Annotated in this window: 412 protein-coding genes, 2 tRNA genes and 6 pseudogenes (2 of these 420 running past the window's edge); 184 read left to right on the plus strand and 236 right to left on the minus strand. The window is 68.9% G+C overall.

Features of this window, described 5'->3' with window-relative positions:
- From GST15_RS07720 to GST15_RS07750, 7 genes are all read left to right on the plus strand, one after another.
- Positions 1-398, plus strand: the 3' end of a protein-coding gene (locus GST15_RS07720) for a trypsin-like peptidase domain-containing protein (protein ID WP_159016684.1). The gene continues 1,060 nt to the left of window position 1, outside the view; 398 of the gene's 1,458 nt are visible here — the last part of the coding sequence; its start codon lies off the left edge, out of view; the stop codon is at positions 396-398.
- A gap of 134 nt (positions 399-532) precedes the next feature.
- Entirely contained in the window at positions 533-871 is a 339-nt protein-coding gene (locus GST15_RS07725) for a hypothetical protein (RefSeq protein ID WP_425482223.1), read from the plus strand.
- 8 nt (positions 872-879) lie between these two features.
- Positions 880-1,437 (plus strand): phage holin family protein, encoded by a 558-nt coding sequence (locus tag GST15_RS07730; RefSeq protein WP_199268734.1) that lies wholly within the window; start codon positions 880-882, stop codon positions 1,435-1,437.
- Positions 1,438-1,527: 90 nt separating this feature from the next.
- Positions 1,528-1,929 (plus strand): hypothetical protein, encoded by a 402-nt coding sequence (locus tag GST15_RS07735; protein WP_159016686.1) that lies wholly within the window; start codon positions 1,528-1,530, stop codon positions 1,927-1,929.
- 113 nt (positions 1,930-2,042) lie between these two features.
- Complete coding sequence (locus tag GST15_RS07740; RefSeq protein WP_159017103.1) at positions 2,043-3,113, plus strand: AI-2E family transporter; 1,071 nt, start codon at positions 2,043-2,045, stop codon at positions 3,111-3,113.
- Between the two features lie 655 nt (positions 3,114-3,768).
- Positions 3,769-4,503, plus strand: a complete 735-nt coding sequence (locus tag GST15_RS07745; RefSeq protein ID WP_159016687.1) for an HAD family hydrolase — start codon at positions 3,769-3,771, stop codon at positions 4,501-4,503.
- Positions 4,500-5,876 (plus strand): leucyl aminopeptidase family protein, encoded by a 1,377-nt coding sequence (locus tag GST15_RS07750; RefSeq protein ID WP_159016688.1) that lies wholly within the window; start codon positions 4,500-4,502, stop codon positions 5,874-5,876. Before GST15_RS07745 ends, GST15_RS07750 begins: the two co-directional genes overlap by 4 nt.
- A gap of 9 nt (positions 5,877-5,885) precedes the next feature.
- Here GST15_RS07750 and GST15_RS07755 read toward each other — a convergent pair whose 3' ends face one another.
- The 3 genes and pseudogenes from GST15_RS07755 to GST15_RS12870 form a co-directional block, all read right to left on the minus strand.
- Positions 5,886-8,015 carry a putative bifunctional diguanylate cyclase/phosphodiesterase gene (locus tag GST15_RS07755; protein ID WP_159016689.1) on the minus strand — a complete coding sequence of 710 codons (2,130 nt, stop codon included), beginning with the start codon at positions 8,013-8,015 and terminating at the stop codon, positions 5,886-5,888.
- Positions 8,016-8,159: 144 nt separating this feature from the next.
- Positions 8,160-8,762, minus strand: a complete 603-nt coding sequence (locus tag GST15_RS07760) for a response regulator transcription factor (RefSeq protein ID WP_159016690.1) — start codon at positions 8,760-8,762, stop codon at positions 8,160-8,162.
- A gap of 73 nt (positions 8,763-8,835) precedes the next feature.
- Positions 8,836-9,496: pseudogene (locus GST15_RS12870) on the minus strand (sensor histidine kinase); the annotation flags it as partial.
- Between GST15_RS12870 and GST15_RS07770 the strand changes: the two are divergent.
- On the plus strand, positions 9,435-10,784 hold the full coding sequence (locus GST15_RS07770; protein ID WP_159016691.1) for an ABC transporter permease: 1,350 nt from the start codon (positions 9,435-9,437) through the stop codon (positions 10,782-10,784). The pseudogene GST15_RS12870 and the gene GST15_RS07770 sit on opposite strands and share 62 nt — an antisense overlap.
- Here GST15_RS07770 and rarD read toward each other — a convergent pair.
- On the minus strand, positions 10,781-11,713 hold the full coding sequence (gene rarD / locus GST15_RS07775; protein ID WP_159016692.1) for an EamA family transporter RarD: 933 nt from the start codon (positions 11,711-11,713) through the stop codon (positions 10,781-10,783). The two genes, GST15_RS07770 and rarD, sit on opposite strands and share 4 nt — an antisense overlap.
- Positions 11,710-12,636 (minus strand): drug/metabolite exporter YedA, encoded by a 927-nt coding sequence (yedA, locus tag GST15_RS07780; RefSeq protein ID WP_199268736.1) that lies wholly within the window; start codon positions 12,634-12,636, stop codon positions 11,710-11,712. The genes rarD and yedA overlap by 4 nt, the downstream gene beginning before the upstream one ends.
- A gap of 182 nt (positions 12,637-12,818) precedes the next feature.
- On the opposite strand from yedA, the gene GST15_RS07785 reads away from it, so the two are divergent.
- The gene (locus tag GST15_RS07785; protein ID WP_159016693.1) at positions 12,819-13,319 is read left to right on the plus strand and encodes an Lrp/AsnC family transcriptional regulator; all 501 of its coding nucleotides are present in this window, start codon (positions 12,819-12,821) and stop codon (positions 13,317-13,319) included.
- Here GST15_RS07785 and GST15_RS07790 read toward each other — a convergent pair.
- The 5 genes from GST15_RS07790 to GST15_RS07810 all read right to left on the minus strand — a co-directional run bounded on the left by GST15_RS07790 (position 13,273) and on the right by GST15_RS07810 (position 18,600).
- The gene (locus GST15_RS07790; RefSeq protein WP_159016694.1) at positions 13,273-14,148 is read right to left on the minus strand and encodes a bifunctional transcriptional activator/DNA repair enzyme AdaA; all 876 of its coding nucleotides are present in this window, start codon (positions 14,146-14,148) and stop codon (positions 13,273-13,275) included. The two genes, GST15_RS07785 and GST15_RS07790, sit on opposite strands and share 47 nt — an antisense overlap.
- Positions 14,149-14,215: 67 nt before the next feature.
- Positions 14,216-16,405, minus strand: a complete 2,190-nt coding sequence (locus tag GST15_RS07795) for a carboxy terminal-processing peptidase (RefSeq protein ID WP_159016695.1) — start codon at positions 16,403-16,405, stop codon at positions 14,216-14,218.
- A 218-nt stretch (positions 16,406-16,623) separates the two neighbouring features.
- Positions 16,624-17,625, minus strand: coding sequence for a lipoyl synthase (gene lipA / locus GST15_RS07800; protein WP_159016696.1), 1,002 nt, complete (start codon positions 17,623-17,625; stop codon positions 16,624-16,626).
- A gap of 4 nt (positions 17,626-17,629) precedes the next feature.
- A complete protein-coding gene (gene lipB, locus GST15_RS07805) occupies positions 17,630-18,325 on the minus strand; it encodes a lipoyl(octanoyl) transferase LipB (protein ID WP_159017105.1) in 696 nt (231 codons plus the stop codon).
- Entirely contained in the window at positions 18,322-18,600 is a 279-nt protein-coding gene (locus tag GST15_RS07810; protein ID WP_159016697.1) for a DUF493 family protein, read from the minus strand. Before GST15_RS07810 ends, lipB begins: the two co-directional genes overlap by 4 nt.
- 44 nt (positions 18,601-18,644) lie before the next feature.
- Between GST15_RS07810 and GST15_RS07815 the strand changes: the two genes are divergently transcribed.
- Positions 18,645-18,944 (plus strand): hypothetical protein, encoded by a 300-nt coding sequence (locus GST15_RS07815; protein ID WP_233263103.1) that lies wholly within the window; start codon positions 18,645-18,647, stop codon positions 18,942-18,944.
- A 63-nt stretch (positions 18,945-19,007) separates the two neighbouring features.
- Here GST15_RS07815 and GST15_RS07820 read toward each other — a convergent pair whose 3' ends face one another.
- From GST15_RS07820 to GST15_RS07860, 9 genes are all read right to left on the minus strand, one after another.
- A complete protein-coding gene (locus GST15_RS07820) occupies positions 19,008-20,273 on the minus strand; it encodes a D-alanyl-D-alanine carboxypeptidase family protein (protein WP_159016698.1) in 1,266 nt (421 codons plus the stop codon).
- A 61-nt stretch (positions 20,274-20,334) separates the two neighbouring features.
- Entirely contained in the window at positions 20,335-21,723 is a 1,389-nt protein-coding gene (locus tag GST15_RS12940; protein WP_159016699.1) for a septal ring lytic transglycosylase RlpA family protein, read from the minus strand.
- Positions 21,720-22,817 (minus strand): lytic murein transglycosylase B, encoded by a 1,098-nt coding sequence (mltB, locus tag GST15_RS07830; RefSeq protein ID WP_159016700.1) that lies wholly within the window; start codon positions 22,815-22,817, stop codon positions 21,720-21,722. Before mltB ends, GST15_RS12940 begins: the two co-directional genes overlap by 4 nt.
- A gap of 371 nt (positions 22,818-23,188) precedes the next feature.
- Complete coding sequence (gene rodA, locus GST15_RS07835; protein WP_159016701.1) at positions 23,189-24,301, minus strand: rod shape-determining protein RodA; 1,113 nt, start codon at positions 24,299-24,301, stop codon at positions 23,189-23,191.
- Complete coding sequence (mrdA, locus tag GST15_RS07840) at positions 24,301-26,256, minus strand: penicillin-binding protein 2 (RefSeq protein WP_159016702.1); 1,956 nt, start codon at positions 26,254-26,256, stop codon at positions 24,301-24,303. The genes rodA and mrdA overlap by 1 nt, the downstream gene beginning before the upstream one ends.
- Positions 26,257-26,260: 4 nt before the next feature.
- Positions 26,261-26,401, minus strand: coding sequence for a hypothetical protein (locus GST15_RS07845; RefSeq protein WP_159016703.1), 141 nt, complete (start codon positions 26,399-26,401; stop codon positions 26,261-26,263).
- The gene (gene mreD / locus GST15_RS07850; protein WP_159016704.1) at positions 26,398-26,877 is read right to left on the minus strand and encodes a rod shape-determining protein MreD; all 480 of its coding nucleotides are present in this window, start codon (positions 26,875-26,877) and stop codon (positions 26,398-26,400) included. The genes GST15_RS07845 and mreD overlap by 4 nt, the downstream gene beginning before the upstream one ends.
- The gene (mreC, locus tag GST15_RS07855; RefSeq protein WP_159016705.1) at positions 26,874-27,920 is read right to left on the minus strand and encodes a rod shape-determining protein MreC; all 1,047 of its coding nucleotides are present in this window, start codon (positions 27,918-27,920) and stop codon (positions 26,874-26,876) included. The genes mreD and mreC overlap by 4 nt, the downstream gene beginning before the upstream one ends.
- A 160-nt stretch (positions 27,921-28,080) precedes the next feature.
- Complete coding sequence (locus GST15_RS07860; RefSeq protein WP_159016706.1) at positions 28,081-29,127, minus strand: rod shape-determining protein; 1,047 nt, start codon at positions 29,125-29,127, stop codon at positions 28,081-28,083.
- A gap of 295 nt (positions 29,128-29,422) precedes the next feature.
- On the opposite strand from GST15_RS07860, the gene GST15_RS07865 reads away from it, so the two are divergent.
- Together GST15_RS07865 and GST15_RS07870 are read left to right on the plus strand one after the other, a co-directional pair.
- Positions 29,423-30,355 (plus strand): carbohydrate kinase family protein, encoded by a 933-nt coding sequence (locus GST15_RS07865; protein WP_159016707.1) that lies wholly within the window; start codon positions 29,423-29,425, stop codon positions 30,353-30,355.
- 7 nt (positions 30,356-30,362) lie between these two features.
- Entirely contained in the window at positions 30,363-30,599 is a 237-nt protein-coding gene (locus GST15_RS07870; RefSeq protein ID WP_159016708.1) for a hypothetical protein, read from the plus strand.
- A 26-nt stretch (positions 30,600-30,625) separates the two neighbouring features.
- Here GST15_RS07870 and GST15_RS07875 read toward each other — a convergent pair whose 3' ends face one another.
- The 5 genes from GST15_RS07875 to GST15_RS07895 form a co-directional block, all read right to left on the minus strand.
- Complete coding sequence (locus tag GST15_RS07875) at positions 30,626-31,360, minus strand: hypothetical protein (RefSeq protein WP_233263104.1); 735 nt, start codon at positions 31,358-31,360, stop codon at positions 30,626-30,628.
- Entirely contained in the window at positions 31,357-33,321 is a 1,965-nt protein-coding gene (locus GST15_RS07880; RefSeq protein WP_159016709.1) for a M1 family metallopeptidase, read from the minus strand. Before GST15_RS07880 ends, GST15_RS07875 begins: the two co-directional genes overlap by 4 nt.
- Before the next feature lie 92 nt (positions 33,322-33,413).
- Positions 33,414-34,166 (minus strand): bifunctional demethylmenaquinone methyltransferase/2-methoxy-6-polyprenyl-1,4-benzoquinol methylase UbiE, encoded by a 753-nt coding sequence (gene ubiE, locus GST15_RS07885; RefSeq protein ID WP_159016710.1) that lies wholly within the window; start codon positions 34,164-34,166, stop codon positions 33,414-33,416.
- A gap of 58 nt (positions 34,167-34,224) precedes the next feature.
- Positions 34,225-36,126, minus strand: coding sequence for an ABCB family ABC transporter ATP-binding protein/permease (locus GST15_RS07890; protein WP_159016711.1), 1,902 nt, complete (start codon positions 36,124-36,126; stop codon positions 34,225-34,227).
- Positions 36,127-36,187: 61 nt separating this feature from the next.
- A complete protein-coding gene (locus GST15_RS07895; RefSeq protein WP_159016712.1) occupies positions 36,188-36,403 on the minus strand; it encodes a hypothetical protein in 216 nt (71 codons plus the stop codon).
- Between the two features lie 106 nt (positions 36,404-36,509).
- On the opposite strand from GST15_RS07895, the gene GST15_RS07900 reads away from it, so the two are divergent.
- Both GST15_RS07900 and GST15_RS07905 read left to right on the plus strand, forming a co-directional pair.
- Positions 36,510-36,767, plus strand: coding sequence for a DUF3297 family protein (locus GST15_RS07900; RefSeq protein WP_159016713.1), 258 nt, complete (start codon positions 36,510-36,512; stop codon positions 36,765-36,767).
- 96 nt (positions 36,768-36,863) lie between these two features.
- The gene (locus GST15_RS07905) at positions 36,864-37,577 is read left to right on the plus strand and encodes a glycosyltransferase (RefSeq protein WP_159016714.1); all 714 of its coding nucleotides are present in this window, start codon (positions 36,864-36,866) and stop codon (positions 37,575-37,577) included.
- 81 nt (positions 37,578-37,658) lie between these two features.
- Here the strand turns inward: GST15_RS07905 and GST15_RS07910 are convergent, their stop codons facing one another.
- From GST15_RS07910 to GST15_RS07920, 3 genes are all read right to left on the minus strand, one after another.
- Entirely contained in the window at positions 37,659-38,432 is a 774-nt protein-coding gene (locus GST15_RS07910; protein ID WP_159016715.1) for a ZIP family metal transporter, read from the minus strand.
- 228 nt (positions 38,433-38,660) lie between these two features.
- Entirely contained in the window at positions 38,661-39,005 is a 345-nt protein-coding gene (locus GST15_RS07915; protein WP_159016716.1) for a BON domain-containing protein, read from the minus strand.
- A gap of 109 nt (positions 39,006-39,114) precedes the next feature.
- Complete coding sequence (locus GST15_RS07920; RefSeq protein ID WP_199268738.1) at positions 39,115-40,095, minus strand: NAD(P)H-quinone oxidoreductase; 981 nt, start codon at positions 40,093-40,095, stop codon at positions 39,115-39,117.
- Between the two features lie 164 nt (positions 40,096-40,259).
- Here GST15_RS07920 and GST15_RS07925 point away from each other — a divergent pair, with 164 nt between their 5' ends.
- The 5 genes from GST15_RS07925 to GST15_RS07945 all read left to right on the plus strand — a co-directional run bounded on the left by GST15_RS07925 (position 40,260) and on the right by GST15_RS07945 (position 43,376).
- Positions 40,260-40,853, plus strand: coding sequence for a hypothetical protein (locus GST15_RS07925; RefSeq protein WP_159016717.1), 594 nt, complete (start codon positions 40,260-40,262; stop codon positions 40,851-40,853).
- A 103-nt stretch (positions 40,854-40,956) separates the two neighbouring features.
- Positions 40,957-41,361 carry an RcnB family protein gene (locus GST15_RS07930; RefSeq protein WP_159016718.1) on the plus strand — a complete coding sequence of 135 codons (405 nt, stop codon included), beginning with the start codon at positions 40,957-40,959 and terminating at the stop codon, positions 41,359-41,361.
- Between the two features lie 160 nt (positions 41,362-41,521).
- Complete coding sequence (locus tag GST15_RS07935; protein ID WP_425482214.1) at positions 41,522-41,956, plus strand: hypothetical protein; 435 nt, start codon at positions 41,522-41,524, stop codon at positions 41,954-41,956.
- 144 nt (positions 41,957-42,100) lie between these two features.
- Positions 42,101-43,021, plus strand: a complete 921-nt coding sequence (gene rocF / locus GST15_RS07940) for an arginase (protein WP_159016720.1) — start codon at positions 42,101-42,103, stop codon at positions 43,019-43,021.
- Positions 43,022-43,223: 202 nt separating this feature from the next.
- Positions 43,224-43,376 carry an entericidin A/B family lipoprotein gene (locus tag GST15_RS07945; RefSeq protein WP_159017109.1) on the plus strand — a complete coding sequence of 51 codons (153 nt, stop codon included), beginning with the start codon at positions 43,224-43,226 and terminating at the stop codon, positions 43,374-43,376.
- Positions 43,377-43,505: 129 nt separating this feature from the next.
- Here the strand turns inward: GST15_RS07945 and GST15_RS07950 are convergent, their stop codons facing one another.
- On the minus strand, positions 43,506-44,279 hold the full coding sequence (locus GST15_RS07950; protein ID WP_159016721.1) for a hypothetical protein: 774 nt from the start codon (positions 44,277-44,279) through the stop codon (positions 43,506-43,508).
- A 103-nt stretch (positions 44,280-44,382) separates the two neighbouring features.
- Between GST15_RS07950 and GST15_RS07955 the strand changes: the two genes are divergently transcribed.
- Positions 44,383-45,717 (plus strand): tryptophan--tRNA ligase, encoded by a 1,335-nt coding sequence (locus tag GST15_RS07955; RefSeq protein WP_233263105.1) that lies wholly within the window; start codon positions 44,383-44,385, stop codon positions 45,715-45,717.
- 321 nt (positions 45,718-46,038) lie between these two features.
- Here GST15_RS07955 and GST15_RS07960 read toward each other — a convergent pair whose 3' ends face one another.
- From GST15_RS07960 to pdhA, 4 genes are all read right to left on the minus strand, one after another.
- Positions 46,039-46,425, minus strand: a complete 387-nt coding sequence (locus GST15_RS07960) for a VOC family protein (protein ID WP_159016722.1) — start codon at positions 46,423-46,425, stop codon at positions 46,039-46,041.
- A gap of 89 nt (positions 46,426-46,514) precedes the next feature.
- Positions 46,515-47,924 carry a dihydrolipoamide acetyltransferase family protein gene (locus tag GST15_RS07965; protein ID WP_159016723.1) on the minus strand — a complete coding sequence of 470 codons (1,410 nt, stop codon included), beginning with the start codon at positions 47,922-47,924 and terminating at the stop codon, positions 46,515-46,517.
- Positions 47,925-48,012: 88 nt separating this feature from the next.
- The gene (locus tag GST15_RS07970) at positions 48,013-49,023 is read right to left on the minus strand and encodes an alpha-ketoacid dehydrogenase subunit beta (protein ID WP_159016724.1); all 1,011 of its coding nucleotides are present in this window, start codon (positions 49,021-49,023) and stop codon (positions 48,013-48,015) included.
- Positions 49,016-50,104 (minus strand): pyruvate dehydrogenase (acetyl-transferring) E1 component subunit alpha, encoded by a 1,089-nt coding sequence (pdhA, locus tag GST15_RS07975; RefSeq protein ID WP_159016725.1) that lies wholly within the window; start codon positions 50,102-50,104, stop codon positions 49,016-49,018. The genes GST15_RS07970 and pdhA overlap by 8 nt, the downstream gene beginning before the upstream one ends.
- A 140-nt stretch (positions 50,105-50,244) precedes the next feature.
- Between pdhA and GST15_RS07980 the strand changes: the two genes are divergently transcribed.
- Both GST15_RS07980 and GST15_RS07985 read left to right on the plus strand, forming a co-directional pair.
- Positions 50,245-51,114: a tryptophan 2,3-dioxygenase gene (locus tag GST15_RS07980; RefSeq protein WP_159016726.1), complete on the plus strand. Its 870-nt coding sequence runs from the start codon at positions 50,245-50,247 to the stop codon at positions 51,112-51,114.
- 125 nt (positions 51,115-51,239) lie between these two features.
- Positions 51,240-52,793 carry a peptide MFS transporter gene (locus GST15_RS07985; protein WP_159016727.1) on the plus strand — a complete coding sequence of 518 codons (1,554 nt, stop codon included), beginning with the start codon at positions 51,240-51,242 and terminating at the stop codon, positions 52,791-52,793.
- 51 nt (positions 52,794-52,844) lie between these two features.
- Here the strand turns inward: GST15_RS07985 and virB11 are convergent, their stop codons facing one another.
- The 8 genes from virB11 to GST15_RS08025 all read right to left on the minus strand — a co-directional run bounded on the left by virB11 (position 52,845) and on the right by GST15_RS08025 (position 59,897).
- Complete coding sequence (gene virB11 / locus GST15_RS07990; RefSeq protein ID WP_233263106.1) at positions 52,845-53,897, minus strand: P-type DNA transfer ATPase VirB11; 1,053 nt, start codon at positions 53,895-53,897, stop codon at positions 52,845-52,847.
- A 10-nt stretch (positions 53,898-53,907) separates the two neighbouring features.
- Positions 53,908-55,107 (minus strand): TrbI/VirB10 family protein, encoded by a 1,200-nt coding sequence (locus GST15_RS07995; protein ID WP_159016728.1) that lies wholly within the window; start codon positions 55,105-55,107, stop codon positions 53,908-53,910.
- Positions 55,104-55,859, minus strand: a complete 756-nt coding sequence (locus GST15_RS08000) for a TrbG/VirB9 family P-type conjugative transfer protein (protein WP_159016729.1) — start codon at positions 55,857-55,859, stop codon at positions 55,104-55,106. Before GST15_RS08000 ends, GST15_RS07995 begins: the two co-directional genes overlap by 4 nt.
- A complete protein-coding gene (locus GST15_RS08005) occupies positions 55,856-56,698 on the minus strand; it encodes a VirB8 family type IV secretion system protein (RefSeq protein ID WP_159016730.1) in 843 nt (280 codons plus the stop codon). The genes GST15_RS08000 and GST15_RS08005 overlap by 4 nt, the downstream gene beginning before the upstream one ends.
- Positions 56,699-56,773: 75 nt before the next feature.
- A complete protein-coding gene (locus tag GST15_RS08010) occupies positions 56,774-57,217 on the minus strand; it encodes a toxin co-regulated pilus biosynthesis Q family protein (RefSeq protein WP_233263107.1) in 444 nt (147 codons plus the stop codon).
- Positions 57,214-57,465 carry a hypothetical protein gene (locus tag GST15_RS08015; protein ID WP_159016731.1) on the minus strand — a complete coding sequence of 84 codons (252 nt, stop codon included), beginning with the start codon at positions 57,463-57,465 and terminating at the stop codon, positions 57,214-57,216. Before GST15_RS08015 ends, GST15_RS08010 begins: the two co-directional genes overlap by 4 nt.
- Positions 57,466-57,546: 81 nt before the next feature.
- Positions 57,547-58,557, minus strand: coding sequence for a chorismate transformation FkbO/Hyg5 family protein (locus GST15_RS08020; RefSeq protein ID WP_199268739.1), 1,011 nt, complete (start codon positions 58,555-58,557; stop codon positions 57,547-57,549).
- Entirely contained in the window at positions 58,554-59,897 is a 1,344-nt protein-coding gene (locus tag GST15_RS08025) for an NAD(P)/FAD-dependent oxidoreductase (RefSeq protein ID WP_159017114.1), read from the minus strand. The genes GST15_RS08020 and GST15_RS08025 overlap by 4 nt, the downstream gene beginning before the upstream one ends.
- 155 nt (positions 59,898-60,052) lie before the next feature.
- On the opposite strand from GST15_RS08025, the gene GST15_RS08030 reads away from it, so the two are divergent.
- From GST15_RS08030 to fabG, 8 genes are read left to right on the plus strand one after another with little or no spacing between them, the layout of a single operon-like run.
- The gene (locus GST15_RS08030; RefSeq protein WP_159016732.1) at positions 60,053-60,322 is read left to right on the plus strand and encodes a phosphopantetheine-binding protein; all 270 of its coding nucleotides are present in this window, start codon (positions 60,053-60,055) and stop codon (positions 60,320-60,322) included.
- A complete protein-coding gene (locus GST15_RS08035; protein ID WP_159016733.1) occupies positions 60,297-61,046 on the plus strand; it encodes a ketosynthase in 750 nt (249 codons plus the stop codon). The genes GST15_RS08030 and GST15_RS08035 overlap by 26 nt, the downstream gene beginning before the upstream one ends.
- A 60-nt stretch (positions 61,047-61,106) precedes the next feature.
- Positions 61,107-61,421 carry an ApeI family dehydratase gene (locus tag GST15_RS08040; protein ID WP_425482215.1) on the plus strand — a complete coding sequence of 105 codons (315 nt, stop codon included), beginning with the start codon at positions 61,107-61,109 and terminating at the stop codon, positions 61,419-61,421.
- A complete protein-coding gene (locus tag GST15_RS08045; RefSeq protein ID WP_159016735.1) occupies positions 61,418-62,470 on the plus strand; it encodes a lysophospholipid acyltransferase family protein in 1,053 nt (350 codons plus the stop codon). The genes GST15_RS08040 and GST15_RS08045 overlap by 4 nt, the downstream gene beginning before the upstream one ends.
- Positions 62,406-63,059 (plus strand): LolA-related protein, encoded by a 654-nt coding sequence (locus GST15_RS08050; RefSeq protein WP_425482224.1) that lies wholly within the window; start codon positions 62,406-62,408, stop codon positions 63,057-63,059. The genes GST15_RS08045 and GST15_RS08050 overlap by 65 nt, the downstream gene beginning before the upstream one ends.
- Positions 63,056-65,392 carry an MMPL family transporter gene (locus tag GST15_RS08055; RefSeq protein ID WP_159016736.1) on the plus strand — a complete coding sequence of 779 codons (2,337 nt, stop codon included), beginning with the start codon at positions 63,056-63,058 and terminating at the stop codon, positions 65,390-65,392. Before GST15_RS08050 ends, GST15_RS08055 begins: the two co-directional genes overlap by 4 nt.
- Positions 65,389-65,898, plus strand: a complete 510-nt coding sequence (locus tag GST15_RS08060) for a hotdog family protein (RefSeq protein ID WP_484482022.1) — start codon at positions 65,389-65,391, stop codon at positions 65,896-65,898. Before GST15_RS08055 ends, GST15_RS08060 begins: the two co-directional genes overlap by 4 nt.
- Before the next feature lie 26 nt (positions 65,899-65,924).
- Positions 65,925-66,659: a 3-oxoacyl-ACP reductase FabG gene (fabG, locus tag GST15_RS08065; RefSeq protein WP_159016737.1), complete on the plus strand. Its 735-nt coding sequence runs from the start codon at positions 65,925-65,927 to the stop codon at positions 66,657-66,659.
- 85 nt (positions 66,660-66,744) lie between these two features.
- On the opposite strand, the gene rho is transcribed toward fabG, so the two are convergent.
- Positions 66,745-68,460 carry a transcription termination factor Rho gene (gene rho / locus GST15_RS08070; RefSeq protein ID WP_159016738.1) on the minus strand — a complete coding sequence of 572 codons (1,716 nt, stop codon included), beginning with the start codon at positions 68,458-68,460 and terminating at the stop codon, positions 66,745-66,747.
- Positions 68,461-68,714: 254 nt separating this feature from the next.
- A complete protein-coding gene (trxA, locus tag GST15_RS08075) occupies positions 68,715-69,041 on the minus strand; it encodes a thioredoxin (RefSeq protein WP_159016739.1) in 327 nt (108 codons plus the stop codon).
- 233 nt (positions 69,042-69,274) lie between these two features.
- On the opposite strand from trxA, the gene rhlB reads away from it, so the two are divergent.
- On the plus strand, positions 69,275-70,948 hold the full coding sequence (gene rhlB / locus GST15_RS08080; protein WP_159016740.1) for an ATP-dependent RNA helicase RhlB: 1,674 nt from the start codon (positions 69,275-69,277) through the stop codon (positions 70,946-70,948).
- On the opposite strand, the gene xth is transcribed toward rhlB, so the two are convergent.
- Positions 70,920-71,732: an exodeoxyribonuclease III gene (xth, locus tag GST15_RS08085; protein WP_159016741.1), complete on the minus strand. Its 813-nt coding sequence runs from the start codon at positions 71,730-71,732 to the stop codon at positions 70,920-70,922. The genes rhlB and xth overlap by 29 nt on opposite strands.
- A gap of 319 nt (positions 71,733-72,051) precedes the next feature.
- Between xth and GST15_RS08090 the strand changes: the two genes are divergently transcribed.
- Positions 72,052-74,289: a YadA-like family protein gene (locus tag GST15_RS08090; RefSeq protein ID WP_159016742.1), complete on the plus strand. Its 2,238-nt coding sequence runs from the start codon at positions 72,052-72,054 to the stop codon at positions 74,287-74,289.
- A 101-nt stretch (positions 74,290-74,390) separates the two neighbouring features.
- On the opposite strand, the gene GST15_RS08095 is transcribed toward GST15_RS08090, so the two are convergent.
- The gene (locus GST15_RS08095; protein ID WP_159016743.1) at positions 74,391-75,800 is read right to left on the minus strand and encodes a coniferyl aldehyde dehydrogenase; all 1,410 of its coding nucleotides are present in this window, start codon (positions 75,798-75,800) and stop codon (positions 74,391-74,393) included.
- Between the two features lie 50 nt (positions 75,801-75,850).
- On the opposite strand from GST15_RS08095, the gene GST15_RS08100 reads away from it, so the two are divergent.
- Positions 75,851-76,390 carry a gamma carbonic anhydrase family protein gene (locus tag GST15_RS08100; RefSeq protein ID WP_159016744.1) on the plus strand — a complete coding sequence of 180 codons (540 nt, stop codon included), beginning with the start codon at positions 75,851-75,853 and terminating at the stop codon, positions 76,388-76,390.
- A 10-nt stretch (positions 76,391-76,400) separates the two neighbouring features.
- Here the strand turns inward: GST15_RS08100 and GST15_RS08105 are convergent, their stop codons facing one another.
- The 7 genes from GST15_RS08105 to GST15_RS08135 form a co-directional block, all read right to left on the minus strand.
- Positions 76,401-76,655, minus strand: a complete 255-nt coding sequence (locus tag GST15_RS08105) for a YkgJ family cysteine cluster protein (protein ID WP_159016745.1) — start codon at positions 76,653-76,655, stop codon at positions 76,401-76,403.
- 2 nt (positions 76,656-76,657) lie between these two features.
- On the minus strand, positions 76,658-77,482 hold the full coding sequence (aroE, locus tag GST15_RS08110) for a shikimate dehydrogenase (protein WP_159016746.1): 825 nt from the start codon (positions 77,480-77,482) through the stop codon (positions 76,658-76,660).
- A complete protein-coding gene (gene hemB / locus GST15_RS08115; RefSeq protein ID WP_159016747.1) occupies positions 77,479-78,471 on the minus strand; it encodes a porphobilinogen synthase in 993 nt (330 codons plus the stop codon). Before hemB ends, aroE begins: the two co-directional genes overlap by 4 nt.
- A 34-nt stretch (positions 78,472-78,505) precedes the next feature.
- On the minus strand, positions 78,506-81,523 hold the full coding sequence (locus GST15_RS08120; protein WP_425482225.1) for an ankyrin repeat domain-containing protein: 3,018 nt from the start codon (positions 81,521-81,523) through the stop codon (positions 78,506-78,508).
- A gap of 220 nt (positions 81,524-81,743) precedes the next feature.
- Complete coding sequence (locus GST15_RS08125; protein ID WP_159016749.1) at positions 81,744-82,013, minus strand: YcgL domain-containing protein; 270 nt, start codon at positions 82,011-82,013, stop codon at positions 81,744-81,746.
- 75 nt (positions 82,014-82,088) lie between these two features.
- Positions 82,089-83,102 (minus strand): cytochrome d ubiquinol oxidase subunit II, encoded by a 1,014-nt coding sequence (gene cydB, locus GST15_RS08130; protein ID WP_159016750.1) that lies wholly within the window; start codon positions 83,100-83,102, stop codon positions 82,089-82,091.
- Complete coding sequence (locus tag GST15_RS08135) at positions 83,099-84,538, minus strand: cytochrome ubiquinol oxidase subunit I (protein ID WP_159016751.1); 1,440 nt, start codon at positions 84,536-84,538, stop codon at positions 83,099-83,101. Before GST15_RS08135 ends, cydB begins: the two co-directional genes overlap by 4 nt.
- A gap of 145 nt (positions 84,539-84,683) precedes the next feature.
- Between GST15_RS08135 and GST15_RS08140 the strand changes: the two genes are divergently transcribed.
- Positions 84,684-87,041 (plus strand): S9 family peptidase, encoded by a 2,358-nt coding sequence (locus GST15_RS08140; RefSeq protein WP_159016752.1) that lies wholly within the window; start codon positions 84,684-84,686, stop codon positions 87,039-87,041.
- The gene (hemF, locus tag GST15_RS08145; RefSeq protein WP_159016753.1) at positions 87,038-87,955 is read left to right on the plus strand and encodes an oxygen-dependent coproporphyrinogen oxidase; all 918 of its coding nucleotides are present in this window, start codon (positions 87,038-87,040) and stop codon (positions 87,953-87,955) included. Before GST15_RS08140 ends, hemF begins: the two co-directional genes overlap by 4 nt.
- Here hemF and GST15_RS08150 read toward each other — a convergent pair.
- Complete coding sequence (locus tag GST15_RS08150) at positions 87,952-88,521, minus strand: DUF421 domain-containing protein (protein WP_159016754.1); 570 nt, start codon at positions 88,519-88,521, stop codon at positions 87,952-87,954. The two genes, hemF and GST15_RS08150, sit on opposite strands and share 4 nt — an antisense overlap.
- Before the next feature lie 478 nt (positions 88,522-88,999).
- On the opposite strand from GST15_RS08150, the gene GST15_RS08155 reads away from it, so the two are divergent.
- The 5 genes from GST15_RS08155 to eda all read left to right on the plus strand — a co-directional run bounded on the left by GST15_RS08155 (position 89,000) and on the right by eda (position 95,476).
- On the plus strand, positions 89,000-90,427 hold the full coding sequence (locus tag GST15_RS08155; RefSeq protein WP_159016755.1) for a sugar porter family MFS transporter: 1,428 nt from the start codon (positions 89,000-89,002) through the stop codon (positions 90,425-90,427).
- A 92-nt stretch (positions 90,428-90,519) separates the two neighbouring features.
- Positions 90,520-91,980 carry a glucose-6-phosphate dehydrogenase gene (zwf, locus tag GST15_RS08160; protein WP_159016756.1) on the plus strand — a complete coding sequence of 487 codons (1,461 nt, stop codon included), beginning with the start codon at positions 90,520-90,522 and terminating at the stop codon, positions 91,978-91,980.
- A 3-nt stretch (positions 91,981-91,983) separates the two neighbouring features.
- Complete coding sequence (gene edd / locus GST15_RS08165) at positions 91,984-93,834, plus strand: phosphogluconate dehydratase (RefSeq protein WP_199268740.1); 1,851 nt, start codon at positions 91,984-91,986, stop codon at positions 93,832-93,834.
- Positions 93,831-94,814: a glucokinase gene (gene glk / locus GST15_RS08170; RefSeq protein WP_159016757.1), complete on the plus strand. Its 984-nt coding sequence runs from the start codon at positions 93,831-93,833 to the stop codon at positions 94,812-94,814. Before edd ends, glk begins: the two co-directional genes overlap by 4 nt.
- Positions 94,815-94,816: 2 nt before the next feature.
- The gene (gene eda / locus GST15_RS08175) at positions 94,817-95,476 is read left to right on the plus strand and encodes a bifunctional 4-hydroxy-2-oxoglutarate aldolase/2-dehydro-3-deoxy-phosphogluconate aldolase (protein WP_159016758.1); all 660 of its coding nucleotides are present in this window, start codon (positions 94,817-94,819) and stop codon (positions 95,474-95,476) included.
- Positions 95,477-95,567: 91 nt separating this feature from the next.
- Here eda and GST15_RS08180 read toward each other — a convergent pair whose 3' ends face one another.
- Positions 95,568-98,369, minus strand: coding sequence for a TonB-dependent receptor (locus GST15_RS08180; protein ID WP_159016759.1), 2,802 nt, complete (start codon positions 98,367-98,369; stop codon positions 95,568-95,570).
- A gap of 253 nt (positions 98,370-98,622) precedes the next feature.
- Between GST15_RS08180 and GST15_RS08185 the strand changes: the two genes are divergently transcribed.
- Positions 98,623-101,244 (plus strand): alpha-amylase family glycosyl hydrolase, encoded by a 2,622-nt coding sequence (locus tag GST15_RS08185; RefSeq protein ID WP_159016760.1) that lies wholly within the window; start codon positions 98,623-98,625, stop codon positions 101,242-101,244.
- An 18-nt stretch (positions 101,245-101,262) separates the two neighbouring features.
- Here GST15_RS08185 and GST15_RS08190 read toward each other — a convergent pair whose 3' ends face one another.
- Genes GST15_RS08190 through GST15_RS08205 form a run of 4 tightly spaced genes read right to left on the minus strand, consistent with a single transcriptional unit; the run spans position 101,263 to position 108,694 of the window.
- Positions 101,263-102,255, minus strand: coding sequence for an alpha/beta hydrolase (locus GST15_RS08190; protein WP_159016761.1), 993 nt, complete (start codon positions 102,253-102,255; stop codon positions 101,263-101,265).
- A 10-nt stretch (positions 102,256-102,265) separates the two neighbouring features.
- Positions 102,266-104,296, minus strand: a complete 2,031-nt coding sequence (locus tag GST15_RS08195) for a glycoside hydrolase family 97 protein (RefSeq protein ID WP_233263108.1) — start codon at positions 104,294-104,296, stop codon at positions 102,266-102,268.
- Positions 104,297-104,316: 20 nt separating this feature from the next.
- Positions 104,317-107,076 (minus strand): alpha-1,6-glucosidase domain-containing protein, encoded by a 2,760-nt coding sequence (locus tag GST15_RS08200; protein ID WP_233263109.1) that lies wholly within the window; start codon positions 107,074-107,076, stop codon positions 104,317-104,319.
- Between the two features lies 1 nt (position 107,077).
- Positions 107,078-108,694, minus strand: coding sequence for an alpha-glucosidase family protein (locus GST15_RS08205; RefSeq protein ID WP_159017118.1), 1,617 nt, complete (start codon positions 108,692-108,694; stop codon positions 107,078-107,080).
- A gap of 208 nt (positions 108,695-108,902) precedes the next feature.
- On the opposite strand from GST15_RS08205, the gene GST15_RS08210 reads away from it, so the two are divergent.
- Positions 108,903-110,405, plus strand: coding sequence for an MFS transporter (locus GST15_RS08210; protein ID WP_159016764.1), 1,503 nt, complete (start codon positions 108,903-108,905; stop codon positions 110,403-110,405).
- Positions 110,402-112,138: an alpha-amylase family glycosyl hydrolase gene (locus GST15_RS08215; protein WP_159016765.1), complete on the plus strand. Its 1,737-nt coding sequence runs from the start codon at positions 110,402-110,404 to the stop codon at positions 112,136-112,138. Before GST15_RS08210 ends, GST15_RS08215 begins: the two co-directional genes overlap by 4 nt.
- On the opposite strand, the gene GST15_RS08220 is transcribed toward GST15_RS08215, so the two are convergent.
- Together GST15_RS08220 and polA are read right to left on the minus strand one after the other, a co-directional pair.
- Positions 112,103-113,134, minus strand: coding sequence for a LacI family DNA-binding transcriptional regulator (locus GST15_RS08220; protein ID WP_159016766.1), 1,032 nt, complete (start codon positions 113,132-113,134; stop codon positions 112,103-112,105). The genes GST15_RS08215 and GST15_RS08220 overlap by 36 nt on opposite strands.
- Before the next feature lie 96 nt (positions 113,135-113,230).
- A complete protein-coding gene (gene polA, locus GST15_RS08225) occupies positions 113,231-116,005 on the minus strand; it encodes a DNA polymerase I (RefSeq protein ID WP_159016767.1) in 2,775 nt (924 codons plus the stop codon).
- A 94-nt stretch (positions 116,006-116,099) separates the two neighbouring features.
- Here polA and GST15_RS08230 point away from each other — a divergent pair, with 94 nt between their 5' ends.
- From GST15_RS08230 to GST15_RS08240, 3 genes are all read left to right on the plus strand, one after another.
- Entirely contained in the window at positions 116,100-116,375 is a 276-nt protein-coding gene (locus tag GST15_RS08230) for a DUF2782 domain-containing protein (RefSeq protein WP_159016768.1), read from the plus strand.
- A gap of 81 nt (positions 116,376-116,456) precedes the next feature.
- Positions 116,457-117,404 (plus strand): ferrochelatase, encoded by a 948-nt coding sequence (hemH, locus tag GST15_RS08235; protein ID WP_159016769.1) that lies wholly within the window; start codon positions 116,457-116,459, stop codon positions 117,402-117,404.
- Entirely contained in the window at positions 117,401-118,261 is an 861-nt protein-coding gene (locus GST15_RS08240) for an alpha/beta fold hydrolase (protein WP_159016770.1), read from the plus strand. Before hemH ends, GST15_RS08240 begins: the two co-directional genes overlap by 4 nt.
- A gap of 93 nt (positions 118,262-118,354) precedes the next feature.
- Here the strand turns inward: GST15_RS08240 and GST15_RS08245 are convergent, their stop codons facing one another.
- Positions 118,355-119,215: a M48 family metallopeptidase gene (locus tag GST15_RS08245; RefSeq protein WP_159016771.1), complete on the minus strand. Its 861-nt coding sequence runs from the start codon at positions 119,213-119,215 to the stop codon at positions 118,355-118,357.
- 41 nt (positions 119,216-119,256) lie between these two features.
- A complete protein-coding gene (locus GST15_RS08250) occupies positions 119,257-120,168 on the minus strand; it encodes a recombination-associated protein RdgC (protein WP_159016772.1) in 912 nt (303 codons plus the stop codon).
- 253 nt (positions 120,169-120,421) lie between these two features.
- Here GST15_RS08250 and GST15_RS08255 point away from each other — a divergent pair, with 253 nt between their 5' ends.
- The gene (locus tag GST15_RS08255) at positions 120,422-120,595 is read left to right on the plus strand and encodes a YdcH family protein (protein WP_159017119.1); all 174 of its coding nucleotides are present in this window, start codon (positions 120,422-120,424) and stop codon (positions 120,593-120,595) included.
- Positions 120,596-120,680: 85 nt separating this feature from the next.
- On the opposite strand, the gene plsB is transcribed toward GST15_RS08255, so the two are convergent.
- From plsB to mutM, 6 genes are all read right to left on the minus strand, one after another.
- Positions 120,681-123,434 (minus strand): glycerol-3-phosphate 1-O-acyltransferase PlsB, encoded by a 2,754-nt coding sequence (gene plsB, locus GST15_RS08260; protein WP_159016773.1) that lies wholly within the window; start codon positions 123,432-123,434, stop codon positions 120,681-120,683.
- 40 nt (positions 123,435-123,474) lie between these two features.
- On the minus strand, positions 123,475-124,362 hold the full coding sequence (locus GST15_RS08265) for a hypothetical protein (RefSeq protein WP_159016774.1): 888 nt from the start codon (positions 124,360-124,362) through the stop codon (positions 123,475-123,477).
- A 92-nt stretch (positions 124,363-124,454) separates the two neighbouring features.
- The gene (locus tag GST15_RS08270; protein WP_159016775.1) at positions 124,455-126,434 is read right to left on the minus strand and encodes a UvrD-helicase domain-containing protein; all 1,980 of its coding nucleotides are present in this window, start codon (positions 126,432-126,434) and stop codon (positions 124,455-124,457) included.
- 64 nt (positions 126,435-126,498) lie between these two features.
- A complete protein-coding gene (locus tag GST15_RS08275; protein ID WP_159016776.1) occupies positions 126,499-129,300 on the minus strand; it encodes a serine/threonine-protein kinase in 2,802 nt (933 codons plus the stop codon).
- Between the two features lie 15 nt (positions 129,301-129,315).
- Positions 129,316-129,882, minus strand: a complete 567-nt coding sequence (locus GST15_RS08280) for an ECF-type sigma factor (protein WP_159016777.1) — start codon at positions 129,880-129,882, stop codon at positions 129,316-129,318.
- Positions 129,883-129,957: 75 nt separating this feature from the next.
- On the minus strand, positions 129,958-130,785 hold the full coding sequence (gene mutM / locus GST15_RS08285) for a bifunctional DNA-formamidopyrimidine glycosylase/DNA-(apurinic or apyrimidinic site) lyase (RefSeq protein WP_159016778.1): 828 nt from the start codon (positions 130,783-130,785) through the stop codon (positions 129,958-129,960).
- A 273-nt stretch (positions 130,786-131,058) separates the two neighbouring features.
- On the opposite strand from mutM, the gene GST15_RS08290 reads away from it, so the two are divergent.
- The 4 genes from GST15_RS08290 to GST15_RS08305 all read left to right on the plus strand — a co-directional run bounded on the left by GST15_RS08290 (position 131,059) and on the right by GST15_RS08305 (position 135,052).
- Positions 131,059-132,267, plus strand: coding sequence for a DesA family fatty acid desaturase (locus tag GST15_RS08290; protein ID WP_159016779.1), 1,209 nt, complete (start codon positions 131,059-131,061; stop codon positions 132,265-132,267).
- A 71-nt stretch (positions 132,268-132,338) separates the two neighbouring features.
- On the plus strand, positions 132,339-132,653 hold the full coding sequence (locus GST15_RS08295; protein WP_325064768.1) for an EF-hand domain-containing protein: 315 nt from the start codon (positions 132,339-132,341) through the stop codon (positions 132,651-132,653).
- 178 nt (positions 132,654-132,831) lie between these two features.
- On the plus strand, positions 132,832-134,505 hold the full coding sequence (locus tag GST15_RS08300; RefSeq protein WP_159016780.1) for a type IV secretory system conjugative DNA transfer family protein: 1,674 nt from the start codon (positions 132,832-132,834) through the stop codon (positions 134,503-134,505).
- Positions 134,506-134,599: 94 nt separating this feature from the next.
- Positions 134,600-135,052, plus strand: a complete 453-nt coding sequence (locus tag GST15_RS08305; protein WP_159016781.1) for a hypothetical protein — start codon at positions 134,600-134,602, stop codon at positions 135,050-135,052.
- A 42-nt stretch (positions 135,053-135,094) separates the two neighbouring features.
- Here GST15_RS08305 and GST15_RS08310 read toward each other — a convergent pair whose 3' ends face one another.
- From GST15_RS08310 to GST15_RS08325, 4 genes are read right to left on the minus strand one after another with little or no spacing between them, the layout of a single operon-like run.
- A complete protein-coding gene (locus GST15_RS08310; RefSeq protein WP_159016782.1) occupies positions 135,095-136,729 on the minus strand; it encodes an NAD(P)/FAD-dependent oxidoreductase in 1,635 nt (544 codons plus the stop codon).
- Positions 136,726-137,541 (minus strand): glycosyltransferase family 2 protein, encoded by an 816-nt coding sequence (locus GST15_RS08315; RefSeq protein ID WP_159016783.1) that lies wholly within the window; start codon positions 137,539-137,541, stop codon positions 136,726-136,728. The genes GST15_RS08310 and GST15_RS08315 overlap by 4 nt, the downstream gene beginning before the upstream one ends.
- A gap of 9 nt (positions 137,542-137,550) precedes the next feature.
- On the minus strand, positions 137,551-138,339 hold the full coding sequence (locus GST15_RS08320) for a beta-ketoacyl synthase chain length factor (protein ID WP_159016784.1): 789 nt from the start codon (positions 138,337-138,339) through the stop codon (positions 137,551-137,553).
- Positions 138,340-138,367: 28 nt separating this feature from the next.
- Positions 138,368-139,561 (minus strand): beta-ketoacyl-[acyl-carrier-protein] synthase family protein, encoded by a 1,194-nt coding sequence (locus GST15_RS08325; protein WP_159016785.1) that lies wholly within the window; start codon positions 139,559-139,561, stop codon positions 138,368-138,370.
- A 135-nt stretch (positions 139,562-139,696) separates the two neighbouring features.
- On the opposite strand from GST15_RS08325, the gene GST15_RS08330 reads away from it, so the two are divergent.
- Entirely contained in the window at positions 139,697-140,428 is a 732-nt protein-coding gene (locus GST15_RS08330) for a YdcF family protein (protein ID WP_159016786.1), read from the plus strand.
- 81 nt (positions 140,429-140,509) lie between these two features.
- Here the strand turns inward: GST15_RS08330 and GST15_RS08335 are convergent.
- The 3 genes and pseudogenes from GST15_RS08335 to gpmI all read right to left on the minus strand — a co-directional run.
- Positions 140,510-141,790: pseudogene (locus GST15_RS08335) on the minus strand (S41 family peptidase); the annotation flags it as partial.
- Positions 141,791-141,890: 100 nt separating this feature from the next.
- Complete coding sequence (locus GST15_RS08340; protein ID WP_159016788.1) at positions 141,891-143,117, minus strand: murein hydrolase activator EnvC family protein; 1,227 nt, start codon at positions 143,115-143,117, stop codon at positions 141,891-141,893.
- On the minus strand, positions 143,117-144,640 hold the full coding sequence (gene gpmI / locus GST15_RS08345) for a 2,3-bisphosphoglycerate-independent phosphoglycerate mutase (RefSeq protein ID WP_233263111.1): 1,524 nt from the start codon (positions 144,638-144,640) through the stop codon (positions 143,117-143,119). The genes GST15_RS08340 and gpmI overlap by 1 nt, the downstream gene beginning before the upstream one ends.
- 168 nt (positions 144,641-144,808) lie before the next feature.
- On the opposite strand from gpmI, the gene GST15_RS08350 reads away from it, so the two are divergent.
- The 3 genes from GST15_RS08350 (at position 144,809) to GST15_RS08360 (ending at position 147,829) form a co-directional block, all read left to right on the plus strand.
- Positions 144,809-145,498: a DUF4097 family beta strand repeat-containing protein gene (locus GST15_RS08350; protein WP_199268741.1), complete on the plus strand. Its 690-nt coding sequence runs from the start codon at positions 144,809-144,811 to the stop codon at positions 145,496-145,498.
- A 100-nt stretch (positions 145,499-145,598) separates the two neighbouring features.
- Positions 145,599-147,332, plus strand: coding sequence for a M28 family metallopeptidase (locus GST15_RS08355; RefSeq protein WP_159016790.1), 1,734 nt, complete (start codon positions 145,599-145,601; stop codon positions 147,330-147,332).
- A gap of 107 nt (positions 147,333-147,439) precedes the next feature.
- On the plus strand, positions 147,440-147,829 hold the full coding sequence (locus GST15_RS08360) for an MAPEG family protein (RefSeq protein WP_159016791.1): 390 nt from the start codon (positions 147,440-147,442) through the stop codon (positions 147,827-147,829).
- Between the two features lie 54 nt (positions 147,830-147,883).
- On the opposite strand, the gene tyrS is transcribed toward GST15_RS08360, so the two are convergent.
- Positions 147,884-149,098, minus strand: a complete 1,215-nt coding sequence (gene tyrS / locus GST15_RS08365) for a tyrosine--tRNA ligase (RefSeq protein WP_159016792.1) — start codon at positions 149,096-149,098, stop codon at positions 147,884-147,886.
- A gap of 172 nt (positions 149,099-149,270) precedes the next feature.
- On the opposite strand from tyrS, the gene GST15_RS08370 reads away from it, so the two are divergent.
- Positions 149,271-150,701 carry a M23 family metallopeptidase gene (locus GST15_RS08370; RefSeq protein WP_159016793.1) on the plus strand — a complete coding sequence of 477 codons (1,431 nt, stop codon included), beginning with the start codon at positions 149,271-149,273 and terminating at the stop codon, positions 150,699-150,701.
- Between the two features lie 63 nt (positions 150,702-150,764).
- Positions 150,765-151,889, plus strand: coding sequence for an anhydro-N-acetylmuramic acid kinase (locus GST15_RS08375; RefSeq protein WP_159016794.1), 1,125 nt, complete (start codon positions 150,765-150,767; stop codon positions 151,887-151,889).
- Here the strand turns inward: GST15_RS08375 and GST15_RS08380 are convergent.
- The 3 genes from GST15_RS08380 to GST15_RS08390 all read right to left on the minus strand — a co-directional run bounded on the left by GST15_RS08380 (position 151,886) and on the right by GST15_RS08390 (position 154,395).
- Positions 151,886-152,203: a hypothetical protein gene (locus GST15_RS08380; protein WP_199268742.1), complete on the minus strand. Its 318-nt coding sequence runs from the start codon at positions 152,201-152,203 to the stop codon at positions 151,886-151,888. The two genes, GST15_RS08375 and GST15_RS08380, sit on opposite strands and share 4 nt — an antisense overlap.
- Before the next feature lie 78 nt (positions 152,204-152,281).
- Positions 152,282-153,595 (minus strand): AmpG family muropeptide MFS transporter, encoded by a 1,314-nt coding sequence (locus GST15_RS08385; protein ID WP_425482216.1) that lies wholly within the window; start codon positions 153,593-153,595, stop codon positions 152,282-152,284.
- Complete coding sequence (locus tag GST15_RS08390) at positions 153,592-154,395, minus strand: exodeoxyribonuclease III (RefSeq protein ID WP_159016795.1); 804 nt, start codon at positions 154,393-154,395, stop codon at positions 153,592-153,594. The genes GST15_RS08385 and GST15_RS08390 overlap by 4 nt, the downstream gene beginning before the upstream one ends.
- 80 nt (positions 154,396-154,475) lie before the next feature.
- Between GST15_RS08390 and GST15_RS08395 the strand changes: the two genes are divergently transcribed.
- The 3 genes from GST15_RS08395 to GST15_RS08405 are packed head-to-tail and all read left to right on the plus strand — an operon-like array spanning position 154,476 to position 156,401.
- The gene (locus tag GST15_RS08395) at positions 154,476-155,012 is read left to right on the plus strand and encodes a GNAT family N-acetyltransferase (protein WP_159016796.1); all 537 of its coding nucleotides are present in this window, start codon (positions 154,476-154,478) and stop codon (positions 155,010-155,012) included.
- Positions 155,005-155,667 carry an orotate phosphoribosyltransferase gene (gene pyrE, locus GST15_RS08400; RefSeq protein ID WP_159016797.1) on the plus strand — a complete coding sequence of 221 codons (663 nt, stop codon included), beginning with the start codon at positions 155,005-155,007 and terminating at the stop codon, positions 155,665-155,667. The genes GST15_RS08395 and pyrE overlap by 8 nt, the downstream gene beginning before the upstream one ends.
- A 53-nt stretch (positions 155,668-155,720) precedes the next feature.
- Positions 155,721-156,401, plus strand: coding sequence for a hypothetical protein (locus GST15_RS08405; RefSeq protein ID WP_159016798.1), 681 nt, complete (start codon positions 155,721-155,723; stop codon positions 156,399-156,401).
- A 35-nt stretch (positions 156,402-156,436) separates the two neighbouring features.
- Here the strand turns inward: GST15_RS08405 and GST15_RS08410 are convergent, their stop codons facing one another.
- Entirely contained in the window at positions 156,437-157,246 is an 810-nt protein-coding gene (locus GST15_RS08410; RefSeq protein WP_159016799.1) for an undecaprenyl-diphosphate phosphatase, read from the minus strand.
- A 218-nt stretch (positions 157,247-157,464) separates the two neighbouring features.
- Here GST15_RS08410 and glnA point away from each other — a divergent pair, with 218 nt between their 5' ends.
- The 5 genes from glnA to GST15_RS08435 all read left to right on the plus strand — a co-directional run bounded on the left by glnA (position 157,465) and on the right by GST15_RS08435 (position 162,723).
- Complete coding sequence (glnA, locus tag GST15_RS08415) at positions 157,465-158,874, plus strand: type I glutamate--ammonia ligase (protein WP_159016800.1); 1,410 nt, start codon at positions 157,465-157,467, stop codon at positions 158,872-158,874.
- Between the two features lie 243 nt (positions 158,875-159,117).
- Positions 159,118-160,149 (plus strand): two-component system sensor histidine kinase NtrB, encoded by a 1,032-nt coding sequence (locus tag GST15_RS08420; RefSeq protein WP_233263112.1) that lies wholly within the window; start codon positions 159,118-159,120, stop codon positions 160,147-160,149.
- Complete coding sequence (gene ntrC, locus GST15_RS08425; RefSeq protein ID WP_159016802.1) at positions 160,146-161,567, plus strand: nitrogen regulation protein NR(I); 1,422 nt, start codon at positions 160,146-160,148, stop codon at positions 161,565-161,567. Before GST15_RS08420 ends, ntrC begins: the two co-directional genes overlap by 4 nt.
- 59 nt (positions 161,568-161,626) lie before the next feature.
- Entirely contained in the window at positions 161,627-162,220 is a 594-nt protein-coding gene (locus GST15_RS08430; RefSeq protein ID WP_159016803.1) for a superoxide dismutase family protein, read from the plus strand.
- On the plus strand, positions 162,220-162,723 hold the full coding sequence (locus tag GST15_RS08435; protein WP_233263113.1) for a GNAT family N-acetyltransferase: 504 nt from the start codon (positions 162,220-162,222) through the stop codon (positions 162,721-162,723). The genes GST15_RS08430 and GST15_RS08435 overlap by 1 nt, the downstream gene beginning before the upstream one ends.
- 10 nt (positions 162,724-162,733) lie before the next feature.
- On the opposite strand, the gene GST15_RS08440 is transcribed toward GST15_RS08435, so the two are convergent.
- Positions 162,734-163,597, minus strand: a complete 864-nt coding sequence (locus GST15_RS08440; RefSeq protein ID WP_159016804.1) for a hypothetical protein — start codon at positions 163,595-163,597, stop codon at positions 162,734-162,736.
- Positions 163,598-163,742: 145 nt separating this feature from the next.
- Here GST15_RS08440 and GST15_RS08445 point away from each other — a divergent pair, with 145 nt between their 5' ends.
- Complete coding sequence (locus tag GST15_RS08445) at positions 163,743-165,020, plus strand: acetyl-CoA C-acetyltransferase (protein WP_159016805.1); 1,278 nt, start codon at positions 163,743-163,745, stop codon at positions 165,018-165,020.
- A gap of 754 nt (positions 165,021-165,774) precedes the next feature.
- Here GST15_RS08445 and GST15_RS08450 read toward each other — a convergent pair.
- The 3 genes from GST15_RS08450 to GST15_RS08460 form a co-directional block, all read right to left on the minus strand.
- Complete coding sequence (locus tag GST15_RS08450) at positions 165,775-167,025, minus strand: heme biosynthesis HemY N-terminal domain-containing protein (protein ID WP_159016806.1); 1,251 nt, start codon at positions 167,023-167,025, stop codon at positions 165,775-165,777.
- Between the two features lie 92 nt (positions 167,026-167,117).
- Positions 167,118-168,101 carry a uroporphyrinogen-III C-methyltransferase gene (locus GST15_RS08455; RefSeq protein WP_159016807.1) on the minus strand — a complete coding sequence of 328 codons (984 nt, stop codon included), beginning with the start codon at positions 168,099-168,101 and terminating at the stop codon, positions 167,118-167,120.
- Entirely contained in the window at positions 168,098-168,883 is a 786-nt protein-coding gene (locus GST15_RS08460) for a uroporphyrinogen-III synthase (protein ID WP_159016808.1), read from the minus strand. Before GST15_RS08460 ends, GST15_RS08455 begins: the two co-directional genes overlap by 4 nt.
- A 16-nt stretch (positions 168,884-168,899) precedes the next feature.
- Here GST15_RS08460 and GST15_RS08465 point away from each other — a divergent pair, with 16 nt between their 5' ends.
- From GST15_RS08465 to GST15_RS08485, 5 genes are all read left to right on the plus strand, one after another.
- Positions 168,900-169,373 carry a YiiD C-terminal domain-containing protein gene (locus GST15_RS08465; RefSeq protein WP_159016809.1) on the plus strand — a complete coding sequence of 158 codons (474 nt, stop codon included), beginning with the start codon at positions 168,900-168,902 and terminating at the stop codon, positions 169,371-169,373.
- A 19-nt stretch (positions 169,374-169,392) separates the two neighbouring features.
- Entirely contained in the window at positions 169,393-169,812 is a 420-nt protein-coding gene (locus tag GST15_RS08470; protein ID WP_159016810.1) for a hypothetical protein, read from the plus strand.
- A 100-nt stretch (positions 169,813-169,912) separates the two neighbouring features.
- The gene (locus GST15_RS08475) at positions 169,913-170,347 is read left to right on the plus strand and encodes a rhodanese-like domain-containing protein (RefSeq protein ID WP_159016811.1); all 435 of its coding nucleotides are present in this window, start codon (positions 169,913-169,915) and stop codon (positions 170,345-170,347) included.
- Between the two features lie 160 nt (positions 170,348-170,507).
- Positions 170,508-171,026: a protein-export chaperone SecB gene (gene secB / locus GST15_RS08480; RefSeq protein ID WP_159016812.1), complete on the plus strand. Its 519-nt coding sequence runs from the start codon at positions 170,508-170,510 to the stop codon at positions 171,024-171,026.
- A gap of 27 nt (positions 171,027-171,053) precedes the next feature.
- The gene (locus GST15_RS08485) at positions 171,054-172,082 is read left to right on the plus strand and encodes an NAD(P)H-dependent glycerol-3-phosphate dehydrogenase (RefSeq protein WP_159017124.1); all 1,029 of its coding nucleotides are present in this window, start codon (positions 171,054-171,056) and stop codon (positions 172,080-172,082) included.
- Positions 172,083-172,087: 5 nt separating this feature from the next.
- Here the strand turns inward: GST15_RS08485 and GST15_RS08490 are convergent, their stop codons facing one another.
- The gene (locus GST15_RS08490; protein WP_199268753.1) at positions 172,088-172,585 is read right to left on the minus strand and encodes a tRNA (cytidine(34)-2'-O)-methyltransferase; all 498 of its coding nucleotides are present in this window, start codon (positions 172,583-172,585) and stop codon (positions 172,088-172,090) included.
- A gap of 50 nt (positions 172,586-172,635) precedes the next feature.
- Positions 172,636-173,355: an SDR family oxidoreductase gene (locus GST15_RS08495; protein WP_159016814.1), complete on the minus strand. Its 720-nt coding sequence runs from the start codon at positions 173,353-173,355 to the stop codon at positions 172,636-172,638.
- Between the two features lie 131 nt (positions 173,356-173,486).
- Between GST15_RS08495 and GST15_RS08500 the strand changes: the two genes are divergently transcribed.
- The 11 genes from GST15_RS08500 (at position 173,487) to GST15_RS08550 (ending at position 186,203) form a co-directional block, all read left to right on the plus strand.
- A complete protein-coding gene (locus GST15_RS08500; protein WP_159016815.1) occupies positions 173,487-176,393 on the plus strand; it encodes a M16 family metallopeptidase in 2,907 nt (968 codons plus the stop codon).
- Positions 176,394-176,475: 82 nt separating this feature from the next.
- Positions 176,476-176,787, plus strand: a complete 312-nt coding sequence (locus GST15_RS08505) for a DUF4156 domain-containing protein (RefSeq protein ID WP_159016816.1) — start codon at positions 176,476-176,478, stop codon at positions 176,785-176,787.
- Between the two features lie 238 nt (positions 176,788-177,025).
- Positions 177,026-178,042 carry a 3-oxoacyl-ACP synthase III gene (locus GST15_RS08510; protein ID WP_159016817.1) on the plus strand — a complete coding sequence of 339 codons (1,017 nt, stop codon included), beginning with the start codon at positions 177,026-177,028 and terminating at the stop codon, positions 178,040-178,042.
- Between the two features lie 10 nt (positions 178,043-178,052).
- The gene (locus GST15_RS08515; RefSeq protein WP_159016818.1) at positions 178,053-178,976 is read left to right on the plus strand and encodes an alpha/beta fold hydrolase; all 924 of its coding nucleotides are present in this window, start codon (positions 178,053-178,055) and stop codon (positions 178,974-178,976) included.
- A gap of 72 nt (positions 178,977-179,048) precedes the next feature.
- Complete coding sequence (oleC, locus tag GST15_RS08520) at positions 179,049-180,698, plus strand: olefin beta-lactone synthetase (RefSeq protein WP_159016819.1); 1,650 nt, start codon at positions 179,049-179,051, stop codon at positions 180,696-180,698.
- A complete protein-coding gene (gene oleD, locus GST15_RS08525; protein WP_159016820.1) occupies positions 180,695-181,690 on the plus strand; it encodes a 2-alkyl-3-oxoalkanoate reductase in 996 nt (331 codons plus the stop codon). Before oleC ends, oleD begins: the two co-directional genes overlap by 4 nt.
- A 235-nt stretch (positions 181,691-181,925) precedes the next feature.
- The gene (locus GST15_RS08530) at positions 181,926-182,564 is read left to right on the plus strand and encodes a ubiquinone biosynthesis accessory factor UbiJ (RefSeq protein ID WP_159016821.1); all 639 of its coding nucleotides are present in this window, start codon (positions 181,926-181,928) and stop codon (positions 182,562-182,564) included.
- Positions 182,561-184,237, plus strand: coding sequence for a ubiquinone biosynthesis regulatory protein kinase UbiB (gene ubiB / locus GST15_RS08535; RefSeq protein WP_159016822.1), 1,677 nt, complete (start codon positions 182,561-182,563; stop codon positions 184,235-184,237). The genes GST15_RS08530 and ubiB overlap by 4 nt, the downstream gene beginning before the upstream one ends.
- A 21-nt stretch (positions 184,238-184,258) precedes the next feature.
- A complete protein-coding gene (locus tag GST15_RS08540) occupies positions 184,259-184,999 on the plus strand; it encodes a pseudouridine synthase (protein WP_159016823.1) in 741 nt (246 codons plus the stop codon).
- A gap of 85 nt (positions 185,000-185,084) precedes the next feature.
- Positions 185,085-185,504 carry an alternative ribosome rescue aminoacyl-tRNA hydrolase ArfB gene (gene arfB, locus GST15_RS08545; RefSeq protein ID WP_159016824.1) on the plus strand — a complete coding sequence of 140 codons (420 nt, stop codon included), beginning with the start codon at positions 185,085-185,087 and terminating at the stop codon, positions 185,502-185,504.
- 69 nt (positions 185,505-185,573) lie between these two features.
- The gene (locus tag GST15_RS08550; RefSeq protein WP_159016825.1) at positions 185,574-186,203 is read left to right on the plus strand and encodes a lysophospholipid acyltransferase family protein; all 630 of its coding nucleotides are present in this window, start codon (positions 185,574-185,576) and stop codon (positions 186,201-186,203) included.
- A 59-nt stretch (positions 186,204-186,262) separates the two neighbouring features.
- Here GST15_RS08550 and GST15_RS08555 read toward each other — a convergent pair whose 3' ends face one another.
- Entirely contained in the window at positions 186,263-187,204 is a 942-nt protein-coding gene (locus tag GST15_RS08555; RefSeq protein ID WP_159016826.1) for a LysR family transcriptional regulator, read from the minus strand.
- 107 nt (positions 187,205-187,311) lie between these two features.
- Between GST15_RS08555 and aceB the strand changes: the two genes are divergently transcribed.
- The 4 genes from aceB (at position 187,312) to GST15_RS08575 (ending at position 191,531) form a co-directional block, all read left to right on the plus strand.
- Positions 187,312-188,931, plus strand: coding sequence for a malate synthase A (gene aceB, locus GST15_RS08560; protein ID WP_159016827.1), 1,620 nt, complete (start codon positions 187,312-187,314; stop codon positions 188,929-188,931).
- A gap of 68 nt (positions 188,932-188,999) precedes the next feature.
- Entirely contained in the window at positions 189,000-190,328 is a 1,329-nt protein-coding gene (aceA, locus tag GST15_RS08565; protein ID WP_159016828.1) for an isocitrate lyase, read from the plus strand.
- 68 nt (positions 190,329-190,396) lie between these two features.
- Complete coding sequence (locus GST15_RS08570; protein WP_159016829.1) at positions 190,397-190,852, plus strand: hypothetical protein; 456 nt, start codon at positions 190,397-190,399, stop codon at positions 190,850-190,852.
- Between the two features lie 196 nt (positions 190,853-191,048).
- Positions 191,049-191,531 (plus strand): hypothetical protein, encoded by a 483-nt coding sequence (locus GST15_RS08575; RefSeq protein ID WP_159016830.1) that lies wholly within the window; start codon positions 191,049-191,051, stop codon positions 191,529-191,531.
- Between the two features lie 44 nt (positions 191,532-191,575).
- On the opposite strand, the gene GST15_RS08580 is transcribed toward GST15_RS08575, so the two are convergent.
- The 3 genes from GST15_RS08580 to ubiK all read right to left on the minus strand — a co-directional run bounded on the left by GST15_RS08580 (position 191,576) and on the right by ubiK (position 195,278).
- On the minus strand, positions 191,576-193,345 hold the full coding sequence (locus tag GST15_RS08580; protein WP_159016831.1) for a potassium/proton antiporter: 1,770 nt from the start codon (positions 193,343-193,345) through the stop codon (positions 191,576-191,578).
- A gap of 144 nt (positions 193,346-193,489) precedes the next feature.
- Complete coding sequence (locus GST15_RS08585) at positions 193,490-195,004, minus strand: YifB family Mg chelatase-like AAA ATPase (RefSeq protein ID WP_159016832.1); 1,515 nt, start codon at positions 195,002-195,004, stop codon at positions 193,490-193,492.
- Positions 195,005-195,011: 7 nt separating this feature from the next.
- Positions 195,012-195,278, minus strand: a complete 267-nt coding sequence (ubiK, locus tag GST15_RS08590; RefSeq protein WP_159016833.1) for a ubiquinone biosynthesis accessory factor UbiK — start codon at positions 195,276-195,278, stop codon at positions 195,012-195,014.
- A 196-nt stretch (positions 195,279-195,474) separates the two neighbouring features.
- Here ubiK and GST15_RS08595 point away from each other — a divergent pair, with 196 nt between their 5' ends.
- Positions 195,475-195,813, plus strand: a complete 339-nt coding sequence (locus GST15_RS08595; RefSeq protein WP_159016834.1) for a P-II family nitrogen regulator — start codon at positions 195,475-195,477, stop codon at positions 195,811-195,813.
- Between the two features lie 13 nt (positions 195,814-195,826).
- Here GST15_RS08595 and GST15_RS08600 read toward each other — a convergent pair whose 3' ends face one another.
- The 3 genes from GST15_RS08600 to speE form a co-directional block, all read right to left on the minus strand.
- Positions 195,827-197,710 (minus strand): GGDEF domain-containing protein, encoded by a 1,884-nt coding sequence (locus tag GST15_RS08600; protein ID WP_159016835.1) that lies wholly within the window; start codon positions 197,708-197,710, stop codon positions 195,827-195,829.
- A gap of 248 nt (positions 197,711-197,958) precedes the next feature.
- Positions 197,959-198,696, minus strand: a complete 738-nt coding sequence (locus tag GST15_RS08605) for a phosphatase PAP2 family protein (protein WP_159016836.1) — start codon at positions 198,694-198,696, stop codon at positions 197,959-197,961.
- Positions 198,693-199,538 carry a polyamine aminopropyltransferase gene (gene speE / locus GST15_RS08610; RefSeq protein WP_159016837.1) on the minus strand — a complete coding sequence of 282 codons (846 nt, stop codon included), beginning with the start codon at positions 199,536-199,538 and terminating at the stop codon, positions 198,693-198,695. The genes GST15_RS08605 and speE overlap by 4 nt, the downstream gene beginning before the upstream one ends.
- Before the next feature lie 142 nt (positions 199,539-199,680).
- On the opposite strand from speE, the gene speA reads away from it, so the two are divergent.
- Entirely contained in the window at positions 199,681-201,582 is a 1,902-nt protein-coding gene (gene speA, locus GST15_RS08615; RefSeq protein ID WP_159016838.1) for an arginine decarboxylase, read from the plus strand.
- A 6-nt stretch (positions 201,583-201,588) separates the two neighbouring features.
- On the opposite strand, the gene GST15_RS08620 is transcribed toward speA, so the two are convergent.
- The 8 genes from GST15_RS08620 to radC all read right to left on the minus strand — a co-directional run bounded on the left by GST15_RS08620 (position 201,589) and on the right by radC (position 207,430).
- Positions 201,589-202,392, minus strand: a complete 804-nt coding sequence (locus GST15_RS08620; protein ID WP_159016839.1) for an SDR family NAD(P)-dependent oxidoreductase — start codon at positions 202,390-202,392, stop codon at positions 201,589-201,591.
- Complete coding sequence (locus tag GST15_RS08625) at positions 202,335-202,766, minus strand: EamA family transporter (protein WP_233263114.1); 432 nt, start codon at positions 202,764-202,766, stop codon at positions 202,335-202,337. Before GST15_RS08625 ends, GST15_RS08620 begins: the two co-directional genes overlap by 58 nt.
- A gap of 69 nt (positions 202,767-202,835) precedes the next feature.
- Complete coding sequence (locus GST15_RS08630; RefSeq protein ID WP_159016840.1) at positions 202,836-203,228, minus strand: hypothetical protein; 393 nt, start codon at positions 203,226-203,228, stop codon at positions 202,836-202,838.
- 53 nt (positions 203,229-203,281) lie between these two features.
- Positions 203,282-203,476 carry a hypothetical protein gene (locus tag GST15_RS08635; RefSeq protein WP_159016841.1) on the minus strand — a complete coding sequence of 65 codons (195 nt, stop codon included), beginning with the start codon at positions 203,474-203,476 and terminating at the stop codon, positions 203,282-203,284.
- A gap of 89 nt (positions 203,477-203,565) precedes the next feature.
- Entirely contained in the window at positions 203,566-203,952 is a 387-nt protein-coding gene (locus tag GST15_RS08640) for a hypothetical protein (RefSeq protein WP_159016842.1), read from the minus strand.
- Between the two features lie 138 nt (positions 203,953-204,090).
- Positions 204,091-204,849 (minus strand): SPOR domain-containing protein, encoded by a 759-nt coding sequence (locus tag GST15_RS08645; RefSeq protein ID WP_159016843.1) that lies wholly within the window; start codon positions 204,847-204,849, stop codon positions 204,091-204,093.
- Positions 204,849-206,537 (minus strand): arginine--tRNA ligase, encoded by a 1,689-nt coding sequence (argS, locus tag GST15_RS08650; RefSeq protein WP_159016844.1) that lies wholly within the window; start codon positions 206,535-206,537, stop codon positions 204,849-204,851. Before argS ends, GST15_RS08645 begins: the two co-directional genes overlap by 1 nt.
- A 218-nt stretch (positions 206,538-206,755) precedes the next feature.
- The gene (gene radC / locus GST15_RS08655) at positions 206,756-207,430 is read right to left on the minus strand and encodes a RadC family protein (RefSeq protein ID WP_159016845.1); all 675 of its coding nucleotides are present in this window, start codon (positions 207,428-207,430) and stop codon (positions 206,756-206,758) included.
- A gap of 100 nt (positions 207,431-207,530) precedes the next feature.
- On the opposite strand from radC, the pseudogene coaBC reads away from it, so the two are divergent.
- The 3 genes and pseudogenes from coaBC to GST15_RS08670 all read left to right on the plus strand — a co-directional run bounded on the left by coaBC (position 207,531) and on the right by GST15_RS08670 (position 211,584).
- A pseudogene (gene coaBC, locus GST15_RS08660) lies at positions 207,531-208,795 on the plus strand (bifunctional phosphopantothenoylcysteine decarboxylase/phosphopantothenate--cysteine ligase CoaBC).
- Positions 208,792-209,250, plus strand: a complete 459-nt coding sequence (gene dut / locus GST15_RS08665) for a dUTP diphosphatase (RefSeq protein ID WP_159016846.1) — start codon at positions 208,792-208,794, stop codon at positions 209,248-209,250. Before coaBC ends, dut begins: the two are co-directional and overlap by 4 nt.
- Before the next feature lie 12 nt (positions 209,251-209,262).
- Positions 209,263-211,584: a phosphomannomutase/phosphoglucomutase gene (locus GST15_RS08670; RefSeq protein WP_233263115.1), complete on the plus strand. Its 2,322-nt coding sequence runs from the start codon at positions 209,263-209,265 to the stop codon at positions 211,582-211,584.
- Positions 211,585-211,631: 47 nt separating this feature from the next.
- On the opposite strand, the gene GST15_RS08675 is transcribed toward GST15_RS08670, so the two are convergent.
- The 11 genes from GST15_RS08675 to GST15_RS08725 all read right to left on the minus strand — a co-directional run bounded on the left by GST15_RS08675 (position 211,632) and on the right by GST15_RS08725 (position 221,762).
- Positions 211,632-212,246: a YbhB/YbcL family Raf kinase inhibitor-like protein gene (locus GST15_RS08675; protein ID WP_159016847.1), complete on the minus strand. Its 615-nt coding sequence runs from the start codon at positions 212,244-212,246 to the stop codon at positions 211,632-211,634.
- A gap of 46 nt (positions 212,247-212,292) precedes the next feature.
- Positions 212,293-214,371 carry a tetratricopeptide repeat protein gene (locus tag GST15_RS08680; protein ID WP_159016848.1) on the minus strand — a complete coding sequence of 693 codons (2,079 nt, stop codon included), beginning with the start codon at positions 214,369-214,371 and terminating at the stop codon, positions 212,293-212,295.
- A gap of 89 nt (positions 214,372-214,460) precedes the next feature.
- Positions 214,461-215,456, minus strand: a complete 996-nt coding sequence (locus tag GST15_RS08685; RefSeq protein ID WP_159017127.1) for a YheT family hydrolase — start codon at positions 215,454-215,456, stop codon at positions 214,461-214,463.
- A 25-nt stretch (positions 215,457-215,481) separates the two neighbouring features.
- Positions 215,482-216,315 carry a lysophospholipid acyltransferase family protein gene (locus tag GST15_RS08690; RefSeq protein ID WP_233263116.1) on the minus strand — a complete coding sequence of 278 codons (834 nt, stop codon included), beginning with the start codon at positions 216,313-216,315 and terminating at the stop codon, positions 215,482-215,484.
- 76 nt (positions 216,316-216,391) lie between these two features.
- Positions 216,392-217,003, minus strand: a complete 612-nt coding sequence (locus tag GST15_RS08695) for a YkvA family protein (RefSeq protein WP_159016850.1) — start codon at positions 217,001-217,003, stop codon at positions 216,392-216,394.
- Positions 217,004-217,110: 107 nt separating this feature from the next.
- Positions 217,111-217,569: a hotdog fold thioesterase gene (locus tag GST15_RS08700; RefSeq protein ID WP_159016851.1), complete on the minus strand. Its 459-nt coding sequence runs from the start codon at positions 217,567-217,569 to the stop codon at positions 217,111-217,113.
- A 67-nt stretch (positions 217,570-217,636) separates the two neighbouring features.
- A complete protein-coding gene (locus GST15_RS08705; protein ID WP_159016852.1) occupies positions 217,637-217,834 on the minus strand; it encodes a hypothetical protein in 198 nt (65 codons plus the stop codon).
- A 173-nt stretch (positions 217,835-218,007) separates the two neighbouring features.
- Positions 218,008-219,948 (minus strand): phospholipase D family protein, encoded by a 1,941-nt coding sequence (locus GST15_RS08710; protein WP_425482217.1) that lies wholly within the window; start codon positions 219,946-219,948, stop codon positions 218,008-218,010.
- Entirely contained in the window at positions 219,945-220,529 is a 585-nt protein-coding gene (locus GST15_RS08715; protein WP_159016853.1) for a YceI family protein, read from the minus strand. The genes GST15_RS08710 and GST15_RS08715 overlap by 4 nt, the downstream gene beginning before the upstream one ends.
- Complete coding sequence (locus GST15_RS08720) at positions 220,520-220,996, minus strand: SixA phosphatase family protein (RefSeq protein ID WP_159016854.1); 477 nt, start codon at positions 220,994-220,996, stop codon at positions 220,520-220,522. The genes GST15_RS08715 and GST15_RS08720 overlap by 10 nt, the downstream gene beginning before the upstream one ends.
- A gap of 130 nt (positions 220,997-221,126) precedes the next feature.
- Positions 221,127-221,762 (minus strand): ParA family protein, encoded by a 636-nt coding sequence (locus tag GST15_RS08725; RefSeq protein ID WP_159016855.1) that lies wholly within the window; start codon positions 221,760-221,762, stop codon positions 221,127-221,129.
- Between the two features lie 111 nt (positions 221,763-221,873).
- On the opposite strand from GST15_RS08725, the gene GST15_RS08730 reads away from it, so the two are divergent.
- Entirely contained in the window at positions 221,874-222,515 is a 642-nt protein-coding gene (locus GST15_RS08730) for a putative 2OG-Fe(II) oxygenase (RefSeq protein WP_159016856.1), read from the plus strand.
- A gap of 21 nt (positions 222,516-222,536) precedes the next feature.
- On the opposite strand, the gene GST15_RS08735 is transcribed toward GST15_RS08730, so the two are convergent.
- Together GST15_RS08735 and ggt are read right to left on the minus strand one after the other, a co-directional pair.
- Positions 222,537-223,640 (minus strand): COG3904 family protein, encoded by a 1,104-nt coding sequence (locus tag GST15_RS08735; protein ID WP_159016857.1) that lies wholly within the window; start codon positions 223,638-223,640, stop codon positions 222,537-222,539.
- A gap of 136 nt (positions 223,641-223,776) precedes the next feature.
- Complete coding sequence (gene ggt, locus GST15_RS08740) at positions 223,777-225,477, minus strand: gamma-glutamyltransferase (RefSeq protein ID WP_159016858.1); 1,701 nt, start codon at positions 225,475-225,477, stop codon at positions 223,777-223,779.
- A gap of 292 nt (positions 225,478-225,769) precedes the next feature.
- On the opposite strand from ggt, the gene GST15_RS08745 reads away from it, so the two are divergent.
- Both GST15_RS08745 and GST15_RS08750 read left to right on the plus strand, forming a co-directional pair.
- Positions 225,770-229,447, plus strand: coding sequence for an indolepyruvate ferredoxin oxidoreductase family protein (locus GST15_RS08745; protein ID WP_159016859.1), 3,678 nt, complete (start codon positions 225,770-225,772; stop codon positions 229,445-229,447).
- A gap of 103 nt (positions 229,448-229,550) precedes the next feature.
- Positions 229,551-232,496: a bifunctional diguanylate cyclase/phosphodiesterase gene (locus GST15_RS08750; protein WP_233263117.1), complete on the plus strand. Its 2,946-nt coding sequence runs from the start codon at positions 229,551-229,553 to the stop codon at positions 232,494-232,496.
- 68 nt (positions 232,497-232,564) lie between these two features.
- Here the strand turns inward: GST15_RS08750 and GST15_RS08755 are convergent, their stop codons facing one another.
- A complete protein-coding gene (locus GST15_RS08755; RefSeq protein ID WP_159016861.1) occupies positions 232,565-234,463 on the minus strand; it encodes a M61 family metallopeptidase in 1,899 nt (632 codons plus the stop codon).
- A gap of 196 nt (positions 234,464-234,659) precedes the next feature.
- Here GST15_RS08755 and GST15_RS08760 point away from each other — a divergent pair, with 196 nt between their 5' ends.
- Both GST15_RS08760 and GST15_RS08765 read left to right on the plus strand, forming a co-directional pair.
- Positions 234,660-236,075: an MBOAT family O-acyltransferase gene (locus GST15_RS08760; protein WP_159016862.1), complete on the plus strand. Its 1,416-nt coding sequence runs from the start codon at positions 234,660-234,662 to the stop codon at positions 236,073-236,075.
- A 16-nt stretch (positions 236,076-236,091) separates the two neighbouring features.
- Positions 236,092-237,294: a hypothetical protein gene (locus GST15_RS08765; protein WP_233263118.1), complete on the plus strand. Its 1,203-nt coding sequence runs from the start codon at positions 236,092-236,094 to the stop codon at positions 237,292-237,294.
- Here the strand turns inward: GST15_RS08765 and GST15_RS08770 are convergent.
- The 4 genes from GST15_RS08770 to scpC are packed head-to-tail and all read right to left on the minus strand — an operon-like array spanning position 237,278 to position 242,028.
- On the minus strand, positions 237,278-237,868 hold the full coding sequence (locus tag GST15_RS08770; RefSeq protein WP_425482226.1) for a DUF938 domain-containing protein: 591 nt from the start codon (positions 237,866-237,868) through the stop codon (positions 237,278-237,280). The genes GST15_RS08765 and GST15_RS08770 overlap by 17 nt on opposite strands.
- A complete protein-coding gene (locus tag GST15_RS08775; protein ID WP_159016864.1) occupies positions 237,868-238,722 on the minus strand; it encodes an NYN domain-containing protein in 855 nt (284 codons plus the stop codon). The genes GST15_RS08770 and GST15_RS08775 overlap by 1 nt, the downstream gene beginning before the upstream one ends.
- A gap of 59 nt (positions 238,723-238,781) precedes the next feature.
- Positions 238,782-240,464, minus strand: a complete 1,683-nt coding sequence (locus GST15_RS08780; RefSeq protein ID WP_159016865.1) for an NAD(P)/FAD-dependent oxidoreductase — start codon at positions 240,462-240,464, stop codon at positions 238,782-238,784.
- A gap of 28 nt (positions 240,465-240,492) precedes the next feature.
- Positions 240,493-242,028: a succinyl-CoA:acetate CoA-transferase ScpC gene (gene scpC / locus GST15_RS08785; protein ID WP_159016866.1), complete on the minus strand. Its 1,536-nt coding sequence runs from the start codon at positions 242,026-242,028 to the stop codon at positions 240,493-240,495.
- A gap of 104 nt (positions 242,029-242,132) precedes the next feature.
- Here scpC and GST15_RS08790 point away from each other — a divergent pair, with 104 nt between their 5' ends.
- Complete coding sequence (locus GST15_RS08790; protein WP_159016867.1) at positions 242,133-242,648, plus strand: hypothetical protein; 516 nt, start codon at positions 242,133-242,135, stop codon at positions 242,646-242,648.
- A gap of 22 nt (positions 242,649-242,670) precedes the next feature.
- Here GST15_RS08790 and GST15_RS08795 read toward each other — a convergent pair whose 3' ends face one another.
- From GST15_RS08795 to GST15_RS08805, 3 genes are read right to left on the minus strand one after another with little or no spacing between them, the layout of a single operon-like run.
- Complete coding sequence (locus tag GST15_RS08795) at positions 242,671-243,867, minus strand: efflux RND transporter periplasmic adaptor subunit (protein ID WP_159016868.1); 1,197 nt, start codon at positions 243,865-243,867, stop codon at positions 242,671-242,673.
- Positions 243,868-243,875: 8 nt separating this feature from the next.
- Entirely contained in the window at positions 243,876-246,233 is a 2,358-nt protein-coding gene (locus GST15_RS08800) for an ABC transporter permease (protein ID WP_159016869.1), read from the minus strand.
- Positions 246,230-247,009 carry an ABC transporter ATP-binding protein gene (locus tag GST15_RS08805; RefSeq protein WP_233263119.1) on the minus strand — a complete coding sequence of 260 codons (780 nt, stop codon included), beginning with the start codon at positions 247,007-247,009 and terminating at the stop codon, positions 246,230-246,232. Before GST15_RS08805 ends, GST15_RS08800 begins: the two co-directional genes overlap by 4 nt.
- A gap of 85 nt (positions 247,010-247,094) precedes the next feature.
- On the opposite strand from GST15_RS08805, the gene GST15_RS08810 reads away from it, so the two are divergent.
- The 3 genes from GST15_RS08810 to GST15_RS08820 all read left to right on the plus strand — a co-directional run bounded on the left by GST15_RS08810 (position 247,095) and on the right by GST15_RS08820 (position 251,045).
- Positions 247,095-249,539 carry a DEAD/DEAH box helicase gene (locus tag GST15_RS08810; RefSeq protein ID WP_159017131.1) on the plus strand — a complete coding sequence of 815 codons (2,445 nt, stop codon included), beginning with the start codon at positions 247,095-247,097 and terminating at the stop codon, positions 249,537-249,539.
- A gap of 139 nt (positions 249,540-249,678) precedes the next feature.
- Complete coding sequence (locus GST15_RS08815; RefSeq protein ID WP_159016870.1) at positions 249,679-250,707, plus strand: ribonuclease H-like domain-containing protein; 1,029 nt, start codon at positions 249,679-249,681, stop codon at positions 250,705-250,707.
- Positions 250,708-250,739: 32 nt separating this feature from the next.
- A complete protein-coding gene (locus tag GST15_RS08820) occupies positions 250,740-251,045 on the plus strand; it encodes an I78 family peptidase inhibitor (RefSeq protein ID WP_159016871.1) in 306 nt (101 codons plus the stop codon).
- Between the two features lie 43 nt (positions 251,046-251,088).
- Here the strand turns inward: GST15_RS08820 and GST15_RS08825 are convergent, their stop codons facing one another.
- The gene (locus GST15_RS08825) at positions 251,089-251,322 is read right to left on the minus strand and encodes a hypothetical protein (protein WP_159016872.1); all 234 of its coding nucleotides are present in this window, start codon (positions 251,320-251,322) and stop codon (positions 251,089-251,091) included.
- 67 nt (positions 251,323-251,389) lie between these two features.
- Entirely contained in the window at positions 251,390-252,175 is a 786-nt protein-coding gene (locus tag GST15_RS08830) for a hypothetical protein (RefSeq protein ID WP_159016873.1), read from the minus strand.
- Between the two features lie 176 nt (positions 252,176-252,351).
- On the opposite strand from GST15_RS08830, the gene GST15_RS08835 reads away from it, so the two are divergent.
- A complete protein-coding gene (locus tag GST15_RS08835) occupies positions 252,352-253,398 on the plus strand; it encodes a magnesium transporter CorA family protein (RefSeq protein ID WP_233263139.1) in 1,047 nt (348 codons plus the stop codon).
- Positions 253,399-253,427: 29 nt separating this feature from the next.
- Here GST15_RS08835 and GST15_RS08840 read toward each other — a convergent pair whose 3' ends face one another.
- The 3 genes from GST15_RS08840 to egtB form a co-directional block, all read right to left on the minus strand.
- Entirely contained in the window at positions 253,428-254,684 is a 1,257-nt protein-coding gene (locus GST15_RS08840; protein ID WP_159016875.1) for a TCR/Tet family MFS transporter, read from the minus strand.
- Between the two features lie 89 nt (positions 254,685-254,773).
- Positions 254,774-255,751, minus strand: a complete 978-nt coding sequence (egtD, locus tag GST15_RS08845; protein WP_159016876.1) for an L-histidine N(alpha)-methyltransferase — start codon at positions 255,749-255,751, stop codon at positions 254,774-254,776.
- Positions 255,748-257,055, minus strand: a complete 1,308-nt coding sequence (gene egtB / locus GST15_RS08850) for an ergothioneine biosynthesis protein EgtB (RefSeq protein ID WP_159016877.1) — start codon at positions 257,053-257,055, stop codon at positions 255,748-255,750. Before egtB ends, egtD begins: the two co-directional genes overlap by 4 nt.
- A 73-nt stretch (positions 257,056-257,128) precedes the next feature.
- Between egtB and GST15_RS08855 the strand changes: the two genes are divergently transcribed.
- Positions 257,129-258,304 carry an aminotransferase class V-fold PLP-dependent enzyme gene (locus GST15_RS08855; protein WP_159016878.1) on the plus strand — a complete coding sequence of 392 codons (1,176 nt, stop codon included), beginning with the start codon at positions 257,129-257,131 and terminating at the stop codon, positions 258,302-258,304.
- A gap of 19 nt (positions 258,305-258,323) precedes the next feature.
- Here GST15_RS08855 and GST15_RS08860 read toward each other — a convergent pair whose 3' ends face one another.
- The 7 genes from GST15_RS08860 to recC all read right to left on the minus strand — a co-directional run bounded on the left by GST15_RS08860 (position 258,324) and on the right by recC (position 270,252).
- A complete protein-coding gene (locus GST15_RS08860) occupies positions 258,324-259,340 on the minus strand; it encodes an NAD(P)/FAD-dependent oxidoreductase (RefSeq protein WP_159016879.1) in 1,017 nt (338 codons plus the stop codon).
- A gap of 63 nt (positions 259,341-259,403) precedes the next feature.
- On the minus strand, positions 259,404-260,012 hold the full coding sequence (gene folE / locus GST15_RS08865; protein WP_159016880.1) for a GTP cyclohydrolase I FolE: 609 nt from the start codon (positions 260,010-260,012) through the stop codon (positions 259,404-259,406).
- Positions 260,013-260,110: 98 nt separating this feature from the next.
- A complete protein-coding gene (locus GST15_RS08870) occupies positions 260,111-260,581 on the minus strand; it encodes a hypothetical protein (RefSeq protein WP_159016881.1) in 471 nt (156 codons plus the stop codon).
- Between the two features lie 162 nt (positions 260,582-260,743).
- On the minus strand, positions 260,744-261,205 hold the full coding sequence (locus GST15_RS08875) for a glycine zipper domain-containing protein (RefSeq protein ID WP_159016882.1): 462 nt from the start codon (positions 261,203-261,205) through the stop codon (positions 260,744-260,746).
- A gap of 133 nt (positions 261,206-261,338) precedes the next feature.
- Entirely contained in the window at positions 261,339-263,240 is a 1,902-nt protein-coding gene (gene recD, locus GST15_RS08880; protein WP_159016883.1) for an exodeoxyribonuclease V subunit alpha, read from the minus strand.
- Positions 263,231-266,854, minus strand: a complete 3,624-nt coding sequence (locus GST15_RS08885; protein WP_159016884.1) for a UvrD-helicase domain-containing protein — start codon at positions 266,852-266,854, stop codon at positions 263,231-263,233. The genes recD and GST15_RS08885 overlap by 10 nt, the downstream gene beginning before the upstream one ends.
- A complete protein-coding gene (recC, locus tag GST15_RS08890; RefSeq protein ID WP_159016885.1) occupies positions 266,851-270,252 on the minus strand; it encodes an exodeoxyribonuclease V subunit gamma in 3,402 nt (1,133 codons plus the stop codon). The genes GST15_RS08885 and recC overlap by 4 nt, the downstream gene beginning before the upstream one ends.
- 232 nt (positions 270,253-270,484) lie before the next feature.
- Here recC and GST15_RS08895 point away from each other — a divergent pair, with 232 nt between their 5' ends.
- From GST15_RS08895 to GST15_RS08920, 6 genes are read left to right on the plus strand one after another with little or no spacing between them, the layout of a single operon-like run.
- Positions 270,485-271,270, plus strand: a complete 786-nt coding sequence (locus GST15_RS08895; protein ID WP_159016886.1) for an ABC transporter ATP-binding protein — start codon at positions 270,485-270,487, stop codon at positions 271,268-271,270.
- Positions 271,270-272,022 (plus strand): MlaE family lipid ABC transporter permease subunit, encoded by a 753-nt coding sequence (locus GST15_RS08900; RefSeq protein WP_159016887.1) that lies wholly within the window; start codon positions 271,270-271,272, stop codon positions 272,020-272,022. Before GST15_RS08895 ends, GST15_RS08900 begins: the two co-directional genes overlap by 1 nt.
- Positions 272,023-272,052: 30 nt before the next feature.
- Entirely contained in the window at positions 272,053-272,589 is a 537-nt protein-coding gene (gene mlaD / locus GST15_RS08905; RefSeq protein ID WP_159016888.1) for an outer membrane lipid asymmetry maintenance protein MlaD, read from the plus strand.
- Positions 272,586-273,242, plus strand: coding sequence for an MlaC/ttg2D family ABC transporter substrate-binding protein (locus GST15_RS08910; protein ID WP_159016889.1), 657 nt, complete (start codon positions 272,586-272,588; stop codon positions 273,240-273,242). The genes mlaD and GST15_RS08910 overlap by 4 nt, the downstream gene beginning before the upstream one ends.
- Complete coding sequence (locus GST15_RS08915; RefSeq protein ID WP_159016890.1) at positions 273,229-273,525, plus strand: STAS domain-containing protein; 297 nt, start codon at positions 273,229-273,231, stop codon at positions 273,523-273,525. Before GST15_RS08910 ends, GST15_RS08915 begins: the two co-directional genes overlap by 14 nt.
- Positions 273,526-273,571: 46 nt before the next feature.
- Complete coding sequence (locus GST15_RS08920) at positions 273,572-274,612, plus strand: MlaA family lipoprotein (protein ID WP_159016891.1); 1,041 nt, start codon at positions 273,572-273,574, stop codon at positions 274,610-274,612.
- 38 nt (positions 274,613-274,650) lie between these two features.
- Here GST15_RS08920 and GST15_RS08925 read toward each other — a convergent pair whose 3' ends face one another.
- Positions 274,651-276,261 carry a DNA recombination protein RmuC gene (locus GST15_RS08925; protein WP_233263120.1) on the minus strand — a complete coding sequence of 537 codons (1,611 nt, stop codon included), beginning with the start codon at positions 276,259-276,261 and terminating at the stop codon, positions 274,651-274,653.
- An 80-nt stretch (positions 276,262-276,341) separates the two neighbouring features.
- On the opposite strand from GST15_RS08925, the gene GST15_RS08930 reads away from it, so the two are divergent.
- Complete coding sequence (locus tag GST15_RS08930; protein ID WP_159016892.1) at positions 276,342-276,683, plus strand: hypothetical protein; 342 nt, start codon at positions 276,342-276,344, stop codon at positions 276,681-276,683.
- On the opposite strand, the gene GST15_RS08935 is transcribed toward GST15_RS08930, so the two are convergent.
- Complete coding sequence (locus tag GST15_RS08935; RefSeq protein WP_159016893.1) at positions 276,647-277,831, minus strand: class I SAM-dependent rRNA methyltransferase; 1,185 nt, start codon at positions 277,829-277,831, stop codon at positions 276,647-276,649. The genes GST15_RS08930 and GST15_RS08935 overlap by 37 nt on opposite strands.
- A gap of 100 nt (positions 277,832-277,931) precedes the next feature.
- Here GST15_RS08935 and GST15_RS08940 point away from each other — a divergent pair, with 100 nt between their 5' ends.
- Both GST15_RS08940 and GST15_RS08945 read left to right on the plus strand, forming a co-directional pair.
- Positions 277,932-278,708: a rhomboid family intramembrane serine protease gene (locus GST15_RS08940; RefSeq protein ID WP_425482218.1), complete on the plus strand. Its 777-nt coding sequence runs from the start codon at positions 277,932-277,934 to the stop codon at positions 278,706-278,708.
- Positions 278,709-278,816: 108 nt separating this feature from the next.
- Complete coding sequence (locus GST15_RS08945; protein ID WP_159016895.1) at positions 278,817-279,389, plus strand: porin family protein; 573 nt, start codon at positions 278,817-278,819, stop codon at positions 279,387-279,389.
- Between the two features lie 50 nt (positions 279,390-279,439).
- Here GST15_RS08945 and GST15_RS08950 read toward each other — a convergent pair whose 3' ends face one another.
- Positions 279,440-280,603 (minus strand): hypothetical protein, encoded by a 1,164-nt coding sequence (locus GST15_RS08950; protein ID WP_159016896.1) that lies wholly within the window; start codon positions 280,601-280,603, stop codon positions 279,440-279,442.
- 119 nt (positions 280,604-280,722) lie between these two features.
- Between GST15_RS08950 and GST15_RS08955 the strand changes: the two genes are divergently transcribed.
- The 5 genes from GST15_RS08955 to GST15_RS08975 all read left to right on the plus strand — a co-directional run bounded on the left by GST15_RS08955 (position 280,723) and on the right by GST15_RS08975 (position 287,146).
- Positions 280,723-282,453: a M28 family metallopeptidase gene (locus GST15_RS08955; RefSeq protein ID WP_159016897.1), complete on the plus strand. Its 1,731-nt coding sequence runs from the start codon at positions 280,723-280,725 to the stop codon at positions 282,451-282,453.
- A gap of 28 nt (positions 282,454-282,481) precedes the next feature.
- Positions 282,482-283,384 (plus strand): phenylalanine 4-monooxygenase, encoded by a 903-nt coding sequence (gene phhA, locus GST15_RS08960; RefSeq protein ID WP_159016898.1) that lies wholly within the window; start codon positions 282,482-282,484, stop codon positions 283,382-283,384.
- Between the two features lie 98 nt (positions 283,385-283,482).
- Positions 283,483-283,797 (plus strand): hypothetical protein, encoded by a 315-nt coding sequence (locus GST15_RS08965; RefSeq protein ID WP_159016899.1) that lies wholly within the window; start codon positions 283,483-283,485, stop codon positions 283,795-283,797.
- A gap of 76 nt (positions 283,798-283,873) precedes the next feature.
- A complete protein-coding gene (locus GST15_RS08970; RefSeq protein ID WP_159016900.1) occupies positions 283,874-284,986 on the plus strand; it encodes a class 1 fructose-bisphosphatase in 1,113 nt (370 codons plus the stop codon).
- 255 nt (positions 284,987-285,241) lie between these two features.
- Positions 285,242-287,146: an SLC13 family permease gene (locus GST15_RS08975; protein ID WP_233263121.1), complete on the plus strand. Its 1,905-nt coding sequence runs from the start codon at positions 285,242-285,244 to the stop codon at positions 287,144-287,146.
- Between the two features lie 24 nt (positions 287,147-287,170).
- Here the strand turns inward: GST15_RS08975 and GST15_RS08980 are convergent, their stop codons facing one another.
- From GST15_RS08980 to GST15_RS08990, 3 genes are all read right to left on the minus strand, one after another.
- A complete protein-coding gene (locus GST15_RS08980; protein WP_159016901.1) occupies positions 287,171-287,563 on the minus strand; it encodes a response regulator in 393 nt (130 codons plus the stop codon).
- Positions 287,560-291,510 (minus strand): chemotaxis protein CheB, encoded by a 3,951-nt coding sequence (locus GST15_RS08985; protein ID WP_159016902.1) that lies wholly within the window; start codon positions 291,508-291,510, stop codon positions 287,560-287,562. Before GST15_RS08985 ends, GST15_RS08980 begins: the two co-directional genes overlap by 4 nt.
- A gap of 97 nt (positions 291,511-291,607) precedes the next feature.
- Positions 291,608-292,735 (minus strand): PA0069 family radical SAM protein, encoded by a 1,128-nt coding sequence (locus GST15_RS08990; RefSeq protein WP_159016903.1) that lies wholly within the window; start codon positions 292,733-292,735, stop codon positions 291,608-291,610.
- Between the two features lie 56 nt (positions 292,736-292,791).
- Between GST15_RS08990 and cls the strand changes: the two genes are divergently transcribed.
- The 3 genes from cls (at position 292,792) to GST15_RS09005 (ending at position 295,367) form a co-directional block, all read left to right on the plus strand.
- Positions 292,792-294,237 (plus strand): cardiolipin synthase, encoded by a 1,446-nt coding sequence (cls, locus tag GST15_RS08995; protein WP_159016904.1) that lies wholly within the window; start codon positions 292,792-292,794, stop codon positions 294,235-294,237.
- 97 nt (positions 294,238-294,334) lie between these two features.
- Positions 294,335-294,592 carry a hypothetical protein gene (locus GST15_RS09000; RefSeq protein ID WP_159016905.1) on the plus strand — a complete coding sequence of 86 codons (258 nt, stop codon included), beginning with the start codon at positions 294,335-294,337 and terminating at the stop codon, positions 294,590-294,592.
- 19 nt (positions 294,593-294,611) lie between these two features.
- Positions 294,612-295,367, plus strand: coding sequence for a pyridoxine 5'-phosphate synthase (locus GST15_RS09005; protein WP_159016906.1), 756 nt, complete (start codon positions 294,612-294,614; stop codon positions 295,365-295,367).
- Positions 295,368-295,674: 307 nt separating this feature from the next.
- On the opposite strand, the gene GST15_RS09010 is transcribed toward GST15_RS09005, so the two are convergent.
- The 10 genes from GST15_RS09010 to dnaA all read right to left on the minus strand — a co-directional run bounded on the left by GST15_RS09010 (position 295,675) and on the right by dnaA (position 306,841).
- A complete protein-coding gene (locus GST15_RS09010; RefSeq protein ID WP_159016907.1) occupies positions 295,675-296,088 on the minus strand; it encodes an ExbD/TolR family protein in 414 nt (137 codons plus the stop codon).
- 12 nt (positions 296,089-296,100) lie between these two features.
- Positions 296,101-296,523, minus strand: coding sequence for an ExbD/TolR family protein (locus GST15_RS09015; RefSeq protein ID WP_159016908.1), 423 nt, complete (start codon positions 296,521-296,523; stop codon positions 296,101-296,103).
- A 35-nt stretch (positions 296,524-296,558) separates the two neighbouring features.
- The gene (locus GST15_RS09020; RefSeq protein ID WP_159016909.1) at positions 296,559-297,332 is read right to left on the minus strand and encodes a MotA/TolQ/ExbB proton channel family protein; all 774 of its coding nucleotides are present in this window, start codon (positions 297,330-297,332) and stop codon (positions 296,559-296,561) included.
- Between the two features lie 75 nt (positions 297,333-297,407).
- Positions 297,408-298,070, minus strand: coding sequence for an energy transducer TonB (locus tag GST15_RS09025; protein WP_159016910.1), 663 nt, complete (start codon positions 298,068-298,070; stop codon positions 297,408-297,410).
- 133 nt (positions 298,071-298,203) lie between these two features.
- Complete coding sequence (locus GST15_RS09030; protein WP_159016911.1) at positions 298,204-299,322, minus strand: tetratricopeptide repeat protein; 1,119 nt, start codon at positions 299,320-299,322, stop codon at positions 298,204-298,206.
- A 101-nt stretch (positions 299,323-299,423) separates the two neighbouring features.
- Positions 299,424-300,230, minus strand: coding sequence for a M48 family metallopeptidase (locus GST15_RS09035; RefSeq protein WP_159016912.1), 807 nt, complete (start codon positions 300,228-300,230; stop codon positions 299,424-299,426).
- 126 nt (positions 300,231-300,356) lie between these two features.
- A complete protein-coding gene (gene gyrB, locus GST15_RS09040; RefSeq protein ID WP_159016913.1) occupies positions 300,357-302,843 on the minus strand; it encodes a DNA topoisomerase (ATP-hydrolyzing) subunit B in 2,487 nt (828 codons plus the stop codon).
- 121 nt (positions 302,844-302,964) lie between these two features.
- A complete protein-coding gene (recF, locus tag GST15_RS09045; protein ID WP_159016914.1) occupies positions 302,965-304,092 on the minus strand; it encodes a DNA replication/repair protein RecF in 1,128 nt (375 codons plus the stop codon).
- Positions 304,093-304,171: 79 nt separating this feature from the next.
- Positions 304,172-305,272, minus strand: coding sequence for a DNA polymerase III subunit beta (gene dnaN, locus GST15_RS09050; RefSeq protein WP_159016915.1), 1,101 nt, complete (start codon positions 305,270-305,272; stop codon positions 304,172-304,174).
- A gap of 222 nt (positions 305,273-305,494) precedes the next feature.
- Complete coding sequence (gene dnaA / locus GST15_RS09055) at positions 305,495-306,841, minus strand: chromosomal replication initiator protein DnaA (RefSeq protein WP_159016916.1); 1,347 nt, start codon at positions 306,839-306,841, stop codon at positions 305,495-305,497.
- A gap of 235 nt (positions 306,842-307,076) precedes the next feature.
- On the opposite strand from dnaA, the gene rpmH reads away from it, so the two are divergent.
- The 5 genes from rpmH to GST15_RS09080 all read left to right on the plus strand — a co-directional run bounded on the left by rpmH (position 307,077) and on the right by GST15_RS09080 (position 311,985).
- The gene (gene rpmH / locus GST15_RS09060; RefSeq protein ID WP_036139660.1) at positions 307,077-307,217 is read left to right on the plus strand and encodes a 50S ribosomal protein L34; all 141 of its coding nucleotides are present in this window, start codon (positions 307,077-307,079) and stop codon (positions 307,215-307,217) included.
- A 28-nt stretch (positions 307,218-307,245) separates the two neighbouring features.
- Positions 307,246-307,686: a ribonuclease P protein component gene (gene rnpA, locus GST15_RS09065; protein WP_425482219.1), complete on the plus strand. Its 441-nt coding sequence runs from the start codon at positions 307,246-307,248 to the stop codon at positions 307,684-307,686.
- An 80-nt stretch (positions 307,687-307,766) separates the two neighbouring features.
- Positions 307,767-309,470: a membrane protein insertase YidC gene (gene yidC, locus GST15_RS09070; protein ID WP_159016918.1), complete on the plus strand. Its 1,704-nt coding sequence runs from the start codon at positions 307,767-307,769 to the stop codon at positions 309,468-309,470.
- A gap of 43 nt (positions 309,471-309,513) precedes the next feature.
- The gene (mnmE, locus tag GST15_RS09075) at positions 309,514-310,848 is read left to right on the plus strand and encodes a tRNA uridine-5-carboxymethylaminomethyl(34) synthesis GTPase MnmE (protein ID WP_159016919.1); all 1,335 of its coding nucleotides are present in this window, start codon (positions 309,514-309,516) and stop codon (positions 310,846-310,848) included.
- A gap of 99 nt (positions 310,849-310,947) precedes the next feature.
- Entirely contained in the window at positions 310,948-311,985 is a 1,038-nt protein-coding gene (locus GST15_RS09080) for an energy transducer TonB (protein WP_159016920.1), read from the plus strand.
- A gap of 52 nt (positions 311,986-312,037) precedes the next feature.
- Here GST15_RS09080 and GST15_RS09085 read toward each other — a convergent pair whose 3' ends face one another.
- From GST15_RS09085 to GST15_RS09110, 6 genes are all read right to left on the minus strand, one after another.
- On the minus strand, positions 312,038-313,246 hold the full coding sequence (locus GST15_RS09085) for an ABC transporter permease (protein WP_159016921.1): 1,209 nt from the start codon (positions 313,244-313,246) through the stop codon (positions 312,038-312,040).
- On the minus strand, positions 313,243-313,995 hold the full coding sequence (locus tag GST15_RS09090) for an ABC transporter ATP-binding protein (protein WP_159016922.1): 753 nt from the start codon (positions 313,993-313,995) through the stop codon (positions 313,243-313,245). Before GST15_RS09090 ends, GST15_RS09085 begins: the two co-directional genes overlap by 4 nt.
- Positions 313,996-314,024: 29 nt before the next feature.
- Entirely contained in the window at positions 314,025-315,578 is a 1,554-nt protein-coding gene (locus GST15_RS09095) for an alpha/beta hydrolase (protein WP_159016923.1), read from the minus strand.
- Positions 315,579-315,631: 53 nt separating this feature from the next.
- Complete coding sequence (locus GST15_RS09100) at positions 315,632-315,826, minus strand: helix-turn-helix transcriptional regulator (protein ID WP_159016924.1); 195 nt, start codon at positions 315,824-315,826, stop codon at positions 315,632-315,634.
- Between the two features lie 7 nt (positions 315,827-315,833).
- Positions 315,834-316,406 (minus strand): hypothetical protein, encoded by a 573-nt coding sequence (locus GST15_RS09105; RefSeq protein ID WP_233263122.1) that lies wholly within the window; start codon positions 316,404-316,406, stop codon positions 315,834-315,836.
- A gap of 88 nt (positions 316,407-316,494) precedes the next feature.
- Positions 316,495-317,250: a ferredoxin--NADP reductase gene (locus GST15_RS09110; protein ID WP_159016925.1), complete on the minus strand. Its 756-nt coding sequence runs from the start codon at positions 317,248-317,250 to the stop codon at positions 316,495-316,497.
- Between the two features lie 198 nt (positions 317,251-317,448).
- On the opposite strand from GST15_RS09110, the gene GST15_RS09115 reads away from it, so the two are divergent.
- Positions 317,449-318,375, plus strand: a complete 927-nt coding sequence (locus GST15_RS09115; protein WP_233263142.1) for an ABC transporter ATP-binding protein — start codon at positions 317,449-317,451, stop codon at positions 318,373-318,375.
- On the plus strand, positions 318,372-319,187 hold the full coding sequence (locus GST15_RS09120; protein WP_159016927.1) for an ABC transporter permease: 816 nt from the start codon (positions 318,372-318,374) through the stop codon (positions 319,185-319,187). Before GST15_RS09115 ends, GST15_RS09120 begins: the two co-directional genes overlap by 4 nt.
- Before the next feature lie 91 nt (positions 319,188-319,278).
- Here the strand turns inward: GST15_RS09120 and GST15_RS09125 are convergent, their stop codons facing one another.
- The gene (locus GST15_RS09125; protein WP_159016928.1) at positions 319,279-320,076 is read right to left on the minus strand and encodes a TatD family hydrolase; all 798 of its coding nucleotides are present in this window, start codon (positions 320,074-320,076) and stop codon (positions 319,279-319,281) included.
- 125 nt (positions 320,077-320,201) lie between these two features.
- Here GST15_RS09125 and hrpB point away from each other — a divergent pair, with 125 nt between their 5' ends.
- Together hrpB and GST15_RS09135 are read left to right on the plus strand one after the other, a co-directional pair.
- Entirely contained in the window at positions 320,202-322,742 is a 2,541-nt protein-coding gene (hrpB, locus tag GST15_RS09130; RefSeq protein WP_159016929.1) for an ATP-dependent helicase HrpB, read from the plus strand.
- 120 nt (positions 322,743-322,862) lie between these two features.
- The gene (locus GST15_RS09135) at positions 322,863-323,225 is read left to right on the plus strand and encodes a hypothetical protein (RefSeq protein ID WP_159016930.1); all 363 of its coding nucleotides are present in this window, start codon (positions 322,863-322,865) and stop codon (positions 323,223-323,225) included.
- A gap of 72 nt (positions 323,226-323,297) precedes the next feature.
- On the opposite strand, the gene GST15_RS09140 is transcribed toward GST15_RS09135, so the two are convergent.
- The 3 genes from GST15_RS09140 to GST15_RS09150 form a co-directional block, all read right to left on the minus strand.
- Positions 323,298-324,398: a hybrid sensor histidine kinase/response regulator gene (locus GST15_RS09140; protein ID WP_159016931.1), complete on the minus strand. Its 1,101-nt coding sequence runs from the start codon at positions 324,396-324,398 to the stop codon at positions 323,298-323,300.
- 111 nt (positions 324,399-324,509) lie between these two features.
- Complete coding sequence (locus tag GST15_RS09145; protein ID WP_159016932.1) at positions 324,510-325,052, minus strand: pseudouridine synthase; 543 nt, start codon at positions 325,050-325,052, stop codon at positions 324,510-324,512.
- On the minus strand, positions 325,046-326,020 hold the full coding sequence (locus GST15_RS09150) for a LysR substrate-binding domain-containing protein (protein WP_159016933.1): 975 nt from the start codon (positions 326,018-326,020) through the stop codon (positions 325,046-325,048). Before GST15_RS09150 ends, GST15_RS09145 begins: the two co-directional genes overlap by 7 nt.
- Before the next feature lie 139 nt (positions 326,021-326,159).
- On the opposite strand from GST15_RS09150, the gene GST15_RS09155 reads away from it, so the two are divergent.
- Positions 326,160-326,348 carry a hypothetical protein gene (locus GST15_RS09155; RefSeq protein WP_159016934.1) on the plus strand — a complete coding sequence of 63 codons (189 nt, stop codon included), beginning with the start codon at positions 326,160-326,162 and terminating at the stop codon, positions 326,346-326,348.
- Positions 326,349-327,206: 858 nt separating this feature from the next.
- On the opposite strand, the gene icd is transcribed toward GST15_RS09155, so the two are convergent.
- The 12 genes from icd to GST15_RS09215 all read right to left on the minus strand — a co-directional run bounded on the left by icd (position 327,207) and on the right by GST15_RS09215 (position 339,579).
- Complete coding sequence (gene icd, locus GST15_RS09160; protein ID WP_159016935.1) at positions 327,207-328,526, minus strand: isocitrate dehydrogenase (NADP(+)); 1,320 nt, start codon at positions 328,524-328,526, stop codon at positions 327,207-327,209.
- A 116-nt stretch (positions 328,527-328,642) separates the two neighbouring features.
- On the minus strand, positions 328,643-329,341 hold the full coding sequence (locus GST15_RS09165) for a UPF0149 family protein (protein WP_159016936.1): 699 nt from the start codon (positions 329,339-329,341) through the stop codon (positions 328,643-328,645).
- A gap of 147 nt (positions 329,342-329,488) precedes the next feature.
- A complete protein-coding gene (locus GST15_RS09170) occupies positions 329,489-330,001 on the minus strand; it encodes a hypothetical protein (RefSeq protein WP_159016937.1) in 513 nt (170 codons plus the stop codon).
- Between the two features lie 52 nt (positions 330,002-330,053).
- Positions 330,054-330,407 carry a LysM peptidoglycan-binding domain-containing protein gene (locus GST15_RS09175; RefSeq protein WP_159016938.1) on the minus strand — a complete coding sequence of 118 codons (354 nt, stop codon included), beginning with the start codon at positions 330,405-330,407 and terminating at the stop codon, positions 330,054-330,056.
- Between the two features lie 86 nt (positions 330,408-330,493).
- Positions 330,494-331,303 carry an NADPH-dependent 7-cyano-7-deazaguanine reductase QueF gene (queF, locus tag GST15_RS09180; protein ID WP_159016939.1) on the minus strand — a complete coding sequence of 270 codons (810 nt, stop codon included), beginning with the start codon at positions 331,301-331,303 and terminating at the stop codon, positions 330,494-330,496.
- A 45-nt stretch (positions 331,304-331,348) separates the two neighbouring features.
- Positions 331,349-332,287 (minus strand): tyrosine recombinase XerC, encoded by a 939-nt coding sequence (xerC, locus tag GST15_RS09185; protein WP_159016940.1) that lies wholly within the window; start codon positions 332,285-332,287, stop codon positions 331,349-331,351.
- The gene (locus GST15_RS09190; RefSeq protein ID WP_159016941.1) at positions 332,280-332,951 is read right to left on the minus strand and encodes a DUF484 family protein; all 672 of its coding nucleotides are present in this window, start codon (positions 332,949-332,951) and stop codon (positions 332,280-332,282) included. The genes xerC and GST15_RS09190 overlap by 8 nt, the downstream gene beginning before the upstream one ends.
- Positions 332,952-332,973: 22 nt before the next feature.
- Positions 332,974-333,819, minus strand: coding sequence for a diaminopimelate epimerase (gene dapF / locus GST15_RS09195; protein ID WP_159016942.1), 846 nt, complete (start codon positions 333,817-333,819; stop codon positions 332,974-332,976).
- A gap of 3 nt (positions 333,820-333,822) precedes the next feature.
- Positions 333,823-334,077, minus strand: coding sequence for an LPS translocon maturation chaperone LptM (lptM, locus tag GST15_RS09200; protein ID WP_159016943.1), 255 nt, complete (start codon positions 334,075-334,077; stop codon positions 333,823-333,825).
- A 20-nt stretch (positions 334,078-334,097) separates the two neighbouring features.
- The gene (locus GST15_RS09205) at positions 334,098-336,185 is read right to left on the minus strand and encodes a S9 family peptidase (RefSeq protein WP_159016944.1); all 2,088 of its coding nucleotides are present in this window, start codon (positions 336,183-336,185) and stop codon (positions 334,098-334,100) included.
- 848 nt (positions 336,186-337,033) lie between these two features.
- Complete coding sequence (locus GST15_RS09210; RefSeq protein ID WP_159017135.1) at positions 337,034-339,163, minus strand: prolyl oligopeptidase family serine peptidase; 2,130 nt, start codon at positions 339,161-339,163, stop codon at positions 337,034-337,036.
- A 107-nt stretch (positions 339,164-339,270) separates the two neighbouring features.
- On the minus strand, positions 339,271-339,579 hold the full coding sequence (locus tag GST15_RS09215) for a hypothetical protein (protein WP_159016945.1): 309 nt from the start codon (positions 339,577-339,579) through the stop codon (positions 339,271-339,273).
- A 138-nt stretch (positions 339,580-339,717) separates the two neighbouring features.
- Between GST15_RS09215 and GST15_RS09220 the strand changes: the two genes are divergently transcribed.
- Positions 339,718-340,287 (plus strand): lipocalin family protein, encoded by a 570-nt coding sequence (locus tag GST15_RS09220; RefSeq protein ID WP_233263123.1) that lies wholly within the window; start codon positions 339,718-339,720, stop codon positions 340,285-340,287.
- Positions 340,288-340,294: 7 nt separating this feature from the next.
- On the opposite strand, the gene GST15_RS09225 is transcribed toward GST15_RS09220, so the two are convergent.
- The gene (locus GST15_RS09225) at positions 340,295-341,209 is read right to left on the minus strand and encodes a patatin-like phospholipase family protein (protein WP_159016947.1); all 915 of its coding nucleotides are present in this window, start codon (positions 341,207-341,209) and stop codon (positions 340,295-340,297) included.
- Positions 341,206-342,174 (minus strand): helix-turn-helix transcriptional regulator, encoded by a 969-nt coding sequence (locus GST15_RS09230; RefSeq protein ID WP_159016948.1) that lies wholly within the window; start codon positions 342,172-342,174, stop codon positions 341,206-341,208. The genes GST15_RS09225 and GST15_RS09230 overlap by 4 nt, the downstream gene beginning before the upstream one ends.
- 94 nt (positions 342,175-342,268) lie before the next feature.
- Here GST15_RS09230 and GST15_RS09235 point away from each other — a divergent pair, with 94 nt between their 5' ends.
- The 4 genes from GST15_RS09235 (at position 342,269) to GST15_RS09250 (ending at position 347,885) form a co-directional block, all read left to right on the plus strand.
- The gene (locus GST15_RS09235) at positions 342,269-342,973 is read left to right on the plus strand and encodes a LolA-like protein (protein WP_159016949.1); all 705 of its coding nucleotides are present in this window, start codon (positions 342,269-342,271) and stop codon (positions 342,971-342,973) included.
- Positions 342,974-343,097: 124 nt separating this feature from the next.
- Positions 343,098-345,989, plus strand: a complete 2,892-nt coding sequence (locus GST15_RS09240) for a molybdopterin oxidoreductase family protein (RefSeq protein ID WP_159016950.1) — start codon at positions 343,098-343,100, stop codon at positions 345,987-345,989.
- Positions 345,986-346,741 (plus strand): 4Fe-4S dicluster domain-containing protein, encoded by a 756-nt coding sequence (locus GST15_RS09245; RefSeq protein WP_159016951.1) that lies wholly within the window; start codon positions 345,986-345,988, stop codon positions 346,739-346,741. Before GST15_RS09240 ends, GST15_RS09245 begins: the two co-directional genes overlap by 4 nt.
- 205 nt (positions 346,742-346,946) lie before the next feature.
- Complete coding sequence (locus GST15_RS09250) at positions 346,947-347,885, plus strand: dimethyl sulfoxide reductase anchor subunit family protein (RefSeq protein ID WP_159016952.1); 939 nt, start codon at positions 346,947-346,949, stop codon at positions 347,883-347,885.
- A gap of 52 nt (positions 347,886-347,937) precedes the next feature.
- On the opposite strand, the gene hemC is transcribed toward GST15_RS09250, so the two are convergent.
- The 13 genes from hemC to GST15_RS09315 form a co-directional block, all read right to left on the minus strand.
- Positions 347,938-348,882 (minus strand): hydroxymethylbilane synthase, encoded by a 945-nt coding sequence (gene hemC, locus GST15_RS09255; RefSeq protein ID WP_159016953.1) that lies wholly within the window; start codon positions 348,880-348,882, stop codon positions 347,938-347,940.
- A gap of 82 nt (positions 348,883-348,964) precedes the next feature.
- Positions 348,965-349,690, minus strand: coding sequence for a LytR/AlgR family response regulator transcription factor (locus GST15_RS09260; RefSeq protein WP_159016954.1), 726 nt, complete (start codon positions 349,688-349,690; stop codon positions 348,965-348,967).
- A gap of 42 nt (positions 349,691-349,732) precedes the next feature.
- Positions 349,733-350,797 (minus strand): sensor histidine kinase, encoded by a 1,065-nt coding sequence (locus GST15_RS09265; protein WP_159016955.1) that lies wholly within the window; start codon positions 350,795-350,797, stop codon positions 349,733-349,735.
- 6 nt (positions 350,798-350,803) lie between these two features.
- Positions 350,804-351,493, minus strand: coding sequence for an alpha/beta hydrolase (locus GST15_RS09270; protein WP_159016956.1), 690 nt, complete (start codon positions 351,491-351,493; stop codon positions 350,804-350,806).
- A 33-nt stretch (positions 351,494-351,526) separates the two neighbouring features.
- Complete coding sequence (locus GST15_RS09275; protein ID WP_159016957.1) at positions 351,527-352,195, minus strand: helix-turn-helix transcriptional regulator; 669 nt, start codon at positions 352,193-352,195, stop codon at positions 351,527-351,529.
- An 87-nt stretch (positions 352,196-352,282) separates the two neighbouring features.
- Positions 352,283-353,002, minus strand: a complete 720-nt coding sequence (locus GST15_RS09280; protein ID WP_159016958.1) for a hypothetical protein — start codon at positions 353,000-353,002, stop codon at positions 352,283-352,285.
- 115 nt (positions 353,003-353,117) lie between these two features.
- On the minus strand, positions 353,118-355,646 hold the full coding sequence (locus tag GST15_RS09285; protein ID WP_199268743.1) for a zinc-dependent metalloprotease: 2,529 nt from the start codon (positions 355,644-355,646) through the stop codon (positions 353,118-353,120).
- A 339-nt stretch (positions 355,647-355,985) separates the two neighbouring features.
- Positions 355,986-357,224, minus strand: a complete 1,239-nt coding sequence (locus GST15_RS09290; RefSeq protein WP_159016959.1) for a TolC family protein — start codon at positions 357,222-357,224, stop codon at positions 355,986-355,988.
- Complete coding sequence (locus GST15_RS09295) at positions 357,221-357,523, minus strand: DUF3240 family protein (RefSeq protein ID WP_159016960.1); 303 nt, start codon at positions 357,521-357,523, stop codon at positions 357,221-357,223. The genes GST15_RS09290 and GST15_RS09295 overlap by 4 nt, the downstream gene beginning before the upstream one ends.
- Positions 357,516-360,596: an efflux RND transporter permease subunit gene (locus GST15_RS09300; protein WP_159016961.1), complete on the minus strand. Its 3,081-nt coding sequence runs from the start codon at positions 360,594-360,596 to the stop codon at positions 357,516-357,518. The genes GST15_RS09295 and GST15_RS09300 overlap by 8 nt, the downstream gene beginning before the upstream one ends.
- Position 360,597: 1 nt before the next feature.
- Positions 360,598-361,782 carry an efflux RND transporter periplasmic adaptor subunit gene (locus tag GST15_RS09305; RefSeq protein ID WP_159016962.1) on the minus strand — a complete coding sequence of 395 codons (1,185 nt, stop codon included), beginning with the start codon at positions 361,780-361,782 and terminating at the stop codon, positions 360,598-360,600.
- 98 nt (positions 361,783-361,880) lie between these two features.
- Positions 361,881-362,228, minus strand: coding sequence for a hypothetical protein (locus GST15_RS09310; RefSeq protein WP_159016963.1), 348 nt, complete (start codon positions 362,226-362,228; stop codon positions 361,881-361,883).
- Between the two features lie 52 nt (positions 362,229-362,280).
- Positions 362,281-362,622, minus strand: coding sequence for a hypothetical protein (locus GST15_RS09315; RefSeq protein WP_159016964.1), 342 nt, complete (start codon positions 362,620-362,622; stop codon positions 362,281-362,283).
- A gap of 185 nt (positions 362,623-362,807) precedes the next feature.
- On the opposite strand from GST15_RS09315, the gene GST15_RS09320 reads away from it, so the two are divergent.
- A complete protein-coding gene (locus tag GST15_RS09320) occupies positions 362,808-363,083 on the plus strand; it encodes a hypothetical protein (protein WP_233263124.1) in 276 nt (91 codons plus the stop codon).
- Here GST15_RS09320 and katG read toward each other — a convergent pair.
- The gene (gene katG / locus GST15_RS09325) at positions 363,061-365,202 is read right to left on the minus strand and encodes a catalase/peroxidase HPI (RefSeq protein WP_233263143.1); all 2,142 of its coding nucleotides are present in this window, start codon (positions 365,200-365,202) and stop codon (positions 363,061-363,063) included. The genes GST15_RS09320 and katG overlap by 23 nt on opposite strands.
- A gap of 1,005 nt (positions 365,203-366,207) precedes the next feature.
- On the opposite strand from katG, the gene GST15_RS09330 reads away from it, so the two are divergent.
- The 4 genes from GST15_RS09330 (at position 366,208) to GST15_RS09345 (ending at position 370,864) form a co-directional block, all read left to right on the plus strand.
- On the plus strand, positions 366,208-367,377 hold the full coding sequence (locus GST15_RS09330) for a hypothetical protein (protein ID WP_159016965.1): 1,170 nt from the start codon (positions 366,208-366,210) through the stop codon (positions 367,375-367,377).
- Positions 367,378-367,388: 11 nt separating this feature from the next.
- Positions 367,389-368,507: a hypothetical protein gene (locus GST15_RS09335; protein ID WP_233263125.1), complete on the plus strand. Its 1,119-nt coding sequence runs from the start codon at positions 367,389-367,391 to the stop codon at positions 368,505-368,507.
- A gap of 45 nt (positions 368,508-368,552) precedes the next feature.
- On the plus strand, positions 368,553-369,239 hold the full coding sequence (locus tag GST15_RS09340) for a hypothetical protein (RefSeq protein WP_159016967.1): 687 nt from the start codon (positions 368,553-368,555) through the stop codon (positions 369,237-369,239).
- A gap of 176 nt (positions 369,240-369,415) precedes the next feature.
- Positions 369,416-370,864 carry a CsgG/HfaB family protein gene (locus tag GST15_RS09345; protein WP_159016968.1) on the plus strand — a complete coding sequence of 483 codons (1,449 nt, stop codon included), beginning with the start codon at positions 369,416-369,418 and terminating at the stop codon, positions 370,862-370,864.
- A gap of 270 nt (positions 370,865-371,134) precedes the next feature.
- Here GST15_RS09345 and GST15_RS09350 read toward each other — a convergent pair.
- The 6 genes from GST15_RS09350 to dtd form a co-directional block, all read right to left on the minus strand.
- Positions 371,135-371,210: transfer RNA gene (locus GST15_RS09350), tRNA-Ile, on the minus strand.
- A 26-nt stretch (positions 371,211-371,236) separates the two neighbouring features.
- On the minus strand, positions 371,237-371,497 hold the full coding sequence (locus GST15_RS09355) for a DUF5985 family protein (protein WP_159016969.1): 261 nt from the start codon (positions 371,495-371,497) through the stop codon (positions 371,237-371,239).
- A 1-nt stretch (position 371,498) separates the two neighbouring features.
- Entirely contained in the window at positions 371,499-371,756 is a 258-nt protein-coding gene (locus GST15_RS09360) for a DUF5985 family protein (RefSeq protein WP_159016970.1), read from the minus strand.
- A 1-nt stretch (position 371,757) separates the two neighbouring features.
- Complete coding sequence (locus GST15_RS09365; protein WP_159016971.1) at positions 371,758-372,135, minus strand: MarR family transcriptional regulator; 378 nt, start codon at positions 372,133-372,135, stop codon at positions 371,758-371,760.
- A 121-nt stretch (positions 372,136-372,256) separates the two neighbouring features.
- Positions 372,257-374,131 carry an RNA polymerase sigma factor RpoD gene (gene rpoD, locus GST15_RS09370; protein ID WP_159016972.1) on the minus strand — a complete coding sequence of 625 codons (1,875 nt, stop codon included), beginning with the start codon at positions 374,129-374,131 and terminating at the stop codon, positions 372,257-372,259.
- A gap of 151 nt (positions 374,132-374,282) precedes the next feature.
- Positions 374,283-374,723, minus strand: coding sequence for a D-aminoacyl-tRNA deacylase (gene dtd, locus GST15_RS09375; protein WP_159016973.1), 441 nt, complete (start codon positions 374,721-374,723; stop codon positions 374,283-374,285).
- Positions 374,724-374,785: 62 nt separating this feature from the next.
- On the opposite strand from dtd, the gene GST15_RS09380 reads away from it, so the two are divergent.
- Together GST15_RS09380 and GST15_RS09385 are read left to right on the plus strand one after the other, a co-directional pair.
- Positions 374,786-375,706: a lauroyl acyltransferase gene (locus GST15_RS09380; protein ID WP_159016974.1), complete on the plus strand. Its 921-nt coding sequence runs from the start codon at positions 374,786-374,788 to the stop codon at positions 375,704-375,706.
- Positions 375,706-376,476, plus strand: a complete 771-nt coding sequence (locus GST15_RS09385) for a glycosyltransferase family 2 protein (RefSeq protein ID WP_159016975.1) — start codon at positions 375,706-375,708, stop codon at positions 376,474-376,476. Before GST15_RS09380 ends, GST15_RS09385 begins: the two co-directional genes overlap by 1 nt.
- Here the strand turns inward: GST15_RS09385 and GST15_RS09390 are convergent.
- From GST15_RS09390 to def, 5 genes are all read right to left on the minus strand, one after another.
- Positions 376,473-377,429, minus strand: coding sequence for a glycosyltransferase family protein (locus GST15_RS09390; RefSeq protein ID WP_159016976.1), 957 nt, complete (start codon positions 377,427-377,429; stop codon positions 376,473-376,475). The two genes, GST15_RS09385 and GST15_RS09390, sit on opposite strands and share 4 nt — an antisense overlap.
- Position 377,430: 1 nt before the next feature.
- A complete protein-coding gene (locus GST15_RS09395) occupies positions 377,431-379,137 on the minus strand; it encodes an ArnT family glycosyltransferase (RefSeq protein ID WP_159016977.1) in 1,707 nt (568 codons plus the stop codon).
- 39 nt (positions 379,138-379,176) lie between these two features.
- Positions 379,177-380,493, minus strand: a complete 1,317-nt coding sequence (gene rsmB / locus GST15_RS09400) for a 16S rRNA (cytosine(967)-C(5))-methyltransferase RsmB (RefSeq protein WP_159016978.1) — start codon at positions 380,491-380,493, stop codon at positions 379,177-379,179.
- Positions 380,490-381,410, minus strand: a complete 921-nt coding sequence (fmt, locus tag GST15_RS09405) for a methionyl-tRNA formyltransferase (RefSeq protein ID WP_159017138.1) — start codon at positions 381,408-381,410, stop codon at positions 380,490-380,492. Before fmt ends, rsmB begins: the two co-directional genes overlap by 4 nt.
- Before the next feature lie 123 nt (positions 381,411-381,533).
- On the minus strand, positions 381,534-382,052 hold the full coding sequence (gene def / locus GST15_RS09410; RefSeq protein ID WP_159016979.1) for a peptide deformylase: 519 nt from the start codon (positions 382,050-382,052) through the stop codon (positions 381,534-381,536).
- A gap of 154 nt (positions 382,053-382,206) precedes the next feature.
- On the opposite strand from def, the gene GST15_RS09415 reads away from it, so the two are divergent.
- The 7 genes from GST15_RS09415 to GST15_RS09445 all read left to right on the plus strand — a co-directional run bounded on the left by GST15_RS09415 (position 382,207) and on the right by GST15_RS09445 (position 390,016).
- Complete coding sequence (locus tag GST15_RS09415; protein ID WP_159017139.1) at positions 382,207-383,382, plus strand: LysM peptidoglycan-binding domain-containing protein; 1,176 nt, start codon at positions 382,207-382,209, stop codon at positions 383,380-383,382.
- Positions 383,383-383,457: 75 nt separating this feature from the next.
- Complete coding sequence (gene dprA / locus GST15_RS09420; protein WP_159016980.1) at positions 383,458-384,594, plus strand: DNA-processing protein DprA; 1,137 nt, start codon at positions 383,458-383,460, stop codon at positions 384,592-384,594.
- A gap of 188 nt (positions 384,595-384,782) precedes the next feature.
- Positions 384,783-385,274, plus strand: a complete 492-nt coding sequence (locus GST15_RS09425; RefSeq protein WP_159016981.1) for a DUF494 family protein — start codon at positions 384,783-384,785, stop codon at positions 385,272-385,274.
- Positions 385,275-385,461: 187 nt separating this feature from the next.
- Positions 385,462-388,023, plus strand: coding sequence for a DNA topoisomerase I (locus tag GST15_RS09430; protein WP_159016982.1), 2,562 nt, complete (start codon positions 385,462-385,464; stop codon positions 388,021-388,023).
- Positions 388,024-388,076: 53 nt separating this feature from the next.
- Positions 388,077-388,643 carry an L-threonylcarbamoyladenylate synthase type 1 TsaC gene (gene tsaC / locus GST15_RS09435; protein WP_159016983.1) on the plus strand — a complete coding sequence of 189 codons (567 nt, stop codon included), beginning with the start codon at positions 388,077-388,079 and terminating at the stop codon, positions 388,641-388,643.
- A gap of 63 nt (positions 388,644-388,706) precedes the next feature.
- On the plus strand, positions 388,707-389,393 hold the full coding sequence (locus GST15_RS09440; RefSeq protein WP_159016984.1) for a DUF4124 domain-containing protein: 687 nt from the start codon (positions 388,707-388,709) through the stop codon (positions 389,391-389,393).
- Positions 389,393-390,016, plus strand: coding sequence for a DUF4124 domain-containing protein (locus GST15_RS09445; protein WP_159016985.1), 624 nt, complete (start codon positions 389,393-389,395; stop codon positions 390,014-390,016). The genes GST15_RS09440 and GST15_RS09445 overlap by 1 nt, the downstream gene beginning before the upstream one ends.
- Before the next feature lie 25 nt (positions 390,017-390,041).
- Here the strand turns inward: GST15_RS09445 and GST15_RS09450 are convergent, their stop codons facing one another.
- Positions 390,042-390,818: an SDR family oxidoreductase gene (locus GST15_RS09450; RefSeq protein ID WP_159016986.1), complete on the minus strand. Its 777-nt coding sequence runs from the start codon at positions 390,816-390,818 to the stop codon at positions 390,042-390,044.
- 69 nt (positions 390,819-390,887) lie between these two features.
- Between GST15_RS09450 and GST15_RS09455 the strand changes: the two genes are divergently transcribed.
- Positions 390,888-391,118 carry a hypothetical protein gene (locus GST15_RS09455; protein WP_159016987.1) on the plus strand — a complete coding sequence of 77 codons (231 nt, stop codon included), beginning with the start codon at positions 390,888-390,890 and terminating at the stop codon, positions 391,116-391,118.
- A 33-nt stretch (positions 391,119-391,151) separates the two neighbouring features.
- Here the strand turns inward: GST15_RS09455 and sppA are convergent, their stop codons facing one another.
- Together sppA and GST15_RS09465 are read right to left on the minus strand one after the other, a co-directional pair.
- On the minus strand, positions 391,152-393,035 hold the full coding sequence (sppA, locus tag GST15_RS09460; RefSeq protein ID WP_159016988.1) for a signal peptide peptidase SppA: 1,884 nt from the start codon (positions 393,033-393,035) through the stop codon (positions 391,152-391,154).
- A 68-nt stretch (positions 393,036-393,103) separates the two neighbouring features.
- Entirely contained in the window at positions 393,104-394,477 is a 1,374-nt protein-coding gene (locus GST15_RS09465) for an MATE family efflux transporter (protein ID WP_159016989.1), read from the minus strand.
- A 104-nt stretch (positions 394,478-394,581) separates the two neighbouring features.
- Here GST15_RS09465 and GST15_RS09470 point away from each other — a divergent pair, with 104 nt between their 5' ends.
- Positions 394,582-395,745: a DUF3667 domain-containing protein gene (locus tag GST15_RS09470; protein WP_159016990.1), complete on the plus strand. Its 1,164-nt coding sequence runs from the start codon at positions 394,582-394,584 to the stop codon at positions 395,743-395,745.
- A 33-nt stretch (positions 395,746-395,778) separates the two neighbouring features.
- On the opposite strand, the gene GST15_RS09475 is transcribed toward GST15_RS09470, so the two are convergent.
- A complete protein-coding gene (locus GST15_RS09475) occupies positions 395,779-396,408 on the minus strand; it encodes a DUF3106 domain-containing protein (RefSeq protein WP_159016991.1) in 630 nt (209 codons plus the stop codon).
- Positions 396,395-397,327, minus strand: coding sequence for a hypothetical protein (locus GST15_RS09480; RefSeq protein ID WP_159016992.1), 933 nt, complete (start codon positions 397,325-397,327; stop codon positions 396,395-396,397). The genes GST15_RS09475 and GST15_RS09480 overlap by 14 nt, the downstream gene beginning before the upstream one ends.
- A gap of 451 nt (positions 397,328-397,778) precedes the next feature.
- On the opposite strand from GST15_RS09480, the gene GST15_RS09485 reads away from it, so the two are divergent.
- Positions 397,779-400,004 carry a primosomal protein N' gene (locus GST15_RS09485; protein ID WP_159016993.1) on the plus strand — a complete coding sequence of 742 codons (2,226 nt, stop codon included), beginning with the start codon at positions 397,779-397,781 and terminating at the stop codon, positions 400,002-400,004.
- A 61-nt stretch (positions 400,005-400,065) separates the two neighbouring features.
- Here the strand turns inward: GST15_RS09485 and rpoH are convergent, their stop codons facing one another.
- The 8 genes and pseudogenes from rpoH to GST15_RS09520 all read right to left on the minus strand — a co-directional run bounded on the left by rpoH (position 400,066) and on the right by GST15_RS09520 (position 406,346).
- Positions 400,066-400,944 carry an RNA polymerase sigma factor RpoH gene (gene rpoH / locus GST15_RS09490; protein ID WP_199268744.1) on the minus strand — a complete coding sequence of 293 codons (879 nt, stop codon included), beginning with the start codon at positions 400,942-400,944 and terminating at the stop codon, positions 400,066-400,068.
- 163 nt (positions 400,945-401,107) lie between these two features.
- Positions 401,108-401,875 (minus strand): uracil-DNA glycosylase, encoded by a 768-nt coding sequence (ung, locus tag GST15_RS09495; protein WP_159016995.1) that lies wholly within the window; start codon positions 401,873-401,875, stop codon positions 401,108-401,110.
- Positions 401,872-402,714, minus strand: coding sequence for a response regulator (locus tag GST15_RS09500; RefSeq protein WP_159016996.1), 843 nt, complete (start codon positions 402,712-402,714; stop codon positions 401,872-401,874). The genes ung and GST15_RS09500 overlap by 4 nt, the downstream gene beginning before the upstream one ends.
- A complete protein-coding gene (ftsX, locus tag GST15_RS09505) occupies positions 402,714-403,679 on the minus strand; it encodes a permease-like cell division protein FtsX (protein WP_159016997.1) in 966 nt (321 codons plus the stop codon). The genes GST15_RS09500 and ftsX overlap by 1 nt, the downstream gene beginning before the upstream one ends.
- Positions 403,672-404,361: a cell division ATP-binding protein FtsE gene (ftsE, locus tag GST15_RS09510; RefSeq protein WP_159016998.1), complete on the minus strand. Its 690-nt coding sequence runs from the start codon at positions 404,359-404,361 to the stop codon at positions 403,672-403,674. The genes ftsX and ftsE overlap by 8 nt, the downstream gene beginning before the upstream one ends.
- A gap of 198 nt (positions 404,362-404,559) precedes the next feature.
- Positions 404,560-404,733, minus strand: coding sequence for a GlsB/YeaQ/YmgE family stress response membrane protein (locus tag GST15_RS12970; RefSeq protein ID WP_425482227.1), 174 nt, complete (start codon positions 404,731-404,733; stop codon positions 404,560-404,562).
- A pseudogene (locus tag GST15_RS12975) lies at positions 404,706-404,829 on the minus strand (GlsB/YeaQ/YmgE family stress response membrane protein); the annotation flags it as partial. The gene GST15_RS12970 and the pseudogene GST15_RS12975, both read right to left, overlap by 28 nt.
- Positions 404,830-404,981: 152 nt before the next feature.
- The gene (locus tag GST15_RS09520) at positions 404,982-406,346 is read right to left on the minus strand and encodes an AMP-binding protein (RefSeq protein ID WP_159017000.1); all 1,365 of its coding nucleotides are present in this window, start codon (positions 406,344-406,346) and stop codon (positions 404,982-404,984) included.
- Between the two features lie 83 nt (positions 406,347-406,429).
- On the opposite strand from GST15_RS09520, the gene GST15_RS09525 reads away from it, so the two are divergent.
- The 10 genes from GST15_RS09525 to GST15_RS09570 all read left to right on the plus strand — a co-directional run bounded on the left by GST15_RS09525 (position 406,430) and on the right by GST15_RS09570 (position 414,654).
- Positions 406,430-407,014 carry a 4'-phosphopantetheinyl transferase family protein gene (locus tag GST15_RS09525; RefSeq protein WP_159017001.1) on the plus strand — a complete coding sequence of 195 codons (585 nt, stop codon included), beginning with the start codon at positions 406,430-406,432 and terminating at the stop codon, positions 407,012-407,014.
- A complete protein-coding gene (rsmG, locus tag GST15_RS09530) occupies positions 407,011-407,640 on the plus strand; it encodes a 16S rRNA (guanine(527)-N(7))-methyltransferase RsmG (RefSeq protein ID WP_159017002.1) in 630 nt (209 codons plus the stop codon). The genes GST15_RS09525 and rsmG overlap by 4 nt, the downstream gene beginning before the upstream one ends.
- Before the next feature lie 127 nt (positions 407,641-407,767).
- Positions 407,768-408,586 (plus strand): ParA family protein, encoded by an 819-nt coding sequence (locus tag GST15_RS09535; protein ID WP_159017003.1) that lies wholly within the window; start codon positions 407,768-407,770, stop codon positions 408,584-408,586.
- Positions 408,583-409,512 (plus strand): ParB/RepB/Spo0J family partition protein, encoded by a 930-nt coding sequence (locus GST15_RS09540; RefSeq protein ID WP_159017004.1) that lies wholly within the window; start codon positions 408,583-408,585, stop codon positions 409,510-409,512. The genes GST15_RS09535 and GST15_RS09540 overlap by 4 nt, the downstream gene beginning before the upstream one ends.
- 106 nt (positions 409,513-409,618) lie before the next feature.
- Complete coding sequence (locus tag GST15_RS09545; RefSeq protein ID WP_159017005.1) at positions 409,619-410,584, plus strand: NAD-dependent epimerase/dehydratase family protein; 966 nt, start codon at positions 409,619-409,621, stop codon at positions 410,582-410,584.
- Positions 410,581-411,306 (plus strand): glycosyltransferase family 2 protein, encoded by a 726-nt coding sequence (locus tag GST15_RS09550; protein ID WP_159017006.1) that lies wholly within the window; start codon positions 410,581-410,583, stop codon positions 411,304-411,306. The genes GST15_RS09545 and GST15_RS09550 overlap by 4 nt, the downstream gene beginning before the upstream one ends.
- A gap of 14 nt (positions 411,307-411,320) precedes the next feature.
- Positions 411,321-411,644, plus strand: a complete 324-nt coding sequence (locus GST15_RS09555; RefSeq protein ID WP_425482228.1) for a lipid-A-disaccharide synthase N-terminal domain-containing protein — start codon at positions 411,321-411,323, stop codon at positions 411,642-411,644.
- A 369-nt stretch (positions 411,645-412,013) separates the two neighbouring features.
- Positions 412,014-412,250: a 50S ribosomal protein L28 gene (rpmB, locus tag GST15_RS09560; protein ID WP_159017141.1), complete on the plus strand. Its 237-nt coding sequence runs from the start codon at positions 412,014-412,016 to the stop codon at positions 412,248-412,250.
- Between the two features lie 10 nt (positions 412,251-412,260).
- Positions 412,261-412,425: a 50S ribosomal protein L33 gene (gene rpmG, locus GST15_RS09565; protein WP_159017007.1), complete on the plus strand. Its 165-nt coding sequence runs from the start codon at positions 412,261-412,263 to the stop codon at positions 412,423-412,425.
- 138 nt (positions 412,426-412,563) lie between these two features.
- Positions 412,564-414,654, plus strand: coding sequence for a M13 family metallopeptidase (locus GST15_RS09570; protein ID WP_159017142.1), 2,091 nt, complete (start codon positions 412,564-412,566; stop codon positions 414,652-414,654).
- Between the two features lie 118 nt (positions 414,655-414,772).
- Here GST15_RS09570 and acs read toward each other — a convergent pair whose 3' ends face one another.
- From acs to GST15_RS09590, 4 genes are all read right to left on the minus strand, one after another.
- On the minus strand, positions 414,773-416,734 hold the full coding sequence (acs, locus tag GST15_RS09575) for an acetate--CoA ligase (protein ID WP_159017008.1): 1,962 nt from the start codon (positions 416,732-416,734) through the stop codon (positions 414,773-414,775).
- Positions 416,735-416,856: 122 nt separating this feature from the next.
- Positions 416,857-417,273 carry a GFA family protein gene (locus tag GST15_RS09580; protein WP_233263126.1) on the minus strand — a complete coding sequence of 139 codons (417 nt, stop codon included), beginning with the start codon at positions 417,271-417,273 and terminating at the stop codon, positions 416,857-416,859.
- Positions 417,270-417,866: a hypothetical protein gene (locus GST15_RS09585; RefSeq protein WP_159017009.1), complete on the minus strand. Its 597-nt coding sequence runs from the start codon at positions 417,864-417,866 to the stop codon at positions 417,270-417,272. The genes GST15_RS09580 and GST15_RS09585 overlap by 4 nt, the downstream gene beginning before the upstream one ends.
- 82 nt (positions 417,867-417,948) lie before the next feature.
- Positions 417,949-418,368: a copper resistance protein NlpE N-terminal domain-containing protein gene (locus GST15_RS09590; RefSeq protein ID WP_159017010.1), complete on the minus strand. Its 420-nt coding sequence runs from the start codon at positions 418,366-418,368 to the stop codon at positions 417,949-417,951.
- A gap of 122 nt (positions 418,369-418,490) precedes the next feature.
- On the opposite strand from GST15_RS09590, the gene GST15_RS09595 reads away from it, so the two are divergent.
- Complete coding sequence (locus GST15_RS09595) at positions 418,491-418,694, plus strand: hypothetical protein (protein WP_159017011.1); 204 nt, start codon at positions 418,491-418,493, stop codon at positions 418,692-418,694.
- Between the two features lie 79 nt (positions 418,695-418,773).
- Here the strand turns inward: GST15_RS09595 and GST15_RS09600 are convergent, their stop codons facing one another.
- The 3 genes from GST15_RS09600 to GST15_RS09610 form a co-directional block, all read right to left on the minus strand.
- Positions 418,774-419,244, minus strand: a complete 471-nt coding sequence (locus GST15_RS09600) for a hypothetical protein (protein WP_159017012.1) — start codon at positions 419,242-419,244, stop codon at positions 418,774-418,776.
- Positions 419,245-419,441: 197 nt separating this feature from the next.
- Positions 419,442-419,906: an EF-hand domain-containing protein gene (locus GST15_RS09605; RefSeq protein ID WP_159017013.1), complete on the minus strand. Its 465-nt coding sequence runs from the start codon at positions 419,904-419,906 to the stop codon at positions 419,442-419,444.
- A gap of 246 nt (positions 419,907-420,152) precedes the next feature.
- Positions 420,153-420,356, minus strand: a complete 204-nt coding sequence (locus GST15_RS09610; RefSeq protein WP_233263127.1) for a CPXCG motif-containing cysteine-rich protein — start codon at positions 420,354-420,356, stop codon at positions 420,153-420,155.
- A gap of 184 nt (positions 420,357-420,540) precedes the next feature.
- Between GST15_RS09610 and GST15_RS09615 the strand changes: the two genes are divergently transcribed.
- Positions 420,541-421,188, plus strand: a complete 648-nt coding sequence (locus GST15_RS09615; protein WP_159017014.1) for an OmpW/AlkL family protein — start codon at positions 420,541-420,543, stop codon at positions 421,186-421,188.
- 49 nt (positions 421,189-421,237) lie between these two features.
- Positions 421,238-421,672 (plus strand): annotated as a pseudogene (locus GST15_RS09620) (endonuclease); the annotation flags it as partial.
- 82 nt (positions 421,673-421,754) lie between these two features.
- Here GST15_RS09620 and GST15_RS09625 read toward each other — a convergent pair.
- On the minus strand, positions 421,755-422,654 hold the full coding sequence (locus tag GST15_RS09625; RefSeq protein ID WP_233263128.1) for a DMT family transporter: 900 nt from the start codon (positions 422,652-422,654) through the stop codon (positions 421,755-421,757).
- Positions 422,655-422,746: 92 nt separating this feature from the next.
- Here GST15_RS09625 and GST15_RS09630 point away from each other — a divergent pair, with 92 nt between their 5' ends.
- Positions 422,747-423,229, plus strand: coding sequence for a YajQ family cyclic di-GMP-binding protein (locus GST15_RS09630; RefSeq protein ID WP_159017016.1), 483 nt, complete (start codon positions 422,747-422,749; stop codon positions 423,227-423,229).
- Positions 423,222-423,770, plus strand: a complete 549-nt coding sequence (locus tag GST15_RS09635; protein ID WP_159017017.1) for a DUF1415 domain-containing protein — start codon at positions 423,222-423,224, stop codon at positions 423,768-423,770. The genes GST15_RS09630 and GST15_RS09635 overlap by 8 nt, the downstream gene beginning before the upstream one ends.
- Positions 423,771-423,854: 84 nt before the next feature.
- Here GST15_RS09635 and GST15_RS09640 read toward each other — a convergent pair whose 3' ends face one another.
- Both GST15_RS09640 and GST15_RS09645 read right to left on the minus strand, forming a co-directional pair.
- Complete coding sequence (locus GST15_RS09640; RefSeq protein WP_159017018.1) at positions 423,855-424,556, minus strand: pseudouridine synthase; 702 nt, start codon at positions 424,554-424,556, stop codon at positions 423,855-423,857.
- Positions 424,553-425,641 (minus strand): class I SAM-dependent methyltransferase, encoded by a 1,089-nt coding sequence (locus GST15_RS09645; RefSeq protein WP_159017019.1) that lies wholly within the window; start codon positions 425,639-425,641, stop codon positions 424,553-424,555. Before GST15_RS09645 ends, GST15_RS09640 begins: the two co-directional genes overlap by 4 nt.
- Positions 425,642-425,773: 132 nt before the next feature.
- On the opposite strand from GST15_RS09645, the gene GST15_RS09650 reads away from it, so the two are divergent.
- Entirely contained in the window at positions 425,774-426,034 is a 261-nt protein-coding gene (locus GST15_RS09650; RefSeq protein ID WP_159017020.1) for a hypothetical protein, read from the plus strand.
- 4 nt (positions 426,035-426,038) lie between these two features.
- Here the strand turns inward: GST15_RS09650 and GST15_RS09655 are convergent, their stop codons facing one another.
- The 5 genes from GST15_RS09655 to GST15_RS09675 form a co-directional block, all read right to left on the minus strand.
- A complete protein-coding gene (locus tag GST15_RS09655) occupies positions 426,039-426,401 on the minus strand; it encodes a DUF3247 family protein (RefSeq protein WP_159017021.1) in 363 nt (120 codons plus the stop codon).
- A 3-nt stretch (positions 426,402-426,404) separates the two neighbouring features.
- Positions 426,405-427,721 (minus strand): PQQ-dependent sugar dehydrogenase, encoded by a 1,317-nt coding sequence (locus tag GST15_RS09660; protein ID WP_233263129.1) that lies wholly within the window; start codon positions 427,719-427,721, stop codon positions 426,405-426,407.
- Positions 427,722-427,810: 89 nt separating this feature from the next.
- Positions 427,811-428,197 (minus strand): EF-hand domain-containing protein, encoded by a 387-nt coding sequence (locus tag GST15_RS09665; protein WP_159017147.1) that lies wholly within the window; start codon positions 428,195-428,197, stop codon positions 427,811-427,813.
- Positions 428,198-428,436: 239 nt separating this feature from the next.
- Positions 428,437-429,636, minus strand: coding sequence for an EAL domain-containing protein (locus tag GST15_RS09670; protein WP_159017022.1), 1,200 nt, complete (start codon positions 429,634-429,636; stop codon positions 428,437-428,439).
- 117 nt (positions 429,637-429,753) lie between these two features.
- Positions 429,754-430,332, minus strand: a complete 579-nt coding sequence (locus GST15_RS09675) for a YbhB/YbcL family Raf kinase inhibitor-like protein (RefSeq protein WP_159017023.1) — start codon at positions 430,330-430,332, stop codon at positions 429,754-429,756.
- Positions 430,333-430,693: 361 nt separating this feature from the next.
- On the opposite strand from GST15_RS09675, the gene msrB reads away from it, so the two are divergent.
- The 8 genes and pseudogenes from msrB to GST15_RS09715 all read left to right on the plus strand — a co-directional run bounded on the left by msrB (position 430,694) and on the right by GST15_RS09715 (position 436,425).
- Positions 430,694-431,161: a peptide-methionine (R)-S-oxide reductase MsrB gene (gene msrB, locus GST15_RS09680; RefSeq protein WP_159017024.1), complete on the plus strand. Its 468-nt coding sequence runs from the start codon at positions 430,694-430,696 to the stop codon at positions 431,159-431,161.
- A gap of 103 nt (positions 431,162-431,264) precedes the next feature.
- Positions 431,265-432,386: pseudogene (locus GST15_RS09685) on the plus strand (PilT/PilU family type 4a pilus ATPase); the annotation flags it as partial.
- A 273-nt stretch (positions 432,387-432,659) separates the two neighbouring features.
- On the plus strand, positions 432,660-433,193 hold the full coding sequence (locus GST15_RS09690; RefSeq protein ID WP_159017026.1) for a hypothetical protein: 534 nt from the start codon (positions 432,660-432,662) through the stop codon (positions 433,191-433,193).
- A gap of 396 nt (positions 433,194-433,589) precedes the next feature.
- The gene (locus tag GST15_RS09695; protein WP_199268745.1) at positions 433,590-433,955 is read left to right on the plus strand and encodes a hypothetical protein; all 366 of its coding nucleotides are present in this window, start codon (positions 433,590-433,592) and stop codon (positions 433,953-433,955) included.
- Positions 433,956-434,013: 58 nt separating this feature from the next.
- The gene (locus GST15_RS12805) at positions 434,014-434,238 is read left to right on the plus strand and encodes a hypothetical protein (RefSeq protein ID WP_233263130.1); all 225 of its coding nucleotides are present in this window, start codon (positions 434,014-434,016) and stop codon (positions 434,236-434,238) included.
- Positions 434,239-434,287: 49 nt separating this feature from the next.
- Entirely contained in the window at positions 434,288-434,617 is a 330-nt protein-coding gene (locus GST15_RS09705; protein ID WP_159017028.1) for a KGG domain-containing protein, read from the plus strand.
- 123 nt (positions 434,618-434,740) lie between these two features.
- Complete coding sequence (locus GST15_RS09710) at positions 434,741-434,998, plus strand: hypothetical protein (RefSeq protein ID WP_159017029.1); 258 nt, start codon at positions 434,741-434,743, stop codon at positions 434,996-434,998.
- An 83-nt stretch (positions 434,999-435,081) separates the two neighbouring features.
- A complete protein-coding gene (locus tag GST15_RS09715) occupies positions 435,082-436,425 on the plus strand; it encodes an APC family permease (RefSeq protein WP_159017030.1) in 1,344 nt (447 codons plus the stop codon).
- Between the two features lie 6 nt (positions 436,426-436,431).
- Here GST15_RS09715 and zapE read toward each other — a convergent pair whose 3' ends face one another.
- The 4 genes from zapE to GST15_RS09735 all read right to left on the minus strand — a co-directional run bounded on the left by zapE (position 436,432) and on the right by GST15_RS09735 (position 439,019).
- The gene (gene zapE, locus GST15_RS09720) at positions 436,432-437,526 is read right to left on the minus strand and encodes a cell division protein ZapE (protein WP_159017149.1); all 1,095 of its coding nucleotides are present in this window, start codon (positions 437,524-437,526) and stop codon (positions 436,432-436,434) included.
- 14 nt (positions 437,527-437,540) lie between these two features.
- Positions 437,541-438,203 carry an alpha/beta hydrolase gene (locus GST15_RS09725; RefSeq protein WP_159017031.1) on the minus strand — a complete coding sequence of 221 codons (663 nt, stop codon included), beginning with the start codon at positions 438,201-438,203 and terminating at the stop codon, positions 437,541-437,543.
- Positions 438,204-438,354: 151 nt separating this feature from the next.
- Positions 438,355-438,870, minus strand: a complete 516-nt coding sequence (locus tag GST15_RS09730) for a c-type cytochrome (RefSeq protein ID WP_159017032.1) — start codon at positions 438,868-438,870, stop codon at positions 438,355-438,357.
- Between the two features lie 72 nt (positions 438,871-438,942).
- Positions 438,943-439,019 (minus strand) — tRNA-Arg (locus tag GST15_RS09735).
- A gap of 94 nt (positions 439,020-439,113) precedes the next feature.
- Here GST15_RS09735 and ubiA point away from each other — a divergent pair.
- Positions 439,114-440,013 (plus strand): 4-hydroxybenzoate octaprenyltransferase, encoded by a 900-nt coding sequence (gene ubiA, locus GST15_RS09740; protein WP_159017033.1) that lies wholly within the window; start codon positions 439,114-439,116, stop codon positions 440,011-440,013.
- A 34-nt stretch (positions 440,014-440,047) separates the two neighbouring features.
- Here the strand turns inward: ubiA and GST15_RS09745 are convergent, their stop codons facing one another.
- On the minus strand, positions 440,048-440,776 hold the full coding sequence (locus GST15_RS09745) for a double zinc ribbon domain-containing protein (protein ID WP_199268747.1): 729 nt from the start codon (positions 440,774-440,776) through the stop codon (positions 440,048-440,050).
- Between the two features lie 64 nt (positions 440,777-440,840).
- On the opposite strand from GST15_RS09745, the gene bioB reads away from it, so the two are divergent.
- The 5 genes from bioB to GST15_RS09770 all read left to right on the plus strand — a co-directional run bounded on the left by bioB (position 440,841) and on the right by GST15_RS09770 (position 445,574).
- The gene (gene bioB, locus GST15_RS09750; RefSeq protein WP_233263144.1) at positions 440,841-441,917 is read left to right on the plus strand and encodes a biotin synthase BioB; all 1,077 of its coding nucleotides are present in this window, start codon (positions 440,841-440,843) and stop codon (positions 441,915-441,917) included.
- A gap of 3 nt (positions 441,918-441,920) precedes the next feature.
- Entirely contained in the window at positions 441,921-443,138 is a 1,218-nt protein-coding gene (bioF, locus tag GST15_RS09755) for an 8-amino-7-oxononanoate synthase (RefSeq protein WP_159017036.1), read from the plus strand.
- Positions 443,139-443,217: 79 nt separating this feature from the next.
- Entirely contained in the window at positions 443,218-444,015 is a 798-nt protein-coding gene (bioH, locus tag GST15_RS09760; protein ID WP_159017150.1) for a pimeloyl-ACP methyl ester esterase BioH, read from the plus strand.
- Entirely contained in the window at positions 444,012-444,914 is a 903-nt protein-coding gene (gene bioC / locus GST15_RS09765; protein ID WP_159017037.1) for a malonyl-ACP O-methyltransferase BioC, read from the plus strand. The genes bioH and bioC overlap by 4 nt, the downstream gene beginning before the upstream one ends.
- 60 nt (positions 444,915-444,974) lie before the next feature.
- Positions 444,975-445,574 carry a hypothetical protein gene (locus GST15_RS09770; protein ID WP_159017038.1) on the plus strand — a complete coding sequence of 200 codons (600 nt, stop codon included), beginning with the start codon at positions 444,975-444,977 and terminating at the stop codon, positions 445,572-445,574.
- Positions 445,575-445,577: 3 nt separating this feature from the next.
- Here the strand turns inward: GST15_RS09770 and GST15_RS09775 are convergent, their stop codons facing one another.
- The 3 genes from GST15_RS09775 to GST15_RS09785 form a co-directional block, all read right to left on the minus strand.
- Positions 445,578-447,068, minus strand: coding sequence for an ArnT family glycosyltransferase (locus GST15_RS09775; RefSeq protein WP_159017040.1), 1,491 nt, complete (start codon positions 447,066-447,068; stop codon positions 445,578-445,580).
- 90 nt (positions 447,069-447,158) lie between these two features.
- The gene (locus GST15_RS09780) at positions 447,159-448,133 is read right to left on the minus strand and encodes a threonine ammonia-lyase (protein WP_159017041.1); all 975 of its coding nucleotides are present in this window, start codon (positions 448,131-448,133) and stop codon (positions 447,159-447,161) included.
- A 10-nt stretch (positions 448,134-448,143) separates the two neighbouring features.
- Positions 448,144-449,073 carry a DMT family transporter gene (locus GST15_RS09785; protein WP_159017042.1) on the minus strand — a complete coding sequence of 310 codons (930 nt, stop codon included), beginning with the start codon at positions 449,071-449,073 and terminating at the stop codon, positions 448,144-448,146.
- A 151-nt stretch (positions 449,074-449,224) separates the two neighbouring features.
- On the opposite strand from GST15_RS09785, the gene GST15_RS12810 reads away from it, so the two are divergent.
- From GST15_RS12810 to GST15_RS09800, 3 genes are all read left to right on the plus strand, one after another.
- On the plus strand, positions 449,225-449,812 hold the full coding sequence (locus tag GST15_RS12810) for a hypothetical protein (RefSeq protein WP_199268748.1): 588 nt from the start codon (positions 449,225-449,227) through the stop codon (positions 449,810-449,812).
- Positions 449,813-450,249: 437 nt separating this feature from the next.
- Positions 450,250-452,139 carry a tRNA uridine-5-carboxymethylaminomethyl(34) synthesis enzyme MnmG gene (mnmG, locus tag GST15_RS09795; protein ID WP_159017044.1) on the plus strand — a complete coding sequence of 630 codons (1,890 nt, stop codon included), beginning with the start codon at positions 450,250-450,252 and terminating at the stop codon, positions 452,137-452,139.
- A 109-nt stretch (positions 452,140-452,248) separates the two neighbouring features.
- Complete coding sequence (locus GST15_RS09800; protein WP_159017045.1) at positions 452,249-453,505, plus strand: hypothetical protein; 1,257 nt, start codon at positions 452,249-452,251, stop codon at positions 453,503-453,505.
- A 39-nt stretch (positions 453,506-453,544) separates the two neighbouring features.
- Here GST15_RS09800 and GST15_RS09805 read toward each other — a convergent pair whose 3' ends face one another.
- Positions 453,545-454,981, minus strand: coding sequence for an RNB domain-containing ribonuclease (locus GST15_RS09805; protein WP_159017046.1), 1,437 nt, complete (start codon positions 454,979-454,981; stop codon positions 453,545-453,547).
- A gap of 4 nt (positions 454,982-454,985) precedes the next feature.
- Positions 454,986-457,831, minus strand: the 3' portion of a protein-coding gene (locus GST15_RS09810; RefSeq protein ID WP_159017048.1) for a translocation/assembly module TamB domain-containing protein. 1,006 nt of this gene lie beyond the right edge of the window; the window shows 2,846 of its 3,852 coding nt (coding positions 1,007-3,852); the start codon falls outside the window, past its right edge — the gene reads right to left on this strand; the stop codon is at positions 454,986-454,988.

A 457,831-nucleotide genomic window follows, 5' to 3' on the forward strand; every position in this document is an offset into this window, starting at 1 on the left:
TCGAGGGCCTGCAGGGCGTCGGCACACGGGTCACGCTGGACCTGCGCCGTGCCGGCAAGCCGGTCGAACTGGCGGCCAGCCTGCGCGAACAGGCCCGCAGCGTGGAAGGTGCGATGCTCGATCCGCGCCTGGCGGGCGCGACCTTCACCGAGTTGCCCGAGCGCCTGCGGCAGGCTGGCGTGGATGGCGTGCTGGTCCAGCACGTGTCGCCGGGCAGCCGGGCGGCGGGGAACGGACTGCAGGATGGCGACGTGGTCATTGCCGCCAACAGCGGTCGCTTCGACGACCTTCCCGGATTCCGACTGGGTTTTTCCAACCGCCACGGCGCCGGCCAACCGCTTCAACTGGTGCTGCGCATCGTGCGCGGCAACATGCAGGGTGACCTGCCGATGCAATGAGGCTGCGCGAGCTGCGCAGTCGTTTCCCGTCTCGCACCCGGTGCGATGACCCCACCAGAACCAGGAGTCGACACATGAGCACCACAACCAGCGGCAATGGCAACGGAAACCGCACCGCGGTCGCCAGCGACAGCATGAAGACCAATCTCGGCGAAGCCGGCACCCACCTCAAGCAGGCGGCCGGCCATGCCGGTGAAGCGATCAAGGGCGCGGCGGGCGCCGTGGGCGAGGAAATGCGCCTGGGCAAGGCACAGGTGAAGTCCGAACTGGCCGAGAGCGCACTGTCAGGCATCGCCGCCGTCGAGCAGGCCGGCGCCGCGGGCCGCGAGCAGGTCGACCAACTGATGGACAAGGGCCGCGACCTGATCGAAAGCGCCGCCGACCTCATCCGCGAGCGCCCGCTGGCGTCCTTCGGCATGGCGTTCGCGACCGGCTGGATCATCGCCAAGCTCGCGCGCAGCGGCGACAAGTAAACCTGCCGATGAGTGCCGCAGGCGACGGGGCCGATCGCGACACGGGTGACGGTCGCGAGGACGTGGCCGGTATCGAGGAAGCCCTGCGCGCGCTGGGCGATACCGGGCGCGCCACATGGAGCGCGGGACGCGATGCCAGCAAGGCGTTCCGCATCCTGCTGGCCGCCGACGTCTCGCTGGCGCGCAGCGCCTTCGGGCGGACGCTGGCATTCACCGGCGTCGCGATCGCCTTCGGCGCGTCGGCTTGGCTGTTGCTGATGGGCGCGCTGGTCGCCTGGCTCAGCACCGGCCTGGGCTGGGCGTGGTCGTTGTCGTTGCTGCTGACCGCGGTGCTGAGCATCGCGGCCACGGCGGCGGCTGGCTGGGGCGCGATGTGGTATTTCGAACACACCCGTTTGCAGGCGACCCGCCGGCAACTGGCGCGGCTCGGGATCGGCGAACTGGCCGGCTTCATGCCCGATGCCGGTTCGCCCGGTTCCACCACGGCCGCGGCCGACCGCGTCGCCGATGCCACCGCCGACAAGCCGGTCAAGAAGGGCCTCGGCGTGGACATCACCCCGCCGTGACCGAGCTGGCCTTTGTCCGCGGCGCGTGATGCACACTGATCCGGGGCGCAGGCAATGCACACCTCAACGCACCAGCACACAGGTCGAGACATGAGCTTCGAATCCCTGATCGACAAGGTCCACCAGGCGGAGACCGCGCTGGAAGCCAGCGAGCGGCGGACGGGCGCCAACTGGCGCCAGTTCAAGGCATCGTGGGCGGCCGCGTGGACGCCGGGGCGCATCGTGTCGATTGGCCTGGTGACCGGATTCCTGGTCGGCAAGGCCGAGCCGGCCAAGCGCGTCGTCCGTGGCAGCGGCGCGCTGCAGATGGTCAGCGCGCTCGCCGGGCTGTTCGCCGGCGGCAGTGCGCAGGTCGCCGCCGGGCAGGCCCAACAGGCGGCCGATACCGCGCAGCAGACGGCACCCGAGGCCGCGCTGGCGCAACAGAACGCCGCACCAGTGCAACCACCGATGCAGACACCCGACGACCTGCGCGCAGCAGGCATGCTGTGAGCACGGTCGCCAGCGGTCCCGCGACCACGGTTGACGTGGCGCCTCCGGTCGACACGATCGCGGCGCTGCCACCGCTGCCGCCAGCGACGCCCGTCGACGTCGAGCCCGATCGCATGCCGGCCAGCCCGCGCGGATCGCGTCCACGCCCGCGCGCCTCGATGGCTCTGGTGGTGCTGGCCACGCTGGCGGTCGGGTTCACGCTGTACGCCGTGCAGGAATTGTTCCTGCCGGTGTTGCTGGCGATGTTCTTCGCGCTGGTCGGCAACCCGATCATCCGCCAGCTGCAGCGCCTGTGGATCCCGCGCTTCGTCGGCGCGTTGCTGGTGCTGGTGCTCGGCATTGCCGGCACCTTCCAGCTGGGCAGGCAACTGGTCACGCCAGCAGGCGAATGGATCCGCCAGGTGCCCAGCCAGATGCGCGACCTGGCACCGAAACTGCGCACGCTGGTCAAGCCGGTGCGCGAGGCCGGCAAGGCAGCCGAGAACATCGCGCGCGCCGCGGGTGGCGAAGCCAGCGGCGCGACGGTGCAGGTGGTCAAGACCGAAGCGAACGATCCGTACAAGGCGCTCACCGCGACACCGCGCCTGGTGGCATCGATCCTCGCGGTGGTGCTGTTGACGTTCTTCTTCATGGTCTATGGGCAGAGCCTGCAGCGGAACGCCATCGCACTGCTGCCCGGACGCCAGCAGAAGCGCATCACGGTGGAGATCCTGCAGGCGATCGAGCACGAGATCTCGCGCTACATGCTCACGATCACCGTGATCAACGTGCTCTTCGGCCTGATCTTCGCCGGCGTGCTGTTCTACCTGCGGGTGCCGCTGGACGAAGCCCTGCTGTGGGGCACGATGGCCGCGCTGCTGAATTTCGCGCCGTACGTCGGCCCGCTGATCGGCATCATGATCATGCTGGTGATGGGCTTCGTCGCCTTCCACGATCCACTCCACTCGCTGCTGCCGGCCGGCATCTACCTGGGCCTGCACACGCTCGAAGGCCAGCTGATCACCCCGATCGTGCTGGGCCGGCGCATGGCGCTGTCGCCACTGGTGCTGATCCTGGGCTTGATGGTGTTCGGCTGGATGTGGGGAATCATCGGCCTGCTGCTCGCGGTGCCGCTGCTGGTGTGCGTGAAGCTGGTGCTGGCGAAGATCGATGGATTGGAAGGGTGGGCGAAGCTTCTGGAGTGATCGTTTGATCATTGCGGGCTTTGGCGCCTTGACGCTTTCGCCTCCGCGCGTTGCCTGCGGCGCTTTAAACGCTTTCGCCGTTGGCGAGTTACTTTTCTTTGAGAGCCGCAGAGAAAAGTAACCAAAAGAAAGCGGCTTTCCCCGATCAAGGCTGACTCGCCTGGCGAGTCTCCTCGGCCATTTTCAGACTCGCCATCCTGGCTCGACTGAAAACGGCGCACATCCATGTGCGCCGCCCTTCGGGTGGGCAACCAGACTTGTGTGACATGCATTTTCAGCGTCAACGGCAAACGCAAAGCGCGCGAACGGTTCCACCACGGCATGACTGCGGCCCTTGCCGCCAGGAATGCTAGAGATCGCTGGCACGACAAGACCCGGAGGGCGGCGCGCAGGACGCGCGCCGAGCATTCATATGCGTGCGGGGCCGAGCCATGGATGGCGAGTCCGAAAATCCGCCGTTGCCCACACAATCACGAGCTGTGCTCTTGAGCGGAAGCGCCCTTTCTTTTGGTTACTTTTCTTTGGGCGCCATCAAAGAAAAGTAACTCGCCAACGGCGAAAGCGTTTCAGCGCCGCAGGCAACCATCTGTCAACGTCGATAGCTGCCAGCAGCAGCTGCCAAGCACCCCGCTCCCTCCAGCGCTAAAATCACCAAATGACGTTCCCGATCCACGCCATCACCCTCGACCTCGACGACACCCTCTGGCCGGTCGCACCCGCCATCGCGCGTGCCGAGGCGGCGCTCGACGCCTGGATGCAGGCATGCGCGCCACGCGCGGCCGTGCGTTGGCCGATCGCGGAGCGGCGGGTGCTGCGCGAGCAGGTCGAGATGGAGCATCCGCACCTGGCGCACGACTTCACCGCGCAACGCATGATCACCCTGGAACGCATGCTGCAGGCGACGGGCGACGACACCGCGCTGGTCGCGCCGGCGTTCGAGGCCTACTTCGCCGCGCGTTGCGAGGTGGAGCATTACGACGACAGCGTCGCGGCACTCGAGCGACTGGCGGCATGCGTGCCGCTGGCGGCGGTGAGCAACGGCAACGCCTGCCTGCACCGCATCGGCTTGATGCACCTGTTCGCGTTCCAACTCGGCGCGCGCGAGCACGGCGCGGCCAAGCCGGCGCGCAGCATCTTCCACGCCGCCTGCGCGCAGTTGCGCTGCAAACCCGCGCAGGTGTTGCACGTGGGCGACGACATCGCGCTGGATGTGGTCGGCGCGGCGCGGGCCGGCCTGCGCACCTGCTGGATCAACCGGCGCGACGACGCGGGCGCCATCCGCGAATGGCCGCATCGCGACGTGCGACCCGACCTGCAATTCGACACACTCGCCGCACTGGCCGACTGGCTGGATGCCTCCCGATCCGATCATTCGCAGAGTGCCGCATGACGCTTCCGCAAGGTTTCATCGCTCCCGCCGACGCGCATCCGCGCCCGCTGCACATCGTCAGCCGCGACACGCTGGACAACTGGCGGCAAGGCCAGGCCCCGGCGACCGTGGCGTGGCTGGCCGCGCACGGCTACGACGCTTCACCCGGATCGGTGCTGGCCCTGCCCGGCGGCGATGGCGGGCTTGCCGGCGCAGTGCTCGGCGTCGGCGACGCGCTCGACCCGGCCAGCTACGGCCACGCGCCCTACGCGCTGCCGGCAGGCGACTGGCAGGTCGAAGGCACGCTCGATGCCGGCGCCCGCGCGGCGCTGCAGCTTGGCTGGGGCCTGGGCGCCTATCGTTACGATCGCTTCCGCGCACCGCCGCGGCCACCGGCGCGGCTGGTCCTCGACAAGCCCGATGCGGAGACGGTCGACGTGCTGGCGGCGAGCCTGCGCGTGCGCGACCTGGTCAACACGCCGACCGAGTCGCTGGGTCCGGCCGAACTGGAGCAGGTGGTGCGCGACATCGCCGCGCGCCACGACGCGACGGTCGAGGTCATCACCGGCGACGAGCTGCTGGCGCGGAATTTTCCCGCGATCCATGCCGTCGGCCGCGCATCGCATCGCGAGCCGCGCCTGATCGCATTGCGCTGGGGCAATGCGGCGCATCCGCATGTCGCCATCGTCGGCAAGGGCGTGTGCTTCGACACCGGCGGGCTCAACGTCAAGCTCGCCGACGGCATGCGCAACATGAAGAAGGACATGGGCGGCGCCGCGCACGCCATCGCACTGGCCGAACTGGTCATGGCCCGCAAGCTGCCAATGCGCATCACCCTGCTCGTGCCCGCCGTCGAGAATGCCATCGGCCCGGAAAGCTATCGCCCCGGCGACGTGATCGCCACGCGCAAGGGCCTGCACATCGAAATCGACAACACCGACGCCGAGGGGCGCGTCGTGCTCGGCGACGCGCTGGCGTTCGCCAGCGAGCAGTCGCCGGACGTGCTGCTCGACTTCGCCACGCTGACCGGCGCCGCGCGCACCGCGCTGGGCCCGGACCTGCCTGCGCTGTACGCCAACGACGAGACGCTGGCCCGGCAATGGCTCGATGCGGGCATGCAGGTGCGCGATCCGCTGTGGCGGATGCCGCTATGGCGCCCGTACCTGCGTTACCTGACCAGCAACATCGCGGACCTGGCCAATTCCGGCTCGTCGAAAATGGCGGGCAGCATCAGTGCGGCGCTGTACCTGGAGTGCTTCGTGCCGCAATCGCTGCCGTGGGCGCACCTGGACGTGTACAGCTGGAACGACAGCGATCGGCCGGGCCGCCCCACCGGCGGCGAGGCGCAGGGATTGCGTTCGGCGTACGCGATGCTGAAGGCGCGCTGCGGCTGAGCGAATGGATCAGGAATCCAGGCGCTGCACCGGTGCCGGGGTGCGCAGCCGGAGCAGGGCGGTGAAGTCCGCGCCAGGCAGGGGATCCGAAAAGTAGTGGCCCTGCGCGTAGTCGCAGCCAGCGGACTTCAGCCAGTCCCGCTGTTCGATGCTCTCCACGCCTTCGGCGATCACCTTCACCCCGAGCATGTGCGCCATCACGATCGCGGCCTCGGCGACGGCGCGCTGGTCCGTATCGCCCACCGCCTCATTCACCAGCGAGCGGTCGAGCTTCAGGTAGTCGACGTCGAAATCCTTCAGGCAGGACATGGAGGAATAACCCGTGCCGAACCGGTCCAGGGCCAACTGGACCCCTGCCTCGTGCAGCGCCTTGAGTTTGTCGACAACGGTCGGCGATGCATTGAGCAGGACCTGCTCGGTGACCTCGATGGAGATGGACGTGCGGGCCGTCGGGAGCCGCGCCAGGTGGGTGTCCCAGCACTTCATCGGTTCCCTGCCCATGAATTCCGACGGTGAGGTATTGACGCTGACCTGGAACGCCATCCCCAGCAATGCGCTCCACTCGCGCGCACGCTTCACGGCCTGGCCCAATACCCAATCGTCGATCTCGCAGATCAGGCCGGTGTCTTCGGCAAGACCGATGAAAGCGGCCGGCAACAGCAGGCCGGACCGGGGATGCTGCCATCGCAGCAAGGCCTCGGCCTTGACGATCCGTCCCACCGACAGCTCGACGATGGGCTGGTAGTGGACGCACATCTGGCGCTCGTCCAATGCATGGCGCAGGTCTTCGATCACCCTGCGCCGCGCCCAGGCGGCCTCGCGCATGTCGGCGGTATAGAAACCGAAACGGTTGCGCCCGGCCTGCTTGGCAACGTACATCGCCTGGTCGGCATTGCCGAGCAGCCGGGCAGGCGTCGTGCCATCCATCGGGAAGACGGCGATGCCGATGCTGGCGGAGATGATGACGTCCTCGGCATCGATCGTGAAAACCGTGCCCACGCGATCGAGGATCTCCTGCGCCACGATCTCGACCTGCGGCACGTCGTTGGCGCCGGACAGGATCACGGTGAATTCGTCGCCACCCATGCGCGCCACCGAATCCGTCGCCCGCACGCAGGACTGGATGCGCTGCGCCGCCAGCTGCAGCAGGCGATCCCCGACGTCGTGGCCGAGGCGATCGTTGACCGCCTTGAAGCCATCCAGGTCGATGTACAGCAGAGCAGCCAGCGAGTGGCTGCGCTCGGCGCGCCGGATCTCCTGCTGCAGCCTGTCGCGGAACAGGCTGCGGTTGGGCAAGCCCGTCAGCACGTCGAAATTCTGGCCGCGCTTGATGTTTTCTTCGTAGGCCTTGCGCTCGGTGATGTCACGCACCATCCCGGCGACCGCGTCCACGCTGCCATCCGGACCGACCACGGGTGCAAGCAGGTATTCGTAGGTGAGTTCCAGGCCCTTGCGGACCTTGCGCTGCATCTCCGCGCGATAGGTCGCCTTCGCCTCGACCACCTCGCGGAGCTTGTCCCGGATCCCGGCGATGGGCCCGTTGATCAGGCCGATGTTGGTGGTCGCCAACGTGTCCGGGACGATGCCGTAGAGGTCGGCCATGGCCTTGTTGGCGTAGATGAAGTTGCCGTCGGTGTCGAGGATGAAATTCAGGTCCGGCAGCGAGGAGAGCAGCGTATCGAACAGGCGGCTGGTCTTGACCTTGTCGCTCGAGTACCGGGCGATGGATTCCGCCAGCGCCTGGTCGATCGCCTCGTTGAATCGCACCAGGTCCTCATCGATGACCGGCGGCGCCGATGGGCTGGATTCGCTCCACAGGCGCATCACGCTCGCACGCAGCGCGCGGAACTCCGACAGGCCCTCGCTGACGCTGAATCCCGACACCATGCGACCCGCGCCATGCAGTTCGGCTTCGGTGTCGCTCGCGGGGTGCGGGGCGCGACCCTGGGCTTTTTCGCTTTGCTGTTCGCGTGATTGCGCGCGGTCCAGGTCGGCTGCAATGGCCTGCAGGATCCCGCGGGCGTGGTCGCGCAGGGACGCCCGCCGCATCCCGCTCGCGGAAGGGACGCTGCGTGCGAACCGCTCCCACGCGTCGAGGATGGGCTCGATATCGGCCCGGATGAAATCGGACAGCTTCATGGCCTTGTGCCTGCAGGGGCCTCCGGTGCGCGCATGTGCAGCGAGGGCGGCCGCACTCCGAGGACCAGCACGACCGGCACCGCTGGAATGCCCAAGTTGCGACGCCATGCGTGACGTGCCGGTGACCGCTGCCGGCGGCTGCTGCTACAACCAGCCTTTCTGCCGTGCCAGCCGGTAGGCCTCGATCCGGTTGCCGACGCCGAGCTTGCCGATGACGCCCGACAGGTAATTGCGCACGGTCCCCTGCGACAGGCCCAGCTGCGCGGCGATCTCGCCGGCCGAAGCGCCGCCGCCAGCCAGCCGCAGCACCTGGCGCTCGCGATCGTTGAGCGGATCGGTCTCCGACCAGGCATCGACCGCCAGTTGCGGATCGATGACCCTGCCGCCGCCATGCACGCGTCGCACCGCGTCGGCGAGTTGTTCGGCCGGCGCATCCTTGAGCAGGTAGCCGCCGACGCCGGCTTCGAGTGCGCGGCGCAGGAAGCCGGGCCGCGCGAAGGTGGTCACGATGATGACCCTGGTCGGCCATTCCTGCCGCTGCAGCCGTTGCGCCAGTTCCAGTCCAGTCAGGCCTGGCATCTCGATGTCGGTGACCAGCACGTCGGGGCGATGTCGCTGCAATTCGCGCCAGGCGATTTCCCCATCGGCGGCCGTCGCCACGACGTCGATGTCCGGCTCCAGGCCGAGCAGAGCGGACAGCGCACCGCGCATCATTGCCTGGTCTTCGGCCAGCAGCAGACGGATCATCGGCGATGCAATCCCAGGGCGCGCGGCGCGCGTGCGAGGCAGCGCACGTTAGCAGAGCGCCGGCTGGCGAGCGTCAGGCCGCGGCCGCCGCGACATCCGGCGCCGGTGGATCGATGGCTGGTGCCAACGGGCGCAACGGCAGGCGCGCTTCGACGCGTGTGCCCCTGGCGTTGGAATCCACGCGCAGGCGTCCACCGATCGCCTCGATGCGTTCGCGCATTCCCGACAATCCGTTGCCCGGCGCGATCGCGCCACCGCGGCCGTCGTCGGCGATGCACAACACCATTTCGTCGCCCTCGGCCACCAGCGTGACCTGCGCCGCATTCCGCTTGCGAATGGCGCTGGATATTGGTCACCGCCTCGCGCAGCGTCATCGCCAGGACGATTTCCTGCGCCTGCTGCAGCGCCACTGGCGCGATGTCGTAGCGGAATGCGATGGCGTCGGTCTCCAGCAGCAGGCGCGCCGACGCCAGTTCGGCGGCCAGGCCGGCGGCGCGGATGCCGGTGACCGCGCTGCGCACCTGGGTCAGGGCTTCGCGGGCGACGCGGGTGACCTCGAGGATCTCGCGACGCGCGGCGGCCGGATCACTGGCGACCAGCTTGCCGGCGAGTTCGGACTTCAGCGCCACCAGCGACAGCGTATGGCCCAGCAGGTCATGCAGGTCGCGGCCGATGCGTTCGCGTTCCGCCAGGCCGGCCAGTCGACGCACTTCGTCATGGCTGAGCCTCGCCAACATCGGCATCGCGCTGGCGCTCGCCGCCGGCCTGGCACTGTGGATCGCGCTGCCGTGGCCGGCGGTGCTCGCGCTCGCCGTCGCGCTGCTGCTCTGGCTGCTGCTGACGCGCAGCGGAAAGCTGGCGCTGGCCGCGGCCAGCATCGGCATCGCCAGCCTGCCGCAGCGTTGGGGCGCGTCGTCGGTCATCATCGTGGGAATCGCCGGCGTCGTCGGCGTGCTCGTCGCGATGCTGGCGATGGGCGAAGGTTTCTCCGCCACGCTCCGGCAGACCGGCAGCGAGGACACCGCGATCATCCTGCGCGGGGGCTCGCAGGCAGAGACCAACTCGGTGATCACCCGCGACCAGATCCCGTTGATCGGCAACCTGCCGGGCATCGCGCGCGACGCCGGCGGACAGCCGGCGATCTCACCGGAGCTGTCGCAGGTGGTGAACCTGCCGACCAAGGCCGACGGCACCGATGCCAACGTGCAGGTCCGCGGCGTCGGCGACGCGGCGTGGGCGATCCGTCCGCAGGTGCGCATGGTCGAGGGCCGCAAGTTTGGCCAGGGCCTGCGCGAACTCGTCGTCGGACAGGGCGCGCAGCAGCAGTTCCGCGGCCTCGAGGTCGGACACCGCATCGAGCTGGCGAACCAGGACTGGACCATCGTCGGCAAGTTCGCCGCCGGCGATTCGCACGATTCGGAGTTATGGGGCGACGCGCAGACGATCGCGTCGACCTACAACCGCAGCGCCTACCAGTCGGTGACCGTGCGCCTTGACGGCAGGAACGGCTTCCGGACGTTGAAGGCGGCGCTGGAGGACGATCCGCGGCTCAAGCTCGACGTGCTGACCACGCGCGACTACTACACGCGGCAATCCGAACAGCTGACAAAACTCATCCACATCCTGGGCATCGTCATCGGGACGATCATGGCGATCGGTGCGGTGTTCGGCGCGCTCAACACGATGTACGCGGCCGTCGCCAGCCGTGCGCGCGAGATCGCGACGATGCGCGCACTGGGCTTCCGCGGCCTGCCGGTGGTGATGGCGGTGATGCTGGAGACGATGCTGCTGGCGCTGCTCGGTGGCATGCTCGGTGCCGGCATCGCCTGGCTGGTGTTCAACGGCTACACCGTGTCGACCCTGGGGCAGAACTTCAGCCAGGTCGTGTTCCAGTTCAAGGTGTCGCCCGCGCTGCTGTGGAGCGGCCTGAAATGGGCGCTGGGCATTGGCATGATCGGGGGCTTGTTCCCGGCACTGCGCGCGGCGCGGATGCCGGTGACGACCGCGCTGCGCGAGACCTAGGCGCCCGCGCTGGCAGCGGCGCCGACGGACCGTGTCCGCGTGCGCCGGATGCCATCGGCGGCGAACAACGCCAGCGCGATCCAGATGCAACCAAAACCAACCGCGCGCGTGCGGTCGAAGGCTTCGCCGAAGGCGAGCACGCCGATCAGGAATTGCAGCGTCGGCGCGATGTACTGCATCAGCCCGATGACCGACAGCGGTACGCGACGGACCGCGAAGGCGAAGCCGATCAGCGGCAGCGCGGTCAACGCTCCGCCAACGACCAGCAACACGTCCAGGCCGATGCCCCAGCCCGGTGCACCCGGCAGCGGCAGGAAACCGCCGCTGCCGTGGACCTCGGCCCACAGCAGCACCGCCAGCGCGGGCAGGAACAGGTAGACGCTTTCCACACCCAGGCCGGGGATCGAATCGATCGCGGCCAGCTTGCGGATCAGGCCGTACAGCGCGAACGACAGCGCCAGGCCGATCGCGATCCACGGCGGATGGCCGTATTGCACCGTCAGCCATGCCACGCCGACGGTGGCCAGCGCGACCGACACCCATTGCGTGCGCGTCAACCGCTCGCGCAGGAACAGCACGCCGAACAGCACGTTGACGAGCGGGTTCATGAAATAGCCCAGGCTGCTCTCGACCACGTGCCCGGCGTTGACCGCCCAGATGTACAGGCCCCAGTTGAAGGCGATCAACACCCCGCTGAGCGCCAGCATCCAGCCCACGCGCGGTCGCGCCAGCGCGGCGCGCAACCAGCCGCGGTTCTGCCAGGTCAGCCAGCCGACGACGAACAACGCGCTCCACACGATCCGGTGCACGACGATCTGCAGCGACGGCACCGCCTTGAGCAGGTGCCAGTACAGCGGCATCAGTCCCCACAGCACGAACGACGCGGCCGCGATCCACAGCCCGCGACGGGATTCCGCGTGCGTGCTCATGCAGGCGGCTCCGCGGCGAGCCTGGGTGTCCGCGTGCGCGCAATGGTGATGATCGCGACGCCGGCGAGGATCACCGCCATCGCACCCAGGTCATGCCTGCTGAAGTGTTCGCCGGCGATGAGCGCGCCGAACAGCACCGCGATCGGCGGATTGACGTAGGCGTAGCTGGTCGCCAGCGCCGGGCGCACGTGGTGCAGCAGCCAGATGTAGGCGGTGAATCCGAAGATCGACCCGGCCACGACCAGGTACAGCATCGCGGCGGTGGCGCCCATCGACGGCACCGCGGTGAAGCGCTCGCCGGTCACGATCGCCGCGCCCAGCATCCATGCGCTGCCGGCGATCATCTGGCCACTGGCGGCCATGAACGGCTCGGGCAGGTCGAGGTCGCGGCTCCAGATCGAACCCCAGGCCCAGGCCAGCGGCGCGATCACCAGGCACACCAGTCCCAGCGGCGAACCGGACAGCGCACTGCCCGCATTCAACCAGACCACGCCGGCGAAGCCGACGACCAGCCCGGCCCATTCGATCCGCGACGGATGGCGTCCGCGCAGCATCGCGAAGACACCCGCGAACAACGGCATCGATGCCACCGCGATCGCCGCCAATCCGGAGTTCACCTGGGTCTCGGCGAGGTTCACCAGCCCGTTGGACAGCAGCACCATGAAGATCGACAGCACGGTCAGCGTGCGCCACTGCCGCCTCGTCGGTGGCCTGGCGCCGCGCCGGCGCAGCACGACGTACATCAGGGCGCCGGCGAGGAACATGCGGATCGCGCCGAGCAGGAAGGGCGGGTAGCCCGGCAGCGCGAGCCGGATCGCGAGGTAGGTCGATCCCCAGAGCACGTAGACGGCGGCCAGCGCCATGCCGACCGCAAGCGGACCGGGCGACACGCGCGACGCGACGGTCGCCGGAATGGCGCTCATGCAATCACCTCCATGCCGGCGGCGGGCTGCAGTGGGGTGGCAGCGAACGGCGGCAACTGGCTCAGCGGAACCATCGGAAGTGTCCTGGGAAATGCGCACGACATCCGGCGCGTGCGACGAGGTTAAACCGCGCCAGCGGCACGGCGATTGTAAATTCGTGCGCCTGGACGCAAAATTTTTGCATGGCCGCCACGCCCCTCACCCTCGACGAATTCGACCACCGCCTGCTCGACCTGATGCAGCGCGACGCCAGCCGCACGCTGACGTCGCTGGGCGACGCGGTGGGCCTGTCGCCGAGCGCGGTGCAGCGGCGCATCACCCGCTATCGCCGGCACGGGTTGCTGCGCGAGGTCGCCGTGCTCGACCCCAACGCGCTGCCCGCGACGACGCTGGCGACGGTGTGGGTGGCGATGGAGCGCGACACGCTGCGGCTGCACACCGCCTTTCGCGCGCGGATGCGCGCGGCGACCGAAGTCCAACAGTGCTACGCACTCGCCGGCGAATGGGATTACCTGGTGATCCTCGTCGCGAGCAGCGTGGCGCACTACCGCGAAGTGGCCGAGCGTCTGTTCGTGGATGAAGGCAACGTCAGGCGCTACGAGACGCGACTGGTGTTCGATACGGTCAAGCTCGGGCTCAACCTGCCGACGCGACAGTCGCCGCGGCGGCGGCGGAAGGCATGATCGCCACGCTTTCGCGTTGCAGCAGCCGCTGCTTCAGCGGCAGTCCCCAGCGGTAACCACCGGGCGAACCGTCGCCGCGGATCACGCGGTGGCAGGGCACGATGACCGCGACCCGGTTGCGCGCGCAGGCACCGGCCACCGCGCGTGCGCTGCCCGGTTGTCCCAGTTGTGCAGCCAGTCCGGAATAGCTGCGCGTCTGCCCGGGCGGAATCCGCATCAGCGCATCCCAGACCTTCTTCTGGAAGGCGGTGCCGACCAGGTCCAGCTGCATGTCATCGGTTGCTGCCGCCGGTGCGATTCCCGCAAGCCGTTCGGCCACGGCGCGCACGCGCGGGGCGAGGAACGCATCGCGACCCGCGTCGACGCGCTGCAGTTGCGCGTGGGGAAATTCCGCCTGCAGCTTCGCTTCCAGTTCGCCCTCGGATTCGCCCAGCTCGACCATGCAGATCCCGCGATCCGTGGTCGCCACCAGCGCCATGCCCAGCGTGGTGTCGGCGATGCTCCAGCGGATGGCCGTGCCGGCGCCGCCCGCGCGATAACGCGCCGGCGTCATGCCGAGCCTGGCGGCGCCGGATTCGTAGACGCGCGACGGCGACCCATAACCGGCGTCGTACAGCGCGGCACTGACATCGCTGCCGCCACGCAACGCGGCCTTCAGGGTGCCAAGCTTGCGTTGCGCCAGGTACTCGGCCGGGCTCAGGCCGAATTGTTCGGTGAAGCTGCGCTGCAGGTGCGATGCGCTCATGCCGGCCGCGCGCGCCAGCTCGGCGAGCGTCGGTTCACCGGCGTCGAGCAGCGCCCGCACGTGCTGGAGAATTGTTGCGTTCATGGCCGGAACGATAACGGGCGCCCAGGGCGCCCGCTATCCGATTCCTGCTGCATCGTCCGGGCCCGCGTTACTGGGCCCAGTGCGTCGGCAACTTGGATTCCGGCAACACCTCCGCCGTCAACTCCTGGTCCTGGACCAGCAGGTTGGTGGCGTCGGCGAGGATGGCCGCCGACTCGCGCAACAGCGGGTCGGGGCGCTTCTCGGCCGCCTTCTCGCGCGCGGTCTCGGCGATGATGTCGCGCTCGCCGACCTGCAGGCCATCGTCGGTCGCATCGTCGGCCAGCGGGTCCGTATCCAGCCCCAGCGCCTTGCGCTGTGCCTGGCGGTCGACTTCCTTGGCCGCCTGGCGGTCACGCTCGACGCGCCGCTCGGATTCGTTGAGCGAGACGTATTTCTTGGCGTGCTCGATGCGGAACTCGGCGACGTCCTGCGACCACCACTGGAACTCCTTGTCCTTGGCCACGCGCGCGTCGTGCAGCGCATCGAGTTGCGGCAGGATCGGCGCAAAGTTGCCGTAACGCACGTGCGGCACCGCGGCGATCCGCGTCCACGGCAAGGCGTTGTCGTAGGTGCTCTCGCCGTATTCGGTCGCGTCGACCGACACCGGGAAGCGAACGTCGGGCACCACGCCCTTGTTCTGCGTGCTGCTGCCGCCAGGCAGGAAGAACTGCGCGATGGTCAGCTTCACCTGGCCGAAGTGCGTCTGCTCGTTCGACGGCCAGCGATCCAGGTCGACGAGGTTCTGCACGGTGCCCTTGCCGAAAGTGGTCTCGCCGATGATCAGGCCGCGGCCGTAATCCTGGATCGCACCGGCGAAGATCTCCGACGCCGACGCCGAGCCGCGATTGGTCAGCACCGCGAGCGGGCCGTCCCACGCGACGCCAGCCTTGCTGTCGCCGTCCACGCTGACGCGACCGCCGGATTCACGCACCTGCACCACCGGGCCCTTGTCGATGAACAGGCCGGTGAGATCCACCGCCTCGTCCAGCGATCCGCCACCGTTGTTGCGCAGGTCCATCACCACGCCGTCGACCTTCTGCGCACGGAACTGCTTGAGCAGGCGCGCGACGTCGCGCGTGGCCGATGCATAGTCGCCATCGTTGCTGCGGCGTCCTTCGAAGTCCTGGTAGAAACCGGGCAGCTTGATCACGCCGATGCGCTTGGCGGGAACGCCATTGGCGGCCGGGATCGTGATCGTCTCCGCCTTGGCCGCGTCCTCGGACAGCTTGATCTTGTCGCGGGTCAGCACGATGCGCACCGGCTTGCTGTCCAGCCCGGCCTCGGGCGGGATCACGTCCATGCGCACCTGGGTGCCCTTGGGTCCCTTGATCTTCTCGACGACGTCGTCGATGCGCCAGCCGATGACATCCTCCATCACGCCGCTCGTGCCCTGGCCGACGGCCACGACGCGGTCACCCGGCTTGAGCTTGTTGCTGCGCGCGGCCGGGCCACCGGGAACGACTTCGCGGATCAGCACCAGGTCGTCCTGCTTCTGCAGGACCGCGCCGATGCCTTCCAGCGACAGCGACATCGACTGGTTGAAACGCTCGGCGGTGCGTGGATCGAAGTAGTCGGTATGCGGATCGATTGCCGACGTGTAGGCATTGAGGAAGCTCTGGAACGCGTCCTCGCCGTTGAGCTCGGCCACGGACGAATCGAGCGTCGCGTAACGCTTGTCCAGCGTCTTGCGGATGTCGTCCGGCTTCTTGCCGGCCAGCTTCAGCCGCAGCCAGTCGTTGCGGACGGACTCCTTCCACATGGTGTTGAGCGCGGCATCGTCGGCGGCCCAGGCCGCATCCTCGCGATCGTAGTACCAGCGGTCGTTGCCACTGAAATCGAAGATGTCCTGCTTGAGCAGGCTGCGCGCGTACGCCGAGCGCTGGTCGACCCGCTGCTTGTAGCGGGCGAAGATGGCGAAGGCAGGGCCCATGTCGCCGCCCTTGATGGCGTCGTCCAGCGTGGTCTTGTATGGCGCGAAGCGGGCGATGTCCTGCGCGGTGAAGAACATCTTGCTGTTGTCCAGCGCTTCCAGGTAGCGCTTGAAGACGTCCGACGACAGCGTGTCGTCGAGCGCGCGCGGGCGATAGGCGTAACGGCTGTCCGACAGCAGACCGTAGACGAGCTTGGCGGTGGTGCCCTGCTCGACGGTCGGCCCGGAGGCGATCGCGGTGTCGGTGCCGGCGCTGCCAGGGGCGCGTGCCAGCAACGCCACGGGCGCGGCCAGTGCGAGGATCAACAGGGGGTAATGCGCTTTCATCGATGCTCTCGCGGCCTGTCGGGCCGGTGTTGGGACAATGGATCCAGGGGATTGGATGAACGACGGTGCTCTGCGCTCAGGCTGGCTTGTGCATGGACGGCTGGTAAGTGCCGAAAGTTGCAATCCAACCGATATGGACAATCTAACCGCCCGCGCTGGCCGTTGCGTGAATGCTGCCTGCGACGCGGATGCAGCGCCGATGATGCGGGCCGGCGCGGTCAGGCGGCGACGCCCGCCTCCATCGCCTGCTGGTCGGCGTGGTAGGACGAGCGAACCAGCGGGCCGGATGCGACGTGGCTGAAACCCAGCGACATGCCGAAGGTCTCCAGCGCCTTGAATTCGTCCGGCGTCCAGTAGCGCAGCACCGGGTGGTGGTGGGCGCTGGGCTGCAGGTACTGGCCGATGGTGACCATGTCGACGTCGTGCGCCCGCAGGTCGCCCAGGGTGGCCTGGACCTGCGCCAGGGTCTCGCCCAGGCCCAGCATGATCCCGGATTTGGTCGGCACGCCGGGGTGCTGCGCCTTGAACTGCTGCAACAGGCGCAGCGACCACGCATAGTCGGCGCCCGGGCGGACGTTCGGGTACAGGTCGGGCACCGTCTCGACGTTGTGGTTGAACACATCCGGCGGATTGCCCGCGAGGATCTCCAGCGCCCGCTCCATGCGGCCCTTGCCGCGGAAATCCGGCGTGAGGATCTCGATCTTCGTGCGCGGGCTGTCGCGGCGGATGGCGGCGATGCAGTCGACGAAGTGCTGGGCGCCGCCATCACGCAGGTCGTCGCGGTCGACACTGGTCACGACGACGTACTTCAGCCCCATGTCGGCGACGGTGCGCGCCAGGTTGTCGGGCTCGCTGGCATCGGGCGGCTTCGGCCGGCCGTGGGCGACGTCGCAGAACGAGCAGCGTCGCGTGCAGACCTCGCCGAGGATCATGAACGTGGCGGTGCCGTGGCCGAAGCATTCGTGGATGTTCGGGCAACTGGCCTCTTCGCAGACGGTGACCAGGCGGTTCTCGCGCAATTTGGCCTTGAGCAGCGCCACCGAATTGCCCGATGGAATCCGCACGCGGATCCACGACGGCTTGCGCAGCACCGGCACATCGGCGAACTGCACCGGTGAGCGCGCGATCTTGTCGCCCGCCACCTGCTTTGCCCCGGGTTGCAGCGATGCCGGCTCGCCGATGACGGCCAGCGGGATGGTCTTGGTGGACGTGTCGCTCATGCGATCAGGCGGCCTGCGGTTCGGGGACGACGAGCTGCGGCGGCGCGGCCTCGTGCATGCGCAGGCCAAACTCCGCGGCGAGGTGCTGCAACAACCGTGACTTGACGGTTTCGAGGCTGAAATCGGCGCGTTCGCCGCATCCGCATTCTAGCATCGAGGTCACCTGCAGCCCGGCGTAACCGCAGGGGTTGATCCGGGCGAAGGGCTCCAGGTCCATCGCCACGTTGAACGCCAGTCCATGGAAGCTGCAGCCGCGGCGGACGCGGATGCCGAGCGCGGCGATCTTGGCGCCGTCGACGTAGACGCCGGGCGCGCCCTCACGACGTGCGCCCGCGATGTCCCAGTCGGCCAGCGTGTCGATCAGCGCCTGCTCGATCCGCTGCACGTACTCGCGCACGCCCAGCTTCAGGCGGCGCAGGTCCAGCAACGGATAGGCCACGAGCTGGCCGGGGCCGTGGTAGGTCACCTGCCCGCCGCGATCGACGTGCAGCACGGGAATCCCGCCAGGCGCCAGCACGTGCTCGGGCCTGCCGGCCTGGCCGAGGGTGAACACGGGGTCGTGCTCGAGCAGCCACAACTCGTCGGGACTGTCTTCGCCACGGGCATCGGTGAAGCGCTGCATGGCCCGCCAGACCGGCTCGTAGGGCTGCCGCCCGAGGTCGCGGACGACACAGTCGCGCAGCGGCGATGCAGCCGTCAGATGGTCCACTTCACTTCCGGGTGCTCGCGCAACACCGCGTGGGCAACCTCGTACTGCTCGCGCGACTCGGCGCGGAAACTGAGCTTGATCGACACGAACTTGCCGCCGCTGGATTCGCGCGTGGTCACCGTCTCGTGCAGGACCACCAGGCCGGCGGCTTCCAGCAGGGCCGGAATCTGTTCATCCAGGCCGCTGCCGGCCGGGCCCATGGCCGTGATCTCGAACTCGCCGGGAAACTGGAAGCCGTGATCGGGGTTATCTGACTTGATATCCATCCAGTAATTATGGGGCGCCGAGGCGAATCCCGCATGCGAAGTTGATGAACGCGCCGCCGCGCGCGGGAAACCCCGCTCGCTGGCTGCGGTCGGTAGCATTGCCGGCAACCGGCCAGCAGGCACGCATCGGACGACAGCGCATGGACATGGCGACACTTCTGTGGGGCGTGGTGTTCGGGGCGATCGGCGGCGGGTTCTTCATCTACGGCAAGCGGCAGGGCGCGCTGGTGCCGCTGGTCTGCGGCGTGGGGCTGATGGTATTTCCGTACTTCGTCTCCAACGCCTGGGCCACCGTGGCGGTGGGCGCACTGCTGATGGCGATCCCCTATTTCGTCCGGCTTTGAGCGCACGGAAAAGGCCGGCTTGCGCCGGCCTTTGTCCTGTTCACCTGCCGGCGCCAGCGGCGCTCAGACGGTGTCCCACCACATCCAGAACTCATCCCACAGGCGCTTGAAGAAGCCGCCTTCGGGCACCGCATTCAGGGCGATGAGCGGGCGCTCCGCCATCACCTTGCCGTCGAGCGTCACCTTCACCATGCCGATCTTCTGGCCCTTGGCGATGGGCGCCACCAGGGTCTTGGGCACGATCATCGCCGGCTTGAGCCGGGTGTATTTGCCGCGCGGCATGCTGACCAGCATGGGCTCGGCCAGGCCGAGCTGGACTTCGTCGACCGTGCCCTTCCAGACCTTCTGCCTGGCGACCTGCACGCCGCCGTCGTAGAGCTTGTGGGTTTCGTAGAAGCGGAAGCCCCAGTTGAGCAGCGCCTGGGCGTCGTCGGCACGCTGCTTCTCGCTGGTATCGCCCAGCACCACGGCGATCAGTCGCTGGTCGCCGCGGATGGCCGATGCCATCAGGCAATAGCCGGCGTTGCTGGTGTGCCCGGTCTTGATGCCGTCGACGGTGGGATCGCGCCACAGCAGCAGGTTGCGGTTGGGCTGCGTGATCGGCCCGACGGTGAATTCCTTGATCTTGTTGTAGGCGTATGAAACCGGGAAATCATGGATCAGCGCGCGCCCGAGCCGCGCCAGGTCGTGCGCCGTCGAGTAGTGGCCCTCGGCCGACAGCCCGTGCGGATTGACGAAGTGCGAATCCTTCATGCCGATGCGCGCGGCGTAGGCGTTCATCAGCGCCGCGAACGATTCCTCGCTGCCGGCGATGTGCTCGGCCAGCGCGATCGCGGCGTCGTTGCCGGACTGCACCACCATGCCCTTTTCCATTTCCACCAGCGGCGCGGTCTTGTTGACCGGGAAACCGCTGTAGCTGCCCTCGGTGCCGGCGCCGCCTTCGCGCCAGGCGTGCTCGGTCATCATCACCTGATCGTCGGCATGGACCTTGCCGGCCGCCATTTCCGAGGCGACGACGTACGACGTCATCACCTTGGTGATGCTCGCCGGCTCATGTCGGGTGTCGTAGTTCTCGCCAGCCAGGACCTGGCCGGTGGCGTAGTCCATCAGGATCCAGGCGGCCGAGGTCTTCGGCGCGGGCGGCGGCGGGATCGGCAGGTTGTCGCTCAAGGCCGCCGGGCGTGGCGCCGCAGGCTGGGGCAGGGCCGGCGTCTGCGCGAAGGCGAGCCCGACCAGCAGCGTGGTGGTCGCGACGAGCGCGACCCCGACCGACTTCAACAAGCGCGACTGCGGCTGGCGGCGGGGGGTGGACTTGGAAACAGGATTCATCAAGACAACGGACTCCGATGGCCGGCCGTCCGTGACCGGGTATGAAAAAGAAGGCGAGAGTCTACTCGCGCACGCGCTGCGGCTGACCGAAACCCAGACCCTGGATGCGCGCCACGAGTTCCTGCGCACCGGCGGTATCGACCGGACCGACGCGCAGCCGCCAGACCTTGCGGCCGTTGGCATCGGCATCGAGCAGCCGGGCCCCGGCGATGCCGGCGCCGGTCAGGAGCGTCAAGGCGTGTTCGGCATTGGCGCGCGCGGCAAAACTGGCGACCTGGTAGGTGACGCCAGGGCCGCCGCCGGCGACGACCGCCGCCGTGGCTTGCGTGGGCGGCGCGTTGCCGACATCGACCGGCAGCGCAGCGCGGGTGGCAGCAGCCGGCGCAGTGGCGGCAACAGGCCGGGACGCTGCAGGCATGCGCATCGGCTTGCCGGTGGCGACGCGCATGCTGCGCGCGCGCATCCAGGCGTCGAATTCATCGGCCGTCATGGTGCGGCCGTCCTGGCGCATGTCGAAGCGTTCGCCGGCGGGGTTGGGCGTGGTCGCGGCCGCTGCGGCGGGAGCGCCAGATGTTGTCGGTGCCACCCCGGCCTGCGGCGGGCGCTCGCTGGCGTTGGCCGTGGCAATCGGCAGATGGGCCACCAGCGAGTCGATGGCGGTGCGCGTCGGCGACATGGCGGCCGGGCGGCCCGTGGCCACGTGCACGCCGGGCGGCAAGGTTGCAGGATTCGAAGCAGGCACCGTCGGCACGGATGCCGCGGCCACGGCGTCGTAGGGCTCGCGTGCGTTCTCGCCGGCGCTCAGGCCCTTCACTTCGACGCGCGCGGTGCCCGCGCGATCGACACCCAGCTTCACCGCCGCGGCGTAGCTCAGGTCGATGATGCGGCCGGCGTGGAATGGCCCGCGATCGTTGACGCGCACCACGACCGACTTGCCGTTGGACAGGTTGGTGACACGCGCGTAGCTGGGCAGCGGCAGCGTCTTGTGCGCGGCGCTGAAGGCGTACATGTCGTACACCTCCAGGTTGGAGGTGCGACGGCCGTGGAATTTGTTGCCGTAGAACGACGCCAGCCCCACCTCGTCGTACTTCGCGGGATCATCGATGACGGAGTAGGTCTGTCCGAGCACCTGGTAGGGCGAGCGGTTGCCATAACGTGATCGCGGCTCGGCCCTGACCTCCGGCTCGGGAATCGAATCCACATCGGCCAGGCCATCCGGCGCGCTGTCCTGGATCTCCGGCGCGTACAGGCCGCCGCGCGTGTAGTTTCCGCGCTTGCTCAGGTCCTCCTGCGCCGGCGCGTACGGCGAACGGCGCACGACGACGGACCCGGTGTCGGGCACGGATCGCGGCGCCTGCACGCGGGTGACTGCGGGTGCCGAGGGCTTGACGTGCCCGCCACTGCAGGCGGCCAGCGCCAGGGCCATGGCAGCCAGCGCCAGCGCCTTCATCCGCCGCTGCCCGTCCGGATCGCCTGCGCCAGCTGGTGCACCGCCAGCGCGTACATCGGCGAATGGTTGTAACGGGTGATCACGTAGAAGTTGCGATAACCGAGCCAGTACTCCTTGCCCGTTTCGCCATCGAGTGTCAGCAAGGTCGCGCCCTCTTCGACTGGCTGCCCCGGTTGCGGACGGTACCCCTGCCGCGCCAGGGTTGCCAGTGGATAGACCGGATCGATCGTCGGCGGGGTGAAATCCGCCGCCATCGCATCGCGCGTCGCCGGCGCCGCCACGGCGCCACCGCGCTTCCAGCCGTGCGCCACGAAGTAATTCGCAATCGAGGCGAACACGTCCTGCTTGTCGTTGATCAGGTCGCGCCGGCCATCGCCATCGCCGTCCTTGCCCCACAAGCGGTAGCTGGACGGCATGAACTGTCCCAGGCCCATCGCGCCGGCGTAACTGCCGGTAAGCGCGGCCACGTCGAGGTGTTCGTCCCTGCCCAGCGCGAACAACTGGGCAAGCTCACCGGCGAAGAACGGCGCCCGCTTCGGGTAGCCAAACGCCAGCGAATACAGCGCATCCAGCACGCGGTAGCTGCCGGTGTTCTGCCCGTAGTTGGTTTCCACGCCGATGATCGCGACGATGTATTCGGCAGGCACGCCGGTCTGCGCCGAAATCCTGTCCAGCGCCGCGCGGTTGTCGTTGTAGAAGGCGATGCCGCCGGCGATGCGTGCGTCGTTGAGGAAGATCGGCCGGTAGTCGCGCCACGGGCGCACGGCTTCGGCGGGACGCGAAATGATGTCGACCGTGCGCTGCAGGAACTGCGCCTTGCCCAGGCCATCGCGCACCACCTGCGGATCGATGCCGTAGGTGCTGGCCGTGTAGTCGACGAAGGCATCGATGCGCTGCGGCTGCGGCAGCAGCGGGTCGGTCACGCTCGCCGGCGCCAGTGGTCGCTCGGGCGGTTGCGGGACCGACGGCAGCAGGACCGCGGCCGGTGCGGCGACAGGCGGTTGCGGTTGGGGGGCCGGTGCGGGGCGCTGCACCGGCGTTGCGCAGGCGGCGAGCACGAACGGAATTGTGAGGAAGAGTACGCGTCGATTCATCGGCGCGAGGGTAGCACGGGGCTTCGCACGCTCGACCGTTCTGCGTTTGCGCGAAACGCCTGTGATCCATTGCGTCGCCGCGTCAATGCCGGGCAGCTGCGCTGCAAACGCTTCCGCCGTTGGCGGGTTACTTTTCTTTGAGAGCCGCAAAGAAAAGTAACCAAAAGAAAGCGGCTTTTCCCCGATCAGGGCTGACTCGCCCCATGGGTTTCCTGGAGGATTTCCAGACTCGCCATCCATGGCTCGGCTGGAAACGGCGCACGTCCTGTGCGCCGCCCCTTCGGGGTCTTGCACAGGGTGACGCTTGCCGTCTTTTCACAAGCGCTGGTCACCAGGCCCCCTCGCCGCCAGGATTCCGCAGGGCCGCAAGGTCAATGCCCGTGCACCGGTTTGTGCGCGCGCACCGCCATGACCACGCCCAGGCCGGCCAACAGCGATACGGCGGACGTGCCGCCGTAACTCAGCAGCGGCATGGGCACGCCGACCACCGGCAGCAGGCCGGCGATCATGCCGCCGTTGACGACGACGTAGACGAACAACGACAGCGCCAGGCTGCCGGCAAGCAATCGCGAATAACCATCGCGCGCTTCGCTGGCGATCCACAGGCAGCGCCCGACGACGAACAGGTACAAGGCCAGCACGGTCGCCACGCCGACCCATCCGAACTCCTCGCTCAGCACCGCGAAGACGAAGTCGGTGGTGTGCTCGGGCAGGTAGTCCAGGTGCGACTGCGAACCCTGGCCCCAGCCCATGCCGGTCCATCCGCCGGAACCGATCGCGATCTTCGACTGGATGATGTTCCAGCCGGTACCCAGCGGGTCGGACTCCGGATTCAGGAAGGTCAGGATGCGATCCTTCTGGTAAGGCCGCAGCAGCCAGAACCAGGCCACCGGCGCGGCGCCGGCCACGCCGCCGGCCGCGGCGACGAACCACCACCACGACAGCCCGGCCAGGAACAACACGAAGGCGCCACTGATGCCGACGAGCATCGCCGTGCCGAAATCCGGTTGCAGCAGGATCAGCAGCGTCGGCACCCCGATGATCGCGGCGGTGGCGAGCACGACGCTGAAACGCGGCGGCAGGACCTGGCGGTTGAGATACCAGGCGGCCATCATCGGCAGGCTCAGTTTCAACAGCTCCGCGGGCTGGAAGTAGAACAGCTTCAGGTCGATCCACAGCCGTCCGTGCTTGCCGGTGCCGATTGCCAGCACCGCCAGCAACGGCAGCAACGTCGCGGCGTAGATCGCGGGCGTGATGTTGCGCAGCCGGTTGGGCGGGATCCGCGACAGCGCCCACATCGCGGCGAATCCGAAGCCATATCGCACGCCCTGCGCGAGCACCAGGCGCGGCGATTCATTGCCGGCGCTGTAGAGCACGGCCAGGCCGATCGTCATCAAGGCCAGTAATGCCAGGCACAGCGGCCAGTCGAGCGTGCGCAGCAGGCGCGCGAGGATGTCGAACAGCCAGCGCAGGATGGCGGTCATCAGTCGGCCGGATGTTGCGCGGTTGGGGCGACGACAGGCGCGGCCCCGGCGGCCGCGACGTTGGTGGCGGCGCTCGCGGGCGCGGCCGCCACGACATCGGAACTGATTGTCGGCTCGGGCTTTTTGCCCAGCAGCCATGCGTCCATGATCTTGCGCGCGATCGGTGCCGCGGTGCTGGCGCCGAAGCCGCCGTGCTCCACCATCACCGCGACGGCGATGGTCGGATGATCAGCGGGCGCATACGCGATGAACCAGGCTTGGTGGCGCAGGCTCAGCGGCAGCGCATGCGGATTGAGGCTGATGTTGCCCTTGCGGCTGGTGTTCTGCGCCGTGCCGGTCTTGCCGGCGATCAGGTAGGGCGCATCGCGCTGGATCGCGGCGCCGGTGCCGCCGGGCTGCATGGTCGCCATCATGCCTTCCTGCACCGCCCGCAGGTGCGCCGGGTTGTCGGTGATGCGCACTGGCGCCGGCTGCGGCAGCGGGACCCACGGTGCGTTGTAGCCGTCGCGACGTTGCTGCACCAGGTGCAGCCGGCGTCGCTGGCCATCGTCGGCCAGCGATGCGACACCGCGCGCCAACTGCAGCAGGGTCACCTTCCAGTAACCCTGGCCGATGCCGGAGATCACGGTCTCGCCGACGTACCACGGCTCCCTGCTGTGCCTGGCCTTCCATGCCGGCGACGGAACGATGCCGCCGCTCTCGCCCATCAGGTCGATGCCGGTGGGCTCGCCGAAGCCGTACTTGCGTACCCACGTGTCCAGGCGATCGATGCCCATGTCGTAGGCCAGCTTGTAATAGTAGAAATTCACCGACTGCGCGATCGACTTGCGCAGGTCCGTCCAGCCTTCGCCACCATGCGCGTCGCGATAACCGCGGCGTTGTCCGGGGATGTGGAATTCGCCGGTGGAAAACACCTTGTCCTGCGGCGTGCGCAGCCCGCTGTCCAGTCCGGCCAGCGCGAGGAAGGGCTTGATCGTGGATCCGGGCGGGCCGCCTCCAATCACGTTGCGGTTGAACAACGGCCGCGACGGATTGTCCATCAGCGCGCGGTAATCGGTGGTCGAGATGCCGTTGACGAACAGGTTGGGATCGAAGCTCGGCAGGCTCACCATCGCCAGGATCTCGCCGGTGCGCGGATCCACCGCGACCGCGGATCCGTCGAAATCACCGAAGGCTTCCGCCGCCGCCTGCTGCAGGTCCAGGTCGATGGACAGGCGCAGGTCGGCGCCGGAGATCGCCGGCACGCGCCCGACCGTGCCCAGCGCGCGACCTTCGACATTGGTCTCCACCTGCTCGTAGCCGATGCGTCCGCGCAGCGCATCTTCGTAATAGCGCTCGATGCCGGTCTTGCCGGTGTGGGTGAAGCCAGTACTCGTGTCGCCCATCTTGGCCATGTCGGCCTCGTCGATGCGCCCGACATAGCCGATGACGTGGGCGAACAGCGCGCCATGCGGATAGCGTCGGCTCAGGTACGGCACCAGGTCGACGCCCGGATAGCGCCAGCGGTCGACGGCGAAACGCGCAGCCTCGACGTCGCTCACGCGCAGCTTCAGCGTGATCGGACGGAAGCCGCGCGTCGCCTTGCGGTCGGCGTCGAAATGCGCGATGTCGTCGGGCGTGAGCGCGATGATGCGCGACAGCTGCGCGAGCAGCCGGGGAATATCCCCGGCCTGGTCCGGGACGACGTCCAGCCGGTATGCCGGGACGTTGTCGGCGAGGATCCGGCCCTTGCGGTCGTAGATCAGTCCGCGCCCGGGAACCACCGGCCGCGGCTTGATGCGGTTGGCCTGCGAGCGCGTGGCGTAATCGGCGTGGTCGATCACCTGCAACTTGAAATACCAACCGCCCAGCGCCGCCAGCGCCAGCAGCACCGCCACGAATCCGATCGCCGCCCGCATGCGGAACTGCGCGGCCTCGGCGGCAGGGTGTTTCAGCTGGCGTCGACGCGGACCCATGGCCTCAAACCACGCCGCGCAACGACTGCGCCGGCGTGGTCATCCCGACGCGCCGACGCGCGCCGATGCAAATCGCCAGCGATGCCGTCACCGGCCCGCCCACGACCGGGTGCCCGATGCAGGACATCGGCGTGATGGCGCTCATCCCCTGCGCCCCAGTCGCAGCGTATCCAGCAGCAGGAACACCGGTGCCCACAGCAGCATTCCCAGCAGCGGCGCCCACCAGAAACTCCAGGGCAACTGCGGCTCGCCCAGCGCCAGGTGCACGGCGGCGCTGACCACGCGATCGTTGAGCAACAGTCCGCCGATCGCCAGCGCCTGCTGCGACAACGGGAAGAATCGCAGCTGCGCGCGGAAGCGCTGCAGGATGAAGGCCATCACCGTCAGGCGCAGCGCCTGCTCGCCGAGCAACCCGCCGAAGGCCAGGTCCGCGAGCAGTCCCATCGCGAAGGCGAAGCCCAGGCCGACGCGATCGGGATCCTCGATCAGCCAATAGCCCACGACCAGCGCCAGCCAGTACGGCCGGAACGGCTGCAGCGATGCCGGCAACGGCAACAGACCGAGCAGCAGCGCGAGTCCGACACTGAGCGGCAACAGCCAGTGGTTGCGCGGGCGGCTCATGGGGCGGGCACTCGCGGCGACGCTGCGGCGGCCGTCGGACGGCCGGTGCTCGACGGCCCGGCAGGAGGTGCAGGCGTGGTGCGATTGGATGCACCTGCCCTTGTTGCGACGGTAGCGGCCGCAGACGATGTCGCGACACCAGGCGCGGGTGCCGGGCTGCCGGCAGCGGCCCCGGGATCGACGCCGGACACAGGCGCGTTCGCCGTGGCGCCCTGGCGCAGGAGCAGGACGTCGCGACCACGATCCAGCTGCGCGGCGGGCTTGAGCTCGCCAACCAGGAAGGCATGGCTGTCGTCGGGCCGCAGTTCCCGGACCGTGCCCACCGGGAAACCCGCCGGGAAACGTCCGCCCAGGCCGGAGGTCACGATGCTGTCGCCGGGCTTGATGTCACTGGACAGCGGGATGTTGACCAGCTCCATCCGGTCGCTGCGCCCCTTTCCATACGCCACCAGGCGCACGCCGGTGCGTGCCACCACCACCGGGACCGCGTGGTCGGGGTCGGTGATCAGCAGGACCGTCGCCGTGCCCTGCTCCACCGCGATGATCTGGCCAAGCAGGCCGCCGGCATCGATCACGCTCTGTCCCACCTGGACGCCATCGCGACTGCCGGCATCCAGCACCAGCCGCTGTCGGGTCGGGTCCAGGTCGATGTTCAGGATCGGCGCCAGCTGCACGTCCAGGCCACCGCGCCGCCCGGCTCCAAGCAGTCCGCGCAAGCGTGCGTTTTCGGCAGCGGCCGCCTGCAGGCGCGACAGCCGCGCACCACTGATCAGCAACGCATTGCGCAGGATCCGGTTCTCGTCGGCGAGGTGGGCGCGCGTTGCCGTGCCCTCGCGCATGCCCTCGGCGATGCGGCCGGGCAGGCTGGCGACCCACCAGAGCGGTTGCACCGCCATCTCGCCGCGCATGCGCGCCTGCGCGAGCCAGCCGCCGCGGTGGTCGAGCACGATCAAGGCAATCGCCAGCGCCATGTAAGCCAGCAGGCGCAACGTGCCGGTGACATCGCCCGGGCGGGCAGCAGGAGATCCAGCGAAGGACGCCACGTCAGGTCAGCTCACGGGCCGCAGCCAGTGGCGTCCATGCGCGTCCCGGCCAGCAGGCACGCGCGCATGAATGGATCGACAGCGGATACATGTCGCGCCCCAACCCCAACCCCATCCTCGTCACCATCGCGCGAGTCGCGCCGTGCAGCTGGAAACACCGTCACTCCGGTGCGAAGAACTCGTTGCCGTGCATGTCCACCAGTTCCAGCGCCCGGCCGCCGCCGCGCGCCACGCAGGTGAGCGGGTCATCGGCCACCTGCACGTGCAAGCCGGTTTCCTCGCTGATCAGCCGGTCCAGGTCGCGCAGCATGGCGCCACCACCGGTCAGCACGATGCCGCGCTCGGCGACGTCGGCGCACAGCTCCGGCGGCGTCTGCTCCAGCGCATGGCGGATCGCGGCGAGGATCCCCGCCAGCGGCTCGCGCAGGGCTTCCAGCACCTCGGCGGAATTGATCTTGATCATCTTCGGCACGCCTTCGGCCAGGTGGCGGCCGGAGACTTCCATCTCACGCGGATGTTCGGGCGGGTAGGCGCAACCGATCTCGATCTTGATGCGCTCGGCGGTGGCGTCGCCGATCAACATGCCCTGGCTGCGACGGACGTAGGCGATGATCGCCTCGTCGAAACGGTCGCCACCGATGCGGACCGACTGGGCGTACACGATGCCGTTGAGGGCGATCACCGCGACTTCGGTCGTGCCGCCGCCGATGTCCACCACCATCGAGCCGCGCGCCTCCGTCACCGGCATGCCGGCGCCGATCGCCGCGGCCATCGGTTCCTCGATCAGGTACACGTCGCGCGCGCCGGCCTCCTCGGCCGACTCCTTGATGGCGCGGCGCTCGACCTGGGTCGAGCCGCAGGGCACGCACACGAGCACGCGCGGGCTCGGCTTCAGGAAGCGCGACTTGTGCACCTTGCGGATGAAATGCTTGAGCATTTCCTCGGTGTAGGTGAAGTCGGCAATGACGCCATCCTTCAGCGGGCGGATCGTCGTGATGTGGCCGGGCGTGCGGCCCAGCATCATCTTGGCCTCGGTGCCGACCGCGGCCACCGACCGCGCGCCGCCGACCAGCCGGTCCTGGCGCACGGCGACCACGGAGGGCTCGTTGAGCACGATGCCCTGCCCGCGCACATAGATGAGGGTGTTTGCCGTCCCCAGGTCGATGGACAGGTCATTGGAAAACATGCCGCGGAACTTCTTGAACATCGGGGGTCGGGGTCCGTCAGGGTCTGGCAGGGGGAAGGCGCGCTGGTAGGGGCAAGCCGGCCAGGACGCAGGCCGCGCTGGTCACGCAGGGGATTGGCTAGCCTAACAACCACCCCCCACGTGGGCAACCACGCTGATCCGTGATTTCTGCCACCCACGTTGCGTTTCAACGCATGGATCGGTGCGGACTTGCTGGCCGGGCACGGATGGAGCGGCTAACCTGTATGGCCCGGGTTCCCTTGCCTGGTGGTCCTGCCGGATCAACCCCTTCGACCCCGATGCACCCGAGGCTTCCATGTCTGCGCTGATCTGCGGTTCCCTGGCCTACGACACCATCATGGTGTTCCCCGACCAGTTCAAGAACCACATCCTGCCGGACAAGGTGCACATGCTGAATGTGTCCTTCCTGGTGCCGCGGATGCGCCGCGAATTCGGCGGCTGCGCCGGCAACATCGCCTACAACCTGAAGCTGCTGGGCGACGATCCGATCCCGATGGCCACCGTCGGCCAGGACTTCGGCCCCTATCGTGACTGGTTCAGCGAGCACGGCATCCGCATGGAGCGGATCAAGGAACTGCCCGAGCTGTTCACGGCGCAGGCCTTCATCACCACCGACCTGGACGACAACCAGATCACGGCGTTCCATCCCGGCGCGATGATGCGCAGCCACGAGAACCACGTGCGCGACGTCGACGGCGTCACCTTCGGCATCGTCGCCCCCGACGGCCGCGACGCGATGCTGCAGCACGCGGCGGATTTCAAGGCAGCGGGGATTCCCTTCATCTTCGATCCCGGGCAGGCCATGCCATTGTTCGATGGCGATGCGTTCCGCGACTTCATCGACAAGGCGGATTACGTCGTCGTCAACGACTACGAATCCAGCCTGCTGCAGCAGCGCACCGGCTGGGACGAGGCGACCATCGCCGGCAAGGTCGCGGCCTACATCGTGACGCGCGGCCCGCAGGGATCACGCATCCATGCCGATGGCCAGGTGCACGAAATCCCCCCCGCGCACGAGCGCCGCATCACCGATCCGACCGGCTGCGGCGACGCCTATCGCGCGGGATTGATCTTCGGCCTCATGCGCCGTTACGACCTGCCGACCTGCGGCCGCATCGCCTCGCTGATGGGCGCGCTGAAGATCGAATATCCAGGCACCCAGAACCAGCGCTTCACCTATGCCGAATTCGCCGGGCAATTCCGGCAGCAGTTCGGGTCCACGCTCTAGGCACCACATGCGCAGCCGCGTTCGCGTCGTCATCGCACTCGGCCTGGCCGCAGTGGCGATCATGGTGGTCGTCGCGACCTGGCTCGGCGGCGCCGACTGGCGCAAGTTGCTGCTCTTTGCCGGCATCGTCGGCGTGGCCGCATGGGGTCGCGGCCAGGACGTGCGGGTGCCGTCGCAACGCCCGGCTGCCGGGGATGCGATCACCGAAGCGGCGCCCATTGGCGAGGAACATCCCGCCCCCTGAATCGGGAAGTGGGCGCGCGCCTTGCGCTAATACCAGCCAGGGAAGCGCGCGTGATCCACGCCGCCGACTTCGAACACGGCGGTCCGCGTGCCGCCGGCCTTCACCGGGAATTCGATCGACAGCGTCCGCGCGCCGAGCACCATGCGCCACAACGCGCGCTCGTCCTCGATGAACATCGCGATCGCCTCGTGGGTCTTCGGCCGCGACGCCGCCATGGACTTCGACGCTGAGTCGTCGACGCGCACCTTCACCTTGCAGCCGCGGTAACAGTCGAAGTCGCCTGCCTGCAACACCAGATACGCGCTGCGGCCCCACGACGGGTGGTCGCGAAACACCAGTTGCACGGGCTTGGCGCCGCTGCCGTCGACATCCACCGGCTGCTGCGAATCGATCGTCGCAGCCACCTGGGTGCCGCCTGGCACGGCGACACGACTGTAATTCCACAACGCTGCGGTGCGTGCCGCTTCGCGCACTTCGGCTGCCTTGGCGCGCACGCCATCCATCTGCTTGCCGACGCGTTGCGCCACGAGGGTATCGGGGTATTGCATGAGCAGCACGTCGCCCTGGGCCTTGGCCAGGGGCCAGTTCTGCGCGGACACCGCATCGTCGAAGGCGCCGGCAGCCTGCGTGGCGGCAGCTTCCTTCACTGCCGCCTGCGCGGCCGCCTGTTCGGCCTGGCGCTCCGCGCGATGACAGGCGCCCAGGCCCATCGCGGCCAGGATCAGGCCGATGCATGCCAGGCGGGTGCGGTGTGTGCTCATGGGGTCGGTGGCGTCCCGGGATTGCGTGCCTTGGCAAGGGTGGCGGCCACCGATGCCGTGGTGATCGGGTGGTAGCCGGCGCGGGCTTTGGCAAAGACGTCGTCGGCGAATTGCAGGCCCTCGGGCGTCTTCGCCAGCGCTTCGTAGATCGGCATGATCAGCTTGCGCCGGCCGACCCGCTGCATGAAGTCCGCCATCGCGACGTCGGCCGCGTGATAGCCGCTGCGCACCGCCAGCGGGTACCAGCGCTGCGCGATCTCGGCATTGGCGGTACCGGTGAAATGATAGGCGTTGTCCAGGGCGGACATCTGGTCGGAGGCCAGCGTCGGCGTCATGCCATCGAGGAAATGCGTCCACTCCTGCGTGCTCCAGGCGCCGGTGATGGCCGCGGGCGGCAACTTGCCTTCCGCGCCCCAGGCGATGCGCGCCGCATCGACGATGCCGAAGTTGCGCGAGCGTGCACGCTCGGCGAACGCCGGGATTCCCGGCTGGTGCAGCCACGCGTCCAGTTCACCCGCCGTTACCTGATTCGGGTTGGTCGCCAACAGGTGTTGCCGCAGGTAGTCGACGAACTCATCCGTCGTCGCGCTCCTGAAGGCATGGCTGTCGAACCAGCCGCGCAGGAAGGGATCGAATGCCGCGCGCCCGAAGCGCTGCTCCAGGAAGCGCAGGAACCATGCGCCCTTGGTGTACGCGATGTCGCTGAGCGCATCGTCCGGATCGCGGCCGGTGAGTGGCGGCAATGCGAGCACCTGGTCGGCGGGCGCGATCTCGCCGCTGGCGATCTCGCGGGCCAGTTCCTCCTGGTCGATCTGCCGCTCCATCTCCGCCAGCTCGTTGCCGTACAGCGCCTCGGTGATGCGTCCCTGCACGTAGGTGGTGAAGCCTTCGTTCAACCAGATGTTCTTCCAGCTCGCATTGGTGACCAGGTTGCCCGACCAGCTGTGCGCAAGCTCATGCGCGACCAGCGACACCAGCGACTTGTCGCCGACGATCACGGTCGGCGTGGCGAAGGTCAGGCGCGGATTCTCCATGCCGCCGAACGGGAACGATGGCGGCAACACCAGGATGTCGTAGCGGCCCCAGCGGTAGGGTCCGTACAGCGACTCGGTGACCTGCATCATCTTTTCGGTATCGGCGAATTCGGTTGCCGCGCGATGCACCATCGCCGGTTCCGCCCACACGCCGCTGCGTGCGGAGATCGGCTCGAAGACCAGGTCGCCCGCCGCGATCGCCAGCAGGTAGGACGGGATCGCCTGCGGCATCGTGAAGCTGTAATCGCCGTCGCGCGCGGCATGCGGATCGTTGTCCGCGCTCATCAGCACCATCGCGGTGGCCGGCGAGGTGACGTGCGCGCGGTAGGTGAAACGCACGGCGGGGGTGTCCTGCAACGGCACCCAGCTGCGCGCGTGGATCGCCTCGGACTGGCTGAACATCAAGGGCTGCTGCTTGCCCTGCGTCATCGACGGCGCCAGCCACTGCAGGCCCGATGCGTCGGGCGACGTGGTGTACGTGATGCGCACCGCCTGGTTGCGCCGCGGCATCTGGATGTCGAGCTTCGCGCCGAGGATCGGATCCTTGTCGCCGAGTGCGAATTGCAGTGGTTCCCACTGGCCCTGCCCGGTGGCACCCTCGACCTTGGCGATCGTCAGGTCGCGGGTGTCGAGCAGCAGCTGCGTCGCCGCGGGATCCAGCCATTGCAGGGTGTGCGTCGCGGTGCCGGACAACTGCTTGCGGTCGAAGTCGATGGCCAGGTCCAGCGCCGTGTCGGTGATGCGCACCTTGCCGGGTTCGGCGTAGGAGTGCTCGTCGTGCAGGGACTGGGAATGCATGGCGGCGGCCTTCCTGTCGGCGGCGGATGGGGGAGCGGCGACATCTTGCCGCGCGGCCTCGCGCGAGCAACCCGACATGCATGGCAGCACGGCCATGAAGACGAGGAGCGAAAGCATCGGCAGGCGCATTGGCGGCTCGGCGGGACGGGGAGCTGGCAGTCTAGCCTTGCACGCGCCAATTCGTTACAGCGACGGACCGCCGCGAAGGCCGGCCGTGGCGATCAGATCCTGTATCCGGTGTGGATGGCGACGATGCCGGCGTTGAGGTTGTGGAAACCGCAGCGCTCGAATCCAGCCGACTGCATCATCGCCTGCAGTGTTTCCTGGTCCGGGTGGCGGCGGATCGATTCGGCCAGGTAGCGATAACTGTCGGCATCGCCGGCGAAGAGCCTGCCCATCCCCGGCAGCACCTTGAACGAATGGAAGTCGTACAGCGGCCGGAACCACTCGGCCTTCACCCGCGAGAATTCCAGTACCCGCGCCTGGCCGCCGACCTTGAGCACGCGCAGCATCTCGCGCAGCGCCGCATCCTTGTCGGTGACGTTGCGCAGCCCAAACGCGATCGTCACCAGGTCGAAACTGTCGTCGGGGAAGGGCAGCGCCTGCGCATTGCACTGCACGTACTGCAGTCCGCGCACCAGGCCACGATCGGTCAATCGGTCGCGACCGACGGTGAGCATCCCGGCATTGATATCGCCCAGTACGACTTCGCCTTCGGCGCCGACCTTGTCGTGCAGCAACGCGGCGACATCACCGGTGCCGCCGGCCAGGTCGAGCACGCGGTCGCCGCGGCGCAGCTGCGCGGTGGCGACGAAGTAGCGCTTCCAGATGCGATGGATGCCCATCGACATCACGTCGTTCATCAGGTCGTACCTGCCGGCGACCGACGAGAACACCTCGCCCACGAGCTTCTGCTTGTCGTTGACGGGGACTTCGCGATAGCCGAAATCGGTGGTGCCGGGCTTCTGGGTCATGCGGGCATTATCGCACCGCGCCCGACGCCGGCCGTACACGCCGCGCGGGAGGCGGGCGTCAGTCCGCGGCGATCTCCGGAACCGGCGCGTCGACCGCCACCTCCAGCCGCTGCTGCTGTTGCTGCAGCCGCCACATCTGCGCGTAGTGTCCCTGCAGCGACAGCAGCTGCGCGTGGGTGCCGCGTTCGACGATGCGTCCGGCATCCATCACCAGGATCTCGTCGGCATCCATGATCGTCGACAGCCGGTGCGCGATGGTCAGCGTGGTGCGGCCGACGGCGATGCGATCGAGTTCGGCCTGGATGGTCTTTTCGGATTTCGAATCCAGCGCCGACGTGGCCTCGTCGAAAATCAGGATCGACGGATCCTTGAGCAATGCGCGCGCGATGGCCACGCGCTGCTTCTCGCCGCCCGATAGTTTCAGCCCACGCTCGCCGACCTGGGTCTCGTAGCCATCGGGCAGGGACACGATGAGGTCATGGATGTGTGCCGCGCGCGCCGCCTGCTCGACGTCCTCGCGGCTGGCCGCCGGTCGCCCATAGAGGATGTTGTAGTAGATGCTGTCGTTGAACAGCACCGTGTCCTGCGGAACGATGGCGATCGCCGCACGCACCGACGCCTGGGTGTAGTCGCGGATGTCGCGCGTGATGCCGTCGTCGGCGGTGATCGCGATGCGGCCGTCGTCGACGTCGTAGAAGCGGTACAGCAGCCGCGCCAGCGTCGACTTGCCCGAACCCGAATGCCCGACCACCGCGACGTTTCCACCCGGCGGGATGCTGAAGCTCACCTCGCGCAGGATCTCGCGGCGCGCGTCGTAGGCGAAGCGCACGTTGTCGAATGCCACGCGTGGCCGATGCGTGTGCAGCGGGATCGCGCCAGGGCGGTCCTGCACGTCCTGGCGCTCGTCGAGCAGGCCGAACAGGCGCTCCAGGTTGGTGAAGGCCGCCTTGACCTCGCGATACATCATGCCCAGCAGGTTCAGCGGCGCCGACAGCTGCAGCAGGTAGGCGTTGACGAGCACCAGGTCGCCGATGGTCATCGTGCCGGCGGTCACGCCCGCGGCGGCGCGCCACATCATCGCGGTGACGCCGATCGCGACGATCGACGTCTGCCCCAGGTTGAGGACGGCAAGCGTCTTGCGCGCCATCACCTGCGCGTTTTCCAGGCCGACGAGGTTCTCGTCGTAGCGGCGCGCCTCGTGCTCCTCGTTGCCGAAGTACTTGACGGTCTCGTAGTTGAGCAGCGAATCGACCGCACGCTCGTTGGCGTGCGTATCGGCCTCCACCGACGCGCGGTAATAGCGCGTGCGCCACTCGGTGATCGAGAAGGTGAAGGCGACATAGGCCGCCAGCGTCACCAGCGTGATCGCGGCGAACACCCAGTCGTAGGCCCACACCAGCACGACGGTGACCAGGGTCACTTCCAGGATCGTCGGCAGGATCGTGTACAGCGTCCAGTCCAGCAGGTCGGAGATCGCGCTGCCGCCACGCTCGACATCGCGCGCGACGCCACCGGTGCGACGGGCCAGGTGGAAGCGCAGCGACAGTGCGTGCAGGTGGCGGAACACCTGCAGCGTGACCTTGCGCGACACGCGCGCCATCACCCGCGCGAACACCACCTGGCGCAACTCGGTGAACAAGGTCACCGACAGCCGCGATGCGCCGTAGGCAATGAGCAACCCCACCGGCAACACCAGCTGCGACGGCGGCAGGCTGAGGCCGTCGACCAGTTTCTTGAGCAGCATCGGCACGGCGAGGTTGGCGAGCTTGCCGGCGACGACCAGCGCCAGCGCCAGGCCGATGCGGCCAGTGAAGGGCTTCAGGAACGGCAACAGGTCACGCACGACCTGGGCTTCGCTACGCGCCGTGCCTGGGCGCGCGACCGCCAACGCCTCCGTCGTTCCTTCCTCGGCCTGCGTCGTGGAGGCCGGGGTCTGGGGAGGCGGGAATGGTCGGGTCATCGACAAAAGATGGAGGCGGATCGCCGACTTCCAACCGGCCGCGGCGGCATGCCGGGTCGTTTCAATCCATGGGCTCGGGCGGCACCGGGTCGTGTGCGGGCGGCAGCCAGGGCTGCGGCACGCCGGGCGCGGGGATTTCCGGAGACGGCGTGGTGCGGAACGGCACCGGTTCGGGCTGTGGTGGCGCTTCGGGCAGGGGCTGGCCGGGACCCGGGTCGGGTCGCTGCGGTATTTCCGGGCCGGGCGTGGTCGGCTGGGTCGATGTCTGCGCGTTCATCGCGGGGCTGCACACGGGACGGGCAACATACGTCGCGCCGCGCGTGGAGCGCGTGACCGCGCCCGACCTCGTATCCTGTGCGCCGCCCCGACCACCGACCCCGACCATGACCGACCTCCCCGATCGCCTGTCGCAGGATCCGCGCAGCCCCTTCCATGATGCGACGCTGCTCGAGCGCGGCGTGGGCATCAAGTTCAACGGGCAGGAGCGCACCAACGTCGAGGAATACTGCATCAGCGAAGGCTGGATCCGCGTTGCCGCCGGCAAGGCGCTCGACCGCCGCGGCCAACCGATGACGATGAAGATCAAGGGCCGTGTCGAGCCCTACCTGCAGGCACCGGATTCCACGCCCGACCCAGCCTGACCGGTCGACGGCGCGCTGAAGCAGCCGGGCGCGCTCACGGCCGCAGTTCACGCATGCGTCCCGGAACCAGCCAACCGGCCGTGCAATCATCGTCGCGTGATTTCCTTCATCGTGCCGGCCCACAACGAAGAACGCGAGCTGGGCCAGTCGCTCACGTCGCTGCATGCGGCCGCGCGCGAGCTGGCATTGCATTACGAGCTGCTCGTCGTCGACGACGCCTCCGGCGACCGCACGCCAGCGATCGCGGTCGAGCATGGCGCACGCGTGGTTGCGGTCGAGTGCCGCCACATCGCGGCGACGCGCAATGCCGGGGCACGACAGTCGAACGGCAACCTGCTGGTGTTCGTCGACGCCGACACGCACGTGCACGCGGACCTGCTTGGCGCGGCCATCGCCGCGGTCGATGCGGGGGCGATCGGCGGTGGCGCCGGCGTGCGCCTGCGTGGGTGCCGCTCGCTGCCGCAACGCGCCGCCATGCTGCTGCTGGGCTGGATGTTCCGCGCCACCGGCATCGCGCCGGGCTGTTTCATCTTCTGCACGCGCGGCGCATTCACCGCCACCGGCGGTTTCGACGAGCGCTATTTCGCCGGGGAGGATGTCGCCTTCAGTCGCGCATTGGCACGGCATGGCCACTTCGTGATCCTGCGCGCGCAGGCACTGACGTCGGCGCGCAAGCTGCGCACCTTCAGCATTGCCGAGCACCTGCGCCTGGTGCTGCGGTTCGGCTTGCGTGGCCGCGCCGTGCTGCGATCGCGCGAGCACCTGCAGCTGTGGTACGCGGAGCGTCGCGACGACAGCAGCGGCGCATGAGCGCATGTGCGCGTGGCAGCCGCCCGCGCTTCGAAAGCGTGCACGCTGCCCTGGACGGCGTGCACGCGATGCCGGACCGCGTCATCCCAGCGCGGTGTCGAGCAGCATCATCAACACGAATCCCAGGATGAGCCCGGTCGTGGCGAAGTTCTCATGTCCCTGCCGGTGCGACTCCGGGATGATTTCGTGGCTCACCACAAACAGCATCGCGCCGGCGGCGAAGCCCAGGCCGCAGGGCAGCAGCCATGGCAGGGCGACAACAAGACTGACCCCCGCCAACGCCCCCACCGGCTCGATCAGGCCAGATGCCATGCCCACCAGGATGGAGCGGCGGCGGCCGTATCCGACCGCCAGCATCGCCAGCGCGACGACGAGGCCTTCGGGCAGGTCCTGGATCGCGATGCCGATGGCCAGCGCGTTCGCATGGCTGACGTTGCTGGCGGCATAGCCCACGCCGATCGCCAGTCCCTCTGGCAGGTTGTGCAGGCAGATCGCGAACACGAACAGCCAGGTGCGCCGGATCCGCAGCAGCGATCCACCTTCCGGACCCTTGATGAAATGCTCATGCGGCAGCACCCGTTCGAGCAGCATGATCAGCGCCGCGCCCAGCAGGATCGACGATCCGACGATGAGACCCGCGGCCCAGGGTCCGTCTCCCTGCAGCCGGGCTTCCTTGAGCCCGGGCAACACCAGCGAAAACGCGCTGGCCGCCAGCATGATCCCGGCGCCAAAACCCAGCAGGGCATCCTGCGTGCGTTGCTTGAGCCGGCTGGCGAACAACGCGGGCAGTGTTCCCACAGCGGTCGCGGTCGCGGCGGCCGATCCGGCGATCAGTGCGGACAGGACGGGGGTCATTGCCTGCCGATCGCGGGGGAAGTCACCTGCACGACAGCCGGGGATCGATGCAAGGTGGCGACTCGTGCACGGCGGTACGCAACCATGCGGGCATGGGCGTTGCCGCCCCGTTAACGTCGCGGCGCACCAGTGCGGACACGCGGTCGCGTGGGTCCGCAGCGCATCAGCGGCGCTGCCGAAAAAAAACGCCGGGAATTACCCGGCGTTGGTTTCACACTTGCTGGCGCATCAGCTGACGACGAGCGCGGTGGCAACGACAGCCTTGACGCCGGCCGTCCCCTGCGCGGCGCGGATCGCCTGGTCGCGCAGCGCCGCCGTGGCGACGTGGCCGGCCAGGTAGACGGTGCCGTCCTCGACGCGAACGCTGACGCCCGCGGCGTCGGTGCCCAGGGTCGACTTCAGCGACGCCTGCACCGCGTTGGTCAGCGACATGTCGGCGGTCGCGGGGACCGGCACCTGGATGGTGGTGGAGCCCGGACCAGGCGTGTTCACGACCACGGGGCGGGTCGTGCAGGCGGCGAGCGAGGCTGCGGCGACAATGAGTGCGGTGCCGGCAAGAATTCGGTTCTGCATGGTGGTTCTCCTTGGATGGACCGGCGACCTTTGCAGGCGAGCGGTCAACTGCTGGTGAGTTGCCAGGCAGGCGGTGGTGCCCCGTTCAGGTAACGGCCGCCGGCGCCAGTCACACCACCAGGACGACCTTGCCGATGTGCTGGCCGCGCTCCAGCCAGGCATGGGCTTCGGCCGCCTGCGCGAGGGGAAACGAGCGGTCGATGACGGGTACGACACGGCCGTCCTCGAGCCAGGGCCAGGCCACGCGTTCGACTTCGACGGCGAGCCGGGCTTTTTCGTCGGCGCTGCGCGCACGCAGCGTCGAGCCGGTGATGATCGCGCGCTTGCGCATCACCGCCCATACCGGAACCTGCAACACGGCACCACCCTGCGCGGCGATGTAGACGATGCGCCCACCGATGTTCAGCGCATCCAGGGTCGCGTCGAAGTAAGCCGCGCCGACCATGTCCAGTGCGACGTCGATCCCACCGGCATCCTTGGCGATCGCGCCGAAGTCCTGCGTCAGCGTGTCCACCGCGATGTCCGCGCCGAGCATGGTCGCCTGCGTCGCCTTCATCACGCCGCGCGCGGTTGCCAGCACCTGCGCGCCGGCCGCCTTCGCCATCTGGATCGCGGTCACGCCGATGCCGGACGTCGCGCCATGCACCAGCAGGCGCTCGCCGCGCTTGAGTGCGCCGTGCTCGAAGACGTTCGCGTAGACGGTGAAGATGGTTTCCGGCAAGGCGGCGGCCTGGATGAAGGTCAGCCCGCGCGGGATCGGCAGCACATGGCGCGCGTCGGCAACGGCGTACTCCGCATACCCGCCGCCGCCCAGCAGCGCGCACACGCGATCGCCGACCTTCCAGCGTCCGGCTGCGACGACGATGTCGCCGGCCACTTCCAGTCCCAGCGTGTCCGCTGCACCCGGCGGCGGCGGATAGTCGCCCTCGCGCTGCAGGATGTCCGGCCGGTTGATCCCCGCCGCGCTGACCCGGATCACGACTTCGCCCGGGCCAGGCACCGGCACGGGAACCTGGACCGCATGCAGTGCCTGCGCACCGCCCTTGCCGCCGTGGATGGCGATCGCGGTCATGGTGGCGACGCTGGACATGGAATGGGTTCCTGGGTGTCGGGGACACAGCTTGCCGAGTGCCGGTTCTCGACCATGCGAAGAGGCTGCGCAGGATGACCGGGGCCCGGACCCGGATGCGTTGGTCGAGACACCCGCCACGACGCAGGTCGCCGCGGGACCTCGCATCCACTACGGAGTTCGCCATGCCCAGGACCATCCTCACCATTGCCATCTGTGCCGCGACGCTTGGGCCCGTCGCCATGCTGTCCGCCGTCGCCGCCGGGACCAAGCCCTCCCACCCGGCATCCCGCGCCGTCGCCGCCAGCGACCAGGAGATGGTGCGCAGCGCCATGCACGCCGCCCCGGCCAAGGTCGGCGCCAGTGCCACGATCGTCGCCGCCAACGCCGACGGCAGCATGCGAACGCTCCGACCCGGGACCAACGGCTTCACCTGCATGCCCGACAATCCGGCGACCCCTGGCCCGGACCCGATGTGCATGGATCGGCCAGCCCTGGAGTGGGCCAACGCCTGGATCGGGCACAAGCCGCCACCGACCGGCAAGGTTGGCCTGATGTACATGCTCAGCGGCGGAACCGACGCCAGCAATACCGATCCCTACGCCACCAAACCCGATGCGGCGAACCATTGGATCAAGACCGGTCCGCACGTGATGGTCGTCGGCGCCGATGCCGCGTTCTACACGAATTACCCGCGCGCAGCCGATCCGGATACCGCGGAGCCCTACGTGATGTGGCCGGACACGCCCTACGAACACCTGATGGTGCCGGTCCATTAGGACGGCGCCGGGCCCGGTGAACCGGGCCCATGACCGTGTTCCCCCGTTCATGTTGGCGGGCCTAGGATCGGCAGCCTGACTCGGCTCTCCCAAGGACCACCACATGAAACGCATCCTGCTGGCTACCGCGATATCCCTGACGCTCCTGTCCACCGCCGCGATGGCCATGCCTGGCCATGGCAACGGCAACGGCAACGGGCACGGTCATTCCAACAATTCCCGGGACGATGGCGACCATGATGGCGGTCGTTCGTATCGACACGGACATCATTGGAAGGCCGCCCACCGCGTGCACCACGACAATGGCCTGCACCTGGGCCAGTACAAGTTCGCGCGCGGCGAGCGCGTGCCGGACATGTACAGGCAGCCGCGCTATTACGTCGAGGATTACCGCGTCTATCACCTTGCGCCGCCGCCGCGCGGTTACCGCTGGGTGCGTCCGGACGATGGCCGCTACCTGCTGATCTCGACGGCAACCGGCCTGATCTCGCAGATCCTCGGATATTGATCCGAGCCGATGAAAGGACCCCGCTTCGGCGGGGTTTTTTTTGGATCGGCGTTCGTCCGGCAACGCGCCCGGAGCGTGCCCGGGCGCGACGCCACGGCTTGGCGGGGCCGCCGCCAAGCCCATGCTAGGCTCCGCCCAATCAATGCACCGGAGCATCCACATGGGTCCACGCCTGCTTCTCGCCACCACGGTCCTGCTGCTCGCCGCCGTCGCGCCAGCCCACGCTGCCGACGTGAGCTGCACCCTGCACTACAACATGTCCGGCGGCGGCGCCTTCTACAAGCATTCGACCGGCACCGGCGAAGTGTCCTGCAGCAACGGCCAGCGGCTTGCGGTGGACATCGAATCCAAGGGCGGCGGACTGACATTCGGCCACTCGAAGATTGTCGATGGCGTCGGAAAGTTTTCCGGCGTATCGGACATCCATGACGTCATCGGTGGCTACGCGACGGCCGAAGCCAACGCGGGTGCCGGCAATGCAACCAAGGCCCAGGTCGTCACCAAGGGATCGATCTCGCTCGCCCTGACCGGCAAGGGCAGCGGCCACACGCTGGGCGTGTCGTTCGGCAGCTTCATCATCTCCGAACGCAAGTAATCGCCGACCGTTGCCGCCCCGCACCCCGGGGCCGGCAGGGGCGATCGGGCCATGGCCTAAACTGCGTCGATCGGTGACGCATGCCGTGCTTCGCGTGCGCCGCCATGAGCACATTCCTGATTCGCCGCGACCATCGGAGAGCCCATGCGCACCTTCCCACCCGTCTCGCTCATTGGCGCCCCCACGGATATCGGCGCGGGCGATCGCGGCGCCGTGATGGGGCCCGAGGCCCTGCGTATCGCGGGCCTGGGCGAAGCGCTGTCAGCGCGCGGCGTCGACGTCATCGATCGCGGCAACCTCGATGGCCCGCGCAATCCGTGGCTCGGTCCCGTGGATGGCTATCGCCACCTGGAGCAGGTCGTGGCCTGGAACCGCGCGGTGATGGACGCGGTGGGGAATGAATTGCGCCAGGGACGCCTGCCGCTCCTGATGGGCGGAGACCATTGCCTGGGGATCGGTTCGATCACCGCGGTGGCGGCGCATTGCCGCGATGCCGGCAAGTCGCTGCGCGTGCTGTGGCTGGACGCGCATGCGGACTTCAACACGCATGACGTCACGCCCTCGGGCAACATCCATGGGATGCCGGTCGCCTGCCTGTGCGGCATCGGCCCCGATGCGCTCACCAGGCTCGGTGGCAGTGCACCCGCGCTGCTGCCGTCGCAGATCCGCCAGCTCGGCATCCGCTCGGTGGATCCGGGCGAGAAGCGCCTGATCAAGCAGCACGCGCTGGATGTGTACGACATGCGCTACATCGATGAAGTCGGCATGAAGCGCGCGGTGGAAGAGGCGCTGTCGGGCATGGATGACGACACCCACCTGCATGTCAGCTTCGACGTGGACTTCCTGGATCCGAGCATCGCACCGGGTGTCGGTACCGTCGTCCCCGGCGGCCCGAACTATCGCGAAGCCCAGCTGGTGATGGAAATGATCGCCGACAGCGGCCGCATGGGGTCGCTGGACATCATGGAACTCAACCCGGTGCTGGATACGCGCAATGCGACCGCACTGCTCGCGGTGGACCTGGTGGAAAGCCTGTTCGGAAAATCCACCCTGATGCGCGATTGATCCACGCGGGCCGGCATCGCCCGCCTGCTGATCGCCGGTCCACGGCCGCGCATGTGCACTGCCATTGGCCGAACTTCCTGAACGCCAGTCGCGGCGCAACAAGCCTTTTTCCCGCGGACTCCACATGGGCTTCACGGCCGCCTGCGTCTCATTGACGGGTGGGCTGCCGATGGCCCTTGCGATCCACCAGGAGAGATTGACGATGAAGCGACTGATTGCCTTGATGCTGATGGCCATGTTTTCCACGGCCACACTGAGCGCGTGCAACACCATGGCCGGCGCTGGCAAGGACGTGCAGAAGGTCGGCGAAAAGGTCCAGGACAAGGCCGAGGATTGCAAGGACGGCAAGTGCTGAGAGGCGCCATGCCGCTGTTTTGACGGAGAACGCGCGTAGCAGGGATGCACGCGGGCCGGAGCAATCCGGCCCGCTTTTTTTTGCCCGGCGAATGCCCAAGGCAATCGCCGATGCGATTACCCGCCGCGATCACCAGCCCGGCGGATCGGCAACGAAGCCCGACGGAAAGGCCTCCGGCGCTGGGCCCGTTGCGTGGATGATGCCCATGGCCACCAGGTTGGCGCCGTCGTCATAACGCAACTGGACGACCTGCGCGGGTCGCAGGCTCGCACGCACGAATCCGGTCCGCCCGACAGGCGCCCACTCGCGCGCGCCATGTCCCGTGCCGATCCGCTGTGCTGCCACCGCGCCTTCCGCGGCGTCGGCCGCATTCGCCGATGATGGCGACATCGCGGATCTGCGTTCCGCGCCACGCATGCCTTCCCGCGCGATCGCGGCTGGCTGGTCATCGACGATGGGCCTGGCTTCGTCGAAGACGGCGATGCCGATCACGCCGACATTGTCCGGGCGGCCGGTGCGCGCCGCATACGAATCCGGCAGGTCGGTGAAGACGAACTGCGCCACGTCATCCAGCGACTTGCGCCAGCCACCGATCTCGGTGCTCTGCCAGGGCGCCAGCACGTAGCCGGCCTGCGACGGATCGGCCGTCTCGCCGGTGACCGCATTGACGCCATCCACCGACAGCACCACCAGCACGCGCTCGCCGCTCTGGTTGCTCAGCCTGACGGCGTAGCGGTGACCGGGCGTGCCGGGCACCCAAGTGTCACCGCGGTGCCGGTACTCGGGCAGCCACTGACCGCTGTCGCGATCGATGACGTCCATCTGCACCAGTGGGCGGGCGGCCACGGAGGTGCAGGCGGTGGCGGACAGCAACAGCAGGGCGAGCAGCAGTGGCTTGCGCATGGCGGATTCTCGTTGAGGGTCCAGCCTGTCAACGCACCGCCGCATCGAAGGGGGTTGGCCTGCGGGTAAACTGCACGCCGCCCCCCAACAACCAGCGTGCGCAGTGGCCGCAACGATCCCGACCCGCGTCCTCACCGGCATCACCACGTCGGGGACACCGCACCTGGGCAACTACGTCGGTGCGATCCGGCCGGCGATCGCCGCCAGCCGCCAGCCCAGGGCGGAGAGCTTCTACTTCCTCGCCGACTACCACGCGCTGGTCAAGGTGCAGGAACCGGCGCGCGTGCAGCGCTCGACGCTCGAGATCGCCGCGGCGTGGCTGGCATGCGGATTGCAGCCCGACACGGTCTGGTTCTACCGCCAGTCGGACATCCCGGAAATCCCCGAGCTGACCTGGCTGCTGACCTGCATCGCCGGCAAGGGCCTGCTCAATCGCGCGCACGCCTACAAGGCAGCGGTCGATCGCAACCGCAACGACGGCGAGGACGACGACGCGGGGATCAATGCCGGCTTGTTCCTCTATCCGGTGCTGATGGCGGCCGACATCCTGATCTTCAACGCCAACAAGGTGCCGGTCGGTCGCGACCAGGTGCAGCACATCGAGATGGCGCGCGACTTCGCGCAGCGCTTCAACCATCTGTACGGTGAACATTTCGTCCTGCCGGAGGCGGTGATCGAGGAGCAGGTGGCGACGCTGCCCGGCCTGGACGGCCGCAAGATGTCGAAGAGCTACGACAACACCATCGCGCTGTTCGCCCCGCGCGCGGAGCTGAAGAAACAGATCCAGTCGATCGTCACCGACTCGCGCCTGCCCGGCGAGCCGAAGGCCGCCGAGGGCTCGGCCCTGTTCCAGATCTACCAGGCATTCGCGAGCGCCGACGAAACCGCCGACATGCGCGCGGCCTTCGCCGACGGCATCGGCTGGGGCGACGCGAAGCAGCGCTTGTTCGCGCGCATCGACGCCGAGGTCGCCCCGTTGCGCGAGCAGTACGAATCGCTGGTCGCGCATCCGCAACGGATCGAGGCGCAGCTGCGCGACGGTGCGCAGCGGTTGCGCGAGCGTTACGCGATCCCGCGTTTGCGCGCATTGCGCGAGGCGGTTGGGCTTCGGGATCTGTCGACGCCGCCGGTGAACGCTCGTGGGGAAGCCACGACGGGATCTGCAAAAAGTGTCATTGCGTCAGTGGCGTCGATCGCGTCCTTCAAACAATATCGCGAGGCGGACGGCAAATTTTATTTCAAGCTGGTGGACGGCGAGCGCGTGCTGCTGCAAAGCGTCGGCTTCGATTCGCCAAAGGATGCCGGCGCGCGCGTCGCTAGTTTGAAACGCGGTGATTTCGACGCCGACGACGCCACGGTGTCGGTCGGTCCGGGCGTGGCCCTGGACGAGGTCACGGCCGCGTTGGCGACGATGGCCGCGGAGAACGAAGCGAAGTGAGCCTGGTGCTGCAGCCCAATCTGGCGCCAGCCAACCCCAAAATGGCGGGTTAAAACCCGCCCTACCGGTTGGAATGAATGAAATGCCGGCGGGTTGAGATCCGCCCTACGGATTCCACGTGTTCGGAGTCGCACCGTGGTCCAGGTTTTGCATCTTCACGATGCAGCGCGTAGGCGCGGCTTGGGTAAGCGCTGTTCGTAGGGCGGGTTTCAACCCGCCGGCTCTTGGCCACTGGCTTTCCCAGCCAACCCAAAAATGGCGGGTTAAAACCCGCCCTACCGGTTATGGAATGAATGAAATGCCGGCGGGTTGAAATCCGCCCTACGGATTCCACGTGTTCGGAGTCGCGCCGTGGTCCGGGTTTTTCATCTTCACGATGCAGAAGCGCTGGCCGGTCGGCGCTTCCATCACCCACCAGCGTTTGACGAAACCGATGCGCCTGGCGCCCAGCGCTTCCAGTCGCGCCGCTTCGGCGTCGAGGTCATCGGTCTCGATGTCCAGGTGCACGCGCGACGGGTGCTGCACCTTCTGCACCTCGATGTGCAACCCCGACGCGCCATCCAGGAATTCGACGTAGGACGCGTCGCCCTCGACCTGCTTGTCCCCGACCTGCAAGCCGAGCGCACCACTCCAGAACGTGGCGGCGGCATCGATGTCGCCGGTCTGGCAATCGATGATGAATCCGGCAAGGCGGCTGCGATGGGGCATGCTTCATCTTTCCGTTAAATCGCAGGGCGGGTTTTAACCCGCCTTCCGGATTTCAACGTCGGGCCCGGCGGGTTAAAACCCGCCCTACGTCAGTTCGGACGCGCCAGGTCGTCCAGCAACGCCTTGAGGAAGCGCGCGGCTTCGCCACCCGTCGCGGCACGATGGTCGAAGGTCAGCGAGATCGGCATGCGCCGGTGCACTTCGATGCCGCCCATCACGGCGATGACGTCGTGCACGAGTTTTCCCGCACCGACGATCGCGACCGTCGGCGGCACCACCACCGGCGTCGCGTAGCGGCCGGCGAACATGCCGAAGTTCGATAGCGAGATCGTGTAACCGGCCAGTTCCGATGCCGGGATGCTGCGGTCCTCGACCTGCGCACGCAGGCGCTGGATGGAACCGCGGATGCCGGCGGCGTCGAGCATGTCGGCGTTGCGCAGCGCGGGCACGAACAGGCCGTCATCGGTGTCGACCGCGATGCCGATGTCCACGTGCGGATGCAGCGTGCGCACGAGCTTGTCGCCGTCGAACCAGGCGTTGAGTGCCGGAACCGCCTTGCAGGCGGCGACGATCGATCGGATCAGGCGCGCGGTGATGTCCTGCTTGCCGATCCAGGCGTGCAGGTCGGCGTCGTCGCACAAGGTCGTCGGCACCACTTTCGCGTGGGCGTCGGCCATGACGCGCGCCATGTTGCGGCGCACGCCCTTGAGTTGTTCCGGCTGGCCGCTGGCCTGCACGCCGGGCGGCTGCGTGCGCATCGGACGCCCGGCAGCGGACATCGGCGTGCGCTGTTGTGCGGCCGGTGCCGCCGGCACCTGCGCGGCGCGCGCGGCCGGCACGGCGCCAGCCTTCGCCGAGCCATCGGCAGCGGCGCGCTTGACGTCGTCCATGATCACGACGCCGTCGTTTCCGGTCGCTCGCACGCGCGACAGGTCGACACCGAGCTTGCGGGCCAGCGCACGCACCGCCGGCATGGCCTTGACGCCGCCAATGGCGGTCGCCTGCTCGCTGCGCACGGTGTCGGACGACTGCATCGCACCGACCACGGTGCCGGCGTCATCGCGCTTGCCGCCCGGCTCGCCGGCCGGGGCAGCCGTGCCGGCGGCATGGATCGTGCCGCCTTCGTCGGAGGCGATCACGTTGTCGCCGTTGCCGGGCGCCTGCCTGCCGGCGCCGCCGTGGGTCTCCTCCGACATCGCTGGCGCACCGCCGTGGTGGTGGCCGGTGTCCTGTCCCTCGGCGCGCTGCGGCATCGAAGGATCGAGTTCGAACTCGGCCAGCATCGCACCGGTGGTGATCACGTCACCCTCGCCGCCCGCCAGTCGCAGCACCTTGCCCGAGACCGGCGAAGGCACTTCGACCACCGCCTTGGCGGTCTCCATCGAGACGAGGTTGTCGTCCAGGCGGATGGTGTCGCCGACCTTGACGAACCATTCGACGATGGTCGCGTCCGGCAGGCCTTCGCCAAGATCGGGGAGCAGGAATTGTTTCGTGGCCATGTTGGTGTTTTCCGTAGGGCGGGTTTCAACCCGCCGTTGTATGTGCCGGCTGCTTGCCGAAGGCGGGTTGAAACCCGCCCTACGAGTGCTACGACAGCGCCATCGCGCGCTTGGCGGCGGCGACGATCTTGTCCACGCTGGGCAGGAACTTCATTTCCAGCCGGAACAGCGGGATGTGCGTGTCGTAACCGGTGACGCGCTCGACCGGCGCGACCAGGTCGAACATCGACTCCTCGGCCAGGCGTGCGGCGATCTCGGCACCGAAGCCGGCGGTCTTCGCCGCTTCGTGCACGATCACGCAACGTCCGGTCCTGGCCACCGACTCGGCGATCGTGGCGAAGTCCAGCGGCTTGAGCGTGGCGACATCGATCACCTCGGCGCTGATGCCATCCTTCGCCAGCGCATCGGCCGCCTCGAGTGTTTCCTTGACCTGCGCGCCCCAGGTGACCAGCGTCAGGTCGCTGCCGTCACGCAGCACGTAGCACACGTCCAGCGGCAAGGCCTCGCCGTCGTCCGGCACCACTTCCTTGTACTGGCGGTAGATGCGCTTGGGCTCGAAGAAGATCACCGGGTCCGGTTCGCGGATCGCGGCCAGCAACAAGCCGTAGGCGCGCGCCGGCGAGGACGGCATCACCACGCGCAGGCCGGGCACGTTGGTGAAGATCGATTCGTTGGCTTCGGAGTGATGCTCGGGCGCGCGGATGCCACCGCCCCACGGCACGCGCAGCACCATCGGGCAGGTCAGGCGACCGCGGGTGCGATAGCGCATGCGCGCCGCGTGGCAGACGATGAAGTCGACCATCGGGTACATGAACCCATCGAACTGCGCTTCGGCGATCGGCTTCATGCCCTGCGAGGCCATGCCGACGGTGAGGCCGGCGATGGTGGTTTCGTCCAGCGGCGTGTCGAGTACGCGCTCGGTGCCGAAAGTCGCGGAGAGGCCGGCGGTGGCGCGGAACACGCCGCCATTGACGCCGACATCCTCGCCCAGCACGACGACGGTCGGGTCGTTGCGCATCTCGTAGGCGAGCGCCTGGGTGATCGCCTCGATCAGGGTGATGGCCGCTGGCGCGGCGGCGGCTGGTGCTTGATCAGCCATTGCGCTTCTCCAGTGCGGCCTTGTCCAGCGCCATTGCGTCGGCGCGCTGCGCCAGCAGATCCGGTGGCGGATCGGCGTACAGGTAATCGAACATCGCCTCGACCGGTTGCACCTTCGACTCCAGGTAGGCATTGATCTCGACGTCGACCAGCTTGCCGCACTCCTCGAGCCAGGATTTTTCCTGCGCCTCGTCCCACAGCTTCTTCGCCGTCAGGAAATCGCGCAGGCGCAACATCGGCTCGCGCGTCCAGCCGGCCTTGACCTCGTCCTCGCCGCGGTAGCGGCGCGCATCGTCGGCGGTGGTGTGGTCGTGCAGGCGGTAGGTCATGAACTCGATCACACTGCCGCCCTCGCCCTTGCGCGCGCGCTCGCTGGCGCGGCGCATCGCCTCGAGCACGGCGATCAGGTCGTTGCCGTCCACCTGCAGGCAATGCAGGCCGCCGGCAAGCCCCTTCTGCGCCAGCGTCTCGGCGCCGGTCTGCGCTGCGCGAGGGACGGAAATCGCCCAGCCGTTGTTGATCACGCACAGCACCAGCGGCAGCTTGTAGGCGCCGGCGGAATTGACCGCGGCATAGAAGTCGGCCTTCGACGAGCCGCCGTCGCCGCAGCAGCTGACCGCGATCCGCGGTTCCTTGCGCAGCTTGAACGCCAGCGCCGCACCGGCCGCCATCAGGCACTGGGTGGAGATCGGCACGCACCAGGGATAATCGTTTTTCGGACCGGCGAAATCATTGCCGCGTTCGTCGCCGCCCCAGTACATCAGCACTTCGCGCGGCCGCACGCCGCGCATGAACTGCGCGCCGTATTCGCGGTAGCTCGGCGCGAAGACGTCTTCCGGCCGCATCGACGCGCCAATGCCGACATGCGTGGCCTCGTGGCCAAGCGACGCGGCGTAGGTGCCCAGCTTGCCGGTGCGTTGCAGCGCGATCGCCTTGGTGTCGAACACCCGCACGTACAGCATCTGCTTGAACAGCGGCAGCAGCGATTCGGGCTTGAAACCCTTGGGGAGATCCGTGACCAGCTTGCCGTCTGGCGCCAGGTACTGGAGGTATTCGATGTCGAAATGCGCGGCGATGGTCATCCGTGGGGCCTGATGTCGCAGAACCATGATGATAGCGAATCGGGCCATCCCGGGCCTAGGACCGGCGCTGCGCGGGCCCCGCGCAAGCCCGGACCGCGCCGGGCAGCCGCGTAGAATTGCGCAATGAACAGGACCGTCCAATGACCATCGACAAGAACGAGCGACCCCTGGAAGCGGGCATCCATACCGACCTGGAAGGCCGGATCACCTACGCCGGCTACCTGCGCCTGGACCGGTTGCTGTCCGCCCAGGAACCACTGTCGAAGCCGCCGCACCACGACGAGATGCTGTTCATCGTGCAGCACCAGGTGTCGGAGCTGTGGATCAAGCTGTTGATCCATGAGCTGCGAGCCGCGATCGCGCACCTGCAACGCGACGAACTGGGCCCCTGCCAGAAGATCTTCGCCCGCTGCAAGGCGGTGCTGCGCCAGCTGACCGAGATGTGGTCGGTGCTCGAAACGCTCACGCCATCGGAATACATGGAGTTCCGCCACATCCTCGGGCCGTCGTCCGGATTCCAGTCGGCGCAGTACCGCACGATGGAATTCCTGCTGGGGAACAAGAACGCGGCGATGCTCAAGGTGTTCGCGCACGACGCGGAAGCCGCCACGATCCTGCGCGACGTGCTGGAGGCGCCGAGCCTCTACGACGAGGTGCTGGCCTTCCTGGCGCGGCACGGGCATTCCATTCCAGGCGATTGCCTGGCGCGCGACTGGTCCAGGCCGCACGTGTTCAACGCGGCGCTGGTGCCGATGCTGGAGCGCATCTACGCCGACAGCGAGCGCTACTGGGTGGAGTACCAGCTGTGCGAGGACCTCGTGGACCTGGAAACGCAGTTCCAGCTGTGGCGGTTCCGCCACATGCGCACGGTGATGCGGATCATCGGCTTCAAGCGCGGCACCGGTGGCTCCAGCGGCGTGGGCTTCCTGAAGCAGGCGCTGGACCTGACCTTCTTCCCCGAACTGTTCGACGTGCGCACGGCGATCGGCGAGCAGCCGCCAGGCGCGTGATCGCAGCGGCTAGCCGCGCAGGCCCCTGCTGCACTGCAACAGTGCTGGTTTGACGGATCGCGCCGCGCCGGGCGATCCTCGCCCGTCACGCCGACGCGCGTCATTGCGATCACAAGGGGAACTGCATGAGCACCAACATGCCATCGAACGCCGCCGAGCCAATGGGTCCACCGATCCAGGGCATGTCGTCCGGACAGGCTGCCCCGCCGAGTTTCCCGCAGATGCTTGGCCACCCGCGGCCGCTGTGGATGCTGTTCATGACGGAGTTCTGGGAGCGTTTCGCCTTCTATGGCATGCGCTGGGCGCTGACGCTCTACATCGTCGCGCAGTTCTTCAACGGCGACGCATCGGGCCAGGGCTATGCCAGCCGCACGTACGGTGCCTACCTGGCACTCGTCTATGCGACCGCGCTGTTCGGCGGCTATGTCGCCGACCGGATCATCGGATACCAGCGCTCGATCCTGCTGGGCGCGGTGATCATGGGCTCGGGCCTGTTCGTGATCATGCTGCCGAGCCAGTCGGTGTTCCTGCTGGGACTGTCGCTGGTGATCGTCGGCAACGGCCTGTTCAAGCCGAACATCTCCACGATGGTCGGGCAGTTGTATGCAGCCAACGACGATCGCCGCGATCGCGGCTTCACCATCTTCTACATGGGCATCAATGCCGGCGCGCTGGTCGCGCCGCTGCTGACCGGCTGGCTGGCGGCGGTGATCACCGACACGCCGATGCAGCAGAACTACAAGGTCGTGTTCGCGGCTGCCGGCTTCGGCATGGTGCTGAGCTTCCTGTGGTTCTGGTTCGGACGTCGCCAGCTGGGTGCCATCGGTCGTCCGCCGGTCGAGCGCAACGGCACCTCCAGCATGTTGTACGTGATCATCGGCGCGGCGATCGCGGTGCCGATCGTCTACCTGCTGCTGGCGCGCGTCGGTGCATCGATCCTTGGCTACGTGCTCGCCGCGTTGTTCGTCGGCCTGTCGCTCATGCTGCTGGTGGAGGGCATCCGCGAAGGCAAGGTGCAGCGCGACCGGGTCATCGTGATGCTGGTGCTGTTCCTGTTCAACATCCTGTTCTTCATGTTCTTCGAACAGGCCGGCAGCTCCTTCAACTTCCTCGCCGAGAACATCGTCAACCGCCAGATGTTCGGTGGCTGGGAGTTCCCGACCGGCTGGTTCCAGTCGGTGAATCCGCTGGCGATCGTGGTGCTCGCACCAGTGGTGGCGCTCATCTGGGGCGTGCTTGGCCGCGCCGGGAAGGAGCCCTCGATCCCGCGCAAGTTCGGCCTCGGCCTGCTCGGCAACGCCGTGGCATTCCTGGTGCTGATGTACGCGCTGAAGAACCTGGTCAGCGGGGACGGACAGATCCCGTTCTGGCCGCTGGTGCTGGTCTACGTACTGCAGACGGTGGGTGAGCTCTGCCTGTCGCCGATCGGCCTGTCGATGGTCACCAAGCTGGCGCCGATGAAGTACGTCGGGCTGGCGATGGGCGGCTGGTTCCTCAGCACCGCCATCGGCAACAACCTGTCGGGCATCTTCGCCGGCAGCGTGAGCGGCGAGACCGGCATGACGGTCGCGTCGGCGCTGGAAGGATTCACCTTCAGCTTCTGGCTGCTGCTGGGGGCGGGCGTGTTCCTCTTCCTGATCGCGCCGGTGATCAATCGCCTGATGCACGGCATCAAGTAAGCACGACAGCGGGCGCCTGCGCACGGCAGGCGCCCGTATCACCCGCGCGCCTCAGCCCGCAACATTGCCTTGCGAGGCTGCCTGCCCGCAGCCCGGATCGAACTCGATGGCGGTGATGCCGCGCCGGCCCGCATGCGCGGCGACATGGACGACGATGTCGATGGTCATCCTCAGCAGGCGCAGGATGGCCTCGTATTCCAGGCCGGCGCCCTCCCGCGAAGCCTTGATCATCAGCGCCAGCTGGTCCCAGGTCTGGCGGGTGCTGCCGGCATGGCAGCTGGTGATGGACCCGGGATGGCCCGAGGCGCAGTTGCGGATGAAATAGAACGCTTCGTCGCCGCGCAACTCGGCCAGGATGATGCGGTCGGGCTTCATCCGCAGGCAGGCTTCCATGCAGGTCTTGGCGGTGACCTGGCTGCTGCCCTGGCCGCCTTTTGAATACAGCAGGTGCACGACGTTGGGCTGGTCGATGAACAGTTCGCGCGCATCCTCGATCGTGACCAGCCGCTCGCCGGCGGGAATCACCTGCACCAGCGACTTCATGAAGGTCGTCTTGCCGCTGCCGGTCGCGCCGGACACGACGATGTTCTTCTTGTATTGCACGGCACGGGTGAAGAACCCTGCGAAGTCGCGCGCCCTGCGCAGCGCGAGCAGTTCCCTGTCCTGCTTGCTGATGCCGTCCGCCTCGGCGATGCCCGCGAAGAATCCCTGCTCGTGGTATTGCACCAGGCTGCGCGCCTGCCGGGAGGGCAGGCGGATGGTGATGGAGACGGTGCCCGCGTCACAGGCGGGCGGAATCACGAACTGCGCGCGCTGGCCGGTGGGAAACGTGAGCGAGACGACCGGCTCGATGTCGGTGATGCGCTGTCCGGTGTTGCTCTCGTTGACCACGGCGGTGCAGAACTGCCGCGCGCGCTCGAAGGTCAGCGACGGCGCCGCGATGCGCTGCCATCCGGACGCCCGTTCGAGGTAGAACTCGCCCGGGCGGTTGATGCAGATTTCGGTCACGTCCGTCGCCGCCATGTGCTCGAGGATGCCGAGCACCTCGTACTGGTAGGTCAGGAAATCGCTGGAGACACGCGCCAGCGGCAAGTCGCTCTCCACGGCGCGGGCGTCAGCGCGCGGTGACCACGGCGGAAAAATCGACGTCCTTCGCCACGTAGATGTTCAGTACCGTTCCCTGGTTGATGGTCACGGTCGCCGGCCGGCTGATGCTGCGGTCCAGCGCCTGGTTGGCCAGCCGTTCCATCGTGCGCGCGGTGTTGCTCTCGAACGGCGCCTGCGTCACCAGCCCGTTGCTGACCGTCGTGGTGCGGGGTCCGTGTCGCTCGCCTTCGTACTTGAAGGCATCGCTGATCATGCTGATCATCAACGCAGCGCCGATCCGTGCACTCCAGTGCGCGTCGTAGTCGCCCGGATGCCCCGCGCCGCCGAGGTTGTCCACGCCCGGGCTGGCCATGCCGACGTCCACGCCGTCGGGAGTGGTGATGCGGTCCCAGACCACCGCCACGCGCGGGCCGTTGGCGTCGGTGTCGTAGCGCCCCGACACCTTGGATCCCTTCGGCAGCAGCAGGTTGCGGCCATTGATCGAGTAGGTCGGCTCGGTGACCACGCAGGAAGTGAATCCCGGGATGTCGGTGACGATCCGCGTCTCCAGCACGCAACGGATGTAGGTGCCGCGCACGAGGAGTGCGTCCGGGTGGCGGATGAACTGAGCGCCGGAGCTGTCGGCGAGCACGACCGGCGTCGCTGCGGCAGCCTGTCCCGGCGGCGGTGGCATTCCGGCAAGCAAGGCCTGTGTATAGGGATTCGCAGGCTGCGCACCGACACCCGGGTCGGGAACGTCCATCCGGCGTTGCATCAGTGTCGGCGGCGGTGCCGGCGCAGCACCTGACGGGAACGTCGTCGCGGGGCGCATCGGCTGCTCGGGGAGCGGCGGCAATGGTGGCGATGCGCTCGCCTGCAGCGGTTCCACGGCGATGGGTACGGGCACGCTGGCGGCGGCCGGCATCGTCGGGGTCGACGGCAGCTGCGGGATCACGATGGTCTCCGCGCGTGCGCGACTGGTCGGGCTGCCTGCGGCGGCGCCATGGAACATCCACGCCGCCGCGAGCACCAGCAGGACGACGATCGCGCCGAGGAATGCCAGTGCCTTGCGATTGATGCGCGGATGATCGAGCGCCCGCAGGACGGGAATGCCGGCATCCAGGTCCGGATGCGCGGCTTGCGCACCACGCTCGGCATGGAAACTGGCGTCCAGCCCATCCTGCCGCAGGGAATCATCGTCGCGGTTGCGATCGGCGATCGTGGTCATGGCGTCGCGCTCCTGCGCAGGCCAACGACATTGCTGCCGTGGCGGAGGACCAGGTAGGGGTAGGTGCCGTGGACGACCAGCGTGTCGCGTTCCACCGTGGTGTTGACGACGAAGTCCTCGCCATCTTCGCGCTCGCGGGCAAAGACCGCCGGGAAATCCGCGGTGGGCATGTCGGCCGTGCCGGCCATGCGGATGTAGGTGAAGCGTCCGTCGTCGTAGACCGCGGCGGGGACCAGCCAGCGCTGTCGCGTCGTGGTGGCGTAGTCGTAGCCGGCGTTGTAGCGACGATCGGGTTGCAGTCGCGTATCCAGCTGCAGTGGCGGCGCGGCGCTGGACTCGGCGACGAAGCGGCTGTCGGCCGGATAGTTGAAGGTGATCTTGTACTGCACACCTTCGCGCCTGGCGTCATCGAGCGATTTCCAGTTGGTCGCCACCACGCGCAACTCGAAGATGTAGGAATGCGTTGCCGTGCGGATCACCAGGTTGGTATCGACATCCACGTTGCGCGGCTTGAGGTAGAAGACGTTCCCGCGCCGGGTGAGGTCCCATCCATTGCTGAAGCCCGTGCTGAAGTCAGCCACGGTTTCGCTGGGGCTCAACTCGATCTGGGTGGTGATGCCGAGCCCTGTCCGGACCTGGTAGATCCGGTCGGCGACGTAGTCGTAGGTTTCCACGACCTGCGCATGCAGCGGTGTCGCGACCCCGGTCGTTGCCAGCACGATCGTGGCAATGCCGATGGCATGGCGGCTCATGGCGCGGCCTCCGTGGCGGCAGGCTTTTCAGCGACGCCAACGATGGGCGCCTGATCCGCGGCCGTTGCCGGCGCCGCCGCTTCTCGCGCTGCATTGGAATCTTCCAGCGGCGGGTCCGGCGCGTAGTCGTTGTCGACGCGATAGGTGGTGACCTGGAAGCCCAATGGGTTCTCGATGCGGTCCTTCTCGTCCATGCCGAGCTCGGGCTTGTAGGCGAATTCGAGCGTCGCGATCCGGTTGTCCAGCGGCCGCGTGGCGCCGCTGGCGTTGTCATGGACCTCGCGCTGGAACCGCACCGTTGCGCCTCGCGGCGCGGCATCGGGCGCGGGGCGCAACAGCTGGATGCTCAGGATCGCGACGCGGATCGAGCGGCCTTTGCCATAGGTGTTGAAGGGACTGTCGGGATTGCGCGATGCGTGCAGGCGGCTGTAGTCCGCCGCCACCGCCGGCGACGCCATCGTGTACACGGTCGCCCAGTCGCGCAGCCGGATCAGGGCATAGTCGTAGGACTCGCGCGCGAGCACGAAGTGCGCGACGTTGCTGCGATTGATCGCTTCGCCCGCGGTGATGCCCGCGTGGTTGAAGTCGCCGGACAGGCGCGCGACCGTGCTGGTGCCGGTGTAGGCATCGGCCATCACGAGATAAGGCACCTTCTCCTTCAGCGGCAGCACGACGAGATAGCCGCCCGCGAGCAGCAGCGCCAGCGCGACGGCGCAAGCCGCCACGAGCCAGGCGCGGCGTTCGCTGCGCCGGACGACGTCCGCCAGGGACGTCTCGAAGTCCACCGATCGCGACAAGGCGCGGGCGAGTCCCGCAGGCGGTGGTGGTGTGGAAGTCATCGGCGGCGCATCCCTGTGCTGCTGGATCGGTAGGCCCGCGCGATCCTGCGCAGGCGATGGTGGCGTGGCTGCTGCTTATTGCGTGGCTGCGGTTCCGCCTGGCAACGACGGTACGGGCGCCGCATCGGACTGGCGCACGACGATGGCGTTGCCACTGACCGCGACCAGAACACGCTGCTGGCGGTAGAGCGCCGACAGCGACGCCACGGCCTGCTGCAGATCGCCGGTGCGGATCTCCGCTACCGGCCGGTACAGGCTGAAGTCCGACGGATGCTGGTAGTCGAGGGTCATTCTCGAATCGGCCGCCCATCGCGCCAGCAGGGTCCTGAGCGTGCCGTCGAGCGGCGAGGCGCTGAAAACGTAGCCGCGCCGCAGCGGGATTTCATCCGGCGCATCGGCAAAGTGGTTGACGGGTTTCCAGCGACCGGAAATACCCGGTGCCGGCCGCGTGGCGCAGGAGGCGAGGACGAACAATGCAGCGAACACGCACATCGTTCGCGCGACAGGAAGCAAGGTCATGGGGCACCGACAATGGATAGGGCGACCGCGATCCGCGCATGCGCCTGCAGGGACGCATTGCGGATCGTGGCGGCGGGAAGGATCCCGTAATGGGGAAGATCTGTTGCGACGGTGCAGGCAGCACCGTGCGTTGCCCGCACCCGGGCATTGGCGGCATCCGTGCCGACGTCTTCCTCCGTATCCATCCCTGGTTGCGATCGAAGCAATCCCGCTTCGCGTGTCGCGCCACTGTCGACCGGTTCGCTCACCTGTCCATGGGAGCGGGCCGATCCGGCGCGAGCCAGAGGTTAGAGCGGAGCAGGCGGACCGTCAAGCGACACGCCGCGCGCTCAGGCCGAATGCACGCCGTCGATTTCCACGCACAACTCGCGGCGGCAGATCGCCGCGTGCAGGACGATGTGCGGCACCTGTTCGCCGTAACGTGACTGCATCGCCTCGGCGACGGCTGCAAGGTCGCCCTGGTCGCGCACATAGACCTTCAGTCGCGTGCCTGCGCCGAAAACCGCTGGCAACTCCGGATGCGAGACCCGCGCAGCTCCGAGCAGGCTGGCGAAATTGGCGAAGGTCTCGTCCACCTGCGCCAGCGTCGCATCGGCGTGCATGGTTGCGTGCCCGACCACGCTCGCGGTGCCCGACAGCAGCAGCGGAAGATGGCCGGCAGTGGGCGGCAACATGGCGCGGGCGAAGCTGGGCGGCTGCGGACCATAGGCGCGCGGATAGCGATAGGCGCTGACCTGGCGCGGGTTTTCGATCGCTGTTCCCGGCGCGGCGGCGGCCAGCCAGTACACCTGCAGCACGCGCGCATCGTCGCAGCGCCCGATCGCCGTGGCCGCCGGCAGGCGGGTCGGGTCGAATGCACCCAAGCCGCGCGCGCGGCCGACGCAGAACTGGCGATAGCGCTCGGCATCGCCATCGCCACGCGTGATCGCATCCAGGTAGTTCCAGATGCGCAGCAGGTACGGCGTGCCGCTGTCGCGGACGAAAGCGGTCAGCAGCGCGTAGGCATGCTCGGCGGCGGCATCGATGCCGGTATCGTTTTCTTCGACCTCGATGACGCCGAACGCGAGCTTGCCGTTGCTGGACCAGGCGATCTCGCCTTCGCGACCGCATTGCACCGGCGCGTCGGTTCGCCACACCTCGTACGGCGCGGGACCGCCATAGGGCTGCAGCGGCACGCGCAGGTAGCGCGGGTCCGGATGGCTGGTCGGGACGGTATCGCCGAAGCCGAAAACCGCGAGCACATGCGGATCGTCGAGCAAGGCCGTCGGCGCATCCGCGTAGACGTAATCGACGGCGAAACGCGGTGCGGCATCGGCCTGGCCGGTCGCCTGCCGACTCATGGGGCGTCCGCCCGCATGGCTTCCGCCGGCAGGTCGTGGCGCACCGCCTGCCGACGACGCCACCAGCTGCGCAATGCATCCGGCGCGATCCGCAAAGCCGTCATCGCGTAGATGAAGCGGAACACGCGCAGCCGCCAGATGACGCCCCTGGCATCGAAGACGTCACCGGCCAGCATCGACACGACCGCCTGCTCGACCTGCAGCACGTTGCGCGGGGAGGCGAACAATCGCTTCATCGTCGGCGACGTGAACCGGTAGATGAACCATTTGAATTCGTCCAGTCCGCGGCCCAGGCGCCGCTCCAGGTCGTGCATCAACGCCGCTTCGCGGGCGGGATCGCGCAGGGCCTTGTCGATGGCGGCCGCGCCAAGCTCGGCGCTGTTCATCGCCAGGTACACGCCCGAGGAGAACATCGGGTCGACGAAGTTCCAGGCATCGCCCAGCAGCGCCCAGCCCGGGCCGCTCATGCGGCTGCAGTCGTAGGCGTAATTGCCGGTGACATGCACCGGGGCGACGCGGACGGCGTCGCGCATGCGCTCGTGCGCGGAGTCGACGGATTCCAGCGTGCGCAGCAGGAACGCCTCGGTCTCACCGCGCCGTTGCTTGAGATAATCCGGCGAACAGACCGCGCCGACGCTGGTGATGCCATCGCGCAGCGGAATGAACCAGATCCAGCCGTGTTCGTGCCGGCAGATGGTGACGTTGCCGGCATCGTCGCCTTCGCGTCGCGTGACGCCCTGGTAGTGGCTGAACACCGCGGCCGACTGATGGTTGCGGTTGCGGCGCTTGATGCCGAGCTTGCCGCCGAGGAACGCATCGCGCCCACTGGCATCGATCACGTAGCGCGCGCGCACGGCCAACTCCACGTCGCCCTGTCGCGCATGCACGACCTGCGGTCGTCCCTGCTTGTCGAAGGCGATGCGTTCGACCCGGGTGCCGTCGCGCGCATCGACGCCTTCATTGCGCGCGTGCTCGAACAGCAGCTGGTCGAACTCGGAGCGCCTGACATGGAAGGCGTAGCCGGCACTGCCACGCAAGGAACGATCGAAGCGGAACACGTTGTATGCACCGCCCTCGACGGGGAAATCGGCGCCACGCTTGAGCACGCCGATCGCGCGCACCTGCTCCAGCACGCCCAGGCGCTCGAGGATCGGGATGTTCATCGGCAACAGCGATTCGCCGATGTGGAAGCGCGGGTGGTGTTCCTTTTCCAGCAGCAGCACCTTCCAGCCGCTGCGTGCGAGCAGGGTCGCGGCGGTGCTGCCGGCCGGGCCACCGCCGATGACCAGCACGTCGGTCTCGACGGTGCCGGAGCCCGGGGAATCCCCCGCTCCGTTCATCGGGCTCTGCGAAGCCGGGTCGCTCATGAATGTGCCATCGATACCCCGAAATGCAGCGCCCATGATAACGGGCGCAGGCGCCGGCAGCGGCATTCACAGTTGCACGCCGGCGCCCGATGCCGGATCGTGGCGGCTTTCTTGCACTGGAATCCACGATGTCTCCGCAGACCGACGCCGAACGCGAACTGGCTGAACTCCTGGTCGAAAGCCTGAACCTCGAAGGCACCAGCCCGGGCGAAATCGACCCGGAAGCGCCGCTGTTCAATACCGGACTGGGACTGGACTCGATCGACGCGCTGGAGCTCGCCCTGGCGATCAGCAAGCGCTACGGCTTCCAGTTGAAATCCGACAACGAGGACAACCGCCGCATCTTCGCCTCGCTGCGCGCGCTGGCCGCGCATGTCCAGCAGCACCGGGCTTCCTGAGCTTGCGCATCGCGCGCATGCGCGCGTGCTGAGCGACCGTCACAGCGGCGGCATCCGGCTGCTGCTGGGCATCGTGTATTTCGTGCTGTCGCATCTTGCCAGCGACCGCGGCGATGGCGTCCTCGCCGCGCTGGCCATCGGCGACATCGTGCTCATCGCATTGATGCGACCGCTGCTGCTGATGCGCGCATCGGCGTGGGCGGGCTTGGCCGGCAGTGCAGCCTTGCTGGCCTGGCTGGCGCATTCACCCTATGCGCTGCTGCCATTGCTGCTGGTCCCGGTCGTGTTGATCGGCCTGGTTGGCTATGGTTTTGGTCGCACCCTGCTCCCCGGCCGCGTGCCGCTGATTGCACGCATGGTCGCCGGCCTGGACGCCATGCCCGCATCGGCACTGCCAGCGGACCTTCGCGATTACACCCGTCGCCTGACCCGCGCCTGGGCCATCCTGCTCGCGACACTGGCGTTGGCCAACCTGGTGCTGGCCTGCATCGTCGTCCCGCATGGCCTGCTGGCGAGCCTTGGCATCGCATCACCCGTTGCCATCAGCCAGACGCTCGGATCCTGGCTGGGCTGGGCCGCCAACCTGGGCATCATGTGCGGGTTCTTCCTGGCTGAATTCGCCGTTCGCCAGCGACGGTTCCCCGGGCGCTACCGCAACCTGCTGGATTTCTTCCAGCAGATGGCACGGCTGGGGCCCGCGTTCTGGCGTGATGTGATGCACTGATCGCCGTACATCCGGCCGTTTGACGCCACTGGATGCTTGCGGCGCCAGTTCGGCGCCATCATGCTTCGCGCCACACGGGGGCGTTTTTCCGCAATGCAGTTCGTCATTCCCAAGGATCACCCAAGCCTGCCCGGGCATTTCCCGGGACGGCCGATCGTGCCTGGCGTGGTGGTGCTCGACCGGGTGCTGGAGGCGATCGAGGCGACAACAGGCAACCCGCTGGGGCCGCTGCGCCTGCCGCAGGTGAAGTTCGCCCAGCCACTGCTGCCGGGTGAAACCGCCGAAGTCCTGCTCGACGGCGCGTCGCCACGCTGGCGCTTTCGCGTGTTGCGCGGTGACGTGGTGATCGCCAGCGGCGAGGTGGTGGCGTCGTGAGCAGCAACGACACACCGGCATGCACCCAATGGAAGCAACGGCCGGAAGGCGGCGGCCTGTTCGCGATCTGGCTGATTCGCGGCATCGCCCGCCATGCCGGTCGCAAGGTCGCGCGGCTGCTGCTGGGACCGATCACCCTGTATTTCCTGTTGATGCGCGGCCCCGAGCGCCGCGCGTCGGCCGCCTACCTGCAACGGGTGCTGGGACGGCCGGCGCGATGGCCCGATGCCGCCCGCCACATCCACACCTTCGCGTCCACGATCCTGGATCGCGTGTTCCTGCTCAGCGGACGGCTGCAGAACTTCCAGGTCACGATGAGCGGGCTGGACGACGTCCACGCGCAACTGGACAAGCAACAGGGCGTGCTGCTGTTCGGCTCGCACCTGGGCAGCTTCGAGGTGATGCGCGTGCTTGCGCGCCAACGTCCGGAATACGTCATCCGCGTCGTGCTCGACAAGGGCCACAACCCGGCGATGACGCAACTGCTCGATGCGCTGGATCCGGTGATCGCGGCGAACGTCATCGACGCAGCGCAGGATGGGCCGTCGTTGATGCTGGCGATCCAGCAGGCAGTCTCCGACGGCCACCTGGTGGCGCTGCTGGTGGATCGCGTGCAGAGCGGGGATTCAGCCGAGACGGCGACATTCCTGGGCCAGACCGCGCGCTTCCCGCGCACGCCATGGTTGATCGCCTCGGTGCTGCACGCCCCGATCGTGCTGGCCTTCGGCCTGTATCGCGGCGGCAACCGCTACGACCTGGCATTCGAGACGTTCAGCGACGGATTGCGGATCCCGCGGTCCGAGCGTCAGCGGGCCTTGTCGGCACTTATCCAGCGTTATGCCGGGCGACTGGAACATTACGCGCGCCTGGCCCCCTTCAACTGGTTCAACTTCTATGACTTCTGGGATCCTTCCGACGATGCTCCCCACGATCGCAGCATGGCTGCCCGCACCGACCCTGCCCTCGCGGCAAGGGCATTGGCGACTGCCACGGACCGCGCTGCTGGCGCTGTCGCTGATCGCGAGCACCCCGCTGTTCGCGGCACCTGACGCCGTCGATGGCGCCAGCACGCAGTGGATCCTTGCGCGGCTGGCGCGCCCGGCGCCGATGCGCACTGCGTTCGTCGAGCTGCGCGATTCGCCGCTGCTGAAGGCGCCCTTGCGGATCGAGGGCGAATATCGCCGCCCCACCGACGACACGCTGGTGCGCGAGGTGCGGTCGCCGTATCCCGAGACCACGACGATCCGTTCGGGCACCGTCAGCATCGCCCGCGCCGGCAAGTCGCCGCGCAGCTTCTCGCTGTCGCGCGTCCCCGAGCTCGCCGGGCTGCAGGCCAGCTTCGGCGCACTGCTGTCCGGTGATCGCCAGCTGCTCGACCAGCATTACCGCGTTGCCAGCAGCGGCAGCCACCAGCACTGGACATTGACGTTGACCCCGAAGGACGCGGCCTTCGCGGCCAAGGTGCGCGACATCACCCTGTACGGGCGCGGCGCCGAACTGCGCTGCATCGAGACCACTCCCGCCGGCAAGGGTGAGGTGCAACGCACCTTGCTGGCCGGTGCGGCCCATGCCGCCGCGACCGCCGCGACGGCGACCGAGCTGGCGACCCTCTGCCACCAGGACAGCGCGCACCAATGACATCGCGCACGCGGCTGGCGCTGGCTTTGTCGTGGCTGGCGCTGCTGCTGGTCGCCGGCTGGCTGGTCGGGCAACACCTGAAACTCAGTGGCGACCTGCGCAAGTTCATGCCGGCCGCACAGACGCCGGCGCAGCACCTGCTGATGGACGAACTGGGTGAAGGCCCGGGCTCGCGCCTGCTACTGATCGCGCTGTCCGGTGACGATCCCGAAACGCTGGCGCGGCAATCGCAGGCGCTGCGCCAGCAACTGGCGCGCAGCCCACTGTTCGCGCTGGTCGCCAACGGCGACAGTGGGCTCGACGCGATCCCGCCGCGGCTGCGCCCCTATCGCTACCTGCTGTCCGACACGCTCGACGGGCAGCATCTGGATGCAGCGACCCTTGGCGACGCGCTGCAGGCGCGGCTGCAGGATCTGGGTTCGCCGGCCGCGTCGCTGATCGAGCCGCTCGTTGCGTCCGATCCCACGCTCGAGTCCCTCAAGCTCGCCGAGTCCTGGCAGCCAGCCAATGCGCCACAGCGCCTGCACGATGTCTGGTTCGACCATCGCGGCCGTGAGGCCCTGCTGGTGGCCGAGACGGTGGCGGCCGGTTTCGACCCGACCGGACAGCAGGTCGCGGTGGACACCATCCAGCAGACGTTCGCCAAGCTGCGTGGCCCCGGCCACTCGCGACTCACGCTCAGCGGGCCCGGCGCGTTTTCGGTCGAGATCGGCGGGCGCACCCAGCGCGAGGCCGGCTGGATCGGCACCATCGACACCATCGGGCTGATCCTGCTGCTGTGGTTCGCCTATCGCAGCTGGAAGGCGCCGCTGCTGGGTGTGCTGCCGTTGGCGAGTGCGGGCCTTGCCGGCCTCGGCGCGGTGGCGGCACTGTTCGACGGCGTGCACGGAATCACGGTCGCTTTCGGTTTCACCCTGATCGGCGTCGTCCAGGATTACCCGATCCATCTGTTCAGTCATCAGCGCGTCGGCCTGTCGCCACGCCAGAGCGCGCGTGAGCTCTGGCCGACACTGGCGACCGGCGTCGCGTCCACCTGTATCGCCTATGTCACCTTCATGGCATCCGGCGTCGACGGCCTGAAGCAACTGGCGGTGTTCACCATCGTCGGGCTGGGCACCGCGGCGTTGACCACGCGCTTCCTGTTGCCCTGGCTCATCGATCCCAGTCCGCGCGATGCCGCCGACTCGCCGCGACTGGCGCGCCTGTGGACGCAACTCTCGCGCCTGCCGCGCCCGCGCGTTGCATTGCTGCTGGTGGCGGCGATCGCCGTCGCGGTGGTGGTGTTCGCACCCGGCGCCTTCTGGCAGAACGACCTGTCGAAGCTGACCCCGGTGCCGGCCGATGCGATGGCGACCGACACCCGCCTGCGCACGGAGCTCGGCGCGCCCGACGTGCGCTACGTCATCACCCTGGGCGGTCGCAACGCCGAGGACGTGCTGCGCGCCAGCGAGCGCCTGCGTCCGGAACTCGACGCGCTGGTGGCGCGACATGCGATCGCGGGCTACGACCTCGCCGCGCGCTACCTGCCCAGCGCGCAAACCCAGCGCCGTCGCCAGGCGCAGCTGCCCGATGCGGCGACGCTGCAGGCGACGCTGTCCGATGCGGTCGCCGCGACGCCGTTCCGCAGCGATGCATTCGCGGATTTCGAGCGTGACGTCGGCATCGCCAGGGCAGCGCCGCCACTGACCCCGCGCGACCTGGACGGCACGCCGCTTGCCACCAGCATCGCCGGCCTGCTGCTGCAACGGACCGATCACGCGACCGCACTGGTGTCCTTGACCGGGCTCGCGGATCCGGCGGCCGTCGAACGCGTCGCCGCCGCGCATGGCGCACAGCTGCTCGACCTCAAGCAGGCGTCCGAATCGCTGGTCGTGGCCTACCGCCAGCGTGTGTTGTACGCGCTGGGCATCGCCGCGCTGCTGCTCATCGCGACCGTGTGGCTCGCCTTGCGCCAGACCCATCGCGTGCTGCGCGTGCTGGCGCCGATGGCCCTGACGACGCTGCTGATCGTGGCGGTGCTGCGCGGCTTTGGCGTGGAGCTCAACCTGTTCCACCTGGTCGCGCTGATCCTGGCCGCCGGGCTGGGCCTGGACTATGGGCTGTTCTTCGAGCACGCCGGCGACAATCGCGCCGAGCAACTGCGCACCCTGCACGCGGTCATCGTCTGCAGCCTCACCACCCTGCTGGTGTTCGCATTGCTGGCGGCGTCCTCGATCCCGGTGCTGCGCGCGATCGGCAGCACCGTCGCGCTCGGCGTGCTGGCCAACTTCATCCTTGCGCTGCTGATCACGCGACAGCCGGTTGCCACGGGCGACGAGACTGCCCCGGGATGACGCCGACCAACGCTGCCAGCGCTGGCGACGGCGTCGCTGACGCCAGCGGGCATGACGTCAGCGGCCACGACGTCATCGGCCGCGACGTCATCCTGTCGCTGGTGCCGCACCAGGGCGACATGTGCCTGTGGGATGAAGTGGTCGCGTGGGATCCACGCAGCATCCGGTTACGCGCCTGCAACCATCGCGATCCGGCGCATCCGCTGCGCTCGCGCGGACAGCTGCGCGCGGTACACCTGTGCGAATACGGTGCCCAGGCGATGGCGGTGCACGGCGGCCTGCTTGCGCGGGCGGCCGGTGGGCGGGCGAAGCCGGGCCTGCTGGTGGCGCTGCGGGCGGTCGATCTGCATGTGGCGCGCGTGGACGACCTGCCCGGCGATTTGACCTGCAGCGCCGACGTCCTGACCGACGGCGGGAGCAGCTGGCAATATGCCTTCCGCATCAGCCACGACGGGCGCCTGCTGGCCGAAGGACGCGCGGCCGTGGTGTTGCAGCAACCCGACTGACGCCTGCGATGGCACGGAGCCCCGTCATGAATCCAACCCAGGCACGGCGTGCGCTGGTCACCGGCGGCAGCGGCGACATCGGTGGCGCGATCTGCCGCCAGCTTGCCGCCGACGGGCTGCATGTCGTGGTGCACGCGCACGGCAATCCGGATCGCGCCCAGGCCATCGTCGACGCCATCACGCAGGACGGCGGCAGCGCCGAGGCGGTCGTCTTCGACGTGGCCGATGGCGCGCAGGCACGGGGGGCGATCGAGGCATTGCTGCTCGCAGGGCCCATCCATGTCCTGGTCAACAACGCCGGTATCCACGATGACGCGCCGCTGGCCGGCATGTCCGAGGCGCAGTGGAAGCGCGTGGTCGACGTGTCGGTGCATGGCTTCTTCCATGTCACCCAACCGCTGCTGCTGCCGATGGCGCGCGGGCGCTGGGGTCGCATCGTCAGCGTGTCGTCGGTGGCCGCGGTGCTTGGCAACCGCGGCCAGTGCAATTACGCGGCGGCGAAGTCGGCGCTGCATGGCGCCACCAAATCGCTTGCGCGTGAGATGGCCTCGCGCGGCATCACCGCGAATGTCGTGGCGCCCGGCGTGATCCGCGGACGCATGGCCGACGACAGCTTCGGCGCCGAGCAGGTCAAGGCGATGGTGCCCGCCGGCCGTGCCGGTACGCCCGATGAAGTCGCCGCGCTGGTGCGATTCCTGTGCTCGGACGCAGCCGGCTACATCAACGGCCAGGTGATCGGCATCAACGGCGGCATGGGCTGACGGCGCGCCAGCCGGCAAGCCGCGCGAAGGGCCACAACGAAAAACGCCGGCGATTGCCGGCGTTTTCGTTTGCTCGAATTGCTGGTCAGCGCTTCATCGAGGCGAAGAACTCGTCGTTGGATTTCGTCGACTTCATCTTGTCGAGCAGGAACTCCATTGCGCCGATCTCGTCCATGCCGTGCAGCAGCTTGCGCAGGATCCAGATCTTCTGCAGCAGTTCCGGCTCGATCAGCAGGTCTTCGCGACGCGTGCCCGAGCGGTTGATGTCGATCGCCGGATACACGCGCTTCTCGGCGATGCGGCGGTTCAGGTGCACTTCCGAGTTGCCGGTGCCCTTGAACTCCTCGTAGATCACCTCGTCCATCTTGCTGCCGGTCTCGACCAGCGCGGTGGCGATGATCGTCAGCGAGCCGCCTTCCTCGACGTTGCGCGCGGCGCCGAAAAAGCGCTTCGGGCGATGCAATGCGTTGGCATCGACGCCACCGGACAGGATCTTGCCCGACGACGGCACGACGTTGTTGTAGGCACGCGCCAGTCGCGTGATCGAGTCGAGCAGGATGACCACGTCCTTCTTGTGCTCGACCAGGCGCTTGGCGCGCTCGATCACCATTTCGGCGACCTGCACGTGGCGGCCTGCGGGCTCATCGAAGGTCGAGCTGATCACCTCGCCGCGCACGGTGCGCTGCATGTCGGTGACTTCCTCGGGACGCTCGTCGATCAGCAGCACGATCAGGTGCACGTCCGGATGGTTGTGCGTGATCGCGGTCGCGACCTGCTGCATCAGCATGGTCTTGCCGGCCTTGGGCGGCGACACGATCAGCGCGCGCTGGCCCTTGCCCTGCGGCGCCATCAGGTCGAGGATGCGGCCGGTGATGTCCTCGGTGCTGCCGTCGCCACGCTCGAGCTTGAACTTGCGGCGCGGGAACAACGCCGTGAGGTTCTCGAACAGGACCTTGTTCTTCGACGCCTCGATCGGCTCGCCGTTGATCGTGTCGACCACGGCCAGCGCGAAGTAGCGCTCGCCGTCCTTGGGCCAGCGGATGCGACCGGACAGGTGGTCGCCGGTGCGCAGGTTGAAGCGGCGGATCTGGCTGGGCGAGATGTAGGTGTCGTCGGGGCCGGCGAGATAGCTCGCCTCGGCCGCGCGCAGGAAGCCGAAACCGTCCGGCAGGATTTCCAGCACGCCGTCGGCGGCAACGCCCTCGCCATGCCGCGTGAGCACCTTCAGCACCGCGAAGATGACGTCCTGCTTGCGCGCGCGGGCGACGCCTTCGGAGATGTTGAGCTGTTCGGCGATGTCGAGCAGCTTCTGCGCCGGCATGCGCTTGAGGTCGCCCAGCGAGTACTGCGGGAAGCCTTCCGGGATGTTGGCCGGACGCTGCGCGTTGTGCTGCTGGTTGCTGTTGTCGTCCTGCGGCATGCCGTCGTCGCGCGGGCGTTCACCGCCGCCGCCGCCGCGACTGCGGTCGCGATCACGGCGGTTGCGGAAGCGGTCGCGGCGCGGATTGTTGTGGCCGTCACGCTGCTCGGCGTTGCCGCCCTGGTCGCCGCCGCCAGCCTGGCTGCCACCGCCCTGGCTGCCGCCGGGCTCGGCGCCGCCACCCTGGCTGGTTGGCTGGCTGGCGCTGCCTTGCGGCGCGGGCGTCACGCCTGGCGCGGCAGGCGGGCGGTTGCCGCTGGCAGCCACGGCCGGCGCGGGCGCCTGGATCGCGGCCGTCGTATCGGCGGGGGCGCGGGCAACGCGGGGTTTGCGTGCAGGCTTCTCGGCGGCTTCGCCGGAGTCGGGGGTGTTGTCGGACAAGATGCGATTTCCTCGCTAAGCGGCCAGCGCCCGCAGTGGGCGGGCGGCGCGGTAAAAATGGGGTATTGAGAGGGGGTGCGGCAGAGAAACCCGTGCCGGTAGGGCGAAACTAGCACCCCCGCGTAGCGGCGGCAAGCGATCCGGATGCGTCGTTTACGGTCCGTGCCGAGCTGGCGCCAGCGTGATGGACCCTGTGCAGGGTCCGCGACGGGCGACAGGGGCGGACCGCCTGTCACCGCCGGCAGAGCCTGGGATCAGAGCGCCTTGTCGATGATCTGGGCCAGCTGGGCCTTGCCCACCGCACCGATCTGGGTGGCCTGGACCTGGCCGTCCTTGAACAGCAGCAGCATCGGGATCGAGCGCACGTGGTACTTCAGCGCGACCGCGCGGTTCTGGTCGATATCGACCTTCACCACCTTGGCGCGACCGGCATAGGTCTGCGCCAGCTCATCCAGCGCGGGGGCGATCATCTTGCAGGGCCCGCACCATTGCGCCCAGAAATCGACCAGCACCGGCTCGCTGGATTGCAGGACCTGGCTGTCGAAGTCGGCGTCGGTGGCGTGGATCACGTTGTCGGTCATGGGCAATGGCTCCTTGCTGACCGGACGGGGACCGACCCGATCAATTGTCGGTAAATCAACTGGATGCGCGGCCGGAAGGGACGCATTACTGTTAAACTGGGGCGTTTTCAAGAGGGTTTCAAGCGCCGGCTCATCAGAGCGTGCGCGGCCCCGAACGCTGATCGGCAGTCTGCTGCGCCGACGCCTCCCACGCAAGCGCGCACCGCGCGCCATCCCGGACTGACTGCAAACGCATGAGCGACAAGCCCCTTACCGACATCTCGTTTTCCAGCTTCGACCTGCAACCTGCACTGCTCGCAGGGCTGGAAGCCGCCGGCTTCTCCCGCTGCACCCCGATCCAGGCGCTGACGCTGCCGATCACCCTGCCCGGCCGCGACGTCGCCGGCCAGGCGCAGACGGGCACCGGCAAGACCCTCGCCTTCCTCATCACCGTCGTCAACCGGCTGATGACGCGACCCGCGCTCGCCGAGCGCAAGCCGGAGGATCCGCGCGCGCTGATCCTGGCGCCCACGCGCGAACTCGCGATCCAGATCCACAAGGACGCGGTGAAGTTCGGCGCCGACCTCGGCCTGAAGTTCGCGCTGGTCTACGGCGGCGTCGACTACGACAAGCAGCGCCAGCTGCTGCAGGACGGTGCCGACGTCATCATCGCGACCCCGGGCCGCCTGATCGACTACGTCAAGCAGCACAAGGTGGTTTCGCTGCACGCCTGTGAGATCTGCGTGCTGGACGAGGCCGACCGCATGTTCGACCTGGGCTTCATCAAGGACATCCGTTTCCTGCTGCGCCGCATGCCGGTGCGCACCGAGCGGCAGACGCTGCTGTTCTCCGCGACCCTGTCGCATCGCGTGCTCGAGCTCGCCTACGAGCACATGAACGAGCCGGAGAAGGTCACCGTCGAGTCCGAGTTCATCACCAACTCCACCGTGCGCCAGCTGATGTACCTGCCGGCCGACGACGAGAAGCTGCCGCTGCTGCTGGGCCTGCTGTCACGCAGCGAAGGCGCGCGCACGATGGTCTTCGTCAACACCAAGGCCTGGGTCGAACGCGTGGCGCGCGCGCTGGAACGCGCCGGTTATCGCGTCGGCGTGCTGTCCGGCGACGTGCCGCAGAAGAAGCGCGAGTCGCTGCTGGCGAAGTTCCAGAAAGGCCAGCTCGAAATCCTGGTCGCCACCGATGTCGCCGCGCGTGGACTCCACATCGACGGCGTCTCGCACGTCTACAACTACGACCTGCCATTCGATGCCGAGGATTACGTGCATCGCATCGGCCGGACGGCACGCCTCGGAGCGGAAGGCGATGCGATCAGCTTCGCCTGCGAGCGCTATGCGCAGGGCCTGCCGGACATCGAGGCCTACATCGAGCAGAAGATCCCGGTCGAGCCGATCACCGCCGACCTGCTGGTGGCGCGCCCGCGCAAGCCGCGCGAAGGGGTCGAGGTCGATGCCGCCGAAGGCGAGAGCGTCAGCGCGATCTTCAAGGAAGCGCGCGAACAGCGCGCCGCGGAAGACCAGCGTCGCGGCATCAAGCCGCGATCGGGCGAACGCAGTTCCGCCGGCCGTACCGGCAGCGCGGAGCGCGGACCGCGTCCGCCACGCAAACCGGCGGCGCAGGCTCCCGCCGCAGCGGCCCCGGTCGAAGCGGCCGCCATGGCTGCTCCCGCCGCGGCAGTCGTTGCGCCTGACGCGGAGCGCGGACCGCGCAAGCGTCGCCGGCGTCGTGGCGGCAAGCGCATCGAAGGCGCCGAAGCCGCCGCAGCGCCGACCCTGCCGACGGGGACTTCGCAGGTCATCGCCACGCGGGTCAATGCACCGCCGGCGGCTGGCAGCGATGCGCCGTCGCTCATCTCGCGCATCGGCAAGGGCCTGAAGTCGCTGGTTACCCGGGCGCCGCGCTCGCAGCACTGAGCGGCGACACGGCGTCCCGATCGAACCGTGCCCACACGGGCGCGTGGTCGCTCGGACGTTCCCAACCGCGCGGCGCCAGGTCGATGCCTGCCGCCGTGCAGCGTGCGCGTAGCGCCTCGGATACCAGCACCAGGTCGATGCGCAGCCCCCAGCCGCGGTCGAATGCCAGCAGCCGGTAGTCCCACCACGAATGATGTCCCGGCTCGTCGCAGTGCAGCCGGAAGCTGTCGTGCAGCCCCAGCTCGCCGATGCCGGCCAGCGCGGCACGCTCCTGGGTCGAACACATGATCTTCTCGTGCCAGCGCTTCGGGCTGTGCACGTCGATGTCGGCGGGCGCGATGTTGAAATCGCCCAGCACCACGAGCTCGGGATGCCGCGCAGCTTCGTCGGCGAGCATCGCCCGCGCGGCCTGCAGCCAGCGCAATTTGTAGTCGAACTTCCCGCTGCCGACCGCCTGTCCGTTGACCACGTAGAAGTTCACCACGCGCACCCCGTCGACGGTGGCCGCGATCACGCGCTGCTGGACATCCTCGAAGCCGGGGATGCCGACCTGCACGTCCTCGATCGCATGCCCGCGCGCGAGGATGGCCACGCCGTTGTAGCTCTTCTGCCCGGCGAACACGCTGCGGTAGCCCAAGCCCGCCAGCGCGGTGTCGGGGAAACGCTCGTCGGGCAGCTTGGTTTCCTGCAGCGCGACGACGTCAGGTGCCGACTCGCCCAGCCACTGCTCCAGGTGCGGCATCCGCACGTTGAGGGAGTTGACGTTCCAGGAGGCGATCTTCATCGCTGCATTTTATCGCTTTGCGACCCCACGCCCGTCCGCCGGCGCCGGACTGGCGTGCGCGTAGCGATCGAATCCGCGCACCGCGCGAACGGACCATGCGACAACCACGGCGGTTCGGCGTGGAATGTGACGCCCGCGCGCGGAAATGCGCCCGCGAGCGTCACTCTGGCGAGCATTTTGCGATGCCGAAAGCGACGTATTGCGACAGTGTTCCCAGGCACAGTGCGGACGCGTACCTTGCGCGAGCACCCGGGGGTGTGCAGCCGACTCCCCATTGCATGCGTGCAATGTCCGACGTCTTGATCCCAGGGGAAGTTCCATGTCGCGCAACAACCATCTTGCGCTCGCGATCGCGAGCGCGCTGAGCCTGTACATTGCCCATCCGGCGCCGGCGATGGCCGGTGAGTGCCAGCAGGACATTGGCTGGGGCTACAACTCGTATGGGTCGTATGACTCAACCGTTTGCGGCATGTACAACACTGCCTACGGCTACTCGACCAACGCGTTTGGCAACAACAACACGACCTACAGCGATTATTCAAACGCCGTTGGCTCGAGCAATTCCGTCGGCAACTACTACTCCTACTACTACTACTACGGCAGCAACGCTAACTACAGCAGCGCTTTTGGCTACGGCAATTCCGTCGGCAACAACTACTACAACAGCGCTAACTACAGCAGCGCTTTTGGCTACGGCAATTCCGTCGGCAACAACTCCTACAGCAACTCTGACTACAGCAGCGCTCTTGGCTACGTCAACTCAGTGGATGGCTCCAATAGCAACGCAATCGGTTCCCAGAACACGACCTACGGCAATTATTCAAGCGCCGTTGGCTCGGGCAATTCCGTCGGCAACAACTACTACAGCACTGCTGACTACAGCAGCGCTTTTGGCTACGCCAACTCAGCGTATGGCTCCAATAGCAGCGCAATCGGTTCCCAGAACCATGCCAACAGTGATAATTCGTCGGCGGTCGGGATGTACAACGTCACCAATAACGCGGAAGCATCCGCGTTCGGTTTCAACAACAGCGCTTCCGGGAGCAGCAGCAGCGCCTTCGGATTTGGGAATACCGCGAGCAACTACGCAAGCAGCGCATTGGGCTTCGGCAACACGGCGAACGGCTTTGAAAGCAGCGCCCTCGGTGCGGCGAACGTCGTCGACGGCAATTACGCCAGCGCGGTCGGCTATTCCAATACCGCCAGCGGGGACAACAGCTTCGCAGCCGGCTCGTCCAGCCAGGCGACCGGAGCCAGCAGCGTCGCGATCGGCCAGACCGCGACCGCTAACGGCGTGGCCACGACGGCCATCGGTGCCGGCGCGACCGCCCTGGGCGACGCGTCCATCGCACTAGGCCGAAACGCGTACACCGCCTTTGGGCTCACCAGCGCCACCGCGCTAGGCTCATTCGCTTCGGTCTCGGCCAACAACGCCGTGGCGCTTGGTGCGAATTCCATTGCCGACCGCGACAACAGTGTGTCGGTCGGATACGTCGGCGGCGAGCGCCAGATCACCAACGTCGCAGCGGGTACGACGTTGACCGACGCGGTCAATCTCTCGCAGCTCCAGGCCGTGCAGTCCGTGGCCACGACGACCGACCGCTACTTCAAGGCAGACGGCGCCAATGACGGCAGCGACGACGCATTGGTAACCGGTGCCAACAGTGTCGCAATCGGCAGCAATTCGCTCGCCGACCGCGACAACGCGGTGTCGATCGGCTCGGTGGGCAACGAGCGCCAGATCATCAACCTGGCCGATGGCACCACTGATACCGACGCGGTCAACCTGCGGCAGCTGTATCCACTCGCCAGCGCGTTCGGTGGCGGCGCCAGCTACCTGGGCGGCACGTTCACGGCGCCGACCTACATCATCCAGGGCTCGAGCTACAACGATGTCGGCTCCGCATTCAGCGCGGTGGACCTGCAGATCGACGGATTGAAGACGTCGATTGCTGCAATCCAGACGACACCCGGTCCAACAGGTCCCACCGGCCCGACTGGCCCGACCGGTCCGGCTGGAACCAGTGCTCCGGATGCGGTGACATACGACGACAGCAGCCATGGGCAGCTGACGCTCGATGGAGCCAACGGTACCCGCGTGTCCAACGTCGCCAACGGCACGGCCGCCACCGATGCGGTGAACCTGGGACAGTTGCAGTCGGGCGATGCATCGACCCTGGCGTCGGCCAACTCGCATGCCGACGCCGGCGATGCGAGCACGCTGCAGTCGGCCCACAGCTACACCGACCAGAAGGTCGCGACGCTGAACCTCGACTTCACCAACTTCAGCGCCAGCGTGGATGACCGGTTCCGGCAGCAGGACTCGCGCATCGACAAGGTGGGTGCCATGGGCGCGGCAATGGCCAACATGACGGCATCCGCTGCCGGCGTGCGCACGACCAATCGCGTGGCCGTCGGCGTGGGCAACTACCACGGCGCGAATGCACTGGCCTTCGGTTACCAGCGCGCGCTGTCGGACCGGGCGGTGATCACCCTGGGCGGCGCGTTCAGCGGCAACGACAACTCGGTGGGAGCCGGCGCGGCTTTCGGCTGGTAAGCCAGGCTCGCCAGCGTTGAAGAAAGGCCCGGTTTTCCGGGCCTTTTTTTGTCTGGGAGAACGCAAGACGGGAGTCGGCGCGAGAGCGTGACCGCCAGCGACTACTTCGCCAGGAACCGGATCAACCGATCCACCGCGCCCCGATACGGCGGCTTGATCCGGTCGCTCGCCGCCCAGCGCGACTGCCGGAAGACGGGCAGCAGCTTGCTGAAGGTCTCGAAGCCGGCGCGGCCGTGGATGGCGCCGCTGCCGCTGGGGCCGATGCCGCCGAATGGCAGTGCGTGCACGCCGAAGTGCACCAGCGTGTCGTTGACGCTGATGCCGCCCGACAGCGTGCGCTGGATGATGTCCTCGACCGTCGCGCGATCGCGGCTGAAGGGATACAGGGCCAGCGGCCGATCGTGCGTGTTGATCCAGGCGATCGCGTCGTCGATCGTGCGATAGGTCCTGATCGGCAGGATCGGCCCGAAGATTTCCTCGCGCATCAGTGCGCTGTCGTCGGGCGCATCCAGCACCAGCGTCGGCGTGAACAGGCGCGCATGGGCACCATCGAATGCAACCGGCTCGATCACCCGCGCGCCGCCTGCGCGGGCCTGCTCGACGTAGCCGACCAGTCGCTGGTACTGGCTGTCGTTGATGATCCGCGTGTAGTCCTCGCTCATCGCCGGATCGCCGAAGCGCGCGCGCAATTCCGCGCACAGCGCCGCGATGAAGGCATCGCGACGCGGCGCGTCGATCAATGCGTAATCCACGCCGATGCAGGTCTGCCCGGCGTTGAACCACTTGCCCGAGGCGATGCGCGCGGCCGCCACGTCGAGTGGAAAGTCCTGCGCCACGATCGCCGGCGCCTTGCCGCCGAGCTCCAGCGTCAGCGGCGTGAGATTGGGTGCCGCCGCGGCAGCCACCTTGCGCCCGGTCGCCGTGGATCCGGTGAACAACAGGTGGTCGAACGGCAAGGCCGCGAATGCGGCACCCACCTGCGATCCGCCCAATGCCACGGCGACGCGATCGGCGGGGAACACATCCGCCAGCAGTGCCCGCATCCATGCACTGGTGCGCGGCGTGTGTTCTGACGGCTTCAGGTAGACGTGATTGCCCGCCGCGATGGCTGATGCCAGCGGCATCAATGCCAGGTTGACCGGGTAATTCCACGGCGAAATGATGCCGACCACGCCCACCGGCATCGGCCGGATCTCGGCCCGCGCCGGCCAGAAACGCCAACCCACCGGGACCCGTCGCGGCCGCATCCAGCGGCGCAGCCGTGCGATCGCATGGTCGATCTCGGCCAGCACGATCATGACTTCGGAGACGAGGTTCTCGTGCGTGGAGCGATGGCCGAAATCCTCCTGGATGGCGGCGTCCATCGCATCGACGTCGCGCGCAATCGCGGCGCGCAGTCGCTGCAGGTCCTCGCGTCGCTGCCGATACGTGGGAATGTCGGCCGACCACGCCGCGCGCAGGCGTTCCAGGGTCGGTTGCAGTTCGGTCGCTTGCGTGTCGCTCGAGTCCATGGCCGCGAGTGTAGACCTGCCGGTGGCCGCGGCTCGTCTAGAATCCACCCATGCACCCGAGACCCTACCGCGGCATCCTTCCCACCATCGGCGCACGCGCGTACGTGGACCCGGCGGCGACCGTCATCGGTGATGTCGTGCTGGGCGACGACGTCTCGATCTGGCCTGGCACCATCGTGCGCGGCGATGTCAACTTCATCCGCATCGGCGCACGCACCAACATCCAGGACGGCAGCGTGGTGCATGTCAGCCATGACGGTCCGCACGCCAAGCTCGGCGGGTTCGCCACGGTGATCGGAAGCGATGTCACCATCGGCCACAAGGCGATCGTGCATGCCTGCCGGATCGAGGACGCCGTGCTGATCGGCATGGGCGCGATCGTCCTGGACGGCGCGATCGTGCGCAAGCACGGTTTTGTCGGCGCCGGCGCCCTGGTCGCGCCCGGCAAGGAAGTCGGCGAGCGCGAATTGTGGCTGGGCAATCCGGCGCGCATGGTGCGGATGCTCAGCGACGCGGAAGTCGACGCATTGTTCTACAGCGCGCAGCATTACGTGCGCCTCAAGGACCAGTATCTGGCAGCGGCGCCGTAACGGCGCGTCGCTACGGCAGCGTGGCGACCTCGAGCGCGGACAGCACATCCAGGGCTTCGTCGCGATGCGTTCCGCACATCGTGATGTGCGGCCGCAAGGAAGCGCAGAACGCCGGCCGCTCCGGCAGCCCGAACAGGCGACAACCCAGGGCGTCGTCGAGCTGCACGCAGGGAATGCCGGCCGGCTTGCCGAATGGCATGCCCGGTATCGGGCTGTTGATCGACGGGGCGATGCAGCACGCACCGCACCCATTGCGGCACTGCATCGTCAGTCGGCCGACACCAGTCCGGCGTCGACGGCGCGCAATTCCGCGTAGATGGCATCGGTGTCCGGACGCACGCCATGCCAGATCGCGAAACTCTCGGCGGCCTGTTCGACCAGCATGCCGAGGCCGTCGATGACCTCGCGACAACCACCGGCCCGCGCCCAGGACACGAATCCGATCGCCGCCGCGCCGTAGCTCAGGTCGACGGCCGTCGTGCGCGGGCCGATCAGCGACATCGGCAGGATCGGAAACAGTGTCTCGTGCCCGGCCGAGGTCGCATTGATGAGCAGGTCGAACTCGCCCAGCGACGGCAGGTCGGCCAGGTAACGCGAATGCACGCGCGCCGGCTCGCCCAGCGCGTCGGCCAGCGCATCGGCGCGCGCGGAATTGCGGTTGACGATGTACAGGTCGCCGATGCCGGCATCGAGCAGCGCGGGGGCAACGCCGCGCGACCCGCCGCCGGCGCCGAGCAGCAGCGTGCGGCGCTGGCGCAGGTCGAGCTGGTTGCGGCTGGTCAGGTCGCGCACCAGGCCCGCGCCATCGGTGTTGTCGCCGTGCCAGCCGTGGGTGTGGCGCGTGAGCGTATTGACGGCGCCTGCACGCTGCGCACGATCGCTGAGCACCGCGCAGGCGAGCGCCGCACGCTGCTTGTGCGGCAGGGTGACATTGGCGCCATCGCCGGCGAATGCTGCCAGCGCCGCATCGAAGTCGGGAGCGTCGATGGCGACATACTCCATGTCGATGCCGGTGTCGCGGGCGAATGCGGCGTGGATCCGCGGCGACAGCGAATGCGCCACGGGGTGGCCGATCACGGCAAAACGTTTCATGCGGTCTCCTGCAGCCAGGTGGCCGCGTCCAATGCGAAATAGGTCAGCACGCCGTCGGCGCCGGCGCGCTTCATGCACGTCAGCGACTCGAGCACGCAGCCGCGCTCGTCGATCCAGCCGTTGCCGGACGCCGCCTTGAGCATCGCGTACTCGCCGCTCACCTGGTAGACGAATGTCGGCGCGCCGAAGGCATCCTTCACCCGGCGCACGATGTCCAGGTACGGCAGTCCCGGCTTGATCATGATCATGTCCGCGCCTTCCTCCAGGTCCATCGCGACTTCGCGCACGGCCTCGTCGGCGTTGGCCGGATCCATCTGGTAGGTGGACTTGTCGCCCTTGCCGAGCGCGGCGGCGCTGCCGACCGCATCGCGGAATGGGCCATAGAAACGCGATGCGTACTTGGCGCTGTAGGCGAGGATGCGGGTGTGCACGTGGCCGTCGGCTTCCAGCGCAGCCCGGATGCCGGCGATGCGGCCATCCATCATGTCCGATGGCGCGACCACGTCCGCGCCGGCGCGTGCGTGCGAAAGGGCCTGGCGCACCAGCGCCTCGACCGTCGCGTCGTTGAGGACATAGCCATTGCCATCGATGAGCCCGTCCTGGCCATGGACGGTGTAGGGATCCAGCGCGACGTCGGTGATGACGCCAAGCTCCGGGAATCGCTGCTTGATCGCGCGCACGGCACGCTGGCACAGGCCGTCGTCGTCCCAGGCGGCTGCGGCGTCCAGTGACTTGGCCCCTGGCGCGGTGACCGGGAACAGCGCCAGCGCCGGGACACGCAATGCGCTGGCCTGTTCGGCCACGCGCAGCAACTCGTCGATCGACAGCCGCTCGATGCCGGGCATCGATGCGATCGCCTGGCGGCCGGCGGGTTCGTGGACGAAGACCGGATAGATCAGGTCGTTGGTGGTCAGGACGTTTTCGCGCATCAGGCGGCGCGAGAAGTCATCGCGGCGCATTCGCCGCAGGCGCGTGGACGGATAGCTCATGGGCAAATGATACGCCCCGGGGAGCGATGCCCCGTCAGCGCGGCTCGCGCAGGAACCGCGCCATGGAGACGCCGGAAAGCATCGGCGCGAACTCGCCGGCCACGTCGACGTAGCCGCGCATGACGGCGATTTCGCGCGGCGTGCGGTTGAGCGAATCGCGAAGGTCCGGGTCGCAGCCGGCGCGCAGCAGGCGCTGGGTCACGCGCAACAGGCCATGCAGGGCGGCCAGGTGCAGGGGGCCGAATCCGCGCTGGTCCTGTGCGTCGAGCGAGGCGTCCTCGTCCAGCAGGCGTTCGACGCCGGTCAGCAGCACGTCCTCGTCGCAGGCGGTGCCGGGTTCCGCGCGGGCGCCCAGCAGCAACAGCAGCGGGGTGACGTTGCCGGCGGGCGCATCGGCTTCGGCCCCGGCAAGGAGCAGGGTATCGAGCAGCGCCATCAAGCGCGGCCGCTCGCGCGCGGTGAAGCCGAACAGGGCCGCGCAGTGCAATGCGGTCAACCCCTGCGCATCCTGCGCCTGCACGTTGGCGCCGGCGGTCAGCAGTCGTGCGCAGACGTCCGGCAAACCGAGCGCGGCGGCGAGCATCAGCACGGTGACGTCGCCCGGCAGGCGCTGCTCGAGGTCGGCACCGGCCGCCAGCAGGCGATCCGCGATTTCGCCGTGGCGCATGCTCACCGCAGCCGAGAGTGGCGTCGCCCCCGTGTGCGCCGCCATGCCGGGTTCGGCGTCGCGCGCGAGCAACAGATCGACCGTCGAGCGATGGCCGCCGCCGGCGGCGCGCAGCAGCGCGGTGCAGCCTTGCGCGTCGACCGCATCGACCGGCAGGCCGAGGTCGAGCAGGCGGCGCACCGCGTCGGCGTCGCCGACCAGGGCCGCGGCGGGCACGTCGGTGGGTCGCAGCGGTCGCAATGGAAGTGGCCAGCCACGCCAGTCGAGCCAGTCGGCCAGGTCGCGCCGGCCGCTCGCCAGCGCCACGCCCAGCGGCGTCTGGCCGTCGGCGGCGCGCGTCTGCGGCGACGCGCCACGCGAGATCAGCAGCTTGAGCACCGCCTCGCGTCCGAGCGCGGCCGCCAGGTGCAGTGCGGTCATGCCCTGGCTGTCGCGGGCTTCCAGGTTGGCGCCCGACGCGATGAGTTGCCCTGCCAGTTGCGACCAGCCCAGGCGCACGGCCAGTGCCAGCGGTGGATCCCCGGCTGCCGATGGCGCCAGCCAGTCCGCGCCGCGTTCGAGCAGGTCCAGCGCGCAATGCTCCAACGCGCGCCCGGCCTGGTCGTCGGCGGCGCAGGCCGACAGGAATCGCGACAGTCCGCCGGCACCGGCTGGCGAAACGCCACGACGCAACAGCGCCTGCAGCGCGGGCAGGGCAACCGGGCCACGCGCCAGCAACGCGAACGCGGCGTTGTCGGCCAGGCCGTTGCGGGTATCCGGATCGGCGCCGTGATCGAGCAACCAGCCAATGCGCGCGATCGGAGCCTGCGCGTCGGGGTCCAGCAGCAACCCGCCCAGGTCGGCGGGCGTCAGCAGCCGCAGCAGGTTATCCAGCCCGGTGTAGGGCGGCTGCAGCAGGCCTTCGCGCAACAGCGAAACCGGCGTGCGATCCGGAGGCGGCGCCGAATCGGGCTCTTCGGCCACGCGCGAGGGCAAGGGATAGCCGGGATCCAGTGCAGCGACCAGCGACCAGCGACCGGCTTCGGCCGCCAGGTCGACCGCGCGCTTGCCGTCCTGGCCTGCCAGCGATGGATCCGCGCCGACCGCAAGCAGGCGCTGGACCAGTTCGACCGATGCGGCGTCGGCCATGCAGGCGAGCGCCAACGCGCCGCGCCCGGGTTCGTCGACCGCGCCGACATCGGCGCCGGCGGCCAGCAGGAGATCGACGGTCGACGGATGCATGCCGCGCGCGGCGTCGAGCAGCGGCGTGCGACCGGCGGCATCGCGGGCATCGACTTCGGCCCCGGCGAGCAGCAGCGCGCCCAGCGCTTCGTCGTTGCCGGCCAGTGCCGCTTCATGCAGCGCGCTGCGACCCTGCGCGTCGCGCGCGTTGACGCGCGCCTTGTACTTGAGCAGCAGCTGCACGCCGGCGGCGTCATCTTCTTCGCTGCCGGCCGCGGCCAGCAAGGCAGGCGTCGCGCCAGCCGGTTCGGGCCTGGCGCCACGCTCGAGCAGGAACCGCGCCAGGCGCCAGTTGCCGGCGGCGCAGGCCATGCCCAGCGGCGTCACCGCGTCGGCGTTGAGCACCTCGAGTTCGGCGGCGGCATCGCGCAGCAACGCCGCCACGCCAGGGTCGGAACTGCGCGCGGCGTGATGCAGTGGCGTGTTGCCATCGGCATCGCCGGCACGCGGATCGGCGCCATTGGCGAGCAGGGTCATGACCGCCTCGGGGCGGCCATGCCAGCTGTCGCGGGTGGCCGCCAGCAATGGCGTCATCCCCGCATGTGCCGCGTTGACATCCACCCGCGCCGCGATCAACGCCCGCAGCAGGCGCAGGTCGGGCAACACGGCGGCCAGCACGGGCAGGCTGCGCTGGTCGCGATCGCCCGGCGGCGGCAATGCGCGCGGATCGGCCCCGGCTTCGAGCAGCGCCAAGGCCTGGTCGACGCGGCCGGAGCGGGCGGCCGCATACAGCGCGGCGACGGGATCGCCGTCGGCCAGGGCTTCCACCGGCGCTGCGGGTTCATGCAGGAAATCGTGCAGGGTCGCGATCGGTTCGGCTGCGGGGATCCGTTGCAGCAGCGCGTGCAGCAGTGGCCAGGCGATCGCCACGGCAGCCGCCAGCAGCCAACGCTCGGCGGGCGCGAGCAGACCGGGCCAGGCGGGCAGCAGCCCGCTGACCAGCACGACAGCGATCAGCAGCGCGACGCCCAATCCGCGCCACGAACTGCGCTGGCGCGCCGCAAGCCCACGCCACTGCGTCGCGAGATCGCCGCCCGCGGCTTCCATCGCATGCCACAGCGGCCACAGCCACCACAGTCCGATCAGGCCGGCGCCGGCCAGCGCACTGGCGACCAGGACGTCGCCCAGGCTGATCGCCCCGCCGCTGATGATCGGCCCCGCCATCAGTACTGCCGCGGCCAGCAGTCCGGCGCCCCACAGCAACGCCAGGCCCAGCGCATTGCGCGTCCACGGTCCCGGTTGCGGCTGGCGGCGGACGGCAATTGCGAAAGCCGGCTGCGCGATCCAGGCGCCGACCGCGGCCAATGGGCCACCCAGCCCGGCGAGGACGACGCAGGCCAATCCGACCGCCCCGGCGACGACGGCGCTGCGACGGGCGCGGGACTCAGGCATCGGTGCCCCAGTCGGCGGTCATCGGGTCGGCCATGGACGGTGGAAACTGGACATGGAAACCCTGCGCGGCGAGGTTGCGCCGGACGACCTCGGGATTCTCGCGTGCCAGCGTGCGCTGTCCGGTGAGTTCGACATCCAGCACGAACCGCAGCGCCCCAAGCGTGCTGCGCAACGGATCGGGCAGGCGCTCGAACGCGTCGCGCCCGGCGAGGTACACGTAGGTGTCGGCCTTGTTCAGGCTCTTGTAGACGAAGGCGTGCATGCAGACCGTGCGGCGTGGTTGCGCACAGCATACCTGCCCGCTTGCGGGCGGCGAACCGCATTGCAGCACCCGCCGTCAGTGGTATCCGGAATCCGTCGCCACCTTCCCGCTGAACACGCGGTAGGACCACCACGTGTAGCCAAGGATCGCCGGCAACAACACCACGAGCCCAACGAGCACGAAGCCCTGCGAGGACGGCGGCGATGCCGCATCCCAGATGCTCATGGTGGGCGGGACGATGTTGGGCCAGATGCCCAGCACCAGCCCGGCGAACCCCAGCGCGAAGAAACTCAGCGTCAGCACGAACGGCGTGGCGTCGCGACCGTGATGCATCGCCGCGCGCCACAACGCCAAGGCATTGGCCAGTGCCAGCAGCGGGACCGGTGCGAGCCACCAGAAATTCCCGCCCTCGAACCACCGCGCCATGATCCGCGAGTCCAGGAACGGCAGCCAGGCACTGACCAGGCCCATGAAGGCGACCACCACCAGCACCAGCGGCCGCGTCACGCTGCGCGCCACCAGCTGCATGCGGCCCTCGGTCTTGAGGATCAGCCAGGTGGAACCCAGCAGCGCATAGCCGAACACCAGCGCGACACCGGTCAGCATCGAGAACGGACTGAACCAGGCGAAGGCGCCATGCAGGTACTTGCCACCGAGCAGCGGCATGCCTTCGACCAGCGCGCCGAGGATGACGCCCTGTGCGAACGCGGTGAACATCGATCCCAATGCAAATGCCGCGCCCCAGGCCCGCTTGCCGCGCGTGGCCTTGAAGCGGAACTCGAAGGCGACGCCGCGGAAGATCAAGGCGACCAGCATCAGCAGCACCGGCAGGTACAGCGACGACAGCACGATCGCGTAGGCCTTCGGAAATGCCGCCAGCAGGCCGGCGCCGCCGAGCACGAGCCAGGTTTCGTTGCCATCCCAGATCGGCGCGGCGGTATTCATCATGTGGTCGAGCTGATGCTCGTCCTCGGCAAACGGCGCGAGGATGCCCAGGCCCAGCACGAAGCCGTCGAGCAGCACGTACATCAGCACGCCAAAACCGATGACGCCGAACCACAGCACGGGCAATACGGTCGCGAGTGTCATGGGCGCGCTCCGGCTTCGTCCAGGCCACCGCCGTCGACGTGCTCGTCGGGCATCGACAGGGGCCGCGCGGGCGTCTTCTCACCGCCGCGTGTGTCCTTGGGTGGTTGCTTCACCGGCCCGACGCGGAACAGCTTCAGCAGGTACCAGATACCCGAGCCGAAGATGATCGCGTAGACCAGCGCATAGATGACGAGCGAGGCGAGCACGCTGCCGGCGCCGACGTTGCGGCTGACGGCGTCGGCGGTGCGCAGCACGCCATAGACGACGTAGGGCTGGCGCCCGATCTCGGTGACATACCAGCCGCACAGCAGCGCGATGAATCCCGACGGCAACATCGCCTGCCAGGACGCCAGCAACCATCGCGACCGCGCCAGCGTCTGCCGGCGCCATGCCCACAGCGATGCGAAGGCGAGCACCAGCATCAATATCCCCAGCCCGACCATGATCCGGAAGCTGAAGAACACCGGCGCCACCGGCGGTCGTTCGGAGGCGGCGACGTCCGTCAGCGGCTTGATCCGGCCGTTCCAGGTATGGGTCAGGATCACGCTGCCCAGCCGCGGCACGGCGACTTCGTAATCGTTGCGCTCCTGCTGCGCGTTGGGCACCGCGAACAGCACCAGCGGCAAGCCCGGCGTGGTCGCGTCATCGCGCCAGTGCGCCTCGATCGCGGCGAGCTTGGTCGGCTGGTAGCGGCCGACCTCGAGCCCGTGCAGGTCGCCGACGGCGATCTGCGCCGGCACGGAAATCGCTGCGAACGCCACCGCCAGCTGCAACATCCGCGTGGCCGCGGCGACGTGCACCCCGCGCCGCAGGTACCAGGCGCTGATGCCACCGACCACGAAGCAGGTGGTGATGAAGGCCGCCAGCACCATGTGCGCCAGGCGGTACGGGAACGACGGATTGAAGATGATCGCCATCCAGTCCGCCGGCTCGAAACTCCAGTCACCGGCCGCGCCATAGACGATGCGATAGCCCTGCGGCGTCTGCATCCAGCTGTTGGCGGCAATGATCCAGAACGTCGAGATCAACGTCCCCAGCGCCACCATGCACGTGGCGAAGAAATGCAGGCGATCGGAAACGCGCCTCCAGCCGAACAGCATCACGCCCAGGAAGGTCGCTTCGAGGAAGAACGCGGTCAGCACCTCGTAGGACAGCAACGGGCCGAGGATGTTGCCGGCGCGTGCGCTCAGTTCCGCCCAGTTGGTGCCGAACTGGAAACTCATGACGATCCCCGACACGACACCCATGCCGAAGGACACCGCGAAGATCTTCAGCCAGAAGAAATAGACGTCGCGCCAGAGGTCGTCGCGAGTGCGCAGCCAGCGCCATTCGACAAAAGCCAGCCAGTTGGCCAGGCCGATGGTGAAGGCCGGGAACAGGATGTGGAAGGAGATGACGAACCCGAACTGGATCCGCGACAGGAGCAACGCATCCATGTGGTGACTCCGCGACGCACGGGGGGAGCGCCGGCACGCCAAGTGTGCGCCGGCAACGTGATGGCGGCAAAAAGCGGGCTGGGTGCAGCCACGCACGGGGGTGGTGGCTGCTAACCTTCCCGCCTTTCCACCTGAGCCGCCCACGATGCGTCCATTGCTGCTTGCCGTCGCCCTGTTGCTGCCCACGGCCCCATCCCTGGCGGCAACGCCGCTGACGCTGGAACAGACGATGGCCGATCCGGACTGGATCGGTCCGCCGGTCGAGGACGCGTGGTGGGCCTGGGATGGCAGGCAGGTGCAATACCAGCTCAAGCGCGATGGCGGGAAGATCCGCGACACCTGGCAGCAGCCGGTCGAGGGCGGCAGCGCCGTCCGCGTCGACGGCGCGGCCCGCGCCCAGCTCGATGCCAGCCGCCCGGCGTATGACGCCACGCATGCGCGGATGGCCTACATCCGCAACGGCGATGTCTTCGTCCGCGACCTGCGCAGTGGCGCGCTGTCGCAGCTCACCCGCAGCAACGACGAGGAAGCCCTGCCGCAATGGTCCAGCGATGGCGGCCTGGTGTGGCGCGTCGGCAACACCTGGTACCGATGGACCGCGGGCGATGGCGTGCGCCAGGCCGCGGACGTCAAGGCGGAAAAGGATCCCGATGCGGCGGCCAAGCCCGATGCATTGCGCGATCGCCAGCTGCAACTGATGCAGACGCTGGCCCGCGACAAGTCGCAACGCGATGCCGCACGCGCGCAGCAGCAACGCTGGCGCGCCGACGACCCCACCCGCGCACCTGCGCCGGTGTACCTGGGCGACGACGTGCAGATCGCGGACAGCGCGCTGTCGCCCGACGGCCGCTGGCTGCTGGTGGTGACCAGCGCCAAGGGCGACGACGCCGGCCATGTCGGGAAATTGCCCCGCTATGTCACCGAATCCGGTTACGTGGAGACCGAGGACGCGCGCACGGTGGTCGGCCATAACGCGCCCGTGCCGCACACGCTGTGGCTGGTCGACACCGCGGCCGGCAAGGCGAGCAAGCTCTCCTTCGACGCCCTGCCCGGCATCGGCACCGATCCACTGGCGGCGTTGCGCAAGGCCGCCGGCAAGGACGCGCTGAAGGGCAACCGCAGCGTGCGCATCGAGACCGATGGCGACGGCAGCGGCCCGGCCATCCACTGGAGCGCGGACAGCCGCAACGTCGCCGTGCTGGTCCGCGCGGTGGACAACAAGGATCGCTGGCTGGCCACCGTCGACATGGCGCACGCGACGCTGCAGTCGCGCCACCGCCTGCACGACGACGCCTGGATCAACTGGAACTTCAACGACTTTGGCTGGATGCCCGACGGCAGCCTGTGGTTCGACTCGGAGCAGTCCGGCTGGTCGCACCTGTACCTGGCCACGGCGGACAAGGTGCGCCAGCTGACGAGCGGCCACTGGGAAGTCTCCCAGCCGCACCTGTCGGCCGACGGCCGACACTTCTATTTCCTGTGCAACCGCGCGCGGCCGGGCGACTACGAAGTCTGCGCGGTCGATGCCACCGGCGGCGCCGTGCGCGAACTCACCGCGCTCGACGGCGTCGAGGGCTTCGTCGAGTCGCCCGATGGTTCGCGGCTGCTGGTGGCGTATTCGGGCAGCTACCTGCCCACGCAGCTGGCCGTCGTGGGCAGCAACGGTGGCGACGCACGCCAACTGACCGACACCCGCAAGCCGGCGTTCAAGGCGATGCAATGGATCGCGCCGCGCGACGTGCAGGTGCCCAGCCGCCACGGCGCCGGCACGGTGTGGGGCAAGTTCTACGGTCCGGCGACGATGGAGCCGGGCAAGCGCTATCCGATCGTGATGTTCGTGCACGGCGCGGGCTACACCCAGAACGTCGATGCCCGCTATCCGTACTACTTCCGCGAACAGATGTTCCACAACCTGCTGGTGCAGCAGGGCTACATCGTGCTCGACCTGGATTACCGCGGCTCGCAGGGCTACGGGCGCGACTGGCGCACGGCGATCTACCGCAACATGGGTCATCCGGAGCTCGAGGATTACCTGGATGGCATCGACTGGCTGGTGGCCAACGAGCAGGGCGATCGCGCGCACGCCGGCATCTACGGCGGCAGCTATGGCGGATTCATGACGCTGATGGCGTTGTTCCGCGCACCGGGCGTGTTCAAGGCCGGCGCGGCCATGCGCCCGGTGTCGGACTGGACGCTGTACAACCACGAGTACACGTCGAACATCCTCAACACGCCCGACATCGATCCCGCGGCGTACGCGGCGTCGTCACCGATCGAATACGCCGCCGGCCTGCAGGATCCGTTGCTGATCGCGCACGGGATGATCGACGACAACGTGTTCTTCAAGGACTCCGTCGACCTGGCGCAGCGGCTGATCGAGCTGCACAAGCAGAACTGGAACCTGGCGCCGTATCCGATGGAGCGGCATGCGTTCGAGCATCCCGACGCCTGGCTCGACGAGTTCCGCAGGATCCACGCATTGTTCGAGTCGAACCTGAAGTGAGTCCCGACTTCGACTCCGTCCGCGACTACCTCGTCGCGTTGCAGGAACGCATCTGCGGCGCCATCGAGGGCGCCGACGGCGGCGCGCGGTTCGCCAGCGACCGCTGGACGCGCGAGGAAGGCGGTGGCGGCTGCACCCGCATCCTGCGCGACGGCGGCGTCTTCGAGCAGGCGGGCGTTGGATTCTCGGACGTGTCGGGAACCACACTGCCGCCATCGGCCAGCGCGGCGCGCCCGGAACTCGCCGGTGCGTCGTGGCGCGCGGTCGGTGTGTCGCTGGTGCTGCACCCGCGCAATCCCCATGTGCCGACCACGCATGCGAACGTGCGCCACTTCCGCGCGATGCGCGATGGGCAGACGGTCGCCTGGTGGTTCGGCGGCGGCTTCGACCTCACGCCGTTCTATCCGGTCGACGACGACGTGCTGCACTGGCACCGCACGGCGCGGGCGCTGTGCCAGCCGTTCGGCGCGGAGCGCTACGCCGCGCACAAGCGCTGGTGCGACGAGTACTTCGTCCTGCGCCATCGCAACGAGACGCGTGGCATCGGCGGCCTGTTCTTCGACGACCTGCATACCGGGTTCGACGACGACTTCGCCTACCTGCGCGCGGTCGGCGACGGTTTCCTCGATGCCTACCTGCCGATCGTCGCGCGGCGCAAGGACATCGCGTATGGCGATCGCGAGCGGCAGTTCCAGCTGTACCGGCGCGGACGCTACGTCGAGTTCAACCTGGTGCACGACCGCGGCACCCTGTTCGGCCTGCAGTCGGGCGGGCGCACCGAATCCATCCTCATGAGCCTGCCGCCACTGGTGCGCTGGGAATACGGCTACCAGCCGCCGGCCGGCAGCGCGGAGGCGCGACTGCAGGATTACCTGCGGCCGCGCGACTGGCTGGCAGGGACGCCGGGCGCCTAGTCCGCCTGCGGGCTGCCGGGACGGCGGCGTCGACGGTGCAGCGACTTGGGTGGAAGCCGCTGCAGGTACTTTTCCGCGCGCTCGATTCCGCCGGATTCCTTCGGCACGACGCTGATGCTGCCATTGGTCTCCAGCAGCGCCAGCGCCACGTCAGCGGGATCGGCGAGGTTGTTCATGCGCAACGCCTCGTGGAAGTCGTCGAGACTGACCAGTTCGTGGCGCAACACGTCGTGGTAGACGATGCCGTCGCGCGCGAGCACCCTCGGCACGCCTTCGACCACGCGCTCCACCCGCTGGTAACGCGAGGTCAGGAACGCGACGACGAAATTGAGCGCGATCAGGCAGCTCGCCAGCAACAGCGCGGCGCTGATGGAATTGTCGCCACCGTTCAACCCGTTCTGGACCGCGTTGCCGATCAGGATCAGCAGGACCAGGTCGAACGGCGTGAACTGTCCGACCGCGCGTTTCCCCGACAAGCGCAGCAGCACCATCACCATTGCGTACACGGCCACCGCCCGCAGCACGAAATGCCACCATGGCGCCGACAACACGAACAAACTCGACATGCGACCTCCCCGGGTCCGGCCCTTTCGACCGCCAGCATCCCACACGACGCAATGATTGCCCGCACGCCAGGGGCGGCCGCAGGTCAGCCGGCCAGCGCGGACGTGCCCAGGTGGCTGGCACATCGGTGGCGTTGTGATGTGCCGCCAGACCGGCGGCACAAAAAAAAGCCCCGCGAGCCAGGGGGGGGCTAGCGGGGCCGGGGAACGGCTCCTGGGGAGGGGTGGCCGTTCCGCGATCACTCCAGGGGAGGGAGATGATCTGCGACAGACCTTGCATCTGTCGCGAGCTATATGACCAAACCCTCCATGGATAGTTCGTGAAGATTCCGGTTAAGAATCTGTTGGATTCAGGGTGGATTCACCCCTTTTTTGTAACAGCCGTTCGACGATTGCGGTGGTCCCGCCCGATGCATACGTATTCAGCCGGGAACGCCACCTGCAGCGCAGCATGATCGGTGTCCCAGACGGAGGCCGATCCATGAGCGACGACACGCTTGCCAGCGCACCCCTGCAGCCTGCCACCAGCGCGCGGGTGGTGCTGATCGCGAGCGCCGCGGCGATGGGCGGCTTCCTGTTCGGATTCGACACCGCGGTCATCAACGGCGCGGTCGATGCCGTGCGCGCGGGCTTCTCGCTCAGCGCCGCCTGGACCGGATTCGCCGTGTCCTGCGCCCTGCTCGGCTCCGCCCTCGGCGCCTGGTACGCGGGGCCGGTGGCGGATCGCGCCGGGCGCGTGCGCACCATGCAGCTGGCCGCGGTGCTGCTGGCAGCCAGCGCGGTGGGCTCGGGACTGGCGGGCAGCGTCTGGACCCTGGTCCTGTGGCGCCTGGTCGGTGGCGTCGGCGTGGGCATCGCGTCGGTCATCGCGCCGGCCTACATCGCCGAGATCTCCCCGGCCCACGTGCGCGGCCGTCTCGGGTCGATGCAGCAGCTGGCGATCGTGCTGGGCATCTTCGCCGCCCTGCTCAGCGACGCCTGGCTGGCCTCCTCGGCCGGTGGCGCGTCGGCGCCCTCCTGGCTGGGCCTGGAGGCCTGGCGCTGGATGTTCATCGTCGCGGTGGTGCCGGCGCTCGTGTATGGCGCGCTGGTGCTCAGCGTGCCGGAGTCGCCGCGCCACCTGGTCGCCAAGTCGCGCCACCACGAGGCCCGCACGGTGCTGCGCCACGTGCTCGGCATGCACGACGACGAGGACGGCCTGGAGCGGAAGCTGGAGGCCATCAGGGCCAGCCTGCATCGCGAACACCATCCCAGCCTGCGCGAGTTGCGCGGCAGCCACGCCGGCCTGCTGCGCGTGGTGTGGATCGGCATCCTGCTGTCGGTGCTGCAGCAGTTCGTCGGCATCAACGTCATCTTCTATTACTCATCGACGCTGTGGCATTCGGTCGGCTTCAGCGAGGCCGATGCCTTCGACATCACGGTGGGCACGTCGATCGTCAACGTGCTGGTCACGCTGGTCGCCATTGCGCTGGTCGACAGGATCGGGCGCAAGCCGCTGCTGGTCGTGGGTTCCGCGGGCATGGCGATCACGCTGGCGTTGATGGCCTGGTGCTTCTCGCAGGCCACCGGCACCGGCGCCAACCTCTCCCTGCCAGGCTCGCTGGGCCCGGTCGCGCTGGTGGCCGCCAATGCCTACGTGGTGTTCTTCGGCCTGAGCTGGGGACCGATGGTGTGGGTGCTGCTGGGCGAGATGTTCCCCAACCGCATCCGTGCACTGGCGCTGGCCGTGGCCGCATCGGCGCAGTGGCTGGCGAACTTCGCCGTCACCAGCACCTTCCCGCTGCTGGCCCAGATCGGACTCGCGTTCGCCTATGGCGTGTATGCGCTGTTCGCGGCGCTGTCATTGGTGTTCGTGCTGTATGCGATGCGCGAAACCAACGGCATCGAGCTGGAAGACATGCAGGACTGAATCCGGCCATGGCGCGCGGTGGCTGCAAACGTATGCACCACCACGCGCGCCGGCGCCGGGCTTAGTCTGCCGACTCCCATCCGGACGACCTCATGCACGGCAGTGCCGCTTCCCTGTTGACGATTTTCGGCGCGACCGGCGACCTCGCCCAGCGCATGCTGCTGCCATCGCTGTACAGCCTGGAACACGAAGGCCTGCTGCCATCGCGCCTGCGCATCTTCGGCACCGCGCGCAGCGAGCTGGATGACGACGGCTTCCGCGCGCTCGTCGCGCAGTCGATCGAGCGCAACGTGCCGGTTGCCGAAATCAATCCGGACAGCCTGGACCGGATGCTGGCGCGACTGTCCTACCAGCCGGCATCACTGGATGATCCCGACGCACTCGCGCGCCTGTGCACGGCCATCAAGGCGCTGCGCGATGGCGACGTCGTCTTCCACCTGAGCACGGCGCCGCGCTGGTACGGGCCCATCTGCAGCGCGCTGGGTGCGCACGGACTCGGCGGCCCCGGTACGCGCGTACTGCTGGAAAAACCCATCGGCCGCGACCTCGCCAGCGCGGTGGCCATCAACGATGGCGTCGCGCGCGTGTTCGACGAGGAGCAGGTCTTCCGCGTCGACCACTACCTGGGCAAGGAGGGCGTGCAGAACCTGCTGGCGCTGCGCTTCGGCAATGCCTTGTTCGAGCCGCTGTGGAACGCGCGCCACGTCGAACAGGTGCAGATCACCGTCGCCGAGACCATCGGCGCGGAGGGTCGCGACTATTACGACGAATCCGGCGCCACCCGCGACATGCTGCAGAACCACCTGCTGCAGCTGCTGTGCCTGACCGCGATGGAGCCGCCCTCGCAGTTCGATCCCAGCGCGGTGCGCAACGAGAAGCTCAAGGTCCTGCGCTCGCTGCGTCCGATCACCGGCGCCGATGTCGCGACGGAGACGGTCGCCGGGCAATACACCGCCGGCGCCATCGGCGGCCGCGCCGTCCCCGGTTACGCCGAGGAACTCGGACGCTCCAGCCGCACCGAGACCTTCATCGCGATGCGCGCGCGGATCGACAACTGGCGCTGGTCCGGCGTGCCGTTCTACCTGCGCACCGGCAAGCGCATGCCGCGGCGCGCCACCGAGATCTACCTGCAGTTCCGCGCCGTGCCGCATTCGATCTTCGCCAACACCGGCGCGAGCGTTGAAGCCAATGCGCTGGTCATCACCCTGCAGCCCGAGGAACGCATCGAGTTGCGGCTGATGAGCAAGACACCCGGGCTGGATCGCGCCGGATTGCAGCTGTCGCAGGTCGCGCTGGACCTGGACCTGCACGAGCGCTTCGCGTCCGACCGCAAGCGGCTCGCCTACGAGCGGTTGTACCTGGATGCGCTGGAAGGCAACGGCACGCTGTTCGTGCGTCGCGACGAGACCGAAGCCGCGTGGCAATGGGTCGACGCCATCATCGCCGGGCGCGAGGGCACCGGTGCCGCGCCGCGGCCCTATCCGGCCGGAACGTGGGGGCCCGCGGCCGCGGTGACGCTGGCCGAGCGCCACGGCCACAGCTGGAGGGAGTGAGCGATGTCGCCTTCCACGACGCTGCATCCGACCCTGGTGCGCGTCACCCGACGCATTGCCGAGCGCAGCCGGCCGACACGTGACGCCTACCTCGCGCGGATCGCACGGGCGCGCACCGATGCACCCGCGCGCGTCGCGCTGGGATGCGGCAACCTCGCCCATGGATTCGCCGCCGCAGGTCCCGACAAACCCGCGTTGCGCACCGGGCACGGCGGCAACATCGCGATCGTCACCGCCTACAACGACATGCTCTCGGCGCACCAGCCGATGGAGCAGTACCCGACGCTGATCCGCGCGGCGGCGCGCGCCGCCGGCGGCACCGCGCAGGTCGCGGGCGGCGTGCCGGCGATGTGCGATGGCGTCACCCAGGGCCGCGATGGCATGGAGCTGTCGCTGCTGTCGCGCGACGTGATCGCGATGGCGACGGCGATCGCGCTGTCGCACGACATGTTCGATGCCGCGCTGCTGCTCGGCGTCTGCGACAAGATCGTGCCGGGCCTGCTCATCGGCGCGCTCAGCTTCGGCCACCTGCCGATGCTGCTGGTGCCCGCTGGTCCGATGCGCTCCGGGTTGCCGAATCGTGAGAAGGCCGCCGTGCGCCAGCGCCACGCCGAGGGCAAGGCCAGCCGCGAGGAACTGCTCGAGGCCGAAGCGGCCTCCTATCACTCCGCCGGCACCTGCACGTTCTATGGCACCGCCAACTCCAACCAGATGCTGATGGAGTTCATGGGCCTGCACATGCCGGGCAGCGCCTTCGTGCACCCGGGCACGGCGCTGCGCGACGCGCTGACGGTGGCCGCGACCACGCGCGCGCTGCAGATCACGTCGACGGGCGCCGACTACACGCCGATCGGCCACTGCGTCGACGAAAAATCCATCGTCAATGCCATGGTCGGGCTGGCCGCCACCGGGGGTTCGACCAACCATTCGATCCACCTGGTCGCCATCGCGCGCGCCGCCGGCGTGCTGATCGACTGGGACGACCTCGACGAGCTGTCGCGCGTCACCCCGCTGCTCGCGCGCATCTATCCCAACGGCAGTGCCGACGTGAACCAGTTCCAGGCGGCCGGCGGCCTTGCGCTGGTGATCCGCGACCTGCTCGGCACGGGCCTGCTGCATCCGGACATCCGCTGCGTGCACGGCGGCGACCTGCATGCGCAGGCGCGCGAGCCGTGGCTGGACGGCACCACCCTGCGCTGGCGCGACCCGCCGGACACATCGCTCGATGCCAGCGTGCTGCGATCCAGCGCGGAGGCCTTCGACAGTGAAGGCGGGCTGCATCGCCTGCAGGGAAACCTCGGGCGCGCGATCGTCAAGATCTCCGCGGTTGCAGCCAGCCATCGCGCCATCACCGCGCCAGCGAAGGTGTTCGACACGCAGGAAGCGGTGCTCGACGCGTTCAAGACCGGGCAGCTGGAAGGCGACTTCGTCGCGGTGGTGCGCGGACAGGGCCCGCGCGCCAACGGCATGCCGGAGCTGCACAAGCTCACCCCGACACTCGGCCTGCTGCAGGATCGCGGCCAGCGCGTCGCGCTGCTGACCGACGGCCGCATGTCCGGCGCTTCGGGCAAGGTGCTCGCCGCCATCCATGTCACCCCCGAGGCCATGGACGGCGGCGCCATCGGCCGCATCCGCGATGGCGACCTGATCCATGTCGACGCCGAAGCCGGCGTGTTCGAGGCGCGCGTGGACGCAGCGACCTGGGCCGCGCGCGCGGCGGAATCCGGCGCCGTCGTCAATCACGCAGGCATGGGGCGCGAACTGTTCGGCGCCATGCGCGCGCACTCCGGCACCGCGGAACAGGGTGCCTGCAGCCTGTTCGCCGATCCGCGCCTGGCGACGGCCGCGCCATGAGCGCGGCGACGCCGCTGGAACTCATCGCCGACATCGGCGGCACCAATGCCCGCTTCGCGCTGACCGATCCCGCCGACCCGGCGCCCCGGGTGCTGCAGTCGCGCACGCTGTGCAATGCGGAATTCGCCAGCCTGCAGCACGCCGCCGAGCATTACCTCGCGGAAGTCGGCATGCGTCCGCGTCGCGCCGCGATCGCGGTCGCCTCACCGGTCGGCAACGACGCGGTGCGCCTCACCAATCGCGAATGGTCGTTCAGCCAGCGCGAACTGCGTGGCGCGCTGGGCCTGGAACACCTGCGCGTGCTGAACGATTTCGGCGCCGTGGCCTGGGCGGTTCCCGCGCTGCTGCCGGAGGATCGCGCCACGCTGCATGGCAGCGCGACTGCGCCGCTGCACGGACCGGTGACGGTACTGGGGCCGGGAACCGGCCTGGGCGTGGCCATGCTCGTCGGCAGCCAGGCCGGCGGCTGGCAGGTGGTGGAGACGGAGGGCGGCCACGTGACCTTTGCGCCCATCGGCACCGAGGAACACGCCATCGCACGCTGGATGACCGCGCGTTTTGGCCGCGCCTCCAACGAACGCCTGCTGTGCGGCACCGGACTGGCGCACATCGACGCGCTGCTGCGCAACGAAGGCCCCACCGACGCATCGCCCGCGTTGCGCGAACCGGCGGACGTGGTCGCGGCGGCGCTGGAAGGCCATGACCGCAGCGCACGCCGCGCACTCGCGCGCTTCTGCGCGGTGCTGGGCAGTGTCGCCGGCGACGCCGCGCTGATCCACGGCGCGCGCACGGTGATGATCGCGGGCGGGATCATGCCGCGCTTCGTGCCGTTCCTGCGCAGCAGCGCGTTCCGCGAGCGTTTCCTGGCGAAAGGTCGCTTCGCGGCTTACCTTGAGTCGGTGACCATCCATGTCGTCACCCACCCCCATCCCGGCCTGCTGGGCGCAGCGGTTGCGCTGCGCGCGGCCACCACGGAGTAATCATGGCGACGCCACAACCTGCCTCCACCCAGCGCGATGCGCGGATCGACGCCCTGTTGTCGCGCGCGCCGGTCCTGCCGGTGTTGCGCATCGACCGCATCGAGGATGCCGTGCCACTGGCGCGGACACTGGTCGACGCCGGCCTGTCCGTGCTCGAGGTGACGCTGCGTTCGGACATCGCGCTGGAAGCGATCCGTCGCATCGTCGACTCCGTACCCGGCGCCTGCGTCGGTGCGGGCACGGTGCTGGATGCGACGCAGCTGGCGGCCGTCGCGCGGGCCGGCGCCGCGTTCGCGATTTCGCCCGGCGCCACCGACGCCCTCTACGACGCCGCGACCACCGCCGCCTTGCCATGGATTCCCGCTGTTGCGACCGCGAGCGACGTGATGCGCGGCATCGATCGCGGCTATCGCCGCTTCAAGTTCTTCCCCGCCGAAGCCGCCGGCGGCGTCGTCGCGCTGCGTGCCTTCGCCGGCCCGTTCGCCGATGTGCTGTTCTGCCCGACCGGGGGCATCGATGCCGACAACGCGCCCGGCTACCTGCGGCTTTCCAATGTGATCACCGTCGGCGGATCCTGGATGGCGCCCGCCGATGCGATTGCCGCGGGGGACTGGACGCGTATCGGTGCGATGGCGCGCGCTTGCCTGGCGTTGTCGCGGTAGCCAGACCTGCCGTTCCGCGGCCTGGTCCCAACTCACAGGCACAAAAAAACCCGCCGGCCCGAAGGCCGGCGGGTTTTTTCTTGACCCTTGATCAGAACTTGTAGCTGGCACCCACCAGGTAGGTGCGACCCCACTCGATGTTCTCGAGCGGACGATCCTTGGTGCCGGCGTAGGTCCGGTAGGCCTCGTTGGTCAGGTTGTTGGCCTGCAGAAGCAGGGTCAACCCCTTGAAGCTGGTGCCCTCGCCGAAGGAGTAGCTGACCTGCGCATCGGTGATGTTCTCGCCGACCACGTAGCGCAGCGTGCGGTCGCCGGAGAAGTTGCCGATTTCACCAATGAAGTCGGAGCGACGACGCTGGTTGATGCGCGCCTCGAAGCCGTTGCGCTCGTAGTAGGCGGTGAAGTTGTATACGCGCTTGGACAGGCCCGGCAGCATGATCGGGTCTGAACCGACGCTGCTCTGCACGCTCGGGTCAGGCGGGATCATGATGCTGCTGTCGGTGAAGGTCGCGCTCGCGATCACGCCGAAGCCGTCCAACACCGGGGAAAACATGTCCAGCGGCAGCGACGCAGTCAACTCCGCGCCCTTCATGTTGCCGCCCGTGCCATTGAACGGCGCGGTGTACGTGCCCGTCGCCAGCGCTGGCGGCGAACCCGGCGGCGGCACGTAGCCGGCGACAAACTCGGAGAAGTCGTAGTTGTCCTGCGTCTGCGTGTAGATGTAGGTCTGCAACTGCTTGTAGAACACCGCAGCGGCCACGTACGCCTTGGTGTCGAAGTACTTCTCGTAGGAGATGTCGACCGCGTTGGCCTTCCATGGATCCAGACGCGGATTGCCGCCGCTGGCGCCAGGCTTGCCGGTGGCGGTATCGACGCCGAACTCGAACGACGCCCGCATCTGGTCGACGCGCGGACGCGCGACCTGCTTGGCCAACGCGAACCGCAGGACCTGGTCTGCCGGGAGTTCGAACGCCAGGTTCAGGCTCGGCAGCACGTCGGTGTAGGTCTTGCCGTCGGTATGCGGCACGATCTGCTGACCGGCCGGCAACGCATTATCGAACACGTTCGCGGTCGAGGATTGGTCGACATGCTGGACCTGCACGCCGATATTGCCGCGCACCGGCACCGAGCCCAACTGGGTGTCGATGTTGCCCTTGACCCAGCTGCTGGTGATCTTCTCGTCGACGGTCCAGGCCTTGCTGACCAGGTAGGACGCGTTCTCGTTGGGATCGAAGGTCATGAAGCGGTCCACGACGCCCGGAACATTCCACGAGGGGATGTAGCCAACGCCGGCGAAGCCGAGGTCGACCAGCCCGTACTGCAGGTCACCGGGAATCGTCGTCGGGCCTTGCGCGCCCAGCAGGATCGAAGCTTCCGGCTGGTGCTTTTCCTTCGCGCGGTCGGCGTAGTTGATGCCGACATCGACGCTGGCGAGCCAGTTCATCGATTCCGGCCCGGGGATGTTGGCCGCGAGCTTGTAGCTCTTCAGTTCATCGACGATGCGCGGCACCTTGCCGTAACCGGAACCATAGATCGTGTTGGCCACGTAGAGCGAGTTGGGGTCGGAATAATCCAGGGTCGGATTGATCTGCGAGAAGTCGTTGCTGTTGTAGGCCAGGTGCAGCGTGTCGAGCTGCGGCGCCGGCGCGAGTTGCAGGTTGTTTTCCAGGCTCAGCTCATTGCGCGTGGCCTTCGACCAGCTGACGTCGGCGACGAGCCGCACGTCGCCAAGGCGGAACTGGTTGTTCCAGCCGACCGCGTTGATCTTGTCCTCGCGCTTGTTGTACATGCCACGCACCAGCGGATAGACACCGGTGACGGTGCCGCCAGTGAACGTGCCGTTGCCGTTGACCTGTGCGTCGGTGACATTCAGGCCCGGCGAGTAGCCGCCGTTGTAGCCACCGAGGTTGACCTCGAACTGGTTGGCCGTGTCTTCGGCCTTGGATTGCGAGTGCAGGACGTCCAGCGTGCTGTGCCACACGTCATTGGGGCGGTACTCCAGCGTCGCCATGACGGCATCGCGCTTGGTGTAACCGGTGCGGCGCAGCGCCTTGATGCCGTCGGAGTAATAGGTGCCGGCCGCGACGCCAGGACGCCAGTTGTCACCGACCGCCTGCCAGGGCTCGTACAGGCCGACCTGGTTCTCCTGGGTCGGCGTGTCGGAATGCGAGTAGCCGATCGAGAAGCCGAACGTACGGTTGGCGAACTGGCCAATGTAGGCGGCGTTGAAACGATTGCCGTTGGCGTCGGCATTAGCCGCGCCACCCAGCGAGTTGTGCGTGCCGCGCGCGCTGACGACAGAGACTGAATCGGCGAAGTCCAAGGGGCGAACGGTGCGCATGTCGATGGTGCCGGACAGGCCCTGCCCGACGAGTCCTGCGTCCGGGGTCTTGTAGACGGTCACGCCCGCCATGAGTTCGGACGGGTACTGGTCGAATTCGACGCTGCGGTTGTCACCCGTGCTGACCAGCTCGCGGCCGTTGAGCAGCGTGGTGGAGAAGTCCGGGGACAGCCCGCGCACGCTGATGACCTGCGCACGGCCGGCGACCCGTTGAGCGGCAAGGCCCGGCAGGCGCGCGATCGACTCGGCGATGCTCACGTCGGGCAGCTTGCCGATGTCTTCAGCCGAGACCGCCTCGACGATCGACGTCGCATTCTTCTTGGTGTCGATCGAGCGCTCGATGCCGCGGCGGATGCCGGTCACCACCACCTTGTCCAGGTTGGTCGCGTCGTCGGGCTTGGCAGCTGGCTTCTTGGCCTTCGCTGCGGCGTCCGTCGTCGCTGGCGCATCGGCCTGGCTGGTCGCCTGGTCCTGCGCCTGCGCCGATGCCGCCATCCACAACGTTGCCGAGGCCAGCGCCACGCTCAACAGGTTCCGCTTGTAGTTCACCATCTCCCCTCCCACTTGTTTTCGTGTCGTCCATCGTCGTGCGCGATGGTTTGGCGTAGGCCGTGGCGCCGGACCCACTACCCGGTGCCGGGCAATGGTAGTCCGCCACATCCCTGCACAAATTGCGCTGCATACGTATTCATTGCAGTCGCCGCGTGATCGGTGGCGCGTGGATGATCGGCCGTGGAATCATGCTGGCGAGGCTTGGAGCGCGCGCCGGAATCGGCGTCACACATCCTGACAACCGGAGCATCCGATGCGGCCATGGCTTGCGGACCTGCGCCGACTGGCGAGCCTCGCCGCATCGGCCGGCCTGCTGGCGGTTGCCGGCGGCGGAATGGCCGCGGCCGCACGGCCACCGGATGCGCCGCTGGCGCCCGCATCCCCGGACTGGCGCGACCAGGTCATCTACTTCGTGATGATCGACCGGTTCAGCGATGGCGACCCCGGCAACGACGACCAGGGCGCCGGCGAATTCGATCCGGCCGACGGCGCGAAATACAGCGGTGGCGACCTGCGCGGGATCACCGCGCGGCTCGACTACATCCGCGGACTGGGCGCCACGACGGTGTGGATCACGCCGCCGGTGGCGAACCAGTGGTGGAACGTGAAAGGCCATTTCAGCGGCTACCACGGCTACTGGGCGGAAAACTTCGACCAGGTCGACGCGCACTACGGAACGCTCGCCGATTACAAGGCGCTGGCCGAAGCCCTGCACGGCAACGGCATGTACCTGGTGCAGGACATCGTGCTCAACCACACCGCGGATTTCTTCGCCTACGCCGGCGGCTGGGATGCGCGCGATCCCGCCCGGCATTTCGTGCGGCATGCGGATTCGCGCGGACGCACGGCGCCATCGCAAGCGCCGTTCGACCAAAACGATGCCCGCGACCCGGCGCAGCGCCGCAAGGCGATCTACCACTGGACGCCGGACATCGCCGATTTCAACGATCGCCACCAGGTCCTGGACTACCAGCTGGCCGGCCTGGACGACATCAACACCGAGAACCCGCGCGTGCGCCATGCGCTGCGCGCCAGCTACGGCGACTGGATCCGGAAAGTGGGCGTCGACGGTTTCCGCGTCGACACGGCGTTCCACGTGCCTGCGGATTTCTTCGCCGATTTCCTGCACGCCGATGATCCCTCGGCACCGGGCATCGACCGGGTCGCACGCGCCACCGGTCGCGCCGGGTTCCTGTCGTTCGGGGAAGGCTTCGGCACTGACAAGCCGTATGCCGACGCGCAGGCGCGCAAGCTCGATGCCTACATGCGCACGCCCGGTGGCCTGCCGTCGATGATCAACTTCCCCTTGTACGGCAGCCTTGGCGACGTGTTCGCGCGCGGCCGGCCGACAGCGGAGCTCGGTTACCGCATCCGCGACATGATGGCGGTGCATGCCGATCCGTGGCGGATGCCGAGCTTCGTCGACAACCATGACGTCGACCGATTCCTTGCCGGCGGCAGCCAGGCCGGACTGCAGCAGGCGCTGCTGGCGATGCTGACGCTGCCGGGCATTCCCACGATCTATTACGGCACCGAGCAGGGCTTCACCAGCCAGCGCGCGGCGATGTTCGCGCACGGATTCGGCGCTGGCGGCCACGACCATTTCGATACCGCGGCGCCGCTGTACCGCTTCCTGCGCGAGGCGATCGCGCTGCGTCGGGACCATCGCGTGTTCTCCCGCGGCACGCCGCGCGTGCTGTCCGAGAACGCCGCCGGGCCGGGCGGCTTCGCCTACCGCGTGGATGGCGAAGGCGACACGGCGCTGGTGGCGTTCAACACTGCCGACGGCGCGAGCCTGCTCGACAACATCGCCACCGGCCTGCCGCCCGGCAGCGTGCTGCATCGGCTGTTCGGGATCGACGATGGCCTGCCCGATGACGTTATGGTCGGTGCATCGGGCCGGCTGACGCTGTCGCTGCCGTCGCGCAGCGCCATCGTGTGGCAGGTCATGCAGCGCACCGCGGCACTTCCGCCCGCGCGCGCACAGCCGACACTGGAGCCATTGCAGTCGACGCCGTTCGTGGGCGACTTCGCGGTGGTCGGGACGACCGCCAGCGCGGACGGCGTGCGCGTCGTGGTCGATGGCGACCTGGAGCATGCCCAGTCCATCCGGACCGATGGCGCCGGCCGCTGGCACGCGATGGTGCGCACCGGCGGCATGATCGATCCAGGCATCGTCCATCGCGTGGTCGCGCTGGATCCGCATACGGGTGACGTCTCCGACGCACGCACGTTCCATGTCGCGCACGCGTGGCGCGTGGTTGCCGACGTCGATGATCGCCATGGCGACGACAACGGCCCCACCGGGCAATACGTCTATCCGGCCGATCCGGGTTGGCGCCTGCACCGTCCGGCCGACATCACCCATGTGCGCGCGTCGACCGCCGGTGGCGCGCTGCGCGTCGCGCTGCGCATGCACGATGTCGTCTCACAGTGGAATCCCACCCATGGCTTCGACCATGTCGCCTTGACGGTGTTCGTGCAGCTGCCGGGCGAGCCCGGTGGCAGCCGCACCATGCCGCTGCAGCACGCGACCTTGCCCGGCGGCATGCGCTGGCACTACCGCCTGCGCGCCAACGGCTGGTCGCTGGCGGCGTTCAGCGCGACGGCTGCGTCCGACGACAACGAGGGCACGCCGGCCGCATCGCCCGACATCGCGGTCGACAAGGCCAGCGACACCATCACTTTCACCATTCCGGCCACCGCGCTGGGCGATCGCGCATCACTCGCCGGCGCGGAGCTCTACGTCACCAGCTGGGACTACGACGGTGGCTATCGCGCACTTGCGCCACGGCCAAAGCCGGCGACGTTCGGCGGCGGCGGCGCGCGGGATCCGCTGGTGATGGATGCGACGGACGTCATCGTGTTGCGCTGATGCGCCATGGTGCTGGCGTCATCGGTCGCGGTTGTCGTCCGCGTACGCCCAGCGCAGGAACACCGGCAGCATCCGCGCCCAGCTGGCCTGGTTGTGTTCACCGCCCGGCAACCGGTAGAACGCCGCGTCGGCGCGATCGGGGTGCGCCGGGTAATCGAGGTTGATCGTGGTGCCGAGTTGCGCGAGGCCACGCGTGCGAACGGCGGTGCCGTCGTGTTCGCCGGCGATCAGGTCGTGGAGGTCGTCGAGGACATCGATGCTGCCGTCATGGTCGCGATCGTCGGTCTCCTCCTTGTCGCCGGCGGCGAAGAACAGCTTCATGCCGGTGCGCGGCGCGCTGCTGTCGACCAGTCGTTGCGCGAGCCGCGTGCGCTGGATGGCGCCGGGCGAACTGCGATCGGCCGATACCCAGAACGACGGCGAGAAGGCACCGACGCGCCCGAACAGTTCCGGGTATTCCCAGGCGATGCTGAAGGCGTTCAGCGCGCCCAGCGACCAGCCCAGCATCGTGCGCGCGCCGGGAGACGGACGCGTGCGGTAACGCGCGTCGATCGTCGGCACCAGCGTGTGCGCGACCCATTCCGAATAAGCGTGCGCCTGCGTGCCGACCGGTCCGTAACGGGTCTGCGCGACCAGGCCGTGGCGCGCCGCGCGATCGGACAGGCCATAGGCCGCCATGCGGTCTGGCGGCATGTCGATGGCCACTGCGATCAGCGGCCGCAGCGTGCCGTCGACAGTCATCCGCAACAGGGTGTCGCGCAGGCCGACGGCTTCCATGTCCTGCCCGTCGTTGACGTACAGCACCGGATAGGCGATGGGAGCGTCACTGCGATAGCCGGGTGGCAGCAGCACGCGGACGCGCAATGGCGTCGGCGAGATGCCCGGGGCGGCGAGCTGCAGCGTGTCGATGCGCTCGCTCGCGTCGGCCGTGCCGGCAGCCAGCACCGGGCTGCCGACCAGCAGCAGCGCGAGCAGGGCGCCTGCAGGCAGCCGCATCATCAATCGCGCCATCGATCGGCCTCTAACGACCGACCGGCATGAAGCGGATCGCCTCGCCGCCACCGGGCGCCAGCCGCAGCGTCAACGTATCGGCGCTGGTCACGCGCTTCGTTTCGCGTGCAAAGGCGAAGGGGGCGGTCTTCCAGTGCGCGCCGTCGCCGTCGCGATAGATCTGCGCGACGTAGGTGCGACCCGGATCGAGGAAGGACAGCGGCACCGACAGCACGCGGCCGTTCTCGTCGGTCACGCTGCCCAGGTACCAGCCCTCGCCATTGCGATCCTTGCGCGCGATGGTGACGTAGTCGCCGATCTCGCCATCGAGCACGCGAGTCTGCGACCAGTCGACCGGCACGTCCTCGATGAACTGGAACGCGTCCATGTGCTTCTCGTAGTTTTCCGGCAGGTCGGCCGCCATCTGGATGGGGCTGTACAGCACGACGTACAGCGCGAGCTGTTTGGCGATCGTGCTCTGGATCGGCTGGCCGTTGCGCCCCTTGAGGCTCAGCACGCCCGGCGTGAAATCCATCGGACCGGCGAGCATGCGCGTGAACACCAGGTTCGCCTCGTGCTCCGGCGGGTTCGGCGGATTGCCCCAGGCGTTGTATTCCATGCCGCGCGCCCCTTCGCGCGCGACCCAGTTCGGGTAGGTGCGGCGCAGGCCGGTGTCCTTGATCGGCTCGTGCGTGTCGATGACGATGTGGTGTGCCGCTGCCGCCTGCACGACCTTCAGGTGATGGCGTGCCATCCACTGGCCGTCGTGCCATTCGCGCACCACCGGACCGTTCGGCACGTCCTGCCGCTCGATCTGCCCGGCGTCGCACACGTAGCCGGTCTTGACCGCGTCGATGCCCAGGCGCTGGTCCAGCGCGAACGCCGCATCGAGCTGGCTTTCGTAATGGCTGACCGCGCAGCCGGTCTCGTGGTGGCCGATCAGGTGCACGCCCTTGCTCTTCGCATACGCGGCCAGCTGCTCGATGTCGAAGTCGGGCGTGGCGCGGGTGAAGTCGAAGTTCCAGCCGTTGCCGAACCAGTTGCCGTCCCAGCCCGGATTCCAGCCTTCGACCAGCACGCCACGAAAGCCGTGCTTGGCGGCGAAGTCGATGTAGCGCTTCGTGGTCGCGGTGGTCGCGCCATGCTTCGGGCCCGTCGCCCAGGTCTGCTGGTCCAGGTGCAGCGACCACCAGACGCCGACGAACTTCGAGGGCTTGAACCAACTGACGTCGCCGAGCTTGTTGGGCTCGTTCAAGTTGAGGATCAGGTTGGATTCGTACAGGCCGCCGGCTGTGTCGGCGATCTGCAGCGTGCGCCACGGCGTGTTGAACGGCGCGGTGCGATGCACCTTCCAGCCTTCCGATGCGGGTGCGAGCTGGGCGCGCAGGCGCTGGCCCTCGACGCGCCGCAGCCACATGCTCGAATAGTCGACCAGCGCCGCCTCGTGGAAGGCGATGTACAAGCCATCCCTGGTCTTGATCGTCATCGGCGTGTGCGCCTGGCCGACTTCGGCCAAGGGCGTCTTGTTGTAGAGGTATTCGTAGCGGTTCCATTCGCCGGCCGGGATCCACCACGCGGTCGCCGGCGACGCGACGTCGAACTCGGTCAGTTCGTCGTCGATGATGACGTCGTGCAGCTGCGGCTGGTCCGGGAACTCGTAGCGGAAGCCGACGCCGTCGTCGAACACGCGGAACACCACGTCGATCGAACGTTTGGGCTCGATCGTCTCGGTGAAGCGCGTGCGCAGTTCATCGTAGTGGTCGCGCACGAAGCGGCTCTCGCCCCAGGGCTGCTCCCAGGTGTCGTCCTGGCTGCGCGTGGACGACGACGCCAGCGCGAGGTTGCGCTCCAGCTTGCCGGCGCCGCGCAGCAGGAAGCCCATGTGCGACGGCGCGATCACGGTTTCGCCCAGCCGGCTGATGCGATAACTCAAGCGGCCCTCGGTGACGTCGAGATCCACGCGCAGGATCTTTCCGGGCGACTCGACGCTGGCCACGGTCTCGGCCAACACGGGGGTGGTGCCAGCCAGGGCCAGCAACGCGAACAAGGCGAATCGACGCATGGGAGTCCTGTGGATCGGGATCATGGGATGACGTACACGACGGCGGTACGCGCCGGGATGGAGAAGCGGCCCGTGGCCGCATCGACGCTTGCCTGCAGCGGGCGACGATCGGCCGCATCCGGCGCGCGTTGCACCGGATGCAGGACGTAGGGCTTGCGCGCCTCGTCCGGCAGGGCCAGCACCTGCGCGCCTGGCGAAACATTGACCAGGTACAGGATGTCGCTGAAGCCGGCGCCGGGATAGCCGCGGCCGTCCAGGTGCGCGACGACGACGCCCGCATTCTGCTCCGGGCCGACATTGCGGAAGGCCAGGCGCTGCGCGATGTCATCGGCGCTGCGCATGCGGAACAGCGTCGAACTGGCGCGGATGCGCAGCAGGTCGCGGAAGGCGTCGCGCATCCAGGCGATGTCGCGCGGCGACGGCTTGATCGCCGCATCCGCCAGCACCGGGCGTTGCAGCGGCCAGTTCTTCGCGTTGTCGGCCGCGGGCGGCAAGCCGGCGCCGAAGCCGTTGTCGGTTCCGGTCCAGTCGATGCGGTTGAACCAGTCGCCGGAATCGAAGCTGTTGCCGTCCAGCGACTTGGATCGCAGCAGGTCGATGCCGGCGTGGTAATAGGCGATGCCCTGGCTGAAGGCGACCAGCGCGGCGCCGAGCAACTGCACGCGCGCGCGCTCGGCGGGCGAGGTGTCGCGCGGCAGGCGCAGCGCGTCGATGTCGAACAGCGTCGCGTTGTCGTGGTTCTCGACGTAGTTCACGACCTCGCCCGGCTGCGCCGCGTAGCCCGCCGGGGCGCCCTTGTAGTCGATCGCGGACAGCGCCAGGTCGGCACCGCCCGCGGTCCGCATGCGCACGTCGCGCAGGGTTCCCGCCAGGCCCACGCGGACGAGGTCGGCCGCGCGCAGCAGGTCCGCGCGCGACGCCCCATGCCCCATCGCGTTGGGCGCCTCGAGCAGGCCGTTGATGTAACCCTGTTGCCGCACGAGGTCCTCGCCGGAATCGCAGCAGCCACCGCCGCGGATGGCATCGCGCGCGCGATCGCTGAAGGTGGCGATGCCGCTGCCGGCGAGCGATCCCTGCGCGGCCTGCACGAAGCGCGCGCCGTTGGCGATCTCGCCGAAGTTCCAGCCTTCACCGATCAGCGGAACATGGCGACCGGTCGCCGCGTCGACGCGCCGCTGCAGCGCCTCCATGGCGGCGCGCGGCTGGTGGCCCATCAGGTCGAAGCGGAACGAGTCGATGCCGTAGTGCGTGGCCCACGAGACCGCGGTATTGATCATCAGCCGCGCCATCATCGCGTTCTCGGTCGCGGTGTTGGCGCAGCAGGTCGAGTGTTCGACCTGGCCCGTCGCATCCAGCCGCTGGTAATAGCCCGGCACGATGCGGTCGAGCACAGAATGCGCATCCTGGCCCGCGGCGGAGGTGTGGTTGTAGACGACGTCCATGCCGACCCGCAGGCCCGCTGCGTGCAGCGCCATCACCATCGCGCGGAATTCGCGGATGCGCACGCCGCCATCGGCGGCGTCGCTGGCATAGCTGCCTTCGGGCGCGCCGAAGTGGAAGGGGTCGTAGCCCCAGTTGAAGCAGTCGCGATCGGCGACCGCGCCGACCGCCGCCTGCTGCGCGGCGCTGTCGGCGGCGGCATGCGGAATGGCAGGCGTGACGCAGCCCGACTCGGGGACGCTGGCGAAGTCGAACACCGGCAACAGGTGCACGTCGGTCAGCCCCGCCTGCGCCAGCGCGCGCAGGTGCTGCATGCCACGGGAGCCGGCGTCGGTGAAGGCCAGGTACTTGCCGCGGTGCGCGGCCGGCACGCCGGGATCGGACGCCGAGAAATCGCGCACGTGCAACTCGTAGATGACCATGTCGGTCATCGATGCCGGTGCCGCGGGACGCGACGCCTGCGTCCATCCGGGCGGCTGCAGCGCCGGATCGTCCAGGTCGGCGACAGCGCTGCGGCGCGAATCCGTGGTCAGGCTGGTCGAGTACGGATCGGTCACGCGGTTGCGGACCATGCCGACGCCAGGCACGAAGACAGTGACGAGGTAGGTGTAGTAGCGACCGCGCAGGTCGACCGGCATCCGCACCGACCACACGCCCGACGCCATGTCGCGTTGCAGCGCCAGCGTGCGTGTTGCCGGCGCGGTGCCCGTATCGTGCAGGCAGAGTGACACCGCACGTGCGGTCGGCGCCCACAGGTTGAACGTCGTGGACCCGGTTGCGACATGGACACCAAGATCAAATCGCGATGCGGCCTGCATGGTCAATGCATCGAGCAGACCCGGCAATTGCACCCCGGTGGCATCCAGCACGCGGCCGTCGTCGGCTTCGCGCACCAGCAGCCATTGGCCGTCGAGCAGGCCGCGCAGGACGCTGGCGTCGCGATCGGACAGTGCGAGGCGCGGGCCGGCGCCGATGAAATGGAAACGTTGTTCACGCTCGGCCGGCAACACTGCCTGCGCCAGTGTCAGCGGCAGCCTGCGGTCGCTGCCCGCCACCCGCGCGCCGGTCGTGGCGACCAGTCGTGCCTGCGCGGAGTGGTACAGCGCGAACCGTCCGGGCTGCGCGTGCGGCCATTGCAGGTGTCGGTCGTCGAGCCAGTAGGCGCGCGCATCGGTCGCGGACCGCGCGGCAGGCGCGATCACCTGCGCGGATTCCGCAGCATCGCAGGCGAGCTCCGTCGCCGACGGGTGTCCATCTGCCAAGGCCGTGCCAGCCAGGGCCAGGCCGAGGATCACCAGCAGCGACTGGCTCCGGGGCCGCAGGCGCGCCGGTCGCGCCACGTCAGTCGCAGGTGGCGAAAAAAACGCCATGGGCGGGCAGGTGCAGCGTGCCATCGTCCTGCCGACCCGCCTGCACGCCGGGCACCGCGATCGGCTGCACGCGCATGGCGTCGGGCAAGGTCCAGTCGACAGTCGCCGCGGACAGGTTGAACACCGCCAGCAGGCTGCGTCCTTCATGCACGCGAACGAAGGCGAGCACGGGCTCGGGCGCATCGAGGAAGCGGATGGCGCCGTGCACGAGCACCGGTTGCGCGGCGCGCCAGCGCAGGAACGCGCGCACCGCGTGCAGCGTCGAGCGCGGATCGGCCTCCTGCAGGGCGACGCTGCGGATGCGATGGGACTCGGGAATCGGCAGCCACGGCGTGCCGGTGGTGAAGCCCGCGGCCTGGCTGTCCTCCCAGGGCATCGGCGTGCGGCAACCATCGCGGCCCTTGAAGCTGGGCCAGAACGCGATGCCATAGGGATCACGAAGATCCTCGAAGGCCACCTCGCCTTCCTCCAGCCCGAGCTCCTCGCCCTGGTACAGGCATACCGAGCCGCGCAGCGACGACACCAGCGCCACCAGCTGCTCGGCGAAACCATCGCCGGCCGCATCGCCGCCCCAGCGGGTGACCGCGCGCTGCACGTCGTGGTTGGAGATCGCCCAGCACGGCCAGCCCTGCGTCATCTGCTGCTCGAGGCGCTCGACGGTGCCGCGGATGTAGGCGGCGCTGAAGTCGTCGGTCAGCAGCTCGAAGCTGTAGCCCATGTGCAGGCGATGGTCGCTGACGTACTCGGCCATCGTCGCCAGCGAGTCCTCCGATGAGATCTCGCCCAGGGCCGCGACGTCGGGATAACGGTCGAGCAGCGCGCGCAGCTCCTCCAGGAACGCGAGGTTTTCCGGCTGCGTGTTGTTGTGGTAGTGGTACTGGAACGCGTACGGATTGTCCGGGCTGAAGCCGCGGCCGTTGCGCAGGGCCTCGGGCTTGGCGGGGTTGTCGCGCAGCCGCGCGTCGTGGAAGCAGAAGTTGATCGCATCCAGGCGCAATCCGTCGACGCCGCGATCCAGCCAGAAGCGCACGTTGTCCAGCGACGCGACGCGGACGTCGGCATTGTGGAAGTTCAGGTCCGGCTGGGATGCGAGGAAGTTGTGCAGGAAGTACTGCTTGCGGCGCGGCTCCCACTGCCAGGCCACGCCGCCGAAGATCGACAGCCAGTTGTTGGGTGGGCTGCCGTCGGGTTTCGGATCGGCCCAGACATACCAGTCGGCCTTCGGGTTGTCGCGGCTGGCGCGGCTCTCCGCGAACCACGCGTGCTCGGTCGAGGTGTGGCTCAGCACCTGGTCGATCATCACCTTCAGCCCGCGGCGATGCGCGGCATCCAGCACCCGGTCGAAATCGGCGAGCGTGCCGAACATCGGGTCGACGGCGCGATAGTCGCCGATGTCGTAACCGAAGTCGGCCATCGGCGACTTGAAGAACGGCGCGATCCAGATCGCATCGACGCCGAGCGACGCGATGTAGTCCATGCGCTCGCCGATGCCGCGCAGGTCGCCCACGCCATCGCCATCGGTATCCTGGAAACTGCGCGGATACACCTGGTAGATGACGGCGCCGCGCCACCAGTTGTTCGTCGTCATCATGTCGTCCGGCAGGTCCTTGCCGCTCACGGCACGACACCGCGCAGCCATGCAACTATTCCATGGCCGGCCTCCGGGCGCGGGTGCCCATCGTCGCGGACGGCGATGAATACGTTTGCATCGGAAATTGTGCAGGGGGCAGGATGTCTACCCTTGCAGTCCCGGCCACGCCTGCTGCGCGATGCCCAATCAACAAGGAACCGTGCCCGTGCGCTCGAAACCCACGTTGTCGTTCTGGCAGATCTGGAACATGTGCTTCGGCTTCCTCGGCATCCAGTTCGGCTTCGCGCTGCAGAACGCCAACGTCAGCCGCATTTTCCAGACCCTGGGCGCGAGCATCGACGACATCCCGGTGCTGTGGATCGCCGCGCCGCTGACCGGCCTGATCGTGCAGCCCATCGTCGGTTACCTGTCCGACCGCACCTGGAACCGGCTGGGGCGCCGGCGGCCGTACTTCCTGGCGGGTGCGGTGCTGGCGTCGCTGGCGCTGTTCGTGATGCCGAATTCGTCCGCGCTGTGGATCGCCGCCGGCCTGCTGTGGGTGCTGGATGCGTCGATCAACATCTCCATGGAGCCGTTCCGCGCATTCGTCGGCGACCAGCTGGCACCGGCGCAGCGTCCCGCGGGCTTCGCGATGCAGAGCTTCTTCATCGGCATCGGCTCGGTCGTCGCCAGCCTGCTGCCCTGGCTGCTGGCGCAGGCCGGTGTCGGCAACACCGCGGGGCCGGGCGGAATCCCGGACACCGTGCGCTACGCGTTCTATTTCGGCGGCGCGGTGCTGCTGCTGGCGCTGGGCTGGACGGTGCTGCGCACCCGCGAATATCCACCCGAGGTGCTCGCCGCGTTCGATGACGCCCGCCCGCCAGTCGAGGCCGCCCGGCCGGCCTCCATGGTTCCGCGCCGCAGCCAGGCACTGGCGTGGCTGGTGGTCGGGCTGCTCGGCGTGCTCGCGATCGCACGCTTCGGCCTGGACAAGCAGCTGTACATCCTGGCCGGCGGCATCGCGGCCTACGGGCTGGCGCTGCTGGCCAGCGGCTACACGCGCTCGCAGGGCATGTTCGCCACGATCATGCGCGACGTGCACGACATGCCGGCGACGATGCGCAAGCTCGCCGTGGTGCAGTTCTTCTCCTGGTTCGCGCTGTTCGCGATGTGGATCTACACCACCGCCGCGGTGACCGCGGTGCACTTCGGCAGCACCGACACCACGACGGCCGCCTACAACGAGGGCGCCAACTGGGTCGGCGTGCTGTTCGCCGCGTACAACGGCTTCGCGGCACTGGCCGCGATCGTCATCCCGCAGATGGTCAAGCGCTGGGGCCTGCGCATCAGCCACCTGGTCAACACCACCCTGGGCGGGATCGGCCTGCTGTCCTTCGTCGTCATCCGCGACCCGCACTGGCTGCTGCTGTCGATGGTCGGCGTCGGTTTCGCGTGGGCGTCGATCCTGTCGCTGCCCTACGCGCTGCTGTCCGACAGCGTGCCGTCGGAAAAGATGGGCGTGTTCATGGGCATCTTCAACTTCTTCATCGTGATCCCGCAGCTGGTTGCGGCCAGCCTGCTGGGCTTCCTGCTGAAGGTGTTCTTCGGCGGCCAGCCGCTGCAGGCGCTGGTCATCGGCGGGGTCAGCCTGATCGTCGCCGGGCTGTGCGTGCTGCGCGTCGCCGAGCCCGTGCCGAGCCTGGCCACCGCGCCGGCGGCGCGCCCATGAGGCTGCATCGCAGCGCGCTGTGGCTGGCCTGCGCGATTGCCGGCGGCTGTGCGACCGCGCCTGCAACGCGGCACGCTGCCGCCGATGCAAGCCCCAGCGTCGAATACGTCGGCACGCGCGAGCCCTTCGCGTCCAAGGCGGTGTACTTCGTCCTGACCGATCGCTTCGTCAATGGCGACACCAGCAACGACCATCGCGACCAGGGCGGCAAGCATCGGACCTTCGACATTCCCACGCCGGGCGCACCGCAGGGGCAGAGCGACAACATCGGCTACCTGGGCGGCGACTTCCGCGGCGTGCTCGACAACGCGGACTACATCCGCGACATGGGTTTTGGTGCGGTGTGGGTTTCGCCCATCGTCGACAACCCGGACGAGGCGTTCACCGGCGGCGACCCGGTGCACTGGGGCGGCATGTTCACCGACCGCGGCAAGACCGGATACCACGGCTACTGGGGCGTGAATTTCTATCGCCTCGACGAACACCTGCCGAGCCCCGGGCTGGATTTCGCCGGGCTGACCGCGGGGCTGAAGCAGCACGGCCTGAATACCGTGCTCGACATCGTCTGCAACCACGGTTCGCCGGCCTACACGATGCCGGTGGCGCAACCGAAGTTCGGCCAGATATTCGACCGCGACGGCAAACTCGTCGCCGACCACCAGAACCTGCCGCCAGGCAAGCTCGACCCGCTGCACAACCCGCTGCATGCGTTCTACAACACGCACGGCGGGCTGGCGCAGCTGTCCGACCTCAACGAGAACAACCCGGCGGTGATGGACTACCTGGTCGGCGCCTACGAGCAGTGGATCGACCAGGGCGCGGCGGCGTTCCGCATCGACACCATCGGCTGGATGCCGCAGTCGTTCTGGCACGCATTCGTCGGTCGCATCCGCAGCCGCCATCCGGGCTTCTTCATGTACGGCGAGGCATTCGACACCAATGCCGACAAGATCGCCGAGTTCACCAAACCCGAAAATGCCGGCGTCAGCGTGCTGGATTTCCCGCTGCGCGAGCGCATCTCCGATGTCTTCGGCAGCAAGCACGCGGGCTTCGAGCGCATCGCCGAGCGCCTGTACCTGGAGCACGGCCCCTATCGCAACCCCTATGACCTGGTGACGTTCTACGACAACCACGACATGGCGCGACTGGATGCGGACGACAACGGCTTCATCGACGCGGACAATTTCCTGTTCACCGCGCGCGGCATCCCGGCGATCTATTACGGATCGGAGACCGGCTTCATGCGCGGCACCGCCGAGCACGCCGGCAACCGCAACTATTACGGCCAGGCCCGCATCGATGCCGCCGCCGGCAATCCGATCCACGACCGGCTGCGCCGCATCGCGCGGCTGCGGGCGCAGTCGCCTGCGCTGCAGCGCGGGCTGCAGGTCAACCTGCTGATGCAGGGCGACCGCGCGGCGTTCTATCGCGTCTACCAGGCCCGGGGCCAGCACCAGATCGCGCTGGTGCTGCTCAACAAGGGCGATGCGGCCGCTGCCTTCGACCTGCCCGGCGTGCAGGCGGGCCAGTGGCGCGATGCGTTGCAGGGCCAGTCGATCGATGTCGCTACCGGTGGCGGGTTGTCCACCAGCGTGCCGGCGCACGATGTCGCGGTGTACGTGCTGGATGCGCCGGTGCGCGACCCGGCATTGGCCGCTGCGCTGGATCGCGCCGTGGCCGCGGCGCGGCCCGACGGATCAGGCGGGGTCGCTGGAGCGCCGCACCACGAGTGACACGGGGAGGATGGTGCCGGTGGCCGGCTCATCGCGCACCAACTGCATCAGCGTCTCGACCAGCAGCTGCCCGGCGCGCGTGGTGTCCTGCGCGATGGTGGTCAGCGATGGCCTGGCGAAACGCGCGGTGGGGATGTCGTCGAAACCGACGACCGCGACGTCTTCCGGGATGCGCAGCCCCTGCTCGCCCAGCGCGCGCATGGCGCCGATCGCGATGAGGTCGCTGGCGGCGAAGACGGCATCGAACGGCGCGCCACGCCGCAGCAGCTCGCAGGCCGCGGCATGGCCGGCTTCCTCCGAGGTTTCCGCGTCCACCTGCAGCGCGGGGTCGATGGAGCCGCCGGTCGCCGCCAGCGCGTCGTTGCAGCCGCGGTAGCGCTCGAGGAATTCGGGATAGTGGCTGGACGCATCGCCGAGGAAGGCGATGCGGCGGCGGCCACCGTCGATGAGATGTTCCGCGACCAGGCGTCCACCCTGGTAGTTGTCGCAACCAATCGAGATTCCCGGCTGGTCGGGCAACACCGCGCCCCAGCGCACGAAGTGCGTGCCGCGCTCCACCATGTCGTCGAGCTTGTCGCGATACAGCACGTAATCGCCGTAGCCGAGCAGGATCAGCCCGTCGGCCTTCATGCTGTCCTCGTAATCGGCATGCCAGTCGTCGGACAGTTGCTGGAAGGACACCAGCAGGTCCTGGCCCTGGCGCGAGCAGGCCCGCGTGATCGAACCCAGCATCGACAGGAAGAATGGATTGATGTGCGAGTCGTCCGGTGTCGGATCCTCGAACAACAGCAGCGCCAGCGTGCCGGAGCGCTGCGTGCGCAGGCTGGAGGCGTGGCGGTCGACCTTGTAGTTGAGCTCCCGGGCGACATCCTCCACGCGCTTGCGCGTCTGCGCGTTCACCAGCGGGCTGCCACGCAGCACGCGCGACACCGTCGCCTGGGACACCCCGGCGCGGTGGGCGATATCGATCGAGGTGGCCTTGGGTTTGCGCGTCATCGCCTGGAACCGGGAATCAGGCCGGCAGTGTAGGCCTGCGTGGCGGCCGCGCGGCCCGGTCGCATCGTCATGGCGTCCTCCACGGCCGGCATCCGGTCAGTGGGCCTCGTCCCAGTTGCGCCCGACACCCACGTCGACCACCAGCGGCACGCGCAGCTCCGCGGCGCCCGCCATGCGGCGCCGCACCTCGTCGCGCAGGGTGTCGATGAAGTCGCTGTCGGCCTCGAACACCAGTTCATCGTGCACCTGCAGCACCATCATCGCGCGCGCGGCATGCGGCTCCAGCCAGCCGTGCAGGTCGATCATCGCGCGCTTGATGATGTCGGCGGCGGTGCCCTGCATCGGTGCGTTGATCGCGGCGCGTTCGGCACCGGAGCGCAGGCCGGCGTTGCGCGAGGCGATGTTCTCCAGGTACAGGCGCCGGCCGAACACGGTTTCGACGTAGCCACGTTCGCGCGCCTGCTGCCGGGTGTGTTCCATGAAGTCGCGCACGCCCGGATAGCGGCTGAAGTACAGCGCGATGTAGTCCTGCGCCTCGCCGCGCGCGATGCCGAGCTGCTTGGCCAGGCCGAATGCGCTCATGCCGTACATCAGGCCGAAGTTGATCGCCTTGGCGGCGCGGCGCTCGTTGTTGCTGACATCCTCGATCGCCTTGCCGAAGACTTCCGCGGCGGTGGCGCGATGGATGTCGACGTCCGAGCCGAATGCGCGCAGCAGCGCCGGATCCTGCGACAGGTGCGCCATGATCCGCAGTTCGATCTGCGAGTAGTCCGCGGCCAGGATCAGGCGCCCGGGCGGTGCGACGAAGGCCTTGCGGATGCGGCGGCCGTCCTCGGTGCGGATCGGGATGTTCTGCAGGTTCGGATCGCTCGACGCGAGCCGGCCGGTCGCGGCGCCGGCCTGGTGAAAGCTGGTGTGCACCCGGCCGTCATCGCGATTGGCCATGTCCGGCAGCTTGTCGGTGTAGGTGCTGCGCAGCTTGGCCAGGCCGCGGTATTCCAGGATCACGCGCGGCAGTTCGTGCTGGTCGGCGATGGCCTCCAGCGCTTCCTCATTCGCCGACGGCTGTCCGGTCGGCGTCTTCACCAGTGCCGGCAGCTTGAGTTCCTCGAACAGCAGGGCGCAGACCTGTTTGGGCGAATCCAGGTTGAAGGTGCGTCCCGCCAGCTCCGTCGCCTGCTGCTGCAGCACCAGCATGCGCCGGCCCAGGTCGATGGACTGGCGGCGCAGCTCGTCCATGTCGATCATCACGCCGTTGGCCTCGATGCGTTCGAGCACGGGCACCAGCGGGATCTCGATCTCGGTATAGACGCGCTCCAGCGATGGCTCCGCGGCGAGTTTGGGGCGCAGCACGCGATGCAGGCGCAGGGTGACGTCCGCATCCTCGGCGGCGTAGCGCGTGGCGTCGTCGAGCGCGACCTGCGAGAACGCGATCTGCTTGGCGCCCTTGCCGGCGACATCGGTGTACTTGATGGTGGCGTAGCCCAGGTAGCGCCTGGCCAGCGAGTCCATGTCGTGGCGGCTGGCACCGGCGTTCCAGACGAAGCTCTGCATCATCGTGTCGTCGGCGTATCCGCGCACGTCCACGCCATGGCAGCGCAGGACGTGCAGGTCGTACTTGCCGTGCTGGCCGATCTTGCGTTTTCCGGCATCGGCGAACAGCGGCCGCAGCGCATCGAGCACCTCGGCCTGCGCGAGCTGCTGCGGGACGCCGGGATAATCGTGCCGCATCGGGATGTACGCAGCCCTGCCCGGCTCGACCGACACGCTCAGGCCGATGAGCTTCGCGCACAGGGCGTCGAGCGAATCGGTCTCGGTGTCGAAGGCGAATTCGATGGCTGCCTGAAGTTGTCCGATCCAGTCGTCGAGCTGCGCGCGGGTCAGCACGGTGTCGTACACGCCGGCCACGGCCAGCGCCGGGTCGAGGCTGTCGTCGACGACGGCCGGCGCGCGCGCATAGCCGGCCTCGGTGCCGCGCACGCTCACCCGTCCCTCGCGCGCCGGCGGCGGCGTGCCATCGAGTTCGCGCAGCGCGGCATTGAATCCATAGCGCGCGTAGAGCGTGCGCAGGGCGTCGACGTCGCGCTCGCGCAAGGTCATGGCGCGCGCCGGCAGCTCCAGTTCCACGTCGGTCTTGATCGTCACCAGCTCGCGGTTGAGCGGCAAGCGGTGCAGCGCCGCGCGCAGGTTCTCGCCGATCTTGCCGCCGATGCGCTCGGCATTGGCGATGACGCCATCCAGGCTGCCGTATTCGGCAAGCCACTTGGCGGCGGTCTTCGGCCCGCATTTGTCCACGCCGGGGATGTTGTCGACGCTGTCGCCCATCAGCGCCAGCAGGTCGACGATCTGTCCGGCGCGCACGCCGAACTTGGCGACGACGGCCTCCTCGCTGTCCAGCCGGCTGCCGCTCATGGTGTTGACCAGCAGGATGCGACCACCGCCATCGATCGTGCGCACCAGTTGCGCGAAGTCCTTGTCGCCGGTGGAAATGGTGACCTCGCTGCCATCGGCCGCGGCCTGCATCGCCAGCGTGCCGATGACGTCGTCGGCCTCGACGCCGTCGATGCGCAGCATCGGGAACCCGAGCGCCTGCACGATCTCGCACATCGGCTCCATCTGCGCGCGCAGGTCGTCGGGCATCGACGGACGATTGGCCTTGTAGTCGGCGTACATCGTGTTGCGGAACGTCGGCCCGGGCGCGTCGACGACGAACACGGCGCAGTCCGGCTGCTCCTTGAGCGTGGCCCGCAACATGTTGACCACCCCGAACAGCGCACCGGTGGGTTCGCCCGCCGCGTTGGACAGGGGCGGCAGCGCGTGGAACGCCCGGTACAGGTAGGAAGAGCCGTCGATCAGGACCAGTCGATGCATCGGTCGATTCTACGCCGCCGGCCGTTTTTCCCTCACCCGGCCGCGTCACGGTCCGGGGGCATAATCGGCCAGCACCCGCCCCAGGAGGTCCACCGTGCGAATCCCACTCGTGCTCATCGCGACGGCCCTGCTGGCCGCCTGCGCCACCACGGCCGAACCCGAGATCCCTGCCAACGCCGTCGCGGTCACCCGGACCGCGGCCAATGGCGATATCGTGTCCGAATATCGCGTGCAGGGACAGCTGCGCATGGTGCGCGTGCAGCCGGCACGCGGCCCGGTCTATTACCTGATCGACCGCAACGGCGATGGGCGGATGGACGCGTCCAAGGGCGACGTGTCGCCGGTGTACTACAAGATCTACGGCTGGTAACCGTCAGCGGACGCCGCGTCAGCCGCGCGGCCAGGCCTGCGGCCTGTGGCGGCCACCGCCACGCGCTGCCATGCTGGCCGGATGACGACGTCGAATCCGCCAGCCGTGGTGCTGGTCAACCTGGGCACTCCCGATGCGCCGACCGCACGCGCGGTGCGGCGCTATCTGTCGGAATTCCTGCACGACCATCGCGTCGTGCAACTCACGCGCTGGCTGTGGTGCCCGCTGCTGCACGGGGTGATCCTGCCGCTGCGCGGGGGCCGCGTCGCGCGCAAGTACGCGGCCATCTGGATGGATGGCGGATCGCCGCTGGCGGTGCATACGCGTGCACTGGCGGCGGCGGTGCAGCAGCGCATGCCGCAGGCCACGGTCGTGCACGCGATGCGCTACGGCTCGCCGTCGCTGGCGTCGACGCTGGCGACCTTGCGCCGATCGCACGAGCGCATCGTCGTCCTGCCGCTGTATCCGCAGTATTCGGGGACGACCACCGCATCGGTCGGCGACATCGTCGAGCGATCGCCGGGAACACCCGTGCGCATGCTGGGCGATTACCACCTGGATCCGGCCTGGGTCGCGGCGATCGCGGACTCGGTCCGCGCACATTGGGCGCGGCACGGTCGCGGCGAGCACCTGTTGCTGTCGTTGCACGGCATCCCGCAACGCCTGGTCGCCGCCGGCGATCCCTACGCCGTGCAGTGCGAGGCAAGCGCGCGGGCAATCGCCGACGCGCTGGGCCTGGGCGCCGGCGAGTGGACGCTGGCCTACCAGTCGCGCTTCGGCAGTGAGCGCTGGCTGCAGCCGGCGACGGTCGATGTGATCGATGCACTCGCCGGCAGCGGCGTGCGCACGCTCGACGTCGTCTGCCCGGGTTTCGCCGTCGATTGCCTGGAGACGCTGGAGGAAATCTCGATGATGCTGGCCGAGCACTTCGAGCAGTCCGGCGGACACCTGCGCTACATCCCCTGCCTCAACGACTCGCCGGCCCATGCCGATGCACTGGCCGCGTTGATCGAACGCGAACTGCAATGATCGGAGCCGATGCCCCGCGCGAGTGGAGCCTGGACCTGCCGACCGGGCGCATCGCCGGCCTGCGCGCCGGCGAGCCGGGTGCGCCGCGCGTGCTGGCCCTGCATGGCTGGCTGGACAACGCCGCCAGCTTCGTCCCATTGGCCGCGCACCTGCACGGACTGGACCTGGTGTGTCCCGACTTCCCCGGCCACGGCCGCAGCGCGCACCTGCAACCGGGCGCCGACTATTCCTTCGCGGCCGCGGTCCACAGCGTGCTCGACATCGCCGATGGCCTGGGCTGGGAGCGTTTCGCGGTGCTCGGCCACTCGATGGGCGCCGGCATCGGCAGCCTGGTCGCGGCCGCGTGTCCGGATCGGATCGATCGCTTCGTCGCCATCGAAGCGCTCGGTGCGCTGGCCGAGACGCCCGATCGCACCGTGCAACGCCTGCGCGAAGCGGTTGCGGCGACGCGCGCGTTGCAGCACAAGCGCCTGCGCGTGTTTCCCGACATCGCCAGCGCGACCCGCGCACGCATGCAGGCCAATGCGCTGAGCGAGCCCATCGCCCGGCTGCTGGTGGAACGCGGGCTGGTCCCGGTCGAAGGGGGCTACATCTGGAGCAGCGATCCACGCCTGACCCTGCCGACGATGCTGCGCACCACGGAAGAACAGGTACGTGACCTCGTCGCGGGCATCACCTGCCCCACGCGCGTGCTGTTCGCCGATCCAGCCCAGCCCTATCTGCCCGACGCACTGCGCCGCGAGCGCGCCGCGCTGCTGCCATGCGGGGATCTGCGCATCCTCGCCGGTGGCCACCACCTGCACATGGAAGATCCGGCCGCCGTTGCCGACGCGATCGGCGATTTCCTCAGCCGCTGACGACCGCGCCGCGATGAATTCCGGATGCGAATGTCCGCGCCGCGCCGCCGCGCGCCATGACCCCGCGCCTGCCCTGAAAGCGCACGACCCACATCAACCCAGCAGCGCCCGCAAAGTCGCCTTCAAGCGCCGGCCTTCCGTGCGGAAATAGCCGCGCTCGTCGCGCCAATCCGGGAATCGCTTCTCCACCTCGCGCCAGAAACTGCGCGAATGGTTGCCATGGATCAGGTGGCAGAGCTCATGCACCAGCACGTACTCGAACGACGCCGGCCGCGCGAGCACCAGCGACAGGTCGAGCACGACATTGCCATCGGGCGACAGCGAACCCCACTGCGATGTCATGCGCTTGAACGCGATCCGCCGTGGCGGCCGTGGCAGGGTTGCCAGGTAGCGTGGCAGCCAGTGGCCGACGTCGGCGCGCCCCTGGCTTTCGTAGAAATCACGCAGCGCACGTTGCAGCGAGGCCTGGCTGGCGCGCTCGCCTGCGGTGAAGACGATGACGTCGCCCTCCTGCTGGACCCTGGCGAAACGGCCAGGCCGCCAGTCCAGCGGCCATTGCGCGCCGCGCAAGGGCAGTTCCGCGGTGACGCCCAGCAGAAGTGGCGGCGCGGCGACATCCGCATAGTGGCCCAGCTGTGCCGACAGCCAGTCGCGGTGCTCGACCAGGAAACGCTGCCCGGAGACCAGGCTGGCGCGCGCGGGCAAGGTCAGTCGTGCGCCGCGCTCATCGACACTGAGCTTGAGCCGGCGCGCACGCGGGTTGCGCACGCGCTGCACCTCGACATCGCGCCCGTCGGCCAACGTGAACGACAACGAATCGCGCTCGATCGTGCGCGGCCGGGGTGCGAGCAGACGACCAATCAATTGCAGTGGGCCACCGTGTCGACGTTGCAGCGATGCTAGCGCACCGTCGACGACGATGTCGCCAACGCGCGCATCATCGCGATCCTGCATGCGTGGTCGTTCGTGGTTGCCGGGCGCGAAGCGATCGCCGTTCAGGCCGCCGCATCGACCTTGCTGAGCTTCAGCGCCGATTCGAGGATCGTGAACAGGCGCTTGGCCTCGCCCGCCATCAACGCGAAGCGGGCGTCGAGTTCGGCATGCAGGTCATCGCGCTCGGTCGATTCGAGCGTGTCGACGGCACCATCGAGCAGCTTGAACTTGCGCAGCACCAGGTCCTCGCCGAGCACGAAGGACACGTGGTCGTCGAGCGTCAGCGCCAGTCGCGTCACCTGCTTGCCGGCTTCCAGGTGGCGTGCGATCTCGTCGCAGGCCAGGTCGTGGCGCTGGCACTTGACGATCGCGCCGCGCTCGGCCGCATCCTTGAGTTCGCATTCATCGCCCAGGGTCAGGCCCTCGGGCAACGCCTCGCCGGCGATCCAGCCGGTGAGGATGGAGCGCGGCGCGACTTCCGCATTCAGCGGCAACGCCGGGAAGCTGCCCAGCGCGCGACGGATTTCGCTGACCACGCTCTCGGCGCTCTTGCGGCTGGCGGTGTCGACGATGCACAGGCCGTGCTCGAGGTCGAGCAACGCATCGGTGCGCGTCGGCCGCACGAAGGCGCGCGGCAACAACTCGTGCACCAGATCTTCCTTGAGCCGCTTGCGCGTGCGGCCGCCGGGCTTGCGGCCTTCCTTGCGCTCGATCTCGGCCAGTTTCTGCGCGAGCAGTTCGTTGACGACCGCCCCGGGCAGCAGCTTGTCCTCGCCCCCGACCGTCAGCCAGATGGCATCGGCGATGCGGTGGGACATCGCCTCGGTGTCGCGTCCCATCGGCGGCACGAAGCCGCGCGAGGACAGCTCGAGCGCGCCGACCGGTTTCAAGCGGCATTCCTCGAGTTGTGCATCCAGCGTATCGAAGGACAGGGACGTCGGGAAACGGAAGAACGTGAGGTTGCGAAAGAACATCGGAATCCTGCAATGGGCAAAGGCGGAAAGCGCCATCGCGCCGACGGTGCGGTCAGCGGGCTGGCCGGTCGGATACGCGTGGCACCGCGGGGAATCGGGTCGGGCCGTGGTCGCCGGTCGGGCCGCATGCGGCGGCGCCACGACAGCGGCCGCCATTCTATCGTCGCCAGCCGCGCATGACGTTGCGGCGGCGCACGGTTAAGCTCGCAGCGTGAATGCCTCGACCGATCCCACCGAACTGGCGCGCATCGCCATGCGCCTGCTGGAGTTGCAGCAGGAGCATCGCGACCTCGACGTCGCCATCGCCGGCCTGCAGGCCGCGCCCGGCGACGACCTGGCGGTCAAGCGGCTGAAGAAACGCAAGTTGCAGCTCAAGGACTGCATCGCGCGCCTGGAATCCGCGCTGATCCCGGACGAGCCGGCCTGATCGAACCGGCCTGATCGAACCGGCCTGGTCGAACCGGCCTGGTCGAAACCAGCCCGATCGCTGGCGTGGTCGAAAACCGGCGTGATCAGCCGCCGTTGGCCTCGGGCCTGACCGCTTCCGGGCTGACCTTCTCGATGGTGTGGCGCAGTTCGCGGCCCAGGATGACCTTGGCATCGCGCGCCCAGGCATCCAGGCGTTCGTCGAACACCAGCTTGTTGTTCGCGTCCGGCCACACCAGGCGCAGCTCGCGCAGCTTGAGGATGAAGGTGCGGAACAGCGACTTGTCGAAGAACTCCGGCGCGGCGGGTGCGTACAGCAGGCTCAGGCGCTGCGCGGCCAGCTGGCACAGGCTTTCGAGTTCGGACGTGCCCAGCGTCCCCGGCCCGTTCTTCGCCAGCACCGACATGGCGATGTAGTAGCGCTCGAATGCCTGCTGCAGCGCATGTCCGATCGCGCGCAGGCGGAACATCTCGTCGCTCTGGCCGGACTTGCGCCCGAGCATGCCGGGATCGTCGCCGACCTGCGCGAGCAGGCCTTCGCGCATGAACACCTCGATGGTGCGGTCGATGCGCTCGACGAAGCCGTCGTCGTCCCATGGCAGGAACAGTTCCGCGCGCAGGAACGGATACATCTCCCGTCCCAGGCGCAGCACCGTCTGCCGCGACATGCGCCGGTTGTGCAGGAAGCAGCACGCGATCCATGCCGATGCCGTGAACAGGTGCAGCACGTTGTTGCGGAAATAACTCAACAGCACCGCGGTGTCGCCATCGACGCTGAGCACGTCGCCCAGCGGATGCGCGATGCGCGTGAGCATGCCGATCTCCTCGCCGTGCGCGACGATCTGCTGCGGCGTGTGCGGGGTCACGGTGACGCGCGGGCCGTACGGCACCTCGGCCAGCAGGGTCTTGGACAGCGCGATCTGCGCGAGCAGGTCGGCCTCGCCCATGGCGTGCTTGGGCGTGGACAGCAGCGCCAGCGCCAGCAGGTTCACCGGATTGACGTCGGCGGCGCGGTTGATGTTGACCTGGATCAGCTGCGCGGTGGCATCGACGGTGTCGGACAGCCAGTCCGGGCGGTCATCGTCGTTCAACGCGGTGCCATCCCAGGCCGGCGCGTGCTTGGCCAGCATGTGGTCGAGCTTGATCGGCTCGCCGAAATTCACCACGACCTGGCCGTAGTTCTGGCGCAGCACGCGCGGGATGCCGAGCAGCAGGCGCAGGATGGATTCGTTCTGCTTGGGCTTGCCGGTCAGCTCGTCGAGATAGCTGTCGCCCTCCATCAGTTTTTCGTAGCCGATGTACACCGGCTGGAACAGCACCGGGCGCACCGGCTGGCGCAGGAAACCGCGCACCGTCATCGAGACCATGCCGCCCTTGGGCGGCAGCAGCCGGCCGGTGCGCGAGCGACCGCCCTCGACGAAGAATTCCAGCGAATAACCGCCGGCGACCAGTTGCGCGACGTACTCGCCGAGCACCGCCGAGTACAGGGCGCTGCCACGGATGCTGCGCCTGATGAAAAACGCACCGCCACGCCGCAGCAGCGTGCCGATGACCGGCAGGTTGAGGTTGATGCCGGCCACGATGTGCGGCGGCACGATCCCGCGCGTGAACAGCAGGTAGCTCAGCAGCAGGTAGTCCATGTGGCTGCGATGGCAGGGCACGTAGACGACTTCATGCCCGGGCGCCGCGGCCTTGAGCTCGTCCAGGTGATGCACCAGCACGCCGCGGAACACGCGGTTCCACACCGAGGTGAGCAGGAACGACGCCGAACGCACCACCGGGTGCGAATAGTCGGCGGCGATCTCGTAGGCGAAGGCGTGCGCTTTCTTCCAGGCTTCCTCGTGGCCCTTGTCGGTGCTGCCCCGGTTGTCGCGACGGGCCTGGTCGGCGATGGCTTCGCGCACGGAGTCCGCGGCCAGCACCTTGTCGATCAGCAAGCGCCGCGTCGACAGGTCCGGGCCGATCACCGCCTCGCGGATGCGGTGGAAATGCGTGCGCAGCACGCGCGACAGCTTCCGCACCGCGCGCTCGGACGGGATGTCCTCGGTGACGATCGCGCGCAGGTCGATCGGCGGGGAGAACCGCACCAGCGTGTTGCGGCCGTTGAGCAGGATCGCCAGCAGGCGACGGAAGCGTCCCACCAGCGTCCAGTTCTCGGAAAACAGCACCGAGAACCAGCCGCTGTTCTTGTCCGGCGCGCGCCCGACGAAAATCGAGACCGGGACCAGCTGCACGTTGAGCGCCGGATCGACGCGGTGCGCCGCGAGCAGGCGCGCGAGCGAATCCGAGTGGCGCCGGACCGGCGTCGGCGGCTGGTTGGTGGCCAGCTGTGCCGCGCGGTTGAGCGCGCTGCCAGCGTTGCGGCGCGACAGCGCCACGTAGGCGCGCTTGCGGCCCAGCGGATCGCCGGGCAATGGTTGCAGCGGCGAGGGCATGCCGGCGTCGCGGCAGGCCCGGTCCAGCACCAGCGCATTGGACAGGCCGTAGTCCTCGAGCACGTAGCACACCGGCCGGTCGTCCAGGCGCTGCGCCGGCGACGCGGGCTCGATCTCCAGCGCGATCCATGGCGCCAGCACCCTGCCCAGCAGGCTGGCCCACCAGGGTCGACGCTGCAGCGCCGGATCCACCGGTCGCGCGACCGGCAATTCGGCCTGTACCGGAACCGGATCCTGTCCGTCGCCCGCCAACGCGTCGGTGGCCGGTCGGTCCGGTCGGTCCGTCGCGCGTCGCGATGTGTCCGCGTGGTCGGGGGCGGCGGTGCCGGTCGGGGCTTCCTGCTCCGCCGGCAGGGCGGGCGGATCGGCGAACGGCAAGGTCGGCTGGGTCGGCATCGCCGGCATTATCCCCCAGCGCCGGGTTGCGGGGTCCGTCGGCCGCCGGCTATGGCGCGGCGGCGACCTCGGCGATGGCAACGGCGGCTTCGGCATGGCGCAGGAAGTCGTCCACGTACCAGAGCCCCTCGACGCGGCGGACGGTCACGACCGTATCGATGGGACGCCCGGCCAGCCGATAGCGCATGCGGACCCGCGCGCTGTCCCCGGTCTGCTGCTGCAGCGACGCGTCCATGCTGTCCAGGTCCGCATCCAGGTCCAGGCCATAGGCCGCCAGCGCCTGCTTGAAGGCGGCCTGGAACCGGCCCATGCGCTGCAGGCTCGCGGTCATGCCGGCGGCGCGGAAGTCCTCCGCCGACGCCAGGCCGGTCGCACGAGCGGCCACGGTGAGGCGCGCGATCGCCTGCCGCGCCAGTGCGGGATCGCCCAGCGGGGCCTGCCGCCCCCAGGAGGCCATCGCCTGCATCAGCTGGACGTAGTGCTCGCGCTCGTCGCTGCTGAAGTTGCCGCGGTCATGGATGTACTGCACGCCGAAGACGCCCAGCGAGGCGACGGCACCGTGGATCTGGCGATCCTGCCCGGCGAACTGATGGTCGAACACCTGCTGCAGGCGCACCGGTGCGTCGGGCGCCGACAGCGATGCCAGCAGCGCTGGCAGGCGATTGGCGAACGGCAGCTCCTGCAGCGGCCAGCGCGTGCGGCCGGCTGCCCATGCCGCCTCCAGTTGCCGATGCAGGGCCGGGGGCACCGCGTCGCGGGCGAAGGCGTCCAGATCGTTGTCGCGCAGGTGCCGGGTGAGCAGTCGCACCGCCCGCGCCGGCGTACTGGCCGTGACCGGCACCGTCGCGGGCGCGGTCGGTGGTGGCGTCGTGCGCTGGCAAGCCGCCAGCAAGCTGGCAGACAGGAGGACCGATAGCGGTGGCCGCCACTGGAACATGCGCGCGGCCCTCCACGGCCGCGCGGCCATCTTGGCCGGGCCATGACGGCGCCGGCAAGGACGCGCGTCGCCCTTCGCGTCCCTGCGCGGGCTCAGCTGCCCAGCAACGCCTTGATCGCGGCAAAGCCCGCCGTGGCGCGTTCCTGCTTGCGCTCGGCATCGGCCACCGGGTCCGCGCCGTCGCGCTGCAGTTCGGCCGCGGGCAGTTCATCGATGAACCGGCTGGGTTGCAGGCGCAGGCGATCGCCCCACTTCTGCGCCTCGCGCGCGTGCGACAGCCACAGTTGTTCCTTGGCCCGGGTGATGCCGACGTACAGCAGGCGGCGCTCCTCGTCGATGCGGCCCTCGTCGATCGAGGCCTCGTGCGGCAGCACGCCATCCTCGACGCCGACGATGAAGACGTAGCGGAACTCCAGGCCCTTGGCCGCGTGCAGGCTCATCAGCCGCACCTGGTTGCCGGCGTCGCCCTTGTCGGCGTGCGACAGCAGCGCGAGCGCGGCGGCGAGCTCACCCGCGCCGGACGTGCGTGGCCCATCGAACCAGTCGGCCAGTTCGTCCAGGTTGCTGCGACGGCGCTGGAAGGTCGCCTCGTCCTTGCACTGCGCGCGCAGCATCGCCAGCAGGCCGCTGCGCTCGTTGAGCCGGCGCACGAGTTCGGCCGGCGGCAGCCGTTCGGCATCGTTGCGCAGCCCGCGCAGGACATCGACGAAGCCGCCGAGCGCGTTGGCCGCGCGCGGCGCCAGCTGCTTGAGCACCGCGATCGATTCGGCCGCGCGCGCCATCGGCAGCTGCGCGTGCTGCGCCATCTCGGCCAGCTTGGCCAGCGTCGTCGCGCCGACCTCGCGCTTGGGCGACTGCACCGCGCGCAGGAAGGCCGCGTCGTCATCGGGATTGGCGATCAGGCGCAGCCACGCCATCGCATCCTTGACCTCGCCGCGATCCAGGAACGCGGTGCCGCCACTGAGGTGGTAGGGCACGCGCAGCAGCTGCAAGGCCTTCTCCAGCGCGCGCGACTGGAAGTTGCCGCGGAACAGCACGCAGAAATCGCTCCAGGCCGCGCTGCGCAGCTGGCTGGTGAACTGGATCTCGCTGGCGACTTTTTCCGCCTCATGGGCGTGGTCCCTGCATTCCCAGACGCGGATGCGCTCGCCATCGGCCTGGTCGCTCCACAGCGTCTTGGGATGTTCGTGCGGGTTGTGCGCGATCAACGCATTGGCCGCGCGCAGCACGCGGTTGGAACAGCGGTAGTTCTGTTCCAGCTTGACGATCTTGAGCGCGGGATAATCGCTGCCCAGCTGCAGCAGGTTGTCGGGGTTGGCGCCGCGCCATGCGTAGATCGACTGGTCGTCGTCACCGACGCAGGTGAAGGCCCCCGCCGGCCCGGCGATGGCCTTCAGCAGCCGGTATTGCGCATCGTTGGTGTCCTGGCATTCGTCGACGAGCAGGTAGCCGATGCGCTCGCGCCACGCGGCGACGCAATCGGCGTCGGATTCGAGCAGTTGCACCGGCAGCCGGATCAGGTCGTCGAAATCCACCGCGTTGAACGTCGCCAGCCGCTGCTGGTAGCGCGCGTACAGTGCCGCGGCCTCGTGTTCGCGCACGCTGACCGCCGCGGCCGCCGCCTGCTGCGGCGACAGTCCGGCGTTCTTCGCGCGCGAAATGAGGTTGCGCATGGCATCGACCGCGTCGGGCTTGCTGCCCGGTGGCAGCAGGTCCTTCACCTGCGCGGCGCTGTCGTCGCCGTCGAAGATCGAAAACCCGCGCTTGAGCCCGAGCTTGGCGTGGTCGACCTGCAGCATCCGCAGGCCGAGCGCATGGAAGGTGCAGACCAGCAGGCCCTCCGCCGCATCGCCCTTGATGCGCCGCGCGACGCGCTCGCGCATTTCGCGCGCCGACTTGTTGGTGAAGGTGATCGCGGCGATGCGCTTGGCCGGCATCCGCCCGGACGTGATCAGGTGCGCGATCTTCTCGACGATCACCCGCGTCTTGCCGGACCCGGCGCCGGCGAGCACGAGCAACGGGCCCTCGGTGTGGAGCACGGCCTGGCGTTGTGGGGGATTGAGACCGTGCATGGCGAAGGATCGGAACGGCTGCGCAGTCTACCGGCGGTGCTCGGCGACCGGCCACGGCATCGCCTCAGCCGCAGGCCCCGCGTACGGCGCCCACCGTCCGGCCGATCACGCCGCCCTCGGGTTGCGCCACGGCGATGTCCTCGCCCAGCGCGTGCAAGGTCGCCAGCGCTGCCGGTCGTTGCGTGCCGCGGCAGCGCAGGCCCGCGGCGTCGGCGCCCGCCAGCCAGGCGACCTTGCGCAGTTCGACGTCGCGTTGCGACAGGCGCGACAGTGCGTCGAGTCGCGCCAATGCATCGGCGTCGCCATGGCTGGCGTCGAACCATGCCAGCGACAGTTCCGCGCGCCGCGTGTGCGGATGGTTCGCGCCGTAACCCGCCTGGGTGGCCTGCACCGCATGCAGCAGTTCGCCGCGCGCCTGCGGGTTGCCGAGCGCCGCGTCGACCTCGCCCAGCAGGCGATCGGTGTCGCCGACCAGCGGATGCGCGGCCCCCAGCCGATCGGCGCGCAACCTGCGCGCCTCCAGCAACAGCGGACGCGCCTCGCGCGCGCGACCCGCGTCCTGCAGCACCATCGCCTTGTTGAACAACACCGCCGCGAGGTCGCCCGGGTTGTGCCGCAGGCGCCGGATGGCGATGGCCTGGTCGAGCGCCGACAGCGCCGCGGCGATGTCGCCGCGTTCCCACGCGATGATCGCCAGGCTGTTGTCGTCCCTGGCGACGCTGTCGTGCAGCGGCCCCAGGTGCGCGACCAGCCAGGCGCGGCTGGTCCGGTATGCGCGTTCGGCCTCGCGCAGGCGTCCTTCGTCGACGTGGATCCCGGCCAGCTGGCGGGTGGCATCGATCGTCGCCGGATGTTGCGGGCCGTGCACGGAGAAGGAGAGTCGCAACGCCTCGCTGCAGTGGGTTTCGGCCAGGTGGATATCGCCGAGGATGCGTTCCATTGCGCACACGCGCCGCAGCAGGTCGATCGCCAGCGGATGTCGCGGGCCGACATTGGCGCGCAGTTTCGCCAGCGCAACGCGGTAACTGGCCAGTGCGCCGCCAGTGTCGCCGCGGTCGCTCTGCAGGTCGGCCAGGTCGGCCAGGTTTTCCGGGATGCCGACGACATCGCCGAGCGGATCGCGCCGCAGCGCCAGCGCCCGGCGGAACAGCGTCGACGCCGCAGCCGTGGCACCGATGCCGCGTTCGCAGCGTCCAAGCTGCGAATCGAACTCGGCCGCCTGCACCGGCAATTGCTGCTGCTCGCGATCGACCAGCGCCTGCATCGGCCGCATCACGCCGATGCAGGCCGGCTCGTCGCCAAGCAGGCGCAGCGCACGCCCGCGACTGGTGGCCGCCTCCACCCGCAGCCCGGCCGGCGCATCGTCGCCCAGCACCTGCAGGATCGCGCCCTGCCGGTCCAGCAAGACCAGTGCCTGGCGGTAATCGCCCAGGCCGAGCCGCAATCGCGCGATGACGCCAAACAACTCCGCGCGGCCGATGGGTTGTCGCGCCAGTTCGCGGTCTCCGCGCTGGACGCCGGCATCGAGCAGCTGGCGCACGTCGAGCTTGCCGTCGCCGTTGTCGCCGCCGGCGTGTTCGAACAATCCCACCATGAAGTCCTGCAGTGCCTGCGCGCGCGCCGCCTCCTGCACGGCCTGGCGCGCCTGCCAGGCGACGATGCCCAGCGCCGTGGACAACACCAGCGCCACCAGCAGCGCGGTGGACAGCGACCAGCGGTGGCGATGCGCGTACTTGCGCAGCCGGTAGCCGGCGCTTTGCGGGCGCGCCTGCACCGGCTTGCCGTCGCGGTAGCGCTGCAGGTCCAGCGCCAGCGCCTCGACCGACGGATAGCGCTGCTCCGGGCGCTTGGCCAGGGTCTTCAGCACGATGTTGTCCAGGTCGCCACCCAGCGCGCGGGCCCGGCGGCGCAGGGCCTGCTGTTCGGCGGCCGTTCCCTCGTTGCGCGACATCGCCGCCGAGGGGCGCAGCGGATCCACGCCCAGGATCGCTTCCTCCCATTCGGCATCGGTCTGCCGCTTGAGCCGGTAGGGCCGCGTGTCGGTCAGCAACTCGTACAGCACCACGCCCAGCGAATACACGTCGGTCATCGTGGTGACGGGCTCGCCGCGGATCTGTTCGGGCGCGGCGTAGTGCAGGGTGAACGTGCGCAGCCCGGTGCGGGTGTGCTCGAGTTCGAAGTTGCCGGTGTCCAGCAGCTTGGCGATGCCGAAGTCGAGCAGTCGCACCTCGTCCAGCTGCGTGACCAGGATGTTGGACGGCTTCAGGTCGCGATGGACGATGAGGTTGGCGTGCGCATGGCTGACCGCATCGCAGACCTGCAGGAACAGCCGGAGGCGTGCGTCCAGCGACAGGTTGTGGTCGCGGCACCAGTCGGTCAGCGGTTCACCGTCGACATGTTCGAGCGCGAGGTAGGGCTGGTTGTCCTCGCTGATGCCGGCGTCGAGCAGGCGCGCGATATGCGGGTGCTCGAGCCGCGCCAGGATCTGGCGCTCGCGGGTGAAGCGCAGTCGCAACTTGGGATCCGCCAAGCCCGGGCGCAGCAGCTTCAGGGCCACCCGGCGCTGGTACAGACCGTCGGCGCGGCTGGCCAGCCAGACCTGGCCCATGCCGCCTTCGCCCAGCATCCGCTCCAGCCGGTAGGGACCGACCATCGTCCCCGCGCGCATGCCCGGCAGCGGCGCCACCAGAGGCTGCGAGAGGAAGTCGTCGCGCCCCGCGGCCAGGGCCATCAGGCCCTCCAGGTCCGCGGCCAGTTGCGGATCCTCCTCGCGCAGGGACGCCAGGCAGCCCAGGCGGGCTTCCGGCTCCAGGTCGAACATGGCGTCGAGCAGGGGAGACAGCCGTTGCCAGCGTTCGGCGTCCATCGATCGACCCTGCGCTCAGGCGTCCTGCAACGAGGCCAGCAGGAACAGGCGGGCCTTCTGCCAGTCGCGGCGGATGCTGCGCTCGGAGCGCTTGAGCAGCGCGGCGATCTCCAGCTCCGACAGTCCTGCGAAGTAACGCAACTCCACGACCTGCGCCAGCCGGGTATCGACCGCCGCCAGCCGCGTCAGCGCCGTGTCCAGGCCCAGCGTCTCCTCGTCCAGGCGCAGCCCGCCCTCAAGTTCTTCCGGCAATTCGGTCACCCGGTGCAGGTCGCCTCCACGCTTCTGCGCCAGCCGCTGGCGGGCGTAGTCGACGACGACGCTGCGCATGGCCGATGCGGCATAGGCGAAGAAATGGGCGCGATCCTCGAACCGGGCCGTCTGCCGCCCGATCAGCTTCAGGTAGGCCTCGTGGACCAGCGCGGTCGCATCCAGGGTGTGCGCCTGCTGGCCGGCGAGTTGCCGGCGCGCCATCGCGTGCAGCTCGTGGTACAGCGTGGCCAGGACGCGATCGAGCGCGCTTCGGTCACCTTCCCGGGCGGCCTCCAGCCATTGCGTGATCTCGGCAATCTCGGATGTCATGGCTTCCTGCGACTCCCCCCGGAGGCGGCGCCAATATAGCCCCACGGATTGACCGAAGTGTGACCCAGTTGGCGTTTAGCGCTGGCAATGGCCGCACCAGACGCTGGCGCGCTGGCCGATCACCGCCTGCCTGAGCAAGCGCCCGCAGGTCCGGCAGGCCTGTCCACCGCGTCCGTAGACGGACAATTCCTGCTCGAAATAGCCCGGTGCGCCATCCGGACTGATGTAGTCGCGCAAGGTCGTGCCTCCACGCACGATGGCCTGGGCCAGGATGCGGCGCACCGCCTCGGCGAGGCGGACATAGCGGGCCCGCGACACCTTCCCGGCCTCGCGCAGCGGTGACACGCCGGCGGCGAACAAGGCCTCGGCGGCGTAGATGTTGCCGACCCCGACCACGATGCGCTGGTCCATGAGCAGGTTCTTCACCGGCGTGGTGCGGCCGCGGCTGCGCGCGAACAGGTAATCGCCGTCGAATCCATCGGACAGGGGTTCCGGTCCGAGGTCGCGCAGCAGGGCGTGCGTCTGGCCGCTGGGCTGCCACAGCAGGCAACCGAAGCGCCGCGGGTCGTTGAAGCGCAGGACCTGCGCAGGTCGGTCGGCCGTGGCTTGCAGCATCACGTCGACATGGTCGTGCGGCCGTGCCGGTGTGCGCGCGGGAAGCACGCGCAGGCTGCCCGACATGCCCAGGTGCCACAGCGCGCTGCCGGCATCGGTATCCAGCAGCAGGTACTTGGCGCGACGGCGGACGGCGACGATGCGCTGGCCGGGCAATCGCCGCGGGACGTCATCGGGGATCGGCCAGCGCAGGTCCGGCCGCCGCAGCAGGACGCCCTCGACGATGCGGCCGGTCAGGTGCGGCGCGAGGCCGGCGCGGGTGGTTTCGACTTCAGGCAGTTCAGGCATGGTCGTGCAGGCGCGGATTCATGGCTGCATCTTCCCTCGCCGATGGCGGCAACGCGGCAGCTGGCGTTGCGCCGGGCGTGAATGCGACGGTGTCGCTGCCGCGCGTGGGCGCATCGTCACGATGTCCCAAAGGGGCTGAACGGAACCGGCCTTCCAGGCGCGAAAGCGGCATGAAGCTGGCATGATGACTCCTGGAGCGGACCCTCGTTTTCGCGTCGGCGGCAGTCGCCCCGCGCGTCCCTTCCCGTCCGACCGTTCCCACCGGAGTCCGCAATGCCCGCTTCCTTCCTCGGCTTCCTCGCGCACGGCCTGTTGCAGACCGGCTGGGTGGGGCTCGCCGTGTACCTGCTGGTCGCCACCCAGCTCACCATCTTCTCGGTGACCCTCTACCTGCACCGCAGCATGGCGCACCGCGGCGTCGACTTCCATCCGCTCGTCGCCCACTTCTTCCGCTTCTGGACCTGGCTGACGACGTCGATGGTGACGCGCGAATGGGTCGCGATCCATCGCAAGCACCACGCCAAGTGCGAGACCGCGGAAGATCCGCACAGCCCGATGCAGAAAGGCATCAAGACCGTGTTCTGGCGCGGCGTCGAGTTGTATCGCGAAGCGCGCACGCAGCGCGACGACATGGAGAAGTACGGCAAGGGCTGCCCGACGGACTGGATCGAGCGCCACCTGTACACGCCACACGCGACCATGGGGCCGACGCTGCTGCTGTTCATCAGCTTCGCGCTGTTCGGGTTCGCCGGCGTCGCGGTGTGGGCCATCCAGATGCTCTGGATCCCGTTCTGGGCGGCGGGCGTGGTCAATGGCCTGGGCCATTGGTGGGGCTACCGCAACTTCGTCACCGACGACACCGCGACCAACCTCACCCCGTGGGGCGTGTGGATCGGTGGCGAGGAACTGCACAACAACCACCACGCGTTCCCCAGCTCGGCGAAGTTCGCCCTGCGCAAGTGGGAATTCGACATCGGCTGGGCCGCCATCCGCCTGTTCGAGTCGGTGGGCCTGGCCAAGGTGTTGCGGGTCGCGCCGTCGCTCGACGTACGGCCGAACATCTCGGTGCCCGACGCCGACACGTTGAAGGCCTTGCTCGCGATCCGCTTCCAGGCGATGACCGATTACCAGCGCGACGTGCTCAAGCCGGCGCTGCGCGAGGAAGCCAGTGCCGCCGGCGCGAAGCTGCGCGCGCTGCTACCGCGCAAGCTGCGCAAGGGATTGGCCGACGACGGCCGCTGGCTGAAACCCGAAGCGCAGCAGCAGCTGCAGTCGTGGGTCGCGCAGCGTCCGCGGATCCGCACGCTGGTCGAGCATCGCGCCCGCCTCGCCGCCGTGCTCGAAGCCCGCAGCAACAGCGCCTCCGAGACGCTGCATCACCTGCAGGCCTGGTGCCATGACGCCGAGGCCAGCGGTAATCGCGCCCTGCAGGAGTTCTCGGCCCGGCTGAAGGGTTACTCGCTGCGATCGATGCCTGCCTGAGGCACGGCCCGATCGCCACCACGCGACCTCGCGACACCCGAAAGCCCGGCCGTCACTGGCCGGGCTTTTTTGTGGTGCTCGCGTCGCTGTCCTGCGCTGTCGCGAGCGCCGTCGATCCGGCACCCGCGGACTACCTGATGCGCATGGATGGCAATCACGATGGCCGCGTGTCGCTGGCCGAGTACCAGGACTGGTTGTGCTACGGCTTCGATGCGATGGACCGCAACCACGACGGCGTGCTGTCGCGCGACGAGTTGCCGGGCGGCCGTGGACAGGTAATCTCGCGCGATGCGCACCGCGCCCGCCTCGCCCTGGCATTCGGTCGCCAGGATCGCGACGGCAATGGCTTCCTCGACGCGCGCGAACTCGCCTCGCCGCCACGCTGAAGCGCCTGCGCGTCCGCTGGGACGGCGCGATTGATGTTGACGCGGGGACAACGGCCAAGGACGATTGACGCCAGTCCGCGCCACGTCGTCGGCCGTTCGTCATCGAACCGCCGCGCGCCCGCCGGACCACCATTCCGCCGACAGGATGTCGGCCACACGGACGCAGGGACGAGCGCGCATGCGCCAGCTGAAATTCGGTTTTGCCACGGCCATCGTGCTGCTGGCCCTGGCCTGCGGCCTGTACCTGTCGGGCGAACTGGCACTGCGCCTGCTCGGACTACCAACCACCATCGTCGACTGGCATCTGTATCCGGACTACGTGCGCGCGCTCGGCCTGCCGCAGCTGCGGCCCTACGTCGGCCGCATCGAGCTGGCGGGCGCCATCGGCTTCGGCGTGCCGATCGCGTTTGCGGGAATGCTGCTGGCGGCGGCATTCCGGCCCAGGCGCACGTCGATCCATGGCGATGCGCGCTTCGCCAATGCCCGCGACCTGCACCGCCATGGCCTGTTCCGGCGATCCGACGACGGCATCGTGCTGGGTCGGCATGGCGGCAGGCTGTTGCGGCTCGGCGGCCAGCAATCGGTGATCCTCGCCGCGCCGACGCGATCGGGCAAGGGTGTCGGCGTGGTCGTGCCGAACCTGCTGGAGTATCGCGAGTCGGTCGTGGTGCTGGACATCAAGCAGGAGAACTTCGAACTCACCAGTGGCTGGCGACAGAGCCAGGGCCACGCTGTCTTCCTGTTCAATCCCTTCGCCGAGGACGGGCGCACGCATCGCTGGAATCCGCTGACCTACGTGTCGGTCGATCCCGCGTTCCGGATCTCGGACCTGATGGGAATCGCCGCGCTGCTGTATCCGGACGGCCGCGCGGAACAGGCCTTCTGGACCAGCCAGTCGCGCAATGCGTTCATGGCCTTCGCGCTGTACCTGTTCGAGAACCGCGACGACGCCGCACGGATGGGTTTCCCGGGCGTGCCGCCGGCGCCGTCGCTCGGCGCGCTCTACCGGCTGTCCACCGGCGATGGCAGCCCGCTGCGCGACTGCATCGAGGCGCTGTCGGCGCAGGCCTTCCTCGGACCGCACGCCCGCTCCGCCTTCGCGAACCTGCTGTCGCTGGCCGAGGTGACGTTCGCATCGGTGCTGGGAAGCTTCAAGGAGCCGCTCAATCCCTGGCTCAATCCGGTGCTCGACGCCGCCACCAGTGGCGACGACTTCCTGCTGACCGACCTGCGCAAGCGGCGCATGAGCATCTATGTCGGCATCCAGCCGAACAAGCTGGCCGAAGGCCGCCTGATCCTCAACCTGTTCTTCGCGCAGCTGATCAATGCCAACACCCGCGAGCTGCCGCGCAACAACCCGCAGCTGCGGCACCAGTGCCTGCTGCTGATGGACGAATTCACCGCCATCGGCAAGCTCGACATCCTCGCGTCCGCCAGCGCCTACATGGCCGGCTACAACCTGCGCCTGCTGCCGGTCGTCCAGAGCCTGGCGCAGCTCGATGCGACGTACGGCAAGGACGTCGCGCGCACGCTCGTCACCAACCATGCCGCGCAGATCGTCTTCGCGCCGCGCGAGCAGCAGGACGCCAACGATTATTCGGAGATGCTCGGTTTCACCACCGTGCGTACCCGGCACGTCACCCGCGGCCGCGATACCTCGCACAGCGACACCATGGAGCGGCGCGCATTGCTGCTGCCACAGGAACTCAAGGCGCTCGGTGGCGAGCGGCAGGTGCTGCTGTACGAGGGAATGGCGCATCCGGTGCTGTGCGACAAGATCCGCTACCACCGCGAAGCGCATTTCACCCGGCGCCTGCTGCCTGCCGTGCGGGTGCCCGCCGTGCCCGCATGAGCCGGCGGTCGGGGCCTTGCACGGCTGCGCCGCGGCGTCCACGGATGGTTCATGCGCGGCTTCGTATGCTCGATTCCCAGCCGAGGAGATGCCGATGAACCTGCGTCCGCAAGCCGTCGCACTGCTCGCGCTCGCCCTGGCGGGCTGCGCAACCACGTCGCGGGTCATGCTCGGCCCGACCTACCCACCCATCGCCCCCGAACAGGTGCACATCTACTACCAGCCGCCCGCGCGCTATCGCGAAGTGGCCCTGCTGGAGGCCCAGAGCGGTCCGTTCACCTACGGCGAACAGAACAAGACCAATTCCGTGCTCATGAAGCTGCGGGCAGAGGCGGCCAAACTCGGCGCCAATGGCGTGCTCTTCCAGGGAGCCGAGAGCGGCTATGGCGGCAGCGCGGTCGGCGTGGGCGTCGGCGGTGGACACTTTGGCGGCCACAGCAGCTTCGGCGGCGGCGTCGGGGTGAACATCAGCCCGACCCAGAAGTACGCACACGGCATGGCCATCTACGTCACCGACGCATCGCCAGCGGTTTCCCCGCCGCGCTAGTCGCGGTCCGGTGGGATTCCGGCCGGTGGCGTTGCGGCCGGCTCAGGCCGCGTCGGCGTACCACGCTGCATCCAGCGAGCGATGGGCATCGTCGCCCGCCAGCATCGCGTCCAGTCCACGATCGTCGATATCGGCGTGCGCCCGGCGTGCGCGCGCCAGCACCTCTGCGGCGAGCCAGCGCATGCGCGCGATGTTGTCCTGCATGCGTGCGAAAAATGCCGCATCGTCCAGGTCATCGGACAGGGCGCGGTTCATCTCGTGGAACCAGCCGATCCGGTACTGGTCGAGCATGCGCTCGTCGGGAACCAGCGGCCCGGTATTGCGCTTTCCCCAGTCGCGCAGCAGGGCCTGCAGCGCGATGTTGAGGTCCGCCGCCTGCGAGAACTCGGCACGCAGCCGCCCCAGCATGCCCAGGTCGGTCAGGCGCCCGGCGAAATACAGCGGCGCCAGCAGCGCCCAGTAGAAGGTGTAGTCCCAGATGATCTTGACCGGCATGACCTGCGCATCGCCGAACAGCGGGTACTGGTCCTGGTACAGCGTGAGCGTGTTGGCGTAGAACGACTGGTACAGCTGCTGGTAGACGGCCGCATACGGCGCGATCCGCTGGCCGGCGCGGTCCTTCTCGACCAGGTCGCAGATGTATTCGTTGCTGATGGCGATGAAATCGCTGCCCGGCGAGTAGAAGGGGTCCAGGAACAGTCCGGCGTCGCCGGTCAGCGCCCAGCGATCGGCCGAAAACACCTGCTTGCAGCCGTGGGAGAAGTGCCGCAGGAACTGGAAATCCTGCAGTGCATGCCCGGGCGCGTCGAGCGAGCGAGCGACCTGCGGCTGGTGCTCGCGCAGCCAGGCCATCGCCTTGTCGTGGGTGTTCATCGTCTCCAGCGGATGCAGCGTCGCGTCGCAGACGATGCCCAGCGAATGCGCGCCTGACGCCAGCGGGATCAGCCAGAACCAGTAACCCGGACCGCACATGTGGTTGGTCGAGCGCCAGCGATCGGGTGGATCGCAGCGCTGCAGCCACGGCAGGTCGTCGGACCAGGCGTTGGGATCGATGAAGCCGTCGACGCGCCACCAGACCGCATTGACGTCGTGGTCGTTGGGCTCGGCCAGGTCGAGCTTGCGCTTGAGCAGTGCCGCGCGCCCGGAGGCATCGACGACCCAGCGCGCCGCGAGCGTTCCGGCCACGCCGGCCTGTTCGAAGCCGACCGCGTGCCCGGATGCGGCGTCAAGCTCGATCGAACGCACCACCGCGCCGTCGCGGAATGCGACGCCGAGCGCGCGCGCCTGCCCGCCGAGGAAATTCTCGAAGCGGCCGCGGTCGAGCTGCCACGATGGCGTCGGCAGCAACTGGCTCACGCCGAGCTCGGTGCAGCGATCGACATCGTCGCGACCGTCGGAGAAGAAGAAGCGAAAGCCGAACTTGCGGATCTGCTCCGCGTCCAGGTGCTCGCGCAAACCGAGCACGTGCGAAAAATAATGCGCGCCGATCTCCACCGTCGACTCGCCGACCTTGAATGCCGCTTCGCGGACCGGATGCGCGCGACGTTCGATGACGGTCACCGCGAGATCGGGTGTGCGCTGCTTGAGCTGGATCGCCAGCGTCAAACCCGCCAGGCCGCCGCCGAGGATCGCAACGTCGGTGCGGTCGCTGCCGGCCGGCGCAACCAGAGCCGTCATCCGGCGCGCTGCATGCGGGCCGCCAGCGACGGTGCGAACTCGCCGCTGGGATCGTGGATCAACGGCGGGTTGGCGCGGATGCTGCGCCAGGTTTCGAAGATGCTGTCGCCGCGCAGCGCCTGGGTGACGATATGGCCGGTGATCCGGCTGAAGTCGCGGACCGGCTTGAAGTGGCTGGCGCGGAACTCCTCGCTGGAGTGCACGCTCTTGTAGCGCGATTCGATCGGTACCGAGACGCAGCGCGAGCCGAGCATGCGCGCGGCCGAGATCAGGATCTGGGCCTCGAAGACGAAGTCCTCTCCGGGCACGTCCTCCAGCGCGGCGACGGCGGCCGGATACAGGCGCTGTCCGCTCTGGCAATCGGCGATCTGGTAACCGGTCGCCCAGGCGATGCCCCAGTCGCCGAACTCGTTGGCCAGCCGGCGGTACGTCGGCTGCTGCGAGCGTTTGCGCAGGCGCGCGCCAATCACGATGTGGCCCGGATACACGTTGCCGGCTTCGATCAGGCGGGGCATGTCGTCGGGTGCATGCTGGCCATCGCCATCCATGGTCAGCACCGCGCTGCTGCCACCCTGCAGGGCCACACGGAAACCATCGCGCAGCGAGGCGCCCTTGCCCTTGCGCTGCTCGTGCCGCAGCACGGTCACCGGCAGGTCGGCGATCCGCGCGAGTGTGTCGTCCTCCGAACCGTCATCGATCACGATGACGCGTTCGCAATGGGCCAGCGCACCCTCCACGACCCCGCGGATGCGCAGGGCTTCATTGAGCGCGGGAATCACCGCCGTGACGTTGCCGCGATCCAGGGATGTCATCGAATGCCCTCACCAGCCATGTGCTATCTCCACCCGCAATTGACGCCCGGGTCCGGCGTGCAGTGCCAACAGGTCCTGGCCGCCGGCCAGGGCCTGGAACAGGGGCAGCATGGGCGCCATCGCGTTACGACCGAGCAAATCCGCCAGCGCTCCCTGCGGCGTCCTGGCTTGGCCGTCGACCAGCGTCAGCCGCAGTTGCGGCGCATCGTCCCGCGGCTGGCGCGACAGCACCATCGCGCCGCCGAGCAGGCCGACGCTGCTGGACACCGCCGCCAGCGGCCCGGTGGACGCCGCGTCGAACGCGACCAGCAACACTGCCGGGGCACCAGCCTGCAGTTGCACCATCGCCTCGAGCAGGCCCTGGGCGAAACTGGCGTCATGACTGCTGAGCGCGGTCGCCGGCTCCACGCAGCCGGTACCGATGGTCCAGTAGCCGGCAGCCGCGTTGTGCACCGAGTTGTGGAAGCGCGTGGGCGAGATCGAGGCCGCGTCGGTCGACAGGGTCGTGCACATGTAGTCGGTGATCGCCAGATCACCGTGGGTGGAGGCGAACACCGACGGCAGCGTTTTCGGATCGCGGCCCGCCGCGGCGCAGGCGGCCATCGCCACTTCCAGCGCGACGGCGACGGACTCGGGCGCGCGGCGGCGTTCGTTGGGCGCCAGCAGTTGCGGCGCCGGGCGCAGCGGCGGGTCCTCCGGCTGCGTGCCATCGGCGACCAACGCGCGCGCGGCCTCCCAGGACGGCAGCCCGGTGGCCCAGAAACCGACGCCCTCCAGTGTTGCGACGAGACTGCTCATGCGACCGCCCATGCGGCGTGGATGCGGCTCATGCCGCCCTGCCGAACACGAGCGAGGCGTTGTTGCCGCCGAAGCCGAATGAATTGTTCATCGCATAGCGCAGTTCGCGGCGTGCGTTGTCGAAGCGGACCTGCGGGCCACAGGCGGCATCGGCCTGCTCGCTGTTGAGCGTGCCCGGCAGTTGTCCATCCTCGAGCGCGATCAGGGCGAAGACCGATTCGACGATGCCCGCCGCGCCCAGCGTGTGCCCGGTCCAGCCCTTGGTCGAACCGGCATGCAGCGTGTCGGGAAACAACGCGGCCACGGCGCGGGCTTCCACCGCATCGTTGGCGGGCGTCGCGGTGCCGTGCAGGTTGAGGTAACCGACCGCGTCGGCGCCGATGCCGGCGCGCGCCAGCGCATCGCGCATGGCCAGGCGCGCGCCCAGGCCCTCCGGATGCGGGGTGGACATGTGGTGCGCATCGCTGGATTCGCCGTAACCGCGCAATTGCAGCCCATGCCCGTCGCTGGACCGCTCCAGCACCGCGAAACCCCCGGCCTCGCCGAGCGACAGGCCGTCGCGCGCGGCATCGAACGGACGACAGGCGCGCGTGGACACCAGGCCAAGCGCGTTGAAGCCATACAGGACGCTGCCGCACAGGGTGTCCACGCCGCCGACGAGGGCGGCGTCCACCACGCCCGCATTGATCAGCCGCGCTGCCTGCGCGAAGACCTTGGCGCTGGACGAGCAGGCGGTCGCCACGGTGACGCAGGGGCCGCGCAACCCGGTTGCCTCGCGTACGAAATCACCCAGCGAATGCGGCGTATGCACGATGGACCGTTGCATCGCCGGCGGAAATTGCGGACGGCCGTCGGCGTCGCCGCGCAGGTCGGCGTAGGCCGCCTCGGTCTCCCCGATGCTGGCGGTGGAGGTGCCCAGCACCAGTGCCACGCGATCGGCGCCATGGCGCCCGCGCATCGCGGCCACCACATCGAGCATGCCGTCCTGTTGCAGCGCCAGCCACGCGAGACGGTTGTTGCGACACTCCCATTGCGCGAGTGCCGCCGGCAGCGGCGCCTCCTCCAGCCCGTCGACGCGACCGATCCAGGTATCCAGCGCAGCGTCGCCGAAATCATTGCGGCGCAGGCCACCACGACGCGCGCGCAAGGCATCGGCCTGCGCCGCGCGGCCGCGACCCAGCGCGGTGGTGGCGGTGTAGGCGCGAATGGACAGCGCTGGCATCGGGGACAACATTGGCGGCACGCACGACTCCGGTAAACTTTCGGTCGCCCGACGCATCGACAACCGCGCCAGGCCAAGGCAAGAAGTATAGCCAGCGTCCCGGAACGGGCGCCGTACAGGGGCTACAGTCCGCGCATGTCCAGCCGCCACGACCATCGCCTCGCCCTGCTCGGGGACGGCGACGTGCTGCATTCGGGTTTCGTCGCCGCGGCGGCCTGCGTGCTCAGCGCGGGCCTGGTGTACGTGGCGTACCTGGTGCACGTCATCCGCGTCGCGCGTCGGGCACCGTGCAGACCTGAACAAGGCGACTGCGTGCTGCTGTTCGGCAAGCATGCCCCGCGCGGACGCATCGATCGCGATTTCCAGGCCCGGCTCGATCGGGCGGTCTCGCTGTGGAACGAACGTCGGCCGTCCCGCGTGGTCCTGCTGGGCGGCGGCGCCGACGGCGAGGCCACCGAAGCCGAGGTCGCGCGTACCGCGCTGCTCGCCGGCGGCCTGGACACGCAGGTCCCGCTGCAGCTGGAAGGCCAATCGCGCGACACCCTGCAGAACCTGCGCAATGCGCGCGAACTGCTGCGCGATGGCGCCATCCGGCTGATCGGGACGCTGCCACTGTCCACGACGGGCGTCGGCGCGCTGCCGCGGGTGACGCTGCTCAGCAACCGCTACCACCTCGCCCGTTGCGCGCTGTTCGCCCGCCAGCTGGGCTTCGACTGCGAGCTGTGCGCGGCCGAAACACGCTTGCCGTGGAGTCCGCGCACGCTGTTGCGGCTGGCCGGCGAGGCCGCCTACGTGTGCTGGTCGGATGTCGGCACCCGCTGGGCACGCCTGATCGGCCACCGCCGGATGCTGGCGCGCGTCACCTGATTCGAGGTCCGGCGCCCAGCGCGCACCGATCGACCCGCCGCCTCAGCGATTCGATTTGGCACCGGCAATGCCGGCGACCTGCTTCTTCAACTCGACCAAAGCCGCCGCGATCGGCGCGTCGCCGTCCAGGACGTCGCCGGCGTTGCTGCCGGCCTGGCCCTCGCCGTCCCCGCGCAGGTGGCCGGGCAGCAGGGCCTCGGTGTAGTCGGCGTGGCCGCCGTTGATCGCATCCTTGGCCGGATGCAGCACCACGTCGGGCTCGATGCCGCGCGCCTGGATGGAGGCGCCGCTGGGCGTGTAGTAACGGGCGGTGGTGAGCTTGATCGAGTCGCCGTTGTCCAGCGGCAGCAGCGTCTGCACCGAGCCCTTGCCGAAGGTGCGGCTGCCGATGGTGCGTGCACGGTGGTTGTCGGCCAGCGCGCCGGCGAGGACTTCCGCGGCACTGGCTGATCCGGCATCGACCAGCGCCACCAGCGGCGCGCCGCGCAGGCGATCGCCGGGGGTCGCGCGGAACACGCTGTCACTCATGGGAATGCGTCCGCGCGTGCTGACGATCCTGCCCTTGTCCAGCAGGTCGTCGGCGATCTGCACCGCCGACGTCAGCAGGCCACCCGGGTTGCTGCGCAGGTCCAGCACCAGGCCACGCAGGCCCTTGCCCGACTGCGCCTGCAACAGCGCCAGCTGGTGTTCGAAATCAGTGGCGGTGTCGGCCTGGAAGGCGGCGATCCGCAGGTAGCCCAGTCCCGGCTCCAGCATGCGGCCGCGCACGCTCGCGACGCGGATGGTCTCGCGCACGAGGGTGACGTCGAAGGGCTTGTCGAGACCCTTGCGCACCAGGGTCAGGGTCACCTTGCTGCCAGCCACGCCGCGCAACGGTCCCTGGCTGTCGTCGTCGGCGGCGGAGACGGGCTTGCCGTCGACCCCGGTGATGATGTCGCCGGAGCGGATGCCGGCGCGCGCGGCCGGGGTGTCGTCGATGGGCGCGATGACCTTGATCGTGCCGTCCGGCTGCGGCTGCACTTCGACGCCGATGCCGGCATAGGCCCCGCTGGTCTCCTCGTCGAAGGCCTGCGCGTCGCTTTTCTCCAGGTAGGCGCTGTGCGGATCCAGGTCGGTCAACAGTCCCTTGATCGCCGACTGCATCAGTTTTTTGTCGTCCACCGGATCGACATAGGCCTCGCGCACGGTGTTGTAGACGCCGACATAGCGCCGGATTTCGTCCAGCGGCACCTTGCTGGCAGCCGTCTGCGCGGCGTCGGGATCGTCGCTGGGCGCGACCGCGGCCTGCGCCGGCACGTCCTGGGCGCGGGCGGGCAGCAGCGGCAAGCTGAGGAACAGCGCGATCCACAGGCGGAAACGCATGGCAGGCACTCCGGGAGCGAGGGTGGTTGGACTGGCCATCGGCCGGCGGGTTCAATCCGAGCATGCTGGCATGCCCGCATCGCGTTCGTGATCACCCAGCTCAGTTTTTCTGCAGCCAGCCCATGGGGTTCACTGGCTGGCCGTTGCGGCGCAACTCGAAATACAGGCCCGGCCGGCTGCCGCCGCCGGAGTTGCCGACGCTGGCGACCGCGTCGCCGCGCTTGATCGTGGCCCCGACATCGCGCAGCAGCGCCTCGTTGTGCGCATACAGGCTCATGTTGCCGTTGCCGTGGTCGACGATGACGATCAGGCCGTAGCCATTCATCCAGTCGGCGAAGACGACGCGACCGTCGGCGACGGCCTTGACCGGCGTGCCGGCGGGCGCGGCGATCAACACGCCGTGGCTGGTGCCGCCATCGGGCAGTGTCGCGCCGAAGCCGGCGAGCAGCGTGCCGGACACCGGCCAGCCCAATCCGCCCACCCGCAACGGAGCGGCATTCGCGATCACCGGCGGTGGCGGCCGCCGGGTCGTGCGCATCCCGGGCACGGTTGCCGCCGCACGCGCGGCGCGGGCCGCGGCGGCCTTGCGTTCCGCCTCGCGCGCGGCGGCGGCGCGCAACTGCGCGAGCAGCTGCTGCAGGTTGCGGGCGTCCTGGGTCAACGCCTGTTCGCGTTCCGCGCGGTCGCGGTACCGCTGGTCCAGTTGCGCAACGGCCCTGGCCTGCGCCACCCGATCGCGCTGCAACTGGACCAGCTGCGCGTGTTGTGCCGCCTTGGTCGCCGCCAGCTGGGAGCGTGTCTGCACGATCTGCGCTTCGACCGTGTCGAGCTCGCGTAGCTGCGTGGTCAGCAGGCCGATGCGCCGTGCGCGATCGCGCTGCAGGTAGCCATGCAGGGTCAGCACGCGACTGGCATCGGCGACGCGATCCTGCGCCAGCATCAACTGCAATGGCGTGCCGGGGCGCACCGTGTAGGCGTCGCGCAGCAGGCCCGCGAGCTCCTGGCGTTGTGCGCCCAGGGTCGCCTGCAGGTCCTGGCGACGCTGCTGCAGGGATGCCAGCGATGACTGCTCGCGGGCGAGGCGGGTTTCGGTGTCGCTCAGCGCACGCCCGGAATGGCCGAGCTGCTCATCGGCCGTGCGCAGCTGCCGCGATGCATCGGTGCGCTGGCCGGCGATCTCGCGTCGCTGCGTCGCGACCGCCTTGAGCTCGTGCTGGATGCGCTCGAGCTTGCGTTGCGCCTCGCGGCTGCTTTGCGCGTTGCCCATGCCAGGGCAGCAGGCCAGCAGGACGAGGACGACGCAGGCCAGGGGATATCGAGGCTGCATCAATCCCCGTCGAACAGGCTGCGGCCGGTCATTTCAACCGGCCTGGGCAGTCCCAGCAGGTCCAGGATCGTCGGCGCGACGTCGCGCAGCGAGCCGCCATCGCGCAACCGCGCGTCGCGCCGGCCGACGTAGACCAGCGGCACCGGTCCCACCGTGTGCGCGGTATGCGGCTGTCCGGTGACCGGGTCGCGCATCATTTCGACATTGCCGTGGTCGGCGGTGACCAGCATCGCGCCGCCGGCCGCCTGCACGGCATCGGTCACCTGTCCGATCGCGGCGTCGACCGCCTCGGTCGCCTGGATGGCGGCGGCCATGTCGCCGGTGTGGCCCACCATGTCGGGATTGGCGATGTTGCAGATGATCACGTCGAAACGTCCGCCTGCGATCGCATCCACCAGCCGCGCCGACAATTCCGGAAGGCTCATCTGCGGCTGCAGGTCATAGGTCGCGACCTTCGGGCTGGGCACCAGGATGCGCTCCTCGCCCGGATACGGATCCTCGCGGCCGCCACTGAAGAAGAAAGTGACGTGCGCGTATTTCTCGGTCTCGGCGATGCGCAGCTGGCGCATGCCCTGCGCGGCGAGCACCTCGCCCAGCGTGTGCGTCAGGTCGTCCGGTGCGAACGCCACCTGCACGGGAAGCGTCGCGTCGTATTCGGTCAGGGTCACGCAGGACGACAAGCGCGGGCGCCGCGCCTGGAACCCGTCGAAGCCGGGATCCACGAATGCCGCCGTCAACTCGCGGGCGCGATCGGCGCGGAAATTCATGAACACCAGCGCATCGCCGTCGTTCACCGGCATGCCGGAACCGGCGCCGTCGTCGATCACGGTCGGCGCGACGAACTCGTCGTTTTCCCCGCGCGCATAGGCCGCCGCAAGCGCGGCCTGCGCGTCGCTGGCGCGATGATCCGCGCGGGCATCGACGATGGCATCCCACGCGCGCCGGACGCGATCCCAGCGCTGGTCGCGATCCATGGCGTAGTAACGGCCGCAGACGGTGGCGATGGTGGCATTGCCGACCGCCTCGCACTGGCGCTGCAGCGCGGCCAGGCTGGGCGTGGCCGACCGCGGTGGGGTGTCGCGACCGTCCAGGAATGCGTGCACGGCAACCCGCGGCACGCCCGCGCGCCTCGCCAGTTCCAGCATCGCGAAGACCTGCCGCTCATGGCTGTGCACGCCGCCGGGCGACAGCAGGCCCATGACATGCAACGTGCCGCCGCCGTCGATCGCGGCGCGGCAGGCCGCGAGCAGTTCGGGGTTGGTGAAAAAACTTCCATCCTCGATCGCTGCATCGATGCGGGTCAGGTCCTGGTGGACGATGCGGCCCGCGCCGAGGTTCATGTGCCCGACTTCGGAATTGCCCATCTGCCCGTCGGGCAGGCCGACATGACGGCCCTCGGTATGGATCAGCGTGTGCGGCCGGCTGGCCCACAGCGCGCGCCAATGCGGCAGGTTCGCCTGTGCCAGCGCGTTGTCCCGCGGATCGTCCCGATGGCCCCAGCCATCCAGGATGAGCAGGACCACGGGTTTTGGGCGCTGGCTTGCGGCTTGCACGACGAATGGCCTCGTGACTTCGGACAGGTGCGCAGTGTAGCGAAGCGCTGCACGATGCCCCCGTGGCCGCTGCGGCTTAAACGCCGCCTGCCGTCGCCGCATCGATATCGTGGATCCCTTCGTCCGAGGCACTGCCCCATGTCCAGCACCCGCATCGCAATCCTGACCTGCTCCATCGCATTGGCCATCGCCGCCCCGCTGACCAGCGCGCATGCCGGCGACAACGACGTCGACAAGGTCAACGGCAGCATCGACGCCGAGGCCGGACACGCCTGGGGCAGCCTGGAGACCGTCAACGGCAGCATCCGCATCGCCAGCGGCGCGATCACCGGCAGCGCTGAAACGGTCAACGGCAGCATCAAGGCCGGCGACAACGCGCATAGCGGCGGCCTGACCACGGTCAACGGCAGCATCCACCTGGGCAGCCGCGTGCAGGTCGACGGCGGCATCGAAACCGTCAACGGCGGTGTCTTCGTCGATCGCGGCGGCCAGGTCGCCAAGGGCGTCACCACCGTCAATGGCGCGATCGGCCTGGTCGACGCCGACCTGGGTGGCGGCATCGACACGGTCAACGGCGACATCACCGTCGGCGTCGGCTCCCACGTCAAGGGCGGCATCAAGGTGGAGAAGCCGAGCGCCAGCTGGCTGCCGATCACCTTCGGCAAGCGCCAGCCGCCGCGCATCATCATCGGCCCGGACGCGGTGGTCGACGGTCCGCTGGTATTCGAGCGCGAAGTGAAGTTGTACGTGCACAGCAGCGCCCGCATCGGCGGCGTGACCGGCGCGACCGCCGTGCCCTACAGCGGCGATCGCCCACCGCAGGACTAAACCGCTGGCGCCGCCTGCGCGCAGCGGACGTGCGTCACGGTGCCGGGCACACAGGCAGGGGTAGACTCCGGGGTTCCGCTTTCCTCCGGATCGATCCCGCATGCAGCGACATCTCCTGCCAGGCCTCATCGCCGTCACCCTGCTGGCCGCCTGCCAGCGCCAGCCGCCGGCGCAGGCGCCCGCCGTGCCGGCCGCGCCGACACCGCCAGCCGCATCGGCGCATGACTTCGTCCCGGCCATCAATGCCGACGATTTCGTCCAGCACGTCAAGGTGCTGGCGTCCGACGACTTCGAAGGCCGCGGCCCGGGCACGCCAGGCGAGGAGAAGTCGGTCCAGTACATCAAGTCGCAGTTCGAGCGCATCGGCCTGAAGCCGGGCAACAACGGCGAGTGGTTCCAGACCGTGCCGATGGTCGAGACCACCGCCAACCCGGACACGACGCTCACGCTCACCGTCGACGGCAAGCCGCGCGAGCTGAAGATGGGCAGCGACATGGTGATCGGAACCACCAACGGCCAGCCCGAGGTCAAGATCGACGACAGCCAGCTGGTGTTCGTCGGCTACGGCGTCAATGCACCCGAGCAGCACTGGAACGATTACGCAGGCCTGGACGTCAAGGGCAAGACCGTGGTGATGCTGGTCAACGATCCCGGCTTCCACGCCAACGATCCGAAGCTGTTCGAAGGCAAGCGGATGACCTACTACGGTCGCTGGACCTACAAGTACGAGGAAGCCGCCCGCCAGGGCGCGGCCGCCGCACTGATCATCCACGACACGCCTGGCGCCTCCTATGGCTGGGACGTGGTGAAGAACTCCTGGTCCGGCGCCCAGTACGCGTTGCCGGCCAGCACCGATCCCGCACCACGCCTGCCGGCCCAGGGCTGGATCACCGGAGAGCAGGCGCAATCGCTGTTCGCCGACAGCGGACTGGACCTGGACAAGCTGCGCGCCGCCGCCAACAAGCCGGGTTTCAAGCCCGTGCCGATCAAGGCCACGCTGTCACTGGACCTCAAGAACACCATCGTCCAGAAGCAGTCGCGCAATGTCATCGGCCGCCTGGACGGCAGCACGCATCCGGATGAAGCCATGGTCTACATGGCGCACTGGGACCACCTGGGCAAGCATCCGGGCGAGACCGGCGACAACATCTACAACGGCGCCGTCGACAACGCCACGGGCGTGGCCGGCATCCTGGAGATCGCCGAGGCGTTCAAGCACCAGCAACCGCCGCCGCAGCGCTCGGTGCTGTTCATCGCGGTCACCCTGGAGGAATCCGGACTGCTGGGCTCGCAGTACTACGTCGCCCATCCGGTGGTCCCGCTGGACAAGACCGTTGGCGTGATCAACCTCGATGCGCTCGGGGTCAATGGCAAGACGCACGACCTTACCGTCGTCGGCATGGGCAGCTCGCAACTGGAAGACGTGCTGAAGGACGTCACCAGCAAGCAGGGCCTGGCGCTGCACGCCGAGTCGCATCCGGAAGCCGGCAGCTACTTCCGCTCCGATCACTTCAACTTCGCCAAGGCCGGCGTGCCGGCGATGGACGTGGGCAGTGGCGATGACCTCGTCGAGGGCGGCACCGCTGCAGGCGATGCGGCCGGCAAGGACTACAACGAGCACCGCTACCACAAGCCGGGCGACCAGTACGACGCGGCCACGTGGAAGGTGGATGGCGTGGTCGACCTGCTCAACGACGTCTATGGCGTCGGCCAGCAACTGACGAGCGACGGCAAGTGGCCGGAGTGGTATCCGGGCAATCCGTTCAAGGCCGCGCGCGACATGATGATGAGCCCCAGGATCGCCCCGGCGAAGCCGGCGACCGCGACCCCGTAATCGGCAATCCCCCGCACTGAAAGACGGCGCCCTCGCGGCGCCGTTTTTTTTGCTTTGCCGACAGCCGCCCCGCCGTGCAAAGCTGGCGCGACTTCGGGGAGACGCGCATGACAACAGCCTACTGGTGCATTCTCGTGGCGGCACTGCTGCCGTATGTGTGGGTCGGCATCGCCAAGGGCTCCGGCCCGCGTTACGACAATCGCGATCCGCGCGCCTGGCTGGCCAGGCAGGACAACCCGCGCGCGGCGCGCGCCAATGCCGCGCAGCTCAACGCCTTCGAGGCGTTCGCGGCCTTCGCTGCCGCGGTGCTGATGGCGCAGGCGGCGGGCGTGGATCCGGCGCGCATCTCGATGCTGGCGCTGGTGTTCGTCGGGCTGCGCATCCTGCACGGGGTGTTCTACATCGCCGGGATCGCGGCATTGCGCAGCCTGGTGTGGGCCGGCGCGATCGCCTGCGTGATTGCGCTGATGGTGCAGGCGGCGCAGAAGATCGCCTGACGTAGGGCGGGTCTCGACCCGCCATTGCCGAGGGTCGGCGGGTCGAGACCCGCCCTACGCCAATACGAGGCGCACGCGGGCGAAGTTGCGCTTGCCGATCGCCAGCACGCCGGTGAAGCCGGGCGCGAACACGCGTTGCGCATCCTCGATGACTTCGCCGTCGATGCGCACCGAGCGTTCCTTGAGCTTGCGGTTGGCTTCGGAGTTGCTGGACGACAGGCCCGCTGCCGTCAGCAGCGCCGCGATGCGCAGGCCGTCGGCGGGAACCACGACATCCGTCAACGGCAACGACGCGGTATCGCCTTCGCCACGCACGGCGGCATTCCAGCCCGCGATCGCGGTGTCGGCCGCGGACGCCCCGTGGAAACGCGCGACCAGTTCGCGCGCCAGGCGCAGCTTGACGTCGCGCGGATTGAGGATGCCGGCGTCGACATCGGCGCGCAGCTGCCTGGCCTCGTCGATGCCGATGTCGAAGCTCAGCAACTCGATCCAGCGCCACAGCAGGTCGTCGCCGATCTTCAGCGCCTTGGTCACCATGTCGATCGGCGGTTCGTCGATGCCGATGGTGTTGCCCAGCGACTTGGACATCTTCTGCACGCCGTCCAGGCCTTCGAGCAGCGGCATCGTCAGCACGATCTGCGGCGGCTGCCCGAAATGCTCCTGCAGCCCGCGTCCCATCAGCAGGTTGAAGGTCTGGTCGGTGCCACCGAGCTCGACATCGGCCTCCAGCGCCACCGAGTCGTAGCCCTGCACCAGTGGATAGAGGAATTCGTGCAGCGCGATCGGCTGCTGCGCGGCGTAGCGCTTGGCGAAATCGTCGCGCTCGAGCATGCGCGCCACCGTGTGCTGGCCGGCGAGGCGGACCATGTCGGCCGCCGTCATCGCATCGAACCATTCCGAGTTGAAGCGCACCTCGGTGCGGTCGCGGTCGAGCACCTTGAACACCTGCTCGGCATAGGTCGCGGCATTGGCCACGATCTCGTCGCGCGTCAGCGGCTTGCGCGTGACGTTCTTGCCGGTCGGGTCGCCGATCATCCCGGTGAAGTCGCCGATCAGGAAGATCACCCGGTGCCCGAGGTCCTGGAACTGGCGCATCTTGTTGAGCAGCACCGTGTGGCCCAGGTGCAGGTCGGGCGCGGTGGGATCGAACCCGGCCTTGACCCGCAGCGGACGGCCGCTCGCCAGCCGCGCCGCCAGCTCGTCGCGCTTGAAGATATCCACCGCCCCACGGGCGATCAGTTCGAGCTGGTCTGGGGCAGGCAAGGGCATCTCTCTTAGGCCGTCGCGCAACGGGCGTGACGCTGGTCGTGAAACATGCGTTAACCGCAAGTTAAATGGGGGCCGGAAAAAACTTCAATGCGTTCAAGGGTTTGACGCACTCTTTTCGCGCGTCTATGGTAGCCCCTTGACGTATCCATCACGCCGGCAAGGGGCACCACCGATGAGCGAATCCGGAGCTTTCCGCACCGAAAGCAGCAGCGGCCGGCGTGCCCGCCTGGAAACCCTACGCGAAGCGGCGTTGCACCGGAAGGTGCTGGCGACACGCCTGCCCGCCGCCTTCAATGGCCGCTGGACCCGCCGCCAGTGGGCGCATGCCAGCCTGTTCGCGACGATGGGCGCGCTGGTTGCCGCGATCGTTCCCGGATTGTCTCCCGACACGCACGCGCCCTCGCTGATGCCACGCACGACACTGGCCCTGGCATTGCCGGCGCTGCCGCTGGCACGACTGCGTGGCCAGGCCGGCGACAGCTGGCAGCTCGTGACCGTGCAGTCGGGGCAGACGCTGTCGTCGCTGTTCGACCAGCTGGGCATCCCGGCCGCCACGCTGCATCGCCTGCTGGCGCAGCCCGGCGCGAAGGCATCGCTCGCGCACCTCAAGCCGGGCAGCGTGCTCGGCTTCGACCTGCCGGTCGACGGCAGCCTGCGCACGCTGCGCTTTGATCGCGACCCGACCCACCGCGTGGAGTTGTCGCTGCTCGGCGACGACGTCCACGAGCAGGTCATCGAGCGTCCGACCGAAGTCCGCACCGTGGTGCTCAGCGGCGAGGTCGGACCGTCGCTGTACCGCTCGGCGCGCAAGCTCGGGCTGACGCCCAGCAACATCGCCACGCTGACCGACGATATCTTCAAGTACGACATCGACTTCAACGACGACGTCGGCGCCAACGACCGCTTCAGCGTCGTCGTCGACCAGATGTGGCGCGATGGCGAATTGGTCGGCACCGGCCCCGTGCAGGCGGCGACCTTCACCGTCGGCGGCAAGCTCCATTCCGGCTTCCGCTTCGAGCGCAACGGCAAGGCCGAATATTTCACTGGCGACGGGCGCCCGCTCAAGCGCAGCTTCATCCGCATGCCGATCCCGTATGCGCGCCTGACATCCACCTTCGGCAACCGCTTCCACCCGATCCTGGGCCGCATGCGCATGCATGAAGGCGTCGACTTCGCCGCCTCCAGCGGCACGCCGATCCAGGCCGCAGGCGATGCGCGCGTGCAGTTCGTCGGATGGAAGGGCGGCTACGGTCGCGTGGTGATCCTCGACCACGGCCACGGCTACACCACCCTGTACGGGCACATGTCCAATTTCGGCAAGGAACACGTCGGCCAGCGCGTCGCGCAGGGCGCCGTGATCGGCTACGTCGGCATGTCGGGCCTGGCGACCGGCCCGCACCTGCATTACGAATTCCGCGTCAATGGCGTGCACCGCAATCCGCTGTCGATCACCATGCCGCCGCCGGAACCGCTCGGTGGACCGGCGCTGGCGCAGTTCCGCGCGCAGACCGGCACCGCGCTGGCCAAGATCCGCAGCGTCGAGAACGTGATCTATGCCGACGCGGCGCCGATCCACTCCACCCGGCGCGGCAAGAAAGCCTGACGCATCCCGCGTAGCCGCTATCCTCGCAACCCGATGGGCGCATTCGCCCGTGGTGGGCCTGGCATGAGATCGGATGCGCAGCTATACGTGGGGTTGATGTCGGGCACCAGCGCCGACGGCATCGATGCGGCGCTCGTCCGCTTCGCCTCGGGTGACCCACACGCGCCCTGCGAACTCCTGCATGGCCACAGCCGGCCATGGGGTGACGCGATCCGTTCGCGCCTGCTGCACTTCGGGCAAGGCGGCGACTGCACGTCGCTGGACGACATCGGCCATCTCGACGTGGAAATCGCGCACGCCTTCGCCGACGCGACGCAGGAGTTGCTCGCCGCCGCGGGCGTCGACGCGGTTGCGGTGCGCGCGATCGGCTCGCATGGACAGACCATCCGCCATCGTCCCGACACGCGCTGGCCGTTCACCTGGCAACTGGGCGACGGCAACGTCATCGCCGAGCGCACCGGGATCACCACGGTGGCCGATTTCCGCCGCCGCGATGTCGCCGCCGGCGGGCATGGCGCGCCACTGCTGCCGGCGCTGCATGCCGCGCTGCTGCGATCGCCCGACGAAGCCCGCGCCGTGCTCAACCTGGGCGGCATCGCCAACCTGACCCTGCTGCCGCGCGAAGGCGCCGTGCGCGGCTTCGACACCGGTCCGGCGAATGCCCTGCTCGACGCCTGGTGCGCGCACCACACCGGCGCCGCATTCGACGCCGGTGGCGCCTTCGCCGCGAGTGGGCAGGCCGACACCGCCCTGCTGGCCACGCTGCTGGAGGAACGCTGGTTCGACCTGCCCCCGCCCAAGAGCACGGGTCGCGAACAGTTCCACCTGGCCTGGCTGCAGGCCGGCCTCGGGTCGATCCGGCGCGAGCCCGGCGATGTGCAGGCCACGCTGGCCGAACTCACCGCGGCCAGCGTGGCCAACGCCCTGCTCGCCACCCAGCCCGACACCACGCGGCTGCTGGTCTGCGGCGGCGGCGTGCACAACCCGTTCCTGCTGGCGCGCATCCGCGCGTGGCTGCCCACGGTCACGGTCGAATCCACCGCCGTCCATGGCGTGGATCCGGACTTCATCGAGGCGATGGGCTTTGCCTGGCTGGCACGCGAGACGCTCGCCGGCCGCCACGGCAACCTGCCGGCGGTGACCGGCGCACGCGGCGGCCGCGTGCTGGGCGCGATCCATCCGGCCTAGGCGGGGCTTTCCAGGCGGAAGCTGGTGTCGATGGACTGGTCTGGCTCGTCCGCGGGCTCGACGATCGGCGCGGCGCGGCCGATCAGGGCAAAGCCCGGATCATCGGGAACGTGCTCCAGCGCGGCGATGGCGGCCTCCAGCGCATGCGCCTCGGCATCCGCAAACACCGGAGTCGCCCCGCCCTCGAAGGCCTCCAGGCCATGCATGAGCACGTTCAGCAGGGTGTCCGGCACATCCCAGCCGCGCGCCTCTCCGATACGCCGGATGCGTTCGAAGAGCCGTGGATCGATCTCGCGCAGGACGATGTCGGTCATGGGAAGCCGGTGGGTCCTCCATGGTGATTCGGCAATCTAGCAGCGCCGCGTCACGTTGCCGTGCACGACGCAGGGGCCTCAGGGTTTTGCCGTCGCCGTCGCCCCCGCATCGGCCGCCCGGAATCGCGGCCACAGATACAGCAACAGGGCGGTCGCCGGCAACACCGCCAACGTGGCGATGATGAAGTAGGTGCTGTAGCCGGTGGCCTCGACGATCCCCCCCGCGAACACGCCCAGCACCTTGCCAGGCAGGTTGACCATGGAGCTGAGCAGCGCATATTGCGTGGCCGTGTACTGGCGGTTGACCAGCGACGACAGGAAGGCCACGGCGGCCGTCCCCAGGAAACCCAGGCTCAGGTTTTCCGCGGAGATCACCAGCGTCAGCGCGGCCAGGTCGCCGTGGTGGTACGTCAGCCAGACGTACAGCAGGTTGCAGCTCGCGCACAGGATGACCGAGGCCAGCAGCGGCTTGCGCACGCCCCAGCGCGCGATCGCGATGCCGCCCAGGAACACGCCGAGGATGCCGATCCACACGCCGTACAACTTGGTGATGGTGCCGATCTGGGTCTTGGTGAAACCCATGTCGATGTAGAACGGGCTCATGATCCCGCCGACCAGCGCCTGCTCCGGGATCTTGAACAACAGGATGAACAACAGGGTCAGCAGCGCCGTCTGCCAGCCATAGCGACGGAAGAAATCATCGAAGGGATCGATCACGCTTTCGCGCATCCACTGCGCCCAGCTCGCCGGTCGCGTGCGCAGGATGTCCGGCTCGCGCGCGACCAGCGTGGCCACGACGGGCACCAGCATCAGCAGCGCCATCAACTCGTAGACCCCGGCCCAGGCGATATGGTCGGCGAGGATCAGCGCCACCATGCCGGTGACGATCAGGGCGATGCGATAGCCCAGTGAATACACCGCGACCAGCGCGCCCTGCGCCGCCGGTGGCGCGATCTCGATGCGGTAGGCATCCACCGCGATGTCCTGGGTGGCACCGGCGAAGGCCACCAGCAGGGTGAAGACGATGAACGCGCCCAGCTGCGCGGGCGTCGACAGGGCCATCGCAAGCAGGCCGAGGACAACGCCCAGTTGCGCGAGCAGCAGCCAGCTGCGGCGTTGCCCCAGGCGCGACAGCAGCGGCAGGCGCGTGTGGTCGAGCAGCGGCGCCCACAGGAATTTCAGCGCATAGGTCATGCCGGCGCTGGCGATGACCGTGATCTCCTTCAACTCGATGCCGTTGTCCTTGAGCCAGTACGCCAGCGTGCCGGCGACCAGCAGGAACGGCAGCCCCGACGAGAAGCCGAAGAAGAACATCGTCCACGCCGCCGGCTGGGTGAAGGCCTTCCAGACCGAGGGCTTGGCCGGTTTGCCCTCGGCGATGGCGGCCGTCATCCGGCGCGCTCCTGCAGGGCATAGTCCACGACGAAGGGCGCATGGTCGGAGAAGCGCGGCTGCGGATGGATCGCGCATGCGCGCAGCCGGTCGCGCAGCGACGGGGTCACGATCTGGTAATCGATCCGCCAGCCGACGTTCTTGGCGCGCGCGGCGCCACGGTTGCTCCACCAGGTGTAGTCCTCGCCTTCCGCGTGCAGCGCGCGATAGGCGTCGACCCAGCCACCGTCATCGCTGCACAGGCCGTTGAGCCAGTCGCGCTCCGCGGGCAGGCAGCCCGAGTTCTTCTGGTTGGATTTCCAGTTGCGGATGTCCAGCGCGCTGCGGACGATGTTCCAGTCTCCGCACAGCACGTAGTCGCGGCCGCTGGCCAGCCACTGGTCGAAGATGGGCCGCAGCCACTCCATCACCTCGAACTTGAATCCCTGGCGCAGCTCGCCCGACGACCCCGACGGCACGTACATCGACACCACGCTCAGGTTGCCGAAGCGCGCCTCGAGGTAGCGGCCTTCCTCGTCGAACGCGGGCCAGCCCAGCGCGGTGTGGAGGGAGTCGGGTTCGCGTCGCGAATAGATGGCGACGCCGCTATAGCCCTTCTTCGTCGATGCATCGCGGAACCACGCCTTGTAGCCCTCGGGGACACAGCCGTTGCGCGCGCCTTCCTCGCCACTGAGCTGGTGCTCCTGCGCCTTGGTCTCCTGCACGCACAGGACATCGGCGTCCTGGCCGGCGAACCAGTCGAAAAATCCCTTGCTTGCGGCCGAGCGCAGGCCGTTGGCATTGAAGCTGATGATGCGCATGCGCGGCCCGCGGACAGTGTCGCCGGATGATAGCAACGCACCAGCGCGCGGCGCATTGGCTGCCGGAATAGAATCCGGTGATGGATCGATCCGTTGCAGACGTGCGCGTGGCGCCGGTGACAGCGGACATGCATGCCGCGATCGCGGCCTTGCGGGTGAAGCCCGGCCAGGAGGCCTACGCCGGCGACCCGGCGCTCAGCCTGCGCATGGCGCAGGACGATCGCTCGGGCGAGGCGATGGCGGTGCTGGATGGCGACACCGTGATCGGCTTCTATCGCCTGGATTTTTCCGCCAATGCCGTCATCGGCCGCGGCATCGGCGCACCCGGCGTCGGGCTGCGCGCGTTCGTGATCGATGCCGCGCAGCAGGGACGGGGCGCCGGTGCGCGCGCGGCGTCGGCGCTGTGCGCCGACATCGAACGCCGGCATCCACGGCGGCGCCTGGTGCTGCTGCTGGTGCATTGCCGCAACACGGCGGGCATCGCCACCTATCGCAAGGCCGGATTCGTCGACAGCGGGCAGCTGTTCGCCGGCGGCAATGCCGGTCCGCAACACCTGATGTGGCGACAGCTCGGGGCGAAGGCCGCCGATGCCATGGGACAATCGCCGCATGGATGACCATCGACGGCGGTTCCTCGAGCTGGCCCTGCGCGCCGACGCGCTGCGGTTCGGCGACTTCGTGCTGAAATCCGGACGCAGCAGCCCGTACTTCTTCAACGCCGGGCGCTTCGACACCGGCGCCGCGCTGGCCGCGCTGGCCGCGTGCTACGCCGATGCGCTGGACGCGTCGGGGGCGCAGTTCGACCTGCTGTTCGGGCCCGCCTACAAGGGCATTCCGCTGGCCACGGCGCTGGCCTGCACCTATGCCGCGCGCGGCCGCGACCTGCCGCTGGCATTCAATCGCAAGGAAGCCAAGACCCACGGCGAAGGCGGTGCGCTGATCGGGGCGCCACTGGCCGGTCGCCGCGTGCTCATCGTCGACGACGTCATCACCGCCGGAACCGCGATCCGCGAAGCGCTGGCCCTGATCACCGAAGCCGGCGGCATTCCCGCCGCGATCGTCATCGCCCTGGATCGCGAAGAGGTCGTCGATCCGGATGCCGCCGTTCGACGGTCCGCCGCGCAGGAGCTCGCCGCGCGCCAGGGCATTCCCGTGATCGCAGTCGCAACCCTGTCCGACCTGCTTGCGTTTGCGGGGGAAAGCGCGGAACTTGTCGCCGAGCACGCGCGCCTGGCTGCTTACCGCGCCACGTTCGGCTGCCACGGCGACTGAATCCCGGCCTGCGCGTGCGTCCATCCATTGCTTGCAGGACAGGGGCTGCAACCATGACCAACATCCGTCTTCTCGCGTCCGTTGCATTGCTGATGTCCGTTGCTGCCGGCGTGCGCGCGGGCGAAGGCAGCAAGAAGCTGTACTGCTGGAATGAAAACGGGCACAAGATCTGCGGCGATGCCCTGCCGGCGGAAGCCGCCCAGAGCGCGCGCACCGAATTCAGCGCGAAGTCCGGCATGCACACCGGCGATGTCGCCCGCGCACTGACGACCGAGGAGCGCGCGGCGGCTGCACAGGCTGCCGAACAGGCGCAGGTGGCGCTCGATGCCGAAACATCGCGCCAGCGTCGCGACCTGGCCATGGTCGAGTCCTACGCCACCGAGGACGACCTGCGCCGCGCCTATGGCGAACGCATCGACCTGCTGGACGACGCGCTCAAGACATCGATGCTGGGCGAGACCAACCTGCGCCTGAGCCTGGTCAGCCTGCTGGACCAGGCCAGCGACCTGGAGCTGTCGGGAAAACCGGTCCCGCCGATACTCATCGCCAAGTTGCGCGGCCAGCATGACGAGCTTGCGCGCCAGACCCGCATCCTCGGCGAGCAGCAGCGCGATCGCGCCGCACTGGATGGCGATCTCGCCGATGCCGTCACCCGCTATCGCGCGCTCAAGCAGGCCCAGGCCGACAACGCCGCCGGCATCGTGACACCCACGCCGGCCCCGCCGGCCGGATAAGGGCTGGCGGGTTATCCGCGGGTCGCGCCGGCTCGCTACTGTCCCGAAGGCACCAGCAGCAACAGGGCCGCGGCGAGCACGATCCGATACAGGGCGAAGGCCGTGAAACGGTGGCTCTGGATATACCGCAACAGCCACTTCACCGAGACGAATGCGGTGCCCATGGCGGCCACGAATGCGACCGCCAGCGCGGTCCAGTCCTCGCCCCCGATGCCGCCATCCTTGTACACCGCCAGCAACTGGTAACCGGTGGCGGCGAACATCGTCGGAATACCAAGCAGGAACGCGAACTCGGTGGCCGCCACCCGGTTGGTGGTGCCCGACAGCAGCGCCACGAAGATGGTGACCGACGAGCGCGAGGTTCCGGGAAACACGCCGGCCACCACCTGCGCGATGCCGACCAGCACCGCGGTTGTCCATGACACCTCGACCCGTTCGCCCAGCGCCTGCGCGCGGCGCGCCGCCAGCTGCTCGGCCACCAGCATCCAGATCGCGCCGATCACCAGCGCCCAGGCCACCGGCCGGATCGTCGTCGGCAATTCCCAGCCCAGTTTCTTGACCACCAGGCCCAGCACGGCGGTCGCGAGGAAGGCCACGGCGAGTTTCAGGGAATAGCTGCGCGCTTCGGGACGCGTGGCGAAGCCGACCACCAGTTCCCACAGCCGCTGCCGGTAGATCAGCACGATGGCGAGGATGGCGCCGGCCTGGATGGCGATGTTGAACAGGTCGCTGCGATGTCCCAGCCAGCGCTCGGCGATGAGCAGGTGCCCGGTGCTGGAAATCGGCAGGAATTCGGTGACACCTTCGATCACGCCGAGCAGGACGGCAGCCAGGAAGTCGGTCATGGGGCACGGGGCAGTTGGGGAGCGCGGAGCATAGCCGAGCAACGGACGTGCACCTCGACAGTGCAAGGCATCCACGACAGGCACCCAAAGTGTGCATTCGGGGCTGCCGACGTTCACCCAGCCGCGGAAATGCTGGGCCCACAGGCTGGCACGGGCCTTGCTAACACCTTGGCAGCAGCTCGTCCCGCCGTATCCAACCTCGCCGCCCGGAGTTTCCCATGTCGCTCGAAAACGTCGAAAAAATGATCAAGGACCACCATGTCGAATTCGTCGACCTGCGCTTCGCCGACATGCGCGGCGTGCAGCACCACGTGACCTTCCCCAAGTCGATCATCGATGCCAGCCTGTTCGAGGACGGCAAGATGTTCGACGGCTCCAGCATCTCCGGCTGGAAGGGCATCCACCAGTCCGACATGGTGCTGCTGCCCGATGCGTCGACCGCATTCCTGGATCCGTTCACCGCCGATCCGACGCTGGTGCTGACCTGCGACATCCTCGATCCGGCGACGATGCAGGCGTACTCGCGCGACCCGCGCGGCGTCGCGCGTCGCGCCGAGGCCTACCTCAAGTCCAGCGGCATCGCCGAGCAGGCGTTCTTCGGCCCGGAGCCGGAGTTCTTCATCTTCGACTCGGTGCGCTACGCCAATGAAATGGGCCACACCTTCTTCCACATCGATTCGGAAGAAGCCCACTGGAACTCCGCCAAGGAATACGCCGGCGGCAACAGCGGCTACCGTCCCGGCATCAAGGGCGGCTACTTCCCGGTTGCGCCGCTGGACTCGCTGCACGACCTGCGCGCGGAGATGTGCAAGACGCTCGAAGCCGTCGGCATCGAGGTCGAGGTGCACCACCACGAAGTCGCCAACGCCGGCCAGTGCGAGATCGGCACCAAGTTCAGCACGCTGGTGAAAAAGGCCGACGACCTGCTGACGATGAAGTACATCATCAAGAACGTCGCGCACCGCAACGGCAAGACCGCGACCTTCATGCCCAAGCCCATCGTCGGCGACAACGGCAGCGGCATGCACGTGCACCAGAGCCTGGCCAAGGGCGGCACCAACCTGTTCACCGGCGACGGCTACGGTGGCCTGTCGCAGATGGCGCTGTGGTACATCGGCGGCATCTTCAAGCATGCGCGCGCGATCAACGCCTTCGCCAACTCGACCACCAACTCCTACAAGCGCCTGGTGCCGGGCTTCGAGGCGCCGGTGATGCTGGCGTACTCGGCAAGCAATCGTTCGGCGTCGTGCCGCATCCCCTACGTATCGAATCCGAAGGCGCGCCGCATCGAGATCCGCTTCCCCGATCCGATGAACTCGGGTTACCTGATCTTCGCCGCGCTGATGATGGCCGGCCTGGACGGCATCAAGAACCAGATCGATCCGGGCGCGCCCAGCGACAAGGATCTCTACGACCTGCCGCCCGAGGAAGAGAAGAACATCCCGACCGTGTGCCACTCGCTCGACCAGGCACTCGAAGCGCTGGACAAGGATCGCGACTTCCTCAAGGCCGGCGGCGTGTTCACCGACGATTTCATCGACGCCTACATCGGCCTGAAGATGAAGGAAGTCACCGCGTTCCGCGCCGCGACGCATCCGCTGGAATACCAGATGTATTACGCCATCTGATACGCCTGTCGTTGTCGCAGGTCTTGGGGTTTGGGGGCGGATGCCCGGCCCGCCGCAGCGCGGCGGGCGTTCGGAAAGGATGCGCGGCGGTGCCGCGCAAACATCCTTCCCTCACCCGCTCGAGTACCAGATGTATTACGCAATCTAGCCGCGCGGACCTCCGCGCGATCCTTGATCGCACGCGTCGCCGAGGGCCTCGACCGGGGCCTTCGTCGTTTGCGCGGCTTGCCCCATAATGGTGCAGTGGAATCCGACCCCGCCCTCGATGCGCTCGTCACCCCGGTGGCCTGGGCCGCGGCCGATGGCCGGCTGCTGGGCAGCAATCGTGCATTCGCGCGCTGGCTGGGGGTCAGCGGCAAGCGCCTGGAGGGATTGCCCCTGCCCGCGCTGGAACTCGAGGGCGATGGGCTGGCGCAGGTGCTGGCGAATGGCGTGGCGGGCGAGTTCGCGCGGCTGCGACGGCTGTCGCTGGCCTTCCCCGGCAGCGTCGCGCCCTGCTTCGCCGACATCGTGGTCTCGCCGCGACCGGCCGGCGGCTGGTGGGTCGAGGCACATCCGGTCGACGAATTTCCGGGCGAAGACCCGGCGCTGGCACTGCCCTCGGCGCTGTCGGCGGCGCTGCGTGGCCTGGCCCATGAATTGCGCAATCCGCTGGCCGGGTTGAAGGGCGCCGCGCAATTGCTGGCGCGCCGGATCGATGACGAGGAAGGCCGCGAGCTCACGGCCCTGATCGATGCGGAAGTGGGGCGGCTGACGACCCTGCTCGATCGCCTGCTGGTGCCGACGCCGACGCAACCCTTCGAGCCGGTCAACATCCACGCGGTGCTGGAACGCGTGCTGCGCCTGGCCGAGAACGATGCGGGCTGGGCCGTGCGGCTGGTCCGCGACTACGACCCCAGCCTGCCCGAGCTGCCCGGCGACAGCGACCGGCTGGCGCAGGCGCTGTGGAACCTGGTGCGCAACGCGATCGAGGCCGGCGCGGCCAATGTCACCCTGCGCACCCGCGCCGAGCATGGCCTGCGCATCGGCGAACAGACGCACGCGCTGATGCTGCGCCTGGAGATCATCGACGACGGCCGCGGCGTACCCGACGAACTCAGCGAGCGGGTGTTCCTGCCGCTGGTCAGCGGTCGCGCCGAGGGCAGCGGACTGGGATTGGCACTGTCGCAACAGGTCGCACGCGAGCATCGCGGCTCGCTCGCCTATCGCTCGCGACCCGGGCATACGGTGTTCACCCTGCTGTTGCCGATGGACGCATCGGAGCCGGTCGCGTGAGCGGCGCAGGCGATCGGCCGGTCTGGGTGGTCGACGACGACCGCAGCGTGCGCTTCGTCCTCGCCGCGGCCCTGCGCGAAGCCGGCCATGCGGTGCAGGGCTTCGACTCCGCGCAGGCGGCCCTGGACGCGTTGCGCACGCATGCGGCACCGGCGCTGGTCTTCACCGACGTGCGCATGCCCGGTGACGACGGCCTGGTGTTCCTGGACAAGCTCAAGGCCGCGCATCCGCAGCTGCCGGTGATCGTGATGTCTGCCTACACCGACATCGCCAGCACCGCGGGTGCGTTCCGCGGCGGCGCCTATGAATTCCTGTCCAAACCCTTCGACCTGGACGCGGCGGTCGCCCTGGCGGCGCGCGCATTGCCTGACGTGCCGGCCGCCATCGACGTGCCCGGACGCGGCGCGGCGGCCGGACCCGGCGCGCTGGTCGGCGAGACGCCCGCGATGCGCGCGCTGTTCCGCAGCATCGGTCGCCTCGCGCAGGCGCCGTTGTCGGTGCTGATCACCGGGGAAACCGGCACCGGCAAGGAGCTGGTCGCGCATGCGCTGCATCGCGAATCCCCGCGCGCACGCAAACCCTTCGTCGCGCTGAACACCGCCGCGATCCCGTCGGAATTGCTGGAGAGCGAGTTGTTCGGGCACGAGGCCGGCGCGTTCACCGGCGCCAGCAAGCGGCACATCGGGCGCTTCGAGCAGGCCAATGGCGGCACGCTGTTCCTCGACGAGATCGGCGACATGCCGGCGGCGCTGCAGACGCGGCTGCTGCGCGTGCTGGCGGAAGGAGAATTCTTCCGCGTGGGCGGACGCGAACTGATCCGCGTGGACGTCCGTGTCATCGCCGCGACCCATCAACCGCTGGAAGCGCTGGTGGCCGACGGTCGATTCCGCGCGGACCTGCTGCATCGCCTCGACGTGGTGCGCCTGCAGCTGCCGCCCTTGCGCGAGCGTGGCGACGACATCCCGCTGCTGGCCGAACGCTTCCTCGCCGCGGCCGCGGCGCGGCTGGGCGCATCGGCGAAGCGGTTCGCGCGGCCTGCGCTGGCACGACTCGGCCAACACACCTGGCCCGGCAACGTCCGCGAGCTGGAAAACCTGTGCTGGCGCGTGGCCGTGCTCGCACCGGGCGACACCATCACCGTTGCCGACCTGGATGGCGCGCTGGCAATGAGCGGCGCGCCGGTGCAGTCCGGCGACTGGGAGTCGGCGCTCGCAGCCTGGGCGCGTCGCGAACTCGCCGAGCCCTCGGTCGGCCCGCGCGGCCCGACCTTGCATGCGCGTGCACGCGAACGCATGGACCAGATATTGCTCGAGGCGGCACTGGCGCACACGCAAGGTCATCGTGGCGAGGCGGCGGCGCGGCTCGGCCTGGGCCGCAACACGGTCGGCCGCAAGCTCGGCGCCGGACGCAAGCACTGATGCCCGGCGCTAACATGGCAGGCCCGATGCCTGCCCACGCATTGCAACAGGAGAACCGGATGCGTCCAGTCCTGCTCATCGCCGCGCTGGCCACGGTCGCACTGTCAGCCTGTGCGACCGCTCCCTCGTCATCGCGATCGGCGCCGGTGCCGCGCCAATCCTCATCGCCGACGATCCTCACCGCACCGGCTGCAAGCACGATCCCCGCGGCGGTCGTCCACCTTGCTGGCGCATCCGGCAGCCTGGTCAGCGGCACGCTGGCATTGGTGCCCCTGCATGGCGGCGTGCGCGTCACCGGTGATCTCGGCGGACTCGCGCCTGGCAGCCACGGCTTCCACATCCACCAGACCGGCGACTGCACGGCGGCTGACGCGTCGAGCGCCGGTGGGCACTTCAACCCGACCGGCAGCGGCCACGGCAGGGCCGGCACCGCCATGCACCATGCGGGTGACATCGACAACATCGTCGCGGACGCGTCGGGTGTCGCCCACGTCGACGCGCAATTGCGCGGCGTCAGCCTGGGCGGCGCCGCCGCCACCGATATCGTCGGCCGTGCGCTCGTCGTGCATGCGGCGCCTGACGACTACCAGTCGCAACCGGCGGGAAATTCCGGCGCGCGGGTCGGCTGTGGCGTGATCCTGGTGCGGCGATAGTGCCGGCAGGGACGCACGCGTATCGCATCCGCCCGGCTGACGCGGACGATTGCGAACTGCTCGCGCGCTGGGCCTGCGCGATGGCGCTGGAAACCGAACACAAGCAGCTGGATGCCGACACGGTCCGGGCTGGCGTGGCCGCCGGGCTGGCCGATCCGGCCAGGGCGAACTACTTCATCGCGATGCGCGATGACACGATGGCCGGCGGCGAAACCATCGGCACCGCCGTCGGCACCCTGATGTTCACCCGCGAGTGGAGCGACTGGCGCAACGGCGACTGGTGGTGGATCCAGAGCGTGTACGTCGACGCGTCGCATCGGCGCCACGGCGTGTTCGCGGCGCTGTATGCGCACCTGTGGCAACTGGCGCTGGCGACGCCCGGCGTCATCGGCCTGCGCCTGTACGTGGAGCGCGACAACGCACCCGCGCAGGCGACCTACGCCGGCCTGGGCATGCACGATGCCGGCTATCGGATCTTCGAAGCGTTGTTGCGCCAACCCTAACGGCGCGCGACTACAGCCCGTCGCGTTCGCCCGACGCGCAGTGCACGAACAGTACCGGCACCGCGTGCGCCGCCAGCACCGCCGCGAACTGCCGCTGCCGCGCCTGGAAGTGCGCGAAGCCGCGCTCCAGCCGCTTCCCGTCCAGGCCGGTGTCGACATTGCGCGCAGCCCACGCTGCCGGCGACAACAACGCCATCCGCGCCTCGCCGTCGGCGAAGTGCAGCAGCGGCTCGGACGCTGCATCGAGCCATTCCTCGGATGACGGTGCGAGCAGCGCGGCTTCCAGGATCGGCCACAGCACGGCCAGGCCCGCGTGTTCGTATTGCAGCGCCATCATCGCGGCGAGGTCGTGCAGGGTGAGATAGCGGGCGTGCTCGATGCGCAGGCCGAACAGGTCCTGCGCCGCGAGCGCCGTGTCGGCGCCAGCCATGCCGCTCTCGAGCAGGTCGCTCTCGAATGCCTCACCGACCGCCGCGGCGGTGTCGGCGTCGCCTGACAGCACGAACGGCAGCAGCCGCAACGGGCCACCGGCGTATTCGGCCGATGGCGCCAGCACCGGCGGGAACCGGCCGTCGTGCGAACCGAAGGCCACGATGCGGCCGTGGTCGGCATCGCGTTGCGGTGCGCCCGCAGCCAGCTGATCCAGCGCCACATGCAGCGGCCAGCCCGGTCGCAGCAATTCGACGGCATCGCAATGCGCGCCGCTCATTGCCAGCTGCAGCGTCGCCGCCGCGGGATCGAGCCTGGCCAGGTCGCGCGCGACCAGTTCGGCCAGTGCGCCGGCATCGCGCTGCGCAAGCCACTGGCATGCCGGCTCGCTGGCCGACGACAACTCCAGCGCCAGCGCGCCGAACACGCTCGCGCGCCCGTTCATCGACGATCCATATAACGACGTGCGTCGTCCGGTGCTGTGTTGGCCTGCTGCATGCGTCCCCTGTGATGGCCCTGCACCGGGGGCCGGCGTAAACTTTGTCGCATTATGCCCGTCGCTTTCGACGGGCCCGCGCGAGGTCGTCACGATGCTGCTAGGCCGTCCCGTCGCCGTCCTCGGTGGCGTCCGCATTCCCTTCTGCCGGCAGAACACCGCTTACGCCGACGTTGGCAACCTGGGCATGTCGGTCCGCACACTTGGCGCGCTGGTGGAACGCTTCGGATTACATGGGCAGCAGCTTGGCGAAGTGGCGATGGGCGCCGTCATCAAGCACAGCAGCGACTGGAACCTGGGCCGCGAAGCGACACTGTCGTCCGGCCTGTCGCCGCTGACCCCCGGCATCACCCTGCAGCGCGCCTGCGGCACGTCGCTGGATTCGATCATCACCATCGGCAACAAGATCGCGACCGGGCAGATCGAGGTCGGGATCGGTGGCGGTTCGGACACGACGTCGGACGTTCCCATCGTGTACGGCCAATCGCTGCGCCGGCGCCTGTTGCTGGCCGCACGCGCGAAGACGACGAAGGAAAAACTCGCCGCGTTCAAGGGCTTCCATCCGCGCGAGCTCAAGCCGGAATTTCCGGGCGTGATGGAGCCGCGCACCGGCAAGTCGATGGGCGAGCATTGCGAGGACATGGCGCGCGAATGGTCGATTGCGCGCGATTCGCAGGATGAATGGGCGGTGGCGTCGCACCAGCGGCTTGCGGCCGCCTATGCGCGCGGCTTCTTCGACGACCTGGTGGTGAGCTTCCGCGGCGTCTCGCGCGACAACGTCCTGCGCGCGGACACGTCGATCGAAAAACTGGCGACCCTCAAGCCGGCGTTCGACAAGGTGTCGGGCCACGGCACGCTGACCGCCGGCAACTCGACGCCGTTGACCGACGGCGCCGCCGCCTGCCTGCTGTCCACCGACGAATGGGCCGCCGCGCACGGCCACGAAGTGTTGTGCCACGTGCGCGACGCGCAGGTCGCCGCGGTCGACTTCGTCCATGGCGAAGGCCTGCTGATGGCGCCGACGATCGCGGTGGCGGAGATGCTCCGGCGCAACGGGCTCACGCTGCAGGATTTCGACATCTACGAGATCCACGAAGCCTTCGCCGCGCAGGTCCTGTGCACCTTGCGTGCATGGGAAAGCGAGGACTACTGCCGCGCCCGCCTCGGCGTCGACGCGCCGCTGGGCCGCATCGACCCGGCCCGCATCAACCCCAACGGCTCGTCGCTGGCGACGGGGCATCCGTTCGCCGCGACCGGCGCGCGCATCGTCGCCACCGCGGCCAAGGAACTCGCGCAACGCGGCGGCGGTCGCTGCCTGGTGTCGATCTGCACGGCGGGTGGGATGGGCGTTGTGGCGATCCTCGAACGCTGAATCGCGTGTCGGCGTTTGCCTGCGGCGCTGGTAAACGCTTTCGCCGTTGGCGAGTTACTTTTCTTTGCAAGCGCCCAAAGAAAAGTAACCAAAAGAAAGGGCGCTTCCCCGATCAGAGCTAACTTGATCAGGCGGAAGCAGTCGTGATTTTCCGACTCGCCATCCTGGCTCGATCGGAAAACGGCGCGCGTCCTGCGCGCCGCCCTCCGGGTCTGCGTAATCCAGCAGTGCCCGCACACCTTTAGCGTCAACGACGTCGGCAAAAATGGGTGCGGGTCGTCGCCGACTCTTGACCGATGTGCCAGCTCTTCGTAGGAGTTGCGTCAACTGCGACCGGACGATTCGATGTTCATGGAGGCCGCAACCTGCCGGGTCGCCGTCGCCGCTCACGCAGTTCCCACAGGAGCCAGTGCGCTGCCGATGCCGGCGACAAGGGCCCGACGCTCGCGGCGCCGCGCGAGCGGGGCGTGCTGCACGGACAGCATCGCCAGCTCTGGCTGCTAAAGATTTCAATCGCACCGACAACTGCGCCCACCCGGAGGGCGGCGCACATGGATGTGCGCCGTTTTCAGTCGAGCCAGGATGGCGAGTCTGAAAATGGCCGAGGAGACTCGCCAGGCGAGTCAGCCTTGATCGGGGAAAGCCGCTTTCTTTTGGTTACTTTTCTTTGCGGCTCTCAAAGAAAAGTAACTCGCCAACGGCGAAAGCGTTTAACAGCGCCGCAGGCAGACCGCACCAGCACGCAAGCCAAACGCTACCCGCGCAACCGCGGCATCCCATGCTCATCCCTTTCCTCGATGACGGCCTCGTCGTGGATGCGCTGGCGCATGTCCCGGCCAGGGAGATCGACGGATGCTTCGCCACGACTGGCCCGCAACGCATTGGCGTAGGCCAGGCGTGCGCGCGCATCGTCGCCGCTTTCGGTGAAGCCATGCCCCAGTTCTTCCCAGGCGTCGGCACCGGCGCCCTGCGCCACGGCGCGATGCAGGTAGTCCTCGGCCTGTGGCCACTGTCCTTGCGCACGCGCCAGTCGGGCCAGCGTCAGCATCAGCGCCGGGCTCGACGGATGGCCCTGCAGCCAGCGTTCGGCCTGGCTGCGTCGCTCGTCCAGTCGGCCCATCGGGAGGCTGCCGTACAAGGTGGCCAGCGATTCGTCCCAGCGCGTATCCAGTGCCTGTTCGATGGATCGCGTCGCCGCCTCGTCCCAGCGCAGTGCCGCGGCACGACGGGCGTAGGCAGCGACGATGTCCGGCGTGGCGCGCAACTCCCTGGGCAGGGTTTCCCAGCGCTCGGCCAGCACGTTGGCATCGCCGGCTTCGCGCAGCGAGGCTTCCGCCCAGCGTTCCTGGAGGCGGTCGAGATCGGCTTGCGGCAGCGCCTGTTGCTGCCGCATCGGCCCCAGCAAGCCGTATGCCTGCGCCGATTGGCCGGACGCGGCGAACGCCTGCGCGCGCAGCGCCAGTCCGCGCGGTGGCAACGGCTGTGCATCGGGTGCATCGAGCGCGACCAGCGCATCGGTCGGACGGTCATCGACGAGCGCCTGTTCCGCATTGGCGATGGCGCGTGCGGCTGGATGGCGCGAACCCAGCGCGTCGAGCTGGCCGCGTGCGGCGACCCGATCGCCGCGGGCGGCGGCGGCGCGGGCGGCGGCCAGGCGTGCGCTGGCTTCGACATCGCCGTGTTCGGCCGCCTGCGCCAGCAGCGTTTCGGCGCGCCCGTAATGACCCAGGTGCAGGGCGTCGAGACCCTCGCCCAGGCGTGCGCGGGCGCGTCCCTCGCGATGGCGGCGCCAACTGCGGAAGGGCAGCGTCACCAGCGCCCATGCCAGCCACAGTCCGGCGAACACGACAAGCAGGATGAGCAGGCCGCTGGCGACGGTGGTGGTGTAGTCCATGCCGCGGAATCGAACCAGCACGTAGCCCGGGTCGGCCAGCAGCAGTTGCGCCAGCAATGCGCCCACCAGCGCCAGCACGATCCAGAACAGCAGGTTGCGGAACAGGTTCATGGCAAACACTCCCCCCGCGGTGGCGCGGCGTCTGTCAGCAGGCTAACTGTCCCGCCGTGGCCGTGGTGTCGTCTTGCTGAATGGGTCCGTACTCAGCGGGCAGTCAATGCCTGCAACTGCGCGCGGGTACTGCCCAGCACGGGCAGGTCCGGCGCCAGCGGCAGCCGGCGCAATGCCTGCAGTCGTGCGCGACGTTGCCGCAGGCCCGGCGAGTCGGGCCACAGACGCACCAGCCAGCCATCGGCACGCGCCAGCGCGGAGCGGAACGCCGGCTGGTCGCGGCGTTCGAGCGCAGCGCGCGCCAGGGTCACTTCCAGCTGCAGTCCGGCGAAAGCCGCCACGCGATCGGCACCGGGCAAGGCCACGGCCCGATCGGCGGGACGCACCGCAACCAGCCGGGCGAATGCGCGCTGCCACCAGGGTGCATCGCCTGCGGCGGTACCTGGCCGCGGCGGCGATGCGGCCAGGCTCGCTGCGAACGCATCGAGCTGGCGGCTGGCCAGCGCGCGGGGATCCGCGCCCAGGGCATCGAGCGCGGCGCGCTCCTGCACCAGCGACTGACGCACGTTGAGCAGGCCGGCGCTGCCCAGTCGCGTGCTGTCGACCGCGGACAACACGTCGGCAGCCAGCGCATAGGCGCGCCGGGCGCCGTCGAGGTCGCCGGCCAGGCGCAGGCGTTGCTCGCCCTGGCCCAGCAGCAGGATGACTTCATCCAGGCGCAAGGCCTGCACGCCGTGGCGTTCGGGGTCACCGAGCCGGCGCACGCTGTCTTCGAGCAAGGCCGCGCGCTGGTCCAGTCCGAGCAGCTCCTCGCGCAGGACGCGGTTGGTCGCGTCGGCCTGCTGCAATCGCTGTGCCTGCGCGCGCTGGTCGATGCGCAGCGCGTTGATGCGCGATTCCAGCGCCTGCCATTGCCGGGTGAGCTCGCTGGCGTGTTCGCGCTGCGCGTCGATCCGCGCGTTACGCCATTGCCAGGCCCGCCAGCCCAGCGTGGCCAGCAGCAGGAGCAAGGCCAGGCCGAACAGCGCCGGGAACAGGCTGCGGCGTCGGGGCACGGCAGGTGCGGGATCGCTCACGTCGGAACCGGCAGGCGGGGGAGCGCCATGCTAGCGGATGCCATGCACGCCACCAGGTCGCGCGGGCTGGCACTGGCCGCGACCAGGACGTCGGCAAAACCGCGCTCGCGGGCCAGCGTGGCCAGCCGCTCGCTGGCTGCGGCAACGCGCGCCCGCAGGAAGATGCGCAACACCGCCGCGGGCAGCGCGGCCATGGCCTGCTGCAGGGCATCGCCGCTGCTCAGCGCCAGCCATGCCGGCGCCTGCATCGTTCGCAGCAGGTCGATGCTGCGTGCCGGCAATGCAACCGGCTCGCGGGTGTAGACGTCGGCGCGGACCACGCCGGCTCCCCGCTGTTCCAATGCAGGCCCGATGACTTCCCTGCCAGCGGGCGCGGTCACCAGGCCGATGCGGCTGTCGCGCACGTCACGCAGGGCCGGCAGTGCGAGCAGCCCTTCGCTGCCCATTTGCCGCGGCGCGATCGCATCGTCGATGCCGGCACGACGCAGGGCAGCGGCGGTGCCGGCTCCCACCGCAAGCCATGCCTGGCCGGGACGTGCGGACAGGCCCTGCAATGCCTGTGCCGCGCGCACCGCGGCGGGGCTGGTGAACAGCACGCGTTCGCAGTCCAGCGCCGCCTGCAGCTGTCGGCGCGTGGCGTCGTCGTCGCGCGGCAGCAGCTTCCACGGCGACAGCGCCAGCACGCGCGCGCCCTGCGTTGCCGCGGCACGGCGCAATGCGGCGTGGTCACCGACCGGTCGCAGGGAGATCACGTAGCATCCGGCGAGCGCGGTCCTGGACATGGCCGCAGGATAGCCAATGCACGTGGAAGCGGCGCTCGCATCGCTGGATGCGCTCTACCAGGCCATGCCGCCGGTGGCGGCACTGGGGCTGCGCAGCGCCGGTTTCGACGGCGACTGCCTGCGGCTGCACGCGCCGCTGGCAGCGAACATCAACGACAAGGGCTGCGCCTTCGGCGGCAGCCTCGCCTCGCTGATGACGCTGGCTGGCTGGGGACTGGTGAACCTGCGCCTGCAGCAGGCGGGCGTCCAAGCCGATGTGTTCGTCGCCGACAGCCAGCTGCGCTATCGCGCACCGCTGTATGCGGACCTGGAAGCCGGCGCACGGCTGGCCGAGGGCGCGTCGTGGGATGCCTTCCTGGCGCGGCTGCGCGAACGCGGTCGCGCCAGCATCCGCATCGCCGCCTGGGTGGCCCTGCCCGACGGCCACGGCGTCGCCGCCGATTGCACGGCGCGCTTCGTCGCCATCGACAACAGGTACGATCCGGCATGAACCGCCCACGGAGTCCGCGATGCGCCTGCTGAAGACCTGGTTTCCCCTGTTGCTGGCCCTGTTGCTGTCCGCGTGCGCGACCGCGGGCCGGATGGACCGCAACCAGGCGCTGCAACAGGCGCAATACGCCTATTCGGCGGCGATCCGCTGGGGCGACTTCGAGGGCGCCTGGAACATGGTCGAGCCGGCGTTCCGCAGCGCCCATCCCATGACCGACCTGGACTTCGAGCGCTACAAGCAACTGCAGGTATCGGGCTACACCGAACTCGGAGCGCAGGGCACCACCGACACCGCCGAGCGCGAGATCCAGATCGGCGTCATCAACCGCAATACGCTGGTCGAGCACCAGGTCCGCTATACGGAGCTGTGGCGCTACGAACCGGTCGCCAAGACGTGGTGGCTGACAGTAGGCCTGCCGAACCTGAGCCAGGCGCAGTAGCCACGGGACGACCCACGCCGGCGGCTGGCTTTGCGCCCCCGTCGGCACTGGGCGACAATCGCCGCCCCGCGTGCCCGTCGACGCGTCCGCAAGCATTCCCGTGACCCAATCCGAACTGCTGGCATTCGCCAGCGCACATCCCTACCTGTCGCTGGCGCTGGCCGGGCTGACCGTCGCCATCATCTTCAACGAGATCACCAGCCTGTTCCGCGGCTACAAGGGCCTCGGGCCTGCGCAGCTGACCGCGCTGGTCAACCAGGACAACGCGCTGGTGGTGGACCTGCGACCGTCGGCGGACTTCGAGAAGGGCCACATCCCCGGCTCGAAGAACGTGCAGATGAGCCAGTTCGACCCGGAAAACAAGCAGCTGGCGGCCGCCCGCTCGCTACCCGTGGTGCTGGTCTGCAAGTCCGGCCAGACGGCTTCATCAGCCGCCGGACGCCTGCACAAGGCCGGCTTCGAGCGCGTCTACGTACTCGATGGCGGCGTTGGCGCCTGGCAGCAGGCCGACCTGCCACTGGCCAAAGGCCGCTGACGCGCTGAAGCTGGAGGGCACGGTCAGCGGAGTGGCAAACCAAGCGAACGCCCGCATCCGGCTGCCGTGGCGCGTGGCGACGCGGCCTGACTTGTCGCGCGCCGGATGACCGCGCCGCGCCATGCAATAATTCCCGATTCGCATTTCGCTGGAGTTTCCGATGTCCGCGCAAGACACCCCCACCGGTAACGGCGCCACGCCGACCGGCCCCTCGTTCACCGTCGAAAAGCTCTACATCAAGGATCTGTCCTTCGAGGCACCCGGCACCCCGCAGGTGTTCAACGAGGAGGGTCAGCCGCAGCTGCAGATGAACCTCAACCAGCAGGTCCAGCGCCTGTCCGACGAAGCCTTCGAAGTGGTGCTGGGCGTGACGCTCACCTGCACCATCGGCGAGAAGACCGCCTACCTGGCCGAAGTGCAGCAGGCCGGCGTGTTCGGGCTGTCGGGTTTCGACGAGATCACGCTGGAAGTCATGCTGGGCACGCATTGCCCCAACACGCTGTATCCGTACGCGCGGCAGACGGTCAGCGACCTGATCACCGCCGGCGGATTCCCGCCGTTCCTGCTGCAGCCGATCAATTTCGAGGCGCTGTATGCCGAGAGCGTGCGCCAGCGCGCGGCCCAGGCGCAGGTGCAGGGCGACGGCCTGGCCGGCGCCGAAACGGCCGGCAACGCCTGACACGCGGCGCCGCGCATGACAGTGGGCATGGCGGCGCCGGTCACGCGCTCGGTCGCGGTATTGGGCGCGGGCTCCTGGGGCACCGCGCTGGCGGCGCTGATCGCCCGCCACGGGCATCGGCCGATCCTCTGGGGACGTGACCGCGACGTGGTGGAGGCGATCGACGCCCGCCACGAAAATCCGCACTACCTCCCGGGCATCCGCCTGCCGGACACGCTGCGGGCCACCACCGACCTGGCCACGGCCATGCACGGCGCCGACCTGGTGCTGGTGGTGGTGCCCTCGCATGCCTTCACCGAAACCCTGCGCGCACTGGCGCCGTATCGGCCGGCGCACGCGGGCGTCGCCTGGGCGACCAAGGGATTCGAACCAGGCAGCGGCCGCTTCCTGCACGAGGTCGCGGCCGAGGTGCTGGGTCCCGACGTTCCGCTGGCGGTCGTCACCGGCCCGTCCTTCGCCAAGGAAGTCGCCGCGGGACTCCCCACCGCGCTGACCGTGCATTCGGATGACGCGGCGTTCGCGCAGGCCGTCGCCAACGTGCTGCACGGACCGACGTTTCGCGTCTACACCGGCAGCGACATGCGCGGCGCCGAACTTGGCGGCGCGATGAAGAACGTGCTGGCGGTTGCGACCGGTGCGGCCGACGGCATGAACCTCGGCCTCAACGCGCGCACCGGACTGATCACCCGCGGACTCAACGAGATGTTGCGGCTCAATGCCGCGATCGGAGGCCGGGCCGAAACCCTGATGGGGCTGGCCGGGCTGGGCGACCTGGTGCTGACCTGCACCGGCGAGCTGTCGCGCAATCGCCGACTCGGGCTCGCGCTGGGCCGCGGGCAGTCGATCGCCGATGCGGTGCGCGAGATCGGCCAGGTGGTCGAATCGATCCAGACCGTGGATGAGGTCATGCGGCAAGCCGCGCGCCACGGCATCGAGCTGCCGATTTCCAGCGTCGTGCAGTCGGTGCTGCATGGCGAGATGACACCCGAACAGGCCATGCAGAACCTGCTGGCGCGCGAACAGAAAGCCGAATATCCGGTCGACGAAGCCGGCTGATCCGCTCAGCTGCCGCCGGCGAAGTCCTGCTGCCGCCACGCTTCGTACACCACCACCGCCACCGTGTTGGACAGGTTGAGGCTGCGGCTGCCGGCCTGCATCGGCAGGCGCAGGCGCTGCGCTTCGGGTACGGAGTCGATGACCTCCGCCGGCAAGCCGCGCGTTTCCGGGCCGAACACGAACACGTCGCCTGGACGATAGCGCGGCAGGTCGTAACGGCTGCTGCCACGCGTGCTGAGCACGAAGACCCGCGGCTCGCCGCGTGCGGCGACGGCCGACAAGGCGGCCGCCAGCGATGCGTGCACCGTGAGCGCGGCGTACTCGTGGTAATCCAGCCCGGCGCGTCGCAGCCGGGCGTCGTCCAGCGCGAAACCCAATGGCTCGACCAGGTGCAGGCGCGCACCGGTATTGGCGCACAGGCGGATGACATTGCCGGTGTTCGGCGGGATCTCGGGCTGGTGCAGGATGACGTCGAACAATGGGTAATACCTGTCGCTGTTGATCCGGCCGTTGGCTGGATAACGCCGACGAGCGCGGGCGCTTCTGAGTCAGGTCACCATGGTAATGACTGGCCGCGCCAGTCGAGGAATTTGCCGCTGTCGGCCTGCTTCAATCCATCGATCACCCGCAACATGCCGGTGACGGACGCCTGGGCGGTCACCGTCGCACCGGCACCGCCCATGTCGGTCTGCACCCAGCCCGGATGCAGCGCGACGACGATGATCCCGCGCGGGCGCAATGCGGCGGCCAGCAGCGCGGTGGCCATGTTCTGCGCGGCCTTGCTTATGTTGTAGCTGGGCGTGCCGAAACCCGTGAGCCCGGCGATCGAGCCCAGTTGCGAGCTGAGGTTGGCCACGCGCGCGCCATCGGCCATCCGCGGGGCGAGTGCCTGCGTCAGCAGGAACGGACCCATCGCGTTGATGCGGAAGCTGTCGTCGAGCGTCGCGGCCTCGACCGCGCCGAAGCGCTCGCCCGAATGCAGCACGCCGGCGCAGTTGACCAGCAGGTCCAGCCGATCCTGCTCGCCGTCGTCGCCGAGCAGCAGCAACTCGCGCTGCAGCTCGGCGATCGCGCGTGGATCGGCGACATCCAGCGGCAACACGTGCAGGTGCCCCGGATGTTCGCCGGCCAGCGCGTTCAGCGCATTGGCCTTGCCCGGATGGCGCGCGGCCGCCACCACGCGATCGCCGCGCGCGAGCAACTGGCGGACCCATTCAAGCCCGATGCCGCGATTGGCGCCGGTGACCAGGCAGTGCGCAGGGGACTTGGGCATCGACGCAGCCTGCGCGCTGTCGTGTCCATGTGCCGTCATGCCGGGGCTGCGCGGGACTTGTGGCCCTGCCCCTCGGTGCGACTGGGGGCTAGGATGCGGGTCGCGCCAAATTCCCTGCCCTGGAGTCGTCCATGCCTGTCGCCCATCATCGCTTCGCCGTTTCTGCCGGCATTCGCCACCGTTTCCGCTCCGGGGCGCTGCTGCTGGCGATTGGCGTCGCCCTGGCTGGCGGCGTGGTGTCGACGCCGGCACTGGCGCGACAGGATGCGGCCGCGCTGGATATCCCCTACCAGCGCTTCGTGCTGCCCAACGGCCTGACGGTGCTGGTGCACGAAGACCGCAAGGCGCCGGTGGTGTCGGTCGCGGTCTGGTACCACGTCGGCTCCAAGGACGAGCCGGCGCGCAAGACCGGCTTCGCGCACCTGTTCGAGCACCTGATGTTCAACGGCTCGGAGAACCACAAGGGCGAATTCTTCGCGCCCTTCGAGCAGGCCGGCGCCACCGGGCAGAACGGCACGACGTGGTTCGATCGCACCAACTATTACGAAACCGTGCCGACCACCGCGCTGGACATGGCGCTGTGGATGGAGTCCGACCGCATGGGACACCTGCTCGGCGCGATCGACCAGAAGACGCTCGACGAACAGCGCGGCGTGGTCCAGAACGAAAAGCGCGAAGGCGAAAACCAGCCGTACGGCCGCGTCGACGAGCGCATGCTGCTGCAGACCTTCCCGGCCAACCATCCCTACCACCACGACACCATCGGTTCGATGGCCGACCTCAACGCGGCCTCGCTGGACGACGTCAAGACCTGGTTCCGCACCTATTACGGCGCGGCCAACACCACGGTGGTGCTGGCGGGCGATATCGACCCCGCCACCGCGAAGGCCAAGATGCTGGAGTACTTCGGCGACATTCCCGCCGGCCCGCCGGTGGCGCACCAGCAGCAGTGGGTGGCGCCGCGCACGGCCTCGACCCGCGACCGGATGGACGACCGCGTCGCGCAGACGCGCATCTATCGCGAGTGGAACGTACCGGCACGCGGCCAGCGCGACCTGACCCTGCTCGACCTCGCGGCCGACGTGCTCGGCGGCGGCAAGACCTCGCGCCTGTACCAGCGGCTGGTCTACCAGGACAAGCTCGTCGACGACGTCTCCGTCGGCATCACGCCGTTCGAGCTGGCCAGCCAGTTCACGCTGCAGGCGGACGTCAAGCAGGGCGTCGACCCCAGGCGGGTCGAAGCGGTGATCGCCGAGGAATGGGCGAAATTCCTCGACAAGGGCCCGACCGACGCCGAACTCGCGCAGCGCCAGGCGATGGGTCGCGCACAGACCATCCGCGGCCTGGAGCGCGCCGCCGGCAAGGGCGTGGCGCTGGCGGAGGGCCAGGTGTACCTGGGCAATCCCGATGCCTGGAAACAGGACCTGGCCTGGAACCAGCAGGCGAAGCCCGCCGACGTGCTCGCCGCCGCGCGCAAATGGCTGGCCAAGGGCGATTACACGTTGACCGTGGTGCCGACCGCGACCGCCCCGAAAGAGGAGGAGGTCGCCGGCCTTCCGCCCGCGACGGACGCGCCGAAGCTGCCGCCGGCCAAGCCCACAAGCGCCTTCCACACCGTCGCGTCGACCGTCGACCGCAGCAAGGGCGTGCCGCAGGTCCTGGACTATCCGGACCTGCGCTTCCCCGGCGTGGAGCGCAGCAAACTCAGCAACGGCATCGAGGTGGTGCTGGCACAACGCCACACCATCCCGGTCGTCAGCCTGAGCCTGCAGTTCGATGCCGGGTACGCCGCCGACGCCGGTGCGAAGCCGGGCACGGCCAGCTTCACCACCGCGATGCTCGACGAAGGCACCACGTCGCTGGACTCGGTCGAGATCGCGCGCCGTCGCGATCGCCTCGGCATGAACCTGGCGACCGGCTGCGGGCTGGATTCCTGCAGCGCCGGCGCCAGCATGCTGAAGGAGAACGCGGCGCCGTCGCTGGCGCTGCTGGCCGACATCCTGCGGCATCCGGCTTTCAACACCGCCGACATGGAGCGCGTGCGCGCGCAATGGCTGGCCGGCATCGCCCAGGAAAAAACCCAGCCCACCGGGCTGGCGCTGCGCACGCTGCCGCCGCTGCTGTACGGCGCCGGCCATCCGTATGCGATTCCATTCACCGGCACCGGTACCGAGGCGGCGATCAAGTCGCTGACCGCCGACGACCTGCGCAGGTGGCAGGCGGCGTGGCTGCGTCCGGACAACGTGCGCATCCTCGTTGCCGGCGACACGACACTGCCGGAAATCACCCGCCAGCTCGACGCGGCCTTCGGTGACTGGACGCCGCCGCCGGTCGCAAAGGGCGAGAAGACGATCCCGCAGGTCGCCAGCCAGACCGCCCCGCGCGTGTTCCTGATCGACAAGCCCGGCGCGCAGCAGTCGCTGATCCTGGCCGGGCTGCTGGCGCCACCGACCACGGCGCCCAACGACCTGGAGATCCAGGCGATGAACGGTGCGTTCGGCGGCATGTTCAGCTCGCGCCTCAACATGAACCTGCGCGAGGACAAGCATTGGGCCTACGGCGCCTACAGCTTCACCCAGGAAGCCCTCGGCCAGCGGCCCTACCTGGTGTATGCGCCGGTGCAGACCGACAAGACCGCCGAGTCGGCCGCCGAACTGCTGCGCGAGGCCAGGGATGTCGTCGGCAAGCGTCCGCTGAGCGGCGAGGAGATCACCAAGGTCAAGGTCAACGACGTGCGCCGCCTGCCGGGCAGTTACGAGACCGCCGGCGCCGTGCTGGGCGCGCTGACGTCCAATGCGCTCTACGGGCGCCCGGATGATTACGTCAGCACGCTCAAGCAGCGCATCGAAGCGGAAAAGGACGTCGACATCCGCGCCGCCGCCAATGAAATCATCAAACCCGATGCGGTGACGTGGGTGATCGTCGGCGACCTGTCGAAGATCGAGGCACCGGTGCGCGCGCTCCAGCTGGGGACGATCAGCGTCATCGATGCCGACGGCAAGCCCGTGCAGACGCCGGCGGTCCGCACGGCGAAGTAAGCACCGGGCCAAGGCCGGGGTTCAGCCACCCCACGGCAGCACGGGCCACAATCCCGGCTGCCGCCGCCCACTGGAGTTGCCCATGCGTTCCCTCGCCGCAGTCGTGTTCGCCGCCCTCATCACCGGAGGCTGCACCTGGGTGCACATGGCACCGGGCGCCAGCGCGGTGAAGGTGGTGACCGGCGTGCCTGCCGGCTGCGAATCGCGTGGCGAAGTCGAGGTGTCGGTCAAGGACAGCCTGGGCCCCTACGAGCGCAATGCGCTGCGGGTGCGCGACGAGCTGGAGACGCTGGCCCGCAACGAGGCGCCCGGCCTGAATGGAGACACCGTGCAGGCGCTGGACGATCCCGGCGACGGCAAGCAGCGCTTCGCCGTCTGGCGGTGTGGACGGTAAAGGGGAGTCAAAGGAAATGGGGGTCAGAGTGCAGTTTCGGGGCGAGGGTCTGTCCGGTCCGAGGCGTAAAGGGGGTCAGAGTGCAGTTTCGCGCTGCTATTCCCCGGACCAGCCAGACCTTCGTCGCGAAACTGCACTCTGACCCCCTTTACCGCTTTACCGCTGAGAGCGGCGTCGCAGACCTGATTCAGTGTGGCGCGGTATCCTGTCCCGTTTCCCCTGCACCCGGGCCGCCACCATGCTGTTCCAACACGTCGCCATTGCCGGACTCGCCCACGTCGACGCACCGCGCCGATTGAGTTCGGACGAAATCAATGTGCGCCTGAAACCCACCCTCGACCGCCTCGGCATCACCACCGATGTCCTGCGCGACATCGCCGGCATCCATGCGCGGCGCCTGTGGGATGGCGACATGCAGGCGTCGGCGGCGGCGACGTTGGCCGGGGTCAAGGCGCTGGCCGACGCCGGCATCGACCCGGACAAGATCGGCCTGCTGGTCAATACCTCGGTCAGCCGTGATTTCCTCGAGCCGTCGACGGCATCGATCGTCAGCGGCAACCTCGGCCTGGGCGAGATGTGCCAGAACTTCGACGTCGCCAACGCCTGCCTGGCCTTCCTCAACGGCATGGACATCGCGGCGCGCATGATCGAGCGCGGCGAGATCGACTACGCCCTGGTCGTCGATGGCGAGACCGCGGACCTGGCCTACGAGAAGACGCTCGAGCGCCTGGACCACATCGACATCACCGAAGAGCAGTTCCGCAACGAGATGGCGACGCTCACGCTGGGCTCCGGCGCGGCGGCGATGGTGCTGGCGCGCGCCGAACTCGCACCCGGTGCCCCGCGCTATCGCGGCGGCGTCACCCGCGCGGCGACGCAGTGGAATGCGTTGTGCCGCGGCAACCTCGATCGCATGGTCACCGACACCCGCACGCTGCTGATCGAAGGCATGAAGCTGGCGCAGAAGACCTTCGTCGCGGCCAAGGTCGCGCTGGGCTGGGTGGTGGAGGAGCTCGACGAGTTCGTCATCCACCAGGTCAGCCAGGTGCATACGCAGGCCTTCATCCAGGCCTTCGGCATCGACCCCAAGAAGGTGCTGACGATCTTCGGCGAGCACGGCAACATCGGCCCGGCGTCGGTGCCGATCGTGCTGAGCAAGCTGCGCGAACTCGGCCGCCTGAAGAAGGGCGATCGCGTCGCCCTGCTCGGCATCGGTTCGGGCCTGAACTGCTCGATGGCCGAAGTCGTCTGGTAAGCGCGCTCGCGTGAGCGCGACGCCGGCGTTTCCCGATTACCCGTTCACCCCGCGCCGGATCCAGATCCGGCCGGGGGTGGCGTTGTCGTACCTCGACGAAGGCCCGCGCGATGGCGAGGTCATCGTGATGCTGCACGGCAATCCGTCGTGGAGCTTCTACTGGCGGCATCTGGTTTCCGGTTTGTCCGATCGCTACCGCTGCATCGTGCCGGACCACATCGGCATGGGCCTGTCCGACAAACCCGACGACGCGCCGGGCGCATCGCCGCATTACGACTACACGCTGCAGTCGCGTATCGATGACCTGGCCGCACTGCTCGATGCACTCGGCATCACCGGCCCGATCACGCTCGCCGTGCACGACTGGGGCGGCATGGTCGGTTTCGGCTGGGCGCTGACCCATGCGACGCAGGTCCGGCGGCTGGTCATCCTCAATACCGCGGCGTTCCCGTTGCCGGCGGCCAAGCCGATGCCCTGGCAGTTGTCGCTGGGGCGCGATTCGCGCGTCGGCGGATTCCTGATCCGCGCATTCAACCTGTTCGCGCGCGGTGCCGCGTGGCTGGGCACGGAGCGACGCCTGACGTCTGCCGTTCGCCGGGCCTACATCGCGCCCTACGCCGGCTGGCGCAACGCCATCGCGACGTTGCGCTTCATGCAGGACATCCCGCTGCACGAAGGCGACCGCGCCTGGCCGCTGGTGGCCGAGGCCGGCCGGCGCCTGCACACGTTCGCCGACCGTCCCGCCTTCATCGGCTGGGGCCTGCGCGACTTCGTCTTCGACCGGCACTTCCTCGACGCCTTCACGCAGGCCTTGCCTGCGGCGCAGGTGCACGCCTTCGAGGACGCCGGCCATTACGTGCTGGAGGATCAGTTCGAGGTGCTGGTGCCGGAGATCCGCGCGTTCCTCGATGCGAATCCTGTGGGAGCGACGTGAGTCGCGATTGAAAGTCGCAAGAGCATCGCGACTCACGTCGCTCCCACAAAAGCAGAGCCCTACAATCCGTCGATGCCAGAATCCTGCAACATCGCCGCGTCGCTGCCACGACTGGCGCGCGAGCGGCCCGACCAGGTCGCGATGCGCTGTCCCGGTCGCCATGGGCGTTATGACGTCACGCTGACCTACGCCGAGCTCGATGCGCGCAGCGACGCCATCGCGGCTGGACTGGCCGCGCGCGGCATCGTGCGCGGAACGCGCACGGTGGTGATGCTGCGACCGACGCCGGAATTCTTCCTGGTGATGTTCGCGCTGTTCAAGGCCGGCGCGGTGCCGGTGCTGGTGGATCCGGGCATCGACAAGCGCGCGCTGCGCACCTGCCTGGACGAGGCACGGCCACAGGCCTTCATCGGCATCCCGCTGGCCCACGCCGCGCGCGTCGTGCTGCGCTGGGCCCGCACCGTGCGCATGCGCATCACCACCGCGGCGCGGCCGTGGCTCGCCGATGCCACGCTGCGGCAGGTCGAGCGCGACGGTGCACCGTGCATGCCGCAACTCGCCGACACCGATCCGGACGATGTCGCGGCGATCCTGTTCACCAGCGGATCGACCGGCGTGCCCAAGGGCGTGGTCTACCGGCACCGCCACCTGGTCGCCCAGGTGTCGATGCTGCGCGATGCCTTCGGCATCGCCGCCGGCGGCACCGACATGCCGACGTTCCCGCCGTTCGCGCTGTTCGATCCGGCGCTGGGACTGACCTCGATCATTCCCGACATGGATCCCACGCGCCCGGCGCGCGCCAACCCGCGCAGTCTGCTGCATGCGATCGAGCGATTCGGCGTCGACCAGCTGTTCGGCTCGCCGGCGTTGATGGCGGTGCTGGCACGACACGGCGCCGCGCTGCCCACGTTGAAGACGGTGACGTCGGCCGGCGCGCCGGTACCGGCCGACGTCGTCAGCGCCATGTGCGCCCTGCTCGCCGACGATGCGCGGTTCTGGACGCCCTATGGCGCGACCGAGTGCCTGCCGGTGTCGGTCATCGAAGGCCGCGAGCTGCTGATGACGCGCGAGCGCAGCGAGCAGGGTGGCGGCACCTGCGTCGGACGCGCGGTGCCACCCAACCTGGTCCGCATCATCGCGATCGACGATGGCGCGATCGCCCAGTGGAGCGATGCGCTGCTGGTGAAGGCGGGCCAGGTCGGCGAGATCACGGTGGCCGGCCCCAGCGTCACCGACAGCTATTTCAACCGCGATGCCGCGACACGCCTGGCGAAGATCCGCGAACCGCTCGCCGATGGAAGCGAGCGCATCGTCCATCGCATGGGCGACCTGGGCTATGTCGATCGCGACGGCATGCTCTGGTTCTGCGGCCGCAAGTCGCAACGCGTGATCGTGGATGCGGCCACGACCTTGTGCACCGAACAGGTCGAGCCGGTGTTCAACACGCATCCCGAGGTGCGGCGCACGGCGCTGGTCGGCATCGGCGACCGCGCCGCGCAACGCCCGGTGTTGTGCGTGGAGTTGCACAGTGGCGTGGCCCGGCGCGAACACGCGCGCATCGCCGCGCAGTTGCGCCACATCGGTGAGGGTTTCGTGCACACGGCGTGCATCGACACCGTCCTGTTCCATCCAGACTTCCCGGTCGACATCCGCCACAACGCCAAGATCGGCCGCGAGCAACTGGCCACCTGGGCGGCACGACAATTGCGGACGCAGCGATGAACATCCTGGTGACCGGTGGCGGTGGCTTCCTGGGCCAGGCGCTGTGCCGGGGCCTGCTCGAACGCGGCCACGCCGTCGCGAGTTTCAGTCGCCACCACCACGGCGAACTCGACGCCCTGGGCGTGCGCCAGATCGCCGGCGACCTGGCCGACCGGGATGCCGTGATGGCGGCGGTGCGCGGTTGCGACGCGGTGTTCCACAACGCTGCCAAGGCCGGCGCATGGGGTAGCCATGCCAGCTATCACGCCGCCAACGTCGTCGGCACCGACAACGTCATCGCCGCCTGCCGCGCGTTTGGCATCGGTCGGCTGGTGTACACGTCGTCGCCCAGCGTCACCCATCGCGCCACCCATCCGGTGGCGGGCGGAACCGCCGACAGCGTGCCCTATGGCGAACATTTCAAAGCGCCTTATCCGGCGACCAAGGCCATCGCCGAGCGCGCGGTGCTGGCGGCCAGCGATCGCGATCTCGCCACCGTCGCGCTGCGCCCACGCTTGATCTGGGGACCGGGCGACCAGCAACTGCTGCCGCGCCTGGTACAGCGCGCGCGCGCCGGCCGCCTGCGCCTGGTGGGCAACGGCGACAACCTGATCGACACCACCTACATCGACAACGCAGCGCAGGCGCACTTCGATGCCTTCGACCGTCTCGAGCCCGGCGCGCCGTGCGCGGGTCGCGCGTATTTCATCAGCAACGGGGAGCCACGGCCGGCACGCGACATCATCAACGCGTTGCTGGCGGCAGCGGGCGAAGCGCCCGTGCACAAGACGGTGCCCTTCCCCATCGCCTACGCGATCGGCGCCGCCTGCGAAGCCGCGTGGACCCTGCTGCCGCTCAAGGGCGAGCCGCCGCTGACGCGCTTCCTGGCCGAGCAGCTGGCGACCACGCATTGGTATGACATGTCGCCGGCCACGCGCGACTTTGGCTACGTGCCGCGCGTGTCGATCGACGAAGGCTTGGCGCGACTGTCGGCGGCGTGGCTCGGCACCTGATCGCGAACGACAGAAACCGCCGTAGCCCGGGTAAGCGAAGCGCACCCGGGAGTTCATCGCGCCGTGAATCCCGGGTACGGTCTGCCGCCTTCCCGGGCGACGAAGACCCGGCGGCATGCCGGCTGCTCGCGACAGCGAATTGGCATCTCCCGGCACATCGCGATGCGACGGGATGAATCGGCAGGCGCGTGCTATCGCCACGTGGTGCCACGGCGCGGCACGATAGAATGACTTGATGACCGCCACCCCGCTCCAATGGAAGCCGCTTGCCGGGCGCACGCTGGAGGCCGCCCTGAACCGCGCGCTGGCGCTGGACCCGGGCACGCTCGGTGCATTGCGCCGGCTCGACGGCCAGCGCGTCGCGCTGGAGATCGCGCGCCCGCCGTTGGCGCTGCAGGTGAGCGTGGTCGGCGATCGCCTGGTGGTCGGTCCGGTCGACACTGCCGTCGAGCCCGACCTGAGCGTGCGCAGCACGCTGGCGGCGCTGGTCGCACAACTGCCGATGTTCCGTCGCGACGATGCCCCGCCGGTCGGACGCCTCCGCGTCTCCGGCGATGCGGAGCTCGCACGCCGGCTGCAGCGACTTGCGGAACAGTTCGATCCGGACTGGCAGCGACCGTTCGCCGCGGTGTTTGGCGACGTCGTCGGCGTGCAGGTCGCAAAGGCGATCGCCAATGCGCTGCGACAGGGCCGCGACCTGTCGCGCAACCTGGCGCAGACCGCCGCCGAATACGTCACCGAGGAATCGCGCGACGTGCTCGGTCGCGATGAACTCAATGCCTTCCACGACGATGTCGACACCCTGCGTGACGATGTCGAGCGGCTCGCGGCGCGCGTGGCGCGCCTGTCTCCGCGCATGGATGGCGGCGCATGAGTTCGGCGCTGCGGGCACTGCGCATCGGCCGCGTGCTGGTGCGTTACCGGTTGGATGACCTGCTCGACCAGACCGGCGCCGAGCGCTGGTTGAAGTTGATGCGCCCGTTCGTACCGCGCGCATCGGGCGACATCGCCGCGTTGCCGCGCGGCGCCCGCCTGCGGCTGGCCTTGCAGGAACTCGGACCGATCTTCGTCAAGTTCGGCCAGATCCTGTCCACGCGGCGCGACCTGGTGCCGACCGATATCGCCGACGAACTCACCCTGCTGCAGGACCGCGTGGCGCCATTCGACGGCGACACCGCGCGCGCGCTCGTCGAGGAATCGCTGGGCCGGCCGATCAACGAGGCGTTCGCCGGTTTCAACACGACGCCGCTGGCCTCGGCCTCGATCGCGCAGGTGCATGCGGCGACGCTGCCCGCCGTCGATGGCGTGCGCGGCCGCGACGTCGTGGTCAAGGTGTTGCGTCCGGGCATCAGGCGCCAGATCGCCGATGATGTCGCCCTGCTCAAATCCGTCGCGGCCGTCGTCGACCGCACGCATCCGGCTGCCGACAAGATCCGTCCGCGCGAGATCGTGGCGGAAATCGAATCGACGCTCGCGGCCGAACTGGACCTGCAGCGCGAAGGCGCCAATGCCAGCGTGCTGCGGCGCTTCTGGCTCGACTCGCCCGACCTCTACGTGCCGGAAGTGGTCTGGAGCCACACCGCCGAACGTGCATTGACGCTCGAGCGCGTGCACGGCATCCCGTCGGACGACATCGCCGCGCTCGATGCGGCGGGCATCGACCGCAAGCTGCTCGCCGCCAAGGGCGTGCGCGTGTTCTACACGCAGGTGTTCCGCGACAATTTCTTCCACGCCGACGCGCATGCCGGCAACATCTGGGTCGACATCGATCCGCTGCGCAAGTCCAACCCGCGCTTCATCGCGCTGGATTTCGGGATCATGGGCCAGCTCTCCAGCGAGGACCAGTACTACCTCGCCGAGAATTTCATGGCGATCTTCAACAAGGATTACCGCCGCATCGCCGAGCTGCACGTGCAGGCCGGATGGATGCCGTCGCACATCCGCATCGACGAACTCGAAGCCGCGGCGCGCGCGGTGTGCGAGCCCTATTTCACCCGGCCGCTGGCGGAGATCTCGCTGGCCGAAGTGCTGCTGAAACTGTTCCGCACCGCGCAGCGCTACGAACTCACGATCCAGCCGCAGCTGATCCTGCTGCAGAAGACGCTGCTCAACATCGAGGGCGTCGGCCGCCAGCTGGATCCGGACATCGACATCTGGGCGGTCGCACGCCCGGTGCTCGAGCGCATCCTGCGCGAGCGCTACAGCCCGCAGCGCCTGCTCACCGAATTCCGCAAGCGCCTGCCCGAGCTCATCACCCAGGCGCCGGACATGCCGCGCCTGCTGCACGCGTGGCTGACGCAGCAGGTCGAGGGCAAACATCACCTGAACCTGCATTCGCGGCAGCTGGCCGAACTGGCCGAGGCCACGCGCACCTTCCAGCGCCGCGCGGTCGGCGCAATCGTCGGCTCCGGCCTGCTGATCGTCGCCGCGGTGCTGTATGCGTTCGAGGCCGGTGGCCCGCGCCTGGCCGGCATTCCGGCGTCGGCGTGGATCGCGGGCTTGGGCGGCCTGTGGGCCTTGCTGGCGGCGTGGCCCCGCCGCAACTGACTTCGGCAACGAATGATGGAGATGACAGCGAACGGCGTGGCAGCGCAGGTCGATGCGCCGGCGACGGATGACAGGCCGGCATTGCCAGTGCTGTATCGCGACGAGTGGCTCGCCGTCGTCGACAAACCCGCGGGGCTGATGGTCCACGACAGCGCGCTGGCGCGTGGCGAGACCGACTTCGCCGCCGACCGTTTGCGCGAACAGTTCGGCCGGCCGGTCTTCCTCATCCATCGGCTGGACCGCGCCACCAGCGGCTGCCTGCTGCTGGCGTTCGATCGCGACACCGCCTCGTTGCTTGGGCACGCGGTGATGGCCAACGGCCTGCGGAAGGATTACCTCGCGGTCTGCCGTGGCTGGCCGGAGGAAGAGTTCGTCGTTGACCATCCGCTCGATGGCGGACCCGGAAAGCCGCAGAAGAAACCGGCAGTGACCGGATTCGCGCGGCTGGCGACGGTCGAACTGGCCCTGCCTTCCGCCGGCTTCCCGACGTCGCGCTACGCGCTGCTGCAGGTGCGCCCGCAGACCGGGCGCTTCCGCCAGATCCGTCGGCACCTCAAGCATGTCTCCCATCACCTGATCGGCGACAGCAGCCACGGCGACGGCCGCCACAACCGCGCCTTCCGCATGCTCGGCATCCACCGCATGCTGCTGCATGCGCAGCGGCTGGCGTTCACGCATCCGGTGACGGGCGTGGCTTGCGACACTGTCGCGCCGCTGGATGCCGAATTCACCAAGGCACTGTCGCTGTTCGACCCGGCGTAACGGTCGCCATCGCTGGCGCATGCGATGGGAACAGCACTGGTGCTCGGGCCCGCTGGCGGGTCGAACCCACCATACAATTCCGGCCATGCTCGCCATCGACGACACCCTGTCCATCCCCGACGACGAGCTCGTCGAGCGTTTCGTGCGCGCGACGGGACCGGGCGGGCAGAACGTCAACAAGGTGGCGACCGCGGTCGAGTTGCGCTTCGATGTCGCCAACTCGCCGTCGCTGCCGGACCTGGTGCGCGAACGCCTGCTGGCCAAGCGCGATCGCCGGCTGACGCTCGACGGCGTCTTCGTCATCAGCGCCCAGCGTTTCCGCACCCAGGACCGCAATCGCCAGGATGCGCGCGACCGCCTCGCCGCCTTCATCGCCTCGGGCCTGCGCGCACCCAAGCCGCGGGTCGCGACCAAGCCGACGCGTGCGTCCAGGCAGCGCCGGCTCGACGCCAAGCGCGGACGCAGTACGATCAAGCAGGGGCGCACGCAGCGCGAATGGGATTAGCCGACGCATGTGCGATCACAAGCGCGGGGCGGCAGGCGCGACGACGGCGCGGTCATGGACGGCGCCGGCATGAGCGCCACCCATCACGAGCACCCTCGCGGTGCCGGCGACGATCTCATCCTGCCGCTGCCTCCCAGTGCGCCGCGCGTGCCGCCGAACCGTTTTGGTCGCTGGCTCGGACGCAGCATCCTGCGCCTGGGCGGCTGGCGCATGGTCGGTACCTTCCCGGACATCCCCAAGCTGGTGCTGATCGGGGCGCCGCATTCGTCCAACTGGGACGGGGTCTGGGGTTTTGCCGCCAAGCTGGCGCTGGGCCTGGACATCAAGATCCTGGGCAAGCGCGAATTGTTCTGGTGGCCACTGGGCGCCGTGCTGGAGAGGCTGGGCGTGATCGCGATCGACCGCAGCGCCGCGCACGGCGTCGTCGAGCAGTTGGCGACGCTGATCGGCGAGTCCGACAAATTCTGGCTGGGACTGGCCCCGGAGGGCACCCGCAAACCGGTCGATCGCTGGAAAGTGGGCTTCTGGAAAATCGCCCGCGCGGCGGACGTGGGCATCCTGCCGGCATATTTCCATTACCCGGACAAGGTCATCGGCATTGGCCCGATCTTCGAGACCAGCGACGACATGAGCGCCGACATCGCGCGGATCCGCGCCTGGTACCGGCCGTGGAAGGGACGGCACCACGGCACGCCCTGACCCGGCTCGAGGCGCGCGATCCCCCGTGCCAACATGATCTGCACCGGCAACGCTCGCGCTCAATCGTCGGGGGAGCCTGCGTCCGGCTGCACCAGCTGCACGAAGGCGTGCGCCTGCGGCGACAGCTGCTTGCTCTTGCGCATCACCACGCCGTAGCTGCGTGACGGGAAATACCGCGCAAGCGAGCGCGCGGCAAGGCGCGTGCGGTCGGCATCGGTCAGGCAGATCGCGGTCACGATCGAGATGCCCAGGCCCATGGCCACGTACTGCTTGATCACTTCCCAGCCACCGACCTCGAGCGCCACCGTGTACGGCACGCGGTTGCGCTGGAACACCAGGTCCACCATCCGGTAGGTCGTCAGCCGCTGCGGCGGCAGGATCAGGCCGTAGGGGGAGAGATCCTCCAGCGTCAGTTCGGCCTTGTGCGCCAGCGGATGGTCCAGCGGCGTGATCAACATCGGCTCGAACCGGTACAGCGGCGCGTAGGCCAGGTCGGCCGGAACGTCGAGCATCGACCCGACCGCCAGGTCCACCGCATCCGAACGCAGCAGGTCCAGGCCGCTGGCGCCGGTGACGTTGTGAAGCCGCAGGCGCACGTCGGGGTGGCGCTGGCGGAAAGCCTCCACGATGCCCGGGAGCAGGTAGAGGATGGTGGAACTGCCGGCGGCCACGTCCAGGTCGCCGGCATCCTGCCCGCGCAGCTGTTCGCGAAAGGCACCATCCAGCCCGTCGATTCCTTCGACCAGCGGCCGCGCCAGCGTGTACAGCGCTTCCCCTTCCCGGGTCGGAACGAGGCGCCGTCCGCTGCGCTCGAACAGCTTGACCCCCAGCTCACGCTCCAGCGCCTGTAATTGCTGGGTAATGGCTGGCTGGCTGACGTACAGCGCCTCCGCGGCGCGCGACACCGAACCCAGCCGGGCGGTCTGGCAGAACGCCCGCAAGGGCTTCAGCCGATCGGCTTTGTAAGCGAAGCGCGGGGCCGCTGGACTGCGTTCGACCATGTTTCGCCACAGATATAAGTTCTTCTAATAGTACGCATTGCGAAAACTGGTTTGTCAAATACCGTACTAGAGCGGATGGTCTGGGTCCCCGACACACGGAGCAGCGCATGGCGGCAGTCCTGCAGGCAGTAGCGACGGACGGCATCGCGATCACGCGGAGCCTGCCTGGCCAGGCGGAGCTGCTGACTCCCGAGGCACTGGCCTTCCTGGCCGCGCTGCATCGGCGCTTCGAGCCCGACCGCCAGGCAAGACTGGCCGCCCGCCGCGAGCGCCAGGCCGCCTTCGACACCGGCGCATTGCCGGACTTCCGCGCCGACACCGCCGACCTGCGTGCCGGCGACTGGCGCGTCGCGCCACTGCCGGCGGCGTTGCTGGACCGGCGCGTGGAGATCACCGGCCCGGTCGATCCGAAGATGGTCATCAACGCGCTCAACTCCGGCGCCCAGGTGTACATGGCCGATTTCGAGGACTCGACCTCGCCGACCTGGGCCAACCTGGTGGCGGGCCAGCGCGCGCTTCGCGCCGCGGTCGCCGGGACGCTGGAGCACATCGCCGCCGATGGCAGGCGCTACACGCTGCAGCCGTTCGAGCGGCAGGCGGTGCTGATGGTGCGGCCGCGTGGCTGGCACCTGGACGAGAAACACCTGTGCATCGACGGCGCGCCGATCAGCGCCAGCCTGTTCGACCTCGGCCTGTTCGCCTTCCACAACGCGCAAGCCCTGGCGGGCAAGGATCGCGGTCCGTACTTCTACCTGCCCAAGCTGCAGTCGATGGAAGAGGCGGCGCTGTGGGACGCGGTGCTGGCCCACATCGAGCAGGCGCTGGGTCTGCCCGCCGCGCAGATCAAGGTCACCGTGCTGATCGAAACGCTGCCGGCGGCATTGGAGATGGACGAGATCCTGCATGCGTTGCGCAGCCGCATCGCCGGCCTCAACTGCGGGCGCTGGGATTACATCTTTTCGTACATCAAGACCTTCCGTCGCCACCGCGACAAGGTGTTGCCCGAGCGCAGCCAGGTGACGATGACGCAGCCCTTCCTGCGCATCTACTCGGAGCTGTTGATCCGGACCTGCCATCGACGCGGCGCGCACGCGATGGGCGGCATGGCGGCGCAGATCCCGATCGCCGGCGACGCTGCCGCCAACGCACTCGCACTGGATCGCGTGCGCGCCGACAAACTGCGCGAAGTCACCGCCGGCCACGACGGCACGTGGGTCGCGCACCCGGCGCTGATCGCGCTGGCGCGCGACATCTTCGATGCGCACATGCCGACCCCGCACCAGCAGCACGTGCTGCGCGAAGACGTCCGGGCCACCCGCGATGCACTGCTGGCCGCGCCGCTGGGCAGCATCAGCCGCGCCGGCTTCGACAACAACGTCGAGGTCTGCGTGCGCTACCTCGCCGCGTGGCTCGACGGCCAGGGTTGCGTGCCGATCCATTGGCTGATGGAGGATGCGGCGACCGCCGAAATCGCCCGCGCGCAGCTCTGGCAATGGCTGCACTTCGGCGATGGCGGGCACGAGCCGCTGCGCCTGGACGACGACACACCGCTGGATTTCGCCCTGCTCGAACGCGCGCTGATCGGATTGCCCGCGCGGCTTGCAGCCGTCGCGGCGCTGCCCGGCGCGGCGCGCGTGGGCGATGCCATCGCCTTGCTCGACAGCCTGACCCATGCCGACACGCTGGCCGATTTCCTCACCGTTCCCGCCTACGACCTGATCGATTGACCGCGACCCCCCCCCGCAGCGAGGGATTGCTGCACCCAACCGCGCAACATGGACGCAAGGAACCACTCATGAAAGCCACGCTTCCCACCGCCGAACAACTCAAGCTGGACTGGAGCAACAATCCGCGCTGGACCGGCATCAACCGCCCGTACGCGGCGGAAGACGTCGTGCGCCTGCGCGGCACGGTGGCGATCGAGCATTCGCTCGCGCGCCTGGGCGCCGACAAGCTGTGGCGCTCGCTGCAGGGCGAGGATTTCATCAGCGCGCTGGGCGCGCTCACCGGCAACCAGGCGATGCAGCAGGTCAAGGCCGGGCTGAAGGCCATCTACCTGTCCGGTTGGCAGGTTGCCGCCGACGCCAACCTGGCCGGCGAGATGTATCCGGACCAGTCGCTGTATCCGGCCAATTCGGTGCCGCAGGTGGTCAAGCGCATCAACAACACGCTGCTGCGCGCCGACCAGGTGCAGCAGGCCGAGAACGCCGCGAAGTCCGGCGCCGAGCGCGGCGACGACATCGACTTCCTGCAGCCGATCGTCGCCGATGCCGAGGCGGGTTTCGGCGGCGTGCTCAATGCCTTCGAACTGATGAAGGCGATGATCGAGGCGGGCGCGGCCGGCGTGCATTTCGAGGACCAGCTGGCGAGCGTGAAAAAGTGCGGCCACATGGGCGGCAAGGTGCTGGTGCCCACGCGCGAGGCGGTCGAGAAGCTGGTCGCCGCGCGGCTGGCCGCCGATGTCATGGGCGTGCCGACGCTGATCGTTGCGCGCACCGACGCCGAGGCCGCAGACCTGCTCACTGCCGACATCGACGACAACGACCGGCCGTTCTGCACCGGCGAGCGCACGGCCGAGGGTTTCTACAAGACCCGCAAGGGCCTGGACCAGGCGGTCTCCCGCGGCCTTGCCTATGCGCCGTACGCGGACCTGGTCTGGTGCGAGACCGGCAAGCCGGACCTGGCGTTCGCGCGGCAGTTCGCCCAGGCGATCCATGCGAAGTTCCCCGGCAAACTCCTGGCCTACAACTGTTCGCCGTCATTCAACTGGAAGCAGCACCTGGACGACGCCACCATCGCCAGCTTCCAGAGGGACCTGGCGGCCATGGGCTACCGGTTCCAGTTCATCACCCTGGCCGGGTTCCACTCCCTGAACTATTCAATGTTCCATCTCGCCCATGGGTACGCCCGGCGGCAGATGAGCGCGTTCGTGGAGCTGCAGCAGGCCGAATTCGCCGCCGCCGACCGTGGCTTCACCGCGGTCAAGCACCAGCGCGAAGTCGGAACCGGCTACTTCGACGCGGTCACCCAAACCGTTCAGGGAGCCGGGTCCTCGACCGTCGCTCTGAAAGGATCCACCGAGGAGGCGCAATTCCACTCCCCGCAAACCGCGGCGGCGGCCTGATCGACACTTGCGGCAGCGGCGGTGGCCGGGGATGATCGGTCACCGACCCGAACGACCGAGACGAACCGATGAAACTGCTTTCCATGATTGGCTGTGGCGTGCTCCTCGCAGGCTTTGCTGGTGCCTGCCTGGCCAGCGGCGACCAGGGCGCGACCACCGTGCCCGAGATCCTGCAGATGCAGCACGCGCTGCGCACGAAGCTGGAGTCGCCGACTGGTGAATACTCGCGCTTCGACGAGGCCTCCGTCCGCAAGATGGAAGCCGCGCAGGACCAGGTCTTCCACATGCTGTCCGGGGTGACCTCGCTGGACCAGCTCAGCGAGCAGCAGAAGGTCGATCTGTCCAACGCACTGGATCAGGTCAAGGCCACGCTGCTGGCCCAGGAAGACAAGCGCGTCATCTGCCACATCGAACGCAAGATCGGCACCAACCTCACCTCGCGGCGCTGTGAGACGGTTGCCCAGCGCGAAGCCGACACGGCCGAAGCGCGGCGCATGATGGATCACAACGAGATCGGCCGCTAAGCCGGCTCGATCGTCCCACGTGGATTGAAAACGCCCCCGCCCGGGGGCGTTTTTTTGTCCGCGCGTCAGGCCCTGCGGAGAGGGATCATCGGCCGGGAATCCAGCCGGCCGCCGCAGGCAACATCCCCTGAGGTACACGCTGGCCTTCAGGTGCCGGGCGTAGGATCGATGCACCAACCGATCGATGAGGCGCGCGATGAAACTGATTCCACTGATGGGCTGTGGCGTGCTGCTCGCCAGCCTGGCAGGCACCTGCCTGGCTGGTGGGGATCAGGCCGCCACTGCCACCACCGTGCCCGAGATCCTGCAGGTGCAGCACGCGCTGCGCGCGAAGCTCGACGCCCCCCGGGGCGAGTACTCGCGCTTCGACGCGGAGGCGGTCCGCAAGGTGGAAGCCACCCAGGACCAGGTCTTCCGCATGCTGGACGGGGTGAGCTCGCTCGACCAGCTCAACCAGCAGCAACAGGTCGACCTGGCCAACAAGTTGGAGCTGATCAAGTCGACCCTGCTGGCGCAGGATGGCAATCGCGTCATCTGCCGCGTCGAGCGCAAGACCGGCACCAATCTCACTACGCGTCGCTGTGAAACCGTCGCCAGTCGCGAACGCAACACGGCTGAAGCGCGCAAATACATGACCGATCACCCCAGTCACATCCAGCAGCCCGAACAAGGGCACTGAGCCCGATTGCCACTGCGACCCCGGATGAAGGGGTCGCGGCGGCTTCAGCGACCGGAGATCAGTCGCTCACCCATGCCGGTGAACTTCAGTCCGACTTCGGCCACGTGATCGCCATCCAGCCGCCGCACGACCAGGGTCGCGCGTCCCGCCGCAAGCCGATCACCGACCTGGGCCTGCTCGTCGAAGCGCTGGTCGAACAGTTGCGCGGCTGTCACCGGGGCAAACCGCGGGGGGATGTCCAGCCCGTAAAACGACGCCAATTCGCCCAACGGAATGTTCCCCGGCAGCGTGAACAATCCAAAGGTGTCTTCTTCCGCGGCGGTGGCATCGCCACCCTCGGCGAACAGCCAGTCCAGCCGCGCCGCCGCGCCCGCGGGCGCAACGAAGTACGCATAGTCGTTGGCGGCCAGCGACGCTTCGTGCGGGGGCAACAACACCTGCCCCTCGCGCACCACCATCGCCAGGCGCACGCGTCCGGGCAGCACGGCACCGCGCAACACCGCGCTGCCCGGGGCCACGCGATAACCGATCATCTCGTACTGCAGCTGGCCTGGCAGGTCGAGCTGGATGCGGCGCGTGTTCGGATCAGGCCGCGGCACCGCGACCCCGAACAGATGCGCGGCGCGCCCCAGCGTCCAGCCCTGCACCAGCAGCGAGACCAGCACCACCACGAAGGCGACGTTGAAATACAGGCGTGCATGCGGCAGGCCCGCCAGCAGCGGGATCGATGCCAGGAAGATGCCGACGGCGCCGCGCAGCCCCACCCAGCTGATGAATCCCATCTCCTGCCATCGGTAGCCGAACGGCCACAGGCACAGGAACACCGACAACGGCCGCGCAACGAACATGAGGAAGGCGGCGACACCCAGCGCAGGCCACAGCGCGGCGAGCAGTCCCGACGGTGACGCCAGCAGCCCCAGCAGCAGGAACATCACCAGCTGCGCGAACCAGGTGGCGGCGTCCTGCACCGCCAGCACGTCGGCGCGCGCGCGGATCGGCCGATTCGCCACCACGATCCCGGCCAGGTACACGGCCAGGTAGCCACTGCCGCCAAGCAGGTTGGTGACCGCGAACAGCGCGACCGCCGACGCCAGCGCCAGCCAGGGATGCAGGCCCGAGGGCAGATGGAGTGTGTTGAGGGCGGCGACCAACGCGCGGCCACCGCCATAGCCAAGACCCGCACCGACGCCAACCGCCCACGCCAGCTTGATCGCCACCGTCACCGCACCGGCCATGACGCCGGCATCCGCGCCGGCAGCGTTATGGCCCGCGATCCAGGCGGTCAGCGCCAGCGTCAGGAAGATGGCGGTGGGATCGTTGCTGCCCGATTCGACTTCCAGCGTCGCGCTGCTGCGACGCTCCAGGTGCAGGCCACCCGCGCGCAACAGGAAGAACACCGCGGCCGCGTCGGTGGAGGCAAGGATCGTGCCCAGCAACAGGGATTCGGCCGGTGGCAGGCCCAGCAGCCGTTGGCCCGCGAGCGCCGTCAGCCCGGCAGTCATCAGCACGCCGACGCTCGCCAGCACCAGGGACGGCATGACGCTGCCGCGCACATGGCTGGCATGGGTGCGCAGGCCGCCATCGAACAGGATGACCGCCAATGCCAGCGCGCCGACCTGGAAGGTGAAATGCGTGTCGTCGTACCGGATGCCGCCGGGGCCGTCCTCGCCGAGCAGCAATCCCAGCAGCAGGAAGACCAGCAGCAGCGGCGCACCGAATCGACGCGCGAGCAGCGACGACGCGATGCCGGCGAGGATCAGCAGTGCGCCGCCGAGCAGGGTCAGGTCGATGGCATGCAGGCTTTCCAGGCGCAAGCTCCATTACAGGCTTGCGCCATCCTAGCAAGCGTCGATGACGCGTCCTGTCGGGCCGGTCGCTTGCCTGCGCGTGCGGGCGTTCGCCCGGACATCGGCACTGCACCGCCGCTGCCGCCGCGCTGCCGATCCCGGATCGACGGATCAGGCCGCCTGTGAGGCGACGCCGCGATCGACCCGCCGATATCCCAGCGCCTCGCCCAGGTGCGCGGTGCCGATGTGCTCGCAGCCGGCGAGATCGGCGATGGTGCGCGCGACCCGCAGGATGCGGTGCATCGAGCGCGCGGACAGCTGCAGGGCGTCGATCGCGCGCTCGAGCAGCAGTTGGTCCTGCGGCGCCAGCCGGCAGTTGGCCATGGTGTCGGCCTGGCCGAACTGGGCGTTGGATTTGCCCGATCGCGCATGCTGGATGCTGCGCGCCTGTGCGACGCGCGCGCGCACGTGTTCGCTGGATTCGCCATCGGGTGCATCGGGGCGCAATTCAGCCGGTGGCAGGCGCGGCACGTCCACGTGCAGGTCGATGCGATCCAGCAGTGGACCGGAGATCCGCGCGCGGTAGCGCAGGATCGCATCGGCATGGCAACGGCAACGCGCGGAGGGATCACCGGCCCATCCGCAGGGGCAGGGATTCATCGCCGCCACCAGCTGGAACCGTGCCGGGAATTCACTTTGCCGCGCCGCGCGCGAGATCGTCACCACGCCCGACTCCAGCGGTTCGCGCAGCACCTCCAGCGCGCGCCGGTCCCATTCGGGCAACTCGTCGAGGAACAGCACGCCGTTGTGCGCGAGCGAGATCTCGCCTGGCCGCGGTTCGGCGCCGCCGCCGACCAGTGCCACCGCGCTGGCGGTGTGGTGCGGCGTGCGATAGGGGCGCTCGCGCCAGCGCGCGGGGTCCAGCCCGCGTCCGCTCACCGACACGATGGCGGCGGCTTCCAGCGCTTCTGCTTCACTTGCCTCGGGCAGCAGTCCGGCCAGGCGTGACGCCAGCAGCGTCTTGCCGCAACCCGGCGGCCCGATCAACAGCAGGTGGTGGCCGCCGGCAGCAGCGACCTCCAGCGCGCGGCGTGCGTGCACCTGGCCGCGCACGTCACGCATGTCGGGGCCGTGCACCGGCTGCAATGGCACCGCGATCGCTGCATCCAGCGTCCTGCGTCCTTCGAGTGCGGCGCACACCTCGAGCAGCGTGCGCGCGGTACTGGCATGGACATCCCGCGCCAGTGCGGCCTCGGCGCCATTGCCCAGCGGCACGATCAGCTTGCGTCCGGCCCTGGCTGCGGCCAGCGCGGCGGGCAGCACGCCGTCGACCGCGCGCAACTCGCCGGTCAGTCCCAATTCGCCGAGGAATTCGTAGTCGCCAAGCGCGTCCAGTGGAACCTGCCCGCTGGCGGCAAGGATGCCGAGCGCGATCGCGAGGTCGAAACGACCCCCGTGCTTGGGCAGGTCCGCCGGCGCGAGGTTGACGGTGATGACCCGCGCGGGGAATTCGAACTGCGCACACTGGATGGCCGCGCGCACCCGATCCTTGGCTTCGCGCACCGCCGCCTCGGGCAGGCCGACGATCGACATCCGCGGCAATCCGCCGGACAGGTGCACCTCGACGCGGACGGCGGGCGCGTGCACGCCCGTGCGTGCACGGCTGTGCACGAGTGCCAGGCCCATGGCGGGCTCAGTTCTGCGCGGAGTTGGCGGCGAGCTGCGCTTCGATCTGTGCGATCGATCGTTGCAGTTCGTTGAGCTTGTCGCGCGTGCGCAGGAGGACCGCGCGCTGCACGTCGAATTCGTCGCGGGTGACCAGGTCGAGCTTGCCCAGTCCGGTCTGCAGCACCGACTTGAAATTCTGCTGCAACTCCTCGCGGCCCTCGCGCATGCCGTTGGGCACCAGGCTGCTCAGCCGCCGGGCGAGTTCGTCGATGTGGGCGAGGTCAATCTTCATGGCTGCATTCATCCGGGTCGGCTCCTGTTGGGGTGCGGCCAGCATGGACGCGCCCCCAAGGCCGGCGCCGTCGGCGCTGGCCGCGGCGGGTCGTCAGGGAATTCCGCGCATGGTGCCACGGCGTGGCTGGCATGCGCGTCGATGCGCCCGAACCGCGGCTGCGGCTATGCTGCCGCCAGCCCAGGGAGATGTTGCGATGAAGATGGTGATGGCGATCATCAAGCCGTTCAAGCTCGACGATGTGCGCGAGGCGCTGTCCGACGCCGGCGTCGCCGGCATCACGGTGACGGAGGTCAAGGGCTTCGGTCGCCAGAAAGGCCACACCGAGTTGTACCGCGGCGCCGAATACGTCGTGGACTTCCTGCCGAAGATCAAGCTGGAAGTCGCGGTCACCGACCAGGAAGCCGACGCGGTGGTGGAAGCGATCATGCAGGCAGCGGGCACCGGCAAGATCGGCGATGGCAAGATCTTCGTCTGGGACCTGGAACGCGTGGTGCGCATCCGCACCGGCGAAATGGACGCGGACGCACTGTAGTCCGGACGCGCGCTCAGGCGGGATGTGCGTCGATCACCACGCCCGGCGCAGGCGTCCAGGTGCCTGGGTCGGCGGTGCCCGCATCCGTCATCCATCGGTCCCGCCCGTTTTCCTTGGCGACATAGAGTGCACGGTCGGCCTGCGCGATCAGGGTATCGATGGTGTCGCTGGCGTTGCGCAGGCTGGCGGCACCAATGCTGATGGTCACCTGCAACGGCGGCTGCAACCCCACGAAGTCCAGCGTGCGCACGGCCTGCAGCAGGCGCTCCGCGATCCCGCAGGCAGCGGCCAGGTCGGTGTCGGGACACAGCACCAGGAATTCCTCGCCACCAGCGCGGCCGATCAGGTCGCCCTGGCGCAGCGTCACCTTGCAGCGCTCGGCGACTGCGACCAGGACCGCATCACCGGCGGGGTGGCCATGGCGGTCGTTGATCGACTTGAAGCGGTCGATGTCGACAGCCAGCACGCTCAGCGGCTTTCCGCTCAAGCGGGCCACGGCAACGGCCTCGTGCGCGGCGGCGTAGATGCTGCGCCGATTGGCCAGCTGGGTCAGCGAATCAACCATCGCGATGCGGCGCAACTGCCGGGTGCGCCGCAACAGCGTCGCGGACAGGATCGCCAGGCTGCCGAGCAGCAGCAGACCCAGGACCAGTGCGGCGCTCTGCCAGCGGCGCACCCGCAACAACGCATCGACGCGCTGCTGCTGGAAGGCCTGCTGCTGGCGCAGCTGCCTGTTCTCCAGCTCGCCCTGGCGCGCGCTGGCCTCCAGCTGGATCAGCAGCCCCTGCTGGTGCGAGGCGAGGTCGTCGAGCGAGCGCTGCAGGACGGCGTGCCGCCGGTAGTCGGCCAGGGCCGAGGCCGTGTCGCCGAGCGCTTCCTCGGTCAGTGAACGCGTCTCGTACAGCCACGAGAGGTAGCGCGGGTTGCTCTCGCCGCGCAGCAGCGCAAGCGCCTTGTCCAGATGCACGAGCGCTTCGCGATGGCGTCGCAGGCCGGACAGTGCCTGCCCTTCGACCAGTTGGTTGACGCCACGGTCGGTGTCGTTGAGCCGTGCGCCCGGCAACGCCTGCGCCGCATCGATCGAGGCCAGCGCCGCCGTGAAATCCCCATGTCCGACCTGCGCCTGCGCCAGTCCGGCCAAGGCAGCGGCACGGTCGCTCGCGGTGCCTTGCGCGCGCGCCATGGCCAACGCCTGCGCGAACGCCTGCAGTCCGAGTGCCGGCTTGTCCCCCTCGGTATAGAGGAAGCCTTTCTGCATCGCGATCCCGTAATGATCCTCCCAGCTCGCATCCGGTGGCAGCAGCACTTCCAACTGCTGGAACTGCTGCAGCGCGCGCGCGTACTCGCCCATGCGCCGGTAGATCATGCCGGTGCCGGTCAGCAGCTGCCGCGCCAGTGACTGCAATCCGGCGCGCTGGAGTACCTGGCGGGCGTGGTCATAGTCCAGCAACGCCACCGCCTGGTTGCCGAGCAGCGAATGCAGGTCACCGCGATAACTGAGCACCTGCATCGTCAGCAGCGGATCGCGCGCGTCCTCGGCCAGTGCCAGCGCCGTGCCGAGCGTGGTGATTGCCGCCTGTCCGTGGCCGCCCAGGTCCTCGAACGCCGCCTGGCAGATCGCCAGGCGCGCCTGCGAGCCGACGTCATGGGCGTCCACCGCGGCGCGCCTGGCGGCATCGATATATGCGACCAGCGCCGGTGACGTCCCCCAGCGGCTGTGGCTGCAGTCCACCGACCGCAACTGGATGTCGCGCCGCGCGTCGCCGACCGGCGCCAGTGCGGACAGCCGTTCCAGCGCGCGATCCCAGGTCGACGTGGTCATGTCGAGGGATGCGGGACCGTTGAGTTGTGCGAACAGCGCGTCGAAGGCGGTTGCCGATCGGGCCGGGGCCGGCATTGGTGCCTGCGGCGCGGGCGCAGCCGGGCAAACCCCGCTGAACAGGGTGCAGGCGATCAGTAGCGCGAGTCCCCGCATATCCCCGCTGTACGGCCTTGGCCGCCCCGTGGCCCAAGGCCACCTGATAGCTCTGGAGTATAGGCGGGCGGCCGACCGCCGAAGCAGGTCCCGCACGTGCACGATCGCGATAATGCGACAGTGAGACGCACGTCGCGCTTTGCCCCGATGTCGCAGGGGACGCGATACCGCTATCCGGGCCCAGGACCGCCGGTTTCCCTCCAGGCGCCGCTCGCCCGATGTACCAGCAGCACCACGGCCCAACTGACCCACAGCGACCACAGCGTGTGCGACAGGAAGTGCGCGCCGCGCATCTGCTGCACCCAGCCCAGGCCGAAGGCCAACGCCAATGCCGCAAGGCCGACGACGGCGCTGCGCCATTTGTGTTCCGGATACCAGAGCAGCGCGAAACCCAGCAGCCATGAGCCCGATGCGACAAAGGCGGCGGGGAAACAGTGCCCGGCGCGGATGCCCGCCGGTGCCGCGGACCACAGGTCCACGTACGGGGCGTAGCCGCCGAAATCGCTGATCTCCCATGGGCAGTGCATCGGGCTGAGCCGGCGCAGGATGCCGATCACGATCGGCACGGCGACGAAACACCAGGCGACGAACCACCAGCGGCGCCGGTGGCTGGCGAGGAAGCCGGATTGCGGCCGTCGCCAGCGCGTCCACAGCGCGACGATCCAGACACTCGCGCCGACCATCAACAACACGTACTTCAGGTAGCGATGGACGAAGTACTTGCTGATCCAGGCATAGCGCCACGGGAACGTGTGGTTGATCGGGTCGTAATACGGCGTCGCCAGCTGCAGGTCCAGGCGGGTGACGTGGAAGACGATCGACAACGCGAGCGCCGACACCGCCAGCAGCAAGGCCTGGCCGAGGTAGAACCGACGTGGCAACCGGGTTGCCGCTGGCGCGCCGCTCACCGCAGCGCGGCGGCGACGAAGGGCGGCAGCGTCAGCGCACCGCGATGGATGTCCGCGCTGTAGTACTTGTGCGCGAACGTGGCCGCCTGCGCGTCGCCTTCGCGGAAACCGAAGCCCTCCGACTTGCGCGCCAGCGTGCACGACCACCAGCCGGTCGGATAACACGGCTGCGGGAACGGCAAGGTCGCGAACGTGCTGAAACCGGCCTTGCGCATTTCATCTCGCATGGCGTTGATCAGGTCCAGCAGCACCAGCGGCGATTCGGACTGCTGCACCAGGATGCCGTCGTCCTTCAGCGCGCGGAAGCAACTGGCGTAGAACGCCTTGTTGAACAGCCCTTCGGCCGGGCCGACCGGATCGGTGGAATCGACGATGACGATGTCGACGCTGCCCGGCGCGCAGGCGGCCATGTAGGCGATGCCGTCGTCGAACAGCAATTGCGCGCGCGGGTCGGCGTTGGCGTCGCACAATTCCGGGAACCACTTCTCGGCCATGCGCGTGACCTGTTCGTCGATGTCGCACTGCACGGCGCGCTCGACGCCGGCGTGCTTGAGCACCTCGCGCAGGGTGCCGCAGTCGCCGCCGCCGATGATGACGACATTGCGCGGATCGGCATGGCTGAACAGCGCTGGATGCGACATCATCTCGTGGTAGAGGAAATTGTCGCGGCTGGTCAGCATCACCGCGCCGTCGATCAGCATCAGGTTGCCCCAGTCGGTCGTCTCGAAGATCTCGATCTTCTGGAACGGCGACTGCACCTCATCGAGCTTGCGGGTGATGCGAAAGCCGATGGCGGAACCGGCGGGCTCGAAATTCTCGTATTTCCACGTCGCGTCGCTCATCGCCAGCCCTTTGTCGAAGCATCACTGCGCGGACCGGCCTGGGCCGGACCGCGGGGCGGCAGAGTGTAGCGGAAGCCACCCGGCGGGACCCTCACCGCGCGAACGCTAGAATGCGCGTCCTGCCGCAGCCGACGCCACGCCGATGACCGCCTGGTCGCTCGATCAAGCCCGCAAGACCTATTCGATGCCGCACTGGTCGGAAGGCTATTTCGACATCGACGCAGCCGGTCGCGTCGTCGTGCTGCCGCGCGCCAGCGGTCCGGCGATCGCGCTGGCCGACGTGGTCGACGCCGCGCGGGCGAACGGCGCCAGGCTGCCGCTGCTGGTGCGCTTCCCGGAGATCCTCGGCGATCGCCTGCACCGCCTGCAGGCGGCCTTCGCCCAGGCGCAGGCGGACTGGGACTACGCCGGCGGCTACACCGCCGTGTATCCGATCAAGGTCAACCAGCACGAAGGCGTGGCGGGCACGCTGGCGTCGCACGCCGGCGAGGGCTTCGGCCTGGAAGCCGGCAGCAAGCCGGAGTTGATGGCGGTGCTCGCGCTGTCGCGGCCGGGCGGGCTGATCGTCTGCAACGGCTACAAGGACCGCGAGTACATCCGCCTCGCGCTGATCGGCCGCAAGCTGGGGCTGGACACCTACATCGTCATCGAGAAGCCCTCCGAGCTGCCGCTGGTGCTGGAGGAGGCGCGCGCACTGGGCGTGCAGCCGGGCATCGGCGTGCGCATGCGGCTGGCGTCGCTGGGCGCCGGCAAGTGGCAGAACAGCGGCGGCGACAAGGCCAAGTTCGGGCTGTCGCCGCGCCAGCTGCTGGACCTGTGGAAGCGCCTGCGCGACGCCGGCATGGGCGATGCGCTCGGGCTGCTGCACTTCCACATGGGCTCGCAGATCTCCAACGTGCGCGACATCGCCAACGGCATGCGCGAGGCGGTGCGCTATTTCGTCGAGCTGTCGCGGCTGGGCGCCAACGTGCGCTACATGGATGTCGGCGGCGGCCTGGGCATCGATTACGAAGGCACCCGCTCGCGCAGCTACTGCTCGATCAATTACGGCGTCGACCAGTACGCGTCGAACATCGTCCAGCCGCTGGCCGAGGCCTGCGAGGCCAACGGGCTGCCGCAGCCGCGCATCGTCACCGAATGCGGCCGCGCGATGACCGCGCACCACGCCGTGCTGGTGGCCAATGTCGCCGAAGTCGAGATGGCGCCCGAAGGCCGCGTGCCGCCACCGCATGCCGACGAACCCGCGGTGATCCGCCACCTGCGCGAGGTCTACGCCGAGCTCGACGCGCGCCCGGCTGTGGAACTGTTCCACGAAGCCCAGCACCACCATGGCGAAGGCCTGTCGCTGTATGCGCTGGGACAGCTGGACCTGGCCCACCGCGCGCGCATCGACGACCTCTTCTACGCGATCGCGCATGCGGTGCGCACGCGCCTGGACCCGGGCGAGCGCAGCCACCGCGAACTCATCGACGAGTTGAACGAACGCCTGGTCGACAAGTACTTCGTCAACTTCAGCGTGTTCGAATCGATGCCGGACGTGTGGGCGATCGACCAGGTGTTCCCGATCGTGCCGATCGACCGCCTCGACGAGGCACCGACGCGGCGCGGCGTGATCGCCGACATGACCTGCGACTCGGACGGCAAGATCGATACCTACGTCGAGAACGAAGGCCTGGACAGTTCACTGCCACTGCATCCGCTGCGCGCGGGCGAAAGCTACCGGCTCGGGTTTTTCCTGGTCGGCGCCTACCAGGAGATCCTCGGCGACATCCACAACCTGTTCGGCGACACCGATTCGGTGTCGGTGCGGCTGGGCGACGACGGCTTCGTCATCGGCCAGCAACGCCGCGGCGATACCACCGACGTCATGCTCGATTACGTCGGCTACCGTCTGGACGCGCTGCGTGCGGCGTACCGCGACAAGGTCGCCGCGGCCGGGTTGTCCGCGGACGAGGCGGCGGGCCTCGCCGCTGCGCTGGAAGCGGGCCTGACCGCCTACACCTACCTGAGCGACGAGCCCTTGCCCGCCGACAGCGGGGCCTGACCCGGTTCAGCCTTCGCGATGGATCTGGAAGCCGGCGAAGGACTGGCTGGTCGGCATCAGTTCGAGTCGGTTGATGTTGAGGTGCGGCGGCAGCCCGGCGATCCACAACAGCACGCCGGCGATGTCCTCGGCCGTGATCGGCCCGGCCCCGCGGTAGAGCGCATCGGATGCGGCCTGGTCGCCGTGCGTGCGCACCAGCGTGAACTCCGTCTGCGCCATGCCCGGCTCCAGCGTGGTCACCCGCACGCCGGTGCCGTGCAGGTCGGCGCGCAGGCCCAGCGAGAACTGGCTGACGAAGGCCTTGCTGCCGCCGTAGACGTTGCCGCCGGCATAGGGATAGTTGGCCGCGGTGGAGCTGATGTTGATGATGGCGCCGCGTTGCGCGATCAGGGTCGGCAGCAGCAGTCGCGTCAGCGTCACCAGCGCGGTGATGTTGGTGTCGATCATGGTGCGCCAGTCGTCCAGGCTGGCCTGCTGCGCCGGCAAGGTGCCCTGCGCCAGGCCTGCGTTGTTGACCAGCAGGTCGATGGCGCGGAAGCCTTGCGGGATCGCGTCGAGCATCGCGGCGGTGGCGTCGGCGTCGCGGATGTCGAACGCGGCGACATGGATGCGTTCGCTTCCCGCCTCGTCGGCCAGCAACTGCAGGCGGTCCGCGCGCCGGCCGGTGGCGATCACGCGCCAGCCGGCGGCGAGGAAACCGCGCACGGCCGCACGCCCGAAGCCGGACGTGGCGCCGGTGACCAGCGCGGTCCTCACGACTTGATCGCCAGCACGACCACGCCGATGCCGATCAGCGCGACGCCGAGCCATTCGCGCGCCAGCAGCCGCTCGCCGAGGAAGACGAAGGCGAAGATCGCCACCAGCAGCAGGCTCATCTTGTCGACCGCGGCCACCTTCGACGCCGGGCCGATCTTCAATGCGCGGAAGTAGCAGACCCATGACGCACCGGTGGCCATTGCCGACGCCACCAGGAATCCGAGCGTGCGCGGCGACAAGCTCGCCGGATTGCGCCACTTGCCGGTCGCCAGCACGAATGCGGCCAGCAACGCCACGATGACGAAGGTGCGCAGCAGGGTGGCGAAATCGCTGTCGACGCCGACCAGGCCGGCCTTGGCGAAGATGGCCGTCAGTGCGGCGAACCCCGCCGACAGCGATGCCCAGAGCAGCCATTGCGTCGTTGCCACGTTCCGATCTCCGCGTGCCGCAGGGTCGGCCATCGTCACCGAAGCCATGCGCGCATGCAATTGCGCCCGCTAGTCCGGCAAGCCGTTGGGCGGCTCGTTGCCGAGCAGCCACGCGATGGCCTCGTCGCGGTCGATGAAGCGGGAAAACGGGTAGTGATGGGCGTCGACCAGCACCTCGATCAGGTGGTTGGTGTAGTGGATCGGCGGGGCGACGAATGCCGTGCGCGACTGCAGGAACAGCGGCTCGCGGGTGATGCGCGCGGCGAATGCGCGGAAGTCGTCGATCGTGTCCGGCGCGGCGGTCGCCTGCATCAGGTCGATGAGGATCCTGCGGATGCCGCTCTCGCGCAGCAGCGGCAGCGCTTCATCGGCGGCCTGCATGCGCTGCGCGATGGACACCACGCCGTGGTAGCGCAGGTCGAGCAGGCCGAGGGATGGATCCAGTTGGAGGATGTAGGGCACGAGGTCGATCCGGCGTAGGGCTGATGGCAGGCGGCAGGTGGCGCGATGGCGCGCTACGAGGCCGGCTCGCCCGGCAGCCATTGCAGCGCGTCCCCGCGCCGGTTGGATCGTGCGACCGCCTGATGCCGGATCGGCAGCAGCATGGCCCCGTCTTCGAGCGCGCCAATGCGGGTGCTGATCGTGATCGGCCCCGGATGGACGACATCGACGAGGGCGTGCGTCCCATCGACGCTGACCAGATAGGGCATGTCCAGCCGCTGGATGTTGTCAACGGCCGATTGTGCCGGTTGCGCGCGATGCCGCCAACCCGTCGATGCCCCAACCGTGCTCGTCTACGTTAACCGGACCTGGTTCCCTTGCGCGTGGGCGTCTTTTTCGCCGGCGCCTTCGCCTTTGCGGGCGCTTCGGGTTCCGCCGTGGCGGTGGCATCCGCCGCGCGCTTGCGTGAGCCACCGGTTTTCCCGCGCGTGCGCACGCGGGTGTCGCGATGCCTGCGCAGCATGTCCTCGGCCAACACCACGTCCTCGGAGAGGATGCCGGCCGCCTTGGCGATGGCGATGCGTGCGGCCGCCTTGTTCTCGTCGGGATTGGCCAGCAGCAATTCGCGGATGGCTTCGCGCAGCGCGGCCTCGGCGTTGTGCTTGAGCTGGAGGTTCTGGCCCTGGCGGAACAGGCCCATCAGGGCATCGACGACGGGCTTGATCAGGGCGGCTTCGATCGGCATGCGGCAGTTCTCCTCGAACCGCAGTGTCTGCCGACAGGATCTCACCGGCAGCGACGCGCAGGCGACACCGCATTCAGCGACGATGTGCCTACGACGCGCCGACGCGCGCCCTGACACGCGCGCACGGCTGCTGCGCACTCACTTCACCTTGATCGCCATCGCGGGCAGGCCGCCGTTGGCAAGCTTGCGCTTTGCCTCCGCCAATTCCGACGCAGTGCCATAGGGACCCATGCGCACCCGGTACACGGTCTTGCCATTGATGGTTGCCGATTCGACGCGCGCGCCCAGACCCAGCAGCGCGACCTTGGCCTTGGTGGCCTCGGCGTCGCCCGACGCACCAAAGGCGCCTGCCTGCAGCAGGTACGGTGCGTCGTTGCCGCTGGTCGCGGCAACGCTCGGCGACGGCGTGGATGCAGGCGCCTGGTTCGGCGTGGTGCTGCCGGTGTTTGCGGCGGTCGGGGTGGTCGCGACAGTTGCGGCCGGCGCCTGCGCCGATGCGTTTTTCTGCGCGCTCGCCTGGCGCGCGGATTCCTCGCGCGCGGTCGCGGCCAGTTCGGCGTCCGACATCACGACTTCATTGCCCGGCAGCATCGTGTAGAAGTCGTATTGGGTCGGCTTGGCCTTGTCGGCCGGCTTGCCCGCAATCGCAGCCGGTGCGTCGGCGTCGTCATCCGGTGCGATGGCATCGTCGCTGCCGCGGGTAGCGGCAGGCTGCGCATCGGGATTGGGCTTGGGGCGGAAGAAGCCGTCGCCACCGCCGGACTTGAGCAGCCGTGGCGCGGCCATCACCACCGCGATCGTGAGCAGGACGCCGAGCACGAGCCAGGCCCATCCGGGCAGTCCGCCGTCCCTGCCGCTGTTGCGTCGTGCCTGCGATTTGCCGCGCTTTGCCGCCACTACATTGCCTCCGGCGCCGAGACGCCAATCAGATCGAGCCCGTTGGCCAGCACCTGCCGGGTGGCTTGCGCCAGGGCCAGCCGCGCATCGCGCAGGTCGGGATCATCCACCAGGAACTGGTGGTCGTTGTAATAGGACTGGAAGGCCTGCGCCAGCTCGTGCAGGTATCCGGTGATCAGGTGCGGCTCCAGGTGCTCGCCCGCCGCCGCGACCACATCCGGGTAGCGCGCCAGCTCGGTCAGCAGGTTGCGCGTCGCCGCGTTGTCCAGGTCCAGCGGCTGGGTCAGGCCATTGTCGGCATCGAAGGCCAGGCCGCGCTCGCGCAGCTGCCGCCACAGCCCGCAGATCCGCGCATGCGACAGCTGCACGTAGTACACGGGATTGTCGAGCGATTGCGAACGCGCTAGGTCGATGTCGAACACCAGCTGCGAGTCGGGCTTGCGCGCGAGCAGGAACCAGCGCGTGGCGTCGCGGCCGGCTTCCTCGACCAGGTCGCGCAAGGTCAGGTAGCTGCCGGCGCGCTTGGACAGTTTCACTTCCTCGCCGCCGCGCATCACCGTCACCATCTGGTGCAGCACGTACTCCGGCCAGCCCTGCGGGATGCCGGCATCGAGCGCCTGCAGGCCGGCGCGCACGCGCGCGAGCGAGCCATGGTGGTCGGCGCCCAGCTCGGTGATGGCGCGCTCGTATCCGCGCTGCCATTTCGACAGGTGGTAGGCGACATCGGGCACGAAATACGTGTAGGTACCGTCGGACTTGCGCATCACGCGGTCCTTGTCGTCACCGAAATCGGTGGTGCGCAGCCACAGCGCGCCGCCTTCCTCGTAGGTGTGGCCATGCGCGACCAGCCCGCGCACGGTTTCCTCCACCTTGTGGTCGGCATACAGCGAGGACTCGAGGAAATACACGTCGAACTGCACGCCGTAGGCGGCCAGGTCGGCGTTCTGCTCGCGGCGCAGGTACGCCACCGAGAAATGGCGGATGGCATCCAGGTCCTGCGCGTCGCCGGTCGCGGTAACGCCGTGGTCCTCGAACTCGACTGTCTCGCCGCGCAGGTAGGCGCTGGCGACGTCGCCGATGTATTCGCCGCGATAGCCGTCCTCGGGCCATCCGGCATCGCCGGGCACCAGTCCCAGCGCGCGCGCCTGCACCGAGCGCGCGAGGTTCTCGATCTGCACGCCGGCATCGTTGTAGTAGAACTCGCGCGTCACGTCCCAGCCGTTGGCCGCGAGCACGCGCGCGATGCAGTCGCCGATGACCGCCGCGCGACCATGGCCGACGTGCAGCGGACCGGTCGGATTGGCCGACACGTATTCCACTCCCGCCCGATGACCGCGGCCCGAGTCGTTGCGTCCGTATCGACCGGCCTGGCGATGGATCTCGCGCAGCTGGTCCTGCCAGGCGCCCGCCGCCAGGCGGAAATTGAGGAAGCCCGGCCCGGCGATGTCGATCGCGGCGATGTCGTCGCCCGTCGGGATTGCATCCACCAGTGCCTGGGCGATGTTGCGCGGGCTGGTGCGGGCGGGCTTGGCGAGCAGCAATGCCGCGTTGGTGGAGAAATCCCCGTGGCTGCGATCCTTGGGCCGCTCGACCACGAAGTCGGGCAAGGTCACGTCGGCCGGCACGATGCCGCGGTCACGCAAGGTGTCGATGCCCTGCTGGATACGGGCGCGGAGCTGGGTTTTCACGAGGGATTCGGCGGACAGGACAACAGCCGGCATTGTACGGTGCCGCGCCGCAGGATCATCCGGCCGCGGCGCTGGATGTGCAGCGATACCGGCATGCGATCACCGACGACGAAGTGGTCCGCAGGCGGATGGTGACCGCGCCGCAAGGCCATCCGTGCATTTCAGGGCCACGACGCGCCGCCGCGCGCGACGCAACACGCCTGCAGGCGGCCCTGCCCTCAGACCCAGCCGCGCGCCGCCAGCGAGACCGGCGTGCCATCGCCGATGACGAAGTGGTCCAGCAGCCGGATGTCGACGAGTGCCAGCGACTGCTTCAGTCGCGTGGTCACGGCGCGATCGGCGGCGCTGGGCTCGGTACTGCCGCTGGGGTGGTTGTGGCCGACGATGATCGCGGCCGCGTTGTGCGCCAGTGCGCGGCGCACGACTTCACGCGGATGCACCTCGGCGCCATCGACGGTGCCGCGGAACAGTTCCTCGAAGGCCAGGGCGCGGTGGCGCGTGTCCAGGAACAAGGCGGCGAAGACTTCCTGCGGATGGCCGCGCAGGCGCTGGGCGAAGTAGCGACCGGCCGAACCCGGATCGGTCAATGCCTCCCCGCGCTCCAGCCCCGCGGCCAGGTAGCGGTTGCACAGTTCCAGCGCGGCCGACAGTTGGCATGCCCGCGCCGGGCCGATGCCGGGCAATGTGGCCAGGTCGCTGGCACTGCGCTCCAGCAGCGTGCGCAGCGGGCCGTGCGCCGCCAACAGGGCGCGCGCGGTGGCGACCGCGTCCTGCCCGCGCAACCCGGAACCCAGGAACAGCGCCAGCAGTTCGGCGTCCGACAGCACGGCCGCACCGCGCGCGAGCAGTTTTTCACGGGGACGTTCGGGCGCTGGCCAGTCGCGGATGTGCATGACTGCAGCCTGCGCCGCGCCCGTCGATGCCGGAGTCGGCTGCCGGTGGCGCTTCGGGTAAGCTAAACCCCGCACCGGCGGTAGGGAAATTCCGACCCACATGGCAGCGTCCGGCCTCCATCTGCAAGGCAGCCGCATCGTGTTGTGCGTGTGCGGCGGCATCGCCGCCTACAAGGCGGTCGAACTCGTCCGCCGCCTCGGCGACGCCGGCGCCGAGGTGCAGGTGGTGATGACCGCGAATGCCCTGCGCTTCGTCGGCACCGCGAGCTTCCAGGCGGTGTCCGGGCGCAGCGTGCGCAGCGCGCTCTGGGACGAGGCGGCCGAGGCGGCAATGGGGCACATCGAACTGGCCCGCTGGGCCGGTCAGGTGCTGGTCGCGCCCGCCACGGCCAACACCCTGGCCAAGCTGGCGCATGGCATGGCCGACGACCTGGTGACGACCCTGTGCCTGGCGACGACCGCGCCGGTCGCCGTGGCCCCGGCCATGAACCACCGCATGTGGTCGCATCCGGCGACGCAGGCCAACATCGAGACCCTGCGCGCGCGCGGCGTGCAGGTCATCGGGCCCGACGCCGGCCCGCAGGCCTGCGGCGAATTCGGCCCGGGCCGGTTGCGCGAACCCGACGCGATCATCGCCGAACTGGCGCAGACGCCTTGACGGTGTCGCTGGGCGGGCTGCGGATCGTCGTCAGTGCCGGTCCCACGTTCGAGGACATCGATCCGGTGCGCTTCATCGGCAACCGCAGCAGCGGCAAGATGGGCTTCGCGATCGCCGCCGCCGCCGCGCGCCGCGGTGCCGACGTCCTCCTCGTGGCCGGGCCGGTGGCCTTGCCCACTCCCGGCGGCGTGCAACGGGTCGACGTGCGCTCCGCCGCGCAGATGCGCGAGGCGGTGCTGGCGGCACTGCCCGCCGACGTCTACATCGGCGCGGCGGCCGTCGCCGACTTCACGCCGCGATTCCCCGCCACGCACAAGCTGAAGAAATCCGCCGGCGGCGACGCGATGCTGCTCGATCTGGTGCGCACGCCCGACATCCTCGCGCAGGTCGCCACGCAGGCCCGGCGCCCGCGCCTGGTGGTGGGATTCGCCGCCGAAACCCAGGACCTGGCGCGGTCCGCGCGCGGCAAGCTGCACGACAAGCGCGTGGACATGATCGTCGCCAACCAGGTCGGCGTCGCCGGCAGCGGATTTGAGGCCGACGACAACGCACTGACGGTGTTCGATGCCGATGGCAGCCACGCGCTGGGCGCCGGGCCGAAGACGCAACTGGCCGAACGCTTGCTGGACCTGGTCCACGCACGCCTGCAGCGCGCCGGAGCGGCGCCGGCACCGAACCCCACCATCCCGGGACCCACGCAAGCATGATCCACACACTGGAAGTCCGGGTGCTGGACCCGCGCTTCGGCACGCAATGGCCGCTGCCCGAATACGCGACCCCCGGCAGCGCCGCGCTGGACCTGCGTGCCGCGATCGACGCCCCGTTGCGGCTGGAGCCCGGTGACGCCGCGCTGCTGCCATCCGGGTTGGCCATCCACGTCGCCGACCCCGGCCTGTGCGCGCTGGTGCTGCCGCGCTCCGGCCTGGGCCACAAGCACGGCATCGTGCTGGGCAACGGCACCGGCCTGATCGACGCCGATTACCAAGGCCCGCTGCTGATCAGTATCTGGAACCGCGGCATCGCCGCGTTCGTCATCGAGCCGGGCGACCGCATCGCGCAATTGCTGCTGGTGCCGATCGTGCGCGCGGCCCTGCAAGTGGTGGATACTTTCGAGCACAGTGCACGGGGCAGTGGCGGCTTTGGCCACACCGGCGTGCGCTGACAGGGGATGACGATGACCGACCGAACCAAACCGCGCCTGCAGCTGCCGATGGCGCAATTGCGCCCTGCGCTGCCGGTGCTGGCAGCTGTGCTGGTACTGCTTGCCCTGTGGGTGGCGTGGGGCGGCTGGCAGCAGATGCAGGACGCCAGCCTGAGCCAGTCGCTGCAGGCATCGCGCGACCTCGTGGCAACCGGCACGCAACGGGAATTGCAGCAACAGACCGACCGCCTGCGGCTCAAGCTGGCCTCGCCCGACGTGCAGATCGCGCTTGCGGCGGGCGACCTGGGCAAGGCCGCCAACCTCATCAAGACGGGCTGGCCTCACATCGAGGAGGCGCTGATCCTGCCGGCTGACCTGGACGCGGCGTACGGCACCCTGCCGCAGGGCGGGTTCGGACGCCTGGCCGCGGCCGAGGCCGCGCTGGTGGCCAAGGGTCCGGTCGCGCGGATCGGCAAGGACGGGGGCGCGAAGTTGCTGCTGGCGGCTCCGGCCAAGGCCGGCGAGCGCCTGGTCGGCGTCGCCTATGTGCGCCTGCCGCTGTCGCTGGCCACCGACGCCCTGCAGTCGGCGAATGTGGAAAGCAGCAGCTACCTGGCACTGCGGGAGGGCAACTACACCGTGCTCGAGCGCGGCGACCCCACCCTGTCGAACGTCGCCGAGGCGATGGCGGTCAAGGTTCCGGGCAGCGACCTGCGCATTGCCGCGGGCCTGCCGGACACCACCAGTGGCGCGTTCGGACTTGGCGCGCTGGCGTCCTTCATCGCCGCCGCGGTCCTGCTGGGCCTGGGCGTCCTGGCCTGGCTGGCGCACCGGCGCGGCTTCGGCATGGGCCATGGAGCCTTTGCCGCCGCCGACGACAACGAGCCCACGCTGGCGCAGGCCATGCAACAGGCGCCGGTGATGCCGCGCCCGGTGGCCGAAGCACGCGCTGTCGAGGAGCCCGCCAAGACCGCGGTCAGGATCGATCGCGGCATCTTCCGCGCCTACGACATCCGCGGAATCGTCGGTCAATCGCTCGATGCCGGCGTCGCCGAGTTGATCGGCCACGCGGTCGGCACGCTGATGTTCGAGAAAGGCCTGAACGACATCGTGGTCGGGCGCGACGGACGCCTGTCCGGGCCGGACCTGGTCGCCGGCCTGACCGAAGGCCTGCGCAAGGCCGGCCGCAACGTCATCGACATCGGCATGGCCCCATCGCCGGTGGTGTATTTCGGCAGCTTCCAGTTACGCACGGGTTGCTGCATCGCCGTCACCGGCAGCCACAATCCGCCCGACTACAACGGCTTCAAGATCGTCGTCGGCGGCGACACGCTGTCGGGCGATGCCATCCTCGACCTGCATGCGCGCATCGCCGAGGACCGCCTCCACGTCGCGGCCAGCCCCGGGTCGCTCGCCCATCGCGACATCGGCGAGGAGTACGTGGCGCGCATCGCCGGCGACGTGCAGATCGATCGCCGCCTGAAGATCGTGGTCGATGCCGGCAACGGCGTGGCTGGCGTGCTCGGTCCGCGCGTACTGGAGGCGATCGGAGCCGACGTCACGCCGCTGTATTGCGAGATCGACGGCAACTTCCCCAATCACCATCCCGATCCGAGCGAGCCGAAGAACCTGGTCGACCTGGTGCAGATGGTGCAGCGGCTGGATGCCGACCTCGGCATCGCCTTCGACGGCGACGGCGACCGCCTGGGCGTGGTGACACGCGATGGCGAGACGATCTATCCCGACCGCCTGCTGATGCTGTTCGCCGCCGACGTGCTGGAGCGCAATCCCGGCGCGGTGATCGTGTACGACGTCAAATGCACCGGCCGCCTGCCCGGCCACATCCTGCGCCACGGCGGCAGCCCGCTGATGTGGAAGACCGGGCATTCGCTGATCAAGGCCAAGATGCGCGAAACCGAGGCCGAACTGGCCGGCGAGATGAGCGGCCATTTCTTCTTCGCCGAGCGCTGGTATGGCTTCGACGACGGCATCTACGCCGCGGCACGCCTGCTGGAAATCCTTGCGGCGCGGCCGGAATCGGCCACCGAGCAGCTCAACGCGCTGCCCAACGGGGTGTCGACGCCGGAGATCAAGGTCGATGCGCCCGATGGCGATCCGCACAGCTTCGTCGAACGTTTCCGCGCGGCGGCGCGCTTCGAGGGCGGGCGCAGCTCGACCATCGACGGCTTGCGCGTCGACTGGCCCGACGGCTGGGGACTGGTCCGTGCGTCCAACACCACGCCGGTGCTGGTGCTGCGCTTCGATGCCGACTCGCAGGCGGCGCTGGTCCGCATCCAGTCGGCATTCCGCGAACAGCTGCTCGCGCTCAAGCCCGACCTGGTGCTGCCCTTCTAGTCCACGCGTCGATCGCAATCGGCGCGCGGGATCGCGCGCCGCCGTCGTCAGGCGGCGACGGCGGGATTGAGCGAGTAGCGGCCCCAGACGGCGGTTTCGGCCAGCACGTGGCCATGCATCGCGCGCCACACATCGGCCACGCGGAACCCATCGCCGACCGGCAGGGGCGCGATGTCCAGCGCGAACAGGCGGAAGAAATACCGGTGCATGCGCAGGTCGTTGAACGGCGGGTACGGGCCGTCATAACCGGAATACTCGCCCGCCATCTCCGGATCACCGGCAAACCATCCGGTGTAATCGTTGAGGCCCTGGCGCGAGCCGGGCGGGCCCGGCGGCATGCGCTTGCCGTGCGCGGTGACGCCATCGCTGCAGCTGCCGGCCTCGATGGCGCGCAAATCAGCCGGCAGGTCGACGAGCACCCAGTGCACGAATTCCGCGCGCGGTTGCTCGACCGGTATCTGCAGGTCGCTGCGACCGACGGTGGCGGCGTCGGTCGGCGCATCGGTGTCGATGCACATCAGCACGAACGAACGCACGCCTGCCGGCACGTCGTCCCAGTGCAGCTGCGGGTTGCGGTTGCCGCCGAAGCCATCGGCGACTCCCATCGCGAATTCGGCCGGAATGCGCTCGCGTGGCGCAAAGCTGTCGCTGGCGATGTGCATTGGTGCGCTCCGGTCGAAGTAACGGGGTTGGTGCCGTGGTGCTGGCTTATTCGTAACCCAGTCGGCGTGCGGCCGGCGTCAGCACCGCGAAGGCGTCGCCGAGCACGTCGGCATAGGCGCGCCAATGGCCGGCGGGGAATCGCTTCGAGGCCATGGCCGTCGCCGGCTGCAGGGGAGCGTCGATCGCCGCCGTCACGGCGCTCGCCAGTGCGGCCGCGTCGTCGACCGCCGCGTCCAGGCGCAGCAGCCGGTGCGGATGCAGGTTCTGCTCATGCAGCGTCGCGACCTGGCCAAGCACGTCAGCCAGCCAGGTCGCGGCGGCCTGGACCGTGTCCATCGCCAGCGGCGGCACCGCGCCGAACGCCAGCCAGTCCAGCAGCATGTCGCGCGGATCGCGGATGGCGATCAGCAGCAGCGCCTCGGGCAGGTGCGGTCGCAAGGCCAGCAACAACTGGTTGTCCCAGAACGGCAGCCAGTCGACGACCTGGTCGTTGCCGATGCCGCGCGCGGGCAGCCCGGCGCGCCATTGCGCGGCGACATCCGCCGGCGCGAGGCGGCCCGCCTGCAGCGCGGCGATGGTGTCGAACTGCTGCAGCGGATCGCGCGGCGGCGACTGGCCGAAACGATCGGCGCGGAATCCAGGCAGGCCGGCGCCGAGCACGGCGGCGACACGTTCAACCGCCGAGCCCGGCGCGCCCCACAGCAGGGCGACCGCCGGTGTTCCGGCGGCCACGGTGCCGGGTTCCGGCCAGCTCTCCGGGGACGGGCCCGGCTGCCAGAGCGGCAGGCGTTGCGACGCTTCCCCCGCGCGCAGCTGGCTGAAGGTGGCGACCGCCGCGGCGGCCTGGCCGGCGCGGTCCTGCGCAAGGCCCAGCCATCCGGCCAGCAGTTGCTGGCTCTCCGGCGCCGTTGCCTTGGACAGCAGCTGCTCGACACGGGCGATGGCCGCAGCCGGGTCGCGCTCGATCAGGCCGTTGAGCAGGCGCATTTCGCCGCTGCTGCGGCCCGGCTCGATGGCGACGATGCGTCGTGCGATCGCCTCGGCGGCATCGCGTTCGCCGGCGCCGTCGTGCAGCGCCATGCGCGCTTCCAGCGCCGGCAGCGCATCGGGTGTCGCCGCCAGCCAGCGGGTCACCACGGCCTGCGCCGGTTCGCTGCCGACCGGCTCGACCGCCAGCCGCGCCTGCCACAGGTCGGCGACATCCGGCGCCATGGCGACCGCGGCATCCAGGGTCGAGCGCGCCAGCTCACGATCACCCAGTTGGCGCAGGGTTTCCATCAGCCCCGCCAGGGTGCGGCGATCCGTCGGCTGCGCGGCCAGTGCGTCGCGCAACCAGGGCAGCGCGCGCGTGGGCTGGCCGGCCGCCAGCTCCAGCTCGCCGGCGATGCGCCGCAGTCCGGGCGTGGCGCGGGCCGGATCGGCCAGCAGCGGTGCGATCTCCTGCACCGCCTCGCCCGGCCGCCCCTGCTGCCGCACCAGGTCGGCGATCAGCGCGCGCAGGTTGGCCGCATCCGGATGCCGCGCCAGGACATTGCGGAACACCTGCTCGGCGAACGCGAGGTGGCCCTGGGCCATGTAGACGAATCCGAGCGCGTACCCGATCTGCGCGTCATCCGGGTGGCGCTGCAGGGCGGTGGCGAGGATCGCTTGCGCGCGCGCGGCATCGCCTTCGCGCAGCGCCAGGGTGCCCTCGATCGCGGCCAGCTGCGGGTGGTCCGGCGCGATCCTGGCGGCGAGGCGTCGCAGTCGCGCGGCCTCGCCCAGGTCGCCGCGACCCAGCGCCAGCTGCGCCTGCAGCACGTAGGCGCCGAAGAGATTCGGGTCCAGACCGATGCTGCGCGCCAGCGCGGCCTGCGCCGCATCGAGCTGGCTGTCGCCGAGCAGCAGGCCGGCGCGCTCGAAGTGCGCCTCGGCGTCGTCGGGGGCCAGCGCGATCGCCCGGTCGATGCTGGCCAGCGCCTGCGCCGGATCGCCGGACGCGCGCTGCGCGGCCGCCAGCAACCGATGGGCCTGCGCGCTGTCGGGACGCGCGGCAACCGCCGCCGTGGCAGCGGCGAGCGCCTGTACATGGTCACCGCGATCCAGGGCAGCGCGGATGTCCGCGGGAAAATCGGTCGATTCCATCACGCGTCCATCGGCAAAAACGAGCCCGCGATTGTAGTGGACGCCGCCGCCGCGGACGCGCCTTCGGCAATCCGGTGCCGCGGCACGCGCTAATCCGGGATCGCGGCCAGGCGATCGGCCACCCAGCTTTCGGCGAAGCCGTCCATGCGGGCGTTGAGCAGGAAACCGCAGTGGCCGCCACGTTCGGCCATTTCCAGGCGCGCATTGGCCGGCAGGCGCAATGCGGAAAACTCCGCGACCGGGATCACCGGATCGTCGGCGGCCATGAGCACGTCCGCCGGCACCTGCAAACGCGCCAGCCGGTCCCCGGCGATGGAATAGCCGTCGAAATACGCGTCCAGGCTGCCGAAGTCGGTGTGGCGCTGCACCAGCCATTCGGTGAGCTGGCGCATGTCGAGCTTGAGCGTGCGATCGTCGAAGTCGTGCTGCTGCGGGAACAGCGCGCGCTTGCGCTGCAGCGATTCACGCCAGCGGTTCTCGAAATGGCGCAGGTACACGCGCCATCCGCGCTCCATCTGGGTCATGGTCACGGCCGGGTCCAGCACCGGGCAGACCGCGGCCACGCGGACCAGATCCAGGCCCGCGGCCGGCGCGCGCAGGGCCAGCCGCAGCGCGAAGTTGCCGCCCAGCGAATACCCGGCCGCCACCAGCGGCGCACCGGCGTGCGGAAGCAGGCGGCGCGACATGTCGACCGCCGCGTGCACGACTTCATCGATGCGGTTGGAATGGAACAGCGCCTCGTTGAGGTGGTGGCTGTCGCCGTGGTCGCGGAAGTTCAGGCGAAACACCGCGAAGCCGCGGCCCAGCAGGTGCGCCGCGGTGAGCCGCATGTAGCTGGACTCGGTGCTGCCTTCCCAGCCATGCAGCAACAGCGCCAGGCCGCGTGGCGCGACGCCCGGCACGATGCTGTGCAGGCCATGCAGGCGCACGCCGTCGCCGCCGTCGAGCAGGTGCCCGGTGGTGACGGCGCCGGTTGCGGCCAGCAGCTCGGCGCCACGATGTCGGCGCCAGGGACTGGAGCCGAGCATGGTCTGCAGGTGGGGGCTGCGCAGCCACCACGGCGGGCGGTACGCCGACGCGGTCAACATCGCGACGACGGCATCGACAATGTCAGCCGCCCATGACCTGGACGATGCGCTCGCGCGCCAGCACCGCGATGCCGCGGCGCCCCTCGGAGTCGCCTGGCGTGATCGGCTCGAGGAAGACCACGTCGGCCCGGCGCGCGGGCTCGCCGAGCAGGCGCAGGACATTGCCGACGAAATGCTCGCCGCGCTGGAAGGCGACCAGCGCCTGCGCATCGCCCTGCTCGCCGTAGCGCAGCGCAACCGGCTGCACCGGCGTGCCGGTTTCGACCGCCGCCAGGAAGATGCGGGCATGGAACGGCCCGATCTCGCGGCCACTGCCGGTGCGGCCTTCCGGGAACACCGCGACCGAGCGGCCGGCGCGCAACCGCGCCAGCATCTCGTGCAGCACGCCGCCCAGCGACTCGGTGTTGCCGCGCTGGTGGAAGATCGTTTCGGCGCGCGCCGCCATCCAGCCCACGACCGGCCAGGAGGCGATCTCATGCTTGGCCACGAAGCCCATCATCCGCTGGCTGTTGAGCACGACGATGTCGGCCCAGGTGACATGGTTGGCGACGAACAGCGTCGCGCCCGGCAACGGCGTGCCGATGCGGCGCAGCCGGAATCCGCATATCCGCACCAGGCCCGCCGACCAGAGCCGGATCACGCGGTGGTCCAGCCGTTCGCTGCCAAGCCGCCAGCCCGCGGTCAGCGGCGTGAGCAGCAATGCCGCCAGCGGCAGGTCGACCAGCAGGTGCCACAGCAGCAATGGCACGCGGTAGCCGTAGCGCAGCGCGCGTGCAAGCGGGTTCGCGCGTGGCGCGGTCTGGTGCTGGGGCGCGCCGACAGGCTGCGCGCCGATCGGGGGCGACGGCTCTTTCATGCGTGCACGATACGGGATGCCCCGGGCGGACATCGGTCCGGGAAACGAGCGGCCGGGCAACCGGCGGCGACCTGGCTCAGCGGAAGGTGAACAACCCCGGGCGCCAGGTGCGCGTGTAGCTGCGGGCCGCGCCATAACCGCTGCTGCTGCCGTAGCCCACGCCCATGTCGCGCTCGCGGCGATCGTGCATGCGCTCGACCAGTTCCTCGCGACGGCTGGACAGCCAGTCGGCACGACCGACCTTGTCCGGTTGCAGCCCGCGGCGCTCGGCCTGGTGCTGGCGGAAATCGCAGAAGTCGTCGTAGGCGTCGATCTCGTGCTTGAGCTCGCGCACCGACAACTCGATCATCACCGCGTCGTCGAGGAAGCCCAGCACCTGCACGTGGTCGGGGATCACGTCGTCGGGATCGCAGAAGTACACCAGCGCCGACAACACGCGGTCCTTGTCCGCCTGCTGCATCGCCCAGCCCTCGTCGCGGACCATGGCGATCATGTCGTCCAGGCGCAGCAGGCGCTCCTGGATGAAATCCGGGATGCGCACCTTCTTGGCGTCGGACAGCAGCTTGAGGGCGCAGTCGAGGATCTCGCCCTCGGACTTGCCCTCGGCCGCCTTCTTCGTCCTGGCCATCGCCTCGTGGAAATGCTCCAGGTCGCGGTCGTTGAGTTCGAAGTTCAGCGAGATCGACATGGGCGTTCCGGATATGGGAGAGGGAAGACGCGAAGCCTAGGGCGCCAGTCGCGGCCGGTCAATTCAAGTCACGTCGCAAGCAACCGGGCGCGGCCATGCCGGGAATGTCAGCGCGGCCGTTGCGGCACCACGGCCAGGGTCAGTCGCGAAATGCACACCAGCCGGCCGGCGGAGTCCTCGATGCGCGTCTCCCACACCTGCGTCGTGCGGCCGACATGCAACGGTCGCGTGGTACCGGTGACGAGACCGTCGCGCACGGCCGCCAGATGGTTGGCGTTGATCTCGATGCCGACGCACAGCGAATCCGCATCCACGCACAGGTTGCCGGCGCTGCTGCCCAGGGTCTCGGCCAGCAGCACCGATGCGCCGCCATGCAGCAGCCCATACGGCTGCCGGGTCCGGGCATCGACCGGCATGGTCGCGCGCAGGAAATCCGGGCCGATTTCGGTGAAGACGATGCCCAGGGGCTGCATCGCGGTGTCGCGCGACAGGGCGTTCAGGGCTTCCAGGGTGGTCGCGCGGCGGAACACGCGCGACCGTGATGCGGCGGTACTGGGTCCGGTCATCGCGGCACGATAACCGACCGGCGCCGGGACGACACGGGAGAGGGGCGCGTCGCCCCGGCGCGGCAGCTCAGCCGCAACGGAACCGCGGCTGTCCGTTCCAGCCGGAGACGTACTGGCGCTGGGCGGCGTAGCCGCTGCTGCGGCCGTAGCCGATGCCGAAATCACGTTCGCGGTACTGCCGCGGGAACGCACTGGCGTGCTCGGCCGGCGGGAGACTGAAGGGGCGCAGGGTCAGCAGCGAGGTGGGCATGGGAATGGTGTTCATGGAGGGCTTCCGGGGCTGGGTGGGTCGGTGTGCTGGTAATGTACAACACCACACCAAAACCGCATGGGCCGGAAGTCACCCCTCTGATGGCATGGGCCATTGTCGAGTCCCGGCAGCCGGATTGGCCGAGCCAGCAGATGGCCGTCGCAAGCGGCCCGGACCGCCCACGGTCGCTACAGGACCGGAGCGAACCCGGCGCCGAAGGCGGTGAAGATGCGGGTCAGCACGCTCTTGAAACCGAGGTTGACCTCGGGGAAATCGCCGACCGGGCGATAGCAGGCCTGGAACCTGGGGTCGGTCGGCGGCAGCGGCAGCGGACAATCCGGCCCGGGCTGGAATTCATAGCTGGTGGCGTAGCGCACCGGCCACAGGTCGAAGATCGGCAGGCGTTCGGACAGCTTGGCCAGCGAGTACTCCAGCCCGGAGAACACCGGCGCCTTGTCGCGCGGCGCGATGGTCCAGCTGTTGGCCGGCGCGATGTCGCGGCGGATGCTGTCGCCAAGCTCGCGCGCGAAGGCCGCATCGGCGATGACGACCGCACTCTCGGTGTTGTAGTGGTCGCCGCGCGGATCGAAGTTGTGCGTGCCGATCACCGCGATGCTGTCGTCCACCACCATGGATTTGGCGTGCAGGCCGGTGCGCACGCCGGGATGCTTCAAGGGCATGCGTTCCAGGTTGCGACGGCTCGCGGCGAGCGCGGCATATTCGCTCTGCAGCGGATTGCGGTAGCGGTCGACCACGGAGCCGTCGTGGCCCAGGCGCGAATCGCGCGGACGACGCGAGCTCGAGGCGTCGAACAGTCGCCCGGGCGGGATCGCCGGCTGCCTGGCGGCCACCGGCGGCGTCGCTGGCACGTCGACCGGGGCATCGACTGGAAAGGGCTTGTATTCGTGGATCTCGAAGCCGAAGTCGCGCAGGTAGCGCCGCTTGTACTTGTACGACAGCGCGTAGGTGATGAACGAGTCGGTCGACGCCAGGCTGCTGGTCGAGACGATCACGCGCGGCGCTTGCTGGCGCCGGTGCATGCCACGGAACAGGTCCTGCGCCGATCGCGACAACACCAGGTAGGGCGTCTGCAGCAGCACCTCGCTGCGACTGGAGTCGATCAGTTCGCGCAGGCCGCGCGAGGCCGTGGCCGGGCCCGGATTGGGCTCGCTGTGTTTCTGCGGCAGGTCGGCAAGGTAATCGACAACACCCACCGGCAATGCCTTGTCGGCCAGGCGGGTGCGGATCAGGTCGGTGTCCGCGGCGTCGCGCGACATCGCGGCGACGCGTTGGGGTTGCTCGAAGTCGTCCCTGGCGAGCGGCGGCACGCCGGAATCGAGGATGCGCCGGCCGACGTCGGTGAGCTGCTCGGCCGGCCAGCTGCGCACGTTGGTCCAGAACGCGTCGAAGTTGCGCTGCATGTCGCGCGCCACCGGACCGGCGACGAGCACGTCGCGATCGCGGAAGTTGTAGTCGGCGCTCCAGTCGAAATAGTCGTCGGCATAGTTGCGGCCGCCGGTGACGCCGACCGCGCCGTCGACCAGCAGCATCTTGGTGTGCATGCGCTGGTTGAGCTGGTGCCAGCAACAGGTGGCCGCCAGCAGGAATTCGGGATAACTGATGTGCGCGCGGCGCAGCACCGGGTTGTAGATGCGGATGGAGAAGTTGGCGTGCGCGCCGGCCAGCGCAGCCAGGGTGTTGACACGTTCCAGTGCGGAGAGCTGGTCGATCAGCAGCCGCACGCGGACCCCGCGGCGAGCGGCGGCGAGCAGCTCGTCGAGGAACAGGTGGCCGGCGTCGTCCTCCTCGAAGATATACGTCTGCACGTCGACCGACCTGGTGGCGCTGCGGATCAGGCTGATGCGCGCGAGCATCGCGTCGGCGCCGCGATCCAGCATCAATGCGTAATGCCGCGGCGCGGCCGCGGTGCTTTCCGCGAACGCGCGCCCCGCCAGTTCATGCAGCGGCGATGGCTGCGCGCAGGCATCGGGCTGGTCGCAACCCACGACCGTGGAGCGCGCGGTGACCGTGATCGCCTCGGCGCGCGCGCGCTGGCCCGACGTCATCGTGACGCAGGCGCTGCAAGCCAGCGCCAGCATGGCCGCCGCGCACGCCTGGAGCGCGTTCACCCGCCTGGCCCGCGCACGCGAACCCGCAACGCGAACCGCACCCGGTCCGACAACGCGACATTCCAGCGACCCATGCCGTAGTCGCCGCGATGGATCGTGCCGCTGGCGACCACGTCGCAACCGTGCCCCGGCGCGTCGCAACTGCCGGGGCTGATGGTGAACACCTCGCGGCGGCGGACGTTGCGGATCGTCAGCATCCCCGGCAGCTCACCGCCGTCGCGCAGCAAGGCCGGTGCATAGGCGTCGGAGAGGAATTCGACCTGCGGGTATTCGGCGGCATCGAAGAACCCGCTGCCGCGGGTGAAGCGCGTGTAGGAAGGATGGTCGACGATCTCCACGGTCGCCGTCTTCAGTTTCAGGCGCACCTGGTGGCGCCCGTCGGCAAGTTCGGCCACCTCGCCACGCGGATCCGGAAAATGTCCCAGCAGCGACTGCCCCCAGCGCGTCTGCAGGGTGAAGCCGATGCGCGAGGTCGCCGGATCGATTTCCGCGGGCCGCGCGACCGACATGCCCAGTGCCAGCAACATCGTCGCCAGCATGATCCGATGCAGTGCGGGACGACGGTGCGCGGTCACGGCCACCAGAAGGCGGACAGGGTGGCGACGCCAGGCTCGATCGATGCGTCGGCCGGCAGCGACAGCACCACGATGCCGCCGGGCGGCATGCCACGGAAGTCGCCCGATTGGCCGCTGTGCATGAGCGCGGCCAGGTGTTCCAGGCCCGGGTTGTGCCCGACCAGCAGCAAGCGGTCGGCGTCGCGGTGGTTGTCGGCCAGCTCCGCCAGCATCCCGGACGTGCCTTCGTAGATGGCCGGATCCAGGCGCTGGTCGACGTAACCCACCGCGCCCAGCACCGCTTCGACGGTTTCGCGCGTGCGGCGCGCGGGCGAGCACAGCACCCGGTCCGGGATCAGCTTGTTCTGGGCCAGCCAGCGACCCGCGGCCTCGGCCTCGGCCAGGCCTTCGGGCGACAACGGACGGTCCAGGTCGGACTGGCCGGCACTGGCCGGTTCGGCGTGGGCGTGGCGCAACAGGATGAGTTCTCTCACGGTATGGACTCTCTCACGGCCAAGGTGGTGTCGCGGACGGGCGCCGCTGGGCAGCCACCCTGATTGCAGCAGCGTAACGAAGCGGCCGTGCGACGGCGTGAGTCCTCCCTGTGCGGGAAGCTGCCTGCGTTCAGGGCGCCTTCTTCAACCAGCGCAGCAGCGGCTGCCAATCGGCCTGGTGCTCGCGCAGTTGCGCGGAGTGATAGTCGAACAGGCTTTTCCCCAGCCCTGCCAGCATCGCGTAGGCCTGGCTGTCGCGCAGTTGCGCCACCAGTGGATACGGCCATTGCCCGAGCAGTTCGAGCGCCTGCTGCGAACTGTTCGTCCACGGCTTGAGCTTGTTGCCGACCAGCCCGACGCGCAGTTCGCCGCGGCGCACGCGCGGATGCCTGGCCAGGGTATCGAGGAACGGCACGGTGGCCTCGATGTCCAGCGTGGATGGCAGGATCGGCACCACGATCGCGTCGGCGCGCTCCAGGAACTGGCCCAGCTCGGCGGCCATGGAGCCGGCGGCGGCATCGATGATGACCATCCCGGTATCCGTGGGCAGCTGGCGCCGCCAGCCCTTGCCGCCGGTGCCATCGAGCGGCAGCACCGCACTGGCCATTCCCGCGCGTCGCTGCGCCCAGCGGGTGGAGGAACCCTGCGGGTCGGCGTCGACCAGCGCGGTGTGGTGCCCGGCCAGCGCCGACTGCGCGGCGAGATGCGAGGCGATCGTCGTCTTGCCGACGCCACCCTTGGAACTGGCCACCAGGATCGTCTTCATTCGGCCCCCGTCATGCGGCGATTTGCCCCAGCCCGCAGCCTACACCGGAACCGGCCGCGCAAAGCCGGGGGTCGGCACGATTAAGATCGCGACACGACAAGGAGCCATCGCGTGCCCAAGATCCAGCCCCTGTTCCCGGTGCCATTCGCCTTCGACCAGCATCCCGACCCGGCGCGGCTCAATGCCGCGCTGCGCGAATTGTTCCTGGCCCACGACCGCGATGCCGATCGCAACCCGGTGCCCTACACCGAGCGCAACGCGGCCTTGTTCGAAAGCCGCTTCGACCTGTTCCGCTGGCCGCAACCGGAGGTCGCCGAGCTTCGCGAGTTCTGCCTGTCGCGCACGCTGCAGCTGGTCCAGCAGCTCAACAACCATCCGCCCGAGCTCATGCGCCAGTTGCGCGTGGGCGTGGAATCCTGGTTCCACGTCACCCGCAGGCATGGCTGGTTCGGCACCCACAACCATCCCAATGCATCGTGGTCCGGCGTCTATTGCGTGGATGCGGGGCGCGCGGACGCGGGCAGCGAGGACAGCGGCAAGTTGACCTTCCTGCATCCCAACCCGGAGGCGGGAATGCACACCGACATGGGCAACGAGTCGCTGGTGCCGCCGTTCAACGTCGCCCACGCCGGTTACCTGCTGCAGGCGGGACAACTGGTGCTGTTTCCGTCCTGGCTGATGCACCACGTCACGCCCTTCGTCGGCGAAGGCGAGCGCATCACGGTGGCGTTCAACTGCAAGTTCACGCGCTAGCGGTCGGCGCGCGCCAGCCGATCAGTCCACGGCGCCGGTCGCGGCTCCCGGCCTGGGGCCGCGCGGCGGCGACTGCCCCGATAGCGGCAGCGCCTGTCCCGCGCGCTGGGCGTACTGGTCCAGCGCGCCGCGGCCGGCGCAATGCGCATCGGGAAAGCCGAACCGCTGTTCCAGATCATGCCCGCACGCCTGCATCGCCTCGGCGCCTTCGCCCGGCTTCATGCAGTTGCTGTCGAACGCGCGCATGAACCGGTCGCGCCGGCGCACGAAGTCGTCTCCGCACTGGCGCATCAGGGTGATGCGATCCAGATCGTCCTGCACGGCATTGGTCCCCGACAGGCCGAAGCCTGCGAGCTCATCGGCGGTCAACACGCGCAGGTCGCGGTTGGGGATCGTCATCATCTGGTCGGCCAGTGCGCTGGCGGCGCCGTTGCGCGCCAGGTAATCGCGCACCTGTCCGGTGATGTCGGCGAGTTCGGCGCTCAGTTCGCGCCGCGTGGTCGCACGCGATTGCTGGCGGATCAGCCGATGGATGCCGACCTTGCCGGCGATCGAGCGGGTGTCGCCGGCCGCCAGCACCAGCACGCAGGCGCTGTGGCAGACGGAGCGCTCGCGCACCCAGATCGCCCACTGCGATCCGGCGATCACGTCGCCGGCGCGGATGGCTTCCTCGACTTCGCCGCCGGTTGAATCGATGTCCAGGATGCGGTCGCGGATATCCATGCGCCGGGCGATCGCGCCGACGCGTTCGACCAGCGCGGTGAAGCCGGGCCCGATGTTGCCGCGATAGCGCAGGCGCAGCAGGCCGGTGTCGCGGCACGGCGACAGCGTGTCCACCAGCACCAGGAAATCCAGCGACTCGACCGGGCGCCCGTCGCCCTGCGCGGCGTAATCGTCGGTGCAGCTGACCCAGGCGGCACCGTCGTGCAGGCGAGCAGTCGGCCAGTGGGTGCCGGAGAGGTAGTCGGCCGGCGGCGGCGCGATGCGCGCGCGCTCGTGCGTGCTCGTGGTCTCACCCTGGTTGCCCAGCGTCACCACGTCGGTGCCGGATCGTGGCGCAGGCTGCGCACGCTCGCAGGCCGGCAAGCCCAGGCACAACAGCATCAACAGCAACAACCTGGACATCAGTCGGATCCATTCCCGCCCATGGCACGCATCGGCCGCACCGATCTCCCGCGCCTCGTGCCGGCAATTGGCGATCGGGGGATGGAGTGTCGCCCCTGCGTCGTGAACCACGGGTGGTGCGCGCACCTCATGCACATCAATAGCCGGCGGCCTGTCCATCCTTGCGTGACTCGCTGGCGCCGATGTAGCCGCCCTGCGGATTCACCATGATCGCCTGGTAGCCGCCGTAGGGGCCGTCGGCAAAACGCACCGAATGTCCCTTGCGCATCAGCGCACGCACCGTCTCGTACGGGAAGCCGCTTTCCAGGTCGACTTCACCGCCATCGGCCATCGGCTGGTACTGCGCCTCGGGTTCGGTGGAACCATCGTGCTGGATGCGTGGTGCATCGCCGGCTTCCTGCAGGTTCATGCCGAAATCAATCAGGTTCATCAGGATCTGCGCGTGACCCTGCGGCTGCATCGCCCCACCCATCACGCCGAAGCTCAGCCACGGCTTGCCCGCCTTGGTGACGAAGGCCGGGATGATCGTGTGGAACGGCCGCTTGCCGGGTGCGAATGCATTGGGGTGGCCTTGCTGGAGCACGAACTGCTCGCCACGATCCTGGAAGATGAACCCCAGCCCGGGCGGCGCCATGCCGCTGCCCATCCCGCGATAGTTGGACTGGATCAGCGACACCATCATGCCGTTGGCGTCGGCCGTGGTCAGGTACACGGTATCGCCCTCATCGAGCGCCTTCGGCGTGCCCGGGGCCACCACGCGCGCGGCCTTGTCCATGTCGATCAGCTTGCGGCGCTGGTCGGCATAAGGCTTCGAGATGAGTTCGGCGACGGGCGTCCGGTAGAAATCGGGGTCGGCATAGAAGCGCGCGCGGTCGGCGAAGGCGAGCTTCTTCGCCTCCACGAACAGGTGCACGTGCTCGGGGCTGCCAAATCCGTAGTGCTTGAGGTCGTAGCCCTCGAGCAGGTTCATGATCTGCAGCGTTGCGATGCCCTGGCCGTTGGGCGGCAATTCCCAGATGTCGTAACCGCGGTAGTTGGTCGAGACCGGCTCGACCCAGTCTCCGTGATGCGTCGCCAGGTCTTCGTAGGAAAGGAAGCCGCCGTTGGCCTTGAAGTAGGCGTCGATGCGATGCGCGATCTCGCCCTTGTAGAACGCATCGCGGCCGCCATCGGCGATTTTCTGCAAGGTATCGGCCAGCGTCGGCCGCTTCCACATCTCGCCGGTGCGCGGGCCGCGCCCGTCGCGGGTGAACTGCTCGCTGAAGCCGGGGAATTTCGACAGCCGCGGCACCGACGCGCTCCAGTAATACGCGATCACCTCGCTGACCGGGAAACCTTCGCGCGCATAGCGGATCGTCGGCGCGAGCAGGTCCTGCATCGGCAGCTTGCCAAAGCGGTCGTGCAATGCGAACCACGCATCGACCGCGCCAGGCACGGTCACCGGCAACGGCCCATAGGGCGGAATCGCGGTGAGCCCGCGCTTGCGGAATTCCGCCAGCGTCAGCGATTTCGGTGAGCGGCCGGAGCCGTTGTAGCCATAGAGCTTGTGGGTCTTCGGGTCCCACACGATCGCGAACAGGTCACCGCCCACGCCACTGCCGGTCGGCTCCATCAGTCCCAGCGCCGCATCGGCGGCGACCGCCGCGTCCAGCGCACTGCCGCCCTGCTTCATCACGTCCAGCGCGATCTGCGTCACCAGCGGCTGCGAGGTGGCCGCCATGGCGTGTGGCGCATAGACCTCGCTGCGGGTGGCGAAGGGCTTGCCGGTGATCCGGTCGGCACCGCTGGCGGCACCCATGGCGAGCAGTGCGAACAGCAATCCGCATCGCGACGCCATCGCGGGACGCAGTCTTGTGCAGCAGGAATTCAACATGGCAGGGCCTCCGAAGCCGACCATACTGCATGGAACGCGCGTGGTTTGCGGTCGCAGTCGCGTTGTCGGCGCCACAGGTGACGTGCCGGGAATGTCGGCGCGCATTCATGCCTGGCGACGGCAGGCACCCGTCGCAGCCGTCCGCCCGGACCTCGACCGCACGGCACGGCGTGGCCGCCATGTACCATTTGCGGCCCGCGCTCCCCCGCAGTGGCCGACAACCGGCCTGCGGCGCCCTGTCCCGACTCCCCTGACCATGACCGGATCGACCCTGACCGCTGTTGCAGGCGCCCCTGCCGCCGGCATCCCGCAGCTGGACGACAGCTACACGCTCGAGCATCGGTACAGCCGCACGACCGGCCGCATCTACCTCAGCGGCGTGCAGGCGCTGGTGCGATTGCCGTTGATGCAACGGCTGCGCGACCAGGCCGCGGGCCTGCACACCGGCGGTTTCATTTCCGGCTATCGCGGCTCGCCATTGGGCGGGTTCGACCTGGAACTGTGGCGGGCGAAGAAACACCTCGAGGCGGCAGGGGTGACATTCACCCCCGGCCTCAATGAAGACCTCGGCGCGACCATGGTCTGGGGCACGCAGCAGACCAACCTGTTCGAGGGCGCCAGCGTCGATGGCGTGTATGCGATGTGGTACGGCAAGGGTCCCGGGGTGGATCGTTGCGGCGATGTCTTCAAGCACGGCAATGCCGCCGGCACCTCGCGTTTGGGCGGCGTGCTCGCGCTCGCGGCGGACGACCATGCGTGTCGCTCGTCGACCCTGCCGCACGGCTCGGAAGGCGAGTTCAGCAGCGCGCTGATGCCGATCCTCAATCCGGCCGGCGTGCAGGACATCCTCGACATGGGCCTGCTCGGCTGGGCGATGTCGCGTTTCACCGGGCGCTGGATCGGCTTCAAGACCATCGCCGAAACGGTGGAGTCGTCGATGTCGGTGGACGTCGACCCGTTCGCGCTGCGGATCGTCACGCCAACGGACTTCGAACTGCCGCCGGGCGGACTCAACATCCGCTGGCCCGACCCGCCGCTGGACCAGGAAATGCGCCTGCACCGGTACGCGGTCACGGCCGCGCAGGCATTCGCGCGCGCCAACGGCATCGATCGCGTGGTGATGGATTCGCCGGATGCGCGCCTGGGCATCGTCACCACCGGCAAGTCCTACCTGGACGTGCTGCAGGCGCTGGAAGTGCTCGGCCTGGACGAGCGCGCCTGCCGCGACCTCGGCATCCGCGTCTACAAGGTCGGCATGACCTGGCCGCTGGAGCCGGTCGGCATCTCACGCTTCGCGCGCGGGCTCGAGGACATCCTCGTGGTCGAGGAGAAGCACGCCTTCATCGAAAGTCAGATGAAGGAACTGTTCTACAACTTCGCCGGGCGCCGGCCGAGCATCGTCGGCAAGTACGACGAAAGCGGCGAATGGATCCTGCCCTCGACCAACGAGCTCACGCCGGCGCGGATCGCGCGCGTGATCGCTGGACGCCTCGCGCGATTCCATACCAGCGAGCATATCCAGCAGCAGCTCGCCTTCCTGGCGTCCAAGGAAGCCGAGCTCGCGCTGCCGCGGGCGAACTTCCCGCGCGTGCCGCACTACTGCTCCGGTTGTCCGCACAACACCTCCACGCGCGTGCCCGACGGCTCGCGCGCGCTGGCCGGCATCGGTTGCCACTACATGGTCACGTGGATGGACCGCAGCACCGACACGTTCACCCACATGGGCGGCGAAGGCGTGACCTGGTCCGGGCAGGCGCCCTTCACCACCACCCCACACGTATTCCAGAACCTCGGCGACGGCACTTACTTCCATTCCGGTTCGCTGGCGATCCGGCAGTCGGTCGCCACCGGCGTCAACATCACCTACAAGATCCTCTACAACGACGCGGTCGCGATGACCGGCGGGCAGCCGGTCGACGGCACCCTGTCGGTGCCGCAGATCGCGCACCAGGTGCGCAGCGAGGGCGTGCAGGTCATCGCGATCGTCAGCGACGAGATCGGCAAGTGGAGCGATGCGTCGCTGTTTCCCGCCGGCGTGGAATTCCACGACCGCGGCGAGCTCGACGCCGTGCAGAAGCGCCTGCGCGAGGTCAAGGGCGTCAGCGTGCTGGTGTACGACCAGGTCTGTGCCACCGAGAAGCGCCGCCGCCGCAAGCGCGGCAGGATCGCCGCGCCGGCCAAGCGCGTGTTCGTCAACACGCTGGTGTGCGAGGGCTGCGGCGACTGCGGCAGGAAGAGCTTCTGCGTGTCGGTGCTGCCGAAGGACACCGAGTTCGGACGCAAGCGCGAGATCGACCAGTCCGGCTGCAACATGGACTACAGCTGCGTCGAAGGTTTCTGCCCCAGCTTCGTCACCGTGCACGGCGGCAGCGTGCGCAAGGGCCGCAAGGTTGATGCGACCGACCTGCTGGCGAACCTTCCCCAGCCCACGTTCGCGACCGACCTGTCGCAACCGTGGAACATCCTGATCACCGGCGTCGGCGGCACCGGCGTCGTCACCATCGGCGCGCTGCTGGGCATGGCCGGGCACCTGGAGGGCCGCGGTTCGAGCGTGCTCGACCAGACCGGCCTGGCGCAGAAGGGCGGCGCGGTCACCACCCACATCCGCATCGCGCGCTCGCCGGCCGACATCCACGCCGTGCGCATCGCCGCCGGCGAAGCCGACCTGGTGCTGGGCTGCGACATGGTCGTGGTCAACGACTACTGGGCGCTGTCGAAGATCCGCGCCGACCGCAGCCGCGTGCTGCTCAACACCTACGAGGCGATGCCCGGCGCGTTCACCACGCGCCCGGACATGGAATTCCCCGCCGCGGACATCATCGCCGCGGTGCGCACCGCGCTGGGCGGTCGCGAGCCCTTGCTCGTTGATGCGACGCAGCTCGCCACGGCGCTGCTGGGCGATGCCATCGCCGCCAACCTGTTCATGCTCGGCCATGCCTGGCAGCAGGGCCTGGTGCCGCTGTCGCTCGAGGCGCTGATGCGCGCGGTGGAATTGAACGGCGCGGCGGTCGAGATGAACAAGACCGCGTTCGCATGGGGTCGCGTGGCCGCGATCGACATCGATGCGGTCGCCGGGGCGGCCGGCGTGGTGCGCAACGCGGCGACGATCGCCGAGCGCACCCCGCACGAACTGCCGCTGCTGGCGCCGCGTCCGTCGGAGGGCCATGAGTCCGGGCTGGTCGACGCGCTGCTGGCCACGCGCGAGGAGGACGAGTTGCGGCACGTGCCGGCACACGGCAGCGACGTCGCCTTCCTGCCGCTGGACGATGCGCGCCTGTCGCGATCGCTCGACGAGGTGATCGCGCGCCGCATCGCCTTCCTCACCGACTACCAGGACCAGCGCTATGCGCGGCGTTATGCCGACCTCGTCGCCAGGGTGCGCGCCACCGAGCAGCAGCGCGTTCCCGGCAGCACCGACCTGACCGAAGCCGTCGCCCGCTACTTCTTCAAGCTGATGGCCTACAAGGACGAGTACGAAGTCGCGCGCCTTTACACCAGCGGCGATTTCCGCCGACGGCTCGAGCAGCAGTTCGAGGGCGACTACACCCTGCGCTTCCACCTCGCGCCGCCGTTGTTGTCCAGGAAGAATGCCGACGGCGAGTTGCGCAAGCGCGCCTTCGGCCCCTGGGTGCTGACCGCGTTCAAGGCCCTGGCATCGCTGCGGCGCCTGCGCGGCACACCCTTCGACGTCTTCGGCCATACCGCCGAGCGCCGGATGGAGCGCCAGCTCATCGCCGATTACGAACGCCTGGCCGGTGAGCTGCTGGAGACGCTGACGGACGGCAATGTCGGCCTGGCCGCGGAAATCGCCAGCATCCCGGAACACATCCGCGGCTATGGGCACGTCAAGCACGCCCACCTGCAGGCCGCCAGGGAGCGCGAGGCAGCGTTGCTGGCGCGATGGCGCGAGCCGCCGGCAGTCGCCGCCGCCTGAGGGTCCGGCCGGGGAGCTTGCGGGCAATGCGTGCCCTGTCACGGCTTGGCGCCGTGGCGGCATGCTAGAAGTCAATGCATTGGCCTGCGGGGGACGCTGCTGCTTGGACATCGCGCTGCCTGCAGTGGCCGTCGATACCGCGCCGGTGCCACCGTGGCTGGACCGGCTGGTGGCCGGCGGCACGCCCGCCGAGATCGCCGAGGTGCTGCTGCAACTAGTGCAGGCGCGACCGGAGTGTGCTGCGGCCAGCGTGCTGCTGTGGCTGGACGGGGAGCCCACGCCGATGCTGCTGGGCGCGTCCTGTCCGGATCCGGACGGCGGAATCCTGGCCCGCGCGGCACTGGCATCGGGCAGCCACGCCTGGGATGAAGACCACCTGCGCGTGGCCGTGCCGCTGGCGCCGCCGGTGCGGGCGGTACTGCTGGTGACGCTGATCCAGCCGCGCATCGGGCCGTCACTGCTGGCGGCGCTGGATCCGCCGTTGCGCGTCGCCGCGCCACTGCTGACGCGCGCGCTGAAATGGACCGACCTGGAAAGCGCCAACGCACGCCTGTCGCACTCCGAGCAATTGCAGCGCGCGCTGTTCGCGATTTCCGACCTGGCCGGCTCCGAGCGCGACATGCCGGACCTGTTGCGCGGCATCCACGCGATCGTCGGCTCGCTGATGTACGCCGAGAATTTCTTCATCGTGCTGCACGATGCCGAGCGCGACACCATCCGCTTCCTGTATTTCGCCGACGTCGAGGACACCACGCCGCGCGATCCGGCGCGCGAGATCCCGTTGGCCTCGCGCGAGCACACGCTGACCTGGTACGTGATCCGCGATGGCCTGCCGCTGATGGGCCGTACCAGCGAGCTGCAGCAACAGGTTTCGGGACCGTTGCTGGTCTATGGACCCGACAGTTACGACTGGCTGGGCGTGCCGATGCTGCGCGATGGCCAGGTGCGCGGCGCGCTGGTCGTGCAGAGCTATCGCGCCGACGTCTGTTACACACCCGCCGACCGCGCACTGCTGTCCTTTGTCGCCAGCCACATCCTGACCGCGCTGGACCGCAAGCTGGGCCAGGACGAACTCGAAAAGGTGGTGCGGCTGCGCACGCTGGAGCTGGCCGACGCCAACCGGGGACTGCAGCTGGAGATCCTCGAGCGCCAGCGCGCCGAGCGGCTGCAGGCGGCGCTGTTCCAGATCGCGCAGCTGGCCACGGCCGACATCAGCCAGGTCGCGTTCTACGAGCGCGTGCACGGGGTGGTTGGCCAACTGCTCAACGCGACGAATTTCTTCATCGCACTGCTGTCGGAGACCCGCGAGGCGCTCGAGTTCCCCTATTTCGTCGATGGGCAGGCGCGCGGCAATCCGGCGCGGCCGCTGGCGCGTGGATTGAGCGAATACGTGCTGCGGCATGGACAGCCCTTGCTGGGCGCAACCCGCGACATGGAGTTGCTCGCCGAGCGGGGCGAGGTCGAGTTGATCGGCGTGGGGCCGCCGGCCGTGTGCTGGCTCGGCGTGCCCTTGATCGTCGGCGACGAGGTGATCGGCCTGGTGGCGGTGCAGAGCTACACGCCATCGGTCGTGTATGGCGCCGCCGACCAGGAGCTGCTGAGCTTCGTCGGCTCGCAGATCGCCAACAGCCTCAATCGACGGCGTTCGGCGCTGATCCAGCAACGCGCCTTTGCCCAGCTCGAGCAGCGCGTGCAGGAACGCACGACCGAGCTGCGGCGCGAGATCGGCGAACGCGAGCGCATCCAGGAGCAGCTCAAGCACCAGGTGATGCACGACGCGCTGACCGGCCTGCCCAATCGCGGCTACCTGCGCGAACGGCTGGAACGCGTGCTCGGCCTGCTGCGGCGCGAGCCGACCCGCCATGCCGCGTTGCTGTACCTGGACGTCGATCGCTTCAAGGTGATCAACGACAGCCTGGGCCACCTGGCCGGCGACGCGATGCTCAAGGAAGTCGCGGCGCGGCTGCAGGCCTGCGTGCGCGATCCCGACCTGGTCGCGCGGCTGGCCGGCGACGAATTCGCCATCCTGCTGGAGGACGTGCCGCAGCCGGAAACGGCGATCAAGGTCGCCCAGCGCATCCTCGCCATGCTCGGCATGCCGATGCTCATCGCCGGCAAGGAAATCGAGCCATCGGCGAGCATCGGCATCGCCATCGCCGATGCCCATTACCAGCAATCGGACGAAGTGCTGCGCGATGCCGACGTCGCCCTGTACCGGGCCAAGGCGCAGGGACGCAAGCGTTTCGAGATGTTCGATGCCTCGCTGCAGAAGCGCGCGATCGACGTGCTGGCCATGGAGCACGACCTGCGCATGGCCCTGCACAACGACCAGTTCGAGCCCTATTTCCAGCCGATCCAGCACCTGGACTCGGGCGAGGTGATGGGCTACGAGGCCCTCATCCGCTGGAACCATCCCCAGCGCGGACTGCTGGGCCCCGGCGAGTTCCTCGAGATCGCCGAGGAGAGCGGCAGCATCGAGGCGATCGACTGGTGGATGTTCGAGCACAGCTGCACGCTCGCGGCGCGCGAGCTCAGCGGCGACAGCTACCTGACGATCAACGTATCGCCACTGCACTTCCGCCGACCCGACCTGTGCGAGCGCCTGCGCGAGATGCTGCGGCGTACCGGACTGCCGCCGTCACGGCTGGTGCTGGAAGTCACCGAAGGCTCGCTGCTCGACGATCCCGAAGGCGTACGCCGCATCCTGGCCACGCTGCGCGAGGATGGCGTCGGCGCCGCGCTGGATGATTTCGGCACCGGCTATTCGTCGCTCAGCTACCTGCACACCTTCCCGCTGCGCATCGTCAAGATCGATCGCAGTTTCGTCGCGCGGCTCGGCATCGCGGACGGCAACAGCGACGCGGTGGTGGTATCGATCCTCGCACTGGCGCGCGCGCTCGGGATCGAAGCGGTCGCCGAGGGCATCGAGACCGCGACCCAGCGCGACACCCTGCTGGCGATGGGCTGCCGTTACGGACAGGGCTACCTGCTCGGGCGCCCGGCGCCGATCGGCGCGTGGGGGAACAAGGGGAAACAGGGGTCAGAGTGAAGTTTCGTGCCCGTTATTGCCGGGACAACGGACGACGTCAGCACGAAACTTCACTCTGACCCCTGTTTTTATTTCCGCGCGGCGTAGATCGCGCCGAGGTGATCGGGCGTGCCCGCGATCCGCTGCAGGTGCGGATAGCGCAGCCCGTCGTGGTAATCCAGCGCGATCGTGCGATAGCGATCGAAGTCCTTCACCAATAGCGTGATCGGCGCGGTGCCGCCCTTGGCGGCCTTCACCGCATCCTCGAGCGTCACCTTTTTGTACTCGCGGCCGTCGACCGCCACCAGCTGCATGCCGCTACCGATGCCGGCGCGGAAGGCCGGGCCGTCCCAGCGCACCTCGCCCAGCTTGCCGTCCTTGTCCACGGTGAAGCCGAGCGAATACAGGAAGTCGGCACCGCCGCCTTCCTTTGCCGCCGCCTTGGCGTAGTCGTTGGGCTTGTCCAGGTACACCAGCTTCCAGCCGGCGGCGGCGATGCCACCGGTGATCGGCGTCGCGCCGTCCAGGCGCGCGCGCAGGAACGTCGCCCAGTCGTCGGCGACCACGCCATCCAGGGTGCGGACGACGTCATCGAACGTGTAGGGATGCACCGTCCAGCTGCCGTTGTCGACGCCGAAGAACGCACTGGCGAAATCATCCAGCGACTTCCGGCCGCCGGTCTTCGCGCGGATGCGTGCGTCGACCTCCAGCCAGATCATCTGTCCGCCGGAGTAGTAATCCTCGCTGAGCTGGAAGCCGCGGTAAGGCTTGGGCCGGCGCTGGGCGATGATCGGATCGTTGGTGGTGTCCTGCAGCGCGCGCCAGGTGAGCCCGGCGCGATTGTCGGTGTAGGCAGCCGCCACCAGCGCGAGCGCATCGCGCGACTGCTCGGCCGTGCGCAGGCCGGAACGTCCGGCCAGCACGTTGCCCCAGTACTGGGTCTGGCCCTCGTACACCCACAGCAGGCTGTCCTGCATCGGCACGTTGAAGTCGGGCGTGGTGAGGTCGGCGCCGCGGCGGAACTTGCCGTTCCACGAGTGCGTGTACTCGTGCGGCAGCAGGTCGCGTTCGCCGGCCTGGGTATCCCACTCGGTGAAATACCCGGTGCCGACGCCGTCCTCGCTGGAGCGGTGGTGCTCCAGTCCGTTGCCCGCCATCTGGTCGGACAGCGAGAACAGGAAGTCGTAATGGTCGTAGTGGTGCGAGCCGAACAGCTTGTAGGCCTGCTGCACCAGCTTGCGATGCGCGGCGATCTGTTCGGGCTTGGCCTCCAGGAAGCGCGGATCGTCGGCGAACACATCCATGTGCACCGGCACCTTCGCGCCCGGGTCCAGGTCGATGCGCTTGAAATACTGGCCGGCATAGATCGGCGAATCGATCAGCGTGTTGAACGCCACCGGGGCGTAGCGCACCGTGTCGCCGCTGCGCACCGCGCCATCGAGCGCGGTCGCCGCCTGCCACTGCGGTGGCAGCTTGACGCTGGGGACGACCGTGATCGCGCTGGCCGCGTGCCCGGCCGGATACAGGACGACCGTATTCCACTGCAGGTTGAGCATGGCCGGGGTCATCACCACCCGGCCCTGGCTGCGATCGGTGGGGCTCAGGAAGTCGAAGTCCACCTCGAGCGTGGTCGCGCCGGCTGGGATGTCGAGCCTGAAGGCATAGACGTCGAGCGGATCGCGCGTCCACGCCAGACGTTGCCCGTTGGCGGTGAACACGATCCCGGCGATCTTGTCGATCGGCCCGCTCGGCGAATGATGGCCAGGCAGCCAGCGTGGATACAGCAGCGTCAGCGGTCCGGGCTGCACCGGGATGCGCTCGTGGGCGCGGAAGATGCGATGCGAGAGATCGGTGGCGTCGATGTCCAGCGCCAGCGTCCCGGGATACGCCGCCGTATGCGGCGTGGCGTCCTGTGCATGGGTGGTGGCGGCGAGCAGCAACAGCGGCAAGGCGAGACGGACAGGCGACACCCCGGTCAAACGCGACATTCGGCACTCCAGCGACAGGCGATCGCCAAGCCTAGCGCGCCCTCGCGACGACGCATCCCCCAGATGGCATGGGCGCTGCCGATGCGATCACGTTTCCAGCCCTGCCACCGTCCATCGGCGCGTGGCCGGGTCGACCGCCACCGGGCGTTTGTCCCTGCATCCGCGCGTGACCGGCGGCCGCGCACCGGAGCGTCGCATGGTCTTCAATTCCCTTACGTTCGCGGTGTTCTTCGCCTGCGTGCTGGTGATGCACAACCTGCCGTTGGGCTGGACGACGAAGAAGGTCAACCTGCTCCTCGCCAGCTACCTGTTCTACGCGGCCTGGAACCCGCCGTTCGTCGCGCTGCTGTGGATCTCGACCGTCGTCGACTGGTACGCGGCGCAGAAGCTGGTGCATGCGCACAGGCAGAACATGCGTCGCGCATGGATGCTGCTGTCGGTGGTCGCCAACCTGGGCATGCTGGGTTACTTCAAGTACGGCAACTTCCTGCTCGACAACTTCAGCGCGTTCATGGCGACGCTGGGCGTGGCCTACACGCCGGCCAAGCAGTCGATCGTGCTGCCGGTCGGCATCTCGTTCTATACCTTCGCCACGATGTCCTACACGCTGGACGTCTACCTGCGACGCGCGAAGCCGGCGACCAGCTTCCTCGACTACGCGCTGTTCGTGACCTTCTTCCCGCACCTGGTCGCCGGGCCGATCATGCGGCCGACCGAGCTGGTGCCGCAGTTCGCGCAGCCGCATCGCGCCAGCGCCGACCAGCTGCGCTTCGGGCTGGCGCTGATGACGCTGGGCCTGTTCCAGAAGGTCGTGCTGGCCGACACCTTCCTGGCCGGCGCGGCGGAGATGGTCTACGACGGCCAGGGCGCACCCGGCGCGCTGGATGCGTGGATGGGGACGCTGGCGTTCAGCGGACAGATCTTCTGCGACTTCGCGGGTTATTCGACGACCGCCATCGGCGCGGCGATGTGCCTGGGCTTCGCCATGCCGGACAACTTCCGCTTCCCGTACGCAGCCGTGGGCTTCTCGGATTTCTGGCGACGCTGGCACATCACGCTGTCGGCGTGGCTGCGCGACTACCTCTATATCCCGCTGGGCGGCAACCGCCATGGCCAGGCACGCACCTACCTCGCGTTGATGGCGACGATGCTGCTCGGTGGGCTCTGGCACGGCGCCAGCTGGACCTTCGTGGTGTGGGGCGGCCTGCACGGCACCTACCTTGCCGGTGAGCGCGTGCTGCGGTCGCGCTTCGCCGGCTGGCGCCCGGGTCCGCTGTCGCTGGTCGGGCTGGGCCTGCTGACCTATGCGCTGATCAACGTCACCTGGGTGTTCTTCCGCGCGAAGACCTTCGAGCAGGCGTGGGTGGTGTTGCGCGGCATGTTCGGCGGCAACGCCGACGCCGTGCCGATCCTGCCAATGGCCTATCTGCTGCCGGTCGCGTTGATCGTCGGCGGACTGGTGTTCGCGCACTGGCAGATGCGCAACCGCACGCTCGAGTCGGTGGTCGCGCGCGTGCCCGCGGCGACGATCGCAGTCGCATGGGCGGTGATGGCGTTCTCGATCGTCATCGCACAGGGAGAGGGCAATGCCTTCATCTACTTCCAGTTCTGATGCCATGACGGCGGCCATGGCCGCCGTCGTCGCGCCGGATGCTGCGGCCATCGCCGATGGCGCGGCGTTCGAGCGTCCGGGCTTCGTGCGCCAGACCGCCTCCGACCGCCCCGGGGTGGCGCAGCCAGTCCCGGTGCGCGACATCCCCGTGCAGCCCTGGGGCCCGATCCTGCTGGCCGCGCTGGTGATGACCGCGCTGCTGCTCGGCGGCTGGGAGGCGTACTGGCGCGCATTCGGCGCCACCCCGGGCTACCGCAACAGCAACGGCGCCTGGGCCGAACAGCGCCGGCGCATCGACAGCGGCGAAGGCGGCAGGACCGTGCTGATCGGTTCCTCGCGCGTGTTGTTCGACGTGCAGTTGCCGGTCTGGGAACGCATCACCGGCGAGCGTCCGATCCAGCTCGCGATGGAAGGCACCTCGCCGGTGCCGGTGCTCGAGGACCTCGCCGCCGACCCGAACTTCACCGGGCGCCTGCTGGTCGGCGTCGCACCGGACATCTTCTTCACCGGCTTCGCCTATCGCGGCGACATCGTGCCGTTCTACCACCAGGAAGGGCCATCGAAACGCAGCGGGCACTGGCTGTCCAGGCACCTGCTGGAACCGCTGTTCGCCTTCGACGATCCCGACTTCGCGCTGGGCACGGTGGTGCGTCGCCAGGCATGGCCACCGCGCCCGGGTCTGGAGGACCACGTCTCCGTGCGCAAGCTGATGGTGATGCAGGAGCCGGATCGCAACGCGCACATGTGGCGCAAACTCGAGACCGATCCCGCGTACAGGGCGCTCGCGCGCAGCATCTGGGCGCAGCGCTTCAATGGTCCGCCGCCGCATGGCCTCGACACTCCGCAGAAACTGCAGGCGGCGATCGACACGCAGATCGCCAGGGCTGCCACCGCCATCGCCACCTTGCGCGCCCGAGGAGTGCAGGTCCTGTTCGTGCGACCGCCCAGCACCGGCCCGTATTACGCATTCGAGCAGCGCGTGCTGCCGCGCGCACGGACCTGGGACGTGCTGCTGCAGCGCACCGGCGCGCCGGGCATCCACTTCGAGGACTACCCGCAATTGCAGGGCTACACGCAGCCGGAGTGGTCGCACCTGTCGGCATCGGAGGCGATCCGGTTCACCAATGCGCTGGTGCCGATCATCCGGCGCGAGTACTGGCGCAAGCCCAAACCGGTCGTCGACACGATCCCGGCCGACGACATCAGCGCGCCCAGGTGAGGCAGCGGTTGTTGGCCGGCATCGCAACGTCGTCGACCAGTCGCAACCCGATGTTGCGCGCCAGCGCATCCGCCGCCGCGGCGTCGCGGATGCCCGAGCGCGGATCGCGCGCCTTGAGCCAGCGGTCGAACTCGCGGTTGCTGTCGCTGCTGTAGCGACCGTCGTCGTTGAATGGTCCGTACACCACCAGCACCGCGCTGTCGGCGAGCGCCGCATCGAGGCCGTCGAAGCACGCCTCCACCGCCGGCCATCCCATGATGTGCAGGGTGTTGGCGCTGAAGGCCGCATCGAAGCTGCGAGCAGGCCACGGCCCCGATTCGACATCCAGCATGATCGGCGCCGGCGTATTCACCAGCCCCGCCTCGTCCAGCCACATGCGGATCCCCGGCAGGTTCTCCGCCACGTCCGAACACTGCCAGGTCAGCCACGGCATCGCCGCGGCGAAGTGCACCGCGTGCTGCCCGGTCCCGCTGCCGATCTCCAGCACCTGCCGGCGGTCGGCGAAGCGCTGCCGCAGCACCGCGAGGATCGGGTCGCGATTGCGTTCGCAGGATGGCGAGAACGGCTTGTTGATCACGCGCCGGCCCGGTCCAGCGCGCGCACGTACAGCGTCCTGCTGCCACCGGCGCCGCCGCGCTCGTCGATGCCGAAGTGGCGCGCGTGCGCCTTGAACAGATCACTCAGCTTGCGGTGCCCGTACAGGCGCGGATCGAAGTCCGGCCGGATCTTGGTCAGGTAACTGCCGACCGCGCCCAGGTGTGCCCAGCCCTGCTCGTCGGACGCCTCCTCGATCGCGCGTCGCAGCAGTTCCAGCGGCAGCGGCAGCACGGCGGCTTTCGCCACGACGGGCGCTGCGGGTGTCGAAGGTGTCGGCGGCGCCTCCTGCTTGGCGCCAGCTGTCGTTTTCTTCGGGGCCTGCTTCGCCGGTCGCGCCTTGGCCGGCGCACCGGGCGCGACTTCCGCACGCAACACCTCGGTGTAGATGAACTTGTCGCAGGCCTGCACGAACGCGTCCGGCGTCTTGCGCTCGCCAAAACCATAGACGGTCAGGCCTTCCTCGCGCACGCGCTGCGCCAAGCGGGTGAAGTCGCTGTCGCTGGAGACCAGGCACATGCCGTCGAAGCGCCCGGTGTACATCAGGTCCATCGCATCGATGATCAATGAACTGTCGGTCGCGTTCTTGCCGCTGGTATAGGCGAACTGCTGCACCGGATTGATCGAATGCTCCAGCAGCTTCTGCTTCCACTGGGTCGCGCGCGTCGATGTAAAGTCGCCATAGATGCGCTTGACGCTGGCGACGCCGAACTTGGCGACCTCGGCCAGCAGGCCTTCGATCACCGAGGGCTGCGCATTGTCGGCATCGATCAACACCGCGAGCCGGCGCTGGCCGTCGTCGGGTTCGGGCCTGCCGTTGTTCCTGGGTTTCATGTCGACTCCATCCGATCAGCGATGGCGGCGATTGTGCACGCGGCCGCGCGCAGGCGCCGTCACCCGATCGCGTGCGCCTGGCCAGCCGCCACCAGTGACCGCGCCACCGCCTCGGCCATGCGGATGCCGTCCACGCCCGCCGAGAAGATGCCGCCGGCATAGCCCGCGCCTTCCCCGGCCGGGTACAGGCCGCGCGTATTGAGGCTCTGTCCGTCCTCCCCGCGGGTGATGCGCAGCGGCGACGAGGTGCGCGTCTCCACGCCGGTGAGCAGGGCGTCGTGCATGCCGAAGCCGCGGATCTGCCGGTCGAAGGCCGGCAAGGCCTCGCGGATGGCATCGATCGCGTAGCGCGGCAATGACGCATCGAGATTGCTTGGCCGCACCGCAGGCGTGTACGAAGGCTGCACCGCACCGAACTGCACGGACGCGCGGTTGGCGAGGAAGTCGCCGACCAGTTGCCCCGGCGCGGTGTAATCACCGCCGCCCAGCTCGAACGCCAGCGATTCCCAATGCCGCTGCAGGCCGATGCCGGCGAGCGGGCCATCGCCGTATCCGGCGTAATCCTCCGGCGTGATGCCGCAGACGATCGCCGCGTTCGCATTGCGCTCGTTGCGCGAGTACTGGCTCATGCCGTTGGTGACCACGCGCCCGGGCTCGCTCGCCGCCGCGACCACGGTGCCGCCGGGACACATGCAGAAGCTGTACACCGAGCGCCCGTTGCGGCAGTGATGCACCAGCTTGTAATCGGCCGCGCCCAGCAGCGGATGCCCGGCCTGTGGACCGAAGCGCGCCTGGTCGATCAGCGACTGCGGATGCTCGATGCGGAAGCCGATCGAGAACGGCTTCGCCTCCATGAACACCGCGCGATCGTGCAGCATCGTGAAGGTGTCGCGCGCGCTGTGTCCCAGTGCCAGCACCACATGGTCGGCGCGCAGCTGCGCGCCATCGGCCAGCACCACCCCGCGCACATGCCGCGTGCCGGCGGTGTCGCTCTCGACCAGCAGGTCGTCGACGCGCTGGCTGAAACGGATCTCGCCGCCCAGCGACTCGATCGTCGCGCGCATGTGCTCGACCATCGACACCAGCCGGAAGGTGCCGATGTGCGGCTTGCTGACGTACAGGATCTCCGCCGGCGCGCCGGCCGCGACGAATTCCGCCAGCACCTTGCGCCCGTGGTGGTGTTTGTCGCTGATCTGGCTGTAGAGCTTGCCGTCGGAAAAGGTGCCGGCGCCGCCCTCGCCGAACTGCACGTTCGATTCCGGGTTTAGGATTTTTTTCCGCCACAGGCCCCAGGTGTCCTTCGTGCGCTCGCGCACTTCCTTGCCGCGCTCCAGCACGAGCGGCCGGAAGCCCATCTGCGCCAGCACCAGCGCCGCGAACAAACCGCAGGGTCCCATCCCGATCACGATCGGGCGCAATGGCAGATGCTCCGGCGCACGCGCCACGAACCGGTAGGTCGTGTCCGGCGTCTTCATGACCTTGCCGCCATCGGCATCCCGCGCGAACTGCGCCACCTCCGCATCGAGTTGCAGGCGCCACAGGATGTCCGCCTCGCGCGGCGTGTCCACGTCCACCGAATAGATCCAGCTGATCGCGCCGCGCTTGCGTGCGTCATGGCTGCGCCGGGCGATGCTGTAGCCGGCCAGCTCGTCGGCATGGATCCCCAGCCGCGCGACGATCGCCGCGGGCAGCGCGGCGGCGTCGTGGTCGAGGGGAAGCTTGATGTCGGTGAGTCGGAGCATGGCCACGTCGCGGCTGGGGCGGTCGATTCTACCGACCGCCCACCGCCCCCATGGGGCCGCGCATGCTGCCCGTCTGGATGAAACGCTCGTGCCAGCTGAGCGCTTCGGTCAGCAGGTGCGGCGTGTGCTTGCCATAGCTCGCCCGGCAGGCGCGATCGAAGTAGTCCTGCAGCAGCGGCCTGTAGTCGGGATGCGCGCAGTGGGCGATGACCTGCCGGGCGCGCTGCTTGGGTGAGAGCCCGCGCAGGTCGGCCAGGCCCTGCTCGGTGACCAGGACCATGACGTCGTGCTCGGTGTGGTCGACGTGGCTGGCCATCGGCACCAGCGACGACACGGCGCCGCCCTTGGCCGTGCTGGGCGCCATGAAGACCGACAGATAGGCGTTGCGCGCGAAGTCACCGCTGCCGCCGATGCCGTTCATGATGCGGCTGCCCGCGATGTGGCTGGAGTTGACGTTGCCGTAGAGGTCGGCCTCGATCATGCCGTTCATGGCGATGCAGCCCAGGCGGCGGATCAGTTCGGGATGGTTGGAAATCTCCTGCGGTCGCAGCACGATGCGCTCGCGGTAGAAGTCGACGTTGGCGTTGAATTCGGCGAGCGCCGCTTCGCTGAGCGAGAACGATGTCGCCGACGCGCTGCGCAGCACGCCCTGTTTGAGCAGCGCGAGCATGCCGTCCTGGATGACCTCGGTGAAGGCGCTCAGCCCGCGGTAACCGCTGTCGGCCAGCCCCGCGAGCACGGCATTGGCGATGTTGCCGACGCCCGACTGCAGCGGCAGCAGTTGCGCGGTGAGGCGGCCGCGCTGGACCTCGTGCGCGAGGAACTCGAGCAGGTGGCCGGCGATCCGGCGCGAAGTGTCGTCGGGAGGATTGAAGACGGTGTGGCGGTCCGGCGCATGGGTCTCGACCACGGCGACGACCTTGGCGGGATCGCAGCGCAGGGTCGGCTCGCCGATACGGTCGTCCGGCCGCAGCAGCGGGATCGGCACGCGGTGCGGCGGCAGCGCGGTGCCGTAGTAGATGTCGTGCATGCCCTGCAGCGCCGCCGGCTGCCAGTGGTTGACTTCGAGGATGACCTTGCTCGCGCGGTCCAGCCAGGTCTTGTTGTTGCCGACCGACGACGCCGGCACCAGGCTGCCGTCCTCCAGGATGGCCGTCACTTCCACCAGCGCGATCTCGACGTCGCCAAAGAATCCGAACCAGGTGTCCTGCGCGACCTGGCTGATGTGCAGGTCGATGTACTCCAGCTCGCCGGCGTTGATGCAGTCGCGCACGGTCGGATCGGACTGGTAGGGCAGCCGCAGTTGCATGCCGCGTGCGCGTGCGAGCACGCCATCAAGTTCCGGTGCGGTCGACGCGCCGGTGAGCACCTGCACCTGGAAGGCCTCGCCGGCGGCGTGCGCGCGCTCGATGCGCGCGGCCAGCGCCCGTGGCACGGCCTTGGGGTAGCCGGAACCGGTGAAGCCGCTCATGGCGATCGTGTCGCCGGGCCGGATCAGCGCCGCCGCGGCGTCGGCCGACATCAGGCGCTCGCGCAGGCTGGCGTTGTGGATGCGGTCGGACATGTGGCCTCGTTGGTGCCGGGACGTCGTCAGTCTAGGCCGGCCGGCGGGCGCCACTGCCGTGTGGCACGACGCCCGCGCGACACATCCGGCGGCATGCTGTCGCCATGTCGAAGGCCTCCACACCCCGGCTCAGCCCGCAGCACACGCTGGTCCTGCCGATCCCGCCGCGCGCGTGGCCACCGCCACCGCAGGCGGTGACACTCGACGGCCTGGTGTTCGTCCCGAAGCGCGAGCTGCACATCACGCTGATCGGATCGGTGCTGGGGCGTGAATTGCGCGCGGCCGTTGCCGGACCGCTCGACGCCGCCATCGCCGCCGCGCTCGCTGCGCAGGATTGGCGCTTCGCGCGCAGCGGTCGACTGCTGCGCCTGCAGAAGTCGATCGACGACGATGGATCGACGCAGACGGTCGGATCGATCATCGAGCTGGTCGACCTGCCGGCGATGGCACCCTTCCACGCCGCGCTGTCGCGCCTGCTCGGCCGTCCGCTGCCGGTGCCGCCCGCGCACGTGACGCTGTACACGCAGGGCTCCGCGAAGGGCATCAGCGTGCCCGGTGCTGCGGACCTGCAGCGCTTGACCGTGCGCGCGGTCGCGGCGGCGGAGCTGCAGGCGTCGTAGGACGACATCACGCCGCGCCACGTCAGCGCAGCCGCACGCGGTCGCCATCCGCAAGCGCGCGATCCGGGTGGACGATGACTGCATCGCCGGCGGAGAGTCCCTGGATCACCTGCGCGAAGCCGCCACCCTGCACGCCGACCGTCAACGGCGTCAGCACGGAGCGGCCGCCGACCATGCGGAACACGGCGTCGCCGCCGGCATGGCGGAACACCGCACTGGCCGGCACGCGCAGGGCGTCGTCGACCGCGCGCAGCTCGAAGCGCGCATTGACGCGATAGGCCTCGCCCAGCCGCGCCCAGTCCGCACGCGGGCTGGTGAGTACGACGATGACCCAGACGCGTTGTTCCTCCACGCCCAGTGCCGACACCTTGGTGAAGCCGCCCGGTTCGATGCGCTGCACGCGTCCTGCCAGCGGTCGCGTCTCGCCCCAGCGCAGCAGCGTGACGGGCATGCCGGGTCGCAGGCGCACCGCATCGGTGGAGAGCACGTCCACTTCGACCTCCAGCCCCTGCGGGTCGCCAACCTCGAGCAGCGCCTCGCCCGGCTGCACCGGTTTCGCGCTCTCGTAGTGGCGACGCAACACGACGCCGTCCGCCGGCGCGGTCAATTCCAGCGCGGCGTCCTTGCCGTCGTCGCGACTGCCGACGCGCAGCACCGCCTGCGCGGCCTGCAGTTCGTGTTCGACGGTGGCGACCAGCGCATGCGCGCTGGCGGCCTCGCGTGCGGCACGCTGGCGCGCGGTCGCGGCGCGCTCGGCGGATTCGGCGGCGACGAGGCGATCGGCCGCGAGTGTCTTCAGCCGTGCGGATTCGGCAGCGGCCTGGCGGGAAGCGGCATCGGCTGCGCGCGCATCCTCGCGTGCCGCGGTCAACCGGTCTTCGGCGGCATCGATGCGCGAGCGGGCTTCGGCGCGCGCGCGCGCATCGAGCGTGGGCGCGGCGCCGGGATCGAGCAGCACCAGCACCTGCCCCGCATGCACGCGATCGCCGGGCTGCAGCGCCAGCCGGCGCGCGGTGGCGGCGATCGGCGCGGTGATGACGTAGCGGTCGCGCACGCGCGTTCGGCCCTCGGCATCGATGGTCTCCGCCACGCGGCCACGGTCGACGCGAGCGGTGTCGACCAGCTGCGACTTCGGCCACAGCACCAGCGCGGCCAGCGCGGCGACGACGACGATCACCAGCAGGTAGCGGATCACGCGTGTCCGGTTCAATGCGGTCATGGTCGTCATCACTCCTTGGTCTTGAGCACGGACACGAGGTCCAGCCGGTCCAGCCGCCGCTTCACCAGCAGCCCGGAGAGCAGCGTCGCGGCCAGTATCACCAGTCCGGCGAAGGCGAATCCCGATGGCGAGATGCTCAGCGGCACGCGGTAGATCTCCGAGCGGAAGCCGAGCACCAGCAGCGCGGTCATGCCGTAGCCCAGCGCAAAGCCGGGCAGCAGCGCGAGCAGGCTCAGGGTTGCGAGTTCGCCCAGCAGCAGGCCGCGGACTTCCGCGCGGGTGTAGCCGAGCACGCGCAGGCTGGCGAGCTCGCGCCCGCGTTCGGCCAGGGTGATGCGTGCGGCGTTGTAGACCACGCCGACCGCGATGCTGCCGGCCAGCAGGGTCGCGACCAGGGTGAAGGTGACGATGCCCTTGGCCATGGTGTCGCGGAAGCTGCGCACCATCGCCGCGCGATCGGTGACCGCGATGATGCGCGGGCGTCCGCGCAGCGCCTGGATGACCTCGGCGCGCGCATCGGGCGCCACCGACAGCCACGCGCCGGTCACCGCGCCGTCTTCATGCAGCAGGCGGTTGACGACATCGCGGCGCGCATAGGCACCGACGCCCATGTATTCGCGCACGGTGCCGGCGACGGGGACGTCGATGCGGCGGCGTGCGCCTTCGAGGAATTCGACGTCGAGCCTGTCGCCCGCGCGGACGTGGAGCATGTCGGCGAGGTAATCGGTCAGCAGCAGGCCGTCCGCCGGCAGCGCCGCCGGCTGCAGGCGCGCATCGAGCACGCGCTTGAGGTCGCCGCCGGGCGTCAGTCCCTGCAACGCGGTGCGGTATTCGCGGTGGCCGTGGCGGAGCAGCACGCCGGCGACGCGGTAGGGCTCGACCGCGCGCACGCCGGGCAGAGCCGCCAGCTCGTCGATCGCGCGCGCCGACGTGGGCTCGGCGAAGGTCACCGCGAGGTCGTCGCGCTGGGCGAAGCCGAACTGCACGTCGATCATCCGTTCGATGGCGCCGGCCTGCGAGCGCGACATCACCAGGATGCCGCAGGCCAGGCCGATCCCGATCACCGACATGACCGAGCGCAGCGGGCGGCGCTCCAGGTTGCGCAGCACCATGCGCGCGGCGGGATCGAGCAGTCCGCCCAGTCCGAGCCGCTCGAGCAGGGTGCGCCGGTACACCGCGGGGGACTCCGGCCGCATCGCTTCGGCCGGCTGCAGCGCGAAGGCGCGACGCAATCCGGTGACGGTGCCGAGCGCGGCGGCGGCCAGTGCGAACGCGAACGCCAGCGCCACCACCGACGGCGGGACCGACCAGACCAGGAAGGGAAACCGGTAGAAGTCCATGTACAGGTCGGCCACGCGCCGTCCCATCCACGCACCCAGGGCGAGCCCCGGCAGCACGCCGACGCCGACCATCATCAGCACCAGCTGCGCGTAGTGCACGCCGACTTCCCAGCGGCTGTAGCCGAAGGCCTTGAGCACCGCGATCTGCTCGCGCTGGGTGCTCACCAGCCGGCCGACGACCACGTTGAGCAGGAAGGCCGACACGCCGAGGTAGATCGCGGTGAACAGCCGCGTCATCACCTGCAGCTGCTTGAGTTCCTCGTCCAGGAAGCGGTGCGACTGCTGCAGTTCGCGTCCGTACGCGCCGACACCGCCGTAGGGCGCGAGCAGCGTGTCGAGCGCGTCGATGACGTCATCCTGGCGTGCGTTGGGCTGCAGCGTGAGCACCAGGTCGTTGAAGGCACCGTCGAGGTCGAAGGCGCGCGACAGCGGTGCGCGCGCCATCCACAGCACGCCGAAGCGTTCGAAATCCGGGAACACGTCGCCTGGTCGGATCTGGTAGACGAACTCCGGCGACAAGCCAATCCCACTGATGCGCAGCGATTGCCGGCGTCCATTGAGGATGGCCGTGATCGTATCCCCGGGCACCAGCGCGTGCGCCTGCGCGAACGGCTCGCCGACCACGACCTCGTCGTCGGCCACCGGCAGCCGCCCCTGGCGCAGGTACAGGCGATTGAGGCCGGCATCGCCAGCGTCGGGCAGCGACATGATCTCGCCGGTCATCGGTTCGCCGTAGCCGTCCAGCTCGAGGTTGACCATGCCGACGATGCGCGCCTGCGCATCGCGCACGCCGGGCAGCGCCCGCACGGCATCGAGCAGCGGCAGGGGTGCGCGCTTGGCCTGCGCGAACACATCGGCGAAGCGGTAGTCGGCATAGAACAGCGCGCGCGTCTGCGACAGCGCGTTGTAGTTGCTCAGCGCCATGACCAGCATGCCGATGCCGCCGGCCATCACCATCGCGATCGCGATCGCCTGCCCGCGCAGCTGGCGGAACTCGCGCAGCAACTTGTGGTGCAGCGCGCTCACCAGCGCAGCCCCGATGCCGGCAGGCGCACGGCGTTGCGCTCTTCGCTGGCGATGCGGCCGTCGCGAAGGGTCAGCACGCGATCGCCCATGCCGGCGATCACCGCGTTGTGGGTGATCACCACCGTCAGCGCGCCGGTTTCGCGATTGGTGCGTTCCAGCGCCTGCAGCACCAGCACGCCGGTCTGCGAATCCAGCGCGCCGGTGGGCTCGTCGCACAGCAGCACGTCCGGCCGCTTGGCGATGGCGCGCGCGATCGCGACGCGCTGCTGTTCGCCACCGGACATCTGCGCCGGGAAATGGTCCAGGCGCGTGTCCAGGCCGACCAGCGCCAGCGCCTGTTCCGGCGCCATCGGCGATGTCGCAATGTCGGTGACCAGCGCGACGTTCTCGCGCGCGGTGAGGCTGGGGATCAGGTTGTAGAACTGGAACACGAAGCCGACGTGCTCGCGGCGGAAGTGGGTCAGTGCCGTGTCGCCGGCGCCGGTGAGCGGATGGCCGCGGCATTCGACGACGCCGGCCGTGGGCGCGTCCAGCCCGCCGAGGATGTTGAGCAGGGTCGACTTGCCGCTGCCCGACGCGCCCAGCAGCACCACGAATTCGCCGGCGAACAGGTCCAGGTCGACGCCGCGCAGCGCATGTACTTCCACTTCGCCCATGCGATAGACCTTGGTCAGGCCGCGTGCGCGGAACACGGGCTGCGCGGACTCGTTCCGGGCGTCGGGGAGCGGCATGGCGCGACTGTAGACGCTGCCCGTGAGCACCGGCTTGATCCGCATCAGCTTCCCGGCCCGGGCGGGCCGCGCCGCCGGACGCCGGGTCGCAGGGCCTGCGATGTCGAACCGGCCCACTGCGCGCTCACGCATGGGGAAGTCCGGATACGCACTGGCGCGGCGCGGGCACGACGAGGACCGGGCCCTGTCCGTACACGAGGACGGTCCCCGGCGCGGCAATGGGGCATCGCTCACGCGGGCATTGGCGCGTCGCTACGGCGACCGCATCACCGGCAGCTTCACCATCCCCGGTCGCGAGGGCGACTACGCGCCGATCCCGGACGACGTCCCACCCGCGTTGCGGCGCGCACTGGCGGCGCGCGGCATCGACCGGCTGTACCGACACCAGGCCGAAGCCTGGGCTGCGGCGCAGCGCGGCGAGCACGTCGCCATCGTCACCCCGACCGCCTCGGGCAAGTCGCTGTGCTACACGCTGCCGGTGTTGGCCGCGGCGATGACCGGACGGGCGAAGGCGCTGTACCTGTTTCCGACCAAGGCACTGGCGCAGGACCAGGTCGCCGAACTGCTGGAGCTCAATCGCGCCGGCGAGCTCGGGGTGAAGGCGTTCACCTTCGATGGCGACACGCCCGGCGATGCACGCCAGGCGATCCGCCTGCACGGCGACATCGTCGTCTCCAATCCCGACATGCTGCACCAGGCGATCCTGCCGCACCACACCAAGTGGGCGCAGTTCTTCGAGAACCTGCGCTATGTCGTCATCGACGAGATCCACAGCTACCGCGGCGTGTTCGGCAGCCATGTCACCAACGTGCTGCGCCGGCTCAAGCGGATCTGCGCGTTCTACGGCGTGCGCCCGCAGTTCATCCTGTGCTCGGCGACGATCGGCAATCCGCGCGAACACGCGCAGGCGCTGATCGAGGATCGCGTGCACGCCATCACCGAGTCCGGCGCGCCAACCGGCGACAAGCACGTGCTGCTGTGGAACCCGCCGGTGGTCAATGCCGACCTCGGCCTGCGCGCGTCGGCGCGCTCGCAGAGCAACCGCATCGCGCGCATCGCGATCAAGTCGGGCCTCAAGACACTGGTGTTCGCGCAGACGCGGCTGATGGTCGAGGTGCTGACCAAATACCTGAAGGACGTGTTCGACCACGATCCGCGCAAGCCGCCGCGCATCCGCGCCTATCGCGGTGGTTACCTGCCCACCGAGCGGCGCGCCGCCGAGCGCGACATGCGCGACGGCCGCATCGACGGGATCATCAGCACCTCCGCGCTGGAGCTCGGCGTCGACATCGGCAGCCTCGACGTCGTCGTGCTCAACGGCTATCCGGGCACGGTCGCGGCGACATGGCAGCGCTTCGGTCGCGCCGGCCGCCGGCAGCAGCCGTCGCTGGGCGTGCTGGTCGCCAATTCGCAACCACTCGACCAGTACGTGGTGCGGCATCCGGATTTCTTCGCCGACGCGCCGCCCGAGCACGCGCGCACCGCGCCGGACCAGCCGCTGATCCTGTTCGACCACATCCGCTGCGCGGCCTTCGAGCTGCCGTTCAGCATGCACGAGCTGTTCGGCCCGATCGAGCCCGAGGTGTACCTGGCAGCGCTCGCCGAGACCGAGGTCGTGCACCGCGAAGGCGAGCGCTGGGAATGGATCGCCGACAGCTATCCGGCCAACGCGGTATCGCTGCGCTCGGTCGCCGACGGCAACTTCGTCGTGGTCGACCGCAGCAACGGCAAGCAGGTGATCATCGCCGAGGTGGACTATTCCGCCGCCGCGCTGACGCTGTACGAAGGCGCGATCCACATGGTGCAGTCCACGCCCTACCAGGTCGAGCATCTCGACTGGGACGGACGCAAGGCCTACGTCACGCGCACGCACGTCGACTACTACACCGACTCGATCGACTACACGAAGCTCAAGGTGCTCGAGCGCTTCGATGGCTGCGCGGCCGGGCACGGCGATGCCAACCACGGCGAAGTGCACGTCGTGCGCCGCGTCGCCGGCTATAAAAAGATCCGCTACTACACCCACGAGAACATCGGCTACGGCCCGGTCAATCTGCCCGACCAGGAACTGCACACCACCGCAGTGTGGTGGCAGTTGCCGCAGGCGGTGCTGCTGGCGTGGTTCGGCAATCGCCAGGATGCGCTCGACGGTTTCCTCGGTGCCGGCTACGCATTGCACATCGTCGCCACCGTCGCGGTGATGGCCGACCCGCGCGACCTGCAGAAGGCGATCGGCAACGGCGACGGCGCGTGGTTCGCGGCCAGCGACCAGGGCGGTCGCGGCTCGCTGAAAGGCGTCGAAGGCAAGGAGATCGCGTTGGCCGAGGTGCAGCAGTTCGTGCCGACGGTCTATCTGTACGACAACTTCCCCGGTGGCGTCGGCCTGAGCGAGCCGTTGTGGGCGCGCCAGGCGGAGCTGCTGCAGCGCGCGCTCGAACTGGTGCAGCGTTGCGATTGCACGTCCGGTTGCCCCGCCTGTGTCGGCCCGGTGCTGGCGGTCGATGAAGGCAAGGCGGAGGCGTCTCCGAAGGTGCTGGCGTTGCGGGTGCTGGGGCTGTTCCAGGAGGTCGCGTGAGCCGCGACGCACCCTGTGGGAGCGGCTTCAGCCGCGAGCTTTTCAGTTGCAGAGAATTTCCTCGCGCATTCGCGGCTGAAGCCGCTCCCACAGGCGCCACTGGGGCGCCGGTCGCGGCCGGTCGTTCGCGAATGGATGCATGAGCGTTTCCCTCGACAAGCTGCGCGCACTGCGCCGGCAGGCGGGCCACGCAGTGCCCGCCCCCATCGAAAACCGGCCGCCAGCAGCGTGCGATGCGCAACCGGTCGATCCGGCGTCTCCCGTCTCCCGCGCGCGGGAGACGGTGCCCGAAGGGCGGATGAGGGCCGCTTTTCCCGACGCAACGTCGCTTCCCGCCGCCAACGATCCGCTTCCCGCCGTCGACGCCATTGCCGCGCTGCGTCGCCTGCTCGGTGTGCGCGAGCGACGTCCGCTCGCCACGCCGCCGCGCATTCCCGTCGACCGCACCCTGCCCGGCGACGAGATCGCGCCCGGCTTGCGCCTGATCGTGTCGCGGATCCCGATCGCGGCGCCGCAGGCGTCGCTGCAGCTGGCCTTTGCCAGGCGCGAGGATCACGTCGATCCGCGCGCGCTGCTGTTCTTCGACACCGAGACGACGGGTCTGTCCGGCGGCACCGGCACGCGCGCCTTCATGATCGGCGCGGCCGACTGGCACCACGATCCGCTGCAGGGCGACGGCCTGCGCATCCGCCAGCTGCTGATCACCACGCTGGCCGCCGAGCCCGCGATGCTGCGGACGTTCGCCTCGTGGCTGGCGCCGCACACGGTGCTGTCCAGCTACAACGGCCGCTGCTACGACGCGCCGCTGCTGAAGACGCGCTACCGGCTGGCACGCCTGGGCGACCCGATCGGCGGCCTGGATCACGTCGACCTGCTGTTCCCGACCCGCCGGCGCTATCGCGGCAGCTGGGAGAACTGCCGGCTGGCGACGATCGAGCGCGAACTGCTGCGCATCGTGCGCGAGGACGACCTGCCGGGGTCGGAGGCGCCGGCGGCATGGTTGTCCTACCTGCGTGGCGGCGCCGCACGCAACCTGCGACGCGTCGCCGCGCACAACCACCAGGACGTGGTGACGCTGGCGCTGCTGCTGTTGCGCCTGCATGCGGTGCATGCGGCCGATACGCCGGCCGACGGCGGCGTTGACGCGACGGCAACGGACAGGGCCTGATGCTCGGGCTCCCATCGCCTGCTGGACCGCCCATGGCATTCGTGCGTTTCGCCTTCCCGGTCGCCCTGCTGCTGGCCCTGCCGGCCTGCGCCGGGACGCCGCCACGGCACAGCGATCCCATGCCACCGTCACGCATGACCTGCAACGCCGATGCGGCGCAATGGGCGATCGGCCAACAGGCGACGACGGATATCGTCGAGCGGATCCGCAGCGACAGCCGCAGCCGCGTCGTGCGCATGCTGCATCCGGGCCAGATGGTGACGATGGAATTCAGTGCCGAACGGGTGGATATCCGCGTGGACGGCAACAACGGCATCCTCGCGGTGACCTGCGGCTGATCGATCGCCGCTTCACGCACCACGCGGTGCGCGGCACACCGGGTCAGATGCGATCGTCGATGCCGACGATGCCCGACTGCTTGGCGCAGTGCGCGCAGCAATAGAACTTGCCGTCGTGCTCGGCGCCGTGGCCGATGATCCGGCAATGGCAGTGGCTGCAGGTCGGCGCCAGGGCGTGGATGGCGCATTCGAAGGAATCGAACGTGCCCGAGCCGGCCGGCGTTTTCACCGTGAAGCACTTGTCGTAGTCGTTGCCGCAGACATCGCATCGCGCCATGGCCTGGTCCTCGCTGGCAGTTGCCGCGAGTATCGGCATGCCGCTGGCCACGGCTGGTGAAACCGGGTCAGGCGCCGACGCGGCTGGCCTGGAGCAACAGCGTGGCCAGGGCGCGATCGCCATCGGCCAGCAACTTCGCCGGACTGAGCGCGAAGTGGCTGCGGACAACCGCTTCACCGATGCACCACTCGCGCTCCTCGTCGCTGAATGCGCGCGAGCCGCTGCTGACCTGCTGCAGCCTGGTCGTGCTCGGCGCGATCTCACCGGGCGCCTCCGGGCGCGCCTTCGGCAATCCGCCGCCGCGCTGGGCGGCCTCGACCAGCACGCGCAGGCGCCGCTGCGCCAGCTCGACCTCGCTGCCATGCGCGTCGGCACCGTCCAGCGCCACCGCCGCCGAGAGCGCCTGGCGCAGGGTCGCCAACTCGTCCTGCAGGTCCGCAAGACCGGCCTGCAACTCGCGGTGCGCGGTGGCGAGCGTCGCGGTCAATGCATCCTGCGCGGTGTCGCGCTCCGCCTGCAGCTGCCTGAGTCGTGCCTCCAGGCGGACCAGTTCGGCATTGGGATCGACGAGCGTGTCGGCCTGCAGGCGCTCACGCACCTCGCGCCCCAGTTCCGCGTACAGCTGCGGATGGGTGAAGTGCAGCTCGCGGGCCGCCTGCTGCCAGGCGTAGGCGACCTGCTGCGCGGAAAAGGTCTGCGGCGCGGCGGCGACTTCCTTCGGCGTGTCCTCGGCCTTGCTCATGCCGATGATGTTCTCGTCCATGCGCGCGCGCAGCGGGCTGTTCTCGAAGTGCGGATCCGCACGGCGCAGCGCGGCACGACAATCCAGCAACAGGTTGCGCAAGTCCTTCATGGTGACAATCCCTGTCGTCCTCCGGGACTGCTATCAGGCCACATCGGCGGTCGCTTGTCGCTGCCGCCGCGCAGACGCGCGACACGCCTGGCCGCCGGCCACGATTCACCCGACCTTCGCGCGATGGCCACCGATCATCGGTTGATGAGCTGCGCCATCACCACCCGTTGCATGCCATGGACACCGGCTTGCAGCCCGTGACCGCCGCCCCGCCCGCGGGCGGGGCCGGGTGGCTGCGCGTCACCCTGTACGACGCCGACGGCGCCGACCGCACGCTCGATGCCGATGCGATCGATGTCGCGTCCCTGTCCGAGCGGCAACTGTTGTGGATCGACGTCGACATCGGTGATGCGGAATCCATCGACGACACCACGGTCGCGCGCTGGTCAAACCTGGCACAGCGGCTCGATCTCGGCGCGGATGGCGCGCAGCTGCTGCGCGAGCTCAACGGCAGCGCGCGCCTGCAGAACTTCGGCGAGTGGTTCCTGGTGCAGGTGATCGCGGCGGAGCACAGCGGCGGGCTGAAATTCCGCGGGCGACGGCTGGCGATCATCTGCGGGGACAACCGCGTCGTCAGCATCCATCGCGGGCCGGTCGACTTCATCGAGCGCCTGCGCGAGCGCGAACGCGCGCAGACCCGCATCGGCAGCCTCAGCGCCGAGGGCTTCACCGCCTCGCTGCTGGACTGGATGGTCGAAAGCTACCTGCACGCGGTGTCGGATTTCGAGGCCGCGGTGGATCGCCTCGAGGTCACCGTGCTGGCACGCGCGGTCAATCCCGACAGCCTGCCGGAGCTGGCCCGGCTGCGACGCGGCGCCTCGCGCCTGCGGCGGATGCTGGCGCCGCACCGGCACGTGTTCGGCGCGCTGGCGCGGCCGGATTTCCGACCCGACGAGAGCGGCATCGCCGACCGCCAGTTCCGCGCGCTGGAGCAACGTTTCGAGCGGGCCATGGATGCGGTGGAAAACACCCGGGAGCTGGTGGTCGGCAGCTTCGAGCTGTTCACCACGCGCATCGCGCAGCGCACCAACGACACCATGCGCACGCTGACCTTCGCCACCGTCCTGCTCGGCTCGCTGGCAATGATCGCCGGCGCGCTGGGCATGAACTTCAAGGCGGGATTCTTCGACACTGCCGATGTCGGATTCTGGACCGCGATCGGCGCGATGGCGTCGATCGTGCTGGTCGCGGTCGGCATCGGGCGCTGGCGGCGCTGGTTCTAGGACGCTGTTTTCAGGAAGTGGGTGAGGCGTCAGCGCAGCGCTTCGAGCGGCTGCACGGGGGTGCTCGGTGCGCGCGCATAGCGCCACGCGATCAGCCAGCCGCAGCCCAGCAGCAGCGCCGCGATCAGGAACGGCGCGCCCGGAAGATGCAGTGGCGCACGATCGCCGATGAACAAGCCGAAGGAGCCGGCGAAGATCGCCGGGCCGATGATGCCGGCCAGGCTGACCAGACTCATCAACGCGCCCTGGATGCGTCCCTGCACGTCGCTGCCGACCTGGCGCGTGATCAGGGCCTGCGTCGATGGCGAGGCCAGTCCCCAGATCGCCGACACCGGGATGCCGAGCAGGAATACCCAGCCGCTGCCCGCGAACGCATAGATGCCGAATCCGACCACGCCGCAGGCCAGGCCCAGCAGCAGCGTGCGACGTTCGCCCAGCCGCGGCACGATCCGGCCGACCAGTCCGGCCTGCACGATCACGCTGCACACGCCCACCGCCGCCAGCACCCAGCCGACTTCGCGCGGGCCCCAGCCGTAGCGGTAGTCGGCGAACAGCACAAAGATGCTCGGGTAGACGTAATGCGCCAGGTTGGCCAGGAACACCACCGCCGCCAGCCCGAACACCTGCGGGTAGCGCCGCAGCAGCACCATCGAGCCCAGCGGATTGGCGTGCGACCAATCGAAGCTGCGCGCGCGTTTTTCCGGCGGCAGCGACTCGGGCAACACGAACAGGCCATAGCAGAAGTTCAGCAGCGCCAGCCCCGCGGCGAACCAGAACGGCAGCCGCAGCGAGATCGCGCCGAGCCAGCCGCCCAGCAGCGGACCGATGATGAAGCCCACCCCGAACGCCGCGCCGATCAGGCCGTAACTCTTCGCGCGCTTGTCGGCGCTGGTGATGTCGGCGACATAGGCATTGGCCGTGGTGAAACTCGCCGAGGTGATGCCGGAGATCACCCGGCCCACCAGCAGCCACGGCAATGCGTTCGCCAGCGCCATGAAGCAGAAATCCAGGCCCAGGCCCAGGCACGACAGCAGGATCACCGGACGTCGCCCGTAGCGATCGGACAGGGCGCCCTGCACCGGCGAGGAAAAGAACTGGATGCCCGCGAACACGGTGCCGAACACGCCGATCCAGTACGCCGCGTGCGCGGTGTTGCCACCGGTGAAATCCTCGATCAGGTGCGGCAGCACGGGAATGATCAGCCCGAACGACAGCACGTCGATCAGCACGGTGAAGAAGATGAAGACGAGCGCGGCGTTGCGCCCGCGCTGGACGGCAGTGTTCAAGATGCGTCCGCGGTCGACGGTGGGCCGCGCATTCTAGCCGGCGGGATGCTGTGGCTGCCGCCCGTCCCACGCCTGCCCGAAGCGCTTGCTCAAATCGCCTGCAGCAGGCGCAGGCCGAAGCGGTCGTCGTCGTCGTTCCAGCGCGCGCTGACGCGCAGGCCCGCGGCCAGCGCCAGGTCGGCGAAGCCGGGGTCGGTGTACTTGTGGCTGTACTCGACCAGCATCTGCTCGCCGCGGGCGAAGCCGAAACGCCGCCCGGCGACGTGCACGACCTGCGCGCGCTCGCTGACCAGGCAGGTCTCGATGCGGTGGCGCTCGCGCGCATACACGGCGCGATGGCGGAAGCCATCGAGGTCGAAATCGCTGCCGATCTCGCGATTCAGCCGCGCCAGCAGGTTGAGGGTGAACGCAGCGGTGACGCCGGCCGCGTCGTTGTAGGCAGCCTCGAGCGTGGCCGTGTCCTTGTCCAGGTCGATCCCGATCAGCGCACGCCCCTGCGCGCCCATAGTCTGGCGCATCGCCGCCAGCAGCGCGACGGCGTCGCCGCGGGCGAAATTGCCCAGGGTCGATCCGGGAAAGAACACCAATGCGGTGCGCGGTCGCCGGCATGGTTCGGGCAGGTCCACCGGCTGGGTGAAGTCGGCGCAGACCGGCAGCATCTCCACCCGTGGAAACTGCCGTGCCAGGCGCGCGGTCGTGTCCAGCAAGGTCGCGCGCGAGATCTCGATCGGCGTGTACGCGACCGGATCGTCCAGGCCTTCGAGCAGGCGTTCGGTCTTGCGCCCGCTGCCGCTGCCGTACTCGACCACGTGCGCGCGCGCGCCGATGGCGTCGGCGATGCGCTGCATGCGCGCATCCAGCAACCGCGTCTCCACGCGCGTGAGGTAGTACTCGGGCTGGCGCGTGATCTCCTCGAACAGGGCCGACCCGCGTGCGTCGTAGAAATACTTCGATGGCAGCCGCCGCGGTATCCGCGACAATCCCGCGAGGACATCGGCGGTGATGTCGTCGGTGGTCGGCCGCAGGTCGGTCAGGCGGACCTGGACCTGCTCCAGCGCGACGTTCATGGCGCGTCCCTGGCCAGGCGCAGCCCGGAGAACTGCCAGCGATCCTGGGCATGGAAGAAATTGCGGTAGCTGGCGCGGACATGGTTGCGCGGGGTGGCGCAGCTGCCGCCGCGCAACACGCACTGCGCGCTCATGAACTTGCCGTTGTATTCACCCAGCGCACCGGGCATCGGGCGGAATCCGGGATACGGCAGGTAGGCGCTCGCGGTCCACTCCCACACGTCGCCGAACAGCTGCTGCAGGCGTGCACGCGGGTTCGGCGCCGGCTGCGGCTGCAGCACGCCACTGTCGAGGAAGTTGCCGGCGACCGGTTGCGCGCTGGCGTGCGATTCCCACTCGGTCTCGGTCGGCAGGCGTGCACCGGCCCAGCGCGCGTAGGCGTCGGCCTCGTACTGGCTGACGTGGCAGACCGGTGCATCGGGATCGATCCGACGCATGCCGGACAGGGTGAAGGCGTGGGTGAGGTCGGCGTCCCAGTACAACGGTCGCGACCAGCCCCGTGCCTGCACCGTCGCCCAGCCATCGCTGAGCCATGCGGCCGGATCGCGATAGCCGCCATCCTCGATGAAGGCCCGGAACTCGGCATTGCTGACCGGACGCGATGCCAGTGCGTGCGCGGGCACCAGCACGCGGTGCCACGGCGACTCGTTGTCGTAGGCGAACGCGCCCGCGTCGGGCCATGCCGCCGCGCCGACATGGGCGAGGTGTTCGTCGCTGTCGATCCAGTGCAGCGGCGCTGGCGACCCGGTCGCCTCGCGCAGGTCGTCGCGATAGGCCGGGCGCAGCGGGTTGCACCACAGCGCGTGCTTGATGTCGGTCAGCAGCAGCTCCTGGTGCTGCTGCTCGTGGTGGGTACCGAGCAGCACGCGCCGCTGGGCGTCGTCGTCGAGCTGGCCGGTGGTGAATGCGCGCTCGATGCGCAGGTCGATGCACGCGCGGTAATCGAGCACCTGTTGCAGCGACGGCCGCGACAGCAGGCCGCGTTGCGGACGCGGATGCATCGGCCCGACCGACTGGTAATAACTGTTGAACAGTGCGTCCCAGGCCGGTTCCAGCGCGCGATAACCCGGTTGCAGCGCCAGCACGAAGCGCTCGAAGAACCAGGTCGTGTGCGCCAGGTGCCATTTGGCCGGGCTGGCGTCGGGCATGCTCTGCACCATCGCATCCTCGGCCGAGAGCGGGGCGGCCAGCACCAGGCTGGTGGCGCGCACCGCGCGATAGCGTGCGAGCAGCAGCTCGACGGACAGGCGCGCGGACGTGTCGTGTTGGGTGGCGGATGCGAGCGGACGCGGGAGCGGGTTCATCGGGGCGAGGATACTGAGCGCCGCGATTGGCGACGTGACGCTCGCGTGACGCGCACGTGCCCAGGATGGCGCGATGCACGATGCGACCGCAGTTGCCCCCTCCGACGCCGCGCAGGCGGATGCCTTCTGCCTGCCCGATGGCATCGTGTACCTGGACACCGCCACCCACGGGCCGTGCCTGCGCGTGGTGCAGCAGGCCGCGCAGCGCGCGCTGGATGAGGGTGTCGCGCCGTGGCGCCTGGGTGATGCGGACTGGGAAGCATCCATCGAGCGCGTGCGCGCGCTTGCCGCCGACTGTTTCGATGGCGATACCGATGCGGTGGCGCTGGTGCCGTCGGCGGCCTACGGCATCGCCATCGCGGCACGCAACCTGCCGCTCGCGCGCGGCGAGGCGGTGCTGGTGACGGCGGGCGCGTTTCCCTCGCAGGTGCTGGCCTGGCAGCAGCGTTGCCATGTGGTCGGCGCCCGCCTGCTGGAGGCGCGGCAGTTGCCGGGCGAGTCGGCGAGCGATGCGGTGCTGCGCGAATTGGACAGCGACTCGACGATCCGCGTGCTGTCGCTGGCGCATGTCGACTGGCGCGACGGCAGCGTGCTCGACCTCGACCGGATTGCAGCGCATGCGCGCGCGCGTGGCGTGGCGCTGGTGCTCGACCTGAGCCAGAGCCTGGGCGCACTGCCGGCACGCATCGCACGGTGGAAGCCGGCGTTCGCGGTGTCGGTGGGCTACAAGTGGCTGCTTGGCCCCGGCGGGATGGCGTACCTGTGGGTGGATCCGTCGTGGCGCGCGCGTGGCATCCCGATCGAGCAGCATTGGCTCGCGCGTGATCCGGTCGCGGTGTGGCGTGGGGATGCGCAACGACCTGCCGCATGGCGGCCAGGCGCGCGTCGCTTCGATGCCGGTGGCGTCGCCGATCCACAGCGGCTGGCGATGGCGGAAGCGGCGTTGCAGCAGGTCGCACGCTGGCAGATCGAACGCATCGCGCCGGCGCTGCGGGCACGCACGGCCGCGCTTGCCAGCGCGTTGCGTGCGCAGGGCCTGTCGTCGTGGCTGGCACCCGATGCGCAGGCACACATCCTCGGCGTGCGCCCGCCCGTGGCCCGCCTGGATGCCATTGTCGCGGCGCTGGCGCAGGCCGGTGTGGTCACCGCCGTGCGCCAGGGTTGCGTGCGCCTGGCCCCGCACCTGCACGTCGGCGTCGAGTCGGCCGGCATGGTGTCCGATGTGTTCGACGGCGTTGCGCGCGGCTGATGCCCGCGTCGACACCACATCACGAGGTGGCGGGCTGCCCGGGTGCCGGCAGCGATTGCGCGGCCTCGTGCTGGCTGTCCGGATCCTCGCGGAAGTTGTGCGGCAGGCTGTTGTGGATCGCCGTCGCCGCGATCGCCGCGTGGCCGACGGCAACGCTGATCTGGTTCAGCGCGCTGACCACGTCGCCGATCGCGTACAGGCCCGCGATGCTGGTCTGCTGTTTGTCGTCGACGATGAGTTCGCGGTTGTCGTCCAGCTGCGCGCCCAGCGCTGCGGCCAGCTGCGATTGCGCGATGCCGCCCAGCACCGGATACAGGCTGTCGTAGCGGTCCTGGCTGCCATCGGTGAATTCCACGACGCAGCCGTGGCCGTCGTGGCGCATGCGCCTGGCGACCGGTCGCACCGCGACCCGCGCCGTGCGCGCCAATGCGGCGCAATCGGCGGATGCGTCGCCGGCCTGCACCGGGATCGCGTCGACCCGTCGCGAGAATGTGCGCAGGAACACCGCGTGCCGGATCGCATCATCGACCGGTGCCAGCACCGCCAGGCGCTCGTCGCTGGCTTCGTAACCGTCGCAGACCGCGCACAGGCGCAGCGCGCCATCGGCGATCGCCGCTTCCACCCCGTCGTCTTCCAGCGCTGGCAGGCGATCGACGATGCCGCTGGCCAGCAGGACATTGCGCGCCTGCCAGCGCTGGCCTTCGGCGTCGCTGGCGATGAATCCGTCGCCATCGCGTTGCAGCGACACGATGCGGCCGGGGGTGATCCGCGCGCCGTATCCTTCGGCCTGTTCGCGCAGCCTGCGCAACAGCGCCGGACCGGCGACACCGAACGGAAACCCGGGGCAATTGTGGCTTTCGGGAATCCAGCGCGCGCGGCTCTGGCCGGCGTCCACGACCGCAATGCGCCGCAGGAAGCGCACCAGGTAAGTGGCGGCGGTCAGCCCCGCTGGGCCGGCACCGATGATCAGGCAGTCGAGCGCGCCGGGCTCCGGTGCGCGGTCATTCGGAGGATCGCGTTGGGGCGGAGCATTCACGGTGCGCAGTGTCGATGCGGCATCGCCACGCCGACGTGACGGCCACTACCCGCCCAGCGACGGTCAGCGGCCCGGGCCGACGTCGATGAACTGCAGGAATTCCATGCGCGTGCGCGCGTCCTCGCGGAACGTGCCCAGCATCTTCGACGTGATCATGCTGACCCCGCGCTTGTGCACGCCGCGCGTGGTCATGCACTCATGCGCGCCCTCGACCACCACTCCGACGCCACGTGGCTGCAGCACGTCGTTGATGCAGTCGGCGATCTGCGCGGTCATCTTCTCCTGCACCTGGAAACGGCGCGCGTAGGTTTCCACCACGCGCGCGAGCTTGCTGATGCCCACGACCTTGCCGTCGGGCAGGTAGCCGACATGCGCCTTGCCGATGATCGGCGCCATGTGGTGCTCGCAATGGCTTTCGAACTCGATATCGCGCAGCACGATCAGCTCGTCGTAGCCGGCGACTTCCTCGAAGGTGCGCGCCAGGTAGTCGCGCGGGTCCTGGCCGTAGCCGCTGAACCAGTCGCGATAGGCCTTGACCACGCGCTTGGGCGTGTCCAGCAGGCCTTCGCGCGCCGGGTCTTCTCCGGCCCAGCGCAACAAGGTGCGCACGGCCTCCTCCGCGGCGGCGGGCGTCACGCGGTCAGTGTCTTCGGGCAACGGGGCGTCGCGCATGGCGGCATCCGGTGAAGGGGGTCCGGCATCGTACTGCAAGCGCCGACGCCGGCCCTGGAGCGGCTGTGCAAAGCAGTCCCGGCGCGCGCCGGCGGCGGTCAATGCGCCTGTTCGGGCACCGACCGGTCGCGTCCGGCTTCATCGAGCGATTGCCAGGCATGCAGCATGGCCGGCCGCGCACGTTCCCAGTCCAGACGCGACCCGAACCGCGCCGCGGCTTCCCAGCCACCGTGCAGCTGCGTCTCCACCTGGTCGAAGGCCGCGCCATGGAGGCGCGCATGCGCATCCAGTGCGTAGCGGTAGACCGGCGCGTAGTCGTTCCAGTCGTGGCCTTCGACGAAGTACGGCATCGAATGGTAGATCTGCTCGAAGTGCCCGAGGTCGCGGCCGCTGTCGGCCGCATCGGCGATGCGATCGCCGACCAAGGCACCCAGCGCGCCACCGGCAACCGCACCGATCGCCAGCCCCGGCGGGCCGCCGACCACGGCGCCAATGGCCGCGCCCGCGACGCCCGCGGCCAGGGCCGCACTGCCGGCACCCATGACGTGGTCCTTTTTCAGCGCACCCATGGCAGCCTCCCGCGGTTTAACCTCCACGCTACGACCGCCGCCGTTGTCCATCGGTGAAGGATCGCGGCGCACCAGCGACAAAAAAACGGGCCGCATTGCAGCGACCCGGGGAGAGAAATGCAACGGGCGCCACCGTCGTGCGACGGCGCCTCGTGTTGTGGCTCAGCGACCGTCGTTGTCGGCGTCGCCCGGCATCGCGCGCTCGATGTGGTGCCAGCCATCGCGCACGGCGCCCTTGGCTTCGTTCCAGCCCAGGCGTGAATTGGCCTTGGTGGCATTCCAGTCGCGCTCGAGCTGCGGCTCGACGTCCTCGAAACGCTGGCCGCGGTACTGGCCGTAGGTGTCGTAGCCGTACTTGTATGCGGGCTGGTAATCGTTCCACTCGCGGCCGGCGGTGTAATACGGCGCGGTCTTGTAAGCGGTCTCGAAATGGCGGGAGTAGTCGGTCGGGTTGATTGCTTCGGCAATGCCACCGCCGGCCTTGGAGCCGAGCGCGCCACCGACCACCGCACCGACAACGGTACCGACCGGACCGGCAACCGAACCAACCGCCGCGCCCGTCACTGCGCCTGCAACAGCGCCCGTACCTTCACCAATGCTGTGGTCCTTCTTGATATCGCTCATCGTGCCGTTCTCCTGTTGGTGCCCCGCTGCAAACCAGCGGCGGCGTGTGTGGTCACCTTAGGAAGGTTGGCGTTGCCACTTCGTGAAAAGACAGGCATGCGCCAACCTGCAGTGCGGCATGGTTCGACACCGTTCATCCAGTAGCGGAAGCGGCGTCCGCTGCACCCGCGAGCAATCGCCCCTGCAGTCCCGACACGCGCATGACGTGCCGCGCAAGCGCCGCGCGCAATGCGTCCTCGCCGGCGCAGACATGCAGCTCGCTTCGCGCACGGGTGATCGCGGTATAGACCAGTTCGCGCGACAACGTGCGCGCGTCCTGCCGCGGCAGCAGCAGCCACACGCTGTCGAACTCCGAACCCTGCGCCTTGTGCACCGTCATTGCGAAGGCGCTGGCGTGCGCCGGCAACGCGGACGGATGGAAACCGCGCATGCCATCGCCGCCACCGGCGAACCATGCGGTAACCGCGCCGTCGTCGCCGCGCCCCCCAAGGGGACTTCCTTCGGGGCGCAGGCACACGCCGATATCGCCGTTGAACAACTGGTGGCGATAGCTGTTCTCGGTGACCAGCAGCAGGCGGCCATGGAAATAGCGTTCGCGCTGCGCGCCGGCGAGGGCTTCCTCGATGCGCGCGTTGAGCACGCTCGCGCCCTGCGGGCCATCGCGCAAAGCGGTCAGCAGGCGCAGGCGCATGCCCAGGGCGAGCGCGTCGATGGGATCGGTCGCGGCGGCGATCCCGCGCCAGGCATCGAGCAGCCGTGGCCGGGTCGGGCCGCCCAACGGATCGTGCAGGCCATCATGGAAGTGCACGCCGGCAAGCGCATCGTCGCGCAGCAGCGCGAGCGCGGTGTCGGCATCACCGTCGCGCACGGCCGTGGCCAAGGGCGCCAGGTCCAGCGCATCGGACTGGCGATAGCCGCGTTGCAGGTGCACGCGATGACCCGCGAGTGCGGGGCCTGCCATCGCGCAGACCGTGGCTTCGCCCAGCAACGGCGCCAGGCGCGTGGCGAGTTCGCCCGGCACGCCGGCATCGTCGCCGGCGGCGTCGACGATCGCGGCGAGCACGTCGCCAGCCTCCACCGACGGCAGCTGGTCGCGATCGCCGAGCAGCACCAGGCGCGCGCCTTCGGCGACGGCATCGACCAGCTTGCACATCAATGGCAGGTCCACCATCGACGCCTCGTCGACCACGATCACATCGAAGGGCAGGGGACTGTCGGCGTCGTGGCGGAAGCGCGGACTGTCCGGGATCGTTCCGAGCAGGCGATGCAGCGTCGCGGCCGTCTGCGGCAACGCGTCGCACGGCGCCGGATCGATTCCCGCGGCACTCAGCCGCACACGGATGTTGGCGACGGCATTGCGCAGGCTTGCGGCCATGCGCTCGGCGGCGCGACCCGTGGGCGCCGCGAGCGCGATGCGTGGCGATGGCAACGACGCTTGCCGCGCCTGCGCGACCAGCAACAGCAGCACGCGCGCGATGGTCGTGGTCTTGCCGGTGCCGGGCCCGCCGGTGACCAGCAACAGCGGACGCAGCAAGGCCACCGCCGCGGCACGGGCCTGCGCATCGCCTGCGCGCGCATCCGGGAACAACGCGGTAAACAACGGCGCGAGCGTGGCGAGGTCGGTTGCAGCCGCCTGCCCTGCGGCGATGCGTTGCAGCCCGCCCGCCAGGCGTTGCTCGTATTCGCGGTAGCGCCGCAGGTACAGGCGCCCGTCCTCGAGCACCAGCGGCCGCGCGGGATCGGATGTCGCGTCGAGCGTCGGTTGCGAGACCCATGGCGACGCGGCCAATGCATCGCGCCAGTGCTCGGGATCGGGCCAGTCGTCCATGTCCGGCAGCAACAACGCCGGGCATGCGGGATCGAAGGCGGCATGGCCCAGCCCGACCGCGAGCGACGCCAGCGCCGCGGCGGCGAGCACGCGTTCGTCGGTGGCCGCGCCGTGCAGGGCAAGGTCGCGACGCGCCAGCGTGTCGGCGAGTGCGAGGTCGACCCTGCGCAGTGCGGGTTGCGAACGCAGGCGCGCGATCAGGCCCATGCCGGCTCCGCTCGCGCCTGTTCGGGCATCGGTGATCCGAGCAGGGCATCGGCGGCTTCGACCAGCGTGCGGGTCAGCCGCGGCACGCTCACGCCCAGGGCCGGATCGCGCGGATCCAGGCCGCGGCTGAACACGTAGCGGGCGCCGCCGAAGTGGCGGTCGAAGTCGTAATCGGCCAGGCGCACGCGCATCCAGCGATGCAGCGCGACCGCGTACAGCAGCGCCTGCAGGTCGTACTCGCTGGCCGCCATGCGCGCGGCCAGCGTCGCCGGATCGTAGGCCGGCAGCAGGTTGGACTTGTAGTCGAGCACGTACAGGCGCCCGCCGACGCGGTAGGTCAGGTCGAGCTTGCCGGTCATCAGCCCGGACAGGCTGTGCCAGATGCCGAAGTCCCCGCGCTCGCGCAGCAGCCCATGCCGCTGCAGCAGTGCGACGAAATCGCGCGTTGCCGCATCGCGCAGGGTGAAGTGGAATTCGAGCTCGGCGATGCGCGCGCTGTCGGCCAGTTCGCACAGGCGGATGTCCGGCTCGCCATCGGTGGTCGGCAGCGGCGCGTTGAGCGTGCGCGCGACCAGTGGCGCGAGCGCGCGCACGCCGTCGTCGAGATCGGCATCGCGATAGTGCTCGTGCCGCAGCGCGGCCAGCAGGACCGCGCGTTCGCCATCGGGGATGCGTCCGCCGTCGATGCCGGCCCATGCCCCGAAGTGCGCATGCTCGAGCGCGTGGTGCAGCGCATTGCCGAAGCGGATGCCGCTGAAGCGCGGATCGCTCGGGATGGCGACGTCGGCATTGCGGCGCTCGTCGTCCGCCGGCGCCTCGTCGGCCAGCACCTGCGCGCCCTGCGACTGCTGCTGGTGCAGCTGGCTGAAACTGTGGATCCACCAGTCGCGGCGCAGCACCCGGGTGGCGATGCGCGCAGGCGGCACGCGCTCACCGGGCAGCGGCGGCAACCGGCGCAGCTCGGTGGAGGGCAGCCCCTCGCTCCACGTCGCGGCAGCGGCGAGCGCCCCGTGCAGCTGCGTGCGTTGCGCCTGGTCGCCAAGCAGCCGCGCCAGTGCGGTGTTGTGCTGGTTCGCGAACGCACCGCAGGCCAGCCACAGGGCGTCGCGTGCGCGGGTCAGGCCGACGTAGAGCAGGCGCATGTCCTCGGCCTGTTCCTCGACCACGTGCAGCGCGCTGGCCTCGCCCCACGACGGCGCGCCGGCATGCGCATCCACCGTCTTCCACTGGCGGACACGCCCCGCGTCGGTCGGGTACATGGCCCAGGTCCCGGGTTCCACCGAGCGGCGACCGATCCCGCAGAACGGCAGGAACACCAGCGGGAACTCCAGGCCCTTGCTCTTGTGCAGGGTCAGGATCTGCACGCGACCGGCATCGGATTCGAGCCGCGGCTGCTGCGCCTCGTCGTCGGCATCGGCATCGGCGATCGCCGCACGCAGGGCATCGAGCTGTCCCTGCGTGCCGAGGCTGCGGGCGCCGGCCTCCTGCATCAGCTCGGCGAGCTGCATCAGGTTGGCCACGCGGCGTTCGCCGTCGGGCTCCGACAGCAGGCGCGCGGCATTCGCGGCGACGACTTCGCTGAGCAACGCCTGCGGCCCGTGCCGCTCCCAGCGCGCGCGCCAATCCTGGAACCGCTGCTGCCAGTCGCGCAGCGCATCGCCATCGGCATCGAGCGCGGCGATCGCCGCGGCATCCTGGCCGAGCAGTCGGGTGGCCAGCGCGGCGCGCAGGCGGCGGTCGTCGCCGGCGTTGCGCAGTGCGAGCAACAGCGTCAGCAACGTCGTCGCCTCGTCGGTCTCGAACAGGCTGATGCGGCCGCCGGCGACCGCGGGCACGCCGCGTCGCGACAGCGCGCGACGCATCGCCTCGGCTTCGCGATGGGTGCGTACCAGCACCGCGCAGTCGCGAGGCTCCAGCGCGCGCGTCGCGTCGCCGTCGCGACGCAGCAGGTCGCCGTCACGCGCGGCCTGCAGGCGCTCGCGGATCGCGTCCGCGCACAGCGACGCCGCGATCGCGACCGACTCGTCGCGATTCCAGTCCTTGGGCTTGCCGGACCGGCGGTCGATCGCCGGCGGCACCACGTGCACCTCGATCGCCGGCGCCGCGACGCCATCGTGTTGCAGGTCGTCGTCGCGCGCGCGGCCACCGGGCCGCACCGGCTGGAAGGCGATGCCGGCACCCATGGCATCGGCGGCCGATTGCGCGAACAGGGCTTCGACCACGCGCAGCACCAGCGGCCGCGAACGGAAGTTCTGGTCGAGCGAGGCGACGGCGTCCGCGCTGGCACGCGCGCCGAGGTAGGTGTGCACGTCGCCACCGCGGAAGCGGTAGATCGCCTGCTTGGGATCCCCGACCAGCACCAGCCCGCCGCTGCCGAACAGGGTCCGGAAGATCGTCCACTGGCGCGCGTCGGTGTCCTGGAACTCGTCGACCAGCGCCAGCGGAAACTGCGCGCGTACCGCGTCGGCCAGCGCTTGCGCATGCCGCGGATCGGTGACCGCGGCATGCGCGGCGCCGATCAGGTCGTCGTAATCGCGCAGGTGGAAGGCCTGCTTGCGGGCGATGTCGAGCGCGCGCGCCCGTGCGCGCAGCGCATGCAGGCATTGCAGGTCGCGCGCCTCGCGGTAGGGCACCAGCCTGGCCAGCGCATCCACGAAGCCGGAGAACGCCGCGAACAAGGGCGCGTCCGGGGTGCGTCCGACGCCGCCCTTGCTGGTGCCGGCGAGCAGCGCCTGCGGCAGGTACTTGGCGAGGCGTTCGTGGCATTCGGCCGGCGGCACGTCGTGCGCGTGGCGTGCGCACCACGCCCACAGCGCGTCGACATGCTCGGGCTTGTATTGCCCGTTGTGCAGGAACTTCGCGGCGATCGCGTCGTGCAGCGCGGCGTGGGTGTCTTCGCCGTGGTCGTCGAACGCCGCGCGCACCGCGCGCCACGCGGCGGCGACGCCGGGGCGCGGGTCATCCGGCAACGCGTCCGGAGCAGGCGGCAGCAGCGGCTCGTCGGCGAGCAGCACGCCCAGCTCCGCCGCCAGGCCAGCGGGATCGCGGAAGTGCATCTGCAGGAAGGCCACCACATCGACGTCGTCGAGCGACGCCCGCCACAGGTCGACCGCCAGCCGCATCCGCGCGGCGCGGTTGCGCACCTCCAGGTCGGCGGCGAGCAGCGGCTGCCCGGTATCGACCGCGTGCTCGGCCAGCAGGCGCTGGCAGAAGCCGTGGATGGTGTGGATCGCGGCCAGGTCGATGTCGCGCGCGGCCGCCTGCATCCGCTGGCGCAGCGCCGGCAACGATTCGCCGCCCGCCGCCAGCGCCGCGTGCAGCAGCCGGCGCAGCAACGCGGCTTCGGCATCGTCGCCGTCGCGCAGCGCCGCGTCGCCCGGCTGCCAGTGCAGTGCGAGCGTCGCCGCCTGCTGCAGGCGCGCACGCACGCGGGTGCGCAGTTCGCGGGTGGCGGCGACGGTGTAGGTCACCGCGAGGATGTCCGGCACGCGGCGGCGGCCGACGATCACCGCGCGCACGAACAGGCCGGCCAGCGCCCAGGTCTTGCCGGTGCCGGCGCTGGCCTCGAGCAGCGTGCGCGCATCCAGGCGGGTGTCGAACACGGCGTCGCTCATGCCAGCACCGCGTCGGCATCGAACGGCGTGCCGTCGACCAGGGCGGCGAAGATCGCACGCGATGCCGCCTCGAACGCGGCGCGCGATGCGCCGTCGCCATCGACGAAGGGTTCGCGTCCGCGCAGCGCGAGCTGCGTCGCCATGTCCGCTTCGGCATGCACGTAGTCGCCGCCGATCCATTGCGTCCGCGCGGCGCGCATGCCGGCGTCGGCGTCGGTATCGGCCACGGTCCAGAAGGCAAAGCCGCTCTTGGGCAGGAAGGCCAGCGGGGATTGCCGCATCCGCCGTTGCAGCGCCAGCAGCGATTCCAGCGCGGCGCGGGCGACGTCGGGCGGCAAGCGTGGCAGGGCGCCCAGGTGCGGCGCTTCGCCCTTCCTGCCGTCGCGCAGTTCGTACACCGTCAAGCCGAGCGTGGATGCGACCAGTGCATCCAGGCGATGTCGCAGCACATGGCCGCCATGCAGGCCGCCACTGCGCAGCGCCACCCGCAGCAGGCCCTGCGGATAGGCGCCGCGCAAGCGCCCGACCAGGGTGGTGTCGCCCAGCGCGACCTCCACCGGCACGGTCTGCCCGGCGCCGCGGAATCCGCTCGCCAGCGCCAGCCCGGCGAACGGCGCGATCGCATCCAGCAGCCGGGCCAGCGTCGCGCGGCCATCCGCACCCGGTGCGACCTGCGCGCGGGCGAGCAGCCGCGCGTGCAGCGTCGCGACGTCGGGCCGCGCGCCGTCGCGCAACCAGGCCTCGAACACCTGCGCGCGCAGGCCGTGCATGCCGAGCGCATCCGGCGCGCCGAAGGGCTCGTGCTCGTCGAGCGGCGGTTCGTCCTCGGGCAGGCGCAGGCCGAGGCCTTCGCGCAGGTACAGCGCCTGCGGCTGCACCAGCGCGCGCCGCAGTGCGTCGAGCTCGATCCGGCCACCCGCTGCAACGACGTCGCGCGCGGTGGCGGCATCGACCGGCGCGAACACGGGCAGCTCCTGCACGGATGCCGCCTGCGGGACCCGCCAGCGCGCATCGAAACTGAAGCGGCGCGGATCGCCGACGCGCTCATCCACGTGCGCCGCACCAAACGCGGCCGGCGAGAACGGCTGCAGCGCGTGGCGAACGACGAGGGCTTCGCGGACGCCATCGCTGTCGCCCGCGTGCTGGCGCGCGGCGGTGTCGAGCAACTCGGCGACCACCGACGCCGGCGCGCGCGCACTGCCGTCGCGTGCATCGAAACCCTGCCAGCTGAGGTAGAACGTGCGCGACGCCGACGCGAACAGCTGCAGGAACAGGTAGCGGTCGGCATCGCGTCGCGACGGATCCCCGACCTGGCGCTGGTCCGTCGCCAGCGCCTGCACGATGCGGTTCAGGGGATCGCGCGCATCGCCGCCGGGGAATGCGCCGTCATCCATGCCCAGCAGGCAGATCACCTGGAAGGGGATCAGCCGCATCGGCACCATGCGCCCGAAGCAGATGCCGCCCGAGAGGAACGGCGCGCGCGCATCGCCTTCGCGCAGGTCGGCGAGCAGCTGGTCGCGCACGAGCGCGTATTCGACCGCATCCTCGAAGCCGGCTTCGGCCGCGCCCTCGGCGAAGGCCGCGACCGCCTGCCGCAACCGCGCCAGCGTGCGTGCGTCGCGTGGGTCGCGCGGCTCGTCGCCGAACAGCGCGACCAGCAGGCGTTCGAGCCGTGCCGCCCACTCGCGCGGCGGATGCGGACCGGCAAGATCCCGCCCGGCAGCGCGCAGCAGGTCGAGCACGCGCAGCAACGCGTCCAGTGCGAGCGCCGACTGGCCTTCCACACCCGGCCACGGCGCGACGCCGGCGATGTCGGTCTCGTCACCCGCGGCGTAGCCGAGCAGCAGCCGGTCCAGGGCGAAGGCGAAGGTGTAGGCATCGCCGTCCCCGCGGCCGTCGCGCGCGCGATCGGCGGCATCGAAGCCCCAGCGCGCGCCCGCGGCCTGCAACCAGCCCTGCAGGCTGCCGCGCATCGCATCGTCGATGCCGAAGCGCGCGGCGACGGCGGGCACCGCGATGAGGTCCAGCACGCCGGCCAGGCCCGGCGCGCGCAGCGGCAGGTCGAGCAGCCGCGCGAAGGCGTCGGCCATGGCTTCGCTGGCGAGCGGGCTGGTGTCGGCGATGGTGTACGGCAGTTCGCGCGACGTGCCCATCGCACCGCCGAACACCGCCTCGATGTGCGGCGCGTACAGGTCGATGTCGGGTGCCAGCACCGCGATCCCGCGCGGCTGCAGGCGGCTGCCGCCATCCGGCGCGTCGGCTTCGAGCAGTGCGCGCAGCTGGTCGTGCAGCACCTGCACCTCGCGCAGTCGCGTGTGGCAGGCGTGGAACTGCAGGCTCGCGTCGCCACGATCGACGGCCTGGCGTGGCCACATGGCGGGGTCGACGCGCGACTGCGGCGGATCACTGCCGCTGGAGTCACCGACGCTGGAGTTGCCGCTGCTGGAATCCGTGTTGTCGAGCACGTCGGCCTGCAGCTGGCCGAGCAGCGTGGCGCGCGAGGGCTCGACGAATGCGGGCGCCTCGTAGCGCGCATGCACGGCGTCGCCGCTGCCCAGCGCGGCGACGAAGTCGCGCTCGGCCTGGCCCCAGGCCGCGAGCAGCGGATTGCCGCTTGCGAATGCGGCATCGTCGGCCGGCACGTAGTCGCGCGCCCAGCGACCCAGGTCGCCCCAGAACGCGCGGCTGGGCGTGTGCAGGTAGAACTCCTGCAGGCCGGCGCGGGCCTGGCTGGCGATGACCTGCAGCACGTCGGGCGACACGTTCTGGCAGGCGAACACCGACAGCCGCGGCGGCAGGCCGACCGGCACCCGCGCGACCTGCGCACCGAAGCGCGCGAGGTAGGCGCCGATCCGGCGCGCACGATGCGCGCGCCCAGCGGCGACCTGGCGCCACAGCTGCGCCTGCGGGTCGTCGGGTTCGGCGCCGGCTTCCCAGCGCAGCAGCAGGTCGCGGCGCCAGGCCTGGTATTTCTCGAAGGTCCCCGCCAGCGCGCAGGCCAGCGACCACGCCTTGCGCCCGCCGTCACCCGCCGCGTCGCCGCCGGCAACGAATCCGCGCCAGGCCTCGGGTGGCGCGTCGCGCAGCAAGCGCAGCAGCGACCAGCGCAGGCTTTGCGGACGCAGGCGCTGGCCGCCGTCGACGGCGCCGAGATTGGCATCCAGGGCAAGGTCGACGAACTCGCCCGGCGTCAGGAAGCGCACGTTGGCGCAGATGCCGGTGCGTTCGGCCAGGGACTGCTGCAGCCAGCGACGCATCGAGAACTGCGGCACCAGCACGATCTCCGGCCGCAACCAGTCGTCTCCCGGCAGCGGCGCGCGCAGGCGTTCGGCAAGCACCGCGGCCAGCACGTCCAGCGCATTGGAGTGGTAGAGGCGGAAATCGGTGGGGGCCGGCATGCGGTCATCTTGCCGGAGCGGGGTCGCAACTGCCGAGATCGCCGCAGGCGAACGCGGCATTCGTCTTCGCTTACCTCGGCGCCCCGCGCCTGGGGCCTTCGCATGCAGGCGGTCGCTCCGGCCAGAGCGGCCAATCGCCAAGCTGCGACAATATCCGGTCGCGGCTGGGCCGCCATTCAGCGGCCACCAGCCAAGCTGCCCCGCTTTTTTCGTAATCCGGACCAGGTCCCCCATGACGACCGACTCGCCCGCCGTGCGCCTGACCGATGTCCGCCTGGATCGCGGCGGCCACACGGTGCTCGCGCACGTCGACCTGCTGGTGCCGCGCGGCAGCATCACCGCGGTGCTGGGCCCGTCGGGCAGCGGCAAGTCGACCCTGCTGGCGGGCCTGACCGGCGAACTCCAACCCGCGGCCGGATCCATCGAGGTGCTCGGCGCGCCGTTGCCGCGCCACAAGCGCGCGCTGCTGCAGCTGCGCAAGAGCATCGGCGTGCTGCTGCAGGGCAATGGCCTGCTGACCGACCTGAGCGTCGCCGACAACATCGCCTTGCCGCTGCGCGCGCACACGCGCCTGCCGGCGGCGGTGATCGATCGCCTGGTCGCGATGAAGCTGCACGCGGTCGGGCTGCGCGCGGCCGGCGAGCTGTATCCGCGCCAGCTGTCCGGCGGCATGGCGCGGCGCGTGGCGCTGGCGCGGGCGCTGGCGCTGGACCCGCCGCTGATGATCTACGACGAGCCGCTGACCGGCCTGGATCCGATCGCCAGCGGCGTGATCATGGGCCTGATCGCGCGGCTCAACGCCACCCTCGGCCTGACCAGCATCATCGTCACCCACCACGTCCACGAGACGCTGCCGATCGCCGACCGCACGATCGTCATCGCCAATGGCCGCATCGTGTTCTCCGGAACGCCGGCGCAACTGCAGGCGACGGATGATCCGCTGGTGCTGCAGTTCCTGCGTGGCGATGCGGATGGCCCGATCGCCTTCGACGCGACCGCGCGCGAGGAGGCTGCCTGATGCCATTCGTCGCCGCGACGCGTTCGCTGGGCCGCGCCGGCCTGTTCTCGCTGTCGGTGCTGCGCGCCTCCACCCCGACGCGCGATTTCTTCGCCGAACTCACCCGCGAGATCTACAAGATCGGCGCGCGCTCGCTGCCGATCATTGCCGTGGGCGGCGCCTTCGTCGGCCTGTCGGTGACGCTGCTGGGCTACCGCGCGCTGCAGACCTATGGCGCCGCCAACCAGATCAGCGCGCTGGTCGGCCTGGGCCTGTATCGCGAACTCGCCCCGGTGCTGACCGCGCTGCTGTTCATCGGCCGCGCCGGTTCGTCGATCGCGGCGGAGCTGGGCCTGATGCGCGCCACCGACCAGATCACCGCGCTCGGGCTGATGGCGATCGACCCGATCGCCAAGGCGGTCGCGCCGCGCTTCTGGGCAGCCGTCATCTGCGTGCCGCTGCTGACCGGGATCTTCTGCAGCCTGGCGATCAGCGCCAGTTATTTCGAGGCCGTGCACGTGATCGGCATCGAAAGCGGGACCTTCTGGCAGGTGCTGAAGGACGCGGTGGATTTCCGCCACGACTTCCTCGTCGCACTGGAGAAGTCGGCGGTGTTCGGCGGCACCGCCGCACTGGTCGCGTCCTATGTCGGCTACCACGCCGAACCCACGGTCGAGGGCACCTCGATCGCCACCACCCGCGCGGTCGTCAATGCCTCGCTGCTGGTGCTGATGTTCAATTTCGTGTTGTCCGCGTTCCTGTTCGGCAGCTGAGCTGCCTCGTTCGTATTCCGGAGTCGAGCCATGTCCGTCCGCGGTCCCCGTCTTGAATTTGCGGTTGGCGCCTTCCTGCTGCTGGCGCTGGCGTCGCTGCTCGTGCTGGCGCTCGCGTCGACCAATGGGAAGTTCAGTTTCGGCCAGCACACCTATCCGCTGAAGGCGCGATTCACCAACCTGGGGCAGTTGCGCACCTCCGCGCCGGTGAAGATCGGCGGCGTGGTGATCGGCAATGTGGCCGACATTCAGCTGGACCCGGTCAAATTCGACGCCGTCGTGACGCTGGCCATCGACGACCGCTACAAGGACCTGCCTGCGGATACCTCCGCGGGCATCCTGACCGGCGGCCTGCTTGGAGACAGTTATATCGGCCTGCAGCCGGGCGGTGACGAGACCAGCTTGAAACCCGGCGAAGAGATCGCATTCACCACCCCGGCCGTCGACCTGATCCAGATGGTCGGCAAGTACATGTTCGGCGGCGGCGGCAAACCAGCCGCTGCCGGAGACGGCGACACCGCACCTGCTGGCACCACCCCGCCCCCCACGGAAACACCAAGCCCATGAAGCGCACCGTCCTCTCGTTCCTCGTCGCCTCCGCCCTCGCGACCGGCGCGATCGCCGTCACCAGCGCCCCGGCGCTCGCCGCGACCGCAGCCGCCGCGACCCAGGGTTCGCCCAGCAAGCTGGTGCTGGACAACAGCCAGCGCGTGCTGGCGACGCTGGAACAGCGGCGCCCGGAGTTCACGAAGAACCGCGCCGCGCTGCGCCAGTTCATCTCCGGCGAGTTCAGCCAGATGTTCGATCGCGACTACGCCGCGCGCCAGGTGCTGGGCCGCCACGGCCGCGGCGCCGACGATGCGGACGTCAAGCTGTTCGCCGATGCGCTGGCCGACAACCTGATGCAGCGTTACGGCTCCTCGCTGCTGGACTTCAATACCAAGCTGCGCGTGCGCGTGAAGTCGGAAACGGCGTTGCCGCGCGGGCTCGGCGTCAAGGTCGCCAGCGAGTTGATCCGCAGCGGGGGCGAGCCCATCCCGGTCGACTACCTGATGCGCCAGTCCGGTGGCACCTGGAAGGTGTTCGACGTGATGGTCGAGGGCGTGTCGTTCGTGCAGACCTTCCGCCAGCAGTTCGATGGTGAGCTGACCCACAAATCCATTCGCCAGGTTGCCGCCGACCTGCGCACCGGCCAGCTGCAGGCCGATGCCAAGCGCTGAGCCGACGGCACCCAGCCTGGCGCGTGACGGGGAGATCCTGCGACTGCACGGGGATCTCGTCGCCGACTGCATCGACGCCCTGTGGCCGCTGGCGCTGGAGCAGCTGGCGGGCGTCCGCCAGATCGATGTGGCCGGCGTCGGCCGCGTCGACAGCAGCGGCGTGGCATTGCTGGCGGAACTGGCCGAGCGCGCCGGCGGCGCGGACATCACCGGCGACCCGCCCGGACTGGCCGCCTTGCGCGCGGCCTATCGCCTCGGCCCGAACCTCGGCTACGTGGCCTGACGGCCGCGGCGCTCCCGCCCGAACCGCAGCCACTACAATTTCACCCATGAATCCACTTCCCCCCCGCCTGCTGCTGGTGCTCGCACTGCTGGCAGCGGCCAACAGCGTGTCCGCGCAGGACGCCCCGGTCGTCATCGACGCCCCGGCGACAGCGGCATCGACCGTCGCGCCCGCCCCGGCAACCACGCCTGCCGACATGGCCAGCGACGGCCCCGTGGGCACGGCCGCCGCCGCGCAACAGGCCCCGTCGCAGGCGCCCACCACGCCGTCGCCGCCGCCCGACCTGCGCACGCCCGCCGAGCAGGACTACGACGCGCTCTACGGAAACGCCACCGGCGACTACAACCCGGTGGCGGACCCGACCCTGCCGCCGGCGGCCGAAATGCCGGCCAGCTACGACCCATGGGAGCCGATGAACCGTCGCGTGCACGCCTTCAACAACGTCGTGGATCGCCGCATCGCCAAGCCGCTGGCCCAGACCTACGTGAAAGTGGTGCCGCGCCCGATCCGCCTGGGTGTCAGCAATTTCTTCAGCAACCTCGGCCAGCCGATCAGCGCGATCAACGCCCTGCTGCAGGGCAAGCCCACGCAGGCGGCGCAGGCGCTCGGTCGTTTCGCACTGAACGCGACCCTGGGCATGGGCGGCCTGCTGGATCCAGCCACCGATGCGCACCTGCCCAACCACAGCGAGGACTTCGGGCAGACGCTCGGGGTCTGGGGCTGGCAGCGCTCGCGTTACGTCGAATTGCCGTTGTTCGGCCCGCGTACCGTGCGCGATGTGGTCGGCCTGATCGGCGATGCGCCGCTGGCGCCGCTGAGCCAGATCCACGATGCGCCGGTGCGCGACTTCCTGCAGGGATTGCAGCTGGTCGACATCCGCACGCAGCTGTTCGCGATCGACAGCATGCGCGAGGGCGCCACCGACGAATACGCGCTGTTCCGCGATGCGTGGCTGCAGCGTCGGCGTTACCAGATCTTCGGCGACCGCACGCAGACCGACAACGAGCTGCCCGACTACCTGCGCGAAGACCAGTCCAATCCGACCGTGCCCGCGGACGCGATGCCGGGCATCCAGGGCGTGCCCTAGGCTTTCGACCGGCAGCATGCGCAGCGGACGACCATCTCTCAGGTTTCGTCCACTTGCTTGTCCAGCAACTCGATCATCGCGACATCCTCAGGATCGAAGCGATCCGTCTTGAGCTCCTCGGTCAGCGTCTTTTTGCCCTGAACACCGAGTGCCGCCAGCCTTCGAGCACGTGGAATCACCGACTTGGACGATTCGCTCAATCGATTCCGCGCGGCGTTGAAAGCATCACTCGCGTTTTCCAACCCTTGGCCTACCTTGTTGAAATCAGCAAGGAAGCTCATGAGTGCATCGAGAACCAGTCCACCACTCTTGGCAATGTCGACCGCTTCGCGCTGAATCTTGTCGCGGGTCCACAAGCGCTCGATAACGCGTAAAAGCGCCATCAACGTGTTGGGCGAGGCGAATACGATCTTGCGATCGAAAGCGTCGGTCTGCAGTGACGCATCAAATCCGAGTGCCGCCGACAGGGCGCCCTCGATTGGCACGAATGCAATGGTGATTTCCAATGCGGAGTCCCCAACCGCCTTGGGGTAATTCTTTTCGCCAAGCTCCTTGATGTGCTGCCGCAAACCGGCGGCATGGCGACGCATTGCCTCGTCCTGGTCCTCGGGAGTCTGCGCGTTCATCGCTTCTTGCCAGGCGACCAGATTGACTTTGCTGTCAACGACCACGCGGCGCTCATCGGGCAGATGCACGACGACGTCAGGGTGTAGGCGTGCGCCCTCGTCGTCGAATGTCTTCTTCTGACGGTCATAGTGCCTGCCCTCTTCGAGGCCCGACCCACGCAGGACGCTTTCAAGCATCAATTCGCCCCAGTCGCCGCGCACTTTTGCGCTTCCTTTCAGCGCGCGAGTCAGGGCGGCCGTATGCCCCGCCATGTCCTGATTGAGCGTCTTCAGCTCATTCACTGCGCCCAGCAGCATCGAACGCTCCTTCGCCTCCTCCGAATACAAGGTATCCACCCGGGTACGGAACTGCCCCAACTGATCGGCGAAGGGCTTCAGCAGGGTTTCGATGTCGGTCTTTGATTGCGACGTCGCATGCCGGACATTTTTCTCGAACAGCTGGCCGCGCTCCTCGAAGACTTTTCCAGCGAGCTCCGAGAATGCGCTTGAGAGGCGTGCCTGCGCTTCCGTGAGGAAAGCCTGCGTGTCCGCGTTGGCCTGCCTGGCGTGGACCAGGTTGGCGCTCACGTTGGCATGTTCGACCTGTAAAGACTCGTTGTGCTCGCGCAATCGCGCGGTCTCCGTCTCGAGTGCGACGATGCGCTCGCGAAGTTGGGCAATCGTCGCCTCACGGTCGGCCAGCGCGGCCGCGGCCGTGCGGCTTCGAACGTTGTCGTCTTCGCTGCGCTGCTGGTATTGGGAGCGGGCAGTTTCCAGCTGCGAAACCAGCTCGATGCTGCTGGTCAATTGGACCTCCAGTGCACCCAGCCGCCCGTTCATGCGCCCGATCTCCACCGCTTGGGTGCGACTGTTCTCGCGCTCGCGCTCCAGATCGGCCCCCAGCCGAGCTCGCTCGGCCTGGAGCGCGGCGTTGTCGGAGGGAGTCGTTCCTTGCGTGGCTCGACGCAGGAAGACGACCACCAGTGCCATTCCTGCCACCAAAAGGACAGCGAGAACGGCCAGTAACAATGCGGATTCGGTCATGCCGCCAGTGTAGCGGCCCGCGTCTCAGCGGCTGCGCCACTTCATCGCACGCACACTTGTGCCTGCCTAGGATCGGGCCGATGGAAGCAGCAGTCGCGCCAAGGAAGCCGCCATTCCGCCGCTATGCCAACCTGGGAGGCCATTCCCCGGTCGCGGCCTACGCGCTGCTGCCCGACGGCATCGAGCTGCAGTTCAGCGACGGCCGGATCGTGCTCTACAACCACGATTGCCCGGGTCGCAGGCATGTCAGCCGGATGAAGGTGCTGGCGCGTGAAGGGCGCGGGCTGGACGCGTATGTCGTCCGCCACGTCGGCAAGCGGTTCGCGGCGCTGCTGGACGCGGGCCACGGCCGTGCCCCGCGCGTCACCCGTGCGACCGCGACGCCTCAGTCGAGCACCCGGCAGAACGCCGCCTTCAGGTAGCGCGATTCCTGCACGTGCGCCAGGAACGGATGGTCGGCGCCGGCGCCGGCGACCTTGAGCACCTGCAGCGTGCGACCGGCGTAAAAGGCGGCGCGCCGCAGCATGCCGAGGAATTCCTCCTCGCTGACCAGGCCGGTGCAGGAGAACGTCGCCAGCAAACCGCCCGGCCTGAGCACGCCGAGCGCGAGCTTGTTCATGTCCAGGTATTTCTTCAGCGCCGGGATCACCTGGTCGCGATCGCGCGTGAGCTTGGCCGGGTCGAGGATGACGACGTCGAACAGGTCGCCGCGGTTGCCGGCATCGCGCAGCCACGGGAAGATGTCGGCCTGCACGAACTTCACATGCGCGTCGTTGAGCTTCGCATTGCCCTTGGCGATGTCGAGGACGTCATCGTCGATGTCGATGCCGATGACCTCCGCCGCGCCGCGCACCGCGGCATAGACGCCGAAGCCGCCGGTGTTGCAGCACAGGTCGAGCACGCGCTGGCCTGCGACGAGCTGCGAGAGCCACTGCCGGTTGTCGCGCTGGTCGGCGAAGAAACCGGTCTTGTGCGCACCGGCGGGATCGGCGCGGAAGCGGATGCCGTTCTCGGTGATGATCGACGCCGTCGTCGGTTCGCTGCCGCTGCTGTTGAACGGCTTGAAGTCGAAGCTTTCCTGCTTCTGCACGTGCTCGTCGGCGAAGGCGTGGAAGCGGCAGCCGGGGAACTGCGCGCGCAGGGCCTCGTAGATCCATTCGCGATGGCGGACCATGCCGGCGCTGAAGAATTCGACGACCAGCAGGTCGCCGTAGCGGTCGACCACCAGGCCGCTGAGGCCGTCGCCTTCGGAGTGCACGACGCGCCAGGCATCGGACACCGCATCGAGTCGCAGCACCTCGCGGCGCAGCGCGACCGCGGCGGCGATCCTGCGCGCGAACCACTGCGCATCCACCGGCATGTCGCGGTCGGTCTCCAGGATGCGCAGCGCGATGCGCGAATGGCCGTTGTAGAAGCCGCGCCCGATCCACTCGCCATCCACGCCGATGATGTCGACGATGGAGCCCGGCCTGGGCTTGGATGCGGGCTTCTCGACCAGCTTCTGGAAGATCCACGGATGGCTGGACCGCCACGGATTGCGCAGGCGGACGCTGGGGATTTCTGCATTCATCGGCGCAGTTTACGCGGCCGCCGTCACGGGCCGGCGCGCGCCGGACGCGGCGACGCCCGGCAGGCCTTGCATTGGCGCAGCCAGCCGCCATTCCTCGGTGATGCACCTGCCCATGCCCGAAGCCGTCCCCGACACGCCGCAGCAACGCAGCGCCGACCGCCGGCGCCTGCAGCGCGCGCTCAACGCCAGCCTGGCCGGCGTGCTGCTGCTGGCGGCGACATTCGTCGCGCAGCATGGATTCGACTGGCGCGCGCTCGCGATCGCCCCGCACGCCTGGTCGGGTCTGGTCGGCATCCTCACCGCGCCCCTGCTGCATGGCTCGCCCGAGCACCTGGGCGCCAACGCCGTGGCCCTGCTGTTGCTGGGGACGCTGGCCGGCACGGTCTATCCGCGCGCCACGGTGCGCGCACTGCCGCTGTTGTGGATTGGATCCGGGCTGGGCGCATGGCTGCTGGGCGACGTCGGCACCCGCCACCTGGGCGCCAGCGGCGTCGCGCATGGATTGATGTTCCTGGTCTTCGGGCTGGGCCTGCTGCGGCGCGACCGGCCGGCGATCGCGGCCGCGATGATCGCTTTCTTCCTGTATGGCGGGATGCTGCTGACGGTGTTGCCGCACGAGCCCGGCGTGTCCTGGCAGGCGCACTTCGGCGGCGCGGTCTCGGGCCTGCTCGCGGCATGGCTGTTCCGCCACAGCGACGCGATGGCGCCGCGCCGGCGTTACTCGTGGGAGCTGGAAGACGAAGACAGCGCCGGCGAGGCGGACGCCGCTGCCGACGATCCGCTGGAATTGCCGCGACCCGATGCGGTGCCCGTGCTGTGGACACGCACGCCACCACCAGTCGGACGCGTGGTGGTGCGGCTGCCGCGACGCGACTGAGCAGAAGTTCCGCAACCCGGTTCGCGCGGCACAGTGCGGTTCATGCGCACCGGGATAGCCTGCGCGCGCCCATTGAACGGGCCTCACGACAACAAACAGGAATCCCCCATGAAAAACACCCTCATCCTCGCCTCCGCGCTGGCGCTTGCCGGCCTGTCCTCGGTCGCATCCGCGGCCGACGCCGGCGGACAGTGGTTCGTGCGCGGAGAAGCCGGACGCAGCCACGTCAACGCCGACGTTTCCGGCGTGGGCAGCAACAGCAACAACGACAGCACGTACTCGCTGCGCTCGGGTTATTACTTCAACCCGAACTTCGCGGTCGAAGGCTTCTACAGCAACCTGTACGACAAGAACTTCACCTACGCGACCCCGAACGACGGCAACACCAAGCTCAGCGCGATCGGCCTGGGCGTCGTGGGCAAGAAGAATTTCGGTGCCGACGGCAACGGCTTCTTCGTCGACGGTCGCGCCGGCGTGACCCGCGGCAAGGTCCAGGACTCGATCGCGGGCCTGGGCAAGGACAGCGCCACCTCGACCAAGCCCTACGTCGGCGTGGGCGCGGGCTTCGATTTCTCGCGCAACTTCGGCGTCAGCCTGAACTACGACCATCACAAGGGCAGCGGGCAGAACATCGACGTCACCGCCAATACCCTGACCGCCGGCGCGGAATACCGCTTCTGATCCACGCGTGCGCTTCACCTAAAAACGGCCACCTGCGGGTGGCCGTTTTTTCATGTCCGAAGATCGAGATAGCCCGATGGCACCAAGCTGGTGGCCAGCATCACCGCGTTGATGTCCTCGTGCGCACGCCACGTCGCCAGCTGTCGCGCGGCCGGCTCGCACCAACTGGCGTTGATGTCCGCGGCGAGCGCCGCATGGCGCGCGAGTTCCCGCAGGCGCGGCTCCAGCGCCGCAGCGTGCGCGGTGCCCGGCGCGGCCGCCTGCATGCGGTCGACGGCTTGCAGGCCGATCGCCAGCCCCAGTTCGCGGAACGCCAGCCGTTGCGACAACGGCCGCTGCCACGGGCGCTGCCGTGCATACGCCGCCAGCCCCGCACTGGCCGCATCGAGCATGCGTTCCAGCAGCGGTGACGGCATGGCGGCGGTGGACGGCAGCTGCATCAGCCGCCAGGCATCGGCGAGCAGTCCACCCAGTCCCAGCGGATCGTCGGTCCGCCAGTCACCGACATCCGCCCACGCCGCCAGCTGCGCGATCGCATCGGTCAGGTCCGGACCACCGACGGCCGCGGCGCGACGGGCCTGCAGCTGCAGGCAGGTGACCAGGCCGTCGAGCGCATCGTGCTGGCCGGTCGATGCGACCGTGGCGTGGCCCAGGTCGATGGTCATCTTCCAGACCAGGCGCGCGCCGTGGGTCGGCCGGCTGAAGCCGACCACGGCGGCCTGTGCCAGTTCGCAGGCCCAGCGCTCGGCATCCGGATGGCCGCTGGCATGCGCGAACTGGTCCAGCGCGTGCATCCAACGCGTCAGGTAGTGGAAGTACTGGCCGTCGCGCTCCCATTCCAGCTCCGCGTCGTAGGGCTGCCGCGGGCCGCGTTCGGACAACGGCTTGCCGATGCGCAGGCCGCCCACGGTCGGCTGCGCCTCGCCGGCCGCATCCGGCAGGCCGCTGATCCATCCCTGGCGGGCGTCGTCGGGACGATGGTGTCCCAGCACGTGGTGCACCTGGTCGACCAGCTGCGCGGCCAATGCCTGGAATGCCCCGGCGTCGGGGCCGCGCGCCAGCGCCAGGCAATTGCAGACCGCGAACGCATCCGTCCACAGATAGCGTCGCGGCTCGACGGTGGCCGACGACAGCCCGGTGCGCTCGGCGAAGGCGAGCATCAACTCAGCGGCCAGGCGGTTGTCGGCGGGCTCGACGGCGCGCAGTGCGGACATGGTCGTCGCTCCGGTTGCGGTGCGCGCATCGTGATCGCCGCCCGCGCAGCGGGCCGTGAATCGCGCGCGTTGATGCGCACGGCTGTGCTAGCGTCGCCGGGCACTCACGGGAAGCCGCCATGTCCGCTGTCGATCGCGCCCCGGCGCGCCAGTCGCTGTTGATCACACTGTCGTTGTCGGTCGCACTGTCGCTGCTGGCCGCGCTGTCGGCCTGCAAGCGCACGTCTGCACCGCCCGTGCCGCCGCCGGTGGCCGATGCCGCCGCCCAGCGCATCCGCAACGACGTCGCCACGCTTGCCGACGACGCGATGCAGGGGCGCGAGACCGGCACGCCCGGTTTCGAGCGCGCCGCCGACGTCGTCGTCGCGCGCTTCCGCGCACTCGGCCTGCAACCCGCCGGCGACAACGGCACGTTCTCCCAGCGCGTGCCGCTGCTCAAGGCGGTCCGCCTGGCCGACGGCGCGCGGCTGGACGTGATCCGCGCCGATCGCACGATCCACCTGCGTTTCGCCGACCAGTACCTGCCCGAGCCCGACTTCACCGCCGCCACCAACGCGGTGCAGGCGCCAGCGGTGTTCGTCGGACAGGGCGTGTCCGCAACGGACATCGGCCACGACGACTTCGCCGGCCTGGACGTACGCGGCAGGATTGCAGTGGTTCTGGGTGGCGCGCCGGCACGACTGGAAAACGACCGGCGCGCCGTGCTCGGGTCGCAGGTCGAAAAACTGCGCACGCTGGCTGCGCGCGGCGCGGTCGGCGTGATCTTCGTGGACACCGCGGAGGACGAGGCGCAGCTGCCCTGGGCGCGGCGCGTCGCGCATCGCGATCGTGCCGCCATGCGCCTGCGCGATGCGGACGGACACGCCATCGACGCGCTGCCGCAACTGCGCGTGGTGGCGCGCGTGAGCGCCGCCGCCGCGGACCTGCTGTTCGACGGCAGCGGCCATACGGCGGCCGAGCTGGCCACCGCCGCACGCAACGGCGAACTGCACGGATTCGCGCTGCCAGTGAAGCTGGCGCTGGCGACACGCACGCGCATCGCGCCGATCGACAGCCGCAACCTGCTCGCCACGTTGCCGGGCAGCGATCCGGCGCTGGCGCGGCAATACGTGGCCTCCAGCGCACACCTGGATCACCTCGGCGTTGCGCCGGAGGCCGCCGATGCGACCGGAGACCGCATCTTCAACGGCGCGCTGGACAACGCACTGGGTGTCGCCATCGTGCTGGAAGCCGCGCGCCAGCTGCATGCCACCGGACATGCGCCGCGCCGCTCGCTGCTGTTCGCCGCGCTGACCGGCGAGGAACAGGGCCTGCTCGGCGCGCAGTGGCTGGCGCTGCATCCGCCGGGACGACTGGTGGCCGACATCAACCTCGACATGCCGATGTTGCTGGCACCCACGCGCGACGTGGTGCCGATCGGCGCGTCGCATTCGACCTTGCAGGGCCCGCTGCAGCGCGCCGCCGCCGACACCGCGCTGACGCTGTCGCCGGACCCCTTCCCCGAGGAGTCGGTGTTCGTGCGCAGCGACCAGTACGCCTTCGTGCGCGCGGGGATCCCGTCGCTCTACCTGGACGGCGGCGTGGTGCCGGCCGCGTCCAGTGCCGGCAAGCCGGCCGACGCGACGACGATGCCGAAGCTGGCGCAACGCGATTTCCTGCGGCGCTGCTACCACCAGGCCTGCGATGACGTGCACCTTCCGATCCAGTACGGCGATGCCGCGCGCCTGGCACGGCTCGATGCGCGGCTGGCGTGGCTGATCGGCAACGACGCCGACGCGCCGCGCTGGCAACCTGGCGACTTTTTCGCCACCCCGGCGACCCCGGCCGCCACGGCCGCCACGGCGAAATGATCGCGGGCTTGGAGTTACCATCGGCCGCATGAACATCCAGCCAGACCCTGCCGGCAAGCACGTCGAGCACCAGCACACGGACAAGGGCTACGTGCCGGTCTACACGACCGCCGTGGTGGAGCAGCCGTGGGACGCCTACACCGCGGTCGACCACAACGTCTGGGCGCAGCTGTTCGAGCGCCAGCGCAAGCTGCTGGTGGGTCGGGCGAGCGATGCGTTCCTGGTCGCCCAGGACGCGATGGGGATGACGCCCGACGCGATCCCCAGGTTCGACGAGCTCAACAACATCCTGCAGAAGGCCACCGGCTGGACCATCGTCGGGGTGGAAGGACTGCTGCCGGAGCTGACGTTCTTCGAGCACCTGGCCAATCGCCGTTTCCCCGTGACCTGGTGGATCCGCAGGCCGGAGCAGCTGGATTACCTCGCCGAGCCGGACCTGTTCCACGATCTGTTCGGGCACGTGCCGCTGCTGATGAACCCGATGTTCGCCGACTACATGGCCGCCTATGGCCGCGGCGGGGTCAAGGCGCACGGCATCGGTCCCGAAGCGCTGGTCAACCTCACCCGCCTGTACTGGTACACGGTGGAATTCGGCCTGATCCGGCAAGCCGATGGCCTGCGCATCTATGGCAGCGGCATCGTGTCGTCCAAGGGCGAGAGCATCCATTGCCTGGAATCCAGCGCGCCCAACCGGATTGGTTTCGATCTCGAACGCATCATGCGCACGCGTTACCGCATCGATACCTACCAGAAGACCTACTTCGTCATCGACAGCTTCGAGCAGTTGATGCAGGCAACGGCGCCGGACTTCGCGCCGATCTACGCGCGGCTGGCGACGCAGTCGTCGTATCCGGCCGGCACCGTGCTGGACACCGACACCGTCTACCACCGCGGCAGCGGCGAAGGCTGGAGCCAGGACGGCGACGTCTGAACGACGGCGTCGGGCCTACACCGGGCAATCACCGGGGCCGACCGATCATTGGGTTCCCAATCCCAGCTGGTGCGACCCACGTGCACCAAGGTCAGTCCATGGACTATGCCGCCGACGAACTCATGGAAGCACTCGCGCGCATCGACACGCTGCTGCGCGAGGCGAGCCGGCGCGCCGGGGAGGGCTGCGATCCGGATTTCGATCGCAAGCTCGATGCCTGCGTGCGCGGCCTGCGGCCGATGCTCGGCGAGGACGACCTGACCGCCGCCACCGACGCGATCGAGGCCGCCAGGCGGGTGATGGTGTCGGCCGATCCGTCGGCGCCATTGCTGATGCTCGCGATGGCGCAGAAGACCCTGGGCGGGGTGATCCGCCGCCAGGCCAACACCCAGCGGTTGCGCTCGGCCGCCTGAGCGCACGGAGCTGCGGGCGCGCGGCGGAATGCCGGCACGGGCGACAATGGGCGCCCTTTCCGCCCGCACGCCTGCCATGACCAACGCCGATCTCCCGCCTGCCCATTCGTCCGGCCCGTGTTCGCTGACGCGCTTCCTGATCGAGGAAAAGCGCCAGGGCCGCATCAACCCGGACCTGCGCCTGCTGATCGAAGTCGTCGCCCGCGCCTGCAAGACGATCGCCGTGCACGTCGGCAAGGGCGCCCTGGGCGGCGTGCTGGGGGATGCCGGCACCGGCAACGCCGCGTCGATCAACGTCCAGGGCGAGGCGCAGAAGAAACTCGACGTGATCGCCAACGACGTGCTGCTCGAGGCCAATGCCTGGGGCGGCCATCTCGCCGCCTGCGCGTCGGAGGAAATGGACGAACCATTCCCGATCCCGGACGCCTATCCGCGCGGCAACTACCTGTTGCTGTTCGACCCGCTGGATGGCAGCAGCAACATCGACGTCAATGTGTCCGTCGGCACGATCTTCTCGGTGCTGGTCTGCCCCGGCGACGCGCAGCAGGTGGACACCCAGTCCTTCCTGCAGCCGGGCACCGCGCAGGTCGCCGCCGGCTACTGCATCTATGGGCCGTCGACGATGCTGGTGCTGACGATCGGCCACGGCACGCATGCATTCACCCTGGATCGCGAGCAGGGTTCGTTCGTGCTGACCCAGCGCGACATGCGCGTGCCGGAGCACACCCGCGAGTTCGCCATCAACATGTCCAACCAGCGCCACTGGGAAGCGCCGATGCAGGCCTACGTGCAGGACCTGCTGGCCGGGTCCACCGGCCCGCGCGGCAAGGACTTCAACATGCGCTGGATCGCGTCCATGGTCGCCGACGTGCATCGCATCCTCACCCGCGGCGGCATCTTCATCTATCCATGGGACCGCAAGCTTGGCCACGCCAGGCCGGATGACAACGTGGATCCGACCAAGGCCGGCAAGTTGCGGCTGATGTACGAGGCCAACCCGATGTCGATGCTGGTCGAGCAGGCCGGCGGCGCCGCGACCAACGGCCGCGAGCGGATCCTCGACATCGTGCCCACGCACCTGCACCAGCGCCTGCCGGTGTTCCTGGGATCGAAGGCCGAAGTCGCCGAAGTCACCGGCTGCCACCGCGCGCATGACGCCGCGATGGCGACGCAGGCCGCGCAGGCATGAACCGCTGCCGCGCCTTGCACTGACATCCATCGCGGGACGTTCGATTGCGCGTGCGCGGGATTCCCGTGCGGGCGGGCACCGAAAGCAGCCCGGGCGTGTCGGTAGCGGGAATCCGCCCTGGCCGGTCTGTTCCAGCAGCGCCAGGTGGCGCCACGCGATGCCACTTCGCACCGACGGCCCATCACGCGGCAACCGGCTGCCGTGCTGCGAGGCGGTGATCGCCGGCGGTTGAAGCCTGGTCCGGGGAGCGGCCGGATGGATCGCGTCGCCGCGGCGCATGCCGGTGACTTCACGCGCATGCCCCACAATGCGCCCGTTCATCTACCGCCCACCAAGGACGCCATGTCGCTGGACCTGGTCACGTTCCACCAGACGCTGTTCCTGCTGATCCTGGCAGGCGGCCTGTACCTGTTCGTGAGCGAACGCCTGCGCATCGACGTCACCGCGATGCTGGTGCTGCTGGCGCTGGTGCTCAGTGGCGTGCTCGACGCCGACCAGGCGCTGTCGGGATTCTCGAGCGAGCCGGCGATCATCGTCGCCGCGGTGTTCGTCATCTCCGGCGGCCTGGCCGCCACCGGCATCACCGAGCGCCTGGGTCAGTGGATCGGGCACGCGGCGGGGCGCAGCGAGGCGCGCGGGGTGGCGGTGCTGATGCCGGCGGTGGCGGCGCTGGCGGCCTTCACCCACCACGTGATGGTCACCGCGATGATGTTGCCGATCACCCTGCGGCATGCGCGCGAAGTCAACCTGCCCGCATCGCGGCTGCTGATGCCGATGTCGCTGGCCGCGTCGCTGGGCACGACCCTGACGCTGGTGAGCGCGCCGGCATTCCTGCTGGCCAGCGACCTGATCGAGCGCAGCGGCGGCAAGAGCCTGGGCATCTTCTCCATCAGCCCGATCGGCATCGCGCTGGTCGTGGTCGGCATGGTCTACATGCAGCTGACGCGCTGGCTGCTGCCGCGGCACAAGGGCGCGCATGGCGACGACGGCTACCTGCGGCTGGATCGTTACCGCACCGAGTTGCTGGTGGTCGACGGCTCGCGCTGGAGCACGCGGCCGCTGCTCGAGTTGCAGAATGCGTTGGGCGATCGCTTCGTCCTGCGCGGCTGGCTGCGCGACGGCAAGTTGCGCGCCGACCTCAAGCCGAGCAGTCCGCTGCTGGCTGGCGACGTGCTGCTGGTGGAGGCATCGGCCGACGACCTGATGTCGCTGCACGACGATCCGGGCCTGGACCTCAACGCGATCGCCCGCTATGGCGCCCGGGTCAATGGCGAGGGCGAGTCGCAACTGGTGCAGGCCGTGGTGGCGCCGGGTTCGGAGTTCATCGGCCGCTCGGTGCGGGCGCTGGATTTCTCGCGGCAGTTCCAGGCGGTGATCGTCGGCCTGTGGCGGCGCTCGGGCGAGATCGGCGAACGCTTGGCCGACGCGCGCCTGCGCGAAGGCGACCTGCTGGTGCTGTACGGCCAGCCGGCGCATTTCGGCGATCTCGCCGCGCACCACGGCTTCCTGATGCTGGTGCCGTTTGCCGGGGAGGCCAAGCGCCGCCTGCGCGCACCGCTGGCACTGGGGATCCTGGTGGCGACGATCCTGGCTGCCGCCACCGAATGGCTGCCGGCGCCGCTGGCCTTCCTGATGGGCGCGGTGGCGATGGTGGCCACGCGCTGCGTCGACGTGAACCAGGCCTACCGCGCGATCGACGTGCGCATCTTCGTCATGATCGCCGGGGTGATCCCGCTGGGGATCGCCATGGAACAGACTGGCACCGCGCAGTTGTTCGCGCGCGGCCTGCTGCATGTGGTCGCGCACTGGCCGGTACTGGGCGTGCTGCTGGTGATGTTCTCGGCGGCGGCGCTGCTGACGCAGATCCTGTCCGACGCCGCGACCACGGTGCTGCTGGGGCCGATCGCGGTATCGCTGGCCACGTCACTGGGATTGCCGCCGACGCCGTTCGTGGTGTGCACGGCGCTGGGCGCGGTGGTGGCCTTCCTGACCCCGATCGGGCACCACGGCAACCTGCTGATCCTGGGGCCGGGGCAATACCGCTTCAGCGACTTCCTGCGCGTGGGACTGCCCTTGACCGTGCTGATCGCCCTGGTCAGCGCGTGGATGGCGCAATGGTTGTGGCTGGGCGGGGCGCTGGTCCCGCACTTCGGTCGCTGAGCCGGGCAGTGCCCGGCGGGCAACTCAGCCGGCCGAACCGGTCGCCGGCTGCCGCGCGCCTTCGGCCAGCACGTTGGCGAGCATGGATTCCAGCATGGCCGGATCGTAGGGCTTCTGCAGCATCGGGCAGCCGTGGAACTCGCCCGGCAGGCCACGCTCGCCGTAGCCGGACGCGAACAGGAAGGGCACGCCGCGGCGGCGCAACTCGTCGGCCACCGGGAAGACTTCCTTGCCGGCCAGGTTGACGTCCAGGATCGCGGCGTCGATATCCTCGACCTCGGCCAGCGCCAGCGCCCCCGGAACCCGCGCCGCCTTGAGCACGCGATAGCCGGCTCCCTCCAGCACGTCCTGCAGCATCATCGCCAGGCATGCCTCGTCCTCGACCAGGAGGACGCACTGGGTCGCCGGGTTGGTCATGGCGCTGCCTCGGAAAGTGGGACGTGGATCACGCAGCTTACGCCCGTTTCGACGTAGTCGAGCGTCGCTTCGCCGTTCAGTTCAAAGGCCAGCCCCTCGGTGATCAGGCGGGTGCCGAATCCACGCCGGGCGGGCGGGGTGACGGGCGGACCGCCGGATTCGGTCCAGGACAGGTGCAGCCACGGCTGCCCGCCCTCGTCGCGGGCATGCCATCGGACCGTGACGTCGCCCTGTGCGCCGGACAGGGCGCCGTACTTGCTGGCGTTGGTCGCCAGCTCGTGGATGGCCATGCTCAGGGCCAGGGCCATCTTCGGGTTGAGCAGCAGGTCGCCCCCGGCCAGGCGTGCCCGCGCCTGCTCCTCTGAATCCCGATCGCGCAGGTACGGCGCCAGCTCGCTGGCGATGATGTCGCGCAGCTGCGCACCAGTCCAGGCATCGTGGGCCAGCAGGTTGTGGGTGTTGGACAGGGCCAGCAGGCGGGCGCCGAAGGCCGTGCGGAAGGCTTCCATCGAGGTCGACTGCGTCAGGGTCTGCATCGCGATCGCCTGCACGGTCGCCAGGGTGTTCTTCACCCGGTGGTTGAGCTCGTCCAGCATCAGGTCCACGTGCTGGGAAGCGAGCTTCTGCTCGGTGATGTCGAGCACCGCCGAGATGATGTGCCGGGGAGCATGGTCGCCACCCAGCATCGCGGTGACGCTGTTGCTGGTCCACACGAACCGGCCGTCCGGTCGCACGAAGCGCAGGTCGAGCTGGAAGTGGCTGCGCTCGGCCAGCAGCGTCCGGACCAGGTCGAGGTTCTGCTGCACGTCGTCGGGATGCAGGATGTCCTGCACGCGCAGCCGGTAGAGCTCGCGTGCGGTGCGGCCGACGATTTCGCAGAAGCGCGGGTTGACCAGCTCGAAGCGGCCCTCGACATTGGTCTGGGCCAGTCCCATCGACGTCTGTTCCAGGATCGCGGCCAGCCGGAATTCGCTGTCGTGCAGGGCGCGGTCGGCGCGGCGTCGATCGGTGACGTCGCGGGCGATCGCCGAGCCGGAGACGACCTGGCCGGATGCGTCCCTCACCGGCGAGCACGACAGGTCGATCGCAACCGTTGAACCATTCTGGCGACGCCACGTCGCCTCGAACTTGGTCACGCCCTCGGGATCCGCGCACGCCGCCAGCAAGCGCTGGAGCTGGTCTTCCTGCCCGGCTGGCAACAGCATCGCCAGCGAATGCCCGATCACGGTCCCGGGCTTGTAGCCGAGCACGCGCTCGGCCCCTGAATTCCAGCTGGTGATGGTGCCATCGAGCGCGTAGCCGACGATCGCGTCCTTGGACCATTCCACGATCGCCGCCAGTCGCGCGCGCTCGGTTTCCTGCGCTTCGCGCTCGGTGACGTCGATGAAGGTCAGCACGGTGCCATCGATGACGTTGTCGACGGTGCGGTACGGCCGCACCCGCAACAGGTAGGACGGCACGCCGTCGCCGCCGCGCAACACGCGCTCGACCGGCGCCAGGGTGCGCAGCACCTGCCTCACGTCGTCCTGCAGCTGCGGATACTGCACGCGCGTCGCGATCTCGGTGATCGGCCGGCCGCGATCGCCCTCGCGCAGGTGGAAGACCTGCCCCATGCCGGACGTGAAACCGGTGACATGCAGCGCGGTGTCGAGGAACAGGGTCGCGATCTGCGTGCTTTCCATCAGGTTCTGCAGGTCGTTGTAGAGCCTCGCGAGCGTCTCGTTCTTGCCCTGCAGCTCGGCATTGATCGTCTGCAGTTCCTCGTTGATCGACTGCATCTCCTCCTTGGAGGTTTCCAGCTCCTCGTTGGCGGACTGCAGCTCCTCGTTGACCGACTGGTATTCCTCGTTGGCCGACATCAATTCTTCGTTGGCGGTTTCCTGCTGCTCGGTGGCCGCCTGCAGTTGCTGGCGCGTCTGCTCCAGCTCCTGCTCCAGCGCCGTGATGCGTGCACTCTCCGTCGCGCCGCCGCCAGCCTGCGCACCGGGAGGCGCCCGCTCGACGGCGTCGAAGGCGATCACGTAAAGGTCCTTGCCGCCATCGGCCTCGTGCAGCGGCGCGGCGATCAGGCGCAAGGGCTGGCGCTGGCCCTCGACGTCGATGTCCAGTCCCTCCTGCACCACCATGCGGTGCTGCGAGGACGCCTGCTGCACCGACGTGCGGGCGGCGCTGCGCAGGCCCTTGTGCAGCAGGCTGAAGAGATTGAGGCTGGCGCTGCCGGTCGAGGGACCGAGGTAGCGCGCGGTGTTGCCGGAAAACCGCACGATGTCGTGGTTGCCGTCGATCACCACGTAGGCGGGCGAGTACTTCTCCAGCGCACGCCACACGCCGCGATCCAGGGCGTCATCCACCTGGGCGCGGCTGCGTGTGGTCGCCGACCGCGAGGCGGCGGTACCCGGGTGGGCGATGCCGGCGGGGCTGCGGAAGATCGGCACGCCATTGGGGATGTTGTCGTTGCGGCGCTGGTACAGGCGCTCTTTCTTGTCCAGCACGGTGAACAACGCTGCGCTGCGCGCCAGGCTCTCCGACGGTCCCAGCAGCAGGTAACCGCCGGGGCGCAACGCGTAATGGAAAACCCGCAGCAGCCGTTGCTGCAATTCTGCATTCAGGTAGATCAGCAGGTTGCGGCAGGAGACGATATCCAGCTGCGAGAACGGCGGATCCTTGATCGCGCTGTGCACGGAAAACACGCACATCTCGCGGATCGTCTTGGCCACGCAGCGATCCTCGCCGTCGGTGGTGAACCAGCGCGATTCGCGCTCCGGCGTCACGCCCACCAGGGGACCGCTGTAGCGACCGGCGCGCGCGGTCGCGATCGCGCGGTCGTCGATGTCGGTGGCGAAGATCTGCACCTTCGGCGCGCCGCGACGATCGCCGACGACCTCGCAGATGGCGATGGCCATCGAGTAGGCCTCCTCGCCGGTGGAGCAGCCCGGCACCCAGACACGCAGGGTGTCGGCGGCGCCTTTCTCCGCCAGCAGCGCAGGCAGTACCCTGGATTTCAGCGCCTCGAAGGCCGCGGGATCACGGAAGAATTCCGTCACCCCGATCAGCAGGTCGCGGAACAGGGCCTCGATTTCGATCGGGTCCTTGCGCAGCCGCGCGATGTAGTCGGTCACGGCGTCCAGCTGCAGGACCTGCATGCGCCGCTGGATGCGGCGCACCAGCGTCTTCTCCTTGTACTGGCCGAAGTCGTGCCCGACCTCGGCCCGCAGCAGCCCGGTAATCGTCTGCACATGCGCCGGCAGGTCCTGGCGGATGCCGTCCGGCGCCTTGCGGTCGCGGGTCGCGCGCAGGTGCGCCAGGTGCGCGATGAGCAGCGCCGGGATCTGTTCGACCGGCAGCACGTGGTCGACCAGTCCGGTGGCGGCGGCGCTGGCCGGCATGCCGCTCATCGGGGTGTGGTCCTCGATGGCCTGGGCGACCGTCAGGCCGCCGTATTCCTTGACCGTGCGCAGGCCGCGGGCCCCGTCGCTGCCGCTGCCCGACAGCACCACGCAGACGGCGTTGTCGCCCTGGTCCTCGGCCAGCGAACAGAAGAACGTGTCGATCGGCCAGCGATGCTGGCGCGGCGGTGCGGGCGTATGCACCTGCAGGGTGCCGGATTCGATGGTCAGGGTGGCGTCGGGCGGGATGACATACACATGCCCGGGCTGGACCGGATCGCCATCGGCCGCCTGCACGACCTCCATGCGCGTGCTGCGACCGATGAGTTCGGCGAGCATGCTGTGGCTGTCTGGCGCCAGGTGCTGGACCAGCACGAATGCCATGCCGCTGTCCGCGGGCATGTGGCTGAAGAAACGCTTGTAGGCCTCCAGGCCGCCGGCTGAGGCGCCAATCGCCACGATCAACTGCGGTCCGGCGGGAACCAGCGATGTCGATTGTTCCACCGGCACCGCCGTCGCGGTGGCGTCGGCAGGTGCAGGCTGTGTGTGATTGCGTGCCATGGTCCCCGGCGGATGTTGTCCGTGGCCCGAGTATCGGCCCACATCCATGACCGGGCAAACGCGACAGTGCAGGCGCGACGGCCATGCAACCGCTGCATCAGCGACTCGCGAAAAGATCCCCCTGCGGCGAGGGCGGAACGGGTGCGACGAAGCGGCTGCTGTTCAGCGCGGGCAGGCGGCCGTAACCCAGGCGGGCATGCGCCTTGTGGAAGCGCTGCGCCAGCAGTTGCGCGAACGGGCCTTCGCCGCGGGACCGCAGGCCGAAACGGCTGTCGTAATCCTTGCCGCCGCGCATCTGCTGGATGAGGCTCATCACGTGCGCGGCGCGGTCGGGATGGTGCAGCTGCAACCATTCGCGCCATACCTGCTTCAACTCGTGCGGCAGCCGCAGCAGCACGTAGCCGGCGGCACGCGCGCCGTGGTCGTGCGCGGCGTGGAGGATGTGCTCGAGTTCGTGGTCGGTGATCATCGGGATGACGGGTGCGACCATCACCCCGACCGGCACGCCAGCGTCCGCAAGAACCCGCATCGCCCGCAGCTTGCCGTGCGGCGCGGTGGCGCGCGGCTCCATCTTCGCCGCCAGGTGGTTGTCGAGCGTGGTGATCGAGAAATACACGGTGACCAGCCGCTCGCGCGCCATCGCCGCAAGCAGGTCGAGGTCGCGCGTGATCAGCGCGCTCTTGGTGACGAAGCTCACCGGATGGCGGCACTCGGCCAGCAACTCCAGCACCTCGCGGGTGATGCGGTAGCGGCGCTCGATCGGCTGGTAGGCGTCGGTGTTGATGCCCAGCGCGATGGCGGACGGCACGTAGCCCGGCTTGGACAGTTCATGCCGCAGGCGCTCGGCGGCGTTGGTCTTGGCATACAGGCGCGTCTCGAAATCCAGCCCCGGCGACAGGTCGAGGTAGGCGTGCGAGGGCCGCGCAAAGCAGTACACGCAGCCGTGCTCGCAACCGCGATACGGATTGACCGACTGGCTGAAGCCGACGTCGGGCGAGCTGTTGCGGCTGATGACCGAGCGCGCGCGTTCCTCGGTGACGCGCGTGTCCGGATGCGGAGCAACGGGCGCGACGTCGTCGTCTGCCGCGTTGGCGTACACCGAGCCCCAGCCGTCGTCCTCGCCGTGGGCGACGGTCTTCTCGAAGCGGCCATGGACCCGGGAGGCCGCGCCGCGGCCCTTGATCGGCGCCCGTGCCCTGCGGGCGTCCTCGCGTGCATCGTTCACCGCGACAGCCTACGCTGCAGCCGTCGCAACGCCCGCGACACGCCGCTGAATCCTTCATGCTCGACGCATTGCACGCCGACTGGTTGTGGCTCCATCACTTCCCCCACTTCGCGCTGTACCTGACGCTGGGATGGATCGGTTACCTGGTCTGGCTGGGCGGCTGGATCGTGCTGCAGAAGCGCGCCCCGGCGGCGACGCTCGGGTGGCTGCTGGCACTGGCCGCCCTGCCCTACATCGGCTTCCTCATCTATTACGTGCTCGGACCGCAGCGGATCAAGCGCCAGCGCCTGCGTCGCGCCCGCTCGCGGGTCGCGCTTCCGCAAGCGCAGGGCACGGTCGAGGAAGCGGAGACCCGTGAACTGTCGCGACTGGCGCAGGCGACCACCGGCCTGCCCATCACCACCGCGACCAGCGTGCGCCTGCTGGTCGACGGCGCGGCGACCTACGACGCGCTGCTGGCCGACATCCGCCAGGCGCAGCACCAGATCCATCTGGAGTACTACATCTATTCGCCCGACGTGACCGGCACCCTGCTGCGTGACGCGCTGGTGGAGCGCGCGCGCAACGGCGTCGTCGTGCGCCTGCTGCTCGATGCGCTGGGCTCGTCGCATTGCCCGCGCCGCTTCTTCGCGCCGCTGCTGGCCGCCGGCGGCGAACTCGCGTGGTTCCATCCGATGCGCTTTGGCCGGATCTGGAAACGACCGTGGCTCAACCTGCGGTCGCACCGCAAGATCGTGGTGATCGACGGCCGCGTCGGCTTCACCGGCGGCATCAACGTGACCGACGAGGAGAACGAACGCCTGCGCAGCGACGCCTACCGCGACCTGCACCTGCGACTGGAAGGCGATTCGGTGCGGTCGCTGCAGCAGGTGTTCGTCGAGGACTGGGCCTACGCCACCGGCAAGCGCGACTTCATCGCCTCGGTCGCGAAGGTCATGCCACCCGCGCAGCACGGCGCGATCAACGCGCAGGTGCTGACCTCGGGACCGGATTCGCCGTGGGAGGCCATCCATCGCCTGCACGTGGGCGCGATCAACGCGGCGCGCAAACGCCTGTGGCTGGTGACGCCCTACTTCGTGCCGGGAACGGCCGCGATGATGGCGCTGACGTCCGCGGCGCTGGCCGGCCTGGACGTGCGGATCATGGTCCCGCGCAGCAGCGACAGCCGGGTTGTCACCTATGCGGCGCGCTCGTATTTCGACGACCTGCTCATGGCGGGCGTCAAGATCCACGAGTACGGGCCGCGGATGCTGCATACCAAGGCGATGCTGGTCGATGACGACGTGGCGATCATCGGCAGCGCCAACTTCGATGCCCGCAGCTTCCGGCTGAATTTCGAGGTGTCGGTGATGTTTGCCGACAGTGGCATCGCGGGTGAATTGGCGGCGTTGATCGCAGCCGAGTTCGCCTCGGCCCCGCGTGTGCGCGAGCAACGCGGGCGGTCGCTATGGACGGTACGGCTGCCCGAGGCCCTGGCCCGCCTGCTGTCGCCGGTGCTGTGACTGCGCTGCGGGGCGCGGGCGTTCCACATTCGGGGGATCGCCCTTAGACTGGCCGTGATCGCAGCTGGGGCTGCGACGCTGGCGCGAGGAGCGTGCGATGCCTTGGGTGTACCTGCTGTTGGCACTGGTCGCCATGGCGATCGCCTTCAAGACCACATCCCTTGCCCTCGCGGCAATCTGCCTGCTGGCTGCGCTCGGCCTGCTCGTGGCATGGACGTTGGGCCTGTTGGCCCAGCGCGTCGGCAGCCGCAGCCGTGACGAGGCCATGCTGCTCGATCCGCAGGAGCTGCGCCGGCTGCGTGAACAGGCCGAGGCGAGGCGCACGCAGGCCCCGCCGGAACCACCCGCCGCTTGAGACGGCAGGAACCGCCGCGATGACGCTGCTCAGCGTCAACGTCAACAAGATCGCGGTGTTGCGCAATTCGCGCGGCGGCAGCGCGCCGGACGTCGTGCGGGCCGCGCGCGCATGCCTGGACGCCGGCGCTCACGGCATCACCGTGCATCCGCGCCCCGACGCACGACATATCCGCAGCGACGACGTGCTGGCACTTGCGGCTTTGTGCCGCGATCGCGGCGTCGAGTTCAACCTGGAAGGCAATCCCTTCGCCCCGCCGCGCGCGGACTATCCAGGCTTCCACGCGTTGTGCGCGCAGGCGCGGCCGGCGCAGGCCACCCTCGTGCCCGATGCGGACCAGCAGCTGACATCGGATCACGGCTTCGATTTCGCGCGCGATGGCGAGCGCCTGCGCCCAACTGTTGCCGCGTTGCGGGCGCTGGGTTGCCGGGTCAGCCTGTTCGTCGATGCGGATGACGCCAGGGTCGCCGAGGCGGCGGCCGTGGGCGCGGATCGGGTCGAGCTGTACACCGGGCCCTTCGCCGAGGCCTTTGCGGCCGGCGACCCCGGCGCGGCGCTGGCAGCCTGCGCGGCGACGGCTCGGCGCGCGCAGGCTGCAGGCCTGGGCGTCAACGCCGGGCACGACCTGAGCCAGGCCAACCTTGCCGCTTTCCTCGGGGCCGTGCCGCGGGTGCTGGAAGTCTCCATCGGCCACGCCCTGATCGACGAGGCGCTGTACGCCGGCCTCGATGCAACCGTGCGCGCCTACATCGCCATCCTGCAGTCGGCTGGCTGACAGCGCCGGTCGCACGGGCCGTCGCGCAGGCACGCCTCGGCGCAGCAGTCCGCACCTGTTGCGGATTCCAGCGTGCCCGGGCCAGCGCCAGCGCATCACAGACGCCCGACTCGCCGCCATTGGCGTCGGTGCGCGCTTTCCGCCCGCGGGCGATCCCGCATCACGCTGATCAAGCGGCGTTGTCGACGCCGGGTGTCACTGGCATTGCAGCGCGTGCCTGGCGCCAATGAAAAACGCCGCCCGGGGGCGGCGTTGTCCAGTCGGTCCGGCGAGATGCACCGGCGGCGCGCTGCAGGAGCGCCGCAGGTTACTTCTTGACGAAGCCGATCTTCTGCATGTTTGCATTGCGCGCGGTCGCGAGCACCTTGGCCAGCACGCCGTAATCGGCGTCGTCGTTGGTGTCGATCTCCAACGTCGGCTGGTTGTTCGGGTCGCGCTCGACCTCGCTTTCCATCATGTTGCGCAAGGCCGACATCGGCGTCGGGCTTTCGTTCCAGAACACCTGGCCGGAAGCATCGATGCGCAGTTTGATCGGCTCCGGCGGGGTGGTGTCCGGCGGCGGGGTGACGCTGCGCTGCGGCAGGTCGATGTCGATCGGATACGACAGGATCGGTGCCGTCACCATGAAGATGATCAGCAACACCAGCATCACGTCGACGAGCGGCGTGACGTTGATGTCGGCCATCGGCGCGCCGGTCGCGGAGTTAGAACTGAAAGCCATCCTCGGTGCTCCCTACGGGCGTTCTTTGGTGGCGATGAAGCCGACCTTGGCGATGCCCTGCTGCTGGGCGATGTTCACCACGTCACTGACGATGCGGTACTTGGTGGTCGCGTCGCCGCGCACGTTGACCTCGGGCTGCGGTGTCTTCTGCGCCTCGACGGACAGCTGGCTCTCCAGCTGGTCGCGGGTCACCGGGGCGTCGTTCCAGTACAGATGGCCATCCTCCTGCACCGTCACCGTGATCGGCGGCGTCGGCGGCACCTTGTCGGGCCGCTTGTCCAGGTTCGCCTGTGGCAGCTCGACCTTGACCTTGTGCGACATCAAGGGCGCCGTGATCATGAAGATGATGAGCAGGACCAACATCACGTCCACGAGGGGCGTGACGTTGATCTCGGACATCGGGGCCCCGTTCTGGGTGCCACTGCTGAAGGCCATGGGCCGGACTCCGTGTTTCTGTCGTTCGCTTGGACTTACTGCTTCGCCGGGAGTTCGCCGACGCGGGCGCCGGTGGCGAAGAAGTCGTGCAGGTCGTGGGCGAAGGTGTCGAACTTGTTGTACGTCACGCGGTTCAGGCGCACGAAGAAGTTGTAACCCAGCACGGCCGGGATCGCGGTGAACAGACCGATCGCGGTCATGATCAGCGCTTCACCCACCGGACCTGCGACCGCATCGATCGATGCCTGGCCGGTGGCGCCGATGCGGATCAGGGCGCCGTAGATGCCCCACACCGTACCCAGCAGACCGACGAAGGGAGCGGTCGAACCGACCGTCGCCAGCACCGTCAGACCCGACTCCAGCCGCATCGATTCGCGGGTCACGGCCTGACGCAGGGCGCGATCGACGAACTCCGAGCGGTTCAGCGATTCCACCAGGCGCGAGCCTTCGTGGCGCTGGTGGTGGGCGGCGGCCTGTGCGGCGTCGAGCGCGATCTTGGAGAACGGCTCGCGGCGCGGCTGCTCTTCCATGTAGCGGATCGCGTCCTGCGCGTTGGTGGTTTCCCAGAACGTGCTGACGACGCGGTCGGCGCCACGGCGCAGGGCCATGTTCTTGAACAGGTTGATCACGATCCAGTAGATCGACATCGCGGACATGATCAGCAGGGTGAGCAGCACCGCCCACTGAACTGCGTAGTTTCCAGGCGTGCTCATCATTTCGCTGAGCAGATGGTCGACGCCCATCTGGGTCAGCGCGGTGGCAGCGTTGGTGCCCCCGGTCGCAGCGGCGTTAGTGGTTTCCTGCAGCATGACGCTTACCTTTGGATGTGGTGGTTTGGGAGAGACGTTTGGAGCTGTGCGGCGGTGGTGATCGTTGGATATGGATTACTGGAGCTTGAAGTCGACCGGGACGCGCACCCGACCGGCGGACTTGACGCCGTTCCTGACAGACGGGTTGAAGCGCCACTTGCGTGCGGCCTCCATGGCGGCCCGGTCAAGATCGCGATTGCGGCTCGACTTTTCTACGGACACCTTCGTGACGTTGCCGTTGGCGTCCACGTCGACGATCAGGACCACGACTCCCTCGATGCCCTCGCGGAATGCCGCGGGAGGATAGGTCGGGGGGTTCATGTTCTTGGATGAGATATCCACGCTGGCGCCAATGTCGGAAACCTGCGCGGGCGGGGACGGCGGTGACGGCGGCGGCGATGGCGTCGACATCGGCGTGGGGGTGTCCATCACGACCGGTGGCTCATCCGGCGGCGGCGGCACGGGCGTCGGCCGCGGTGGCGAGAGCTGCTTGATCTCGACCGGCTTCTGTGGGGTCGGCGGCGGCGGCGGCGGTGGCGGCGGCGGCGGCGGCGGCTCGATGACCACGACCCGGGTCACGTCTTCGTCGGCCTTGTCGGTGCCTGGCGGCGTCACCGGCGCGAGCAACAGCAGCAATGCTGCGGCATGCACGGCGATCACGAAGGTCATGCCGGCGATGCGCGGCCAGTTCAGGCCGTCATCTTCGTTCTTGTCGGTCGTCGGCAAGCGTTGCGTCATGCGAGGGGAACTCGGGTGTGGCCGGGCGCCATCGCGCCGCGGAAGGTGTCGAATAACCGCGACCAATCAGATCGCGGGAACCTCTAAGCTTATACCAATCACGCGGATGTGCACCAACCGCGCTTGCGCTTGGTTACTTGTGCCCTGGCTTGGCGGCGAGCTTGTTGGCCTCGGCCGCGTTTGCGGGGCTCACGCCCTTCTTCAAGGCAAGCTGCGCCGCTACCCGCGCCTCGCCAGTGCGCTTTTCATTCCACAGCACGCGCGCCAGGTTGAGCGCCGCCAGGCCATCGGCAGCCATCGGCGCGGCCTTGCCGTACATGGCAATGGCGGTGGCGGCGTCCCCTGCGGCATAGGCGTCCTGCGCAATCACCGAGTAGGCCTTGGCCAGGTCCGGGGATGGCTGGATGACGCCCTTGGCGACGCCCTCCTCGATGATCGCCCGCGCCTGCGCCGGTTTGCCGTCATTGATGTAGCCCGCGTACAGGGCCCGGTACTGGGCGGCATCCTTGAGCGCGCCCTTGCCTTGCGCGGCGGCGAGCAGCGCCGTCGCCTTGGCCGGCTCGTTGCCCTGCTGGTAGGCGGCGGCGGCATTCATCAGTGCCTGCGTGTTCGTCGGGTCGGCGGCGTAGATCTGTTCGTAGAGCCTGGCGGCTTCATCCGGGCGGTGCACCTGCGCGAGCAGGCTCGCCTTCATGCCCAGGTATTCGGGTGCCTGTGACCTGGTTTCCGTCATCAGCCGCTCGACAGTGGCCAAGGCCTCGGCCGGATGCTGGGTCTGGTACTGCATCACCGCCAGGTTGTACATCACCTGGAAATGCTCGTCGTTGTCCAGGCCATTGCTGTCGACGGCAAGCTTGAAGTCGGCGGCAGCCTTGTCCTTGTCGCCCGCGTCGGCCGCTGCGGTCGCGGCAAGCTGATAGGCGAAGCTGCGCTCGTAGGCGTTGCTCGACGTCGATCCCAGCGCTTCGGCCTTCTCGATCGCCGGCGTGTATTGCTTTGCCTGGTAGAGCGCGACGACCTCGGCCAGGACCTTGCCGCCGGATTTCGTGGCCTCCAGCTCGGGCGAGATGCGGGTGGCATTGGGGAATTTCGCGTCGGCGGCGACCTTGCCCTTGGCAGCCTGTTCCTGCTTGTGGTGGGCGCGAACCTCTTCCGCGTCGTAGCGGCCAACCTGCGCCGAGGCGACAGTGGATGCCAGCACGGCGATGGCAAACAGCGCGATGGAAGCGCGCGGGCGAGGAGCTGTATTCAATGGATGATCCTGGTGGGGTTGGAGCCGAAACGCTGGCGCGGCGTCGAGGCCGCGCGCAAATTAGCAGAAAGTTCGCCAAGCGGCTGTGTCGGTCGTCTCGTTCAACCGCAATGCGGCTTGCGCCCGGACGCAAGCGCCTGCTGGTACGCCGGCATCAAGCCAGCGGATCGCGTGCTGAGTTCCCCCAGCCGGCTTTGTGGATCCGGATGGGTTGACAGCCATTGCGGCGGGCGGTTGCCGCCGGCGGCGATCATGTTCTGCCACAGGTTGACCGCCTGCCGCGGATCGAATCCGGCCCTGGCCATCAGCTGCTGGCCGACGACGTCGGCTTCGCTCTCCTGCGCGCGTGAACCCGGCAGCAGGAATCCGGTCTGTGCCAGCACGCCGCCGCCCTGCACGGCGGCATCCGCAGCACCCTGGCCATAGCGCGAGCCGAGCAGGGCGCCAACAAGCTGCAGCACGCCCTGCGCGCCGGCCTGTCGCGTCAAGCGTTCCTCATGGTGGCGCGACACCACGTGGCCGATCTCATGCGCGATCACCGCCGCCAGCTGGTCCTGGTTGCGGGCGACATTGAAGATCCCGGTGTTCACGCCGACCTTGCCGCCGGGCAAGGCGAATGCATTGGGTTCCTTGTCGACGAACACCGCGGTTTCCCAGCCGGTCGACTGCCAGCTCGCCGGCAGTTCGCGCACCAGCGACGCCACCACGCAGCGCACGTAGCCGGTCTGCTGCGCATTGGTGCTCTGCGGCGTCTTGGCCTTGGCCTCGGTGAATGCCTGGGCGCCGAGCAGGTTGAGCTGCTGCTGCGAGACGGCGCCCACGTACTGGGTACGGCCGGTCGGCGAGGTCGTCGTGGCGCAGCCGGTCACGGCGGCGGCGAGGGCAAAGCTCAGCAACAACGGTTTCATCGGCAGCTCCATTCAAGTCCGGCCTTTGTAGGCACCAGTGGCTGAAGGTGGCGTCAAGCACCCGCCTGCCTGCTGGTTGCCATTCAGCAGGGCCGCGCGATGCGCGAGCAGCGTCACAGCTGCAACTCAGACGTCGAGGTTGGCGACCTTGAGCGCGTTGTCCTCGATGAACTCCCGACGCGGCTCGACCACATCGCCCATCAGCGTCGAGAAAATCTGGTCGGCGGCGACGGCGTCCTCGATGCGCACCTGCAACAGGCGCCGGGTTTCGGGATTGACCGTGGTTTCCCACAACTGCTCCGGGTTCATTTCACCCAGGCCCTTGAAGCGCTGGATCTGGCGACCCTTCTTCGCCTCTTCGAGCAGCCACGCATGCGCCTGGGCGAAGCTGGTCACCGGCTGCGTGCGATTGCCGCGCACGATCTGCGCGCCATCGCGCACCAGTCCGTGCAATGCCGTGGCCGCCTCGCGCAGGCCACGCAACTCACCGTGTTCGAACACCGACAGGGGCAGGACCTGCGTCAACTCCTCGCCCATGTGGCTGCGGGTGACCAGCAACGCGGCCGGACGCGACTCCGTTGCCGCCTGCAGCAGCAGCCGGTAGCGCGGCCGGCCCAGGCCGCCATGGTTGAGGCGCGCCTGCAAGGCATCGAGTTCGATCCGCTCGCCGGTGGCACTGGCGAACGACTCGACATCCAGCGGGGTGAAGTCGATCAACGCTTCCAGCACCGCAGGCTCGTAGCGGTGTGCGTTGCGCGCGATCGTGTCGCGCGCGCCGGCGAAGACCAGCAACAGCTTCTCGAGCGCTTCGCCCGTGATCGGCGGCTCGCCTTCGGCCGGGATGAGCGCCGCGCCTTCGACCGCATTGCCGGCCAGGTACACGTCCAGCGCCGCGTCGTCCTTCAGGTACAACTCGGTCTTGCCCTGCTTGATCTTGTACAGCGGCGGCAGGCCGATATAGATGTGGCCGCGCTCGATCAATTCCGGCATCTGCCGGTAGAAGAACGTCAGCAGCAGCGTGCGGATATGCGAGCCGTCGACGTCCGCGTCGGTCATCAGAATGATGCGGTGGTAGCGCAGCTTGTCCGGGTTGTACTCGTCCTTGCCGATGCCGGTGCCGAGCGCGGTGATCAACGTGCCGACCTCGGCGCTGGCGAGCATGCGGTCGAAGCGCGCGCGCTCGACGTTGAGGATCTTGCCCTTGAGCGGCAGGATCGCCTGGGTCTTGCGGTTGCGGCCCTGCTTGGCGGAACCGCCGGCCGAGTCGCCCTCGACGATGAACAACTCGCTCAGCGCCGGATCTTTCTCCTGGCAGTCGGCGAGCTTGCCGGGCAGCCCGGCGATGTCCAGCGCGCCCTTGCGCCGGGTCAGGTCGCGGGCCTTGCGCGCGGCCTCGCGGGCGCGGGCGGCGTCGACGATCTTGCCTGCGATGGCGCGCGCCTCGTTGGGGTGTTCCTGCAGGAACTCCTCCAAACGTGCACCGAACGTGCTCTCAACGACAGGACGAACGTCGGAACTGACCAGCTTTTCCTTGGTCTGGCTGGAGAAGCTCGGATCCGGCACCTTGACCGACAGCACCGCGATCATGCCTTCGCGCATGTCGTCGCCCGAGAGCGAGACCTTGGCCTGGCGGGCGATGCCGTTCTGCTCGATGTAATTGGACAGCGTGCGCGTGAGCGCCGCGCGGAAGCCGATCAGGTGGGTGCCGCCATCCTTCTGCGGGATGTTGTTGGTGAAGCAGAACATCGTTTCCTGGTAGGCGTCGGTCCACTGCAGCGCGACGTCCACGGTGATGCCGTTCATTTCGCCCGACACCGAAATGACGTTGGGGTGCAGCGGGGTCTTCAGTTGCGCCAGGTATTCGACGAAGGAGCGGATGCCGCCCTCGAACTGGAACACGTCGCGGCGGTTCTCCTCGGCTGCGCCATGCGCACGCTCGTCGGACAGCGTGATGCGCACGCCGGAATTGAGGAACGACAGTTCGCGCAGGCGCTTGGCCAGGATGTCGTAGTGGAATTCGACGTCGGTGAAGATCGCAGCCGCTGGCTTGAAGCGCAGCAGCGTGCCGCGGCGTCCGGAGGCTTCCAGCGTCTTCAGCGGATACAACGGCTCGCCCAGCGCGTATTCCTGGCGGTAATGGAAGCCGTCGCGCCAGATGTCGAGCCACAGGTGTTCGGACAGCGCATTGACCACCGAGACGCCGACGCCATGCAGGCCGCCCGAGACCTTGTAGCTGTTGTCGTCGAATTTACCGCCGGCGTGCAGCACGGTCATGATGACCTCGGCCGCGGACACGCCTTCTTCCTTGTGGATGTCGACCGGGATGCCGCGGCCGTTGTCGGACACCGACACCGAGCCATCGCCGTGCAGGGTGACCATCACCTCGTCGGCGTGCCCGGCCAGGGCCTCGTCGATCGCGTTGTCGACCACCTCGAACACCATGTGGTGCAGGCCGGTGCCGTCATGGACATCGCCGATGTACATGCCCGGGCGCTTGCGCACCGCATCGAGCCCGCGCAGGACGGTGATCTTGCTCGAGTCGTAATTCAGGTTGGGGGTGGCGGTCGTCGACGTGGCGACGGTATCGGTCAGATCGGCATCGTGTTGCGGCATGCGCTGGAAGGCTCCCGCGACGCGCGTCGGGACCGGTGGTCCGCACGCGTCGTGACTCATTAGCTATGGATGCGTGAAGTATACCAAGCCGGTCGCGTCGCCGCCGGGTTCGCGGGCCGTGTCAAAGCCCTGCTTCAGCCCGGATTTGTCCGTGTTCCACGTGGAACGCAGTCACCCCGACCCCCAGCGCCCCCAGCATCGCCGGCGCCTGGGTCCCGGTGATGAAAACCTGCGCCCGACTGTCGCGCAGGCGCTCCAGCACCCGCCGTTGGTGGTCCAGATCCAGCTCCGACGCCAGGTCATCCAGCGCCACCACCGGCCACTCCCCGCGGACGCCGGCGTGGTGTTCGGCCTGGGCCAGCAGCACCGACAGGGCCGAGAGTTTGGCCTGGCCACGCGACAGGGCATTGCGCCCGGGAATCCCCGCGCAATCGATCTGCCAGTCGGCCCGATGCGGGCCCACCGAGGTGAAGCCGGCCAGCAAATCCCGGTCGCGCGCCAGCAGCAGGGCGTCGGCCAAGGTCATCTCGTCCCGCCGCCAACCGGGCTGGAAGACAATGCTCGCGTCACCCGCCGCCGGCAGCAAGGCCGCCAGCAGCCGCGAAACATAAGGTTGCAGGTCATCCAGGTAGCGTTGCCGCTGCTCGGTAATGACTTCCCCTGCCAAGGCCAACTCCTGCTCCCATGCGCCCAGTTCGCCGTCGGCCCGCCGACGCTTGAGCAGCGCGTTGCGTTGCTTGAGCGCCCGCGCGTAGCGTCGCCAGACCGGCAGGAAGGTCTGTTCCACGTGGAACAGACCCCAGTCGACGAACCGCCGCCTGACCTCGCCGCTACCGGCAATCAGGGCATGGCTACCGGGCTCCACCGTCACCACCACCAGCGCGGCGCACAGATCACCCAGGTGGCCGACGTCAGCCCCATCGAGCCGGCCTTGCCACTGCTGGCCGCTATGACGCAGGCCCGCGCGGCGGAGGCGTCCGCTGTCGGGTAACGCGGGGTCCAGGGCGCCGCTGCCGGCCTCCTCGCGCCACTCCACGTAGATCTCCAGGGCTTCGGCCCCACTCCGGACCAGTCCATCCCTGACCCGGCCGCGGAAGCTGCGGCCGTAGGCCATCAAGTGCAGCGCCTCCAGGACGCTGGACTTGCCGGCGCCATTGGACCCGGTCAGCAGGTTGAGCCCCGGGCCCGGCAACAGGCTGGCGCGCTCGAACCGGCGCAGGTTGCCCAGGTCGAGACGGGTCACGCGCAAGCGGCAGCCACTCCAAGGCAAAACGCCCGGCGGTGGCCGGGCGTCGCTGTTCCACGTGGAACTATTGAACCCGCGGGGTTCACAACCGCAGCGGCATGACCACGTGCCGCGACTTCTCGCTGCCGGCCTCGCGGACCAGCGCCGAGGAATTGGCGTCGCGCAATTGCAGGATGACGTGCTCATCGCGCAGTGCCGACAGCGCATCGAGCAGGTAATTGACGTTGAAGCCAATCGCCAGGTCATCGACCTTGGTGTCCGCTTCGATCTCTTCCTGGGCCTCTTCCTGTTCCGGGTTGTGGGCGTTGATCTTGAGTTGCCCCGGTGAAATCTCGACGCGCACGCCACGATACTTCTCGTTGGACAGGATCGCGGCGCGCTGCAATGCGGCGCGGAATACCTCGCGATCGATCCGCACCTCGCGGTCGGCGCCAATCGGGATCACCGCCTCGTAGTCGGGAAAGCGCCCATCGATCAGCTTGGAGGTGAAGGTGACATCGTCGCGCTTGACCCGGATGTGGTTGCGCCCGACCTCAAGCTCGAGTTCGCGATCGCCACCCTCCAGCAGGCGTTGGAGTTCCTGCACGCCCTTGCGCGGAACGATGATCTGGCGCTTGGTCTGCGCGCCGGCCTGCAGGGTGACCTCGCACAGGGCCAGGCGATGGCCGTCGGTCGCGACACAGCGCAGCGTGGTATCGCGCAGGTCGAACAACAGGCCGTTGAGGTAATAGCGAACGTCCTGCTGCGCCATCGCGAACGCCGTGCGTTCGATGAGTTCCTTCAGCGCGGCCTCGGGGACGCGGACCCGCTCGGTGGCCTCGACCTCGTCGACCGACGGAAAGTCGTTGGCCGGCAGGCTGGCAAGGGTGAAACGGCTGCGACCGGCCTGGACGGTGACCTTGTCGCCGCTCTGGCTGACGGTCACCTTGCTGCCATCAGGCAACGCCCGGACGATTTCGAACAACTTGCGGGCGGGAATGGTGATCTCGCCGTCCTGGGCATCATCGACGGCCTGGCGGGCGACCATTTCCACTTCCAGGTCGGTACCGGTCAGGGACAACTGCCCCTCGCGGACCTGCACCAGCAGGTTGGCCAGGACCGGCAGTGTCTGCCGTCGCTCGACGACGTTGACGACTTGCGCGAGCGGCTTGAGGAAGACTTCGCGTTGCAGGCTGAAACGCATGCGGACTGTTCCCGTGCTCAAGCTTGGAAAGAGGGATAAATCTAGAACGGGGTGGTGCTTGGTAGGCCGAAAAACCGGTGATAAGGCAGCTAACTTGTTGAAAAATATATATTAAATCGTTCATTCACGGCCTGTATAAGGCTCGCCGATGTGCTTGTGAATCTTGTGGATAACTTTACGTCCCCCAAACCGCATGCAATCTATCCACAGCTTGTACGCAAGTCATTCACTGAGCTTGCGGATGAGCTTTTCCCAATCCTCACGCAATTTCCCGTCGGTTTCCATCAGCGTCCGGATCTGCCGGCAGGCATGCAGGACGGTCGTATGGTCGCGGCCGGCAAACGCGTCACCGATCTCGGGCAGGCTGTGCTCCGTGAGCTCCTTGGCCAGCGCCATTGCCGTCTGCCGCGGCCGCGCCAGCGAGCGCGTGCGCCGCTTGGACAACAAGTCCTTGATCTGCAACCCGTAGTAGTCTGCCACGGTCTTCTGGATGTTGGGGATGCCGATCGCGTGCTGCTGCGCGCGCAGCAGGTCGCGCAGGGTTTCCTGGGCAAATTCCGCGGTGATCGGTCGGCCGGTGAAATTGGCCCGCGCCGCGAGCGTATTGAGCGCGCCCTCCAGGTCGCGCACGTTGGAGCGCATCTTCTTGGCGATCAGGAACGCCACGTCCTCGGGGATGATCGTCCCGCGCTCATGCGCCTTGGACAGCACGATCTGCGCCCGCGTCTCGAAGTCCGGCGGATCGATCGCCACCGACAGTCCCCAACCCAGGCGCGATTTCAACCTGGGCTCGAGTCCGTCCACTTCGCGCGGATAGCGATCGCAGGTCAGGATGATCTGCTGCTTGCCGTCGAACAGCGCGTTGAAGGTATGGAAGAACTCCTCCTGGGTGCGGTCCTTGCCGGCGAAGAACTGGATGTCGTCGATCAGCAGTGCATCGATGCCCTGGAACTGCCGCTTGAACGCATCCATGCCGCCGGACGTCTTGTCGTAGAGCGCCTTGGTGAAGGCGTTCATGAACTGCTCCGAGCGCATGTACATCACCCGCATCCCGGGATTCTGCGCACGCATCGCATTGCCGGCGGCGAACATCAGGTGGGTCTTGCCCAGGCCCGTGCCGCCATACAGCAGCAAGGGGTTGTGGGTGCGGTCGCCGGGTTTCTGTGCCGCCTGCCATGCGGCCGCGCGGCCGAGCTGGTTGCTGCGACCCTCGACGAAATTGTCGAAGGTGTAATGGCTGTCCAGGTTGCCGTGGAATGGCTCACCGGACGTCGCGCGCATCGACGGCATCGCATTGCCGAATGACGGCGCCGCACTGCCGGCGAGCGACGGCTTGCGCAGCGATCCGACCTCAAGGCTGACGTCGCCCGCACCGGCGAAATGGGCAATGAGTTCGCGGATGCGGGCCAGGTAGCGCGTGCGCACCTCCTCCATCACGAAGGCGTTGGGCGCGTACAGCACGAAACTGCCGTCGCGCGCGTGGGCCTGCAGCGGCTTGAGCCAGGTGTGGACATCCTCGGCCGGCAATTCGGCTTCAAGGCGTTGCAGGCAGCTGGGCCAGGCATCCATGTGTGAGCGTTACCGAAAGGCTGGCCGCGCGACGGCTGGCGCCGCGATGCGAAAAAACGATGGGATGGACCAGACTACCACCGGCCCCAAGCAGGCGCATCGACGTCGGTTCCGATCCGCCGAGGCCATGGCGGGCGGGCCCCGCGCAATGCGCGCCGCCAACGGTGGGTTGACCGCGGCCGCCGCGCTGATAGAATGCGCGGTTCTTTCTGCCGCTTAACCGCACGAGCCCGTCATGGCCACCAAGCGCACGTACCAGCCCAGCAACCTCAAGCGCAAGCGCGATCATGGCTTTCGTGCCCGGATGGCAACGGCCGATGGCCGCAAGGTGCTCGCCCGGCGTCGCGCCAAGGGTCGCAAGCGCCTCTGCGCCTGACCGCCCGGCCGCCCAGGCCGCGGCCGCAGTGATCCCCGATGACCTTCCGCGCGCGCGCGCCACGTTTCCGCGCAGCGCCCGCGTGCGTGCGCGCAGCGAATTCACCCGCGTGTTCGACGGCGGTCGTCGCGTCGCGCACCCGCTGTTGAGCCTGCACTGGCTGGACGACACCGCGCCCGCGCGGCTGGGGCTGGCCGTATCGCGCAAGGTCGATCCGCGCGCGGTTGGCCGCAATCGCATCAAGCGCGTGCTGCGCGACAGCTTTCGCAAGCTGCGCGGCGATTTGTCGCCTGGTGCCTACGTGGTGGTGGCGCGACCATCGGCACGAAACACCGCCCCGGCGCTGCTGCGCGCGGCATTGTTGGGTGTGCTGCAGCGCACCGGCGCGTTGCCGCTGGTCGCCTCGCCCGGCACAATGCCGTCCACCGGCGCCGTGTCGGCGCCTGCAAATCCCCCCCTCTCGTCCTGAGTGCCGCACGTTGGCACTGGCCGGGCCTGCCTGCACGATGAATCCGCTTCGATGAGCACGTCTTCGATGAGCATGTTTCCATGAACCAGACCCGCACCTTCCTGGTCGTTGCCTGGATGGCCGTCGCGACGATGCTGTGGATGGCATGGAGCAAGGACCACGAGACGCCCGAGGTCGCTTCCAGCAGCAGCGCCGCCGTCGATGCCTCCGGACCCAGCGTCGCGGTGCCCGCCATTCCGGCGACGCCGACCGCGGCCGGGCAATCGACTCCGCAAGCGCCGGCCGCGCCGGGCCCAGCCGTTGCGGCCACGACCGGCAGCGCGCCCGTCATCGCGGTCACGACCGACGTGCTGCATCTCACCCTGGATGGCGGATCGATCCACAGCGCCGACCTGCTGCGCTACCCGGAGACAACCCAGCCGGGCAGCCCGATGGTGCGCCTGTTCGCCGATGATCCCGCGCATTTCTTCGAGGCGCAGAGCGGCTGGGTGAGCGGCACCGGCGCGGCCCCCAGCCACCTGTCCGGATTCGTCCCCGCCACGCCGGCGCGCCAGTTCACCCTGGCCCCCGGCCAGCAGACCCTGCAGGTGCCCTTCGTCTGGCAGGGACCGGATGGCGTCAGCATCCGCCGCACCTATGTCTTCACCCGTGGCGATTACGTCGTGCAGGTGCGCGACGAGGTGATCAACCAGGGCAGCAAGCCCTGGCAGGGTTTCGTCTACCGGCAGCTGGCGCGCGTGCCCCCGCAGATCGCCAGCGGCATGATGCATCCGGAGTCCTACAGCTTCCTCGGCGCGGCCTGGTTCAGCGCCAAGGACAAGCTGGAGAAGCGCAAGTTCGCCAAGTTCAGCGACGATCCGCCGCTGAGCAAGCCGGTCAGCGGTGGCTGGATCGCCATGCTGCAGCACCATTTCTTCGCGGCCTGGATCCCCGGCGCGCAGGACGCGAGCACGTTCTCCACCGCGGTGCCGCAGCCGGGCCAGGCCCTGGTCCGCGAAGTCGGCCCCGGCCTGTCGGTTGCCCCGGGCGCCACGGCGACCACGCAGGCGCGCCTGTGGGTCGGCCCGAAGCTGGTCAGGCAGATCCAGGCGCAGGGCGTGTCCGGCCTGGAGCGCGCGGTGGACTTCAGCAGCTTCAGCATCATGGCCGTGCTCGCCGGCTGGCTGTTCTGGGTGTTGCAGCACCTGCACCAGCTGCTCGGCAACTGGGGCTGGTCGATCGTCGGCCTGGTGGTCGTGATCAAGCTGGCGATGTATCCGCTGTCGGCCGCGCAATACAAGTCGATGGCGAAGATGCGTCGCTTCCAGCCGCGCATCGAGCAGCTCAAGGAGCGCTACGGCGAGGACAAGCAGAAGTTCCAGCTGGCGCTGATGGAGCTGTACAAGAAAGAGAAGATCAATCCGGTCGGTGGCTGCCTGCCGGTGCTGGTGCAGATGCCGGTGTTCCTGGCCCTGTACTGGATGCTGTCGGAGTCGGTCGAGTTGCGGCACGCGCCCTGGATGGGCTGGATCACCGACCTCACCGCGCGCGACCCGTTCTTCATCCTGCCTGCGATCAACATCGTGGTGATGTGGGGCACGCAGAAGCTCGCGCCGACCTCGCCGGGCATGGATCCCATGCAGCAGAAAATGATGCAGTACATGCCGCTGGTGATGGGCGTGATGTTCAGCTTCATGCCGGCTGGCCTGGTGTTGTACTGGATCACCAACGGCAGCCTGGGCCTGCTGCAGCAGTGGTGGAACACGCGGCTGTACGGACACCAGGCGGTTCCCGCCAAGGTCTGATCGACGGCCGTCGGCACTGCAGCCGACTGGCCTGGAGCGAGCGATGACGCAGCCCGGCGACACCATCGTGGCCATCGCCTCGGGAGCTGGCGGCGGCGTCGGCATCGTGCGCTTGTCCGGCGCCCGCGCGCTGGCGATCGCCGAATCCGTCATCGGCCGACCCTTGTCGGTGCGACACGCGCACCACGTGCGCTTCCACGACGGCGACGACGAGGCCATCGACGACGGCATCGCGCTGTATTTCGCCGCACCGGCCAGCTTCACCGGCGAGGACGTGGTCGAACTGCAGGCGCACGGCAGCCCGGCGGTGTTGCAGCAATTGCTGGAGCGCTGCTGCGAGCTGGGTGCGCGCATCGCACGCGCCGGCGAATACAGCGAGCGCGCATTCCACAACGGCAAGCTCGATCTTGCCCAGGCCGAAGCGCTCGCCGACCTGGTCGCCGCCGCAGACATCCGCACCGCGCGCGCCGCGCGTCGTTCGCTGGATGGGGAGCTCTCGCGGCGTGTCGACAACGTCGCCGCGCAGCTGCTGGCGGTGCGCGTACAGGTCGAGGCGGCAATCGATTTCGCCGACGAGGCGCTGGATACGCTGGCGGCGGCGGCGCTGCACGAACGCTTGCTCGCCACCGGCCGCGGCCTGGACGCGCTGTTGCAGTCGGCGCAGCGGGGACAGCGCCTGCGCGACGGATTGCACGCGGTCATCGTCGGCCCGCCCAACGTCGGCAAGAGCTCGCTGCTCAATGCGCTGGCCGGCAGCGACAGCGCGATCGTGACCGATATCCCCGGCACCACCCGCGACCTGTTGCGCGAGGTCGTCCACATCGACGGCGTCGAACTGACCCTGGTCGACACCGCCGGATTGCGCGCGAGCGGGGATGCGATCGAACGCGAGGGCATGCGGCGCGCGCGCGTCGAACTGCAACGCGCGGACCTGGCGATCGTCGTGCTCGATGCGCGCGATCCCAGCGCCGGCCGCGGCGAGGTCGACAGTGCGATCGCCGCGGTCCCGCAACGGCTGTGGCTGCACAACAAGGCCGACCTGGCGTCGGCACCGCCATCCCCGCACGATGGCGACACGATGCTGGTCTCCGTGCGCACGGGCCAGGGCCTGGAGGCCCTGCGTGCGCGCCTGCGTGGCCTGGCCGGCGCCGATGAACAGGGCGATGGAACATTCACCGCGCGCGCGCGGCAGGTGGACGCGCTGCGCCGGGCCGCCGCCGAACTCGACGTCGCGACCGACGCACTGGCCGCCGATGCGCTGGACCTGTGCGCCGAAGCGCTGCGCTGCGGCCACGACGCGCTCGGTGAAATCACCGGCAGGGTGGTGCCCGATGCCCTACTGGGTCACATTTTCTCCACCTTCTGCATCGGCAAGTAGGCTGCAAGCCCCGATCGGGGCACGCGACAGTTGACAAACGCCGCGCGCTGTCGCGTGCTACGCACACGTGCGTCCACGCACACCCAGGGGAGTGCTCCAATGTTCGTTGCGAAACCTTTGTCGTCACGGCCGGCCGGGATCCGGCTGCTGGCCGGCCTCGTGCTGTTGTGCGCGTTTGCCGGCTGCAAGAAGAACGATGCCGACACCACCGCGCCCGCCGGCGCCACGTCGGCGGCTGGCCAGGCGGCGGCTCCGCCGGCCGAGGCGGTCTCGGCCCAGGTGGCCGGTATGAGCGCGGATGCATTGCGCACGGCCGCCAGCAGCGCCCAGCGCGAACAGCGCCTGTATGCGCCGGCCGGCAACAACGCCATGGAGTACTACCTGGCGCTGCGCGACAAGGCACCCAACGATGCGGCGGTGACCAGCGCGCTCAGCGACCTGATGCCCTATGCCCTGATCGCCACCGAGCAGAGCATCAGCCGCGATGATTTCACCGAGAGCCAGCGCCTGTACGCGCTGATGGCGAAGGCCGATCCGAACGCCCCGGCGCTGCCACGCCTCAAGCAGGCCATTGCCGACGGCCAGGCCTCGCTGGCGCAACGGACCGCCGCCGCGGCGACCAAGACCGTCGATGACGCCAAGCGCCAAGCCGACCTGGAGAAGCAGCGACTGGCCGACCAGCAGAAGACCCAGCAGGCCACTGCGCAGCAATTGGCGACGCAGCAGGCCGCGGCACAGGCCGCCGCCCAGCAGGCGGCCGCGCAGAAGGCGGCGGATGATCGCGCCGCTGCGGCGCGCGCGGCAGCGGCATCCTCGCGTCCGCAACCTGCGTCGCCAACGCCGGCACCAGCGCAGGCAGCCGCCCAGGCGCCGGCGGCCGCGACCACGCTGCGCGCGATCAGCACGCCAGCACCGGCCTATCCGCCCGATGCCTATCGCTCGGCCACCGCGGGTGAGGTCGTGGTCGAACTGACCGTGGGCAGCGACGGCTCGGTGACTTCGGTGCGGGTCGTGCGCTCGACGCCGCCGCGCGTGTTCGATCGTGCGGCACTGGCGGCGGTCAAGCGCTGGCGCTTCCAGCCTGTGAGCGCCCCGATCACCACGCGCCGCACCATCGGCTTCAACCCCGGCGGTTGACTGCCGACATGCAACGAAAAAGCCCGGCACTTGCCGGGCTTTTTTGTGGGCGTCAGGCCGAGATCGCCAGTTTTTCCTGGTGGTAACGCCGGGTCGCCGCGAACCACAGCGCCGTGGCCAGGCCGAAGCCCGCGCACAAATACACGCCCCACTCCATGGGCGACACCACCTCGCTGCGGATGACCTTCAGCAACATCTGGTTCTGCGCCAGGAACGGTACCGCCATCATCCACAGCTGGTTCTTCACCGGGCTCACCATCAACGCGATGGTCGGGATCATCGGCAGCAGGAGGAGGAAGGTCATGTAGCTCTGCGCCTCCTTCACCGATTTGGCGCCCGCGGCGATCCAGGTCAGCAGCGCGGTGCCGATGAACAGCATCGGCAACAGGATCACGAGCATCTTCCCGATCGCGGCGATCGTGACATCCATCTGCCGGCCGATGCCGGGTGACAGCTGCGCGCCGATCTTGAAGGCAATCAGCGTCATCAGCAGCGAGGCCAGTCCGACCGCGCATGCCGCCGCGATCTTGCCGCTGACGATCGCGCCGCGCCGCGCCGGCGTCGCCAGCAGCGGTTCCAGCGATTGCCGTTCGCGCTCGCCCGCGGTCGCATCGATGATCAGGTGCGCGCCACCGAGGAAGGCGCTGAGGATCAGCAGGTAGGGCAGGATCGACATCGACAGGCCCTTGCGCGCCTCCGGCGTCGACAGGTCCTTGTGCGCGACCGCCAGTGGTGCGGCGACGCCGGGGTTGATGCCGCGCGCGAGCAGGCGCAGCGCGCCGGCCTGTTGCCGGTACTGGTTCAGCGCCGCCTCGACGCGCTTGACCGGGATGTCGGCGTCCTGGCGCGTCGAGTCGTGCACGATCTCCACCAGCGCCGGCGTGCCGTCGTGCCAGTGCGCGGCGTAGTCCTTCTCGATGCGCAGGTAGACGTCCTCGTCCTGGTCGCGGATCGCGTCGTCCGGATCGCCCGCCAGGATCTTGCGGCTGATGCCCTGCCCGCCGAGCCAGGCGACCAGGTTGGGCGCGCGCTCGGCGCCGACCATGGCGATCGCCAGCGGCTTCTCGATCTGGCTCTTCGCGCGCGATTCCGCCATCGCGCCCATGCCCAGGAGCAAGGCCGGCGTCAGCAGCGGGCCCATCACCAGCGCCAGCACCAGCGTGCGGCGGTCGCGCGACAGCTCGCGCAATTCCTTCTTCATCACCGTCCACAACGAGGCGATGCTGGTCGACCGTGTGGCGGTCGTTGTCGTGCGCGTCATGCGTGCAGGCCCTCCTCGGAGCCGATCAGCTGGACGAAGGCGTCCTCGAGGTTGGATTCACCCGTGCGTTCGCGTAGTTCATCAGCCGTGCCCTGCGCCACCACGCGACCGTGCGCGATGACGACGATGCGATCGCACAGTGTGGCGACCTCCTGCATGATGTGGCTGGAAAAAATCACGCAGCGGCCTTCGCCGCGCAGGTGGCGCAGGAAATCGCGCAGGCCGCGCGTGGTCATCACGTCCAGCCCGTTGGTCGGTTCGTCGAGGATGACGTTGCGCGGATCGTGCACCAGCGCGCGTGCGATCGCGGTCTTGGTGCGCTGGCCCTGCGAGAAGCCTTCCGTCATGCGATCGAGGACGTCGTCCATCTGCAGCGCCGTCGCCAGCTCGCGCGTGCGCTGCTCGATCAGCGCCGCCGGCATGCCGTGCAGTTCGCCGAAGTAACGGATGTTCTCGCGCGCCGTCAGGCGCTTGTACACGCCGCGCGCATCGGGCAGGACGCCCAGCGCGCGCCGCGCGATTTCCGGGTCCATCGCCACGTCCGCGCCATCGATCAGCACGCGCCCGCTTTCCGGGCGCATCAGCGTGTAGAGCATGCGCAGCGTGGTGGTCTTGCCGGCGCCGTTGGGACCAAGCAGGCCGGTGATTTCGCCATCGCGCGCGATGAAGCCGACATCATCGACGGCCACGACGGGCGCGCCCTTTTCCTTGCCGGGGAAGGTCTTGCGCAGGTGTTCTGCAACGATCATGGGTTGGTCCTGTCAGGAGCGCGCCGCGCTCAGGGTTCCCAGCCGTTGAAGCTGGTGAAGGGCGGCGTGTAGGGCAGCGTGCGCAGGCACGCGGCGTCGAGTGATCTGGCATCGGCCTTGTCGATGAACTGCGCGAACAGCTTCGGCATGCAGCCGGCGCCAATGACGTTGTGGCCCTGTCCGCGCACCACCAGGTGGCGGCCATTGGGCAGCGTGCGCACGACTTCGGCGCCGTATCGCGGCGGCGTCACCGGATCGAATTCGCCGCTCATCAGCAGCGCCGGCACCGTTGATCGCAGCGGCGCGTGGAAGTCGGCGGGCATCGCACCCCTGGGCCACAGCGCGCATTGCGCGGCGAAGTCGTCGGCGAACTGGTTGCCCATCAGCGTGGCCGCATCGTCGGCATTGGCCTTCAATCCGTACGCGTCCTCGCTGCAGATCACCGACAGCTGCATGCCCATTGCCATCTGCCCGGCCATCGTGCTGCCGAGCATCTTCGCCAGCGCCATCAGGCCGTCATAGCGGCCCTCGGAGGCTTCCTTCAACTGCAATGGCAGCAGCGATGAGGCCAGCGGCGTGTACGCATACATGCGCATCAGCCCGGCGACGTCATCGGGTCGCAGGCGCGCCTCATGCAGCGCGCCGGTACTCGGGTCGCGATAGCGCACCAGCGGTGGGCTGGAGCGCAATGTCGTCATCAGCGCATCCAGCCGCGAACGCGGGTCGCCCAGCGCACGGGCGCAGGCGGGTACCTTGCGGCACTCGCCAAACTGCAGGTCCAGTGCCTGTTCGAGGTTGTGCGCGAATTCATTGCCGACGATGAGCGTGTTCGGCGCCACTGAATCCAGCACCAGCGTGCGCGTGCTGTGCGGGTAGCGCATCGCGTACTGCTGCGCCACGCGCGTGCCGTAGGAGATGCCGACAAGGTTGATCGTCGGCGCGCCGATTGCCTCGCGCACCGCTTCGAGATCGCGGATCGCGTCGGTGGTGGTGTAAAAGCGCAGGTCGGCCCGCGGCGACAGCGCATCCCGGCAACGCTGCGCGAAACGCCGCGCGGCATCGGGGCCCGTTGGCTCCGTCGCCGGGTCGGCAGCGGTGTCCTTGTGCTCGGTATCCGGGCAGGTCAGCGGATTGGACTGGCCAGTGCCACGCTGGTCGACCAGGATCACGCTGCGTTTCTTCAGCACGTCGGCGAAGGCCGGCGCGACCTGCGGATAGCTTTCCGTCGCCGCCTGCCCGGGGCCGCCGGCAAGCATGAACACCGGATCAGGCTCGCTGGTGCCGGTATCGCCCGCCGGTACCCAGGCGATGTGCAAAGCGATATGGCGGCCCTGTGGCAACGCCGGGTTTTCCGGGACCGACAGCGAGCCACATTCGGCCTCGACGCTCGCCATCGCCGATTGCGACGACAACGTGCAGGGGACGAATGCCAGGCGGCCGTACCTGCGCACCGGCGCCGGGCTGGCCGCCACCGTGCGCCGGTGTTTCGCCGCCCCGGGGCTGGCGTGGTCGCGCACGTAGCGGTAGCCGAACAACGCGACCAGCAGCAGGGCGGCGACAATCGAGCGAAGCGTGCGTGACATGTGTGGCGGGTCTCCGTGGCGCGTTTGAGTCGACAGGAAAATCTGCGGATGGATCAGTCCGCGGGCTGGAAGATCGCCTCGATCGGCTCGCCGAACAAACGCGCCAGGCGGAAAGCCAGCGGCAGGCTCGGGTCGTACTTGCCGGTCTCGATTGCGTTGACGGTCTGGCGCGACACGTCCAGGCGCTCGGCCAGCTCGCCTTGCGACCAGCCACGCTGCTCGCGCAATTCGCGGATGCGGCTCAGCACCGCGCGGTCACCAGTAGCGGCGCGTGACCGCCACCTTGGCCACGCCATACGTGAAGCACACCAGCGGGAACAGCCACAGCATCGCGATGCCCGCACCGATCTCGATCACCCGCGCAAATTGCAGGAAGCCACCCGCCAGGTACAGCAGCGACACGAGCGCGGTGGCGATGCTCACCGCCTCCAACTCGATCCGGCGCTGCAATTCGTCGGCGTCGCGGATGTACCGCACGATGGCGCGCATCGCCAATGCGATCGGCGGCAGCGGCAGCAAGGCGACGATGCCCCGCAGCCACGCGGACTCGATCTGCTTGAGCAGCCACAACGACAGAAACAGCGCCACGACGTAACCGAGCATGGGCGGCATGAATTCACGCAGGTAGCGGCGGCGCAGCGCCGGCGTGCCGGTGGCGCAGTCGTCCGGCATGCGCGACCTGAGTGCCGCAACCAGCAACAGCCCGACCGCCAGGCCGTACAGCAGTCCCTGCAGCGTGTCGGACAGGGCCAGCACGCGTGGCAGGCCGACTGCCGCCGCCAGCATCAGCGTGCCGGCCACGGCCATGATTTTTGGTTTCTTCCCCACCAATGACTCCTGTCAAGCAAACTTGACAGGGACGATAAGCGAGGCGAATTGACCTGTCAAGCGACCTTTACACCGCGATCGTTCGAAACTACTTGCTGCTGACGTATTTCTCGCGGCGGATCTGCGACACGGCCAGCCCGCTTGCCTTCAGCGCCTCGAAACAGGCGTCGACCATGTTCGGATTGCCGCACAGGTAGGCGATGTCGGTGGCCGGATCCGGCGCGAACTCGGCCAGGAACTGCTGCACGTAGCCGTGGCGCACGTCGGGATGCGGATCGGGCGGCAGCTCGCGCGACAGGCAGGGCACGAAGCGGAAGTTGCGCGGATGGCGGTCGGCGAACGCGCGGAATTCATCGCCATACAGCAGCTCGGCCGGGGTCCGCGCGCCGAACAGCAGCACGACCTGGATGTCGCGCTGCGCGATCTGCCGCTCCAGCAGCGGCAGCATCGCGCGATAGGGCGTCACCCCGGTGCCGGTGCCGATGAGCAGGTAGCGCTGGTTGGCATCGGCCGGCGTCAGGCAGAAACGACCGTATGGGCCGCTCGCATCGACATGCCCGCCTTCTTCCAGGCCTTCGAACAAGGCCGTCGCCGCGCCGCCGGCGACGTAGCTCACCGCGATCTCGACGGCCTCGCCAGGCCCCAGCGCATGGTCGTGGATGGTGGCCAGCGAGTAGCTGCGCTTGGTCGCGGTGCCATCGGCGTAGTGGAAGTGCACCTGCAGGAATTGACCCGGGATGAAATCCAGCGGCTGTCCATCGTCGCGGACGAAGGACAGGTGGGCGACGCTGGGGGCCAGCATGCGACGACCCACGAGCTTGAGCGGAAAATGCTGGATGGCCACGGGTTCTGCGGTGCCTGCAACCAACTGTGGCCAAGTGCCGCCACGGGGCCGCCTATACTAACGGCATCGCCGCGGCGGCTGCGGCCCAGGTGTGCAATGACCCAAGACCAATCTGGCGCCGATGCGCCCGCGCGTTCCATTCCCGCGTCATCCAATCCCGTCGCCGTGGCGGCCGGGCCCGCATTGCCGGCGTTGTCGGTGCGCGACCTGCGCAAGACCTACGACACCGGCGTGGAGGCGCTCAAGGGCATCTCGCTGGACGTGCGGCCCGGGGATTTCTATGCGCTGCTCGGGCCCAACGGCGCCGGCAAGTCGACGCTGATCGGCATCGTCAGTTCGCTGGTCAACAAGACCTCGGGCGAGGTGCGCATCTTCGGCGTCGACCTGTCCGCCGATCGCGATGCCGCGATGCGGCTGATCGGGCTGGTCCCGCAGGAAATGAACTTCAATTTCTTCGAGACGCCGTTCGACATCCTGGTCAACTACGCCGGTTTCTACGGACTGCCGCGCGCCGAGGCGCTGGTGCGCGCCGAGGAGGAACTCAAGCGCGCGCAGTTGTGGGACAAGGCGCGCACGATGTCGCGCACGCTGTCGGGCGGCATGAAGCGCCGGTTGATGATCGCCCGCGCGATGATGACGCGCCCGCGCCTGCTGATCCTCGACGAGCCGACCGCCGGCGTCGACATCGAGATCCGCCGCGGCATGTGGAAGACGCTCAAGGAGATCAACGCGAGCGGCACCACCATCATCCTGACCACGCACTACCTGGAAGAGGCGGAGAACCTCTGCCGCAACCTGGCGATCATCGATCGCGGCACGATCGTCGAGCAGGGGCCGATGCGCACGCTGCTGGCAAAACTCGACGTCGAGGGATTCCTGCTCGACATCGAAGGCCACCTGCCGGCCACGCTGCCGACCATCCAGGACACCGCGCTCATCGCGCACGATGACCACACGCTCGACCTGGAGATGCCGCGCAACATGGACCTCAACCGCGTGTTCGCCACGCTCGACGCGGCCGGCATCCGCGTGCGCTCGATGCGCACCAAGTCCAACCGCCTGGAAGAACTCTTCGTGCGCCTGACCGGCGACGACGCGGCCGCGCGCCGGGAGCAGGCGGCATGAGCGCGCAGCCCATCGCCGAACACGAGCTCGCGCAACGCACCCCCGCCCAGCGCAACCTGACCGCGCTGGCGACGATCACGCGCCGCGAAGTCGCCCGCATCCTGCGCATCTGGGCACAGACGCTGGTGCCGCCCGCGATCACGATGACGCTGTACTTCCTGATCTTCGGCGGCCTGATCGGTTCGCGTGTCGGCCGGATGGACGGGATCAGCTACATGGATTTCATCGTCCCCGGGCTGGTGATGATGGCGGTGATCCAGAACAGCTACGCCAACATCTCCTCGAGCTTCTTCGGTGCGAAGTTCGGCCGCCACGTCGAGGAACTGCTGGTCAGCCCGATGCCGAACTGGGTGATCCTCGGCGGCTACGTCGCCGGCGCGGTGCTGCGCGGCCTGCTGGTCGGCGTCATCGTACTGCTGATCGCGATGCTGTTCACGACCGTGCGCATCCCGCATCCGCTGATCACCTTCAGCACGGTGCTGCTGGGCGCGACGATCTTCTCGCTGGCGGGTTTCATCAACGCCGTGTACGCGAAGAAGTTCGATGACGTCGCCATCGTGCCGACCTTCATCCTGACCCCGCTGACGTATCTCGGCGGCGTGTTCTATTCGGTCAAGCTGCTGCCGCCGTGGGCGGAAGCCGCGACCCATGCCAACCCGATCTTCTACATGGTCAACGCCTTCCGTTACGGCCTGCTCGGCGTGACCGACGTGCCCGTGTGGGTGGCCTACGCGCTGATGCTGGGCTTCGTCGTGGTCATGGCGACGCTGGCCCTGTGGCTGCTCAAGCGCGGCGTGGGATTGCGCTCGTAGGCAAAACGTAGCCCGGGGTACGCGACCCTGCCGGTAGCAAGCGCAGGTTAGTCGCGCGCGGCGGCGCGGCGGGCTTCAGCGGCAAGCGCGTTCAATCGCGGCGCGGTAGCCCGAAGAACGCGCGCGCATTGGCCGTCGTCTGCGCGGCCGTGACCGCGACATCCTCGCCGCGGTCGCGCGCGAGTTCGCCGGCGATGTGCGCCAGGTACATCGGCTCGTTGCGTCGGTGCGCGGGTTGCGGCTTGACCGTGCGCGGCAGCAGGTAGGGCGCGTCGGTCTCGATCATCAGCCGCTGCGCCGGGATGTGCGGCACCAGTTCACGCAGGTGCTGGCCGCGGCGCTCGTCGCACAGCCAGCCGGTGATGCCGACATGCCAGTCCTGGTCGAGGATCTCGAACAGCTCCGCACGCGAACCGGTGAAGCAGTGCACGACGACCGGGCCGAGCTGGCCCTGGAAATTGCGCATGACCGCCATGAAGTCCGCATGCGCATCGCGCTGGTGCAGGAACAGCGGCTTTCTGGTGTCGACGGCGATCTGCAGCTGGCGCTCGAAGGCGCGGCGCTGCGCCGGCCGCGGCGAGAGGTCGCGGTAGTAATCCAGGCCGCACTCGCCAACGGCCACGACTTGCGGGTGCGCATGCAGCGCGCGCAATTCGGCGTCGCACTCGTCGGTGTATTCGCTGGCGTGGTGCGGATGCACGCCGGCGGTCGCGTACAGGAATCCCGGATGCTGGCGTGCCAGCTCCAGCGCGCGCGGTGAGCCTTCGCGCGAGGCGCCGGTGACGACCAGTTGCACGACGCCCGCGTCGCGTGCGCGCTGCAGGACCGCATCCAGGTCATGGTCGAAGCTGTCGTGGCCGAGGTTGGCGCCGATGTCGATGAGTTGCATGGCGGGCATTCTAACCATCGCTATCGACGGCCCTTGTGGGAGCGGCTTCAGCCGCGACAGTTGATGTTGGTCGCGGCTGAAGCCGCTCCTGCAGGAACGCCCATCGCGCCGCGTATGCTTTCGCAGTGACACGAGCCGACTTCCCCATCACCGAACTGCTGCCGCAGGTGCGCGCTGCGCTGGCGCGACATCCGCGACTCGTGCTCGAGGCGCCGCCCGGTGCCGGCAAGACCACGCAGCTGCCGTTGGCCCTGCTCGACGCCGAATGGTTGCAGGGCCGTCGCATCATCGTGCTGGAGCCGCGCCGCGTCGCCGCGCGCGCGGCCGCCGCGTTCATGGCGGCGCAGCTGGGCGAAGCCGTCGGCGCGACGGTGGGGTATCGCATCCGCGCCGACAGCAAGGTCTCCGCGCGCACGCGCATCGAGGTCGTCACCGAGGGCATCCTGACCCGCATGCTGCAGGACGATCCCACGCTGGGCGAGGATCGGCCCGACGCCGTCGGCGCGTTGCTGTTCGACGAATTCCACGAGCGCCACCTGTCGGCGGACCTGGGCCTGGCGCTGGCGCTCGACGTGCAGGCATCGCTGCGTCCGGACCTGCGCATCGTGCTGATGTCCGCGACATTGGATGGCGAGCGCATCGCGCAGTGGCTCGATGCACCGCGACTGGCCAGCGCCGGACGCAGCCATCCGGTCGAGATCGCGCATTTCCCGGAACGTCGCGGCGAATCGATCGAAGCGCAGGCGCGGCGCGCGATCGAACACGCGCTGGCGACACACCCGGGCGACGTGCTGGTGTTCCTGCCGGGACAGCGCGAGATCCACCGGCTCGCGCAGGCGCTGGCGCCGATCATGGCCGCGATGCCGGTCGACATCCTCGCACTGCATGGCGAGCTCCCGGTCGAGCAGCAGTCGCGCGTGCTGCAGCCGGGGCCGGCGGATCGCCGGCGGGTGGTGCTGGCGACCAACGTCGCCGAATCGAGCGTGACCCTGCCCGGCGTTCGCGTGGTCATCGACGCGGGCCTGGCGCGCGAGCCGCGGCATGACCCCAACTCCGGTTTCTCGCGACTGGATGTCGTCGCCATCGCGCAATCCTCCGCCGACCAGCGCGCCGGTCGCGCCGGTCGCGTGGCTGCCGGCTGGGCTTATCGGCTGTGGCCGCAGTCACGGCGGCTGGAGCCGCAGCGGCGTGCCGAAATCGTCCAGGTCGAACTGGCCGGGCTCGCGCTGGAGTTCGCCGCCTGGGGCAGCGACGCGCTGCGCTTCGTCGACCCGCCGCCTGCCGGTGCGCTGGCCGCGGGACGCGACCTGTTGCAGCGGCTGGGCGCGGTGGATGGCGGCCATGCCATCACCCCGCGCGGGCGTCGCATGCTGGCGCTCGGCACGCATCCGCGACTGGCTGCGATGCTGCTGGCATCGGTCAAGCCCGCCGCGCAGGCGCTGGCCTGCGATCTCGTCGCATTGCTGGAAGCACGCGATCCGCTGTCGGGATCCGCGCGCAGCGATGCCATCGCCGATCGCTGGCAGGCGCTGGCGGCATCACGACAGGGGCGCACGCCGGCCGATGCCAACCGCGGTGCATTGGCCGCCATCGATGCCGCGGCCAGGCAATGGCGACGCCGGCTCGGCATCGGACAGGCGCCGCCAGCGCAGGCGTCGACGCACGCCATTGGCGACCTGCTGATGCATGCATTCCCGGATCGCATCGCGCGCCAGCATCCGGCTGATCCACAGCGCTACCAGTTGGCCAACGGCCGCATGGCGCGATTGCTGCACGACAGTGCGCTGCATGGCGAACGCTGGATCGTCGCCAGCGAATTGCGCCTGGATGGCGGCGACTCGCTGCTGCTGCGTGGCGCGCCGCTGGACGAGGCGTCGCTGGCGCGCGACTTCCAGCATCGATTCAGCGACGCGGACCGGGTGCGCTGGGATCCGGCGCAGCGCGCACTGGTGGCGACGCGCGAACGCCGCTTCGATGGCATCGTGCTCGACAGCAGGCCCGCTGGCCGCGTCGATCCGGCGCAGGCCGCGCGCGCGCTCACCGATGCCGTGCGCACGCTGGGCCTGGACGTGCTGCCGTGGAGCGATGCGCTGGCGCAGTGGCGCACACGCGTGCGTGCGCTGCGCGCGTGGATGCCGGAGCTGGCAACCCAATCACCGGCGCTGCCGGACCTGTCCGATGCGGCGTTGCTGGCGACGCTGGAGCAATGGTTGCAGCCAGCCTTCGTCGGCAGCACGCGGCTGGACAGCCTGGACAGCGGCGCGCTCGCCGATGCGCTGATGGCGCTGCTGGATGGCAGCCTGCGCCGGCGCGTCGACCAGCTTGCGCCGGCGCGGATCACGGTGCCATCGGGCATGGAGCGCGCACTGCACTACGCCATGGCCGGCGACGCCGAGCCGGAGTCACCGGTACTGGCGGTGAAGCTGCAGGAGTTGTTCGGGCTGGCCGAGACGCCGCGCATCGCCGATGGTCGCGTGCCACTGACCCTGCACCTGCTGTCTCCCGCCGGACGGCCGCTGCAGGTGACCCAGGACCTGCGTGGATTCTGGGAGCGCACCTGGCCCGAAGTACGGCGCGAAATGAAGGGACGCTACCCGCGCCACCCCTGGCCGGAAGATCCGTGGAGCGCGCCTCCGACCCATCGCGCGAAGCCGCGTCCGCGTTGAGCGGCGCATGGATCGGGTCGGCGTGCGTGTTGCGGTTCAGCCTGGGCGCTTGCACTCACGTGTCTTGAACGGCGCGCTGCCGACACTGCGTGTCTGTCCACACCGCCGAGGCGACACCCGATGAATAACCTGACCCGACTGCCCGAACGTGCGATGGAGCTGGCGTCCCATGTTGGCGACGGCATCAAGGATCGCGTGCCGGATCGTGCGATGAAGTGGATCGAGACCGGCGCCGCGCTCGGCGTGCTGAAGACCGGTTCGCGCGTGGCCACGCGCTTCGTCCGCCGCAACCCGGTGGTCGCCGTTGCCGCCGCAGCTGGCGCGGGACTGCTTTGGTATGCCGCGCACCGGCGCGCGAAGCAGGCCGAGGATGGCGCCATCGAAGGCAAGGCGACGCGCGTGGAAGCCAAGCGCGTCAACGGCAATGCCAATCGCCGCCGCAGCAGCAGCCGCCGCACCCGCGCGCAGCCCGCCGAAACCTGAGTGTTGGCGCGCGATGGCGGCACCCGATCGGGGCCGTCATCGCGGACTGTCGTTACTTCGCGGCAAGCGCCGTTACGACGCTGGCGCCACCGGCAGTTCGACCACGAAGCGCGCCCCGCCGCCTTCGCGATCCTCGTACCACAACTGGCTGCCGCTGCCGGCGAGGATCTGCTTGGCCAGGGCCAGGCCCAGTCCGCTCGACAAGCCATCGGACGGGTCCGTCTCCGACAGGCGCGTGAACGGCTTGAACAGTTCGCGCTGTCGCGCCGCTGGGATGCCCGGGCCGCGATCCTCGATGTACAACTGGCGGAATCCCGGCGACGCCGTGCGGACGTAGAGCTCGACCACGCTGCCCGGCGCGTACTTCATCGCATTGCTGATCAGGTTTTCGACGACCTGGCGCAACACCAGCCCATCGATCGCCACCTTGCTGCCGTCGTCGGCGCCGCGGATCTCCAGGCGCATGCCGCGGCTTTCCAGTTGCAGCTCGTAGCGCCCGGCCAGCCATGCCAGCACTTCCTGCAGCGACACCGACGCCGCCACCTGCGGGGCGCCGCTATGCGCGGCCTGCATCTCCAGGTAACGGCGGATATAGCCGATCGCGTCGGCGGCGCTCTCGTGGATCATTTCCAGGTAGCGCGGGATGCGCTCGGGCTTGCAGCCGTCGTTGCGCAGCACGTCGCTGGCGAACAGCACGCTGCTCAGCGGATTCTTCAGGTCGTGCGCGACCAGGTTGACCAGCTCCTGGCGTTCGCGGGCGACGCGCTCGAGTCGATCGCGGGTCAGCTTGAGTCCCAAGTGCGCGTGGACGCGCGCCAGCAACTCCTCCGGCATGAAGGGCTTGGTGACGTAGTCGACCGCGCCGGCGTCGAACGCGCGCAGCAGCAGCTGTCGATCCTGCGCCGCGGTCAGGAAGATCGCGGGCAGGCGCGTGAGTTCGGGATGCTGCTTGATCCGACCCAGCAGTTCGAATCCATCCATGCCGGGCATCATCATGTCCAGCAGCATCAGGTCGGGAATCTGTTCCAGCGCCAGCGCGAGCGCGGCTTCGCCGGTGCCGGCGGTGATCACCTCATAGCCGAACCGGCTCAACAGGGTGCTGACCGCCCGCAGGTTGGCGGGCTGGTCGTCGACAACCAGGATGCGGCCGGAGCCAGGGCCGGAATTGGGCATGGGTCAGGTGATGTCCGGTGATGTGGCCGTGAAACAGTACGCCGGCGGAGGGCGAAACGTATCAGGTTCAGTCTGAATCCCGCAGGCCCTCCGGCGCCAGCGCTGAATCGTTCAGGATGTTCTGACCTCCGCCCAGGCGCCCGGTTCCAGCGATCCCAGTTGCCAGGGACCGACCGCCACGCGCACCAGCCGCAAGGTCGGCAGGCCCACGGCAGCCGTCATCCGCCGGATCTGGCGATTGCGACCTTCGCGGATCGTGAGCTCCAGCCAGGCCGTGGGGATGTGCCTGCGCTCCCGGATCGGTGGCTGTCGCGGCCATAGCGCCGGCGGATCGATCTGCCGCGCGAGCGCCGGACGGGTCAGGCCGTCCTTGAGGGCGATCCCGTCGCGCAGCGCGGCCAGCTGCGCCGGGCTCGGACTGCCTTCGACCTGCACCCGGTAGGTCTTGGGCTGTTTGTGCCCGGGATCGGTCAGCCGGTGCGCCAGCTCGCCGTCATCGGTGAGCAGCAGCAGGCCTTCGGAGTCGAAGTCCAGCCGTCCGGCCGGGTACACCAGTGGCGGCAGGCCGAAGCTGGCCAGTGTCGGCCGCGGCGGCGTGCTGCGGTCGGTGAACTGGCAGAGCACCCCGTAGGGCTTGTTGAACAGGATCAGCATGTCGGCGGCAGCGGGCGCTGGCGGGATTTCGCCTGGGGCGCGGCGACCCGGGACGGGCCCCGCCGGGCTCGCGGCCGGGGCCCGACTGCGGGATCGGCGGCCACGGCCGCCTCGGCCAGCAGCCACTCGCGCAGCGCAAGCAGGCCGGCATGGGTCGCCGAGCGCGCCGGGTACACCAGGTAGTGCGCGAACTCGGCCTTCAGCCGTTGCGCGAATGGCAGCAGCAGGCGCCCGGAGTCGACCAGTGGCCGTGCCAGGGTCAGCCGGCCCAGGGCGATGCCGAGCCCTTCCGACGCCGCGCGATGCAGGGTGTCCGAATCATCGAAGGTGGCGACGAAGCGCCGGGGCGGCGTGCCGCCGAACTGCGCGAACCACTCGCTCCAGCGTCCGCCCGGCGCGCCCAGCAGCGGGTAGCGGTCGAGCGTCTCCAGGGTCGGCATGCCAAGCCGCTCGATCAGAGCCGGACTGGCGGTGGGCGTGACCCAGTCGTCGAGCAGGTGCACCGCCTGCAGCCCGGGATATTGCCCGCGGCCGAAACGCACCGCCGCATCCACATCCGTCTCCCTGTCGAAATCCACCAGCGTCGACGTCGACTGCAGGTTGATCTCCAGCTGCGGATGCGCGGCGAGGAAGCGCGGCAGCCGCGGCACCAGCCAGCTCGCGGCGAAGGACGGCATCAGCGACAGCGTCAGCACGTCGTCGCGCCGCACCCCGAACGGTTGCAGCGCGTGTTCGAGCGCATCGAAATGCACCGCGACGCGATCGAACAACTGCCGCCCGTCGCCGGTCAGCGCGACCCCGCGCGCCGAGCGCACGAACAACCGTCGGCCCATGCGCTCCTCGAGGCCGCGGATCTGGTGGCTCAGCGCGCTGACCGTGACATGCAGCGAATCCGCGGCGCGGGTCAGGTTGCCGCTGCGCGCGGCGGCGACGAAGCCCTGCAGCGCGTGCAGCGGCGGACGGCTCATCGGCGGACCTCAGGTTGAGGGAAATTCAAGGCTTGCTTGCAGAATCGTCGCTTTTCCCGGCGAAAGCCTGCACCTATCTTGTGCGCACTTCAACAAGGCAGTGCACACGCCACTGCCCACAACCCACACGGAGTCGACCATGAACCTCTTCAAGGGCTTGCTGTTCCTGCACGGGCACCTCACCACCGTGGAGCGCACCGAAGCCACCGCGCGCGAGGAATACGGCGCCCGTACCGCCGCGGCCGAGATCGCGCCGGCGCTGGGCAATCGGGTGCTGTCGAGGCAGTGGTTTGGCGACGGCGCGAACGATGCGCAGTCGCTGCCGTAGGTGGGGTGTGTGGCGGGGCGCTGCGGTTGAGGGATGTAGTTGCTTGCCTGCGGCGCTGTTGAAACGCTTTCGCCGTTGGCGAGTTACTTTTCTTTGCAGGCGCCCAAAGAAAAGTAACCAAAAGAAAGGGCGCTTCCCCGATCAGGGCTCACTTTGGTTGGCGAGTGGCTCGGCCATTTTCAGACTCGCCATCCTGGCTCGACTGAAAACGGCGCACATCCATGTGCGCCGCCCTCCGGGTGGGCGCAGTTGTCGGTGCGATTGGCATCTCTAGCAGCCAGAGCAGGAATGCTGGTGTCCGGGCACCTCGCCGCTGGCGTCGACAATACACTGGCTACTGCAGGAACTGCTTGAGCTGCGACGGCGATCCGGCAGGTTGCGGCCTCCATGAACATCGAGTCATACGGTCGCAGCTGACGCAGCTCCTACGAAGAGCTCGTACATCGCCAAATCCGGCAACGCCGCATATGCGTATCCGTTGACGCCGTTGACGCCGTTGACGCCGTTGACGCCGTTGACGCTAAAGATGCGCAGTCACTTCCGCATTCCGCAGACCCGGAGGGCGGCGCGCAGGACGCGCGCCGTTTTCCGATCGAGCCAGGATGGCGAGTCGGAAAATCACGACTGCCTCCGCCACGTGAAGTGAGCCCTGATCGGGGAAGCGCCCTTTCTTTTGGTTACTTTTCTTTGGGCGCCATCAAAGAAAAGTAACTCGCCAACGGCGAAAGCGTTTAAAGCGCCGCAGGCAAGTAACCCGCGACTTCCGTCAACTCACAAACGTTCCGCGCAAAAAAATTGGCGAGTGGTCCGCAAACCACCCGCCAACATTTCAAGCGATCAGCGCAGGCAAGCGCGAACTTACATCATCGCAATCATCGTATCCGCGAACTCGCTGCACTTCACTTCCGTCGCCCCGTCCATCAGCCGCGCGAAATCGTAGGTGACGTGCTTGCTGGCGATCGCCTTGTCCATCGCGGCGATGATCGCGTCGGCCGCTTCGGTCCAGCCCATGTAGCGCAGCATCATCTCGCCCGACAGGATCAGCGAGCCGGGATTGACCTTGTCCAGCCCGGCGTATTTCGGCGCGGTGCCATGGGTGGCCTCGAACACCGCGTGGCCGGTGACGTAGTTGATGTTGGCACCCGGCGCGATGCCGATGCCGCCGACCTGCGCGGCGAGCGCGTCGGACAGGTAATCGCCGTTGAGGTTGAGCGTGGCGCAGACGTCGTAATCCTTCGGGCGCAGCAGGATCTGCTGCAGGAAGGCATCGGCGATCGCGTCCTTGATGACCAGGCCCGCGCCCGGCTTGCCTTCCGGGATCACGTGCCAGGGTCCGCCGTCCAGCTCGACCGCGCCGAAGAAATCGCGCGCGACCTGGTAACCGAAGTCGCGGAACGCGCCCTCGGTGAACTTCATGATGTTGCCCTTGTGCACCAGGGTCACCGACTTGCGCTTGTTCTCGATCGCGTAGCCGATGGCCGCATGCACCAGGCGCTCGGTGCCCAGGTACGACACCGGCTTGATGCCCACGCCGACCTGCACCGGCAGCTCGCGGTGCGGCGCGCCGATGCCTTCGAGCGTCGCCAGCCACTCGGCGTTCTTCTGCGCGGTGCCGAAGCGGATCTTGTCGAAGGGCTTGGGAAAGTTCTGCTGGAGGAAGTCCAGTACCTTCTGCGCGTCGGCGCTGCCCGGCTCGAACTCGATGCCGGCGTAGATGTCCTCGGTGTTCTCGCGGAAGATCACCATGTCGACGTCGCCGGGCTTCTTCACCGGCGAGGGCACGCCTTCGAACCAGCGTACCGGGCGCAGGCACACGAACAGGTCGAGCATCTGCCGCAGCGCGACGTTGAGCGAACGGATGCCGCCACCGACGGGCGTGGTCAGCGGGCCCTTGATCGACACCAGGTATTCGCGGCAGGCGGCGACGGTCTCATCCGGCAGCCAGTTGCCGGTGGCGTTGAAGGCCTTCTCGCCGGCAAGGACTTCCATCCATTCGATCTGCTTTTTCCCGCCGTAGGCCTTGGCCACCGCGGCATCGAGCACGCGCACGCTGGCGCGCCAGATGTCGGGACCGGTGCCATCGCCTTCGATGAAGGGGACGATCGGGCGATCCGGCACGGACAGGCCGGTCGGGGTCTTGCGGATGCGGTCGCCGGCGGCGGGGGGAACGAGGCTCATGGGGTCTCCGAGTGGAACGCCGGGCAATGCGCGGCAAGTCGGCCATTGTCGCGGTTCGCGCCGGTCGCCGCAAAATGCGTCAGCGGCAAACCGGGATCAGCGCGGGGCAGTGCGCCTCAGGCGCCGCAGCATTTCTTGAATTTGCGGCCGCTGCCGCAGGGACAGGGCGCATTGCGCTCCGGGGTCGCGTCGCGGCGCAGCGGCTCGCGCGGCGTCAATGCATCGATCCGGTGTCGCTGCAGGTCGGCCAGCATCGCCGGCAGGCTGCCGATGATGTCCAGTCGCTGCCGGTAGCTGATCGGCGTGGGCGTGACCGTCGGATCCTCGGCCAGGATCTCGCCGCTGGCGAGCTGGTCGAGCAGCACGAAGATCGCATCGACCCAGTCGTTCGCGTCGAGCCAGCGCTCCCAGGCCGCCTCGCGCAGCTCGACGCCGCGAAAGAACCCGAATGCCCAGTCGCGGCCGACGTCCAGCGCATCGTCGTCCTCGGCCTCGGGATCCTCCGGCAGCCACAGCAGCGGCGCCAGCAGTTCCGGCAACTCGTCGCCTTCGAAGCACACGCGTTGCGTGGCCAGGTGCCATTGATCCTGCAACAGCGCATCGACCTGCGCGGCTTCGTCGGCACTGTCCCAGCGCGGCGGCGAACCCCACACCGGCGGTTGCCATTCGGCCGCCGGCACCGGCTCGGGCGACAGCACCAGCGCCGACAGGTAGCCGTCGAGCGCCTCCAGGTTGAATCCGCGGAAGGGCACGGCGCGCTGCTCGAGCAACTGCGCCAGGCGCTCGATCGCGTCGTCATCGGGAAGGCTGGGCACGGTGGAACTCCTGTCGGCAGCCGTCCATGGTAGCGGCAGGTTGCCGCCCGCTTGTTGCGTGTCGCGATCGGGCCGTCTGTGCGGCCACAAAAAAAGACGGGCGCGACCAGTGGCCGCACCCGTCCTTCGAGCAATCGCCTGCGTGTCCTACTTGATGTCGAACTCGCGGGTCTGCAGCGAGTTGCCATCCGATGACACCTCCAGCTTGTAGTGGCCGACCGGCCAGCCATCGGGCTTGCTGATGCTGAACTCGGTCACCTGCGGGCCGGCGGCAACGGTCTTGCTCTGGGTGTCGACCACCTTGTCGCCCATCGTCCATTTGCCGGTGAGGTTGCCGCCCGGGCCATCGGTGGCGACGGATGCGTGGATGGTGTCGGTCTTGGCGAAGCTGGTCATCGGCATCGCGATGCGGTTGTCGGCGCCAATGGCGTTGCCCAGGTCCACCGTGGTGACGGCAAGCGTGGTCGCGGCCGATGGCATCGCCGTGGTGGCGGCGGGCATCGGTTCGGCCATGGTTGCAGCAGGCGCGGGCATGGTCGCCGTGGCACTCGCGGCCGGTGCGCCGGCGGTCTCGGCGGGTTCGCGTTTCTTGCAACCGGCCACTGCCAGCGTGGCGAACAGCGCGGCTGCGATCGCGAGATGCAGTGTCTTGTGTGTCATGTCGGAACTCCAATGGTTGCGGGAAAAACGTTGCGGCGATTCCAGGGCGACATCAGCCGTCGAGGGGCGGCAGCTTGAGCACCTGGCCGGGGCGGATCCTGTCCGGATCATCGAGCTGGTCGCGATTGGCCTCGAAGATGGCGTGCCAGTGGCTGGCCTTGCCGTAATGGTGCTGCGCGATGTGCGACAGGGTGTCGCCCTTCTGCACGGTGTAGCTGGCGCCGCCGCCGCTCCCGCCGCCCGTTGCCGGCACGGTGTCGGCATGCCCCTGCACGTTGGCGAACTCGGGGCTGCGGCCAGCCGCCGGCACCGTGTCGGCGTGGCCCTGCACGTTGGAGAAATCAGGGCTGGAACCAAGGCCGCTGCTCGGCTGCAACGACAGGTCTTTGGGATTCTGCGGGGACATGCTGGACTCCTGCGCGCGTGGTTGCGCATGGCAGGCTCCCACGTCCCCTGTTAAGCCAGCATCGCTTCGGCGTGAAGCACGCCGGCCTACTGTCGGGGATCGCGTCCCCAGGCGGGAACCGCATGGTTGGCGGTGGCCCGCCAGGGATTGATGTCCAGTCCGCCGCGACGCGTGTAGCGCGCCTCCACCGACAGCGACTGCGGCCGGCAACGCTGCAGGAGGTCGATGAAGATGCGCTCGACGCACTGCTCGTGGAATTCGCAGTGCTCGCGGAAGGACACCAGGTAACGCAACAGTCCGGCGCGGTCGATCCGGGGTCCGCGATAGGCGATGCGCACGCTGGCCCAGTCGGGCTGTCCGGTCACCGGACAGTTGGACTTGAGCAGGTCCGATCGCAACGTCTCGGTGGCGACGTCCATGTCGCTGGCCGCGAGATGGCCCGGGTTGGGGGGGCCGTAGTCGCTGACGTCGAGCTCCTGGGCGTCGATGCCGATGCTGACGTCCGCCGTGATCGGCGGCAGCCCCCAAGCGACGTGGACCTCCGCACCCGCGCAGGCAGCCAGGTCCCCGGCAATGCGCGCGCGCGCTGCTTCGGCGGAATCGAAGTGGGCCGCGTTGAGCGAATTCAGGTACAGCTTGAGCGACTTGGACTCGATCAGGTTGGGTGAATCGGCCGGCACCTCGACGGTCGCGGTTGCCACGCAGGGCTTGCCGCGCGGATCCAGCCAGCCAAGCTCGTAGGCATTCCAGCGATCCGCGCCGGTGAACGGCAATGCGCCGGCGAGGCCCAGTGATTCGCGTCCCGCCGCGCGCGCGATGGCGAACAGCAGGCCGGGATCGTAGGTGCGGGGGTAATCGACGCTCTGGCCCAGGCGGGAGCGTTCGGGAGTGCTCATGCGCGCATTTTAGCGTGGCCCGCGCGTCGATCCGGATCCATCGCCTCAGCGCTTGCGCTTTGCACGCGGATGCGCGGCATCGTAGACCTTGGCCAGGTGCTGGAAATCCAGGTGCGTGTAGATCTGGGTGGTGGCGATGTCGGCGTGCCCGAGCAGCTCCTGCACGCCGCGCAGGTCGCCGGAGGATTCGAGCACGTGGCTGGCGAAGGAATGCCGCAACAGATGCGGGTGCACGCGCTTGAACAGGCCCTGCCGCTGTGCGAGCTGGCGCAGCCGCAGCTGCACGGCGCGCGGCCCGATCGGCCCATTGCGGCCGGGGAAGATCGGCGCGTCGCTGGTCGGCTGTTGCGCGTCGCGCCACGCGGCCAGTGCCGTGCGCGCATGCGATCCGACCGGCACGCTGCGCTGCTTGCGGCCCTTGCCCAGCACCGTGACCAGCCCGTCGGCGAGGTCCAGGTCACGCCAGCGCAAGGCGCACAGTTCGGACAGGCGCAGGCCCGACGAATAGAACAGCTCCAGCAGCGCGCGATCGCGCAGGCCAAGCGGCACGTCGGTTGGAACTTCCACCAGCCGCGCGGCCTCGTCGGCGTCGAGCACATGCGGCAGCTTGCGCGGCGCCTTCGGTGCACGGATGGCGGCGGCCGGGCTGGCGGCGATGCGGCCGTGGCGCAGCAGCCAGCGGTAGAAGCTGCGACAGGCCGACAGGCGACGCTGCAGGCTTTTCGGCGCGAGCCCGCGCCGGTGCTCGCTGGCGACGAACGCGCGCAGGTGTTCGGCATCCAGCTGCGTCAACGACTGCTGCTGCGCCTGCGCCCACTGGTCCAGCGCGCAGAGATCGCGGCGATAGGCGTCCAGCGTGTGCGCCGACACCTGGCGCTCGACGGCCAGGTGACCGAGGAATCCATCGACCAGCGCAGGCGTCGCCGCAACGGCCGTCGCCGCGACGGACGGATCGGATCCCACCCGCTGCCGCGATTCAGCCATCGAACCGGTGCAGGGCGGTCGCCAGCGCTTCGCCCATCATCCGCAGGAACAGCGTGCCCATGCCGGGGAAGAAGCGGTTGGGATCGTGGCTGCCGACGGCCAGCAGGCCGATGCCGGGCAAGGGCAGCAGTGCGCTGGACTGCACGTCGCCGGCGCGAACGCCGTACAACAGCGCGTTCTTGTCCGGGTGCAGGCGGCCACAGATCGGCTCGTCGGTCGCCAGCGCATCGCGGAAGGGCGCCAAGCGCGCATCGTCCGCCGCGATCACCTGCAACCAGTCGGGTTCGTCCAGCCCTGCGATTGCCTCGAACAGCACGATGCGCACCAGGTCGCCCTGGAAATCCTCGGCCAGCGACGCCGCCATCGCGCGGACGGTGCCGGCGGCATCAGCCTGCTTGAGCAATGCCAGCGTGAGCTGGTGGGTGCGCACCGCGAGGCGTTCGTTCTCCTGCGCGGTCGCGAACAACTCCTGCAGGCGCCGCGACAGCTCGCGGTTCTTGTCGCGCAGCACGTCGAGCTGGTAACTGGCCAGGGATGCGGCCGGACCCTGCTCGCGCGGCACCACCATGCTGATCGCCAGATCGGGGAACTGCTGCAGGAAGGCCGGATGCCGGCGCAACCAGGCGGCGATTTCGTGCGCGCCGAGCTTTTCGGTGTCGCTCATGCCGGCCTCGCGTGCAATGGATTCATGCGGGAAATTCCCCTTCGTAGACGAATGCGGCCGGTCCGGCCATTGTGATCGGCGCCCGTGCGTCGCGCCAGCCGACCTGCAGCGTGCCGCCTGGCAAATCGACGGCGACGTCGCGATCCACACGGCCACGACGCACGAGGATCGCGACCGCGGCGCAGGCGCCACTGCCGCAGGCCAGCGTCTCGCCGGCGCCGCGCTCGAACACGCGCAGGCGGATGCGGTCGCGCGCGACGACCTGCGCGAAGCCGACGTTCACCGATTGCGGGAACGCGGCGTGCGCCTGCAGCGTCGGACCGAGCGTGGCCAGCGGCGCCGTCGCGATGTCGGCGACCTCGACCAGCACGTGCGGATTACCCATCGACACCGCGCCGAATTCCACGCGCGTGGCGCCGATGTCGAGTGTGTAGGCGTCCTGTTCGCGCTCGAAGCCCAGCAGCGGCAGTGCCCGCGGCGCGAAGTCCGGCACGCCCATCGCGATGCGGAAGCCGGCGTCGCCGATGCGTTCGACCGCATGCGTGCCCGATGGGCTGTCGAGCAGGAAGCGGTCGCCGGCGACGGCGCCATCGCGCACCAGCCAGGCCGCGATGCAGCGCGCGCCATTGCCGCATTGGCCGGCGGCACTGCCGTCGGCATTCCAGATGCGGTAACTGGCGACGGCCTGTGCGCTGCGCGCCGGCTCGATCGTCAGGATCTGGTCGCAGCCGACGCCGGTGTGGCGGTCGGCGAGGACGCGGCTGCAGTCGGGCGTGGGTGGCGATTGGCCGTCGCGCAGGTCCAGCACGACGAAGTCGTTGCCGGCGCCATGCATCTTGCTGAAGCGCAGCGCGCGTGGCGCGGGCATCGGTCAGCCGTTGCCGCCGCCGGCGGGTGGAGACGCAGGCGGCACCGCGCCAGCCGGGTCGGCACTGGGCGGCGGCGTGGAATCGGCCGGCGGCAGGGTGTCGGTCGCCGGCGGCATGGGCACGGCCGTGGACGTGGCCGGCGCCGGGACGGCCTCGGCCTGCGGCTGCGATGGATGCACCAGCGGACCCTTGTTGCCGCAGGCGGCAAGGCAGGCCAGCAGCGCGGCGGCGGTGACGATGCGGGTGATGGCGGTCATCGGCCGAGTATAGCGGCCGCTCATCGCGACGGCGCGCTGGTGACGGCGAGCTGGTCGAGCAGGAACGCGTACATCTCGGCGAGTTCGCGATAGCGGCGGAAGCGTCCGGACTTGCCGCCATGGCCGGCATCCATGTTGGTGCGCAGCAGCACCGGATGCGGCGAGGTGGCCACGTCGCGCAGGCGCGCCACGTACTTGGCCGGCTCCCAGTACTGCACCTGCGAGTCCCACAGCCCGGTGCCGATGAACATCGCCGGGTAGTCGCGTGCCGCCAGGTTGTCGTAAGGCGAGTACGACAGCATGTAGTCGTAGAACGCGCGCTGCTCCGGGTTGCCCCATTCGTCGTATTCGTTGGTGGTCAGCGGGATGCTGGCATCGAGCATGGTGGTGACGACATCCACGAACGGCACCTGCGACAGCAGCGCGCGATAGCGCTCGGGCGCCATGTTCGCGATCGCGCCCATCAGCAGTCCGCCGGCGCTGCCGCCGTAGGCAGCGACGCGGTCGGCGGCCGCATAACCCTGCTGCACCAGGAAGCCGGTGACATCGATGAAGTCAGTGAAGGTGTTCTTCTTGCGCAGCAGCTTGCCGTCGTCGTACCAGGCGCGGCCCATTTCCTCGCCGCCGCGGATATGCGCGATGGCATAGACCATGCCGCGATCCAGCAGGCTGACCACCGGCAGGTTGAAGGCCGGGTCGGTCGAATGGCCATAGCTGCCGTAGGCGTATTGCAGCAGCGCGGCGGTGCCGTCCTTCTCGAATCCCTTGCGGTAGACCACCGACACCGGAACCCGCACGCCGTCGCGCGCCGTCGCCCACAGCCGCTCGGTGACGTAGCGCGCCGGGTCGTAGCCGATCACCGGCTGGCGCTTGAGCAGGCGGCGCTCGCCGGTGCGGGTGTCGAGCTCGTAGGTGGTGGCAGGCGTGGTGAGCGAGGTGTAGCTGTAGCGCAACAACGCCGTGTCGGGCTCGGCATTGATGTCCAGGCCCATCGCGTACGCAGGCTCGTCGGCGCCGACGAATTCCCCGGCGCTCGCGTCGTCGCCCACGCGCAGCAGCCGCAGGCGTTCCAGTCCGCCCGAGCGCTCGGCGATGGCGGTGAATCCGTCGAACAACTCATAGCCGTCGACGTAGACGTCGTCGCGATGCGGCACCCACTCCTGCCACTGCGCGCGCGTGCTGGCATCCGAGGCCGCCGTGACCAGCTTGAAGTTGGTCGCACCGCCAGCGTTGGTGCGGATGACCCAGCGGTCGTGCAGATGGTCGGCCTGGTATTCGACGTCGCGCGCGCGTGGCGCCAGCACGCGGAACTCTCGTGGGTCCGCCGCCGGGGCATAGCGCACTTCGCTGGACACCGTGCTCTCGACGCTGATGCAGATGTAGCGGTCGTCGCGACTGCGGTCGATGCCCATGTAGAAGCTGTCGTCGCGCTCCTCGTAGACCAGCGTGTCGCTGCCGGACGGCGTGCCCAGCACGTGCTTTTTCACGCGCACCGTCAGCAGCGTGAGCGGGTCGTTCTCGACATGGAAGATCGTGCGGTTGTCGTCGGCCCAGATGATGTTGGCCGAGACGCCGGTGATCGTGTCCGGATGGTCCCTGCCGCTGGCCAGGTCGCGGAAGCGGACCGTGTACTGGCGGCGGCCGACGTCGTCCTCGGCCCACGCCAACTGCATGTTGTCCTGGCTGACGGCGTAGTCGCCGACGCTGAAATACTCCTTGCCGCGCGCCATGGCATTGACGTCCAGCAGGATTTCCTCGGCGGCATCCATGCTGCCCTTGCGACGCGCGTGGATCGGGTAGTCCTGGCCGGTCTCGAAGCGCGTGTAGTACCAGTAACCGCGCTCGCGATACGGCACCGAGCTGTCGTCCTGCTTGATGCGGCCGACGATCTCCTCGTACAACGCCTCCTGCAGCGGCTTGAGCGGCGCCATCAGCGCATCGGCGTGGGCGTTCTCGGCCTGCAGGTAGGCCAGCATCTCCGGTTGCGTGCGGGTGTCGTCGCGCAGCCAGTAGTACTCGTCCTCGCGCGTCGCACCGAACGGCGCACGCACGACGTGCGGTTTCTTCTCGACATCCGGAGGCAGGCGGTCGGACGGGATCAGGCTCATGGGGCGCAACCGGTTGGCAGTGGGGGTGTCACGCAGGCAGGCATCGTGGGTGACGGTGTCAGCTTAGCGGGTGGCTGGTGATTGGGGAAAGCCGGTTGGGTTTGATGTTGCCTGCGGCGCTTTAAACGCTTTCGCCGTTGGCGAGTTACTTTTCTTTGCAGGCGCCCAAAGAAAAGTAACCAAAAGAAAGGGCGCTTTCCCGATCAGAGCTAACTTTATCTGTCGGAGGCAGTGGCGATTTTCCGACTCGCCATCCTGGCTCGGTCGGAAAACGGCGCACATCCATGTGCGCCGCCCTCCGGGTGGGCGCAGTTGTCGGTGCGATTGGCATCTCTAGCAGCCAGAGCAGGAATGCTGGTGTCCGGGCACCTCGCCGCTGGCGTCGACAACACACTGGCTACTGCAGGAGCTGCTTGAGCTGCGACGGCGATCCGCCCGGTTGCGGCCTCCATGAACATCGAGTCATACGGTCGCAGCTGACGCAGCTCCTACGAAGAGCTCGCACATCGGCCAAACCAGGCAACGTCGCATATGCGTCTCCGTTGCCGGCTTTGACGCCTTTGACGCTAAAGATGGGTGGGCACTGCTGCACTCCGCAGACCCGGAGGGCGGCGCGCAGGACGCGCGCCGAGCACTCATATAGGTGCGCCGACCGAGCCAGGATGGCGAGTCGGAAAATCACGACTGCCTCCGCCAAGTGAAGTGAGCCCTGATCGGGAAAGCGCCCTTTCTTTTGGTTACTTTTCTTTGGGCGCTTGCAAAGAAAAGTAACTCGCCAACGGCGAAAGCGTTTAACAGCGCCGCAGGCAACAGCCCCCGCACGGAGAAAGAAAGATGAGTTGAATCGCCTACTTCAACTCCTTCCACAAAAACGCATACGTCAACGCCCACACATGCGCCGCCTGCTGGTTGGTGGCGCCGGCGCCATGTCCGCCTTCGGTGTTCTCGAAATAGCGCACGTCCTTGCCGGCGGCCAGCATCTTCGCCGCCATCTTGCGCGCATGCGCGGGATGCACGCGGTCGTCGCGCGTCGTCGTCCACAGGAAAGTCGGCGGATAGTCTCGCGCGGGGTCGAACAACTGGTAGGGCGAGAACGTGCGGATGTAATCCCAGTCGGCGGTATCCGGATCGCCGTATTCGGCCATCCACGAGGCGCCGGCGAGCAGGTGGCTGTAGCGCTTCATGTCCAGCAGCGGCACCTGCACGACGACGGCGCCGAACAGTTGCGGGTATTGCGTGAGCATGTTGCCGACCAGCAGGCCGCCGTTGCTGCCGCCCATGATGCCCAGGTGCGCGGGCGAGGTGATCCTGCGCGCGACCAGGTCCTGCGCGACCGCGGCGAAGTCCTCGTAGGCCTTGTGCCGGTTCTGCTTCAACGCGGCCTGGTGCCAGCGCGGGCCGTATTCGCCACCGCCGCGGATGTTGGCGACCGCGTACACGCCGCCGCCGCCGTGATCGGTCTGTTCCAGCCAGCCCTTGCCGACGGTTCCCGAATATCCCGGCGTCAGCGAGACTTCGAATCCGCCATAACCGTAGAGCAGCGTCGGCGCCGTGCCGTCCAGCGCGAGATCCTTCGGCCGCACCAGGAAGTATGGCACCCTGGTGCCGTCCCTGGACACCGCGAAGTGCTGTTCGATCACGTCGCGCGATGCGTCGAAGAACGTCGGCATCGTCTTCAGCACTTCCGGCGCCTGGCCGTGCGTGCCGGCCGACAGTTCGGCCAGGGCCAGCGTGCTGGGTGTCAGGTAGTCGGTCGCGGCCAGCCAGACCGCATCGCTGTCGTCGGCATCGACCGCGCGCACGCCGAGCGTGCCGAATGCCGGCGCGCCGACGAAGGCGCTGCGCGTCCAGCCGTCCGCGCCCGGCGTCAGTACCGAGAGCCGGTTCTTGACGTCGTCCAGCACGTTCAGCACGAGGTGGTGCCGCGTCCAGGTGACGCTCTCCAGCGAGGTCGACGCACTCGGCTCGAACAGCACCTCGACCGCGCGCCTGCCGGCCATGAAATCGTCGAAGCGCGCGACGAGCAGCGAGCCGGCGGCGTAGGTCCTGTCGTCGAGCGTCCACGGATCGCGCAGCTGCAGCGTCAGCCATTCGCGGTGCACGGCCTTGATCACCGAATCCGGCACGTCGACCTTGGCCAGGATGCCGTCCTTGCCGCGCAGGTAGAGCTCGTCGCTGTAGAAATCCAGCGCGCGGCTGACGAAGTCGCGCTCGAACCCCGGCGTCGTGTCGTGGATCGCGCTGATCGCCAGGTCCGATGGCTTGCCGGCGTAGACCAGGCTCGCTGAGGACATGGGCGTGCCGCGTCGCCACTGCTTGGCGATGCGCGGATAGCCGGAGGCCGTCATCGCACTCGTGCCGTCAGCATCCGGGCCGAAGTCGGTGCCGACGTACACGCTGTCCTTGTCGATCCAGCCCAGCGAGCCCTTGGCCTCGGGGCGGAAGAAACCGTCCTTCACCCACTGCTTGCTGGTGAGGTCGAACTCGCGGGTGACATCCGCATCGCTGCCGCCGCGCGACAGCGCGACCAGGCAGCGCGCGTACGCCGGCTTCAGGCAGTCGGCGCCATGCCAGACCCATTTCTCGCCCTCGGCGGCGCCGAGCGCGTCCAGGTCGATCACGGTCTCCCACTGCGGCTGCGGCTTGCGGTATTCGTCCAGCGTCGTGCGTCGCCAGAGGCCGCGCTCGTGGTCGGCGTCCTTCCAGAAGTTGTAGTAGTACGCGCCGATCTTGTCGACGTCGGGGATCTTCTCGCGCGAATCCAGGATCGCGCGCAGGCTCGCCTCGGATTGCGCGAAGGCGGGCGTGCCGGCGAGTTCGGCATCGGTGCGCGCGTTCTGCGCGTGCACCCACTCCAATGGTTTTGCGCCGGTGACATCCTCCAGCCAGGCATGGGGATCGTTGCTGTTCGCGGGCATGGTGTCCTTGGGCTGGGGCAGGGCCGCGGCTGCACCGCAGGCGATCGACAGGCCCAGCATCAGGGCGGGCAGGCGACGGAGTCGATCGGGTGCTGGCACCGGCAGCTCACATTGTCGTGGTCGCCGCAAACGCTAGCACGCGCCTCGCCCAGTCGCCCGCCTTGGGCCTATGCGGCGCGCGCCAGGCGGCCGGCCTCGCGATTGCCGCCGTACCGACGTGCCTGCACCGTGCGACCGCGGCGTCGGCTCATTCCAGTCGCGGCTCGCGGCGGGCGCGGCAAGCGGAACCGGTGCAGCGACCACCAGCTCACCAGCGGCATGCCCAGCAACCACAACGGGATCGATCCGAACCAGACGCTGTCCCCGCGCGCCAGTGGAACGCAGAGCACGAGCACGCCGGCGACCAGGACGCTCCGACGCAACAGGTGCTCCAGGCGCGGATCCGGCGCACGGGTCGATTGATGGAAGACAGGCATGGCGGTCACTCCCGGGTCATGATGTGCCGCCAGAATGGCCGTCGGGTTTCTCATGGGCTGCGATTGCCACCAGGCCCGCGCGTTGACACCATCTTCGCCTGCTGTCGACACATGCTTCCGGACCTGAATGGAGTCAACGTGGCCAATTCCCGCAACCTGTCGCTGCTCGCCCTGCTGATGCTGTGCACCCTCGCCGGCTGCGCGTCGGCGCCACCGGTCGCAACGGGCCCAGACCTGCCGCTGCAATCGGTGATGGGCACGTGGTACGTGATCGGGCACGTGCCCTACTTCACCGAGCGCGGGCATGTCTGGTCGCACGACGACTACGCGCTGCGGCCGGACGGCAGGATCTCCGTGCATTACACCTACCGCACCGGTTTCCACGCGCCGGTCAAGACGCTGGAGGCGGTGGCCACGGTGATCCCGGGAACCGGCAATCGCGACTGGCGCCTGCGCTTCTACCGCGTGGTGCCGGCGACCCAGCGCATCCTCGAGGTCGCCCCCGATGGCGCGTGGATGCTGGTGACCACGCCCAAGCGCGACCTGGCCTGGATCTTCGCGCGCAGTCCGGCCATGGACGACAGCACCTACCAGGGCTTGCTGCGCAAGCTGTCCGGATATGGCGTCAATCGCGACCGGTTGTGGCGCGTGCCGCAATCGCCCGACCAGGTCGGCGCGCTGGGCTTCGAGCGGCCCAACGACGAGTGATGCCGGCTCAGTAGCCGGCGGCGTCCAGCGCTTTTTCGGCCTGCATGCGCCCGATGTCGATCAGTTCGGCGGCGCGCCAGAATTCGTAGAACAGGCAGGCATCGCGCGGGATGCGGATGACCATCTCGGGCGGATCCAGCGCCATCTGCACGCGCGCGATCTGCGCCTGCATCGTGTCCAGCGCGCGCGCCATCATCTCGCTCAGGCCGATGCCGTGATCGGGCGCATCGCCGTTTCCCAGCGTGCGCTCGAACCAGTCGCCGACGCGGTCGCCGACGGACTCACCGCCGCTGTCCTCGCCGTTGGCGCGCGCCGGCTCACCCGGTGGTCGCTGCGGCCAGCCGTGCATGTCCACGGCGATCAGCCGATGCGCATCGGACAGGCGCGTGGCGGCGATGGGCAGCGGCGCCAGCAGGCCGCCGTCGACGAGCTCGCGGCCATGCACCGCGTGCGGGGTGAACAGGCCGGGGATCGCGAACGATGCGCGGATGGCATCCCACAACGGCCCGCGTTGCAGCCAGACCTCGCGCTGGCGTTGCAGGTCGACCGCGACCGCGGTGAACCGGATCGGCAGCGATTCGATGTGCGGGTTGCCAACGAGCTCGCGCATGCTGTGCACCAGCCGGTTGCCGCTGAACAAGCCGGCACGCCCCAGCACCGGGTCGAGCAGGCGCAGGAAATGCCGTCGCTGCATCCGCACCAGCTGCTCGCGGAACTCCGGCAGCTTGCCGGCCGCGTAGATGCCGCCGACCAGCGCGCCGCTGGATGAACCGGCCACGGTGGTGATCTCCAGCCCGCGTGCCTCGAGCGCCTCGATCACGCCGATCTGCGCCCATCCACGCGCGCCGCCGGCACCCAGCACCAGCGCCACCTTCTCGCCGGCATGCGGCGCTGGCGCGATGCCGCCGACGTCGGTGGTCATCGGTCGTAGTGGCTCAACGCCAGCGACAGCAGCGAGCGCGCCTGCTCGCGCAGCGACGGCGGTTCGACGATCTCGGCATCGCTGCCGTAATGCAGCACGTCCATCAACAGTTCGCGGGCCGCGCTGTACGGCACCTTCAGCTCATAGCGGCCATCGGGCAGGAAGCGCCCCTGCTGCTGCGAGTGCCAATGCTCGTCGGCGACCCAGCGCGCCGACTTGGCGCTGAAGACGATCGTCGCCCAGCCCTTGGGCGGGCCGGAAAAAATGCCGTAGCTGCCGGACAGGTGGGTGTCGAGCTCGGACTCTGCGATGTCGCGCGCCGGCGCATCGAGCACGCGCGCGGCGCTGATGCGGTCGACGGAAAAGCTGCGCAGCGCCTCGCGGTCGTGGTCCCAGGCATCCAGGTACCAGTTGTCGCGGTAATGGGTGACCCGCTGCGGCGACACCGTGCGCCGGGTGCGCTCGTCGGTGGAGCGCGCGCGGTACTCGAAGGCGAGCTGCCTGCGCTCGAGCACGGCCGAGCACACCGCGCGGAATGCATGCTCGTCCATGCGCCGCAGGCGATGCGGGATGACGCGCACGCGCTCCACCGGCCAGCGCTTGCCGGTCGAATGCTCGTCGAGCAGCTTCTCGATGCGCTGCTGCAATGGCGCCAGCGCGCTGGAGAGCATGCCTTCGCTGCTGCGCGACAACAGTTGCTGGGTCGCCAGCAGCGCATGCAGCTCTTCCGAGTTGAGCCACAGGCCGGGCAGCTCGAAGCGATCGCCTTCGCTGGCGTCGTAGCGGAAGCCCGCCTCGCCATCGCCGACGACCGGCGCCATCAGCGCGTCGCGCAGGAAGGCCAGGTCGCGATAGACCGTGGCGCGCGAACACCCCAGTTCTTCCTGCAGGCGCGGCACCGTCACCGGATAGCGCGCGGACTTCAGGGTGCGGTGCAGGGCGAGAATGCGTTCGTAACGGTCCATGCGGGCGATTATGGCGCGTCCGCGCAAGCTCCGTGTCCGGTTCCGGTGCCCGCGCCGCGTTGGTATCCGGCATCGACCGCCATCGGAGCCGTGCATGATCAGCCGCGCCCTCACGCTCTCTCTGATCGCCGCCTGTGCGCTGGCGGCCTGCAAACCGGCGACGCCGCCGGCCAGCGACGCCACCGGCGCCTCGCCCGCTGCGCCATCGACTGCACCGTCCGCTGCACCGCCGGCAGGCAAGCCATCGACGCTGGCGCGGATCGCGGGGGACCTCAATCCACTGCCCGATCCCAGGGATGCGATCAAGGCCTCGATGGACCGCTTCGTGGCCGTGCGCAGCTATCACGCCACGATGGACTTCGAAGGCGGTCCGGGCGGCATGATGGGCCGCCACGAGATCGACTTCGTCGCACCGGATCGCTTCCGGATGCAGACGCCGATGGGCACGCAGATCATCATCGGCGACACCATGTACATGCACGTGCAGGGCCGGACGATGAAAATGCCGATGCCCAAGGGCACGCTCACGCAATGGCGTGATCCGGCGAAGCTTGCGCAGAGCGAGGCCGGCATGACGGTGCAGGCGCAGGGAAGCGACACGATCGACGGGGCGCCAGCGCGCAAATACCTGGTGCACCACGAACAACCCCGGCCCACGGACGTGACGATGTGGCTCAATGGCGACGGCCTGCCGGTGCGGATCCAGGTCGCCAGCCTGATGCAGGGCAAGACCGTGACCAGCACGACCAATTACTCGCGCTTCAACGATCCGACGATCCAGGTCGAACCGCCGCAATAAGCGCACGCCAACCGGCACCACGAGCCGTCGCGTCGTCGTCGCGCCTGCACGGGCGTCGCGGGCTGCACGAAGATCGCCGACGCCATCCGTGTCTTTGCCCGGCGCGGCGCGGCACAATGCCCGCATGCGCGAACCCCAGCTCAACCTCTCGCCGTCGCCCGGCGACGAGGTCAGGACCACGACGTGCTACATGTGCGCCTGCCGCTGCGGCATCAAGGTGTGGCTGGCCGACGGCCGGATCCGCTACATCCAGGGCAATCCCGAACACCCGGTCAACCGCGGCGTGCTGTGCGCGAAGGGCGCGGCAGGGATCATGCAGCACTACTCGCCGGCGCGATTGAACAAGCCGATGCTGCGCGTGGGCGAGCGCGGCAGCGGCGAGTTCCGCGAGATCGAATGGGAGGACGCGCTGCAGCTGGCGACCGACTGGCTGGCGCCGGTGCGCGCGCGCAATCCGGACGAGCTCGCGTTCTTCACCGGACGCGACCAGTCGCAGGCGCTGACCGGCTGGTGGGCGCAGCAGTTCGGCACCATCAACTACGCCGCGCACGGTGGCTTCTGCTCGGTGAACATGGCCGCCGCCGGCCTCTACACGCTGGGCGGCAGCTTCTGGGAATTCGGCGAGCCGGACTGGGAGCACACGCGCTATCTGATGCTGTGGGGCGTGGCCGAAGACCACGATTCCAATCCGATCAAGCTCGGCCTGGGCAAGCTCAAGGCGCGCGGCGCCAAGGTCGTCGCGATCAACCCGGTGCGCAGTGGCTATGGCGCCATCGCCGATGAATGGATCGGCATCCGGCCCGGCACCGACGGCCTGTTCGCGTTCGCGCTGATCCACGAACTGCTGCGCCACGACCGCATCGACCTGGACTACCTGGTGCGTTACGCCAACGCGCACTGGCTGGTCGTGCGCAATCCCGGCGCAAGCGACGACGGCCTGTTCGCGCGCGATGCGGCGGGCCAGCCGCAATGCTGGGACAACGGTGCGGGTGCTGCATGCGACGCCGGCGCAGTCGACATCAACCCGGCGATCGTCGGCGAATTCACGTTGCCCGACGGCCGCAGCGCGGTGCCGGTGTTCCAGCTGGTCGCCGATCGCTATCTCGATCCACGGTATTCGCCCGACGCCGTCAGCGAACGCTGCGGCATTCCCGCCGACACCATCCGCCGCATCGCGCGCGAGCTGGCTGCCGCCGCATTCGACAGCAACGTCAGCCTGCCGATCGCGTGGACCGACAGCTGGGGACGCGAGCACGCCGAGATGGTCGGACGCCCGGTGTCCATGCACGCGATGCGCGGCATCAGCGCGCACAGCAACGGCTTCCACACCTGTCGCGCGCTGCACCTGCTGCAACTGTTGCTGGGCGCGGTCGACACGCCGGGGTCGTTCCGCTTCCAGCCGCCTTACCCCAAGCCGATTCCGCCGGGCAACCGTCCCGGGCGCGCGCGCGGGGACAACGGCGCGCTCGACGCCGGCCCGCTCGGTTTCGTGCATGGACCCGAGGACCTGCTGGTCGATGCCGACGGTGGCCCACGCCGCATCGACCATGCGTTCTCCTGGGCCTATCCGCTGGCCGCGCACGGCATGCTGCACACGGTGATCCGCAATGCGCACGCCGCCAATGCGCAGGCCGACGGCGCGCAACGCATCGACACGCTGCTGCTGTTCATGGCCAACATGAGCTGGAACTCCGCGATGAACCCGCGCGAGACGATGCACTGGCTCACCGACAAGGATGCCGACGGCGCGTATCGCATCCCGCACATCATCTACTCCGACGCCTACGCATCGGAGATGGTCGCGTATGCCGACCTCGTGTTGCCGGACACGACCTACCTGGAACGCTTCGACGCGCTGTCGTTGCTCGATCGTCCCATCACCGATGCCGACGGCGTCGCCGATGCGATCCGCCACCCGATCTTCGATCCCGCCACGCAGGCTGAGGGGCGCGACGTGCGCGGTTTCCAGTCGGCGCTGCTCGACCTGGGCGCGCGACTGGGACTGCCGGGGATGGTGCACGCGGACGGCTCGCCGCTGTACGCCGACTACGCCGATTACCTGGTGCGCCACGAACGCTCGCCGGGCGTCGGCACCCTCGCCGGCTGGCGCGGCGTCGACGGCAGCCAGTCCGGCAAGGGCGCGCCCAATCCGCGCCAACTCGACGCCTACATCGCCAACAACGGCTACTGGCGCGAGGAACTCCCCGCGCATGCGCGCTATTACAAGATGGCCAATCGCGGTTACCTGGAATGGGCCCGGCGATTCGGCTTCGTCGGCGGCACCGAGCCGATCGTGATGCAGCTGTATTCGGAGACGCTGCAGAAGTTCCGGCTGGCCGCCAACGGCCACGGTGCGGTGCAGCCGCCGGCCGAACACCGCACGCGCGTGGCGACCTATTTCGATCCGCTGCCGATCTGGTACGAGCCCTTCGAGGGCGAACAGACCGGTGCGGATGCGTTCCCGCTGAGCGCGGTGACGCAACGCCCGATGTTCATGTACCACGCCTGGGGTTCGCAGAACGCCTGGTCGCGACAGATCGCCACCCGCAACTGGCTCTACCTGCACCCGGATACCGGCATGCGCTTCGGCATCACGGACGAGGACTGGATCCACGTCACCTCGCACCACGGCAGCATCACCGTGCAGGCGAAGTTCGCCGCCAACGTGCAGCCCGACACCGTGTGGAGCTGGAATGCGATCGGCAAGCGCAAGCGTGCGTGGGCGCTGGCCAAGGACGCGCCCGAGGCGGGCAAGGGTTTCCTGCTCAACCACCTGATTTCCGACATCACCCCGCGCGGCGATTACGCCAATGCCGATCCGGTGACCGGGCAGGCGGCATGGTTCGATCTGCGCGTGTCCATCGGCAAGGCGACGGCGCCAGCCGGCGGCGAGAGCGCGCCGCAGTTCGCACCGCTGGCGTTCGCCACGGCCAAGGATTCGCCGCTGCGTTACGGCGCTGGCATGCGCAATCGCCAACACGCCAGCAAGGCGCGCCCGGACAGGAAGCGTCCATGACCAGCCTGCCGCCGCCATCGCGCAAGAAGCTCGGGCTGGTCATCGACCTGGACACCTGCGTCGGCTGCCACGCCTGCGCGGTCGGCTGCAAGGAGTGGAATGCCGGTGGCATCGCCGGCCCGCTGACCGACAGCGATCCCTACGGAAAGGAGCCCAGCGGCGTCTGGTTCAACCGCGTGCACAGCTACGAGCTGGAAGCGACCAGCGCCTGCGGCGGCGCGACGCCGGTGGCGGCACAACCGGCACAGACCCTGCATTTCCCACGTTCCTGCCTGCACTGCGAGACGCCGGCCTGCGTCACCGTGTGCCCGACCGGCGCCAGCTACAAGCGTGGCGAGGACGGCATCGTGCTGGTCGACGAGGACAAGTGCATCGGTTGCGGCCTGTGCGCGTGGGCCTGTCCCTACGGCGCGCGTGAGATGTCGCCGGTCGAAGGCGTCATGAAGAAATGCACGCTGTGCGTGGACCGCATCTACAACGAGAACCTGCCCGAAGCCGAGCGCGAACCCGCCTGCGTGCAGGTGTGCCCGACGCGCGCGCGGCACTTCGGCGACCTCGGCGATCCAGATTCGGCGGTGTCGAAGCTCGTCGCCGAGCGTGGTGGCGTCGCGCTGATGCCGGAACTGGGTTACCAGCCGGTCAACCGTTACCTGCCACCGCGAACGCGGCGAGTGGGCGGCGAGGAGGCGGTGGTCGAGACAGCGGACAATCCAGTGGCGCCGAGTTGGTTGACCCGGATCCTGCGTCGATGAACCATTCGGTGTCGGCGCAACGCCATGGCGCGCGGCGGCGCGGCGAAGAAGATCGCTTCGTTGGACTCCATTCGGCGCGGCGCGCGGCGGCGTGGCGAAGGGGATCGCATCGTTTGACTTCGGTCGGCGCGGCGGCGAAGGAGATCGCTTCGTTGGACTCCGTTCGGCGACATGCAGCGCCCTGCCGGGTTCCGGGTCGCACCGCATGAACCCCGCGCTGTCGGTCATCTTCTTCACCACGCTGTCCGGCGCCGGCTATGGCCTGCTCGCGTGGACGGCGCTGGCTGCGCTGCTGGGGCAACCCGCGCGGCCGCTGCTGGTGTCGCTCGCGGTGGCGCTGGCGCTGGTGAGCGCCGGCCTGCTGAGCTCGCTCGCGCACCTGGGCAAGCCGCGGCGTGCGTGGCGTGCATTGTCGCAATGGCGCACGTCATGGCTGTCGCGCGAAGGCGTGGCATCGCTGCTGACCTACGTGCCGGCGCTGCTGCTGGCGGTCGCCTTGCTGCCCGGCATGATCAGCGCGGACGCCAGCGGCAGCGTGGTCGCACTCAACCTGGTGGGACGGCTGGTCGCACTGGCATTGATCGCGAGCGCGCTGGCCACGGTGGCCTGCACCGCAATGATCTACGCCTGCCTCAAGCCGATACCGGCCTGGCGCCATCGCCTGGTGGTGCCGATGTACCTGCTGTTCGCGCTGTTGTGCGGCGGATTGAGCGCGCTCGCCCTGCTGCATGCGCCGACTCGCACGCCTTGGCTGATGCTCGCCGGACTCGGGGCGATCGGCCTGGCAACCTGCAAATGGCTCTACTGGCGCGACATCGATCGCACGGCGCTGCCGGCAACGCGCGGCGACGCGGTGGGTCTGCCGGCGCGCACGGTCACGGTGTTCGAGCGACCGCATACCGAAGCCAATTACCTGACCCGCGAAATGGCGTTCGTGCTGGCACGCCGGCAGGCAACGCCCTTGCGCTGGCTCGCCACGGTGTTGTTCGCGCTGTTGCCGATCGCCTGCCTGCTGTTCGTCTGGTTCAACGGCGGCGGTGCGGCCTGGTTCGCTGCCGCCGCGGTGTCGTCGATGGGCGGCGCCTTCGTCGAACGCTGGCTGTTCTTCGCCCAGGCCCGGCACCTGGTCACGCTGTATTACTGACACGCTCCGTCGCGTGCGCAGTTGCGCAGTTGCGCAGTTGCGCAGGCGTTGCTCAGGACAGATAGGGGCCGGTATCGGCTTCGGCGGCAACCAGCAGCATCTCGCGCGCGCCCAGGGCCAGCAGCTGTGCGGCGACATCGCGGCCCAGTGCCGCAGGTGCGTCGCGCTGTCCGGTTGCCTCGGCGCGCACGCAGCGACCATCGGCGGCGTCGCCGACCAGGCCGGCCAGATGCAGCTTGTCGCCATCGAGTCGCGCATAGGCCGCGACCGGGACATGACAGCTGCCATGCAGGGCGCGGTTCATGGCGCGCTCGGCGTCCACGCAGATACGGGTGGATGCATCGTCCAGCGCACTGCACAGGCCTTGCACCACGCCATCGTCGTCGCGGCATTCGATCGCGATGGCGCCCTGCGACGGCGCCGGCAACCAGTCCGGCGCCTGCAGGCGCGCGCGGATGCGCGGGCCCAGGCCCAGGCGTTCGAGCCCGGCACAGGCCAGCACGATCGCCTCGTAGCCGCCGTCATCGAGCTTCTGCAGGCGCGTGTTGACGTTGCCGCGCAGGTCGAGCAGCTGCAGGTCCGGCCGCCGCGCACGCAGTTGCGCCTGGCGCCGCAACGATGACGTGCCGACGCGCGCGCCCTGCGGCAACGCCGCGATGTCGGCATGGCGACTGCTGACGAACGCGTCGGCGTAATCGGCGCGCGCGAGGATCGCCGGCAGGGTGAAGCCCGGTTCCAGCTCCATCGGCACGTCCTTGAGCGAATGCACGGCGCAATCGGCCTCGCCGCGCTGCATCGCCAGTTCGAGCTCCTTGAGGAACAGTCCCTTGCCGCCGATCGCCGCCAGCGAGCGGTCCAGCACTTCATCGCCGCGCGTGCTCATCGGCACCAGCTCGACGCGCAGGCCGGGGTGGGCCAGGCGCAGGCGTTCGGCGACATGCTCGCTCTGCCACAGGGCGAGCGGACTCTTGCGGGTGGCGATGCGCAGGCTGGGCATGCCGTGATTATCGCCGCTGCGACCTGCTGGATGCTTGCCCGGGGCCCGCGTGCGGTTGGCCGGGACGCGTGGCGGCGCGCCGTCACAGATGGCGGATGGTCTCGCGCAGGTGCGACACGCAGCGGCGGCTGACTTCCAGCGGTTGCTTGCCATGGCGCAGCACCGCCTGCACATGGCCATCGGGGGAGCGCTTGAGCTCGAGGATCTCGTGGCGCGCGACCAGGCAATTGCGATGGATGCGGACGAAGCGCTCCCCGAATTCGTCCTCCAGCGATTTCAGCGATTCCTCGATGAGGTCTTCGCCGCGCGCATGGTGGACGACGACGTATTTCTCTTCCGCCTGCAGGTAGTGCACGTCCTCCACCGGGATGAGTCGCAGGCTGCCGCGCATGCGCGCGCACAGGTGGGTGCGCTGGGCACCGCGGGCGGTGGTGGCCTGGCCACGTCCTGCGGCGAACGTGCGCACCCGGTCCAGGGCCGCGGCCAGGCGCTCCGGCCGCACCGGCTTGACCAGGTAGTCGATCGCCGCCGCATCGAAGGCCGACAACGCATGCGCGTCGAATGCGGTGCAGAACACCACTGCCGGCCGCGGCTCGAATGCGGCCAGGTGGCGAGCGGTCTCCAGGCCATCGATGCCGGGCATGACGATGTCGAGCAGGACCAGGTCCGGGCTCAGTTCGGCGCAGGCATGCAGCGCGGCATGGCCGTCGGCCGCCTCGGCGACCACGGTGACGCCGGGCTGCTCCTCCAGCAGCTCGCGCAGGCGCGCGCGTGCCAACGGCTCGTCGTCGACGATGACGACCTTCACGCGACACCCTGCGCGCGGCGCGGCGTCATCGGTGCGACCAGCTCATGGCTGCCGGCTCCATCGTGCGGACCTTTCGCCCTGGACGGGAATGGCGACTTCGCAGCGATAGTAGCCCTCGTGCCATTGCGACGTCATGCGCGCGCGCGGGCCGAAGGCATAGGCCAGGCGGTGCCCGATGCTGGTGGTGGCATGGCGCGCGCCGTTGCTGTCCTGGCCGCGTGGCGGCGGCGACGGATTGCCGACGATGATCCGCAGCAGGTCCTTGTCGGCAACGATGCCGATGTCGATGCAGCCGCCTTGCGGCAGGCGCGAGATGCCGTGCAGCACCGCATTCTCCAGCAGCGGCTGCAACATCAGTCGCGGCAACGGCAGCGCCCACGGCAGCGGCTCCGTTTTCTGCCATGCGACCTGCAGGCGGACACCCAGGCGCAGCGCCTCGATCGCCAGGTAGCGTTCGGCGAGTTCGACTTCCTCGCGCAGGCTGGAGTCCGATTCGCCCGCGCCCAGCGCGGCACGGAACAGATCGGACAGGTCCAGCACGGCGCGTTCGGCGACGACCGGATCGTGGCGGACCAGGCCGGCGATGGTGTTCATGCTGTTGAACAGGAAATGCGGCTTGATGCGCGCCTGCAAGGCGTCGGCCTCGGCGCGCGCGCTGGCGCGCACCTGCGCCTGCCAGCCATCGATCACGAACAGGTAGCGCAACACCACCGCGGTGATCAGCGCCGCGATCGCCGCGCTGCCGGAGGCGAACTGCAGCATGTGCACGCTGGCGGGGATCAGGTCGTAGCCGAGGCTGCGATCGAGCTGGTGCAGCATCGCCGCGCCCAGCAGCGCGATGAGCGCGGCGGACATCACCGCCGCCAGCGAGCCCAGCGCGAGCGGCAACCGCGACAGCTGCCGTCGCGAGGCACACAGCAGCACCGCGATCGTCAGTGCCAGCCACAGCGCGAAGCCACTGGCCGAGACGAAGCGCTGCGGATTCCAGGGCGCGCCGCCATCGGGTGCCAGCGCCAGCACCAGCACCACCAGTTCCGCCACGCCGAACATGGTCGCCAGTCGCGGCAGGCGACACAGGTCGGGAAGCCAGGGCTCAGCGGTGCGCATGCATCCCTAGCCGGCAGCGAGGCGTCGCGACAGCCAGTCGCCAAGGTCGCGGATTTCATCCGGACTCACGGCATGTGGAATCGGGTAGGAGTGCCAGTCGACGGTGAATCCGGCTTGCCGCAGCAACGCCGCGCTGTGCATGCCGGCGGCGTGCGGGATCACGGGATCCATCAGCCCATGCGCCATGAACACTGGTTGCATGGACGCGGTGGGTTCCGCGCTGCCGAGGCGATCGGACATCGGCAGGTAGGTCGACAGGGCGATCAACCCGGCCAGGGGCTGCTGGCGGCGCAAGGCGCACGCGAGCGTGATCGCGCCACCCTGGGAGAAGCCGGCCAGGATCACCCGCGATGCCGGGATGCCGCGCGTGGCCTGGTGCGCGATCAACGCGTCGACCTGCCCGATCGATTCGAGTACACCGTGCTCATCGGCGCGCGCGCTGCCGGCAGCGGTGAAGCCGGCGTCGCGGATGTCGTACCAGGCGCGCATGCGCATGCCGCCATTGATCGTGACCGCGCGCTGCGGGGCATGCGGGAACACGAAGCGCACGGCGGGCCAGTCGCGGCGGACGAGCTCGGGCACCATCGGGGCGAAGTCGTTGCCGTCCGCGCCCAGCCCGTGCAGCCACACCACGGCCCACGACGGGTCGGGTCCGGTTTCGTGTTCGATCGTCTGCAGCAGGTCGGGTGTGCTCATGCCGGCATTGTGGCGGCGACCACGACCCGGGCGTCAACTCCGGTCCGGCTCCCCGCGCCCGCGCGCAGGCTCGGCATCGATCCGGAACCGGCAGACGTGTCCGCCGCGCACGATGCATTCCATGTGGTGGATGCGGCGGCCGGTGGTCGCCTCCATGTAGGCCAGGTCGAACTTGCACACCTGCGGATGCTGGCGGGCGAGCGCGTGGAAGACGCAATTGAAGGCTTCGACCTGCCAGTCGTCGCCGTGGCGCGCCGGTACCGCCTCGTAGCCCAGGCCATCCAGGCGCTGCGCCAGCGCACGCGCCATGCCATCCGGACCATCGCCCGGTTGCAGCGCCGGTTGCGTCGCCGCGACGGTGGCGCCGAGGTCCTGCAACAGGCTGCCGACCTCCGCCTCGCCCATCCGGGTGTGCAGCTGCGCCAGCAATGCACCGGCGATCGCACCGTAGTTGCGCGGAAACAGTTCACGCCCGGCGCCGGTCAGCGCGAACCGTGCCTGCGGTCGCCCGCCCGTCGCGCGCGACTGCACGCGTTCGACGCAGCCATGGCCGAGCAAGGCCGTCAGGTGCTGGCGGACCGCGTTGTGGCTGACGTGCAGGCGCTCGCACAACTCCTCCACCGCGCAGCCGTCGGAGGCCTGCAGCAGCTGTCGCAACAGCCGCTGCTGGGTCTCGCCGAACCGGGCCAGGCCCTGCGCCATCGTCAGCTCCTCACAATCGTCTGGAAAAGCACGAGCCAAGCTCGCATGCGGAAGCTCTGGCGCGCGGCGGCGCGGCCGATGGTGTCGTCAGCCAGCATTTGCTCGGCGCGGAAACTGCTTGGCGATCGCGCCCGCCAGTGCATCGGCGATCGCATCCATGTGCGCCTGCATCGCCGTCCACGTGGCGGCTTCACCCACGGTGTCGCCAGCCATGATCTGCTGGATCTGCTGCGCATGATGCGCGCCGTGGGCGAGCAGCAATCCACGCACGGTGTCTTCGGGCAGGTTGGGATTGGCGCCGGCGAGGAACCTGGCGATCTCGCCGGCATTGGCGGCCAGGTCGGCCATCGCCTTGTCGGCGGCGGCGCTGTCGTTCTTGGCGCGCGCATCGGTCAGCGCCTTGACCGCGCCCCAGTGGCCACCGAGCAGTTCCAGCATCCGGTCGCCGCCGGCCTTGCCGTAGAAGCCCGCCACCACGCCGCTGATCTGTCTGGCGTTGGCGACGACGGCATCGGCGGCTTTGCGTGCCCCGGCAGCGTCCTTCGCATGCATGGCGAGGGCGTACTCGCGGGCGTGGACGATATGGCCGTGCCACAGATCGCGCAGCGCGGCCTGCAGTTTCGGCGCGGGGACGCTGGCGGCAACCGGTGCCGCGGCCGTGGTGTCGACTGGAGGCGGTACCGGAGCCGGCATCGTGGCGTCGGCGGCAGGTGCCTGCGCCATCGTGGCGTTGCTCGTGGGCTTGTTGCAGGCGGCCAGCACCAGCAACAAGGTGGCGAGGCCGATGGGCTTGATCGAGGGATGCATGGATGACTCCGTGGGCGTCGCGGGATGCGGCCAAGCCATCCTGCGCGCCCCAGTGTCAGTCACAAGCAAGACATGTGTAAAGCCGGCTAAAAGACGTCCAGCCGTCGAGTCCGCCCTAGTCGGCCAGCGGGGAATCCATCCAGTCCGCCTCACCGATCGGCTCGCCGGGCGGCACGCTGACGCTGCGCGGCCGGTCGGCCAGCAGCGCTTCACGCTCGCGCGGATCGAGCAGCTTGCGCGACAGGCTTGCGCTCCAGGCGCGCTCGGCACCGCTGCCACCGCGCCTGCCCAGGGCGAGGGCGATGTCGTGCACGCGCTGGTCGAGCAGCGCGGCGACTTCGGGTGTCGTGCCGGGCATGCGCGCCACCTGCGCCATGCTGACGATGGCGCGGTAACCGATCCGGCGCGAGACGTCATCGGCGTGCGCGGGCAGCGCGACCGCGGCGATGCGGTCAAGCAGGTCGGCCACGCCCGGCAGCGATGGATCGACCGCATGCTGCGCGGACAGCCGCGCCAGCCGCGCCGGCGCCAGCAGCGCACGCAGGCTGATCGTCGCGGCGGTATCGGCCGCGACCAGCGGATCGAACACCGGGCGCGACGGGCTGTCCATCAACTCGATCTCGTACTGGCGGTTGAACGAGCCGTTGCGCGCTGCCGTGAGCAGCGGCAGCAGCTGCGACGGCACGCGCAGCGCGTCGGGCGCGAGCGTCGCGACCACCGCATCGATCGCCGCGCGCTGTCGCGCGGCCGACACCGGCGCCGAATGTTCGCGGCCATCGCCCTTCACCGCATACGCCAGCTCGACGCCGCCGATCGCCTTGGCCGCGGCGGCGACCTGGTAACGATGCAGCAGCCAGATCGGCACGAAGCGGCGTTGCAGGTTCGCCATCGGCTCTCCCGGCTCAAGCGCGTCGAGGCCGAAGCGGTCCACCGCCACGCGACGCACCTGCATGATCCGTTGCAGCTCCGCGGTCGGATCCGCGCCGTCGTCCCATAGCGCGGCCCACGGCTGCGCGGTGTCGACCGCGCGCGCGTTGTCGTCGGAGACGTAGCGCTGTCCCGCGGCGACGGCGGCGCGGGCCTTGGCCAGCGCGGCGGCCTGTGGATCCATGCCCGGGCCGGGCTCGCCGTACAGCCAGTCGACGGTGCTGCGATCCCACGCGCCGATGCCGCGGTCGTAGGCATCCGAGAGATCCAGGTGTCCGTCGATGAGGCCGATGCGCGGTGCCGGATAGTCCATCACCGACGCGCGTCCCTGCGTGCTGGCCGCGAAGTTGTGCGCGAAGCCGAGCGCATGGCCGACTTCATGGGCGCCGAGTTGGCGCAGCCGCGCGAGCGTGACCTGGATCGGGTCGTTGGGACCGCCGGTGCCGACCTTCGCGGCACCGACCAGGCCTTCGAAGATCTCGATGTCCTGGCGCGCGCGCAGCGAACCCAGCACCACCATGCCCTTGACGATCTCGCCGGTGCGCGGGTCGACGATCTCCTGCCCGAACGACCAGCCGCGCGTGGCGCGGTCCACCCAGTTGATGATGTTGTAGCGCGCGTCCATCGGGTCGATGCCTGGCGGCAGCACCTTGACCTGGAACGCGTCGATGTAGCCGGCGGCGTCGAAGGCCTGCGACCACCAGCCGATGCCTTCGACCAGGGCCGACCGGATCGGCTCGGGCGCGCGCGAATCGACGTAGAACACGATCGGCTTGGCGACGCGTGACCGCGCGGCGGCGGGATCGAGCTTCACCAGCCGGAAGCGGTTCGCATAGTCGCGCACCACGTCGCGGCCGAGCGGCGCGCCGAAGTCCGCCACCTGCGTGGAGAAGCCGCCCATGCGCGGATCGAACGTGCGCGGGGTGAAGCCCGGCTGCGGCAGGCGCACGAAGCTGTGGTGCACGGTGAAGCTCACCTGCTTCAGGCCGTCCGCGATGTTGTCGACCTCGGCGCCGGGCGTGTCCGACGCATAAGTCTGCACGGCATCGACTTCGAGGTTGTCGGGGAACAGCTTCAGCGACGTCGGGTCCACGGCGCTCAGCGCCGCATCGAGCTTGAAGGCCTTGCCCGCGCCCTGCGGCGCACCGCCCGCTCCGAGCGGATCGGACGACTGGTTGAGCGATTCGACGATGCCGAGCGTGTCGGTGGCGAGGAAGCCCGCGATGTCCACCACGCGGCGTCCGTCGGGCAGCACGTCGGCGACCTCGCCCATCCAGACCACGGAGGTGGCGAAGTCGGGACTCGCGCCGCCATCGACGGGACGGAAGCGCGGGTTCTCGAACTCGACCGCGATCTTCTTCCCGTACGCCCGGAACGCGAGCACGCGCGTCGAGCCGATGCGCCCGCGATCGAGCATCGTCGGCGCCGCGCCCAGCCCGGTGCGCAGCGCGACCGAGTAGAGGAAACGCGCCGACACCCCGTCCGCGGCCGGCGCCGGCAGGGTGACCAGGATGCGGCCGGTCGCGTTGTCGACCTGCACCGGGAGCAGGCCATCGAGCGTACGCAGTTGCGCGGCAGCGGCCGGCGCGGCATCCGGCGTTGCCGCCTGCGCTGGCGGCAGGCTCGCGAAGGTCATCGCCAGTGCCAGTGCAATGGCGAACGAGCGCGAAGCCGTCGCGCGAAGGACGCAGGAGTGGGATGACCGGATGGAGCGCATGGACGGATTCCTGCGTTGGACGTGCTGCCGATCGTGGGAAGCGGCGTGCGCGACGGACGACATGACATTACAGCGAGATGGCATCGATTCAGCCGCCGGCACGCGGGACGTCGATCATCGGATCGCCGGCGCTTGCGTGGTGGGCCCAGCATCAACCGAGTTGTTGGCGTAATTCATGGCACGAGGCTCCAGTTCGTCGAATAGGTGGTCGTGCCCGGGCCGTGTCGCGACGCGGGTTGTGATTCAGGATATCCCGCATGGCGTTTTCTCGCAGTGCGCTTTCATCGTGTCTGTCAGGCATGCCAGCCACAGTGGATGGCTGCTGCGGCCGCAGCAGCATCAACTGTGCTCCAGTCCCCAGACCAGATGCGCGTCGACCAGCAGCCGGTAGTACGACTTCAAGGCCATCACCCGTGCGTCGAGCGCTGTATCCACCGCTTCCACCGCCTGCCGGCGAGCCAGCAGCAACGTTTGCAGATCCACTTCGCCCAGGGAGTAGGCGCGCTGGGTCAGACGGGCGCTCTCGCGGGTCTTGGCGGCACTTTCCTCGGCCAGGCGCCAGCGCTCGAAGTTGCCGGTGGCGTCGGCATAGCCATCCGCCACCTCGATCTCCATGAGGCGTTGCTGCCGGTCGCGTGCCGCGCGCGCCATGTCGACCTGGGCCAGGGCTCGGGCCAACTGAGCATTGCGATACCGGCCGGGAATCGGAATGGTGACGCTGACGCCGACGACGTTCTCGTTGGAGTACACCTCGGACGCAGTGAAGAGACCGATGGTCGGGTCCGGCAGCCGGTTCGCCCGGGCTCGCGAGGCGGTCAATTCGGCCTGGTCCAGTTCCACCTGCGCGATCCGCAGCGGATCGCTGGTGCTGAGGATGCGGGCTTCCCAGATCTCCTCGGCTTCGTCGATGGGCCCCGGTTCGGCGAGTGCCAGTGCGTTGAGGTCCGCGCCGGGGAAGCGGATTTGAAGTCTCGCCAAGGCTTTGCGCTCTTCGGATACGGCGGCGCTCAACCGTCCGCGGATCCCCACGGTGTCGGCTTCGATCGCGTTGACTTCGAGGCCGGATGCGTCACCGGCGCGCTGCCGCAGTCGCGCCACGCGCAGGCTTTCCTCGCCGAACTTGACCTGCTCGGCCATCAACTCGCGCGCCCGCACGGCACCGGTCCACTGCGTGTAGACCTCGACCAGATCCCGCGCGGCCTCGTGCATGGCCTCGCCATAGCGGGCCTGCGCAAGTTCGTTTTCGGCGCCGGCCAGACGCTGGTCCAGCGAACGCTTGTTCGGCAGCCGCAGGGTGCGTTCGAGTTGCGCGGCCCACTCGTCGGAGTCCGGTCCGGAGGCGTAGCTGCGCCGTTGCGAACTGAGCCGGACATTCCACTCGTTGGGCGACACCCGCAACATCCCCGCCGTGCGCGCGGCTGCTTCCAGCCCGGCGGACGCCTCCTGTACGCCGGGGTCCTGCTGCAACCAGGTTTGGGCCAATTCGGTCGGCGGCAACCCCGCAGGCGTACGAGGGGCAAGTTGCGCATAGGCCGGGATGGCGAATGCAGCCAGACAAACGACAACCAGCGGCCTCATGCAATTTCTCCGTCAACGATCAGGGGAATCGCCCAGAACCGGATTCCGGTTCCAGTGAAGTCACGTCGCAACAACTCCTGCAACGCATCGGATTCCTCCGCGCCGACCAGGATCTGCACGCAGACCGAGCCACTGCGACCGATCACCTGCTCGATCGCGCTCATGTGTCCAGGCAAGGTGCCGTGACTGGAAATCGGCATGCTGGTGAATACATCGTCTGGAAAACTCGTGAGCATCAGGTCCAACAGTTTTTCTTCGATCTCCGACGTGCAGATGATCGAGAAGCAAAGCTTAGCCATGTTGTTTCTCCGGCTTGGCATGCGCGAAGCGCAGATAAAGGATGGGCAGCAGAATCAGGGTGAGCGCGGTGGCCGTAATCAGGCCGCCGATCACCACGATCGCCAGCGGGCGCTGGATCTCGGAACCGGGTCCAGACGCGAACAGCAAGGGCACCAGGCCGAAGGCGGTGATCGATGCGGTCATCATCACCGGCCGCAGCCGTCGCTTCGCGCCTTCGGTGACGCACGTCATCAGGTCAAAACCTTCGGCATGCAGCTGGTTGAAGTAACTCACCAGCACCACACCGTTGAGCACGGCGATTCCGAGCAAGGCGATGAAGCCCACCGACGCCGGTACCGACAGGTATTCGCCGGTGACCCAAAGCGCGACGATGCCGCCGACGACCGCGAACGGTACGTTGCTCAGTACCAGCAAGGCCTGGCGCACCGAGCCGAAGGTCGAGAACAGGATCAGGAAGATCAGCCCCAGCGCCAGCGGAATGACCAGAGTCAAGCGCGCAGCGGCGCGTTGCTGGTTCTCGAATTGACCGCCCCAGGTGATGCGATAGCCGGTCGGCAGTTGCACCGATTGCGCGATCTTCACCTTGGCCTCCTCGACGAACCCCACCAGATCACGTCCGACGACGTTTGCGATCACCACGCTGTAGCGGCTGCCCATCTCGCGATCGATCTTCACCGGCCCGCTGTCGCGGCGCAGCTGGGCGATGCTTTCCAGCGGGACGTCCTGGCCATCGGGCGTGGCGATCCGCAATGCGGCGAATTCGGCCGGGGAGAACTTGACCCGGTCCGGCCCGCGAATGACGATCGGCACACGCTGGTTGCCCTCGATCACGGTGCCGGCGCGCTGTCCTTCGATCTGGATGCGCAGCGCGTCCTGCACGTCTTCCACCGACAGGCCGTAACGCCCCGCAGCGAGCCGGTCGACAATCACGCGCAGGTACTGCACGCCGTCGTTCTGCACGGTGTACACGTCTTGGTTGCCGGGCACGGTCTTCATCAACGCCTCGATCTGCAGCGCGAGTCCATTCAAGGTGGCCAAGTCCGGGCCGAATACCTTGATCGCGATATCGCCGCGCACGCCGATGATCATTTCCGATACGCGCATGTCGATCGGCTGGGTGAAGCTGTACTTGATGCCCGGCAAATCATCGAGAACCTCGCGCAGCCTTGCCATCAGCGCGTCCTTGCCACCCGGGCGCCATTCGCCGCGCGGCTTCAGGATCAGGAACGTGTCGGTCTGGTTCAGGCCCATCGGATCGAGCCCGATCTCGTCGGAGCCAGCCCGCGCGACCACACCGGTCACCTCTGGCACCCGGGACATCAGCGCCTGCTGGATCTTCAGGTCCAGTGCTGCGGTCTCCTCCAGGCTGACCGAAGGCAGCTTTTCTATCCCGACGATGATGTCGCCTTCGTCCATGGTCGGCATGAACGTCTTGCCGACCAACAGGTAGATGCCGAACGCCACGACCAGCATTGCGCCGGCGGCGATGACGACGGCGCGTTGATGTCCCAGCGCCCAACCCAGCACCGGCTCGTAGCGACGCAGCAACTGCCGGGGCAGCCACGGCTCTTCATGCGATACCTTCTTGAGCAGGAACGACGCCAGCACCGGGATGACGGTCAAGGACAGCAGCAGCGAACTGGCCAGCGCGAACGCGATCGTGAGTGCGACCGGCACGAAGAACTTGCCCTCCAGTCCCTGCAGCGTCATGAGAGGCAGGAACACGACGACGATGATCAGGATGCCGGCCGTCACCGGCACGGCGACCTCGCGCACGGCACGGAACACGATGTGCAGGCGTGGCAACTTGCCCGCTGCCTTGTCGTGGCCCAGGTGCTGGACGATGTTTTCCACCACCACCACCGCCGCATCCACCAGCATGCCCAGCGCGATCGCCAGACCGCCCAGGCTCATCAGGTTCGCCGACATGCCGGTAAAGCGCATCAGGATAAAGGTGCACAGCGCCGCCAACGGCAGGACCAGCGCCACGGTGAGGGCCGCGCGCAGGTTGCCGAGAAACGCCCCAAGCAGTACCAGCACGATGACGGTAGCTTCCAGCAAGGCCCGGGAGACGGTGCCGACGGCCTTGTTGACCAGTGCCGCGCGGTTGTAGAACACCTTGATCTCGACGCCTTTCGGCAGCGTGGGCTGGAGTTCTGCGAGCTTCGCGGTCACACCGTCCACCACATCGCGCGCATTGGCGCCGGCCAGGCCAAGCACCAGGCCTTCCACCGCTTCGCCGCGGCCATCTTTGGTGACGACGCCGTAGCGAGTGGTCGAGCCGGTTCGCACTTCGGCGACATCGCCAAGGCGCACCGGGATGCCGTCGTTGCGTCCGACCACGACTGCACGCAGGTCGTCCTGCGTCTGGATATTGCCTTCGCTGCGGACCAGCAGCACCTCATCGCCTTCACCCAGGCGGCCCGCGCCGTCGTTGCGGTTGTTGGCTTCGATCGCTGCCTTCAGATCCGCGGTCGACAGCCCCACCGCCGCGAGCTTCACCGCATTGGGCTCCACCTCGTAGCTGCGCACCTTCCCGCCGAGCGCATTGACGTCGGCCACACCCGCCACCGATCGCAGCGCCGGGCGGATCACCCAGTCCAGCAGGCTGCGGCGCTGGTCGAGCGACATGGCATCGCTTTCGACCGTGAACATGAACATCTCGCCCAGGGGCGTGGTGATCGGCGCCATGCCGCCACTGATGCCGTCGGGAAGGTCGCCGAGGATGCCGTTGAGGCGCTCCCCGACCTGCTGCCGCGCCCAATAGATGTCGGTGCCGTCCTGGAAGTCGATGGTGACGTCGACCAGCCCGTACTTGGTCACCGATCGCAGGATCCGCTGCTGCGGAATGCCGAGCATCTCGACCTCGATCGGGATGGCAATGCGACTTTCGATTTCCTCCGGGGTCATGCCGGGCGCTTTCATGATGATCTTGACCTGCGTGCTCGACACGTCGGGGAACGCATCGATCGGCAAGGTGCGGAATGCGTACCAACCGGCACCCGCCAACAGCGCGGCGAGCAACAGCATGAACAGGCGCTGCGAGAGCGCGAACTGGATCAGTCGCTGCATCTCATTCGCCTCCGCTTTCGCCGAGCCACGCGGCTTTCAGCGCGATCACGTTGCTCACGGCGATCTCATCGCCCGGCTTGAACGCGCCATCGACACTGACCGATTGCGCGGCACTGGCAACGACCTTCACTGGCTTGGCCGAGAAACCGGAAGGGGTCCGCACGAACACGTAGGCATCGCCGTCCTGGCGTACCACCGACGCGATCGGCACCGCCCACGCACCGGCGCTGTCCGCAAACGGCACCTGCGCCTGCACGAACTGGCCCGGGTTGAGTTCCTGTGTCTCGCCGGCATCGACCCTCGCGCGCAATGTGACCGTCTGGCTTTCGCTGACCAATGCGCTCACGCTCATCGGCGTTGCGGTCAGCTTGCTGCCGACGATCGCGATGGTCTGGTCTTTCGACCATGCGTTGGCGCGGTCGGCCGGGAGCTGGATGTCCAGCCACAGTTCGGAAAGATTGGCGACCCGCAACAACGGATCCGCACCGCTGACGCGTTGGCCGGGCTTGACATCGAGTGCGAGCACCGTGCCAGCTTCCTGGGCACGCAGCAGCAGGCCATCCATCAATGCGCCGCCGCCGGCGATCCGGCTGATGCTGCCCTGATCCAGGCCTGCCAGCCGCAGCGCGGCCTGCGATTGGCGCAGGCGCGCCTGGCTGTCGTTCGCAGCCAACTCAGCCTCGAACACACGACGCTGCGGGATGACGCCTTCGTTGAACAGATTGCGCTCACGCGCCAGGGTCTGGCCGGTCAGGCGCGCGCTGTTGGCCGCTTGCATCAGCGCCAACTGCAGCTCACCGAACTCGGGACTGTTCAGGCGCAGCAGGGGATCGCCGCGCCGCACGGTCTGATGTTCGGCAACGAGGATGCGGTCGACCAGACCCGCCACCGGCGCACTCAGGATCTGCTCCTGTTGCGGTGGCACGACGACTCTTGCCGGGTAGGTCAACCCGCGGATTTCCGTGGGCGAATCCAGTCGTTGCAGCTTGATGCCCAGCGCCTGCATCTGCGCGGCGGTCACGGCGAAATCGCCCTTGGGCTGAGCGCTGTCGCCAGCGGGTTCGCTGGCAGGTTCAGCTGCGGGGTCGCTCGGGACGGTGGACGCGGTGGACCCATCGGTGTCCTTGCCACCGCAGCCGACCAACACGGCGGCAGTGAGCAGGACGCTGAGCAAGCGGATGGTCATGGTTGAAACTCCAATGGCTTTGAATGGAAATGAGCGGAACGCATGTGCGCACGGCAGCGGCCCCGCTCATTGAAATCGGCGTTTTTTGCTTAGGTTCGTCACAGCAGCCGGCGCTTCGCGAGCATCACGTGCGCATCGAGCGTGCCGTCGCGTTCGAGCACCGAGGCGAGGCCGAGGGTGATCCCCGCCCGCTTGAAACCGCTGGCCTCGCCGCCGCCCGAGACGTTCTCGACGCCCACGCCTGCGACCGGGGGTGGCCGCAACGCGGCGCGCTCCAGGTCGGCATCCAGTACGGCGCGTTGGCCCTGCGGCAAGCGCAGGTCGGGATCGAACTGGTCAACGTGCGCGAACGCATCGTCCAGGGTCAATACAGCACGCGACTGTGCGTGTGCGGGAATGCACAGCACAGCCGTCATGGCGGCCAAAGCCGCCAGACGCAACCACATGGGGAATTCTCCGATTCGGGGTGACAGCAAGCCGGCAGCGCCGGCGACAGCGTCAGGCCGAGATCGGTGGTCGTAAGGCGACCGGGTGGGCGCTCGGCCGGAACTCGACCGACCATTGCGGCAGCGGATCGGTCGCGGCCGGGGTGATGGAACCCAGGTTCATCAGCGCCAGCAGCGCCGGGGCCTGGCCACAGCAGTGGCCGAAGTGCATCAACGCATGCCACGGGCTCTTGGGATCGGCAGGATCGATCGGATCCGACGATCCGTCGTCGGCATCGCCGTTGTCACCGGTCAACTGTGCATGCTCGACTTCGTGCAACTCGCCGGCGAACGCAATCACCGGCTTCACCAGCACACCGGCCATCAGCAGGCAGAGAATGAGGATCCGTAACACGGTCGGCATTGAGGTCGGCGCGGGCATAGTCGTCAGGGTAACCGACGCAGGGCTTCGCAAACAATTTCCTTGCCTCAGCAGCAAATCATTGCCAATGACGGCTGTGGGTCGAAAGCTGACAGCAAGGCGACCTCAACCACTTCAAGCCTTTCAATGATCAGTACGGCTATTTCCGTGGCGACCGGATGATCCTGCTTGCGCAGTCCGCTCTGCGCAATGTCGAATCGTCCGTGGATTTCATCGGCCACATTGGCGGGGACGATTTCATCGCGCTATTCCACAGCGACGATTGGGAGAATCGTTGCCACTCGATCGTCGACATGTTCAACGAGGCGGCACGCCCGCCGGCACCATCGGATCGGCGAAGGAAATGGCCTCGCTCGCCGCAGCTGCCAAGCGCCAAGCCAAGCGCGGAAACATCGGCGGCGCTTGGTGGCCTTATCGCAGATCCCGGTTCATGACCGACACCCAGGCTGTTGCGAAGTCGCGCACGAATTCCTCACGGCCATCAGCCGATGCATAGACTTCGGAGACTGCGCGCAGTTCCGAATTCGATCCGAACACCAGGTCAACCGGGGTTGCCGTCCATTTAAGTGCGCCGCTGTCGCGATCGCGCCCTTCGTACAGCCCTTCGCTTTTTTTCGACTTCGACCACTGGGTCGACATGTCGAGCAGGTTGACGAAGAAATCATTGGTCAGGGTGCCGGGGTGCGCTGTCAGGACACCGTTGGCCGAACCATCGGCATTGGCATTGAGCGCCCGCATGCCGCCGACCAGTACGGTCATTTCGGGGACCGTCAGGTCAAGCAGGTCGGCGCGTTCGACCAGCATGGCGGCTGGGGAAGATCGACTCCCCGGCTTGTAGAAATTGCGGAATCCATCGGCCGCGGGTTCGAGCGGCGCGAAGGAGGCGGCATCGGTCTGCGCCTGCGTTGCATCAACACGCCCCGGAGTGAAGGCCACTTCAATATCCGAACCGGCTTGCCTGGCCGCCTGTTCGATGGCCGCGCTTCCGCCCAGCACGATCAGGTCGGCCAGCGACACTTTCTTTGCGTTCTTCTGCGGCCGGTTGAAGTCGGCCTGGATGCCTTCGAGCTTCTTCAGGACCGCACGCAATTCTGGAGGGTTGTTGGCGAGCCAGGTGACCTGCGGTTCCAGGCGCACCCGCGCACCATTCGCCCCGCCACGCATGTCGGTTACGCGATAGCTTGCCGCGGATGCCCAGGCGGTCCGCACCAGTTGCGGGACAGTCAGGCCCGATCCCAGGATGCTCGATTTGAGCGCGGCGACATCCCCGGGTTCGATCTGGGCGTAGTCGGCCTTGGGCAGTGGATCCTGCCAGATGAACTGCTGCTTCGGAACGTCCTTGCCCAGGTAGCGTGAGCTCGGCCCCATGTCGCGATGCGTCAGTTTGAACCAGGCCCGGGCAAAGGCATCGGTGAACTGTTGCGGGTTGTCCTTGAAGCGCAGCGCAATCGCCCGATAGGCGGGGTCTTCCTTCATCGCGATGTCGGTGGTGAACATGATCGGCGCGTGGCGCAGACCGTCGACGTGGGCGTCGGGGACCAGGCCCGCCGCGCCGGGATCGCTGGGGATCCATTGGGTTGCGCCAGCCGGGCTCTTGGTCTTGACCCAGTCGAAGCGGAACAGGTTGTCGAGATATTGGGTGGTGAAGGCAACCGGGTTGGACGTCCATGCCCCCTCCAGCCCGCTGCTGACGGTATCTTCGGCATTGCCCTTGCCGCATGTGTTCTTCCAGCCGAGTCCTTGCTGTTCGATCGGTGCCGCCGACGGCTCGGGGCCGACGCATTTGCCCGGATCGTGTGCGCCATGCGCCTTGCCGAACGTATGGCCGCCGGCAATCAGGGCGACGGTTTCCTCGTCATCCATCGCCATCCGTCCGAACACTTCACGAATGTCCTTGGCCGCCGCGATTGGATCGGGATTGCCGTTGGGTCCTTCCGGATTGACGTAGATCAGGCCCATCTGGACGGCAGCCAATGGACGTTCCAGTTGGCGATTGCCGCTATGGCGCTGGTCGGCAAGGAACTTGTTCTCCGGGCCCCAGTACGTCGTGTCCGGCTCCCAGTCATCGACCCGTCCGCCGGCAAACCCGATCGTCTTGAAGCCCATCTGTTCAAGCGCAACCGTGCCGCTGAGCGCCATGAGGTCCGCCCAGGAGATCTTGCGGCCGTATTTCTGCTTGATCGGCCAGATCAGGCGCCGTGCCTTGTCGAGGCTGACATTGTCAGGCCAGCTGTTGAGCGGCTCGAACCTTTGTTGACCCCCGCCTGCGCCGCCGCGACCATCAGCGACGCGATATGTTCCGGCGCTGTGCCATGCCATGCGGATGAAATAGGGTCCGTAATTGCCATAGTCCGCGGGCCACCAGGGCTGGGAGGTCGTCAGGACTTTCGCAATGTCCGCCTTCACCGCATCAAGATCGAGCGTCTTGAATTCCTCGGCGTAGTTGAAATCCGGCCCCATCGGATTGGATCGAGCCGTCTCCTGACGAAGCGGGCTCAGATCGAGTTGGTCGGGCCACCAGTCCTTGTTGGTCATCGGCTTCTGCTGGGCCATGACCGGGGCCGAAAGCGCCAATGGCGCGAGCGCGACGATCGCCATGAACTTGATTGAAGCGGCAAGTGTTGCCATCCCGACACGCATAGCGTCTCTCCGGTTAGCACGCCCCTGGCCCGCCGAGAACTCTTACGCAGAACCAATATTCAAAATGTGAAACGCCTGATCGCGCGCTGCTATTCAGAAATTCAACTGGAGCGACCCGGCGTCTGAGGCGACCCGGCCCGATTCCGCCTGCCAACGAGAGCTAGACGGGACGGGACGCCGGGCATTTCATCGACCACCTGTCGCACGAGCAAGCTCGACCGCGGGGACTAGGACGGGCGTGCCTATGCAGGTTTATCCCGGACTCCAGCTTCGTGCCTGGGCGCCGCGGAATAGTGCATGCCACGCGAAGCAATCCGTCTCCAGACTCCGATGTATCCAGTGGTCGGTCCCCAACCCCCGCGCCCAGCGCCCAGCGCCAGCAACCAAACTTGGACGCCGTATTTAGTTGATTGTTAAAAATTATGCGAGCACGGAATTTTTCGCCTTACTCGCATTCTTACTCGTGTCCGCGGACCTATGGATATGGATCGTTGTCCGGATCCGTTGGATTGATTCAACAACGATCGCAGCCTTTGATGCGCGACGCGAAGCGGCCGCTCCCTCCGCTGTAGCAAGCCAAGTAACTTTGGGTCAAGCGCCGTCTTTTTCTGCTCTTGGACTGGCCGAACTCAACATTCTTTTTCGAAAGCACTGATAGCGGGCCCAGTCCGTGTGCGCACCTTCCACGGGGCGTCGATCGGTTGATTGGCCGAGAGCATGTTGCTAAGTCCCCGCCATGGCCTCAGCGCGTGAGCCATTTCACTAGCGCAAGTTCGACTCCTTAAAAACGGGCAACGTCGATAGCGTTTAATTGCTCGGCTGCGGGTCAAATGTGCCGCTCTCGCAAAACGCGCGCGCCTCACAAGCCATTCAGGATTGTGCTACGGTCCGGGGCTGGCGCCACGGGGGGAGCCGCAATTGACAGGGACGCGATTGCTCACCGCACTGGCGGCGACTGTGCTCGGCTGCGCGCCGCTGATGGCCATGGCGCAGGCTGGCAGGTCAGTTTATTTCGCCGGCTTCGCCTATACGGGCAACGCGGCCGATGTAAGCAGCACCTTGCCGGTGACAACCCGCGTTCTCGACGACGCCGGCGGTGCGGCATTGAACGCACGCCTGAAGGCGGCCCTCGCGGGGCGGACGTTCCCCGGCTACACCCTCGTCTTCGACCACTACGGGACGGTCGGTGACGCGGACAACGACACGGCCCTGGCGCTGTCCATCGATCGCGAAACCGCGAGCTCCGAGCAGATCGGGGACCAGTACAAAGTGCTGGTCGAACTGGGGACGCAGGCGCTGTTCTTTGACTTCGACGAGAAACAGGTGCTCGGCGCCTACCCGATCACGCTGCAATCCATCGATGTCATGTCGCATGCCCCCACGCCAGCGGATTTCGAGCGGATGGTGCGGCATCTGATCACCGGGACCGACGCGACATCCCTGGTCCCCGCGTTCGCCAATCGGCTGGCGACAATTGCCTTGCCTAATCCGGCGACGCGGCGGCTGCGCGTGACGCACGTCGATGTATCGCCCGAGGCTTTGAAGCTGGCCCCGGCTGCCTACCAAGCATCCCCGGATCGCCTGGGTGGCCAGGTTGCCTTCGAATTCGGCAAATTCCTTGCGGAAAACCAGCATGTGGCACTGCTGCCTTACAGTCAGGGCAATGCCATCGGCGGCGCCATGGCGGCCCGCTTCGCGGATGGCCGGGTGTACCAGCTGCAAATCCCGGATGCGGACTATGCGATTGCCTTGTCGCTGCGCGGATTCAAGCGTATCGACCAGCCAGGCACCGCGGTCGGCCGGGCCATCGTGTACGGCGCCTTCGTCGATGTCAGCGTCACCGAGCCGATGTCCGGCAAAACCTACTTCAACCACCCGATCAAGTATGGCGCGACCAAAGTCGTGCCTGTGACGCAGGTCAACGTCGATGACTGGGCAGCCAGCTACGAGACGCTGCTGCTGCTGTTCGACGACTTTAGCAAGGCGATCGGCAAGCCCGATGCCGGATGGGCCGCGGTCCACCTGGGCGATCGCAATGCACGCAATGACCTGACCCACCTCAAGGAGCTGATCGAGCAATGTCGATGATTTCGCGTTTCGTGGCCTGCGCGCTGTTGCTGGCTGCCGGCTGCAGCCCGGCTTTGGCGGAGACGCCCTCGGTGAAGGGCATGGCCAGCGTCCCCTACCAGCGCAAGCTGGACAGCGGTGTCCGTCAGCAAGCGCTGGCTTCGGCCAAGCTCAATGCGCTTGAGCGCTACGTGGCGGACAGCAACGCGGCGCGGATGCGCGTGTTCGACGAAAAGCGCACCCAGATAGCCGGCGCCGTTGACAGCTACATCCTCGGCGCGACGGTGCTATCGGAGTCCGACGATAAGGATGCCCACACCTATTCGGTGGTGATCCGGGCCGACGTCAACGGAACGCGGCTGCAGAACGCGCTGGGCGCCAGCGCGTCGGCGCCCGCCGCATCCCAGGGCCAGGGCAACCTGATCACGTTCCTGTTCATGGCGCGCATGCAGGACTCGGTCAAGTCCTTCCAGGACCGCGTCTACCAGCGCGCGGATGTGCACGGCTCGGGCAGCCACGCCTCGAACAAGCATGAGCAAACCACCGAATCCGAATCGATCGGAGCCTCATCGATCGGCACCGGCGACCGCATCCGCTCCCATACCTCCGAGCGTTCGGACTCGACGATGGTTGTCGAGTCCGGCGGCAGCGTCACGCGCAAGGCCGACAAGATCGACTGGACGGTCACACCTTCGAGCGAGATCAACACGGCCATGACCGGTGTGTTCTCCGATGCGGGGTTCCAGGTGGTCGAGGCCGAATACGTGGAGTCCGAAAGCCACGGACTGCTGAGCATCGCGGCCGTACGCAAGGATTTCAGCAAGGGCGATGAACTGGCGCCGGCGACGATGCGCAACACCGCCAACGGCGTCCGCGCGGCCGGCATTGGCTACCTTGCCGAGGGCACGCTGGACGTCGGCATTCGCGACACCGATCCGGTCAGCGGAAATGTCCGCGTGTTCGTGACCGTCACCGGCAAGGTGCTTGACGTTGGTGGGCGCTTTCCACGCACGCTCTCGTCGGTCGGGCCGGTGCAGTACGCCGGACTCGGTCCCACGGAAACCGTCGCACGGACAAACGCTCTCAAGCTCGCCGCCGAGAGCGCCGCGCGGCAGATGGCGGACGAGTTGACGGCAAAAGGCATTCGTTGAGTTTCCTGGTTTCAACCTCGCTTGATCATCCATTGGAGCCCTTCCATGAAGAAGCACCTGCTTTGCGCCACGATCACGGCATCGCTGTTGGCAGTTGCCACCCCCGCAATGGCGGTTGGCCTGGGTGGCCTGTTCAAGCAAGCCACCACGCCCGCGGCCACCACGCCGGCCGGGGCGACTGGCGCACAGCCAGCTGATCCAGCTGTTCAGCAAGACGCCCTGGTGAGCAGCTTTGTGGCCGCCCAGGCGGAGACGCTGGTCGCGCAGATCGCGTTCTCGAAGGCGTTCGGACTCAAGGAGCAGGCGGCCACGCTGCAGGCCGAGCACGATGCGCTCGGCAAGGGTCCGCTGGACAAGGACGGCCTTGCGAAGCTGACGTCAACGACGTCGGATGCCAACACCGCGCTGAACGCGAAGCTTGCCTCGGAGACCGTGGTGTCCGCGGAAGGCAAGAAGGACTACGCCACCGGCTTGGGGCATTACCTGCGCGCCGTAGTGCAGACGCTTGCACTGACCAAGCAGGTGCAGGGATTCACTACGAGCCTGACGCAGGGAAGCATGTTCCAGAGGGGCCAAATGTTGACCAAGCTTGCCGTCGGTGCCTACGTCGCCAAGGCGACTCCGGGTTTTTCGAAGGTGCTGTACGACACGAGCAAGAAGGCCGTGACGTTCGCCACGAAGAACAAGATCCCGGTGCCGAAGGATGCGACGTCCGCCCTCGGTAGTCTGTGAGGTTGCGGCCCATGTCGCTTCAGCCAGCTAGGCTCCTGCATGCAGCCGCACTGGGACTCGCGCTATGCGTCGGCGCGTGTCATGGCAACGACGGTCCTCCGGTCCCTGCGGCGGCATTGGTCGCCCCTGCTGCCGGGCCGGGTGCGCCGGGGCGCAAGGCTCCTGACTTTGGCGGCGTGGAAAAAGTCCGTATCGAAACCACTGCGACCGGCCCGACACTGCCGGCCGCAGTCGATGCCGCCCTGCGCATGGCGGTCGAACAGGTGAACGGCAAGGTGGTGTCGGCATCGCATACAAGCATCACCAGTGGTATCTCCGTGGCAACGCAGGGCGAGTCCGTCGACGTCACGGCGTCGTCCTTCGCCGATGTCGTTGCCTCGCAGTCGGGCGGTGCCATCAGTGATTTCAAGATCCTGCGCCAGCGCCAGATCAGCCGCCCCCTGGAAACCACCGAGGAAAAGTTCGACGGGTCCCAGGGCGAAAGCTATAGCCGCGGGAACCTGTCGGCCTCTGAGTCGGCCGAGGCGCATGCGGGCGATGCGTCGGCGGAAGTCGCAGCGGAGGCGCAGGGCAATTGGGACCAGAAGCAAGGTGCGGTCGATGCGCACTGGTCGCGAAAGCAGCAGCGGATGCAGAACGAATGGGAGGTGACGATCGCCGCCCGCGTTGCGCATTACCGCGAGTCGGCGGACGCCAAGCGGCCGCGGTTGGTCGTTGCGATGCCGCGCACCGCAACCGACTCGTTCGTCGTGGGCGATCGGCCCATCGACTCTGCCCAGTTGGCGGCGCAGATTCGAGGGCGATTGTCCGATGCGTTGACCCAGACGCAGCGGTTTACCGTGCTCGACCGTGAGTTCACCGGCGAGATTCGCAACGAGCTGGATTTGATCGGCTCAGGCATGGTCAAGTCCGAGGACATGGCGCGCGCGGGGCAGATGCTCGCAACCGACCTGATCCTGATTCCGACCATTGAGCGGTTTGAGTACCGCCGCTCCGAGCGCAAATTGCGGCTGGCCGACCGCACCTTGGTGTCGTATGCGGGTGGTGGTGCGATTTCACTGAAGTTGATCAACGCCGTCACCGGCCAAGTAGTGATGTCCCAGACGTTCGAGGCCGGCCTACCGAGCACGGCGCCCACGACGCTGGGTAACTTCGTCGACGGCGGCAAACTCGCCAACACCTTGATGGATTCGCTCGGCAAGGACATGGCGCGGGCCTTGTTACTGCACACGTTTCCGGTGGCCGTCATCAGGTTGTCGGGTAATGACGTGGTGTTGAACCAAGGCGGCCAGGCGGTCTCGATCGGAACTCGTTACCAGGCAGTGACGCTTGGCGAGGACTTAAAGGACCCACAGACAGGACAATCGCTAGGCCCGATGGAATCGCCATGCTGCGTCATTGAAGTCACGCGCATGGGCCCAAGCGTTGCTTACGGACGCATCGTCGACCCTGGGTTCAATCTGCCGAATTTCCATCCGGGAATGATCGAGTTGCGCGAATCGATACAAGCGCAGCCTTCTCCCGCACAAGCCAAGCCTGCGGTGGTCGCGAATGCAACACCGGCGCCCGAACGGCACGCCTCCAACAAGGTCAAGGCGCAGCCCGCGAAAGACGACGACTGGTGAGGGCGCCAAACAAGGAACCGGCGTCACGCCGGTTTCCTTGGGGGTCGCGCCCAACATTCAGGAGAGCCCGGTGCCGCTGTTCTCCACGCCCCGCGCCGTTGACTGGCCACCGGTAACGTCCGCGCAGCGGCGGATAGACTGATGCATGAGGTCAGCCCCACGGCACCCTATGTCAATCAACGACACCCGCCTTCGCCACAATGACAAGAATTCCAGCTACCGGCGAATGGGCAAAGCGACTATCCATTCCCGCCGGAACGGACTTGAATGTGGTGGGCCCACCAGGACTCGAACCTGGAACCAAAGGATTATGAGTCCTCTGCTCTAACCATTGAGCTATGGGCCCGCGCCGGCATTATCGCCGCGCGGGGCTCAGCGGCGGCGAACGATGTTCTTCTCGACGATCGCCCACAGGATCAGGCCGTACGCCAGCAGCCGGACCAGGTAATACAGGGTGGCTTCTTCGCTGCGGGCGCCGTTCCAGGCAAACAGCGCGCGGTTGATCGCCTCGAGCAGGAATGACGCGCCGAAGTAGAGGAACAGGCGGTCCCGGGTCCGGCGCCAGAAGCGCAGGAACAACAGCGCGGCCACGGCCGAACCCATCGAGATGGCGCCGAGCAGGAACAGGTTCACGTCAGTGCTCCTCGAAGATCAGGCCGTACAGCAACAGCGCCACCGCCAGCAGGCCACTGCACAAACGCAGCGGGCCCAGGTCGACCTCGCGGAACAGGTAGTGGTCGGCGATCACCAGCAGGTTGGTCAGGGTCAGGCCGGCAAAACACAGCCCGCTCCAGAAGAGCATGCGCGAGCCGGTGCGGCGCGCGCCCAGCAGCAGCAACACGCTGCATGCCAACGCGGTCGATGCGCACAGCGCATAGATCAGCAGCACCATCTCAACTCTCCTTGCGCAGGCGGAAGGCGTCGGCGAAACGCTGCGCCTTGCGGTCCGAGGTGGAATGGATCAATTCGGCGATGACGACCATGTGGCGCGCGTACAGCGCGGCGACCGCGTCGACATCGGTCGCGACAGCGGGGTCCCGCGGCGCGTAGCGGCACCCGTCGTCGTCGCACGCCACCAGGCCGACAGCGGCAAGGTCGCCGATCAGGGTGGTTGCCGTGCCCGCGTCGATGTACAGGCGCGCCGCCAGCTGCGCCGGCGTCCAGTGCTCCGGGCGCTCGCGCAGCAGCAGCAGCGCCTCCAGGTGCGGAACCGTTGGAATCGTCGCCAGCAGGAACCTGCGGACATCCCCGGGCAATTGCGAAACAGTCATCGAGACGAAGCTTCCCTGATTTTGTCCGCTGCGGCAAACGCGCTAGCGCATGATCCCGGCGTTCCAATCAAAAAAAACCCGCCTTTCGGCGGGTTTTTTCCGGGTGCGCGCTGCCTTCCCGTTATTCGATGTCGAGAAAGCTGCGCAGCTGTTCGGAACGCGATGGATGCCGAAGCTTGCGCAATGCCTTGGCTTCTATCTGGCGGATGCGCTCGCGGGTGACGTCGAACTGCTTGCCGACTTCTTCCAGCGTGTGATCGGTGTTCATGTCGATGCCGAAGCGCATGCGCAGCACTTTGGCCTCGCGTGGCGTCAGCCCGGCGAGCACGTCGCGCACGGTCTCGGACAGGTTGATGTTGGTGGTGTTCTCGATCGGGGACTCGACGTTGGTGTCCTCGATGAAATCGCCCAGGTGTGAATCCTCGTCGTCACCGATCGGCGTCTCCATCGAGATCGGTTCCTTGGCGATCTTCATGACCTTGCGGATCTTGTCCTCGGGCATGTCCATCTCTTTCGCCAACTCTTCCGGCGTCGCCTCGCGGCCGAACTGCTGCAGCATCTGCCGGCTGATGCGGTTGAGCTTGTTGATCGTCTCGATCATGTGCACCGGGATGCGGATGGTGCGCGCCTGGTCGGCGATCGAGCGCGTGATCGCCTGGCGGATCCACCAGGTCGCATACGTCGAGAACTTGTAGCCGCGGCGGTATTCGAACTTGTCGACCGCCTTCATCAGGCCGATGTTGCCCTCCTGGATGAGATCCAGGAACTGCAGGCCGCGGTTGGTGTACTTCTTGGCGATCGAGATCACCAGGCGCAGGTTGGCCTCGACCATTTCCTTCTTGGCGCGGCGGGCCTTGGCTTCGCCCGTGGCCATCTGCCGGCTGATGTCCTTGATGTCGGGCAGGGTCACGTGCATCGCGTGTTCGATCGCGATGGTGGCTTCCTGCTCGGCGACGATCTGGTCCTTGACGTCGCGCAGGGCCGATGACCATTTCTGCTTGCGCTTGAGAACCTCGTCAACCCACTGCAGGTTGGTCTGGTTGCCTTCCCAGGCGCGGATGAAATCCTTGCGCGGCATCTTCGCCACGCGCGTGGTCAGGTCGAGGATGCGGCGTTCGTGGTCCTTGATCTGGCCCAGCACCTCGCGCAGCTTGCGCACCAGCGTGTCGGTCAGCGGCAAGGGCAGCTTGAGCGTCATGAACTGCTCGGCCATCTCCTCGCGCAGCTTCAGCACCGGCTTGGCGCTGGGACCGTTCTTGGCGAAGGATTTCTGGAACTTGACGTAGGACGCGGCCAGCGCCTCCATGCGGCGCGCGACTTCCAGCGGGTCGGGGCCGGTCGGGCCGGCTTCTTCCTCGGCGGTGTCTTCGTCGGCATCCTCGTCTTCGACGTCGTTCTCGGCGGCTTCGGCGAGCGCGGCGGCGGCCTCGACCTTGAGCGCCTCGGCGGCGGCCATTTCCTCTTCGGTCTCGACGAAACCGACCACGATCTCCGCCAGGCGCTTCTTGCCGGCCTTGTGCAGTTCGTAGTCTTCCAGCAGCAGGTTGATCGACCAGGGGAAGCTCGCCAGCGCGGCGCGCATCTGGTTCAGGCCTTCCTCGATGCGCTTGGCGATCGCGATCTCGCCCTCGCGGGTGAGCAGTTCGACCGTACCCATCTCGCGCATGTACATGCGCACCGGGTCGGTGGTGCGGCCGCCCTCGGCGTCGAGCGCCGACAGCGTGGCAGCGGCTTCCTCGGCGGCGGTGTCGTCGACCTCGCGGCTGCTGCCGGAGGTGCCGGCGAGCAACAGCGTCTCGGCATCGGGCGCGATTTCATGCACCTCGATGCCCATGCCATTGATCATGCCGATGATGTCTTCGATCTGCTCCGGGTCGACCATGTCGTCGGGGAGGTGATCGTTGACCTCGGCGTAGGTCAGGTAACCCTGTTCCAGGCCCTTGCTGATCAGGATCTTGATATCGGATTGCGGAGCCTGACGTTTTTCGTTGGCCATGGGAGGCATGTCACCGGAAAGGGTGTAGGGAACCCTGCATTATACTGCGCAGGCAGGGGTTGCGCCCGTGTTGCTGCGCGCCGCCGCGCCGCGCGGGAGCAGCGAGACTCTCGGGCTGCCAACGGCGACGCAAGCCAAAGCCAGCCAGGGCTCAGGCCCGCAGCAGGAAGGTCACCGGGCCGTCATTGATCAGGCTCACCGTCATATGGGCGCCAAATCGGCCGATTTCCACCCCCGGCGCGTGTTTTTGCCGGCACGATGCCACCAGCCTGTCGAACAGCGGTTCAGCTTCGGCGGGCGCCGCGGCCGTGCTGAATCCCGGGCGCATGCCCGACGCGGTGTCCGCGGCCAGAGTGAACTGGCTGACCAGCAACAGGCCGCCGCCGCAATCGGCCAGCGAGCGGTTCATGCGCCCGGCGTTGTCGGCGAAGACGCGATACCCGAGCAGGCGCTCGGCCATGCGTGCGACCTGGGCCTCGCCATCGCCGGGTTCGATGCCGACCAGAGCCAGCAACCCCGGACCGATCGCCCCCACGGTGTCGCCGTCCACCTCGACGCGGGCTTCGGTGACGCGCTGGATCAATGCGAGCATGGATCGATCGTCCGCGTTCGCACCGCGCGCAGTCAATCCGACACTGCCCTTAGACTGCGCCGATGTTCGCCGACCGCATCGCTGGATTGCTCTTCGCGCTCGCCGCGGCGGCCGCGAGCCTGCCGCGGCGATGGCTGGATGCGCTCGCCGATGGCATCGCCGCGCTATGGCGCAGGCTCGATGCGCGCGAGAGCCGCGTCGCGCGTCGCAACCTGGAGCTGGCGCTGCCCGCGCTCGCGCCCGATGCACGCGACCGTCTGCAGCGCGCGGTCCTGCGCGCCACCGCGCGCCAGGCGCTGGAGACGCTGCGGTTCTGGACGCGCCCGCATGCCCGCAACCTGGCGCTGATCCGGGAGACGCACGGCGCCGAGCTGTTCGACGCCGCGCTGGCCAGCGGGCGCGGCGTGATCGTTGCCGCGCCGCACTACGGCAACTGGGAATTGCTGAACCAGTGGCTGGCCTCGCGCACGCCGCTGGCGATCCTGTACCGGGCACCGGAATCACGCATCGGCGAGGCCTTCCTGCAGCGCGTGCGTGCCGATGCCGGCGATCGTGTGACGCAGGTGCGCGCCGAAGGTCCCGCCGTCCGCCAGTTGTTCAAGCGACTGAAGGATGGCGGCGTGGTCGGCATCCTGCCCGACCAGCAGCCCAAGGCCGGCGAAGGGGAATTCGCGGCGTTCTTCGGGGTGCCCGCGCTCACCATGACCCTGCTGTCGCGGTTGGCCTCGCGCAGCGGCGCGGTGGTGTTGTTCGGGTATTGCGAACGCATCGACGGCTCGGCGGATTTCCGCCTGCGTTTCGAGCCGGCGCCCGACGCGCTGGCGTCGAGCGATGCGGCCGTCGGCGTCGCGGCACTCAACGCCGCCGTCGAGCGCATCGCCCGGCGCGACCTCGCCCAGTACCAGTGGACGTACAAGCGCTACACGCTGCAGCCGCCGGGCAGCGCGGTGGACAACCCCTACCGCGACCTGGAGCGGCACTGATGGCGGCACCGCTACCGCTGTCGGGTGTCGTCATCGCGAAGGATGAAGGCGATCGCATCGGTCGCTGCGTCGCCAGCCTGGCCGCGATCTGCAGCGATGTCCTCGTGCTGGATTCGGGATCCACCGACGACACCGTCGCCGCTGCCACCGCCGCCGGCGCCCGCGTGGAGCAGCAGCCCTGGCTGGGTTTCGCCGCGCAGAAGAACGTCGCCATCACGCGTGCGCGGCAGCCGTGGGTGCTGTTGCTCGATGCCGACGAATGGCTGGATCCGGGCGCGCCGGCAGTGCTGCGTGGCTTGTTCGACAGCGGCAAGGTCGAGGATGCCGATGTCTGGCGCCTGCTGCGGCGCACGCATTTCCTGGGCACGGCGCTCAACCATGGTGGCTGGGGCAGGGAGAAGGTCGAGCGCCTGTTCCGCAATGACCTGCGCTATCGACCGGCTGACGTGCACGAACGGCTCGACCTCGACGGGCGCCGCGTCGCCGACCTGCCCGCGCGCATCGAACACGACACCGCGCGCAGCGACGGCGAGTACGCCGCGAAGCTGCAGCGCTACGCCCGCCTGTGGGCGCAGCAGCAGCGCAGCGAAGGCCGCCGCGCCGGCGCGCTCGCCGCGCCGCTGCACGCGGCCGCGTATTGGCTGAAGAACGTCGTGCTGCGCGGTGGATTCCTCGATGGTCGCGGTGCGCGGCGCTACCACGCGCTGCACGCGCGCTACGTCCACGACAAGTACCGGCTGCTGCGCGACGCCTCGAGCGCGGTTGCCTAGAGCCGGCACGCGTCCGGCAGGCGTTGCCGGAACGCGCGGTCGTTGTCGAGGAAGAACGCGCGCGCCCGCGCACCCAGTTGCGCGCACTGCGCCGCGTCCAGCGCCAGCGCCTGCTCGACCGCCTGCTCGATCCCGTACCGGTCGACCAGCGCATGTTCGACGAGGCCTTCGCGACGCGTGCGCGCGACCCGGATCAGCAGGCCGCGATCGGGCGTCACCAGTTCGTTCATCGGTGCGGCATCGGTGGCCAGCACCACCGCGCCGATCCCGAGGGCTTCCACCAGGTGGTGGCCGAATCCCTCGGCTTCCGACGGGCAGAGGTGGAAGCGGTGCGCATTCTGCAGCCGCCGCAAGGTCGCGTCGTCCAGGTAATCGATGCGATGGTCGATGTTGTGGGCTGGCGGCCCGGGCCTGGCGACCTTCGGATGCTGCAAGACGGTCAGGCGCGGCCACTCCGGATGCTGGCGCCAGGTCTCCAGCAGCACCTGCGTGCCCTTGGCCGAACTGCGTCCGGCCAGGTGGAAGAACGCGTCCTCGCGCGCGATCGATGCATCCAGCCGGTCCTGGCTGGTGAAGCCGGTGAACACGGTGCGGCAACCCAGCGCCGCGAAGATGCCTTCGGCATGCCGGGTCTTGCACAGCACGCGCTCGAAGCGCGGCAGCCATGCCTGCCATTTGGGCAGGAACCATTCCGGATTCGGCATCAGCAGGTTATGCCGCGCCAGCGGCAGGCAGCGCTGGTAGACGCGCTCGACGAACAACTGGGTCTGCACGCGCCCGCGCAATCCGCGCGCGGCCCACAAGCTGCCCTCGCGCAGGCGGTTCACCAGCTGGCTGCCGCCGAAGCCGACGGCCTGCACGTCGTCGCCGCCATCGCGCAATACCTGCGCGATGAGGTGCAGGTCGCGGCTGAGGCCGACGCCGTTGTCGCGGCTGATGACGCGCACGGTCATTTCAGTCCGCGCAGTTCGTGGTGGCCGCGGCCGGCAGCAGCCACCAGGCGCGCCGGTTGGCCAGGCCGATCGGGCTGGCCTGGTCGCGCTGCACGCAGGGCGGCAGCGCCACGTCCTGCACCATCAGCCAGCGGCGTTGTGGCGCCTGCCGCTGCCACGCCACCGCGCGCTGCATCTGTTGCGGCCACGGCGCGGAAAAACCGAATGTCGCCGCCGGGCGGTCGGCCATCAGCAGGTTCTGCTCCTTCCACGCGACCAGGCCGAGCTGCGCGTCGGCGGGGATGTGGCTGCCGACCTGCTGCATCAGGCCGCGCGCGGAACTCGAATCGGTGAGCAGCGGATACGCGACCAGCCCGTACAGCACCCAGATGCCGGCCAGCATGGTCGCCAGCGCCTGCGGCGAGCGCCTGCGCCCGAACCACAGCAGGCTGCCGGCGCTCCACGCGGCGATGGCGATCAGCAACCACGCGCCGGCATGCGCCTGCGCCAGGCTCAAGCCACGCTCCACGATCAGCGTCTGCTCGAACCGCGGTGTCGCCGACAGCATGGCGATGCCGGTGGCCAATGTCGCCAACGCCAGCGCGCAACCGAAGACCAGTGCGAGCCATTGCGCCGATCGCCTGCGCACGATGCCCGGCAACAACGGCGCCAGTGCGAGGCACATCATCGGCAGCGCCGGCATGATGTAGACGTCGCGCTTGCCGCTGGGGATCGAGAAGAACAACACCACCAGCGCCCACCACGCCAGCGGCAGCAGGTAGCGTGCGTCGCGGCGGCGCAGGCGTCGCGCCCATGCGGGCAGCGCCCACGGCAGCGCCAGCGCCGTCGGCAGCCACGCGGTCAGCATCACTTCCAGGTGGTACCAGTGCGGCTGCGGGTGATCCCAGGATTTCGCGTAACGACCGGCGGTCTGGTGGAACAGGATGTCGTCGACGTAGGCGTGATACGCCGGATCCGCGCTCGACAGCGCGACAGCGAGCATCGGGACGAGCCACAGCGCCATCGCGACGAGGAAAGCGAGCGGGCCCAGCAGCACGCGCCACGCCAGCAATGGTGCGCGGATGTCGCGCCAGCCACGCAGCGTCGCGAACAATGCCGGCACCAGCATCACCAGCGCGAGCACGCCCACGCCCTTGGTGATGGTTCCCAGCCCGGCGGCGAACCAGCCCAGCGTCCACATCCGCCAGTCGGGTTCGGGGTCGTGGCGCGTGCTGAGGAAATGCCGCAGCAGGCCGTAGTTGGCCAGCGTGATCCAGAACGTCACCAGCGGATCGATCTGCGCTTTCTTCGACTGGTAGGTGAACTGCAACGCGAACAGCAGGGCCCAGCCGGCGTACAGGCCGACCCGCCGCGTCCACAGCCGCCTGCCGAGGTCGACCACGCACCACAAGGTGCCCAGCGACGCCAGCAGGGATGGCAGCAGGAAGGCGACGCGCCAGTTGCCGAAGACCATGTAACCGGCCGCCTGCAGCCACATCAGCAGCGGCGGCTTGTCGGCGTACAGCTCGTTGCCGCGATGCGGGAACAGCCAGTCGCCGCCATCGACCATCATCTTCGCGGCCAGGGCGAAGCGGGGTTCGTCGGCGGGCCAGGGATCGCGCAAGCCCAGGCCGGCGCCGAGCACCAGCAGCGCGACGATCCAGAACAGCCAGGTGTCGCGGGCCGCGCGGGAGGCGGGGTGCGGGGTCCAGGTCAATGCGTTTGGCATGCGGCGAATGATAGCGGCGCGCGCTTGCGTCACGCGGTGCTATGCGGCCTTGCGCAGTCGTGCATAGAAGAATCCGTCCATGCCGTCGTCGCCGGGCAGTCGCTGGTGGCCGTGGCCGCCTGGCGCCCCTGGCAGCGGCCGGCCGAAGCGGGCACCCAGCGCGTCGACGCGCGCATCCGGCGTGCGGGCGAGGAACGCCGCGACCTGTCGATCGTTTTCGCAGCGCAGGATCGAGCAGGTCGAATACAGCAGCGTGCCACCGGGTGCGAGCGTCGGCCACAGCGCATCGAGCAGCATGGACTGCGCCTGCGTCAGCGCCGCGATGTCGGCCTCGCGTCGATGCAGCAGGATGTCGGGTTGGCGACGCACGATGCCGGTGGCGCTGCAGGGCGCGTCGAGCAGCACCGCGTCGAACGGTCGACCATCCCACCAGGCGCCGACATCGGCGGCATCGGCCGCGCGCAGCGCCGCCGTCGCGCCCAGTGCGAGGCGATCGAGCGTGGCGCGCACGTTGCGCAGGCGTGCGGGGTCGACATCCAGCGCTAGCATCTGCAGGGACGGATCGCGTTCGAGCAGATGCGCCGCCTTGCCGCCGGGCGCGGCACAGGCATCGAGCACGCGGGCGCCGCGCGCAGGCGCCAGTGCGTCGGCGACCAGTTGCGCGCTGCCGTCCTGCACCGACAGCTCGCCGTCGGCGAACCCGGGCAGCGCCGACACCGGCACCGGCGCATCCACCCGCAGTCCATCGGGGCAGCGCGGATCGACGACCGCCTCGATCCGGCTGTCGTGCAGGCGCTGGCGACAGGCCTCGACCGAAATGCGTTGCGTGTTGACGCGCAGCCACAAGGGCGCGGCCTGCAGGCTGGCGCGCAGGATCTGGTCGATGTCCTCCGGCCAGTCCGTGCGCAACTGCTGCAGCAACCACGCCGGCCAGGCCGCGGCGGGATCACCCGCGGGCAGCGGCTCGCGCAACGCGCGCCGCAGCAGTGCGTTGACCAGACCGGCCTGGTGCGCATGCCCGAGCACGCGGGCGGCATCGACCGTCGAGGCGACCGCGGCATGCGCAGGCAATCCGAGCGCGTCCAGTTGCGCGAGGCCGGCCAGCAGCAGCGCGCGCAGGACGGCGTCGCGCCGCCCCAGCGGCTTGGGCATCCACGCCGACAGGGCGGCGTCGTAGCGCGTGCGCTGGCGCAATCCGGCGAACACGATCGCCTCCACCAGGGCGCGATCGCGCGGATCGGGCAAGGCCGGCAAGGCGGTCGCCAGTTCGCCGCGCAGCGAGCGGCCGCGATGCAGGACGGCGTCGAGCACACGCGTGGCGGCGACGCGGGAGGCGACGCCGGGCACGGCATTCATCGTGTTTTCAACTGCGGGTTGGCGTTGAGGAAATCCGCGGCGGTGATCGCCTTGCCGCCCTCGCGTTGCAGCACGCGCAGTCGCAATGCGCCCTGCCCGCAGGCGACGTCGATGCCCTCGCGTCCGGCCGCCAGCACCGTGCCGGGCAGCGCATCGTGCGCCAGCGGCAGGTCGACGGCGCCATGCACCCGCACGCGCTCGCCGCCCAGCATCGCTTCGGCCATCGGCCACGGATTGAACGCACGCACCTTGCGCGCCAGCGTGGCTGCCGGTTGCGACCAGTCCAGCCGCGCTTCGGCCTTGTCGAGCTTGCGGGCGTAGGTGGTGCCGACTTCGTCCTGCGGATGCGCCACCGGCTTCAGCCCTGCGCGCAGCAGCCCCAGGCCATCGGACAAGGTCTGCGCGCCGAGCGCGGCGAGCTTGTCGTGCAGTTGGCCGCCGGTTTCCGCGTCGCCGATCGGGATGCGCTGCGAGAGCAGGACCGGCCCGGTGTCCAGGCCTTTTTCCATCTGCATCAGGCAGACGCCGGTCTCGCTGTCGCCGGCCTCGATCGCGCGCTGGATCGGCGCGGCGCCGCGCCAGCGTGGCAGCAGCGACGCATGCACGTTCCAGCAGCCGAAGGTCGGGATGTCGAGGATGGACTGCGGCAGGATCAGGCCGTAGGCGACCACCACCAGCAGGTCCGGCCGCAGCGCGCGCAATGCATCGCGCGACAGCGCCGATTTCAGGGACTCGGGCTGCAACACCGGCAGCCCGCGCCGGACCGCTTCGAGCTTGACCGGCGACGGACGCAGGTCGCGGCCACGGCCTGCAGGGCGATCGGGTTGGGTGTAGACCGCCACCACTTCATTGCGTTCGGCCGCCGCGCGCAGCGATGGCACGGCGAAGTCCGGCGTGCCGGCGAACACGATCCTCAATGGCATGCGGTGGTTCCTTGGATGTCAGCGGGATCGCGGTAAACAGGAAGACCGCCCGCAGCGGTCATCGCGTGGCCATGGGCATTGCGGGGCAGCGGCGGCCCGCGGGTTCCGCACGCCAGGTCAGGCGGCGTCGGTCTGCTTTCGCTGCTTGGCGAGCTTCTTGCGGACCATCTCGCGCTTGAGCGGGGAGAGGTAGTCGACGAAGAGCTTGCCCTCCAGGTGATCCATTTCATGCTGCACGCAGACGGCCAGCAGGCCCTCGGCCTGCAGCGTGAACGCCGCGCCGTGCCGGTCCAGCGCCTGCACGGTGATGCTGTCGGCGCGGGCGACGTCGGCGAAGATTCCCGGCACCGACAGGCAGCCTTCCTGGTAGACCTGCTCGCCGCTGCGCCCGGTGATCAGCGGGTTGACGAAGACCAGCGGCTGGTTTTTCTCTTCGGAGATGTCGATCACCATGAAACGCCGGTGCACGTCGACCTGGCTGGCGGCCAGGCCAATGCCGGGCGCCTCGTACATGGTCTCGAACATGTCGTCGAGCAGTTGCTGGGTGGCCGGCTCGGCCAGCCAGCCCGGGTCCACCGGCGTCGCCCTGGTGCGCAGCCGTGGATCGGGGAATTCGAGGATCGGGAGCTGGGCCATGGCGGAAAAATGGGGGCGGCGGTCACATCCGCAAGCGGCACGGACGGTGGGCGGGCGATTGTAACGCCGCCGGCTTGCCAAGACGCATCGCTTGTGGGCTATATTGCCCCGGCAATACGGGGAAATCTCCAAGGGGAGCGGGTAGATGGACGCAATGCTTGAGCGCGCGTCGAAGGGGCTTCGCACGGCCGGGATCTTGACCAAGATCGTTGCCGTCGCGCTGCTGACCGTCGCGACCTATTCCGCCGCCGTCGAGATGCGCGGTGACCATCCGGATACCTATGTCGTGCAGCGTGGCGACACGCTCTGGGACATTGCCGGCCGCTTCCTCAAGCGGCCCTGGCTGTGGCCGGAGATCTGGCAGGCCAATCCGCAGGTCCGCAATCCGCACCTGATCTACCCGGGTGACGTGCTGAGCCTGGCGTACCTGGACCGGATGGCGGTGCAGCCCGGCCCCCGCGTCGGCTCGCCGATCAATGCGATCCCGCTGGCGGACGTCGAACCGTTCCTGAAGAACCTGCGCGTGGTCGACCAGTTCGACCAGATGCCCTACGTGGTCGGGCTGGAAGACGATCGCCTGCGGGCGAGCGAGGGCCAGGTCGCCTACGTCCGGGGCATCGCCGGCGCCCCGACGGGACAGCGGTATGCGGTGCTGCGGCCGACACAGCGCTTCACCCACCTGGACCGGACGCAATGCTGCGACCTGTTCCACAAGGACGACCTCGACTTCCGCGGCCGCCGCCTGATCGACTTCGAGAATTACTGGACCAACGTCGAGACGCCGGACAAGGGCAACGAGTTGCTCGGCTTCGAGCTGATGCAGGTCGGCGTCGGTACCGTCACCCGCGGCGAGGTGGGTGGCATCCAGGCCAGCACCCTGGTCCTGGACGCCGAAGGGCGGGAAGTCCGCATTGGCGATCGCCTCATCCCGGTCGACGCACAACCTTACGACCTGCAGTTCATCCCGCATCCGCCCAGGCAGCAGATGGACTACGGACGCGCGCGCGTCCTCGCGGTGGCTGACATGCTCAGCGCCGGTGGCCCACGTGACGTGGTGGCACTGTCGGTGGGCTCGCGCGAAGGCGTCGACAACGGCACCGTGTTCTCGATCTGGCGCGTGGGCAGCAATGCCGTGGACCGCGTGCGCGATGGCGACACGCGTAGCGAAGACACCATCGCGCGCGGAGCCAAGGTCCGCCTGCCGGATGAGTTCGCTGGCCATGTCATGGTGTTCCGCACCTTCGACAAGATGAGCTACGGGCTGGTGATGGACAGCATCAAGCCCAGCCGCGTGGGTTACGAACTCAAGCATCCCGACGCGCCGTACTGAGTCGCGGGAAAACCTGACACTGCACGACGACGGCGCCCGAGGGCGCCGTTTGTCGTTGCGGCCCACGCTGGCGCGATGATCGATCCAGCCACCGATTCCCTGCTGCGCCTGGTCCACGCCGGTGGTGGCGTCGCAGCGCGTCGTCGCCTGCTCGACAGCCATTCCGGCCCCCTCGCCGCGCTGGCGGCAGGTCCGCGCAACTGGCGCTCGCATGGCCTGGATGACGCGCAGGTGCTCGCGCTGGGCGACGACGACACCGAGCGCCTGGACTCGACCCGGCAATGGCTGGCGCAACCGCGGCACCACCTGCTGGGCTGGCACGACCCGGACTACCCCGCGCTGCTGCGCCGGATCCCCAGCCCGCCGCTGGCGCTGTTCGTCGCCGGCGATCCTGCCTGCCTGTGGCATCCGTCGGTCGCGGTGGTGGGCAGCCGCTCGCCCAGCGCGGGCGGCCGCGACAACGCGTTCGACTTCGCCCAGGCACTGGCGACATCCGGGCTGGCGGTCACCAGCGGGCTGGCCGCGGGCATCGACACGGCCGCGCACGAGGGCGCGCTGGCGGCCCAGGGCCGCACGATCGCCGTGCTCGGTACCGGCCCCGACGTGCCCTACCCGCGTGCCAACACCGCCTTGTACCAGCGCATCGCCGCCACCGGGGCGGTGGTCAGCGAGCACCCGCCGGGGACGCCGGCGCGGCGGGAATTCTTTCCCGGGCGCAATCGCATCATCGCCGGGCTGGCACTGGGCACGCTGGTGGTCGAGGCCGCGGAGCGCTCCGGCGCGCTGATCACCGCGCGCATGGCCAGCGATTGCGGCCGCGATGTCTTCGCGGTGCCGGGCTCGATCCACAACCCGACGGCGCGTGGCTGCCACCGCCTCATCCGCGAGGGTGCCGGGCTGGTGGAAAGCGCGCACGAGGTGATCGACGCCATCGGCTCGCTCGCCGCCGAACTGGCCGAGGCCTTGCGCGGGCGGCTGGCGGCCCCCAACTCGGCGGCCAGGGCGGGCACGGATGCTTCAGTCCCCAGCAGGCAAGCGATGGATGACGACCACCAGCGCTTGTGGCAGGCGCTGGGTCACGACCCAACGGGTATTGATCGGCTGGTCTCGCGAACCGGATTGACGGTGGCGGAACTGTCCTCCATGCTGCTGGTCATGGAGCTGGAAGGCCGTGTCGCGGTCGAGCATGGCCGGTATTCCCGCAAGCGCTGAGGTCGGGCCTGGTCCGGTCCCGGCGCGGCGACGCAGGACGCGTCGCAACCGTCACCGCGGGGGATCTGGTGACGGCGGTACCGGGCGCCATCCGGGTACCACGACGTCGGCGGGCAGGGAGCCCGACGACGACAACCGGCGCAAGCCGGTTCCTCTCCACAGCGCCACGCCGGCGCAGGCCGAGGGAAATGAAAGAGAGCATCCTGGATGTCCTGCTTTACCTGTTCGAGCACTATTTCACCGAAGACGTGAGCCCACCGCTGGGCGATCGCGCCGCGCTCAGCAGCGGTCCGCTGTTCCAGGAACTGAACCAGGCCGGCTTCAGCCCGGCGGAAATCAACAAGGCATTCGACTGGCTGGATGCGCTCGCCGAGCAGCGTCCCAGCGCCGGCATCCCGCGCGCGAACGGCCCGATCCGGGTGTATTTCGGCCCGGAGCTGGAGAAGCTCGACGTGCAGGCGCGTGGCTTCCTGCTGTTCCTGGAACAGCAGGGCATCCTCGATGCCGGCCAGCGGGAGCTGGTCCTGGACCGCGCGATGGCGCTGGACCAGGACGAGCTGGACCTGGAGGACGTGAAATGGGTCGTCCTGATGGTTCTGTTCAACCAGCCGGGGTCCGAAGCGGCCTATGCCTGGATGGAAACCCAGATGTTCCTGGACGAGCCGGAACCCGTGCACTAGCGCGGGTCTGCCGGACGTCGCGGCGGACACCGGCGCGGCCGGCGCTTGACAGCGGCGGCCGCGCCGTGATTCCACTGTAATAAGGAAAACCCAACGCCTGGAGTCCCGCTCCGGGCGTTTGCCTTCTCTGGAATCCCCCTGCGCTGCCATCCGGCGCGCCCCGCTGCAGACGAGACCCACCGCCGCCATGGCCAAGAACCTCCTGATCGTCGAGTCGCCGGCCAAGGCCAAGACGATCAACAAATACCTCGGCAAGGACTTCACCGTCCTGGCCTCCTACGGCCACGTCCGCGACCTGGTGCCCAAGGAGGGCGCGGTCGACCCGGCGAACGGCTTCGCCATGCGCTACGACCTGATCGAGAAGAACGAACGCCACGTCGAGGCCATCGCCAAGGCCGCCAAGTCCGCCGACCACCTCTTCCTGGCGACCGATCCGGATCGCGAAGGCGAGGCCATCAGCTGGCACATCGCCGAGATCCTGCGTGAGCGCGGCCTGCTCAAGGACAAGTCGCTGGAGCGTGTCGTCTTCACCGAGATCACCCCGCGCGCGATCAAGGAAGCGATGAACCACCCGCGTGCCATCGCCGCGAACCTGGTCGACGCGCAGCAGGCGCGCCGCGCGCTGGACTACCTGGTTGGCTTCAACCTGTCGCCGGTGCTGTGGCGCAAGGTGCAGCGCGGCCTGTCGGCCGGCCGCGTGCAGTCGCCGGCGCTGCGCATGATCGTCGAGCGCGAGGAGGAGATCGAGGCGTTCGTCGCACGCGAGTACTGGTCGATCGAAGCCGAATGCACCCATCCCGCGCAATCTTTCACCGCCAAGCTAAACAAGCTCGATGGCAGGAAGGTCGAGCAGTTCACGGTCACCGACGGCGACACCGCCGAGGCCGCGCGCGAGCGCATCGTGCGCGCCGCCAATGGCGCCCTGCATGTCACCGACGTCGCCAGCAAGGAGCGCAAGCGCCGGCCGTCGCCGCCGTTCACGACGTCCACGCTGCAGCAGGAAGCCTCGCGCAAGCTCGGCTTCACCACCAAGCGCACGATGCAGGTGGCGCAGCGCCTGTACGAAGGCGTGGTCATCGGCGACGAAGGCGCGGTCGGCCTGATCAGCTACATGCGTACCGACTCGGTCAGCCTGTCGGCGGAAGCGCTCAGCGAAATCCGCGACGTGATCGCGCGCGACTTTGGCACGCGCGCGCTGCCGGACAAGCCCAATGTCTACCTCACCAAGGCCAAGAACGCGCAGGAAGCCCACGAAGCGGTGCGCCCCACTTCGGCGTTGCGCACGCCGACGCAGGTCGCGCGCTATCTCGGCGACGACGAGCGCCGCCTGTACGAGTTGATCTGGAAGCGCGCGGTGGCCTCGCAGATGGTCCCCGCCACCCTCAACACGGTCTCCGTGGACCTGGCCGCCGGCAGCGAGCACAGCTTCCGCGCGTCCGGCACGACCGTGATCGATCCGGGCTTCCTCGCCGTCTACGAGGAAGGCAAGGACACGGTGAGCAAGGACGAGGCCGACGAGGCGCGCAAGCTGCCGCCGATGAAGACCGGCGACCGCATCCCGCTCGAACGCATCCACGCCGACCAGCACTTCACCCAGCCGCCGCCGCGCTTCACCGAAGCCGCGCTGGTCAAGGCGCTGGAGGAATACGGCATCGGCCGTCCGTCGACGTACGCGTCGATCATCCAGACGCTGCTGTTCCGCAAGTACGTCGAGATGGAAAGCCGCAGTTTCCGTCCCAGCGACGTCGGCCGCGCGGTGTCGAAGTTCCTGTCCGGACACTTCACCCAGTACGTCGACTACGACTTCACCGCCAAGCTCGAGGACGAGCTCGATGCGGTCAGTCGCGGCGAGGAGGAATGGATCCCGCTGATGGAGCGCTTCTGGGCGCCGTTCAAGCAGCTGGTGGACGAGAAGACCGAGTCGGTCGATCGCAGCGAAGCCTCCGGCGCGCGCGAACTTGGCACCGATCCCAAGACCGGCAAGCCGGTCAGCGTGCGCCTGGGTCGCTATGGTCCTTACGCCGCGATCGGCAGCACCGCGGAAGACGAGGCGGAAAAGCCGACCTTCGCATCGCTGCGCCCCGGCCAGAGCATGCACACGATCTCGCTGGCCGACGCGCTGGAGCTGTTCAAGCTGCCGCGCAAGCTCGGCCAGAGCAACGGCGAGGAGGTCAGCGTCGGCATCGGCCGCTTCGGCGCGTTCGCCAAGCGCGGCAGCGTGTATGCCTCGCTGAAGAAGGAGGACGATCCGTACACGATCGACCTGGCGCGCGCCGAGGCGCTGATCGACGAGAAGGAAGAAATCGCGCGCAACCGCATCATCAAGTCCTTCGAGGACTGCGACATCCAGGTGCTCAACGGCCGCTATGGACCCTACATCAGCGACGGCAAGCTCAACGGCCGCATCCCCAAGGATCGCGAGCCGGCGTCGCTGACGCGCGACGAGGTGATCAAGCTGCTGGAGGAAACCGGCAAGCCGATGCGTGGCCGCTTCGGCAAGAAGGTCGCCAAGAAGGCGCCCGCGAAGAAGGCCGCGGCAAAGGCCCCGGGCGACAAGGTCGCGGCGGCGAAGAAGGCCCCGGCGAAGAAAGTCGCGAAGAAAGCGGCGAATAAAGCCGTGAAGAAAGCCGCCGGCAAGGCGGTGAAGAAGACGTCGGCGAAACCCGCGAGCGGGAAGGCGGCCGCGAAGAAGACCGCGACCGCGACGCGCAAGGGCGCCGGCGCCGCTGTCGACGACGCGCCGTTCTAGGAGCGCCGGGCCGCGCGGTGCGTCGGTTGGCGCCCGCGCGCTAAGCTTGCGGCATGCCTGCAGCACTGACGCCGTCCGCGGCCGCCGATGTCCTCCACCGTGGCGGCGTGATTGCCTATCCCACCGAGGCCGTGTGGGGCCTGGGCTGCGATCCCTTCCATGAAGCCGCGGTCCTGCGACTGCTGGCGCTGAAACAGCGCGAGGTCGACAAGGGCGTGATCCTGATCGCGGGCGCGCTCGAGCAATTCGCGGCGCTGCTGGACTGGGACGTGCTGCCCACCGATCGCAGCGAAGCGGTCTTCGCGACATGGCCGGGCCCGCATACCTGGGTGGTGCCGGCCACCGGCCGCGTGCCGCACTGGATCACCGGCCGGCACGATGGGGTCGCGGTGCGGGTCAGCGCACATCCGGTGGTGGTGGCGCTGTGCGCGGCGTTCGGCGGGCCATTGGTCTCCACCAGCGCCAATCGCGCCGGCCTTCCCGCGCCCCGGCAACGCGCCGACATCGAGGCCGCGCTGCTGGACGGCACCGATGGCTGGGTCGTCGGCGACACCGGCGACCTGGCGGCGCCGACCATCATCCGCGATGCGCGCAGCGGCGCGCTGCTGCGCGGCGGCTGAACCGGCAGGAACCACGGCCGCCGCCTGCTTGGCGCGCGGCGACATCCGCGTGCAAGATGCGCCATGCGTTTTCCGGTCGTTGTCGTCGCCCTGTTGCTCGCCACTGCGGCGCCGGTCACGCGTGCGGTGGGCGAAGTCACCATCTACCGCTGCACGGACGCTTCCGGCCACCTGACGCTGCGCGATACGCCCTGCCGCAAGGGCGAGAAGCAACAGGCCCGGACCATGATCCGGCCAACGGATGCGCCTGCGACGCCGCCCGCTCCTGCCGCGCGTGCACGCCCGGTCGACGACGACGCTGCGTTGCAGCGGCAGCGCACGGTCTACATCACGCCGCCGCGTCCGTTGTACGAATGCGTGACGCCCGATGGCGCGGTCTATACGAGCGACAGCGGCGAGGGCAATCCGCGCTGGGTCCCGCTGTGGACGCTGGGCTATCCCATCGCGCGGCCGCGGCATGGGATGACGGGCGACACCGACCTTGCGATCACCGACGGCCGGGTCCGCATCGACGACCACCACACCCGGCTGTACCCGCCCCTCCATGGCGCGGCCGCCTGGGGCGCCGGCACCTGGGTGCGCGATGACTGCCATGCGCTGCCGCAGGACGAAGTGTGCTCGCGCCTGGTGGACCGTCGCGACGAGATCCGTCGTCGCTTCTTCAACGCCATGCCCAGCGAGCGTGACGTGTTGCGGGTGGAGGAGCGCGGCATCAACGCGCGCCTGGCCAACGATTGCGGAAGCGACTGATGCGGCAATGGCGCGCACTGGTCCTGGTCTGCGCCGTGGCGCTGGCGCACGCGCATGCGCGCGCAGCCGCGCCCAGCGTGGTGATCTATCGTTGCACCGATGCATTCGGTGCGGTCACGCTGCAGAACAATGCCGCCTGTCCCAAGGGCACCCGCCAGCAGAGACAGGTGATCGAATCGCCGCCGCCGATGCCGGCGTACCGCCCGGTGCCCATGCCGATGCCCGCTCCCGATCCAGCACCGCCGGCGACGGTTGCCGACAGCGTGCCGGCGACACCGGTCATTGCCGACAGCGAGCGCCTGCCGCCACCGGCGCTGTACCAGTGCAACACCTACGACCACGACAGCTACCTGAGTGAAACCAGCACGCCGGAGCCGCGTTGCGTGCGGCTGCAGACCACCAACCTGGAGGGCGCGGCGGATGACGCTGCCGGCGTCGCCTGCCAGATGGTGACCGACCAGTGCCAGCGGGTCGGTGACGGCGCCGCCTGCGACAGCTGGAAGCAGCGCCTGCGCGAAACCGAAGCGGCGTGGAAATTCGCGCGCCCCGATGATGCCGAGGCCAACAAGGCCGAGTTCGAACGGGTCCGGAAGATCGTGCGCGAAAGCACCTGCGGCAAGTGACCGCAGTGACGGCCCGTCGCCGCAGCTAGAACCCGTTGCGCAGGAAGCCCCCGTCGACCGCGATGCATTCGCCGGTGACGTAGGCAGCCGCGGGCAGGCACAGGAAAGCCACCGCCGCGGCGACTTCCTCGGGCTCGCCGATGCGCCCCATCGGCGTGCGCAGCAGCACCTCGTCCAGGTAATCCGGATCGGCGAGCGAATCCGACGTGCGTCGCGTGCGGATGTACCACGGCGCCACCGCGTTGACGCGCACGCCATCCTCGGCCCATTCCACCGCGAGGTTGCGCGTGAGCTGGTGCAGCCCGGCCTTGGCCATGCCATAGGCCGCGCCGGTGCGCACGTGCGTGAGCCCGGAGACGCTGCCGACGTTGACGATGCTCGACGCCGCGTGCCGCGTGAGCAACGGATGCGCATAGCGCGACAATTCGAAGGCGGAAAACAGGTTGACCTCGAAGATCTCCCGCCACTCGTCGTCGGTGTAATCGACCGCGGCGCGCCTGCGGTTGCCGCCGGCGTTGTTGACCAGGATGTTCAGGCCCTCGCCGCGGTCCTCGACCCAATCGAGGATCTCCCGGCGCTGTTCCTCGTCGGCCACGTCGGCGACCAATGCATGCACGATGCCGTCGGGCACTTCCTCGGCGAGTTCGTCGCGGGTGCGATCCAGCGCCGCCGCGTCGCGCGCGACGATGAGGACTTCCGCGCCGAATCCCAGCAGTTCGCGTGCGATCGCGCGGCCGATGCCGGCGCTGCCGCCGGTGACCAGCGCCAGTTGCCCATCGAGTCGCCAGCGGTTGGGATCCATGCGCCGTCTCTGGTCGGGGTTGCGCGTAGCATAGCCCCGGGTCGATCGGCCACGTCACCGGAGAACGCGATGGACGTCCTGCTGCGCTGCTGCGCGCTGTCGTTGCTGCTGGCCTGCAGTGCCTGCAGCAAGCCCGAACCGCCGAAGAAGGAACGTCCGCCCGAACCGCAGGCGCAGCACGACACGCAGCTGCGCGATGCGATCCAGGCGCCGATCGATCGCGCCAAGGCGGTCGAGCCGCAGGTGCTGGATGCGGCCAAGCAGGAACAGGACGCGATCGACGCGCAGACCGACGGCTGATGCCGCCAGCGGCGGCATCGCGTCAGGCCATGCTCACAAGCCGCAGAAGCAGTACGCCAGCGCCTGCACCGGCGCAGCATGGCGCGCTTGCAGTGCGTGATCCAGGAACGCCAGGTCATCGCGCGTCTGCGGCAGGGCGTGCGCCATCAGCGTCCCCGCGATGCCCGAATCCTTCAGCCATGCGGCGGCGATGCGGTTCTGCGCGAAGCGGTTGAAGAAGCGTTCGAACGGCGTCGCCTGCTTTTCCACGTAGCGCACCTGGTAACGGTCCGGCGCGCCGAGTTTCGCCCGCGACGCTGCGTCGGCGACCGCATCCTCGATGCCGCCGAAGCGGTCGACGAGGCCGCGGTCCTTCGCCTGCGCGCCGCTCCAGACGCGCCCGCGCGCGATCGCATCGATGTCGGCGACGCTGCGTCCGCGCGCGCTGGCGACGCGCCCGGTGAAGTCGCGGTAACCCTTGTCGATCACCGACTGCACCATCGCGCCGACGTCCGGATCCAGTGGCCGGGTGACATCGAAGGCGCCGGCGAAGCGCGTGGTGCCGACGCCGTCGGTGTGCACGCCCAGCTTGGCCAGCGTGCGCGGAATGGTGGGGATCAGCCCGAAGATGCCGATCGATCCGGTGATCGTCGACGGATCGGCATAGATGCGATCGGCATTCATCGAGATCCAGTAGCCGCCCGATGCCGCGACGTCGCCCATCGACACCACCACCGGCTTGCCGGCTGCCTTGAGCGCGGCGACCTGGCGGCGGATCTGTTCGGAGGCGAAGACTTCGCCGCCGGGTGAATTCACGCGCAGCACCACGGCCTTGACCCGGTCGTCGTCGCGCGCGTCGCGCAGCAACGCCGAGGTGGATTCGCCACCGACGCTGCCCGGCGGCTGCTTGCCACCGGCGATCTCGCCTTCGGCGACGACCACCGCGACCTGCGGACGCGCCGCGACGCTCCCCAGCGCGTTGTCGATGTGCCCCAGGTAGCCATCCAGGGAGATTTCGCGGAAGCCGTCCTCGGCATCGTCGTCGGCGACGCCGCGCCTGGCGAGCAGGTCGTCGAGTTCGTCTTCGGTCTTCAGGCCATTGACCAGGCGCTGGCGCAATGCGAATTGCGCCAGGTCGCCCTGCGCCGCGGCCAGTCCCTGCGGCAAGGTGTCGATGCCGTTGGCCAGCTGCTGCACGCTCACGCCGCGCACGCGCGCGATATCGCCGAGGTAGCGCTGCCAGATGTCGTTCATCCAGAACAGGTCCGCTTCCTTGGACGCCGGCGAGGCGGCATCGAGGATGTAGGGCTCGGCGGCGGACTTGTATTCGCCGACCCGGAACAGGTGCACGTCGACGCCGAGCTTGTCCTGCAGGCCTTCGCGGTAGTACTGGCGATAGCGGCCCAGCCCCTCGAGCATCAGCCCGCCCATCGGATCCAGGTAGACCTCGTTGGCCTGCGCCGCGAGCAGGTACTGGCCCTGGTCGAAGTTGTCGCCGAACGCCACCACCTGCTTGCCCGATGCACGCAGGCGCGCGATCGCGGCGGCGACTTCGCGGATGGATGCATAGCCGGAAAACTGCATGCGATCGGTGCGCAGCAGGACGCGCTCGATGCGCTTGTCATCGCGGGCCGCGTCGATCGCCCGCAGCAGGTCGCGCAACTGCACTTCGCCGGCACCGGTGTCGCCAAGCGCCCTGGCCAGTGCGCGACTGGCCGGATCGGAGGTGTACTGCTCGACGAGCTTGCCTTCCGGCGCGATCACCAGCGTCGTGCGCGGCAGCAGCGGGCGGCCGTCATCGCTCATGATCGCCCCCGCCACCAGCAGCAGCACCAGCACGAAGACCAGGTTGAACACCAGCCGGCGCGTGAAGTTGACGGCATCCCACAGGCCCACGAAGAAGCGGGCGATGGGGCCGCGGCGGCGGGTGTCATTCATTGAACGCGGACTCCGGAACGTAGCGTGGCAGGGTAACGGCCCCACGCCGCACAGTCATGCGCCACAGGTCACTGCGGAAGGTGTCCGGCCACGCGCGTGCGGCTGCTGTATGCGAAGCGCCAGCACAGCAGCACGGCGGCGACGCTGAGGCCCGCGATCAGCCCGACCCACATGCCGCGCGGTCCATGCGCCGCGGTCACGCCCGGCCAGCCCAGGCCGAGACCGGCGCCCAGCGGCATGCCGATCCCCCAATACGCGATCGCCGCCAGCAGCATCGGCACGCGCGTGTCCTTGAGCCCGCGCAGGGCGCCGGCCGAGAGCACCTGGATGCCGTCGGGAAACTGGAACGCGGCCGCATACAGCAGCAACGAGGCCGCCAGCGTCGCCACGGCGGCATCGTGCGTGTAGAGCGCGACGATGGCGTGGCGACCCAGCAGCAGTGCCAGCGCCGACAAGGCCTGCGTGCCGAGGACCAGGCTGTAGCCGGCCAGTGCCGCCCGGCGCATGTCCTCGCGGCTGCCGCGACCCAGCGCATGGCCGATGCGCACCGTGGTGGCCTCGGCCAGGCCCAGCGGGATCATGAAACACAGGCTGGCGACGTTGATCGCGATCTGGTGCGCCGCCACCGGCACCGCGCCGAGGTGGCCGATGAGCAGCGCGGTGACGATGAACAGGCTGCCCTCCATCGCCACCGTCACCCCGATCGGCAGGCCGTTGGCCAGCAATCCGCGCAGCACCGACCAGCGCGGCCGGTCGAATCGCGCGAACAGCTCGAGGTCGGCGAAGCGGCGCGAACGCCGCAGGTACAGCGCGAATGCGATCGCCTGTGCCCACATCATCACCGCCGAGGCGATGCCCAGGCCGCCGGCGCCGAGTTCGGGAAAGCCGCCGACGCCGAAGGTCATCCCGTAGCCCAGCGGCACCAGAAGCAGCAGGCCGCCGAAACCCAGCAGCATCGTCGGCATGGTCCAGTGCAGGCCGTCGCTGAGGTAGCGCATGGTCAGGTACAGCGTCAGCGCCGGCACGCCCCAGCGGATGCCATGCAGGAATGCCAGCGTGCCCGGCCGGATCGACGCATCGATGCCCATCGGCGCCAGCGCGACACCCACCACGCTGAGGAAGGCGAACAAGGCCGCGCCCAGCATCAGCGCCAGCCACAGTGCCTGCCGGAACAAGGGTCCGATCGCGTCCCGGCGGCCGGCGCCGTCGAGTTGCGACACCGCCGGCGGCACCGCCATCAGCGTGCCCATCGGCAGCATCATCGGCAGCCAGAACAAGGCCGTGCCGACCGCAACCGAGGCCAGCGTCGTGGTGCCGTGGTGGCCGGCAATCACACTGTCGACGAAACCGATCAGCCCGGTCGACAGGTGCCCGGCGACCAGTGGCGCGGCAAGCACGGCACTGGTGCGCACTTCATCGACAAGGCGCGGGACTTGCGGCATGGGGCTGGGAACCGATGGACGAAGGTGGCCGTCGGCCGATGGTGCTGGCGCCGGATCGGACACGGTCCTATCTTAGCCAGCGCACTCTCCCGCCGTGGCAACGCATGACCGATCCGTCAGCCACTCCCGCCATGCCCGGACCGCTCGACGCGCAGGCGCGGCCCGCGGCCTGCCAGAACTGCGGCGCGCCGCTGCTCGGCCCGCATTGCTATCAGTGCGGCCAGCCGGTGAGCGGCCTGGTCCGGCACTTCAGCAGCATCATCGGCGACGCGCTCGACACCATCCTCAACATCGATGCACGGGTGTTCCGCACGCTGTGGCCGCTGCTGGCGCGTCCCGGCTACCTGACCTGCGAATACTTCGCCGGCCGCCGCGTGCGCTATGTCAGCCCGGTGCGCCTGTTCGTGTTCCTGAGCATCCTCACGTTCTTCGTGGCGCGGCTCACCATCAACATCCCCGGCGACGCGGTGCACTTCGACAGCAACGACGCCATCGGGCGGGCCACCACCGTCGCCCAGGTCGAGCGGTTGCGCGACACTGCGATCGCCTCCGTCGCGCGTGGCCGGCAGGACGCGAAGCAACGCGTGCCGGGACTGGATGCCCGATTGGCGGTCGCGCAGACCGCCATCCGCGCCAAGGCCGATCGCCGGATCGCCGAGTTGACCGGCGCCGCCGCGCGCGGCGAGCCGCCACCGGAATCCAAGCCGGAGATCATGTTCGACGGCAAGCCCTGGGATCCGAAGACGCACCCGCTGGCGCTGCAGTGGTTGCCGGATTTCGGCAACGACTGGCTCAACCGCCAGGTCGCGCGCGCCGAAAGCAACATCGCGCGCATGCAACGGGATCCGTCGCTGTTCAAGGATGCGGCGCTCAGCGCGATCCCGTCGACGCTGTTCGTGCTGCTGCCGGTGTTCGCGCTGATGCTGGAAATCCTGTACGTGTTCAAGCGCCGGCTGTACATGGAACACCTGATCGTGGCGCTGCACAGCCATGCCTTCCTGTGCCTGTCGCTGCTGCTGGTCTTCCTGGCCATGGCGTTGCGGCAATGGCTCGCACCCGCGTCGGGCGCGCTGCACTCGTTGCTGGGACTGGTCGAGGGAGTCCTGTTTGCCTGGATGCCGCTGTACCTGCTGTTGATGCAGAAGCGCGTCTACGGGCAGGGCTGGCCGATGACGCTGACCAAGTACGCGGTGTTGGGCTTGAGCTACACGATCCTGTTGTCGCTGGGCGCGGCGTTCACGATCATCGCGAGCCTGGTGTCGGCCTGACCGCCGCATCCCGCGCGCGTGCTGGCACGGCTGTCAGCGCGCCAGCTCGGATTGCAGCCAGGACGCGCGGTTGCCATCGGCGGTGGACAACAAGGCGCGCCGCAGGGCATCGCGTTGCTGGGGCGGCGTGCGTTGCGCCAGCACGCCAAGATCGATGCGCTCGGACGGCGTCAAGCTGCGCAGCGCATCGAGCAGCGGCGTGCGCTCGACCGCCGGCACCTGCATCAGCAGCGGCTGCAGCGCCGCGAAGCTGGCGCCCAATGCCGGACCGAGCAACCATCCGCGACGCTGGCTGGCGTCTTCCTGCGCGAATTGCGCGCGCAATGCCTGTTGCCGCGCGCCGTCCAGCGCCGCGAACGCCATGGCGGCCGCCCGCACCTGCACACGCTGGTCGGCGGGCAGCGCGCGCCAGGCCAGCCACGACTCGCGTCGCTCGCGCCGGATTGCCAGCGGCAACGCATCCCATGCCGCAAGACGCTGGCGGAATGCCTGCTGCTGCGCGGGTGTCATCGCCTGCCATTGCGCGTCGCGCGCCAGCAGCATCCGCTGCGTGGCGGCTGGCAGCTGGGGCAAGCGGTCGCGCAACGACGGCGGCAGCGCGAGCGCTGACGCCGCGACCAGCAGCAGGGCCAGGCCCGCGCGGGCCGCGTCAGCGCGACGCACCGGGCGCCTCCACGTTGCCTGCGGTACCGGGTGCCGGGGCCGCGGCGTCGGGGAAGACCAGCGGAGCGGCCTCCGGTGCGCCTGCCATCCGCGCGGCGTACCAGGCGTAGAAATCCAGGCTCTCGACCAGCGCCTGCTCGCGCGCATCCGCCAGCGCGTCGAAATCCGGGTGGGTCAGCACTGCGGTCCCGGCGTCGAAGGTCGAGGCCGGATCGGAGGCCGCGGGCAGCGCCATCGCCCGCACCGAAGGGTCGTCGCCCGCACCGGCGCGGTGGATGAGCCATGCCCCGGCCAGGGCCAGGACGCAAACGCCGCAGGCCAGCCACAGCGCCGGAGCGAACCAGGCGGGTCGCAGGCCGGCGGGCGTCGGCTCCGGCCGCGCCGCCATCGCGAACAGGCGGTCCAGGCGGCCGGAACGCGGATCCGTGCCGGCGCGCACGGCACGCTCGCAGGCCGCCAGCAGGTCTCGCCACGCCGCTGCATCGACCCGGCCGTGGGCATCGCGCGGCAATGCCCGGCGCAGGGCGCGTCGCTGGAGGCTCAGCGGGATGCCGAGCACGGCGGCCGCCTCGGCCTCGTCCAGTCGCGCGACTGCGCGCAGCAGGACCGTGGCACGCAGGCCGGCGCTCATCGGCGCCAGCGCCCGCAGCTCGGATGGCCACTGTCGGTTCGGCTGGCGACGCCGGAGCGGCGGCGCCGCAACGAGCAGGGTCCAGAAGTGTTGCGTCCAGTTGGCGACCGGGGCGCGCACCAGGTCGCGACCCAGTGCCTGCACCGCTGCCGACATCGCTGCATCGGCCTGCCGGCCTTCGCCGCAGAGCAGTTCGGCAAAGACGAGCGCGCGCGGGCCGGTCTCCCGCAGGACGGCAGTCAGCGCGGCGGACGCGCCGGTGGCCTGGGGCAGGGTTGGAGCAGTCATTGACGCCGATGGTTGCCTGCGAACGCGTCGCATCATAGCCGTCCGCGGCGGGCCGGGAGGCGCTTGACACGGCCGAAAATCCCGCCCGGGCCAAGCCGGGCAATGCTTCCAGCCGCAAAGGTTGTGCACAGCAATATTCCGGCCGCTTCGACGGTGCTTTCACCGCGCCCACTACGCGATCCACGAACGACGTTCCACGCTTATGTCTTTGAAATTAAAGGACTTATGCAGTTTGACCATTTTTTGACCATTCCGCATTGCCCGCTTGATGGACCGCCGTTGCGCAGTGCTGGCGCGAGAGCATGCACAGGCTTATCCACAGTTGGTGTGGATAAGGTTAAAAAACGTTTAAGGTCCGTTAGTTGCGTCATTTTCGTCGCCTGCGTCACAGCTAGTCGCTGCAAGCGATGGACGCCATTCACAGTCATCGGCCTGTCGCTAGACTTGGCCCATGCCCGCGCCTGATTCCGTTCCGATCCCCGCCGCCAGCACGCGGGTGTTGCGGGTCGCCCTGCCGCTGCCGCTGCCGCGCTTGTTCGACTACCGGTCGGCCGACGGCCCGGCCGATCCCGCGGCGATCGGATGCCGGGTGCGGGTGCCCTTCGGGCCGCGCGAGCTGGTGGGGGTGGTCGCCGACGTGGGCGCGCCGGCCGACGGGATCGACGGCCTGCGCGAAGCCATCGCCGTCCTCGATGCCGCCCCGCTGTTGCGGGGGGAGCTGTTCGATTCGCTGCAGTGGCTGGCCCGCTACAACCACGCCCCGCTCGGGGAGGTCTTCGCCACCGCCCTGCCCTCGATGTTGCGGCGGGGCGAGCCGCTGCCGGAGACCGACACCTGGGCCTGGCAGCTGACCGAGGCCGGCCTGGCCGCCCGCACGGGCCTGCGCGCCGGCAGTCGCCCGCGCCGGCTGGCGGACTGCCTGGCCGACGGTGGGCGCGACGAGGACGCCCTGGCCGACACCGTGGACGGCTGGCGTGCCGCGGCGCGATCGCTGGCCGTGCGCGGATTGATCGAGCGCGTGCCGGCGACCACCGCCAGCCAGGCACCGACACCGATCCCGGGCCCGATCGCGAATGACGAGCAGGCCGCCGCGATCGACGCACTGGTGCAGGCGCGCCAGCAGTTCGCGCCGATGCTGCTGGACGGCGTGACCGGCAGTGGCAAGACCGAGGTCTACCTGCAGGCGATCGCCGACTGCCTGGCGCGGGGCAGGCAGGCGCTGGTGCTGGTGCCCGAGATCGGCCTGACCCCGCAGATGCTGGCGCGGTTCCGCGCACGACTGGGCGTGCCGGTGCATGCGCTGCATTCGGACCTGGGCGATACGCAGCGCGCGCGGGTCTGGGCCGCGGCCTGGCGCGGCGAGGCGCGGGTCATCGTCGGCACGCGCTCGGCGGTGTTCACGCCATTGCCCGACGCCGGCCTGATCGTCGTCGACGAGGAACACGACGCGAGCTACAAGCAGCAGGACGGCATCCGCTACAACGCCCGCGATTTCGCCCTGGTCCGCGCCAAGGCGCTCGGCGTCCCGGTGCTGCTTGGCAGCGCGACGCCCTCGCTGGAATCCCTGCACAACGCCACGCTCGGGCGTTACGCCCACCTGCGCCTGCACAAGCGCGCCGGCGTCGCGCAAGCGCCGTCGGTGCGCGTGATCGATGTGCGCAAGCGTCCCTTGCAGGCGGGCCTGTCGCAGCAACTGCTGGATGCGATGGCCGCCGCGCTTGCCGCTGGCGGCCAGGTACTGGTGTTCAAGAACCGCCGTGGCTACGCGCCGGTGCTGCTCTGCCACGACTGCGGCTGGACGGCGCACTGCCAGCGCTGCAGCACGCCGGCCAACAGCACCGCGATGACGGTGCACGCCGGTGGCCGCCGCCTGCAATGCCACCATTGCGGCGCGCGCCGCCCGGTGCCGCCGGCGTGTCCGGATTGTGGTGCGCTGGCGCTGCAGCCGCAGGGCAACGGCACCGAGCGCATCGAGGAGTTCCTGGCGCAGCATTTCGCCGACGTGCCGGTGTTGCGCGTGGACCGCGGCAGCACCCGCCGTCGCGACAGTTTGGAAGCGCTGCTCGACGGCTTCGGCACGCAACCGGGGATCCTGGTCGGCACGCAGATGCTGGCCAAGGGCCACGACCTGCCCAACCTCACGCTGGTGGCGGTGGTCGGCATCGACGAAGGGTTGTTCTCGGCGGATTTCCGCGCGCACGAGAAAGTCGCGCAGATGCTGGTGCAGGTCGCCGGCCGCGCCGGCCGCGCCACGCGTCCGGGCGCGGTCTGGCTGCAGACCCACCATCCGCAGCATCCGTTGCTGCAGACCCTGATCGAGGGCGGTTACCACGCCTTTGCCGGGCAGGAACTCGCACAACGCGAGGCAGCGGGTTTCCCGCCGTTCGCGCACCTGGCGCTGCTGCGCGCCGAGGCCGCGTCGGCGGATCCGCCGACCGCATTCCTGCAGGCGGCGCGCGGCTTGCTTGGCGATGCCGCCGGGGTGGACCTGCACGGTCCGCTGCCCGCCCCGATGCCGCGCCGCGCCGGCATGCAGCGCGTGCAGCTGCTGCTGTCCGCCATCGAGCGCCGCAGCCTGCACGCGGCGCTGGATGCGATCGTGCCGCGGCTGCATGCACTGCCCGAGGCACGCAAGGTGCGCTGGTCGATCGACGTCGATCCGCTCGACCTGTACTAAGCCGCGCTGAAACGAAAAAGGCCCGGATTCCCGGGCCTTTTCCTGATCATGCAGCCGCGTGTCAGGCGACGAACAGGCCCTTCATCTTCTTCAGCGCGTTCGCCTCGACCTGGCGGATGCGTTCGGCCGACACGCCATATTCGGTGGCCAGGTCCTGCAGCGTCACCTTGCTGTCGGCGTCCAGCCAGCGACGCTTGATGATGTCGCGCGAGCGCGCGTCGAGTTGCAGCAGGCCCTCGCGCAGCAGTTCGAGCTGGTTGTCCTCGCTGTCCGCGCGCTCGTAGGCCTGGGAGGGATCCTCCTCGTGCGTCATCAGGTAGGCCGCCGGAGCCGGAGGCGCGTGTTCGTCGTCCTCGTCCGCGCTCAGGTCGAAACCGATGTCGCGGCCGGAGAGTCGCGATTCCATTTCCACCACTTCGCGCTCGGACACGTTGAGGTCGGCGGCGACCGCGCGCACCTCGGCGGCATTGAGCCAGCCCAGCCGCGTCTTCGACTTGCGCAGGTTGAAGAACAGCTTGCGCTGCGCCTTGGTCGTGGCGACCTTGACGATGCGCCAGTTCTTGAGGATGAACTCGTGCATCTCGGCGCGGATCCAGTGCACCGCGAAGCTCACCAGGCGCACGCCGATGTTGGGATCGAAGCGCTTAATCGCCTTCATCAGGCCGATGTTGCCTTCCTGGATCAGGTCGCCCAGCGGCAGGCCGTAGCCGTTGTAGCCGCGGGCGACATGCACGACGAAGCGCAGGTGCGAGAGCACCAGCTCCTGCGCCGCGTTGAGGTCGTCATGGTCGCGCAGGCGGCGCGCGAGGGCCTGTTCGTCCTCGACCGACAGCACCGGGATCTGGTGCACGGCGCCGATGTAGGCGTCGAGGGATCCCAGGGCGCTGGGGATCGGCAGGCTGCTGGAAACCAGGGCGTTGGACATGGCGAGGTTTGTCATGGGAAGGATTTTAGCAATGGCTACCTGTGACTGCTAACCCGGCGGAAAGTTCTGCTGTGTTCCATTCATGGGACGCCGCTCATCCATTAGGCGCCGGCCGGGTGTCAACCGGGTGTGCAAGCAGGGCGCCCGGACCGCCGGCCGCCCGCGCCCACTGGTCGCATCAGGCCAGGACGCCGTCGCTGCCGCCGCAAACCGCCCCGAGCGCAGCGCGCGGCGGCAGCGACCAGTCGATCGGGCTCTCGCCGTGGCCGACCAGATAGTCGTTCGCCGCCGAGAAATGCCCGCAACCCATGAACCCCCGGTGTGCCGACAGCGGCGAGGGATGCGGCGCCCTGAGCACGCAATGGCGCGTGGCGTCGATGCGCTGGCCCTTGGCCTGGGCGTAGCTGCCCCAGAGCATGAAGACCAGATGTTCGCGTTCGCGGTTCAGGACGTCGATGACATGGTCGGTGAAGCCTTCCCAGCCCTTGCCGGCGTGCGCCCCGGCGCGGCCTTCCTCGACGCTCAGCACGGCGTTGAGCAGCAGCACGCCCTGTCGCGCCCACGGCAGCAGGCAGCCATGGTCGGGGCGGGCGATGCCGAGGTCGCGCTGCAGTTCCTTGAAGATGTTGTCCAGCGACGGCGGCACCCGCACGCCGGGCTGCACCGAAAAGCACAGGCCGTGCGCCTGCCCGGGGCCGTGGTAGGGATCCTGTCCGAGGATCACGACCTTGACCTTGTCGAAGGGGGTGGCGTCGAGCGCGGCGAAGATCCGCGCCGGCGGCGGATGGATGCGCGCGCCAGCCTGTCGGCGCTCCCGCAGGAATGCCGCCAGCTGCTGCATGTCGTCGCGCAGCAGGTAGGCACCCACCCGCGATTTCCACGACGCTTCCAGGCGCAGGTTGCGACCCGCGTCGACGGCATCCGGGCTGGCCGCGCCCGGGCTCATTCGTGGAAGTTGCGCTGCTCCGGCAGTCGCGCCATGCGCAGCTGGAACAGCGTCTTGGTGACCAGCAGGCGTTCCTCGATGGGCTTGAGCACCAGGTCGTTGGCGCCCTCGCGCAGCAGGTTGCTCTGGTTGTCGCGGTTGGCATCGCCGGTCATCACCAGCACCGGCAATCGCCGCTTGCTGTAGCCGAATGCGCCGCGCACCTGGGAGAGCAGTTCGCGACCGCTCAGCGCGCCCTTCAGGTAGACGTCGGTGAGGACCAGGTCGGCGCCGATGTCCTCGCTGCCCAGCGACGCGTGCAGGTGTTCCAGCGCGCCTTCGACGTCGGTGAAATGATGCACCGCCATGCCGTGGCGCTCGAGCATGCGTTTGGTCGCCGCCGCCACCACGCGGCTGTCCTCGACGAACAGCACGCGCGCACCGGGGACCGGCTCGGGTTGCACGTAGCCGCGGATGAAGGCCGCCAGCGCACTGTGCCCGAGCGCCTTGTCGAAATAATCGGTGACGTCGTCGCTCAGGCTGCGGTTTTCCAGGCGCGACTGCACGTCGCCGGAGACCACGATGACCGGAACGTAGCGCTGCCCACCGGCCTCGCGAACGGTGCGCGCGAGCGCCAGGCCGTCGCCATCGGGAAGCAGCAGCGACGTGGTCACCAGGTCGACGGTGCCGGCAGCCAGTGCCGCGCCGGCCTCGGCCAGGCCGCCGCAGGCGATCACCTCGACGTTCGGCAGCTCGCGCAGCAGTACGTCGCCGATCAGCTTGCGCACCAGCCGCGAGCCGTCGACCACCATGATGCGCGGCGAATCATTGACGACGTGGCGCAGGTCGTGGGCGTCCATCAGGATTCCGTGGGGCGGGTCTGTCGCAGGTAGTGGCCGGTGACAATGCCGGCGCCGAGCCAGCCCAGCACGGTGGCGCCGAGCACCACGCCGGCGGCGGTGGGCGGATCGAATCCTGCCAACTCGAAGTGGCTGCCATAGCTGGCTGCCAGGTCGGCGAGAGGCTGGCGCAACGCGAGTGCGGCAAGCGTCAGCAAACCGATCGCCAGCGCGCCCGCAGCCAGACCGTACCACGCGCCCAGATACAGGAAGGGCCGCCGGATGAAGCCATCGGTGGCGCCCAGATGCTGCAGCACGCCGATCTCCTCGCGCCGCGACTGGATATCCAGCCGCACCGTGTTGCCCACGACCAGCAGCGCGCCCAGGCCCAGCAGCGTGCCGAGCACCAGCGCCACGCGGGTGCCGAAACGCAGCCAGCCATCCAGTCGGGTCCGCCACTGGGCGTCGTGCTGCACCAGGTCGGCTTCGGGCAGGCGCTGCAGCGAGGCCGCCAGCAGCGATTCGTCGCCACGCGGCGTGACGACGAGCAGGCTCGGCAGCGGATTGGCGGCGGCCGCGTCGATGGCTTCGCCCAAGCCGCCGGCGCGCAGTTCCGCGAGCCCCTGCTCGGGCGTGCGCAACTGCACCGCGCCGATGTCGCTGCGCGCGCGCAGGGTCGCGGCCAATGCCTGCGCGCGAGCGACGTCGACGTCGGGTTTGAGGAACACACTGATCTCGCGCGATTGCTCGACGTCACCGGAAAAGCGCGCCACGTTGGCCAGTACCAGCCACAGGCCCAGGGGCAGGGCCAGCGCCACGGCCATCACGCCGACGGTCAGCGCGGTCGACCAGGGCTTGCGCGCCACGCGGCCGAGGCTGGCGATGAAACTGTAGAGATGGTGGTCGAGCCAGGTGCCGATGCGACCCGGCGGCCGCGACGGCGGCGCTCGGCGCGTGGCCGGTTCCACGGTGCCGGCCTCACGCATCGGCCAGGTCCTCGGGCGAGATGTCGTCGGCCAGGCATCCCTGTTCGAGCACCAGCACGCGCTTCTTCATGCGCCGGACGAGGCCAAGGTCATGGCTGGCCACCAGCACGCTGGTGCCGCGCTCGGGCAGCGAGGCGAACAGGGTCATGATTTCCGCCGACAGCGCGGGATCCAGGTTGCCAGTCGGCTCGTCGGCGACGAGCAGGCGCGGTTCGCCGACCAGCGCACGCGCGATGCCGACGCGTTGCTGCTCGCCGGCAGCCAGTTGCGTGGGCAGCGCCCGCTCGCGCGCGGCCAGGCCGAGCCGGTCGAGGATGCTGCGCACGCGCTTGCCGATCTCCGGCCGCCGCATGCCGCGCAGGATCAGGGGCAGGGCGACGTTCTCGAAGACGGTGCGGTCGGCCAGCAGGCGATGGTCCTGGAACACGACGCCGACTTCGCGCCGGTGCAGCGGCACGCGCCGCCCGCGGACCTTCAGCAGGTTGCGCTCGCCGAACAGGACGGCGCCGCGGCTGGGCCGCTCACCCAGGTGGATCAGCTTGAGCAGCGTGCTCTTGCCGGCGCCCGAGTGGCCAGTGACGAACAGCATCTCCCCGGCCTGCACCTCGAAGCTGACGTCCGACAACGCCACATGTCCGCCCCGGTATTGCTTGCTGACATTGTCGAACCGCAACACGCTCATTCGCTCTTGCCCATGTGACGCGGGTGCCCCCGGAAAGCCGCTGGAAACCGGCGCGGCCGTGCAGACCTGGCCGCTGTCCCAGTATCTGCGGCGCGACCGGCATTGGCTAGCGCCAGCCGCGGCTGGGGGCGCCCCCGATGCCCACAAAAGCAAAGGCCCGGCATTGCCGGGCCCCTGCAATCGCGATGACGTGGACGCTCAGCGAACGCGGCCGCGACGGAACAGGTTGACGATCGCCAGCAGGATGATGGCGCCGATCAGCGACGCGACCAGGCCCATGACGCTGAAGTCGCCGGTATTGGCGGTGCCCGAACCCAGCAGCGGGGCAATCAGCCAACCACCGAGGAACGAACCGACGATACCCACGACCACATTCAGGATGATGCCCTGCTGCGCATCGGTCTTCATGATCATGCTTGCCAGCCAGCCGATGATGCCGCCCACGATTAACCAGATAATGAAGTTCATGCACCACTCCTTGTAAAAGGGATTCCCGAAAGCTCCCCTCAGGTGGGGGCGGAGTCAGTCTGTATAGGCGGACGTGATGGGAACGTCAGCGGTTCAGCCCGGTGAAGCCGGGGCCCAAGGCGCCTCCCCCGGCCATCTGGAGTCATAGTCGATCAATCGGCTGAATGCACGTCGCCCTGCAGCAATTGCAGCAGCGCGGCCCGCGGCAGCTTGCCGGTGTCGTTGCGCGGCAGGCAGGCCACCCGCTTCAGCGGGCGTGGCAGGAATACGGGGTCGATGGCGCGCCGCAGCGCGTTCAGGATCGTGGCCTCGTCGATGTCCGGGGCGACGACGAGCGCGGCGATCCGGCGGACGCCGCCGGCGTCGGGCGTGTCGAGCTGGAACATCACCGCGTCGCGCACGCCGGGCACTGCCTGGAGCTGGCGGGTGAGGTCGCCCAGCGAGGCGCGCTTGCCGGCGATCTCGAGCAGGTCGGCCTGTCGACCACGCAGGTGGAAGCGGCCATCGGCGGTCAATTCGACCAGATCGGCCAGCCCGACCGGCGCCGGCAGGTGCGGTGCCTGCACCAGGCTGCCATCGGGCTGGGGTTGCAGCTGCACGCCGGGCAGCGGCGTCCACGCGCTGTCGCGGGCGGTGCGCCGCCGCGCGATCACGCAGGTCTCGGTGGAGCCAAACAACTCGCGCACCTCGCAGCCAAAGCGCGCCTCGGCCGCGGCGGCGACCGTCGCCGGCAACGGTGCCGTCGCCGAGACGATCCCGGCCAGTGGCGGCAACTGCACGCTGGATTCCACCAGCGCGCGCAGGTGCACCGGCGTCGTCACCAGCAGGCGCGGCGCCGATGCGCAGCGCAGTGCCTGCGCGATGTCCTCGGGGAAGAACGGCCGCGCGGCATGCACGGCGACGCCGCCCAGCAGCGGCAGCAGTACCGACATCTCCATGCCGTACATATGCTGCGCCGGCACGGTCGCCACCAGGTGCGCGGTGGCGCCTGCGGGCCACAGGTCCTGCAGCGCCGCGAGGTTCTGCGCGGTGCTGGCGCGGAAGCTGCGCCATGTCTTCGGATTGGGCCTGGGCTCGCCGGTGCTGCCCGAGGTGAAGCCGATCGCGACCAGGGCGTCGTCGTCCACCAGCAACGGATCGCCATCGAGCTCCGGCAGGACCTGCGGCATGCGCCAGTAGCGCGGCGGGGTTTCGTCCAGGTCGGCGTCGCCGATGCAGTAGCTGTCGGCATGCCGGCGCAGTTCGTCGCTGATCACCGCCGGCGCCCGTGATGGCGGCAGCAGGGTCGTCTGCCCGCGCACGGCCACGGCGCAGAAGGCCACCAGGAAGCGGTAGCGGTCATCGCACAGGTTGATCGCGTGGACGCCCGCGGGGAGCAGGGCGGCCACGGCGCGGACCTGGGCCTGGAAGGTCGCGAGCGTGACCTGGCGGCTGCCATCGAAGGCGATCGTGCGTCCGCCGATGCCGATCGCCAGCGGCGACGAGGCCGCGAGGCCGCCCTTGATGACTGCAGACATAATCCCGATCCGTCCTCGCGGCCACGGCCGCTTGCCTGTGGATACTTTACGCTGCGACCCCCGCCCGCCTCCAAATCGAACCGATGGTGACAACTCCCCCGCTGCCGCCCACCGTGCGCCATGCATGGCTTGCGCACCCCCACGGCACGCCGTCGGAGCCCGTCGTCCGCGAATGGCTGGGCGCGCAACTGGGCTGCGCGCCGGATGACGTCGCGCTGGTCCGCGACGTGCTCGGACGCCCGCGGCTCGGCGCGATGCAGTCCCGCCATGACGTCAACTGGAGCCACAGTGGCGACGGCCTGCTGATCGCGCTGGGCGAAGGAGTCGCCATTGGCGCCGACCTGGAGCACCTGTGCCCGCGGCCGCGCGCACTGGATATCGCCCGGCGTTTCCTCGCCGGCGCCGAGGCCGATTGGCTGGCCGCGTTGCCCGAGCAGGCACGACCGCTGGCCTTCACCCGGCTGTGGTGCGCCAAGGAAGCCGTGCTCAAGGCGCATGGCCGCGGGCTGGCGTTCGGGCTGGACAAGCTGGCCTTCGCCGAAGCGGACGGCGCGCTCGCGCTGGTCGAGTGCGACCGCGCGCTGGGCGTCCCGCAGGACTGGTCGCTGCACGAGTTCGAGCCGCATCCGGGCTACCGGGCGGCGTTGGCCTGGCGCGCGCGGACATGAGCGACGCGGCCAGCATCGAAGCCGGTCTCGCCACCGGACTGGTCGCCCTGGGCCTGCCGCCGTCGCTGGCAGCGCCGCTGCAGGCCTACCTGGCGCTGCTCGATCGCTGGAACCGCACCTACAACCTCACCGCCATCCGCGATCCGCGCGAGATGGTGACCAAGCACGTGCTGGATTCGCTGGCCATGCATGGCTTCGTGGATGACGGCTCGCTCGCGGACCTGGGAACCGGCGCCGGCCTGCCCGGCATCCCGCTGGCGATCGCGAATCCCGCCCTGCAGGTGACGCTGGTCGAATCCAGCGGCAAGAAGGCGCGCTTCCTGCGCGAAGCGGCGCGTTCACTGCAACTGGGCAACGTGCGCGTGGCGGAGTCGCGCATCGAGACGCTGGGCGAAGCTGGCGCCTACGACGCCATCACCGCACGCGCCCTCGCCACGTTGCCGCTGATCCTGGAACTGGGCGGACACCTGCTCAAGCCGGATGGCCGCCTGCTGGCGATGAAAGGCGTGGTGCCGGACGACGAGATCGCGGCATTGCCGCCGGGATGGCGGGTCGAGGCAGTGCATGCGCTGGCGGTGCCGGGCCTGGACGCCGAGCGCCACCTGGTGGTGGTCGTCCGCGATTGAGCCGCAGCAACTGCGGGCGCGCCGCGGTATTGGCGCCCGGCGCAAGCGCGTCGTTTCGCGGCGCGGCATAATCGCCCGTCCGGTGTCGCATGGCCGGCTCCTTCGCATCCGAGGCACCATCGCGCCCATGGCCCGCATCATTGCTGTCGCCAACCAGAAAGGCGGAGTCGGCAAGACCACGACCGCCGTCAACCTGGCCGCGGCGCTGGCACGCACCCCGCAACGCGTGTTGCTGGTCGACCTGGATGCGCAGGGCAACGCGACCATGGGCAGCGGCATCGACAAGCGCGAACTGGCCGCGTCCAGTTGCGACGTGCTGATGGAGGAACAGACCGCCGACGTCGCCATCGTCACCACGCCCGAAGGCTTCGACCTGCTGCCGGGCAACAGCGAGCTGACCGCGGCCGAGATCGAGCTGATGGACGCCGAGGGCCGCGAGCAGCGGCTCAAGCGCGCGCTGGATCCGCTGCGCGACCGCTACGACTTCATCCTCATCGATTGCCCGCCGGCGCTGTCGCTGCTGACGCTCAACGCGCTCACCGCGGCCGACAGCGTGCTGGTGCCGATGCAGTGCGAGTACTACGCGCTCGAAGGCCTGACCTCGCTGCTGCAGACGATCGACGCGCTCAAGGGCCGGCTCAATCCGCAGCTGGAAGTCGAAGGCGTGCTGCGCACGATGTTCGACGTTCGCAACAACCTCGCCAACGCGGTGTCGGCCGAACTCATCAAGCATTTCGGCGACAAGGTCTTCCGCACGATCGTGCCGCGCAACGTGCGCCTGGCCGAGGCACCGAGCCACGGCCAGAGCATCGTGGGCTACGACAAGGCATCGCGTGGCGCGGTCGCCTACCTCGGCCTGGCCGGGGAAGTCCTGCGCCACCAGCGCGAGCGCCAGCAGCGCGCGCCGACCACCGGGAAACGCAACACGATGGAGACCACCGCATGACCACGGCAAAAGGCGCGCCAGCGAAGGCCGCGCCGGCGAAGAAGCGCGGCCTGGGTCGTGGACTGGAGGCGTTACTGGGGCCCAAGGGCGCCGCGCAGGCACCGGTGCTCGAGGCCACGCCCGCCGACACGCTGCGCAACCTGCCGGTCGATGCGCTGGCGCCGGGCAAGTACCAGCCGCGCAAGACCATGGACCAGGACAAGCTCGCCGAGCTCGCCGAGTCGATCCGCGCGCAGGGCGTGATCCAGCCGATCGTGGTGCGCGACCTGGGCGGACAGCGCTACGAGATCATCGCCGGCGAGCGTCGCTGGCGTGCATCGCAACTGGCCGGGCTGACCGAGATCCCGGTGGTGCTGCGCGAGGTCGACGACCGCACCGTCGTCGCCATGGCGCTGATCGAGAACATCCAGCGCGAGGACCTCAACCCACTGGAGGAAGCCAGCGCGCTGCAGCGGCTGATCGACGAATTCGACCTGACCCACGCCCAGGCCGCCGATGCCGTCGGCCGTTCGCGCGCCGCGGTGTCCAACCTGCTGCGCCTGCTCGAACTGCCCAAGGAAATCCGCGTGCTGGTCGATACCCGCGCGCTGGAGATGGGCCATGCGCGCGCGCTGCTGACGCTGGCGCCTGCGGCGGCGATCGCGCTGGCGCGACAGGCCGCCGACAACGGCTGGTCCGTGCGCGAGGTGGAACACCGCGTGCAGCAATTGGCGTCCGGCAAGCTTCCGGCCAGCAGCAGGGCCAAGCCGGCCAAGGCCCGCCCGCACGCCGACATCGTCACGCTGGAGCGCGAGTTGTCCGAGTCGCTGGGCACCAGCGTCAACGTGCTGCACGGACGCGCGGGGCGCGGCCGGCTGGTGATCCACTACAGCGACCTGCAATCCCTCGATGGCGTGCTGGAGCGGCTGCGTGGCACCAAGCCCTGACAATGGGGCAGGCGCCAGCTGACATCGGCTGCATGATCCATCCGGCACCATGGCGCTGGACCCGGCGCGCTGCCGGGTCGTCTTCGAACAGGCAGGAGCAATTCGCATGACCATCCTGGTCACCGGCGCCGCCGGTTTCATCGGGTCCTACGTCTGTCGCGCCCTGCAGGCGCGCGGCGACGCGGTCGTCGGCCTGGACAACTTCAACGATTACTACGATCCGCGGATCAAGCGCGATCGCGTTGCCGCGCTGTGCCCGGACGTCGACATCCGCGCGCTGGACCTGGCCGACCGCGACGGACTGGCGGCCCTGTTCGACACGGTCGCGCCGACCCGCGTCGTGCACCTGGCGGCGCAGGCCGGCGTGCGCTATTCGATCACCAATCCGCACGTGTACATCGAGAGCAACCTGGTGGGTTTCGCCAACCTGCTGGAACTATGCCGGCACCACGGCGTCGAGCATCTCGCCTATGCGAGCTCGTCCTCGGTCTACGGCGATTCGGCGACACCGCCGTTCTCGGAGGACCAGCGCGTCGACAAGCCGCGTTCGCTGTACGCGGCGACCAAGGCCGCGAACGAGTTGATGGCGCACACCTATGCGCACCTGTACGGCCTGCATGCCACCGGCCTGCGCTTCTTCACCGTGTATGGGCCCTGGGGTCGCCCGGACATGGCGCCGCTGCTGTTTTCGCGCGCGGTGCTCGCCGGGCGGCCGATCGAGGTGTTCAACTTCGGCAGGATGCGGCGCGACTTCACCTGCATCGACGACATCGTCGCCGGCGTGCTGGGCGCGCTCGACCACCCGTCGCCGGAATCACCGCCGCATCGCGTGTTCAACCTCGGCAACCACACCCCGGTCGAACTGGAGCACTTCATCGACGTCATCGCGCAGGCGGCCGGCAGGCCCGCGGAAAAGATCTACCAGCCGATGCAGCCCGGTGACATGGTGGAGACCATGGCCGATACCTCGCGCGCGCACGCGGCGTTCGGCTTCGAGCCGTCGACGCCGATCGAGGTCGGCCTGCCGCGCGTGGTCGACTGGTGTCGTGACTACTTCGGTGCGGCCGCATGAGCACTCCACAGCTGTCGGTCGTCGTGCCGGTGTTCAACGAGCAGGACAATGTCGCCCCGCTGGTCGGCGAGATCGTGTCCGCGCTGCGCGGCAAGGCCGATTTCGAGATCGTGTATGTCGACGATCATTCGCGCGATGCCACGCTGGCGACGCTGCAGCGGTTGCGCGCCGACGTTCCCGAGCTGCGCGTGTTGCGGCACGGGGTGCAGAGCGGGCAGAGCACGGCGATCCGCAACGGCGTCAAGGCCGCGCGCGGCGCCTGGATCGCGACCCTCGACGGCGACGGGCAGAACGATCCGGCCGACATCCCCAAGCTGCTCGACGAACGCGCGCGCACCGACGGCAACGTGAAGCTGTTCGCCGGCTGGCGCGTGCACCGCCAGGATTCGGGCAGCAAGCGCTGGGCATCGAAGCTGGCCAATGCCATCCGTGCGCGGATGCTGCGCGACGACACGCCCGATACCGGTTGCGGGATCAAGCTGTTCGAGCGCGCGGCCTTCCTCGACCTGCCCTACTTCGACCACATGCATCGTTACCTGCCGGCGCTGATGCAGCGTGCCGGCTGGACGACCGTCAGCGTGCCGGTGCACCACCGCGCGCGCTCCACCGGCGTGTCCAAGTACAACAACCTCAATCGCGCGCTGGTGGGCATCGCCGACCTGCGCGGCGTCGGCTGGCTGATCCGCCGGGCCAGGGTCACCGCGGTCGAGGAACTGCCGTGATCGCGGCCAGCTTCATGAACGAGCCGCTGGCGTGGCTGGCCTGGACCGGCCTGCACGCCAGTCCCTGGAAGCTCATCGGCTGGGCCGGGGCCCTGATGTTCAGCGGCCGCTGGTTCGTGCAGATCATCGCCTCGCGCCGCCACGGCAAGCCGGTGGTGCCGCGCGTGTTCTGGTACATGAGCATCGTCGGCAGCCTGATGACCCTGGCGTACTTCGTGTTCGGCAAGAACGACTCGGTCGGGGTCCTGCAGAACCTGTTCCCGGCCTTCACCGCCGGCTACAGCCTGTACCTGGACATCAAGCACCGCGGCTGGCACCGGGACCGGGCGGGGCACTAGCCCGCAGACCCGGGCGTTACCGGGATTCGCCTGCCAAGGTCATAGCCCCTCTCCCGCTTGCGGGAGAGGGGTTGGGGTGAGGGCACGGCTGTTCAGCAGACCAGGAGAAGAGCGCCCTCATCCGCCCTTCGGCACACCTTCTCCCGCAAGCGGGAGCAGGGATCAGCATGGCCCAAGCGTTTGATTCCACTCCAATCTGCCCGCATAATGCGCGGCTCGCTGCGTCCGGCCCTGGGTCCGGACCGTTCCCGGAAGCGCGATTCCGGCCGGTTCGAGCAGCGAATCCACGCCCGTACCGCGCGCCAATGCACCGGCGGGGCCGCCGTTTCCCTGGCCAAGGGCGACAAAAAACCAATTCGAGGTGCGTCAATGTCCCGCGTATGCCAAGTGTCCGGCAAGCGCGTGCAGACCGGCAACAACGTCTCGCACGCCAACAACAAGACCCGTCGTCGTTTCCTGCCCAACCTGCACGAGCGCCGCTTCTGGGTCGCCAGCGAGAACCGCTGGATCAAGCTGAGGGTTTCCGCGCACGCGTTGCGCACCATCGACAAGAACGGCATCGACGGCGTTCTGGCCGAACTCCGCGCTCGCGGCGAAAAGGTCTGAGGAGGACGACATGGCAACCAAGCGCGACAAGATCCGCCTGATCTCTTCGGCCGGTACCGGTCATTTCTACACCACCGACAAGAACAAGAAGAACACGCCCAACAAGATGGAGGTCAGCAAGTACGACCCCGTCGTGCGCAAGCATGTGCTCTACAAGGAAGGCAAGATCAAGTAGGCCTTCCGGCTTGTCGACCACGGAAAGCCCGCCGCAAGGCGGGCTTTTTCGTTGCCGCGGCCCGGGGCTGACTTCCTGCACCTTGCACGCTCGTGGCCCGACGCTATGGTGGCGGCTGGTTTTCCTCCGGTCATGCCCATGCAAACCCTGCGATCCGCGTTGCTGCTGGCGATGGTCTGTGCCTGCGGCGCATGCCAACCCGAAACGTCCGCACCGGTGGCGAAGGCGCCTGCCGCCGCTCCTGCCGCGACCCCGACCTCCGGCGTGGACCCGGCCGGCATCGACCATGGCGTGCAGCCAGGCGACGACTTCGACGGCTATGCCAACGGCGCATGGCGCAGCAAGGCGGTGATTCCGGATGACCGGTCCAGCACCGGCGTGTTCTTCCAGGTGTTCCAGAAGGCCGAGAAGCGCAATGCCGACCTGATCCAGGGCCTGGCATCGAGCCATCCGGCGGCGGGCACCGATGCGGCGCGCATCGCCGGCTACTACACCGCCTTCATGGACCAGGCCGGGATCGAGCAGCGCGGCCTCGCGCCGCTGCAGCCCGAACTCGACACAATCGCGGCGATCGCCAGCACCACCGACCTCGCCCGCGTGCTCGGCGAAGGCCTGCGCGCCGACGTGGATCCGCTCAACGCCACCAACTATTCCACCGAGCAGCTGTTCGGCCTGTTCGTGGCGCAGGGACTGGACGATCCGCAGCACAACATGCCCTACCTGCTGCAGGGCGGGCTGGGCATGCCCAACCGCGATTACTACCTCTCGTCGGATCCGGCGATGGTCGCGATCCGCGACAAGTACAAGGCGTATGTCGCGGCCATGCTCAAGCAGGCCGGCATCGCCGACCCCGACGCCAAGGCTGCGTCGATCTACGCGCTCGAGGAGAAGATCGCCAGGGCGCAGGCCTCGATCGTCGAGACCGAGGACGTGCACAAGGCCAACAATCCGTGGCCGATGGCGGACTTCGCGAAACAGGCGCCGGGCCTGGACTGGGCGACGTACTTCAAGGCCGCGGGCCTGGATGCGCAGCCGGTCGTCGACGCCTGGCAGCCAGCCGCGATCACCAGGCTGTCGGCGCTGACCGCGAGCCAGCCGCTGGCGACGTGGAAGGACTGGCTGGCGTTCCATGCGCTCAACCGCAATGCGTCGGTACTGCCGAAAGCCTTCGACGACCTGTCGTTCGGCTTCTATGGCACCGCGCTCACCGGCACGCCGAAGCAGCGCGACCGCTGGAAGCGCGCGCTGTCGGCCGTCAACGGCGCACTCGGCGATGCCGTGGGCAAGCTCTATGTGCAGAAGTACTTCCCGGCGTCGTCGCGCGCGCAGGTGCAGCAGATGGTGTCCAACCTGCTCGCCGTGTTCCCCGAGCGCATCGACAAGCTCGACTGGATGAGCGCGGACACCAAGGCCAAGGCGAAGGCCAAGGTCGCCGCGACCGAGGTCGGCGTCGGTTATCCCGATACGTGGCGCGATTACTCCGCGCTGGACATCCGCGCCGACGACGCACTGGGCAATGCCGGGCGCGCGCGCCTGGCCGAATACCACCACCAGCTCGCCAAGCTCGGTGCCGCGGTCGATCGCAAGGAATGGTGGATGACGCCGCAGACCGTCAACGCGGTCAACCTGCCGCTGCAGAATGCGCTGAATTTCCCCGCGGCGATCCTCGAGCCGCCGTTCTTCGATCCGGCCGCCGACGCCGCCGCCAACTACGGCTCGATCGGCGCGACCATCGGCCACGAGATCAGCCACAGCTTCGACAACACCGGCGCGGAGTTCGATGCGCAGGGACGCCTGGCGAACTGGTGGACGCCGGCCGACGCCGCGCATTTCAAGGCTGCCGGTGCCAGGCTCATCGCGCAGTACAGCGCGTACGAGGCATTGCCCGGGCTGCACCTCAACGGCGAGCAGACCCTGGGTGAGAACATCGCCGACCTTGCGGGTTTGTCGGTTGCGCACGATGCCTACGTGAAGTCGCTGGGCGGCAAGCCCGCGCCGGTGATCGATGGGCTGACCGGCGACCAGCGCTTCTTCCTTGCGTTCGCGCAGAGCTGGCGCACCAAGACCCGCGACGCCGCGCTGCGCGCGCAGATCGTCAGCGACGGCCATGCGCCGGGACGCTTCCGCGCGCAGACCGTGCGCAACATCGACGCCTGGTACGACGCATTCGCGCCCAAGCCCGGCCAGGCGCTGTACCTGAAGCCGGATGACCGCGTCCGCATCTGGTGAAGCAAGAGGCCCGCTCGGTCCAACGTGATGTCGTAGCCCGGGTCAGCGCAGCGCACCCGGGGGCCGTTTCCGCGGATGCGGCCCGCGGCCTTGTCCGGGCTGCGGACTGACAGCGCCGCTAACGCACCAGCCGTTCGCGAACCAGCGATTCGACCACCGACGGATCCGCGAGCGTCGACGTATCGCCGAGCTGTTCCGGGCCAACCTCGGACGAGCCCGCCTCGGCGATCTTGCGCAGGATGCGCCGCATGATCTTCCCCGAGCGCGTCTTCGGCAGGCCCGGCGCCCATTGCAGGTGATCGGGCGTTGCGATCGGTCCGATGATCCGGCGCACGTGCGCGATCAGCTCCCGATGCAGCCCGTCGCTGGGCGTGATGTCGGCGATCAGGGTCACGTAGGCGTAGATGCCTTGCCCCTTCAGGTCGTGGGGGAAGCCGACCACCGCCGCCTCGGCGACGTGCGGGTGCGCGACCAGCGCGCTTTCCACCTCGGCGGTGCCGATGCGATGCCCGCTGACATTGATCACATCGTCCACGCGCCCGGTGATCCAGTAATCGCCATCGGCGTCGCGCCGGCAACCGTCGCCGGTGAAATACATCCCGGGATACGCCGTGAAGTAGGTCTCGATGAAGCGGCGATGGTCGCCGTACACCGTGCGCATCTGGCCGGGCCAGGAGTCCAGCAACACCAGGTTGCCTTCCGCGGCGCCCTCGAGCACCTCGCCGTTGGCGTCGACGATCGCCGGCTGCACGCCGAAGAACGGTTGCCAGGCCGAGCCGGGCTTGGGCGCACGCGCGCCGGGTAGTGGCGTGATCATGATTCCGCCGGTCTCGGTCTGCCACCAGGTGTCGACGATGGGGCAGCGACCGTCGCCGACGACGTCGGCATACCAGCGCCACGCTTCGGGATTGATCGGTTCGCCGACGGTGCCGAGCAGGCGCAGCGATGCGCGCGACGTGCGCTTCACCGGCGTGTCGCCTTCGCGCATCAGCGCGCGGATCGCGGTCGGCGCGGTGTAGAAGATCGATACCGCATGGCGGTCGATGACCTGCCAGAAACGCGATGCGTCCGGGAAATTCGGCACGCCCTCGAACAGCACCTGGGTCGCGCCGTTGGCCAGCGGGCCGTAGACGATGTAGCTGTGGCCGGTGATCCAGCCGACATCGGCGGTGCACCAGTAGACGTCGTCGTCGCGCAGGTCGAACACGCAGGCGTGGGTGTAGGCGGCATACACCAGGTAGCCGCCGGTGGTGTGCAGCACGCCCTTGGGCTTGCCGGTCGATCCGGAGGTGTAGAGGATGAACAACGGATCCTCGGCGTTCATGCGTTCCGGCTCGCAGCTTGTCGGCTGCTGGTCGACGACGGCGTCGAACCAGCGGTCGCGCGGCATCTGCATCGCCACGGCGGCGCCCGTGTGCCGCACCACCAGCACCGTTTCCACGCTGCTGGTCCCGGGCAATTGCAAAGCGGCGTCGACATTGGACTTGAGCGCGACCCGGCGGCCACCGCGCAGGCCTTCGTCGGCGGTGATGACCAGGCGGCTGCCGCAATCGGCGATGCGATCGGCGATCGACTGCGGCGCGAAGCCGCCGAAGACGACCATGTGGATCGCGCCGATGCGCGCGCATGCCAGCATCGCGACGACCGCATCGGGAATCATCGGCAGGTAGATCGTCACCCGGTCGCCCTTGCCGATCCCCAGGTTGCGCAGGGCGTTGGCCAGCTGGCACACGCGTGCGTGCAGCTGGCGATAACTGATGTGCTCGGCCGGCAGCGATGGATCGTCGCGCTCGAAGATCAGCGCCGTCCGGTCGCCGCGCGCCGGCAGGTGCCGGTCCAGGCAATTGATGCTGGCGTTGAGTTCACCATCGGCATACCAGCGGATGTGGAAATCATCGATGGCGAAGCTGCTGTCCTTGATGCGCGTCGGCGGCGTGATCCAGTCCAGGCGCTGCGCGACCGCGCCCCAGAAGCCTTCCGGGTCGCGCAGGGATTCGGCGTACAGGCGCGCATGATCGGCGCCGCACTGGCGGGTGCCTCGCGGCGCGTCGTCAGGCGCCGGCGTGGTCGACTGGCTCATCTGGGTTCCTTGCGATCTGCCCGGCTCCAGTGTGCATCAGCCTCGTCCCCGGGACGCGATGGGGGCGTCAACCACTGCGGGATGCGCGCCTGACTGGCGCACGTCCCGCACACCGGATGACTCTACGGACGCGAGAGGTGCGCGATCGCAGCCGTCGCGGCATCGCGATCGCCGTCGTCGAACGCAGTCACGGTGCAGGAGGCAACGGTGCCTGCGTCCAGGCAACGCACGTTGACGTCGACACCATCGGGATGACTGCGGGGACTGTAGAAACCCTTGATGCCGCAATGCCGGCAGAAGCGATGCACGGCGACACCGGTATTGAACCGGTAGTCGACCAGTTCGTCGGCGCCGGCCAGCAGCTGGAAATGCCGCGACGGCACGATCAGGTGCAGGAATCCGCCCATGCGGCAGATCGAGCAGTTGCACTCGAGGACCTGCAGCCGGGCCGGTGCACGGACGGAAAACCGCACGCGTCCGCAATGGCAGCCGCCGTGGTGCGTCACCAGCGCCGGCGCGGACATCGACGAGCCGGTCATCGCGGCTTGCGCGCGCGCGGCGGCTTATGGTCCTGCGACGTCGCGCGCTTGCCGCCCGCCGTGACGGATCCGGGCGGTGCTGACGTGGCAGCGGCGACGCCGGCTGCCGGCGCGCGGCCGGGAAAATCCGCGCGCAGGCTGTCGTCGATCTCGAGTGGGCGCCCCCAGCGCTCGTAACTGCCGACCAGGCCGCGCTTGAGGCGATGGAAGGGCTCCGAGCCCGGCTCGACACCGTAGCGCTGGGCGATGGCGCCCCAGCCCTGGGCATGGTCGCGCGTCCATGCGTCGGCAACGGCGCGACAGGGCTGGCCGGCCACCTGCGCCAGTGCGCAGGCGTAATACACGTCGCCCGGCGTCCAGTGCGCATCCAGCAGGCCGGTGACCAGCGCGCGCGGCGCACCGAGGTAGCGGGTCAATTCATCGACGAAGGCATCGGGGTAGCGATTGCCGTAGCGATTGACATCGTCCAGCGTGCGATCGACCCAGGCGTCCCCCGTGCGTGGATTCCAGGCCGCGGCCTGCTGGGCGATCGCGCCCGCCATGGCCGCAAGCAACAGCAGGAACAGCATGGTCGCGGCGGACAGTCGTCGCATGGTTCGCTCCGTCAACGCGTCGGCAGTGCGCCGATCATACAAAGCCCATGACGCCGCGCCACCCATCGCGCCCCGTCATTGCTCAGTTGCCGCTGGAGACCGCCACCGGAAACAAGGTCTCGTCGGTGGCATTGGGCAAGGGTTCGCCGTGGCTGCCGCATGCCTGCAAGCGGCCGCCGGGCAACAGCGCATAGACGCGCACGCTCGCGGTGTCGCCGTGCAGCCGCAGCAGGCCGGCGCTGCGTTCCCAGTCGCCGTGTTCGACGAAGCGCTCGCTGTTGCTGCCGGCGATGTAGTTCTCGGTGAGGGCATAGCGCCGCTTGCCGTTGGCCTGCTCCAGCACCAGGTCGACCTGGATGCCGTCGCAATCGGCACAGGCCACGATGCCCTGCCACGCGATGCGGTCGCCCGCCGCAGCCGTGACCGCCGGGCGTGGGGCCTGATCGCCACAGCTGGCGATGCACAGGGCCAGCAGGCAGGCCTGGACGATCGGCCGGCTCATCGATGCGCGTCTCGTTTCCGGAGATCCACGCAGTCCAGCATGGCGATGTGCACGCGGCCGTGACAGGCGCGGGTCCAGCTTGATCGCGGGAAATTCAATCGCGGGAAACCAGGGGAAACACCATGCCGTCCACGTCGCCGCCCGCACCAACCGCCTTGCCATCCACCCGGCGCCGTCGCTGGTGGATCGGCGTGTCGATCGCCGTTGTCGTGCTGGGCCTGTACGCCGCTGCGTTGACATGGACCACGCGGCGGCTGGAAATCGACATCCAGAAAAGCATCCGCGCCGTGCCCGTGGCCGGCGCGACCCATCGCGAGAACGACTGACCAGCGATCGCCGGATGGCACAACGGCGCCATCGGCGCCGTTGCGTGGGAAACGGTCGGGCAGCAGCCCGCACGATCAATCAATCGTCATCGTCGTCACGCTCACCGCGACCCCGCCACTCGTGCTCGCGGTCGTCGCGGTCACGCCGATGCTGCTCGCCGGACCAGCCGTGGCGGCGATCGCTGCCGGGGCCATTGCGATAGTAGCCATAGGCATTGCCGTACGGAGGCGCGCCGCGATAGCCGCGACGTGATTGGTATCGTCCGTCGCCGTCGCGATCATCGTCGCGATTTCCGTTGCGATAGGCGTACGGGACCTGGCGGTAGTAGATCGGACGTCCATACGCGTCGCGACCGACAACCAGGCGATCGCCCGGGCCGTCATTGCCGTAACGGTAATAGGGCGTGCCGCCGTTGAACACGACGTCGGCGACGTCGACCAGCACCCGGGCGAGGCTGTCCTGGGCCTGCGCGGGCGCTGGCGCCATCGCAGCGAAGCCCAGGCCGGCGGCGAGCAGTGCCGGGGCAAACCATCGAGTCAGGATCTGCATGCGCGTTCTCCAGTCGCCGCATCATTGCGGGTACGACGCCAAGATGCCCGCGCCGTGGTGAACCTGTTTCTAACCCCGCTACGGCATCGACATCGCGTCAATCCCGCATTCATCCTTGAGCCCGCCTGTCGCCGCAAACGAAACGGCGACCCGAAGGTCGCCGTCCGTCATTGCAGGAGGCAGCGCGCAGGCGCGGCTTATTTCTTGTTCGGCGACATCTTGCCGTTCATGGCCAGGTAGGCCTTGTACTCGTCGGTGGACAGGGCGCCATCGGCGTTGGCGTCGGCCTTGTCGAAGACCTTGCTCAGGCTCTCGACGCTGGCGGTCTCGGCCTTGCTCAGGGTGCCGCTGCTGTCGGTGTCCAGTGCGGACCAGCTCACTTTCCTGGCGGACGAAGCAGGCGTTGCCGGAGTCGCTGGCGTGGCGGCGGTGGCGGCCAGGCCGTCAGTGGCCGGAGTCGCAGGCGTCGCAGGCGTTGCCGGAGTGGCTGCCATGGCGCCCGCAGCCTCGGTGGTTGTCGTCGTCGCTGCCGGCGTCGTCGCCTGTGCAGCCGCGTGTTCCTGCGCGGTCATGCTGGAATGCGCGCTCTGCGCGAAGGACAGCGGCGCGGCGAGGGCGGCGGTGATGGCGGTCAACAGGATCAGGGACTGGCGGTTGTTCATCGTGGGAACTCCAGGGAAACGGGGAAGCACGATCCTTGCCGTGCCGGGGCAATGTGCCGCCCGGGCAGTGAACCGAAACCCGGTTGCGATCCCCGCAGCAACGCAGCGTTAACCACCAGCGGTGAAAAAACCGCTAGGGCATCGGTGCAGCGCGAGCGCAGACGCCGACGCCATGCGGCCTCGATGCAGTGCCCTGCCGGATGGGTGGCTGAACACAACACAACGTTTACAAACACGTGCGTCCCATCACGCGTCGTTTTCCGCACGCGCGGCGACCTCGACCTCACCATCGTCGGCAAACGTCAGCGTGAGGACGATCGGGCGACAGCACACCTGGCAATCCTCGATGTAGGACTGGTCGCCCGCGGAATCGTCGACGACCACGTCGATGGTTTCGCCGCAGTAGGGGCACTGGATGTCGACGCTTGGCAGCATGGATGTTGTCCTCATTGCGGTCTCCAACGAGACGGGTGCGTCCGTGCACCTGGCGTGAGTGCGTGCAATTCGCGCGCCGAGTGCGTGTTGCGCGGGAAGTTCCCCAGCCGCACGACCGCGGGGCAAGCATGGTTCATTGGGGAGTGACTACGGTGGCGGCGCCTGTTCGGGCATTGAAACAGACAAAAGGAAACAATCCATGCGATCCATCCTGACCCTGACTCCCCTCGCCGTCGTTGCCGGAATGCTGGCGTTCGCCCCCGCGGCGTTCGCGCAGGACAGCAGCAGCGTGCCGGCGTCCGGCCGACACTTCTCCGTCGTTGGCGGCGTCGCCGCGCAGAAATCGACCGGCAGCGGCACCATCAACGGGCAGCGCGTCGATTTCGGTGGCGAAGCCTCGCCCACGCTGAGCGCGAGCTACAACGTCAACGACAACATCGCGATCGAAGCCTGGGGCGCCGGCAAGTCCGGCCATCGCGTGCGCACGGCTGCCGGCAAGGTGGCCAGCGTCGATTCGCAACCGATCGCGGTCAGCGGGCAATACCACTTCCGGACGGCTGAGAGCACCGTGCGGCCGTTCGTCGGCCTGGGATATTTCGAGTCCAACATCGACAACGAAAAGACGCAGGACGGCGCTGCGCTGGGCGGGCAGCGACTGGGCATGACGACCCCGAAGGGTCCGATGGCGACCGTTGGCGTCGACCTCAACCTCAGCCCGACCTGGTTTGCGCGCGCCGATGCGCGCTACCTGCACGGCGGCTCCAACATCGCACTGGATGGCGCCAAGGCCGGCGATGCCAACCTCGATCCGGTGGTGGTCGGGGTCGGGCTCGGTGCCCGCTTCTGATCCACGCAGCACCTTGATCCACGCAACATCGACGGGGCCCCGGGTGGGCCCCGTTTCCTTCTGGTACGACTGGAGCGGCGATGTCATGGCCGATGCCTGGGATCCCGCCAAGGCACGCCGCCAACTGCGATCGGCGCCCGGCACGCTGGTCGCGGACGCGCTGCTCGACCAGTCGGTCGTTGCCGGCGTCGGCAACATCATCAAGAACGAGGTGCTGTTCCGCATCCGCGTGCACCCGGAGAGCAGTGTCGGCGCATTGTCGGCGCGCAAGCCCGGCGAGCTGGTCACGCAGGCGCGCGAATACAGCTTCGACTTCCTGCGGTGGAAGAAGGCCTGCGTGCTGCAGAAGCACTACCAGGTCCACACGAAGACGATCTGCCCGCGCGACGGCAATTACCTCAGTTACCGCAAGCACCTGGGTCGGGCCCGGCGCCGCGCGTTCTTCTGCGAAGACTGCCAGCGCTTGTATGGCGACGAGGCCTGATCACACTTGCCGGATGCGTGCGCGCAAGCCCCACGTGCAGGCCAGGTAGTGACCCAGCAGCAGTCCGCGCATCAGGCGTGCGTCACGGATGCTCTGCTTCCACATGCACGCGTTCGCGGCGCAGCAGGTACAGCCCGCTGGCGACGATGATCGCCGCACCGGTCCAGGTGATGGCGTCGGGCACGACGCCCCACAGCGTCACGTCCAGCAGCACGCCCCAGACCAGGGCGGTGTATTCCAGCGGTGCCAGCAGCGATGCCTCGCCGATGCGGAAGGCTTCGGTGATGGTGTATTGGCCGGCGGCGCCGGCGATGCCGACGCCGGCAACCAGCCATGCGTCCTGCATGCGCAGCTCGACCCAGTGCGGCAGCGCCAGCAGGCCGGCGCCGATCGCCATCATGGCCATCAGCCAGACCACCATCGCCTGCGTGCTGTCGCTGCGCGCGAGCACGCGCACGGTCATCGCGCTGACGGCGTACATCAGTGCCGACAGCAACACCGAGAGCGCTGCCAGGCTGAGCATGCCCTTGCCGCTGGGCCTTAGCAGCACCACGACGCCGACCAGTCCGATCGCGATCGCGGTCCAGCGCCGCGGCCCCACGCGCTCGCCCAGCAGCGGACCCGACAAGGCCGTGATCAGCAGCGGGGCCACGAAGAAGATGGAATAGGCGGTCGTCAACGGCAGCGTGCGCAACGCGGAGACGAAGCTGGCCATCATGGTGACGCCAAGCACCCCACGCAGCAGGTGCAGCGACCAGCGCACCCGCAGCAACGGCCCGGGTCCGGTCGTGAGCAGCGCCCAGGCCAGCACCAGCGGCAGCGACGCCGCTCCGCGCAGCGCGGCCACCTGGAACGGCGGGTAATGCGCCGACAGCTGCTTGAGCCCGGCGTCCATCAGCGAGAAGGTGACGACGGCCAGCAGCATCATGGCCATCGCGCGCAGGCGATGCGGCTGGGAGGCGGGGGGATGCAGCGCAGTCATGTGCACAGGATGCGGCATTGCGGTGCCATCGCGCACGCCGCCCCGCGACGCGGTGCGTTACCCTGCGCACCCCCGCCATCGGCCGCGCCCGCATGCCCTCTTTCGATGTCATTTCCGAAGTCGACACCCACGAGCTGACCAACGCCATCGACCAGGCCAATCGCGAGCTGACCACGCGTTTCGACTTCAAGGGCGTGGATGCGAGCTACGAGCGCGAGGACAACGCGATCAAGCAGTCGGCGCCCAGCGAATTCCAGCTGCAACAGATGGCGGACATCCTGCGTGCACGACTGGTGGCGCGGAAGATCGACGTGCGCTGCCTGGAGTTCGGCGAGGTCGAGACCAACCTGGCCGGCGCGCGGCAGACGATCACCGTCAAGCAGGGCATCGAGCGCGAGCTGGCCAAGAAGATCCAGACGCTGCTGAAGGACGCCAAGCTCAAGGTCGACAGCCAGATCAACGGCGACAAGCTGCGCGTCAACGGCAAGAAGCGCGACGACCTGCAGGCGGCGATGGCGTTGCTGCGGGCGAACGAGTTCGAGCGTCCGCTGCAGTTCGACAACTTCCGTGACTGAGGCCGCGTTGGTGCAGGATCCGGTCGCGGCGACGCGCCTGTGGCTGGAGCGCGCGGTGATCGGGCTCAACCTGTGTCCGTTCGCCAAGGCGGTGTTGGCGAAACAGCAGCTGCGCTTCGTGCTCAGCGATGCGAGCACCCCGGACGCCCTGCTGTCGCAGCTGGGCGAGGAGCTGTTGCTGTTGCGCGACACGCCGGCCGACCAGGTCGACACCACGTTGCTGATCCATCCGCACGTGCTCGCGGATTTCCTCGACTACAACGATTTCCTCGACAAGGCCGATGCGCTGGTCGACGCGCTTGGGCTGGACGGCGTGCTGCAGGTCGCCAGCTTCCATCCCGACTATCAATTCGCCGACAGCGCGGCCGACGCGGTGGAGAACTTCACCAACCGCGCGCCCTTCCCGACGCTGCACCTGCTGCGCGAGGACAGCGTGTCGCGCGCGGTGGATGCGTTCCCGGATCCGGATGCGATCGTCGAGCGCAACATCGAGACCTTGCGCGCCCTGGGCGTCGATGGCTGGCGTTCGCTGCTGGAATGAGCGGCGGGCTTCTCTTGTGGGAGCGACGTGAGTCGCGATAGCGGCCACCCATCGCGACTCACGTCGCTCCCACAGGAACTGCGATCAGCCGACAAACAAACGCCGCAGCTCCTCTTCGTCCAGCACGCGCCATTGCCCCGCTGCGAGATCACCCAGTTCCAACCCGCCGACGCGACTGCGATGCAGCGCCGTGACGTGGTTGCCGACGGCGGCGAACATGCGCCGGACTTGGTGGTAGCGGCCTTCGGTCAGCGTCAGCCGCGCATGCCGCGGGTCGATCACCTCCAGCACCGCTGGCGCCAGCGGCGTGGTGTCGGATTCCAGCAGCAGGGTGCCGCTGGCGAACAGCGCCGCCTCGTCGCCACGCAGGTCCTGCGCCAGCGTGGCGTCGTAGACCTTGGCCAGTCTGGATTTCGGCGCGACGATCCGGTGCAGCAGCGCGCCGTCGTCGGTGAGCAGCAGCAGGCCGCTGGTCTCGCGATCCAGCCGGCCGACGCTCGACAGCAGCGGCGAACGCAGGCGGAAACGCGGCGGCAGCAGGTCGTTGACGATGCGGCCGGGATCCCTGGTCGAGCAGGTCACGCCCACCGGCTTGTGCAGCATCAGCGTCAGTCCGGGCGGCGGATCCAGCGGCTCGCCGTCGATGCGGATGTCCGCATGCGCCACCTGGTCGTCGGCGTACAGCACCTCGCCGTTCGCGTCGGTGATCGCGCCGCTGCGGAACAGTTGCGTCACCTGCTTGCGGCTGCCGTAGCCCAGGTTGGCGATCAGCTTCACCAGTTTCATCGGCGGCTGTGCCGTCTGCGCGGCGCCGGCGTCGGCGCCTGGATCGGCACGTTGCTGGCCAGGATGACCTTGAAGCCCTGTTGCTGCGCCAGGATGCGGACGTCGCCGAACTGCGTGGCGAGTTCCGACTCGTAAGGAAGATGGCGATTGGCGACCAGCAGCAGCCGGCCGCCCGGTCGCAGCGCCTGCGCGGCGGCGGCAATGAAGGCGCGGCCCAGGTCCGGGCGATCGGCCTGCCCCAGCCCGTGGAACGGCGGGTTGGTGACGATGAAGTCGACCGGTTGCAGCAGGCCGGTGGTGACGTCGTGCCAATGGAAGGCGATCGCGGCGCGTTGCGCGAAGGGGGCGAGGTTGATGCGCGCCAGCTCCAGCGCGCGGGCCTCGGCCTCGTACAGATCCAGTGCGGTCACGCCGGGACAACGCGCGAGGATCTCGGTGGCCAGGTAGCCATGACCCGCGCCGAGATCGGCGCCGTGCCCGGCCAGGTCGGACGGCAGGTGCGCGGCCAGCAGGGCCGAGGCCGGGTCGATGCGGTTCCAGGCGAAGACGCCCGGCCGGCTGAAGCGGCCGTCGCCGATGGGCCGCGGTGCGTCGGCGGCGATCCAGTCGGCAGCCAGCGCGGCGTCGTGGTCGCCGTGCATCGGCGCCGTCCAGAACACCCGGCAGTGCGCCCGCGACAGCGTCTGCAGCGGCCCGGCCAGCCGCGCCAGATCGGCTTCGCCGGACCTGGCGCCCTCGGCATTGGGCATCGCGGCGACCACGATCCCGCCCGGCGCCACATGCGCGATGGCGCGCGCCAACAGCGCGCGCGCCTCGTCGCGCTGGCGCGGCGGCAGCACCAGCACCAGGGGAAAGCGCGTGCCCGGATCGGCTTCGACGACGACGTCCAGGCCGGAACGCTGCAGCGCGTCGGCCTCCGGCTTGAACCCCTGCTCGCACACCAGCCCGGGCCGCGGCGCATCGAACAGCGCCGCCCCGCACCGGGCGCGCAGGAACAAGGCGCCGCCAGCCGCCGGCCACGTCAATGCGCCCTGGGCGAAGGGCAGCAGCAGGGTGTCGAGCGCGGGATCGCCGGCAGCGGGCATGGTTGGGCCTGGAGGAATGATGGTCTGGAGCAGGCGGATGTTACCGACTGCGCCGCGGCCTCCGGCGCGACTTGACCGGATGGCAACATCGCAGCGGCCATGATCGCCTGCACTGAAGTCGTGGAGTCGAACATGCGGGCACTCTTCGTGGGTGGCACGGTGGACAACAGCGAGCTGGACATGGACGGCCAGCAACCGCCGGCGCACTACCCGCCGGATGGCGGAACCGGGCGTTCGCGCTATCGGCTGCACCACATCGGCCGCAACGATGGCGGGATCGCCTACGTGGTGTATGCCGCGCCTGGCCTGGCCGACGCCGAGGTTGCACGCATCGCCGGCGAACGCGACTACGCGCGCCGGTTCGAGGCGACACCGACGCCAGCACCGGCCTGAGTCGTCACTCCACCACCGGCGCGTTGGGATCCGCCGGTCCGCTGCGCAGCGATGGCTCCGGCGGCGAGGGATTCGGCAGCCGCGTCACCGCGTCGATCTCATCCAGCCAGATGTTGAACAGGGTCGCGGGGTGCGGACGGCCATCATCGAGGAAGGCTTCCAGCCGCAAGGTCGCATTCATGCCCTCGCGTCCGTCCGGGTCGAAGAACACCAGCATGCTTGGCGTCAGTTCGACGATGCCTTCCACCGTGCTGCCATCGGCGAGGACGACGCGGACACGCTCGTTCTCGAGCAACTGGTTGGCGATCGCCTGCAGCCGGGCGATGTCGCCGGCCTGCTGGTAGACGCGCGGGGCAATGCGGCCCATGGCTCAATCTCCGGTGGATGCAGGGCGGTTGCCGGCTGCCGATGCGGGCGTCACCCGCCAGATCCGGCCGCCGACATCGTCGGCCACCAGCAGCGCGCCATCGGCGGCCACGGCCAGGCCCACCGGGCGACCCTGCGCGTGGCCGCGGGCGTCGAGGAAACCGGTGAGGACGTCCTCGGCTTCGCCGCTCGGGTGGCCGTCGACGAAGGGCACGAAGATCACCTTGTAGCCACTCTGCGGGCGCCGGTTCCACGATCCGTGCTGTCCGATGAAGGCGCCGTTGCGGTAGTGCGCGGGGAGCAGGCCGGCGTCGTAGAACGCCAGTCCCAGCGACGCGGTGTGCGGGCCGAGGGCGTAGTCGGGAACCAGTGCCGTGGCGACGCGGTCCGGGCGTTGCGGCTGCGGTCGGGTGTCGACGTGCTGGCCGTAATAACTCCATGGCCAGCCGTAGAAGCCGCCATCGCGTACCGCCGTCATGTAGTCGGGCACCAGGTCGCTGCCGAGCTCGTCGCGTTCGTTCACCGCCACCCACAGCGCGCCGCTGTGTGGTTGCCAGTCCATCCCGACCGGATTGCGCAGGCCCGACGCGTAGACACGGCTCGCTCCGGTGGCCACGTCGATCTCCTCGATCAGCGCGCGCCCGGCCTCAGCGGCCAGGCCGTTGTCGCCGGCATTGCTGTTGGAGCCGATGCCGACGTACAGGTGGCGGCCGTCGCGGCTGGCGACCAGGCTCTTGGTCCAGTGATGGTTGATCGCCCCGGCGGGCAGCGTCGCGATCACGCGCGGCGCGGCGTCGATGTGCGTCTCGCCCTCGCGGTAGGGATAGGCGACCACGGCATCGGTGTTGGCGACGTAGAGCGTCCCGCCGACCAGCGCCATGCCGAAGGGTGAATTCAGTCCACGCAGCAGCACGCTATCGACGTCCGCAACCCCATCGCCGTCGCGATCGCGCAGCAGGCGGATGCGGTTGGCGCTGGGTGCGCCCGACCCTGCCCGGCGCATCACCCATTTCATCACCAGGCCCCTGAGTCCCTTGCCGTCGGCGGGCTTTGGCGGCGCATCGGTTTCGGCAACCAGCACCCGGCCGTCAGGCAGCGCCAGCAGCCAGCGCGGATGCGCCAGTCCACTGGCGAAGGCGTTGACCGCCAGGCCCGATGCGGCCGTGGGCATGGCCCCCGCCGGCCAGCCCTGCGCAGGCGCGATCGCCACCGTCGGAACCAGGCGGGTGACCGGCGGCGGCAGGACCGGATCGGGGCCCATGCCCTGGCGCACCAGCAGCCGCGCGTGATCGCCACAGCCGGCTACTGCAAGCAGGAGCACGACCGCGAGCGCTGCCGTTGGGCGCGACCGGGTGGGCGTCGCTGGGGCGTCGGCAACGCGAGCCGCGGGGACTCGCGTCACCGGCAGGCTCACCGTGCGGGTGACGGGTTGCCGCGCGCCGCGTTGAACTCCGTCTCCGACAGCTTGCCGTCGCCGTTGGTGTCGGCGCTGGAGAAGTTGCTGCTGATCGAGTCGCTGCTCGACAGTTCGTCGCGCGTGATGCTGCCGTCCTGGTTCTTGTCCAGCTGCGAGAACGACGCGCTGCTCGAATCCATGCTGCCCATCGTGCCGGTGCTGGTGGTGCTGGAGCCGGATGTGGTCGCGCCCATGCCGGTGGATGTCGTGCCGGTGTCGGCAGGCATCGTCGAGGACATCGACGGCGAAGTGGCCGCGGTCCCCTTGTCGGTGGCGCAAGCCGCGAGCATGGCGATACCCGGTGCCAGCAAGGCAAGCAGGACGGTGGTCTTCTTGGTCATTGGAGTCTCCTTGTTGCGGCGGGCGCCGTGCCCGCGTGGTGGAGCGCGTCCCGCGGGAACGTGCGCCGGGGATCCCCCTGCAATGGCGAGGGTCACAGCGCAACCGTAAAGGCGTGGTGACGTGCGCGACGCACTGTCGAGCTTGTGGAGCGCATTCGTCGGCTTCAGGTTGGCATCCCTGTCGCAGGCCTGAATGTCATCGCCGGGTCGCGTGCGACCGCTTGATCGGGGGGCGCTGGCTACAGGCCGAGTGCGCCGGCTTCGCCAGCGCGCGCGGCCTCGCCGGACAGCACCGCACTCGCGGGTTGCGCCTGTCCGATCAGGTAGCCCTGCGCGTAACGCACGCCGAGTTCGCGCAGGTGCTGCAGTTGCCGCGGTGTTTCCACGCCCTCGGTGATCACCTCGGCGCCAAGCCCGTGGGCCATGGCGATGATGGCTTCCACCAGCGCCATCGCACGCGGGCTGTCGAACATGTGGCGGGCGAATGCCTGGTCGACCTTGACGAATTCGAAGTCGAGCTTGTACAGGTGGGTGAGGTTGGAATAACCGGTGCCGAAGTCGTCCAGCGCGAACGGCACGCCGTGCTCGCGACAATGCAGCATCACCGCGTGCACGGGCGCGTAGTCGAGCATCCGGCTTTCGGTGACCTCCAGCTTGAGTGCGCCCGGCGGCAGCTGCGCGCGCTCCACCCGCGACACGATCTGCCGCGCCATCCCCGGCTCGACCAGCTGCTTGGCCGACAGGTTGACGGCAATGCTCGGCAACGGATCGACGCCGGCATCGCGCAGGCCGGTGAGCACCTCGAGCACGCGATCGAGCACGTATTCGCCGACCGGCACGATCAGCGACGTCTCCTCGGCCAGCTTGATGAATTCCGCCGGCGATACCGTGCCGCGGTCGGGCAGTTCCCAGCGCACCAGCGCTTCGTAGCTGGTGACGCGCCCGGCGGGAATGTCATACAGCGGCTGGTAGCGCACCTCCAGCGTGCCGGTGTCCAGTGCATCGCCCAGTTGCGCCTCGAGCCGGATCTTCTGGATGCCGCCGCGCTCGGTCGCATCGCTGACCGACACGTCCTCCGCCGGCAGCGCCGTGTCGGCGGGAAGGCTGGCGATGATGCTGCGGGTGCGGCGCAACAGGCTGGCGACCAGCGTGCGCACGATCGGATCGCCGCTCTCCAGGCGATCGAGGAACTGGTCGTGTTCGATCGCCAGCAGCACCGCATCGCCGCGCGCGATCGCGGTCGCGCTGCGCGCCGCGCCATCGAGCATTCCCAGCTCGCCGATCAGCTCGCCCGGGCCGAGCAGGCCGTGGCTGATTTCGCGCCGGCCCTGCACCGAAACGAGTTCGACGCTGCCGCGTTCGACCAGCCATGCGCAGTCCGACGGCTCGCCCTGCCGATACAGCACTTCGCCTGCAAACAGTTCGCGCCGGATCGCCATTGCTTCCCCAGGTCCTGACGTTGCTCGGGCGCGGCGCTTGCTGGCCGCCGCCGCTGACCGCAAGGGTAGTGCAATCCATGCGTCGATGACCTGCCGTTGGTGCCGGCAGCCACGCGGTCACGACGGGCGGTCGCGCCGGTAGGTGCCGATCAGCAGGCCGCTGGCGAGCGCATGCCCGCGCAGCAGGTCCAGCAGCTTGCCGCGACCGGGTGCCTCCCCCCGGCTGGGTGCGCAATCCAGCGCGAAGACCTGGAAGGCATAGCGGTGCCAGCCATGTCCGGGCGGCGGATCGGGCGGCAGGTAGGCATGCTGCAGGTAGGAGTTGCGCCCCAGGTCGGGGCTGCCGGTCACGGCCATGGCGTTCAGGACTCCTTCGCCCAGCACGCCATCCTCGCCGGGCAGGTTCCAGACGATGCCGTGCACCAGCGGCCGCGGCGTCGGGCTGTCCGCATCCTCGATCAACACGGCCATGCTGCGGGTGGCGTCGGGCACCCCATGCCACTGGATCGGCGGTGACAGGCCCTCGCCGTCGGCGGTGTAGCGCAACGGCAGCGCCGCGCCATCGGCGAATGCGCGACTGCGCACCGCCAACGCCTGCGCGCCGGCGATCGACGCATCGTTGACCAGGAGCTTGTCCAGTCCGGGACGCAGGCCGCGCAGGGCGTGGCCGACGCGTGCGGGAAGACGCTCGAGCATCATCGGTTCCCTTGCAACAGAAGCGGCACAGTAGGGCGCGACGCCGTCAACGAAGCGCGAAGCATGCGCACGGCGACCGTTGCATGCGCGGTCACGATGGGTGCGTTTGTCGTCGGGCTTCGCCACGCACACCGGCGCGCGCGTGGTGCACGGGATGGGCGGGCTGCTCGTGCAGCAGCTTGCGCGTCACAGCCGTTGGGCTGGTCCCATGGGCACCGACCCGCAACGGCACGTGACCGCCGAGCGCGACATGCCGGCAGGCCGCACTGTCGATTCGCGCACGGTTCGGCCATGCGGGCATCGGCCGTGGAGCCTTGCTGTGGTTTACTCCGGCGGACCGGCGTGGACCGACGGAACGACCATGAGCACATCATTCGACCTGACCCCGCCCACCGACGCGCAGCGCCAGCAGCTGGCTGCCGGGCTGACGCGCGACGAACGCCGGGTCCTGCTGGAGCACGGCACCGAGGCGGCGTTCTGCGGGGTGTTCCTGGACAACAAGCGCGATGGCGTCTACACCTGCCGTTTCTGCGGCCTGCCGCTGTTCCGCTCCAGCGCCAAGTTCGACTCCGGCACCGGCTGGCCGAGCTTCTTCCAGCCGATCGCACTCGACCACATCCGAATCGTGCGCGACACCAGCCACGGCATGGTCCGCGACGAGGAAGTCTGCGCGCGTTGCGGCAGCCACCTCGGGCACGTCTTTCCCGACGGTCCGCCACCGACCGGCGAGCGGCATTGCCTCAACTCGGTGTCGCTGTCCTTCGTCGACGCGGGCGAGGCCTTGCCCGACAGGTTCGAGCGCGGTGCACCGGAAGGGCGCGCCCTATGAACATCCGATTGCGAAAATCCGCAACGCGCCGCCGCGCGCGTGAAGCTGGCAGCAGGCGGCTTTGCGTGTCTCCACCCAGCGCATTCCCATTCCCCGAAACCGCATGACGACCCTGACCGACGACCAGGCTCACGCCTACATGCTCAAGCTGTTGACGGCGATGAGCCAGGCCGGTGGCTCGGACCTGTTCATCGCGCACGACTTCCCGCCGAGCATGAAGGTGCAGGGCGCGATGACGCCGCTGACGCAGCAGAAGCTCACCGGCGAGATCACCGCGCAGCTGGCGCGCGCGACGATGAACGAGCGCCAGCGCGAGGAGTTCGAGCGCGAGATGGAGTGCAACTTCGCGATCGCGATCCCCGGGCTGTCGCGGTTCCGCGTGAATGTCTTCATGCAGCAGAGCCATGTCGGCATGGTGCTGCGGACGATCGCGGCGGAGATACCCAACTTCGAGAAGTTGCGGCTGCCGGAGATCCTGAAGGACGTGGTGATGAACAAGCGCGGGCTGGTGCTTGTCGTCGGCGGTACCGGATCGGGCAAGTCGACCTCGCTGGCGGCGATGATCGACCACCGCAACCGCACGTCCGCCGGGCACATCATCACCGTCGAGGATCCGGTCGAATACGCGCACATCTCGCAGAAGTCGCTGATCACCCACCGCGAGGTCGGCGTCGACACCCTGTCCTGGCACCACGCGCTGAAGAACACCCTGCGCCAGGCCCCCGACGTGATCCTGGTCGGCGAGATCCGCGATTCGGAAACGATGGAACACGCGATCGCGTTCGCGGAAACCGGTCACCTGTGCCTGTCGACGCTGCATGCCAACAGCGCCAGCCAGACGATGGAACGCATCATCAATTTCTTCCCGGAAGAGCGCCGCACGCAGTTGCTGATGGACCTGTCGGCGAACCTGCGCGCGATCGTGTCGCAGCGGCTGGTGCGCACCGAGGATGGCAAGGGCCGCGTGGCCGCGATCGAGATCCTGATCAACACCCCGACCATCGCCGAGAAGATCTTCAAGGGCGAGTTCACCGAATTGAAGGGCGTGATGACCAAGTCGCGCGAGCTGGGCATGCGCACCTTCGACTGGGCCTTGTTCGAGTTGTACAACGAGGGCCTGATCGGCTACGACGAGGCCATCCGCAACGCCGACTCGGCGAACGAGCTGCGACTGAACATCAAGCTGCGCAGCCAGCGTGGCGAGCCGACCGCGGCGGCGGGCCTGTCGCTGTCCATGGACGACGCCCCGTCCCCGGCCGAGGCCGAGGCCATCCGCAAGGAGGAGCTGCGCAAGCAGCAGGAAAAGCGCGAGGAGATCGAGCTGGCGCGGATGCAGGCGGCCAAGCTGCAGGCGCAGGCGCCGACAAGCTGAATCGGCCGTCCGCGTTCACCCTTCGGCCTTTTGGCATTCGCAATCCCGCCCCGGAGGTCGCATAGTGGGCCAGCGCACCCACCGCTGGTGGCGTGTCGCACCTTTTTCGCGACCAGGGGAGCTCACATGACAGCCGCCAAGGGCAGCAGCGGCACCGCTGCGGCCAAGCGCAAGCCGGCAAAGGCCACCGGGCCGGCGAAGGCCCCGCCTGCACGCGCGCAACCCAAGGGTGCCGCGGCCAAGGCTGTCGCGCCCAAGTCGCCTGCGTCGCGCGCCGCCGTGAAATCCCCGCCGCCCAAGGCCGCCGTGGCTGCCAAGGCGCCGTCCAAACCCGTGACGGGAGCCAAGCCGGCCGCCAAGGCCACGACATCCAGCAAAGCCGCGGCGCCCACCAAGACCGCTGCGACCAAGGCAACAGCAGCAAAGGCGTTGCCGGCCAAGGGCACGGGTGCGGGTCGCAAGGGTCGCTCCGACTCCGGATCCGAAGCCAACCTGCATAAGCGGGTGGACAGCGAACGCATCGCGCTGCATATCGCGGCCTTCGAGAAGTCCGGCGGACGCGTGGAGAAGCTGGGCGTGACCCGGGTGTTGCAGAAGGTCAGCGAAGTGGCAGCCACTGCCCCCGCACAGGCCGTCAAGAGCGGCAGCCGCCGCCGCTAGGCGCTACCCCGACCGCGCGACGCGCGGTCGGTGACGGCAATCGAGTCCCCCTGTTCCGCTCATGCCGGGCGCTGCGCGTCGTCGTCGGCCATGGGACCGGCTGACTGAAAGATTTGCCGCGGCAAGAATGTTTTGCAGCGACACGGTCGCTCGCCAGTCCGGCTGGCAGGGACTGACTGTGGAGCTGCCATCGCCAGATGGCGTCCTGATCGGCGTGCCATCACCGCCGAAATCGCGCCCGACCCCTTGCGCTGGATGCCCTTCTCGCCGCTGGGCGCATGCCCTGCCCGCGAGTGCTCAACGCCGTGGCACGCGCCTTGCGTCACTCCTGGCGACGTCGGGTGGAAACCACCCGTGCGCGCGCAAGGTCGCCAATCCGCGACCAAGGAGAGTGACGTGAGGGATCCCCATGCGCCGAAGCCGCCAGCCCGCCGGGCCAAGGCCACCGACGCATCCCGCCAGCAACGCAGCGCCAACGGCGTCATGAGCGTGCGCGAGGCCGGCCGCCTCGGCGGGCAGGCGCGCAAGCAGCAACTGGGGCCCGAAGGCTATTCCGAACTCGGCCATCGCGGCGTCGATGCCCTGCGCGAACAACGCGGACCCGATGCGATGGCGGCGATCGGTCGCGAAGGCGGCCAGGTCCGCAGCCGCGAACTCGGCAGCGAGGGATACGCGCAGCTGGGCAGGCAGGGTGGCCGGCGCGTACGCGAGCTGGTCGAGAAGGGCCGGCAGGCCGAAGACGGCGACCCGGCACGGGAGTGATGGCGGGATGGCGGCAAATGGCGGCATTCGACACGACCAGCGCCCGCAAAGCGGTGGCATGAGCGTGCGCGAGGCAGGCAGGAAGGGCGGCGAAATCCGCAAGGAGCAACTCGGTCCGCAGGGTTATTCCGAACTGGGCCGCAAGGGCGGCAAGGCGACGGCCTCCACCCACGGCCACGCGTTCTACCAGCGGATCGGACACAAGGGCGGCGCAAAAGGCGGGCAGCGCCTGCGCGAGCTCATCGAGCAGGGCAGGCAGGCCGAAATCGGCGACGGCAGCTGATTCGACAGCAGCTGATTCGGGCAAACGACCAACAAGGAGTCACGCATCCATGGCACGGAACCAGAACAACGACAGTCGCGGCACGGGAAACGGTCGCAACGGCGAGATGAGCGTCCGCGAAGCCGGACGCATGGGCGGACAGACCCGCAAGCAGCAGCTGGGGCCGGGAGGTTATTCCGAGCTCGGCAAGCTGGGTGGGGAGACCCGCAAGGGCCAGCTGGGCCCGGAGGGCTATGCGCAGCTGGGCCGCATGGGCGGCCAGGCGCGCAAGGAGCAGCTGGGATCGGAAGGCTATGCGCAGCTGGGCCATCGCGGTGGCCAGCGCGTCCGCGAGCTGGTCGAAAAGGGTCGGCAGGCCGAAGACCGCAGCAGCCCCTGAGCCGATGCGTGCAGCGATGCGTCATCGCCAGCATGCGTCATCGAAGTAGCGGCACATGGCTTCCAACGACAAACCGGGCGGCAGCAGGCACGGCGCCATGAGCGCGAGGCCGGAAGGATGGGGATGGCGAAGCCCGCCGGGAACAGCTCGGTGCGGCCGGCTATCCCTGGGCTGGGCAAGCTCGGCGGGGAAGCCCGCGAGGTGGCCAGCGCGTGCGCGAACTGGTGGAAAAGGGCAGGCAAGCCGACGACGGCGCTGGCCGCAGCGACCGTAGCCGTTGATTGCCAACGGCGTGGTGCGCGCCGCTCGTATTGCCGGATCCTCGTTGCCGGCAGCGCGGGCGGCGCGTTTTTCGTGGCTGCCGGCCATCGCAGGCGGTGATGCACCCCGGTGATGGGGCGGCGCTGGCGCCACGCGGCAATGGCGTGCGAGGCTTGCGACGGTTCCCCTCGCACATGCCGCCCATGAACGACGCCACCCGTCCCGATCCCGTGGCGCCGTTGCGCGGAGAAGCCGCGCTGGTGCGCGTCGTTGGCGGCTTCGCGCTGACCGCCGCGGTCATGAACATCATCGTCGGCGGCGGCATCTTCCGCATGCCGGCGGCGCTGTCGGCGCAGATGGGCGCAGCCGCACCGCTGGCGCTGGTGGCCGGTGCGCTGGCGATCATTCCCGTGGCCCTGTGCTTTGCCGCCATCGGCAGCCGCGTCCAGGTCACCGGGGGTCCCTACAGCTATCTCGCGGCGACCTTTGGCCCGTTCGCGGGATTCCTCGCCGGCTCGCTGATGTGGATCAGCAACTTCACCTCCAGTGCCGGCGTTGCCGCGGCGCTGTCGGTGCAGCTGGCGAACCTGGTGCCCGCGCTGGCGCCGGCGCTGCCGCGCGCACTGCTGCTGACCGGCATCTACCTGCTGCTGTTCGCGCTCAATGCATTCGGCGTTCGCCTGGGCGCGCGCGCCATCACCGTGCTGGCGGCGCTGAAGCTGACGCCGTTGTTCCTGCTGGCCGGAATCGGTGCGTTCTTCGTCGACTGGGGCCAGGTCAGTTTCTCGCCGGGCGCCGTGCCCTCATGGGCTGCGCTGGGCGCATCGATGGCGCTGGTGATGTTCGCGTACTCGGGCATGGAAACCGCGCTGGTGCCATCGGGCGAAGTCACCGATCCCGCGCGCAGCGTGCCGCGCGCGACGCTGGTCGCGATCCTGCTGGTGGTATTGCTGTACCTGGGCCTGCAGATCGTCGGCCAGGGCGTGCTTGGCGCCGCGCTGGGCCGCAGTGGCGTGCCGGTCGCCGATACCGCCGGCGCGCTGTGGCAGCCCGCACGCGTGCTGCTGCTGGTGACGGCGTGCATCTCGATGACCGGATTCCTGATGGGCAACCTGCTGGGGACGTCGCGACTGGTGTTCGCGCTGGGTCGCGACGGCTACCTGCCGCGCAGCTTCGGCACGGTCAGCCCGACCCACCGCGTGCCCTTGCTGGCACTGGCCGTGCACGCCGGGCTCGCCTGGCTGCTGGCGCTGGCGGGGAACTTCGACACGCTGGCGCTGATATCCGGCGGCGCGATCTGCCTGGTCTACGGACTGGTCAGCGTCGGCGCATGGCGCGCGCAGCGTCGCGACCTGCGCGAACGCGGCGCGCCGTTCAATCTTCCCGGCGGCATGGCGATCCCGCTGCTGGCGGTGATCGCGATGGTGTTGATCGTCGCCACGCTGAGCACCCAGGAGTGGGCCGCGATCGGCATCGCGCTGGTGCTGCTGATGATCGTGTACGGCGTGCTGCACCTGCGGCGCGTGCGCGGCGGACGCAACGCCTGACGCCGCTCAGCCGCGATGCTCCGATGCCAGGTAGTCGGTCGACTGCATCTCGACCAGCCGTGACGCGGTGCGCTGGAAGGCAGCGGCGAGGCGATCGCCGGCATATAGCGATTCCGGTGGCGCCGCGGCGGTGCAGACCAGGTTGACGTGGCGGTCGTACAACTCGTCGACCAGGGTCACCAGGCGGCGCGCGGCATCGTCATGGCGGGCGTCCAGCAGCGGGATGCCGCCAAGCAGCACGGTGTGGAATTCGCGCGCGACCTCGATGTAATCGGCGGCCGCGCGTGGCCCCTCGCACAGTGCGCTGAAGTCGAACCAGGCGAATCCCTCGGCCAGCGCGCGCGCCGGGATCGCGCGTCCGTCGACCTGCAGGGGACCGCCCTGTTGCACGCAGCCGGTGGTGAGCGCCTGCCAGCGTTCGGCCAGCCAGGCGTCGGCGCGCGCGTCGAGCGGCTGCCGGTAGACGGGTGAACGCGTCAGCGTGCGCAGGCGGTAGTCGCGCGGGCTGTCCAGGTGCTGCACCTTGCAGTGCTGCTCGATCAGTGCGATCGCGGGCTCGAACCGCACCCGTTGCAGGCCGCCGTGATAGAGGTTCGCCGGCGGCGTGTTGGAGCTGGTGACCAGCACCAGCCCGGCATCGAACAGGTGTTCGAGCAAGCGTGCCAGCAGCATCGCGTCGCCGATGTCGCTGACGAAGAATTCATCGAGCACCAGCACCCGCAAGCGGGCCCGCCACTCGCGCGCGATCGCGGCCAGCGGGTCGCGTTCGCCGGCGTGGTCGCGCAGGCGCGCATGCACGGTGCGCATGAAGCGATGGAAATGCGTGCGGCGTTTTTCCTGGAAGGGCAGCGATGCGTAGAACAGGTCGATCAGGAAGGTCTTGCCGCGCCCGACCCCGCCCCACAGGTACAGGCCGCGTGGCGCCGGCGGACGCTGCCCGGTCAGGCGCGCGAGCAGGCCCGGTGGCGGCGCCTGCACCAGCGCGGCGTGGATCCGGTCCAGTTCGTGCAGCGCGGCATGCTGGGCAGGGTCGTCCAGCCAGTCGCCGAGCGCGACGCCGTCCGCATACGCCGATGAGGGCGACAGCCGCGCAGCATTCAATCCCGTGCGCGACGTCACGCGGCCGCTGGCAGGTATGGCCGCACGGCGTGCTTGATCGCGCCGCGCAGGTCCAGCAGCTTGCGATGGAAGAAATGCCCGGCGTCCGGCATCGGCACCAGCACCGGCTTGATCGCCAGCGTGTCGATCCAGGCGCGCACGGCGTTGGCATCGACGATCTCGTCGGCATCTCCCTGGATCACCACCCACGGACCGGTCGGCGGCGTCAACGCGGAGAAATCCCAGCTGCGGCCCACCGGCGGCGCGATCGAGAGCATCAACCCCGGATGCAGTGAGGGCGCCGCCCGCAACGAGACATAGGCGCCGAAGCTGAAGCCGGCCAGCCACAGCGCCATGCCCGGGCGCTGCAAGCGCACCCACGCGGCGACCGCGCGCAGGTCGTCGGTCTCGCCATCGCCCTGGTCGAAGCTGCCCTGCGAGGCGCCGGTGCCGCGGAAGTTGAAGCGCACGGTGTCGATGCCCAGTTCGCGAAAGGCGCGGGCCGTCATCGTCACCACCTTGTTGTGCATCGTGCCGCCCTCGGTCGGCAACGGATGGCAGACGATCGCCACCACCGGTAGCGCGGCATCCCCGGCGCGATCGACGGCGACTTCCAGCAGGCCGGCCGGGCCGTCCAGCGACAGGGTGGCGGAGGCGTCGGGGAAGGCGGGCACGGACATGCCGGCATGATACCGGGCACCGAGCGGGCCCCCGGAAACGACGACGCCGCCCGAAGGCGGCGGCGTCGCAAATTCAACAGCCTCATCCGTACTCTTTCCGATGCGCGCAGCGGCGCGGCGGATTGAATCGTCAGCGCAACGTATCGCGGCGCTATTTGACCTGGCTGACCATCCAGTCGACGGTGGCCTTGACCTGGTCCTCGGACAGCGCCGGGTTGCCACCCTTGGGCGGCATCACGCCAGCCGCGCCATGGAAGCCTTCGATCGCATGCTTGTACAGGGTGTCCTTGCCCTGGGCGATGCGCGCGCTCCAATGCGCCGCATCCAGCGTGGGTGCACCGCCGGCGCCGGACGTGTGGCAGCCGGTGCACAGGTTGCCGAAGATCACCGAGCCATCCTTGGTGCCACCGTAAGCCACCTGCGATGCAGCCGAGGCGGCAGCGGCCGACGCGGCTGCAGCCTGCGCGGCGGCACCGGTCGCGCCGGCGTAGACCGCGCCCAGCGGGGCGATCCGGCTCTGGGTGCGCTGCAGCGCCACCTGGGAGACTTCCGGTGGAATCGCCTTGTTGAGGTGATATGCGAGGAACTGCAGGCCCAGGGTGACGAGCACCAGGAAGCCGATCACCAGGGAAAATTTCTTGAGGAAATCGAGGTCGTAGTTGCGCACGATCCACCTTGTGGCGGCCAGGCCGCTGAGTCTCTGGGAGTCCTGCTGCCCGGGCCAGCGGCGGCAAGACACTGGTGCGCCCGGAGGGATTCGAACCCCCGACCAATGGCTTCGGAAGCCACTACTCTATCCGGCTGAGCTACGGGCGCATGGGCCGTTTCCCCGGACGCCGAACGCACGCCGTGGGGCCGCGCATTCTCGCATGATTGCGCGAACAGGCGCGAGCCGCCTAGCCTGCAGCCCATGAGCTACGAGCGTTACATCCCGCGCGACCTGCCGCCCGCGCGCCGGCGCCTGTCCTTGTACTGGGCATTGGTGCGGGGCGATCGACCCATCGGCTGGCTGCTGCTGCTGTGGCCGACCTGGTGGGGACTGTGGCTGGCCGCCGGCGGGGTGCCGCCGCTGTGGCCGCTGCTGGTTTTCAGCGCGGGGGTGTGGCTGACGCGCTCGGCGGGCTGCGTGATCAACGATTACGCGGATCGCTGGCTGGATCCGCAGGTGGCGCGAACGCGCGACCGTCCATTGGCGACGGGCGCGGTCTCCGGGCGCGAGGCGCTCATCGTGTTTGCCGTGCTGATGCTGGTGGCGTTCGCACTGGTGCTGACGCTCAACCGGCTGACGATCGCACTGAGCGCGGTCGGCGTGCTGCTGGCGGCGAGTTATCCCTACCTCAAGCGCCATACCGACCTGCCACAGGTGTACCTGGGCATGGCCTTCGGCTGGGGCATCCCGATGGCGTTCGCCGCGCTGCAGGGACATGTCCCGCCGCTGGCGTGGCTGCTCTACGTGGCCAACATCTTCTGGGCGACGGCCTACGACACCTGGTACGCGATGGTCGACCGCGAGGACGACATCCGCGCCGGCGCGCGATCCACCGCCATCCTGTTCGGCGAGATGGATCTGGTGGCGCAAGGGCTGTTGTACGGACTGATGTTCGCGGCGCTGGCGTTCGTCGGCCAACGCGCCGGCCTCGGCTTGCCCTACTGGTCCGCACTGGGCGTGGCCGCGCTGCTGGTTGCCTGGGAGTTCCGGATCGCGCGCCACCGCGAACCGGCCGCCTGCTTCCGCGCATTCCTGCACAACCACTGGGTCGGCGCGACCATCTTTGCCGGCATCGCGCTGTCGCTCTGGCAGCGGACGTAAGGCCAGCCACGTAACGTCGGCTATTGGCGCCCCTTCAGGGCACCCGCGCGCAGACCCAGGCGTCCACCCGCTGCACGCCGGCTCGCCGCAAAGCCATCGCCGCGGCATGCAGCGTAGCCCCGGTGGTCATGACGTCATCGACCAGGGTCACGTGGGCCGGCAGCCGGTGATCCGGACACACTGCGAAAGCCTGGCGCACATTGCGCCGGCGCTGCATGGCGCTCAATTCCGATTGCGGCGCGGTCGGGCGGCTGCGCAACAGCGCATCGGCGCGCAGGGGCAGGTCGAAGGCCCGCGCGAGCGGCCGCGCCAGCTCCAGCGCCTGGTCGTAGCCGCGCTTGCGCAGTCGCGCGCGATGCAGCGGCAGCGGCACCAGTGCGCCGGGGCGGGGCATGGCTGCGCAGGCCTGGATCATCAATTGTCCGAGCAGGCGTCCCGCCGCGAGGTCGCCGTGGAACTTGAAGCGCGGCAGCAGCCGGTCGAGCGGGCGCGCATAGACGCAGGCCGCGATGACCCGTTCCAGCGGCGGGGCGCGTCGCAGGCAGCTGCCGCAGGCCTGGGCGGGCTCCGGTAGCGGCAACGCGCACGACGGACAGGCGATCCGGTTCCACGGCAGGGCCGCCGAACACGCCAGGCACAGGTCGCGGTCGCCGTGGTCGCCTTCGCCGCAGGCCAGGCAATGGGTGGGCCACCGCGACCGCAGCCAGCGCCGCAACGCGCCGTCAACCGCGCGGGGTGTCATCGGGTTGACAGGGTCGGGCATGCTTTCCAGACTGCCGCGGGTACCCACCCGCCACAGTCGGAAAACGCCCTTGCCTGTCGTCAGCCTGCCTCCCGCCAGCGATGCACCCGCAGCCCCGCTCCGCCATGACTGGTCGCGGGACGAGGTCCTGGCGCTGTTCGTCCTGCCGTTCACCGAGCTGCTGCATCGCGCCGGCACGGTGCATCGCCAGCATTTCGATCCGTGCGAGGTGCAGGTCAGCACGCTGCTGTCGGTCAAGACCGGCGGCTGCCCCGAGGATTGCGGCTATTGCCCGCAGGCCGCGCGCTACCACACCGGGGTGGACGCGACCAAGCTGATGGAAACCGATGCGGTGGTCGAGAAGGCCAGGCAGGCCAAGGCCGCCGGCGCGTCGCGTTTCTGCATGGGCGCCGCGTGGCGTTCGCCCAAGGACCGCGACATCCCGAAGGTCGCGGCGATGATCCGCGAGGTCAAGGCGCTGGGCCTGGAGACCTGCGCCACGCTGGGCATGCTCAGCGACAGCCAGGCGCATGCGCTCAAGGCCGCCGGCCTGGATTACTACAACCACAACCTGGATACCGCGCCGGAGTTCTACGGCGAAATCATCCACACGCGCGAATTCCAGGATCGCCTGGATACGCTGTCGCACGTGCGCGACGCCGGCATGAAGACCTGTTGCGGCGGCATCGTCGGCATGGGCGAATCGCGCGCGCAGCGCGCCGGCCTGTTGCAGGCGCTGGCGACATTGCCCGCGCATCCGGATTCGGTGCCGATCAACCGGCTGGTCAAGGTCGAGGGCACCCCGCTCGCGGATACGGTCGAGCTGGATCCGTTCGAGTTCGTGCGCACGATCGCGGTGGCGCGCATGCTGATGCCGAAATCGATGGTGCGGCTGTCCGCCGGTCGCGAATCGATGTCCGACGAATTGCAGGCGCTGTGCTTCGCGGCTGGCGCCAACTCGATCTTCCACGGCGAGAAGCTGCTCACCACCGGCAATCCCGACACGGCGCACGATCGGGAGTTGTTCGAGCGCCTGGGCCTGCGGCCGATGGCGGTCGCCGTCGACACCGCCGACCACGATCACGCCGGCACGGTGCACGCGGCGATTACTGATCTGCCCGCCGACCAGCCCGCCGTCGGCGCACCCGCGCACGCGGCCTGACCGATGCCACGCATCCAGCTGCGCGATCGCGTCGAAGAGTTGCGCCTGCAACGCGAGGCGCTCGGGCGCCAGCGCGTGCGGCGCACGGTCACCCGCCGCGATGGCGTGCGCTGCGAGGTCGACGGCCGCTGGCTGGTCAATTTCTGCAGCAATGATTACCTCGGGCTCTCGCAGCAGTTCGCGGTCACCGGCGCGTTGCAGCACTCGGCTGCCAGCGAAGGCGCCGGCGGCATCGGCTCGCACCTGGTGTGCGGCCACCACGCCGCGCACGAGGCGCTGGAGCGGGCACTCGCGGACTGGCTCGGCGCGCCGCGCGCGCTGCTGTTCGGCAGCGGTTACCTCGCCAACCTCGCCGTCGTGCAGGGACTGCTGGGCGAGGACGACGTCTGCGTGCAGGACAAGCTCAACCACGCCAGCCTGATCGACGCGGCGCGACTGGCCGGATGCCGGTTGCGGCGTTACCCGCATGCCGATCCGGAAGGCGCCGTGCGGCAGATGCGCGCGTCGCCCGATGGCGCCGCACTGCTGGCCACCGATGGTGTGTTCAGCATGGACGGCGACATCGCTCCGCTGCGGCAGCTGTCGCTCGCCGCGCGCGTGCAGCAGGCCTTGCTGTATGTCGACGACGCGCATGGCATCGGCGTGCTCGGCCCGGGCGGGCGTGGCAGCGTCGCGGCTGCGCAGCTGGACGTCGCCCAGGTGCCGCTGCAGCTGGCGACGCTGGGCAAGGCGCTGGGCGGTTACGGCGCCGTGCTGCTGGGCGATGCGGCGTTGATCGACCACCTGGCGCAGACCGCGCGTCCGTATCTCTACACCACCGCCTTGCCACCGGCGCTGGCGGCGGCATCGCTGGCCGCCGTGTCGCTGGCGCGCAAGGATCATTGGCGCCGCGAGAAACTGCGGGCGCTGGTCGCGCGATTCCGCGAGGGCGCGGCCGAGCGTGGACTGTCGCTGTTGCCGTCGCAAACCCCGATCCAGCCGCTGTTGTGCGGCGACAACGCGCGCGCCGTGGCGCTGGCGCAGGCCCTCGAGGCGCGGGGTTACTGGGTTGCCGCGATCCGCCCGCCGACGGTGCCGGAAGGTTCCGCGCGCCTGCGCATCACCCTGAGTGCCGGACACGGCGACAGTGATGTCGACGGCCTGCTCGACGCACTCGCATGGACATCCGACGCGGTCGGTGCCAGCCGGTCGACGCTGGGCGCAGCGCTCACCACGCCATGAACGCGGGCCTGCAATGCCGCCGCCTCGCCGGGTGGCGATGTGCAGCGCGCGCGACGTGGACGTCGCGCCGATGAGCGCGTTGCACGTCGAGGTCACCGGCAGCGGTCCGCCGCTGGTGCTGCTGCACGGATGGGCGATGCACGGCGGCGTGTTCGCACCACTGGTGGCACGCCTGCGCGATCGCCACACGCTGCATGTCGTCGACCTGCCAGGACATGGCTACAGCCGCGACAGCGCCGTGCCACTGGACTTGCCGGCCTGCGCTGCGGCCATCGCCGATTGCGTGCCGCCGGCGCCGTGGTGCGGATGGTCGCTGGGCGGCTTGATCGCGCTGCATGCCGCGTCGCGCGATCCGGCGCAGGTGACGGCACTGGCGATGCTGTGCGCGAGTCCGCGCTTCGTGCGCAGCGAGGATGCCGCCGACCCGTGGCCTTACGCCGTGTCGGCCGACGTCTTCCGCGATTTCGCCACGGGCCTGCGCAGCGATTACCGCGGCACGCTCGATCGCTTCGTCGCGCTCGAGGCGTTCGGCTCGGATCATGCCAAGGATGAGATGCGCGCCATGCGCGATGGCCTGTTGCTGCGCGGCGAACCGGCTGCGGATGTCCTCGCCGACGGCCTGGAGTTGTTGCAGACCAGCGACCTGCGCGGCGTATTGCCGACCCTGCCGGTGCGCAGTGCGTGGCTGGCTGGGCGTCGCGACCGCCTGGTGGATCCGCGCGCGATGCGGGCGGCCGCGGCGCTGGCGCCGCGATCGCGCCTGCACGTCGTCGAACACGCCGGGCACGCGCCATTCCTCACCCATGCCGACGAGGTTGCGGCGCAGCTGGTGGCCTTCATGGATGACCGTGCCGTCGACCCTGGGCGCGCGGCATGAGCGGCGCCGTGTTCGACCGTCGGCACATCCGTCGTGCATTCTCGCGCGCGGCACGCAGTTACGATGCCGCCGCCGCCCTGCAGCACGCGGTCGAAGCGCACCTGCTGGATTCGCTGTCCTACCTGGAGCAGCGCAATGGCGCGGGCGTGGCGCCGCAGCTGGTGGTCGATGTCGGCTGCGGGCCGGGGCGCGCGGCGGCACGGATGCAGCAGCGCTGGCCGCGCGCGCGCGTGCTGGCGCTGGACCTGGCCTTGCCGATGTTGCAGTCGCGTGCGGTGAAGCCGGACTGGCATCCGCTGCGACGCGGCGTGCAACGCGTGTGCGCCGATGCGGCCGCGTTGCCGCTGGCCGACGGCTGCGTGGACGTGCTGTTCTCCAACCTCTGCCTGCAGTGGGTCGAGGACCTGCCGTCGGTGCTGGCCGGTTTCCGCCGCGTGCTCAAGCCCGGCGGCCTATTGCTGCTGTCGAGTTTCGGGCCGGACACGCTGCATGAACTGCGCAGTGCGTTCGCCAGCGCCGATGCGATGCCGCACGTGAGTCCGTTCGCCGCAATCGCGCAATGGGGCGACGCCTTGATGGCGGCCGGCTTCCGCGATCCCGTGCTCGACCGCGACGTCACCATCAGTCGCTATCCGGACCTGCCGACATTGATGCGCGAGCTGCGGGCCATCGGCGCGACCAATGCCCTGCGCGCGCGGCGGCATTCGCTCACCGGCAAGGCGCGGCTGGCGCAGGCGGCCGCGGCTTATGCGGCGGCAAGCGGGGATGGTCCGCTCCCCGCCACATGGGAAACCATCACCGCCATGGCATGGGGGCCGCCGGCCGGCGCGCCGATCCGCGACGACGGTGGCGAGATCGCGCGCTTCCCCGCCGACAACATCCCGGTGCGCCGACGCTGAGCGACTTCGTGGGTTCAGCCGTGGTCGGTTACAACGGTCCGCATCCTCGAGGAACACGGCATGCGCAGACCAGGCTTTCATCGCATCGTGCTGGCGGCACTGTTGCTGCCGTCGCTGTCCATGGCACGGCCGGCAGCCGACCTGTGGGGCTTTGACCCGGGCGTGCTCGCAGCGACCGGCGGCGACCTGCTGCAGCGCGCGCCGGACCCGCAGGTCGATGCGCTGTTCCAGGCGGTGCACGCGGTGGCGCGCAACGACAACGAGTCGGGGGCGCTGTGCGCCTTGTTCGAGCCAAAAGCCGACCGCAGCATCGCAGGCCTCGATGCGTTCGCGTCGCAGCTGGGACCCGCCAGCCGCTCGCGCTTCGCCGATGCGCTTGCCGACCTGCTGCTAGCCGCCGTGCAGTCGCCGGCGCAGGCCTTCGACCGTGCCGCGGCGAAGCAATCGCTGAAGGGCGCCGCCGTCACCGCCGCGCTGCTGCACGACGGTTTCACGACGGGCCTGCAGGCCGGCGACGATGCCGATGGTCGCAGCGCGCGCTGCCAGTCGCTGCGCTGGCTGCTCGATGCGATGCAGTCGCGACCGCCAGGCGAGCGTGCCGCCATGACCCGATTCCTGCTGGACGAAGGCCTGTCGCGGATCGCGACCGGCGCGTCCTGACTCTCAGCGCGTGCTGGTTGCCGCGCGTCGCACGCGGAACAGCACCCGGCCCTGGTACGGCGTGCCCTGGGCCACGGCGACCATGTCCTGCGTCGCGATCAGGTCACGCACCGTGGGCCACTGCTCCTGCTTGGTGATCCAGAGGCTGTCGGGGTCGAAGTCATCGCGCAGTTCGTCGGTGACGCTCTCGTCGAATTCCGGATTGAAGCGCGCGCCGGCCTGCGGCTGCAGCGAGAGCTTTTCCACGTCGACGCCCAGGTGCAGGTGCAGGCCGTAACGCGCCATGTCGTCGACGAACTCCACCTGGCTGACCGGCCCGGCAACGCGCTCGTGGATGGCGCCGGCCCAGGCGGAGGCATCCTTGTGCGTCGGCCAGCGTGCCGCGGCCAGCTGCAATCCCAGTGCGCAGGCGCACCACAGCAGCAGCCAGCGCCAGCGTGGCAGCGGCAAACCCTCCGCGAAGCGCTGCCGGGTCGCGATGACGGCGAGCGGCACGAACAGCGGCAGGATGTACAGCGGCAGCCGCGAACGCGAGATGCAGAACACCAGCAACGGCAGCAGCAGCCACAAGGCCAGCAGCAGCCCGGCGGCGTCCTCGCGGCGACCCTGGTGCGTGCGCATGTGGCGCAGCTTCGCCGGTAGCGCCGTCGCCCAGCGCAGCAGCGAGGGCGTCCACGGCAACGTGCCGATCAACAACGTCGGCAGGTAGATGCTGATCCAGCCATACCACTCGCCATGGCGACTGAAATCATTGCTGGCGACGCGGTCGACCACTTCCTTGCCGAGGAAGTAATCGAGCAATCCCGGGTTGCGCGCCATGGCCGCCGCATACCACGGTGCCGAGACGGCGAGGAACAGCAGCAGGCCCCGCCACTGCAATGCACGCGGACGCACCTGCCGCGGCATCGCGATGTCGAATGCGATCACGGCCAGCAGCGGCAGCAATCCCGGTGGCCCCTTGTCGAGGAAAGCCAGCGCGAATGCCGCCCACATCAGCAGCAACCAGCGTTGCGCGCGGCCATCGTCGGCGAATCGCGCTTCCACGAAGGCCCACATCGCCAGCGTCTCGCAGGCGGCGAGCAGGTAGTCGGTGGTGATGAACTGCGACACGCCGATGGGCAACAGCATCGTCGCGTAGACCAGCGCCGCCTGGTGTCCGCTGCCGGGAGCCAGTCGCCGCGCGATGCGCCATGCCAGCCAGATGCACAGCAGGTAGGACAGCGCGGATGGCAGTCGCGCCGCCCAGGCGTTGTGTCCGAACGCGGCGATGCTGGTCGCGATCGCCCAGTAGGTCAGCGGCGGCTTGGTCCAGTGGCCGATTTCCTGGCTGCGGTGCGGCTCGATCCAGTTGCCGCTGTCGAGCATGTGCAGCGCGACATTGGTGTAGCGCCCTTCATCGGGATCCCAGATGCCGCGCAGCCCCAGGAACAGGAACCCCAGCGCGAACGCCAGTGCGGCGATCCGGAACGCCTGGGATTGCAGCAACTTGCGCATGGGCGTCCGCGTCGTAAGGGGCCGGCAATTCTAAAGGGGCGGGTGGCGGGGTCCGTTATCGGCGCGATCGCGCCACCTGCGGACGGGCGGTCAGCTCAGCTGGAACAGCTGCGACAAGTCGTCCAGGTCGACGTTGCCGCCGGACAGGATCACGCCGACGTGCAGGCCGGCGAACTGCTCGCGATGGCGCAGGATCGCCGCGAGCACCGTCGCCGAGGACGGCTCCACCACCTGCTTCATGCGCGTCCACAGCAGTCGCATCGCCGCCACCGTGTCGGCATCGTCGACCACCAGCGCATGCGCGCCCTGCGCGAGCAGGATGGAAAAATTGGGCGCACCCAGCGTCCCGCGCAGGCCGTCGCAGATCGTGTCGGGGACGAAGTCGACCAGCCGCTCGCCGGCGGCCAGTGAGCGCGCGGTATCGGCGGCCCCCGCCGGCTCGGCGATGAAGAGCCGGCAGCGCGGCGCCAGCCTGGCCATGGCCAGGGCAGTCCCCGATGCAAGGCCGCCGCCGCCGACCGGAACCACCAGCGCATCGAATTCCCCGCAGGCGTTGATCAGCTCCAGCGCGGCGGTGGCCTGGCCCGCGATGACGCGGGCGTCGGTGTAGGGATGCACGAGCGTCGCGCCGGTCTCGCGTTGCACGGCATCGCAACGCGCTTCGCGTGCGGCGATGGTGGGCTCGCAGCGGTGCAACGTCGCCCCGTATGCCTCGATGGCCGCCAGCTTGGTCGCCACGGCGCCGGTCGGCACGACGACATGGCAGGCGATCCCGCGCGTGCGCGCAGCCAGCGCCAGCGCCGCGCCATGGTTGCCGGAGGAGTGCGTGACCACGCCGCGCGCGGCGACGGCGTCGGGCAACGCCCACACCGCATTGCAGGCGCCACGGAACTTGAATGCGCCCGTGCGCTGCAGGTGTTCGCACTTGAACGCGATGCTGCAGTCGGCCAACGAGTCGAGCGCGTGCGATCGCATGACCGGCGTGACATGCGCCAGCCTCGCGATGCGCGCGGCCGCGTCGAGCACGTCGTCGAATGTCGGCAGGGTGGCGGCTGCGGTATCCATGCGCGACATGCTAACGCCCGGCGCGCGCGCCAAGCAGGCTCACTGCCGCCGAACCGGCGACGACCAGCGCCGCCCCGGCATAGCCCATGGCGCCGATGTGCTCGGGCGCCAGCAACGATGGCCAGCGTGCATGCACGAGCGCGGCCGCGACGATGCAGAGCAAGGGTGTCGTGGCGAGGATCGCCGACACCCGCGATGCCTCCCAATGCGCAAGCGCTTCGGCGAAGGCGCCGTAGGCGCCGATCGTGTTGAGCGCGCAATAGCCCAGCATCGCCCAGTGCAGTCCATCCAGCCGGGCGAGTTCACCGGCATGTGCGAACGGCAGCAGCACCAGGCTGGCGGCGACGTACAGCAGCAGCAGGATCTGCATCGATCCCAGCCGCGACAACAGCTGCTTCTGCAGCAGCGCGTAACCGGCCCACACCACGGCGCCGAGGATGACCAGGGCCGAGCCGACGCCGTATCCCGTGGAGTGCCGGGCCGCCAGCAACTGGTCGCGGAAGAAGAGCAGCAGGCCGGCGACCGTCAACGCGAACCCGATCCATTGCGCCAGGCGGAAGCGTTCGCCGAAGACCCAGATGCCGCCCAGCGCCATCAGCAGCGGCGCCAGCTGGATCAGCAGCTGCGCGTTGGCTGGCGTGGTGTGCTGCACGCCCAGCAGGTAGAACACGTAGTTGCCCAGCAGCAATAGCGCCGCCAGCGCGAGCATCAGCCAATGGCGGCGGCCGAGTCCGCGGTAACCCTGCAAGCCGCCGCGCAGGCCGAGCCATGCAAAGGTCACCGCGGCAGCCACCACGAACCGGAACCAGGTCAGGGTGATCGGATCGAGGATCTCCAGCGCGACCTTCAGCGCGATCGGCAGCGTCGCCCAGAACAGCGCGGTGGCCAGGGTCAGGCCCAGTCCCAGGCGCCAGCGCCCCGACGCTTGATGCAGTGCCATGTGCGTTCCGCTGGTCAGCAGCTGTCATGCTGGCACGTCCCTGCCGCGCGGCATAACGGTTCAGTTTTCCCGGGGCGCTATTCCAGAAAGGTTAAGCACCGATTCAATGCCTGCAGCGGATGCTGCCGATGGAAACCACAGGGGTGTCGCCATGATCCGGAATCTGCTTCTTCCCGCCCTTGCCGCAGCGCTGCTGGGCGGCTGCGTGACCGGTTACGACTATCGTGGTGGCGCCGGCGACTACTACTACGGCCAGCCGTCGGTCGACTACCAGGATGACGGCTACTACAGCCCCTACGGCTACGGCGGATATGGCTATCCCGGCGGCTGGAGCGGGATGATCGGCTACGGCATGGGCTATGGCGGCGGTTACGGCTATGGCGGCTACCCCTATGGGTATCCCTACGGATACGGCTATCCCTATACCCCGCGCCCGCCGGTCATCGTGGTCCGTCCGGATCCGCGGCCGCACCCGCACCCGCGTCCGCACCGCGACGACGACGACAATGACCGGCTCGTCCAGCCCGGCCCGTTGCCGAGCGGGCCCGCCCGCCCCCGGCGACCGTTCGAACCAGACGCGCGGCCGATCGGCGAGCGCATGCCGCTGCCGCAGCCGTCGGCACCCACCCGCTTCCCGAACCCCGACCGCATCCAGCGGGAGCCGCAGCGGGGCACTTCGCAGGACAGCCCGCCAGCCATGCGCCAGGAACGCGACGACGGTCTCAAACGCCACCATTGAGGTGTTGCGTTGCCCCACCGCGGGTCGCAAGCTAGTGTCCGCTCTTGACGAGCTGCGTCGTTTTTAGACCTGAGTTGCAGTGCGTTTCAATGTCGGCACCCGACGGGGAAACACGGATCCCCCCTGTTCCGCTCCTCGCCGGGTGTCGGCGCCCAAGCGCTTTCGCTGGATCCTTCAGCCAGCCGGGCCCATAGCGCCTGCGTAGCGCGACCTCCATCACAGTTCCCAGCTGCGGGCCGCAAGTCCCGCGGCCTTGGCATGCTTCCTGCGTATTCATTCCTGCACCCGACGTGGCAGGCGTCAGGGGCGTCGACCGGAATTGGAACAGGGGCTGGTCGCGCGCATGTCGGGGATGCCAGGGGTCGAATGTCGGGGGACATTCGACCCCTTTTTTTTGCGCGAACCGATGCTGACGGGCGGCGCGCGATAATGCGCGGATGGATCACTCCTTCTATCGACATGACGTGATCGTGGTCGGCGGCGGCCATGCCGGCACCGAAGCCGCGCTCGCGGCGGCGCGGGCGGGCGCGCGCACGCTGTTGCTGACGCACAACGTCGAGACTGTCGGCGCGATGAGCTGCAACCCGGCGATCGGCGGGATCGGCAAGGGCCATCTGGTCAAGGAGATCGACGCGCTCGGCGGCGTCATGGCCAGGGCAGCGGATGCGGCGGGCATCCAGTGGCGCCGGCTCAACGCCTCCAAGGGGCCGGCGGTGCGTGCCACGCGTTGCCAGGCGGATCGTTCGCTGTATCGCGCCTTCATCCGCCAGGCCGTCGAATCCGCAGGCAACCTCACCGTGTTCCAGGCGGCGGTCGACGACCTGGTGTTCGAGGACGGTTGCGTGCGCGGAGCGGTCACCCAGACCGGATTGCGCTTCTTCGCGCCGGCCGTGGTGTTGACCGCGGGGACCTTCCTGGCCGGCAGGATCCATGTCGGGGAGACCCGTTACGCGGCCGGCCGCGCCGGCGATCCGCCAGCGACCGCACTCGCGCAGCGCCTGCGCGAAGGTCCCTTCGTCGTCGATCGCCTGAAGACCGGCACGCCCCCGCGCATCGATGGACGCACCCTCGACTACACGCGCATGGAAGCCCAGCCCGGCGACGACCCGCGTCCGGTGTTCTCATTCATGGGTTCGCGCGCGGACCATCCGCGCCAGCTGCCGTGCTGGATCACGCATACCAGCGAGCGCACGCACGACATCATCCGCGGCGCACTGCATCGCTCGCCGCTGTACAGCGGGCAGATCCAGGGCATCGGTCCGCGCTACTGCCCCTCGATCGAGGACAAGGTCGTGCGCTTCGCCGACAAGGCCAGCCACCAGGTCTTCGTCGAGCCCGAGGGCCTGTGCACCACCGAGATCTATCCCAACGGCATCTCCACCTCGTTGCCGTTCGACATCCAGCTGGAGCTGGTGCGCAGCATCCGTGGCTTCGAGCAGGCGCACATCACCCGGCCCGGCTACGCGATCGAGTACGACTTCTTCGACCCGCGCGGGCTGAAGGCGTCGCTGGAAACCAAGGCGATCGCCGGGCTGTTCTTCGCCGGGCAGATCAACGGCACCACCGGCTACGAGGAAGCCGCCGCGCAGGGGCTGATCGCCGGCCTCAATGCCGCGCGCCTTGTGCAGGAGCGCGAGGCATGGACGCCGCGGCGCGACCAGGCCTACATCGGCGTGCTGATCGACGACCTGATCACCCAGGGCACGCTGGAGCCGTATCGGATGTTCACTTCGCGCGCGGAGTATCGACTGCAGCTGCGCGAGGACAATGCCGACCTGCGCCTGACGGCGATCGGGCACGGGCTGGGCCTGGTCGACGATCGACGCCTCGCGGCGGTGGAAGCCAAGGGCGAGGCGATCGCGCGCGAAACCGCGCGCCTGTCGGCGCTCCGCGCCGGGCCCGGCAACCCGCTGGGCCAGGAAGTGGCCGACGTCCTCGGGATCGTGTTGACCAAGGAGGGCAGCGCGCTGGATCTGCTGAAGCGGCCGGAGATCGACTATGCGCGCCTGCTGACGCTGCCCGCGCTGGCCCCGGCAGCGGACGACCCGATGGTCGCCGAGCAGATCGAGATCGATGTGAAGTACTCCGGCTACCTGGATCGCCAGCGCGACGAGATCGCGCGCCAGCAGCGCCACGAGACCGCGGCCATTCCCGACGGCTTCGATTACGCGCAGGTCCGCGGGCTGTCGGCGGAAGTCCGGCAGAAGCTCGAGCGCGTGCGGCCGGAAACGGTGGGGCAGGCGCAGCGGATTCCCGGAATGACGCCTGCCGCGATCTCGCTGTTGCTGGTGCATCTGTCGCGCGCCCGGCGATCCCGCGTCGCCTGAGGGCGGCGGTTCAGGGCGCGCGCAGTCGGCGCGGCGCGGCTGACGGTACGTCATGCCGGCGTGGCGCGTGCGCTCCTACAATGCGAACTCCCCAAGGCAGGACCTGACCATGCGATTCACCGGCACGCTGGCCTTGTGCGCAATGGCATTGCTGTTGCCCGGCTGCCAGCGCGCGGCCCCGCCCGTGGCCCCGCCCACGGCGACCCGCGCCGACCATGCACCGCGACCGTGGCAGCTGCCGACCGGGCCCGCCGCGGCGCAGCCGGCCCTGGTGGCCACCACTGATGGACGCGTGCTGTTGAGCTGGATCGACAGCACGCCGGGCCGGCGCAACGCGCTGCAGTTCGCCGCCTGGGATGGCAGTGGAAACTGGCAAAGCGCCCCGCGCACGATCGTGGTCGGCGACAGCCTGCTGGTCGACGCCAGCAATCCGCCGCAACTGATGGCCACCGGCGACGGCGCGCTGTGGGTGCAGTGGATCCAGAAGATCGGCGATGCCGCCAGCGAGTTGCAGCTCAGCCGATCGCTGGATGGCGGGTTCAACTGGAGCGCACCGCTGCAGGTCAGCACCGCTGTGCGCGGAACGGAACTCGGCTCCGCGGTGCTGTGGCCGCAATCGCGGACCGACGTGGGCATGGCATGGCTGGATGGCAATCCGCCGGCGGGCGGCGCGCAGGCGGCATCCGCGCCACAGGCACCGGTGGCGGACACCAGGCTGCATGCCGCCGTTTTCGACGCCGGCCTGCGCCGCAGCGCCGTCAGCGACGTCGATACCCGCGCGTGCGACTGCTGTCGTGTCGCCGCTGCGGTGACGACGCGCGGCGCCGTGCTGGCCTATCGCGACCGCAGCGCGTCGGAGATCCGCGACATCGCGGTCGCGCGCTTCGAATCGGGCCGCTGGAGCAAGGCCGCGCCGGTGCATGCGGACAACTGGAAAATGACCGGCTGCCCGGTCAATGGACCGGCGATCGCGTCGCGCGACACGGATGTGGTCGTCGCCTGGTACACCGGCGCCGGTCCGCAGCCGCGCGTGCAACTGGCGCGCAGCGGCGATGCCGGCGACAGCTTCGGCGCGCCCGTGGTCGTCGACCGTGGCGAGGCCGTGCTGGGTCGCGTCGCCGTGGCGCTCGATGCCAGCCAGGCCTGGGTGCTGTGGCTGCGCGAGGATGCCGATGGGCAATCGCTCTGGCTGGCGCGCTACACGCCCGACCTGTCGCGGCAGTTGCAGCGCGTCAAGCTCGCCACGCTGCAGGGGCGCGGTCTCGTCACCGGATATCCGCAACTGGCGCTGCAGGCAGGCAACGCCTACGTCGTCTGGACCGACATCGCCAACGGCATGACGCTATTGCAGGGCGCGATGCTGTAGCAGCGGGCGCGCCCACGGGGCGCCCGACGCCAAGCGCGATCAGGCCAGTTCGAATCGCGTGCGGCGCGTGGCCACGTCCGCTTCCACCAGCCGTATCGTCACCGTGTCTCCCAGCGGCAGGTCGGCGGCAGCGGTCAGCGGCGCCTCGATCGCGGGATCGCGCAGCATCACCACGCCCTGCCGGCGGTCGTCGCCGCGCACCTCGACAATGTCGCCGCTGAAGGTGTCGCCGACGCGGCTGGACAGGGCGAACGTTTCGGCAAGGTCGAGCACGGCATGCTCGAAGCGGCTGGCGCGACGGCCGGCATCGGCCATCGTCTGTGGCAGCGCGGGCAGCGCCTGCTGCACCCAGTCGGGCACGGGCTGTCCGCCGCACAGCGCGACGCAGGTTTCGCCCACGTAGCGATCCACCAGGCGCCGCAACGGCGCGGTCGCATGCGCGTACTCCGCCGCCAGGCCCCAGTGCATCGGCTGCGCCGGCGCGGCGCCGTCGAAGGCCGCGTAACCCGCGCCGCGCAGCACGGTGGTCGACGCCACCATCATGGCCACGTTGCGCGGTTGCGCGGGATCCAGCGAATCGATGAACTGCGGATAGGACATGTCGGATGGCCAGGCGATGTCGAGTGCCTTGGCGGTGCGACGCAGCCGGTCGATCGCCCACGGCTCGGGTTTTGGCAGCGTGCGCAGCAGTCCCACGCCGCCCTTCAGCATGATGTCGGCGGCCGCCATGCCGGTCAGCAGCGACACCTGCTCGTTCCAGTCCTCCGCCGGCTTGCGCGCACGGAACTCCAGCAGCCAGCGACCTTCCTCAACGCACACTTCCTGCTCGGGCAGCGGCAGGCTGATGCCGCCGCGTGCGCGCTCGCGCTGCTTGCGCAACTCGCCGAACGCGCGCAACACGTCCCACATCGGCTCGCCCTGGCCGGCATCGATGCGTGCCTGCATCGCGGCGTAATTGAGCTTGGCGCGGCTGCGGACCAGTGCGCGGCGTACGTCGCTCGACGTGCATTCGCCGGCGGCATCGACATCGATCGTCCACAGCAGCGCGGGACGCACCTGGTCGGGCAGCAGCGACGCGGCGCCTTCGGACAGCACGCGCGGATGCAGCGGGATCTTCGCATCGGCGCCGTACAGCGTCTCACCGCGCTTGTTCGCCTCGATGTCGATCGCATCGCCAGGCGCGACGAAGGCGGCCACGTCGGCGATGGCATAGAACACGCGGAAGCCGCTGCCATTGCGCTGCACATGCAGTGCCTGGTCCAGGTCCATCGAGCCGGGTGGATCGATGGTCACCAGCTCGATGTCGGTGCGGTCCAGCGTCGGCAGGCGCGGCGCGGCCGCGGCGTCCGCCGCCGCGATTTCGACCGGCGGCGGAAACGCGGTCGGCAGCGCCTGTTCGCGCTTGATCGCGGCCAAGCCCGCGGCGATGGCCGGGGCGTCGGGCGGCTGGATGTGCAGGCGGCGGGTGGTCGACATGGGGTCATTTTTCCTTGCGAAGATTCAACGATGCGCGATTCTCGACCGTGCTCGATTCGATCTCGATGTCCACGCCCTTGCGCAGCAGGTATTTCAGCGTGAGCACTTCGCCGGTACCCAGCAGCGACACGCCGTAGCTGACATAGAGTTTCGGCGACAGGTACTTGCCGATGCCCAGCACGCTGCCGCCCAGCGCGCGCGATTGGCTGACGCCGGCATTCTCCAGCCCCAGCCGCGCGCCCAGTTGCGACGCCAGCAGGTTGCCGCCGGCGGTCAGTGCCGCGCTGGCGGCGCCGAGCTGGCGGCTTTCATCGGCGCTGGCGCTGGACAGCGGCCTGCCCAGCGCGAGGTAGGCCAGCGCCTCGGACTGGTCGCTGGCCGGATCCGTCCACACCTGCGCCTGCGGGCGCGTGGCATGGCCGGTGACGTCGATGCCGGCGGTGACGTCGCTGACGTGGCGCTGTGCACGGATGTCGAGCAGCGGGTCGCCGATCGCGGTGTCGCTCCACGACAGCCGCCCGCGGGTGATCGCAAGGCGCTGGCCATACGCAAGATAGTTGCCGCCGATGTCCAGGCTGCCGTTCGCGACCATCTCGCGACCGGGTCGTGTACGCACCCGCAGGTCGCCTGCGAGCGTGCCGTCCAGGCCGAAGCCGTGCAGGCGCACGTCATCGCCAAGCGCGAGCGTCAGGTCGAGCACGCTCGGCGTGGAGATGCCCTGCGTGGAATCGACCGGATCCAGCACGACGACGTCCGGCGAACTGGCCACGCCGCGATCCAGGCGCTCGAGGTCCAGGCGCGCACTGGGCACGCCGACGCGCCCGCTGATATCCAGCGGCTGGCCCGGCGCATAGCGCACGACCACGTCCGGATCGATCACCGCACGCAGGTCGCGCGTATCGGCGGCGAGCACATTGCTGCCGCGCACGTTGAGCACCAGCGGCGCGGTCGATGCGCCCGCTGCTGCGCGCCACCCCAGCGTGCCGTCGAGTGCGAGCGTGCCGTCGCCGGATTGCACGCTGCCGTGGATGCGTGCGCTGCCATCGGGCTGCGCATCCAGGCGCAGCGAGCCGTTGCGCAGGGTGATCGCGAGCGCCGGCAACTCGGTGCTGAAGTTCGACAGTTGCGCCTGTCCGCCCAGCGCCGGTTGCGCGCGGCTGCCGCCCAGCACGAGACGGGCCTGGATGTGGCCGGTAGGGTCGACGATGTCCGGCGACAGCAACTCCATCCATGTCAGCGCATCGGTTTCCACCGCGATGGTCCCGGACAAGGGCGCGTATGCGTCCCAGCCGCTGCGCACGCGCGCGTCGATGCGGCCGCCGCCGTCCAGTCCAGCACCCAGCGTCGCATCGACGTGCCGCGCATCGAATGTCGCCGCCAATGTCAGGTTCTCGTATCCGACCAGGTCGCGGCGCGACGTCTCGCTGTTGCGCAGGCCACCACTGGCCGATGTCGCGTGGACGCTGCCCTGCCATGCGGATCCCGCGCTGCGCAGCCGCGCATCGAGGTCGACTTCACCGTGCGGCAGCCAGGGTCGGCCGTCGGTGCGCGCGGGCAGGTACGGGCTTGCCAACGCCAACGGCAGCGCATGGCCGTCGATGTCCACGCCGCTGTTTGGCCAGTCCGCGCGCGCGCACAGCGAGCCGGCGCCTGCCGACATGATGCAGCCGTGCGACAGCGTCCAGCGCGCACCGTCCTGCACGACGCGCACCGGCGCCTGCAGTTGCCAGGCCGCTCCGCGCGCGGGCGCCAGGTGCAGGCGATCGAGCGATCCCGACCATCCCGCGGTGCGCTTGCCTGCGCTGCCGGCAAGGTCGACCGCGCCGACCGCGCCCGTCGCCTGCGCCTGCAGCTGCAGCGCTTCCACCGCGCCGCGCGCGTCGATGTGCAGGCGATCGAGTGCGACGCCGGCGGCGAGTCCGCGTGCATCGACCGTCAATGCACCACTGCCACCGCGCCAGGGCAGGCGTCCACGTGCCTGCAGGGTGTCGGCCCGGTAGCTGCCGTAGGCGAGGCCCTGGCCCGCCAGGTCGACGTCGATGTCGGGAGCGCGACGCGCGCCGGTCAGCCGTAACGTGCCGCGCAGCGAGCCGGTGCCCTGCGGCAGCAGGTCGTCCAGGTGCAGCGGCGAGAAGCGTGCGGTGACATCCAGCGCATCGGCGATGCTGCCGTGTGCATCGATGCGGCTGTCGCCAAGCGACACCACGACATCACCGCCGTATTCGTTGCCGTGCACGGTCAGCGCGCCATGGCCCTGCAGCGCGCGCCCGCGCAGGCGTCCCGCGAGCGTCGGCACCTGCACCTGCGCGTCGACACCGCCGCCGCCGTGCGTGCTGCCGGTGCTGCTGATGCGGCCCTGCAGGGCGCCGTCCCAGCCGGCGAACAGATAGCCGGGATCGAATCCCGCCAGCGTCGCCTGCATGTCCCAACCCAGCGTGGGCGACCAGTGCAGCGTGCCGTTCGCGTCGAGCCGGCCTTCGGGCATCGCGACCTGCAGGGATCGCAGCGCCAACTGGTCGCGGTTGCCGCGCCCATCCACTTGCACGGACGCGGTGCGCGCGCCACGGCGCAGTGTCGCCCGACCGATGGCCGCCCACGCGTCCAGGCTGCCGGCGATGCCCAGGTCGGTATCCGCGCGCAACGGCACACCGGTCGCGGCGCCCCAGGTCACGCCACGCGCATTGGCCGCGATGCGCAGGCTGGTGTGGCGCGGGTCGCGCATGTCGACCTGGCCGCGCAGCGTTGCCCGACCCTGCAGGACATCCAGCACCAGCGGTTGCACGCGCAGCACCTGGTTGTCGAGTCGAACCTGCGACGGCTGGATGGCGACGTCCAGCGCACCGCGCGCGA

Origin of the sequence: Cognatiluteimonas profundi (genome assembly GCF_009792795.1) — a bacterium.
In the GTDB taxonomy this organism is placed as follows: domain Bacteria; phylum Pseudomonadota; class Gammaproteobacteria; order Xanthomonadales; family Xanthomonadaceae; genus Cognatiluteimonas; species Cognatiluteimonas profundi.

Excerpts from the sequence above, each read along its gene's own strand:
- GST15_RS08485 (WP_159017124.1), top strand. The coding sequence starts at position 171,054 with ATGGCGGCGCCGGTCACGCGCTCGGTCGCGGTATTGGGCGCGGGCTCC.
- GST15_RS08255 (WP_159017119.1), top strand. The coding sequence starts at position 120,422 with ATGCGCCTGCTGGAGTTGCAGCAGGAGCATCGCGACCTCGACGTCGCC.
- GST15_RS08360 (WP_159016791.1), top strand. The coding sequence starts at position 147,440 with ATGACAACAGCCTACTGGTGCATTCTCGTGGCGGCACTGCTGCCGTAT.
- xerC (WP_159016940.1), bottom strand. The coding sequence starts at position 332,287 with ATGGCTGAATCGCGGCAGCGGGTGGGATCCGATCCGTCCGTCGCGGCG.
- GST15_RS08265 (WP_159016774.1), bottom strand. The coding sequence starts at position 124,362 with ATGTTCCAGTGGCGGCCACCGCTATCGGTCCTCCTGTCTGCCAGCTTG.
- dnaN (WP_159016915.1), bottom strand. The coding sequence starts at position 305,272 with ATGCGTTTCAGCCTGCAACGCGAAGTCTTCCTCAAGCCGCTCGCGCAA.
- GST15_RS08320 (WP_159016784.1), bottom strand. The coding sequence starts at position 138,339 with ATGAGCAGTCTCGTCGCAACACTGGAGGGCGTCGGTTTCTGGGCCACC.
- GST15_RS08540 (WP_159016823.1), top strand. The coding sequence starts at position 184,259 with ATGACAGCGAACGGCGTGGCAGCGCAGGTCGATGCGCCGGCGACGGAT.
- GST15_RS08875 (WP_159016882.1), bottom strand. The coding sequence starts at position 261,205 with ATGAGCGATATCAAGAAGGACCACAGCATTGGTGAAGGTACGGGCGCT.
- gyrB (WP_159016913.1), bottom strand. The coding sequence starts at position 302,843 with ATGCCGCAACACGATGCCGATCTGACCGATACCGTCGCCACGTCGACG.
- GST15_RS08755 (WP_159016861.1), bottom strand. The coding sequence starts at position 234,463 with ATGTCGCGTTTGACCGGGGTGTCGCCTGTCCGTCTCGCCTTGCCGCTG.
- dapF (WP_159016942.1), bottom strand. The coding sequence starts at position 333,819 with ATGCCCGCGCCACGCGCGCTGCGCTTCAGCAAGATGCATGGCGCCGGC.
- ftsE (WP_159016998.1), bottom strand. The coding sequence starts at position 404,361 with ATGAGCGTGTTGCGGTTCGACAATGTCAGCAAGCAATACCGGGGCGGA.
- GST15_RS09520 (WP_159017000.1), bottom strand. The coding sequence starts at position 406,346 with ATGTCTGCAGTCATCAAGGGCGGCCTCGCGGCCTCGTCGCCGCTGGCG.
- GST15_RS07875 (WP_233263104.1), bottom strand. The coding sequence starts at position 31,360 with ATGAGCACACACCGCACCCGCCTGGCATGCATCGGCCTGATCCTGGCC.
- oleD (WP_159016820.1), top strand. The coding sequence starts at position 180,695 with ATGAACATCCTGGTGACCGGTGGCGGTGGCTTCCTGGGCCAGGCGCTG.
- GST15_RS09640 (WP_159017018.1), bottom strand. The coding sequence starts at position 424,556 with ATGAAACTGGTGAAGCTGATCGCCAACCTGGGCTACGGCAGCCGCAAG.
- GST15_RS08300 (WP_159016780.1), top strand. The coding sequence starts at position 132,832 with ATGCGCCAGCTGAAATTCGGTTTTGCCACGGCCATCGTGCTGCTGGCC.
- GST15_RS09120 (WP_159016927.1), top strand. The coding sequence starts at position 318,372 with ATGAGCGCGCAGCCCATCGCCGAACACGAGCTCGCGCAACGCACCCCC.
- xth (WP_159016741.1), bottom strand. The coding sequence starts at position 71,732 with ATGAAGATCGCCTCCTGGAACGTCAACTCCCTCAACGTGCGGATGCCG.
- msrB (WP_159017024.1), top strand. The coding sequence starts at position 430,694 with ATGAGCACATCATTCGACCTGACCCCGCCCACCGACGCGCAGCGCCAG.
- lptM (WP_159016943.1), bottom strand. The coding sequence starts at position 334,077 with ATGACCGCCATCACCCGCATCGTCACCGCCGCCGCGCTGCTGGCCTGC.
- mreD (WP_159016704.1), bottom strand. The coding sequence starts at position 26,877 with ATGAGCCGCCCGCGCAACCACTGGCTGTTGCCGCTCAGTGTCGGACTC.
- GST15_RS08900 (WP_159016887.1), top strand. The coding sequence starts at position 271,270 with ATGCCATTCGTCGCCGCGACGCGTTCGCTGGGCCGCGCCGGCCTGTTC.
- GST15_RS08970 (WP_159016900.1), top strand. The coding sequence starts at position 283,874 with ATGACCAACGCCGATCTCCCGCCTGCCCATTCGTCCGGCCCGTGTTCG.
- hemB (WP_159016747.1), bottom strand. The coding sequence starts at position 78,471 with ATGAGCTATCCGTCCACGCGCCTGCGGCGAATGCGCCGCGATGACTTC.
- GST15_RS08500 (WP_159016815.1), top strand. The coding sequence starts at position 173,487 with ATGCCTGTCGCCCATCATCGCTTCGCCGTTTCTGCCGGCATTCGCCAC.
- GST15_RS09305 (WP_159016962.1), bottom strand. The coding sequence starts at position 361,782 with ATGACCATCCGCTTGCTCAGCGTCCTGCTCACTGCCGCCGTGTTGGTC.
- GST15_RS07820 (WP_159016698.1), bottom strand. The coding sequence starts at position 20,273 with ATGAATCCTGTTTCCAAGTCCACCCCCCGCCGCCAGCCGCAGTCGCGC.
- GST15_RS08555 (WP_159016826.1), bottom strand. The coding sequence starts at position 187,204 with ATGGTCGAACGCAGTCCAGCGGCCCCGCGCTTCGCTTACAAAGCCGAT.
- GST15_RS08775 (WP_159016864.1), bottom strand. The coding sequence starts at position 238,722 with ATGAAACCCAGGAACAACGGCAGGCCCGAACCCGACGACGGCCAGCGC.
- GST15_RS08820 (WP_159016871.1), top strand. The coding sequence starts at position 250,740 with ATGGCATTCGTGCGTTTCGCCTTCCCGGTCGCCCTGCTGCTGGCCCTG.
- GST15_RS07815 (WP_233263103.1), top strand. The coding sequence starts at position 18,645 with ATGAACGCGCCGCCGCGCGCGGGAAACCCCGCTCGCTGGCTGCGGTCG.
- oleC (WP_159016819.1), top strand. The coding sequence starts at position 179,049 with ATGCCAGAATCCTGCAACATCGCCGCGTCGCTGCCACGACTGGCGCGC.
- GST15_RS09480 (WP_159016992.1), bottom strand. The coding sequence starts at position 397,327 with ATGACTGCTCCAACCCTGCCCCAGGCCACCGGCGCGTCCGCCGCGCTG.
- GST15_RS09725 (WP_159017031.1), bottom strand. The coding sequence starts at position 438,203 with ATGTCCGTGCCCGCCTTCCCCGACGCCTCCGCCACCCTGTCGCTGGAC.
- GST15_RS09665 (WP_159017147.1), bottom strand. The coding sequence starts at position 428,197 with ATGACCAAGAAGACCACCGTCCTGCTTGCCTTGCTGGCACCGGGTATC.
- GST15_RS09015 (WP_159016908.1), bottom strand. The coding sequence starts at position 296,523 with ATGGCCTTCAGCAGTGGCACCCAGAACGGGGCCCCGATGTCCGAGATC.
- GST15_RS08240 (WP_159016770.1), top strand. The coding sequence starts at position 117,401 with ATGATCGGAGCCGATGCCCCGCGCGAGTGGAGCCTGGACCTGCCGACC.
- cydB (WP_159016750.1), bottom strand. The coding sequence starts at position 83,102 with ATGACACTCGCGACCGTATTGCCCGTGCTGTGGTTCGGCGTCATCGGT.
- GST15_RS09010 (WP_159016907.1), bottom strand. The coding sequence starts at position 296,088 with ATGGCTTTCAGTTCTAACTCCGCGACCGGCGCGCCGATGGCCGACATC.
- GST15_RS08140 (WP_159016752.1), top strand. The coding sequence starts at position 84,684 with ATGCGTCCATTGCTGCTTGCCGTCGCCCTGTTGCTGCCCACGGCCCCA.
- mltB (WP_159016700.1), bottom strand. The coding sequence starts at position 22,817 with ATGAATCGACGCGTACTCTTCCTCACAATTCCGTTCGTGCTCGCCGCC.
- yedA (WP_199268736.1), bottom strand. The coding sequence starts at position 12,636 with ATGAGCGCCATTCCGGCGACCGTCGCGTCGCGCGTGTCGCCCGGTCCG.
- GST15_RS08940 (WP_425482218.1), top strand. The coding sequence starts at position 277,932 with ATGCACCTGCCCATGCCCGAAGCCGTCCCCGACACGCCGCAGCAACGC.
- radC (WP_159016845.1), bottom strand. The coding sequence starts at position 207,430 with ATGCACATCCGCGACTGGCCAGCGCCCGAACGTCCCCGTGAAAAACTG.
- GST15_RS09705 (WP_159017028.1), top strand. The coding sequence starts at position 434,288 with ATGGCACGGAACCAGAACAACGACAGTCGCGGCACGGGAAACGGTCGC.
- GST15_RS08965 (WP_159016899.1), top strand. The coding sequence starts at position 283,483 with ATGGACTATGCCGCCGACGAACTCATGGAAGCACTCGCGCGCATCGAC.
- GST15_RS09775 (WP_159017040.1), bottom strand. The coding sequence starts at position 447,068 with ATGCGCAAGTTGCTGCAATCCCAGGCGTTCCGGATCGCCGCACTGGCG.
- GST15_RS08830 (WP_159016873.1), bottom strand. The coding sequence starts at position 252,175 with ATGAAGGACTTGCGCAACCTGTTGCTGGATTGTCGTGCCGCGCTGCGC.
- ftsX (WP_159016997.1), bottom strand. The coding sequence starts at position 403,679 with ATGCGTGAGGCCGGCACCGTGGAACCGGCCACGCGCCGAGCGCCGCCG.
- GST15_RS12940 (WP_159016699.1), bottom strand. The coding sequence starts at position 21,723 with ATGAAGGCGCTGGCGCTGGCTGCCATGGCCCTGGCGCTGGCCGCCTGC.
- GST15_RS08920 (WP_159016891.1), top strand. The coding sequence starts at position 273,572 with ATGAATCCACTTCCCCCCCGCCTGCTGCTGGTGCTCGCACTGCTGGCA.
- GST15_RS07900 (WP_159016713.1), top strand. The coding sequence starts at position 36,510 with ATGACCGACCTCCCCGATCGCCTGTCGCAGGATCCGCGCAGCCCCTTC.
- GST15_RS09155 (WP_159016934.1), top strand. The coding sequence starts at position 326,160 with ATGAACCTCTTCAAGGGCTTGCTGTTCCTGCACGGGCACCTCACCACC.
- GST15_RS09425 (WP_159016981.1), top strand. The coding sequence starts at position 384,783 with ATGAAAGAGAGCATCCTGGATGTCCTGCTTTACCTGTTCGAGCACTAT.
- secB (WP_159016812.1), top strand. The coding sequence starts at position 170,508 with ATGTCCGCGCAAGACACCCCCACCGGTAACGGCGCCACGCCGACCGGC.
- dprA (WP_159016980.1), top strand. The coding sequence starts at position 383,458 with ATGATCGATCCAGCCACCGATTCCCTGCTGCGCCTGGTCCACGCCGGT.
- rsmG (WP_159017002.1), top strand. The coding sequence starts at position 407,011 with ATGAGCGACGCGGCCAGCATCGAAGCCGGTCTCGCCACCGGACTGGTC.
- GST15_RS08550 (WP_159016825.1), top strand. The coding sequence starts at position 185,574 with ATGAGCGCCACCCATCACGAGCACCCTCGCGGTGCCGGCGACGATCTC.
- hemH (WP_159016769.1), top strand. The coding sequence starts at position 116,457 with ATGACGACGTCGAATCCGCCAGCCGTGGTGCTGGTCAACCTGGGCACT.
- GST15_RS08325 (WP_159016785.1), bottom strand. The coding sequence starts at position 139,561 with ATGCCAGCGCTGTCCATTCGCGCCTACACCGCCACCACCGCGCTGGGT.
- glk (WP_159016757.1), top strand. The coding sequence starts at position 93,831 with ATGAGCGCGGCGACGCCGCTGGAACTCATCGCCGACATCGGCGGCACC.
- GST15_RS08090 (WP_159016742.1), top strand. The coding sequence starts at position 72,052 with ATGTCGCGCAACAACCATCTTGCGCTCGCGATCGCGAGCGCGCTGAGC.
- GST15_RS08450 (WP_159016806.1), bottom strand. The coding sequence starts at position 167,025 with ATGAACCTGTTCCGCAACCTGCTGTTCTGGATCGTGCTGGCGCTGGTG.
- GST15_RS09570 (WP_159017142.1), top strand. The coding sequence starts at position 412,564 with ATGCAAACCCTGCGATCCGCGTTGCTGCTGGCGATGGTCTGTGCCTGC.
- egtB (WP_159016877.1), bottom strand. The coding sequence starts at position 257,055 with ATGAACCCGCTCCCGCGTCCGCTCGCATCCGCCACCCAACACGACACG.
- GST15_RS09135 (WP_159016930.1), top strand. The coding sequence starts at position 322,863 with ATGAATAACCTGACCCGACTGCCCGAACGTGCGATGGAGCTGGCGTCC.
- mutM (WP_159016778.1), bottom strand. The coding sequence starts at position 130,785 with ATGCCTGAACTGCCTGAAGTCGAAACCACCCGCGCCGGCCTCGCGCCG.
- GST15_RS09210 (WP_159017135.1), bottom strand. The coding sequence starts at position 339,163 with ATGCTGGGCCTGTCGATCGCCTGCGGTGCAGCCGCGGCCCTGCCCCAG.
- folE (WP_159016880.1), bottom strand. The coding sequence starts at position 260,012 with ATGCGCGACGCCCCGTTGCCCGAAGACACTGACCGCGTGACGCCCGCC.
- GST15_RS07945 (WP_159017109.1), top strand. The coding sequence starts at position 43,224 with ATGAAGCGACTGATTGCCTTGATGCTGATGGCCATGTTTTCCACGGCC.
- GST15_RS09270 (WP_159016956.1), bottom strand. The coding sequence starts at position 351,493 with ATGAGCACACCCGACCTGCTGCAGACGATCGAACACGAAACCGGACCC.
- GST15_RS08370 (WP_159016793.1), top strand. The coding sequence starts at position 149,271 with ATGAGCGAATCCGGAGCTTTCCGCACCGAAAGCAGCAGCGGCCGGCGT.
- GST15_RS09650 (WP_159017020.1), top strand. The coding sequence starts at position 425,774 with ATGCGGGCACTCTTCGTGGGTGGCACGGTGGACAACAGCGAGCTGGAC.
- GST15_RS08220 (WP_159016766.1), bottom strand. The coding sequence starts at position 113,134 with ATGACGCGCAAACCCAAGGCCACCTCGATCGATATCGCCCACCGCGCC.
- tyrS (WP_159016792.1), bottom strand. The coding sequence starts at position 149,098 with ATGCCCTTGCCTGCCCCAGACCAGCTCGAACTGATCGCCCGTGGGGCG.
- def (WP_159016979.1), bottom strand. The coding sequence starts at position 382,052 with ATGGCCCAGCTCCCGATCCTCGAATTCCCCGATCCACGGCTGCGCACC.
- GST15_RS09645 (WP_159017019.1), bottom strand. The coding sequence starts at position 425,641 with ATGCCCGCTGCCGGCGATCCCGCGCTCGACACCCTGCTGCTGCCCTTC.
- GST15_RS08280 (WP_159016777.1), bottom strand. The coding sequence starts at position 129,882 with ATGACATCCGAGATTGCCGAGATCACGCAATGGCTGGAGGCCGCCCGG.
- GST15_RS09205 (WP_159016944.1), bottom strand. The coding sequence starts at position 336,185 with ATGAGCCTGATCCCGTCCGACCGCCTGCCTCCGGATGTCGAGAAGAAA.
- rpoD (WP_159016972.1), bottom strand. The coding sequence starts at position 374,131 with ATGGCCAACGAAAAACGTCAGGCTCCGCAATCCGATATCAAGATCCTG.
- GST15_RS09250 (WP_159016952.1), top strand. The coding sequence starts at position 346,947 with ATGAACCCCGCGCTGTCGGTCATCTTCTTCACCACGCTGTCCGGCGCC.
- GST15_RS07725 (WP_425482223.1), top strand. The coding sequence starts at position 533 with ATGAAGACCAATCTCGGCGAAGCCGGCACCCACCTCAAGCAGGCGGCC.
- GST15_RS09080 (WP_159016920.1), top strand. The coding sequence starts at position 310,948 with ATGTTCGTTGCGAAACCTTTGTCGTCACGGCCGGCCGGGATCCGGCTG.
- GST15_RS08375 (WP_159016794.1), top strand. The coding sequence starts at position 150,765 with ATGAGATCGGATGCGCAGCTATACGTGGGGTTGATGTCGGGCACCAGC.
- GST15_RS08270 (WP_159016775.1), bottom strand. The coding sequence starts at position 126,434 with ATGCACGGTCTCAATCCCCCACAACGCCAGGCCGTGCTCCACACCGAG.
- GST15_RS09445 (WP_159016985.1), top strand. The coding sequence starts at position 389,393 with ATGCGGCAATGGCGCGCACTGGTCCTGGTCTGCGCCGTGGCGCTGGCG.
- GST15_RS07890 (WP_159016711.1), bottom strand. The coding sequence starts at position 36,126 with ATGACCCGACCATTCCCGCCTCCCCAGACCCCGGCCTCCACGACGCAG.
- GST15_RS09145 (WP_159016932.1), bottom strand. The coding sequence starts at position 325,052 with ATGCTGATCCTGTTCAACAAGCCCTACGGGGTGCTCTGCCAGTTCACC.
- GST15_RS07960 (WP_159016722.1), bottom strand. The coding sequence starts at position 46,425 with ATGCCCCATCGCAGCCGCCTTGCCGGATTCATCATCGATTGCCAGACC.
- GST15_RS08040 (WP_425482215.1), top strand. The coding sequence starts at position 61,107 with ATGCTTCGCGCCACACGGGGGCGTTTTTCCGCAATGCAGTTCGTCATT.
- GST15_RS09595 (WP_159017011.1), top strand. The coding sequence starts at position 418,491 with ATGCCGTCCACGTCGCCGCCCGCACCAACCGCCTTGCCATCCACCCGG.
- sppA (WP_159016988.1), bottom strand. The coding sequence starts at position 393,035 with ATGAATGACACCCGCCGCCGCGGCCCCATCGCCCGCTTCTTCGTGGGC.
- eda (WP_159016758.1), top strand. The coding sequence starts at position 94,817 with ATGGCGACGCCACAACCTGCCTCCACCCAGCGCGATGCGCGGATCGAC.
- egtD (WP_159016876.1), bottom strand. The coding sequence starts at position 255,751 with ATGAACGTCGCGCTGGAGCAGGTCCAGGTCCGCCTGACCGACCTGCGG.
- GST15_RS09035 (WP_159016912.1), bottom strand. The coding sequence starts at position 300,230 with ATGAAACCGTTGTTGCTGAGCTTTGCCCTCGCCGCCGCCGTGACCGGC.
- GST15_RS09365 (WP_159016971.1), bottom strand. The coding sequence starts at position 372,135 with ATGACTGTTTCGCAATTGCCCGGGGATGTCCGCAGGTTCCTGCTGGCG.
- GST15_RS08245 (WP_159016771.1), bottom strand. The coding sequence starts at position 119,215 with ATGCAGGATCGCGATGATGCGCGCGTTGGCGACATCGTCGTCGACGGT.
- GST15_RS07770 (WP_159016691.1), top strand. The coding sequence starts at position 9,435 with ATGCGTTCGCGTTCCGCCAGGCCGGCCAGTCGACGCACTTCGTCATGG.
- GST15_RS09500 (WP_159016996.1), bottom strand. The coding sequence starts at position 402,714 with ATGGACGCCCACGACCTGCGCCACGTCGTCAATGATTCGCCGCGCATC.
- GST15_RS07925 (WP_159016717.1), top strand. The coding sequence starts at position 40,260 with ATGCCCAGGACCATCCTCACCATTGCCATCTGTGCCGCGACGCTTGGG.
- GST15_RS08915 (WP_159016890.1), top strand. The coding sequence starts at position 273,229 with ATGCCAAGCGCTGAGCCGACGGCACCCAGCCTGGCGCGTGACGGGGAG.
- katG (WP_233263143.1), bottom strand. The coding sequence starts at position 365,202 with ATGGCCCAGCAGAAGCCGATGACCAACAAGGACTGGTGGCCCGACCAA.
- GST15_RS09235 (WP_159016949.1), top strand. The coding sequence starts at position 342,269 with ATGATCAGCCGCGCCCTCACGCTCTCTCTGATCGCCGCCTGTGCGCTG.
- GST15_RS08680 (WP_159016848.1), bottom strand. The coding sequence starts at position 214,371 with ATGGAATCGACCGATTTTCCCGCGGACATCCGCGCTGCCCTGGATCGC.
- phhA (WP_159016898.1), top strand. The coding sequence starts at position 282,482 with ATGAACATCCAGCCAGACCCTGCCGGCAAGCACGTCGAGCACCAGCAC.
- GST15_RS08155 (WP_159016755.1), top strand. The coding sequence starts at position 89,000 with ATGAGCGACGACACGCTTGCCAGCGCACCCCTGCAGCCTGCCACCAGC.
- GST15_RS08185 (WP_159016760.1), top strand. The coding sequence starts at position 98,623 with ATGCGGCCATGGCTTGCGGACCTGCGCCGACTGGCGAGCCTCGCCGCA.
- mnmG (WP_159017044.1), top strand. The coding sequence starts at position 450,250 with ATGGATCACTCCTTCTATCGACATGACGTGATCGTGGTCGGCGGCGGC.
- GST15_RS07795 (WP_159016695.1), bottom strand. The coding sequence starts at position 16,405 with ATGAAAGCGCATTACCCCCTGTTGATCCTCGCACTGGCCGCGCCCGTG.
- rpoH (WP_199268744.1), bottom strand. The coding sequence starts at position 400,944 with ATGACAAACCTCGCCATGTCCAACGCCCTGGTTTCCAGCAGCCTGCCG.
- GST15_RS07785 (WP_159016693.1), top strand. The coding sequence starts at position 12,819 with ATGGCCGCCACGCCCCTCACCCTCGACGAATTCGACCACCGCCTGCTC.
- GST15_RS08195 (WP_233263108.1), bottom strand. The coding sequence starts at position 104,296 with ATGCGTCGATTCGCCTTGTTCGCGTTGCTGGCCCTGGCTGGCACCACC.
- GST15_RS09190 (WP_159016941.1), bottom strand. The coding sequence starts at position 332,951 with ATGAGCGACACCGAAAAGCTCGGCGCGCACGAAATCGCCGCCTGGTTG.
- pdhA (WP_159016725.1), bottom strand. The coding sequence starts at position 50,104 with ATGACCATCGCCGCGCATTTCGACATCGAATACCTCCAGTACCTGGCG.
- ubiB (WP_159016822.1), top strand. The coding sequence starts at position 182,561 with ATGAGTTCGGCGCTGCGGGCACTGCGCATCGGCCGCGTGCTGGTGCGT.
- GST15_RS08835 (WP_233263139.1), top strand. The coding sequence starts at position 252,352 with ATGGACACCGGCTTGCAGCCCGTGACCGCCGCCCCGCCCGCGGGCGGG.
- GST15_RS08395 (WP_159016796.1), top strand. The coding sequence starts at position 154,476 with ATGGATCGATCCGTTGCAGACGTGCGCGTGGCGCCGGTGACAGCGGAC.
- GST15_RS08305 (WP_159016781.1), top strand. The coding sequence starts at position 134,600 with ATGAACCTGCGTCCGCAAGCCGTCGCACTGCTCGCGCTCGCCCTGGCG.
- GST15_RS09285 (WP_199268743.1), bottom strand. The coding sequence starts at position 355,646 with ATGCGCTCCATCCGGTCATCCCACTCCTGCGTCCTTCGCGCGACGGCT.
- GST15_RS08600 (WP_159016835.1), bottom strand. The coding sequence starts at position 197,710 with ATGCCGGCCCCGGCCCGATCGGCAACCGCCTTCGACGCGCTGTTCGCA.
- GST15_RS08725 (WP_159016855.1), bottom strand. The coding sequence starts at position 221,762 with ATGAAGACGATCCTGGTGGCCAGTTCCAAGGGTGGCGTCGGCAAGACG.
- GST15_RS07895 (WP_159016712.1), bottom strand. The coding sequence starts at position 36,403 with ATGAACGCGCAGACATCGACCCAGCCGACCACGCCCGGCCCGGAAATA.
- GST15_RS08150 (WP_159016754.1), bottom strand. The coding sequence starts at position 88,521 with ATGTCGAGTTTGTTCGTGTTGTCGGCGCCATGGTGGCATTTCGTGCTG.
- GST15_RS08100 (WP_159016744.1), top strand. The coding sequence starts at position 75,851 with ATGCACCCGAGACCCTACCGCGGCATCCTTCCCACCATCGGCGCACGC.
- GST15_RS09025 (WP_159016910.1), bottom strand. The coding sequence starts at position 298,070 with ATGACGCAACGCTTGCCGACGACCGACAAGAACGAAGATGACGGCCTG.
- GST15_RS08735 (WP_159016857.1), bottom strand. The coding sequence starts at position 223,640 with ATGTCCAGGTTGTTGCTGTTGATGCTGTTGTGCCTGGGCTTGCCGGCC.
- GST15_RS08060 (WP_484482022.1), top strand. The coding sequence starts at position 65,389 with ATGACGCCGACCAACGCTGCCAGCGCTGGCGACGGCGTCGCTGACGCC.
- GST15_RS09245 (WP_159016951.1), top strand. The coding sequence starts at position 345,986 with ATGACCAGCCTGCCGCCGCCATCGCGCAAGAAGCTCGGGCTGGTCATC.
- GST15_RS09170 (WP_159016937.1), bottom strand. The coding sequence starts at position 330,001 with ATGACACACAAGACACTGCATCTCGCGATCGCAGCCGCGCTGTTCGCC.
- GST15_RS08505 (WP_159016816.1), top strand. The coding sequence starts at position 176,476 with ATGCGTTCCCTCGCCGCAGTCGTGTTCGCCGCCCTCATCACCGGAGGC.
- recC (WP_159016885.1), bottom strand. The coding sequence starts at position 270,252 with ATGCCGGCCCCCACCGATTTCCGCCTCTACCACTCCAATGCGCTGGAC.
- ubiE (WP_159016710.1), bottom strand. The coding sequence starts at position 34,166 with ATGACCCAGAAGCCCGGCACCACCGATTTCGGCTATCGCGAAGTCCCC.
- GST15_RS09655 (WP_159017021.1), bottom strand. The coding sequence starts at position 426,401 with ATGGGCCGCATTGCCCCGCGCGTCTACCAGCAGGCCGGCGACATCGCC.
- GST15_RS08330 (WP_159016786.1), top strand. The coding sequence starts at position 139,697 with ATGTCCAGCCGCCACGACCATCGCCTCGCCCTGCTCGGGGACGGCGAC.
- GST15_RS08780 (WP_159016865.1), bottom strand. The coding sequence starts at position 240,464 with ATGCTCCGACTCACCGACATCAAGCTTCCCCTCGACCACGACGCCGCC.
- GST15_RS07865 (WP_159016707.1), top strand. The coding sequence starts at position 29,423 with ATGTCTGCGCTGATCTGCGGTTCCCTGGCCTACGACACCATCATGGTG.
- GST15_RS09540 (WP_159017004.1), top strand. The coding sequence starts at position 408,583 with ATGACCACGGCAAAAGGCGCGCCAGCGAAGGCCGCGCCGGCGAAGAAG.
- yidC (WP_159016918.1), top strand. The coding sequence starts at position 307,767 with ATGAACCAGACCCGCACCTTCCTGGTCGTTGCCTGGATGGCCGTCGCG.
- ung (WP_159016995.1), bottom strand. The coding sequence starts at position 401,875 with ATGAGCCCGGGCGCGGCCAGCCCGGATGCCGTCGACGCGGGTCGCAAC.
- GST15_RS08530 (WP_159016821.1), top strand. The coding sequence starts at position 181,926 with ATGACCGCCACCCCGCTCCAATGGAAGCCGCTTGCCGGGCGCACGCTG.
- GST15_RS08430 (WP_159016803.1), top strand. The coding sequence starts at position 161,627 with ATGCGTCCAGTCCTGCTCATCGCCGCGCTGGCCACGGTCGCACTGTCA.
- GST15_RS09395 (WP_159016977.1), bottom strand. The coding sequence starts at position 379,137 with ATGCCAAACGCATTGACCTGGACCCCGCACCCCGCCTCCCGCGCGGCC.
- GST15_RS09240 (WP_159016950.1), top strand. The coding sequence starts at position 343,098 with ATGCGCGAACCCCAGCTCAACCTCTCGCCGTCGCCCGGCGACGAGGTC.
- GST15_RS09390 (WP_159016976.1), bottom strand. The coding sequence starts at position 377,429 with ATGACCGTGCGCGTCATCAGCCGCGACAACGGCGTCGGCCTCAGCCGC.
- GST15_RS08010 (WP_233263107.1), bottom strand. The coding sequence starts at position 57,217 with ATGACCTTGCTTCCTGTCGCGCGAACGATGTGCGTGTTCGCTGCATTG.
- GST15_RS08035 (WP_159016733.1), top strand. The coding sequence starts at position 60,297 with ATGTCCAGCAGCACCGGGCTTCCTGAGCTTGCGCATCGCGCGCATGCG.
- GST15_RS08030 (WP_159016732.1), top strand. The coding sequence starts at position 60,053 with ATGTCTCCGCAGACCGACGCCGAACGCGAACTGGCTGAACTCCTGGTC.
- GST15_RS09630 (WP_159017016.1), top strand. The coding sequence starts at position 422,747 with ATGCCCTCTTTCGATGTCATTTCCGAAGTCGACACCCACGAGCTGACC.
- rocF (WP_159016720.1), top strand. The coding sequence starts at position 42,101 with ATGCGCACCTTCCCACCCGTCTCGCTCATTGGCGCCCCCACGGATATC.
- GST15_RS09710 (WP_159017029.1), top strand. The coding sequence starts at position 434,741 with ATGGCGAAGCCCGCCGGGAACAGCTCGGTGCGGCCGGCTATCCCTGGG.
- GST15_RS09580 (WP_233263126.1), bottom strand. The coding sequence starts at position 417,273 with ATGACCGGCTCGTCGATGTCCGCGCCGGCGCTGGTGACGCACCACGGC.
- GST15_RS07760 (WP_159016690.1), bottom strand. The coding sequence starts at position 8,762 with ATGATCCGTCTGCTGCTGGCCGAAGACCAGGCAATGATGCGCGGTGCG.
- polA (WP_159016767.1), bottom strand. The coding sequence starts at position 116,005 with ATGCATCGACTGGTCCTGATCGACGGCTCTTCCTACCTGTACCGGGCG.
- mnmE (WP_159016919.1), top strand. The coding sequence starts at position 309,514 with ATGACGCAGCCCGGCGACACCATCGTGGCCATCGCCTCGGGAGCTGGC.
- GST15_RS08870 (WP_159016881.1), bottom strand. The coding sequence starts at position 260,581 with ATGGGTGCGCTGAAAAAGGACCACGTCATGGGTGCCGGCAGTGCGGCC.
- GST15_RS07965 (WP_159016723.1), bottom strand. The coding sequence starts at position 47,924 with ATGGCCACGAAACAATTCCTGCTCCCCGATCTTGGCGAAGGCCTGCCG.
- GST15_RS07730 (WP_199268734.1), top strand. The coding sequence starts at position 880 with ATGAGTGCCGCAGGCGACGGGGCCGATCGCGACACGGGTGACGGTCGC.
- GST15_RS08445 (WP_159016805.1), top strand. The coding sequence starts at position 163,743 with ATGCTGCTAGGCCGTCCCGTCGCCGTCCTCGGTGGCGTCCGCATTCCC.
- GST15_RS08005 (WP_159016730.1), bottom strand. The coding sequence starts at position 56,698 with ATGACTTCCACACCACCACCGCCTGCGGGACTCGCCCGCGCCTTGTCG.
- GST15_RS09785 (WP_159017042.1), bottom strand. The coding sequence starts at position 449,073 with ATGGCACTGCATCAAGCGTCGGGGCGCTGGCGCCTGGGACTGGGCCTG.
- rpmH (WP_036139660.1), top strand. The coding sequence starts at position 307,077 with ATGGCCACCAAGCGCACGTACCAGCCCAGCAACCTCAAGCGCAAGCGC.
- speE (WP_159016837.1), bottom strand. The coding sequence starts at position 199,538 with ATGAGCGACGCGACGTGGAAATACGAGAATTTCGAGCCCGCCGGTTCC.
- GST15_RS08795 (WP_159016868.1), bottom strand. The coding sequence starts at position 243,867 with ATGACCGCATTGAACCGGACACGCGTGATCCGCTACCTGCTGGTGATC.
- GST15_RS08935 (WP_159016893.1), bottom strand. The coding sequence starts at position 277,831 with ATGAATGCAGAAATCCCCAGCGTCCGCCTGCGCAATCCGTGGCGGTCC.
- GST15_RS08180 (WP_159016759.1), bottom strand. The coding sequence starts at position 98,369 with ATGGTGAACTACAAGCGGAACCTGTTGAGCGTGGCGCTGGCCTCGGCA.
- lipA (WP_159016696.1), bottom strand. The coding sequence starts at position 17,625 with ATGAGCGACACGTCCACCAAGACCATCCCGCTGGCCGTCATCGGCGAG.
- GST15_RS09745 (WP_199268747.1), bottom strand. The coding sequence starts at position 440,776 with ATGCCCGACCCTGTCAACCCGATGACACCCCGCGCGGTTGACGGCGCG.
- GST15_RS09225 (WP_159016947.1), bottom strand. The coding sequence starts at position 341,209 with ATGACCACCGACGTCGGCGGCATCGCGCCAGCGCCGCATGCCGGCGAG.
- GST15_RS07985 (WP_159016727.1), top strand. The coding sequence starts at position 51,240 with ATGAGCACCAACATGCCATCGAACGCCGCCGAGCCAATGGGTCCACCG.
- GST15_RS09230 (WP_159016948.1), bottom strand. The coding sequence starts at position 342,174 with ATGGACCGTTACGAACGCATTCTCGCCCTGCACCGCACCCTGAAGTCC.
- GST15_RS07930 (WP_159016718.1), top strand. The coding sequence starts at position 40,957 with ATGAAACGCATCCTGCTGGCTACCGCGATATCCCTGACGCTCCTGTCC.
- GST15_RS08350 (WP_199268741.1), top strand. The coding sequence starts at position 144,809 with ATGTCCAGCACCCGCATCGCAATCCTGACCTGCTCCATCGCATTGGCC.
- GST15_RS09380 (WP_159016974.1), top strand. The coding sequence starts at position 374,786 with ATGTTCGCCGACCGCATCGCTGGATTGCTCTTCGCGCTCGCCGCGGCG.
- pyrE (WP_159016797.1), top strand. The coding sequence starts at position 155,005 with ATGGATGACCATCGACGGCGGTTCCTCGAGCTGGCCCTGCGCGCCGAC.
- GST15_RS09440 (WP_159016984.1), top strand. The coding sequence starts at position 388,707 with ATGCGTTTTCCGGTCGTTGTCGTCGCCCTGTTGCTCGCCACTGCGGCG.
- GST15_RS08125 (WP_159016749.1), bottom strand. The coding sequence starts at position 82,013 with ATGCACGCCTTCGTCTACAAGAGCCTGAACAAGGCCGACACCTACGTG.
- GST15_RS09805 (WP_159017046.1), bottom strand. The coding sequence starts at position 454,981 with ATGTCGACCACCCGCCGCCTGCACATCCAGCCGCCCGACGCCCCGGCC.
- GST15_RS09450 (WP_159016986.1), bottom strand. The coding sequence starts at position 390,818 with ATGGATCCCAACCGCTGGCGACTCGATGGGCAACTGGCGCTGGTCACC.
- GST15_RS09670 (WP_159017022.1), bottom strand. The coding sequence starts at position 429,636 with ATGGCGATCCGGCGCGAACTGTTTGCAGGCGAAGTGCTGTATCGGCAG.
- GST15_RS09310 (WP_159016963.1), bottom strand. The coding sequence starts at position 362,228 with ATGTGGTTGCGTCTGGCGGCTTTGGCCGCCATGACGGCTGTGCTGTGC.
- recD (WP_159016883.1), bottom strand. The coding sequence starts at position 263,240 with ATGGGCCTGATCGCGCGCCTGCGTTCGCAACCCGCACTGCGCAGGGTC.
- GST15_RS08290 (WP_159016779.1), top strand. The coding sequence starts at position 131,059 with ATGCCCGCTTCCTTCCTCGGCTTCCTCGCGCACGGCCTGTTGCAGACC.
- queF (WP_159016939.1), bottom strand. The coding sequence starts at position 331,303 with ATGAGCACTCCCGAACGCTCCCGCCTGGGCCAGAGCGTCGATTACCCC.
- GST15_RS07935 (WP_425482214.1), top strand. The coding sequence starts at position 41,522 with ATGGGTCCACGCCTGCTTCTCGCCACCACGGTCCTGCTGCTCGCCGCC.
- rpmG (WP_159017007.1), top strand. The coding sequence starts at position 412,261 with ATGGCAACCAAGCGCGACAAGATCCGCCTGATCTCTTCGGCCGGTACC.
- GST15_RS09610 (WP_233263127.1), bottom strand. The coding sequence starts at position 420,356 with ATGAGGACAACATCCATGCTGCCAAGCGTCGACATCCAGTGCCCCTAC.
- GST15_RS09800 (WP_159017045.1), top strand. The coding sequence starts at position 452,249 with ATGCGATTCACCGGCACGCTGGCCTTGTGCGCAATGGCATTGCTGTTG.
- GST15_RS08690 (WP_233263116.1), bottom strand. The coding sequence starts at position 216,315 with ATGAAAGAGCCGTCGCCCCCGATCGGCGCGCAGCCTGTCGGCGCGCCC.
- GST15_RS09485 (WP_159016993.1), top strand. The coding sequence starts at position 397,779 with ATGCCCGCGCCTGATTCCGTTCCGATCCCCGCCGCCAGCACGCGGGTG.
- GST15_RS09465 (WP_159016989.1), bottom strand. The coding sequence starts at position 394,477 with ATGCCGCAAGTCCCGCGCCTTGTCGATGAAGTGCGCACCAGTGCCGTG.
- GST15_RS08215 (WP_159016765.1), top strand. The coding sequence starts at position 110,402 with ATGAGGCTGCATCGCAGCGCGCTGTGGCTGGCCTGCGCGATTGCCGGC.
- GST15_RS07920 (WP_199268738.1), bottom strand. The coding sequence starts at position 40,095 with ATGTCCAGCGTCGCCACCATGACCGCGATCGCCATCCACGGCGGCAAG.
- fabG (WP_159016737.1), top strand. The coding sequence starts at position 65,925 with ATGAATCCAACCCAGGCACGGCGTGCGCTGGTCACCGGCGGCAGCGGC.
- GST15_RS08570 (WP_159016829.1), top strand. The coding sequence starts at position 190,397 with ATGAAACTGCTTTCCATGATTGGCTGTGGCGTGCTCCTCGCAGGCTTT.
- GST15_RS09550 (WP_159017006.1), top strand. The coding sequence starts at position 410,581 with ATGAGCACTCCACAGCTGTCGGTCGTCGTGCCGGTGTTCAACGAGCAG.
- GST15_RS08000 (WP_159016729.1), bottom strand. The coding sequence starts at position 55,859 with ATGAGCCGCCATGCCATCGGCATTGCCACGATCGTGCTGGCAACGACC.
- GST15_RS09265 (WP_159016955.1), bottom strand. The coding sequence starts at position 350,797 with ATGCGCACCGCTGAGCCCTGGCTTCCCGACCTGTGTCGCCTGCCGCGA.
- GST15_RS09385 (WP_159016975.1), top strand. The coding sequence starts at position 375,706 with ATGGCGGCACCGCTACCGCTGTCGGGTGTCGTCATCGCGAAGGATGAA.
- GST15_RS08575 (WP_159016830.1), top strand. The coding sequence starts at position 191,049 with ATGAAACTGATTCCACTGATGGGCTGTGGCGTGCTGCTCGCCAGCCTG.
- GST15_RS08250 (WP_159016772.1), bottom strand. The coding sequence starts at position 120,168 with ATGTTCTTTCGCAACCTCACGTTCTTCCGTTTCCCGACGTCCCTGTCC.
- GST15_RS08805 (WP_233263119.1), bottom strand. The coding sequence starts at position 247,009 with ATGCGGATCAAGCCGGTGCTCACGGGCAGCGTCTACAGTCGCGCCATG.
- GST15_RS08310 (WP_159016782.1), bottom strand. The coding sequence starts at position 136,729 with ATGACGGCTCTGGTTGCGCCGGCCGGCAGCGACCGCACCGACGTTGCG.
- GST15_RS09295 (WP_159016960.1), bottom strand. The coding sequence starts at position 357,523 with ATGGCTAAGCTTTGCTTCTCGATCATCTGCACGTCGGAGATCGAAGAA.
- aceA (WP_159016828.1), top strand. The coding sequence starts at position 189,000 with ATGAAAGCCACGCTTCCCACCGCCGAACAACTCAAGCTGGACTGGAGC.
- ggt (WP_159016858.1), bottom strand. The coding sequence starts at position 225,477 with ATGGCGTCGCGATGCGGATTGCTGTTCGCACTGCTCGCCATGGGTGCC.
- GST15_RS08410 (WP_159016799.1), bottom strand. The coding sequence starts at position 157,246 with ATGACCGACTTCCTGGCTGCCGTCCTGCTCGGCGTGATCGAAGGTGTC.
- GST15_RS09780 (WP_159017041.1), bottom strand. The coding sequence starts at position 448,133 with ATGGATACCGCAGCCGCCACCCTGCCGACATTCGACGACGTGCTCGAC.
- GST15_RS08950 (WP_159016896.1), bottom strand. The coding sequence starts at position 280,603 with ATGTCCGCACTGCGCGCCGTCGAGCCCGCCGACAACCGCCTGGCCGCT.
- trxA (WP_159016739.1), bottom strand. The coding sequence starts at position 69,041 with ATGACCGACAACGTGATCCACGCCACCGACGCCGACTTCGACAGCCAG.
- GST15_RS09290 (WP_159016959.1), bottom strand. The coding sequence starts at position 357,224 with ATGAGGCCGCTGGTTGTCGTTTGTCTGGCTGCATTCGCCATCCCGGCC.
- GST15_RS08340 (WP_159016788.1), bottom strand. The coding sequence starts at position 143,117 with ATGCAGCCTCGATATCCCCTGGCCTGCGTCGTCCTCGTCCTGCTGGCC.
- GST15_RS07845 (WP_159016703.1), bottom strand. The coding sequence starts at position 26,401 with ATGAGCGCCATCACGCCGATGTCCTGCATCGGGCACCCGGTCGTGGGC.
- GST15_RS09280 (WP_159016958.1), bottom strand. The coding sequence starts at position 353,002 with ATGCATCCCTCGATCAAGCCCATCGGCCTCGCCACCTTGTTGCTGGTG.
- ubiA (WP_159017033.1), top strand. The coding sequence starts at position 439,114 with ATGAGCTACGAGCGTTACATCCCGCGCGACCTGCCGCCCGCGCGCCGG.
- GST15_RS09320 (WP_233263124.1), top strand. The coding sequence starts at position 362,808 with ATGATCCTGCTTGCGCAGTCCGCTCTGCGCAATGTCGAATCGTCCGTG.
- GST15_RS07915 (WP_159016716.1), bottom strand. The coding sequence starts at position 39,005 with ATGCAGAACCGAATTCTTGCCGGCACCGCACTCATTGTCGCCGCAGCC.
- GST15_RS09020 (WP_159016909.1), bottom strand. The coding sequence starts at position 297,332 with ATGCTGCAGGAAACCACTAACGCCGCTGCGACCGGGGGCACCAACGCT.
- GST15_RS08390 (WP_159016795.1), bottom strand. The coding sequence starts at position 154,395 with ATGCGCATCATCAGCTTCAATGCCAACGGCCTGCGCTCGGCCGCAAGC.
- GST15_RS09600 (WP_159017012.1), bottom strand. The coding sequence starts at position 419,244 with ATGCAGATCCTGACTCGATGGTTTGCCCCGGCACTGCTCGCCGCCGGC.
- speA (WP_159016838.1), top strand. The coding sequence starts at position 199,681 with ATGACCGCCTGGTCGCTCGATCAAGCCCGCAAGACCTATTCGATGCCG.
- rpmB (WP_159017141.1), top strand. The coding sequence starts at position 412,014 with ATGTCCCGCGTATGCCAAGTGTCCGGCAAGCGCGTGCAGACCGGCAAC.
- mlaD (WP_159016888.1), top strand. The coding sequence starts at position 272,053 with ATGTCCGTCCGCGGTCCCCGTCTTGAATTTGCGGTTGGCGCCTTCCTG.
- GST15_RS09090 (WP_159016922.1), bottom strand. The coding sequence starts at position 313,995 with ATGATCGTTGCAGAACACCTGCGCAAGACCTTCCCCGGCAAGGAAAAG.
- GST15_RS09085 (WP_159016921.1), bottom strand. The coding sequence starts at position 313,246 with ATGACGCGCACGACAACGACCGCCACACGGTCGACCAGCATCGCCTCG.
- mrdA (WP_159016702.1), bottom strand. The coding sequence starts at position 26,256 with ATGGGTCCGCGTCGACGCCAGCTGAAACACCCTGCCGCCGAGGCCGCG.
- GST15_RS08460 (WP_159016808.1), bottom strand. The coding sequence starts at position 168,883 with ATGTCCAGGACCGCGCTCGCCGGATGCTACGTGATCTCCCTGCGACCG.
- GST15_RS09415 (WP_159017139.1), top strand. The coding sequence starts at position 382,207 with ATGCTTGAGCGCGCGTCGAAGGGGCTTCGCACGGCCGGGATCTTGACC.
- GST15_RS09605 (WP_159017013.1), bottom strand. The coding sequence starts at position 419,906 with ATGAACAACCGCCAGTCCCTGATCCTGTTGACCGCCATCACCGCCGCC.
- GST15_RS09625 (WP_233263128.1), bottom strand. The coding sequence starts at position 422,654 with ATGACTGCGCTGCATCCCCCCGCCTCCCAGCCGCATCGCCTGCGCGCG.
- GST15_RS08095 (WP_159016743.1), bottom strand. The coding sequence starts at position 75,800 with ATGGACTCGAGCGACACGCAAGCGACCGAACTGCAACCGACCCTGGAA.
- GST15_RS09140 (WP_159016931.1), bottom strand. The coding sequence starts at position 324,398 with ATGCCCAATTCCGGCCCTGGCTCCGGCCGCATCCTGGTTGTCGACGAC.
- cls (WP_159016904.1), top strand. The coding sequence starts at position 292,792 with ATGCTCGACGCATTGCACGCCGACTGGTTGTGGCTCCATCACTTCCCC.
- GST15_RS08355 (WP_159016790.1), top strand. The coding sequence starts at position 145,599 with ATGCAGCGACATCTCCTGCCAGGCCTCATCGCCGTCACCCTGCTGGCC.
- aroE (WP_159016746.1), bottom strand. The coding sequence starts at position 77,482 with ATGAAACGTTTTGCCGTGATCGGCCACCCCGTGGCGCATTCGCTGTCG.
- GST15_RS09125 (WP_159016928.1), bottom strand. The coding sequence starts at position 320,076 with ATGCAACTCATCGACATCGGCGCCAACCTCGGCCACGACAGCTTCGAC.
- GST15_RS09470 (WP_159016990.1), top strand. The coding sequence starts at position 394,582 with ATGACCGATCCGTCAGCCACTCCCGCCATGCCCGGACCGCTCGACGCG.
- GST15_RS08055 (WP_159016736.1), top strand. The coding sequence starts at position 63,056 with ATGACATCGCGCACGCGGCTGGCGCTGGCTTTGTCGTGGCTGGCGCTG.
- GST15_RS08620 (WP_159016839.1), bottom strand. The coding sequence starts at position 202,392 with ATGGCTCGGCGTCGCGCTGATCGGCATCGGCGTGGTCGTGCTGGCGAT.
- glnA (WP_159016800.1), top strand. The coding sequence starts at position 157,465 with ATGTCGCTCGAAAACGTCGAAAAAATGATCAAGGACCACCATGTCGAA.
- GST15_RS12805 (WP_233263130.1), top strand. The coding sequence starts at position 434,014 with ATGAGCGTGCGCGAGGCAGGCAGGAAGGGCGGCGAAATCCGCAAGGAG.
- GST15_RS08975 (WP_233263121.1), top strand. The coding sequence starts at position 285,242 with ATGGATCGCGTCGCCGCGGCGCATGCCGGTGACTTCACGCGCATGCCC.
- GST15_RS08510 (WP_159016817.1), top strand. The coding sequence starts at position 177,026 with ATGCTGTTCCAACACGTCGCCATTGCCGGACTCGCCCACGTCGACGCA.
- GST15_RS08745 (WP_159016859.1), top strand. The coding sequence starts at position 225,770 with ATGACCGGATCGACCCTGACCGCTGTTGCAGGCGCCCCTGCCGCCGGC.
- GST15_RS08825 (WP_159016872.1), bottom strand. The coding sequence starts at position 251,322 with ATGGCGCGATGCGATGTCTGCGGCAACGACTACGACAAGTGCTTCACG.
- GST15_RS07910 (WP_159016715.1), bottom strand. The coding sequence starts at position 38,432 with ATGACCCCCGTCCTGTCCGCACTGATCGCCGGATCGGCCGCCGCGACC.
- GST15_RS08585 (WP_159016832.1), bottom strand. The coding sequence starts at position 195,004 with ATGGGCCTGGCACTCGTGCACAGCCGTGCACGCACGGGCGTGCACGCG.
- GST15_RS09455 (WP_159016987.1), top strand. The coding sequence starts at position 390,888 with ATGGACGTCCTGCTGCGCTGCTGCGCGCTGTCGTTGCTGCTGGCCTGC.
- zwf (WP_159016756.1), top strand. The coding sequence starts at position 90,520 with ATGCACGGCAGTGCCGCTTCCCTGTTGACGATTTTCGGCGCGACCGGC.
- GST15_RS08640 (WP_159016842.1), bottom strand. The coding sequence starts at position 203,952 with ATGCCGATCGAAGCCGCCCTGATCAAGCCCGTCGTCGATGCCCTGATG.
- GST15_RS09275 (WP_159016957.1), bottom strand. The coding sequence starts at position 352,195 with ATGGCGCAGGGCCTGGCCCGGTTCGGCGAGACCCAGCAGCGGCTGTTG.
- GST15_RS08910 (WP_159016889.1), top strand. The coding sequence starts at position 272,586 with ATGAAGCGCACCGTCCTCTCGTTCCTCGTCGCCTCCGCCCTCGCGACC.
- acs (WP_159017008.1), bottom strand. The coding sequence starts at position 416,734 with ATGAGCCAGTCGACCACGCCGGCGCCTGACGACGCGCCGCGAGGCACC.
- GST15_RS08945 (WP_159016895.1), top strand. The coding sequence starts at position 278,817 with ATGAAAAACACCCTCATCCTCGCCTCCGCGCTGGCGCTTGCCGGCCTG.
- GST15_RS08595 (WP_159016834.1), top strand. The coding sequence starts at position 195,475 with ATGAAGATGGTGATGGCGATCATCAAGCCGTTCAAGCTCGACGATGTG.
- tsaC (WP_159016983.1), top strand. The coding sequence starts at position 388,077 with ATGCCTGCAGCACTGACGCCGTCCGCGGCCGCCGATGTCCTCCACCGT.
- GST15_RS08205 (WP_159017118.1), bottom strand. The coding sequence starts at position 108,694 with ATGACGACGAACAACTGGTGGCGCGGCGCCGTCATCTACCAGGTGTAT.
- rarD (WP_159016692.1), bottom strand. The coding sequence starts at position 11,713 with ATGAGCACGCACGCGGAATCCCGTCGCGGGCTGTGGATCGCGGCCGCG.
- GST15_RS08855 (WP_159016878.1), top strand. The coding sequence starts at position 257,129 with ATGCACGATGCGACCGCAGTTGCCCCCTCCGACGCCGCGCAGGCGGAT.
- GST15_RS09585 (WP_159017009.1), bottom strand. The coding sequence starts at position 417,866 with ATGCGACGACTGTCCGCCGCGACCATGCTGTTCCTGCTGTTGCTTGCG.
- ubiK (WP_159016833.1), bottom strand. The coding sequence starts at position 195,278 with ATGAAGATTGACCTCGCCCACATCGACGAACTCGCCCGGCGGCTGAGC.
- GST15_RS08675 (WP_159016847.1), bottom strand. The coding sequence starts at position 212,246 with ATGCACATCGCCAGCGACAGCTTTGCGCCACGCGAGCGCATTCCGGCC.
- GST15_RS09675 (WP_159017023.1), bottom strand. The coding sequence starts at position 430,332 with ATGCTCGAGCGTCTTCCCGCACGCGTCGGCCACGCCCTGCGCGGCCTG.
- GST15_RS08020 (WP_199268739.1), bottom strand. The coding sequence starts at position 58,557 with ATGAGTCGGCAGGCGACCGGCCAGGCCGATGCCGCACCGCGTTTCGCC.
- GST15_RS09535 (WP_159017003.1), top strand. The coding sequence starts at position 407,768 with ATGGCCCGCATCATTGCTGTCGCCAACCAGAAAGGCGGAGTCGGCAAG.
- GST15_RS09715 (WP_159017030.1), top strand. The coding sequence starts at position 435,082 with ATGAACGACGCCACCCGTCCCGATCCCGTGGCGCCGTTGCGCGGAGAA.
- GST15_RS07740 (WP_159017103.1), top strand. The coding sequence starts at position 2,043 with ATGCCGGCCAGCCCGCGCGGATCGCGTCCACGCCCGCGCGCCTCGATG.
- rhlB (WP_159016740.1), top strand. The coding sequence starts at position 69,275 with ATGAGCGACAAGCCCCTTACCGACATCTCGTTTTCCAGCTTCGACCTG.
- GST15_RS09545 (WP_159017005.1), top strand. The coding sequence starts at position 409,619 with ATGACCATCCTGGTCACCGGCGCCGCCGGTTTCATCGGGTCCTACGTC.
- GST15_RS08315 (WP_159016783.1), bottom strand. The coding sequence starts at position 137,541 with ATGACATCCCTGGATCGCGGCAACGTCACGGCGGTGATTCCCGCGCTC.
- GST15_RS08930 (WP_159016892.1), top strand. The coding sequence starts at position 276,342 with ATGGAAGCAGCAGTCGCGCCAAGGAAGCCGCCATTCCGCCGCTATGCC.
- GST15_RS08985 (WP_159016902.1), bottom strand. The coding sequence starts at position 291,510 with ATGGCACGCAATCACACACAGCCTGCACCTGCCGACGCCACCGCGACG.
- GST15_RS09175 (WP_159016938.1), bottom strand. The coding sequence starts at position 330,407 with ATGTCCCCGCAGAATCCCAAAGACCTGTCGTTGCAGCCGAGCAGCGGC.
- scpC (WP_159016866.1), bottom strand. The coding sequence starts at position 242,028 with ATGTCCGACCGCATCCACAACGCCAGCCTGCGCGAGCGCCTGATGTCG.
- GST15_RS07950 (WP_159016721.1), bottom strand. The coding sequence starts at position 44,279 with ATGCGCAAGCCACTGCTGCTCGCCCTGCTGTTGCTGTCCGCCACCGCC.
- GST15_RS08495 (WP_159016814.1), bottom strand. The coding sequence starts at position 173,355 with ATGCCCAAGTCCCCTGCGCACTGCCTGGTCACCGGCGCCAATCGCGGC.
- GST15_RS09615 (WP_159017014.1), top strand. The coding sequence starts at position 420,541 with ATGCGATCCATCCTGACCCTGACTCCCCTCGCCGTCGTTGCCGGAATG.
- GST15_RS07980 (WP_159016726.1), top strand. The coding sequence starts at position 50,245 with ATGACCATCGACAAGAACGAGCGACCCCTGGAAGCGGGCATCCATACC.
- aceB (WP_159016827.1), top strand. The coding sequence starts at position 187,312 with ATGGCGGCAGTCCTGCAGGCAGTAGCGACGGACGGCATCGCGATCACG.
- GST15_RS09300 (WP_159016961.1), bottom strand. The coding sequence starts at position 360,596 with ATGCAGCGACTGATCCAGTTCGCGCTCTCGCAGCGCCTGTTCATGCTG.
- GST15_RS08815 (WP_159016870.1), top strand. The coding sequence starts at position 249,679 with ATGAGCGTTTCCCTCGACAAGCTGCGCGCACTGCGCCGGCAGGCGGGC.
- GST15_RS08670 (WP_233263115.1), top strand. The coding sequence starts at position 209,263 with ATGACCGACCGAACCAAACCGCGCCTGCAGCTGCCGATGGCGCAATTG.
- GST15_RS08385 (WP_425482216.1), bottom strand. The coding sequence starts at position 153,595 with ATGACGGCCGCCATCGCCGAGGGCAAACCGGCCAAGCCCTCGGTCTGG.
- GST15_RS09430 (WP_159016982.1), top strand. The coding sequence starts at position 385,462 with ATGGCCAAGAACCTCCTGATCGTCGAGTCGCCGGCCAAGGCCAAGACG.
- rodA (WP_159016701.1), bottom strand. The coding sequence starts at position 24,301 with ATGACCGCCATCCTGCGCTGGCTGTTCGACATCCTCGCGCGCCTGCTG.
- GST15_RS09095 (WP_159016923.1), bottom strand. The coding sequence starts at position 315,578 with ATGTCACGCACGCTTCGCTCGATTGTCGCCGCCCTGCTGCTGGTCGCG.
- GST15_RS09525 (WP_159017001.1), top strand. The coding sequence starts at position 406,430 with ATGGTGACAACTCCCCCGCTGCCGCCCACCGTGCGCCATGCATGGCTT.
- GST15_RS08955 (WP_159016897.1), top strand. The coding sequence starts at position 280,723 with ATGTCCGCTGTCGATCGCGCCCCGGCGCGCCAGTCGCTGTTGATCACA.
- GST15_RS08275 (WP_159016776.1), bottom strand. The coding sequence starts at position 129,300 with ATGGACGCCGAACGCTGGCAACGGCTGTCTCCCCTGCTCGACGCCATG.
- GST15_RS08190 (WP_159016761.1), bottom strand. The coding sequence starts at position 102,255 with ATGGCGCGATTGATGATGCGGCTGCCTGCAGGCGCCCTGCTCGCGCTG.
- GST15_RS07755 (WP_159016689.1), bottom strand. The coding sequence starts at position 8,015 with ATGAAGCTGTCCGATTTCATCCGGGCCGATATCGAGCCCATCCTCGAC.
- GST15_RS08405 (WP_159016798.1), top strand. The coding sequence starts at position 155,721 with ATGACCAACATCCGTCTTCTCGCGTCCGTTGCATTGCTGATGTCCGTT.
- GST15_RS07750 (WP_159016688.1), top strand. The coding sequence starts at position 4,500 with ATGACGCTTCCGCAAGGTTTCATCGCTCCCGCCGACGCGCATCCGCGC.
- GST15_RS09215 (WP_159016945.1), bottom strand. The coding sequence starts at position 339,579 with ATGCCTGTCTTCCATCAATCGACCCGTGCGCCGGATCCGCGCCTGGAG.
- GST15_RS09590 (WP_159017010.1), bottom strand. The coding sequence starts at position 418,368 with ATGAGCCGGCCGATCGTCCAGGCCTGCCTGCTGGCCCTGTGCATCGCC.
- GST15_RS08700 (WP_159016851.1), bottom strand. The coding sequence starts at position 217,569 with ATGACCGGACCCAGTACCGCCGCATCACGGTCGCGCGTGTTCCGCCGC.
- bioC (WP_159017037.1), top strand. The coding sequence starts at position 444,012 with ATGAGCGGCGCCGTGTTCGACCGTCGGCACATCCGTCGTGCATTCTCG.
- GST15_RS08120 (WP_425482225.1), bottom strand. The coding sequence starts at position 81,523 with ATGGCGGGGCCGATCATCAGCGGCGGGGCGATCAGCCTGGGCGACGTC.
- GST15_RS08765 (WP_233263118.1), top strand. The coding sequence starts at position 236,092 with ATGGCCGCCGTCGTCGCGCCGGATGCTGCGGCCATCGCCGATGGCGCG.
- GST15_RS08885 (WP_159016884.1), bottom strand. The coding sequence starts at position 266,854 with ATGAGCGACGCCGTGTTCGACACCCGCCTGGATGCGCGCACGCTGCTC.
- GST15_RS08810 (WP_159017131.1), top strand. The coding sequence starts at position 247,095 with ATGGGGAAGTCCGGATACGCACTGGCGCGGCGCGGGCACGACGAGGAC.
- GST15_RS08760 (WP_159016862.1), top strand. The coding sequence starts at position 234,660 with ATGGTCTTCAATTCCCTTACGTTCGCGGTGTTCTTCGCCTGCGTGCTG.
- GST15_RS09360 (WP_159016970.1), bottom strand. The coding sequence starts at position 371,756 with ATGGTGCTGCTGATCTATGCGCTGTGCGCATCGACCGCGTTGGCATGC.
- GST15_RS08980 (WP_159016901.1), bottom strand. The coding sequence starts at position 287,563 with ATGACCAACCCGGCGACCCAGTGCGTCCTCCTGGTCGAGGACGAGGCA.
- GST15_RS07745 (WP_159016687.1), top strand. The coding sequence starts at position 3,769 with ATGACGTTCCCGATCCACGCCATCACCCTCGACCTCGACGACACCCTC.
- GST15_RS08105 (WP_159016745.1), bottom strand. The coding sequence starts at position 76,655 with ATGCAGTGCCGCAATGGGTGCGGTGCGTGCTGCATCGCCCCGTCGATC.
- GST15_RS08470 (WP_159016810.1), top strand. The coding sequence starts at position 169,393 with ATGCGCCTGCTGAAGACCTGGTTTCCCCTGTTGCTGGCCCTGTTGCTG.
- GST15_RS08440 (WP_159016804.1), bottom strand. The coding sequence starts at position 163,597 with ATGAACGGGCGCGCGAGCGTGTTCGGCGCGCTGGCGCTGGAGTTGTCG.
- GST15_RS08695 (WP_159016850.1), bottom strand. The coding sequence starts at position 217,003 with ATGTCGATCTCGCTGAACTTCGAACTCAACGACCGCGACCTGGAGCAT.
- GST15_RS09000 (WP_159016905.1), top strand. The coding sequence starts at position 294,335 with ATGCCTTGGGTGTACCTGCTGTTGGCACTGGTCGCCATGGCGATCGCC.
- dut (WP_159016846.1), top strand. The coding sequence starts at position 208,792 with ATGATCCACACACTGGAAGTCCGGGTGCTGGACCCGCGCTTCGGCACG.
- bioF (WP_159017036.1), top strand. The coding sequence starts at position 441,921 with ATGCCACGCATCCAGCTGCGCGATCGCGTCGAAGAGTTGCGCCTGCAA.
- rsmB (WP_159016978.1), bottom strand. The coding sequence starts at position 380,493 with ATGAATGCCGTGCCCGGCGTCGCCTCCCGCGTCGCCGCCACGCGTGTG.
- GST15_RS07880 (WP_159016709.1), bottom strand. The coding sequence starts at position 33,321 with ATGCGCCTGCCGATGCTTTCGCTCCTCGTCTTCATGGCCGTGCTGCCA.
- GST15_RS09150 (WP_159016933.1), bottom strand. The coding sequence starts at position 326,020 with ATGAGCCGTCCGCCGCTGCACGCGCTGCAGGGCTTCGTCGCCGCCGCG.
- GST15_RS08465 (WP_159016809.1), top strand. The coding sequence starts at position 168,900 with ATGCACGTGGAAGCGGCGCTCGCATCGCTGGATGCGCTCTACCAGGCC.
- GST15_RS07970 (WP_159016724.1), bottom strand. The coding sequence starts at position 49,023 with ATGGCTGATCAAGCACCAGCCGCCGCCGCGCCAGCGGCCATCACCCTG.
- GST15_RS08895 (WP_159016886.1), top strand. The coding sequence starts at position 270,485 with ATGACGACCGACTCGCCCGCCGTGCGCCTGACCGATGTCCGCCTGGAT.
- GST15_RS07810 (WP_159016697.1), bottom strand. The coding sequence starts at position 18,600 with ATGGATATCAAGTCAGATAACCCCGATCACGGCTTCCAGTTTCCCGGC.
- GST15_RS09005 (WP_159016906.1), top strand. The coding sequence starts at position 294,612 with ATGACGCTGCTCAGCGTCAACGTCAACAAGATCGCGGTGTTGCGCAAT.
- GST15_RS07735 (WP_159016686.1), top strand. The coding sequence starts at position 1,528 with ATGAGCTTCGAATCCCTGATCGACAAGGTCCACCAGGCGGAGACCGCG.
- GST15_RS08025 (WP_159017114.1), bottom strand. The coding sequence starts at position 59,897 with ATGAACGGAGCGGGGGATTCCCCGGGCTCCGGCACCGTCGAGACCGAC.
- GST15_RS08790 (WP_159016867.1), top strand. The coding sequence starts at position 242,133 with ATGTCGAAGGCCTCCACACCCCGGCTCAGCCCGCAGCACACGCTGGTC.
- GST15_RS08705 (WP_159016852.1), bottom strand. The coding sequence starts at position 217,834 with ATGAACACCATTCCCATGCCCACCTCGCTGCTGACCCTGCGCCCCTTC.
- GST15_RS08135 (WP_159016751.1), bottom strand. The coding sequence starts at position 84,538 with ATGGATGCGTTGCTCCTGTCGCGGATCCAGTTCGGGTTCGTCATCTCC.
- GST15_RS08635 (WP_159016841.1), bottom strand. The coding sequence starts at position 203,476 with ATGCCCTATCTGGTCAGCGTCGATGGGACGCACGCCCTCGTCGATGTC.
- GST15_RS07860 (WP_159016706.1), bottom strand. The coding sequence starts at position 29,127 with ATGTTCAAGAAGTTCCGCGGCATGTTTTCCAATGACCTGTCCATCGAC.
- GST15_RS09690 (WP_159017026.1), top strand. The coding sequence starts at position 432,660 with ATGACAGCCGCCAAGGGCAGCAGCGGCACCGCTGCGGCCAAGCGCAAG.
- dtd (WP_159016973.1), bottom strand. The coding sequence starts at position 374,723 with ATGCTCGCATTGATCCAGCGCGTCACCGAAGCCCGCGTCGAGGTGGAC.
- hemC (WP_159016953.1), bottom strand. The coding sequence starts at position 348,882 with ATGCCCAGCCTGCGCATCGCCACCCGCAAGAGTCCGCTCGCCCTGTGG.
- arfB (WP_159016824.1), top strand. The coding sequence starts at position 185,085 with ATGCTCGCCATCGACGACACCCTGTCCATCCCCGACGACGAGCTCGTC.
- icd (WP_159016935.1), bottom strand. The coding sequence starts at position 328,526 with ATGAGCCTCGTTCCCCCCGCCGCCGGCGACCGCATCCGCAAGACCCCG.
- dnaA (WP_159016916.1), bottom strand. The coding sequence starts at position 306,841 with ATGGATGCCTGGCCCAGCTGCCTGCAACGCCTTGAAGCCGAATTGCCG.
- edd (WP_199268740.1), top strand. The coding sequence starts at position 91,984 with ATGTCGCCTTCCACGACGCTGCATCCGACCCTGGTGCGCGTCACCCGA.
- GST15_RS09555 (WP_425482228.1), top strand. The coding sequence starts at position 411,321 with ATGAACGAGCCGCTGGCGTGGCTGGCCTGGACCGGCCTGCACGCCAGT.
- GST15_RS09340 (WP_159016967.1), top strand. The coding sequence starts at position 368,553 with ATGAAGAAGCACCTGCTTTGCGCCACGATCACGGCATCGCTGTTGGCA.
- GST15_RS12810 (WP_199268748.1), top strand. The coding sequence starts at position 449,225 with ATGATCCGGAATCTGCTTCTTCCCGCCCTTGCCGCAGCGCTGCTGGGC.
- GST15_RS07995 (WP_159016728.1), bottom strand. The coding sequence starts at position 55,107 with ATGACCACGATCGCCGATCGCAACCGCGACGATGATTCCCTGCGGCAG.
- GST15_RS08380 (WP_199268742.1), bottom strand. The coding sequence starts at position 152,203 with ATGACCGACATCGTCCTGCGCGAGATCGATCCACGGCTCTTCGAACGC.
- GST15_RS07790 (WP_159016694.1), bottom strand. The coding sequence starts at position 14,148 with ATGAACGCAACAATTCTCCAGCACGTGCGGGCGCTGCTCGACGCCGGT.
- plsB (WP_159016773.1), bottom strand. The coding sequence starts at position 123,434 with ATGCCGGCGATGCCGACCCAGCCGACCTTGCCGTTCGCCGATCCGCCC.
- GST15_RS08925 (WP_233263120.1), bottom strand. The coding sequence starts at position 276,261 with ATGACCGAATCCGCATTGTTACTGGCCGTTCTCGCTGTCCTTTTGGTG.
- GST15_RS07870 (WP_159016708.1), top strand. The coding sequence starts at position 30,363 with ATGCGCAGCCGCGTTCGCGTCGTCATCGCACTCGGCCTGGCCGCAGTG.
- GST15_RS09770 (WP_159017038.1), top strand. The coding sequence starts at position 444,975 with ATGCGCAGACCAGGCTTTCATCGCATCGTGCTGGCGGCACTGTTGCTG.